The sequence below is a fragment of the Nocardia sp. NBC_01730 genome (assembly GCF_035920445.1).
Taxonomy (GTDB): domain Bacteria; phylum Actinomycetota; class Actinomycetes; order Mycobacteriales; family Mycobacteriaceae; genus Nocardia.
The window spans coordinates 6,377,953-6,839,325 of record NZ_CP109162.1 but is presented as its reverse complement, the minus strand read 5'-3'; the positions used below and the strand labels follow the sequence as shown (position 1 = coordinate 6,839,325).

Here is a 461,373-nt window from a genome sequence, read left to right as displayed (position 1 = left end):
AGCCCATCCCCGGAATTCTCTTCGCCTCGGTCAACCGTGTCGACAGCTCCATCCGACAAGCACGCCAGCCCCGCCTCCCGTGCCCACTGCCGCACCCGCAAAGCATCATTGAACACCACCCTCGCGCACCCCGAACGCCTTCGCCGACTTCTGCCGCTGCCCACCGTGCGATACAGGCGGAAGTTGTATCGAAGCCGTCCACTCCGAACCTGGTTCCAGACTATGGCGCGGCCCAAGGAGCTTCACGGCTGAAGTTGTAGGGCTACTAATTCTGGGACCTGCGCGAAATGGAATTCTCGCCACACCCGCTGCGGACTACGCGTATTCGCGAGACTTGAATTTCCAGGGCTCGATCGACGAGGATAGTTGCGTTTGCGTCGACCGAGCGGATTGAATGTCCCGATATGGGTCTCAGCACGGTTCGGGAAATCGACGTGTGTGTGGTCGGGCTCGGCCCGACCGGACGGGCGCTGGCGCATCGCGCGATGCGAGCCGGGCTGTCGGTGACCGCGATCGATCCACGTCCCGACCGGCTGTGGCCGCCCACCTTCTCCTGCTGGGTCGACGAGCTGCCGGACTGGCTGCCGCCCGGCGCCGTCGCGACCACGATCGCGGCGCCCACCGTATGGACGACGACCGAACATCGTATCGACCGGCCCTACTGCGTGCTGTCCAAGCCCGGCCTGCACGAAGCGCTCCCGCTCGACGACGCCACCGTCGTGGCAGGCCGCGCCGCCCGGGTGGACGCGCACGAGGTCGAGCTCGCCGACGGCACGGTGCACACCGCGGCGACGGTGTTCGACACCCGCGGACTGCCCACCCTCGGACGCCGCAGGGCGGCGAGCGCGCACGGTATCTTCGTCGACGCCGAGACCGCCGCGCCGATGGTCCGCGAGGGTGAGGCCTTGCTGCTGGATTGGCGACCGGAAAACGGCACGGGCCCGGACGAACCGCCGTCGTTCCTCTACGCGGTGCCGCTCGGCGACGGCACGGTGATCTTCGAGGAGACCAGCCTCGGCCTGCGCGGCGGTATGCCGCAGCATGAACTGCGCAGGCGCACGCTCAACCGGCTCGCCTCGCACGGTATCCGGCTCACCGGCGCCGAACCGAGCGAGGCGGCGCATTACCCGCTCGACCAGCCGCCGCCACGTAAGGGCGCGGCGAGGGCGATTCCGTACGGTTCGCGCGGCGGCATGATGCACCCGTGCACCGGCTACAGCGTCGCCGACGCACTCGCACTGGTCGACACCGCGGTCACCGCGCTGCGGCAGGGTCTCGACCCGATCGCCGAGCTGTGGCCATGGCGCGCGCGACTGGTGTACTGGATGCGGACGCGCGGCCTCCACGGCCTGGGCAGGCTCACCACCGAACAGTCCACCGCCATGTTCGACGCGTTCTTCAGCGCCTCCCCACGCGGCCAGCGCGCCCTGCTGTCCGCACACGACGACTACACCGCTCTCGGCGCGGTGCTGTTCGACACCGTCGCGCACACCTGGCCGTTCCGCTGGCGCTACGACCTGGTCGGCTGGACCAACCGGAACCGCTGGCTGGACTACGACTTCGGTCAGGCGCCGGTCTCGGCCGCGCGGCGATAGCCGCGGACCGCGGGAAAGCCGAAGACCACGATCATCCCGATCACCCAGGCGAGAGTCTTCAGCAGCGGCTCCGCCACCGGGCCGCCATAGGACAGTCCGCGCATAGCATCGATGGCGCAGCTCATCGGCTGGTTCCCGATCACACCTTGCAGCCAGCTCGGGTAGACGGAAGTCGGAACGAATCCGGAGTTGAAGAACATCAGCAGCGTACTGGTGATTCCGATGACGTTCACCAGCAGTATGCCGTCGGAGACCGTCGCCAGCGCGGTGACCAGCACAGCGAAAGCCACGCCGAAGAGCACCGGAATACCGATCAGCGCCAGCGCCGCCGCAAGCCCCTTGTCGAAGCGGAAGCCGATGGTCAGCCCGACCACGAGCACGAACAGCGTGGTGACCAGCACCCGGATCGCCTCGGCGAGCAGTCGCCCGGTCAATCCGGCCGCGCGATGGATCGGCATGGTCCAGAACCGGCCGAGCAGCCCGGTCATCTTCTCCACTTTCAATCCGAGCGCGCTCACCACCGCACCCGACATCGCCGCGACCAGCGTGATCATCGGAACGGTTCCGTAGACGCTCGGCTTGCCGGTAGCCAACGTGATCGAGTCGCCGAGCACGATGCGGAACATCAGCAAGGTAACGGCCGGATAGATCAGCGCCTGGATCGTCGTCGCGGGGTCGCGTGCCCACACCATCAGCAGTCGCTTGCACTGGATCAGGCTATGCGCGGCCCAGGTACCCAGGGAACCTTCCGAGCGCGCGGCCACCTCGGGCAGCAATGACGAGCCGATGTGCTCGGCCGCGTCGTCGGCGGGTGCCATGGTCGCCTCCACAGAACTCATGACCGCCTCACACTCGCCCAGATCGCCAACGGAATGAACACCACCGCGAGCCCGGCCACCCACACCAGCGGCACCCACAACACTTGCCAGGTCGCTCCTTCGGCCGCCATATCGCGCAGAGCGAAGGAGAACTGGGAGATCGGCTGGTTGCGCACGAACGGCCGAATCCACATCGGATAGCTGTGTTCGGGCACGAACCCGCAGGAGAGCATGCCGAAGATCAGCGTCGGCAGGGTCAGCGCCTGACTCAGCGACTCCGGGCTCTTGGTCAGGCTGCCGAGTGCGTCGGCGCCGATCGCGAGCACCGTGCCGACGGCGAGCGCAAAGACACAGAACAGCACCGCCTGCCCGAAGCCCGCGACGAAGCGGAAACCGATGACGTGTCCGAAGAGCACCGCGGCGGTGAGCGAGGTGACCGATCGGACCAGCCCGGCCGCGATACGCGCCGTCAACGGGACGACCATGCCGATCGGCATGGTCTGCAGGCGGGTGCTCAATCCGGTTCTCGCCTCGAACGCGGCTATCTGCGCGTTCGACATCATCGTGAAGGCCATGGTCTGCAGCACGATGATCGGCATGACGTACTGGGCGTAGTCGATGCCCTGGAACTTCATCACATAGCGCAGCGGGAGATAGAAGCCGAGCGTGAACATCAGCGGCGTGACCACCGCGACGATCATCTCGCCCTTGGTCACCATGGTGCGGACGATCCGGCCGGTCAGCGCACGCCACTGCGCGAACGACGAGAGCCGCGGCTCGGGCAGCTCGGCGAACAGTGTCACCGGGGCGGCCGGTGCGCTCTCCGGGGCAGTCGCAGCGGTCACGCGTGACCGCCCGTGTGGCCGGTGATGGACAGGAACACGTCGTCCAGCGAAGGGCGGCGTAGCGCGATGTCGGCCAGGTCGATGCCCGCGCTGTCGAGCCTGCGCAGCGCCTCGGTCAGCGTGATCGCGCCCTCGGGCGCCGGAATGGAGAGCCGGTCGCCGCCGTCTAGGTCTGCGAGCACCGCGGGCGGCATCAGGTCGCCGAGCGCGTACGCGGCGGTTCGCAGCTTGGTCGGATCCAGTGGGACCACCTCGCAATAGCTGCCGCCGGTCTTCTCCTTGAGTTCGTCGGCGGTGCCCTCGGCGATCACGGTGCCCTTGTCGATCACGATGATGTTGTCACTGAGCACATCGGCTTCCTCGAGGTACTGCGTGGTCAGCAGAACCGTGATGCCCTGGGTCTTGAGTGCGGTCACCAGATCCCACACGCCCTGCCTGCTGCGTGGGTCGAGGCCGGTGGTCGGCTCGTCCAGGAACACCACCTTCGGACGCACCACAAGACCGCAGGCGATGTCGACGCGGCGACGCATGCCGCCCGAGTAGTGCCGCACCGACCGGCGGCCCGCGTCCACCAGCTCGAACTCCTCGAGCAAAGTGTCGGCGCGCTTGCGGGCCGCGGACTTGGCGAGGCCCATCAGCCTGCCGAACAGCTCCAGGTTCTCCCGGCCGGAGAGGTTCTCGTCCAGCGCCGCGTACTGCCCGGTCATCATGATCGAGCGGCGCACGCCCGCCGGGTCCTTCCGCACGTCGTGCCCGGCGACGACGGCGGTGCCGGAGTCGGGGCGCAGCAGTGTGGAGAGGACCTTCACCATGGTCGTCTTGCCCGCGCCGTTCGGGCCGAGAATGCCGAGAACGGAGCCGCGTTCGGCGACGAAGCTGACGCCCTGCAGTGCATGCACGTCGCCGAATGACTTGCGGACGTCCGCTACCCGGACCGCCGGCTCACTCGCATGCGAATCTGCTTGGTTGGAATTCGGCATCAACTCTCCACTATCGACCGGTGCGGCGACGAGGTCGCCCGAGCGCACGCTTGCGCTCCGATTGATGATCCGTCGCGCTCGGCGTGATGTTACCGGCCCGGCCGACTCGCTATCGCGTCGCGCATGCCACCCATCCCGGGGGCAATCAGAGGTGTCCTTACTCACATTTCCTGCTCCCGGTCCGCTTCGCGGGGGGTCGGCGCTGGTGAGGGCGATCCGGGCGGCCAAGGGCTGGCGGCCGAGCCCTTGTCGGCCCGCGGCGCCAGACCATAGTCTGCTCGAGGGGGAACCACGGGAACCACAATCACTCGTCTGCGGCTGTGCCCCGCTGAGCGGCCCGCACGCTGTTTTCGACACTGCGAGAGGTGATCATGGCCGAGTCCGCGCAGCCACGACTGGCGGCGCATCCGGGAGGAACGGGCCGATCGAATGTGCTGACGTCCTATGATCCGCGCACCGGTGAGGTGGTGGGCAGCTACGCCGTGATGCATTCCGGCGAGCTCACCCGCACCGTGCGTGCCGCACGCTCCGCCGAACAGTGGTGGGCCGAGCTGGGATTCAGCGCACGCAGACGCTGGCTGCTGGACTGGAAGCGCGACATTGTCCGGCGCTCAGACGAGTTGGTGGCAATCCTGTGCGAGGAGACCGGAAAACCGGAGGCGGACGCCGCGATCGAGGTGATGCTCGCGGTGGAGAACCTGGACTGGGCCGCGCGCAACGCGGGCCGCGCCCTGGACCGTCGACGGCTCGGCTCCACTTGGCTCACCCGCAACCAGCGGGCCTCGGTCGGCTATCTGCCGCTCGGCGTGGTCGGAGTGCTCGGACCGTGGAACAACCCGGTGTTCACTCCCATGGGCTCGATTGCCTACGCGATGGCAGCGGGCAACGCGGTGGTGTTCAAGCCGCATGAGCTCACCACCGGCGTCGGGGTATGGCTGGCCGACAGCTGGTCCAGGCTTGCGCCGAATCAGCCGGTGCTGCAGGTGGTTACCGGTGACACCGCGACCGGTGTCGCGCTCTGTCGCGCCAAAGTCGACAAGATCGCCTATGCGGGCTCGGAAGCGGGCGCACGCGAGGTGATCGCATTGTGCGCACAGACCACGACGCCGGTCGTCGTGGAGCGCAACGGCAAGGGCAGCATGGTCGTGCATGTGGACGCGAAGCTCGACGACGCCGCCGAGGCCGCGGTATTCGGCGCGATGGCCAACGCCGGGCAGAACGCCACCGGGATCCAGCGCGCCTACGTCGCCCAGTCGGTCTACGACCGGTTTCTCGAGCTGGTGGTGGAACAAGCCCGCAAGCTGCGGCCTGGCGCGGATCGGAAGGCCTCGTACGGTCCGATGATCATGGAGTCACAGGTCGACATGGTACGCAGACAGGTGCGCGATGCGGTGGCCCGCGGCGGACGCACGGTGGTCGGTGGGCTGGACTCGATCCGCGAGCCCTACATCGAGCCGATCGTGCTGGCCGAAGTGCCTGAGGAGAGCATCGCGATCACCGGCGAAGGCATCGGCCCGGTGCTCATCGTGAACAAAGTGGCGAGCATGGACGAGGCCGCCGCGCGGATCAACGCGGTCGGCACCGATGTCGCGGTGTCGGTGTTCACCAGGGACGTGCACGAGATCGAGGCGTTCGCCGAGCAGCTGCGGGTCGGCGTGGTGACCATCAACTCCTCCACCGCCTACGCGGGCATCCCCGCATTGCCCTTCGGCGGCGTCGGCGAGTACGGGCAGGGCCACAGCCACGGCGACCAGGGGCTGCGCGAATTCAGCAGGACCCTCGCCATCGCGCGCAAGCAATACCAGGCGCCAGTCAACCTTTCCACCTTCGATCGGCGCCCGCGGCATCTGCGCCTTGCCAAGATGATCTTCCGGATCCGGCACCGGCGCCCTTCGTAAGGTCCGCGGTGATCAGCCGTGCAGTACCGCGTCCATCAGCGCCGTGACCCGCGCCAGTTGGGCTGGGCGGGAATCGAATCGGATCAGCCTGCCGACGTCGATCACCAGGCCGATGGCGGCATGCACACGGAAGCGGGCCGCCACCGGATCGCCGTCGAGCAGGTTGGCCCACTCCAGCACATTCTGCCGCTGGATGGCGCGCAGCTTGTGCTGCTCGGCCTGCGGCAGGTTGCTGAATTCGGCGTAGTAGACCGGCATGATCTCCGGCATCGCGAAGCTGAGCTTGGCGTAACGGTCCGCCAGGCGCCGAGCCGCGTCCTCCTTGCTGGTCGCCTCGGCCAGCGCCTCGGTGATCGCGATGGCCAGCCGGTCGCCCGTGCGGTAGAAGGCCGCGGCGAGCAGGTCGGCCTTGCTCGTGAAATACCGGTACACGCTGGAGGCGTTGATGCCGACCGCCCCGCCGATCTCCTCGATGCTCGCCTCGTGGTAGCCCTGCCTACCGAAGATCCGGATCGCCTCGGCGAGCAGTTGTTCGCGCTTCGAAGTCAGCGGGATGCCGCGCACGGGCGGGCCGGGGTCCGGGTCCGCGGGCGCGGCGGGCAGTTCGGTGCGCAGGATGGCCCAGGCCATCTCGCGCTGCAGCGGAAGCAGCCTTGCACTGGACAGCGTGGTGCGGTGCGCCGAGATGCTGGCGATCGCGCTGAGCACACCCGCGGCCAACATCGCCACGTCGGCTTGTGGCGCGGCTGGCCGCAGGCGCGCGATCGGTGCGGCGAGGGTGTTGTTCAGATCGTCGTAGATCTTCTTGATCCGGACCCGGTCGTCGCGCTCGAGATAGCGCCGTTCCCAGCGGTAGAGCCCGGCCTCGCGGCGGATCTCGATGGTGTGCTCGCTGATCGCGCGGATCAGCGCGTCCAAGCGCCGCGGCGGGTCCAGACGAGCGTCGTCGGCGGCGTCGGCGACGTTCAGCAGATGACGCGCGCCCTCCTCGGCGGCCGCGACCAACAGCGCGTACTTGTTCGTGAAATGGCGATACAGCGCGGGGCCGGAGATCCCGACCTCGGCGGCGATTTCGTCGACGCCGACCGGATAGTACCCGCGTTCGCTGAACGCTCGCGCGGCTGCCCGGATGATCTGGACCTTGCGATCCTTCGGACGGCGACGCACCGACGGGCCGCCCTCCGCGCCCGTTTCACCCCCCGGGTCGGGCCGCGCGGGAGCGAGGTCGACCTCGCTGCGATCCGCGACCATGCACCTCTCCGTTCTCCGGCGACGCTGGTTGACAGCGCCCGACGATGGAACCTAAGTTAACCACAATTCGCAAATTTAACCATTGTTCACGGCCCGGCGTCTGCCGAATCCCAGGGTAGGAGCAAACATGAGCAACCCCGATTCCGTGGCATCGGCTGCCGTCCCCGCGCCCGCGGCGGGCTTCTCCGTGACAAGGGACGGCAAGGTGCTGCGGGTCACGATCACCAAGCCGAAGCGGAAGAACGCCATCGACTACGACACCATGGTCGCGCTCGGGGACACCTTCCACGCGGCCGCCGAGGACCGCGCGGTGCGCGTGGTCCTACTGACCGGCGAGGGCGGCGATTTCTGCACCGGGGCCGATCTGTCCGCGACCGCGGACGGGGCGCAGCGCGGCATCACCTCGGACATGATGATGGACGCGGCGAACCGACTGGTGCGCGCCGTCGTCGACGCGCCGGTTCCGGTGATCGTGCGGATCAGGGGCGCCGCGGCGGGCGTCGGCGTCGGTATCGCGCTGGCCGCCGACCTGGTCTACGCGAGCGAGGACTCCTACCTGCTGCTCGCCTTCATCAACATCGGCCTGATGCCCGACGGCGGCGCGGCCGCGCTGGTCGCCGCGGCGGCCGGTCGCCCGCTGGCCGCCGAGATGGCACTACTCGGCGAGCGGCTGCCCGCGCCCGCCGCCAAAGCGGCCGGTCTGTTCACGGCGGTCGTGCCCGACGCCGAACTCGACGCAACCGTGGAGGCCGCGGCCGCGAAGATCGCCTCGGGTCCGCGCCGCGCGCTCGAACTCACCAAGAAGGCACTCAACCAGGCCACGCTGACATCGCTGGCCGCGGCGCTGGCCGCCGAGAAGGCAGGCCAGTCCGAGCTGCTGCAGTCAGTCGATTTCGCCGAGGGCGCCACCGCGATGCTCACCAAGCGCAAGCCCGTCTTCGCCGACTGATCGGCCCGCCGCAACGAGCCACTTGGCGAGCGACTATGTTCATCGGCTATGACTTACCTGGTTACCGGGGCAACTGGGTTCATCGGTAGGTTCCTCATCCCCCAGCTGCTGAAACGCGAGGGTGACATCCATGTGCTGGTACGGCCGGGCGACGCGTCCGCCGACCGGTTCGCCTGCTGCGCGCGGGAGTGGGCGGGCGGCGACCGAGTACGGCCGGTGCGCGGCGATCTCGGCGCGCCAGGGTTGGGCATCGACCCCGCCTGGCTGGTCGGCCACCGCGGCACGATCGAGCACGTCTTTCATCTAGCCGCCAGCTACGACCTGACCGAGCGTGGCGGCGGTACCAGGCACGTGGTCGACGTCGCCGAGGATCTCGGAGCCGGTCTGTTGCATCATGCCTCGACAGTGGAGGTAGCCGGGTCCTGCGAGGGCCTGTTCACCGAGGACATGTTCGACTACGGTCAGGCGCTGGCCACGCCGATGCAGCGGGCCAAGTTCGAGGCCGAGCGGATCGTGCGGGGATCCTCCCTGCGCTGGCGAATCTACCGTCCGTCGATCGTGATCGGCCATTCCAGAACCGGCGAGATCGATCGGATCGACGGACCGTACTACTTCTTCCGGCTGCTGCGCATGGGCGCGCAACTGCCGAGGCTGCTGCCGGTGCTGGTGCCCAAACTGGGCGAAACCAACATGGTCCCGGTCGATTTCGTCGCCCGCGCCCTCGACCACATCGCCCACCGTCCATGCTCGGACAAGACCACCTACCATCTGGTCGACCCACGCAGGCAGAGCGCCGTCGATGCGCTGAACCTGTTCGCCGACGAGGCGGGCGCCCCGCATCTGGTCGAGGTGATGCCCAAGCGCACCCTCGACATGATGCTGCGCGTCCCGGGCGTGAACTGGCTGCTTCCCCGGGCAGGCGTTCCGCTGGATGTCTTGGAGCACAGCGAATTCAGCTGCTGGTTCGACTGCCGCCACACCACAGCCGCGCTCGCGGGCACCGACATCAGAGTTCCGCCCCTAGCCGGCTACGCCCCGCTGATCTGGAAGTACTGGATCGAGAACTGGGTCTGAGCCGGACGAAGCCCGCCCGCAGCCCGCGCCAGGCCCAGCGAACGCTCGAGGCAGCCGCTGATGCGCCGGGCCAAGCGAACGCGAGGCAGCCGCTGATGCGCCGGGCCAAGCGAACGCGAGGCAGCCGCTGATGCGCCGGGCCAAGCGAACGCGAGGCAGCCGCTGATGCGCCGGGCCAAGCGAACGCGAGGCAGCCGCTGATGCGCCGGGCCAAGCGAACGCGAGGCAGCCGCTGATGCGCCGGGCCGAGCGAACGCTCGAGGCAGCCGCTGATGCGCCGGGCCGAGCGAACGCGAGGCAGCCGCTGATGCGCCGGGCCGAGCGAACGCGAGGCAGCCGCCTAGCTTCCGGTGACAGTGAGGTAGATCAGGGCGACATTGAGCATCGTGATGATGGCGGCGACCAGCCAGGCCAACGTGGTGGTCACGCGGTGGTTGGTGTCGCCGCCCATCAGCGATCGGTCACTCGTGAAGCGCACCAGGGGGATCAGCGCGAACGGGATACCGAATGAGAGCACCACCTGCGAAATGATCAGCGCGCGAGTGGGATCGATGCCTGTCGCCAGGATCGCGATGGCCGGGATCAACGTGATCAGGCGCCGGGTCAGCAGCGGAATGCGCTGGCGCAGCAGGCCCTGCATGATCATGGCGCCGGCATAGGCACCGACCGAAGTGGAGGCAAGACCGGAGGCGAGCAGGCCGATCGCGAGCAGCAACGCGGCGACCGGACCCAGCGCGTCGCCGACCGCGGCGTGAGCGTCCTCAATGGTCTCGACGTCGCGGCCGCGCAGGGTATTCGCCGCCATCAGAAGCATGGCCAGGTTCACCGTGCCCGCCAGGATCATGGCGAGCCCGACGTCGACCTTGGTGACCCGCAGCAGCCTGCTGCGCAGCGGACCGGCCTCCGGGTGCCCGTGCCGGTCGCGGGCCAGTCCGGAGTGCAGGTACACCGCGTGCGGCATGACCGTCGCGCCGATCATGGCCGCGGCGAGCAGCACGCTCTCGGTGCCCTGGAAACGCGGCAGCAGGCCGCCGACCGTGCCACCGAACGACGGTGGCGAGATCACCACGCCGGCCAGGAATCCGATCGCGATGATCGCGAGCAGCCCGGTGATCACCCGCTCGAACGGGCGCTGCCCGCGACGGTCCTGCACCAGCAGCAGGGCCATCGATACCACGCCGGTGATCAGGCCGCCGACCAGCAGCGGCAATCCGAACAGCAGGTGCAGCGCGATCGCGCCGCCGACCACCTCGGCGAGGTCGGTGGCCATCGCGACCGTCTCGGCCTGGCCCCAGTAGGCCAGCCGAACCCGGCGGCTCGCCTTTTCTCGCACCGCCTCCGGCAGCGACAGGCCGGTCACCAATCCCAATTTGGCGGAAAGGAATTGAACGAGTCCCGCCATCACGTTGGCCATGACGATGACCCAGACGAGGAGGTAGCCGAATTGCGCGCCCGCGCTGATGTTCGACGCGACATTGCCGGGGTCGACGTAGGCGATGGCCGCGACGAACGCCGGCCCGAGCAGACCAGTCGCGGCGCGTGCCCGCTGCCCGGCGAATCTGGCGGACTCAGCCACGGTGGTACTCACGGAACAGTATTTTACGGGTTACCGAACTTTTTCGTTAGTAGCACCAATAGAAACCGACCGCCCGAGTTGCGCATCACACGCGACCAGGCGGTCGGTTCGACGTTCAGCCGGGCGACCCGGCTCAGATCAGCGGGTCAGATGCCGAGGCCTTTCGCCAGCACCGGCCACGAACTCAGGAACTCGTCGCGCCAGTAACCCCACGAGTGGGTGCCCGAGTCACGGAAGTTCCAGGTTGCCGGGATGCCCAGCTCGTTCAATTTGTTCTGCAGGTTGTGTGTGCAGTAGTTGGTGCCCGCCTCGATCACGCCGCCGATGACGATCTGGTTCGCCAGACCGTAGGCGCCGGGCTGGGTGTACGGGCCATTGAGCGTGTCGTGCTGGCCGGGCAGGCCGTTGCCGGTGGAGATGTAGAGATCGAGCCCACGCAGCCCCTCGGCGTTCACGTACGGGTCGTTGGCCACCCACTCGGGCGAACCCTCCGGGCCCCACATGTTTTCGGTGTTGCCGCCGCCCCAGGTCTCGACGGTCAGCTTCACGAACTCCGCGCCGACCGGGTCACTGGTCTGCGCGCAGCCGCTGTAGGCCGCGGCGGCCTTGTACAGACCCGGCTTGGCGATCGGCAGCGCAAGCACGGTGGTGCCCGAGGTGGACAGTCCCGCGATGGCGTTCACGCCGTTGGTGCCCAGCGCACCGTCGACCAGCGGGGGCAGCTCCTCGGTGAAGAACGTCTTCCACTTGTTACGCCCGAGTACCGGGTCGTCGTTGATCCAGTCGGTGTAATAGCTCCACTTGCCGCCGATCGGCTGGATCACGTTGACGTTCTTGTCCGACAAGAACTCCAGCGCATCGGTCTTCGCCTGCCACGAGGCGGCGTCCTCACCGCCGCCCGCGCCGTTGAGCAGGTACAGCGTCGGGCGCGGCACCGAAGCGTCAGCCGGGCGCTGGACGTCGATGGCGATCTGCTCATCCATCGCCGCCGAGTACACGTACAGCCGGATATTGCGCGAGTTCTTGTATACGGCCTTGGCGATACGCGAACCGTCCGGGGCGGTCGGGTTGCCCAGCAAACTCTGGGAATCGATGATCGGGTCAGCTGACGCACTGGACGCGCCGAGCCCGGTCATGACGCCCGCGAGCACAGCAGTTGCCGCGATCGCTGCCGCGGCACGCAGTCCGCTGCGCCGGGTCTGTCGACGTATCAATTTCGCACCTTCGCTTCGTCTCGAGATTCGCTCTTGTATTCCCCGCGTGTCGAGAGTGGATGCCCCTTACACCACAGACACCACGCCGGACCATACGGCCTATGTAGTCGTCACAACAGAGGTCATCGTTACCGCACCGTTGCCCTATCATGCCGTAACGATCTCGATTCGATCATGGCCGCCCTGCATTCTGTGCCTATCCAGCGCGTGCGGGGCCCTCCGTGGTTACGCAGGCTCCCTCCTCCGGGCCTGACCGCACACGCTGCGTCGCTCCGGCATCCAGCGGATCGAGCAGCTCGGACAACCGAGGACCGATCTCCGCCAATGCTTGCGGCGTTGTCATCTGATCGTGCACTACGCCGACCCGATGGTCCGCGACCCCGCCGTCGACATATGGTTGCCACCTGGACGCTGCGGTATCGTGGCCCGCCGCACTGAAGTAGTCCAGCCTGCCGTGGAACACCTCGGGCCGGTGCTCGGCGATGAGTTCGGCCGAACGCACCGCGCTGCGGTAGATCCGGCGCACCCGTTCGGGGGTGAGCACCGCCATATCCGGCGGGATCGTGGCATGCAGCGCCGCGAGCGCGTCCTCGCTCAGATCGTGGATGTCGCCATCGCCGGGCAGCAAGGCGTCCGCGCCGATGCCGAGTTCGGACAGCGCCTCCCGGATCGCCGCGTGGAAGTCGGTGCCCGGGTGGCTGTCCAGCATGGTCAGCAGCCCGATCTCCTCGCCGGCCGCCTGCAGTTCGGTCGCCACGGCGTGCGCGAGGACGCCGCCGAGCGACCAGCCCAGCAGGCGGTACGGCCCTTCCTGCTGCACGGCGCGGATCTCGGCCACGTAGCGGTGCGCCATCTCGGTCAGCGACTCCGGCAGGTAGCCGTCCTCGGTCAGGGCGGGCGACTGCAGGCCGAAGATCGGTGTGCTCGCGGGCACGTAGCGCGCAAGTCCCGCATAACACCAGGACAATCCGTACATCGGGTGCAGGCAGAACAGCGGCTCCGCGGCGGCGGTGTCGTGCGGCACCATCGTCCGAATCGGCAGCAGGACGCCGAGTGCGGCATTCGAGTCCAGGTCGTAGTCGTGGTCGTCCAGCGCAGCGAGAATGCGGCCCGACAGCGATGCCGGGGTGGAATCGCTGAAGAACCACTGCACCCGCACCTGGACGCCGGTGAGCGTACGCAGCCTGCTGACCGCGCGCGTCGCGATCAGCGAGTTGCCACCCAGGTCGAAGAAATCGTCGTCCATGCCGACTCGATGCCCGTCGTCCAGGTCGAGCACGTCGGCGAACACGTCGCTCACGGTCCGCTCCAGTGGAGTGCTCGGCGCGCGGTACGGACGGCCCGCGAGCTGCGGCACCGGCAGCGCGCCGTGGTCGAGCTTGCCGTTGGTGTTCACCGGCATCGAGTCCAGTACGACCACCGCCGACGGCACCAGGTAGGACGGCAGCGCGCCGCGCGCGTGCGACAGCAGCGTGGCCTCGTCGATACGCTCTCCCGGCACGGCGACCACGTAGGCGACCAACCGGTCCCCTGCCGTGCCGCGCACCAGCGTCACCGCCGCGTGACGCACCTGGTCGTCGCCGAGCAACGCGGTCTCGATCTCACCGAGCTCGGCGCGCCGGCCGCGCAGCTCGACCTGAAAATCGCTGCGGCCCAGGTATTCCAGCACCCCGTCGCGCCACCGCACGATGTCGCCGGTGCGATAGCCTCGCTCACCGCCCGCGCACGCGACGAAACGCTCGGCGGTCCGGGCCGGGGCGCCGAGATAGCCGCGGGCCAGTTGCACGCCCGCGAGGTACAGTTCGCCCGCGGCGCCCGGCGGCACCGGGCACAGCTGCCGGTCGAGCACGTGCGCGCGGGTGTTGGCCACCGGGATGCCGATCGGGATCGCCACGGCGGCGGTGTGGCGCACCGGATGGTCGGTGACCACCGTGGCCTCGGCGGGGCCGTACCAATTGATCAGGGCCGCGTCGGGGACGGCGGCGGCAAACCTCGCCGCGGTCGCCCCGGACAGCGCCTCGCCCGCGGCGAATACCCGCCGCAGCGACGGATACGCCGCGGTGGAGTCGGTGCCGGAGTCGAGGAATGCGTCCAACATCGACGGCACGAAATGCACTGTGCTCACCGCGTATTCGGTGATGGTTCCGGCCAGGTAGGCCGGGTCACGGTGGCCGTCGGGTTCGGCGATCACGATCGCGGCGCCGGTCTGCAACGGCCAGAACAGCTCCCAGGTGGAGACGTCGAACGTGATCGGCGTCTTGTGCAGCACGACGTCACTGCCGTCGTGCGGGTAGGCCAGCTGGGCCCAGCGGAACTGGTGGGCCATCTGCCGGTGCGTGATCATCACGCCCTTCGGTCGGCCGGTGGAGCCCGAGGTGTAGATGGCGTAGGCGATATTGTCCGGGTGGACATCACTGTCCACCTGGGGAACCGCGTCCAGCGGCAGGTACAGCGTGTCCACCGCGACGACCGGAATCCCGGTGGCGGTATCGAACCGATCGGCCGTGGTGGTCAGGACACACACCGGATCAGCGGTGTCCACTACGTACTCGTTGTGTTCGGCCGGGTGGTCCGGATCGATCGGGACGTAGCCGCCGCCCGCCCGCAGCACCGCGTAGAGCGTGACGATCAGGTCGATGCCCCGTCGCATGGCCACCGCGACCAGCGTCTCCGGCCCGACGCCCCACCGCATCAGCTCCACGGCCAATGCCTGTGCGCGCAAGTCGAGCTCGGCATAGCTGAGGGTGGTCCCACCGAAATGCACCGCAGGCGCGTCCGGTGTACGCGCCGCCTGCGCGTCGAACAGCGACAGCAGCGTCGCGTCGTCGAGCAGTTCGGGCAGATCGGTGGCGTTGTGTGCGACCAGCGCGGCGCGCTCGGCCTCCAGCAGCACGTCGATCTCGCCGACCCGCGCGTGCGGGCTGGTCACGAAGCGGCCGATCAGCATCGAAAGTCGTTGCGCGAGAGACTGTGCCGCGGGCTCGTCGGACAGGTCGCGCAGGAACCTCAGCGAGACCCGCAGCTGGTTGTCCAGCACCACCAGCACGGTGATCGGGTAATGGGTGCCGGTGACGACCCCGGCGCCGGTGATGTTCATGCCCTCGATGGCGCCGGCCCGGTCCAGTCCTTCCAGGTCCACCGGGAAGGACTCGAACGCGACGAGCGAGTCGAACAACCCTCCCACGCCGATGGCATCCTGGATGCCGCTCAGGCCGAGGCAATGGTGGTCGAGCAGCGCCGCCTGCTCGCCATGCAGCCGGCGCAGCAGGCCGCCGAGGGTGTCGGTCGCGCCGAGCCGCACTCGCACCGGAATCGCGTTGAGGAACGGGCCGACCATGGACTCGACGCCGTCGAGCTGTGGCGGCCGTCCGGACACGGTGGCGCCGAAGACCACATCGTCGCGATCGATGATTCGACCGATCAGCACACCCCAGGCCGCCTGCACCACGGTGCTCACCGTGACGCCGAGACCCGACGCGAGCCGGGTGAGCGCGGTGGTGTCGGCCTCGGACAGCTCGAAACCGACTTCGCCTGCGCCCGCGGAGATCTCCCTGGCGGGGTCGACCGGCGCCAGCGGCGTCGGCTCGGTGATCCCGGCCAGCGCGGTGCGCCACGCCGCGCGCGCCGCCTCCGCGTCCTGCGCCACCAGCCACGCGAGGTACTCGCGGTAAGGCGGCACCTTGGGCAGGTGCCGCGATTTGCCGCCGAGCGAGTACAGCGTCAGCAGATCCTTCATCAGCAGCGACATGGACCAGCCGTCGATCAGGATGTGGTGGCTGGTCACCAGCAGGTGGTAGGCGGCGGCGGAACGGATCAGTGCGAACCGCAGCAGCGGCGCGGTCCGCACGTCGAAGTGGTCGGCCAGGTCTGCGGCCTCGATCCGGGCCGACTCGGCTGCCGCGGGGCCGGGTTCCAGCGTCGAAAGATCGATCAGTCGCCACGGCACCTCGAGCGAATCCTGCACGACCTGAACGGGATTGCCCTCCGCGTCGTCGGCGAAGGCGACGCGCAGATTGTCGTGCCGGTCCAGCACCGCCTGCGCGGCCGCGCGCATCCGGTCGACGTCCACCGCACCGTCCAGGTCGAGCACGAACTGGGTGGTGTAGACGTCCACCGAGGACTCGGCGAGCTGGGCGTGGAAGAGCATGCCCGATTGCGACGGCGTGACCGGCCAGGCGTCCGACAGGTTCGGGTAAGCGCGGGCGAACCGGTCGATGTCGGGCTGCTTGAGTCGCACCAGCGGGAAGTCCGACGGCGTGAATCCGCCCGCATCCGGACGAAGGCCGTGTTCGGCGAGACCGCCGAGCGCGCGGATCCAATGCTCGGCGAAGGTCTTCACCTCGTCGCCGGTGAACGCGGCGGCAGCGTAGTCGAACCGGGCGAGCAGGCCGTCGTCAGTGGCGTCGACGGTGAGGAGGAGCAGCAGATCGCCGGCCGGGGTGTCGGTGTGTACCCGGGCCGGGCGCAGATCCCGATAGCGCAGCGCGAACCGACCGCGGCCGAGCCTGCGCAGGTCGTCCGCGGTGTCGGCGTTGAGGTACCGCAGCAGGCCGTAGCCGACGCCGTGCGACGGCACCGACCGGCGCAGCTCTTTGATCTGCGCGATCGCCGCACCCGCCGCGGGCCCGCCGATCAGCGCGTCGTCGATGTCGATCCTGGTGAACCGCAACGGAAACGGATACTCGGTGACGAAGCCGCCCACCATGTTCTCCGCGTCGGCGAGCGTCGCCGTCCGCCCGTCGGCGGCCAACCGGATCACCGAACCGACCGCGCGCGTGACGGTTTCGCGCGCGGAGGTCTGCAAAGCAAGAGCGACCGCGGTGAGCAGGATGTCGGCCACGCCGGTGCGGTAGGCCTCGGCCGCGGCGGCGACCGCCGCCGCGCCTTCCGCCGTGATCGTGAGCGACACCCGGCTGCGGGCACGCAGATCCGGTCCTTCGGTCACCGCGCCCTCCGGCGTGGTGCCGAGGGTCCGCCGCCACCAGTCCATTTCGTCGACCGTCGCCGGATCGTGCGCCCGAGCCGACAGCGCCCGGATGAGCGTGCCGAGACCGGACTCCGGCGCCGCGGGCGCGGCGTGGCGTGCGCGGTTCCATCGGACCGTCAACTGGTCGACCATGGCGCGCCAGGAGATGTCGTCGACCACGAGGCTGCTGGCCACAACGATGAGGGTCGAGCGGGCCTCGGGTCCGCCGGTGAGCACGAAGTGGATGTTGCGACCCTGCTCCGGGTCCAGGGCCGCCGCGGCCGCCTGCACCACGTCATCGATCGGCAGCGAGGTCTCGCCGCGCTGCGGATCCAGTCGACGGAACGCCTCGCCGGTGCGCTCGGCGACGGCGGGGATGCGCAACACCGGCATGCCGTCGGCGGCGTACTCCACCCGTACCCACAGCATCGGGTGCTGCTCGAGCACGGCGGCCACCCCGACCCGCACCATCTCGACCGGGCAGGTCTCGGGCACGTCCATGGCGATGGCCCGCACCTCGACGCCCGCGTCCAGCAGCCGTGTCGCGTTCGGCGTCAGCGGCAGCTCGCCCGCCTCGTCGCCGGGGCCGCCCTCGACTACGGCGGCGCGGGCCAGTGCGGCGGGTTCGAGCGAGGCGAGCACCGAAGGGGTGAGGAAGGCGTGTGTGACACCCTCGGCACGGATCAGCTCGGCCAGTTTCTCGCCGCCGAAGGTCAGCGGAGGCGCAACCACGAGACCGCCGGCGGAGCCCAGCGCGAACAGCAGTTCCAGCACCGACGGATCGAGGGACGGTGACGCGAACGCCAGTGCGGGCGTGGATTGGTCGAGCCGGTAACGCTCCACCTGCTCGGCGCTGAAGTTCACCAGTCCGGCATGGGTAACGACGACACCCTTGGGCAGACCGGTGGAGCTGGAAGGGTAGATCACGGACGCGGCGTTGTCGCTGTGCAGTAGCCCGCGCAGGTCGTCGGACGTGAGCGGACGATCCGAGCGTGCCCCGACATCGGCGGTGAAATCGTGGTCGTCCAAGGCGACCCAGGCGCCACTGGACAGGGGTGGCAGGTCGACCAGCTCGGCGGTCAGCGTCACGCCGAGCGTCGCACCGGAATCGGCGACCATGTGCGCGATGCGATCGGTCGGGTACGTCGGGTCGATCGGCACGAACGCCGCACCGGTCTTGGCCACCGCCCACAACGCGAGAACCGATTCGGCCGAATGCCGGATAGCGATGGCGACCGGCACGTCCGGGCCCGCGCCGCGGTCGATCAGCGCGCGCGCCAACTGCGCGGATGCCTCATCGAGTTCGGTGTAGCTGACGGTGTGCTCACCCGCGACCACGGCTATGCCGGTCGGATTCGCGGCGACGGCGGCGGCCATCAGCTCCGGCAGCGTGCGCGACGGCACGGCGTCGGTGCCACTGCGCGCGATCAGGTCCGCGCGCTCCGAGTCGTCCAGGATCTCCGAGTCGTCCAGGATCTCCGAGTCGTCCAGGATCTGCAGGTCGCCGTCGGCAGTGGTCGGGTTCTGCGCGACAGCGATCCGCGGCGCGACCTGCGTCGCCAGCTCTGCATTACCACCCAGCGCGAAGAACTCATCATCCGCACCAACACGATCGACCCCGTGGACCTCAGCGAACACCCCGGCGACGCTCTCCTCGGCCGGCGTCGACGGCGCACGAAACACCTGAACCTCGGACTCCGGCTCGGGCAATGCCTTCCGATCCACCTTGCCGTTCACAGTCAACGGCAACGCATCCACCACCACAAACGCCGACGGCACCATGAACGATGGCAGGCCCGCGGTCAGCTCGGACTTCACCCGCGCGACATCCACACCCGCATCGGCATCACCAGGAACCAGATAGGCCACCAGATAATCCCCACCGGTTTTCGGATCGGACTTCATGATCACCGCGGTCTGCGCGACCTCCGGTGACGTCGACAACGCCGCCTCGACCTCACCCAACTCGATACGGAAACCACGAATCTTCACCTGGAAATCCGTGCGACCCCGGTATTCGAGCTCACCACTGGCATTCCACGTGACAAGGTCACCCGTGCGATACATTCTGGTGCCGGACTGGAACGGGTTGGCAACGAACCGATCCGCGGTCAGATCCGCCCGGCCGAAATAACCGCGAGCAAGTTGCGCACCCGCCAAATACAACTCACCCGAAACACCCACCGGCACCAGTCGCAGCCGTGCATCCAGCACGTACACTCGGCTGTTCCACTCCGGCACACCGATCGACACCGAGATCTGGTCGTACTCGGTCACCCGGTGGCACGTGATCGACACCGCGGCCTCCGTCGGACCATACAGATTGAACAGTTCGACATCCGGATACGTCGCGCGGAAGCGCTGAGCCAGCGCAGGGGGCAGCGCCTCACCGATGGCGAGCACCCGCCGGAGCGACCACGCCGCGGCGGCGTTGTCGGCGGACACCCGGTGCGCCAGCAGCGCATCCAGCGTCGACGGCACCACATGCAGCGTCGTGACCGACTCCCGCGCCATCAGCTCGCTCAGGTACGCCGGATCGCGATGTCCCTCCGGCGCCGCGATCACCAGCCTGCCGCCACAGACGGCAGCCGACCAGAACTCCCACACCGACAAGTCGAAGGTCGTCGCGGTCTCGAGCAGCACCGCGTCGTCCCCCATCAGCTCGAAGGCGCCTGCCTTCCAGAGCAATTGGTTCACGATCGCGGCGTGCGGCACGGCCACACCCTTCGGGTGGCCGGTCGAACCCGAGGTGAAGATCACGTACGCCGTGTTCTCCGGACGCAGCGGTGCGATCCGCTCGGCGTCGGCGATCGGCCCGCTCAGCACGGACGCCAGTTCGAGGTCGTCGAGCCGCACCACCGGCGCGACATCGGTGTCGAACCCGGCATCGGCGTCCGTCAGCACGCACACCGGCGCGGACGAGGCCAGGATGTAGGCGGTGCGTTCGGCAGCCTGGTCCGGATCCACCGGCACGTACGCGCCACCCGCCTCTGCCACCGCGTACATCGCCACAACCAAATCCACCGACCGGCGCAACGCCAGCGCAACCCGTGACTCCGGACCGACGCCGACGGAAATCAGATAGCGGGCAAGGCGATTCACCTGGGCGGCCAGCTCGGCGTAACTCAGCTCCCTGCGCCCGTCCGTGGGGAAGTCCGCGACCAGCGCGACCGCCTCTGGCACTGTCATCACCGACCGCCGCAACAACGATCCCAACTTCGCCGCCGTCGCTACCGGGTGCGCGGTGTCGTTCCACACCGCGAGCACGTCGGCTCGCTCGGTGTCGGCGAGGATGTCGATATCCCCGACGGGAACAGCGGCATCGGCGACCACGAACGATAAGAGCCGCACCAGCCGGTCGGCGAAGCCCTGCACCGTGGCCGCGTCGAAAAGGTCGGTGGCATACGTGAAGAAACCACCGATACCGGCAGGCGCACCCGACTCGTCATACGCATCACCGATGATCAAATGCAGATCGAACTGCGACACATCCGAATCCGCATCCAGACCCGCCACCACCGAACCAGGCAATTCGAACGCCACCCGCGCAATGTCCTGGAATGACAATCCCACCTGAAACAACGGATGATGCGCCGTCGAACGCGGCCGATTCAGCACCTCCACCAACCGCTCGAACGGAATATCCGCGTGCGCGAACGCCTGCAAATCGGATGCACGCTGGCTACCCAGCAACGCCGTGAACGACTCACCCGGCTCGAACCGCGTGCGGAGCACCACAGTATTGACGGACATACCGATCAAATCATCGAGCTCACGCTCACCACGGCCAGAGACGGGCGTACCGATCGCAACATCCGAACTGCCCGACAACCGAGCCAGCAACACCGCAAACGCGGTGTGCACGACCATGAACAATGTCGCACCGTGCGCACGGGCGAGTTCGACGAGTCCGGCATGCGTCGCCGGGGCGATCTCGACATCCACTCGCGCACCGGCCATCGACGCCACAGCCGGTCGCGGCCGATCCGTCGGCAACTCCAGCAAATCAGGCAGATCAGCCAACTCGCTACGCCAGAACCCGATCTGCTGCGCGGCAATGGATTCGGGATCGGACTCATCACCCAGCACCACACGCTGCTCCGACACATGGTCGGCGTATTGCACCCGCGACGGCGACCCACCCGGCTCCGCACCCTCCGCCCGCGTGGCTTCGGCGACCATCGCATCCCGCACCAGCGGACCCATCGGCGACGCGTCGGCGACGATTCGAGGCACGGTCCGACCCAGGTAATCGAGCACCGCCTCATCCGCATACCTGCGCCACACCACCAAGTCACCGGTGCGGCACATCCGCTCACCCGAGGCAAACGGGTTGGCCACAAACCGATCCGCGGTCAGATCCGGGCGCCGCACATAACCACGCGCCAGCTGAACACCGGCGAGATAGAGCTCGCCGGGAACACCCGCGGGGACCGGATGCAGACGTGAGTCCAGCACATACACTCGGGTGTTCCACTGCGGCACGCCGACCGGCACGGGCCGCTCCACGGCCGTGGCAGAGGCAGGCCAGTACGTGACCGACACTGCGGCCTCAGTCGGACCGTACAGGTTGTGCACGTTCGCGTTCGACACCGCACGCAGCGCCGCGACGGTCTCCGGCGGCAGCGCCTCGCCGATCACGAAGACGTCTTGCAATGTCGGGCACGAGCCCGACACGGTATGCGCGGCGAAGTCCGCCAGCATCGACGGCACGAAGTCCGTCACCGTAATTCGCTGCGCGGCAATAGTTTCCGCGATATAGGTCGGGTCACGATGCCGCTCCGGCGGCGCGACTACGAGCTTCGCGCCCGTACGCAGCGGCATGAAATAGCCCCATAGCGACACATCGAGTGTCGTATCGGTCTTCTGCAGATACACATCCGCGGGACCGAGCGGATACGCCGCGAGCATCCACGCGATCTGATTGTTGATCGCCGCGTGCGAAATCGCCACGCCCGCGAGCCGACCGGTCGACCCCGATGTGAAGATCACATATGCCGGATGCTGCGGCCACACCGGACGAAGCAGTTCCTCGGCACGCACCGGAGCGCTGTCGACACCGTCGAGGTCGATCGCGTCCAGCAGCAGCACCGCGGTACCCTCGGGCACTTCGACCGCGTCGGTGGAAGTGGTGAGCACGCAGGCGGGCTGCGCCGTCGCCAGGATGTGCGCGATACGCTCGACCGGATTATCCGGATCCAGCGGCACATACGCCCCACCCGCCGCCACGATCGCGTACATGCCGACCACCAGGTCCAGCGAACGCCGAACCGCCAACCCCACCAACGACTCCGCACCAACGCCCCGCGAAATCAACAACCGCGCAAGACGATTCACCCGCGCGTCGAACTCATCATAAGTCAGCTCGATACCCTCGAACACCACAGCGACCGTGTCCGGGAACGCATCCACCGCACGTCGATATCCATCGAGCAAAAGCTCGGCGGGCACCGCTTGCCGGGTGTTGTTCCACCCGAGCAGAATTTGCTCCCGCTCATCGGGAGCCAGCAGATCGATCTCGCCGATCACCCGATCCGGCGCCGCGACGACAGCAGCGAGCAACCGCTCCAGCCGCCAGGCGAATTCGGCGATCGTGGACTCGTCGAACAGGTCGGTGGCGTAGGTGAATTTCGCCGAAAAGCCCGCGGCATCGTCCTCGCTCTCGGGTACTACGGTCAGCCGCAGATCGAACTTGGCGACCGCGCCATCCACATCCATCGGCCGCACCGACAACCCGGGCAGCTCCATCTCCGGCCTGCCCATGTTCCGGAAGAACAGCGCCACCTGGAAAAGCGGATGGTGCGCCTGCGAACGCACCGGGTCCAGCACTTCGACCAACCGCTCGAACGGCAGCTCGGCATGCGAGAACGCCGCCGAATCGATCTCTTCGGCGTCGGCGAGCAGCGCACGGAACGACGCGCCTTGGTCGATCCTGGTGCGCAGCACAAGCATGTTGACGAACATGCCGATCAGCCCGTCGAGTTCCCGCTGGCCGCGACCCGCGACCGGTGTGCCGATGGTGATGTCGGCGGTCCCGGTGAGCCGGGCGAGCAAGGCCGCGAGCACGCTGTGCACCACCATGAACTCCGAGGTGCCAGTGCGCTGCGCGAGCTCGGCGAGCCCGCGATGCGCCGAGGCATCCACCTCGAGGGTGTACTCCGCGCCTCGGCCGGAGGCGACGACCGGACGCGGCCGGTCGGAGGCCAGGTCGATCCGATCTGGGATGCCCGCCAGGGCACGGCGCCAATAGGCGATCTGGGCCGCGGCCACCGAGTCCGGGTCGTTCTCGTCGCCGAGCACCGCGCGCTGCCACAGGGTGTAGTCCGCGTACTGCACCGGCAGCGGAGCCCACGACGGCCGCGCCCCGTTGCGCCGGGACAGAAACGCGACGAGCAGGTCCCGCAGGAACGGCGCGACCGAGGCGTCGTCAGCGGCGATGTGGTGCACCACGACCACGATCGCGTGTTCGTCGTGGCCGAGCTCGGCCAAGACGATGCGCACCGGCACCTCGGCCGAGACGTCGAACCCGGTCAGCGCGAATCCGCGCAACCAGTCCAGGAGTTCGTGCTCGGCGATCGGTGTGGGCGCCAGATCCGGGACCGCCTGGGCCGCAGGCAAAACCACCTGATACCCCGAACCGTCCACCGCCGGATACACCGTCCGCAACGACTCATGGCGCTCGATCACATCCGCGACCGCCGCCTGTAACGCCCCTACATCCAACGCACCCGACAACCGGATCGCGAACGGAATATTGTTCACCGCGGAACCGGTATCGAACTGATTCGAAGACCACATCCGCTGCTGCGCCAACGACAACGGAACCCGCTCCGGGCGCTCCACCGGAACCAACGCGCGGCGGTCTCCCGTGCCCTTCAGCGGCTTCAGCCGCTCGGCGAGTCCGGCGACGGTGGCGTTCTCGAAGATCAGACGAACAGGCACCCGCGCCGAGACGGCGGCGCCGAGACGGGCCGCGACCTCGGCCGCGGTCAGCGAGGTGCCGCCGAGCTCGAAGAAATTGTCGTCCGCGCCGACCGCCGCTCCCGGCCCGAGCAGTTCGGCGAACACCTCTGCGACGAGCTCTTCCAGCAGTCCGACCGGTGCGCGGAACATGGCGGTCCGCAAACGCGGTGTGGGCAGCGAATGGCGATCCACCTTGCCCACCGGGGTCAGCGGAATCTCGTCCAGCACCATGACCACCGTCGGCACCATGTGCACGGGCAGACTCCGCTCGGCGAGGGCGGCCAGTTCGGCCGCGTCCGCCGCCATCCCGGGAGCTGCGTGCGCATAGGCGACGAGAATCGTGGCGCCGCTGTTCAGCTGGTGCCCGACGGTGACGGCGAAATCGACGCTCTCGTGCGCGGCGAGCACCGCGTCGATCTCGCCGAGCACGATACGGAGACCGTCGATCGTCACCTGGAGGTCATTACGGCCTAGATACTCCAACTCACCGTCCGCGGTCCAGCGCACCAGATCACCGGTGCGGTAGAGCCGGGGATGATTCGAGTCGAACGGATTCGCCACAAACCACACGGCCGTGAGCCCTGGCCGCTGATGATAGCCGCGGGCCAGCTGCGCTCCGGCGATATACAGCTCGCCGACCACGCCGATCGGGACCGGCGCCAGACGTTCGTCCAGCACGTACTCGGTGATCGCCCGGATCGGCGCGCCGATAGACACCGGCGCGCCGGGCACCAATGGTGCACTGATGTTCGTCATGATCGTGGTCTCGGTCGGCCCGTAAGCGTTGAAGAACTCACGGGTTCGCCCAGACGAGACCGGTAGTGCCCAGCGCCGCACCAGCGCCGGCGGGCACACCTCGCCACCGACGACCACGACACGCAGCTCGTCCAAGCCCGCGGGATCCACCGACGCCAGCACGGCGGGCGTGACGAACGCATGCGTCACACCCTCCCTGCGCAACAGCGCGGCCAGCTCATCGCCGCCGTGCACCGTCGGCGACGCGACCACCATCGTGGCCGCCCCACCAAGCGCGAGCAGCAACTCCAACACCGACGCATCGAACGACGGCGACGCGAAATACAACGTGCGCGACGCACCGGTCGCCCGGCACCGGTCGCGCTGCTCCGCACAAAAGCTCGCCAACCCGGCCTGGGTCACCACGACGCCCTTCGGCATACCCGTCGAACCCGAGGTGTAGATGACATACGCGGGATGCTCGGCCCGCAGCTGGCGCAGCCGATCCGCGTAGGTGACCGGGTCGGCCGGGAACTCCTCGAGCAGCCGCGCGCACTCGGCGGTATCGATGGACAGCCACTCGACCCGATCCGGCAGATCGGCGCGGACTTCGTCGACGGTCAGCCCGAAGACCGCTCCACAGTCGACGATCATGTGCTCGACCCGGTCGGCGGGGTAGGTCGGGTCGATCGGGACGAACCCGGCGCCGGTCTTGGCCACCGCCCAGACCGCGACCACGGCGGCGATCGAGCGCGGAAACCCGACCGCGACCAGGTCCTCGGGTCCGACGCCGCGTCCGATCAACAGCCGAGCCAACCGGGTCGACCACTCGTCCAGTTCGGCGTAGCTGAGCCGGGCCGACGTGCTGGTCGCGTCGGCGAAGACCAGGGCGGTGCCGCTCGGATTGGCCTCGACGGCAGTGACCATCAGCTGTGGCAGCGTAGTGACGCGGGGCCGTCTGCTCGGGCGGGTCGGGTGCATGCGGGCCGGGCGGGTCATCCGCGCATCACTTCCGCAGTCTCGTCACACCGCTGCCCGACTGCCCGAACCATCGAGATGCCTCACCTTGTCTGTTGTTGCCACCCGCAAGTCATGCTGCCGCTCGCCCATGATCATCGAACGAGCGCATACCGACCGTTACGAATCCGCAGGCGGACGCCGAGCGCGACCCGTGGGGTTTCGGGTCGCGGGTACGGCCGCATGTGCGAGTGCCGGGGACGATTATTACCTGTCGACGCGCAATTCGGGTCGCGCGTCGACAGTGAACCGCTAGACGCGAGGGTCCTGTGATAGCGCTCCCACTGCCACCCGTGATTCCACCGACCGCCAGCGGGACTACTTCCGGTCGCCGGCCTGCAGCAGATCGGCCAGCACGGGGCCGATGACGGCCAGCGCCTCGGGCTGGGTCATCGTCTCGTGGCTGGCCGCCACCTGGTGCACGGTGACCCCGGCGGCGTAGGGCCGCCACGCCGCGACGATGTCCCGCTGCACGCCGTCGTTCTGCATGGCCTTGAAGAACTGCACCGTCCCGTCGAACACCTGCGGGGTGTAGCTCTGGGTGAGTTCGGCCGACCGCACCGCACTGGTGTAGATCCGCCGCAGCCGGTCCGGCGTCAACGCCACCATGTCCGTCGGGAGCGCCTCGTACAGCTTCATGAAGTCCGCTTCGCTCAGCACACTCAACTGTTGCGGGTCGATGCCCTGGATACCGATCTCGGCCAGCACCTCCAGCATGGCGTCGTGGAAGAAGTCGATGTCGAAGCTGTGGTCGCTGTCCAGCATGGCGAGCAGCTCGACTTCCTGCCCTGCCGCCCGCAACCGCACCGCGATCTCGTGCGCGAGCACACCGCCGAGCGACCAGCCGAGCAGGCGGTACGGCCCCTCCGGCTGGACGGCGGTGATCTCCGCCAGGTAGCGGGCGGCCATGTCGTGCAAGGACTCCGGCGGATCGGCGTCCTCCGACAGCGCCGGGGACTGCACACCGTAGATGGGCTGCTGCGTGTCCAGCTGCTGGGCCAGCCCGCTGTAGCACCAGGACAGGCCGTACATCGGGTGGATGCAGAACAGCGGTTTCCGGCTGCCGGTCTTGCGGATCGGCAGTATCACGCTCATCGAGGCATCGGAGCCAGCATCGTAGTCGAGGCCGGATTCCAGCGCCTCCATGATCCGAGTCGATATACCGGCCACCGTCGGGTCCAGGAAGAACCACTGCACCCGCAGTTGCGCGCCGGTGGCCCGACGCAGCCGGCTCACCGCTTGGCTGGCGACCAGGCTGGTGCCGCCCAGCGCGAAGAAGTCGTCGTCCAGACCGGCCCGTTCGATACCGAGCACCTCCGCGAACACCGCCGCGACCGCTTGCTGCAGCGGGGTCACCGGCTCGCGGTAGGGCCGCGCGGTGAAGGCGGGGACCGGTAACGCCTTGCGATCAAGCTTTCCGCTCGCGTTCAGCGGCAGCTCCGGCAGCGTGACGAGCACCGACGGCACCATGTACGCCGGCAGCCCACGTCGAGTGTGCTCGAGCAGTGCCGCCTCGTCGATCATGTGACCGGATGCGGCCACCACATAGCCGACCAGGCGATCCGGCTCCGGTACCAGCGCGACCGCGGCGTGACCGACTGAATCGTGCTCCAGCAGGACGGCTTCGATCTCGCCCAGCTCGATGCGCTGGCCGCGCAGTTTCACCTGGAAGTCGGCGCGTCCGAGGTATTCGAGGACGGGGGAATCGAGTTCTCCTGCGGGGGCGGAGCTTGCGGAACGGCCCACCAGCTTGACGATGTCACCGGTGCGGTAGAGCCGGGCGCCCGGCTCGTACGGGTTGGCGACGAATCGTTCGGCCGTCAACGCCGGCGCACCGAGGTAGCCGCGAGCCAATTGCACACCGGCAACGTACAGTTCGCCGGTCGCGCCGACCGGCACCTGCCGCAGCTGGCGGTCGAGCACGAATACCCGGGTATTGGCCGCCGGGGCACCGATCGGCACCGCGCCGCGGATCTCGCCACGGCCGGTCGGAGACAGCGGAGTGGAAGCAGGCACCGCGGCGGCGGTCACCACCGTCGCCTCGGCGGGGCCATACCAGTTGTACAACTCGCCGGACATCCGGTCGTGGAACGCGGCCGCGGTGGTGGCGGTCAGCGCCTCACCGGCAGCGAAAACCCGGCACGGCAAGGTATTCGGGAGTTGCTCCAGTTCCAGATACGCGTCCAGCATCGACGGCACGAAGTGCACCGTGCTGACGGACTCCTTCTCGATCACCTCGGCCAGATACCGTGGATCGCGGTGCCCGTCCGGTTCGGCGACCACGATACGGGCGCCGGTCTGCAACGGCCAAAACAACTCCCACGTCGAGATGTCGAACGTGATCGGGGTCTTGTGCAGCACCACATCGCCGGTGGTGTGCGGGTATTCGCGCTGGTTCCAGCGGAACTGGTTCACCATCTGCCGGTGCGTGATCATCACACCCTTCGGGCGTCCGGTGGAGCCCGAGGTGTAGATAACGTAGGCGGTGTTGTCCGGCCGTACTCTCACGGCACCCGGACGCGACTCGCTCGGCTCGGAGATCCGCTCGGCAGCGGTCGCGATATTCACCTCTTGCGAAGCGGGTTCGAGCCGCTCGATATCGAGCACCGTCGCCGCGGTGTCGGTTTCGAACCCGTCCTCGACCGTGGTGAGCACGAACAGCGGCGCCGAACCGGTGAGCACGTAATCATTGCGTTCCACCGGATGATCCGGGTCGACCGGCACATAGGCCGCGCCGGTTTCCAGCACCGCGTAGATCGCTACCACCAGCTCCAGCGAACGCCGCATCGCGACCGCGATCCTGGTCTCCGGGCCCGCACCGCGCCGGACGAGTTCTCCGGCAAGGCGACTCGCGCGCGACCGGAGCTCCGCATAGGTCAGCGTCTCGTCGCCGAATGTCACCGCGGGCGCGTCGGGAGTGCGCTCGCACTGGGCGTGGAACAACGAAACCAGTGTCGCGTCGTCCACGAATTCCCGTGCCGTGGTGTCGTTCACCGCGTCCAACGCCGCCTGCTCGGCGTCGAGCAGCAGGTTGGTCGCTGCCAGCGTGCGCCGCGGACCGGCGACGAATTCGCCGATCAGCATCCGCATCCGGTCGGTGACAGCCTGTGCGGCCGCACCGTCGACGGTGTTGCGCTGGTAGATCACCTTCACCGTCAGCTGTGCGGTCAGTTCCACCAGCACCGTCAGCGGATAGTGGCTGAAGTTGACGCTCTGCAGACCCGTGATGGCCATGTCGTCGATCGAACTCGCCCGCTGCTGCAGCCCTTCGGTGTCGATCGGATAGGACTCGTACGCCAGCAGCGAATCGAACAGTCCGTCCACACCGAGGGCGTGCTGGATATCGGCCAGCCCCAGGTAGTGCCGGTCCAGCAGGGCTGCCTGCGCGGACTGCAAGCGGCCGAGCAGTTCTCGCACGGTCCACCGCGGATCGAACCGAACACGAACCGGGATGGTGTTCACGAACAGACCGACCATATCGTCGATGCCGTCGAGCTGCGGCGGCCGACCGGACACCGCGGCGCCGAACACCACATCATCGCGATCGGTTCCGGCCGCGATCACCAAGCCCCAGACCGCCTGCACCACCGTGTTGACGGTGACGCCGGATTCGGCGGCGAATGCCGCCAGCGCCGAGGTCTGCTCCGGCGACAGGTCGAACACCAGTGTCTCGACACCCGGCTCCGGTGCCGCGCGCCGCGCCAGTGCGGGCGCGAGCGGAGTCGCTTCCAGCCCGTCGAGCGCCTCCGCCCACGCCCGCAGCGCCGCATCGCGATCCTGACGCGACAGCCACGCCAGGTAGTCGCGGTACGGCCGCACCCGCGGAAGCTGCGACGAATCACCGTGCGTCGCATACAGGACCAGCAGGTCCTTCATCAGCAACGGCATGGACCAGCCGTCGAGCAGGATGTGGTGGGTGGTCAGCACCAGGTGGGCACTTCCGGATTCGGTGCGGTACAACGCGAATCGCACCAGCGGCGCCACCGCCGGATCGAACCGGTGCCGCAGATCGGCTTCCAGAATCGCAGGCAGCTCGGCATCGTGCACATCCTCCACGACCTGCCATCCCACCTCGACGGCGTCCACCACCAGCTGTACGGGGGTGCCGTCGGCGGCGGCGACGAAGGAGGTCCGCAGGTTCGCGTGCCGATCAAGAACCGCCTGCGCGGCGCCGCGCAGCCGCGCGAGATCGACATCGCCGGACAGCTCCACCGCGAACTGCATGATGTAGTCGTCCACCGGGGACGCTTCGGCGAGGAACAACAGTCCCGCCTGCAGCGGCGACAGCGGCAGCACATCGGACAGACCCGGCCGCGTCTGCCGCCAGGTGTCCAGCTCATCCTGGGTGACCTGCACCAGCGGCACATCCGACGGGGTGAGCCCGCCGGCCGCCGGATCCTGGGTGTGGCAGGCGAGCGCGGTCAGTGCCGACAGCCATTCGTCGGCGAGCTCGCGGACGTCCGCTTCACCGATGATCTCGGCGGCGTAGGCGAACGACACATCCATCCGCGGACCGGCGGCGGTCTCGTTGACGATCGCGTTGATGTCGATCACCGCGGGCATCGGCATCGCCGAATCCTGTTTGCCCGCAATGGCTCCCGGATCGCCGGTCGGCAGCCGGCCCGGATCGGCCATGCCCTCGGACACTCCACCAGCCGAGACACGGCCGAGATAGTTGAAGCCGATCTGCCCGAGGTCACCGGTGAGTTCGCCGGCAGTGGCCTCGTTCGAGTAGCGCAGCATGCCGTAGCCGATGCCCTTGTCCGGCACCGCGAGCAACTGCTCCTTCACCGACTTGAGTACCGCCGCAGCGGCTACACCGCCGGCCAGGGCGGCCTCGGTGTCGATGCCGGACAGATCCAGGGCCACCGGGTAGATACTCGTGAATCGGCCGATGGTGCGGGTCAGGTCGGCGCCGGGCACGATGCCCTCCTCGCGGCCGTGGCCCTCGAGCTGCACCCGGGTGACGGGTGCTTCGATGCCGCGTCGCGCCCGCCAGGTGCGCACCGCCACGGCGAGCGCGGCCAGCAGGCCGTCGATGACATCGGCGCGGTACAGCGCCGGAACCTCGGTCAGGACAGCGTCGGTGACCTCGGCCGACACCTGGATGCCGATCTGCCCGCGCGTCGCATCGGTGTCCACCGAGGCATCCAGGGCGCGGGTACCGAGCAACGGATCCGGCGTGGCCATCACCTGCCGCCAGTAGTCGACCTCGCCGGTACGCTCCGCTGCCGTGGCCGCCGCGGCCAGGCCATGTGCCCAGCGCCGGAACGAGGTCCCGACGGCGGGCAGCGTGACCCTCTGCCCCGCCGCTCGCTGCGCCGAAGCCACCGCGAGGTCCTGGATCAGGATGCGCCACGACACACCGTCGATGACGAAATGATGGGCCGCGACGGTGACAGCGTCGGGTGCGTCGGGGCGGCGCAGCCAAGTGAAGGTGATCATCTTGCCTGCGGCCGGATCCAGCGTCGCGAGCACGGAATCCATCGCCTTCCCGGCAATCCGGTTCAGCTCCGTCTCTTCGACTCCGGCCGGCACGTCGACCTCGGAGATGAGCGTGTTCACGTCCATGCCACCGAGCGGCAGCGCCTCGAACTGCCACTGCCCGTCGACGCGCCGCACTCGCGAGCGCAGCACATCGTGGTGGTCGAGAACGGCGGCGATGGTGGCGACCAGTCCTGCGCGATCGATTCCGTCCGGCAGGCCCAACACCATGCTCTGCGAGAACCGGTTGTAGCCACCCTGTTCGAGATATGCGGTAAGCACCGGCGTCAGCGGAATCTCGCCGACACCGCCGCCGGGCAGTTCGGCCAGCTCGATCGGCGCGGCGGCACCCGCCGTGACCGCGACCCGCACAGCGAGTCCGGCGACGGTGGATGTTTCGAAGAGTGTTCGTACTGGGACTCGTGAGTCGAGTGCGGCGCCGATGCGTGCTACGACTTGTGTGGCGGCTAGTGAGTTGCCGCCCAGGGCGAAGAAGTCGTCGTCGGCGCCGATCTGCTCGATGCCGAGTACGTCGGCGAATACGTTCGCGATGATTTCCTCGGTCGGTGTGGAGGGGGCACGGAATAGTTTGGTCTCGAATTCTGGTGCGGGCAGTGCTTTGCGGTCGAGTTTGCCGCTGGTGTTCAGCGGGAATGCGTCCAACTCCACGACTGCCGCGGGCACCATGTAGGCGGGTAGACGTTCGCTGATCGCGGTAATCAGTTCGGTCTGCTCGGCGGTGTGTCCTGACCTGGGCACGATGTAGGCCACGAGTTGGTCGCCCAGGCTCGATCCGGTGACTACTGCTACTGCTTGGCTCACGCCGGGTTGTGTCAGCAACGCGGTTTCGATCTCGCCGAGTTCGATGCGTTGTCCACGGAACTTCACCTGGAAATCGGTGCGCCCGATGTATTCCAGCCGGTGCGCGAGATCCCCTGCTGGTGCGCGCCATACCACGAGGTCACCGGTGCGGTACATCCGCTCACCGGCCGTGAACGGGCTGGCGATGAACCGGTCCGCGGTCAAATCCGGTCGAGTCACATAACCGCGTGCCAGCTGGTCACCGGCCAGATACAACTCACCGGGCACCCCGGCCGGGACCGGGCGCAGGCGTGAGTCCAGCACATACACCTGGGTGTTCCATTGCGGGCGCCCGATCGGTACGGTCCGCTCGTCACGCCCGTCGGCGGGCCAGTAGGTGACCGATACCGCGGCCTCGGTCGGACCGTAGAGGTTGTGCAGTACCGCACCGGATACGGTCTGCCAGGCTGTCACTGTTTCCGGTGGCAGCGCTTCACCGATCACGAAAACATCCCGCAGCGTCGGAACCGACCCCGGGGTCAACTGTGTGGCGAATACCGCCAGCATCGAGGGCACGAAATCGGTGACCGTGACCCGTTGCGCGGTGATCGTGTCCGCGACGTAGGCAGGGTCGCGGTGCCCGTCATGCGTAGCGACGACCAGTTTCGCGCCTGCCCGCAACGGCATGAAATAACCCCACAACGACACATCGAACGTTGTCGCTGTCTTCTGCAGATACACATCACCCCGACCGAGTGGGTATTGCGCCAACATCCACTCGATCTGGTTGTTGATCGCCGCATGCGATACCGCCACACCCTTCGGCCGACCTGTCGACCCCGACGTGAAAATCACATACGCCGGATGCTGCGGCGATACCGGACGCAGTAGTTCCCCAGCACGCACCGGGGAAGAGTCGAATCGGTCGAGGTCCAGTGTGTCCATCGTGAGGACGGTGATATCGCCGGGCACGGTGACCGCGTCCGTACTGGTCGTCACGACACAGGCCGGTTGAGCGGTGTCCAGGATGTGTGCGATGCGTTCGGCTGGGTGGTCGGGGTCCAGCGGCACCCACGCCCCACCCGCCGCGGCGATCGCATACATGCCGACCACGAGGTCGGGTGAACGCCGCAGGGCCAACCCCACCAACGATTCCGCGCCCACACCCTGCGAGATCAGCAACCGCGCAAGCCTGTTCACTCGTGCGTCGAACTCACCATAAGTCAGTTCGACACCCTCGAACACCACCGCTACCGCGCCCGGATCGGCAGCCACCGCACGCCGATACCCATCCAGCAGCAACCCGGAGTGGACCGGATGCTTCGTATCGTTCCATTCGTGCAGGATCCGACCCTGCTCAGCAGGCGCCAGCAGTTCCAGATCACCTACCGGAGTGTGTGGCGCGGTGAGGATCTCCCCCAGCAAACGAGTGAACCGCTGCGCGAACCCTTGCACAGTCGTCTGGTCGAATAGGTCGGTGGCGTAGGTGAACATGCCGGTGAGGCCGGTCGGTGTCCCTGACTGGTCGTATCGGTCGGCGAGGACCAGGTGCAGGTCGAACTGTGAGATCGCGGTGTCGAAGTCCACTCCCGACACTGTCAGCCCTGGCAGTTCGAGTGTGGTGACGGCCAGGTTCTGGAACGATAAACCGACCTGGAACAGTGGATGGCGTGCTGTGGAACGTGCCGGGTTGAGTACCTCGACCAGTCGTTCGAACGGCACATCCGCGTGCGCGAATGCTTGGATGTCGGTTTCGCGTTGACGTGCGAGCAGATCGGTGAACGCTTCACCGGTATCTATGTGGCTGCGGAATACCAGTGTGTTGATGAATGTCCCGATCAGATCGTTGAGCGCGGCTTCACCCCGGCCGGCCATCGGTGTGCCGATCGCGATATCGGTGGTGCCCGACAACCGGGCCAGCAACACCGCCAACGCGGTGTGCACGACCATGAACAGTGTCGCGCTCTGGGACTGCGCGACCTCGATCAGCCCACGGTGGGCCTCGGCATCGATATCCACTTCCACGGTGGCACCGGTGAAGGATTGCGTCGCCGGACGTGGCCGATCCGCGGGCAGGTCGAGCTGTTCGGGTAGATCTGCCAGTGCCCTCCGCCAGTAGGTGACCTGATCCGACATCAGCGAACCCGGGTCGTCCTCGCTGCCCAGTAGCTCACGCTGCCACATGCTGTAGTCGGCGTACTGCACCTGTAGCGGAGCCCAGTTCGGTGACTCGCCTGAGGAGCGTGCGACATACGCGGTCATCAGATCCCGCACCAGCGGGCCGACCGACCAACCATCGCCGGCGATGTGGTGGACCACCATCGCGATCACATATTCCGGGACTGCCCCGGCGTCCTGGATCTCGAACAGCGCGACCCGTACCGGCACCTCACCGGTGACATCGAACTGCGTCGAAACCAATCCCACGACAGCGGATTCGACATCCACCGCGGGGATCGACCGCACCGTCAACGGCAACGCCGCCTGAGCCGGCGACAAAATCAGCTGTATCGGGTCCCCGTCGAGGGCCGGATACACCGTACGCAGAACCTCGTGTCTGCCTACCAGGTCCGTGATCGCCGCACGCAGCGCCGACACATCCAACGAGCCGGTCAACCGGACCGCGATCGGCAGATTGTAGGCCGTGGACTGGGTATCGAACTGATTCAGAAACCACATCCGCTGCTGAGCCAGCGACAACGGGACCTGCTCCGGGCGGCGACCAGCGACCAACGCCACCCGCCCGAGGGTGCCTGCCTGCCGCTCGACCCGAACCGCCAACGCCGCGACAGTCGCCGCTTCGAACAGCAACCGCACCGGAACACGCGTGCTCAACGCCTCACCAAGGCGTGCGGTGACCTGGGTAGCGATCAGTGAGTTGCCACCCAAAGCGAAGAAGTCATCATCCGCGCCGACCCGCTCGATACCGAGCACGTCAGCGAACACCCCCGCCACGATCTCTTCGACCGGTGTCGAGGGTGCACGGAACACCTTCGCTTCGAACTCCGGCTCGGGTAGTGCTTTGCGGTCGAGTTTGCCGCTGGTGTTCAGCGGGAACGCGTCCAACTCCACGACCGCCGCGGGAACCATGTAGGTGGGAAGGATGTCGCTGATCCTCGACCGTAGCGCGACCGGATCGATCCGATCTCCCGCTGCGGCGACCACATAAGCCACCAGTTGGTCGCCCAGGCTCGATCCGGTGACTACTGCTACTGCTTGGCTCACGCCGGGTTGTGTCAGCAACGCGGTTTCGATCTCGCCGAGTTCGATGCGTTGTCCACGGAACTTCACCTGGAAATCGGTGCGCCCGATGTATTCCAGCCGGTGCGCGAGATCCCCTGCTGGTGCGCGCCATACCACGAGGTCACCGGTGCGGTACATCCGCTCACCGGCCGTGAACGGGCTGGCGATGAACCGGTCCGCGGTCAAATCCGGTCGAGTCACATAACCGCGTGCCAGCTGGTCACCGGCCAGATACAACTCACCGGGCACCCCGGCCGGGACCGGGCGCAGGCGTGAGTCCAGCACATACACCTGGGTGTTCCATTGCGGGCGCCCGATCGGTACGGTCCGCTCGTCACGCCCGTCGGCGGGCCAGTAGGTGACCGATACCGCGGCCTCGGTCGGACCGTAGAGGTTGTGCAGTACCGCACCGGATACGGTCTGCCAGGCTGTCACTGTTTCCGGTGGCAGCGCTTCACCGATCACGAAAACATCCCGCAGCGTCGGAACCGACCCCGGGGTCAACTGTGTGGCGAATACCGCCAGCATCGAGGGCACGAAATCGGTGACCGTGACCCGTTGCGCGGTGATCGTGTCCGCGACGTAGGCAGGGTCGCGGTGCCCGTCATGCGTAGCGACGACCAGTTTCGCGCCTGCCCGCAACGGCATGAAATAACCCCACAACGACACATCGAACGTTGTCGCTGTCTTCTGCAGATACACATCACCCCGACCGAGTGGGTATTGCGCCAACATCCACTCGATCTGGTTGTTGATCGCCGCATGCGATACCGCCACACCCTTCGGCCGACCTGTCGACCCCGACGTGAAAATCACATACGCCGGATGCTGCGGCGATACCGGACGCAGTAGTTCCCCAGCACGCACCGGGGAAGAGTCGAATCGGTCGAGGTCCAGTGTGTCCATCGTGAGGACGGTGATATCGCCGGGCACGGTGACCGCGTCCGTACTGGTTGTCACGACACAGGCCGGTTGAGCGGTGTCCAGGATGTGTGCGATGCGTTCGGCTGGTTGGTCGGGGTCCAGCGGCACCCACGCCCCACCCGCCGCGGCGATCGCATACATGCCGACCACGAGGTCGGGTGAACGCCGCAGGGCCAACCCCACCAACGATTCCGCGCCCACACCCTGCGAGATCAGCAACCGCGCAAGCCTGTTCACTCGTGCGTCGAACTCACCATAAGTCAGTTCGACACCCTCGAACACCACCGCTACCGCGCCCGGATCGGCAGCCACCGCACGCCGATACCCATCCAGCAGCAACCCGGAGTGGACCGGATGCTTCGTATCGTTCCATTCGTGCAGGATCCGACCCTGCTCAGCAGGCGCCAGCAGTTCCAGATCACCTACCGGAGTGTGTGGCGCGGTGAGGATCTCCCCCAGCAAACGAGTGAACCGCTGCGCGAACCCTTGCACAGTCGTCTGGTCGAATAGGTCGGTGGCGTAGGTGAACATGCCGGTGAGGCCTGTGTCGGGGCCTTGTTGTGGTGTGATGGTGAGTTGTAGGTCGAATTTGGCGGCTGTGTTGTCGAATTCGACGGTGTTCACCGACAGGTCTGGTAGTTCGAGTTGTGCCTGATCCATGTTTTGGAAGAACAACGCCACCTGGAACAGTGGGTGGTGTGCTTGCGAACGTGGCGGGTCCAGGACCTCGACCAGCCGCTCGAACGGTAACTCGGCATGGGAAAACGCCGCGAGATCGGTTTCTATGGTCGTTTCGAGCAGGTCGCGGAACGACGATGCGGGATCGACCACGGTCCGTAGTGCCAGCATGTTGACGAACATGCCGACCAGCCCGTCGAGTTCGGGCTCGCCGCGCCCAGCGACCGGTGTACCGATGGTGATATCGCCGATACCGGACAGTCGGGCCAGTAACACGGCGAAAGCGCTGTGCACCACCATGAACAATGAAGCACCACTGGCGTGGGCGAGATCGTCGAGCCCTGCTCTGATCGGTGTGTCGAGTAGGAAGGTGAACACCGCGCCGCGCCCCGAGGCGTGTGTGGGTCGCGGGCGGTCCATCGGGAGGTCGAGCCGACCCGCAACGCCCGCGAGGCCCGCACGCCAGAAAGCGATCTGCGCCGCGGCCACCGAGTCCGGGTCGTTCTCCTGGCCCAGGACCGCGCGCTGCCACAGGGTGTAGTCCGCGTACTGCACCGGCAGCGCAGCCCAGCCGGGTGCGGTGGCGGCGCGACGCGCGAGGTAGGCGGTCATCAGATCACGTACCAGCGGAGCGATCGAGGTGCCATCGGCGGCGATGTGGTGCACCACCACAGCGAGAACGTAGTCATCGTTACCGAGCCGGGCCAGCGACAGGCGCACAGGCACTTCGGCCGCGACGTCGAACCCGGTCGAGGCGTATCCGCGTAACCAGTCCAGGAGTTCGTGCTCGGTGATCGGTGTGGGTGTCAGGTCCGCGACCGTCTGGGCCGCAGGCACAACCACCTGATATCCCGAACCGTCCACCGCCGGATACACCGTCCGCAACGACTCGTGACGCTCGATCACATCCACGACCGCCGCCTGTAACGCCGCGACGTCCAACGCACCCGACAACCGGATCGCGAACGGAATATTGTTCACCGCGGAACCGGTATCGAACTGATTCAGAAACCACATCCGCTGCTGCGCCAACGACAACGGGATTTGTTGCGGGCGCTGCACCGCAACCAACGCGCGACGTGCTGGGCCGCCTTCGAATTCGGCGAGCCGCGCAGCGAGTAAGGCGACCGTGGGTGCCCCGAAAACTATCCGGGCGGGTATCCGCACACCGACCGACGCGCCGAGCCGAGCCGCGACCTGCGTCGCGATCAGCGAGTTACCGCCGAGCTCGAAGAAATCGTCGTCCGCACCGACCCGCTCACCCACGCCGAGTAATTCACCGAACACCTCCCCGACCAACTCTTCCCACGGCCCCACCGGTGCACGGAACATCCTGGCCTGCAGGTGTGGTGTGGGTAGCGCCGCACGGTCCAACTTGCCCGCGGGAGTCAGCGGGACCTCTTCCAGCACCATGACCGAGGTCGGCACCATATGCGCGGGCAGGCTGCGTTCGGCATGCGCGATCAACCCACCGACATCGATCGAGTGCCCACCCATCGCGTGTACATAGGACACGAGGATCGTCGCCCCGCTGTCCAACCGGTGCCCGACCGTGACAGCGAAATCGACGCTTTCATGGTCGGTGAGCACAGCATCGATCTCGCCCAACTCGATACGGAAACCGCGGATCTTCACCTGGAAGTCGTTACGGCCCAAATACTCCAACTCGCCATCGGCGCTCCAGCGCACCAAGTCACCGGTGCGATAAAGCCGGGAACCATTCACATCGAACGGGTTCGCCACGAAACGCCCAGCCGTCAGACCAGGTCGTTGCCGGTAACCACGAGCCAATTGCGGTCCAGCGATATACAACTCACCGACCACACCAACCGGGACCGCGACCAAACGGTCATCCAACACATACTCGGTGACCGCCCGGATCGGCGCACCGATCATCACCGCCACACCCGGCAGCAACGACGCACTGATATTCGTCGCGACCGTCGCCTCGGTCGGCCCGTAAGCGTTATAGAACTCACGCTCACCACCAGGAATCGGAATCACCCAACGACGCACCAACTCCGACGGACACGCCTCCCCACCCACCACGACAACCCGTAACTCCTCGAGACCAGCAGGATCCACCGAAGCCAACGCGGCAGGCGTGACGAACGCATGCGTCACCCCTTCCCTCCCCAACAACACAGCCAACTCATCGCCACCGTAAACCGTCGGCGCCACCACCACCATCGTCGCCGCACCACCAACCGCGAGCAACAACTCCAACACCGACGCATCGAACGACGGCGACGCGAAATGCAACGTCCGTGACACCTCGCTCACCCGATACCGGTCACGTTGCTCCACACACAAACCCGCCAACCCCGCCTGGGTCACCACAACACCCTTCGGGACACCCGTCGAACCCGAGGTGTAAATCACATACGCCGGATGCTCCGCCCGCAACGGCCGTAACCGATCCGCATAAGTGACCGGCTCGACCGAATAACCCTCCAACTCACGCACAAAAACATCGGAATCGATAACCAACCACTCCACACCACCAGGCAACCCATCCACCACACCCCCAACAGTCAAACCCAACACCACCCCCGAATCCCGCACCATATGCTCAACCCGATCAACCGGATAATTCGAATCCACCGGCACAAACCCCGCACCAGTCTTAGCCACCGCCCACACCGCAACCACAGAATCAACCGAACGCGGAATCCCCACCGCAACAAGATCCTCCGGCCCCACACCCCAACCGATCAACAACCGAGCCAACCGAGTCGACCGCTCATCCAACTCCGCATAACTCAACCGCGCCAACACACCCACCGCATCAGCAAAAACAACCGCAACACCAGTCGGATTCGCCTCAACCGCCGTCGCCAACAACTGCGGAAGCGTAGTGACGTGTGGCCGCCGGGTCCGGTTCGGGCGGACGCGGGCCGGGCGTGTCATGCCGGCACCCCTTCCGCAGTCTCGTCACACCGCCGCCAGACCGCCCGAACCATGAGATTCCTCACCCTGTCAGTTGTTGCCAGTTGTTGCCACACATCACGCTCCCCCCGCCTGATGACCATCGAACCTACGCATGCCCATCGTTACAAATCCGACTACGCACGCACGCCGAGCACGACCGGGCATGCGGGCAGTCGGATCGCGGGACGACGCTTGCGACGACTGGGGGTGATTATTCCCTGTCGACGCGCGATTCGGGTGGCGACGTCGACAGTCCGCGGCTACGGACGACGGTCGAGCAGTGCGGCCAGCTGCGGGCCGAGCGCGGCGAGCGCCTCGGGTGTCGCCATCCGAGCGTGCGTGACCTCGATCGGCCGGTCCACGACCGCGCCGGACACGTACGACTGCCAGTCCGTCGCGGCGGCGCGCAGCTCGTCGGCAGGGTCGGCCACGGCCGCGCTGAAGTACTCCACCGTGCCGTGGAACATCCCTGGACGGTGCTCGGCGATCAGCTCGGCCGAGCGGACCGCGCTGCGATAGATCCGGCGCAGCCGCTCCGGGGTCACCGTGACCAACTCCGCCGGAATCGTGGCGTGCAATGCGGCCAATGCCTCGTCGCTCAGTTCGTAGACATCGTCGTCCGCGACGTCCGGACCGGCGCCGAGCCCGAGTTCGGCCAGCGCACCGCGCACCGCCGCGCGGAAGCCGACGACGTCCGGATTCGGATGGCTGTCCATCATGGCCAGCAACGTCACCTGCTCGCCCTCGGCCTGCAACCGGGTCGCGATCGTGTGGGCGAGCACACCACCGAGCGACCAGCCGAGCAGCCGGTACGGCCCGTGCGGTTGCACCGCCCTGATCTCGGCCAGATAGCGCTGCGCCAGCTCGGCCAGCGATCCGGGCAGCTCGCCGTCCTCCGACAGCGCGGGCGACTGCAAACCGAAGATCGGCTGCTCGGCGGGAAGATACCGGGCAAGGCCCGCGTACGACCAGGCCAGGCCGTACATCGGGTGGAGGCAGAACAGCGGGGCCGCCGGACCGCTCGCGCGGATCGGCAGCAGCACGTTCAGTGCGGCGTTGGCCTCAGCGCCGCCCTCATCGATGCGCGCGGCCAAGGCCGCCACCGTGGCGTCGGTGAAGAACCACTGCACGCTCACCGTCGCGCCGGTGGCGTCACGGAGTCGGGTGACGGCCCGCGCCGCGAGCAGCGAGTTGCCACCCAGAGCGAAGAAGTCGTCGTCGAGGCCGACCTTTTCCGCGCCGAGCAGTTCGACGAACGCTTCGGCCACGGCCCGTTCGGTCGCCGTCTCCGGTGCTCGGTAGGAGATCGCGCTGACGAACTCCGGCGCGGGCAGCGCCTTGCGGTCCAGCTTCCCGTTCGGGGTCAGCGGCAGCGCGTCCAGCACGACGACAGCGTCCGGCACCATGTATCCGGTAAGGAACTGGGCGACCTGGGAACGAACGATCACCGGGTCGATGCCACCAGAACCGTCGGGCACCACATAGCCCACGAGACGCTCTCCGGACCGGTCGTCGGAGCGCACGAGCGCGACCACTTGGCCGACGCCGGTGCAGCGCAGCAGCGCCGACTCGATCTCGCCGAGCTCGATGCGGAAGCCGCGCAGCTGCACCTGCTGGTCACTGCGTCCGGCGTATTCCAGTGCGGCCGGTCCCTCGCCGTCCCGCCACCGGCCGACGTCGCCGGTGCGGTACATCCGGGACCCGGGCGCTCCGAACGGGTTCGCGACGAAGCGAGTCGCGGTGAGACCCGGCCTGCCCAGGTAGCCGCGGGACAGCTGCGCGCCGACCACGTGGATCTCGCCGGGCACGTCCACGGGTGCAGGGTGCAGCCGCCGATCGAGGACGTAGGCGTCCAGGCCGGGGATGGCCTGGCCAATGACGCTGGCCGGATCGTGTGCGTCCCGCTCGTCCAGCGGAAGGAAGGAGACGTGCACCGTCGTCTCGGTGATGCCGTACATGTTCACCAGACGGGTCGCACGACCGTGCCGTTCGTACCAGCGTCCGAGCTTGCGCAGGTCAAGCGCCTCGCCGCCGAACACCACGTAGCGCAGCGCGAGATCGCCTGCGGCAGAGGAAGCCCGGTCGGCCTCCACCAGCTGATAGAACGCCGACGGCGTCTGGTTCAGCACCGTGACCTGTTCGCGAATCAGCAACTCGCGGAACAGTTCCGGCGAACGCGACGTCACATAGTCGACCACGACCACCGAGCCGCCGTGAACCAGCGCGCACCACAGCTCCCACACCGAGAAGTCGAACGCGAAGGAATGGAACAGCGTCCACACGTCGCTCTCGTCGAACCCGAACAGCGGCTGGGTGTTCGCGACCAGCTCCACCACGTTGCGGTGTGCGACACCCACGCCCTTGGGCACACCGGTCGAACCTGACGTGTAGATGACGTATGCCAGGTTGTCCGGCCGCAGCGGCGCGATGCGATCCGCATCGCTGATCGGGGCGTCGGACCAGGTCTCCGCGTCCGTAAGCAGCACGACGGGCAGATCGCCTGCGGGCAGATCGCTGCGCTCGTCCGCGGTGGTCAGCACACAGACCGGTGCGGCGTCGGCGAGCATGAACTCCAACCGCTGCGCCGGGTACGTGGTGTCGATCGGCAGATACGCCGCACCCGCCGTCAGCACCGCCAACAGCGCGACCGGCAACTCCTCGGTACGCGCAACCGCAACCGCAACCAACGATTCCGGACCCGCACCCTGCGCGATCAACGCACGAGCCACCCGATTCGCCCGACGCTGCAACTCACCGAAGGTCAGCGCGGTATCACCGAAACGGAGCGCGACCGCGTCCGGCCGTCGCCAGGCCTGCTCCGTGATCAGGTCGGGCAGCGTCGTGCCCGGCACCCAGGCTCCCGGCGAATTCCATTCGTGCAGAACCTGTTCGTGCTCGCCGGGGGCGAGCACGTCGACGTCGCCGACGACCGCGGTGGGGTCGGACGCCACCACCGCGAGGATCCGCAGGAACCGGTCGGCGAAATCCTGCACGGTGGCGGCGTCGAACAGATCGGTCGCGTAGGTGACCGTCACGGAGATGCCCCGCGCGTTGGGCTGTTCCGCGAGAGTGAGCTGAAGGTCGAACTTGGCCGAATGCACCTGCGGATCGATGCCGGACACGGTGAGCCCGGGCAGTTCGAGCGCGGTCGGCGCGAGGTTCTGCAGGACGAGCATCACCTGGAACAGCGGATGGCGTGCCGCCGACCGGACCGGATCGAGCAGCTCGACCAGGCGCTCGAAGGGCAGATCCGCGTGGCCGAACGCCGCGACGTCGGTCCGGCGGACCTCGGCGAGCAGCGCGTCGAACGGCGTGCCCGGATCGATCTCGGTGCGCAGTACCAGCGTATTGACGAACATGCCGATCAGGTCGTCGAGTTCGGCCGCACCACGGCCCGCCACCGGGGTGCCGATGGCGATGTCCGAGGTGGCCGACACCCGGGTCAGCAGCACCGCCAGCGCTGCGTGCACCACCATGAACAGTGTCGAATTATGCTGCTGGGCAAGGCGATCGAGGCTGGCGTGCAGGTCAGGATCGATGGCGAAGTCCAGCGTTGCTCCGCGATAGGAGGCCAGAGCGGGCCGGGGCCGATCCATGGGCAGCGGCAGTTCGTCCGGAAGGGCGGCCAGAGTGGTGCGCCAGTACTCGGCTTGCTGGGCGATCAGGCTCGCCGGGTCGTCTTCGGCCCCGAGCACTTCGCGCTGCCAAAGGCTGTAGTCGGCGTACTGGATCGGCAGCGGGGCCAGGGACGGAATCTCGCCTCGGCTGCGCGCGCCGTAGGCCAGCACGAGATCCCTGGTGAGCGGACCCATGGACCAGCCGTCGGAGCTGATGTGGTGGGCGACGAACGCGAGCACATGCTCGGCGGGGCAATCCGCGTTCTCGGCGGCCACCTCGAACAGCTCGGCGCGGAACGGCACCTCGGTGGTGACGTCGAAGCCCGCGGAGATCATTCGGGTCACCACGGCGGCGAGATCGGACGGGTCGATTCGGCTCGGCGCGATCCGGATCGGCACCTCGTGCGGCGCGAGCACCTGCTGCACCGGTCCGAGTGGTGTCTGCGGGTACATGGTGCGCAGGATCTCGTGGCGTGCCACCAGATCTTCGACCGCCTGGTGCAGGGCGGCGACATCCAGCGGGCCGGAGAGCCGGATGGCGACGGGAATGTTGTAGACCGAGGACGCCGTATCGAACTGGTTGAGGAACCACATGCGCTGCTGGGCCAGCGACAACGGGATCCGCTCCGGCCGCGGACCGGCCACAAGGGCGTTGTGCCCGCCACTGCCCGCGTGCTGCTCGACCTTCGCCGCGAGTCCGGCCACGGTCGCCGCTTCGAAGAGGGTCCGCACGGGGACGCGGGAATCCAGTGCTGCACCGATACGCGCTGCGACCTGGGTCGCCAGCAGCGAATTGCCACCCAGGGCGAAGAAATCGTCATCAACGCCGACACGCTCCACACCGAGCACTTCGCCGTACACCGATGCGACGATCTCCTCGATCGGCGTCGAGGGAGCACGGAATACCTGGGCTTCGAATTCCGGCTCCGGCAGCGCTTTACGGTCCAGTTTGCCGTTCACGTTCAACGGCAGAGCGTCCATTTCGACAAAAGCGCCGGGCACCATGTACGACGGCAAAGCGGCACCGAGGACTGTTTTCACTCGCGCCACATCGAGGTCGCCCTCGGCTGGAACCAGGTACGCGACAAGCCGATCACCGGTCTTCGGATCAGACTTCGCGACCACCGCCGCCTGCGCGACCTCCGGCAACGCCAGGAGCGCCGTCTCGATCTCACCCAATTCGATACGGAAACCACGAATCTTCACCTGGAAATCGGCGCGACCCCGGTATTCGAGCTCACCGGAACCGGTCCATGCCACCAGGTCACCGGTTCGGTACATCCGGGCACCGGACTCGAACGGATTCGCCACAAACCGATCCGCCGTCAAATCCGCACGATCGAAATACCCACGAGCCAGTTGCGCACCCGCCAAATACAACTCACCGGACACACCCACCGGCACCGGCCGCAAACGTGCGTCTAACACAAAAACCCGGCTGTTCCACTCCGGCGCACCAATGGACACCGATGCCTGGTCGGCCTCGGTCACCTGGTGACTGGTAATCGACACCGCCGCCTCGGTCGGACCATACAAGTTGAACAACTCGGTACGGGGGTATTCCCGCAGGAACCGCTGCGCCAGCGGACCTGGCAACGCCTCACCGATGGCCAGCACCCGCCATAGCGAACTCGGAAACTCGTTCGTCGTCAATGCGTCGAGCATCGAGGGCACCGCGTGCAGCGTGGTCACCCACTCACGCGTCATCAACTCGTTCAGGTACGCCGGATCACGATGACCATCCGGTGCGGCGATCACCGAACGACCACCACAGACCGCGGCCGACCAGAACTCCCACACCGACAAATCGAATGTCGCCGCAGTCTTCAACAAAATCGCATCAGCCGCATCGAGACCGAACTCGATCCGCTTCCACTGCAACTGATTCGCGATCGCCGCGTGCGACACGGCCACGCCCTTCGGGCGACCCGTCGAGCCCGAGGTGAAAATCACATACGCCGTGTTCTGCGGGCGCAGGGGCGCCACACGATCGGCGTCGGTAACCGGTGTTTTGTCCAGCCCCTCGAGCTCGAGTTCATCGATCCGCACCAACGGCGCTGCATCCGTGTCGAATTCCGCGTCGGCATCGGTCAGCACGCACACGGGAGCAGCAGACTCGAGAATGTAGCTCGTGCGCTCAGCAGCTTGATCAGGATCGATCGGCACGTACGCACCACCCGACTTCGCCACCGCGTACATCGCGACGACCAGATCCACCGATCGCCGCAACGCCAACCCAACCCGCGACTCCGGGCCAACACCGGCGGAAATCAGGTAGCGGGCAAGACGATTCACCCGAACATCGAGTTCAGAGTAGGTCAGCTCGGCCCGCTCGCCGTCGGGCAGATCGGCCACGAGCGCGACGGAGCGCGGGTCGGCGGCCACACTCGCGTCGAGCAGCGAGACCAGTGTCGCGCCGTCGTCGACGTGCTGCCCGGTCGCGTTCCACATCGAGAGCACATCGGTGCGCTCGGTCTCGGTGAGAAGGTCGATATCTCCGACCACAGCATTGGCGTCGGCGACCACAGCCGCGAGGATCCGCGACAACCGAGCCGCGAAACCCTCCACTGTCGCGGCATCGAAAAGATCAGTGGCATACGTGAAGAACCCACCGATACCAGCAGGCACACCCGACTTGCCATAGGCGTCACCCACAATCAAATGCAGGTCGAACTGCGACACATCCAAATCCGCATCCACACCGGATACCACCAGCCCGGGCAACTCCAGGGCGGCGCGCGCGACGTTCTGGAATGACAACCCCACCTGGAACAACGGATGATGCGCCGTCGACCGCGGCGGATTCAACACCTCCACCAACCGCTCGAACGGAACATCAGCGTGTGCGAAGGCCTGCAAATCGGACTCGCGCTGTTTGCCCAGCAACGCTGTGAACGACTCACCCGGCTCGAACCGCGTCCGGAAAACCACAGTATTGACGAACATACCGATCAAATCATCGAGCTCACGCTCACCACGACCCGCCACAGGCGTACCGATCGCGATGTCGTCGGAACCCGACAACCGAGCCAGCAACACCGCGAACGCCGCATGCACCACCATGAACAACGTCGCACCATGCGCACGAGCCAGCTCCACAAGCCCCGCATGCGTCGCCGCGTCGATCTCGACGCCCACCCGCGCACCCACCATCGAGGCCACCACAGGCCGCGACCGATCCGTCGGCAACTCCAGCAGATCCGGCATATCAGCCAGCTGCCTACGCCAGAACCCGATCTGCTGCGCCGCAATGGACTCCGGATCGGACTCCTCACCCAGCACCGCACGCTGCCACAACGCATAATCCGCGTACTGCACCTGCAACGGCGACCAACCCGGCGCCGCACCAGAGATCCGCGCCGCATACGCAACCATCACATCCCGCACCAGCGGACCCATCGACGACGCATCCGCCGCAATGTGATGCACCACAACGACAAGCACATACGTATCGGAAGTCCCGTCGACCCGGATGAGGGCCGCTCGCACCGGAACGTCGGCGGTCACGTCGAACGGTGTCGAGGCCAAGTCATAAACGGCGCTCGCCACATCGGTTTCGGCCAGCATTCGTGGGGCGACATCCAGCGCCACTTGTCCCGGGGGTAGCACGACCTGGACCGGACCGTCCACAGTCTCCGGATACACAGTGCGCAACACCTCATGCCGCGCAACCACATCGCGCAAAGCCGCACCCAGCGCGGATACATCCAGATCGCCGATCAGACGCAACGCGAACGGCAAGTTGTAGGCCGCCGAACCAGCCTGTGCCGCAGCATCATCAACCTGATCGAACCGATTGAGGAACCACATCCGCCGCTGCGCCAACGACAACGGCAACCGCTCTGGACGAGTAACACCGCCCAGCTCCACACCACGCTCACCATGTGTCCGCGACTCGATCGCCGTAGCAAGCGCGGACACGGTCGGCGTCTCGAACAGGGTCCGCACCGGCACTCGCGCACCGACCGCGGACCCCAACCGCGCCACCGCCTTCGTCGCAACCAGTGAGTTGCCGCCGAGCGCGAAGAAGTCATCATCCGCGCCGACCCGCTCGATACCGAGCACGTCAGCGAACACCCCCGCCACGATCTCTTCGACCGGTGTCGAGGGTGCACGGAACACCTTCGCTTCGAACTCCGGCTCGGGTAGTGCTTTGCGGTCGAGTTTGCCGCTGGTGTTCAGCGGGAACGCGTCCAACTCCACGACCGCCGCGGGAACCATGTAGGTGGGAAGGATGTCGCTGATCCTCGACCGTAGCGCGACCGGATCGATCCGATCTCCCGCTGCGGCGACCACATAAGCCACCAGTTGGTCGCCCAGGCTCGATCCGGTGACTACTGCTACTGCTTGGCTCACGCCGGGTTGTGTCAGCAACGCGGTTTCGATCTCGCCGAGTTCGATGCGTTGTCCACGGAACTTCACCTGGAAATCGGTGCGCCCGATGTATTCCAGCCGGTGCGCGAGATCCCCTGCTGGTGCGCGCCATACCACGAGGTCACCGGTGCGGTACATCCGCTCACCGGCCGTGAACGGGCTGGCGATGAACCGGTCCGCGGTCAAATCCGGTCGAGTCACATAACCGCGTGCCAGCTGGTCACCGGCCAGATACAACTCACCGGGCACCCCGGCCGGGACCGGGCGCAGGCGTGAGTCCAGCACATACACCTGGGTGTTCCATTGCGGGCGCCCGATCGGTACGGTCCGCTCGTCACGCCCGTCGGCGGGCCAGTAGGTGACCGATACCGCGGCCTCGGTCGGACCGTAGAGGTTGTGCAGTACCGCACCGGATACGGTCTGCCAGGCTGTCACTGTTTCCGGTGGCAGCGCTTCACCGATCACGAAAACATCCCGCAGCGTCGGAACCGACCCCGGGGTCAACTGTGTGGCGAATACCGCCAGCATCGAGGGCACGAAATCGGTGACCGTGACCCGTTGCGCGGTGATCGTGTCCGCGACGTAGGCAGGGTCGCGGTGCCCGTCATGCGTAGCGACGACCAGTTTCGCGCCTGCCCGCAACGGCATGAAATAACCCCACAACGACACATCGAACGTTGTCGCTGTCTTCTGCAGATACACATCACCCCGACCGAGTGGGTATTGCGCCAACATCCACTCGATCTGGTTGTTGATCGCCGCATGCGATACCGCCACACCCTTCGGCCGACCTGTCGACCCCGACGTGAAAATCACATACGCCGGATGCTGCGGCGATACCGGACGCAGTAGTTCCCCAGCACGCACCGGGGAAGAGTCGAATCGGTCGAGGTCCAGTGTGTCCATCGTGAGGACGGTGATATCGCCGGGCACGGTGACCGCGTCCGTACTGGTCGTCACGACACAGGCCGGTTGAGCGGTGTCCAGGATGTGTGCGATGCGTTCGGCTGGTTGGTCGGGGTCCAGCGGCACCCACGCCCCACCCGCCGCGGCGATCGCATACATGCCGACCACGAGGTCGGGTGAACGCCGCAGGGCCAACCCCACCAACGATTCCGCGCCCACACCCTGCGAGATCAGCAACCGCGCAAGCCTGTTCACTCGTGCGTCGAACTCACCATAAGTCAGTTCGACACCCTCGAACACCACCGCTACCGCGCCCGGATCGGCAGCCACCGCACGCCGATACCCATCCAGCAGCAACCCGGAGTGGACCGGATGCTTCGTATCGTTCCATTCGTGCAGGATCCGACCCTGCTCAGCAGGCGCCAGCAGTTCCAGATCACCTACCGGAGTGTGTGGCGCGGTGAGGATCTCCCCCAGCAAACGAGTGAACCGCTGCGCGAACCCTTGCACAGTCGTCTGGTCGAATAGGTCGGTGGCGTAGGTGAACATGCCGGTGAGGCCTGTGTCGGGGCCTTGTTGTGGTGTGATGGTGAGTTGTAGGTCGAATTTGGCGGCTGTGTTGTCGAATTCGACGGTGTTCACCGACAGGTCTGGTAGTTCGAGTTGTGCCTGATCCATGTTTTGGAAGAACAACGCCACCTGGAACAGTGGGTGGTGTGCTTGCGAACGTGGCGGGTCCAGGACCTCGACCAGCCGCTCGAACGGTAACTCGGCATGGGAAAACGCCGCGAGATCGGTTTCTATGGTCGTTTCGAGCAGGTCGCGGAACGACGATGCGGGATCGACCACGGTCCGTAGTGCCAGCATGTTGACGAACATGCCGACCAGCCCGTCGAGTTCGGGCTCGCCGCGCCCAGCGACCGGTGTACCGATGGTGATATCGCCGATACCGGACAGTCGGGCCAGTAACACGGCGAAAGCGCTGTGCACCACCATGAACAATGAAGCACCACTGGCGTGGGCGAGATCGTCGAGCCCTGCTCTGATCGGTGTGTCGAGTAGGAAGGTGAACACCGCGCCGCGCCCCGAGGCGTGTGTGGGTCGCGGGCGGTCCATCGGGAGGTCGAGCCGACCCGCAACGCCCGCGAGGCCCGCACGCCAGAAAGCGATCTGCGCCGCGGCCACCGAGTCCGGGTCGTTCTCCTGGCCCAGGACCGCGCGCTGCCACAGGGTGTAGTCCGCGTACTGCACCGGCAGCGCAGCCCAGCCGGGTGCGGTGGCGGCGCGACGCGCGAGGTAGGCGGTCATCAGATCACGTACCAGCGGAGCGATCGAGGTGCCATCGGCGGCGATGTGGTGCACCACCACAGCGAGAACGTAGTCATCGTTACCGAGCCGGGCCAGCGACAGGCGCACAGGCACTTCGGCCGCGACGTCGAACCCGGTCGAGGCGTATCCGCGTAACCAGTCCAGGAGTTCGTGCTCGGTGATCGGTGTGGGTGTCAGGTCCGCGACCGTCTGGGCCGCAGGCACAACCACCTGATATCCCGAACCGTCCACCGCCGGATACACCGTCCGCAACGACTCGTGACGCTCGATCACATCCACGACCGCCGCCTGTAACGCCGCGACGTCCAACGCACCCGACAACCGGATCGCGAACGGAATATTGTTCACCGCGGAACCGGTATCGAACTGATTCAGAAACCACATCCGCTGCTGCGCCAACGACAACGGGATTTGTTGCGGGCGCTGCACCGCAACCAACGCGCGACGTGCTGGGCCGCCTTCGAATTCGGCGAGCCGCGCAGCGAGTAAGGCGACCGTGGGTGCCCCGAAAACTATCCGGGCGGGTATCCGCACACCGACCGACGCGCCGAGCCGAGCCGCGACCTGCGTCGCGATCAGCGAGTTACCGCCGAGCTCGAAGAAATCGTCGTCCGCACCGACCCGCTCACCCACGCCGAGTAATTCACCGAACACCTCCCCGACCAACTCTTCCCACGGCCCCACCGGTGCACGGAACATCCTGGCCTGCAGGTGTGGTGTGGGTAGCGCCGCACGGTCCAACTTGCCCGCGGGAGTCAGCGGGACCTCTTCCAGCACCATGACCGAGGTCGGCACCATATGCGCGGGCAGGCTGCGTTCGGCATGCGCGATCAACCCACCGACATCGATCGAGTGCCCACCCATCGCGTGTACATAGGACACGAGGATCGTCGCCCCGCTGTCCAACCGGTGCCCGACCGTGACAGCGAAATCGACGCTTTCATGGTCGGTGAGCACAGCATCGATCTCGCCCAACTCGATACGGAAACCGCGGATCTTCACCTGGAAGTCGTTACGGCCCAAATACTCCAACTCGCCATCGGCGCTCCAGCGCACCAAGTCACCGGTGCGATAAAGCCGGGAACCATTCACATCGAACGGGTTCGCCACGAAACGCCCAGCCGTCAGACCAGGTCGTTGCCGGTAACCACGAGCCAATTGCGGTCCAGCGATATACAACTCACCGACCACACCAACCGGGACCGCGACCAAACGGTCATCCAACACATACTCGGTGACCGCCCGGATCGGCGCACCGATCATCACCGCCACACCCGGCAGCAACGACGCACTGATATTCGTCGCGACCGTCGCCTCGGTCGGCCCGTAAGCGTTATAGAACTCACGCTCACCACCAGGAATCGGAATCACCCAACGACGCACCAACTCCGACGGACACGCCTCCCCACCCACCACGACAACCCGTAACTCCTCGAGACCAGCAGGATCCACCGAAGCCAACGCGGCAGGCGTGACGAACGCATGCGTCACCCCTTCCCTCCCCAACAACACAGCCAACTCATCGCCACCGTAAACCGTCGGCGCCACCACCACCATCGTCGCCGCACCACCAACCGCGAGCAACAACTCCAACACCGACGCATCGAACGACGGCGACGCGAAATGCAACGTCCGTGACACCTCGCTCACCCGATACCGGTCACGTTGCTCCACACACAAACCCGCCAACCCCGCCTGGGTCACCACAACACCCTTCGGGACACCCGTCGAACCCGAGGTGTAAATCACATACGCCGGATGCTCCGCCCGCAACGGCCGTAACCGATCCGCATAAGTGACCGGCTCGACCGAATAACCCTCCAACTCACGCACAAAAACATCGGAATCGATAACCAACCACTCCACACCACCAGGCAACCCATCCACCACACCCCCAACAGTCAAACCCAACACCACCCCCGAATCCCGCACCATATGCTCAACCCGATCAACCGGATAATTCGAATCCACCGGCACAAACCCCGCACCAGTCTTAGCCACCGCCCACACCGCAACCACAGAATCAACCGAACGCGGAATCCCCACCGCAACAAGATCCTCCGGCCCCACACCCCAACCGATCAACAACCGAGCCAACCGAGTCGACCGCTCATCCAACTCCGCATAACTCAACCGCGCCAACACACCCACCGCATCAGCAAAAACAACCGCAACACCAGTCGGATTCGCCTCAACCGCCGTCGCCAACAACTGCGGAAGCGTAGTGACCCTGGGTCGCCTCGTGCGCGTGGGGCGCACCCGCGTCGGCAGGGTCACGCGACCCCCGCTTTCCGCTTCCTGGGTCCCCACCCATGGGCCTGCAGACTATTTTCCGACAAGCGAATCATAAAAACTCTGCACATCCTGCCGCTATAGAACACTTCTATGACACGTTTCCAGCGGGAAACCTTGCAAACCGACCGCTCGTCACCATAGTCACATACCTAGGGCTTGCCCGTGACGGGGGGAACAGCATCACTCCATGTCGAGCAACTCGCTGAGTTCCACGATCGAATCCACCTGGGTCCAGGGAGCCTCGAGAACAGCGCCGACACCGTTGTCGAGCACCACAGCCCGCAAATCCTCCAATGCGGTGGGGTCGAGCGCGTCGAGCCCGGCCCGATCGGTCACCAAATGGGTCACCCATTCATCGGCGAGCGACTCGGTAGTCACGTCGCCTTCCCACATGAGGACCACCGATGCACCGACCGATCCGGCGGCGACCACCTCGACCAGCGCAGCCGGCGCCTGCGGGCTGCCGTGCTGGAAGGTGCGTGATTCGAAGGTCAGCTCGGTCCGCGCCCGCAACCGGCCGACCGCCGTGGCCAGGCTGTCGTAGCTGAGCACCTGCTCTCCGACGAACGCCGGGTCGCTGCCGCGCAGCGCACGGGTGCGGTGTGCGTAGGTCACCGGGCGCGGCGACTCGGCGGCGATCTCGGCGGCGACGCCGGGATCATCGAGCGTGAGCCAGTCCACCTCGCCGGTGGACTGTGCGGCACCGAGCGTGAGCCCGACCTTGATCTCCAGCCCGTCCGGCAGCGCCGCGTCGAGTGTGGCCGCCGGCACCACCGCCGCACCCGCCTTCAGCACAGCCCAGGCGGTGATCATCGCCTCGATACCGCGCTCGAGCAGCACCGCGACACCCGTACCCGGCCCGCAACCACGCCCGATCAGCACCCGCGCCAACCGCGACGAACGAGCATCCAGATCCTGATACGACAGGATGTCCTCGCCGGAAACCACCGCCGGGCCCTCCGGATCGTCTTCCACAGCGGCCGCCAGCGCCTGGGTCAACGCCGTGCCCGCAGTCGCCACCGGCGGTTCGACAGCCACCGATTCAGCCGCGGCGGCCATTCGCTCCCGCTCCACCTGGTCGAGGATGTCGATGTCGCCGACCAGGACATTCGGGTCGGTGGCCACAGCGGTCAGGATCCGTTCCAGCCTGCGCCCGAACGACTGGACCGTGGACTCGTCGAATATGTCGACGGCGTAGGTGAAGACAGTGTCCAGCTCACCGAACGAACCATCCTCGCGATGGTGCGGATCGACATTCACCTGCAGGTCGAACTTCGCCGCGACCATGCCCGCGTCCAGCCCGGCGACAGTGAGCCCCGGCAACTCCAAGACCGGCTGCTCATTGTTCTGGAACGACAGCACCACCCCGAACAACGGACTGCGCGTAGTCGCCCGACCGGGCGCGACCACCTCCACTACCCGCTCGAACGGAATATCCGCGTTGGCGAACGCGGTCAGATCGGTCTCCCGCGCCCGATCGACCAGCTCCACGAAAGGCAGACTCGACTCCACCGCCGTGCGCAGTGTCAAGGTGTTGACGAACATGCCGACCAGATCATCGAGCGCACGCTCGCCACGACCCGCGATCGGCGTGCCGATAGCTACGTCCGGGTCTCCCGACAACCGCGCGAGCAGCACAGCCAGCGCCGCGTGAACGACCATGAACAACGTCGAATTATGTTCGCGTGCAAGGCTGGTCAATGCCTCATGCACCTCGGCCGAAACAACGAACCCGGTGTTGGCCCCACGCATCGTCGATACCACCGGACGCGGACGATCCAGCGGCAATTCCAGCTCACCGGACAACCCGTCGAGCTGGTCACGCCAGTACGCCAACTGCCGGGCAGCCACCGAATTCTCGTCATCGTCGGTACCGATCACGCTGCGCTGCCAGATCGCGAAGTCGCCATACTGCACCGTCAACGGCGACCAACGCGGCGAGTTGCCACCGATCCTGGCCAGGTAAGCAGTCATCAGATCACGGGCCAGCGGCGCCATCGACGCGCCATCGGCGGCGATGTGATGCGCGACCACAGCCAGCAGATGCTCATCCGCCCCGGACTCCAGTAGCAGAGCACGCACCGGAACCTGCTCGGTCACATCGAACCCGGTTGCCATCAGCTCGGTAACCCGACCGACCGGGTCATCGGTGACCGCCACCTCCAGCCCACCCGGCAGCGCCTCAGCCACCGACAAGACTTCCTGATACGGCAACCCACCCGGCCCACGCACCGGATAACGCGTACGCAGCGACTCATGCCGCTCCAGCACATCCGCCATGGCATAACCCAACGCCGAGACATCCAGCACACCCGTCAACCGGATCGCCAACGGGATGTTGTACGCAGGCGAAGCCGGATCGAACTGATTGAGCACCCACATCCGCTGCTGCGCCAACGACAACGGCACCAACTCCACCCGCTCAGCGCGGGCGAGCTGCGGACGTGCACCACCACCGGTACCGGGCGTCACGCGGGCGGCCAACGCAGCGACGGTGGACGCCTCGAACAACTCGCGCACCGCGACGTTCGCGTCCAACGCCTCATTGATCCGCGCGACCACCCTGGTCGCGATCAGCGAATTACCGCCGAGAGCGAAGAAATCGTCATCCAAGCCGACTCGTTCGACACCGAGCACCTCGGCGAAGGTTTCGGCCACGATCTCCTGTACCGGTGTGACCGGCGCACGAAATACTCTGGCCTCGAAACTCGGGGCAGGCAACGCTTTACGGTCCAACTTGCCCGATACATTGAGCGGGAACTCATCGAGCACCAGATAGGCCGACGGCACCATATACGCGGGTAGTTGTCCGCCCAGCGCGGCCTTCACCGACTCGATATCGACCACGCGGCCCGGGTCCGCGACCAGGTAGGCGACCAGCTGATCGCCGAGACGATCATCCGGACGCACCACCACAACCGCCTGCGCCACGGAGTCCGACGCCGTCAACGCCGACTCGATCTCACCGAGCTCGATACGCAGACCACGCAACTTCACCTGGAAATCGGTGCGGCCCAAATACTCCAGCTCACCGTTGCCGGTCCAGGCCACCAGATCACCGGTGCGGTACATACGTTCGCCGTCACCGAACGGGTTCGCCACGAAACGCTCACCCGTCAGATCCGGGCGAGCCACATAGCCCTGCGCCAACTGCGTACCCGCCAGATACAGTTCACCCGCGACACCTACCGGCACCGGATGCAACCGTGAATCCAGCACGAACACCCGCGTGTTGAACACCCCGGCACCGATCGGTACCGACGCGGTATCGGCTTCGGTCACCTCGTGGAAAGTCACATCGACCGCGGCCTCGGTCGGGCCGTACAGATTGTGCAGACGCGCACCGGTCAACTCACGCAACCGTTGCGCGGTCACCGCCGGCAACGCCTCACCGGAAGCGAACACCTGGCGCAGACCCGGCGCGGGTACACCGACGCCTTTCTCATTGCCCAGGGTAGAAACGAACACCGAAAGCATCGACGGCACGAAATGCGCGGTGGTAATACGCTGCTCCGCGATGACCCGGAGCAGATACACCGGGTCACGGTGCCCGTCAGGACGCGCGACCACCAGCCGGGCACCGGTCTGCAACGGCCAGAAGAACTCCCACACCGACACATCGAACGTGGCCGGTGTCTTCTGCAGCACCGCGTCCTGGGGGCCGATCGGATACTCGTGCTGCATCCACAACAAACGGTTCACGATCGCGGCATGACTGACCGCCACACCCTTCGGACGACCGGTCGAGCCCGACGTGAAGATCACATACGCGGTGTGCTCGGGCAGCAATGGTCGCGTGCGCTCGCTGTCGGTGATCGGTGCACCACTGCCGGTAGCGAACCCCGGCGCGGCTTCGATGTCCTCGACCGACAACACCGCCACTCCCGGTAGCGGATCGAAACCGAACTCGTCTACGGACCTGTGCAGAACCATCCGCGGTCGTGCGGTCTCGACGATGTAGTTGATCCGCTCGGCGGGCTGGTCTGGATCCAACGGCACATACGCCGCACCGGCCTGCACCACCGCATACATCGCGACGACCAATTCCGTCGAACGCCTGATCGCCAACGCGACCACCGCTCCCGGCCCGACACCCACACCGATCAGGTGCCTGGCAACCCGGTTGACGCGTTCCTGCAACGCACGGTAAGTCAACCGCTCGTCCTCGAACACCAACGCCACCGCATCCGGCGACACCGCGACCTGCGCGTCGAACAACGAAACCAACGTCCCAACCGGCAACGAACGCGCAGTATCGTTCCACTCGACCAGCACCCGCGCACGCTCCTCCGGCACGAGCAGATCGATGTCACCGACGGTCACCTCGGAATTCGACGCCACCGCGGCCAGGATGCGTCCGAAGCGGTCGGCGAAGTCGTGCACGGTTGCTTGATCGAAGAGGTCGGTGGCATAGGTGAACGCCGCTGAGATGCCATGCGCTTCGCCTCGCCGGTCGATGTTCTCGACCAGTGTCAGTTGTAGGTCGAACTTGGCCAGCGGCACGGCCGGGTCTACCCCCGACACCGAAAGGCCTGGCAGTTCCAGCTCTGTGCGCGCCAGGTTCTGGAAGGTCAACATCACCTGGAACAGTGGGTGCCGGCCTGCCGAACGTGCCGGGTCCAGCAACTCCACCAGCCGCTCGAACGGCACATCGGCGTGACCGAACGCCGCGACATCGACCGCACGCACCGCACGCAGCAGTTGATCGAAACGCGCACCGGAATCGATCTCGGTACGCAACACCAGCGTGTTGACGAACATACCGACCAGATCATCCAGCGCGGCCTCACCACGCCCCGCGATCGGGGTACCCACCGCGATATCGCGGGTACCCGACAACCGGGCCAACAGCACCGCCAACGCCGCGTGGACCACCATGAACAGCGTCGAATTATGGCTGTGGGCAAGACGACTCAATGCCGCATGCACATCGGCGTCGATCTCGAAACCAACCGTCGCACCACGGTGAGACGCGACCGCGGGACGCGCACGATCGGTAGGCAACTCCAACTGCTCAGTCAACCCGGCCAGCTCGGTACGCCAAAACGCGATCTGCTGCGCCAGTACCGAATCCGGGTCCTCCTCGGCGCCGAGGACCTCACGCTGCCACATCGCATAGTCGGCGTACTGCACCTCGAGCGCGGGCCATCCCGGTGCAACGCCGCGCATCCGGTCCACGTACGCGTGCATCAGGTCACGAGTCAACGGGCCCATCGAGAACCCGTCGCCTGCGATGTGGTGCACCACGCAGATCAGCACGTGCTCGGTCGCACTCAACGCGAGCAGGCGCACCCGCATGGGCGGCGCGGTGGTCACGTCGAAGCCCTCCGTCACCGCGGCAGCGACGAGCGCGGGCACCGCGGCCTCGTCGGCCTGCTCGACCACGAACTCCGGCACGGCACGCGGGTCACCCATCGGCAGCACCAGCTGGTAGCCCTCGCCGTCGACCTCCGGGTAGACGGTGCGCAGCACCTCGTGCCGCTCCGCGAGATCACCCACCGCTGCCCGCAACGCATCGACATCGAGCCGACCCGACAGACGCACCGCGGTCGGAATGTTGTTCACCGCGCTGGCCGGATCGAAACGGTTCAGAAACCACATACGCTGCTGGGCATACGACAACGGCACCCGCCCCTTGCGCGGACGCGCTTGGAGCGCCTGGCCCGGGGCCGAACCCGTGTGCTGTTCCACGCGTTCGGCGAGCGCGGCGACGGTGGTCGCCTCGAACAGCAACTGCACCGGAACCCGCACATCCAGCGCGGAACCGATTCGCGCCGCGGCCTGCGCGGCGAGCAGCGAATTACCGCCGAGCTCGAAGAAGTCGTCATCCGCGCCGACCCGGCCGTCCTCCTCGGGCACCAGCAGCGCGGCGAACACCTCGGCGACGATCTCTTCGACCGGAGTCGAGGGCGCGCGGAACGCGCGTGCGGCGAAGACGGGTTCGGGTAGCGCCGCACGGTCGAGTTTGCCGACCGGGGTCAACGGGATCTCATCCAGCACCATGATGGCGGCCGGAACCATATACCCGGGCAACGACTCCGAGAGGAACTCGGCGAGCACACCGGTGTCGACGTCGGCCCCTGCGCTCGGCAGCACGTAAGACACCAGAGCGGTCGCCCCCGACGGCAGCGTCTTACCGAGCGTCGCCGCGAAGTCGATGTCCGGATGTGCGGTCAACGCGTTATCGATCTCACCGAGCTCGATACGGAACCCACGGACCTTCACCTGAAAATCCGAACGCCCCAAATACTCGATGACGCCACCCTCACCACCGGATTCGGTGCGGCGCACCAGATCTCCGGTGCGATACAGCCTCGCGCCGGGATTACCGATCTCAGCACCGAACGGGCTGGCCACGAACCGCTCCGCGGTCAACCCCGGCCGCCCGAGATAACCCTGCGCCAACGCCGCACCCGACAGATACAACTCACCCACCACCCCCGCGGGCACCGGACGCAGCCGTGAATCAAGGACGAACGCACCGACTCCCGCGATCGCCGAACCGATCGTGATCGGATCACCCGGCACCATCACCGCGGTACTCGTGGCCAGAATCGTCGCCTCGGTAGGCCCGTAACCGTTGTAGAACTCCCGCTCACCGGCCCACCGGCCGACCAGCTCCGGACCGAACTTGTCCCCGGCCACCACCACGACCCGCAGATCGTCCAGCCCCGTCGGGTCCACCGATTCCAGTGCACCCGGAGTGATCAACATGTGCGTGACATGCTCACGCCGCAACAGATCCGACAGTTCATGCCCACCGAACACCGACGGCGGCGCGATCACCAACATCGCCCCAGAAGAGAACGCCAGCAGCAACTCCAGCACCGAAACATCGAAATTCGGCGAGCACACATGCAACACCCGCGATTCCCCAGTCACCCCATAATGCGCGCGTTCAGCCGCCACCAACCCGGCAAGGCCACCATGCGACACCACGACACCCTTGGGCTTGCCCGTCGACCCCGAGGTGTAGATGATGTAGGCCGGGTGCCGCTCATCCAGCGGCCGAACCCGATCGGTGTAGGAAATAGGGTGCCCCGGGCGCGCCGCGATCTGCGCGGCCTGCACCGGATCATCCAACTCCACCCAGTGCAGCTCGGTGCCGAGCACGGCACGGTGCGCCGAAGTGGTCAGACCCACCGTCGCACCGGAATCGGAGACGATGTGGTTGATCCGGTCGGCCGGGTACATCGGATCCACCGGCACATAGGCGGCACCGGTCTTCGCGATCGCCCACACCGCCGACACCGACTCCACACTGCGCGCGATACCGATGGCGACCACATCGCCCGGACCCACACCACGCTCGATCAACTCCCTCGCCAGCCGCGAGGACGCCGAGTCCAACTCGGCGTAGGTCAACTCGCGATCATCGGCGGGATCTCCCGTCGGATTGAACCTGATCGCGACCTCAGTGGCGGCGGACTCGACCGCAGCGGTGAGCAACTGCCCGAAAACGGGGCTGCCCGACCTGCGGCGACGGCTACCACGAGCGGAACGACGGGCAGTTTCCATTCGAGTGCATTCACCTCTCGCATCGAGCCAGGACCCGGCCCTACCCAGATCAGGGCATGATGTCCAGGACCAGTGCGGTCCGAGCAATCATATAAGGGACTGACCCCTAACCAATATTTGCTGTGTCAGGCTGCCCTACAGCGATCCCCTAACAGCGGTCTTGTCCGGATACCCTGCCGTTGTATCGGCGCAAACCCCAGCGCGTTGCAGGAGTACGGGAGTTGGTGAACCAGCTCACAGCCACACGCGCCCAGGTGGCTGTCACCCCGCCTGGAACCTGGTACTCGCGCCGAGACGCTCCAGCCGCCCTTCGCCGAGCCTGGCCGGATCGAGCTGGAAAGGTCTCGCTCGTGGTGATCCGGCACCGGCTCTCGGCCGCAGCCCATACCGCGACTGCACGGTCATTCCGTGCCCAACAACTCGGCGAACTCGACGATCGAATCCACTCGAGCCCAGGAGCCTGGCGCACCGACACCAACACCGTTGTCGAGCACCACAGCGCGCAAATCCTCCAGCGCTGTCGGATCCAGTGTGTCCAATCCAGCACGATCTGTCACGAGATGGCTGACCCATTCGTCGGCCAGCGACTCGGTCAAGGCAGTGGATCTGTCGGGCTCCGCGACCAGCACCACCGATGCGCCCGCCGATCCGGCGGCGACCATCTCGACCAGCGCGGCGAGCGACTGCGCGCTGCCGTGCTGGAAGGTGCGTGATTCGAAGGTCAGCTCGGTCCGCGCGCACAGCCCTCCGGCCGCCGCGGCCAACCCGTCGTAGCTGAGCACCTGCTCCCCGCTGAACGCCGGGTCGCTGCCGCGCAGCGCACGGATACGGTGCGCGTAGGTCACCGGGCGCGGCGACTCGGCGGCGACATCGGCGACAACGCCGGGATCATCGAGCGCCAGCCAGTCGATGGCACCGATCGAGCGCGAGCCACCGACTGTGACCCCGACCTTGATCTCCAGCCCGTCCGGCAGCGCCGCGTCGAGTGTGGCCGCCGGCACCACCGCCGCACCCGCCTTCAGCACAGCCCAGGCGGTGATCATCGCCTCGATACCGCGCTCGAGCAGCACCGCGACACCCGTACCCGGCCCGCAACCACGCCCGATCAGCACCCGCGCCAACCGCGACGAACGAGCATCCAGATCCTGATACGACAGGGCGTTCTCGCCGGAAACCACCGCCGGGCCCTCCGGATCGTCTTCCACAGCAGCCGCCAACACCTGGGTCAACGCCGTGCCCGCGGTCGCCGTGGGCGCCTCGAGGCTCGCGGGTACGGCGGCGGCCATTCGCTCCCGCTCCACCTGGTCGAGGATGTCGATGTCGCCGACCAGGACATTCGGGTCGGTGGCCACAGCGGTCAGGATCCGTTCCAGCCTGCGCCCGAACGACTGGACCGTGGACTCGTCGAATATGTCGACGGCGTAGGTGAAGACAGTGTCCAGCTCACCGAACGAACCATCCTCGCGATGGTGCGGATCGACATTCACCTGCAGGTCGAACTTCGCCGCGACCATGCCCGCGTCCAGCCCGGCGACAGTGAGCCCCGGCAACTCCAAGACCGGCTGCTCATTGTTCTGGAACGACAGCACCACCCCGAACAACGGACTGCGCGTAGTCGCCCGACCGGGCGCGACCACCTCCACTACCCGCTCGAACGGAATATCCGCGTTGGCGAACGCGGTCAGATCGGTCTCCCGCGCCCGATCGACCAGCTCCACGAAAGGCAGACTCGACTCCACCGCCGTGCGCAGTGTCAAGGTGTTGACGAACATGCCGACCAGATCATCGAGCGCACGCTCGCCACGACCCGCGATCGGCGTGCCGATAGCTACGTCCGGGTCTCCCGACAACCGCGCGAGCAGCACAGCCAGCGCCGCGTGAACGACCATGAACAACGTCGAATTATGTTCGCGTGCAAGGCTGGTCAATGCCTCATGCACCTCGGCCGAAACAACGAACCCGGTGTTGGCCCCACGCATCGTCGATACCACCGGACGCGGACGATCCAGCGGCAATTCCAGCTCACCGGACAACCCGTCGAGCTGGTCACGCCAGTACGCCAACTGCCGGGCAGCCACCGAATTCTCGTCATCGTCGGTACCGATCACGCTGCGCTGCCAGATCGCGAAGTCGCCATACTGCACCGTCAACGGCGACCAACGCGGCGAGTTGCCACCGATCCTGGCCAGGTAAGCAGTCATCAGATCACGGGCCAGCGGCGCCATCGACGCGCCATCGGCGGCGATGTGATGCGCGACCACAGCCAGCAGATGCTCATCCGCCCCGGACTCCAGTAGCAGAGCACGCACCGGAACCTGCTCGGTCACATCGAACCCGGTTGCCATCAGCTCGGTAACCCGACCGACCGGGTCATCGGTGACCGCCACCTCCAGCCCACCCGGCAGCGCCTCAGCCACCGACAAGACTTCCTGATACGGCAACCCACCCGGCCCACGCACCGGATAACGCGTACGCAGCGACTCATGCCGCTCCAGCACATCCGCCATGGCATAACCCAACGCCGAGACATCCAGCACACCCGTCAACCGGATCGCCAACGGGATGTTGTACGCAGGCGAAGCCGGATCGAACTGATTGAGCACCCACATCCGCTGCTGCGCCAACGACAACGGCACCAACTCCACCCGCTCAGCGCGGGCGAGCTGCGGACGTGCACCACCACCGGTACCGGGCGTCACGCGGGCGGCCAACGCAGCGACGGTGGACGCCTCGAACAACTCGCGCACCGCGACGTTCGCGTCCAACGCCTCATTGATCCGCGCGACCACCCTGGTCGCGATCAGCGAATTACCGCCGAGAGCGAAGAAATCGTCATCCAAGCCGACCTCACCGGCACCAAGCAAACCGGCGAACACATCAGCCACGGCCTGCTCAACCGGCGACCTCGGCGCACGAAAAGTCACCGAACCGACGAACTCCGGCACAGGCAACGCCCTGCGATCGAGCTCACCGTTCGGAGTCAGCGGCAGGACCTCCAGCACGACAATGACATCAGGAACCAGATAGCCAGTGAGAAACTCGGCAACCTGAGCGCGCAACACCACCGGATCCAATTGAGCACCGGCATCGGGGACCACATAGCCGACGAGCCGATCACCCACATGCTCATCAACACCGACCAGCACGACAGCCTGGCTCACACCAGCACAACCCAGCAACACCGACTCGATCTCACCGAGCTCGACACGAAAACCACGCAGCTGGACCTGCCGGTCGCCGCGACCCGCGTATTCAAGGGTGGCCTGCCAACCGAGACCGACCCAGCGGCCGATATCGCCGGTACGGTACATCCGAGATCCCGGCGCGCCGAACGGATTCGCGACGAATCGCGCGGCGGCCACTCCGAAGCGGCCGAGGTAGCCGCGGGAGAGCTGGTCGCCCGCGACATAGATCTCCCCCGCAACGCCGACCGGCGCCGGGTGCAACCTGTCGTCGAGCACGTAGGCGTCCAGGCCGGGCAGTGCACGGCCGATCACGCTGGCCGCGTTGTCCACCATCTGCTCGTCCAGCGACAGGAACGACATGTGCACGGTGGTCTCGGTGATGCCGTACATGTTCACCAGCCATGGTGCGTCCACGCCGTGCCGCTCATACCAGCGCCGCAGCCGGCGCAGATCCAGCGCTTCACCGCCGAGGACCACGTAGCGCAGCGCAAACTTGCCCTGGTCGATCGGATGCGCGGCACGGTCGGCCTCGGCGAGCTGATAGAACTCCGACGAGGTCTGGTTGAGCACTGTGACCTGCTCGCGAATCAGCAACTCGCGGAACTGTTCCGGCGAACGCGACGTGAGGTAGTCGACCATCACCACGGTGCCGCCGTTGGCCAGCGCGCACCACAACTCCCACACCGAGAAGTCGAACGCGAACGAATGAAAGAGCGTCCACACGTCGGTCTCGTCGAACTCGAACAGCAGCTGAGTGTTCGCGAACAGCTCCACCACGTTGCGATGCGCCACGCCGACACCCTTGGGCACACCGGTCGAACCCGAAATGTAGATGACATACGCCAGGTTGTCCGGACGCAGCGGCGCGATGCGATCGGTGTCACCGACCGGGTCGTCGGCGAAGTTTGCGGTCTCTTCGAGCAGAATCACCGGAATATTGCCGGTCGGTACCGCGTCGCGCTCGTCCGCCGTGGTCAGGATGCAGATCGGTGCTGCGTCGACGAGCATGAACTCCAGCCGCTGCGCCGGATAGGTGGTGTCGATCGGCAGGTACGCCGCACCCGCTGTCAGCACTCCCAACAACGCGACGGGAAGCTCCTCCGATCGCGCAACCGCCACCGCCACCAGCGATTCCGGACCAACACCCTGCGCGATCAACGCACGAGCCACCCGATTCGCCTGACGTCGCAACTCACCGAAAGTCAGCGTGGTGTCACCGAAACGGACCGCGGCCGCGTTCGGCCGCCTGCGCGCCTGCGCGCCGAGCAGATCCACCAGGGTCACCTCGGGCACTGTCGCACCCGGGCTGTTCCACTCGTGTAGCACCAGGTCACGCTCACCAGGGGCGAGCACGTCGATATCGCCGACCGGCACGTTCGGGTCAGCAGTCACAGCCGCGAGAATGCGTCCGAAGCGGTCGGCGAAGTCGTGCACGGTTGCTTGATCGAAGAGGTCGGTGGCATAGGTGAACGCCGCTGAGATGCCATGCGCTTCGCCTCGCCGGTCGATGTTCTCGACCAGTGTCAGTTGTAGGTCGAACTTGGCCAGCGGCACGGCCGGGTCTACCCCCGACACCGAAAGGCCTGGCAGTTCCAGCTCTGTGCGCGCCAGGTTCTGGAAGGTCAACATCACCTGGAACAGTGGGTGCCGGCCTGCCGAACGTGCCGGGTCCAGCAACTCCACCAGCCGCTCGAACGGCACATCGGCGTGACCGAACGCCGCGACATCGACCGCACGCACCGCACGCAGCAGTTGATCGAAACGCGCACCGGAATCGATCTCGGTACGCAACACCAGCGTGTTGACGAACATACCGACCAGATCATCCAGCGCGGCCTCACCACGCCCCGCGATCGGGGTACCCACCGCGATATCGCGGGTACCCGACAACCGGGCCAACAGCACCGCCAACGCCGCGTGGACCACCATGAACAGCGTCGAATTATGGCTGTGGGCAAGACGACTCAATGCCGCATGCACATCGGCGTCGATCTCGAAACCAACCGTCGCACCACGGTGAGACGCGACCGCGGGACGCGCACGATCGGTAGGCAACTCCAACTGCTCAGTCAACCCGGCCAGCTCGGTACGCCAAAACGCGATCTGCTGCGCCAGTACCGAATCCGGGTCCTCCTCGGCGCCGAGGACCTCACGCTGCCACATCGCATAGTCGGCGTACTGCACCTCGAGCGCGGGCCATCCCGGTGCAACGCCGCGCATCCGGTCCACGTACGCGTGCATCAGGTCACGAGTCAACGGGCCCATCGAGAACCCGTCGCCTGCGATGTGGTGCACCACGCAGATCAGCACGTGCTCGGTCGCACTCAACGCGAGCAGGCGCACCCGCATGGGCGGCGCGGTGGTCACGTCGAAGCCCTCCGTCACCGCGGCAGCGACGAGCGCGGGCACCGCGGCCTCGTCGGCCTGCTCGACCACGAACTCCGGCACGGCACGCGGGTCACCCATCGGCAGCACCAGCTGGTAGCCCTCGCCGTCGACCTCCGGGTAGACGGTGCGCAGCACCTCGTGCCGCTCCGCGAGATCACCCACCGCTGCCCGCAACGCATCGACATCGAGCCGACCCGACAGACGCACCGCGGTCGGAATGTTGTTCACCGCGCTGGCCGGATCGAAACGGTTCAGAAACCACATACGCTGCTGGGCATACGACAACGGCACCCGCCCCTTGCGCGGACGTGCCTGCAACGCCTGACCGACAGCCGAACCCGCATGTTGTTCCACACGCGCCGCCAGCGCAGCCACCGTTGTCACCTCGAACAGCAAATGCACCGGAACCCGCACATCCAGCGCGGAACCGATTCGCGCCGCAGCCTGCGCGGCGAGCAGCGAATTACCGCCGAGCTCGAAGAAGTCGTCATCCGCGCCGACCCGGCCGTCCTCCTCGGGCACCAGCAGCGCGGCGAACACCTCGGCGACGATCTCTTCGACCGGAGTCGAGGGCGCGCGGAACGCGCGTGCGGCGAAGACGGGTTCGGGTAGCGCCGCACGGTCGAGTTTGCCGACCGGGGTCAACGGGATCTCATCCAGCACCATGATGGCGGCCGGAACCATATACCCGGGCAACGACTCCGCGAGGAACTCCTTCAGCGCACCGGTATCCACCACTGCCTTGGTCCCGGCCAACACATAAGACACCAAAGCCGTCGCCCCCGACGGCAACGCCCTACCCAACGTCGCCGCGAAGTCGATGTCCGGATGGCCGGTCAACACGTTATCGATCTCACCGAGCTCGACAGGGAACCCACGGACCTTCACCTGAAAATCCGAACGCCCCAAATACTCGATGACACCACCCTCACCACCATCGGACTCCACACGCCGCACCAAATCACCGGTCCGGTAGAGCCGCCCACCAAAGGCACCGGCATCGAACGGGCTGGCCACGAACCGCTCCGCGGTCAACCCCGGCCGCCCGAGATAACCCTGCGCCAACGCCGCACCCGACAGATACAACTCACCCACCACCCCGGCAGGCACCGGACGCAGCCGTGAATCAAGGACGAACGCACCGACTCCCGCGATCGCCGAACCGATCGTGATCGGATCACCCGGCACCATCACCGCGGTACTCGTGGCCAGAATCGTCGCCTCGGTAGGCCCGTAACCGTTGTAGAACTCCCGCTCACCGGCCCACCGGCCGACCAGCTCCGGACCGAACTTGTCCCCGGCCACCACCACGACCCGCAGATCGTCCAGCCCCGTCGGGTCCACCGATTCCAGTGCACCCGGAGTGATCAACATGTGCGTGACATGCTCACGCCGCAACAGATCCGACAGTTCATGCCCACCGAACACCGACGGCGGCGCGATCACCAACATCGCCCCAGAAGAGAACGCCAGCAGCAACTCCAGCACCGAAACATCGAAATTCGGCGAGCACACATGCAACACCCGCGACTCTTCGCTCACCCCATAATGCGCGCGCTCAGCCGCCACCAACCCGGCCAAACCACTATGCGACACCACGACGCCCTTGGGCTTGCCGGTCGCCCCCGAGGTATAGATCACATACGCCGGATGCCGCTCATCCAGCGGACGAACCCGATCCGTATACGAAATAGGATGCTCTGCACGCGCGGCGATGCGCTCCGCCTGCACCGGATCATCCAACTCGATCCAATACACGGCGGTGCCGAGCACGGCACGATGCCTCGAAGTGGTCAGACCCACCGTCGCACCGGAATCGGAGACGATGTGGTTGATCCGATCGGTCGGATACATCGGATCCACCGGCACATAGGCGGCACCGGTCTTCGCGATCGCCCACACCGCCGACACCGACTCCACACTGCGCGCGATACCGATGGCGACCACATCGCCCGGACCCACACCACGCTCGATCAACTCCCTCGCCAGCCGCGAGGACGCCGAGTCCAGCTCGGCGTAGGTCAACTCGCGATCGTCGGCGGGATCTCCCGTCGGATTGAACCTGATCGCGACCTCAGTGGCGGCGGACTCGACCGCGGCGGTGAGTAACTGCCCGAAAAGCAAACTGCTCGACCTGCGGCGACGGCTACCTCGAGCAGATCGACGGGCGGTTTCCATTCGAGTGCATTCACCTCTCGCGTCAAGCCAGAACCCGGCCAAACCCCGATCAAGGTCGTGTTTTCCGGGGCCAGTACGGTCCGAGAGATCATATTAGGGACTGATCGGTAGCCACGCGCGACTGGATTGCCACGGCTGCCGCTGCGGCGGTCCGCTTCCCCTTGGTACTGCCATACTTTCGTCGAACGCCGCCCGGTCCCTCATGGAAGTGGCGCGTTGCCTGATGCCTGCCGTCAGATCGACGCAGGTTCTGTCATGTTGCGGGAGCACCCGAATCGGTGAACCAGTTCACAACCATCCACGCCGGGTGGCCTGCACCCCGGCCTGAAACCGGGTGCTCGCGCCGAGCCGCTCCAGCAGCCTGGCGGTGCGGCGCACCACGGTGCGCCGGGACATCCCGAGCCTGCGGGCGATGGTGTCGTCGGTGGCGCCGAGACCCATCAGGGTCAGGATCGCCCGGTCGCGTTCGTCCAACGCCTCCGCGGTCGGATTCACCGAGATGGGCGCGGCCAGTGCCCAGAGCACGTCAAAGGTCTTGATCAGCAGGTCCAGCGTGGATGAGCTGGTGATCCGCAGACCCATCGGGTCGGGTCTGCGTTCGTCGGCGTGCAACACCAGGCTGGCCCGTTCGTCGTCACTGATGATCAGCTTGAACGGCGGCTCGGGCAGCGTTCTGGCCTGGGCCCCACTGGCATTGGTGGACAGTGCGTGCCGCAGGCGCTCCGAGTCCTGGTAGACGGTGTCCTGATAGAGGGTCTGGTAGCGGATTCCTTCGCCGATCCTGGCCCGTTTGAGCTGGAACAACTGTCGCTCACGGTCCAGATCGCTGAGATAGGGTCCGCGTTCCACCAGCTTGACGCAGGCGCGCGCACCGGTCTGCATCTCCTCGAAATCCGCGAGCATCTCCAAGCGCTCGAACACCGGCACCACGGCGCCGTTGCCGCGTGGCGAGCGGCGCACCGAACGAAACGTCTCGCTCAGCCGCGCTGCGGCAGCATGCATCTGGTTGATCTCTTGTTGCCTGCGCCGCGCTTCGGCTTCGGACAACGATTCCGGCGCGTGCGCGTCCCATACCGGGTCGCCGTCGGGCGACTCGATGCGAACCGCGGCGCGCAATTCACACAACAGATCCAACGAGTCCGCGGCGAAGTCTACCGAAACGCCGAGGTACTGCGCGATATCGGCGAGACTCGATCGCGGATGGTGCACCAGCACGGCGTAGGTGCGGCCGTGCGGTGACCCAGGCTCGAAGATGTCGCCCAGCTCGGTCACGGCCCGAGCCTAACGACCGACCGGTGTCCGTGGGGCGGCTCGAGCAGACCGAATCTCGAAGCGCTCATCGTGCCGCCGCGGTGTGGACATCCCGCGGTGGATACCGGAGTGATCGTCGGAACAGCAAGCCCGGCAGCCGAACTCAGTGCGCGGACGGGCCCCATCCCAAGGGCACGCCCTTGGCGGCCAGGTAAGGCATGGGGTCGATCTTGGTGCCGCCCTGGTCCCAGATCTCCAGGTGCAGATGCGGACCGGTCGACTGGCCCCGGTTGCCGACGGTGGCGATCACGTCGCCCGCGTTCACCCGCTGGCCCGCGTGGACGAACATCTCGTTCACGTGACCGTAGACCGCGGTGGTGCCGTCGTCCTGCAGCACGCGCACCCACAGGCCGAACCCGGAGGCCGGGCCCGCCTCGATCACTGTGCCGTTGCTGACCGAGTGGATCGGCGAGCCGAGCGTGTCGGCGAAGTCCAGGCCGTAGTGCATGGCACCCCAACGGCTGCCGAATCCGGAGCTGATCTCGCCCCCCACCGGGCGCACCGCCGAGGGCGGAGCGACCTGCTGCTGCACGCCCCGGAGGGCCTCCTCGGCCTGAGCCAGCGGCCCGACGACCTCCGGCGGCAGGTTCGGGATGCCGAACGGAGCGGCCACCGGAGCGGCCACCGCGGTGGCGGCCTGGGTGGCGGCCGGAGCGAGCTCCGCCGCGGCCTCGACGACCGGCGCCTGCGCGGTCTTCAGCTCGGCAACCTGCGTGATGCCGGTGTCCTTCGCAGCGACCTGGGTGGCCACCTCGTCGTCGGCGTCGTGCGCACCAGGCAACTGCGGGGACGCGTAGGTGACCTGGGTGGCGGTGCCGATCAGCGCGCCTGTGGCAACCACGACGCTGGCGGCGAACTTCGCCCGGCCCGTCGATGACGGCTCGGCGCGGTGCCGCGTCGGCCGACCCGTGACACCATCGCCGATGAGGCTCATGACGGTAATAGAACTGGGGCCTACACGGTGCTGCGACAAAACTGCGTCCTTGCCTCGAAGAACAGGGGTCCATCCCGGATGCCATACTTGGCGACGACCGGTTTATAACGATCCGGTGAAGCCGAACTAGATAACGTTTTGGCGTCCGTTGTGACGGGAACTCTACCTCGTCGTGACCATTCCGCAACCTTGTGCGGAAAAGTTGCTGGTGAGCGCTGGGTCACACGTCCAAATGAGCGAGACTTGGACCGTGATCATCGACCAACTTGGCGTCCCGATCGTGCTGGCCCCGATGGCGGGCGGCCCCTCCACTCCCGAGCTCACCGCCGCGGTCGCCGAAGCGGGCGGTTTCGGCCAGCTGGCGGCCGGCTACCTGAGCGCCGACGACACCGCGGCGCGGATCGCGGCGACCCGCGCCGCGACCGCCGAGCCGTTCGGCGTCAACCTGTTCGTGCCGGGACCCGAGACGCCCGCCGCCGACCTCGCCGACTATCTCACCGAACTCGGCGCCGACCACGAGCTCGGGGACGCGAAGTTCGACACCGACGACTGGGACGCCAAGCTGGACCTGCTCGTCGCCGATCCGGTCGCGGCCGTCTCGTTCACCTTCGGCTGCCCGACCACCACGGAGATCGCCCGGTTGCATGCCGCCGGCTCCGAGGTGTGGGTGACGGTGACGTCGGCGGCCGAGGCGCGCGTCGCGGTCGAGGCGGGCGCCGACGTCCTCATCGCCCAGGGCGCGGAGGCGGGCGGGCACCGCGCCACCTTCGTTGACCGGCCGGCCGACGACGCGACCGATCCGCTCACACTCCTGGCCCTGGTGCAGATCTTGACCGCGGCCACCGATCGGCCGCTCGTGGCCACCGGCGGTCTCATCACGGGCGCAGGCATCGCCGCGGCGCTGGCGGCGGGCGCCGCCGCCGCACAGCTCGGCACCGTATTCCTGCGCTGCCCCGAGGCAGGCACCAATCAGGTGCACCGCGCCGTGCTCATTGAGGACAACCCCACAATGCTCACCCGCGCCTTCACCGGACGCCGAGCGCGCGGGTTGCGCAACCGATTCATGATCGAGCACACCGCGACCGCGCCTGCCGCCTACCCCGAGATCCACTACGCCACCGCCCCGCTGCGGGCGGCAGCACGGGCGGCAGGCAACTCGGACGAAGTGAACCTGTGGGCTGGGCAAACGCACGCCCTGGCACCGGAGTTACCCGCAGGTGAACTGGTGCGAACGCTGGCCGCCGATACGAAAAGCGCACTGGAGTCAGCACTTTCGCGCCGAATCCAGCCTTGTTGACAACGACTTTCGATTAGAATCGAGGGGCATCGCATCGACCGTCTATCCCTGGAGGAAAGCGCTATGTCCCTCGATGTCCCCACCGAACTACTCGAACGCGCCGAGCGCGGCGAGGTCGACGACGCCGACTTCGTCGAGGTCGTCCGCACTTCGCTGCCCTACGCTTGGGAAGTCGTCAGCCGGGTCGCCGGTGACTTGCAGTCCGGCACTGCCGAATTCGCCGACAACACGGTTCCTCCCCCGGACGAGGTCGCCCGCGGGCAGCTGCTGCGCGCCATGGCCTCGGACGCGATCCGCGGCGGGCTGGAACGCCATTTCGGAGTGAAGCTCGCCTTCCAGAATTGCCACCGGGTGGCCGCGTTCCCGATCTCCGCGGTCGGCGGCGAAACCTACACTACGTTCATCGGCACCAGGGCTCAGCTGCTCAACCAGAACCCGGAGCTGCGCAACTGCTGATCAGCAAACTCTTAGCACCCGGCGCGGCACACGGTTTCGGCCCGCGCCGGGTGTTCTCTTGTCAGCACCGCACCCCGCGCGTCGGCACCGGCTGCTGTCCGGCGCTTCGAGTAATGTGAACCGGCATGAGCAGCAACGATCTTCGGAATGAGATCGAGGACAGGCTGTCGCCGTGGCAGCAACAGCTCGGTGGGGACCGCGCGGCCTACACCAATCACGTGCTGCGCGTGCTAGCCATGTGCGATCTTCTGGCAGATGATCAGCAACCGTCACCGAGCAGCCGCGAGGAGTATCTGACAGCCGCCGCCCTGCACGACATCGGCATCTGGTCGGCGGGCACCTTCGACTACCTAGCGCCCTCCTGTGACCACGCACGGGCCTGGTTGGCGAGCATCGACCGGAGCGACCTGGCCGAGGTCGTTGTGCCGATGATCACCGAGCATCACAGGATCCGTGCCGCGGGTGCGCCGGACGACGCGGTCGAGATCTTCCGCCGCGCCGACGCGATCGACGTCGAGTTCGGTCTGCTCGGCCGGTTCGGCGTACCCAGGGCGACCTACCGCGACCTGGTGAAACGGTATCCAGACAACGGCTTCCACCGCGCGCTGGTGCGGCTGGCCGCGCGGCGACTGTGGACCAATCCCACGTCACCACTGCCGATGCTGAAGTGGTGACGTGGGGCGGTGTGCTCAGCCGAGCGTGGTGACGTCCAAGTCGCCCTCGGCGTACTGGGTGCGCAACCGCTTCTTGTCGAACTTGCCCACGCTGGTCTTCGGCACCTCCGCAATGAACGTCCAGCGTTCCGGCAGCTGCCATTTCGCGAACTTGCCGGCGAGGAACTCGCGCAGCTCTTCAGGCTTCGCCTCGGCCCCCTCCGCGAGCACGATCGCCACCAGCGGCCGCTCGTCCCACTTCTCGTCCGGTACGCCGATCACGGCCGCCTCGGCGACCGCGGGGTGCCCCATCACGGCGTTCTCCAGGTCCACCGACGAAATCCATTCGCCGCCCGACTTGATCACGTCCTTGGAGCGGTCCACCAGGGTGAGGTAGCCGTCCCGACTGATCTTGCCGACGTCGCCGGTGCGTAGCCAGCCGTTGTGGAACTTCTCCGCGTCCACCGGCACGCCGTCCGGCGAGTAGTAGGAGGCGGTGATCCAGGGGCCGCGTACTTCCACCTCACCGAGCGATTCACCGTCGGCGGGGACAACGCTGCCATCGTCGGCGACCAGGCGAGCCTGCACGCCGGCCGGGAACCGACCCTGGGTCACCCGGTAGGCCCACTTGTCCTCCTCGGTGAGTGCGCTTGCCGGCGGATGCGCGACGCTGCCCAGCGGCGAGGTCTCCGTCATGCCCCACGCGTGCAGGACCCGCACGCTGTGCTTGTCCTGGAAGGCGCGCATCATCGACGGCGGAACGGCCGAGCCGCCCACCACGACCGAGCGCAGGTGCGTGATGTCTTGCGGATTGGCCGCCAACCCCGCCAACACACCGCCCCAGATGGTGGGCACCGCAGCGGCGAAGGACGGCTTCTGCGCGGCCATACACTCGAGCAGCGGGCCCGGCTGCAGGAAGCGGTCCGGCAGGAGCAGGTTCGCCCCGGACATCAGCGCCGCGTACGGCAGGCCCCAGGCGTTCGCGTGGAACAACGGAACGATGACCAGGATGGTGTCGGTGCCGTGCAGGCCCATTCCGTTGTTCGCGGCGACCTGCATGGCGTGCAACCAGTTGGAGCGGTGCGAATACGCCACACCCTTCGGGTCTCCGGTGGTGCCGGAGGTGTAGCACATCGCCGCGGCGGACCGCTCGTCGATCACCGGGAAGTCGTAGGTATCCGGCTGCGCGCCGAGCAGTTCGGTGTAGGAGTGCACCTGGACACCAGCCGGCGCGGTGAGCGTCGTCGCGTCACCATTGACCACGATGACGTGGCGGACCGTCTTCATGTTCGGCAGCAGCTGGGTGAACATCGGCACCAACGTGCCGTCCACCAGCACGACTTGGTCTTCTGCGTGGTTGGTCACGTACGCGACCTGGTCCGGGAACAGCCGGATGTTCAGCGCATGCAGCACCGCACCCATCGCGGGCACCGCGACGTAGGCGACCAAGTGCTCGTTGTTGTTCCACATGAACGTACCGACCCGGTCGCCGACGCCGATCCCCAACCCGCGCAACGCGTTCGCCAGCCGCGCCGACTCGGCGCCGACCTCACGGTAGGTCATGGTGCGTACGCCGGTACCGGTCCAGGTGGACACGGTGGAATCACCGACAAACGTCGATGCGTAGCGCAGCAACGTGGCCAGCGACAACGGCTCGTCCTGCATGGTGCTCAACATCGGAACTCCTTTTTCTTCAGTGACTTCCCCTCAGAAAGCCAAGTCGGTGTCGGCAACCTTCGGCGTCTCCGACGTGATCCCGTAGGGCAACCCGACCCAGCGCATCACCTCGGGGTACCGAATCGGTGTACCGCTGGTGAGCACGGCGCACAGCGCGCGCTCGGGGTCGTCCCAGGCCACATCGTCGGTGACGCCGAGAGGTACGAAGGCACACCGGGTACCCGAGCTGAGATGCTCGGGCACGTGGCTCCATCGGACCAGGTCGGGAAGCGTGGACAGGTTCGGTACGCGCGCCGGCATGCTTTAGCACGCACTGACCATGAGCCACATCACATCGGCGATGCTACCCAACAGTAGGGCGCGGCGGGCAAGGCCTAGCTGGAATCCGGCCGGACGTGCGATCGCCATCAGTCTCCGCTGGTCAGCTCGGCTGCCCGGTCGGAGCGGTCCGGTCCGCCCCGCTGTGCGCCGGATACGCGTGGACCACGGCGGTATTCAGTTTCGGCACGACGTGGGTGAGCGTGTGCTCGGCGTCGTGCGCGACCCGATGGGCGTCCGCCAGCGTGATCGTCGGTGCGACGTCGAGTTCGACGTCGGCGTGCAGGCGATGCCCGATCCAGCGCATGCGCAGGCTGCGCACGCCCTGGACGTCCGGCTCGGCCGCGAGCGCCCGTTCGGCCACGCTGATCAATCCGGGCTCGACCGCGTCCATCAGCCTGCGCAGCACGTCCCGTGCCGCGGTCCGCAGTACCGCGAGGATCGCGACCGTGATCAGCAGGCCCACAATCGGGTCGGCCAACGGGAAGCCGAGCGCCACTCCCCCCGCGCCGAGCAGCACGGCCAGCGATGTGAGCCCGTCGGTCCGCGCGTGCAGTCCATCGGCGACCAGCGCGGCCGAGCCGATGTGGCGCCCGACCCTGATCCGGTAGAGGGCGACGGTCTCGTTGCCGAGGAACCCGATCACTCCCGCTGCGGCGACCCAGCCCAGATGCTCGATCGGCACCGGATCGATGAGTCTGCGCACCGCCTGATATCCGGCGGTCAACGCCGAGAGGGCGATCATGGCGACGACGAACAGCCCCGCCAGGTCCTCGGCCCTGCCGAATCCGTAGGTGTAGCGCCGGGTCGCGGCCCGGCGACCAAGGGCGAACGCGATCCACAGCGGGACGGCGGTCAGCGCGTCGGAGAAGTTGTGGATGGTGTCGGCCGCCAACGCCACCGACCCGGACGCGGCGACGACCAGCAGTTGCAGCGACGCGGTGATCCCGAGGACGACCAGGCTGATCTTGACCGCGCGGATGCCGATCGCGCTGGTCTCCAGCGCGTCGTCCACGCTGTCGGCGGCATCGTGGCTGTGCGGAACGAAGATCTCCCGCAGAACGCCGCGCAGACCTCTTGATTGCTGGTGCGCGTTGCGGTGTCCGGCATGCACATGGTGCCGGTGCCGGTGCGCGTGGCCGAGGTGGTGTTCGTGCAGGTGCACATCCGCTTCGCGCGGACTTTCCGCTCCGGCAGCATGTTTCGCGTGGCTCATCGGGCATCCGTCCCGTCCCGTCGAGGCAGTTCGTGGACCGCGCCGTCGCCGCGGTGATGCGGCGGGACACCGGGCCCGGCGTGCTCGGCGTTGTATACCGCGTCCATCACCAGCTGCCGAACATGCTCGTTCTCCAGGCTGTAGAAGATCGTCGTGCCCGATCGGCGGGTATTCACCAGCCGCGCCATCCGCAGTTTCGCCAGATGCTGCGACACCGAGGATGCGGGCTTGCCGACCTGTCCGGCCAAGTCGTTCACCGATAGTTCGCGGTCGACCAGGGCCCACAACACCTGCACACGGGTGGGATCGGCCAGCATCCTGAATACCTCGACAACCAGCCCGACCTGGTCTTCCGCGAGCAGAGGACGCATTTCCTGGTTATCTGCATTCATACGCAGATAATAGGGCAGGAAGCGCGTCGGACACCAGCATTCCCGGGCCGGTGTGGCGGCGGCGCCCCCTGCGTTGCCGCCGACACACCGGTCGCCCCCGGATCCGAACAGCTTTCTGTCTTAGTCGAGTGTGGCGCTTGTGCGCCAGTCGAGTGAACCGATATCACCCGAATGAGACAAACCTGATCGCACAGGCTCAGGTGCGGTTTCGGATCTCCTTAGGCGGCGGCGCGGTGACCAGCGCGAAACCTAGAGCGTCACATCGAAGTCACGCACATGCTGTGCACACAGCTGCACGTGCAGATCCAGCCGCCGAGCGCCCGGCAACGCGGCCGCATGCCCGGCGTGGACCGCTGAGCCGGAGGAAGGCAGGCTCCGGCAAGGCCGCGGTTACTGTGAGTCACGAGACAACGCACCGAGTGACCGCCGGAGTAGACGACATGCCAGTGGACCGAATGCTGCCCACCCCCGAGGCCAGGGATCTGCTCGAACTGACCCGCGACATTGCCGACAAGGTGCTGGAACCGCGGGTGGTCGACTGCGAGAAGACCGGGACTTTCCCCGACGGCGTCTTCCCCGCGCTCGGCGCGGCCGGGCTGCTCAGCCTGCCGTACCCGGAAGAGTTCGGCGGCGGCGACCAGCCCTACGAGGTGTACCTCCAGGTGCTCGAGGAACTGGCCGCCCGCTGGGCCGCCGTCGCGGTCGCGGTCAGCGTGCACAGCCTGTCGTGCCATCCGCTGTTCACTTTCGGTACCGACGAGCAGAAGCAGCGCTGGCTGCCCGGGATGCTCTCCGGCGAGACCATCGGCGCTTACAGCCTTTCCGAGCCACACGCCGGATCGGACGCGGCCGCGCTGCGCTGTCGGGCGACTCGCGTCGAGGGCGGTTTCCGAATCAACGGCGCCAAAGCCTGGATCACCAACGGCGGCCGCGCCGATTTCTACACCCTGTTCGCCCGCACCGGTGAAGGCTCGCGCGGCGTCTCCTGCTTCCTGGTCCCACGGGACGCCGATGGACTGAGCTTCGGCAAGCCTGAGGAGAAGATGGGCCTGCGTGCCGTGCCGACCACCACCGCCGCCTACGACGACGCGTTCCTGCCCGCCGAACGCTTGATCGGCGACGAAGGACAGGGACTTTCGATCGCGTTCAGCGCCTTGGACTCCGGCCGACTCGGCATCGCCGCGGTCGCCACCGGTCTGGCGCAACGCGCCCTGAACGAGGCCGTCGCCTACGCCAAGGAACGCGAGGCGTTCGGCCGCCACATCATCGACCACCAGGGCCTCGGCTTCGTACTCGCCGACATGGCCGCCGCCGTCGACTCCGCACGCGCCACGTATATCGACGCCGCACGGCGTCGTGACATGCGCCTGCCATACTCCCGCCAAGCCAGCGTGGCCAAACTCGTCGCCACCGACGCCGCGATGAAGGTCACCACCGACGCGGTCCAGGTGTTTGGTGGCTACGGCTACACCCAGGACTTCTCCGTCGAGCGCTACATGCGCGAAGCCAAGGTGATGCAGATATTCGAAGGGACCAACCAGATCCAACGCCTGGTCATCGCCCGTCAGCTCGCCGAGAACTGATAACCCGCAAGTGGCCGAAAATACCGATTTCCTGACCGCGGATGTCTTCGGACCTGCGGGTTCGCGTCTTACGCTCGAGGCATGACAACGCCGTCCATCATCATCATCGGAGCCGGTTTCGGCGGGCTCGGCATGGCACTGGAGCTGCGGCGGGCCGGACTGGACACGTTCACCATCCTGGAACGCGCCGAGGATCTCGGCGGCGTATGGCGCGAGAACACCTACCCCGGCGCGGCGTGTGACGTGCCGTCGCCGTTGTACTCCTGGTCCTACGAACCGAAGTCGGACTGGCCACGGCGTTTCTCCGAACAGCGCGACATCCAGGCGTATATGCGCGGCGTCGCCGCGAAGCACGGCCTGGAGCGGTTCATCCGCTTCGGCACCGAGGTGACCGACGCGGAGTTCGACGAGCGGACCGGCCGGTGGACCGTCGAAACGGCCGACGGGTCGCGGCTCACCGCCGACATCCTCATCCCGGCGGTCGGGCAGCTGTCGCGTCCTGCCCTGCCGAACATCCCGGGGATCGACACCTTCACCGGTCCCGCCTTCCACTCCGCCGAGTGGAACCACGAGGTCGACCTCACCGGAACACGCGTCGCCTGCATCGGGACCGGAGCCAGCGCGATCCAGTACATCCCGCGCATCCAGCCGAAGGTCGCGCATCTCACGCTGTTCCAGCGTTCGGCGGCCTGGGTGCTACCCAAGGCCGACATCGAGTACAACGCCGTGCACCATGCGCTGTTCAAGCACTTCCCGCCCAGCCGCCTCGCCGAGCGCTTCGCGATCTGGTCCTTCTTCGAGGTGATGGCGCTGGCGCTCACCGACATCCCTGCGGTGAAGACCCCCGTCATCGCACTGGCCGACCGGCACCGCGCCGCACAGGTGCCCGACGCCGAACTGCGCGCGAAGCTGACGCCCGACTACGCAGCCGGCTGCAAACGCGGCCTGTTCTCCAACGAATATCTCCCCGCGCTGGCGCAGCCGAACGTCACCGTGGAGACCACCGCGATCGAGGCGATCACGCCGACCGGAATCCGCACCGCCGACGGCGTCGAGCACGAGGTGGACGTCATCATCTACGGCACCGGATTCAAGGGCACCGAGTTCCTGGCACCGATGAACATCTACGGTCTCGGCGGGCGCAAGCTGGCCGACGTCTGGGGCAACGCGGGCGCGCGCGCCTACCTCGGCCTTTCCGTGCCGCACTTCCCGAACCTGTTCATGATGTACGGCCCGAACACCAACGTCGGCTCCGGCTCGATCATCTACATGCTCGAATCGCAGGCCCGCTACATTCGCCAGGTGGCGCGGTACCTCACCGACCGGCCCGGGCGCTATCTCACCGCCCGCGCCGCCACCGAGCAGCGCTGGGACGACTGGCTGCAGAAGCGGCTGAGAGATACGCCGTGGAACTTCTGCTCCAGCTGGTACCGGAACGCGGCGGGACGGATCACGAACAACTGGCCCGGCGCCACCGTGTTGTACCGCTGGAAGACAAGGACTTTCGACCCCACCGACTACGACGAGACAGCCGCGGCGCCCTAGCCTTCCGCACTCAGCCCCGCCTCAGCAAGCCGACAGTAAACTGGCATTGTCCGGGGTCGAGGCAACGGAAGAGGTACACGGTGTTGTGGCTACTGATGGTCGTCGTGATCGTGATGCTTGCCGCCTTGCTGGCGTGGCAGGCGCAGCGGAGCAAACAGCGCGCGGCGACCGAACTCGCCGACGCGCTCGCCGACGCACGGCAGGTGAACGAGCGGCTCGGCGGCCAGGTCTACACCCTCAGCGGGAGCAACGACGCGGCCGTGCAGGCGTTGGCCGACGGGTCCGAACGACATCTCGCGGCGGGATCGCAACTCGACCAGGCCCGCACCCCCACCCAGGCGCGGCTGGCGAAACAGACCGCGCTGGAAGGTCTTTACTACATCAGAGCCGCACGCACCGCCATGGGCATGGACCCGGGTCCCGCGGTCGCGGCGCTCGACGGGCAGGACACCGCAGGGCAGGTCAGCGAGAAGCGAGTCGTCCAGTACGAGGGCAGGAAGATCGCGGCCGCACCCGAGCCCTCGTCGGCGACGCCGAACTACTATCCCGGCGGCCGAGTCGCCGGACGACCGGTTCCCGCGGGCTGGTACTCCGAGCCCTGGTGGAAGCCGGCCCTGGTCGGCGGCGCCTGGGGCCTCGGCTCCGCGCTACTGTTCACGTCACTGTTCTCCGGGATGTCCGGAGTGGGATATGACGCGCAAGGGTTCGAGAGCGGATACGGGGAGGGGTACCAGGACGGGCTAGCGGCCGACGGCGGCGGCGGATCAGACACGGGGTATGACCAAGGTAGTGACTACTCCGGTGGCTATGACAGCGGCGGATACGACAGCGGCGGCTTCGACGGCGGCGGCGGCTTCGACGGCGGGTTCTGACTCGTCGGCACGCCCAGGAACTGCCACTTTCGACGGCACTGGAAAGCGATGCGGTCTCCCAGCCCTCGACCCGGTAGACTGCGCACGTCCCCGGTAGGCGCAACGCCCACCACGACCAGCCTTCGTAGCTCAGGGGATAGAGCACCGCTCTCCTAAAGCGGGTGTCGCAGGTTCGAATCCTGCCGAGGGCACAAACCTGCGACGCGTTTCCGCAGGACAGCAGGTTTTTCTGATCCGTGCATCGCTTCCGGATAGCCAAAACCGAAATGTGCAGGTCAAACGGTTACCCTGGTGCGAGCCCCCTAGGAAACACAAAACATGGGCAACCGGGCCGGCAACTCGCCGGAATTCAGGACCGGCCGACTTCGGAGCAACCCGCCTACCATTTCAACAGCGCGGCAAGCGCCTTCGCCTGCGCGGCAGCGATGCGCTCTCCTTCCGCACCACCGACGTATCGAACCTCGAAGGACGCCGTCAACCCGTCACACACGGTTGGACAGGTATCCCGACCGGACTCCGTCCGATCCGGCTGATGCATGGTCGCCACCTCCGCCCCGGTCGCCCATCGAGACCTGGCTCATCGGCACGTCCGACTCGGATATCACCGAGTCGACGGGATCGCTCTCGTTGCTCGCAGCCACGCGCAAGATTCTCGATCAGATCACACTCCAACTCGGGCATGCGCGCAGACGAGAGCCGATCCGCCGACGATGGCGACTGCGGTCAGCGCCGGTCTATTCGACCGGGGGTTGCGTCATTCATGACATAGCCGCGTGTTCGATCACCACTTGATGCGCACTCACAAGCAGGGTCTTCTTCTGTCCCGTGGCACGTTTGGCCGGGACGGGGTGGGCGATGAGTTTGGCGCGGTAGCCGTAGCAGGCTTTGCCGATGTTGAATCCTGCTTCGGTGTGGACGGCGGGTGAGCACGCTGGTGCTCGCCCAGGTTGGTTGTTGGCCAGGTACCACCAGATGCGGCCGAGGAGTGCGCTGCTTGCCTCCCACTTCGGCACGATCGCTGGCGTTGCGTCGACAGACACGACTGCACACCAGCGTGAGCGGCATTGCCCAGGACGTTCGTCCACATCTCCTTCAGTAATCTCGTGACCAAGAACCAAGCGAACTCGCGTCGGGTGAGCCCTTCGGCCCGGCCGGGATGTGGATACTCGACGAATTCGTCAGTGCCGCTGCCGAAATGGGGGCCGATCCGCACCGACTCCAAAACACCTGCGTGGTCACGCGATCGAAGGGGGCGGTGTGGCGGCCTTGTGTCTCGGTCTCGGTTCTATGCCTCCAGCGCTCTCGACCGCCACCGATCACGCGCTCAGCGGCTACTTACCGTGCGTTGATGTGGCGAGCCGCGCAGCGCATTGATCAAATCCCTTGGGCTGCCGAATATTCTGTCGAGAGCGACGGTGCCAACTGGTAACGATGGGCCATGACGAAGCTGGGTGTTGCTTTCCGTCCGCATAATCCTCCTCAACGGCTGCGCGCGGTGGTGCAGGTGGCCGATGTGACAGGGCTCGAGCAGCTGTGATCACTCTCGCTACGGATGGCGTTGATGTTTTCCTGTGCGGTGGTGGGTATTTCGGGTTTGGCGGACAACTCTGCGCGTACCCCGCATACTGAAGCTCCGGGAGCCGGCTAACGGACACACAAGATCCGAGTCTCATCTACGGAGCCCACATGCGCGTATCCCTGATCTTGCTGAAGGCGATCCCGCCGACCGCTGCCGCCGTGCTGCTCGCTTTTGCCGCGAGTCCACGCCTTGTAGACGCCTACCGGCTCCGTTTGCTCGCCACAGGCGACGACCCGGGTGATGTCCCGACGATCCGGATCCCCAACCGGGACCTCCATGGGGATCTACTGGAGAAGCTGTTCGCCCACAAGTCCGCAAGTCAACGTGGACAAACCCACGTGCGACGAACCTTCCTCTACTACAACAGGCCAGCAGACGAACACCAGGAATGCATCGACACCGACCACCCCCACTACGCGGAGCTGGCCAATGCGACGTTGCGTACCCTCTCCGTTCCACGCGAGGAGATCGTCGCCATGGCCCGCAGGTGCAGCCATCAGGTCCTGGAGGACCTCTGGCCCGTCGGCACCACAAGCCGCGTGCTGCGGCTTGCGGACCTTACCGTCCCGATCGCCTCGCGTCTCATGTTCGAACTGGTCTTCAGGGCCGCCCCGACGCAGGAACAGATCGCGCTGGTCGGCCGTTGCGCCACTGATACCGCGAAGAACTTCAAGGGACTTCGGAACTCGGGAAATATCTCCGCCAAGCTGGAGCTCCTCGACCTTTTGCGGGCCAAGGTGACCGAGGACGGAGGATGCCCTGGCATCTTCGGTCCCGACAGCACGCTCGACACGAACTCCAGGGCGAAACACCTGCAGGGGATGTTCTTCAGCAAGGGCGTCAACCAGCTCTCCGAATGCGTCTGCCATACCGTGCTCGCGGCATCCCGGCATCCACACGTGGTCGAGCGGATCCGTGGGGGCAACGCGCGCTACCTCGACCACGTCCTCACCGAAACCCTGCGGCTCTACCCCCAGCACGCCACGATCCAACACCTCGTGGTGGACGACGTCGCTTTGAGCCCGACGGTGACGATCCCGCGCGGGACTCAGCTCCTGGTGGACATCAGCCGCCACCAGCGAATGGGCCACACAGCACCAGACGCGTTCATCCCGGAGAGATGGGAACAGCCCAGCCGGGCCGAGGGCGGGTTCGTGGTCTTCGGCAAGGGGCAACGGAAATGTCCTGCCGAGCGGTTCTCCCGGACAGCTGCGGCTGTGATCGTGCAAGAACTGCTGAGCTCTTTTGCAGTACACGCACCAATCCGCCACACCCGGGCGCTGGAGGGCGGCGGCCTGTGCTGCCTGGTGCCGCTCGGCTCGGCCGCAACTCCCGGGATCGGGTTCAAGAAGAAGCTCGTGTGGACACGCGACCGCGCGGAGCGCGTTGCTTTCAGCGCGGCACAGTTGATCTATTTTTCCCTGGCAGCCCGAGCAGTGCAGCGCCTGCCACACGGCACCGACAGCAACAACGTTCCCCACCGCACATGCTCTCGCCGGCGAACCGAACGGTCGACCAGACGGGTGGAGTGAACTGCCGCAGACACGAATAGGAAGTATCGAGTGCTGCCAGGTGTCCGTGGTCGCGTGACAGGCGCGCGACTGCCGGTCCGACACCGCAGCGGTCAAGTTGTGACGCTCCCCGCAAGGATTCGGCGCACCTGCTCGAATCATCAGGTCGACCAGCTCAAACACAGGTGAAGCGTCCTGGAATCGGTATTCCGGACGTTCGGTGGGAGCGCCAAGCGTCGTAACGAGAGTTCCCGGCATAAAGTCAGTGCGGTGACCTGCGGATTTCCCGCTCAGTGTCAGTAGGTTTCCCACCTGATGTCGGGGGCCGTCGCGTCACTCCGCCGCTGAGCTGGGCAAATGTGAGTGATGCGTCCGGGTAGAGCGGAGTCTACGGAAGATCCTGCGGGTGAATGCCCGCTCGAACTCTCATCGGCGCTGACCTGCGTGTTCTCGGCTGACCGCCGACAACCGATTGAGCGGATCAGGGGGCGCGGATGTCCGACGGCGTGTTCGGCGATGTGCATTGGTGATAGCCACCTACAATAGGCGCTGGCCGAAGTCGTTGCGGGACCGATCTCGTGGAGGCGTCATGAGCAGAGCTCTGATCATCGTCGACGTACAGAACGACTTCTGTGAGGGCGGTTCCGTGGCCGTCGCAGGCGGAGCCGCGCTGGCCGAACGGATCAGCGAATATCTGCGCGCCAGCGACTACACCGCGATCACCGCCACCCGCGACTACCACATCGACCCCGGTGCGCACTTCTCCGACAACCCGAACTTCGTCGACACGTGGCCGCCGCATTGCCGAATCGACACCCCCGGCGCCGACTTCCACCCGAACCTGGACACCGCGCCGATCGACGAGGTCTTCTTCAAAGGCGCCTACGCCGCCGCCTACTCCGGGTTCGAGGGCGCCACCGAGGACGGCACGGCCCTCGCGGACTGGTTGCGCACCAAGGGAATCAACACCGTCGACGTCTGCGGCATCGCCACCGACCACTGCGTTCGCGCCACCGCCATGGATGCCCGCACCGCAGGGTTCGACACCCGGGTGCTCCTGGACCTGTCCGCCGGCGTCTCCCCCGCCAGCATCGAACGGGCCCTGGACGAACTCCAGGCGGCGGGCGTGGAGATCGCCGAAAACATCGACAGCTGACGGATACCCTCATCGGGCCGTCATGTGCGGGCCCGTAGTCGGGCCTGGCGGCCCGCCCCACGCGCCCGCGGGCTGACTCGCATTGTCCCGAACACCAGAGGGCCGATGAGCAAGAATCTGCTTTGGACCAGAAGTTCTACCATTGAACGACATCGGCCTGGCAGCAGCGCTGGCTCGTATCGCGCCGACCACTAACCTTCTGATCTGTAGTCCCGGAATCGGTGCGAGCGGTTGTGCTGGCCTGCGCGATCCGCGAACGCGTCGAAACTGCGCGCTACCGCTTCACGCCAGTCACGGTAGCTGGCTGGTGCCAACGTGATCGGCGTCGATCGCTGGCAGCCTTCGGCAACCTTTTCAGCGTTCCTTGCCGATGTCCTCGGCGTCGACTTCCAGGTCTCGAAGATCCGCAACCTGAGCAGTCTGAGCATCGCAATGAGCGCGAAGTCGAACCGGTTGACGGAATCGCGCGCCGCAGTGATCAGCGCTTCGAACTGTAGGTGCGAAAGTCCGAGTGTCGGTGATTCGTTCGGTACTCGGGATCGGCGGACGTACTCGGCCGGCGAGTGGTCCTTCACGCCGTCGATGACGCATGTGCGGTAGAACCCGGTCACTACCACGGTACGGCGGGCAACGGTGGAGGGGTTCGAACCGGCGTGTCTCCTGCATCCACCGCACGTACCGTTCGAGCTCGGCGCGCACCGCTAACAGCGGCAGGAGATGACGTTCGGTGCACCAGGTGAAGTACAAGATCCGCAATGGATACGGGAGCTGCCGGTGAACCGGGCCAGGTAGGCCGCACTGGCCAGCCGCAGTACGAGATCGTCACCGGCGAAGGTAATGTCGATATCCGATGAAGTACTCATGCTTCACGATGCCTGGAACGCCAACCGAATTCGCTCGGGTCGCGGCACTTCCGGACGTTTCGGTCGAGCGCTCGTAGGTCATCGGCTGGGACGTAGTCGCGCTTCGGCGACGGAGTTTCAGAGATACGTATGCCGGACACCGGTCAGCTTGCTCTGCTCTGCACGCCGTCGAGGACCTGTCCTGCATCTAGGATGTTCTTGTAGGTCGAGCTGGCAAATTGTCTGTGCCTCAGGCTGATTGAGAGCTGTGCGCCGAGGACGCGCCATCACCGTGGGTGCGGCGCGCGAGGTTCGATCGCCCCGGGACGAGCGATGCGGCTGTCTCGGATGGAAAGGGGTGCCGTGGAACCCTACGAAGATGAGACGTTGCGCGGGTTGACCGAGGTGGTGTTGGGCGAACTGGCTGCGGGCGGGGTGCAGCGTGGCGGGCCGGTGCCTGCTGGTGGTCCGGCGGCTGTGAAGGTTTGTGTGACCGGTCGGGCCGGTTCGGTGCTGCCACAGGTTGGGATCGGCGCGGAGGTCACGCTGTGGGAGCTGACGCGTGCGTTGGTGCTCGGGTCGGCAGACCCGGCCGAGGCGTGGTGTGTCGGGCACTTGCATTGCGCACCGTTGCCGGTGGCTGTCGCGGCCGATCTTGCCGCGTCCGCGCTGAACCCTTCGATGGATTCGTGGGATCAGGCTCCGGCGGCGTCGGTGATCGAGGCCGAGGTGGTGGCGGCGTTGGCCGCGCTGATCTACCCGGGGGCAGCGGCACCGGATGCGGTGATCACCAGCGGGGCAACGGAATCCAATCTGGTGGCGGTCCTGCTGGCCAGGGAGACTGCGCGCGCATCGGGGGGGAGCGCGGTACAAGTGGTGTGGGGTGACAACGCGCATCACAGTGTGGCGCGGGCGGCCTGGCTGCTGGGCTTGCCCGAGCCGATCACGGTCGATTGTCCGACGGGGGTGCTGGCACCCGCCGAGGTGGGTCGGGTCCTCCGCGGGCATCGGCGGTGGCCGGTGTTGGTGGTCGCGACCGCCGGTACCACCGATGCGGGATTGATCTGCTGTGGCTCGAGGCAACTTTGCTGCATCCACAAACCAGCGGCGACGATCTCGCACCGCTGTTGGACCTCGTCGCCGACCTCGCCGGTTGAGGGGCGGATATGCTGACCCCCGGCAACGACCGCACGGCACTGTGGACCTCCGCCGAGCGTTACCTCGGTGCCGGCACCCGCAACTACAGCCGCTACAGCGCCGAGATGCCGGTGTCGGCCGACTACCACCCCCAGGGCAGCGCCCCTGGATTTCAACTCCCGACATTCTGGGTCGACTTCGTACACGGTGAATATCGCCGCACCTCGGCCTCGTCACCGCTGCATGACATCTACTCCCGCAACGACCGCTTGCTGCTGCCGGTCCATCCCGACACGTTGGCGTTACCGCACCTGCCGGGCCGTGACCTACTCCTCACCATGGCTGCCGGGCCGATGCTCGACGTGATGCCGCTGGCGAACGCCCGCACCGTCCTCGTGCTCGGCGCCGACGGCGTCCCCACCGCACCGCATTTTCTGAAACTGCACTTCCCACAACGGATCTCCCGCTTCCAACGGACCTTGAACGCACCCGACCTCGGCCACGAGCTGTGGACCACGACGCAGCTGCACACTGCGGGCCTGCCCGTTCTCCGGGACCTCGGCGGCGGCTTGTTCGGCAGTGACCCCGACACCGCCTGGGGCTACCTCGTCCGGGATTCACTCGTCCGCGACGGGCACGATTTCGACTACACAGTGCCGCTGTTCGCGTTGTACGGCAACGATATTCGGTCACTCGGCCGCCAGCCGTTGCTGCACCGTTTGGTGATTCGGGCCGGTGTCGAACCCGCGGTATTCCTGGCCGAGCACATCATCGAGCCAATGATCGCGTTCTGGGTACGGGCCGTGTTCTCCACCGGCTGCCTGCCCGAATTGCACGGCCAGAACACGCTACTCAGCTTCACCCGCGACGGTCGCCACAGCCGAATCGCCTACCGCGACGGAGGGATCTACACCCTCGCCCCGCTACGCCACAGGTTCGAGCACTCCGCCGACCTGCCCCCGATGGACGTCGTGCCACGCGATGTCGCGGTCGATTGCGCTCACCTGATGAGCCTGGTCTACGACAGCTTCATGGGCCACCACGCCCTCACACGCTTGAACACATTGGCCACCGACCTGTTCGGCTTCGATCCCGACCTGCTGCCATCGCTCGCACGCAAAACATTCGCAGACAACGACGGAACTCAACTCGCCCTTCCCCACACCGTGTACTACTACGACGACACCTGCCCACCCGACCAAGGCTGGCGCCTCGCCGACACCGGACAAACACCGACCTGGCGATAACACTCGGCACACACCCGCTGCCCGGCGCGACCTATCCGCTATTCGGCATTTCAGTGCATTGCGGGGGGCTGAACTGTTGGCCAGCGTTGTTCGCGGGTCCCAGCCGCACGACTCGATATTGTGGTTCGCGCGAGCCACCGCTCGAGGTCGGCGGTCCCCGGAGCCGTGCTGGACCCTGGGCCGGTGGTGGCTGCCGTTCCGCATGCCACGGCGGCGGCGAGGCATTTCGCCGGCGGCCAGCCGGCGAGCAGGCCATGAACGAAACCGACGTTGAAGCAGTCACCGGCGCCGGTGGTATCCAGAGCCGAAATCGGTGGTGCGGCAGCGTCGTAACGTTCGCCGTTGTGTGTTGCGGTGGCTCCGGCGCTGCCGAGTTTGATCACCACGGTCGGCACAAGTTCGTTCAGCCGCGATATCGCATCGTCCATGGTCGGTGCCCTGGTCAGCCGCAGTGCTTCCTCGGCGTTGGGCGCGAAGATATCGGTGGAAGCCAGCGCGGCCCGCACTCCGGGGGTGTCGACATCGACGGCGACGTCTTGGCAGTCCATCATCACGGTGGTGCCGAGATGGCGGGCGAGTTTCAGCGCGTCCACGGTGTCGGTGTCGTAGCGTAGTTGCGGCACCATCAGGACACGCGGTCGGTATTGCCTCAGCAGCGACGGGAGCGGTTGCGGGTAGCTCGGGTCCTGAAAACTGACCATCGCACGGTCCTCGGGTGTGGACAGGGCGACGGTCAGGCTGCGCAGCGGGGTCGGCTGATGCCGGAAGGCGCTCTCGTCCAATCCTTCTGCGCGTGCCGCGTGGAGGACATGGGTGCTGAAGGGGTCGGTGCCGAAGTCGGTCGCCCACACAACATCGTGCCCGAGCCGATACGCGGCCATCGCCAAGGTGTAGGCGCCACCGGGCATCATTGTGAACCCATCAGCGAAGACCTCTCGGCCAGGTCGGAGGGGCTCGGGTAGCCCGTGGAAGATCAGATCCACGAAATAGGCGCCCACCACGAGAATTTCTCGCCCATCCGGCTCGTCTGTGCCCATCCGATGAGCGTACCGGGGGTGAGGTGCCGGATGTGGGAGGTCGAGACGGTCGCGGCGGCACAGGGATTCATGTTTGCGGGTGTTAGCTTTGGGTTGGTGATGAGGATTCTGGTCACCGATCTGGACGGTACGTTGCTGGGCGGGGAAATCGCCGACCGGCGTCGGCTGTGTGCGGTTTTGGCCCGCCATCCCGAGGTGATGGTGGTTTTTGCTACCGGCCGCGGCGTGGCGTCGGTCGCCGATGTGCTGCGTGACCCGCTGGTGCCGAGACCGCGCTGGATCATCGCCGACGTCGGTGCCACCGTGGTCGACGGCATCGACCTGCGGCCGGTCGGGGACATTCAGGCCACCATTCGTACCGGATGGCCCGGGACACAACAAGTTCGGCAAGCGTTGAGCCGCTTCGGGCAACTGACGTACCAGCGGGTGGCGCAGGACGGGCGCTGCTCGTATCACCTGGCATCGGGCCAGCTGACCGACGAACTCACTACCGCTGTCCATTCGCTCGGGTGCCGGTGGCTGTACTCGGCGGACCGCTACTTCGACGTCATGCCGCCGAACGCATCGAAGGGCGAAGCCGTGGCGGCGCTGGCCGAAAAGTTCTGTTGGCCAGTGGATTCCATCCTAGTGGCCGGTGATTCGCTCAACGATGCATCGCTGTTCGAACTGGGCGCACACGGCGTGATAGTCGGCGCCGCCGAGCCCGCGCTATACCGGGCGGTTCCCCTCGACGCGCGTATCCATCGCTCCGAGCGTCCGGGCGCGGGCGGGATACTCACAGCACTGCACGCGCTGGGGTGGGTCGTACCGGACAACGGCACCGAGGACCGGCACTGCCTGATAGTCGGCTATCACCGACCACCGGTGCCCCGGGGTGAGCGACGATCACCGTCCAGCCCCAACGGGATTCTGCCCAGCCTGACCGCCCTGTTCGCTCAGGGGTTGCCGGGCATCTGGGTCGCCACTCAGGTCGGCGAGGACGGTGTCGACGCACGCGAGCACGAGGTCCCGTTGTCACTGCTGCCGGTGACCGCCGATGAATGGAGTGGCTACTTCCATCGCGCATGCAAGGACACACTGTGGCCGATCCTCATGTCCGAGCCGCACCGCATGCGCTTCGATACCGCAGCCTGGGCCCACTATCGTGTGATCAACCAGCGATACGCCGAGCGTATCGGCGAGCGAGCAGCATTAGGCGCGACCGTCTGGCTACACGACTACAACCTATGGCTCGTCCCCGGCCTGCTTCACCGGGTCCGGCCCGATCTGCGCATCGGACTGTTCCACCACACTCCGTTTCCGCCGCCGGAGGTGTTCGCCGCCCTGCCCACGGCAGACGAAATTCGTTCCTCGCTCATACAGTTGGACTGGGCTGGATTTCACACCAATACCTTTGCCGACAACTTTCGACAAACCCTGGTTGGCCAGCCCACTTTGCCGGCCTTGGGTGTCCATCCGCTGGGTATCGACCGTCAAGCCATCGAAGCACTCGCCCGCAGTCGCGCCTCGCGCATACGCCCCAGCCGACACGCGTTGGTGCTCTCCGTCGAACGTCTCGATTACACCAAAGCCCCTGTACACAAGGTCGACGCCATAGCGGCGTTGCTGGAGCACCGCCCGGACCTGCACAGCCGATTGGTGTTCCGGCTCGTCTGCCCACCACCAGAACCAGGCATCTCCGCCTACGACACCACTCGCCGCGCTCTCGAGCGACGCACCACCGAGATCAACGATGCCTGGCGTATCGGCAGTTGGCAACCGATCGACTACATCCCGCACAACCTGCCGCTCCCCGAGGTGATCGACCACTACCTGGCCGCGGACGTGTTCTGGGTGACATCCCTGCAGGACGGCATGAACCTGACCGCAAAGGAATTCGTCGCCGCCCAGTCGGCAGTGACCGGACCCGGCTCCCGGCCCGGGGTGCTGGTGCTGTCCCGCTACGCCGGCGCCGCAACAGAACTCGGCGACGCCGCCCTACTCACCGACCCGCATTCCCCCGAAGACCTCACCGCCACACTCGCCCGCGCACTGTCCCTCGACCACACCGAGCGCCGCACTCGCGCGAAACGTCTGGCCCACCTCTTGGGCCACGACCGCCCCATCGACTGGGCAACCCGCATCATCGACGCCATCCGCGTCCGCACCCCCGACCCGGCCGCAGTGCCGATCACATGACAGCCGTCCTGATCGCGCAACTCGGCATATTCGGACATCGCGAAACACGCGGAAATCGGCTACTTACCGAGCGTTCCGACGTGTCCGAACCCGCAGGCCAGCTGACGCGGCACAGAACCGCGAGGCCTTCCACCCAAAACCCGAAACAAGCTCACAGGACACAGAGCCGCGTTAGCCGCCCGCGCAGCCGGTTAGGTGACCGCGCGGGCACTGTCGGTCAGGAGCGCAGATCGCGCTGGTTGAAGCGCAGGAATCCGGCACCAACCAGCACGGCGCTGGCTGCGAGAAGGATTGCGGCGTCGGCCCATTGGATCCCGTGGCGCAGGGGTTCGCCACCGATGTAGTAGTGGAATGGTGAGAGATATTTCAGCCAGTCGGCACCGATCACACCGGCGAGGTTGCCGGCGATGTAGGTGAGCACCCCGATCCGGAACGCGATCCCGAGGACTTCAAGCAGGTGGGAACCAACCAACGATTGCGAGAAGCCGCGGAGAAGCTGGCCCTGACCCTGTCAGCGGGCGGCGGGCGGCGGGCGGCGGGATGCAACGCTCGACCGCGCGGGTGCTGACGGCGCTGCTCTACACCGAGCAGGACACCATGACCTCCGCCGACCTGTGCGCGGAGTTGTCGATCAGTTCCGGGCGCGGTATCGACCGCGATCAAACACCTCACGACCGCACGACCGCAGAATCCGCCGACCTTCGGCGTGCGCCCGCTGAGCGACCCCGCTCGTAGTAGGTGACCATCTGACGCCAATAACCGAGCTGCAGAAGCATCTGGATCGCGGTTGCCGTCACCGCTTGCGCCGGGCGTCGATTCCACGCGGCAACCACCGCCGTGATTCCCGCCACGGCGCCGGGCGCATTGACGGCCATTGCCGCGTCTCGTGGCCGCTCGTCCAGCCACAGCTCCTCACCCAGTATCGCCTTGCTGGGTAGCGAAGACGTCAAGAGCCACAGTGCATTCGAGCCAGGAGTGTTCGAGCGATGGTGTGAGCCAGGGACCGGCAGAAGAGGCAAGCGGTCCGCGCGAGTTGTGTGCCCACGCCATGATCCAGGAGCGCGACAGTGACTCTCAGCAAGAATTGTGCCGTTCACTTCGCGCACCCGCGTGGCATTCGCGGCGCGGTCGCCGGCGTGGTCATGGCGCACCGACGTGACTACACCAGCCGTGGCAAGTGGGCAATGGGCAAACTCGAGCCCGCGCCGGATGCGCATGTACTCGAACTCGGTTATGGCCCCGGTGTCACACTCGCCGAGCTGTGCAGGCTGGCGCCGGACGGCCGCGTGGTAGGCGTGGATCTGTCACCGGTCATGTTGCGCCAGGCCACGCGCCGCACCCGAACTTTCGTCTCGACCGGGCTGCTGGACCTGAGGCACGCAGACGCCGCCGATCTCGATCCCGAATTACGGGACTTCGACCTGATTTACGGCATCAATGTCTGGCAGTACTGGGACGACGGCGCAACTGTCATCAAAGATCTGGCCACTCGGCTGAGGCCCGGCGGCAGATTGTCCTTGGCCTATGAACAACCGCCGGGATCCACTGTGACATGCGGTCGCGCCATTGTGCAGATGGTGGAGCAGTTCGCCGCCACGCCCCTGGTCCACGTCCAGTCCACATGGATGCCCGGCCACCCCGCGGTCCTGGTTTCGGCATCCAGATCCCTCAGATGAGGTTCAGCGCGACAGCGATGGTGCCCAGCGTCGCCATGATCGAGGTCACCCCGACGTGCATCCCGATCGAGAGCCGGATGTCCTTCTCCCGCCAGGCGAACCAGAATCCCGGGAACATGAAGATCACCCGCGACACGAACACCCAGGGCGACCAGAAGTGGTACAGCGAGAACAGGACCGCACTGACCACAGGGGCCCAGCCACGAAGGTGGGCGATGCGGGGCAGCAGGAAACCGCGGAAGTACAGCTCCTCGATGAGCGGCAGGGAGATTCCGGTCAGGGGCAGGCAGACCAACATCGTGGTGAGCATGACCGAGTACGAGTAGCCGTCGAGGAACTTAGTGGCGCTGCCGGCATCGTCGTTGTACGGCACCCGGGTGAAGAAGTTCTCGAGGAAGAAGGTATTCAACGGGGCAGTCGCGAAGCTCAGCACCATCATCCACACGATGAGGGGGATGACCATCGCCGCCAGCTTCCCGCGCGAAAGCGGCCGACCGGTGTAGTGCAGCACGCCACGCAGCGAGAAGCGGCCATTGTGCCTGCGACCCAACCACAGCAGCCCTGACAGGATCGGTATCAGCACCAGGCACAAGGCGATCGCCCAGCCCAATAGGGACGGATAGCCGATGGCCTCGACAACTGGTTCACCGATGAGCAGGTAGGCGGCGACAATCAGTACACCGGGGACCAAATGCAACACGATGGACAGCGGCAGCGAATGACGATCACCCAGCAACCGCTGGACGAATCGGTTCGGACGAGCGTCTTCGAAGGCACGCATGACAGAACTCCCCTCAGCCGAGGCAGGATCGGACGACTGTGGCCCTGCTCGACGCTCGCGTTCCTTGCCCTGGCCTTCCGCCACGCCATCCTCGACGCCACCGCGGGAGTCGTTGCCGCAACCGGCGAGTGCGCCGACACCCAGCGCGCCTTTCAACACCGTCCGGCGCCAGGTGCGTCTCGCACCGGATGTCCCGTTTGTCGTGCTTATCATGCTGCGATTCCTTATCCAGAGAGCTGGAACCCCGGACGCCGTCGGGGCCGCGGTGATCTTGTGTGCCATCCAGGCCATGACGGGGCCAGGCCGAATTGCGGGCCGTGGGCCCGGTTATTCGCCGGACGAATCCGCTGGAGCCTGAGGCTGGGCCGCCAAGGTCTCGCGGACAGCCTGAGCGATGGCGCGGAAGTCTTTGCGCACGATGTGGGAGTGGTTGCTCGCGACCTTCGCACTCACCTTGACGTTCGGGTTGTGGGCGAGGGCCGGGTCGAGGGAGGTGCGCACCCGTTCCATCTCTCCGTCCTCGCTCCCGAGGCTGTTACCCGTGGCCACGACGAATCGCGTCGGACAGGCCAGGCGGCTGAGGACCGGATCGCCGGCGGCGGCGTACTCGTTGGCGTCGATGCCGACCTCGGCATGCTGGGCGGCACTCATCCGCCCGGCCAGGCCCAGCGGTCGGGCCAACGGCAGCAGAAACCGCATCTTGTGGAACTGCTGACGGATGCGGTCCCGGCCCTCTTCGCCGGTCAAGCCATACGGAAAGGCGTCCACGATCACCGATCCCAAGGCGCGGTCGGGATTCCGGTCGGCCCAGTTCCAGGCCAGGATTCCGCCGTAGGACCAGCCCACGAGCAGCGGCCGGTCCACCCCGCGGGCCGCCAGGACTGCATCGAGATCACGCAGGCACGCTTCGAAGGAGTAGTCCGCCGACTGCTTGGACTTGCCGCGGGCCCGCGTGTCGTAGCTGATGTGCCGGTAGCCGCTGCCGAGATCGGCGATCGTCGGCCGCCAGTGCTTCTGGTCTGCGTATGCCCCATTCAGGTAGACAACGGGAATGCCGGGTCCGCCGGTGTCGGTCACGGCCAGTGCCGTGTCATCCACCGACACCATGCCGGTCCAGGTCGAGTTGGTCGAGGATGTGCTGTTCTTCGTCATGCCAATCACTATCAGCGCCTGGCCTGACACGACCCTGATACTGCGCTGTCATGACCGCTGTTATGACGTTTCACCCGGTCAGGCATGTCAGAGGTTCAGCGAGCCAGCGTCGAAGCGGCCAACTCGCGCCAATTCGCCTGCGCCCCTTCCCACATCGCCGCAGCGAACTGCGTGCGCCGAGGCGGTGCGTGCCCGTTTCGGACGCCGCATGGAAAGCCTCGACCCGGAATTCACGGGCATCCTCGAGATTCTCGGCAAGATAACCGAGCAGATCCTGCGCCATCGCGCGACCGATTGCCCGCTCGGCGCCGCTGTGAATTACCGACTGCCGTCGAGGACGCGCTCGAAGTGAGAGAGGTATTCGAGCAGATCCCCGATTTCGACCAGCGGTATGCCCGCCCCCGCCAGGGTCCGGACCTGCACCAACCGCAGCAGCTCTGCGGAACGGTATCGGCGACAGCCCGAACTGTCGGCCTCGGGCTCCTCGACCAGGCCGTACTGGTGGTAGAGCCGCACTGTCGCTGTCGTGACGCCGGCGAACGCCCCTGCCTCATCGATCGTGAAACCGCCCCGAAGGTTGGGAGGCGATTTGCGCGGCAGTCCCCTTTCCGACAGAACGTTCGCTACGTCGACCATGCCTCCCCCTACTCAGTGTCGCCGACTACCAGTAGATAGCATCACCGAGTAGCGGTCACGCAAGCTTCCCGGAACGCGGCACGGAGCAGGGTGACCACGTTCTACTCTGTGATACAGTCTAGTGGTAGTCAGCGACACTGAATAGTGCGCTTCATTCAAAGGAGGCTGCCACGGACAACTTGACGGAGATGCTGAAAGGCACGCTCGAAGGCTGCGTCCTCGAGATCATCGACACCGAGGAGACCTACGGCTACGCCATCACGCGCAGACTGAATGAACTCGGCTTCGGCGACGTCATCGAGGGGACGGTCTACGCCATCCTGCTGCGCTTGGAGAAGAACGGCCTGGTCGATGTTTCGAAACGACGTTCCGAAGTCGGCCCGCCGCGAAAGTTCTACGCGCTCAACGACACTGGACGCAAAGAACTCGCGTCCTTCTGGACGAAATGGGAATACGTGTCATCACGTATCAACGAGCTCAAGGGAAGTGAGAAATGAACTTCTGGGAGACAATCACAGGCAGCGATCTCACCAGGGAATACAAAGCCTTGGAAGCTCGAGCCAAGGCCCTCCCGACCGAGTATCAAGCAGCGTGGGAAGAGATCAAGATCCGCCTCTCCCCCTACTCGGGCCTCACCGGCCGCAACCTGATGCCGATCCTCGATGGCGCCTTGGGGCTGCTCGAGGAAACAGCGTCGGATGGCTCGAGTGTCCAAGAGGCACTCGGCAATGACATCAAGGGCTTCTGCGCGGCGATCGCCGGCGAAGAAGGATGCAAGGACTATCGCGACAAGTGGCGCGAGCAGCTGAACAAGAACGTGGCAAACAAACTGGACCGGCTAGGAGGATAACGTGGGCATCCGCGACATCATCGAAGGCAAGAAGGAGTGGCGGGCGCACATGGCGCGGGTCAAGGCACTCCCATCCGACTACCAGATCGTCTACAAGGAGATTCAAAAATACCTTTTCAAGATCGGGCCGGTCGATCTGGTCGACGGGACCTTGCTCTCGGGCATGCTCGACTTCTTCGAAGAAGGGGTCGCCTCCGGCAAAGGAGTCATCGAACTCATCGGCAATGACGTCGCAGCTTTCTGCGACGACCTGGTAAAAGACTCAAAAACCTACGCCGAAATCTATCAGGACTCCATCAGCGAGGAAATCGGCAAGGGAATGAAATAATCTGCTGCCGCCAGGTCGGCTTGAACATCGCCGACTGGGCGGTTGGCAGGCAACCGAGCGCGACGAATGTTCGAGCGGCAGGGTGGGGAGATCGAGACGGCGCCCTCTACTGCTTGCCTCGATTCAGGGCGAATTCGGCTTCAACCACCAACCGGCCAGTAAGAAGATGCTGGTCGGCACGGTTCTCATGTGCATGGAGCCCCGCCGAGGGCACCTAGCTGTGACGTTGTTTCCACAGGTCAGCAGGTTTTCCTGACCTGCGCATCGCTCTCGGATCACCAACAAAAACCGATATATGCAGGTCAAACCGTTGCCCTGGTTCGAGCCCTCAGGAAACGCAGAACATGGGCAACCAGGCCGGCAACTCGCGGGATTTCAGGGCCGGCCGTCAGCCCGTCACACACCACGTCCACACACCATGGGACAGGCATCCCGGCCCGGCGAAGGGCCAATATTTCGACGCCTACCCGATGATCGACATCTACTCCCGCTACCTTGTCAGCGATCACGTCCGCATTCACGAATCCGGTGTCCTGACAACGGAATCGATGAACGAGATCTTCGGCGTCCGCGCCAACCCATGAGGAGACATCCATTCGCTCCGGGCCGACCGCGGTGTTCCGTCAGCACGAATCGTCATGCGGAACGAGCAAATCTGATCCGTGGGTTCGGTCGGCAAAGGTACTGTGAGAAGGCATCTTTCACCGATGCTAACCAGGAGCGGCAGATACCGACGACAGGGGATCCACAATGACGAAGTCCAGGATCGGCGCGGTTCTCGGCGCGGTCGCCCTCCTCGCCGCTATCGGTGTGTCCGCGAGCGGGACCGCCGCGGCCACAATGACCTGTGAGGAAGCTCGCGCCAACCTGAACAGAGCACAAGCGGACCTGCAGTACGCTCGCAGCCATCTCAATAACGAGGGAATCGGGCGGGCCGAGGCCGCGGTCGCCGGTGCGGAAACAGCCAAGACGTCCGCCTGCCGGTAGACCTCGGGAGACCTCGCCCCGGGAGGCAGCGGTCGCGAAGTAGCGGCACGTCGGTAACCAATAAAGGTCCATCGCAAGGTTGAGTCATGGCGGCGCAGCTCGAGTCCCTGATCGGAAAGCCGGAGCGTTTTGCCACCTCGAGCCGCCGCTACGGCCAGTTCCGAAATAGCGGCGGCACCATCATTACCTGTGCGAACTGACAATCAATCACACCGTATCCATCCGCTGGCTGCAGCCATTGCGCTGGAACAGCTTTCGCGTCTGGACGAGTACCTCGATGGGCGTCAGCGTATCGCCGAATACATTGCCGAAAAACTGGATGGACTGCCAGGTCTCGCGGTGCCGTGGGCCGAACCAGACGTTCGGTCGTCCTGGTACGGGTTGGCCATGCACTACGACACGGATTCCTTCGATGATGTGCCGGTCGAACGCTTCCACGCGGCGATCCAGGCCGAAGGCTGCTCCGAGATCGACCGTCCCGGCTCGACCTGCCCACTCAACCTCCTGCCACTGTTTCAGGATCCTGGCCCGTTGTTCCCGGCATTCAGCGGCAGACTGACCTACGCGCCTGGCGACTATCCGCGGGCTGAAGAGATTCACTACGCCACGCTCAAACTGCCTGTCTGGCATCAAGCAGAAGAGCTGCCGCTTGTCGATCGCTACATCGAAGCCATCTGCAAAGTCACCGAGCACGACACCGAGTTGAAAGGATAGGGATTGATGATCGAAACCACGCTGTCGGAGAAGCTGGCCAGTGCGGCCGTACGCGATGAGGTGCAACAGCTCGTCGTCGGCGCCGTGGTTGCGCACGAAGGCAAGGTGCTGCTGTTGCAACGACCCGCTGACGATTTCATGGGCGGCATCTGGGAGCTGCCGAGCGGCAAGGTCGCTTCGGGCGAAGCCCTCGATCAAGCGCTCGTCCGTGAGGTGAAGGAAGAAACCGGGCTGGAGATCGCGCGCATCCGAAACTACCTTGGCGAGTTCGACTACCAATCAGGCAGCGGCAAGAAGAGCCGACAGTTCAACTTCACGGTAGACGTGGTCGATCCCGAACCGGTCAAGCTGACCGAACACGACGTATACACCTGGACCAGCCTGTCCGAAGATCCGCCAGTGACGGAGGCTGTGAAGAACGTGTTGGCGATCTACAAGGAGATCTGAACACTCCCGCAGGATATCATTTGCACGGAGCTAGAGGCATACCCCCTATTCACCGCATATTCTGCGGCGAATAAGGGGTACGACCACCGCATGGCGGACAGATACCGCAGGTACATCTGGCAGGACCCCGACTGGCCTGACCTGAGGTACGACGCCGCCCGCCTCGCCCGGCTCGATAGCCGAAGTCGCACATCAACACGGACACCTCCTCGGCAGGCTCGCCGATACCGACGATACGGTCCAGGAGCAAGCCAGCCTGGCCGCCCTCACCGTGGACGTGGTCAAGACCAGCGAGATCGAAGGCGATCTGCTCGACGCCGCATCGGTCCGTTCTTCCATCGCGCGTCACCTCGGCGTGGACATAGGCGCGGTCGTTCCGGCCGACCGGCACGCGGACGGCGTGGAGGCGCACTCAAAAGGGCACACTCGACGTGACCCAATGGCTTCTCTGGTTCCTCGACGCGCCGCAGCGCGCCACTGCCGATGCCGACGACACCATCGACACGGTCCTGGCAAAGGCTCGGTTCTGGCGCCACTGGGTACAAACCGCGGTGAACGCCCGCCACATCACCATGCTCAACCGTCTACTGGACGGGGTCAGCGGCAAGCTCACCACCCGCGAGTGGGCGGTCATCACGAAATGCTCGCAGGACACCGCACTCCGGGACATCAACGAAGTGGTCGACCTGGGCGCCCTACAGCGGTCGGGCTCCGGCGGCCGCAGCACGTCCTACGAGCTGGTTCGGCCATGATGCCCGAAAACGGAGCCTCCCGACTGAGCCCGGCCTCGATGCCCTGTGCTGATCCCGCGTCGACTTTTCCGGCGCGAGATCAGCGTCTTTCCGGTTGCGGTGCAACAATGAACCGGACATTGATGGTGTCTCCGACCGGACCACCACGAACCGGATCGAGCAACGCGGCTTCTGATCTATAAATATGGCGGCCGCTGTCGTGCTTGGAAGGGTGATCGATGTGTCGCTGACTGCTGGTGGCCAGCTCGCCGACAGCATCCAACACTTCCGGCGGCGTGCCGGTCTCAATCAACATGCCGCAGCGGAACTCGCCGGGTTGAGCGTCGGCGGACTGCGCGATATCGAACAGGGCCGAGTAGTCCGCCCGCGCGCTTCCACGCTGCGCAGGCTAGCCGATGCGTTCGGGCTGTCCCGTTACGAGTTCGATGATCTGGTACGCCAGGCAAACAATGAACACCGCCAAGCGGGCCGGCTGAGGGTCGAGATACTGGGATCACTGCGAGTATCGGTCGACGGCAGACTGATCGATCCGGGGTCGGAGGCCCAGCACGTACTGTTGGGATTGCTCGCGCTGACACCGAATGTTTCCGTGACTCGCGGCGCATTGCTCGATGCGCTCTGGGATGTGCGGCCGGCCTACGGCACATCGAACCTGCTGCAGTCGCGGGTCTCCCGACTTCGGCGGCGCCTGCAGCCGAGCATCGCCGACGATTACCGATCACAGCCGATTCCGGTGACTCGCAGCGGCTACCAGCTCTCCGTGACCGAGTATCAGCACGATCTGCTGGTATTCCGTCGGCTCGTCACCCGCGCGCGGCAGACCCGCGACGACAGGGACCTCAGTGCGGCGTGCGGTCTGTTCGCCGAAGCCATCGCGCTGTGGCGCGGCGATCCGCTCGACGGCATCGTCGCGTTGCAGACGCACCCGATCGTGTTGGCACTCATCCGCGAATACCGAGCGGTTGTGGTCGAATATGCCTCCGTTGCCGCGGATTTGGGGTCGTACCAGGAAGTACTTCCGCTATTGCAGCAGGTGGCCGACGCCGATCCCCTGCACGAAACCATTCATGCGGCGTTGATGATCGCGCTCGCGGGTAGTGGGCAACAGGCTGCCGCGCTCAATGTCTTCGACACCCTGCGGCGGCGCTTGGCATCGGAACTCGGCGCCGATCCCAGGCCCGAACTCACTGCCGCCTATCAGCGTGTGTTACGGCAGGAAGTAGGCCAGCCCGAGTTCACGCCGGTAAGCGCGCATCACCAATTGCCGCCGAATATCGCCGATTTCATCGGCCGAAAGGCGGAGCTTCAGCAACTGTTGAACGGATCCTCCGCCGACAACGCCGACACCTCGGCACCCGTCTTCGTGATCGAGGGGATGGCTGGCATCGGGAAGACGCGGCTCGCAGTGCATGCCGCGCACCGGCTGCGGAGGGAAGGCCGTTACGGTGACGGCCAGCTATACATGGACCTACAGGGGCATGCCGCTCAGTCACCCGCGGACCCCTCGTCGGTCCTGGCAACGTTCCTTCGGCAGCTGGGAGTGCCCAGCGAACAGATCCCGCCCGGCTCGGCCGAGCGAGCGGCCATGTACCGGGATCGGTTGTACGGCAAAAACACCTTGATAATTCTGGACAACGCCGGGTTCGAAGACCAAGTGCTGCCGCTCTTGCCTGCCGGTCCTACCAGTCTGGTACTGATCACCAGCAGGCGAACATTGGCATTGGACGGCGCCAGAACACTGCTCCTGTCGACATTCACACCTGCCGAGGCGGAGGAGATGTTGATACTGGCGGTCGGCGCGAAGCGGGTGCAGGCCGAACCGGACGCCACCCGCAGCTTGGTGGAGCTGTGCGGCCGTCTCCCGCTGGCATTGGCGATTGCCGCACACCGCCTGCAATCCCGTCCGACGTGGACAGTAGCGGATCTCGCCGAACAACTCGAGGACACCGGGGGGCTGCTCAACGAACTCGCCGCCGGAAGCAGGCGATTGCGGTCGGCGTTCGATCTGTCCTATCGATCGCTCAGCGCGGACGAGCAACGGATGTTTCGATTTCTCGGCCTGCTGGCCCGCGACGGCTTCATCACCGACTACGTTGCCACACTGATGCGGCTCCCCCCCTCGCATACTCAGCTGCTCATGGACCGTCTGGCCGACGAGAATCTGATCACCGTCGTGAGCAGGAATCACTATCGGCTACATCGTCTGCTCAGGGATTATGCGTGCGCGCTTGTGCGAGACGAGGAGCCCCGATCCGAAGCCGCATCCTGAAGAACGGCCGCTGGTTTCGTACCGACGGGCACGCCGCCGATACGAAACCTCGCCAGCGGCAACTCAGGCGGCGGCCCGCCCGAGTCCGCGGATCGTCCAGCCGGCAGCGCGCCAGGAATCCAGCGACAGCACGTTGCGCCCGTCGAGAATGCGTGGGTGGCTTACGGTCTTGGCGAGTTCCGCCGGATCCAGTTCCCGGTATTCCTTCCACTCGGTCAGATGGAGCACGATGTCGGCATGCTCACACGCCTTGGCCACCTCGCGGGCGTAGTCGAGCCCAGGAAACACCGCGCGCGCGTTGTCGAGTGCTTCGGGGTCGTGCACTCGGACCCGGCCGCCGCGCAGCTGGATCGCGGCCGCCACGTTGAGCGCCGGAGAATCCCGGACATCGTCGCTGTCCGGTTTGAACGCAGCACCCAGCACCGCGACGTTGCACCCGAGGAACGAGCCACCGACCAGCTGCCGAGCCACCTCGACCACGTGTTCCCGGCGCCGCATGTTGATCTCGTCGACCTCTTTCAGGAAACCCAATGACTCACCGACGCCCAGCTCTTTGGCGCGGGCGGTGAATGCACGGATATCCTTCGGCAAGCAGCCACCGCCGAAACCGAGTCCCGCGGACAGGAATCGGCGTCCGATGCGGTCGTCATGACCGATCGCATCGGCGAGCGTGACCACATCCGCACCGGCTGCCTCACACACATCGGCGATCGCATTGATGAACGAAATCTTCGTCGCCAGAAAGGCATTCGCCGAGACCTTGACCAACTCCGCGGTGGCCAGATCCGTCGAGATGTACGGGATCCCCTGTTCCAGTATCGGCGCGTAAACCGAACGCAGGATCGCGTCGGCCTCAGCCGATTGGACGCCGACTACCAGTCGGTCCGGCCTCAGTGTGTCCTGCACCGCGAAACCTTCCCGAAGGAATTCCGGGTTCCAGGCCACCTCGACCTCGGCGGGTGCGAGCCGAGCCACCCGGATCGCCAGCGCGGCCGCGGTCCCGACCGGCACGGTGGACTTGCCGACAATCAAGGTCTCCCGGTCCAGATGGGGCGCCAACCCGTCGATCACGGCGTGCACATGCCGCAGGTCCGCGGCGTATGAGCCCCGCTCCTGCGGAGTACCGACGCAAACGAAATGGACGTCGCCGAACTCGGCGGCTTCGACCAGCGATGTCGTGAATCGCAGCTTGCCGGAGCTGACGTTGCGCTCCAGCACCTCGGAAAGGCCGGGTTCGAAGAATGGCGCTCGGCCCGCGGCAAGCACTTCGATCTTGCCGGCATCGAGGTCGACACCGAGTACTTCATGACCGATGTCGGCCATGCAGGCGGCATGGACCGCTCCCAGATATCCTGTTCCGATCACAGTAATCCGCATGTCGTTCTCCTGAATGGAAAATCGGGGTGTTGGACAACCCGTCGTAGCCGTTGGTTGAGCCGTTGAAACCGTTACGCGTCATTTGCATATAGCGGCCAGATTTCGGTGGTTCGCCAACCCCATTTCCGCTCGACCCGGCTCACGTCGGCGATGAGGCGCGCCACGTCATCGGGGCGGCGATCCACGATCCGATAAGGAGTCTCCTTGCCTTTCTACATTCACTTCCGAACCACAAACATGGCCATCGCCGCAGTGGCGGGAGCAATCGTGGGTGCAGCTATCGACAACGGGGTCAGCCACGTTCTCGATAGCACGGCGAGAACTCACTCCAGCCGCCTTGACGGTTTCCGCGGCATGTAGCAGACATACTGCGAACGTCACCGCGATAAAGACCACCGCCCCCGATAGCGAAAGGAAGACGTAACTTGCCGTCGCGCCGGACAACTCGCCGATGAGCGCGGCAGCGGCCAACGTCATTCCGATCACGGCATAAGGTGCGATCAGTTTGAACGGAAGCGGCTCGAGCCCGCCTGCCTCTTTGGGAGTCACCTTGGTCGTGATCGTGCCGGGCCGGAACAGTTGCCGGACCGCCGCACCCACTCCCCGGGCGATGAACGGCCACCTGGTCAGGCGATACAGCCAGTTCTCCCAGCTCAGGATCGGTGTATCGATCGGCCGGAGCAGTCCGGCTCTCCGCAACACCGCAGTGCCCAGGACGAGCCAGAGCGAATTGGCCACCCAGTACAGGAGCACCAGAACCGGGTTGGCGGCGAACCACTCCACCCCGGTGACGGCACTGATCACCAGGACCGCTGTGCCGCATCCGATGGCCACGATCAACGCGGAGTGAAAAAGCATCGCGTACAGATACCGCAACCGCAACCGCCAACTGAGGCGGCCGAAATGTAGCGGCACCACCCGCAACAACAGGATGGTCAGGCTTCGTGTCCATTGAAATTCTTGGACCAGCATCGCCGAAAACGTCAGTGGCCCATTCCCGTGTGTACCGGCCGCAATGGCGAAGGCGCCGCGCCAACCCGCTGATTCGAGCAGGAAACCGGTCGAGAAGTCTTCCAGGAGCTCTGGACCGATACCACCGATCTCAGCGAGGGACTGTGTTCTGAGCGCCCAGAGAGAGCCGATGGGAATGGGCGCCAGTCCACGGTTGTGACCCAGCTGAACAGGACCGTGGAAGTACGCTTCGCGATGCACCCGTCCCCGAGCCGACCAAGAACTGGCCGCGTTGCGATCGCAATTATTCGGTGCCGCGACATAACCGACGGCGGGATCGCCGAACGGCCGGACCATCTCGGCCAGCGTGGTCGAGTCCGGCACGTGATCGCAGTCGACGTGGACTGCGACGTCATAATTCTCGTACCCGACACGATCGTAGAAGTACGCGAGGTTGCCCTCCTTGCCCCGAGTGCGGCGGGGCCAGGCGTCACAGTGGTATTCCTCGACACCGAATCGACTGGAAACCTGGACGCCGTGCGCCGCACACCAATCGGCCACCTCTGCGGTCGGCTGCTCGTCGCACAGCCACACGTCGTAGGGGTACGGGAACTCTTGCGCCAGCATCGACGACAGCGTTGTCCGCGCGACGTCCCATGGTTCCGACGGTGCACGGGTGACGACAAACGCAACCCGAAGCTTGGGCACCGGCAATCGCCGATCGACTTGCCACAGCCGGTTCGCCGCGGCGAGATAGGACAGCGGCTCCCACGACAGGTACAGCGGTACCGTGCTGGCGACGAGGAACCCGATCCATCCCACCCGGTTTTCGGGCCGCAGCCACCACCACCAGAAGGCCAGGACACCGGCGAGCCAACCGATGGTCAGGCCTGCGACGAGGATGCGCTCCGGGAGCTGCAGCGCTGGCACGAAGGTCTTCGGATGGAAAGTCCGTTGCGGTTTCGTGCCACGATCGAATATCGGTCCACGCGAAGAGATCTCGGTGACATTGCCGCCGGACAGTCGTCGGATCGCCGCAGTGCGGTCTCGATCATCGGAGTCCCGGTGAGCCCGGGTCTGTGACTGTGTAGGACCGAGTGGGTTCACAGCTGTTCCTGGTATTCCGGCAACAGGTTGTCGCATTGCCCGCCGGCAACGGCGGCGGCGGCCGCGGCCACCTCCTCCGGCCTGGACCGGAACCACTCCACCGTGCGGCGCAAACCGTCCTCGATATCGACTCGCGGTGACCAGCCGAGGGTCGTGAGCGCCTTGGTGATATCCGGGCGACGTCGAGTCGGGTCGTCGGTCGGCAGCGGGTGGTACTCGATGGGCGAGCGGGCGCCGGTGATCGCCGAGACCAGCTCGGCGAGTTCGGCCACGGTACGTTCATTCGGGTTGCCCAGGTTGACCGGGCCCGGCTCGGACGAGTCGATCATGGCGACGATGCCGCGGATGAGATCATCGACGTAGCAGAAGCTTCGGGTTTGACTCCCGTCGCCGTAGATGGTCAGCGGGTCACCATTCAGAGCCTGCGTGATAAAGCTCGTCACCACGCGACCATCATGCGGACGCATCCGAGGACCGTAAGTATTGAAGATCCGAATCACACCGGTATCCACGCCCAGCGTCCGTCGGTAGGCCGCGGTAATCGCCTCGGCGAACCGTTTGGCTTCGTCGTACACGCTACGTGGGCCGATCGGATTGACGTTGCCCCAATACTCTTCACGCTGCGGATGCACCAGTGGGTCACCGTAGACCTCACTGGTCGATGCCAACACGAAGCGAGCCCCGTGTCGGTGCGCCAGCCGCAGTGCGTTCTCCGTTCCACGGCTTCCGACCGCTAGCGTCTCGAGTGGCAGCCGGTGATAGTCGGGTGGGGAGGCCGGGCTGGCCAGATGCACAACCGCGGAAACCTCGCCCCCGACGTCGAGTCCGGCGCTGACATCGGCCTCATAGAATTCGAAGGAAGGATTTCCGAGCAAATACTCGACATTGGATCTGCTGCCGGTCGACAGGTCGTCCACACATATAACCTGATCACCTCGACCGAGGAGTAACACACATAGATGGGAGCCGATAAACCCAGCGCCACCCGTTACCAGAACACGCATCGATCACCTCGGGTACACAGGTTTTGAGTTGGCGTCACATCGCCAACCCGATGCGAGAAGAATAAGCCACGACTACACCTCGATGCGCGACAGACTGACCGGTTTGCTTTGACCGAAACCCGTACTTTGCCCGCGCTGGCGAACCTTCAACTACCTAAGCATATCGATCGAGCTGCGCTTTTCTGGCCATCAACAGACATGGCCGCGATCTCTCTTTGTCAGTGCATGCGCCCAGTATGGCACCTGACCCCGAAATAGCAGCGATGACGAGTGGGCCCCACCACGCTCGCGGGTAAATGAACGAAGGTTGAAATTCATTGAGCGGCGATTCAGTCGGACTTGATAGCGTATTGCAATTACAGACCGGCCAGTTCGAAAATGCCGAGACGATAGATCGAAGCCACTCGACGACACGCCTGGTACGCGATCGCGTCACCTGGCTGCACTATGCACAACAAGGCGCCTTCGGATATTTCCAGTTCGGATTCGGTCCCTCCGTACTCCTCTTCCGGCAGGAGGCGGATTTGAGCCGTACCGTCGCCGGCCTGTACGGACCGGCGCTCGCGGTCGGCGCGGTGATCGGCGGCGCACTGTTCCCGCACTTGACGCGGCGGTTGCCACTGGCTGTCGTACTGTCGATCGCCCTCGGCGGACTGGCCTCCGGCGTGGCAATGTTCTGCCTGACGCCATCGGTGGTCGGCACCCTTGTCGCTGCCGCAATCGCTATGGGCTTCGGCATCCTCGTGCTGAGCGGAGTCTCCACCGGACTCTCCGACCACCACGCAACGACTTCCGGAGCAGCGATCAGCGAAGCCAACGCGGCCAGCGCCGGCATGGGGATCATCGCCCCATTGCTGATCAACGTCGCAGTGGACGCCGGACTGGACTGGCGCGCCGCGATGGGCCTTTCGATCGTCTTCGCCTGTGTGCTCGCTGCGGTAACCGCGCTGACCCACCGACACTCGACCGCCCAAATCCGCGTCGTTCCCGATCGACAGCATTCCGAAAGCGAGGGCTTGCCACGGCGATACTGGCTGGCGTGGACTTGCCTGCTGGCCACCGGTTCCGTCGAGGCGGGCCTGATGCTGTGGTCACCCGAGCAACTCCGAATACACACCGGAATGGCTGCGGACATGGCTGCCATCGGAGTGTCCGCGGTACTCGGCGGCATGCTGGTCGGCAGACTCGCGGGAGGATGGGTAGTGGCGCGGATCCCCACCGCACCCTTGATGTTCGCCGCACTGACGATCGCGGCCGCCGGATTCGCAGTGTTCTGGTCCACCGCCGACCCGGAAATCGCCATGGCCGGCCTCATCTGCTGCGGATTGGGTATCTCGCTGCACTTCCCGCTCGGCGTAGCCCTCACCATGAAAACGTCGAATCAGCAGCCCGAACTCGCCATGTCACGCAACTCCTACGGCATCGCATTCGGCTTCGGGGCCGCACCCTTCCTCCTCGGCGCCCTCGCCGATCAACTCGGGATACGCGCAGCATTCGGATTAATACCCCTCTGCCTGCTCGTCGCAGCCCTATCGGTCGCACAACTGAAGCACCTGGAGCGACGCGACCACCTGTGAGGGAATCCGGTGACCAGCGGGTCGGCGGTCGCCGTCTGCTCATCGATCCGTGAAGTCAGGCGGTCTGCGCTCCAGCATGGCCGCGACGGCCTCCCGGTGATCCTCGGTGTGATGGGCGGCGGCCTGCATCGCTGCGGCCAGCTCCAGGTGGCTTTCCATGCCCTGGTGCCGGCCCTCACGCAGTAGGCGCTTGGTCATCCGCAGCACATGCGGCGGGTTGGCGCTCACCCGAGCGGCGAGCCGGTGGGCCGCGTCGAGGAGGACATCGGGTTCGACGACCTGGGAGACCAGGCCCCAATCGAGAGCGGTGTGCGCGTCGATCGGTTCTCCGGTGAAGGCCATTTCGCAGGCTCGGGCCATGCCGATCGCCCTCGGCAGCAGCCAGGAGCCGCCGTCGCCGGGAATGAGACCGACTTTCACGAAGCTCTCGGCGAATACCGCGGTGCTCGCGGCGATCCGCAGATCGCACAGCAGCGCCAGGTCACAGCCCGCGCCGATAGCGGGACCGTTGACGGCGGCGATCGTGGGAATCTCGCAGTGGTACAAGGCTTTCGGGATGCGCTGGATGCCGTGCCGGTACCCCTGACGCAGCTCCGCCGGTGTACCGCTGAACATTCCGGCCCGATCGCGCATCTGTTTGACGTCGCCGCCGGAAGAGAACGCCGACCCCGCACCGGTGAGAATCACCGCCCGCAGGCTGTGGTCTCGATTGGCCGCCGTCACCGCGTCTTCGAGTGCGGTGACGGTGTCGGCTTCGGATATCGGATTGCGCGCCGACGGGTTGTTCAGCGTCCAGACGACGACGTGGCCAGTTCGGTCGATCAGGAGCGGTTCACGCATCGCCATCTCCTGATAGGTTCTCTGACAACACGATTCGGACATCGGCAAGGAAAATTCCGGAACTCGAGACGATCACCGGATTGAGATCGAGTTCGACTATCTCCGGGTGCGCGGCGACGAAATCGCCGATGCGGACAAGGAATCGGGCCAGCCCGTGCCGGTCGACCGCCGGGAGGTGACGGTAGCCGTCGAGCATGCGGGAGACGATCGTCTCGTCGATCATTTCGCGGGCCTCGAGCTCGGTGAAGGGAGCGGCCCGGAATGCGACATCCCGCAATGCCTCGACCAGCACCCCACCGCTGCCGAAGGCCACCACCGGTCCGAAGATCGGATCGCGAGTGGCGCCGACAAGCAGCTCGACCCCGGCATCGGCGATGGGGGTGATGAGCACACCGTCGATGCGGGCGTCGGGCACGTGGGCACGGACGGAGTCGATGACCGCTTGGGCGTGCTGGGCGGCATCGGAGGCCACCACCCCGAGCCTGACCCCTCCGACGTCGGATTTGTGGATCACCTGCGGAGAAACGACTTTCAGCGCACACGGCCGTTGGTGCTCGGCGACGGCCGCGACCACTTCCGCGACGGTGCGAGCGAATGTCCAGGCGCCGACGTCGATTCCGGCGGCCGCGATCACCTGCCGTCCGGTCGGCTCGTCGAGAAGTCCTGATCCTTCGATGGCCGGGGCGGGGGGCGGAAGTACGAGCGAGGAGCGTTGCGCGGTATCGGCCAGCAGGCGGCCACGCCGCTCCAGGGCCGCCACCACCCGCACGGCGTGATCGATGGAGCTGAGCACCGGTATACCACCGGCCCGAAGGCGGTCGTGGTTGGCAATCTCGAAACCGGCGTAGCAGCTCTGGACCAGCAGAGGGACACCGTGTTCGGCGATGAGCGCGAGCAACACGCCGCCTGCGGCGTCCTCGATCTCGCGCAGTTCGGGATCGAATCGCAGGTGGTAGCCGCCATAGAGGCCGATGATCAGCACGAGACCGACCTCGGGATCGCGCATGAGGACGTCGGCGGCCTCGGCGAACACCATCGGGTCGGTGTCGGTGGCGCCGGCCACGTCGACCGGATCGGCCACCGCTGCGGCGTCGCCGAGCAGTTGCCGCAGCCGCAGCCGGGTCTGCTCGCCGAGCCGGGCCAATTCGATGCCACGGGCCGCCAGGGCATCGGCGGCCAGCGTGGCGTGGCCACCGCCGTCGCTGAGGATCGCGACCTTACGCCCCGGGGCGATCGGGGCGCAGGTGGCAAGGGCGCCGGCGACGACCGCGAGCTCGTCGGAGCGGTCGACGAGCTCCACCCCCGCCTGCCGCAGCACGGCTGTCGCCACATCGTCCGAACCGGCGATCGAGCCGGTGTGTGAGCGCGCCGCACGGCGCCCCACTTCCGATCGTCCGCCACGCAGCACGGTAACCGGTGTGTCCGGCACGGCATGAGCCGCGGCGGCCAAGAACGCCCGTCCGTCGACGAATCCCTCGGAATGGATCGCCACAACGCCGGTGCGCGGATCGCGAGCGAGTTCGGTGAGGCATTCGTCGTAGCGAACATCGGCCTGATTGCCCAGCCCCACGTAGGCGTGGAAACCGGGGCCTTTGGTCGCCCGATCGTCGTTGACCAGGGATAGCAGCATGTTCCCGCTCTGGGTGATCACACTGATCGGCCCGCACGGAACATTCTCGAGGCCAACGAGATTCGCACCCGAGGAGACGTTGAGCAGACCCGAGGTGTTGGGACCGATGACCCGAATGCCGGTCTCGGCGATCGCCGCCGCGAGCGCAGCGGCGAGTTCGGCGCCGGCTTCCCCGATCTCTCCGAAACCGTTGGCGAGCACAACGGCTCCGGCGATACCGGCGGCGGCGCACTGGCGCAGCATGTCGGGGACGGCGGCGGCCGGCAAAGCGATCAGCGCGACGTCGACGCCGCAGGGGAGCCGATCGATCGACGAGTACACGCCGAGGCCGAGGATCTGCGGTGCTGTCGGGTTGACCGGGTAGATGGGATGGGCGTAGCCGGATTGCTGTAGGGCCCGGATGGCCTGGAACCCGCGCTTGGCCCTATTGGCGGATGCGCCGACGATGGCGATGGAATGTGGGTCGAACAGCCGCTCGAGCGCGGTGCGGTCGCGAGCGTCGAGAAGGGACGTGTGCTCGTCGATACTGGTCATGCCTATTTTCCTTCGAAGATTGGGGTACGGCGTTCGGCAAACGCGGCGACACCCTCTGCCCAATCCCTGGTCGCCATCAATTCGAGAAGCTCCCTCGGCTCGGTGGCGAACGCGACATCGGGGGGATCGTCGCGGCGCAATGCCGCCTTCATCCGGGTCAGTGCGAGTGGCGCCTTCGCCGCGAGAGTTTCGGCGAGCGCTTGGGCCGAACCGAGCAGGAGATCCTCAGGTACCACGGCATGGGCCAACCCCCATTCGAGTGCCTGCCGACCGGTGAATCGCTCTCCGAGGATCAGCATGTCCGTGGCCCTGCGCAGACCGACCAGACGCGGAAGCCGGTTGGTCACGCCACCTCCGACGAAGGTGCCGATGCTCACCTCGGGAAACCCCATCTGCGCGTTCTCGGCCATGACCAGGAAGTCCGCGCTGACGGCCAGCTCCGCACCGGCGCCGAGGGCATATCCGTTGACCGCCGCCACCACCGGAGTGCCCATCGTCTGGATCTGCTCGCAGGCGCGCTGACCCAGCTCGACGTAGTGCGCCTGCTCCGCGGGAGTCCTGGTGCCGGACTTGTGTGCTTTCAGGTCGGCGCCGACACAGAACGCCCGTCCGGTGCCGGTGAGGACGACACAGCGGATATTCGGATCGAAGTCGGCGGCATTCAGTTCGTCGACCAGTGTCCGGTACATCTCCGCACTGACTGCGTTGAGCCGTTCGGGGCGGTTGAGAACGAGTGTTGCGGTGGAACCGGATCTGCTCACCAGCACGGTGGACATGAGCCTCACTTCTTCCTGATCGCTGCTTGACGCGTTGCGGGACAGGCAGATCGGCCGACCCGCACGCCCCGCGATCCGCGGCGCCGGGCTGCCCGGCCCGCGGTTCAATGCCTTCACTATGCCATCAAATTTGCACTCCGCAATCTTTATGCAAAATCTATTGCATGCGTTGGGTCGGGCGTGTTTCATGTCACTATCAGCTATCGGGTCACGGCCCACGGAAGAAGGCATCGTGCCAACCTCGGGGAATCTGCAGCACAACATCAACACTCGTCAGCTGACGATGATCGGTATCGGCGGAGTCATCGGCGCCGGGTTGTTCGTCGGCAGCGGTAAGGCGATCGCCGCGGCAGGGCCGGGCATCGTCTTCGTCTACCTGCTCACCGGCCTCGTCATCATCCTGGTGATGCGCATGCTCGCCGAACTGGCCACGGCCAGCCCCGAGACGGGATCGTTCTCGAGCTACGCCTCCCGAGAACTCGGTTCCTGGGCCGGGCTGGCGGTCGGGTGGGTCTACGCCTACCACTGGTGTGTCACAGTCGCTTTCGAGGCCATCGCCGGTGCGGCGATCGCCAACCAGCTGCTGCCTTCGGTGCCGACCTGGCTGTATTCCCTGATCTTCATGAGCGCCCTGACCGGCGTGAACCTTGCGGCCGTGACTTCCTTCGCGCGTTTCGAGTTCTGGTTCGCAATGATCAAGGTGATTGCGATCGTTGCCTTCATCGGAATCGGTATCGCGGCGTTCTGTGGCTTGTTCCCGCACTACGACGCGCCAGGAACGGCGAACCTGCTCGGGCAGGGCGGCCTGTTCCCGAACGGATTCACGCCATTGCTCGTGGCGTCGTTGACCGTCTTCTTCGCCTACTTCGGTACCGAACTGGTGACGATCGCCGCAGGTGAGGCGAAAGATCCGGTCAGTGCGGTTCGCGCAAGTATGCGCAGCGTCGCTGGACGCATCCTGATCTTCTACGTCGGCTCCATACTCGTGGTGGTCACGCTATTGCCATGGAACGCAACGCAAATCACCCAGAGCCCCTACGCCGCGGTGCTGAACCTGCTGGGAGTTCCCGGCACACAGACCATCATGAATCTGGTCGTGCTCACCGCGGTGTTGTCGTGTCTGAACTCGGGTATCTACTCGTCTTCACGGATGCTCTTCGCACTGTCGCGGCGCGGCGAAGGCCCCCGCCTGCTGGGCAAGACCACCCGCTCCGGGGTGCCCGCCGCTGGTGTTCTCGCCGCCTCGAGTGCCGGATTCCTTGCGGTAGTGGCGAACTACTTCCTGCCCACCGGAGCGGTTTTCACCTTCTTGCTCAGTTCCTCGGGCGCGATCGCGGTCGTGGTCTACCTGTGCATCTGCGCCACCCAGATCGTCGGACGTCGCAACAAGACCGCGGCGCAGATCGCCGCCCTTCCCGTGAAAATGTGGGGCGACCCATACCTTTCCTATGCGGTCGGAGTCATCCTGCTGGCCATCGTCGTCGGGATGGCACTGACCTCCAGCACCCGGACTCCGCTCGCATTGACCATGGTGGTCACCGCCACCGCCGTCGCCGCAGGCCTGATTCATCAGCGTCGAGCGGTCGCGGTACAGCTGGCGACGGCGGAGTAGACCACCACGTCCGCGTTATTCGCCTGCGGTATCGGAGGCATAGACGCCGAACTCGCCCAGCAGTTTTTCCTCCTCGAGCAGCGTCGAACGCACCTGATGCCCCAGGAGGTGGGCGACCTCACCCGTCATCGCCTGAGCGAGCGAGGTGAAGGCGGTCATCGATCGCAGCACGCTGGCACTGGACGCCTCGATGTAGAACGTGTCGTGCGCCGAGACCGCCAGCGGTGAGACGGCGGTATCGGTCAATGCGACAACGTGGGCACCGCGCTGCCGAGCCCACCGCGCGGCACGCACGGTGTCGAGGCTGTAGCGATGGATCGACATCGCCACGAAGCAGTCGCCCGCCCGCACCCTGCGCAGTTCGTCGGTCAGGGTGCCTGCGGCGGCATCGATCGCCGCCACGTCCTCACGCAGCATGCGCAGCAGGTAGCTCAGCAGATACGCCGGGGCGTGACACTTGCGCAGACCCATCACATGCACCCGGGGCGCATGGGCCAGCCGATCGACGGCCGACTCCCACATCGCGTTTTCGATGCGCGCGAACGTCCGTGCGATATTCGCCTGGTCCAGCGCCACGGTCTGTTCGCGCACCCCGGCCCCCTCGGCTACGAGGTGCTCGAGATTGTCGAAGCGGCGCAACAGTTGCGCCTGCTCCTGCAGCCGTTCGCGACACAATCGCGTCAGCCCTGGATACCCCTTCAAACCAAGACCATTGGCAAAACGTACGACAGTGGCCTCGTTGACTCCGACCGCGCTCGCGAGTTCGGAGACTGTCATAAACGCCACCGCTTCGGGATCCGACAGCACGCGCTGAGCCAGCTTCTTGTGCGAGGTGGACAGCGAATTCATCCGACCGCGGATTTCGACCAACAGCTCGTCGAAGGTCGCAGGACCCGCGTTCGTGTCCACCGAGCCTCCTCCGAGTCACCCGCGCCGTCTCCCTTGTAATGGCAGTACTCTGCCAATTTAGCCGATTCCGGCGGTTGCACAGCCACCCGAAGAGGTCGGCGTCGAGCAACCCGGAACGCAGCCGGGCTGTGCTTGCTTTCGAAGAACCCCGACCGTATCGGCAGCAGACGACGACGACCCATGGGAACCTTTCCCCGCGCTGCAGCGAGAAGCGGCCGTTTCCGCTGCAGCCCAGTGCAATCCAGGTTTCCGACGAGGTGCTCACCGATTTTCGGCGGCGACTGGAGCTGACCCACTGGCCGCTCGACGGTGGTAATGCAGACGGGTACTGCGGCGTGCCTCGGAGCTACCTGCAGAAACTTGTCGAGTACTGGCCGCACCGACTACAGCAGCGCCGCGGATGTTCCATAGGTGCCCATGGCAAATCCGCGAGAGTGGGCCGGCGTTCGCGCCGCTGAAACACCGCCGGTCCCGGACTCGGCGCTCGTCGAGTCCGGGACCGTGGACCGTGGTCACCGCGGCGCGTTGGCCGGATCAGCCAGGGTCGGATGCAGACCTTCGCGGTTCGCGCGCCGCGCGTCCTCGAAGAACTCGCGCGAGAACATCGCGGACAGGACCGCGATGCCGCCGCGGTGCACGCGGAACTCGCTCTTCAGGCCGGACCCGGTCAGCCGGACGACCCGTCCGGCGGCGTCCCGCGGCCGTGCCATGTCCTTCACCCGACCGCGACCGGTCCATCGCAGCGCGGTCTGCTCGATGACGGCGTCGTCGGGAACGAGCAGCTTCACCATGGCGTGGTCCAGGTCGGCGTGCACTTCGATATCGCCGCCGCCCGCGATCCGCGGCGAGCGCAGGTCCAGGACGAGCGCGCCGTAGCGGGCGGTCACCTCGAATCGGGTGGCGTCGGTCCAGTCGCCGAGCCGCTTGACGGTGTCGTGGTCCACGTGGATTCGGGCCGGAGCGGTCGTGAGATTCATGTCGGGTCCTTTCGGGCGGTTCCGCACTGCTGAGTCATAGTGCCACACAGACTAGTTACATTGCAACTAGTCTGTTGCCATCTAGTTTTCGCGCAACCATTAGAATGGGCGTCATGACGGCATCGGCGCAGATCAAGCGGTCTCCCCTGGCGATGGCACTGCTCGGGATCCTGCATCTGGAACCGATGCACCCGTACGCCATCCAGCGGCGGATCAAGGAATGGGGCAAGGACAAAGTCGTCAACGTCACGCAGCGCGCCGCCCTCTACAAGACGATCGCTCGACTACAGGACGCCGGACTGGTCACCGTTCGCGAGACCGGGCGCGACCAGCTCTACCCCGAGCGGACCGTCTACGAGATCACCGATGCGGGACGCGCGGCCTTCGGCACCTGGCTGGCCGAGATGCTCGGCGAACCACGCAACGAGTACCCCGAGTTTCCGGCCGCGCTGTCCTTCCTCATGCTGCTCGGGACGGACGCCGCCCACACCGAACTGGAGCGGCGCGCCAAGGCGCTGCGCGACCAGCTGGCCGAGATGGCAACCGAAGCCGACCAGGCAGCGAACATGGGCCTGCCGCGCGTCGTGATGCTGGAGGACGAATACCTGCGCGCCGTGACCGAGGCCGAATTACGTTGGCTCGAAGGCGTACTCGCCGATCTTGCCGCAGGGACGCTCACCTGGTCCTTCGAGTCGCTCGCGCCGTTCCAGAGCGACACCCCCGAGCCGCCGCAGGCGTGAAAACGTAGGGTACCGATCATGGTGCCCACCGAGATGTCCGAGCTGGTGCAATCGGTCGTCGAGTCGTATCTGCTCGACGGAACGCGCCGGTACAACCGCCCCGAGGTCGCCGAGCGGACCGGGACGACGAAGGCGCTCACCCGGCGGCTGTGGATGGCGCTGGGTTTCCCCTCCAGCGTGGACGACGACGCGGTCGACTACACCGACGCCGACGTCGCGGCAGTCCGCAGCTTCCAGCAGTTGAACGTCCTTTCCTCGGCCGACAACCGTCGGCAGGCGGCGACCGTGCGCACGCTCGGGCAGGGTATGGCGCGGCTGGCGGAATGGCAGGTCGATCTGGTGCTCGCGGAGATCACCGAGCGCATCGAGGAGGCGGGCCAGGGAGCCGACCCGGTCGAGGCGGTGCGCGCCGCGACCGAGGGCGCCATCGCCACGCTGGAGCAGCTGAACAGCTATGCGTGGCGGCGGCATCTCGCCGCGGCGCTGTCCCGCTCGCTGGACCCGGGAACGACGGCGGGCGAGTCGATCCGGGAGCTGGCCGTCGGCTTCGCCGACATGGTCGGCTACACCCGGCTGACCAGGCACCTGCATCCCGACGAACTGTCCATGCTGCTGGAGGCGTTCGAGTCCACCACGACCGCGGCGATCACCGAGAACGGCGGCTGGGTGATCAAGAACGTCGGCGACGAAGTGATGTTCGCCGCGGAGAGCGCGGCCGACGCCGCCCGGATCGCGCTGGCGATCCAGGAGTCGACGATGATGGTCGGCGGCACTCCGGAGCTGCGCGTCGCCGTCGCCTACGGCCCGGTGTTGCAGCGCTTCGGGGACCTGTACGGCTCGGTGGTGAACATCGCGTCCCGACTGACCGGTGTCGCACGGCCGGGCACCGTGCTGATCGATGATGCCGCTGCCGCCGCACTGGACGGCGAGCCGGAGTTGGACATCAGGAACCTGCGCAGCGTCCGGGTGCGTGGCTTCAACCGGCTGCGCCCACACGTGCTGCGCCGCAATGGCATGAGCAAGTAGGTCCCGCGCCGAGACCGCGCCGGACGGACCCTAGGCGGCTGCCTCGCCTTCGCTCGACCCGGCGCATACACGGCTACCTCGAGCCTTCGCTCGACCCGGCGCATACACGGCTACCTCGAGCCCTCGCTCGACCCGGCGCATACACGGCTACCTTTCCTCGAGCCTTCGCCTGGCCCGGCGCGGGCTGCGGGCGGACGCCGTCCGACTGCGCCCATTAGGCTCGTCCGGTGGAGACCTGGTCACAGCTGCGCGCGCGTTCCCTCGTCGAGGAGGACGCGGCGATTCTCGCGTTGCACAAGCCCGCCGGAATCTCCGTCACCGGCGAACGCCATGACACCGACATGGTCGAACTCGCGGCCGCCGCGGGCGAAACGCTGTATCCGGTGCACCGGATCGACAAGGTGACCTCCGGCCTGATCCTGTTCGCGAAGGAACTCGGCGCGCACGGTGAGCTGACCAGGCAGTTCAACAAGCAGACCGCCGACAAGGCGTACCTGGCCGTCGTCGCGGCCACCGGGCTGCCCGATACCGGCGTGATCGATCTGCCGCTCAGCGTCGGACGCAAGAACCGGGTGCGGATCGCCGCGCCGCGGGAGCGCATACATCACGAGGCGGATCGGTGGTTCGTCGAGGAGGCCGATCTGCTCGACGCCAAGAACTATCCGTCGGTCACCCACTTCGCGACCGTGCTGCGCGGTGCCGCGCACACCGTCCTCGCGCTGCGGCCGGTCACCGGCCGCCGCCATCAGATCCGGGTCCACCTGGCCTGGACTGGTCATCCCATCGTCGGTGACCCACTGTTCGACCGATCGGGAACGCATGAGCGAACCTATCTGCACTCCTGGCGTCTCGGTCTGACCGCGTCGTGGCGCACGCCCCCGGAACTCGTGCTGGCCGCCCCACCCGACACCGGATTCTGGCGACCGATAGCCGGATCGGATGAGGCAGCGGCGCTCGAGCGAGCGAGCGAGCTGCTGCACACCGTCCGCTGAGCCGCTCGAACGGACACCCAGCTCAGTCCGCGCTGTCCGGCCAACTCGGCGAACGACCGAGCACGAGCAGGATCCGATCCAGCACCGACATCTGGTCCGGGACCATCGATCCCGGCGCGAAAGCCGCGCCGGGGGCCGAGCGTTCCGGACCGTCCGGGACGGCGAGCGCGATGCGCAGCGCCTCTTTGCCCAGGGCTTCGTCCAAGGTGATGGCCTCCCCGATCGACTGCGCGACGTCCCAGGCGTGCACGACGCTATCGATCAGGTGGAAGCCGATCGCGAGGCCGGCGGGGAAACCGTAGCCGGGCAGGATTTCCGGCAGCAGCAGCGCGCGCTCGAACACATCCTCGGCGGCGAACGCGGCGATCAGGTCGTCGGCCGAGGCGCGATAGTCCGCGACCGGATCGGTAGCGGGGCGGACCGTCCATAGCCCGGGATCGTCGCTGCCCCGCGCGGCGGCGGCGAAGCCGTGGTTCTGCGTGATCATGTGCTCCAGCAAGACTTGAAGATTCCACTCTGCACAGGGTGTTTCGGCGCCGAGCCGGTCGGGGGTCACGCGGTTGACCGCGTCGACGCTCAATCGCACGGCACGGGCATGAAGGTCGCGCAACTCCTGCCCATTTCCAATAGTAAACATAAGCCTATCGTATGCTGATGCTTACTATTTGCCAAGCAGTATCTTCGATCCATGCCAGAAGCCCGTCCCGACCTCGCCGCGATGATCATGCCGCTCGGACGGGCGCTCATGGCCGCGGAGGCGCCCGTGCTGACCCGTCACGAGCTGTCGATGTGGGGATATGTAGTGCTGCTCGGCCTCGACACCGAACCCGTCTACACCCAGGCGGCCCTGGCCAAGGCGATCGGCGCGGACAAAACCCGCATCATCGGCGTACTCGACGAGCTGCAGCGACGCGGGCTCATCGACCGCGCACCGGACCCAGCGGATCGGCGGGTGAACCTGGTGTCGCTCACCGAGGCGGGCCGCGCGCTGCGCGACCGTGCGCAACGCGAAATCCAGGCGCAAGAGAATCGGCTGCTCGATCAGCTCCCCGCCGCAGACCGGCGAGTATTCCTGCGCGCACTACGCACCCTCTCCGCGGCGGTCACCGAGCAGCCGAAGTAAGACCGACCCCGAGGCGGGCTGTGGCACGCCGCCCTACGCCGCGAACTCGGCATCCCGATCGTCGCCGACTTGTGCGGCAGCCCGGCCCGCCGATACCGGCCACTATGACCGCACCCATATTCCGCCGAGTAGGTTTCGACCGGTGGTGAGCCTCATAACGACGCGTAATACGCAGGTCATCTAGCCTGATGACGTGCCGCGGACGCGACGTGAGCGCACTCTGGCGCACTGCAGCGATCCCCTAGTGAAAGCGAATGCCGATGATCCTGGTGGCTCAGGTCAGCGACACCCATTTCGATCTCGGCATCCGCAACGCCGAACGTGTGGAGCGGGTCATGGCTTTTCTCGCCGACCTCCGTCGCAAGCCCGATGCCATCCTGGTGACCGGCGACATCACCGAGTGCGGAAAGCCGGAGCAGTACGCCGAGGCCAGGCTCGCCTTCGACGTCGACATCCCGGTGTACCCCATCCCGGGCAACCACGACGACCGCGCGAGCTTCCGCACCGCCCTGCTCGGCGAGCCCGCATCCGACGCGCCGATCAACCACACCCATCACATCGGCGACCTCACCGTCGTCCTGCTGGATTCGAGCATTCCCGGCGAGGCCGGCGGGCAGCTCACCGACGACACCTACGACTGGCTGCACGGCGTCCTTGCCGCGGCGCCGGCAGCCGAGCCGGTCCTGCTCGCGCTGCACCACCCGCCCGCACACCTGTTCAGCCCGGTCGTCGACGAGATCTCGCTTGCTGACCCAAGGCGGCTCGCCGATCTGGTCGCGGGCGACGATCGCATCGTCGGCGTGCTCACCGGCCACGCGCACTCGTCGGCGACGACCACGTTCGCGGGGCGTCCGCTGCTGGTGGGGCCGAGCACCGCGTCCGTGCTGGGCGGCGAATGGGAGCTCGAACTCCCCGACCATGTCATGGACTACGCGCCGGACCCAGCGGTCGCTCTGCACGTCATCGATGAGAACAACCGCCTGACAAGCCATTTCCGCACGATCCCGATGGGCGGCCGGATCGGGGTGCAGCCCGGCTGAGTTCTGTTTACCCGCCGGGAGCCGGGGCAATCGGGAGACGACAGGAACGCCTACCCCGGAGGGCCCGCCATGGTCGACCAATCAGCCGCAGTGGTGAAAGGCGCGTTCGCGACCGGAGCGCGGCTCCGGCACGCGCGATTGTGCTACGCCGACGGCGTGCATCTGTCCGGCCGGCTGCACGCGGAGAGCGAGTTCGAGCCCCTCTTCGGCGGTGGCGAACGTGCCGTTATCGCGCGATTGTCCAAGTGGGCGGGCACGCCGTCGGGCATGCCCGATGTGCTCGGCTTCGCGTTCCGGGTGCTCGACCGCGATAACGAGCCATGGGACTTCGCCTTGGCCACGACCGGTGGTGGACCGTTGAGCCGATTCGTGTTCACGCCCGCCCGAGGCTGGGCCAGCGCCCGCTACGGCAGCCTGCTGCCCTATCGGGTCGGAAAGTCAACGCCGACCTGGTTCTTCGCCGAGCCGGACGCCGATCAGCCCAGCTCGGCGTCACTCGACGCGATGAACGAGCACCTGCGTGAACACATGGTGACCTTCACCCTCACCTCGAGCGGCATCGGTGCGCCGCGCCTGCGGCTCGCCGAACTCACGCTGCGCCACGAGGAACCCGCCGAGCACCGGACGGACTATTTCGATCCCATGCTCAACCATCCGCCCGAGGTGAAAATGTTCCCCGAGGCGGTCGGCAAGATTCGCGAGCTCGCCTACACCGGCAGTCGAAGCGGACGTGGCGAAGCGACCTAACGTCGCGCGGCGCGTTCGCGCCGGTAGGCCGCAGGGGTGCCGCCGGTCCACCGCTTGAACGCGTAGATGAACGTGGACGCTTCGGCGTAACCGAGGCGAATCGCGACATCGCTCACCGAAAGCGGGGTGGCGGTGAGCATTTCCTCGGCCAAGGCACGGCGGACTTCGTCCAGCAGCGCGCGGTAGCTGGTCCCGGCCGCGTCGAGGTGGCGACGCAGAGTGCGCGTACTCATGTTGAGATCGCTTGCCACGGTGTCGATTCCGGGCGGTGCGGCGAAGCCGTCAGCGCCGCCGCGCGGCACGAGACGCGCACGCACCTCTGCGGCGATGCCGGTGCGGGCCCTGCGGCGGTGCACCAGGTCCCGGCACTGGGTCAGGCACATCGTCCAGGTGTGCTCGTTCGCCTGGGGCAGCGGCTGCTCCAGCATCACCGGATCGATGGCGAACAGGTTGTGCGGCATGTCGAACTGCGGCCGCACCACCGTGACCGCCCTGATCCGGTCGGCGTAACTTGGTGCGGAGAAACGGAATTCGGCCCTGGTCAGCGGCAGATGGGTACCGAGCAGATCGCTCATCACCTGGTGCATCGCGGTCACATCGCGTTCGACGAGGAACTGCCGCACGTCGGCGGGCACCGACTCGTCGCGCACCCACGCGACGAACTCGCCCTCGCCCCACTCCGCCACCGGCAAGCAGAAGGTGAAGCTCAGGTCCAGGTAGCGCAGCGCGAAACTGATCGCCTCACCCAGCGTCGGGCTGCTGACGCAGGCGAAGCCGAAGATGCCGAACGTGGTGATCCGATAGCGGCGGCCGACCTCGATACCGAGCGCAGGCAAGTCGGGCAGTGCGCGGACGAGATTGCGGATCACCGTGAGCTCAGCGTGCGCGTCGATCTGCGCGTCCGGGTCGCGCAGCTGCTGCTCGGTGAGACCGGTGCCGTGCAGCATGCGCGCGGTGGGGACGTCGCGCTCGGCCGCGTAGCCGGCCATCAGCGCCACGCTTGCCACGCCGCGCGGAAAATTCCAATCGCGGATTTCCGGACCCTGTACCCGCTGCACGCGGACATTATGGCCGAATATCTCGATACGACGGGTAGAGGCTCCTACAGTGAAGTCATCCATGGTCCCGTGAGGAGCGCCATATGACAGCAGACAATGGGCCATCGATCCTCATCGTCGGCGCGGGCTTCGGCGGCATCGGCATGGCGATCGAATTGCGTCGCAACGGTCTCGACAACATCACAATCCTGGAGCGCGCCGCCGACCTCGGCGGTGTGTGGCGGGAGAACACCTATCCCGGGGCCGCGTGCGACGTGCCGTCCCCACTGTATTCGTACTCGTTCGAACCCAAACCGGACTGGCCGCAGCGGTACTCGGGGCGCGTCGCCATCCATGACTACCTGCGCGGCGTCGCCGAGCGGCACGGTGTGCTCGACACGATCCGGTTCGGCACCGCCGTGATCGACGCGGAATTCGACGACGCCACCGGCCGCTGGACGGTCCGCACCGCGGACGGGGATACCCGGGTCGTAGACGTGCTGATCTCGGCGGTGGGCCAGCTGTCCCGCCCGGCGATGCCGAGCATACCCGGCATCGATACCTTCACCGGCCCGTCGTTCCACTCGGCGGAGTGGAACCACGACGTCGAACTCACCGGCAAACGCGTCGCCTGCGTCGGTACCGGGGCCAGCGCCATCCAGTTCATCCCGGAGATCCAGCCGCAGGTCGCCCACCTCACACTGTTCCAGCGCACGCCCGCCTGGGTGGTCCCGAAATTCGACACCGACTACTCGCCGATCCAGCACAGCCTGTTCGCGCGGGTGCCCGGCGTGCTGCTGGTCGAGCGGTTCGGGTGGTGGTCGATCTGCGAGTTCTTCTCGCTCGGGCTGGTCGAGTTCCCCGCGATCACGCGGCTGGTGGCGCGCATCGCGTCCCAGCACCTGGCCAGGCAGGTCGAGGATCCGCGGCTGCGGGCCGAGCTCACCCCCGACTATCCGGTCGGGTGCAAGCGCGCACTGTTCTCCAACGACTATTATCCCGCCCTGACCCAGCCGAACGTACAGGTGGAAACCACCGAGATCACCGAGATCACACCGGAGGGCGTACACACCGCCGACGGTGTAGTGCACGAGGTGGACGTGATCATCTACGGCACCGGATTCAAGGGCACCGAATTTCTCTGGCCGATGAACATCTACGGCCGCGCGGGCCGCAAGCTGTCGGACGCCTGGGCCGACGGCGCACACGCCTACTACGGCATCTCGGTGCCGGACTTCCCCAACCTGTTCCTGGTCTATGGGCCGAACACCAATCTCGGCGTCGGCTCGATCATCTACATGATCGAATCGCAGACCCGCTACATCCGCCAGGCGGTCCAACTGCTCGCCGACCGCCCCGGCCACTGTCTCGACGTGCGCGCGGACCGGGAGGCGACCTTCAACACCGCCCTCCAACAACGCCTCGCCCGCACCCCCTGGAACTTCTGCTCCAGCTGGTACCGCAACTCCGCAGGCCGGATCACCAACAACTGGCCGGGCTCGCAAACCAGCTACCGCCGCTCCACCCGCAAACTGGACCCCACCGCCTACACCCTCACCCCCGTCTCTGAGACGTAGCACTCCACGCCAGAGCCCCACTCGTATTGCCGAAAACCCTGCGCCGCTCGCCGGGCTGGCAGACTTGTTCCGTGAGTGCACTGCCCTTTGAGGGCGATCCGGGAGAGCAGGGCCCGCTGCGTCCGATCGAGCTGGCCACCGGCGCCGTGCTGGGCGGCGCGACCGTCGGGCTGGTCACCGTCGGCTCGGTGATCCCGTTCGCGGCCGCGCTGCAACTGGTCGCCGCGGTGCCGATGGCACTGATCGCACACCGCTATCGGCTGCGTGCCCTGGTCACCGCCACCATCGCGGCCACGCTGGTCACCTTTGTCGCAGCGGGTGTGGTGCCCGCGATCGGATTGATCTCGTCGGCGACGCTGGGCGGGATCATCGGCACGGTGAAGCGACGCCGCGGCGGTATCGTCGCGGTGTTCGGCCTCTCGATGCTGACCGGACTGGTCTGGGCATTGTTCTCCGTCGGGTCACTGCTGCTGCTCTCCGCGTCCCGCCACCTGCTCTTCGACAACATCCGCAACGCCTCGCGCGGCGTACAAGATCTCGCGGCGCGTCAGACGCAGCTGGAGCCCATCGGGCGGGCCGCCGCCGACCTCACCGACTCGGTCCTGCGCTGGTGGTGGGCCTGGATCGGCGGCAGTGTCGCGATCGGCATGGTCGCCACCGGACTGTTCTCCTGGTACGTACTCGGCTCGGTGCTCGACCGGCTCGTCTGGCTGCCTGGCCGGGATCGGCTGGACGCGCCACATGACGACCGGCCCATCGCGCCGCTGCCGGTCGAGGTGCGCGGCGCCGGATTCCGCTATCCGGGCGCGACGCGCGACGCGCTGTGCGACATCGACCTCACCGTCGATGTCGGCGAATTCGTCGCGGTGGTGGGGCACAACGGATCGGGCAAGTCGACGCTGACGCGGCTGCTCGCCGGGCTGCCACCCACCTCGGGAACGGTCGAGCGTCCCGGGTCGGCCGGCCTGGGACGTCTCGGCGGAACGGCGCTGGTGTCGCAGCGGCCGGAGAGTCAGACCCTTGGCGTGCTCGTCGCCGACGACGTGGTGTGGGGTTTGCCCACCGAGCTCGCCGCCGACGTGGATGTCGACGGACTGCTCGGTGAAGTCGGTCTCGGCGGCATGGGCGCGAAGGAGACCGCCGCGCTCTCCGGCGGGCAACAGCAGCGTCTCGCTGTCGCCGCGGCGTTGGCCCGTCGCCCCGGCCTGCTGATCGCCGACGAGGCGACCTCGATGATCGATCCGGACGGACGCAGCGAACTCGTGGAACTGCTCGCGGCACTGCCGAAACGGCACCCGATGGCAGTGGTGCTGGTCACCCATCACGAGGCCGACGCCGCCGCGGCCGATCGAGTCGTGCACTTGGCCGCAGGACGGTCGGTCGAGCACCTGCCCGCCTGGCCGCGCCCGGTGCGCGACGCCAGGCGCAGGCCGATGGGCGAGACGATCCTCGAGCTACGCGGCGTCCAGCACACCTACAACCGAGGAACCCCCTGGGAGGCACCAGCTCTGCACGGCGTGGATCTCTCGGTCCGGCGCGGCGAGGCGCTGCTCGTCGTCGGCGGAAACGGATCGGGAAAATCCACCCTGGCTTGGATCACTGCCGGGCTGATCGAACCGAGTTCCGGCCGGTGCGAACTCGGCGGAAAGTCGATCACCAAGCAGATCGGACGCGTCGAGCTGGCCTTCCAGCATTCCCGCCTGCAATTGCAGAAGCAGACGGTCGGCGCGGAGATCGCGGACTGGGGCGGTCGGGCCACCGGGTCGGGCGCGGTCGGGCGCGCGCTGGACGCGGTGGGGCTGGATCGGTCCCTGGCCGCACGCTCCATCGAGGAACTCAGCGGCGGACAGGCCAAGCGGGTCGTGCTCGCGGCCATTGTGGCGAGCCATCCGCAGGTCGTCGTGCTCGATGAGCCGCTCGCCGGCCTCGACCCCGAAGGTCGCGCCGACATCGTGGAACTGCTGGCGCGGCTGCGAGATTCCGGCCTGACGCTGATCGTCATCTCCCACGACGTAGCCGACATGGCCGCAGTGTGTGACCGGACGGTACATCTGCGGTCCGGACGGATTCTGGCGGCCGAGTCCGCACGCGATACCGCGCTGCTGGCGCACAGCCGCGTGCCGCACCGCGATTACCCGCCCGCGCCGCTGCGCCCACCCGGCGACGCGGCGTGGCGGCTCGAGCACGGAGGTCGATGATGTCCGCCGAATCGCCCCGCGAACTGGAAGTCCGCCGATGAGCGAGCGAACAATCAGCACAGCCACCCAGTTGGTCATGGCGGAGCCGAGCGCCAGCGAGGTGGAGTCATGAGTTCCATGCTGTTCCGTCAGGTTCCCGTCGCCAGCCCAGTGCACCGGCTGTGGGCGGGCACGAAGATGATCGGGGCGTTCCTGATCAGCCTGCTGCTGATGTTCCTGCCGTCCTGGCCGGTGCTCGGCGTGATGGTCGCCTTCCTGGTGTTCGTGGGCGTGGTCGCCCGGCTGCCGCTCGGCACGCTGCCGCGTCTGCCGTGGTGGTTCTGGGCGCTGCTCGCCGCCGGAGCCCTGATCAACGTGCCGGTCGGCGGCGCTGCGGTGCTGCGGTACACGCAGGTGGTGGTGTTCGGACTGATCCTGGTGGCCGCCTCGTTCCTTATCGCGTGGACCACACCGATGAGCGACATCGCGCCCGCCCTGGCCAAACTCGGTGCGCCGCTGCGCAAGCTCCGGGTGCCCGTTGACGAATGGGCTGTCGTCGTCGCACTGACCCTTCGCGGCCTTCCGCTGCTGCTGGAGGAAATCCGGGTGCTGCGTGCCGCCCGCCGACTCCGCCCCAAGGACCGCCTGCTTTACCGCGCCGCCGAAAACCCCCTGATCGACATTCTCACCGCCGCCATGGCGGTGTGCACCCGCCGCGCAGGCGAACTGGGCGAGGCGATCACCGCACGCGGCGGCACGGGGCAGCTCACCGCCTACCCCAGCACCCCCGGCCACCGCGACACCATCGCCCTCGCGGTGGTCCTCGCCGTCTGTCTCGGCGCCATCGGCCTGCACCTGCTGCTCTGAACCCGGCGACGAGCAGCATAGACAGCGCCCGCTCGACGCCCCCACAGCCAGGTGGCCTCGGTTGCGGGTGGCGCGGTGCCACCGATTGTCGGAAGCGGCCGACGTGTGGTTCGCAAGGCAGCCGATGCCGATATGTGGCGCGGACAGTATCGACGGCCAATCGGCAACGGCTATAACAAGACTGATGCGATCAAAAACAGGAAGATTACCCGTTCAATTCGCTGCCTAAACCTTTCAGCCACAGTACAGTTACACATCGGGAGCTGTCTTCTTGATCACATCACAGCTGTACACGCTTGCGGGGGAAAGAATTTCGGCGCGCGCGGCGTTCTCTAGTGCTTAGAACCTGATGAGATTGGAACCGGAAATGATTGTCCATAGAATCGCAGCGGCTGTGGTACCACTCGTCGCCACGCTGACGGTGGGCGCGGGCACCACCCACGCGGAACCAGCCGCGACCCCTGTCCCGAACATCGAGTACGAGACCCAGTTGATCGGCGAGAAGATCGTCACGACCCTCACCGGGGGCACGTTCTCAGTGTCCGGCGGTTCGGTCGACGTCAAGGATGAAGCCGGAAACGCAGTGGTCACAATGCCGCTGGCCTTCCGGCAGGACGGGCTCGAGTTCCCACTGCCTTATGCAGTGCAGGACGCAGGCCGGGTGCTGGAGCTAACCGCAGTCAGGGATGCCGCGCACGCTCGCCCAGCCGCCACACCAGTCGCTTCCCCGTACGAGAACCAGCTAGCTCAGCAAGCCTTCTTGACTCAGTTCGGCATTGCCACCGCCATCGGTGGGTTCATCGGCACTGCCATTGGAGCGGCTGCCGGACTGATCGGGATCCTCGGTGGTCCGTTAGGTATCGGCACAGTGCTTACCGGTGCCGCGATCGGGGCCGCCATCGGCACCCTGGTTGCCGGTGGCCCCACCTTGATCGTCGCCGGTATCGACCTGATCAATACCCTCAACGCCCCGCCGGGAACCACCAAGTGGATGGAGACCACCGGCCGCTAGAACGACCGCCGGGCTGTCCTCTCGGCTACAGTGGTGCGAAATACAGCGTGTCTCCCAACCGGTGAGGGTCGGTAGACACCGTCCTTCTCGGACGTCCTCGACTCACGCCGATACGGCGTGGGTGTTGGTTCCCGCGTCGTTCGGGCCGGTTTCACCCACACGCGTGTGTGGGCCAGTGCCTTCCCGTCGGCGGGCGTTGATGACCGGGGCTCGCGCTTCGGGCTCCCGGACCTGGGATACATGGTGTTGTTCGCCCCAGGTGGCGAGGTTGACCGCGGCATTGTGATCGCGGTCGAGATGGTGTCCATTGCCGCACTGAAAAACCCGGTCGGCCAGTGTCAGCTCACGGTTTCGGGCGCCGCAGCGGGAACAGAGCTGGCTGGACGGATACCAGCGATCAGCGAGGGTGACTGTGCCGCCGCGCCAAGCCTGCTTGTAGAAGACCTGGCGGGCGAATTCAGCCCACCCGGCGTCGCTGATCGCCCGCGCCAGGTGTCAGTTGCGCAGCATCCCGGCGGTATTCAGGTCTTCCAGGACGAGCCGGTCGTGGGTTTTGACCAGCTTGTTGGAGGCCTGATGCAGGAAATGGTGGCGAATGTTGCGGACGCGTGCGTGGTGGCGACCCAACCGGGCGGTTGCCTGTCGTCTGTTGCTGGAGCCCTTGTGTTTCCGTGACACCGCCTTCGCGAGGCGGCGTTGCTTGCGCATCCCGGCCGCCAACGCTTTCGGCGGATCAGTGATTCGGGCGAGCTCGTGCCCGTCGCCGGTCGCGGCGACCAGGAACGCCGACAACCCGCGATCGACCCCCACCCAGCCACCATGGTCCCCATCCCCGCGGGATGGGTGACACAGGCCGGGGTGCAGGTCGGCAGCTTCCACATTCAACGTGACACGCCACCGTCCGGCCCGCTGGGAGAGTGTGGCGAACAGGATCTGCGCCCGACCGGTCGCCAGCATCCGCCGAATGCGGCGTGTGTCGTCCTGCACCCGCACCGTCCCGATTCCCGGCAGGGTCACCGATCGTGGACAGTTGTTGTCACCCACCCGGATCGCTGGACGACGGCCCCGAGAATGCTTGTTACGCAACCGGAACGATCGAGATGCTGCGGTCTTCTTCTTGAACCGAGGAAACCCGACCCGACAGCCCTTGCGGGTACCGCGACGCGAGTCCGCCCAGCCCGCCAGCGCCCGCCCACAATCGATGGCCGCTTCCTCGAACACCTGCTGACACACCTGATCACGCCACACCAAACCGGTCACCACCACCGTGGCGGTGCCGTCGGTATCGACGGCGAAGACCCGCCCGGCATCCTGGGACTTCTTCCACCGGTTGAAATGGTTGATCAGATCGAACCCCGACCACGGCACCGACACTGTCGGATCGGCCTGACGGGCAGTCAACGCCGACTTCACCGCGAACAAGCACTCATTGAACGCGAACCGCGCCGCCCCGGCATGTCGCGACAGCACCATCCGCTGCTCGACCGTCGGGTCCAAGCAGAACCGGAATGATTTGTGCCGCACCACATCAACAGCATCACACCAGCCACCGACAACAACGGCCCACACCGACCCCACCGAACAAATTAAGGTGAGATACACCTAGCGCAACCCGATCGCCGCAAGTTCCGCGCCGTCGGCGACCAGAACGCAACGAAGAGGAGTGGCCGAACATGCGGCATGGCAACGGATTGGACATCCCAGAAGGACTCGCCGATGTGTGCGCGCCGGACCGACTGGCAGTGATCGTCTACGACATGCAGGTCGGCGTGCTCAGCCAGCTGCCGGACGGCCCGGAGATCATCGAGCGGGTGGTGCGGGTGGTGGACGCGGCGCGGGCGGGCGGTTACCCCGTGGTCTTCCTGCGCCACTTCTTCCTGCCCGAGCGCCTCAGCGGAACGTTCGCGCTGCGCATGGCCATGAGCTGGCAGCAGGTGGATTCGGTGGACAAGGTGCGCTTCATCCTGCAACGCGACACCCCGGCCTTCGAGCTGGTTCCCGAACTGCGGCCGCGCGAGGGCGAGGTGGTGTTCGACAAGACGTCGATGTCCGCGTTCGAGGGCACCCCGCTGGCTTCGATGCTGCGCGACCTGCGCGTCGGCGCGTACGCGATCGCGGGCGTCGCACTGGAGATCGGAATCGCCCCCACCGTCACGCACTCCACCGACCTCGGTTTTGTTCCGGTAGTGATCAGCGATGCCTGCGGTGGCCGAGACAAAGAGGCGATGGCGCGCGCCTACGACGACTTCGAATTCCAAGGCCACACGCTGGTCACGGACATCGCCACCATCACACCACTGCTCGCGGGCACCAACTGACGAAGCAGCGGGGACATGGCGGTACGGCCGGAATCGGGCCCGCGCCATGTCCCGTTCGGCGTCACTCCTTGCGCAGGGCCTTCTTGGCCGCTTCCTGGGCGGAGTCGACCTGGCTGACGAATTTGCCGTCGGTCTTCTTGTCGACGAGGTCGCCCGCCTTGTCGATGACCGCGTCCACCTTGTCCGCGTTCTTCTGGGCAAGGTCGATCGCCTTGTTGGCGAGGTTCTTGAAATCCACCGTGCACTCCTCGTTCTCGCGCTGGTACCGCCGCGAACTCACCCTACCCAGCACCACCGCTTCTGGACGGGCGCCGAGACGCGGAGCGACCGCGCTCAGTCCGAGCCGCCAGCCATGCCGGATGCCACAGCCGACCGGTTTCGGTCCAGTTCATGAACCGCACCGTGCCACCGAGCTTCGGCGTCACCCACACCGCCTCCTTACGCTCCTCGGCGGTGAGATCGTTGTCGAACGGGCAGGTCTCGCGTTCCAGCTTGCTCAGCCGTTCGGCCAGATCCCGCATGTCCGGCTCGGTGAACCCGGTGCCGACCCGCCCGACGTAGTACAGCCGCCCCTCATGCGGAATGCCCATGAGCAGCGACTTGAAGTTCCTGGCCTCGCTGCGCCGCCAACCACCGATCAGCACGTCCTGAGTGCGCCAGTTACGCTGCTTCACCCACGAATGCCCGCGCTTGCCCGGCAGATACACCGAGTCCTTGCGTTTCGCGACCACGCCCTCCAGCCCGTGTTCCTGGCTGTAGCGCACCGCGTCGGCGCCCGAACCGTCCAGCCGCGGCGGCACCAGCAGCGACGGGGCGTTCGCCGCCAGCGCCTCCAGTACCCGGCGGCGGTCCGCGTACCGTTTGCGGACCAGGGAGGTTCCGTCCAGGTAGAGGACGTCGAAGGCGACGAACACGGCCCGCGCCGCATCGGCCTGCAACAACCCGAGGGTGGCGACGCCGTGATCGTCGAATACCACCGCCTCGCCGTCCAAGACCACGCTGTGCCCGGCCAGTTCCCGCGCAAGCTTCCGTATCCCCGGGTAGCGATCGGTTACCACGTTCCCGGCCCGGCTGCGCACGGTGAACGCGCCGGAGTCGATCTCGGCGATCAGCCGGAACCCGTCCCACTTCGTCTCGAAACACCACTCGTCGGCGTCGAGGTCGGCGACGGCGCCGGGAGTAGCCAGCATCGGCGCGAAGCCGCGCGGGAACGGCGACGCCCCGCTCGACGGGCGGATGATTCGACCGGCAGACGCCTCGGGTTCAGCACCTGAACCGTGCCTCGCGTCGTCCGGCCCCGCACCGTCCTGCTCACGCATGAGGTGCATCAGCCACTGGTTGCCATTGGTCTGGATCAGCGCGTACCGCCCGTTGAGCCGTCTGCCATGGAACTGGACGATCACCTCGTCGTCGCGCCACTTCTCGGTGTCGTAGGTGCCGGAATCCCAGATCGTCATCTCGCCCCCTCCGTACTCCCCCTTCGGGATGGCGCCGTGGAAATCCAGATACTCCAGCGGATGGTCCTCGGTGTGCACGGCGAGCCGGTTCTGGTGCGACGAGGTCGGCGGGCCTTTCGGTACCGCCCAGGAGACCAGCACCCCGCCGCGCTCCAGCCGCACGTCCCAATGCAGCCGCCGCGCATGATGCTCCTGCACGACGTACCGGTTGTTCTCCGCCGGCTCCGGCCGCTCGGCGGGAATCGGCTCGGGGGTGCGCGTCGGATCGCGCATCGACCGGTACTTCGCCAGCGCATCAGCGCCCGATTCCGCCGAGGCCGAGTCGAGCGGCGGGTCGAGCTCAGCCAGCAGATCACCGTCCGACCGGTGCCGAGCGAGCACTTCATCGAACCGCAAGTGCCGCAGCTTCTTCCGGTTCTCGATCTCCTTCCAGGTGCGTGGTGCCGCGACAGTGGGCTCCTGGCGCCCGCGCAGCGAGTAGGGAGCGATGGTGGTCTTTGCCGGGTTGTTCTGGCTCCAGTCCAGGAAGATCTTCCCGCCGCGCGCCGACTTCGCCATCGTCGCGGTGACCAGATCCGGGTGCAGCTTCTCGAGATTCGTGGCCACCTGCTTGGCCACCGTGGACGCGCCGCCAGGGCTCAGCTCCCGATCCAGCGGCACGTAGAGGTGAATTCCCTTGCTGCCACTGGTGACCGGGAACGTGCGCAGGCCGATCCCCTCGACCATGTCGCGTACCGCCAGCGCCACCCTGGCACATTCGGTAAGCCCGGTCCCCTGGCCTGGGTCGAGATCGAACACCAGCCTGGTCGCCGGACCCATTCGGTCTCCGTCGAAACGCCATTGCGGCACATGGACTTCCAGTGACGCCTGCTGACCGAGCCAAGCCAGCCCCGCCTCGGAATCGATCACCGGGTAGACGACCGAGCGGCCGGAATGCCGCATCGTGTGTCGCTCGAGCCAGGACGGCGCATGCGCCGCGAGATTCTTCTCGAAGAAAGGGGGCTCGTCGACTCCGTTGGGCCAGCGCTTCCTGGTCACCGGACGCCCCACGATATGCGGGAGCATGGCGGGTGCGATCGCCGAATAATAGGCGATGACTTCGCCTTTGGTCGTGCCGGTTGCCGGATACAGCACCTTGTCGAGGTTGCTCAGCTCAACCTCGATACCACCGAAATTCCGGCGGGACACCATATCCGCAGTGTAGAGGCGGAGACCGGCATTCGGCCCCCGCCACGACCTCAGGCCTGCGGCCCCTGCTGGCCGGACTGGTCGGGCGGGACCACCTTCTTGGCGGCCTCTTTGCCCTTCTCGATCTTGTCCGAGTACTTGCCGTGCGTCTTCTGGTCGATGAAGTCACCGGCCTTGTCGACCGCGTCGTTGATCTTGTCGGCGTTCTTGGCCGCCGCTTCCTTTCCCTTGCCGACCAGGCCCTTCAGAGTGTCCGCGAAACTCATCGCCGTCATTCCCTTCCTGTCGCCACTATCCGGAGTTATTCAACCAACATTCTCCCACCAGGAATCCCCTGGGGAGACACCCTGCGGATCCACACGCTGCCCCGGCATCGGCACGGCGACGGTGGTTCCTGCGGCCCGAGCGGCCGCCACCATCCGCTGCACCGGCTCGGACCACCCATGGAACGCTAGGTTGAATGTCGCCCAGTGGATGGGCACGAGCAGGCCGTGCCCGGGATCGCCGACACACAGGTCGGCGTGCGCCCGGACCGCCTCCTCCGGGTTCATGTGCACGTCCGGCCAACGCTCGTCGTATGCGCCGATCGGCAGCAGCGTCAGATCGAACGGACCGAGCGCCGCACCCGCCTCGGCAAAAGCCTTGGTGTATCCGGTGTCACCGCCGAAGTAGGCCCGCCGCGTCGGTCCGACGATCGACCACGACGCCCACAACGTGGTGTTACGGATCAGGCCGCGGCCTGAGAAGTGCCGTGCCTCGGTACAGGTCAGCACCAGATCAGCACCGTCCCGGCCACGACCCAGCGCGGAGAGCGATATCGAACCGCCCCAATCCAATTCGACGATCCGATCTTCCGGGACACCCCAGTGCCGCAGGTGCGCGCCGATGCCGATCGGGACGAGGAACAGCGCGCTCTGGCGCAGCACCAGTTCCCGGACCGTCTCTTTGTCCAGGTGGTCGTAGTGATCGTGCGAGATGATCACCGCGTCCACCGCGGGCAGCTCGGACAGCGGCTGCGGCACCGGGTGCATCCGCGCGGGTCCCACCATGGCCGAGGGCGAAACCCGATCGCTCCATACGGGATCGGTGAGAATCCGATAGCCGTCGACTTCGATCAGGGTGGTGGCGTGGCCGTACCAGGTGACGGCGAGGTCGGCCGCCTCGGGGGGTGCCTGCGGGGTCTGCAAGGGAATCGGCCCTGGCGGCCTGCCCATGTTGCGTTTGGTCAGGGCCGAGACCAGCAGGGAGGGAGCCGAACCCACGGCCAACTGGCTGCTGGGCTCGGTGTTGTGGAACTGGCGGTCGCGGTAGCTCGTCGCGCCCGCCGCGTACGGCTGGATCGCCGAGATCGAAGCGCCCATCGCGGAGGGGATACCCCACACCGCCCGGACCACCCAGGTGATGCCGAGCGCACCCGCGGCCACACCGGCGATACGTCGAAGGTCCATCATCGCCCCACAAACTTCGCCGCACGCTTTTCTTGCCTTGCCAGCCGACCCTCGCGGGCGTCCTCGCTCCTCCACGCCGCCTCCAGCGCCTCGCGCTGCTGCGCGTTCTCCGGGTCGCGGGTTCCGTCGTCGTTGAGCACCAGCTTCAAGTGGCGCAGCGACAGCGGCGCAAGCTCGGCGATCTGCTTCGCCCAGACCTGCGCGTCGGCGAGGGGGCCGATCCGGTTGGCGAACCCGAAGGCGTAGGCGTCCGCGGCCGACACCCGTTCCGCGCCGAGCAGGACGGTCCTGGCCGGACCACCACCGATCAGCGAGACCAGCCTGCGCACGGTCCAGGGGTTCACCGTGATGCCCAGCCTGGCGGCCGGGATCGCGAGGTAGGCATCGGGCGCGAGCACCCGCAGATCCGAGGCCAGCGCCAGCTGCACACCCGCACCGACCGCACCGCCGTTGATCGCCGAAATCACCGGGATCGGCGCCGACTCGATCGTGTGCAGCATCTCCAGCAAGCCGGAGAGGAATTCGTCGGAGTCCATGCCGGACAGGTCGGCGCCCGCGCTGAAGATCGACCCGCGCCCGGTCAACACGATGACCCGAGCCTGGTCGGCGACGGCGGCAAGAACGGCTTCGCGCAGCAGCGTCACGAGTTCGCTGTCGAGCGCGTTACGGCGCTCCTCCCGTTGAAGTTCGATGGTGACCACGTCACCATCGCGGCTGACGCCGAGCATGCGACCTCCCCAACTGAACGGTCCTTCTGATTCCCTTCACTCTGCCACAGCCGACCGCCCATTCCGTGGTGGGCGATACGATCACCGGCTGCGCCTACAGACTTCGATATCCTGGTGATCAGCGCTGGTCAGGCGGGGCTGTCGGCCGGTTACCACCTCCAGCGTCTCGGGTTGCGTCCCGAGCGGGACTTTCGCATCCTGGACCATGCACCGGGCCCCGGCGCCTGGCAGTTCGGCTGGCCCTGGCCGACCCTGGCACGGTCAACCGGGTGCACGACTTGCCAGGCGGCTCGCCACACGGGTAGCCGCCGATCCTCGGATCCATCTGATCGGTTACGGGCCGTCGGCGAGCACCATCAGCGCCAGGGGCACGCGGCGGCGATCGAACTCGCCGACCACCTCGGGCCGCACTGACCGGCCGAACCGGCGACCGAATGGGTCAGTCCGACAATCCCATCGTGAACGTGTCCGGGTCCGGACCGATCCGTTCACCGCTGTCGAGCGCGTTGATCGCGTCCATCTGCTCCGGGGCGAGTTCGAAGCCGAACACGTCGAAGTTCTCCGCGATGCGCGAAGGTGTGACCGACTTCGGGATGACGATGTTGCCCAGCTGCAGGTGCCAGCGGATGATCACCTGAGCCGGGGTGCGATCGACCGCGGCGGCAACCGAGACAATAGTGCGGTCGTCGAGCAAGGTGCCTTGGCCGAGCGGACTCCACGCCTCGGTGGCGATCGCGTTCGCCGCGTGGAACTCCCGCAACTCGCGCTGGGCCAACCGGGGGTGCAGCTCGATCTGGTTCACCGCAGGGAACTCGCCGGTCTCGGCGATCACCCGCTGCAGGTTCTCGACCGTGAAGTTCGAGACGCCGATCGACTTGACCCGCCCCTGCGACTTCAGCGCCTGAAAGGCGCGGAACGTGTCGACGAACCGGCCGGCAGCGGCCACCGGCCAGTGGATGAGGTAGAGGTCGAGGTAGTCCAGGCCGAGCCGGTCGAGGCTGGCGTCGCAGGCGCGCAGCGCGGAGTCGTAGCCCTGCTCGGAGTTCCACAGCTTGGTCGTGACGTGGACCTCGTCACGAGGTACGCCGGACTCGCGGATCGCACGGCCGGTGCCCTCTTCGTTCCCATAGATCGCGGCGGTGTCGATGCTGCGGTAGCCCGCCTCGAGCGCGGCGGTGACGGCCGGGACGACACCCCCGGCAGGCACCTGGAACACGCCGAAGCCGAGTTGCGGGATCACGTTCCCGTCGCTCAGCACGATCGAGGGAACGGCGCTGGTCTCGCTTCTGAAGGTCACATTCCGACGGTAGAAGTGCGGCGGCGAACCGTCAATCACGCCATCGGGCGTGTTGGCTTACAGTTTGCTGGATGCACCCCAACGTCCTTACCAGCACGCGCCCGCCCGGCTCGGGTCCAAGAACGCCCTGATCACCGCACTCCCAGCCCTCTTGGGTGCGAGTCTTATGAGCCCGTTCGCGGCGCCGCAGGCGCTGCAAAGCACGGTCAGTCCGCCACTCCGGGCAGCCCCAGCCTCCGGTAGCGCGCCTTCCGCGCCGCGAGCAACTCCGGTTCGGATCGGGCACGCAGGCTCGCGAGTTCGCCTGCGACCGCGGCGACCATCCGTCGCGCGAAGTCCACGGGCTCGTCGGCGGCATCCGGATACTCGGGCACGATTCGGTCGACCACACCGTCGGCGAGCAGATCGGCGGCGCTGATCCGTTGGGCCGCAGCGAGTTCCGCCGCGTGGCCGGTATCGCGGAACACGATGGCGCTGGCGCCCTCCGGCGGCAGCGGAGCAAGCCAACCATGCGTGGCGGCCAGTACCCGGTCGGCGGGCAACAGGGCCAGCGCGCCCCCGCCGGTGCCCTGACCGAGCAGCACCGAGATGGTCGGCGTATCCAAGGTCACCAGGTCCGCGATGCAGCGTGCGATTTCGGGTGCGAGGCCACGCTCCTCGGCCTCCTTCGACAGTGCCGCGCCCACCGTGTCGATGACGAGCACAAGGGGAAGCCGCAGCTCCTGGGCAAGCGCCATACTGCGCCGCGCCTCGCGCAGCGCCGCCGGGCCCATGGTGTTCTCGCCCTGCTGCCCGCGCCGATCATGGCCGAACACCACGCATGGCTGACCCCGAAATCGCCCGAGCGCGTGTGCAACGGTGCGATCCGACTCCCCTTGCCCGGTGCCGCTGAGCGGAACCCGTTGTGTCACATGACGCAACAGGTCACGGATGCCCGGGCGTTCCGGGCGGCGCGAGATCAGGACCGACTGCCACGCAGGACCGCCCTCGGACGGGAGCGACGCGCCACCACTACGATTCTGTTCCGGCACGGGGGTTTTCGAATGGCCGTCTGGGCGTCTCGCCGCGTCGGACAGCTGTAGCGCGGCGTCGTGTGTCGCTTCTTGTCGAGACTCCGAGGCAATCGGGTCGCGATCCTGTGTTGTGTCAGGTTGAGCAGCAGCGGAAGCCGACAGGTTGACGCCGCTGAACACGCTCAGAGCGCGATGGGCTATGCGGCGGAATACCGAGATCGGGAGGACTCCGTCGATGACGCCGCGGCGGTAGAGGTTCTCCGCGGTCTGCACGCCTTCCGGGAAGGGCCTGCCGTAGAGGGCCTGATAGACCCGGGGACCGAGAAATCCGATGAGGGCGCCCGGTTCGGCAAAGGTGACGTGCCCCAGCGAACCCCACGAGGCGAAGACACCACCCACCGTCGGGTTGCGCAGGTAAACCAGATACGGATACCCGGCGGACTTGTGCGCCGCGACCGCACCCGCGATCTTCACCATCTGCACGAAGGCCACGGTGCCCTCCTGCATCCGGGTTCCGCCGGAGGTCGGCGAAGCGACCACCGGCAGGCCGAGTTCGGTGGCACGCTCGACCGCCGCGACGATCCGCTCCGCCGCGGCAACCCCGATCGAACCCGCCAAGAACCCGAATTCACAGGCAATCACGGCCACGCGGCGACCACGCAGCAACCCCTCCCCGGTGAGTACCGACTCATCGGTGCCGGCCGCTACCGCCGCATTCCACAGCGCATCGCGATACCGCGGAGTCGCAGCCACCGTCACCGGTGGCCGGTCCCAACTGACGAACGATTCCGTGTCGAGCAGTTGCTCGAGCAGCTCCCGCGCCGAAATACGCACCGGGCGAGCCTATCCGGCCGAACCCGATGCGCCGGGGTGCCGCGCGAGCACTCAGTAGCCCTGCATCACCTTGCGCAGCGCGTACTCGGTGAGCGTGACCAGCGCATGCTTGGCGGGCTCGCGACGCCGGGCATCGATGGACAGAATCGGCACATCAGCGGGCACGGCCAGTGCCTGCCGAATGTCCTCGATCGGATACCGCGGTGCGTCGTCGAATTCGTTGAGCGCCACCAGGAAAGGTAGACCGCGCGCTTCGAAGTAGTCGACCGCCGCGAAGCTGTCCTCCAGCCTGCGAGTGTCGACCAGCACCACGGCGCCGATGGCGCCGCGGATCAGGTCATCCCACATGAACCAGAAGCGGTACTGGCCCGGCGTACCGAAGAGGTACAACACCAGATCGTCGGCGAGACTGATGCGGCCGAAATCCATCGCCACCGTGGTGGTCGACTTCATCGGAATGCCGGTCAGGTTGTCGATACCGGCACTGGCATTGGTCACCAATGCCTCGGTGCGCAGCGGAACGATCTCCGAGACAGCACCGACCAACGTGGTCTTGCCGACACCGAAGCCACCCGCGACCACGATCTTCGCCGAGGTCGGCTTGCTGGTACGGGTGTCGACCTGCGCCGTCGAATTAAATACGCCGGAGTCCACTGAGAACCCTTTCGATCAGCTCGCGACGTTCATCGTCGCTGGAATCGTCTTTCAAAGTTGCCGAAACGCGCACGTGCCCGGCCTCGATCAGGTCGGCCACGAGCACGCGGGCCACCCCGATGGGGATACCCAGTCGGGCTGCTACCTCGGCAACGGACGGCGATTCTCTGCACAACTCCACGATTGACGTCTCGATGTTGCTCAGTTCGAACTGCCGCTCCAGGGCGACCGGATGCGATGCGACAAGGGCCTCCAACGCCAACTCGACCGCGGGCCTGGTGCGGCCTGCGGTCAGCGAGTATGGCCGTACGAGGCTCGGCTCGACGCTCCTCATGCGGTGATCTTCTATGTCCATCCCACCATCAGGAACCCATCGTGACGCGTGGCGTGGCCTGAACCGACTGCCCCACACGCTCGACCAACAGAGCCATCTCGTAGCCGACCTGACCGATGTCACAGGACGTGTTGGTCAGCACCGCGAGATAGGAGCCGTCGCCAACTGCCATGAGTAGCAGGTAGCCGTGCTCCATCTCGACGACGGATTGCAGCACGGTTCCGCCCTCGAACAGATTCGAGACGCCCACGGACAGGCTGGCCAGGCCCGCCGTCACGGCCGAGAGCTGTTCGGCACGATCGACGGGCAGCTGGGCACTCGCGGCCATGAGTAGGCCGTCAGCCGAGACCAGGACAGCATGGGCTACGCCAGGAACCTCGTTGGCAAAGTTCGAAACCAGCCAATCCAGCTGACGATTCGTACCACCTAGATCGGGGTTCATCGGTCTCCTTTATCTCCGGTTAGGTTCATTGCTCTCATTGCGCGGCCATCCCGGACGCCCTGCTGGTGACGACTCAAGCTGGACCTGATTGTTTCTGGATCGCGATGCGGCGCCCGGTCCACCGCACCGCTTACGGCGCCCGGGACAAGCCTTCCGCCCGGATTGCGTTGCGGCAACCCCGCCGCCGTCTTTGTTTCGGACTGCGCCTCGCTCGCGCGACGAGCCGCCTGCCAGCCTTCGTCGCCCGGGGATTCGAACGACGCGGCCATCTGGGACCGGTCGGCGTTGGGATCCGAAAGCCACGCCGACATCATCTCAGCGAAGATCGGCGTACCCATCGACGGCCCCGACTCGGGCGCGGGTTGCAGCCTCGTCTGGAAGAAAGAGGCTGTCTTCGCCGGGTTGGACCGGTAGCTGTGCTTGCCGGGATCGCGCCCCTGCGAGGCGGCGGGCTCCTCACCACTGACACTCGCCGCGGGCTGGATGCTGCGATCCTGTTGTGGCAGAGCGACTCCCGGCGGAACGGGCTCACGCCGCGGCACCTGGGCGCCCGGCTTCCGCTGCGGCAGGCCGGTCGGCGCGGAATCGCGCTGCGGCAGGCTCGCCGCTGTGGACGAACGCTGCGGCAGACCACCTATACCCGGCTCACGCTGCGGCAGAGAATCGCTTGCCGACTCGCGGCGGTGCAGACCATTCGCGGCAGAATCCCGCTGAGGCAGACCATTCGACGCAGACTCACGCTGAGGCAGACCGCTCGCGGCAGGCAGCGCACCCGAACTCGGCTCGCGGCGGTGCAGACCATTCGCGGCAGAATCCCGCTGAGGCAGACCGCTCGACGCGGAATCCCGCTGAGGCAGACCACTCGCGGCAGAATCCCGCTGAGGCAGACCATTCGACGCAGACTCACGCTGAGGCAGACCACTCGCGGCAGAATCCCGCTGAGGCAGACCATTCGACGCAGACTCACGCTGAGGCAGACCACTCGCGGCAGAATCCCGCTGAGGCAGACCATTCGACGCAGACTCACGCTGAGGCAGACCACTCGCGGCAGAATCCCGCTGAGGCAGACCATTCGACGCAGACTCACGCTGAGGCAGACCGCTCGCGGCAGGCAGCGCACCCGAACTCGGCTCGCGGCGGTGCAGACCATTCGCGGCAGAATCCCGCTGAGGCAGACCGCTCGACGCGGAATCCCGCTGAGGCAGACCACTCGCGGCAGGCAGCGCACCCGAACTCGGCTCGCGGCGGTGCAGACCATTCGCGGCAGAATCCCGCTGAGGCAGACCGCTCGACGCGGAATCCCGCTGAGGCAGACCACTCGCGGCAGGCAGCGCACCCGAGCTCGGCTCGCGCTGCGGCAATCCGGTGGGAGCGGAACCTCGCTGTGGCAGACCATTTGCGGTTGTGTCGCGCTGCGACAGACCACCTGGCGCCGAGTCACGCTGCGGCAGACCTGATGCGGGCTGACGCTGCGGCAAGTCGGTGGCGCCCGGCTCGCGCTGCGGCAAACCACCCGACGCAGACTCACGCTGCGGAAGGCCGTTCGGCCCCTGCTCACGCTGCGGCAAACCACCCGACGCAGACTCACGCTGCGGAAGGCCGTTCGGCCCCTGCTCACGCTGCGGCAAACCACCCGACGCAGACTCACGCTGCGGAAGGCCGTTCGGCCCCTGCTCACGCTGCGGCAAACCACCCGACGCAGACTCACGCTGCGGAAGGCCGTTGGCGCTCGGCTGGCGCTGCGGAAGGCCGATGCTTGGCTGCGGCGCACCGTTGGCGCCAGACTGACGCAGCGGTAGTTCGCCCGAATTCGCCTCGCGCGGCGGCAGCCCGGTGCCAGTCGGCTCGGACGGACCATCGGGCCTGCGCGGCGGCGGACCACCCGGTCCGAGGTTGCGTTTGGGCAGGTTGGCAGCGGCCAGCTTGCCGCGCTGCGGCACGCTCGAAGTCTGGCCGGGCGTTCCCGGCGCGGGACGCAACGACGCACCCGACTGCTGAGTGTCCGAACGCGAACCGGACGACATCGACGAACCCGGCTGCCGCTGCGGCAGACCGCCGGAGCCCGTCGGGATCGGCCCGCTGGATGGGGCGCTGGTCGTGGGGTTGGCTGCCGGAATCGGACCGCTCACCCCGGGATCGACTGTGACCATGACATTGCCCCCAGGGGTGCGCGTGATCGCCCGCGTCTGCATGGACGACTGCGCCGACGGCCGCTGCGGCGCGGAGACCTGTGGTGAGGGTTGCGGGGTGATGGGCTGCCCCGCGATCGGCTTCTCCGCGACGATCAGACCGATCGGCACATGCACCGTGACGGTCACGCCGGGATCGCGGGCGGTGTCGAAGGTGGGCCGCAGCCGCACTGTGAGGCCGTGCCGCTCGGCGAGCCTGCCGACCACGAAAAGACCCATATGGCGGGCGGTGTCGGGCCCCGGCTCCGCGGTCTGCTCGAGCCGCCGGTTGATGTCGGCCATCTCGGCGGGCGGCATACCGATGCCGCGGTCGGCGACCTCGATGAGCAAACCCTGGTCATGCGCCTGCGCGAAGGTGAACTTGACGTCGGTCTCCGGCGGCGACGCTCGCAGCGCGTTGTCCAACAGCTCGGCGAAAAGGTGCGCGAGGTCGGAGGCGGACGGCTCCTTCAGCGAACCGCGCGGCGTGGCGCCGAGTTTCACGCGCTCATAGTCCTCGACCTCGGAGATCGCGGCACGCAGCACGTCGCCGATCTCGACCGGAGCCGACTTCGCACGGCGCTGTCTGGTACCCGCGAGAATGAGCAGGTTGTCGCCGTTTCGGCGCATACGCGCAGCGAGATGGTCCAGCCGGAACAGGTTTTCCAGCAGGCGCGGGTCCTTCTCGTCGTACTCCATCGCCTCGATGAGGGTGAGCTGGTGGTCGACGAGCGACTTGGACCGCCGAGCCAAGGTCTCGAACATATCGTTGACCTGCGAACGCATCTTCGCCTGGTCGCTCGCCAGACGCAACGCCTGACCGTGGATGTCGTCGACGGCGCGGGCCAGCTGACCGATCTCCTCGGTGCTGCGCACCGGCATCGGCTCCAGCGGAACCTCCTCCGGCGAGGCACCGTTGCGCAGTTCGGCGACCTCCTGCGGCAAGTCGCTCTCCGCCACGCGCAGCGCGGCGAGACGCAGCCGGTGCAGCGGGACGATCATCGAACGGGCGACGAAGACCGCGAGCAGGAGCGCGGCGAGGATGGTCAGGATGACGACCGCGGTGTAGGTCCACGCGCCGCCCTGGGCCGTGGACACCAGCTCGTTCATCGCGGAGTCGATGTCCTTCGTCGCCTTGCCGACGACATGCTCGTAGACCGCAAGGCTGTCGGTCATCGACTTCTTCAGGTCACCGACCGGGAGCTGGCCTGCCTGGGCCTGCGGGCTGGTCAGCAGCGCGATCCTGGTGTCGATGCCCGCGCGCAGGTCGGCGATCGAGGTGTCGCCGTCGGAAAAGCGGTGGGAAAGCACGTTGAGCAGCGCACGCTCGGTGTTGGAAGCGACCAGGAAGTTCTGCACGCCGGACTGTGGGTTGCGAAGCACCTCGGAGAAGGCGGCAACTGCGCTGACCAGCGTGGCACGAGTGTTGAGCGAGTCGACCAGCCGCAGTTTGGCGGTATCCACAGCGGTGTCGCTGACCTGGCCGACCGTGGTCTCGACGGTGCGTACGCTGTCGTTGCGGACGCGGTCGATCAGCGCGAGAGTGTCCGATGGCGGACCGGCGGTGACCGATTTGCCCTGGGCACGTACGGCCTTGGCCTGGGTGAGCATGCTGTCTACGGCCGTGCGTGCGCCGGACACGCTGTCGAGCCGGCTTACCGCGTTCTCGGCGTTGGCGATCGCCTTGTCCAGATCCGCGAGATTCTGATCAGTCGCGATGGACTGGTTGGTCCCCAGCGAGACCATCTGTGAGCCCGCGGTGGTCGCGGTCTGCGCGCTGAGCGCGGTGACCGCCGGGATAGCGGCGACGTTCTCGGCGATTTCGGCGAGCCGGTTCGAGTCCGCGAACTGCGAAGAAATTCTCGACACGCCGAGCCCGACCGCGACCGCGAGCGGAACGGCGAGGACCGCCGTTACCTTCCAGCGCAGGTCCCAGTTGCCGAGCGCCCAGCGCTTACTGCCGGACCTAGCGGCGTCACGCATCTCCCACTCACTTTCCAAACTGGCCTCTACCACGCGCCATCAACCGAACCTCCACAATCGCGTGCTTGGCTCGACAGGTGGAGCTGGCCGAGAGCTGCGGCTGGCCGAGAAATTGCGTCTACGACGGCCCAAAATAAGTGACATCAGATTCTAACGGATCAATAACTTCTTGGGCGACTTGGCGTGATGTTGCGATCATTGACCTGCCAGTTCCAGGCAAAACCAAAGGTCGCGGCACCCACCCGGGCGTCGCGTGAAGTCTGCCACAATCAACCAGATCTATCGAGGCGGGCATCGAGGCGAGGCTAGGGAGTCACGGGTTTGAACGTGAGGCACGAGTACCGACCGGCCTACCAGACCAGCTTGGTCGATCCCGCTGAGTTCTGGACCGCGGCGGCCACGGCGATCGATTGGGACGTGCCGCCGACGCAGATCGTCGACACCAACGCCCGCCCGGCGGCCAGGTGGTTCCCGGACGCTCGCCTCAACACCTCGTTCAACGCGCTCGACCGGCATGTGCATGGAAGCACCCCCGACGGGGAAAGTCGCGCGCATCAGCCCGCATTGATATACGACTCCGCTATCACCGACACCAGAGTCGTCATCACCTACGCCGAGTTGCTCGAGCAGGTGTCCAGGTTCGCGGGAGCGATGGCCGGGCTGGGCGTCTCGGCGGGCGATCGCGTGGTGATCTACCTGCCGATGATCCCCGAGGCCGTGATCGCGATGCTGGCTTGTGCGCGAATCGGAGCGGTGCACTCGGTGGTGTTCGGCGGCTTCGCCGCGCCGGAGCTGGCGGCGCGTATCGATGACGCCGAGCCCGTGCTGATCGTCACAGCGTCGGGCGGCCTCGAACCGGGCAAGAAGATCGAGTACCTCCCGATCGTGTTGCAGGCTTTGGACCTTGCCGAGACCACCGCGCCGCGCACGGTGATCGTCAAACAGCGGCCGCAGTTCCAGACCATCCCCTTCCCTCCGCCGCAGCCCGCCACCGAATCCCTACCGAGCTCCACCCACACCATCGCGGCACAATGGCTCGATTGGGACGACGCTGTCCGCGATGCGCCACTCGCCGATCCGGTCTCGGTCGCCGCGACCGATCCGCTGTACATCCTCTACACCTCCGGCACGACCGGGAAACCCAAGGGCGTGGTCCGAGACAACGGCGGGCACGCGGTCGCCCTCGCCTGGTCCATGCGCAACATCTACGGCGTCGACGCAGGTCAGGTGATGTGGGCGGCGTCCGACGTCGGCTGGGTGGTCGGGCACTCCTACATCGTCTACGCGCCGCTGCTGGTCGGCGCGACCACCCTGCTGTACGAAGGAAAGCCGATCGGCACCCCCGATGCGGGGGCGTACTGGCGGGTGATCGCCGAGCACAAGGTCGACGTGCTGTTCACAGCGCCGACCGCACTGCGCGCCATCCGCAAGGCCGATCCCGACGCCGAGCTGGCGCGCGATTACGACCTGTCCTCGCTGCGCGCGCTTTTCTGCGCGGGCGAACGGCTGGACCCGGCCACCTACACCTGGGCCGACGAGGTCCTGCTCGCGGGCCGCTCCGACTGCCCCGTGGTCGACCACTGGTGGCAGACCGAGACCGGGTGGCCGATCTGCGCGAACCCGCTCGGCCTGCAGCAGCTCCCGATCAAGGCGGGGTCGGCCTCGGTGCCGGTGCCCGGCTATCGACTACGTGTGCTCGATTCCTCCGGCAACGCGGTGGCCCCGAACACCGAGGGCAATATCGTCATCGGACTGCCGCTGCCGCCCGGCACGCTCACCGGACTGTGGCACGACGATGCCCGCTACGAACGGTCCTACCTCTCCGCCTACCCCGGTCATTACCTCACCGGCGACTCCGGCTACTTCGACGAGGACGGCTACCTCTTCGTCCTCGGCCGCAGCGACGACGTCATCAACATGGCCGGGCACCGGCTCTCGGCGGGCAGCATCGAGGCCGTGATCGCCGGTCATGATGCGGTCGCCGAATGCGCCGTGATCGGTCTGCCCGACGAACTCAAGGGCCACCGACCCCTGGCCTATGTGGTGCTGAAGTCCGGCGTCGAGATCGATCCGGCACAGCTGCGCGACGAACTGATCCAGCGGGTGCGCGACCAGATCGGCGCGATCGCCACCCTGCACGACGCGGTCGTCGTGACCGCGCTGCCCAAGACCAGATCGGGCAAGATCCTGCGCAAGACCATCCGGCAGATCATCTCCGGCGAGACATTCGAGGTGCCATCCACCATCGACGATCCCGCGGCGCTCGTGTCGCTGGCGGAGCAGATCCGCACGGCGCGGCCCACGCTGGAGGAGTCGGTGCCGGACACCATCGAGAACCCCGACGATGTGGTGGCGCCCGACGTGGACTCGGTCGCGCGGTCCTGAGGTTGCGGTCCGGCAACGCTTCTCAGAGTTTCCTCAGAAGGCGTTCACCCGTGCGCCAATTGCCCGCAATAACCTCGAGACCGAACCCATCGATGATCTGGAGGCAACATCCATGAAGCTTTCCGTAGGCCGTCCCGCCGCCGCCCTCGCCGCGGGCGGATTCGCCACGGTTGCGTTGTTCCTCAGTCCCGCGATCGCGGCCGCCGATCCGATGGAGCTGGCCGCACCACTGCTGGACTCCACCTGTTCCTTCGCCCAAGTCGACGCCGCGCTGCACGCGAAGGCGCCGCAGCTGGCATCGATGCTCGATGCCAACCCGACGCAGAAGGCCGAGCTGCAGCGCAAGTTCGATCAGCCGGTCGAGCAGCGGCGGGCGGAGTTGCGGCGGACCATCGACGCGAACCCGGAGGCGGCGCGTGACGCGGAGAACGATCCGCGGACCACGCAGTTGCGCGACACCCTCCGTGTCGTGGCCGAATCCTGCCACAGCTATTGAGCTGCGAGTAACCGATGTGCTGACGAAATCAGCCGTCAGCTGACCGATAGCTTCTCCACATGGCGGCACAATGGATGACGTGACAACCCCGATCCCGGCGGTCCTCGTCGTCGACGACGACGAGGACGTGCTGGCGTCGGTCGAACGCGGACTTCGCCTGTCCGGTTTCCACGTCCTGGTGGCAAGGGATGGCGCGCAGGCGCTGCGCAGCGTGAACGAACACGCGCCGGACGCCATCGTGCTCGACATGAACATGCCCGTGCTCGACGGCGCGGGCGTGGTCACCGCTTTGCGCGCGATGGGCAACGAGGTGCCGATCTGTGTACTCAGCGCCCGCGCGTCGGTGGATGACCGCATCTCCGGGCTGGAGTCCGGCGCCGACGACTATCTGGTCAAGCCATTCGTGTTGGCGGAGCTGGTTGCGCGAATCCGGGCGCTGCTGCGCAGGCGGTCGGACACCTCGGCTCCGACGACCCCTGGCGCGATCACGATCGGCCCGCTCGAGGTGGACGTCGCCGGGTATCGCGCACTGCTGCACGGTCACGAGATCGAGCTCACCAAAAGGGAATTCGAGCTGCTGGCCACGCTGGCCAGGAACGTAGGCGTGGTGCTGAGCCGGGAACGGCTGCTGGAACTGGTGTGGGGCTACGACTTCGCGGCCGACACCAACGTAGTCGACGTCTTCGTCGGATACCTGCGCCGCAAGCTGGAGGTGGACGAAACGCCCCGGCTGCTGCACACGATCCGCGGTGTCGGGTTCGTCCTTCGAGCGCAGAAATGACCGTGCCCGCGTCCCGCCCGGCTCGCGAGGCGGAACCGGGCATGTCCGCCGCCCCGCCGAAAACCCCTCGGCAGCGTTCGTTTTCGCTGCGCACCAGGGTAGCGGGCGCCGCGGCGGCAGGCGCGATCGTCATCGTGACGCTGATCAGCCTGCTCAGCATCCGCGCCATCGAACGCAACAACGTGCAGCAGTCCGACCAGCAGCTCGCCGTCGCGGCGCGCATCGTGCTGATCGAGCCGGTCATCGCGGTCAACTTCATCAGCATGACCGGGCTGAACAACGATATGGCCGTCACCGTCCGCGACAAAGGTGCGATTACGGCGAGCACAACGACCGAATTGCCCACGCTGCCCACCGGTTCGCGCACCGCCACAGTGGGCGGCACCCCGTACCGGATCCTGACCACCACAGAGAATCAGCCTGCGGGACGAGTGGTTTCGCTCGGCATACCCGCCGCGGGCGCGGCCGAGGCCACCGCGGAGCAGCAGCGCTGGGTGCTCGGCGGCGCACTGCTGTCCATCGCCGCCGCGGCGGCGCTCGGCTGGCTGCTTGCGGGCGCAGCGGTGCGCCCGATCGTCCGGCTCACCCGGCAGGTCGGCGCGCGCAGCGCGTTCCCCGACCCACACAATCCCAAGACGCCGGTGGAAGGCTCGGGCGTGCGTGAGGCGGAGAAGCTGGCCGACGCGGTGAACACAATGCTGCAGCGGGTGGACGAGGCGCAGGCGGAGACTGCGGCCGCGCTGGAGACCGCGCGCGACTTCGCCGCCGTGTCCGCACACGAACTGCGCACCCCGCTCACCGCGATGCGCACCGACCTCGAGGTGCTGCGCACCCTCGATCTGAACGAGGCGCAGCGCGCGGAGATCCTCGGCGACCTGCAACGCAGCCAGGGCCGGGTGGAGACAACACTCACCGCACTGGAGCGGCTGGCCACCGGCGACCTGACCAACGAGCACGACTACGTCGCCACCGACGTGGGCGATCTGTGCGACCAAGCAGCGCATGACGCCATGCGGCACTTCCCCGGCCTCACCGTGCGCATCGACTCCGACGCCGAGCTGGTGACCCGCGGCCTGCCCGCCGGGCTGCGCCTTGCGGTGGACAACGCCCTGGCGAACTCGGTGAAACACGGCGGAGCCACCGAGGCCCTCGTCTCCGCGCACCGTGCGTCCAACGGCCACATCATCATCAGCATCGACGACAACGGGCGTGGCATCCCACCCGACGAGCGCGAAGCCGTCTTCAACCGCTTCTTCCGCGGCAGCCAGGCAAGCAAGGGCGGCTCCGGCCTCGGCCTCGCCTTGGTCGCGCAACAGGCCCTATTACACGGCGGCCGCGCCTATTTCGACGAGGGCACCCTCGGCGGCATCCGCCTGGTCCTCGTACTCCCTGTTTAATTGCGGCGGCTTCGCCGCCGCGTGTTCGCGGCCCGGCTCACATCCAACCGGCTGACGCACCTGCGATGAAATGGCGAGCAGGCGGCTACGCAACCGCAACGCCCGCGCCACGAAATGCTGCTGAAAGGGCCCCCCGGTCCCGGCCCAGCACAACCACATCGGCCTCACTCCCACTTCCGAGCGAAGCGAGACCTAGCATTGCCCGTTCGCGGCCCGGCTCGCATCCGAGCGGCCGATGCGATTGCGACGAAGTCGCGAGGATCGGCCGCTCGGATGCGAGCCACAAAGGGGCCGCGAACACGCAGCGCCGCAGGCGCTGCCAAACTATTCAGCGTTCAGCAGGTCGATCACGAAGACCAGCGTCTTGCCGGACAGGCGGTGGCCGGCACCGGCCGGGCCGTAGGCCAGCTCCGGCGGGATGGTCAGCTGACGACGGCCGCCGACCTTCATGCCGGGTATACCATCCTGCCAGCCCTGGATCAGGCCGCGCAGCGGGAAGGTGATGGACTCGCCTCGGTTCCACGACGAGTCGAACTCCTCGCCGGATTCGAATTCGACACCGACGTAGTGCACCTCGACGGTGCCGCCGGGCACGGCTTCCTTGCCCTCGCCTTCGATGATGTCCTTGATCACCAGCTCGGTGGGCGCGGGCCCCTCCTGGAACTCGATCTCCGGTTTGGTCATTCGGCTATCCCCTTCGATAGGTGGGTGGGTGGAAACTCGTCAACGGCTGGCGATCTCGCCGTAGTCGCGGGCGCCGTAACCGGTGTAGATCTGCCGCGGACGGCCGATCTTCAAAGGCTCACTGTGCATTTCGCGCCAGTGCGCGATCCAGCCGGGGAGCCGACCCATCGCGAAAAGCACGGTGAACATACGGGTCGGGAAGCCCATCGCCTTGTAGATGACGCCGGTGTAGAAGTCGACGTTCGGGTACAGGCGCCGCTCGATGAAGTAGTCGTCGGTCAGCGCGGCCTCTTCCAGGGCCTGGGCGATCTCGAACAGCTCGTCCGCGCCGCCCAGTTTGCTCAGAATGGCGTCGGCGTGCTTTTTGGCGATCGAGGCGCGCGGGTCGTAGTTGCGGTAGACGCGGTGCCCGAAGCCCATGAGCTTCACGCCGTCTTCCTTGTTCTTGACCTTGCGGATGAACTCCTTGACGTCGCTACCGTTGGCCTTGATGCCGTCGAGCATCTCCAGCACGGCCTGGTTCGCGCCGCCGTGTAGCGGACCCCACAGCGCGTTGATACCGCCGGATACCGAGGTGAACAGGTTGGCGTCGGACGAGCCGACCAGCCGCACGGTCGAGGTGGAACAGTTCTGCTCGTGGTCGGCGTGCAGGATGAGCAGCATGTCCAGGGCTGCGGCAACCTCGGGGTCGACCTCGTAAGGCTCGGCGGGGAAGCCGAAGGTCATCCGCAGGAAGTTCTCCACCAGGCTCAGCGAGTTGTCCGGGTAGAGGAACGGCTGGCCGACCGACTTCTTGTACGAGTAGGCGGCGATGGTGGGTAGCTTGGCCAATAGTCGGATAGTGGATAGCTCGACCTGCTCGGGGTCGCGCGGGTCCAGCGAGTCCTGGTAGTAGGCCGACAGCGCGTTCACCGCGGACGACAGCACCGGCATCGGGTGCGCGTTGCGTGGGAAGCCGTCGAAGAAGCGCTTGAGGTCCTCGTGCAGCAGCGTGTGCCTGCGGATCCGGTCGGTGAAGTCCTCGAGCTGGGCCTGCGTCGGCAGCTCGCCGTAGATCAGCAGGTAGCTGACCTCGATGAAGGTCGAGGACGCGGCGAGCTGGTCGATGGGGTAGCCACGGTAGCGGAGGATGCCCGCCTCACCGTCGATGTAGGTGATGGCCGACTTGGTGGGTGCCGTGTTCATGAAGCCCGGGTCGTACGTCACGTACCCGGTGCTGGCCAGCAACTTTCCCAGCTCGATCCCGTCGTTGCCCTCGGCGGCTTTGGTGACCGTCATCGGGAATTCCCCGCCGGGATAGGAAAGGACCGGCTTGGCGTCGTCGTCGACGTTGATGATGTTCTCAGCGGGCACGGAAGGATCCCTCTCAGGTTAGAACCAAAGGCATCGGCGCGGTCAGCACACGATGCGCTTGCCCCAACGCTAGCTGTTCATCGACACGGACAAATACGGAGGGTAGTCCTGCGGCACCTCACGAACACGTCCTGGAGCAGTGAGGTTTCGCAGGTGCTCCTGTCGTCGTCGTCCAGCGCCGCGGTGCTGGTCATGCTGGTATTTCGGCACGGGCGCGGCCGACACGGTAACGCGTGAACGCGGGGAAGGCGACCGCCGCGACGAGCACGCCGACCACCACGAGCCCACCTCCTCCGGCCGCGGCTACAGCAGTACCCAGGCTCGCCGCCGCGAAACCGTGGGCAACATCACCGATGCGCGGACCGCCCGCCACGACGACGATGAACACGCCCTGCAACCGCCCGCGCAGGTCGTCGGTGGCGACCGTCTGCAGCATGGTGACCCGGAGCGCGGCCGAAATCATGTCCACCGCACCGCCGAATGCCGAGCACGCCAGCGCGATCCACAACCCGACGCCGAGGCCGAGACCGTGTCCGGTGTATCCGACGGCCACGCCGAACCCGACCATGGCCAGGCCCCACAGCACAATGCAGATGAGCACGGCGAGGCCCTGACGGCGGATGCGCGGAATCCAGCCGGAGAACACACCGCCGAGCACCGCGCCCACCGACATAGAGGCGAACAGCAACCCGAGGGCGACGCCACCGGTGGCCGGGTCACCGAAGGTCTCGTGCGCGATCTGTGGGAACAGCGCACGCGGCATCCCGAACACCATGGCGATCACGTCCACCGCGAACGACGCGAGCAGCACCCGCTGGGTCGCCAGGTAGCCGAAACCGTCCAGCACCGTCCGGAATCCGGCCCTGCGCACCGACCCGGTCGGCGGCAGTGCGGGCAGCCGCCAGACCGCCCAGAGTGTGGCGAGCAGTGCGACGGCGTCGATCAAGTAGAGCGTAGCCAGCCCGACCAGCGGGATCAGCGCGCCCGCCAGCACCGGTCCCGCGATCGCACCGAACTGCATGACCGTCATGCTCAGCGAATTCGCTGCGGCCAGTTGGCCTTCCGGCAGCAGGCGTGGGATTGTCGCGCTGCGCGTCGGCTGGTTCACCGCGAAGAAGGCCTGCTGCACCGCGAACAGGCCGAGCACGACCCACACACTGTCCACCCCTGCGGCCGCCTGGATCCAGAAGGCCAGTGCGGTGGCACCGGTGCCTGCGTTCGTAATGAGCATCAGCGTGCGCCGGTCCATCACGTCGGCGAGCGCGCCGCCCCACAGACCGAACACGATCAGCGGCGCGAGGCCGAACAACCCAGCCAGGCCGACATAGCCGGAACTACCGGTGATCTGGAAGATCTGCTGCGGCACCGCGACGACGGACAGTTGCGCGCCGATCATGGTGACGATCCCCGAGGCCCACAGGCGTCGAAAATCCGGATGGCGCAGCGGGGTGGTGTCGGCGAGCAGTTTCACCGGCCGCAGCGTAGCGAGTCCACCCAGCCCGGCTCGACGCGATATTTCTCACGCGCCGAGCGGGAATACGTCAGGGCTGCAGTCGCTCGACTGTCATGGTCTCGTCCACGATGCGCACGTGGATTCGGTTGTGCAGTCGGCCGCGCCGCCCCTGCCAGAACTCGACCTCGTCGGGTCGGAGCAGGAAACCACCCCAGTGCGGTGGCACCGGGATCTCGTCGATGTCGGCGAACCGCGCGGTCGCCTCGGCGAGCGTGCGATCCAGCTCGGCCCGCGAACCGATCGGCTTGGACTGCTGCGAGGCCCACGCGCCCAGTTGCGAGTCCCTCGGCCGAGATCGCCAGTAGACCGCGGTCGTCTCGGCAGGCACGCGTTCGACCGCCCCGCGCAGGTGCACCTGTCTGCCCAGCGCGGGCCACACGAAGGTGACCGCGGCGAACGGAACGGCGGCCAGCTGGGCGCCCTTGGCTGAGTCGTAGTTCGTGTAGAAAGTCACACCTTCCGGCGAAAGCCCTTTGCACAGCACCGTCCGCGCCACCGGTCGTGGCATACCGCCGACCAGCGACACCGTGGCGAGCACCATAGCATTGGGCTCGGCGATGCCGACCGCGGTGGCCTGTTCGATCCAGTGGCGCAGGAGCGGCTCCCAGCCCCCAGCCAACCAGTTCTCGTCCAGGTCGACGTCCTCGCCGCTGCCGTAGGGCACACCGCCGTACTCGGTCCGCATGGCGGCGAGATCGGCGCTGGGCAGGAAGTCGGCCGTTTCCTGGCCGCGGGGTGAATTGTCCAGGTCACGCATGGGCCAGACGTTACTCCGGGGTAGCAGCGAGCTAAGGTTTTGATTATCGGCATGTACTCGTCAAGTCCGACAACTTCCCACCGACGAGAACATATGACCCGAAGTGCAAGGAGAGTCGCAACATGACTACCAGCCCCGCGGTTTCCGGTGGACACGCCACCGTACCCAGAGATTTCGTCAGCGGCCTGGAGGGCGTGGTGGCATTCACCACCGACATCGCCGAACCGGACAAAGACGGCGGTGCGCTGCGCTACCGCGGCGTGGACATCGAGGACCTGGTCGAAGGCCGGGTGACCTTCGGAGACGTGTGGGCGCTGCTGGTCGACGGATCGTTCGGCCGGGGCCTGCCGCCCGCCGAGCCTTTCCCGCTGCCGGTGCACACCGGCGACGTGCGCGTGGACGTGCAAGCCGGTCTGGCCATGCTCGCCCCGATCTGGGGCTACCAGCCGCTGCTCGACATCGATGACGAGACAGCGCGGGAGGACCTGGCCCGCGCCTCGGTGATGGCGCTGTCGTACGTGGCGCAGTCCGCGCGCGGTATCTACCAGCCCGCGGTCCCGCAGAAAACGATCGACGAGTGCACCACGGTCACCGAGCGCTTCATGACCCGGTGGAAGGGTGACCCGGACCCGCGCCACACCGAGGCCATCAACGCCTACTGGGTGTCCGCCGCCGAGCACGGGATGAACGCCTCCACCTTCACCGCCCGCGTGATCGCGTCCACGGGCGCCGACGTGGCCGCCGCGCTGTCCGGCGCGATCGGCGCCATGTCCGGCCCGCTGCACGGCGGCGCGCCAGCGCGCGTGCTGCCGATGATCGAAGAAGTCGAGCAGAGCGGCGACGCACGGGCCCTGGTCAAGGGCATCCTGGACCGCAAGGAGAAGCTGATGGGCTTCGGCCACCGGGTCTACCGGGCCCAGGACCCGCGCGCCGGCGTGCTGCGGGCCACCGCGAAGCGCCTCGCCGCTCCGCGTTACGAGGTCGCCGTCGCACTGGAGCAGGCCGCACTCGCCGAGCTGCGGGAGCGCCGTCCGGACCGCGCCATCGAGACCAACGTCGAGTTCTGGGCCGCGGTGATCCTGGACTTCGCCGAGGTGCCCGCGCACATGATGCCCGCCATGTTCACCTGCGGCCGCACCGCGGGCTGGTGCGCGCACATCCTGGAGCAGAAGCAGCTGGGCAAGCTGGTCCGCCCCGCCGCCATCTACACCGGGCCGGGCCCGCGCAAACCCGAAGAGGTCGCGGGCTGGGCCTCGGTCTCGCACACATAGGCGATAGCCGCACGACATGATTGTGCGCAGGAGACGTTATCCGCCGTCGCGTTCGGCTCGAGTAACATCCGGGGGACGCCGGAAAGAGGACGTGACGGATGCTGGACAGAGGAATGGCGCGGCGGCGGATGCTCGGTATCAGCGCCGCGCTGGCCGCAGGGTTCGCCACCACCGGATGTGGCACGGCACAGAACAACACCACCACCGCACAGGCGACTTCGGCCACTACGCCCCCGGCCACGAGCGGGCGGGTGGCGCCGTTGTCCACGGCCCCGCCCGCTGTCTCTCCCACCGCGGTAGCCGATAGGTACGCCGGTGCGCAGCCGAGGCAGTGGGGCGTGGAGATGCGGGGCATCACAAGTACTTTCGAGGCCACCGGCAAACAGATGGCACTGACTTTCGACGCGTGCGGCGGGCCGGGTAACAACGATGTCGACGAATCGCTGGTGAGTTTCCTGATCACTCAGCAGATTCCGGCGACGCTGTTCCTCAACAAGCGGTGGATCGACGCGAACCCGGCGCGGGCAGCGCAGCTGGCGTTGAACCCGCTGTTCGAACTGGCCAATCACGGCGTCGCGCACAAACCGCTCTCGGTGACCGGTCGCGCCGCCTACGGCATCGCGGGCACCGGCTCGGTACGGGAGGCGGCCGACGAAGTGTGGGCCAACCACGAGCGGCTGACCACGCTGGTGGGCAAGCCGCCGCGATTCTTTCGCGCGGGCACCGCGCATTACGACGACGTCGCGGTGGCCATCGTGAAGGAATTGGGCGAAGCTCCGGTCGGTTACAGCATCAACGCCGATTTCGGTGCGACGGCCTCGGCGACGCAGGTGCAATCCGCGATGAATGCCGCTGCGCCTGGCGCCATTGCACTCGCCCATATGCACCGGCCGCAATCCGGAACCGGCGCGGGCATGATCGCGGTTCTGCCGAAGATCCGAGCCATGGGTTTCACGTACGTGCATTTGTAGGCAGTGCCCGAGTACGCGAGGTTATTCGTCGCCGAGTGAGGCGACCCAGTCGACGGCGACAGATTCGCCTCGGTCCACGGTGAAGAAGGCGACCTCCAAGTGCTGACCGAGGTCGACGAGACCGAGGGCACCCAGCGGCACCGGCTGGACGAGCCGGACCCGCCACGGCTTCAGCTCGTCCCAGGCACGCAGTTCCAGGTCGAGGCGCAGCACTGGGTCGGCGCGGCCGGTGTAGTCGGCGGCGACCGGTGCGGCGGCGAGCACCGTGGCATCGGCGCGGCGTCCGTCGGCGAGGATCTTCGCGATGCTCGCCCGTCCCGACACTTCGATGTCGGTCACATACAGCAGCACGCGATCGCGATCGCGTGGGTCCACCCGGCAACACACGACGTCGCCCGGCTGCATCCATTCCAGGTCAGCCTCCGTCGTATGCTGCCGCACCCTGGTCTCGTAGGGGAGCTCCCCGTCCAACTGCACCTGAACCCAGAACACGTGCCCTGGTTCGGTGCGCCGCGGCCGCACGCCGAGGATCGTCGCCGAACCCGTCATACCCCGAATCAGCAACTCTCGCCTGACCGAGTCCGAGACCGTTGCGAAGCGCAGTCCGAAACCCCACGCCGCCCGCCCGCGCAGTCGCCACCCTGAGTTAGCCGACACCATGCTCATGGACACTTAGGTTAGCTGGAGTGTGGTCAGCGACACAGCAATACCACCGTCTACCCTGTACCGCATGACCACTGCGTTCCCGACCATTCCCGACGACATCAAGCCCGCCGACGGACGGTTCGGTTGCGGCCCCTCCAAAGTGCGACCGGAGCAGTTGCAGTCTCTGGTGAAGGTCGGCGCCTCGGTGTTCGGAACCTCGCATCGACAGAAGCCGGTGAAGGACGTAGTGGCGCGGGTGCGCTCCGGTCTGCGCGAACTGTTCGGCCTGCCCGACGGCTACGAGGTGGTGCTCGGCAACGGCGGCACCACCGCGTTCTGGGACGCCGCGGCGTTCGGCCTGATCCGGGAGCGCTCGCTGCACCTGATCAATGGCGAGTTCAGCTCGAAGTTCGCCGCGGTGGCCAAAGGCAACCCGTTCATCGGCGACCCGATCGTGGTCTCTGCCGATCCGGGCAGCGCGCCGGAGCCGGTGGCGGACCCGTCGGTGGACCTGATCGGCTGGGCGCACAACGAGACCTCCACCGGTGTCTCGATCCCGGTGCAGCGTCCCGCGGGTTCGGAGAACGCGCTGATCGCCATCGACGCCACCTCCGGCGCGGGCGGCCTGCCGGTGAACATCACCGATGCCGACGTCTACTACTTCGCACCGCAGAAGTGCTTCGCCTCCGACGGCGGCCTGTGGGTCGCACTGATGAGCCCGGCCGCATTGAACCGAGTCGAGGAGATCAAGGCGTCGGGCCGCTGGACCCCCGATTTCCTCTCGCTGCCGATCGCGATCGACAACAGCACCAAGGACCAGACCTACAACACCCCGGCGCTGGGCACCCTGCTGCTGTTCGCCGACCAGATCGAGTGGCTCAACGCCAACGGCGGTCTGGAATGGGCGGTCAAGCGGACGCTGGACTCCTCGTCCCGGCTGTACTCCTGGGCCGAGTCGAGCGAGTACGCCACACCGTACGTCACCGACCCGACGCACCGCTCGCAGGTGGTCGGCACCATCGACTTCGCCGACTCGGTCGACGCGGCCGCGGTGGCGAAGGTACTGCGCGCCAACGGCATCGTAGACACCGAGCCCTACCGCAAGCTGGGGCGCAACCAGCTTCGCGTCGGCATGTTCCCGGCAATTGATCCGGACGACATCAGCCAGCTGACCCGTTCCATCGACTGGGTCGTCCAGAATCTCGGCTGACAGCCGCGACACGCCCGGATTCGACACGCCGCACAGAAAGGCACGGCACGTCGAACAGAGCAGATTAGCGGGGCGCGGGAGTCTCTTCGGAGATTTCCGTGCCGCGTGTCCTACCCCATGAATCTCAGATCTGCACTACTGTTTCGGAAAGTGGGCGGTGTCGCGAGTCGACGCGATAAGGAGGTAACGGTGCGTGAACTTCGAGTGATCGGGGTGACGCCCGACGCCACGCACATCGTGTGTATCGACACCGAGTCCGGTCAGAAGTTCCGGCTTCCCGCCGATGACAAACTACGAGCCGCTGCGCGCGGAGACCTTGCCCGATTCGGCCAGATTGAGATCGAAATGGAAGCAACTATGCGTCCCCGCGATATCCAGGCCCGTATCCGCGCCGGCGCCTCCGTAGAACAGGTCACCGAAGAATCCGGAATGCCGGCCAGCCGTGTCGACCGCTTCGCCTATCCGGTCCTCCTCGAACGAGCCCGTGCCGCCGAGCTCGCACAGAAGGCGCATCCGGTCCGCCCCGACGGCCCCGCCGTGGAAACGCTCATCGATGTGGTCACCGCCGCGTTCACCGAACGCGGTCACAACATCGAGGGCGCCGTGTGGGACGCCTGGAAGGACGAGAAAGGCTACTGGGTCGCCCAGTTGCAGTGGCAGAACGGACGTTCCGAGATCGCCGCGCACTGGCGTTACCAGCCGGACGCGCACGGCGGCTCGGTCTCCCCACTCGATGACCCGGCCTCCGACCTGATCGATCCGGATTTCGGTCGTGCCCTCCGCGGACTGGCAACGATCCTGCCTGCCGAGCCAGAGCCGCCCGCACCGCAGCCGGAGCCGGTCGTGGAGCCCCGCCCCGCCGCGGCCACGCCGCCCGCGCGCCCGAGCAGGCAGCAGGGCCAGTCCACCTTGGACGAGTACTTCGAACAGCGTGCGGTCGCCGCGGGTGGCAGCGGCGCCGCGGTCACGGCGGGCACCAGCGCGCCGGCGGCCGCGTCGAGCACGGGGACCCCCACCGCCGGTAATGCGGCGTCCGCCAACGGCGCTGCGGCCGCGACGGCCTCCGGTGCCACCCCGGACACGACCCCGACGGCTCCCGCCGCGTCGACGGCTCCCGCCGTGGAGGAGCCCCCGAAGCCTGCCGCCAAGGCCCCCGCGAAGCCGAGCCGCAGCAAGCGCGGCAAGGCCCCCATGCCGTCCTGGGAGGACGTGCTGCTCGGGGTGCGTAGCTCGGGCCACTGAGTGCTAGTCCGCCTCTCCGAGTATTCAGGCCGTACTAGTCAGGGGATACAGGATTCGCGTTCAGGTCCTGCGTTGGGTGCCGCTCGGGTTCGGGGCGTTCCCGGTGAGTTACCCATGTGCTTGCGAAATCAGTAATTGCGATCTGATGTTCGATCGCCCGTCCGATGTGGAACTGTTGCCTGCACCGGCACAGGAGTGGGCGCGGAAACGGATTGGCACACGGCCGCCGGGCGCGTCGCGTGTTGGCGGTGCGAAGCCACTCCGCAGCCAGTGTGGGGCGAGTATGTTTTTGGTGTGGTCGACGACGTGCGTCGGCGCCGAGTAGGTCACCTCAGCGGGTGCACCGATTTCGGCACACCCGCGCGTTGCTCGAAGTTCGCGGAGTTGATTCGTGCAACTATCGGGAGGTGCCGGACATGCTTTCGAAGGCTTCGACGCTCTGGTACATCGACGCACCCGATCCATTGGCGGTTCTACGCGCGAACCACGACCCGGACCCTGCTGCCGCACTGGCACTTGCGAAACAGTTGCACAGTGACCACGACGTGCTGCCGATAATGATCGGCACACTGGCCGGCTGCGCGGGCCCTGAGGTCGACGAGGTGTACATCGGCTGCTATCCCGGCGTGACCGTGGTGTGCTCGACCCAGGCCGCGCGCGTCCACCCGACCGAGATCCCGGAGTTGCTGGTGCGTCCGTTGGCCTCCGAGCACACCTATCTGGTGTCGTTCGACACGGCGCACGGCTGGGGCGCGTTCGCGCATTGGGAGCGCGGGGAATTCCGCCGGGCGTTCAGTTCGACCCGGGTGAACATCCTGGAGGACGAGGGCCTTCCGCTGGTGTGGGAGCGGCCGTACTGGGCGGGCGATCATCCGGTGCGTTGGCACGCGGGCGAACTGCCCGACCCGCAAGCGCTGCCGTTCGACCCCCCCGATTTCGCCGACGCCGCCAACAACGAATGGCTCGGCTTCCACTACCGCGCACCAGCCGCAGACAGGGCGCTGGTGCCGAGCGACGTCGCGGTGTGCGGATTCACGCTGTACCCGAAGGGCCAGGCACCCAACCCGTCCGCACGGATACCGCGGTCCGACAGGCGCGGACTGTTCGGCTGGTTGCGCGGACACGACCGCGTCTCCTAGCTCGCGGGCGCTGTCGCCAAGGCGGCTGCCTCGCCTTCGCTCGACCCGGCGCATAATCGGCCACCTCGAGCCTTCGCTCGACCCGGCGCATAATCGGCTACCTCGAGCCTTCGCTCGACCCGGCGCACAAGCGGCTACCTCGAGCCTTCGCTCGACCCGGCGCACAAGCGGCCACCTCGAGCCTTCGCTCGACCCGGCGCACAAGCGGCCACCTCGAGCCTTCGCTCGACCCGGCGCACAAGCGGGCTGCCTCGCCTTCGCTCGACCCGTCGCACAAGCGGCCACCTCGAGCCTCCGCTCGACCCGTCGCAGGGTGCGGGGGCGGACTTCGTCCGGCCGCGTCCGTCAAGCCGCCAGTGCGCTCAGTAGCAGCGTGACCCATCCGAGCAGCACTCCTGCCGCGCCGCCGCCGAGCACCCATCGGGTCACCGGGGCACGGCGCCACCGCCACGCCGTCGGCGCGGCGCCACCGACCGCGACCAGATTCACCGCGACCGCGAGGAGCGGGTGCACCTCGGCCAGCGCAGCGCCGAAGGAGTACACGGCGACCGCGGACAGCAGCGCCACCATGATCGCGACAGTCAGCCCCGCCCCCCAAGGTGTCGGGTCATGATAGGACGGGTACGGCCGATACAGACCGGTCACGAGAGCCTCACCCGCTCATAGAAGGCCATCGCCGCCGCGGTCGCGACGTTGAGCGAATCGGTGCCGGGCGACATCGGGATGCGCGCACGGATATCGGTGGCTCGCATCGCCTCCTCGGTCAGTCCCGGCCCCTCGGCCCCGAGCAACAACGCCACCCGCTCCCCGTTCATCGCGGTCGCCAAGTTCACCGCCGCAGGGTTCGGCGTGAGCGCGATGATCTGGAATCCCTTGCGCCGCAGTATATCCAGACCCCGCGGCCAATCCGGCACGGACGCGAAGGGAACTCGGAGAACATGCCCCATCGACACCCGGACGGCACGGCGGTACAGCGGATCGGCACACCGATCACCGAACAGGACGGCCTCGGCCCCGAGTCCGGCCGCGTTGCGGAACATCGCGCCGAGATTCTCGTGGTCGTTCACGCCCTCGAGCACGACGACGGTCCGCGCTTTCTCGGTCACCTCGTCCATGCCGAGATCCGCGGGGCGGGGCGCCACGGCAAGCACTCCGCGATTGAGATGGAACCCGACGACCTGGGCCATGATCTCAGCCGAGGCCCGGTAGTACGCCACATCGACGGCGGCCAGGTCGTCGGCGAGTTCGGCACGCCTGCGCTCCACGCCCAGCAGTGCGGCCGGCGCGAACCGCGAATCCAGCATCCGCTGGACCACCACGACACCCTCGGCGATCACCAATCCCTTGCGCCCGGGTAGGTCGGGTCTGCGGTCGGCGGACTTGAGGTCGCGGAAGTCATCGACCCGAGGGTCTGCGGGATCATCGATATCGATCACTTCGGCCACCGCTACATCCTGCCGGGGCGGTCCTGCCGCGCCGTCACCGGCGTTCGCTCCGCCGTCGCGGGACATGGAGAAAATCCGGTGCATGCGTGTGATCGACCGTGAGATGGTCGAGGCATGACCCTCCCGGAAATCACCATCCGGTCCGCGACCGAGGACGACGCGCCCGCGATCCGGACGCTGGTGGAGACCTCCTTCGGGACCCGCTACGACCCGGCGGAGCTGGAGCGGGTACCACGGCTGTTCCCGCAGGAGCAGGCGATCGTGGCGGTCGAGCGCGGGCGGCTCGTCGGGCACGTGCAGTCCACCACGATGACGGTGACCGTGCCCGGCGAACGGACCGTCGAGGTGTGCGGTATCGCCGGTGTCGGGGTGGCGCCGACGCATCGGCGCCGCGGCATTCTCCGGGCCATGTACACCGAGCAGCATCGGCGCATCGAGGCGGCCGGGTTGCCGCTGACCATGTTCACCGCCAGCGAGGGCGGCATCTACGGCCGGTTCGGCTACGGCCCGGCGACACGGGAGAACGCGGTCGGCATCGACCGCCGGTTCGCCGAATTCCTGCCGTGCGCACCGAATCCTGGTGGGGTCACACTGCACGAGCCGAGCGAGGCACGCACCGCGGCGGAGGCGATCTACGACCGCTGGCGCAGACTGGTGCCCGGCGCCCAGGTGCGTCCCACGGCAAGCTGGGACATCCTGTTCGACGATCCGCAACGCTTCCGCAACGGCGGCAGCGACCTCTTCGCGCTCCTGCACGCCGACGGCTACGCGCTGTACCGGTTCTACCGCCACGACCGGGAGACGACGGCCGAGGTCGTCGAGATGCGAACGGTCACCGGTGAGGCACACGCGGCGTTGTGGCGCACCCTGCTCGGGCTGGATCTGGTACAGCGGGTGGAGGCCGTGCTCACCGACCACGACCCGCTGCCCTATCTGCTGACCGATCCGCGGCTGGTGCGCACTACGGCCCGCTATGACGGATTGTGGTTGCGGCTCATGGACCTTCCCGTCGCGCTGTCGGCGCGCTCGTACGCGGGCGATCTGGATGTGGTCCTCGCCGTGACCGATCCGTTCCGCGACGCGGGCGGCACGTTCGCGCTGCGCGTGCGGGACGGGCAAGCCCGCTGCGAACCGACCACTCGCGCGGCCGATATCGAACTCGGCATCGACGTTCTCGGCAGCATGTACCTCGGCGCGGTTCCGGCACGGGTGTTCGCGGCGGCGAACCGGTTGCGAGTCAAGGATCCCGCACGGCTGCACGCGATAGACGACGCCTTCCGCGCGGAGCGAGACGCGGTGCTCGGCTGGTTCTTCTGACCGCCGTCCCGGCGTCCCACCGGCGCGGGGAAGGAAGATATGTCCGAATCGGCCCGAGGCTGGCATGCTGGTGACATGAAGCCGATTCAGCTGGTTCTCAACATCCTCTGGTTGATCTTCGCCGGATTCTGGCTCGCGCTCGGCTACATCGCGGCAGGGATCATCTGCTTCATTCTGATCATCACGATCCCGTTCGGGATCGCGTCCTTCCGGATCGCGGCCTACGTGCTGTGGCCGTTCGGCCGGACCACGGTGGAGAAGCCGCGTGCGGGGACGGGTTCACTAATCGGCAACATCATCTGGTTCATCGTGGCCGGATGGTGGCTGGCACTCGGCCATCTGTTCACCAGCATCCCGCTGTTCGTCTCGATTATCGGCATCCCGTTCGGTTGGGCCAATCTCAAGCTCATTCCGCTCTCACTGTTCCCACTCGGGCGCGAAATTGTAGACAGCGATCGACCATTCGCTGCTCGAGAGTGAAATAAGTCACATTCGAGTTAACGGAACGACCCCTTCGTGCGAAAGGTAGCTCAAGAGTAACCGGCATCGGTGGCGTCTCTCTCGTCCCGATTCGGCTCCGAGCCGACCGCACCAGGAGAGCTCCGCCATGACCGACCGCCCCGCTCGACCTGCTGACGACCCAAGCACCGCGCCCCTCGCACCGATCGCAATCGCACTCGGGCTGCTGCTGGTCGTCGCCGCGTGCACCCAACTGAACCACCTACCGGGCTGGGCCGACGACTACGGCGCCGTACTGGTCTATCTGGCGTTCGTCCTCTACCTGTCGATCGCGGGCCGCCTACTGTGGTGGGGCGCTGACACCATCATCCGGCTCGGCAGAGCGGGGCACTGAGCCGGTGCAGCTGTTCCGCTCGAGCGCGGAGCGCGAATCACCCTGCGGCCGTGGCTGCTACTCGGATTCCGAGACGATCTGCTTCATGATCGCCACGGCGCGGGTCAGCACCACGAGCTGCTCGTCGGTGAGCGTGGTGAGCTGCTCGGTCATCCACGCCTCGCGCGCACTGGTTTCATCGGCGATGAGCGCGCGGCCCGCGGGAGACAACGAGACGATGATCTGACGGCCATCTGTCGGATGCGGCTTGCGCTCCACCAAGTCGAGATCGGTCAGGGAGGCGATGACGCGGGTCATCGACGGCGGCTGAACACGCTCCTTCGCGGCTAGCGCCCCCGGCGTCATCGCGCCGTCCCGTGCGAGGGTGGCGAGGGCCGAGAGCTGGGTCAGCGATATCTGCGAGTCGGCGCGGCGGCCGCGTAGGTGTCGCGTCAGTCGAACGACCGCCAGCGAGAGTTCACCGGCAAGGGCTCGAACATCCGATGGCGTTGTCACAGTGGCAAACGATACGGGACCGGTATCGGCCGGACCCGAGTTGCCGCCGCTAGGCTGGGCCCGTGACACAGAAAGTCCCGCAGATTCCTCCGCGCCTGACCGATCCGCGCCCCGTGCTCGCGGTCGGCAGCGCGCTGTGGATGATCGCCACGGCGGTGGTGTGGGCGGCTGGCGACCGATGGGTGTCGGCACGTCCGGTCTGCCTCATGGGACTGGTGGTCGGCATCCTCGCGTTCGGCATCTTCCTGGTCCAGCGGCGCGGCGCGCGACGCGGCGACAAGGGCGCCCAGACGGGACTTTGACGTCCCCCTTCGCCTGAAGGCGGGGATTCCGGTCTGGGCAGCTTACTACGCCGCGCTTCCGGTGGGTTCCTGATTCGACGCCGACTGCTCGACCGAGGTCGAGTCTGACGTCAGCTCCACAGGCGTTGGGCTGTCCGTACGTCTTGCGGCCAGTATGTTCCTTGCGGCGTTGAGGTCGCGTTCGTGGGCAGCGCCGCACGGGCAGAACCACTCCCGAATATTCAACGGCTTCGGCCCGTCGATCCGACCACAGGCCGAACACCGTTGCGACGAGGGAAAGAACCGGTCCACCTCGCCGAACACGCGCCCGTACCGGCAGGCTTTCGCCTCCAACATGCGGATGAACATGCCCCAGCCCGCGTCGTGAACCGACTTCGCCAACCTCGTCCGCGCCAAACCCTTCACGCACAAGTCCTCGACGAATGCGTCTTCTTCTTGCGCGCCCACGCGGGTGCCGGCCGAACAGCGTCGACGCGCCCTCGTACTGCTGCTAGTCGTATTCCTCTGGCGTGGTGACGTATTCGTGGAGAGCGTTCGCATAACCCTGCATGAGCACCTGGTCCAGCGGAATGTCCAGTGCCGCGGCAACCGCGCGGCGGATCCGCAGACCCGAGGTGATGGTGAATTCGGCACCCGTGCCACCGGGGGGGCAGCAGGGCGAGCGCCTTGGGCGCCTGCGTGTCCGCCGGCCAGTCCGGTGCGGCCCGGCCGGGATCGCCGAGCGACTCGAGGAACGGGTTGCGCACGCCTTCCGGAATAGGGCCGCCGCGCAAGCCGGGGCTGTCCTCGATGCTGCCCGCGATCAGCGAAACGCCCGCCGCGGCAGGCGCGGTTGGCCGTCCGGGGGAAGCGTCCGTCCACCACGATCCGCCGCCCGGCGCTGCCGATGATGAACGCCCTTGCTCGCGGACGCAGGTGGATGCCCGCAGTCTGCTGCTCGACCTCGGAGTAGCCCACCATCCCGCACTCGGCGGCCGGGCCGGTGATATCGGAGAGCCCGACGCCGATCTCGTAGCCACCGGAATCGGGTGTGGCGCCGGCCGGAACGCCGAGCGTACTGGTCGTCCCGGCACGGTCGCGGTGGCGAACGCCGCCGAACCGATCACGCTCTGGGCCAGAACTGTTCTGCGCGACACCGGCATACCGGTCCCCCTTCGGTCTGATGGCAGCGAACCACACAACTGGTCACTCGTCCAGTCGAGAATTTCGGACCCGCGAATTGACTGCACGCGCCGCGCGCGCTTAACTCGCTTGGGTGTCCTCCCGATTGAGCGTTGAAGAACGACGGGCCCACCTAATCGAGGCCGCGATCGGCCTTGCCGAAAAAAAGGGCGTTGCGGGCGTGACCACGCGTGATGTCGCTCAGGCGGCGGGCGTCTCGCTCGGTGTGGTGCATTACTGTTTCGAAAACAAGGACGCGCTGATGACCGAGCTGGTCAAGGCGTTGTCGATGGAATTACGCGATTCGGTCGACGCAAACGAAACAGTATGGCAAGAAGTCGGAAGTGGAAAAGAAGCTCTTCAAAAATTGATCCGTTCCGGACTGGAACTCATGTGGCTCAACATCGAAGCCACTCCGGAACGGCAGCTGCTCACATACGAAACAACCACTTACGCACTACGCGAAGGGGAACAAACCCCAGCAAAAATCGCGATCGCGCGCGAACAGTACAACTTCAACGACTCCACCGTGGCCGACGTCCTGGAACACGCGCGCGACGCGACCGGGAATCAGTGGTCCGTCCCGGTGCAGACGCTGAGCCGCTTCACGCTCAACGTAATCGACGGCCTCGTGCTTCGTTGGCTGGTGGACAATGACAGCGAAAGCGTGCGCGTGCAGCTGGATCTGCTGAGCGAAATGATCACGGGATACGCGGCCTAACGGACGCAGCCGGACGAAGCCCGCCCGCAACCCGCGCCAGGCCGAGCAAAGGGCCCGAGGCAGCCGCTTACGCGCCGGGCCGAGCGAAGGCGAGGCAGCCGCCTAATAGACCCGCGAGTCAGCTCTGCGCCCGCGGGGCGCGGACGTGGAAGGTCGAGCCGATACGCCACCAGGGTACGGAGACCGTGGTCTCGATCGCGCCGCCCAACCGCACCAGCAGGTCGTCGTGCAGGACCAGCTCGCCCTCCGGCTCGGTCAGGGTGAACAGTTGGCGCAGAACGACTCCCAATGGTTCCGCCGCCCATGTCGTGCGGCGACCAACGCCGACCACCTCGGCGGTGACGGACTCGGAGACCAGCGGCAGATCAAGCAGAGTGGCCAGGGCCGAGGCGGTTTCGATATCGCCCACCACCAGCCGGCCCGACGGCACTGCCAGGCCGAACCACGGCTGGTCGAGAACGAAGGCGTCACCGGAATCGATCACGGCGCTCGAGAGCGCGCGCACGCGGCCGGGCGGTTCGAGATCGGTCAGGTCCAGCCGATCTGCGGCGACCGCGGCGGCCAAGCGTGCGTGCGTGCGTGACACAACATCCGGCACAGGCGTTTTCGCCGGGTCGGCGAGCGCATCCAGCAACGCGACGCCCAAGTCATCGGTGATCAGGTCCGGGTTCGCGAGAACGGCACGGAAGGCGTCCGCGTCGATGTCGACGAAAGTAGGCAGCAGGCCCGCGAATTCGGTGTCGGCCGGGTGGCGGAGCAGCCCAAGTGGGGTGCCGTCGATGCGCGCGTATCTGCGCAACCACCATGCGGTGTAACCGTCGGCATCCATGAGCAGGCGCCGGGTGCCCGGCGTGGCGGCCAACTGCCGTAACGCTTCCGGCCATGCGGCGTCGTCCACCAGATCGAGGTCGCGGACCGCCGCCAGCTCCGGCGGATCGTCCAGGAGGGTCGACCACCAGTGCGCCTCGTCGTCCAGATCGTGGTCCGGGCCGGTCGGATCGGCCTCGACGACCACGCTGAAATCCCAGCCGACGCCTACGGCGCGCAAAGCGTCTGGGCCGTAACGATCGACCAGATCAGGGTCCAGCGTGCCGAATGGTGCGTTCGAGACCAGCAGATCGCGTAGGGGAGCGCCGGGCAACAGCAGTTCGTCAGCGGGTAGCAATTCGCCTTCGGTGTCGGGTAATTCGAGCAAACCGAGCCAAGACGGCAATGTGGCCGGATCGGCGTGCGCGGCGAGGCGGAGGATGGCGTCGGCGGTGTCGGGCTCGCCGGGGTTGTCCTCCAGGTCGACGCGCAAACCTGGGTCGCTCAGCAGGTCCTCGGCGGTGGCTGATCGCGCGCCGAGCCGAGCCAGCAGCGGGTGCGCCGCCTCGGGATGCACCACTCTTGCCCAGTGCACCGGGATCGCGACCTCGAGCTGATCGTCCAGTACCACCGTTCGCGGTCCGGTGACCAACCTGCCGTCGGCCAACGGAACCGCCAGCGCGCCCAGCTCTTCGGACGCGAGCGGATCCACCACGAACGGCTCCAGCGCGGAGTACAGCGACCACCACCAGGTCGGCGGTCGCGCCAAGCCGCCCGACAGTTCCGCGAGGCGCGCCAAACCGAGACGATGCACATCCAGCACGCTCATAGCCTCCGCCTGCGCACGGCCGGAGAGGTCAGGGATCACCAACGGGCCGACCACGTCATCGAGCAGGGCGGCCAATTCCTCGGTGAGGCCGGTGAATACGTGCGTGCCGGTCGGAATCGCGACGCGGTTCGCGACAGACATCGAACTGCCGAACACGTCATCCGGTTCGCCGACGAGCGCGGCGGTCGGCGCGGCTACGTCCCCCGTTTGCTCGCCGGCCGAGGTTGTGGGGCCGGAAGGGCCGTCGGCATAGGCCTCTCGCGCAACCGGGTCGAGATGCGGAAGGGTTCCGGCCAGGTCTTCGGGCGCGGTGTGCCGGCGCGTGGCAACGACAGGCAGCCATGGCTGGGTCTGCAGCTCGCGGATCAGAGCTTCGCGGAGGAGACCGTCGGCCTCGCTGCGCGCGAAACCAGGCGCCGGGACGAGCACGAGACGGTCGCGGGGTGGGAGCGCACGGGCGAAATCCGCGTAGCCCTCCGCCAACTGGGCCAGGCGGGCGCCGGGCAGCAGCCTGCGGCGATCCGGCTGCATGGGGATGTCGGCAATGAGCAGGGCAGGGAGGGAGAGCTCTTCGTCCGACCTGGTCGGCGCCCGCAGCACATCCGGCGCGGCCGCCACCGGCTTGCCGTCCCGCACCGGCAGCAGCCAGCGGGCGCGCGACGCTCGGTACTGCCACCATGTCCGCTGCTCGCTGCCCGGACCGTCGACGTACACCTCGTGCAGTCCGTCACCCATATCCTCGGCACTGCTGACGAATTCGTCCCTGTCGATGCGGATGCGGTGCAACGGGGGCAGTTCCAGCAGGAGGTCGATAGCTTCTTCCCGCATCCCGGCAATTAGCGCTTCGGCGTCCACATCGTCACGCAGCCGCAGCACGACTTCCGCGTTCAGCCCGTCCGCCGGGGTCGCCTCGATCGGCCAAGCCAGCCGCAGCACCGGAGGGGCGAGCTCGCCTCCGTCCGCAGCGGGAATTCGGATATCACTGTGGCGAAGGGCATCCCGAGTCAGATCGCGAGAGAACCGCAGCGACCCGGTGGTGGAACGCAGCTCGACGTCCTCGCTCACCGCGAGGACCGCGGTGAAACCGACACCGAACCTGCCGACCGTGCCGACGTCGGACTTCCCCGACGCGCGCAGCGCGGTGAGCGCATGTACGCCGGAGAGATCGAGCGGCGCACCGGTATTCCCGATGTGCAGATCGCGACCGACGAGGCGGACGACGAGGCGACCGGCCACGCCTGTCTTGGCAGCGGCGTCAGCGGCGTTCTGCGCCAACTCGGTGAGCAACCGATCGCGGTATCCGGCGCGCACCAGGTCGGCTTCGGTGGCGGCGTCCTCCCGCAACCGGGTCGGCGAATCACGCCATGCGGCGAGGACCGCCGCACGCAGCGCCGATGTGCCGAATGGATCGGCGATCTCGGTCAGCTCCGCGGCGATGACTGGGACTCCGGCCGCTCTTGGGAGTCCGACTCGTCACCGGTGTCCTGCTCGGTGCCCGAATCGGCCTGCGCACCAACCCCTTCCGACCCGGCCACGCCCTGCTCTCGAGCAGGCTCGGCGGCCACAGCCTCGGTAGCCGCCAGCGTCGGCGCGGTGACGGGCTCGGCGGCGTCCTTTTCTCCCGCGGGTGCGCTGGCATCGACGATCCGGGGCTCGGACACGGGTTCCGCCTCGGACACCCCGGACGTCTCCGCAGCGGCACTATCCGGCCCTGCCGCAGCCACCTCGCCGGCATCGACGGCGGAAGCATCGCCAACCCCCGCGTCGGCATGCTCGAAACCTTCGCCCGCGGACATCGGCGCGGCGGCTGTCGAAGGCGCGGCGGGAGAATTCTCCTCGGTGGCGCCGGGCTGGGCCCGCTCCGACTCGATCGAGACCATCTCGACGGCGGAGTCGTCATACGCCTCGTAGAGCGGGGAGCCGCCGCCGGTGGGGAGCACCGTGTCGGAATGGGCACCGCAGCCATACGCGACGTGCACGACGCGACCGTCGGCGCCCATGGCGTTACCGCAGACGCCGAACGTGGCGCGCAGCGACCCGGCCAGCGGCAGGTAGAAACCGCAGAGTCCGCAAGTGGACGGTGCGGACTTGGCCATCTCGGAATCGGGCCCGTGTTCGGTGTACCAGCGCTCGGCGGCCTCTGCGCGACCTTCCCGGCTCATCACCTTGGTACGACCGAGACCGACCTCGTAGGCGACCTCGTCGACGACCGGATCTCCGGTAGCGACGTAGCCGGGCACCAAGCGCGGATCGTCGGCGGGCGGCGCCAGCAGATCTCCTGGCGCGAGGTCACCGGGCCGGATCCGCTGCTCCCACGGCACGAAGTCGGGCGCGACCAGGGCATCGGGCCCTGGCAGCAACGCCGACTCACTGACCGTCGCGTAGTCCGCCTCCGGCGGGGCCGCCACCACGACCGCCCACTGCCATCCGCGGTAACCGGGCAAGGTGGCCTCGAACCGGTGGGTCGCCGCGTTCTCGTCCTCGGCGGTCACGCCGAGATGCGCGCCGACGGCTGCTGGTTCCAACTCCAGGAGCGCACGACGGGCCAGGTCAACGGCATCAGCCAGGATCGGCCGCACGCCGGACTCCGAAACAGAAACTGCGCTCACGGTCTACATTTTGCCGTATGGAGCGCAATAGGGGTTCGTTGGCCATCGGTGCCCTGGTCGGCTTGCTCATTGTGAGCGGATGCGGCGACGCCGGGGACACGACACTCAGGATGAATATCGAGGTGGTGGGCACCAGGCCGCACGACCCGAAGGCGTTCACCCAGGGTCTGGAAATCGATGGCGACATCCTCTACGAAGGCACCGGCCGGCCGGGCGCGTCGAGCGTACGCACGTCCAACCTTCCGACCGGCGACGAGCTGGCCAGGGCGCAGCTGCCCGCCCCCTACTTCGGCGAGGGCATCGCCTTGGCCGCCGGCACGCTGTGGCAGCTCACCTGGCGGGACCACGTCGCCATCGCGAGAGACCCCGGCACCCTGACCGAGCGCCGCAGGGTGTCCTACGACGGCGAAGGCTGGGGTCTGTGCGCCAGGACCGGGCGATTGGTGATGAGCGACGGCACCGACCGGCTGACCTTCCGTGATCCGGTCACCTTCGCATCGACCGGCTCGGTGCGGCTGACCAGCCATCACAACGCCCGCCTCAACGAACTCGAGTGCGCGGCGGACGGTTCGGTCTACGCCAATGACTGGCCCACCGACACCATTGTGCGCATCGACCCGGAGTCCGGCCGCGTGCTCGCGACCATCGACGCCGCCGGTCTGCTCCCCACGAACGCTCGGGCGAACACCGACGCGCTCAACGGCATCGCCCAGCTGCCCGGCACCGACCGGTTCCTGGTCACGGGCAAGAACTGGCCGACCATGTTCGAAGTCCGCTTCACTCCGGCTTGAGCGCAACCGGCTGGCAGCGACGACGGTCACCTTCCGTCGACATCCACGGAGCGTGGGTGAACGCCCAGCACGGAAGTACGACAGAATTGACGGCGTGACTACTCCCCGCGAACCTTCCGGTCCCGACCGTGATCGGTGGGAAGGCGAGGAGCACCCGCCGATCGAACGGCATCCCGGCTTCGACCGATATCCGCCACCCAACGCGCCGCGCCGCCGCGGGCCACTTCCACCGCTCGGACCGGACTCCGGCAACACCCCGCCCGGGTACGACGACCGGCGGCTGGACGCGCAGACCCGGCGTCACGAAACACCGCCCGGTTCCGAGTACCCGGAGACCCGGCGCCTGCCGAGCGGCCGACGCGACACCGAGCACGGTCCGACGCCGCGCCGCGTGTTTCCGGGCCGCTCGAAACCGTCGCAGCACGCCGAATCGGACTACTCCGAACCCGCTGGTCAGCACCCGAGCGAGCCGGAACCGCGCGAAACCCCGACTCCGCCCGGCACCCAGCGTGCCCCGAGCAAGCTGACGGTTACCCGCGTTGCCGCTATGCGCGGTAGACAGCTGACCGAGAAGGGGATCGCGACCTTCCAGCGCGCGGCCAAGGCGGATGGCGCGGACGAGTCGGGCCTCACCGCGCTCACCTACGCGACCATGGCGAACTTCGCCCTCGACGCCGCCATCGCGGTGGCCCTGGCCAACACCCTGTTCTTCGCCAGTGCCACCGCTGAGAGCAAGACGAAAGTCGCGCTGTACCTGCTGATCACGATCGCACCGTTCGCGGTGATCGCTCCGCTGGTCGGCCCAATGCTCGACCGCCTGCAGCGCGGCCGACGACTGGCGCTGGCGACGTCGTTCGCCCTGCGGGCGGTCGTCGCGGTCATACTGATCCTCGAGTTCGACACCTGGGCGCTGTATCCGCTCGCACTGTGCATGATGATCGGCAGCAAATCGTTCTCGGTGTTGAAGAGCGCGGTGACGCCGCGCGTCCTGCCGCCCGATATCGATCTGGTCCGCACCAACTCTCGGCTGACGGTGTTCGGTCTGGTCGGCGGCACCATCGGCGCGGGGGCGGTGGCCGCGCTCGCGGCGAGCATCGCCGGTTCCAACGGGGCGCTGGTCTTCGCGATGCTGATCGCCTGCGCGGGAACCTATCTGAGCCTGCGCATCCCGTCCTGGGTCGAGGTCACCGAGGGCGAGGTCCCGGCGACGCTGAGCTATCACGGCCCTGACGAGCACACCCAGGTGCTGGCGTCCGCCAAGGAATCGGCGGTGCCGCCGCGCAAGCGCAGGCAGCCGCTCGGCCGCTCGGTAGTGACCGGCCTATGGGGCAACAGCGCCATCCGCGTACTGACCGGATTCCTCACCTTCTACGTCGCATTCGTCGCCAAGGCGACCGAGCATCGGCCGGTGCAGCAGGCCGCCATGCTCGGCGTGGTCGGCGCGGCAGCGGCTGTCGGCAACTTCACAGGCAACGCGACCGGTGCCCGGATCAAACTCGGCAAGCCGTCGCTGATCGTGCTCGGCTGCACCGCGGCTTGCGCATTGGTCGCGCTGTTCGCGACGTTCGCGAACAACCTGCTCGGCGCGGCACTGGCCACGTTGGTCGCGGCCGGAACGAGCGCACTGGCCAAGGTGTCGCTGGACGCCGCGATCCAGGACGACCTTCCGCCGGAGTCGATCGCGTCCGGCTTCGGCCGCTCCGAGACGGTTTTGCAGCTCAGTTGGGTGGTCGGCGGCGCGGCGGGCGTGCTGCTGCCGACCGATTATTGGAAGGGGTTCGCGGTCGTCACCGCGATACTCGTGATCGGCCTCGTACAGACCTTCGTCAGCTTCCGAGGACACTCGCTGCTGCCCGGACTCGGCGGTAACCGTCCGCAGCACGCGGGGCAGGAGGTCCCGACGGCCCGGCAGGCGGGTCACTCCACGAGCACATACCGCGAGCACGGCCCGAGCGGGCCGCGCCGCGGCGGCGACACCGCACGGATCCGACGAGGGCAAGGAGACCCCACCTGGTGAGCAAGCTCAATGCACGCACAATCGTCGCGCTGGTCGCGGCCGCCCTGCTCGTGCTCACCGTCGCCTTCGTCGGCGTTCTGGTGGTCCTGGTTCGCAGTGCCGACAAACCCGACGTCACGATCACCGCCTACGCGCATGGCAAGACGGTCACCGTCCGGCCGTTCAGCTATTGCACCGTGACCATGGAGGACTGCCGCATCCTGCCCGCGGGCAGTGCGGAAGGCACGGTGTTCGCCACCCTGCCCTGCGACCGGCAAACCCCGGATTGCCACCGCGGCCGGACGGTAGAACTCGAGGTCCCCGCCGGTTACCCGTTACAGCTGTCGCTGCCGAAGAGGATCGCCGACGCACCCTGGCTCGCCCAGCTCGTCTACGTCCTGCCCACCGGCGAGAAGGTGGATCGGGTGATCAGCCGCAACGACTACCGCGACGGCGCCCTAGCGCTCACCATCGATTCCAAGCCGGAGCCCGACCTACGCCTGATCGGCGTCGAACTCCAGCTGCCGATCCTCGCCCGCGACGAAACCGGCAAGGAGTTCTACGTCCCGCACGCCGCTTGGTCGATCAGCTGTGTTTGATTGGCCGCGGCTGTGTTTGATTGGCCGCGGCTGTGTTTGATTGGCCGCGGCTGTGTTTGATTGGCCGCGGCTGTGTTTGATTGGCCGCGGCTGTGTTTGATTGGCCGCGGCTGTGTTTGATTGGCCGCGGCTGTGTTTGATTGGCCGCGGCTGTGTTTGATTGGCCGCGGCTGTGTTTGATTGGCCGCGGCTGTGTTTGATTGGCCGCGGCTGTGTTTGATTGGCCGCGGCTGTGTTTGATTGGCCGCGGCTGTGTTTGATTGGCCGCGGCTGTGTTTGATTGGCCGCGGCTGTGTTTGATTGGCCGCGGCTGTGTTTGATTGGCCGCGCCTGCGGCGCGGCGTGTTCGCGGCCCCCTCTTGGCTCGCGTCCGAGCGGGCGAGACTCGCGACTGCGTCGCATGCGCTTCGCCCGCTCGGACACGAGCCGGGCCGCGAACGGCGCTCGTAAGACTCGCACCCGACGGGGCGGGAGAGCGCGCATCGGGCGATTGACGAGTGGACCGTAACCCCGACTCATCGAAGTCACCGCGCATCCCCGCGACAGGTGAATCTTGCACCCGCACACAACCTTACGGACCATTCACCCACCCGTTTCGACTCCGATGTCGGCACCGCTCGCCGCCACGTCGTGACATAGGGGGCCACGAATATTCAACGCCGCAGGGGTTTCAACGGGTACCGCGTTTCCCACCCCAGCGCAACCACACTGGCCCACCCCCACTTCCGAGCGAAGCGAGACCGAGCATTCCCCGTTCGCGGCCCGGCTCGCGTTTGCGCGGCCGCCGCGTCCGCGACGAAGTCGCCAGCGGCGGTCGCGCAAACGCGAGCCAAGAGAGGGCCGCGAACACGCCGCGCCGCAGGTGCGGCAAGGAAACTCAGTGATCGAGTTCGCGTGCGACCGCCCGGACGACCTCCGAGATGCGTTGCGCGGTCTTGCGATCCGGGTACTTGCCCTTGCGCAGATCGGGCTGCACCGTCGCCTCGAGCAGGGTGATCATGTCCTCGACCATCCCGTGCAGCTCGTCCGGAGTGTGCCTGCGGGCAGCGGGTTCCTTGCGCGTGTTGCGTTCCTGGCCCTGCCGGACCGAGGGCGGCGCCTCGAGCAGCTTCAGGCTCAGCGCCTGGGGGCCGCGGCGACCGGCGGCCATGCCGAACTCGACCCGCTGCCCGGGCTTGAGGCCCTCGACGCCCTGCGGCAGCGCGGACGAGCGGACATAGACGTCCTCACCCTCGTCCTGGGAAAGGAAGCCGAAGCCCTTTTCGACGTCGTACCACTTAACCCTGCCGGTCGGCACTGCGCTCACCCGTTCATCATCGAAAGCTCGAACCCCATCGGCCCGAGCACATCCGTCTACCGGACCTGTCCTGCGGCGGCGCCGCGACCGGTCCCGATCTCTGTGCGAAAAGAACGCGCCCAGCAGGATTGCGGGACGCGGTTGTTTGGAGTCTACCCCGGTGCGAATAACGCAAGCACATCAGTTTTACGGTCGAGCGGTGACGAACCCCTCCGCTCCGACCCCTTCCGGCGGCGTACCGCGCAGGTCCGGGGATTGGTTGCTCCGACTCGCACTCTGTCTGTTCGCGCTGGGATTGCTGGCGATCATGGCCATCTTTCTGACGCCGGTGCTCACCGACGGTGAGCCGGGTCTGTGGCTCTACTTCGGGGCGCTGCTCGCGCCACTGGGGTTCGTGGTCGCGCTCCTGTTCGCGCTGCGTTCCGGTCGGAGATCACGCTGAACCGGAGGCTTTACCTCCGTTGGCTCACGAGCCGATTACCCCAGGCGATCGTTGCCCACGCGAGAATGTGATCCTCGTCACATTACGAGAAGGTCACAAAGCGGTGACAGAGCCTTATCGGCGCGACCGCGGGCTCCCTAGCTGCACAGAAGCCGTGCCACCCCGATCGATATCGTGCCGAGACCCGTTCGTACACGCCGGTTACCAAATGGTGATTTTTCGCGGCGATCGACGTACGGTCTTATCCAGCCGGGACAACCGGCTACAACCGGCCCGCCGCACCGAACCTCGCCCCGCGGGTACCGGACCCCGACGGAAATGTAGGGGCGAGGGCGGAACGGACGACCTCTCAGTCCGAACCCGGAGCCGAAGCCTCGCAGGTGCGTCGAGAGGAAGACGAACCCGATATGAGTGGACGCCATCGCAAGCCAAGCTCGACCGGCCGCACGGTAGCCAAGGTTGCCGTCACCGGGGCCATGATCGGCACCGCCGGTGTGGCACTCGCAGGCAACGCCAGCGCGGCACCCGACTCCGACTGGGATCGACTCGCTCAGTGCGAGGCCGGCGGCAACTGGGGCATCAACACGGGCAACGGTTTCCAGGGCGGGCTGCAGTTCTCGCCCGGCACCTGGCGTGCCCACGGTGGCCAGGAATACGCCACCACCGCCAACCAGGCCAGCCGCGAACAGCAGATCGCCGTCGCCGAAAAGGTGCTCGCCTCACAGGGCTGGGGCGCTTGGCCCTCCTGCTCGTCCTCGCTGGGCCTGAGCAGCGCACCCACCCAGCGCAGCGCTCCCGCCACCACCGAGACCCCGCGCTGGAACCCCGCGCCACAGGTCACCCAGGCTGCGCCGGAGGTCAGCTCGCAGCAGGTCTACTCGGCCGTCGACCGTGCCCTCGAGGTCGTGCAGGGCCAGGGCGTGCAGGTCCCCAAGGAAGCCCTCGACTTCGTCAACGCCGCCAAGGCGAGCGGAGTCATGCTCGACCCTGCGATCGTGAACTTCTACGAGGCGAACAAGGGTCTGATCCCTTCCTGATCGTTACACCAACGAAGAAGGGCCCCGCATCAACGAGGATGCGGGGCCCTTCTTCTTTTCCGAGGAATCACCCCTACGCGCGGTCAGCGGTTGATCACCGTGTTCGGGTGCATGTAGGGCAGCTGATCAGCAGGCACCGGAAATTCGGTGTCCTCGCCGTACGGCGAGAGACCACCGGAGCGGGCCGACGAGAGCTCGGTGACCGCATGGTCGCCGTCGTCGACCTTCGGCCAGCCGTTGTCCACATAGGGTTTCTTCGATTTGTTCACCACGGCCCCATGCTAACCCGCCTCTCCACGTTTCTTGCCGGTCGTGGGTGCGTGACGAGCATCGTCGCGGGCTGACTGTTGGCCGTCAGCTGGGTTTTGTGCGAGCCGGGCGAGCTGTCCATGTTCTTGCCAAAGAAGGTCCTTGCCAAAGAAGGTCCTTGCCAAAGAAGGTCCTTGCCAAAGAAGTCGTTCCGTGACGGATCCGATCACCCGGCCCCCAGCATCGTAGGGTGGATGAGATGACCGCGACCGACTCCCTTGCCGGATGGCTCGGCGCCCGCAGTGATGCCCAGCTCGTGATGCTGCTGCAACTCCGGCCCGACCTAGCTGTGCCGCTGCCTTCCTCGATGGCGGTGCTCGCCGCTCGCGCCGAACAGCGCGCGTCGGTGCTGCGCGCCACCGAGGACCTGGACACGCTCGAATTCGCCATCCTGGAAATCCTCGCGATGCATGGCGTGACGCACACCGACCAGGACCACTCACCGCTGCGCCGCGACGAGCTGCACGTGCAGCTGAGCGAACGGGTGGCGTCGACCGCGATCGACGACGCGCTGGAGCACCTGACCGCCCGCGCCCTCATCTGGACCGACGACGACGAGCTGCACCTGATCCCGGCGGCGGCCGAGGCGCTGCCGTGGCCGATCGGCAGCGCGACCGAACTCCCCGACGCGCTCACCGAGCCCGAGGTGGTCGCCGCCCTTCCCGAGCTGGCACCCACCGAACGCGCCTTGCTGGACAAGCTGGCCACGACGGGCCCGCGCGGACGCACCAGGGACGCTGCGCCGGACACCCCGTCCGACCGCCCCATCCCGCGTCTGCTGGCGCGCAGGCTGCTGCACTGGATCGACGACGAGACCGTCGAGCTTCCCGTCACGGTCGGCCAGGTGCTGCGCCGTGAACCCGTCACCCACCCGCATGCGCTGACCCCGCCGGAGCCGCGCTCGACCAAGTACACGCCCGCCGAGATGAACGCGGTCGCGGCAGGAGAAGTAGGCGAGCTACTGCGACACTGCGCCGCCGTGCTCGACGTTCTCGGCCAGGCCCCCGCCCCTGCTCTGCGGGCGGGCGGTCTCGGCGTACGGGAGCTGCGCCGCATCGCCAAGCAGATCGGCGTCGAGGAGCCGAGGGCCGGTTTGCTGGTCGAACTGCTGGCGGCGGCGAAACTTCTCGAAAAGGGTTTGCCGGAGCCACCACCGGAATTCGATTCGACCGACGACTTCTGGGCGCCCAGCCCTGGTGTCGATGCCTGGCTGGCAGCGCCGCCCGCACGTCGCTGGGCCGCGCTCGCGCTTGCCTGGCTCGACTTGGACCGGATGCCGTGGATGATCGGCATGCGTGATGCCAATGACAAACCATTGGCGGCCCTTTCGCTGGAGCTGCGCACCCCGCACGCACCACGCGACCGGCGGGCGATCCTCGGCTTGCTCGCGGAGTGCTCGTCGGGCACCGCGCTCGACCCGACCGACATCGGCCGGGTACTTGCCTGGCGGCAGCCACGCCGGCGCAGGCACTTCCGGCCGGAGGTAGTCGAGCAGACGCTGGCCGAGGCGGCCGCGCTCGGCTTCGTCGGCCGAGGCGCGCTCGGCTCACCGGCGCGGGCGCTGCTGCACGGCGCGGCGACCAGTGCGGCCGACGCCGAGGCCGAGATGGAGGCGGCGCTGCCGGAGCCGGTGGACCACGTGCTGGTCCAAGCGGATCTGACAGTGATCGCGCCCGGCCCGCTGACCATGGACCTGCGGCATCGGATCGCCCTCGTCGCCGACGTCGAATCCGCTGGTGCGGCGACGGTGTACCGGCTCAGCGAGTCCTCGGTGCGCCGCGCCCTCGATGTCGGACTGACCGCGGCCGAACTGCACGGCTTGTTCGCGAAGCATTCCAGGACACCGATCCCGCAGGCGCTGACCTACCTGATCGACGATGTGGCCAGACGGCACGGTCAGCTGCGGGCGGGCATGGCCCAGTCCTTCATCCGGAGCGACGACCCCGCGCTACTCGCCCAGGTCCTGTCCGCGCCCGTGGCGAGCGCACTGGCGCTGCGGGCCATCGCCCCGACCGTCGCCATCGCCCATACGCCGCTCGGCGAACTGCTGGAACAGTTGCGAGCCGCAGGCTTCGCGCCCGCGGGTGAGGATTCGACGGGCGCGATCGTCGACCTTCGCCCCCGCGGCGCCCGGATCTCGGCGCGGCCTGGCGCCAGGCAGCCATATCGACCGACACCGCCTAGCGTCGAACAGCTGGAGTCGCTCGTCACGGAACTGCGCGCCGGCGAACGCGCCGCCAGCGCCCGCGCAGGCCAAGCGGTGCGCCCGGACGGCACCCGTACCAATACCGCCGCGACCCTCGCCCTGCTTCAGCTGGCGGCGCGGGTGCGGCGGTCGGTGAACATCGGCTACGTAGACGCCCAGGGGGTCGCCACGCAGCGGGTGGTGGAACCGTTGAAAGTGGGCAATGGGCAGCTGGACGCGCTGGACCCGGTGACCGGCGCGGTCCGGCACTTCACGCTGCACCGGATCGCGTCGGTTGCCCTGCTGGAGTGATCAGGCCTTCGGCTTGCCCGTGCAGAAGGTGACCTTGGGGTCCGCCTCGATGAGGCGGAAGCCGTCGGCATCCGCACCGCACAGCAGTTCGTCGGCCTGACCATCGATCCGCTTCAGAACGCGGAAGGTCGCTTCTGACGAACCGCACTCCACCTGCTTATATCCGGTCGTGGTGCTCTCGTTGTAGCAGCTGCCTTCCTTGAAGTTCGGTGCGAGGCACAGGAACGCGGTGGTACCGCCGCTGAGCGTCTCTTCGTAGGAGGTGTAGTCGGCAGCGCACTCGGTCTTCTTGTCGAAGGACTGCGCGACCTTGTACACGGCCTTGTCCGATGAGCAGTCGACCGGCTCGGTCTTGGAATCGACAGCCGAGCTCTCGATGACGTTGATGCAGTCGCCGACCTTCGCCTTGGCCGTGTCCGACTTGCTCGAGTTCTCGATCAACGAACAGCCGGCCACCGTGACCACCACCGCGGCGACCGCGACGAGGGCTAACACAATCCGTGCCAGCAGCCTCGTTCCTGGAAACTTCACCTGAAAACCTCTCTCACCGAACATGTTCACGGACTCGTGAACGCGGTGAGGATACCCGCAGGACCATGGCGACCGCATCAGCTCGGCGGGTGGCTCCGGCCTGTTTGCCACACGCGCAGGCCGTAGAGCCCATGAGATGGACCATCGTCCGATCCGCGGGTTCCGTCGCTCCGGATGACCGAGTCGTTACGCTTGGTCGATATGACGGTCGATGACGTCGCAGGCGAGCTGTACGGGGTGGCGCCCGCGGAGTTCGTCGCGGCGCGCACCGCCCGGGTCGAAGCGGCCAAGCGGGCGGGCGACAAGGAGCTCGCGGCCGCCGTCGGCAAGCTGCGCAAGCCCACCCTGTCCGCGTGGACGGCGAACCTGCTGGCTCGCGAGGCGCCCGACGACGTGGATGCGCTGCTGCGACTCGGCGCGGCACTGGCCGCGGCGCAGCGAGAACTGTCCGCCGACCAGCTGCGCAACCTGACTATGCGGCGGCAGCAATTGGTCAATGCGCTGGCCAAGAAGGCGGGCGCACTGGCCGCCGAGCACGGCCACCCAGTCGGCGATGGCGTGGTGCGCGAGGTCGGGCAGACCTTGACGGCGGCGCTGGCCGAGCCGCAGGTGGCAGAGCGGGTGCGCGCCGGAACGCTGGCCACGGCGGCGACCTACGACGGCTTCGGGCCGAGCGGACCGAATCTGGTCACCGTGCCCGAATCCACCAAGCGGGTCGCTCCGAAGCCGGAGGCCGAGGACACCGCGCGCGAGGAGCTGGAGGAGGCGCTGGATGCGCTCGAATCTGCCCGCGCGGCAAGGGATTCAGCACAATCCGAGGTCGGCGAAGCGCATAAGCGGCTGTCCGGCATCGAATCCCGGATCGCCGCGTTGAAAGACGAACTGACACACGCCGAAGAGCAGCGGCAGTTCAGCAGGACGGTCGAGCGGTCGGCGAAGGACCAGCTGCACAGTGCCCAGCGCCACCTGGATCGGACCGAACGCCGGGCGGAACGGGCTCGTCAGCGCCTCGACGGCGAATAGCCTGCGCGGCTCAGCTGCGGAGGGTTCCCGGGAACAGGTATGCCTCCGGAGGTGGTTCGGTGCTGTTCAACCACGCGTCGAAAAAGCCTGTCAGGTCCGTCGACGCCCTGGACTGTACGAACGCGCGGAACTCCGGCATCGATGCGTTGCCGTACGCGTGCGCCGCGAGGAAGTCACGGACGACCGCGAAGAACACCTCGTCGCCGATCTGCTTGCGCAGGGCGTGCAGGAACAGCGGGCCGCGGTAGTAGACGGAGGTGAATTCTTTTCCCGCGCCGGGATTTTCCAGCGGAATGTCCCAGAACTTGGGTTTGTCGCGGTACTTCTGGACGGTCTCGCGGTAGTCGTCGTCGACGTTCTTGCCCTCCATCCGCTCCGGCCACAGGTAGTCGGCGGTGTAGCTGGCAAAGCACTCGTTGAGGCAGATGTCCGACCAGTGGCGCACCGACACCGCATCGCCCCACCACTGGTGCGTGATCTCGTGCACCACGGTTTGCAGATCGGTCCACGGCGCGTAGATCGGACGGGTCTGGGTCTCCAACGAGAACTGGATGTCGGCGTCCAGGTAGATGCCGCCCGCCGCCTCGAACGGGTACGGGCCGTACAGGGTTTCGGCGAAGTCGAGGATCTCCGGCAGGCGCTGCTCGGTCTCCCGCTTACCTTCCGCGTCCGACGCGAACGCGCTGACCAGCGGGGTGCCATCGGGCCGGCGCTGTTCGAGGTAGCTGAACTTGTCGATCGCGACCGTGGTCAGGTAGCCGAGCACCGGTTTGGTCGTTGCCCACCCGACGGTCCGCTTGTCGCCCCGCACGATGTCATCGGTCCGCACACCGTTGGACACCACCTCCCATTCCGCGGGGACGGTAGTATGCAGCGCGAAGGTGGCCTTGTCCAGCGGGGTGTCGTTGAGCGGGTACCAGGTTGTCGCCGAGTGGGGTTCACCGGCGACGAAAGCGCCTCCGCTCGGGGCGAAAGTCCAGCCCGCGCCCTCGGTGTTCACCGCGGGACCCGCGTAGTCGACGGTGACGGTGAACGGCAGGCCGGGCAGCAGCGGGAGCAGCGGCGTCACGGTCAGTTCGTGTGCGCCGTCACGGACGAACGCGGCGGGCAGATGGTTCACCGACACCGTGCGCACGTCCGGCCCCGCGAAGTCCAGGTTGAACGTGCGCAGGGCCTGGGTGGCGATCGCCTCGATCCGGGTGATCCCGGCGAGTTGGTGGCTCGGCGGGTCGTAGTCGATGCTGACGTCATAGTGGCCGACGTCGTAACCGCCGTTTCCGTCCAGCGGGTAGTACGGGTCGCCGACGCCGGGGGCGCCGACCAGCGGGTCGGCGGGCGGATCGGCGCTCGCGGGCACCGACAGCGCCGCGACGGCCACACCCGCGACCACGGCGCACATCCGGCCGGACAACCTCATTCGACGACCACCCCTCTCCGCCCCTTGCGGCATCGACGTACCGACCTTGCTGGATGGTAGCCGCTTCAGTCGCCACTACCGGTAAGCGCCACCGACGTGCCGACACCGAGGATCAGCACGCCGCCCGCGCCGCCGACCGCCTCCAGCCTGCGGGGCGACCGCGCGAACCAAGACCTGGCCGAGACGGCCAGCAGCGCCCAGGCGCTGTCGGAGACGATCCCGATCGCCAGGAATATCGTGCCGAGAAGCAGGAATTGCACCCGGATCGAGCCCCCCTCCGGGTCCGCGAAATGCGGCAGCACCGCGGAGAAGAAGACGATCGCCTTCGGGTTGGTGAGCCCGACGAACGCGCTCTGCCGCAGCACTCTCGTATGTGAAGTCGGTTCGATCGCGGCGACCAGCGCCGCACGCAACGCCTTGCGCTCACGGATCGCCTGGATTCCCAGATAGATCAAGTACAGCGCGCCCGCGAACTTCACCACGGTCAGCGCGAGCGCCGAGGCCGCGAGCAGCGTGCCAAGACCGATCGCGACCAGAACCAAGGCCACGTAGACGCCCGCGGTGTGCCCGAGCACCGAGAGCAGCGCAGCGCGACGGCCGAGCGTGAGCGCGCGGCCGACGGTGAACAGCACGCCGGGACCGGGCACGACGATGATGACGATCGCCGCGGCAGTGAATGCCAGCAGATTGGACGCCGGAACCATCTTCCGAGTCTATGTGCACGCGCAACCCGAAATCGGGGGCTCGCAGTCGAATTCAGGAGCCGAGATCGCCGGGCAGCTGGTGCGGATCGAGCAGCAGTCGTTTGGTCGTGGCGCGGCGCACCTTCTCGGCCAGCGCGAGGTTGTCGGTGAGCAGCCGCCACTCGACCTCGCTGATGGCGGCACGGGCGCGGTCGATGACCGTGCCGTCCCTGGTGCCCCAGGCGATGGGCATGGCGCTCACCGACTGCCAGCGCTCGCCGACCTGCCGCGGCGCCCAGTCGGTGCGCACGGCCACCGAGGGCACCCGCTCCCCCGCCTTGGCCTCGTGGCCGGGTAGTGCGCGAACTTTCCTGGTCACCAGGGCGTAGCGCGGACCGGTCTCCTCCGGCTTGGACACATCGACCAAGGCGAGCAGCACGACGCCGGAGGGGCGGGACTCCGAGATCACCGCGGGAACGAGCTCGCCGTCGGCGTAGAGCTTGTCGATGCTGGAATGCCTTGGCGTCCACAGCGCCACCCACAACGCGGTCACCGCGCCGAGCGCGAAGGCGACCGCGAGCAGATACGCCCAAGGATGGTCCAGCCAGATCAGGTAGGCCGTTCCGGTCGCCGCGATGATCGCGGCGGCGATCGCCATGATGCGCAGTCGACGCAAGTCGGCGAAGACTTCGTTGACCGCGTGGGCATGCCCGCGGTCCACCGCGAATTCGAAGCGTCGCACGTCCTCATTCCTAGCACAGCTTTCGGAGGAATTTCCTCCACTTATCCGAGCGCCGGACCGAGCAAGTCGTCGGCATCCGTGATGCGGTAGGCATACCCCTGTTCGGCGAGAAAACGCTGACGGTGCGCGGCGTATTCGGCGTCGAGGGTGTCGCGCGCGACCACCGAATAGAAATGAGCCTGGCCGCGGTCCTGCTTCGGGCGCAGCAACCGGCCGAGGCGCTGCGCCTCCTCCTGACGCGAGCCGAAGGTACCCGAGACCTGCACGGCCACCGACGCTTCCGGCAAATCGATGGAGAAGTTCGCGACCTTGCTCACCACGAGCACCGGAATCTCACCGCGCCGGAATGCGTCGAAGAGTTCTTCGCGGTCTTTGGTTTTCGTCGAACCCTGGATCACCGGAGCGTCGAGCGCGGCGCCCAGTTCCTCCAGCTGCTCCAGGTAGGCGCCGATGACCAGGCTCGGCGCGTCCTGGTGCTGAGCCAGGATCGATTCCACCACAGCGATCTTCGTGTGCGCGGTGGAGCAGAGCTTGTAACGCTCCTCTGGTTCGGCGGTCGCGTACGCCATCCGCTCGGCATCGGTCAGCGTGACCCTGACCTCGATGCACTCGGCGGGGGCAATCCAGCCCTGGGCCTCGATGTCCTTCCACGGCGCGTCGTAGCGCTTCGGGCCGATCAGCGAGAACACGTCGCCCTCTCGGCCGTCCTCGCGCACCAGGGTCGCGGTCAAGCCGAGGCGGCGGCGGGACTGCAGGTCTGCGGTCATCCGGAAGACCGGGGCGGGCAGCAGATGCACCTCGTCATAGATGACCAGGCCCCAGTCACGGCTGTCGAAGAGCTCCAGGTGCTTGTACTCGCCCTTGGTGCGGCGGGTGATCACCTGATAGGTGGCGATGGTGACCGGCCGGATCTCCTTGCGTTCGCCGGAGTACTCGCCGATCTCTTCCTCGGTCAACGAGGTGCGCGCGAGCAGTTCGCGCCGCCACTGCCTGCCCGCCACCGTGTTGGTGACCAGGATCAGCGTGGTCGCCTTCGCCTTCGCCATGGCCGCAGCGCCGACCATCGTCTTGCCCGCGCCGCAGGGCAGCACCACCACGCCGGAGCCGCCCGCCCAGAACGAGTCGGCGGCCATCTCCTGGTAGTCGCGCAAATGCCACTTGTCGTCGGTGTAGTCGAGTTCGATCTCATGCGCCTCGCCGTCGACGTACCCCGCGAGGTCCTCGGCGGGCCAGCCGATCTTCAGCAGCATCTGCTTGATCCGGCCGCGCTCGGACGGGTGCACCACCACCGTGTCGTCATCGATGCGCGCGCCGAACATCGGCGCGATCTTCTTGTGCCGGAGCACCTCCTCCAGCACCGCGCGATCCAGGCTGATCAGCGTCAGGCCGTGCGCGGGATCCTTGACCAGCTGCAACCTGCCGTATCGGGCCATCGTGTCCACGACATCGACCAGCAACGGCTGCGGCACCGCGTACCTGGAGAAACTGACCAGCGCGTCCACCACCTGCTCAGCGTCGTGCCCCGCCGCCCGCGCGTTCCACAGCGCCAGCGGCGTCACCCGGTAGGTATGCACATGCTCCGGCGCCCGCTCCAACTCGGCGAACGGCGCGATGGCCTGCCGCGCCGCATCGGCCAACTCGTGGTCGACCTCCAGCAGCAGCGTCTTGTCACTCTGCACAATCAGTGGACCGTCGGTCACAGCCCCTCCTCATATCGGCTCGCCGCCCATTCTCCCCGACCCCACCGACGACACCGCAGGTAACCGGCCATTCTCCGCCGTGAGCGGATTCGGCAGCGCCCGTGTGCAACGCCGGAAGGCCCCGGTCTCTTCCCGGAGCCTGCGCAGGCGCGGCCACCACGACCCGTGGCCAGCAACCGCCAACTGGACCGCGACACCGCGGGATCGGGTGGGTGACGATCGGTGCATGATCGAGATGGCGGCGGTGGTGGGGGTTGCGGCAGCTGCGTTGGGGATGGTGCTGACGCCGGGGCCGAACATGATGTATCTGGTGTCGCGGACGGTGTCGCAGGGGCGGCGGGCGGGGTTGGTGTCGTTGGGTGGGGTGGCGGCGGGATTCGGGGTGTATCTCGCGGCGGCGACCGCCGGCATCACGGCGGTCTTCGTGGTGGTGCCGGGGCTCTATCTGGGCGTGAAACTGGCGGGTGCCGCTTATCTGGGGTGGCTTGCCTGGCAGGCGGTGCGACCGGGCGGCGTTTCGGTGTTCGCGCCCGCGACGCTGCCCGCCGACCCGGTGCGCCGACTGTTCGGTATGGGGTTGGTCACCAATCTGCTGAACCCGAAGATCGCGATCATGTACATGGCGCTGATCCCGCAGTTCGTAACGCCGGAGCACGGCAGGGTGTGGCTACAAAGCCTGTGCCTGGGAGCGGTGCAGATCGCGGTGGCCCTCACCGTGAACGGCCTGATCGTCCTAGGCGCGGGCGGCCTGGCCACCTTCCTCACCGGCCGCCCGCTCTGGCTGCGCGTCCAGCGCTACCTCATGGGCACCATGCTCGGCGCCATCGCTGTCCTCCTCGCCACCGACCGGGCCCGCCCCACCCCCGCCTGACCCGCGACGAGCGGCACACGGTGGAGAGGCCTCTCGCGCTTTGCGACAGCCGTGTGCCACTCGTCACGCGAGTCAGCCGAGCCGGAGCCGGCGCACCCCTTCGTCCAGCGTCTCGTCGCGCTTGCAGAAGGTGAAACGCACCAGGTGGCTCCACGCGGCGGTGTCGTCGGCGAACGCGATGACGGGGACCGCCGCGACGCCGAGCCGCTTCGGCAGCTCCCGGCAGAACGCCAGACCGTCCGAGGCGCCGAGTGGGGTGATGTCGGCGCAGACGAAATAGCCCCCCGCGCTGGCCTTCACGTCCAGCCCGGCATCAGCGAGTGCGGCGGAGAGGCGCAGCCGCTTCTCGGACAAGGTATCCCGCAGATCATCGACCCAACCCAGCTCATGGTTGATCGCGTGCGCGACGGCCGGCTGAAAGGGGCCGCCCGCGACGAAGGTCAGAAACTGTTTGGCCGCCAGCACGCCGTCGATCAGATCGGCGGGGCCGCATGCCCACCCGGTCTTCCATCCGGTGACGCTGAAAGTCTTTGCCGCACTGGACGCCACGATCGTCCGCTCGGCCATGCCGGGCAGTGCGGCCAGGCTGATGTGCTCGGCGCCGTCGTAGACCAGATGTTCGTAGACCTCGTCGGTGAGCACCAGAATGTCGCGCTCGCAAGCGATATCGGCGATCGCCTGCAGGTCGGCGCGCCCGAGCACGGTGCCGGTCGGGTTGTGCGGCGAGTTGACGACGAGCATGCGAGTCGCCGGGGTGATCGCGGCGCGCAGGCTGTCCAAGTCGAGCACGAACCGGTCGCCATCGGCGACCAGCCTGGCCGTGCGCCGTCGCGCACCGGCGAGGGCGACCGCGGCCGCGTAGGAGTCGTAATACGGCTCGATCAGCACGACCTCCTGGCCGGGCTCGACCAGTCCGAGCACCGCGGCGCTGATCGCCTCTGTCGCACCGACGGTCACCAGCACCTGGGAGTCGTGGTCGTACTCGGTCCCGTAGCGACGAGCCCGGTCGTCGGCGATGGCCCTGCGCAGGACCGGCATGCCGCGCCCGGGCGGGTACTGGTTGAGTCCGTCGGCGATGGCACGGCGGGCCACTTCGAGCATGCCCGCGGGCCCATCCGTATCGGGAAATCCCTGGCCCAGATTGACCGCGTCGTAGCGAATGGCGAGTTCGGTCATTTCGGCGAAGATCGTGGAGGCGAAGGGCCGCAAGCGGGCAACGGTCGGGGGTTGCGAGGGCATGTTCGGAGATTATCCCAGCGGCCAGAATTGTTGCCATCAGATAGCGACTATCGATATTTCACATCTCAACCATGCCATATACCTGCATATTCGCGTGTTCTCTCAGCGAGAGCCAGCCTCGCCATGTTCTCTCTCGCAAACTCGCCGCCGAGTGGTCTCTCGAACGGGCGTGCCAAGGCCTGCTACCTCCACCTGGTTGCAAGCCCGCCACGTCGGACGTCGCCGGACACGCACTGGGGTTCCTCCGGCAGGTGCTGCGCGAACTCGTCGCGGGTTGGTACCGGGTCCCCTGACGCCGGACCGGGTCTCGGCTCGACCGTGTAACCCAGGGGCAGGTTCGTCCACCGAGAACCGGTTCCCCGGTTCGTCCATGCTGTAGCCGTCGCTCCGCCGGTGGCCGACGGGGCTCAACCGAGCCGCACTCCACCCAGCTTGGCGGGATTCGCGAGATCATAAGTACCCCAGACCAATCCATCCCGCACGGTGAAGCCCATGATCCGGGTGGGATAGCCCGCCCGCCCCTCCTCAGCGGGACGCCCAGTGACCACAAGGCCGAGCTGCCCGTTGACCGAGGCGAATTCGTAGACAGGCGACGAATCCTCGTTCAGCCCGTACTTGCGTACCAGCCCCAGGAAGAAGCGGGCGATCCGATCCGAGCCGTGCAGGACGTTCACGGCGGTGGCGGTAGTGCCGTTGGCGTCGCCGATCATCACCGATTCCGGGTGCAGCGCGGCGGCGACCGCGTTCACATCACCGGCGCTGAGTGCGGTGAGGAAGCGTTGCACCGCGGCCTCGTGCTCGGCGTCCGGTACCGGCGCGGGCATGTGCGCCACCGCCTTGCGGGCACGCACCGCGAGCTGCCGTGCGGCGTCTGCCGAGATGCCGAGAATGTCGGAGATCTCGTCGAACGGCACCGAAAGCCCATCGTGCAGCACGAAGGCCACCCGCTGCGGCGGCGTGAGGCTGTCCAGCACGACCAGCGCCGCGAACCGGTACTCCTGCTTGCGGACCACGGTCTCCAACGGGTCCGGTGCATTCGACGGCGTGCGCGCCGTGACCACGGGCTCCGGCAGCCACTGCCCCACATAGTTTTCCCTACGGGCGGCCGCGCTGCGCAAACGGTCCAGGCAGATGCGGGTCACCACGGTGGTCAGCCAGGCCCGCAGATCCTCGATCTCGGATTGACGCGCACCGGCAAGGCGCAGCCAGCTCTCCTGCACCGCGTCTTCGGCGTCGCTGACGCTGCCCGTCAGCCGATAGGCGACCGAGAGCAAATGCGCCCGATGTGATTCGAACAGGTCGGAAAGCAGCGCGGCAACCATCACCGCGCAGTCTACGGTCCGGCGGAGGCACGTTCCCGCGCGGTATCACCGGTCAAGCGATGAACAAACCGGATGATCCCGCCGACCGATCCGTGACAGCATGACGCGATGGACCATCACGTGCTGTCGAACGGAACGGTCTGGCTGTCGGCGCCGACGACAAACGACATCGACACGATCACCCAGTGCTGCCAGGAACCGTCCATCGGGGAATGGGTGACCATCCCGGTGCCCTACCGGCGGAGGCACGCCGAAACCTTTGTGGAGGACATCGTCGGCTCCGGGTGGGCGGCCCGCAGCCCGACCTGGGCTGTGCGACTACACGCCGACGGGCCGGTTGTCGGCATGATCGGCCTCAGCGAACGGGACGAGAGCGCGGCCGAGATCGGTTTCTGGCTCAGCCCGGCGCAGCGGTCCCGCGGCCTGATGACCCAAGCGGTTAATCTGGTGTGCGACTTCGGGTTCCGCTCCGATGGTTTGGCCCTGCAACGAATCAGCTGGCGCGCCTTCGTCGGCAACTACGCCTCGGCCGCGGTCGTGCGACGGGCTGGATTCCGGTACGAGGGCAGGTCACGACTGGGCAGCGTGCAGCGCGGCGTGCGCCGCGACCACTGGCTCGCCGCCCGACTGTCCACCGACTGTGTTTGATTTGCCCTGTGTTTAATTTGCCGCGCCTGCGGCGCGGCGTGTTCGCGGGCTCTGTTTTCGGCCGCGCGGGCGCGGCGGGTTCGCGGCCCCCTGGTGGCTCGCGTCCGAGCGGCCGACGCTGGCGACTTCGTCGCGGACGCGTCGGCCGCTCGGACGCGAGCCGGGCCGCGAACAAGGGAATGCTCGATCTCGCTTCGCTCGGAACCAGGGGTCGGGCGGATGTGGTTGTGGTAGGAGGCGAGCGCTGTGTTTGATTTTGCCGCGCTGCGTGTTCGCGGCTGGCCTGTGTCCGAGTGGGCGAGACTTGCGACTGCGTCGCATGCGCGCTTCGCCCACTCGGGTGCAAGCCGGACACCGAGCGACGCTTGTACGACTCGCACGCCGACGGGTGAGAGGGGACGTATCGGGCCGTCCGCTGGACGGGGTCAGCCCTCGCGCCGCCGCCGCACCGCGTCGGCCAGCCGCTCGAGCTGACGGGCGGTGGTCTCCCAGTCCAGACATGCGTCGGTGATGGACTGGCCGTAGGTCAGCTCGTCGGCGTGGCCGAGCGTGAGATCCTGTCGACCCGCGACCAAGAAGCTCTCCAGCATCACGCCGACCACACCGGGCTTGCCCGCCGCCAGCCGCTCCGCGATATCGGTGACCACGTCGACCTGCTTGTTGTGGTCCTTGTTGCTGTTGCCGTGGCTCGCGTCGACGACCACCCGCTGCGGCAGCGCCGACTTGTCCAGCCGGACGCACGCGTCGGCGACCGAAGCCGCGTCGTAGTTCGGGCCGCTGCTGCCGCCGCGAAGGATCACGTGGCAGTCCGGGTTGCCCGCGGTGCGGATCAGCGCCGAGCGCCCGTCGAGGTCGGTGCCGGGGAACACATGGCGGGCCGCCGCGGCGCGCACGCCGTCCACCGCCACCTGGACGTCGCCGTCGGTGCCGTTCTTGATGCCGACCGGCATCGACAGCGCGCTGCTGAGCTGGCGGTGCACCTGGCTTGCCGCGGTACGGGCGCCGATGGCGCCGTAGGACACCAGATCCGCAATGTACTGCGGGGTGATCGGATCCAGGAACTCACAGGCCACCGGGAGCCCGAGCGCGGTGATGTCGACCAGCAGCTTGCGGCCGAAGCCGAGGCCGGTGTTGACGTCGAAGGAGCCGTCCAGATGCGGGTCATTGATCAGGCCCTTCCAGCCGAGCGTAGTGCGCGGCTTCTCGAAGTAGACCCGCATCACCAGGTGCAACCGGTCGCCGAACTCGGCGGCGAGAGCCGCTAGGCGGCGTGCGTAGTCCAGCGCGGCGGCGGGGTCGTGCACAGAGCAGGGGCCGACGATCACCATGAGGCGGTCGTCGTCACCGTTCAGCACGTCGACGGTGGCCCTGCGTCCCGCGCGCACGGTGTCCGCGAGCGCATCGGTGATCGGGTGCACGCGACGCACCTCCGCGGGCGAGCGCAGCGGGCTGATACTCAGGGTGCGTTGATCATCCAGATCGGAATGCCGCGCGTCGACATCGGCTGCGGTTGTCATAGTCGTGGGTTCCTTTTCTCGGGGCCGACCCACGGACGTGAAACCCGTCGAGCCGGTCCATCGTCCGGCTCGGGTGGAATATCGTCAGCGCATATGGTTGCCGCAGACCAGCCCACCCAGGGCCGGCTTGCTAAACCAGAAATACACGCATTGCACGCCGAGCACGGTACCAAACCAGAACCAGGCGGTGACCGCATGGTGCCGGATCACACATCTGCCGAACACCGCCCACCGATTGACATTCGGACACGAGCCGCCACCACGCCCCATCGAGGTGCGAGCCTCAACACCGTTCGCGGCCGAACGAACGCAGTCCGCGGGCACCGAACCTCGCCTCTCGACCCACCCACATCAGCCCACCCCAGTTCCGAGCGAAGCGAGACCGAGCATTACCTGTTCGCGGCCGAACGAACGCAGTCCGCAGGCACCGAACCTCACCTCTCGACCCACCCACATCAGCCCACCCCAGTTCCGAGCGAAGCGAGACCGAGCATTACCTGTTCGCGGCCCGGCTCGCGTCCGAGCGGCCGACGCGTCCGCGACGAAGTCGCCAGCGTCGGCCGCTCGGACGCGAGCCAAAAGGGGGCCGCGAACCCGCCGCGCCCGCGCGGCCGAAAACACAGCGCTGCAAAACAAACTCAGCCCCACTGGCCGGGCACGTAATCTCCCGCCGGGGTACGCGCGATGACATTCATCCGGTTCCAGGCGTTGATCATCGCGATGGCGCCGATGAGCGCGGCGATCTGGTTCTCGTCGTAGTGCTTGCGCACCTCCTGCCACACCTCGTCGCTGACAGCGCGGCCGTCGCCGATCCGAGTGGCCTCTTCGGTGAGCGCCAGCGCGGCCCGCTCGGCCTCGGTGAAGACGGTTGTCTCATGCCAGGCGGCGATCAGGTTGAGCCGCAGGGAGGTCTCGCCCGCGTGCGCGGCGTCCTTGGTGTGCATGTCGGTGCAGTAGCCACAGCCGTTGATCTGGCTCGCGCGGATCTTCACGAGCTCGTAGGTGGCGGCGGGCAGGGTGGAGTCGGTGATCACCTTGGAGGCCATGGTGAGTCGCTTGACGAAGCTGCCTGCGACGGGATTGGCGTAGAGGTTGATGCGGGATTCCATGATGTCCGTCCTTTGTCGTTCCCGTTGGGTTCACAAAGAGGACGACCCGGTGCTGCGAAGTGTGACATCCCGATTTGTGAACTGGATCACTGCGCCGACCGGACGAGATTCTGGCCGACCGGTTACTTCGTGAAGTCGTAGGTGACGCCGGTCAGCTTCTCCGACAACTCCCACAGCTCGCTCGCGACCTTTTCGTCCCTGGATTCCTTCGAGGAGCCGGACGGGCCCGGGTATCCGCGCATGCCGCCCAGCCCGGTCGGGCCGTAGTAGCCGCCCGGCTGGATGTCGGCGGTCGCGGCATACAGCGTCGGCAGCGCGCCCATCGCGGCGCTCTGCGCGAGCAGCCGGTTGCCCAGCCACATCACCTTGTCCTGGAACGACTCGGTGTGCGACTGCAGTTCGGTCGCGGCGTAGCCGGGGTGCGCGGCGACCGAGAGCTTTGTCGCACCCGCGGCGGTCAGCCTGCGCTGCAACTCGCGGGCGAACATGAGGTTGGCCAGCTTGGCCTGCGCGTAGGCGGCCCAGCGCTGATATCTGCGCCGTTCCCAGTTGAGATCGTCCAGGTCGATCTTCCCCATCTGGTGCGCCCAGCTGGAGACCGTGATGATTCGATCGGAGATCTTGTCCAGCAGCAGACCGGTCAGCGCGAAGTGGCCGAGATGGTTCGTGCCGATCTGCATTTCGAAGCCATCGGCGGTGCGCGCCTCGGGCAATGCCATCACGCCGGCGTTGTTGATCAGCACGTCGGCCCGGTCGGTGCCCTCGGCGAACTCGCGCACCGAGGCCAGATCGGCCAGATCCAGTTTTCGCACCCGGACCCGCTCCCCCAGTTCCGCGGCGACCTGTTCCCCTTTGGCCACGTTCCGGCAGGCGAGCACGACCTCGGCTCCTGCCGCGGCCAGCGCACGCACCGTCACGGCCCCCAAACCGCTGTTGGCCCCGGTGACGATGAACGTCCGCCCGCCCTGGTCGGTCAGATTCGAGGTATCCCACCTGCTCATGGCGGAAAGTCTAGTCCGCGTCGGCCGAGGATCCGCGGTACCGCGTCCTGGCAAGGATCGCGTCGCGTCCGATCGCGGTGCGGCCGATATCCCGGTCACCCGTGCGATCTGCCCCATCCTGCGGTCGCTGTCCCGGCTTCATGTTCGGCGGTAGGCTTTCGCAGTGAGATAGGGTTGCCTAACCTATGCAGGGCCCTCATCGTGTGGTCCCGAGCTCAGTTATCTGTGAGGCAGACCGTGACTTCGACATCCACCACGTCATCCCCGCATCGCGACGGTTATGTGCCCTTTCCCGCGCAGACGGCGGCAGCGTACCGGGCCGCCGGGTATTGGTCCGGGCGACCGCTCGGTGATCTGTTGCGCGCCACCGCACGACAGCACCCGCACCGGCCCGCACTGCTCGGCGGTGACCGCGACCACAGCTACGCCGAGGTCGACGCCGCCGCCGATCGGATGGCTCACGGGCTGCTCGCGCTCGGGATCGCACCGGGCGACCGCGTGGTGGTCCAGCTGCCCAACGTGCCGGAGTTCTTGACCGTGCTGTTCGGGCTGCTACGCGCCGGAATCATTCCCGTGCTGACACTGCCCGCGCACCGGCGGGCCGAAATCGAGCATCTTGCGGCGCTTTCCGAGGCCGTCGGCTACATCGTGGCCGACCGGGCGGGCGGCTTCGACTACCGCGAGCTGGCCGCGACCGTGCGGGCGGCTGTGCCCTCACTGCGGCACGTCCTGGTGCTCGGCGACCCCGGCCCCCACACCGACCTGGCCTCGATCCCCCGCGACGGCGGCGACCTGCCCGAAGTCGATCCGAGCGACATCGCCCTGATGCTGGTCTCCGGCGGCACCACGGGACTGCCGAAGCTGATCGCACGCACCCACGACGACTACGTCTACAACGCGACCGCGAGCGCCGAGGTATGTCTGTTGACCGAAAACGACGTCTACCTCGCGACACTTCCGGCCGCACACAACTTCCCACTGGCCTGCCCTGGCATCCTCGGCACCGTCGGCGTCGGCGGTGCGGTCGCCTTCATCGGCGATCCGAGCCCGGAGAACGCGTTCGCCGCGATCGAGCGGCACCGGGTCACGGTTACCGCGCTGGTGCCGCCGCTGGCCCAACTATGGTGCGCAGCAACCGGATGGGAAGACGCCGACCTGAACTCGCTGCGCCTGCTCCAGGTGGGCGGGGCCCGCCTGGCGGAGATCAACGCCAAGGAGGTGACGCCCGCACTCGGCGCCACATTGCAGCAGGTGTTCGGGATGGCGGAGGGCCTGCTCAACTACACCCGGCTGGACGACCCAGTCGAGCTGCTGCACACCACCCAGGGCAGGCCGCTGTCGCCATCCGACGAGGTTCGCGTGGTGGACGCCGACGGCAACGATGTCGCGCCCGGCGCGGAGGGCGAGCTGGTCACCAAGGGCCCATATACGATCCGCGGCTACTATCGCGCCCCCGAGCACAACGCACGCGCGTTCACCCCGGACGGCTACTACCGCAGCGGCGACTTGGTCCGCCGCCTGCCCAGCGGTCACCTCGTCGTCTCCGGCCGGATCAAGGACGTGATCAACCGCGGCGGCGAGAACATCTCCTGCGACGAGCTCGAGGAGCATCTGCTCGCCCATCCCGCGGTCCGGCACGCCGCCGCCGTCGGCCTGCCGGACGCCGCGCTCGGCGAAAAGGTCTGCGCCGTCCTCGTTGTCGACGGCGAGATGCCGACCCTTGCCGAAATCAAGACCTTCCTCGCCGCCCGCGGACTGGCCACCTACAAGCTGCCGGACGTGCTTCGCCGCAGCGACAAGCTCCCCATCACCGCAGTCGGCAAGATCGACAAAAGAGTGCTGCGCGCCGAGGGCTGACCCCCATTGCCGTCTGACGGAAAACCCGGCGGGCAGCGCGCCATCGGAGCAGTGCCTGTTGTGGACCTATGCCCGCACCACGTAGGGCGCGATGCTTTCGAGCTTTTCGCAGGTCTCCTCGAACTCCCGTTCCGGCCGTGACTGACCGACGATGCCCGCGCCTGCGCGCAGCCAGGCGCCGTCGGTGTTCTGGTACACCGCGCGCAGCACGAGCGCCGCCTCCAGCGCACCGGTCGGCGAAACAATCACCACCGCGCCGGAATACAGGCCGCGCGGGTCGTGATCGAGCCGAAACACCGAATCGACACCCTCACGCTTGGGAATGCCAGAGGCGGTGACGGACGGGAACAGCGCCTCGAGCGCATCCCAGCTGGACCGGTCGGCGGCGAGCCGCCCGTGCACGGTGGAGGCGAGGTGCTGCACGCTGCCTCGCTCACGCACCGCCATGAAGTCCGACACCGCCGGCGTACCGGGATCGGCGACGGCGGAGATCTCCGCGAGTGAGGTCTGCACCGAAATCGCATGCTCCACGATCTCTTTCGGATCGGTGATCAGATCCGCCCGCGCGGCCATGTCGACCGCGTCGCCGCGGCCGAAGGCGCGGGTGCCTGCCAGCGGTTCGGTGGTCACCACGCGATCGTCGTCCACGGACGCGACAAGTTCGGGGCTGAAGCCCGCCGCCTCCAATCCGCCGAGCCGCAACAGGAACGATCGCGCCGGGGTGTTATACGCGCGACCGAGTCGATAGGTGGCCGGGACGTCGACCGCGAACGGCAGATCGACCTTCCTGGACAGGATGACCTTCTGATACCGCCTGGCCTGGATCTCACCGACCGCCTCGGCCACCCGGCCCCGATATCCGGTCGGGTCGACGCGGATGTCGACCGGATGCGCCTGCGGGAGTTCGGTGTTCTGCGACTGCGCGATCAGATCGTGGATGTCGCCGGTCTCGGCGGGTGTCGCGCCTGCGACCCGCACACCGAATTCGCCGACCCGCACCTCGATACGCGGAATCATCAAACGCACCAGCGCCGTTCTGGGGTCCAGGTGCCGCGTCGCGTCGAGGGTCCATGCGCAGAACTCGAATCCGATCCAGCCGTAGGCGTTTCGGCCCTCCAATGCAAGCGTGCCCAGCGCACGGTCGATAACGCCCGCCGGGTTGCCCTCCCATCGACCGGAGGTGGTCTGCCCCGCCCAGGCGACCCGCAGCTCCTGCACATCCAGTTCGACACTGCCGATCGGGTCGGCGGCGAATACCCATTCGCCCGGGCGCTCGTACATGACGTACTCACCGAACTGATCGGCCCCTGCCAGCCGGGACATCGCTGCCGCCGGATCGGTCACATACTCAACCCGCAAGCGCTCCGTGGTCGACAACGATCCTCCAAGGTTATCCTGGCCTAACTTGTGGAGGTAAGGTTAGCATTACCTGGCTCTTGACAGGGTGTGCTGCACAGCGCAAACCGTGGCGCGAACTATCGGTCCGTGCCCACCGCCAGTGCCGATCGCTCGACGCTCAGCAGGCTCTCCGCACTGCGCTCGGCGTGATACCCCACCCCGCCACCGCGCAGGCCGAACAGTCGCTTGCTGTAGAGCAGCCAGACCACGGCGGCGATATTGACCACCAGGACACCGACCCCTAAACCGAACTCACCGTGCCGAGTGCCTGCGCGGAGTCGGCCCGGAGGGCTTGAATAGGGGGAGCGTCACCTGCGGAGGGAAGAACATCCATGATCGATCACCGCGGCGGTTTGCCCGCAACAGCCCAGCACGGGACCGCACCGCAATCGGTGGTGGCCCTGATCGACGCGGCGTCGGGGGTGGAACGCGAACTGGTCGGCGCGTGGCTCGCCGACGGCGGGATCGCCAAGGAGTTCGGCACCGACGCATCGGTGACCCAGCTCGACCTGGATGCGGGCGCGGTCACCACCCGCCTGGTCGGCAGGCAAGACGATCCGCTTGTGGTGCCGGTGCGTGTGCTGTGGCTGCCGCCGGAGCGCGACGGGGTCCGGCGCATCACCTTCGCCGACCTGGCCCTGATGACCAACCCGCGCAAGCCCAACCGGCTGGCGCAACGCAGGCTGCGTGCCAAGTCGCCGGACCGGCACGTCGTGCTGACCGGCGCGCCCGCCTTGCTCAGTGAGCTGCGCGCGAACAACCCGGAGGCGTCGGCCCTGTTCGCCAAGGGCACCGCCGAGCCGTTCGCCCGTGCCATCGTGCGCGCGGCGGTGGTGGCGCTGGAGCGCGCCGAGCGCACCATCATCGGCGACCGGTACAAGGTGCCCCAGCTGGTGGCCGAGGAGATCCTCGACTCGCCCGACTTCCTGCGCAGACTAGAGCTGATCGCCGACCAGATCGGGGCAAGCCCGCACGAGGTGTACCGCCGCGCGGAAAAGGGGCTCAACGAGCTCGTCGCCGCGCAGAGCAGGCTTGTCTCCGACCTGTTCACCCAGGCGATGCGGCCGGTGCACGCGTCGACCTGGAAGGTGGACTCCGACCCGTCCGGACTGGCCGCGCTGCGCGATGTCAACCGCCGCTTCCCGCTGGTGTTCCTACCCTCGCACCGTTCCTACGTGGACGCGTTCGTGCTCGGCGACGTGCTGGCCCGCAACGATTTTCCGCCGAACCACGTGATCGGCGGCGCGAATCTGAGCTTCTGGCCGATGGGCCCGATCGCCCGGCGCACCGGAACGGTATTCATCCGGCGCAGTTTCGGCGACGACGAGGTCTATAAGGCCGTCGTCGAGGAGTATTTCGCCTACTTGCTGGCCAAACGCTTCAACCTGGAGTGGTACATGGAGGGCGGTCGCACGCGCACCGGCAAGCTGCGCCCACCGCGCTACGGCCTGCTGAACTACCTTGCCGCAGCGGTGCGGGCGAGCCGGATCGACGACGTGATGCTGGTTCCGGTCTCGATCACCTACGAGCGGCTCAACGAACTCGGCGCCATCGTCACCGAGCAGGCAGGCGGCAAGAAGAAGCCGGAGGGACTGACCTGGCTGGCCCGCTACATCCGCGGCCAGCAGCATTCGGCCGGGCACGTGTACGTGCGGTTCGGCGAGCCGCTGTCGGCCCGTGATCGCCTTGCCGCGTACGGCGATCCACTCGTCAGCCCGCCGCTGACCATCCCGCTGCACCAGACCGAACCGATCCCGCCGAGCCGCACCGAGGCCGGGACCGTCGACAGTGAACCGCCGGAGATCACCGAGCTGGAGCGCAAAGCCGTGCAGCGGCTGGCCTTCGAGGTCGCGGTCGGGATCAACGCGGTCACCCCGGTCACGGTCAACGCGCTGGTCACCCTCGCGCTGCTCGGCGTGCACGAGCGCGCGCTCACCCTCGGCGAGGTGCGCACCGTGCTGGCGCCGGTGCTCGGTTACATCGAGAAGCGCGATCTGCCACGTGGTGAGCTCGATGCCCTACGCGACGAGCAGAGCCTCGCCGTCGTGCTGGAACAGCTCTCACTGGCCAAGGTCGTCACGGTGTACCGCGGCGGGCTCGAGCCGGTGTACTCGATCGAAGCGGGAGCGCACCTCGAGGCCGCCTTCTACCGCAACAGCGCCGTGCACTGGTTCGTCAACCGCGCCATCCTGGAGCTGTCCATCCTCGCCGCGGTCGAGAGCGGCGACACCGACGCGCTGAACACCGGATGGGACGAGGCATTCCGGCTGCGCGACCTGCTCAAGTTCGAGTTCTTCTTCCCCGAGCGGGCCGAATTCGCCGAGCAGATGGTCGCGGAGATGCTGCTGGTCGACCCGGAGTGGCACAGCCACAACCGCGAGGACACGCTCGGATCGGACATCCTGGCCAAGCTCACCGCCTCCGGATTCATGATGGCCCACCGCGTGCTGCGCTCCTTCATCGACGCGCAACTGGTGGTGGCCGAACGGCTGGCCGCCCGCGAGGCGGGCGACGAGATCGACCGCAAGGACTTCATCGCCGAATGCGTGGCGGTCGGCAAGCAGATGATGCTGCAGCAGCGGCTGCACAGCCCGGAGTCGGTCTCCACCGAGCTGTTCACCAGCGCACTGAAGCTCGCCGACAACTACGGTCTGCTAGAAACCACGTCGCAGGACGCGGCGTCGGATCGAGCGGAAGCGGCGGACCGGAGAAGGGAGTTCGCCGAGCGCCTGCGAACCATCGGAACTCGGATCTCGCAGGCCGCCGCGCTGGACCCGTCCAACAAGGACGCTCGGTGAGAGCTCGTCGCGGACATCACCGCGGTGACGCGGAAGGGTCGATGACCGACGCGCGCGCCGACCTCGACGCCGCGGTCGCCGCAATCCGCTCCGGGCCACAGGGCTCCGCCGTGGCCGCGGTTTTCGACTTCGGCGGCACGGTCGTCGATGGGTTCGACCGGCGGCGACCGGTGCGCAGGCTGCTGCGCCGCCGTGGCCTCACGAACGCGCTGGTCGGGGGTATCCGCAACGGTATGACCGACGGCGAGTACCGCCGGTACCTCCACCACCTCGAGCAGGAGCTGGCGGGGAGGTCCGAGCAGGAGCTGGACCGGCTGGGTACGGAGCTGTTCAAGCGCACCGTATACGGGCACCTGTATCCCGAAGCGTGGCGGCTGATCCGGACGCACCGAGCCGCCGGCCACACGATTGTGCTGGTCAGCTCACTGACCCGGTTCCAGGTGGCGCCCACGGCAGTGCAGCTCGACATCGAGCATGTGCTGTACACGCCGATGGCCACCCGTGACGGCGTTCTCACCGGTTACCCCGACGGGAAGACGCTGTGGCGCAATGGCAAAGCCGAAGCCTTCCGCGAGTTCGCCGCCGCTCACGAGGTGGACCTCGCACTCAGCTACGCCTACACCGGCGTGGCCGCCGACCTGCCGTTGTTGTCGTTGGTCGGTCATCCAGTGGCGGTCGACCCCGACGGCCCGCTGGCCGAGATCGCCGACCGGCAGCGCTGGACGCGGTTGTCGTTCCGGCCGCGCCGCGAGCCAAGGGCGCGCGATTACGCCCGCACCGCCGCGGCATTCGCCGGACTGTTCGGCGGCGCATCGTTCGGCGTCGTGGCGAAGTCGCCCACCGGGGACCACCAGCAAATGGCCGACGCGCTGATGGAGCACGCGACGGGCAACACACTGCGCATCGCGGGCGTCGACGTCCGGGTGACCGGCGCCGAGAACGCGAACTCGCCCCGGCCCGCAGTGTTCCTGTTCAACCACCAGAGCCAGTTCGACATCATCATCGTTCCCGCGGTGCTCGGCGGCGGCGTGACCGCCATCGGGAAGAAGGAGCTGACCAAGAATCCGGTGTTCGGTCCGCTGATGCGCTTCGTCGGGGTGACATTCATCGATCGCTCGAACACCGCTCAGGCCAAGGCTGCGCTGCGTCCGGTGGTGGAGACCCTGCGCAACGGGCTGTCGATCGCGGTGTCCCCCGAGGGAACTCGCTCTTACAGCCCCGAGGTCGGCCACTTCAAGAAGGGTGCGTTCCACATCGCGATCCAGGCCGGAGTTCCGGTGATCCCGATCGTGATCCGCAACGCGGGCGAGATCTGTTGGCGCAACGAGATGGTCGTCCGTCCCGGGACGGTGGACGTCGCGATCCTCGATCCCATCGACGTCAGCGAATGGGATCCCACCGACCTGGACGCCGAGGTGGCAGGCGTGCGGCAACTGTTCATCGACACGCTGGTGGATTGGCCGAAGTGATCGCCAGGGAGATCCACTGACCCGAAACGGCGCAGGGCCCGATCTGGCGGACGCGTGGCCCTGGCGTCGTGCTCAGACCGCGCGACCGAACAGGAGCTTCCATGGCATCAGCGCCGACTCCAGCTGCACCTTGAGGCTCATCTTGGACGCACCGAGGGTGCGCTCCTCGAACCGGATCGGGACCTCAGCGATCGAGATCTTCTTCTTGATTGTGCGGTAGTTCATCTCGACCTGGAAGGAGTACCCGTTGCTGCGGATCGAGGCGACATCGATGGCGCTCAGGGTGTCGGCCTTCCACGCCTTGAAGCCCGCGGTGGCGTCCTTGACGCCGAGGCGCAGGATCAGGTTCACGTAGAAGTTGGCCCAGGCCGAGAGCGCCTTGCGATACCACTTCCAATCGGCGGCGGTCGAGCCGCCGGGCACATAGCGTGAGCCGAGCACGACGCCCGCTTCTGTGGTTCGCAGCTTTTCCAGCATGGCCGGGATCACCTCGGCCGGATGCGACAGGTCGGCGTCCATCTGGATGACCACATCCGCGCCCTCGTCCAGGGCCCGGGTGATGCCCGCGATGTATGCGCGCCCGAGCCCGTCCTTCTCGGTCCGGTGCAGCACGCCGACCACGTTCGGCAGCTCGGCGGCCAGTTTGTCCGCTACCTCGCCGGTGCCGTCTGGTGAACTGTCGTCCACCACCAGCACGTGCAGGTCGGGCACCGGCAGCGCGGTCAGCCGCTCGACCGCAACCGGCAGATTCTCCCGCTCGTTGTAGGTCGGCACAACAACGGTAACCCTCAAGGGTCGCCCTCCCTGCTGATCCTGGTTTCCACTCGCAGCCCACGCCAGGACCACCGAGCATTCGTCTTGATTTCTGGAGAACCGTACTTGATGCACCTGACCGCGAGCTGAGCGGCCGCACCGCGCAGGACGTCCTTCGGTGCGCCGACCTGCGGCTCAAGATCAACTTCGCCGCGCCGGGGAACGTCCCGTGCGCCCTGTTCCGGCGGGACGACGGCCTTCGCCGAGACCGCTTCAGCGCGCAGGATTCACGTCGCGGAGTAGCGCGTGGACGTGAGATCTATTGCCGCAGAATGCAGCACGACCTAGTCCCCGTCCCGCCATACCCGATCCCTTGCGTCCTCCCGCTCGTTGCGCGCGTGCGCGATCTCCAGAGCCCGCTCGGCCGTCGCCTGGTCCGGATACGGCCCCATTCGATCGCGGAACCAGCACTGCCGTCCTTGCTCGGCCCGATTGTGCTTCAAGCAGTAATACCAGCGCTCAGCCATGCCTCCAGCATCCCACCGGACACCGCACCCGATTCACATTTTCTATTCATCGGGTGCTGCCGCGACGACCGGAATTCCCGCAGACCTACCAAAGACTCGAGTAATGGATGGCCGCGTCGCAAACCAGAACCACCCCGAAGAGGACGAACAGAACACGCACCGATTTCGGGCCATATGCGGCGAGAACGCGAACAACTTTTCGATAGACGCGCCGAGCTCGGGTCGTGCCCCGCACGGCGAAGGCGAGAATCACCAGCGGCGGCAGCAATGCGAGCGCGCAATAGGCGACCACGATCAGCGGCCACAGCGCAGGTATCGGATTCCGCGCCGAGAGCATCGCCAGCCCGGCCAGATAAGGAACCGCCGTCGGCGCCTGCGCGATACCGATCGCCACGCCGATCAACGCAAGCGCCCACGGTTGCCGTCGCATAGTCGTCGCCCATTCCGGGGCCGACGTCCGGCCGGTCATTCGAATGCTCGCGAGGGCGATCAGCACCGCGCCGAGACCGAGCTCACCCCAATACCGCACCGTCGGGGTGATCTCGAGATCCACCAGGTCGGTCAAAAAGCCGATTCCCACCACGGTGCAGAGCCCGAACGCGGTGGTGACGGCGAAAACCCCGGCCAGGAAGCTCAGCCCGCCGACCAGCGGCGAGCGACGGCTCAGCCTGCTGTCGTAGACGACGACCGTGGTGACGCCGACGAGCAGCACGTCGAGCGAGTCGAGAAAGGCGAACCCCGCGAGCGCGAGAAGAAGGGTCGGCATGGCGGCGCCAGCCTACCCACCGGCGGCGAGGCGACCGAGCACACAGCCATGACGGACCGTGCATCGCTATGAGATCCGCCACTACTCAGGGCAGTCTCAGCCGAGGGGGCCGGACACCTCGAACAGAGTCTTCGCGCGCTCGGTGTCTTCGCCGTCGAGGAAGAGAGCGAGGCCGTGCGTGCCGGGGCGATGGATGGTGAAGGGAAGCGAGTAGGTCAAACGCAAGGTGGAGAACTCGCGACCGTCGGCCGGACCGGGCCACTCGGAGGTGAGTTCGTGCACGAGCCCGCCCGAACCCCCGCCGGGCCGGATTTCGGCCATCCGGAACGAGACGGTCGAGTACTCGTAGGGCTTGGACGTCAGCGCGAGAACGACGCGCAGATCGCCCTCGGCCGGGAACGACGCCACCGGCAGGGTGTCCATAGTGAAGTCGAAGACATCCAGCCGCCCCCGGTCGTTCCAGTCCGAGGTCTCGACCACGACGAATGCGTTGACGGTGATCACGCTCCTACCGTAACCGCATCCATCACCCGTACCGCTTCAGCGCTGGGAGCAAACCCGCTGCGGCGCAGCAGCTGTCCAACCGGCCATGTCCGGAGGCCGGAATCATCGGTCACCGGTGACAACGGGTACCGGCATGAGAAATCCCCCTGCCGGGTGATACGTCAGGGGGATCGAGTGGCCAGGGCCGGGATCGAACCGGCGACCTTCCGCTTTTCAGGCGGACGCTCGTACCAACTGAGCTACCTGGCCGCAGGCACCCGAAGTGAATGCCATACGAGAAACGCCGGATTACTCCGGCGCTTACTTGCGACCCTGACGGGACTCGAACCCGCGACCTCCGCCGTGACAGGGCGGCGCGCTAACCAACTGCGCCACAGGGCCATGCTCTGCTACCAACGATCCGAAGATCGTACCCCCTACGGGATTCGAACCCGCGCTACCGCCTTGAAAGGGCGGCGTCCTAGGCCGCTAGACGAAGGGGGCTCGCCCCGGATTTCTCCGGACCGGCTTTCAACGGCTGTCCGTTGGGAGCTGGGATAGCTTATGACAGACCGGACCCGATCCCCAAACCGGCTGGTCAGAGTCCCAAACTGAGCTCCTCCAGGCGCGCCTGGGTACGCCAGCCGTCGCTGCGGAAATTCGCCAGCCACTCCGAGGTGGCCATCGCCTCGACCACCACCTCTAGCGCCTCCTCGAACCGCGACCGCAGATCGACCGGACCGCTGATCAAGTCGACCATGTACCGTTGGCCGGCCAGTGCGGCGGCGAGCGTGCGGGTGAACCGGTCGGGATCGGCGTCGGCGCGCAACTGCCCGTGGTCGATGGCGCGCACGGTGAGCACCCTGGTCGTGCGACCGAGGATGCGCCCGCCGCCTGCCTGGACATCGCGGTAGAAATCCGGCTCGATGATCAACCGGTGCTCGGCCTGCACGATGATGTCGTGCTCGAGCCGCAACGCGATCTCGTCGACCATCCCGTGCAAGATATCCAGCGGAGTGAGATCCGCTCGCGCAAGCCAGCGCTCGGCGGCGGCGCGGTAGCGTTCCACCGCGGTCTCCAGCACCGCGCGGGCGAGGTCTTCCTTGGAATCGAAATGGAAGTACATGGCGCCCTTGGTGGCACGCGACCCTTCCAATATGCGGTTGAGCGATGCAGCGGCATAGCCGCTCTTCCCGAACTCAACGGCGGCGGATCTGATAATCGCCGCGCGTGTCCGGCGGGCCCGCTCTTGCTGCCGTGCCATGCTCGAAACGCCTCCGAAGCCTACTCGCCGCCAAGTAGCCACCCTCAAAAGGAACAGACCCTTGGCGCGAAGTTATGAGTTTTATCAATACTTCAAACCGGGTTTTCGCCCAGTTTCAAACTTTCGGTACGAAAACTTGCGAAAAACCTGAAAAACACCAGCTGGTATAGTTTTCCTGCCCGGGTGCGCCGCAGGGGGTGCGCACCCGGGCATTTCTTCGTCTCGGACCTGCCTCCTCCTGCGGCATCGAGTTCCGCCGAGCCGCAATCGGCCGGACCGACCGCAGCACCTTCGGGCACACCAACGACAAGCCGAATTCCGCATCGCCGAGCGAGTCGGCGATTCTTCCGGAATTCACCAAGGCGTCACCGTACCCGGAAACCCGGTCCGACACGCGGCAAACCGACGAGTCGAGCAGCCATCCCGCTCCGCTTTCCGTTACGGCAAATATCTCGCAACCGGATACCCTCGTCCAACGGCTACGTGAATTCGCTAGCGGCCCAGTGATGTTCACCCGAGCCGACCGGCCGGTCGGCCGACCGACCACCGACACCGCCTTGCTCGCCAGCTCGCCCTGCGAGCCGCCCCGCGCCGAGAGCCTTCACTTCCCGAGAATCCAAACACATTGCCAGCCAACATGATTGGATGATATCCAGACCCGGGTAAGATGAACAAAGCTGGGTGCCAAATGTTTACCGCCCGAATCGCCGCACGCACGCCCCGCGTTACCCCAGCGCAGCCCCTCGGCGGCACACGATCGTCGCCGAGCACGACGTCGATCGGACGCCCATCACGCCTCAGTCGACCGCACCTGCCGACGTCAGTTCCCCCGATTGGACCATCGGGTGCCGATCGCACTGCACTGTTCCTCCGCGCCCCCTAATAGCTCAGTTGGTAGAGCTACGGACTTCAATCCACGGGTTGAGGCGCCTCTATCAGCGGAAACGCTAGATCGTGGGGCAAACGTGGGGCTCGTACGCCCGCAGCCCCACCGTCGAGATGAGTGCCCCCTGTAGGACTCGAACCTACGACCTAGTGATTAAAAGTCACCAGCTCTACCAACTGAGCTAAAGGGGCTCGGCTGGAAAGCATAGCCGACAGCGGCCGTGTGGCACGAACTGATTGGAGGGGTCAGGTCCCCAACCATGGCGCGGGCGGAAAAGCTCCCTAGCGGCAAGTACCGCGGTGTCTATCATGACGCCGGCGGGAGGCAGCGGAGCGTGGGCACCTTCACCCGGAAGCCGGAGGCTGAGTGGCAAGCCGGGAACAAGGAAGTTTCCGAGAGGAAGTCTCCTATCCCTGCGGGAGCCGACAACCCGACGTGGAGTGAGTGGAAAGCAAGTTGGTACGCGGCACGGATTTGTGAGGAAGAGCACAGGTCGCGCCGACAGGCCCCGAAGCAGCCTGCGCCTCTCGGCCCCAGTTCGCCACTCCGTGGCGGCTCGGCCTGGCCACCACATGGCATTTTGGAGACTGGGTCTTGGACCGGATGGGCACGCATGTCGGCATTCACGTTCGGGAGCAGTCGCACAGCCACTGAGGGATTCAGTAGCGGTCGTCGATGTCGGCCGACGGCTGCGTGTACTCCTCGCCTCCGACTGCGGCATCCAGCACGTCGAGGATCCGCGCGAGCACAACAGCGCTCGGCACGCCGCGCTGAAACGCGACGGTGGGCAGCTCCAGGATGTGCACCACGGTCGTGATGTCATCCAGGCTCGGCGCGGGGTGGATCCGGTCGGCGAGGAAGCGGGCGATCTCGGCCGGGGTGACCGGCCGGGCCGCGTCGTTGACCGCGTCGACTACCGCGCGCAGTAACGCCTGTTGGTCGGCGGTCATCAGGGCTTCGTCGGCTGGTTCGGTCATTCCCGTCCTTGCGTGGCGTCGGTGTCGATGCGCAGCCCTTCGGCGGGCTTCCGCGCCATGACCTCGAGCTGCTCGGGGGTAATCGACTTGCCGAAAGCTGCGGCATCGAGCAGCCATCGGCGCACGTCCTCCACCTGCATCTCGACGCATTCGAGTCGGCTGCGTTCGGGCATGGCCCGACCCTACCCTTTATCGAACACATGTTCTATTCGAATTGCGCTTCGGGCCACCCGCCCGATGTCTCCTCATATTGCAGCAGGGGACCTCGATCGCACACGCAAACGTACTGACTTTTATCCGCCACCCAAAGCACTTTCGACGGCGACTGCTGCCAGTATCGATCTATTTCCTGAATTGCCATATACCAGGATACCCACTTCTGGCCCGACACGAGCTCGTCACCGACGCTCACTTATATCTTTTATTTCCAACTTCGACATTCCATAAAAGGACTGATTTGACATCTGCGCCTCCGAATGTCGCCGTGGCATACATCGAAACTTCGCTATACCGTGTTCTACCAGTGGGTGGCGCAACAAATACCGCGACACGCCGTTCAATACCCCCTCTGGCCGGAACTGCCAGAGATCGACCAAGGACACCTAACCGGCTCCGCATCACCTCGCGCACGGCCCCCGGGCAAGACGCACCCATGGTACGTGGCGGCGCCTGCAGCGCTTGACAGGCCGGACGAGGTGGGCACCACCCGATCCCTGCGTGGCCTACCCCTAAATCATGGTCGACGCCAATCAAATTGTCTTCTATATCCTTTTTCGTCTATTCGAGTGACATTCAGATCATCCCGGTGCCACAACAGATCTCAGTTGGCCATCCGCATGGTCTGATAACGCTCATGTCGTCCTCCGGCAGATCACCGGGGTAGTTTCGTCGACAAACGTCTTCGGTAACGGCGAGGGCACGGCGGTAAACACGCTCGGCGCCATCGGGGCGCTGAGGCAACAATCTGATCGCGAGCCTGATGCCGATCACGCCTCCGATCGTCCGCTTCCCGGCCTGGGCGAGCAGATCACCAGAGGCAGCGGCACAGCCACGCCACGGACCCGGTCCGCGGCCTGCGGGATCGGTCGACTCGGCGGCATCGCAGGCAAGAACGGCGGGCATCGGCCGGAGCCCTGGATGCGGCGCAGGCCGAGAATGTGGGCGACACGCTCGGAAAGTGGTGGGTAGCGCGTTCGGCGAAGGACGCTGACGCGCCCGAGCGCGCGTTTCGTCCTCGCCCGCGCGACGGTCGCACATCTGTCCGTTCCGGCACTATGGGACGCGGCACGTCGGGCTAACACCCTTTCGGTCCGTGGCGATAGTCCCCTCGCAGCGGCCCGAAGCCATACACTCGTGGGGAACGCAGAACGCTACTGACGGCGGAAGACGTGCATCACCAGGGCATCAGTTGGCTAACAGATGCGTTTCGCATCACACCTACGGTACCGTAAGGTAGGGCCGCATCGGCATCGGTCTACCGTGGGGATGACCTGTAAGACCGGACGCACACACTGAAGGGTTCATACATGGCAAGGGATCTGACTCAACTCGAGCTTCTGACGGAGTTGGAACCGGCTGCCGAAGAAAACGTCAACCGGCACCTCTCCTTGGCAAAGGAATGGCATCCGCATGACTACGTCCCGTGGGACGAAGGCCGCAATTTCTCCGCACTCGGGGGCATCGATTGGGATCCGGACCAGTCCCGGCTGAATGAGGTCGCGAAGGCGGCCATGATCACCAACCTGCTCACCGAGGACAACCTGCCGTCCTACCACCGGGAGATCGCCGAGAACTTCTCCCAGGACGGCGCGTGGGGTACCTGGGTGGGCCGTTGGACCGCCGAGGAGAACCGGCACGGCATTGTCATGCGGGACTACCTCGTCGTCACCCGCGGTGTCGACCCGGTCGCTCTCGAAGAGGCCCGGATGGTCCATATGACCAACGGCTTCGCCTCGCCCGCCGAAGCCGACGCCGGATTCCTGCACTCTGTCGCGTACGTCACATTCCAGGAGCTGGCCACCCGCGTCAGTCACCGCAATACCGGCAAGGTCTGCGACGATCCGATCGCCGACCGCATGCTGCAGCGCGTCGCCGCCGACGAGAACCTGCACATGATCTTCTACCGCAATATGTGCGGCGCCGCCCTCGACCTGTGTCCCGACCAAGCCATCGAGGCGATCACTCTGATCCTGGAGAACTTCCAGATGCCCGGCGCGGGCATGCCCAACTTCCGCCGCAACGGCGTGCTGATGGCCAAGCACGGCATCTACGACCTGCGCCAGCACCTGGAGGAGGTCGTCCAGCCGGTGCTGAAGAAGTGGAACATCTTCGAGCGCACCGACTTCACCCCGCGCGGTGAAGCGGTCCGCGAGCGGCTCGGCCTCTTCCTCGAGAAGCTGGCCAGCGATGTGCTCAAGTTCGAGGAGCAGCGCGATCGCATGCTCGCCCGCGAAGCCGCCAAGCGCGATCGCCAGATGGTGGGCAGCACCGTGGGCTGACCGCACACCCACTGGCACAACGGCGCCGTCGTCCGGACTTCCGGATGGCGGCGCCCCTATTTCCGATTCCTGGAGAGCCGCACGGATTTCCGAATTCGGGAGATCTACGGCAGCGCCGACGAGATCATGAAAGCACCATCGTTCATGGACTCTGACCGCTACTCCGGAAGGCCGACGAGATGACAACAACAACCCAGGGTGGCGCCGTGCTCGCAGGCAAGGTCGTGGCCATCACGGGTGGGGCTCGCGGTATCGGCCGGGCCACCGCAGAGGCGTTCCTCGCCGCGGGTGCGGCTGTCGCGATCGGCGACATCGATATCGAACTGGTCGCCAAAACGGCGGCGGAGTTCGGCGCCGATCCGGACGCGAAGGTGATCGGCCTGCCGCTGAACGTCACCGACCGCGACTCGTTCGCCACCTTCCTCGACGCGGTCGAGCATGAGCTCGGCTTGGTGGACGTGCTGGTCAACAACGCGGGAATCATGCCGACCGGGCTGTTCGCCGACGAGGACGAGGCGATGACCGACCGCATCATCGACATCAACCTGCGCGGCGTCCTGACCGGCTCGCGGCTGGCTGCCACGCGCTTCATGGCGCGTGGCAGCGGCCACCTCGTCAACATCGCGTCGCTGGCGGGCACCCAGGGCTTACCCGGTCTTGCGACCTACTCCGCGACCAAGCACGCGGTGATCGGGTTCACCTCGGCGCTGCATCTGGAGCTGAAGGAACACGGCGTGCGGGTCTCGGCAGTGCTGCCGGGCATCGTGCGCACCGAACTGTCCGCCGGCGCCAACATGCCGGGTTGGATCACGCCGCTGACCACGGTGGACCCGGAGGACGTCGCGCGGGCGATCGTCGGCACGGTGCTCCGGCCGCGTCCGCTGGTGACGGTGCCGCGCAGGCTGGCCGCGATCATCAAGTCGGCGCAGCTGCTGCCCTACCGGGCCCAGCTCACGGTGGCCCGATTCACCGGGGCGACAACGGCTTACGCCCAGCCCGATCCGGAGCTCAGGGAGAAGTACCACCGCAGGCTGCGCGGCGAGTAGTGGCGCCGTCGCCGGGCACGGGGCGATGCCGAACTCCCGCCCGAGAAGTATCGGGCGGACGCGGGGCGGTCCACCCCGTGGTAACCCTGGAAGGCCGTCCAGGGAAAATGGGGTTCGTGCAGTCCGATGTCCTGAGGGAAGCAAGCGTCCGAATCGGCCCCTACCCGGTCGATCCGCCGGTGGTGCTTGCCCCGATGGCGGGGATCACGAACCTGGCGTTCCGGAAGCTGTGCCGGGAGTTCGGCAGCCCGACCGCCATCTACGTGTGCGAGATGATCACCGCGCGGGCCGTGGTGGAACGCAACGAGAAAACGCTGCACATGATGTCCTTCGACGCCGACGAACATCCGCGTTCGATGCAGCTCTACGGCGTGGACCCGGCCACCCTCGGTGAGGCCGTGCGGATCATCGTCGGCGAGGGCTGGGCCGATCATATCGACCTCAACCTCGGCTGTCCGGTGCCCAAGGTCACTCGGCTCGGCGGCGGGGCCGCGCTGCCGTACAAGCGGACGCTGTTCCGCCGAATCGTAGCCGCCATGGTGAAAGCCGCCGAACCGGCGGGCGTCCCCGTGACTGTGAAGTTCCGCATCGGCATCGATGACGAACACCGCACCTATCTGGACGCGGGCCGCATCGCGGAAGCCGAAGGCGCGCAAGCGGTTGCGCTGCACGCGCGCACGGCCGCACAGCGGTACTCCGGTCAGGCGGACTGGACCGCGATCGCCCGGCTCAAGGATGCCGTCACCGCGATCCCGGTGCTTGGCAACGGCGACATCTTCGCCGCCGCCGACGCCGTCCGCATGATGGACGAGACCGGCTGCGACGGCGTGGTCGTCGGCCGCGGCTGCCTGGGCAGGCCGTGGCTGTTCGCCGAACTCCAGGCCGCGCTGCGCGGCGAGCCGCTGCCCGACGCGCCCGACCTGGGCGGGGTCGGCAACGTGCTGTACCGGCACGGCGCGCTGCTCGCCGAACATCTCGGCGAAGACAAGGCCATGCGCGATCTGCGCAAGCACATGGCCTGGTATCTGATGGGCTTCCCGGTCGGCGCTGATCTGCGTCGCACGTTCGCCACCGTCTCCAGTCTCATCCAGCTGGAAGACCTTGTCGGGCAACTCGATCCGACCGCACCGTTCCCGAAGGACGCCGAAGGACCGCGCGGCCGTCAGGGCTCGCCAGGCAAGGTCGCGCTGCCGCACGGCTGGCTCGACGATCCGGACGACCCGGCGGTACCGCAGGCCGCCGACGTGATGCACAGCGGCGGCTGATCCCGCAACCGCACAGCGAACGGGACAGCCACACGCCGACGCGTTCTCTTCGATTTCGCACTGGGGTGGCCCGCCGTGGCGGAATCGTTATCATTGCGGGATCGGTGCTGCCGGTCGACTATGGCCCGAGGCGGAAAGCAAGACGAAAAGCGAGGTTCGTTGGTGGGTGACGATCGGCACGGGCGTTCGCCACGGCCCGGAGGTCGCGCCCCGTGGGAGCGCTATCCCGCGGAGGATTACCCCGAACGAGACGCCGAACAGGCGTCCCGGCGCTCACGACATACCGACGCCGCCCACGACGAGAGTTCCGCGCCGCTCACGGTCCAGGATCTCGTCCAGCGAGTCGACAACGAGCGTGCCGGACGACGGGGCGCGCCGCAGGACGCGGGCGCTCCACCGGGACGGGGCCGCCGCACCGAGCCGACACCACAGGAGGCAGGCCCGCCACCGGGACGGGGCCGCCGCACCGAGCCTGCGCCACGGCAAGCTGTTCCACGAGGGCCCGCCGAGCCCGGCGCCCGCCGCCCACCCGAACCCGCCAATGGCCGCGGCGCCGCGGCAGGCCCGCGTCGCGCACCCGACGCGCCCGCGCCACGGCACACCGGCAGTTCGCCGGTGGTCCAGGACATCGCGGGTGAACACGCCACCCCGGCCTCGCGCGCCGCGAGCCGTCGTCCCGCCGAACGCCCCGAGCCCGGCACCCGTCCCGAGCCGGAACCGGCCGAAGAAGTTACCGACGTTCTCCCCCCGCTCACCGAGCCGGCGCGTGCCAAACGCAAAAGCTCAGGCTGGCCCACGACGGAATCCAAAGCGGTCAAGCCGAAAGCGATCGGTGCGCCGTCGCAATCCCGCCTGGATGCCGCCCGGCAACGCCGAAAGGCGCGCCTGCGGACGATGGGCCGAGCGACGACGGCGGTGGTCTCCGTTCTCGTTCTGCTCGCCACGGGCGGCGGCTGGAGCTACCTGCGTTCCACCGCCAACGGCTTCACCCAGGTTTCCGCGCTCGATGACAACACCGAGGACGTCGTCGACTCGGGCGCACAGCTCGGCGACGAGAACTTCCTGCTCGTCGGTACCGACACCCGTGTAGGCGCCAACGGGCAGGTCGGCGCGGGGTCGACCGATGATGCCGAGGGGGCCCGGGCCGACACCGTCATGCTGGTGAACATCCCCAAGAACCGATCGCGGGTCGTGGTCGTCTCGTTCCCCCGTGACCTCGACGTCAGCAGGCCGCGGTGCAATGGCTGGGACAACGAGAAGATCAACTACACCAACGAGGTCTTCCCCGCGGCCATGGGCGACAAGCTCAACGCCGTCTATGCCCTCGGCGGCCCGAAGTGCCTGTTCAACGTCATTTCCAAGATGACGGGGCTCAGCATCAACCACTTCATCAGCATCGACTTCGCCGGATTCGAGGCGATGGTCGACCAGGTCGGCGGCGTGGACGTGTGCGCGTCGAAGCCAATCGTCGACGGGATTCTCGGCACGGTCCTGGAGAACCCCGGCATGCAGCACATCAGCGGCGAGACCGCGCTCAACTATGTGCGGGCCCGGCACGTCTACGGTGAGGAACGCAGCGACTACGACCGCATCAACCGGCAGCAGCGGTTCCTTGCCTCGTTGCTGCGCGGTGCGCTGTCCAGCAAAGTGTTGTTCGACCCCGGCAAGCTGCGCGGCTTCATCGACGCATTCACCAAGCACACGTGGGTGGACCAGGTCGACACGAATGACCTGCTGACGCTCGGACGATCATTGCAAAAGATGGACGCGGGCGCGGTGACCTTCCTGACCATCCCGACCGCAGGCACTACCTCCTACGGCAACGAGATTCCCCGCGAGTCCGACATCAAGGCCATCTTCCGCGCAGTCATCGACGACCAGCCGCTGCCCGGCGAGAAGAAGGTGGCGCCCACCCCGGGGTCGAGCACGACAGCTCCACCCGCACCACCGAAGCTGACCGCGGTCGATCCGAGCACGGTGTCCCTGCTGGTCTCGAACGCCTCCGGCGTCGGAGGCGTGGCCAACAAGGCGTCGACGAAACTGGGGAATCAGGGCTTCCAGATCTACAACACGGGCAACTACTCCAACGGCACCGCGACGGCGTCGAAGATCCGGTACGCGGCTGGACACGAGGCGGAGGCTGCCACAGTGGCCAGCGCGATTCCAGGCACGACGTTGGAGCAGGCCTCCGATCTCGGCGGCATCATCGAGGTCGTCTTGGGGACCGACTTCACCGGCACGGTGGCGAGCCCGGTTCCGGTGGGCGATCCGATCACCAACGTGCCGGTCAGCTCGACCGCCAGCACGACGCCGGTCAATCTCCCCTCCGACCTGGAACACGTCAACGCCGCCGAAGACATCTGCAAATAGGATCAGTCCGCGACATCACGGACCCTCGACACATGGGCACATATCGGCCTCGGTCACACGTCACCGTGCGATGCGCGTCACATGTCGCCGGTCGGTTCGCCGAATAGACGCCAGAATCAGCATCTGTGCCCGGCGTGTGTTGCCGCATGCGGCAACGCACCGGCGAACAGGCGGCACCGGTCATTCATCCGTTGTTGGTGACTTGGTCAGCGCCGGGAACTAGGGTCTGGTTTCATGCGTGTCATCTACAACGAGCAAATGGCCGATCTCGCCCACGTGCTGGGTGAGATGGCCGGTCTGGCGGGGTCGGCCATGGACCGGGCTACCCAGTCGCTGCTCCAGGCCGACCTCCCCCTGGCTGAGCAGGTGATCAGCGAGCACGACCGGATCGCCGAGCTGATCCAGGACGCCGAGGAGAAAGCCTTCGCTCTGCTCGCGCTACAGGCGCCCGTGGCAGGCGATCTGCGGCAGGTGGTGAGCGCGATCCAGATCGTCGGCGACGTGAACCGCATGGGCGCGCTCGCGCTGCATGTGGCGAAGGTCACGCGCAGGCGGCACCCGAACCACGCGCTACCCGAGGCGGTCAACGGCTACTTCGCCGAGATGGGCCGCATCGCCGTGAACATGGGCGCAGGCGCCAAGGAGGTCCTCGAGACTCGCGACCCCGAACGCGCCGCCCAGCTGAATGAGGACGACGAGGCGATGGACGACCTGCATCGCCACCTCTTCACGCTGCTCATGGACCGGGACTGGAAATATGGCGTCGCCGCCGCCGTCGATATCACGCTGCTCGGCCGCTACTACGAGCGCTTCGCCGACCACGCCGTCGAGATCGGCCGCCGCGTCATCTTCCTGGTCACCGGAGTCCTTCCCCCGGACCTCGATGCCGAGGTGTGAGAAGACCTGTCGCAACCTCCGCGATGACGGGCTCGTTTCCAGCGAGCCCGTCTGACGCGGATCCGGTCGGCGGGCACCCAGTGGAGCGGTGACGTCGATTACGCGACTGATGACGAAGCGCCAGGGCCAGGACTGGCGCAGGCGCTGGGCGACAACCGAAACATCGACAGGATTGCAGGACTAGGAAACACACCGGGAAGCCGAGTAGGTGGTGTTTCGAGCGACCCGCGCCGGTGGGAACACGAGAGTCCTTGGCAGTCGATACCGCCCAGGATCCTGTTGTTGTGGCAGAAGTACTCGGTGGTCGAAATCAGCCGAAACGACCCGAAATGTAATCTTCCGTGGCCTTCCGGGAAGGGTTGGAGAAGATCTTCTCGGTGTCGTCGATCTCGATCAGCTTGCCCGGCTTGCCCTGCGCCTCGAGATTGAAGAAGCCGGTCTGGTCACTCACGCGCGCGGCCTGCTGCATGTTATGGGTGACGATGACGATGGTGAATTCTTTCTTCAGCTCGGTGATCAGGTCCTCGATCGCCAGGGTCGAGATCGGGTCCAGCGCCGAGCATGGCTCGTCCATCAGCAGCACGTCGGGCGACACCGCGATGGCACGCGCGATGCACAGACGCTGCTGCTGACCGCCGGAGAGGCCGCCGCCCGGCTTGTCCAGGCGGTCCTTCACCTCGTTCCACAGGTTGGCGCCCCGCAGCGAGCGCTCGGCGACCTCGTCGAGCTCCTTCTTGTTGCGCACGCCCTGCAGCTTGAGTCCGGCCACCACGTTGTCCTTGATGGACATGGTGGGGAAGGGGTTCGGCCGCTGGAACACCATACCGATGGTGCGGCGCACGCCGACCGGGTCGACCTGCGAGCCGTAGATGTCCTCACCATCCAGCAGAACCGCGCCCTCGACGCGGGCGTTCGGGGTTACCTCGTGCATGCGGTTGAGCGAACGCAGCACAGTGGACTTGCCACAGCCGGACGGACCGATGAAGGCGGTCACGCTGCGCGGCAGCACGTTCAGCGACACCTCGGACACGGCGTGGAACTTGCCGTAGAAGATGTTCAGATCTTTGACGTCGATCCGCTTGGCCATTTCGGTAATCCGTTCCGCTTCTATCGGTTCCGCGTGAGCAGCCGGTTGAGGACCGCCGCCGCCAGGTACAGGAAGGCGATGATGAGAATGAGCGTCAATGCCGCGCCCCAGACGCGCTCACGTCCTGCGGCTTCGGGATTGGCCAGCTCCTGGTAGATCAACAACGGCAGCGACGCCATATTGCCGTCGAAGATGTTCATGTTGATCGACTTGCTGTAGCCGACCAGCACCAGCACCGGCGCCGTCTCACCCATCACCCTGGCGATGGCCAGCAGAATGCCGCTGATCATGCCGGGCAACGCGGTCGGCACCACGATCCGCAGAATCGTCTTCCACTTGGGAGTACCGAGGGCGTAGGACGCTTCGCGCAGTTCGTCCGGCACCAGTTTGAGCATTTCCTCGGTACTTCGGACGACCACCGGCAGCATCAACAGCACCAACGCGAGCGACACCGCCAAGGAGCTCTGTGGGAAGCCGAACGTCGCGATCCACAGCGCGAAAATGAACAGCGCCGCGACGATGGACGGCACACCGGCCAGAATGTCGACCATGAAGGTCGTGGTTTTGGCCAGCAGCCCGCGGCCGTATTCGACCAGATAGATCGCGGCCATGATGCCGAGCGGCACCGCGACGACCGTCGCGACCAGCGACTGCACGATGGTTCCGTAGATCGCGTGGTAGACGCCGCCCGCGAACTGATTGGGCAGCACGCCCTTCATCGAGTTCTGCCACCAGTTCGTGCGGACTACCGCGTGGAAACCTTTGGTAACCACCATGATCAGTACCCAGCCCAGCGGCACCAATGCGATGCCGAACGACAGCCAGACCAATCCCGTCGCGAGGTTGTTACGCACCCGGCGCGCAATACTCACCTGCCGGAAGGCCGGGGCCTTGATCGGTCTGTCCAATGTCGACGTGGTCATCACCCGTTCACCCTTCCGCCCGCGGCCAGCCGCGCCAGCGCGTTCACGACGAAGGTCAGCGCGAACAGCACGAAGCCTGCCGCGATGTACGCGCCGGTCGGCAGCGGGTCACTGAATTCCGCCGCGGCCGAGGCGATTTTGGACGCGAAGGTGTAACCGCCGTCGAATACGGACCAGTGCCCGGCCTGCGCGGCCGTCTTCAGCACGATCAGAACGGCGATCGTCTCACCGAGGGCTCGCCCGAGGCCGAGCATCGCTCCGGCGATCATGCCGCTTCGCCCGTACGGCAGCACGGTCATCCGGACGACTTCCCATTTCGTCGCGCCGAGCGCCTGCGCCGCCTCGATGTGCGAGCGCGGGGTGAGGTTGAAGACCTCACGGCTGACCGACGTGATGATCGGCAGGATCATCACGGCGAGGACGACGCCCGCTGTGAAGATCGTGCCACCGCTGGCCAGTGGGATATTGCCGTCCGAGAACAGGAACAACCATCCGAGCTTGTCGTTCAAGAAGTTCTGCGTCGGCTCCAGCTGTGGAGCGAGAACCAGAATCCCCCATAGACCGAACACGATCGAAGGAACCGCCGCGAGCAGATCTACGAGCACCGAAAACGGTCGCGCCAGCGGCTTCGGCGCGTAGTGCGTCAGGAACAACGCGATGCCGACACCGATCGGAACAGCCAGCGCCAGCGCGAAGATCGAACTGAGCACCGTCACCATCAACAGATCCCGGATACCGAACCGCAGGTGGTTGGCGTCCGAGGTGTTGAACTCGGTGCTGGTGAAGAAGTTCGCGTCGTTCGCCAATACCGAAGGCACCGCTCTGATCAACAGAAACAGCGCGATCAGGGCGATGGAGGCGACAATGATCGCTCCTGCCGTCGTCGCCAGCGAACGGAAGATGATCTCCGCACGCCGGCTGTGACGGCGACCGCCCGCGGTGGCCGGTTCGATGCTCGGCTTGTTCGGCATGAGCGCAGTATCTCCGCCCGGCCGCTGGTCGGTCGAGTCCGACGGGCCAGCGGCGGTAACTTCGTCGTGCACGGTCATGGGATCGCAATCAGGAGATGGCGTTGATGGCGGTGGTCAGCTTGGTCTTGAACTGTTCAGGGATCGGGATGTACCCGGCCTCGTCCAGACCCTGCTGGCCGTTGCTGACCGCGGAGGTGAGGAATGCCTTCACCGCCGTGGCCGTGGCCGCGTCGCTGTACTTCGAGCACACGATCTCGTAGGTCGGCATCACGATCGGGTACGCACCTGCCACCGACGGCTTGTAGAACGAGGACGTGTCGATCACCAGATCGTTGCCCTGACCGGAGACCCGGGCCGACTCGATCGCCTTGCCCGCCGACTCGACGCTCAGCGTCACTGGATCTTTGCTCGCCGACGTGACGATCCGCGCGATCGACAGGTGCTGCGCCTTGGCGAAGGACCACTCGTTGTAGGTGATCGCGTTCTTGGTGTTCTTCACCGCGTCCGAGGTGCCTTCGTTACCCTTCGAGCCCGCGCCGACACCACCGGTGAATGCCTTGCCCGCGCCCTTGCCCCACGCTCCGTCCGAGGCGGCGTCCAGGTAGAGCTGGAAGTTGTCCGTGGTGCCGGACTCGTCGCTGCGGAAGATTACGGCGATCGGCCCGGAGGGCAGCTCGGCGTTCGGGTTCAGCGCCTTGATCTCGGGGGCATCCCAGGTGGTCACAGTGCCGTTGAAGATCTTGGCGGCGGTCGGGCCGTCCAGCACGAGGTCGGTCACGCCGTCGATGTTGTAGGTGATCGCGACCGGGCCGAACACGGTCGGGAGGTTCCACGCGGGCGACGCGCAGCGATCGGCGGCCTTCTTCGGCTCGTCCTTCTTCGAGCTCAGCGGCGAGTCGGAACCACCGAAGTCGGTCTGGCCGCCGAGGAACTCGCTCACACCGGCGCCGGAGCCGCTCGACGTGTAGTTGAGCGTGGCACCGTCGCAGTTCTTCTCGTAGGCGGCGATGAACCGCTCCATCGCGTTCTTCTGCGCCGAGGAGCCACTGGCTTTGAGTGCCTCCTTGCCGCCACACGCGACGTCGACCTTGGCGACGTTGCTCGTGTCGGTCGCGGTGTTGTCGTCGCTGCCACAGGCGGCGAGCGTCATGGCGCCGACGGCCAGCACACCAATGAGGGCGCTACTGCGCTCGAGATTCACTATTCCTCCGGAATGGCGTTCGACTCGCCCGGTCCCTCACCGGCCCGGACGGGTGCTGTGGTGCTGTTCGCGAGAAACTTGTGCACCAGGCAGCAGCGTGCTGCCCTCCTTCAACCTAAAGTCACGTGGTTGACAGTTCGACCGACCTGGGTGAACAGAGAGTGAACAGCCCCGCGCGATCGCGGCCGTCGGGTGTGATGTTTGCCCCAGTTTTACTCCGTGCCTCCGATGGGCCGCCAACTATTCACTCTCGACCACCGCGTAGGCGACGTCGACGTGTGCAGGGGCGAATCCGAGGCGAGTGTAGGTCCGCACAGCGGCTGTGTTGTCGGCCTCGGTGTACAGCAACACCTCGGGAAGACCGCGATCGCGCAAATGGTGCAGGCCGGCCAGCGTGAGCAGACGGCCGAGTCCGCGGCCCTGCGCCACCGGATCGATGCCGACCACGTAGACCTCACCGACCGGCGGGTTCTCCTCGTAATGCACCTTGGTCCAATGGAATCCGAGCAGGCGGTCGGGGTCGCTCGCATCGGTGGCGAGGAACAGCCCCTTCGGGTCGAACCAGGACTCCGACCGGCGAACCTCGATATCGCGTTCGGTCCATCCCCCTTGTTCGGGATGCCAATGGAAGGCGGCTTTGTTCACCCGCAGCATCTCCGCGTCGTCGGCGGGGCCGGCGGAGGTGCGCAGCACGATGCCGTCCGGCAGCACCAGATCGGGTAGCTCTGACGTTGCCAGCGGACGCCGCATCTGCCACAGTTCGCGCACCGTGCGCAGATCCAGCCGGGCCGCCACGGCGGTGGCGGCGGGTCGATCGCCATGCGCCCAGACTCGCGCGCCGGGGCCGCCTTCCGCGAGCGCGGCCGAGACCAGTTCGGTTCCGATGCCGTGTCCGCGGGCGGCCGGGTCCACCACCACCTCGGCCATCGCCGGGTGTTCGCCGTGTGCTGGAACGAGATTGGCGTAGCCGGTGAGTACACCATCGCGCAGCGCGAGCAGATGGCGCACGCCTGTGGCCTCGGCCGAGGTCAGCGAGAGCACCGCCTGTTCCGAGGCCGGGGCGACACCGTCGGCGGCGGCGGCTCGCTCGACCAGTCCACGAATCGCACTCGCCGCGTTCGCATCCGGACGGTCGGTCCACTGTGTTGTCACGCCGATCATCGGACTCCGCTCCTCGCGCCATCGGACCCCGTTCGGAGTTCCGCTTCACGCAACGTCATCGGTGCGGCCCGCATTTCCCCGTCGACCGAACGGCACGTGGTCGCCGCCGGGCTACCGGAGATCACGCCGCGACCTGCCGCCTCACTGCAGGGAGCCGTTGACCGGGGCGAGCGGCGAGTCGTCGGTACCCTCGCTGTCGTCCTCCAGGAAGCTGACCGACTCGCCCTTGACCGCGGCCCGAGACGGTCGCACAGCCTTGTACCCGACGTTGCGGACCGTGCCGATCAGCGACTCGTACTCGCTGCCGAGCTTGGCGCGCAGCCGCCGGACGTGCACGTCGACCGTGCGGGTGCCGCCGAAGAAGTCGTAGCCCCACACCTCCTGCAGCAACTGCGCGCGGGTGAAAACCCGGCCCGCGTGCTGAGCGAGGTACTTCAGCAGCTCGAACTCCTTGTAGGTGAGATCGAGCGGGCGCCCACGCAGCCGCGCGGTGTAGGTGCCCTCATCGATCACCAGCTCGCCGAGGGTGATCTTGCCGCTGTTCTCCTGGCTCGCCACGCCGCCGTTGCGCCCGACCAGCAGTCGCAGCCTGGCGTCGAGTTCGGCGGGCCCGGTGCTGGGCAGCAGGATGTCGTCGAGGCCCCAGTCCGCGTTCACCGCGACCAGGCCGCCCTCGGTGAGCACCGCGACCACCGGCACAGACGACCCGGTGCTGCCGAGCAGGCGGCACAGGCCGCGAGCCGCTGCCAGATCGGTACGTGCGTCCACCAAGGCGACATCCGCGGAGCCTGCCTCGAGCAGCGACGCCACTTCGGTGGGCACCGGACGCACGTTGTGCGCCAGCAACCCCAGCGACGGCAACACCGACTCGGGGTTGGGGTCGGAGGTAAGCAGGAGCAGTTCCACAGGCCCTCCTCCCATCTCGTAGCTCCGCGGGCTCAGCGACTGAGCTGCGTGCCCACGTCGCTGATCACAGGTAATCGGATGCAAGATTAGCGCGTTAGTGCGAATGACCACGCGTTCCGGGTCCCCTGCCCGCTCCGGGCGACTCCCGGAAACTCCACAACGCGACGACAGATATCGTGCGTACATGGCTAACTCACCGAGTACGGCCGAAACCCAGCCGGATACTCGACCGCCGGCCCGCGACGCAGCTCTCGCGGCAGCCACGGCCGGCAAGAAACGCGGAGAGGCGGCCTAGCGCATGCGCAAGCTGATCATCGGCCTGCTGTGCCTGGCGGGACTCGCGGTCGTCGTCGACTTCGGCACCGCGGCCTATTCCGAATACCGCGTCTCACGCGCGCTGCGCGACGGCGCTGATCTCACCGCCGACCCCGAGGTAACGATCCACGGCTTCCCCTTCGTCGGTCAGGCCTGGGACAGCCGCTACGACAACGTCGAGATCCGGGCGCGGGCCAAGCGCCTGGACATTCCCGGCGAGATCGCGCTGGAGGCGACGCTGACCGGCGTGCGGCTGCCGGTGGGCGAGCTGGTCGACGGCAGTCTGCGTGGAGTTCCTGTGGAGCGGGTGGACAGCAGGCTGCGGGTGGAGCCCACCGAGCTCGGCAGGCTGTTCAACATCCCGGACCTGCAGGTGCACTCACGCCCCGCGGACAAGTCCGACGGAACGGGCGGGTCGGGCGGATCCGGCATGACCACCACGGGCGCGCTGGTGCTCACCGGCACCCTGCCCGAGACCCCCGGTGCCCAGTTCGGTGGTGAAAAGGTGAGCGTGCAGGCCGATCTGCTGCTCGACGGCGATCAGGTGAAGATCGTCGCGACCGGCTTCTATCGCGGTGCCCCCGGCACCGAGACCATGCCGGTCGCGCTGATCACCGAGACCGATCGCCCCGCGGTGCTCGCCCGGTTCACCCGTACCATCGATACGAAGGAGTTGCCGTTCGGTGTCCGGCCCACCAAAGTGTCCGCCCAGGGCGGGCAGATCGTGGTGGAGGGCAAGGGCGTGAACGTCACGATCGACCTCGACCGATTGCAGCGACCATGATCAACATCGCAATTCTGGCAGTAGTGCTGCTCGCCGCGCTGGTGGTCGGCGTCGTGCTACGCCGTCGCGAGGGCAGGGTGCGCGCGGCGAACGTCATCGAGATGTCCGGCTCGACGCGCGCCGAGTTGCTCGCGGAAGTCGGCGTGACCGGTTCCGGTCCGGCGGTGCTGCATTTCTCCGCCGAATGGTGCGGCCCGTGCTCCGCTGTTCGCCGGGTGGTTGCCAATGTCACAGCACAGCTGGCGCGATCGCCGCAGCCGCCGCTGGATATCGAAGTGGACGTCGATGCCGAACCGGCGCTGACGCGCGAACTGAACGTGCTCTCCCTTCCCACCACTTTCGTCTTCGACAGCGAAGGGCGGGAGCGGTTCCGGATCTCCGGCGTGCCGAAAGCCACGGATCTGCACTCCGCGCTGGAGCCGCTCACCGTGGCCGCCTGAGCTGCGATGACAAGCCCCCCAGACGGCTATGTCCAACCCCGGGTCCAATTCTCCCGCCGAATTGGGTAAACTGCTCTCGTGCTTTCCAACCACGAGCTGATGCTCACCCGACGCCGCACAGTGGATCTGTGTCGGCTCGGTGGTTGTTGCTGCCTGTGCCGCTGATCGGTCGGCTTCCCCGGATTTCCTGACGCCGACCGCTGTCTGCCGCGCGAGTGATCTCGTAGATCCTCCGGCGGACTGGCAACTTTCCAGTCATTCGACATTTTCAGCGCAGGAGTACGCACAATGCCCATCGAGACCAGTAATACTTCCCGAAATCTCGCCAATTCCGCCGCACAGGTCGATGTCCGCGGCCCCCGGTTCGCCGCCTGGGTCACCACCGCCGTCCTCGTCCTGGTCCTCCTCGCCGCCGCGTTCTCCCCAGCCGCCGCCGCGGTGCTCATCGCGCTGCAGGCGGTCGTCTTCGCTGTCGGCGCCGCCATCGGTCCGCGCCGCCACCCGTACGGCCGGATCTACGCGACGTTCGTCGCGCCGCGTCTTGCTCCGACCAGCGAGACCGAGCCGGTGGCCCCTCTGCGGTTCGCACAACTGCTCGGCTTCGTCTTCGCGGCCGTCAGCCTGCTGGGCTTCACGCTCGGCTCCACAGTCGTCGGCGCGATATTCGCCGGCTTCGCCCTGTTCGCGGCGTTCCTGAACGCGGCGTTCGGGATCTGCCTGGGTTGCCAGATTTATCCGCTGGTCGCCCGCCTCCGCCGGACTGGTCCGGTTGGCGGTGTTCCTGCCGCCTCCAGGCCTGACGCGCACACCGCCGGGTCCCCGGCATCGAACTGACCCTGCACGTCATCTCTGAAAGGAAAACAATGGCTCGCTCCGATGTCCTGGTCTCCGTTGACTGGGCCGAAGAGAACCTCAACGCCCCCGGCGTCGTCTTCGTCGAGGTCGACGAGGACACCTCCGCCTACGACGGTGGGCACATCGAGGGTGCCGTCCGGCTCGACTGGAAGAAGGACCTGCAGGATCAGGTTCGTCGCGACTTCGTGAACCAGGAGCAGTTCTCCGACCTGCTCTCGGCGCGTGGCATCTCGAACGACGACGAGGTCGTCCTGTACGGCGGCAACAACAACTGGTTCGCCGCGTACGCCTACTGGTACTTCAAGCTGTACGGCCACAACAATGTCAAGCTGCTCGACGGTGGCCGCAAGAAGTGGGAGCTCGACGGCCGACCGCTGTCGACCACGGCTGTGAACCGCCCCGCCGCCCAGTACAAGGCGTCCGCGCCCGATGTATCGATCCGGGCGTTCCGTGACGAGGTCATCGCGGCCATCGGCAGCAAGAACCTGGTCGACGTCCGTTCGCCGGACGAGTTCTCCGGCAAGATCCTGGCGCCCGCGCACCTTCCGCAGGAGCAGAGCCAGCGTCCCGGCCACATCCCCGGCGCGATCAACGTGCCGTGGAGCAAAGCCGCGAACGAGGACGGCACCTTCAAGTCCGACGCCGAGCTGACCGAGATCTACCAGGAAGCCGGCCTGGACGGCGAGAAGGACACCATCGCGTACTGCCGTATCGGTGAGCGTTCCTCGCACACCTGGTTCGTGCTGCAGGAACTGCTCGGCCACCAGAATGTCAAGAACTACGACGGGAGCTGGACCGAGTACGGCTCCCTCGTCGGCGCACCGATCGAGTTGGGAGAGTAATCAACATGTGTGCAGCACCTACCCAGGGTCAGGCCATCCCGGCCGGCGTCGACGTGGAGAAGGAGACGGTCATCACCGGCCGTGTCCTGAGCATCGACGGTCAGCCGGTCGGCGGCGCGTTCGTGCGCCTGCTCGACGGCAACGGTGATTTCACCGCCGAGGTCGTCGCCTCGGGCACCGGCGACTTCCGGTTCTTCGCCGCTCCTGGCGCGTGGACCGTCCGGGCGCTGTCCTCTTCGGGCAACGGTTCCGCCGAGGTTCGCCCCGAAGGCGCGGGCATCCACTCTGTGGACGTCGCGGTCGCCAAGTAAGCGACCGCACGCGAGCACGGTCCCGGTCTTCCCATCAGAGCGCCCGGACGGACAAACCCTTCCGACGACGCTCAGAGCGCTCGGACGGACGAACGCTTCCGACGACGCTCAGAGCGCTCGGACGGACGAACGTCCGACCGCCGCCTATGACGGGAAGCACCGGGGCCGTTTGCGTGCGGCGGCGCGGATGTCGTTAGACTCCAAATGTGGTCGTCTTCTTCGAGATTCTGCTGGTGGCTGTGGCCGTACTGATCGGCTGGTTCGGGCTGTACGTCTTCTACCGCCTGTTCACCGAATCATGAGCGAACTCGCGAGCGAAGGTTCCAACCCGGCCGAGCGAGCGAGTGAACAACTGAACGGCAACGCTCCGGCCCAATCCCCTGGTCGCCTCGGCGGCGACCGGTCCGTCGCCGATGCCGCCGAACGGGCGAAATCGACGGGTGTCCGCAACATTCCGGTCCTACCGGAACTTCCGCTGCCCGACGACACCGCGAACCTGCGGCTCGGGCCCGACCTGAGTTCCTCGATGCTCGCGCTACTGCCGCTGGTCGGTGTGTGGCGCGGCGAAGGCGAGGGCAACGATCCCGAGCGCGGCGACTACCGGTTCGGCCAGCAGATCGTCGTCTCACACGACGGCGGCGACTATCTCTGCTGGGAATCCCGTTCCTGGGTCATCGACTCCGACGGCAGCTACAACGGCCCCGACCTGCGCGAAAGCGGCTTCTGGCGGGTCGGCGTCGACGGCAACGACGAGGTCATCGAGCTGCTGCTCACGCACAGCACCGGCATCGTCGAGCTGTTCTACGGTCAAGCCCTCACGCAGTCGTCCTGGGAGCTGGCCACCGACGTGGTGATCCGTAGCCAATCAGGCATCGTGGTCGGCGGCGCCAAGCGCCTCTACGGCATCGTCGAGGGCGGCGACTTGGCCTACGTCGAAGAACGGGTCGTAGCCGACGGGCCGCTCGAGCCCCGCCTCTCGGCCCGCCTTCAGCGGTACATCGGCTGATCCGCCTCTCCGGGTCCTTAGGCCGTACTAGTCGAGTGGCGCGGGATTTGCGTTCAGGTCCTGCGTTGAGTATCACTCGAGTTCTGGGCGTACCCGGCGAGTTACCCATGTACTGACGAAATCAGTTGTCGCGTTAGCGAAAGGGGACCGGCGGTGCCACCTCTCTCGTAGCTCAGCAGAAAAGAACAACCCCCGAGCCATGACCGCGGATGCAACTCACGCGGTCCCGGTCGGACAGACCGGGGCTCGGGGGTCGGGTGACTGCCTGGATTTCGCTCAGCGCTCGCGCGGGCGGAATCCACCTGCAGCGGTGGCGCTAGCGGACAGCCACCTCACGTGTCCTATGAATAACCATTCTTCGAACCACCTCCTTCCTCGTGTACGAACGAATCTAGCGAGGTGTCAGCGCGTCGGCAACGGAATTTCTCGCTGAGCCTAAACAGGCGCGCCCTGAGCCCGGAAATCGGTAGTCACCTGGCCCGATGCAGCGATCCGCAGCACCGTGTCGGCGCGATGATCTTGTGGCAGTTGATGTGTGACGACAACAACGATCCGATCCGGTTCGACGAGGCCGCTTTCGGCGTCCAGCAGATCCCGCAGCAGGCAGGCACCGGCTTCGGCCTCGAGATGCTCGGTCGGTTCGTCGAGCAGCAACACTCGTGCTGGTGCGACCAGGGCGCGCGCGAGCAGGATACGGCGGCGCTGGCCGCCGGAGACGGCGGCCGCTCCCCCGACCAGGTCGGTGCACACGCCATCCGACAGAGAATCCAGCCAGTCGCCGAGACCGACTGCGCGCAAGGTGGTTTCGGCCTCCGCGACGGTGAGGTCGCCGCGGGCGACGCGCAGGTTCTCCAGGACGGACGTGCCGAACAGGTGCGCGTCCTCGGCGAAGAAGGTGACACCGGGACGGGGAGTGTCGAACAGCCCCGCCCATGCCATCAGCAAGGTGGTCTTCCCTGCGCCGCTCGGGCCGACAACGGCGACCCGGCGCCCCTCCGGCAACTCCACCGCGGCAGGACCCTCCTCGGACCGACCGGCCACAGCCGCCGCGGTGAGGCCGTGGTCGGGCCGATCGGTCCTCGGCGAGCCGGTGTTCCACGCGCCGCGGGCAGCCAGTGCTTTTTCGAAGTGGACCAGGCGGTGCAGAGCCGCGCGGGCGGTTGTCAGCGCCTGTGCCGCCGCGGGCAGCGGGCCGACCGCCTCGAAAGCCGAGAGCGGCAGCAAGACGAGCACGACCAGCGCCATCGGGGTCATCGCGCCTGCGGTCCCGCCGTACGGGCCGTAGAGGGTGATACCGATCAGCAGGGCGCCGATGACGCTGACGCCGATCGAGAGTGGTGTGGCCGCTGCCGACCACGCGCCGCGCGAGGCCGCGGTGTCTTCCGCGGCGACAGCCCGGCGCGACGCGTCCGCGGCGGCGCCCATGGCAGCGTCGAGGCGCCCGGCAACACGCAGCTCGGGCGCGTGGTCGAGGATCGTGAGGGCCTGCGCGGTGAACTCGGCACGGTCCGCGCGCACGGCACGCTCTGCGGCGCGGGCCGCTCTGGCCGACAGCCACGGTGCGACGATGCCCGACAGCGCAAGCGCACCGGCCAGAATCGCGGCCGCGACCACCGAGATGGTTGCCAGCAGGCCCACCCCCGCGACGGCAAGCACGACGGCGACCGCGACGGGCACGAACGCACGCACCACGACCGCGCCCAGATCGTCGATGTCACTGCCGATCCGAACGAGGAGATCCCCCCTGCGCGGCGGAGTGGAACCAGCACGCCCTCGCGACCCCTCGGAGTCGCTGCCGGAAGTCCTCGGCCTGCGCAGCCAGAAATCGGAGCGGGCCAGCGTGCGGTAGACCGTCGTCCGCGCCGTTGTCATGGCCCGCAGGGCGACATCGTGGGTGGTGAGGCGTTCGAGGTAGCGGCAAAGGCCGCGGGAGATGCCGAGGGCGCGCACCGTGACGACGGCAATGCTCAGGTCGAGCACCGGCGGCATCTGCCAGGCGCGGGCGATGAGCCAGGCGGCCAGTGCCGCGAGACCGAGGCCGCTGCCCAGCGCGAGCACGCCCCACGTGATCGCCACCGTGACCCGCCAGGGGGACAGCTCCAGCAGCGCCCACATTCGGCGTAGGTCGCCGAGCAGGGTGCTGCCCGCACCGCGCGGAGCGGTCCGCGTCGTGTCCGTCGTCGCACGCCTGCCTTCCGGCCCGCGCCGGGCTCGATGTGTGCCAGGAAAGAACTTCCGCGCGGACAACGCGTTCATCGAACCACCGCCGCTCCGTGATCGGCACGCACCTGGACGACGTAGTCGGCCGCGGCGAGAACCGTGGGGTGATGTCCGATGACGACCACCGTCGCGCCCGCGCGCGCCCGCCCCCGCAGCGCCGCCAGCACGGCCGAAACGCTCGCGGCGTCAAGGTGCGCGGTCGGCTCGTCGAGCAGCAGGATCGGGCGGTCGGCGGCGAGCACCCTGGTCAGCGCGAGACGTTGGCGCTGACCGAGTGACAGACCCACGCCACCGGGACCGACCATGGTGTCCCAGCGGTCCGGCAGATCGTCGAGCACGGCATCGAAACCGGTGGCGGCACAGGCCGCTTCGAGGTCATCGAGAACGCAGGCCGGTCCGCGTGTGGCCGGACGCACGGCTCGCGCGCCGAGCAGCTCGAGGTTGTCCCGCAGGGTTCCCGGTACCAGCACCGGTCGCTGCGGAAGCCACGCCACACGCGCCCACCAGCGGTCCGGGTCCAGGTCGCGTACGTCGACGCCGTCGCAGGTCACCGAACCACGCTCCGGTGCGAGGAGACCGAGGATCGCCTGCACCGCCGTCGATTTCCCGCTGCCGTTGGGTCCGGTCAGCACGGTGACCGCGCCAGGCCGCACAACAGCCGACAACCCCGCGGGCGCGACCCCGTCCCGCGCCCGTACCGACAGATCCCGCAGCTCGATCGATCCGGCCGCCCAATCGTCCGGCGCGAGACCGCCGGACGCATCTGACGCGTCGGGTGCCGACTCGAGGACGGCGAATGCCTTGTCCGCGGCCGCCATTCCATCCTGTGCGGCATGGAAACGCTCACCGACCATCCGCAGCGGCAGATACACCTCCGGGGCCAGCACGAGGGCGACCAAGCCCGCATACAAACTCATCTCGCCGAACACGAGACGCAGCCCGATGGAGACCGCGATCAGCGCCACACTCAGGGTCGCGAGCATCTCCAGCACCATCGACGACAGGAAGGCGATGCGCAGGGCGCGCATGGTGCGCTGCCGCAGCGCCTCGCCGAGATCCCGTACGCGATACTGCATAGTGCCCGCACCGCTCTCCGGCGAACTCGAACCGTCGCCGCGCTGCCGGACTTGCGAGGAAGGCTCTGCCGGAAAGGATTCCGCGGTGCTGGTCTCGCGGCCGAGCGCCCGCAACGTCGGCATACCCGCGAACAGGTCGAGCAATTGATCCGAAAGCCGGGTCGTCGCCGTGAGCGTGGCCTCGGCCCGCCCCTGCGTCAGCAGCCCGATGAGGATCATGAACACCGGGATCAGCGGCAGCGTGAGCACCGCGATCACGCCGGAGGTCAGGTCGTGCAACGCGATGACGGCCAGCACGATCGGCGGGACGAGCACCGCGAGCAGGAGGGCGGGCAGATAGCCGACGAGGTAGCCGCGCAGTCCCGACAGCCCGGTGCCGACGACCACCGCCAATTCGGTTCGACGCGTATCCAGTTCGCGCGGAGTCAGCCGCGCGCCGGCTGCGAGCACCGCCGTTTCGAGCTCCGCCACCACACTCGCGCCCGCCCGGTGTGCCAGCCTGGACTGGATCCACGTGGCGAGCACCCGGCCCACGATCGCGAGTGCGAGCACGGCTAGCTCGAGTGTCCACGCGCCCAGGGTGCGGCGGCCGGGGTCGGTGACAACTCCCGCGAGCACCCGTCCGAGCATGACCGCCGCGACCACGATCGAACCGGTGATCACCAGCGACAGACCGACGCTCAGCACCAGGTAGCGGCGGGCCGAGCGGGCGTACCGCCACAGGCGCGGATCGATCGGAGGACGGGCCATGGCGTCAGTCCTCCACCGGTCCCAGCGGAAGGCCGATCGGGGCTGGGATCTGCTCGACTGTGACGCGCTTCCGGAACACCCAGTACGTCCAGCCCTGGTAGACCAGCACAACCGGGGTGACGAGCACCGCCGCCCAGCTCATCACCTTCAGCGTGTATGGCGTCGAGGAGGCGTTGTGGATGGTCAGGTCGAACGCCGAATCGAGGGTCGAGGGAAGCACATTCGGGAACAGCGACCCGAACAGCAGCGCGGTGGCGGCCGCCACGGTCACGGTGGTCCCGGTGAACGCCCACCCGTCGCGGTGGGCGAAGTCGGCCGCCGCCGCGATAGCGAGCCCGAGCACGGTCGGCACCAACGGAATCCAGGTCCACCCGGTGCCGTAGGCAAGCTGGGTCCACAGCCCGAACGCGCCGACCACGACCATGGCGGGCACCAGCAGCAGCCGGGCCGTGCGCCGCGCGTCGTCGCGCACCTCCCCGCCGGTCTTGAGCACCAGGAACATCGCGCCGTGCAGCGCGAACAGTAACGCCGTCGCCAACCCACCGAGCAAGGCGTACGGCCCGAACAGATCCCACACCGTGCCCGCGAACTGCTTCTTCTCGTTCAGCGGAACCCCGTGCACCACGTTGGCGAACACCCAGCCCCAGGCGATGGCCGGTATCCAGGAACCGATGCCGATGCCGAGGTCGCAGCGGGCCCGCCAGCGCGGATCGTTGATCTTGCCGCGGTATTCGATGGCGCAGATGCGCAGGATCAGCGCGACGAGCAGCAGCAGCAGCGCGAGATAGAAGCCGGAGAACAGGCTGGCGTACCACTCCGGGAAGGCCGCGAACATCGCGCCAGCCGCGGTCAGCAGCCAGACCTCGTTGGCGTCCCACACGGGCCCGATCGTGTTGAGCACCACACGTCGTCGCGCGTCGGACCCCTTCCCGAGGATCGGCATGAGCATGCCGACGCCGAAGTCGAAGCCCTCCAGCACGAAGTAGCCGGTGAACAGCACGCCGATCAGCACGAACCAGAACTCTTGCAAACTCATCGCCGGCTCCTGGATTGCCTCGAACAAACTTGTCGGTGCCCCGCCGTACGGCGGTCTTGCGTCGCAAACGGTGCTCCGGGCCGCCAGGCGCGGGTCAACAAAGCCTGCGGAGAGTTCGGCGTCTGCCGGACCACTTGCCGGTCTGCTGGAACTGAGCTCGATGAAGCAGGAACCTCTGCCCGACAACGGCAAGGCACACCTGAGAAGGGTGGTGCCGAACTTGTTCGGCACGCTTCAGTAGGCGAACGAAAGCTGCTCAACGTCTTCGACATGGGAGCGGCCTCCTTCCTGCGTATCGTCCGGTCCGCCGTCCTCGGACCGGATAGCCGCGGGCGCTTCGGGTCCGGCGATCACGTACCTGCGCATCAGGTAGAACCACACCGCCGCCAACGCGCCGTACACCAGCGTGAAGGTGATCAGCGAGAAGAGCACCACGCCGGGCGAATGGTTCGAGACACCCTGCTGGACGGTGAGTCGTAGGTTCGGATCACCGGTCGGGTTCGGCACGACAACCCAGGGCTGGCGGCCCATCTCGGTGAACACCCAGCCTGCGCTGTTGGCCAGGAACGGCGTCGGGATGACGAGCAGGCTCAGCCAGGAGAACCAGCGCTGGTCCGGTACCCGGCCGCGACGGGTGAGCCAGAGCCCGGCAAGCGCGAGCAGCGCCGCGCCCGCCGACAGGCCGATCATGGCGCGGAAGGACCAGTAGGTGACGAACAGGTTCGGCCGGTAGTCGCCGACACCGAACCGGTCGTTGTAGGTCTTCTGCAGGTCGACGACGCCATCCAGCGTCACGCCGGTGAACTCGCCCTCGGCCAGCCACGGCAGCACGTACGGCACCTCGAGCACATGCGTGACGCTGTCGCAGTTGTTGTGCGTGCCGACGGTGAGAACCGAGAAATCGGGGTCGGTCGCGGTGTGGCACAACGATTCCGCTGAGGCCATCTTCATCGGCTGCTGCTCGAACATCAGCTTGCCCTGGACGTCGCCGGTATAGACCAGCGCGGCCAGCGACACCAGTATCACCCAAATGCCCGCCTGCGCCGCCGGCCGCCACATCGTGCGCGCCTCGGCCTGCTTCGCGTCGCCGCCGCGCGCGTTGCGCACCATCCACCAGCCCGCGATACCGGCGACGAAAGTGCCTGCGGTGAGGAAGGATCCGGCGACGACGTGCGGGAAGGCCGCCAACGTCGTGTTATTGGTGAGCACCGCGACGATGCTGTCGAGTTCCGCGCGTCCGGTCGCCGGGTTGTACCTGGCGCCGACCGGATGCTGCATGAACGAGTTGGCGGCGACGATGAAGTACGCCGAAGCGTTCACACCGATCGCGACCATCCACATCGAGCCGAGGTGGACGAGTTTCGGCAGTCGGGTCCAGCCGAAGATCCACAGCCCGAGAAAAGTCGACTCCATGAAGAAGGCGACCAGGCCCTCCAACGCGAGAGGGGCGCCGAACACGTCACCGACGAATCGGGAGTACTCACTCCAGTTCATCCCGAACTGGAATTCCTGCACGATGCCGGTCGCGACACCGAGCGCGAAGTTGATCAGGAACAGCTTGCCGAAGAACTTGGTCAGCCGCAGCCAGTGCTCCTTGCCGGTGATCACCCACGCCGTCTGCATGGCGGCCACCAGCGGCGCGAGCCCGATCGTCAACGGCACCAAGAGGAAGTGATAGACGGTCGTGATGCCGAACTGCCATCGGGAGATGTCCAAGGCGTTCAAGCCGACCTCCTGCGTATCTACGACGTGACGTAGTAAGACTACGCCGGAGACAGCCGAGAACAATGAGTCCTAGACCACGCCACACCGAAGCCTGTGCCGGATTTCGCCGGATTGCCGTGCTCGCCGCCAACCCGCACCCGTCTGAAGTAGACGGAGATCACGAAGCGGAGGGGATCAGCGAGGTGGGAGAGGTGGCACCGCCGTCGGCTTCTCGCTGACGCGACAACTGATCTCGCCAGCACATGGGTAGCTCGACGGGTACGCCCAGTACTCGAGCAGCACCCAACGCAGGACCTGAACGCGAATCCCGCGTCACCCGACTAGTACGGCCTAAAGACCCGGAGAGGCGGAACAGTCACCAGTCGCCGATCGCTCCTGCTCGCTCGATGCCGCGATCCACCAGCTCGATGATCTCCTCGGCGTTGTCCGGCGCGGACATCCGCAGTCCGTCCAGCGAGTTCACCCGCGCCGCGAGCGAGATGCTCGACAGCATCCAAACGCTGTCGCAGGTCAGCAGATCGGCTGTGAAAAGCGAGTGGTAGCGGCATTCCCAGCCCGCTTTCTCGGCCTGCACGAACAGGGCACGCTGGGTGACCCCGGGGAGCACGCCGTTCTTGGCGGGCGGTGTGATCAGTTGCTTGTCGCGCGCGATCACCACCGTGGACCGCGGGCCCTCCAGCACCCGGTTCTCGGTGCTGGTGAAGATCACGTCGTCCGCGCCCATCCGCGCGGCGAACCGCAGGGCCGCCATGTTGCTCGCATAGGACAGCGTCTTGGCGCCGAGCAGCTGCCACGGTGCCGCCTGGGCGAGGTCGATCGAGATGCCACGAGACAGCGTCACCACGGAAACGCCTTCGGTGCGGGCCTTCTCCACCCGATCGGGAACCGGAAGCACCAGCACGAAGGCCGTGGGCACCGGAACGGCGGCCGCGAGATCACCGGTCTTCACCTTGTCAGGCGTGCCGGACAGGGCGGAGTCGCGGCCGCGGGTGAGCACCAGCCGCATCAGCCCCTCGCGCTCGCTGCCCCATTCCTTCGCGGCGGTCTCGATCGCCTCCCGCCATTTCCCGAGCTCCGGTTCGGGCAGATCCAACGCCTGCGCGGAGCGACGCAGTCTGCCTAGATGAAATTCGATCGCGCACGCGTTCCCGGCGCGCAGCAGCACCGTCTCGAAGACACCGTCGCCGCGCAATACGCCGATATCGTCCGCAAATAACAACGGCGCGTCCGAATCTCGGACCACGCCATCGAGTGTGACAAGAACTCGATCCACCATGGGAAGAGCGTAGGCGGTGCGAGCGAACCATGCCCATCGCATGGCCGAGTTCGCAGCACCTTTTATCCAGGTTCAGCACGCGGCCGGGTGCAATGCTCGCCCGATTCCGATCCGCTATGTCGAAAACCAGGTCGACAGCCCAGTTGACACACGGCGTTCCGACCGCGCCTAGAGTGGGAAAGGTGTCCGTGGTCGCAGCGCCCAGCCCCATCCTCAGCGCGTCGGGAGCCGTCGCGGGAGCACCGGGTTCGCCCGATGCCGCCGTCGCGTGGCACTACGGTGATCCGTTCGGTGAACAGCGCGCCGCCGTCGAGCGCGCGGCGATCGTGGACCGCTCACATCGCTTCGTCCTGCGCATCACCGGCGCGGAGCGGCTCACCTGGCTGCACACCATTTCCAGTCAACATGTCGCGGCCCTCGGCGACGGACGGTCGGCGGAGAACCTGGACCTCGACCTGAACGGCCGGGTGCTGCACCACTTCGTGCTCACCGAACTGGACGCCACCGTCTGGATCGACACCGAGGCCGAGCATGGGTCCGACCTGCTCGCCTTCCTGCAAAGAATGGTGTTCTGGGCCGACGCCCAACCCGTCGAGGCAACCGACCACGCGGTGCTGAGTCTGCTCGGACCACGGATCGCCGACCTGTCCGAGGCGCTCGGCGTCGCCGCCCTTCCCAGCGTCTACGAGGCGACGCCGCTGCCAGGAGGTGGCTTCCTACGCCGGATGCCGTGGCCGACGGCGGACTCCTTCGACCTGGTGATCCCGCGCGACCAACTGTCGGACCTGTGGACCCGGCTCACCGCGGCGGGCGCCACACCTGCGGGCATGTGGGCCTTCGACGCGCTGCGCGTCGCGGCGGTGCGCCCCCGGATCGGACTCGACACCGACGAGCGGACCATCCCGCACGAGGCCCACTGGATCGGCGGCGTAGCCGAACACGGAGCGGTCCATCTCGACAAGGGCTGCTATCGCGGCCAGGAGACCGTCGCCAGGGTGCACAACCTGGGCAAACCACCGCGGCAGCTGTTGCTGCTGCATCTGGACGGCTCAGCCGACGAGCGCCCGGCCACCGGCGACGACATCACCGCGGGCGGCCGCACGGTCGGCCGACTCGGCACGGTGGTCGATCACTACGAACTCGGCCCGATCGCGCTCGCCCTGATCAAGCGGGCGGTTCCAGCCGACACCGCGCTGTCCGCCGGCCAGGTCGCGGCGGCCATCGATCCCGATTCGGTTCCTATCGACGACGCACCGCAGGCCGGCCGGATGGCGGTCGACCGGCTGCGCGGGCGCTGACCCACCGATGACAACCGATCGACGCGGGCCGCTCGACTCCCACCGACATCCCGACCCGCGCAGCGGCGAACTCTCGATCAGCTACGAGAGGAGCGGTGCCCATGCGTGTCGGTGACTCCGGAGAAGTCCTTGCGGTGTGCGTGGTGCACGCCGACTTGGAGACGCCTGGCCGGGTCGGTCGCACCGCGATCGACAAGCGTCCGGTACCGGGCCGGGTCGCGGTGCACACCCTCGGCCTGGACGGCGATCACGTCTGCGACACAAAGCATCACGGCGGCGTGCACCAGGCCGTCTACGCCTACTCCGACGCCGACGCCCACAGCTGGGGCGTGGAACTCGGCCGGGAGTTGCCCGCGGGCTGGTTCGGCGAGAACCTCCGCATCACCGGGCTCGCCGTCAGTGACGCGGTGATCGGCGCGCGCTGGTCTATCGGCGATACTTTGCTGGAGGTGAGCGCGCCGCGCGTGCCCTGCGCAACATTCCAGCAGTGGAGCGGAGAACAGCAGTGGGTGAAGCGGTTCACGCTGCGCAGCGACACGGGCGCCTATCTGCGGGTGCTCACCGAGGGCACCATCGGCGCGGGTGACCAGGTGTCGGTGGTGTACGTCCCCGCGCACGGCGTCACCGTCCGCGACCTGTTCACCGGCGCCGATCCCGACCTGCTCGCGATACTGCTCACCGACGAACCGACCATCTCCGACGACGTGCGTGCGCAGGTCGAACGACACGCGCGCAGGCATACTGCCGCCACATTGGCCGCCGCCCGCCGGGACGCGGCGACCAGTACCGACGAACTCGGCACGGGAGCGCAACTGTGAGTGTGGAACTGGTCGAAGTCGTCCGTTCCGGCTTCCGCGAGTGCGTGCACCGCGGCTCGGTGGTGGTGCTCGACGCCGCAGGCGAGCCGACCGTCGCGCTCGGCGAGGTGCACCTGCCGATCTTCCCGCGCTCGACGAACAAGCCGATGCAGGCGATCACCCTGCTGCGGAACGGTTTCGAACCGGTCGACGACGCCGAGCTGGCCATCGCGACCGCCTCGCACTACGGCGAGCCGGCCCACATCGCCCTGGTGCGCAGACTGCTCGAGCGCTTCGGCTTCGACGAGAAATCCCTCGAATGCCCGCCCGACTTGCCGTTCGACGAGCACGCCCGCGCGGCCGTGCTCACCGGCGCTCAGGAACCGCGCCGCATTTACATGAATTGCTCCGGCAAGCACGCGGCGATGCTCGCGACCTGCGCGATCAACGGCTGGCCGACCGAGGGCTACCTGGACGAGGCTCATCCGCTGCAGCAGGCGATCATCGCCACGATCGCCGATCTGACCGGCGAGCCGGAGACCGATCTCGGCATCGACGGCTGCGGGCTGCCGATCATTCCGGTCTCGCTGGTGAACCTGGCCCGGGTGTTCGCGACCATGGCAACGGCCGCACCCGGCGACCCGGAGCGCCAGGTCGCCGACGCCATCCGAGCCCATCCGCGAGTGATTTCCGGCACGAACGGGCCCGATCTTCTTGCCATGCAGGCCACCCCCGGCCTGGTCTGCAAGATCGGCGCGGACGGTGTGCACGCAGGAGCGCTGCCGGACGGATCTGCTTTCGCATACAAGATCGAAGACGGCCACGACCGGGCCCGAATACCGCTGACGCTGGCCATTTTGCATCGGTTGGGGGTCGATTGGACCGATGCGCACGCCGAGCTGGCGGCCCCCGCGGTGCTCGGCGGCGGCGCCCGAGTCGGTGTGATCCGCGCTATTCCCGGGGTCGTATAGCGATTCCACCCGGGGCGACAACCGGGCAAACGGCGACGGTTCCGGAGATCTTCACCCACTCATGGAAGCGAGACCGCCGGACACACGCTAAAGTGTCTGTCAGGAAGAGTATTAATTCGAACGGGGCCGCCACCAAACCCCAGGCCGCCCCGCAGTGACGCGAGGGGGTCAGCCATGGGCCGTGGCCGGGCTAAGGCAAAGCAGACCAAGGTCGCGCGCGAGCTGAAGTACAGCTCGCCGTCGACCGACTTCACGAGCCTTCAGCGCGAGCTTTCCGGAAGCCCCAACTCCGAGCGGAGTGGTGATGTGCTGTCCGATGAGCACGACGCGGACAAATCCATGTCCCGCTGGGAACAGGACGACGACTACGACGACTGGCGCCGCTGACTCGGATGAACGTCTGAAGGGGGAGGCCGACGGGCCTCCCCCTTCGAGCGTTGTCGCGGGTTGACGGACTGGCGCCGAAAAGGCTTGCAACGCATCAGAGTCCCGCATCATCCGATGCGGGACTCTGATGTGTCTTCCACCCCTGTCAGAACCGGGGGTGCTCACCGATCAGTACGGCGCGAACCGCGTCGGCGTCCTTGGCCTTCTTGACCGTCCCCAGCGTCCAGCACTCGATGTGCCGCGCGGTCAGCACGGCGAGCGCCCGGTCGACGTCCTCCGGGGCGACGACAGCGACCATGCCGACTCCCATGTTGAATGTCTTCTCCATCTCGGCCCGCTCCACCCGGCCGCGCTGCGCGATCATCTTGAACACCGACGCCGGGGTCCAGGTGCCGCGGTCCAGCTCGGCCACCATGCCGGGCGGCAGCACCCTGGCCAGGTTGGCCGCCAGCCCGCCGCCGGTGACGTGTGCGAAGGTGCGCACGTCGGTCTCGGCGATCAGCGCGAGGCAGTCCTTGGCGTAGATCCTGGTCGGCTCGAGCAGCTCCTCGCCGAGGGTGCGGCCGAATTCCTCGACGTGCCCCGTCAGCGACATGCGGTCGATGTCGAGCAGCACCTTGCGGGCCAGGCTGTAGCCGTTGGAGTGCAGGCCGGAGGACCCCATCGCGATCACGACGTCGCCGGGGCGGACCCGGTCCGGGCCGAGCACCGCATCGGCCTCGACCACGCCGACACCGGTCGCGGACAGGTCGTAGTCGTCCGAGTCCATCAGGCCGGGGTGTTCGGCGGTCTCACCGCCGAGCAGCGCGCAACCCGCGCGCACACAACCCTCGGCGATGCCCGAGACGAGTTCGGCGACCTTCTCCGGTACGACCTTGCCGATGGCGATGTAGTCCTGCAGGAACAGCGGTTCCGCGCCGCATACCACGAGGTCGTCCACCACCATCGCGACCAAGTCCAAGCCGATGGTGTCGTGCTTGTCCATCGCCTGCGCGACCGCGATCTTGGTACCGACGCCGTCGGTGGAGGCCGCGAGCAGCGGCTCCCGGTAGCCTCCCTTCAGCGCGAACAGTCCGGCGAAACCTCCGAGGCCACCTTGCACCTCGGGCCGGGTCGCCTTCTTCGCCAATGGTCCGAACAACTCGACTGCGCGGTCACCTGCCTCGATGTCCACGCCGGCCGCGGCGTACGAGGCACCACCACTGGGGGTCTGTTCAGTCATTATCGGGGAGAGCTCCAAACCGAATCGGCGGATAGATGCCTGCTCACGCTACCGGAGTCGGATAACGACCCCGCACCGGTGTTGGCTCACCCTCTTGACAATCCGGCGGAGCGAACCGTAATGCGGGCCATCAGTCCGCGATATTCGCGCTGAACAGTCCAGGTATCCTGGCCCGGCGGGGGCGCTGTTCCAACTGGTCGGGCACCGGCCGCCACCAGACGTCGCGTGCACTCTTGCCGCGGCGCCCGCAGCACGCGACCACGACCACCCTGCTCGTTCATCGCCCTGAAGCGAAGCGTCGCCGAATCGGCCTCGGTCCCCGCTTGGGGACAGACCTGCGATGTCCTGGCGCGTTCACGGACGGCTCAGCGCGCTCGCATTCGCGTTCTCGCTCAGCAACGTTGACTCCGATTGCCCGGTCAGCATGCCTTCGAGCACGTTCTTGCCGATAGCGGCCTCGGTGGGCAGCGGGATCGGGTAGTCGCCGTCGAAGCACGCGCAGCACAGCCGGGAGCGTGGCTGCTCGGTCGCGGCGATCATGCCCTCGGTGGAGATGTAGCCGAGCGTGTCGGCGCCGATCGACCGGCGCACGCCCTCGACCATGTCCTCGAAGCTGCCTTCCGTGCCCGCGCCGTTGGCGATCAGCTCCGCCCGCGAGGCGAAGTCGATGCCGTAGAAGCACGGCCACTTCACCGGCGGCGAGGCGATCCGCACGTGGATCTCCAGCGCGCCCGCCTCACGCAGCATCCGGATCAGCGCGCGCTGGGTGTTGCCGCGGACGATGGAGTCGTCCACGACGATCAGGCGCTTGCCGCGGATGACCTCGCGCAGCGGGTTGAGCTTGAGCCGGATGCCCAGCTGACGGATGGTCTGGCTCGGCTGGATGAAGGTACGCCCGACGTAAGCATTCTTCATCAGTCCCTGGCCGTAGGGAACACCCGAACCCTGTGCGTAGCCGACGGCGGCGGGGGTGCCGGACTCCGGCACCGGGATCACCAGATCCGCCTCGACCGGATGCTCCTTCGCGAGGCGGCGACCGATCTCCACCCGGGTGGCGTGCACGGAGCGGCCCGCGATGGTGCTGTCCGGCCTGGCCAGATACACGTACTCGAAGACGCAGCCCTTCGGCTCCGGGTTGGCGAAGCGCATCGAGCGCACGCCATCGGCATCGATCGCCAGCAGTTCACCCGGCTCGATCTCGCGCACGAACGCGGCGCCGACGATGTCCAGCGCGGCGGTCTCACTGGCAACGACCCAGCCACGCTCCAGCCTGCCGAGGCACAGCGGCCGCACACCGTGCGGGTCGCGCGCGGCGTACAGCGTGTGCTCGTCCATGAAGGTGAGGCAGAACGCGCCCTTCAGGGTGGGCAGCAGTTCCATGGCGGCCTGCTCGATGCTGGAGTCCGCCGCGGCGTGCGCGAGCAGCGCGGTCATCACGTCCGAGTCCGAGGTCGCCGCGGCGGGCTGCGGACGCCCGTGCAGGACGGTGGCCGCGAGCAGGCCGAGCTCTCTTGCGCGGCTTGCCAATTCGGCAGTGTTGACCAGATTGCCATTGTGTCCCAAGGCAAGTCCGGAACCGACCGCGGTGGTGCGGAAGATGGGCTGGGCGTTCTCCCAGGTCACTCCCCCGGTGGTGGAGTAGCGACAGTGACCGACGGCGATGTGGCCCGGCATGGCGGCCAACGTCTGCTCGTCGAACACTTGGCTGACCAGACCGAGATCCTTGAATACGAGGATCTGCGACCCGTCCGACACCGCGATGCCCGCTGCCTCTTGCCCACGGTGCTGCAATGCGTACAGGCCGTAATATGTGAGCTTCGCCACTTCTTCACTCGGCGCCCAGACTCCGAACACACCACACTCCTCGCGTGGCTCGTTCTCGTCCACGTCCGGGGCGGCGGTAAGCGAGGTGGCGGAAATGCTGTCGACCGGCAATTCGGCGTTGGTCACCGTTTGCTCCCTGTTCGGGCGGGCTGGGGGCAGATTTCATTCTACGGGTGAATGCCCGCGGACGATCACCGCCACCGCATCCGAGCAGCAATCCGCCCGGTATACCTACAGATTTCCGACACCCACAACTGTTACCGTGCGCACCGTGACGACTACGGACGACACGGGCAGGACGGGGTCGGCCGCGGCCGCAGTGCGCAGACCTTGGGCTCGTATGGTGCTCGCCCCGATCGGCGTGCTGACACTACTGACGGCACTGCTCGGCATCATGTATCTCGACTACGTCATCGATCCGGAAAAGAACCTGCACGACTTCCCGATCGCGCTGGTGAACCAGGATGTCGGCGACACCATCGGGACCGCGGACAAGCCGCGGCAAGTGAACTTCGGCAACCAGATCACCGACGCGCTGGCGCATGGCGTGCCGTCCGACAAGGTCGATCTGCGGGTGATCAGCATCAACGAGGCCGAGCGGCAGATGCAGTCCGGGCAGGTCTACGGCACGATCGTCGTCCCGAGCGATTTCAGCAAGCGGCTCGGCATTCTCGGTGTGGGCAGTGTCATACCCGGGGACATCCAGCGGCCGATCATCACGTTGCAGACCAACCCGCGCACCGGAGCGTTCGGCACCCAGATCGTGCTCCGGGTCGGCAACGAGGCGCTGACCGAGGTGAACAAGCAGGTCGGCAAGCAGCTGATTGATCAGGTGAACGCCCAGCTCGCGCCGCGGCCGGGCAGCCCGCCCTCGCCCGAACTATCCGGCGCCACCCGGGTCGCGCTCGCACAGCCGGTGCAAGTGGTGGTGCAGCAGTACCATCCGTTGCCCGACGGCACCGGGCAGGGCCTCATCGCATTCTTCTATGCGCTGCTGCTGTTGTTGGCCGGCGTGGTCGGCGCGATGGTCATCCACACCATGATCGATGCCCAACTCGGTTTCGTGCCCACCGAATACGGGCCGTGGTATGTGCACTATCCGCCAACGCCGATCTCACGCTTCAAGACGCTGCTGATCAAGTGGGGCGTGCTGGTGGTGGCCGCGAACATCGTCTCGGCGGTGTTCCTGATCGTCGGCGAGCTGCTGGACATGCCGATCGACCATCCGCTCGCGCTGTACCTCTACAGCGCGCTGGCCATCATCGCGGTGGGGGCGACCGGGCTGTCCATGCTCGCGTCGATCGGCTCGGCGGGATTGCTGGTGAACCTGATCCTGTTCGTCATCCTCGGCTTGCCCTCCTCCGGTGGCACCGTGCCGATCGAGGCGACGCCGAAGTACTTCGGCTGGCTGGCCTCGTTCGAGCCGATGCACCAGGTGTTCCTCGGTGTGCGGTCGATCCTCTACTTCGATGCCGATTTCGACGCGGGGTTGTCGCGCGGGGTGTGGATGGCGGTCTTCGGCCTTGCGATCGGACTGGTGTTCGGCGCTGTGGTCACCCGCTTCTACGACCACAAGGGACTGCACCGCGGCAATCGCGTCCAGGCATGAGCGAGCGCAGCGAGCGAACAGTCGACACAGCGGAGCGCGCAATCGGTTCGCTCCGTTCGCGGGTCAGTCACTGGTGGCTCGGACGAACGGCAGCCAGTGCGCCACCTCGGCTGCTCGGCGTCCGGAGGCGCTGACCGCACCGGAATTCACCGCCGCGTCGAACTCCAGCAGGCCGGTGGCCAGCAACAGCCAGGTGCGCGGATCGGTCTCCACCACGTTCGGCGGGGTTCCCCTGGTATGCCGCGGACCCTCGATGCACTGCACCGCGACGAAGGGGGGAACGCGGACCTCCACCGAGTGCCCAGGGGCGTTCGCGGCAAGGGTGCGCGCGGTGGTGCGTACCGCCGCCGCGAGTTCGGTGCGCGCGGGGGCCGGTGCGGTGTCGTCCCGCAGCCATGTGCTCACCGCCGCCACCGCGGCCCGCAGCTCCCCTGGGGCCACTGTCCCTCGTCGCGTCACCTCGCCGACGTTACCGCTGACGGCCCTGCCGGTTCACGCGTCCCATGGGTCGAGCCCACCACCGGGATCCATATGGTCGAGGTTGGAAATTCGTCGGGTCGACTCCATCAGCCGTGCACGGTTCAGCTCGGATTGATCGGCGTGGTAGGCCTGGGTGGCATCGCGGTGCATCCGCGCCACCCGCTGCCCGATTTCCCAGCGCGTGGCGCGACCGACGCCGTTCCATTCATCAGGCGTGATCGCGGTACGCAGCGCTCGGTCCGAATGCCAGTTCCGCTCAACGGTTTCGATGAAACGGTGATCGATGGGCGCACCCGGTGGTGGCGCGCTGGTGTTTCTGGCGAAGCTGTTCGCCGCGATCACAGCCTGCGCGGCGAAGGCCCTGCGTGCAGGGTCGTCCACATGATTTTCCACGGCGCGTGCCGCCGCAACGGCCTTCTGTAGTGGCTTGAAACTATTCTGGCTCTGCGACGTCGTCGACTTCTGGGTACTCAGGGCCCGTATCGCATTGCTGACGTGTTCGCGGCTCCCACCAGCAGAAATCAGGGCACTGGGCAGCTGCGCGTCGGGGATTTTGCTGTCTTCCAAGCGTTTCAGTGCGTTCGCCACCCCGAGTTCGGTGCGCATTCCGCCGAAGCCGGCAGCGGCGTCCACGGCCAGCACTCGCCAGTTCGTCCGGGCCAGCTGGCCCCAGATGTGCGATTCCCGCCGCATCGGTGCGATTTCGACGTTGGCCAGATCAATCCGTCTGCGTCCGCGTGCCTGCGGGTTGAGGGGGTTGGTCGTTCCCGCGGCGAGCCATGCCGCGGCCGGTGAGGAGTTGATGGTGTTGAGTGCCGCGAGTCCGGTAACCAACCCACGGCCGGAGCTGGCGGCATGGGACGTGCCCATGCCGAGGGCCGCGCCACCGCTACTCGCGGATTTGACCTGACCGCCTTGCACCGCGAGCGCGAATCGATTGGCAATCCAGTCATTGCCGCTGGTGAGGCTATGGGAGAGGCGTTTCAGCTGTGAGATCGCGATGATTTCGACGGCGCCCGCGATGACGATCACCGCCATCACCTGCCCGCGGGCCTGCTGGAACAGGTTGCCCATGAACAGCAGATAGACACCGAGGAAGATGGTGTAGGCGGTCATCCGTGCGGCGGCGATGAAACTGTCGACGATATTACGGACCAGGAATGTCTGGCTCGGACCGTAGACGAATCCGCCCGCGGCGAACCCGAAGATCGACATGAACCCGTGGTAGATCGTGTCCAAGGCGGCCTTGATGACCTTGATACCGAGGTAGGCCGCGAACAACAACAGGATCCCGCCACAGACCAACAACATCAGCCCGGTGCCGATCTGGCCCATACTCGGGTTCGCGGCCTTGGCGTGCGCGGCCGCGTCCCCGCATGCCTTCATACCGTTCTTCACCCGGTCGTCGTCACCGGACAGCACGCCCGCCGACCACACCGACCGGCACGCGGGCCGCTCGTCGACCACATGCCCGAAGTTCCACACCTGTAGCGGACGCCGGGCGAAATTATCGGCCAGATTCCCCTGCATCGTCGCCACCAACTGGTTCGGATTCGGGTTGCCATTGCCATTCAAACCGGCCGCCACCGAAATACCCAGATCGCGGCCCTGCGCCAGCAAGCCGTGCGAGGACAGCACATCCTCCAGCGGCTCAGCCAGGAACACCGGCCCCACTATCGCGACCCCGACCATCGTCACCACCTGCATCGCGGCCTTCGCGTGATAGCCCCGCACGATGAACCACGCCACGAAGAACGCCCCGATCGCCGCAGCTGTCACCAACACCAACGGTGTCGCCACTTGGCCGGTCAACGCATCCGCCACTCCGCGCAGCGCGGAGGAGAACATGTCCAGCCACCGGAAACTCAACGCGTACCCGATCAACCAAATCGCCGTTGTGACAATGGCGAGGTAGCCGATGAACTCCAGACCGACCACCGCCCACACGATTGTGGCGCCAGGGTTCAGCGGGCCGCCATGATCGCTGGCGAACAGATAGTTGGCCAGTGGAACGCCGGACGAGTCCTTGATGTTCATCCAACTCAGCCCGTCGACCTCGGACGCACTACCGGCCGAGGCCGCCTGCTGCTGCGCGGTGGCCACCGCACCCACAGCACCAGGAAAGACGAAGAGCGCCAACAGAATCAATGCCAGCCAGACTGCGCGCCGCGGCCACGGTCCGACATCGGCCAATCGCAGCCGCAACCGGATCAACTCATCGAAGATCTGGTTCAGATCGATTCTCGAGGTGTGGCGCCGTCGAAACCCGGCACTGTCGAGGTGGATCATGACGACGCGACGAATCTCGCCGCCGCGGAGCAGGTGTGCATGAGAGTCCTCATCCCATTTCGAACTCATCGTCCTCGGTCACCCCCGATGCAGGTCGTCACTCGTCGGACAGATCAGGAGCTCGGCCTCGTCAACCGCCACCGTGGATGTTGCTCGAGCACACACACTTTCGGTATTCAGTGCGAGGCACAGAGGGACAGTACGTCTGTCTCGTTGACAGGTTGCAGACAACGCTCACCACATTGCGTGAACAACAAGTGACGTAATTCGAAAGCCGGACCGGTCGCCGGATCAGTGAAACGTGTTCTGCTGCAACGCAAGAGCATCACGCCACAAGTTAGCTCTACCACGTGCGAAACCCGCAACCGAACGAGGAAACTCATCGCGTCGGCGGGCTCGTGGCGAATGTGCGGCGGGCTGCACCGGTCAGGAACGCGCGTTTCCGCCCTCGGCGCGACAGCTCGATGTGCGCTACAGCCCGAAGGCCGCGGTACAAATCGCTGGTCCGGGATCAGCCCCGAGGATGCGGTCCAGCAACGCATCCGGTGTATCGCAAGCCAGACGTAACCGACCCCCTGCGCAGCTCGGTCGGCGCAGGGGGCGTGGTGGCGGCGGTCAGGCAGTCTCGGTTGACTGCTTCGGAGTAGCCCGCATGCCGACGTAGCAGCATTCGGTGCCGTCGGCGAGGGTGGCGAAGACGACCGGCATGTAGTCCTCGCTGAAAGACGGCCCTGCGCCGGAGGCTGCGAACACGGTGGGCGAGACCGGAGTCAGTTCCATGCTCAGTGTCGGCGACACGCCCGCCATGCCGTCGACGAATTCGTAGCGCATGTGGCCGGTGCCATCGGCACGTTCGGTGACGGTGATGACAACTCCGGCGCGCCGGTAGGTGCCGACGAACGGGGCGATGTCCACCGCGACCGGCGGGTCGGCCGGGCCGAACGCGTCGGGCATACGGACGTCCGCCAACTCGGCGAGCAGCTCGCGGAACAGTGCCGCGTACAGCTGGCGTGCGCCACCACCGTTGGTGAGCAGAGCAACCGCGACCCCCGCCTCCGGTACCGCCCGCAAATAGGCGTACTGGCCGATTGCGGCGCCGTCGTGGCCGAATCCTTTGACGCCGTCCCAGTCGTACAGGGTCCAGCCGAGACCCCAGCCGTCGGCGCTGACCGTCCACTTGTCCGGGACGTCGATCTCGCGATGCTGCATGGCCGTGACGGACTCGGCGGAAAGAACCCGGGTGCCGTCGGCGGCGAGCCCACCATCGAGGTGCATGCGGGCGAAGCGGACCATGTCGCCCGCCGAGCTGATCACCCGCGCGGCCGGCGCGACCGAGCGGGGCATGAGGTCCCACTCCGGCGCGGGATCCGGGTCGGCGCCCGGCTCGCCGAGGTGGCTCATGGCGACGCGAAACCGCAGCGCCTGCTCCGGCAGGGTCACCAGACGCCCGAGTCCCAGCGGGGTGGCGAGCAGGTCGTGTACCGCCTGATCCCAGGTCTTGCCGGTAAGCACTTCGATCACCCGACCGAGCACCACGTAGCCGAGGCTGCCGTAGGACATCGCCGTTCCCGGCGCGCAGTCCAGCGCGACATCCCGTGCAGCCCTGACATATTCGGCGAGGCATTCGTCACCACGGCCGGTGTCGTGGTTGAAATCGTTTGTCACGCCGCCGGTGTGGCTGAGCAGCTGCCGGATCGTGATCCGCCGCGTCGCCTCCGGGTCGGGTGTGCCGAACTCGGGCAGCACGCCGACGACCGGAGCGTCGAGGTCGAGCTTGCCCAGGTCCACGAGCCGCATGATCATCGTCGCGGTGTAGACCTTGGCGACCGAGCCGCACAGGAACACCGAGTCGTTCGTCACGGCCGCTCCGGTTCCTCGGTGCAAGACGCCACTGGCGATCTCGTAGATCTGTCCGTCGACCAGCACGGCGAGCGATGCGCCGGGTACGTGGTGCGCGGCACGCAGCTCATCGAGCCGCGCCTGCCACCGTGCGACGGAGAACCGGCGACCGGACGAGTCCACGGTCCCCCAACTCCCTCGGACATTCCAATCGCCCGCCACGTCCCAGCTCACAGTGTTCGACATCGTTTTGCTCCCAATTTCTTCCAGTCGGCGCGTACGCCGTTCCTCTATGCGCACACTGTACCCACATGGGAGCGATGTGCGCAACTGCTCGCGGAATCGCTACTGACCTATGACCGAATTCCGCACAACGTCGGCCGACCGCCGACCACGCTCAGACACGACCCCGCCTGATACGACTGAGTGCGCCGCTGCGGCGTGCACGGTCAGGACCCGGCAGACCTGCGGAGATCTGATCGCCGCCCACGTTCCCGCACGATGACGAAACCAGCACGACAGCGAGCGGACCCGACTACCGAACGGTCCTCGATATCGAACGCCGTCGCTCCGGTTCAGCCCCTGCGGAACGAACCGAGACGACGGGCGAGCCGAGAAGCGGCCGCTCCACCGGCATTGACGGCCAGATGCAGGAAAGCCGGGGCTGTGGCGCTCTCGGCGCGACGGCGCAGTCGGCCGAGCACGAAGCCGCCCACCGAGGTCGCGGCAATGGTGGCGGGCACACTGTCACCCGCCGCACGCGCGGGCGCAATATGCCACAGCCCGAAGGTCGCCGCGCCGAGCAGCGCACCGACTCGTGTGCCGAAAGTCTTGTCCAGTAGGGGATCCAAGGTGGCGCGGAAGACGAGTTCCTCGCTGTAGACGGTGCCGATCGGGATGTGCACGGCAACCCACTCCGCGGCCGACACCTCAGGACTCCGATCGGCGAATTCCCCCAGACGATGCCGCACCGACGGAATGGCAAGGGTCGCAGCGTAACCGGCGGCGACCACCGAGGCCGAGACCAACCCGTAGCGCACACCACGCGACGCGCACCAGTTCGGCCTGCCGTGCAGCGCCAGCGCGTATCCGGTGGCGAAACCCGCGTTGGCGGCGGTCCGGCCACGGATGCCGAGCCCGAGCCGGGGCAGCACCCAGTTGCTCCAGGCCAGCGGAACGGCAACAGCCGCGGCCGTTCCCGCGACACGCAGGCGGCTCACTTGATCGTCCGCTCGTAGTCCTCCGCGGCCTCCAGCTCGACCCGGATCCGCTCGGAGATCTCCGCGGTCCAGTCCGGTGGCGCCGCGATGGCCGCCCAGCCGTCAAGCACCAGGCTGCCATAGCGGTGCCCGTGACCGTCGGTGACGCCCTGAGCGTTGGTGAGATCGGCGGCGACCTGCCAGAACGTCACGAACGGCCACCAGCGCATTTGCGAAGACACGTCCGACCCACGCGGCTCGGACAGCCAATCCGGCTGCGAGAAGATCAGATCCGGCGACCACCAGACGATCGGGTCGGAGGCGTGTTGCAGGTACGCGATGCGCGGCGGCCGCCATTCCGACGAGGGCCGCGCCAGATCGGCGCTGTCGGAGGCGAACCGGACGACGAGCCCGTCCGCGTACAGCGGCTCGACCTCGCGCGAGCCCGGATCGCGGCGCGAAACGAACTGCTTCCATAAGCGGTTCGAGTTCGGCGGGCCGACCCACAGCGCGCCGTCCACCTTGGTCCGCAGATCGGCCAAACCGTCGAACGCGGCCTCGGACCCCTCCGAACCCAAGCTCTCCCCATACACCAGCAGCTTCGGCCGCAGCTGCGGCGGTCGCGCCGTCCAGTGCAGGTACACCGCGTCGAACAGGCGCTTACCCGCGGCCGTCGCCTTGCCACGGTCGGCAAGGAACGACAGCACACTGGGCAGATACGAGTACTGCGTGGCCACGATGGCGGTGTCGCCGCCGTACATGTACTCGATCGCGCCGGTCGCCATGGAGTTCACCCACCCGGTCCCGGTCGTGGTGACCACCACGAGCACCTTCCGGTCGAACGCTCCGGTCCGTTCCAGCTCGGACACCGCCAGCTCGGCCTGTTCCTCGCCATCTCCTGCGGATTCCAGACCGACGTAGGCCCGGATCGGTTCCTCGGCCGGCCTGCCGGTGACCGAGGTGATGCGACTCGCGGTGGGGCCGTGGGAGACGAACCACCGACCTTCGAACCCGAGTGTCTCCCATTTCGCCAGCGAGGCCGGGCTGCCCGAGCGCTCCGGCTGCCGCGGCTGGACCGCGTTCTCCGAGTTGTGGTCGTTGCGCACGCTGAACGCCGAGTTGGCCACCGCGAAGAACGCCCGCGAGGCCACGCCGTTGAAGATCGTCACGGCCAGCACGACCAGCACGAGGAACCCCGCCGCCGGCGCCAGTTCACGCGGCACCCGCACCCACCGGTTGAGCAGACGAGCCACGAACAGGATGATCTCGCGCCCCGTCCGGTACACCGCGACCACCGCGGCGCCGATCGCCACGCTCAGCAGACCCGTGCGCAGGTAGGCGGGCGTGGTGGTGCCCTCCATGCCCATCAGCGCGGTGATCTCGCGCTGCCAGCGTGCCGACTGCACGAGCATGAGCGCGGCGCTCAGCGCGGCGGTGAACAGGATGGCCGACTTCACTGCGTAGCGCACCCAGGTGGGCGGCGCGGGAATCTTCAGCCGCGGCCGCACCCACAGCCGGAACAACCATTCCAGCAGACAGCCGACGCCGTACCCGAGCGCGGCGTTGACCCCGCTGATCAACCCCTGGAACAGCCAGTCACGCGGCAGCAGCGACGGCGTCACCGACAGCGCGAAAAATACCGTCGCGACCACAAGGCCGACGTAGTTCAGGTCGATGATCTCCTCGGCGCGCCGGACGACCCCGATGCCGCGCTTACGCAGCCTCTGCATGGTCGTGGCGGTCTCCAGCACTCGACCAGTATGGCGGTCGCCACGGACGGCCCGACACGTTGCCCGGCCGCGACACGGACGCCGTCGACAGGGATCACACCGCGCGACGGCGGAGAACACCACCGCGGAGGCCATCTGCCAAGGCACGGCAACTACCCCCATCCGTCGCCTGACCACGCACCTGGGCGGGCCCGGCAGTCGAGGGATCCGGGCTCGCCCAGGTCGGCGTTCCAGCAAGCGCTTTCAGATAGTGCCTGCGCCGAACAGCTTCGGCAGTGTGCCCTCGTGCGCGGCACGCAACTCGTCCATGGTGATCGAGAACTGGCCCTGCACCTCGACCGAATCCGACCCCTGGTCGACCACGCCGATGCGCACCCACGGCAGTTCGCGGGCGGTGCACATGCGGGTGAACCTGGTCTCCTCCGAACGTGGCACGGCAACGAGCACCCGGCCCGTCGACTCGGAGAACAGCATGACGAACGGGTCGGCATCCTCGGGAAGCAGGATGCGGCAACCGGTCTCACCGGCCAGCGCGGCCTCGACGATGGTCTGTGCGAGCCCGCCCTCCGAAAGGTCGTGCGCCGCACTGATCATGCCGTCGCGCGAACCGGCGGTGAGGACCTCGGCGAGCAACTGCTCGCGGGCGAAGTCGACCCGCGGCGGGACGCCGCCGAGGTGGTCGTGCGCGACCTGCGACCAGATGGAGCCGCCGAACTCGTCGCGGGTATCGCCGAGCAGGATCAGCGTCTCGCCCGGCTCCAGGCCGAGCCCGTTCGGAATGCGGCGGTGCACGTCGTCGAGCACACCGAGCACGCCGACCACCGGGGTCGGCAGGATCGCGGTCCGGCCGGTCTGGTTGTAGAAGCTCACATTGCCGCCGGTGACCGGAATGCCCAGCGCCACACAGCCATCCGCGAGACCGCGCACGGCCTGCTGGAACTGCCACATCACGCCCGGGTCCTCCGGCGAACCGAAGTTGAGGCAGTTGGTGACCGCCTTCGGAGTCGCGCCGGTGGTGGCGACATTGCGGAATGCCTCGGCCAGCGCGAGCTGTGCACCGGTGTAGGGGTCCAGCTTGGTGTAGCGGCCGGAGGCGTCGGTAGCCAGTGCGATGCCGCGGCCGGTCGCCTCATCGATCCGGATGACGCCCGCGTCGGCGTGCTCGGCGAGCACGGTGTTGCCGCGCACGTAGCGGTCGTACTGCTCGGTGATCCACTTGCGGCTGCACAGCTGCGGGCTGGAGATCATCTGCAGCAGCGTGGCGCGCAGTTCATCGGCGGTTTTCGGCCGGGTCAGCTTGTCGGGGGTGTCGGCGATCAACGCGTCCTGCCCGTCGGGGCGCTGAACCGGGCGCTCGTACACCGGGCCCTCGTGCGCGACGGTGCGCGGCGGCACGTCGACGACGGTCTCGCCGTGCCAGGTGACCACGAGCCGGTCGCCGTCGGTGACCTCGCCGATCACGGTGGCCAGCACGTCCCACTTGCGGCAAACAGCCATGAACGCGTCCACGTTCTCCGGGCTGACCACCGCGCACATGCGCTCCTGCGATTCGCTGGAGAGCACCTCGGCGGGGGTCATGTTGGCCGCGCGCAGCGGAACCTTGTCCAGTTCGATGTGCATGCCGCCGTCACCAGCGGCCGCGAGCTCGGAAGTGGCGCAGGACAATCCGGCGCCGCCGAGGTCCTGGATGCCGACGACAAGCTTCGCCGCGTACAGCTCGAGACAACACTCGATGAGCACCTTCTCGGTGAACGGGTCACCGACCTGCACCGAGGGCAACTTCTTGCGGCTGCGCTGCCGGTCGGGGCCCGCAAGCGACCCTTCCGAAGCCGGATCCGATTCATCGGAGAAGGTGTCCGAGGCGAGTACCGAAACGCCGCCGATGCCGTCCAGGCCGGTGCGCGCGCCGAACAGGATGATCTTGTTGCCGGTCCCGGAGGCGAAGGCCAGGTGCAGGTCCTCGACCCGCATCACGCCTGCGCACAGCGCGTTCACCAGCGGATTGCCCTGGTAGGAGGCGTCGAACACGGTCTCGCCCCCGATGTTCGGCAGGCCGAGTGAGTTGCCGTAGCCGCCGACGCCGCGCACCACGCCGTCCACCACGCGACGGGTGTCGGCCGCGTCCGCCGCACCGAAGCGCAGCTGGTCCATCACCGCGATCGGACGCGCGCCCATCGCCATGATGTCGCGCACGATGCCGCCGACCCCGGTGGCCGCGCCCTGGTACGGCTCGACGTAGGAGGGGTGGTTGTGGCTCTCCACCTTGAAGGTGACCGCCCAACCATCGCCGACGTCGACCACGCCCGCGTTCTCGCCGATACCGGCGAGCATGGACTTGCGCATCTCGTCCGTGGTGGTCTGGCCGAAGTAACGCAGGTGCACCTTCGAAGACTTGTAGGAGCAGTGCTCGCTCCACATGACGGAGTACATCGCAAGCTCGGCGTCGGTCGGCCTGCGACCAAGGATTTCCTTGATGCGGGCGTACTCGTCGTCCTTGAGGCCTAGTTCTTTGTGGGGTTGCGACACATCGGGGTTTGCTGCGGCTGCGCTGACGGTGTCGACCTGCGGAGTCACGGAGTACCAGGGTCCTTTCGGCCGGGCAGGGGGTCGGCAAGCCGGCGGAGCCGGCGGGGTGGGCGAACTCAGCGAAGCGACGAGCGTTGTCACTGGGTTGCGGCGAGATGCCTGTGGGTAAGTCTAGAGGCAGGGGGTGGGCGCCGCGCAGCTGAGGGCGCGGCAGCGGCACCGGCCATGGTCCGTGACCACCCCCGCGGCATGTCGGGTGGACGTAGCCATGCGGGTCAACCGGCCGGGCGGCCGAACCGACCGGCTACTCTGAGCCGGTGAAAGAAGGATCGGGGGTTGCGAATCCGGGTGAGCAACCGGTCGCCGCCGACGCCGCTCGCGCCGGGAGCGCGGATTCCACGTCTACCACCCGCACCGCATCGCTGAACCTTTCGTCGCCTCAGGTGCGCTGGCTGATTGCCGCCATTGCGCTATTCGCGGTGTCAGCGCTCGTCTCGCTGCTGGCGCACTGGTGGCACGGCTTCATCGATCTCCGGGTCTATCGCAACGGCGCCCAGGCCTGGCTGGACGGTCGCGAGTTGTACGGCCCGATGCCGCCCGTCCTCGGAATCGGGCTGCCGTTCACCTATCCCCCGCTGGCCGTTCTGCTCTTCGCTCCGCTTGCCCTGATGCCGCTGCCGATCGCCGAGGTCCTGGTGGTCGCCAGTTCCGTACTGAGTCTGGGTATCACGGTGTGGCTGGTGCTCGCGCGCATCCGCCCTGAACTGTCCAGGCCGGCCGCCCTGACATCGGTCATCGGCGCGGTAGCACTGGCGCAGTTCTTCGAGCCGATCCGCCAGACGTTCGGCTTCGGCCAGATCAATCTGGTGCTGATGGCCGCGATCACACTGGATTGCCTGGTGCGCAAGCCGTCGTGGCCGCGTGGCATGCTGATCGGCATCGCGGTGTCGGTGAAGCTGATCCCAGCCGGATATCTGCTGTACTTCCTGATTCGCAAGGACTGGAAGGCGGCAGGCACGCTCATCGTGTCCGCGATCGCGGCGGTCGGCATCGGATTCGTGCTGTTCCCGAGCGACTCGGCGGAGTACTGGTTCCACGCCCTCGCCGACACCGACCGGATCGGCCCGCCCTATTTCGCGGGCAACCAGTCCATCAAAGGGATGACATTCCGTCTAGGCGTCACCAATTCGGTGGCCACCCTGCTGTGGATCTCGCTCTCGCTGATCGCCGTCGCCCTCGCCGCGGTGTGGATGCGCAGGCTGATCGGCGCGGGCGCCACCGTCGCGGCGCTGCTGGTGAACGCCGCCGCCGTGCTGCTGGTCTCACCGGTGTCCTGGTCGCACCACTGGGTATGGATCGCGCCCGCGCTGGTGGTCACCGCTGACACGATGGTGCGCGGCAGGCGCGGGCCCCGTCTGATCAGTACCGTCGCGGCGTTCACCGTGTTACTCCTGATCGGCCCGCACTGGCTGCTGCCGCACTCCACCGACCGCGAGCTGGACTGGGCATGGTGGCAGCAGATCATCGGAAGCAGCTACGTGCTGGCCACCCTCGGGGTCTTCGTGATCGCGGTCGCCACCTACCGCCCCGTGACCTCAGGTGTGAGGAAGGCGGCCAGCGCCGCCGCGTAGGCCGGGACATCCGCCGCGCCCATCAGCTCACGCGCCGAGTGCATCGCCAGCTGCGGCGCCCCGACGTCGACCGTCGGCATGCCGGTGCGGGCCGCGGTCATCGGGCCGATGGTGGAGCCGCAGGGTAGGTCGGCGCGATGCACGTAGCGTTGCAACGGAACTCCGGCCTGCGCGCAGGCCAGCGCGAACGCTCCCGCGCCCGCCGCGTCGGTGGCGTAACGCAAGTTCTGGTTGACCTTCAGCACCGGTCCCCCGTTCACCTCGATCCGGTGCGCGGGCTCGTGCCGCTCCGGGTAGTTCGGGTGCGTCGCGTGCGCCATGTCGCCGGACGCGCACACCGAACCGGCCGACGCGGCCAGATAGTCGGCGCGTCCGCCGCCGCGCGCGAGCACGATGCGTTCCAACACGGTGGGAAGCAGATCCGACTGCGCTCCGCGATCGGACTGGCTGCCGACCTCCTCGTGGTCGAACATGGCCAGTACCGGGATGGCCGCGCCCGGCTCGTCGATCGCCGCGAGAAACGCCCGCAGTCCCGCGAAGCAGGTGCCTTGGTTGTCCAGGCGTGGTGCGCTCACCAGATCCTGGTCGCGCCCGACGAGCCTGCTCGGCGTCAGGTCATGGGTCATCAGCTCCCAGCCGAGCACCTCGTCCGGGTCGACCTCGGCGCGGCCTGCCACGAAATCCAGGAACGCGTCCGACTCGTACCCGACGCCCCACACCGCGTTGACATGACGCTGCGGGTCCAGCGTGACGCCTCTGCGGTCCTCGGAGAGGTGGATGGCCAGTTGCGGCACCCGCAGGATCGGCTCGTCAATGCGAACCAGCCGCTCGCGCACCGTGTTTCCTTCGCGCACGCTCAGCCGCCCAGAGACGCCGAGCTCACGATCCAGCCAGGAATTCAGCCACGCGCCGCCGTAGGGCTCCAGGCCGACCAGCTGCCAGCCCGCGGAGACCAGGTCCGGGTGCTGCTTGACGCGCAGGTTGGGACTGTCGGTGTGTGCGCCGACCACCCGGAACGGGGTCGCACCCGAGGAGTCCGCCGTGGCCCAGGCGACCAGCGATCCGCCGCGCACCACGTAGTGCCTGCTCGGTGCGTCCGAGGGCCAGGGCTGCGACTCGACGAGCCGGGTGAAGCCGCGAGCGTCCAGTTCGCCGGCGACTGTTCGGCAGACATGGAACGGCGACGGCGACTCATCGATGAACGCGCACAGCGCGGTGGCCGTGGCGTCGGTGGTGGAAACGGGCATGCCTGCGATCCTAGGCAAACGGGGCCTCAGGACCGACGCACCGCCCCGGGACGAAAGCCGTCCGGCGCGTAGCTCGGGCGACTCCTGGCCACATTTGCCCACAATCCGACAATTCGGCCGATTCGTTCATCCGGTCGATTAATTCATGCCGTCAGGAATGGGCGGTCTATGCCGAATCATGCACTCCGTACCTTCATCGGATGAATCAGCCTGCGACAGCTTACTCCGGCGCAACAGAAACGTTTTCCAGCAATCGCAGGAGTTCGGCGTATCGGCGCGCACCGATTCGCGCGCAACTCCTGCTCCGCGGGCTCCTCTTCCGCGATCGAACACGGCTACATCGCGCGGGCCGATGGCGTCGAGTTCGACATCGTCGACCGAATCACCCGATACGCGATCGGCGGCAGACTAAGCGGAGACCAAAGTGTCCAGCACCGAGAGGAACAGGCCGAGGCCGTCATCGCTCGGGCCGGTCAGCGGCTCGGTGGCGTGTTCGGGGTGCGGCATCAGGCCGACGACGCGACCGTTGGCCGACGCGACACCCGCGATGCCGCGCTGCGAACCGTTCGGGTTCGCACTCGCGTAGCGGAAGACCACCCGGCCCTCACCCTCCAGCTCATCGAGCACGGTGGCCGAGGCCTGGTAGCGGCCCTCGCCGGACTTGAGGGGGACCAGGATCTGGGCGCCCGGCTCGTAGCGGGAGGTCCACACCGTCGACACCGATTCCACCGTCAGCCATTCGTCGCGGCAGATGAAGTGCAGACCCTCGTTGCGGGTGAGCGCGCCGGGCAGCAACCCGGCCTCGCACAACACCTGAAAGCCGTTGCAAATACCCAGCACCGGCAGGCCCGCGGTCGCCGCGCGCACCACCTCACCCATCACCGGGGCGAACCGGGCGATAGCGCCGGCGCGCAGGTAGTCACCGTAGGAGAAGCCGCCGGGCACGACGACCGCGTCGACGCTCTTCAGGTCGGCGTCGGCATGCCACAGGCTGACCGCCTCGGCACCCGCCAGGCGCACCGCCCGAGCGGCGTCGACATCGTCGAGCGTGCCGGGAAACGTGACGACCCCGATACGCGCGGTCATGAGAGGCGGACCACCTTCCACTCCTCGATCACCGTGTTGCACAGCAGCGATTCGGCGATCTGCTCGAGCGCCTCGTCGTCGACGCTGTCATCGATGTCGAGTTCGAATCGCTTGCCCTGACGCACATCCGAGATGCCCTCGAATCCCAGGCGCGGGAGCGCGCCGACGATGGCTTGTCCCTGGGGATCCAGGATCTCGGCCTTCGGCATCACCTCGACCACGACTCGTGCCACGCGTTGCTCCTCAAGTGGTTGGGGGGTTACCTGAGCAGCCTAGTTGTGCTGGTCGCGAGCGGCATCCGCGGGGTCGGACAAAATAACCCGTCGTGTCGCCGAGAACACAGCGCAAGTCCGCAAACACAGCGCGAGTCTTACGAGCGCCGTTCGCGGCCCGTCTCGCATCCGGCCGTCCGCAGCGCATGCGACGTAGTCGCGAGTCGCGGATGGTCGGATGCGAGACTGCGGGGGGCCGCGAACACGCCGCGCGAAGGCGCGGCAAATTCAACACAGCACTAGCATCGCGGAATGCGCATAGCCCACTTCGGTCACTCCTGTCTCCTCGTCGAGCTGCGCGGCAAGAAGATTCTGTTCGACCCGGGCACTTTCTCGCACGGTTTCGAGGGCCTCACGGGCCTGGACGCGATCGCTGTCACCCACCAGCATCCCGACCACATCGACCCGAACCGGATCGACGCGCTCGTCGAGGCCAACCCCGGCGCCCGGCTGCTGTCCGACCCGCAGACGGCCCAGCAACGCGGCGGGCAGTGGGAGGCGGTGCACGCGGGCAACGTGCTCACGCTCGGCGATCTCCAGATCACCGGGGGCGGCGGCAGGCATGCCGTCATCCACCCCGAGATCCCGGTGATCGACAACACCGTCTTTCAGCTGGGCACTCCGGACGATCCTGCTCAGCTTGTCCACCCGGGCGACTCGCTGTGGGTGCCTCCGGTCCCGGTCGGCGTGCTGGCCGCGCCCGCCGCCGCGCCGTGGATGCGAGTCAGTGAGGCCGTCGACTACGTGCGCGCGGTCAATCCGCGCACCGCCTTGCCTATCCATTTCGGCATCATCGTGCCGGAGGCGCAGGGCATCTACTTCGGCCGCCTCGCCGAAATGGCGCCCGCCGGAACCGAATTCCGGGTGCTCGAACCGGAGGACGCCACCGAGCTGTAGCCGTTACCCGGTGTAGGTCGCCAGAAACAGCGCCTCGGCGAGCGCCATGCGCTCGATCTCCTTCGGGTCCACGCTCTCGTTGGGCGCGTGGATGAGGCATGCCGGTTCCTCGACCCCGAGCAGCATGATCTCCGCGCCCGGGTAGGTGTCGGCGAAGACGTTGCACAGCGGGATGGATCCGCCCTGGCCCTGTGTGGTCGCGGGGCGACCGTAGGACGCGGCCAGCGCCGCCTCCATCGCAGCGCGGGCAGGCCCGCCGGTGCCGGAACGGAATGGGGCGGCGATGCCTTCGAGTTCGACCGTCAACTTCGCGTGCCACGGCGTGTTCGCCTCCAGGTGCGCGATGAGCGCTTCGTGCGCCCGGCCCGGATCGGTCCCCGGCGGGATGCGCAGGCTCAGGCGGGCGCGGGCGATCGGCGGGATCGCGGCGGAGGAACCGACCACCGGTGGTGCGTCGATGCCGAGCACCGTCAAAGCCGGTCGCGCCCAGAGCATGTCGGCGACGGTGCCGTCGCCGGTCAGGTCGACACCGCTGAGGACGCCCGCGTCGGCGTGGAACTGCTCGCTCGGATACTGGACGCCCGGCCAGACCTGCTCGTTCGGCAGTCCGGCGACGGTGGTGTTGCCGCGCTCGTCGCGCAGCGAGGCGAGCAGATGGATCAGTGCGGCCAGCGCGTCCGGGGCCGGGCCGCCGAACATGCCGGAATGCATGGCCCCCGCGAGGGTTTCGATGGTGACCACAACATTCACGCCGCCGCGCAATGTCTCGGTGAGGGTCGGCACGCCGACCGCGAAGTTGCCGCAGTCGCCGATCAGAATCGCGTCCGCCCGCAAGAGATCCGGATTGGCCTCGACGAAAAGCTCCAGTCCCCTGGTGCCCTGCTCCTCGGAGCCCTCGGCGACCAGGGTCACCCCGAGCGGCAGATCTGCGCCGAGCGCGCGCAACGCCGTGAGATGCATGATGATGTTGCCCTTGCAGTCGGCGCTGCCGCGCCCGTACCACCGCCCGTTCTTCTCCGTCAGCTCCCACGGCGGGGTACGCCAGGCCGCTTCGTCCATCGGCGGCTGGACGTCGTAATGGCAGTACAGCAGCACCGTCGGCGCGCCATCCGGCGCAGGGCGCGCGGCGATGACGGCCTTACTGCCGTCGGGTGTTTCGTGCAGACCGACCCTGGTCAGTCCCGCCGCGGCGAAGGCGTCGGCCACCCACTGCGCCGCTCGCTCACACTCTTCTTGCGGAAACTGTTTGGGGTCGGCCACCGACCTGAGCGAAACGAGCTGGGCCAGATCGGTTTTCGCTTGCGGCATCAACCCGGCGACCTGCTCGCGCAGCGCCGCGGTGCGTTGATCGTCGATCATGCCCGCGCCTCGATTCTTCGCGTCGTCGACTGTCATGTCCGGTGGACAGGTGCCGATCCGTTCCGTGCGGCTACAGCCTGCCGCCAACCACCCCGGTTGTCACCGGGCGACTGCTCGGACCGCTCGCCCCGTTGCCTCGATCAGCAGAGACGATAGATCCTCGCAGACGATCCCGCCGTGGTTGCCGAGCGGGTCCGCCAGCACTCCATGAGAGCTGCGCGCCATCTGCTGTCCAGTGGCCGTCGAGTGCGTCGGCGCGGTTGGCAACAACGCAAACCGATCGGTCCTTCAGTCGAATCCACGGGCCGAGCGGCCGATACCGAACTGGTCCGACCTGCGAATACAAGAACTCAGCCGCGCCGACCCCGCATTGTGTCAAGCTGGAGCCACCAGGCGCCGGCAACCAGTCGGCATCCTCGATGGTCAATGAATGCACGGCAAGCGCAGCCGGTTTCGGCCTACCGATTCCGGCACCCGCCCAGGCACACCAACGAGCCGAATCGGGAGGCCGTATCCATGCCCGACACCGAAGGACCCGACGACCTGTTCGCTCTGCCCGGCCTCAGCCGGACCGCGCCGAAGGGCGGATTTCCGGCGAGCGAGATGCTTCCCCAGGCCGCTTACGAGATCGTCCACGACGAGCTGATGCTCGACGGCGTCGCCAGGATGAACCTGGCCACCTTCTGCACCACCTGGGTGGACGACCAGGCGCGCAGGCTGATGGCCGAATGCCTGGACAAGAACATCGTCGACAAGGACGAATACCCGCAGACCGCCGAGCTGGAGCGGCGCGGCGTCCGGATGGTCGCCGACCTGTGGCGTGCGCCGGACCCGGCCACCACGCACGGAACCTCGACGACCGGGTCGAGCGAGGCGGCCATGCTCGGCGGGCTCGCGGCCAAGTTCCGCTGGCGCAAGCGCGGCGGCGGCTCCGGGACGCCCAACTTCGTCTGCGGGCCGGTTCAGGTCTGCTGGGAGAAGTTCGCACGCTATTTCGACGTCGAGATCCGGCAGATCCCGCTGCGCGGCGACCGACTGACCATGCACCCGGACGACGTCGCCGCTCACTGCGACGAGAACACCATCATGGTCGTGCCCACCTTCGGTCAGACCTTCACCGGCCTGTTCGAGGATGTTGCCGGGATCAGCGCGGCACTGGACACACTGCAACAGACCAGCGGCCTCGACATCCCAATCCACGTCGACGCCGCCAGCGGCGGCTTCCTCGCCCCATTCACCGCGCCCGACCTGGTCTGGGACTTCCGGCTGCCCAGGGTCAAGTCGATCAACTCCTCCGGCCACAAGACCGGGCTCGCGCCGCTCGGCTCGGGCTGGGCGATCTGGCGCGAGGCGGGCGATCTGCCCGAGGAGCTGATCTTCAACGTCGACTATCTCGGCGGAAGCATGGCCACTTTCAACCTCAATTTCTCCCGCCCCGGCGGCCAGGCGATCACGCAGTACTACGACTTCATCCGGTTGGGCCGGACCGGCTACGCCAGGGTGCAGTCCACCATCTACCGGGTGGCACAGCACTTGGCCGCCGGACTGCGCAGGCTGGGGGTCTTCGAGATGATCCACGACGGCGATCCGCAGCGCGGCATCACCGCGGTGTGCTGGCGGCTGACCAGCGATCCCGGATTCAACCTCTACGATCTGTCCGACCGCCTGCGCACCAGGGGCTGGCTGATAGCCGCGTATCCGCTACCCCCGGACCGGGACGACGAAACGATCATGCGCGCGGTGATCCGGCACGGCTTCACCGTCGACATGGCCGACCTGCTGCTCGAAGACCTGATCCGCTGCATGAAACAGCTGGAGCGACGACCGTTTTCGACCTCGCTCACCCGCGCGGAGGCGGGTGGCTTCACGCACGACGCGACAGCCGCCGTACCGGACGCGAAGATCCCGCCCGCATGATGGGCGCAGCCGGACGAAGAAGTCCGCCCGCAGCCCACACCGGGCCGAGCGAAGGCGAGGCAGCCGCCTAGCGACCGGCGCGCCGCCGCCCGATTAGGCCATTCGCGGGCGGCGGCGCCGATCGGGCGCACACACGGTGCCGACCGGTAACGGGTGGCGACCACACCTGCCACCACGGCTCATTCATGCGGCTCGGGCGGCCGGATACGGCTCCCAGCGGTAGGTGTGGCCGAGCGCACCGTGGAACAGCGAAAGGTCGACGGCGTCGAGCATTGCCTGGCGCGGACCGGAACGGTCCAGCTGTGCGGCGGAGACGGCGAGGCGCAGCACGCCGCCGCGACGGGCGGCGCGGGCGGCGCCCATTACCAGGGCGCGGCACCACCACGGCTCCGCACGGAGACCCTCACCGATGCCGTACACCCGGGATTTCTGTGCCATGTCACGCTCCAGGTCGAAGATCGAAGTGAGGCCGAGCGCGAGCCGGAAGCCGACCTCCGGCAGCGCGTCCAGCGCGCCTGTCGAGGCATCCCAGCGCGGAGCCGCGAACAGGCGGGTGCGCAGATCGACCTGCTCCATCACTCGGTCGGCGGCGGTCAGCCGCAATCGCGCCTCGTGCCTGGGCAGGGCGGCGAATTCGGCGCGTCGCGGCTTGGTGGCCGCCTGGTCGTAGCCATGCAGCACGATAGCGTCACCGCGGGCCCGGCGCCCGCGCAACCACGCCTGCGTCGCCGGGTCGTCGACCAGCCGGTATTTGCCCTTCAGCCGCGGCGCGACCAGCAGCGAGAGCGGCACGCCGCGGCGATCCATCTCCTCGGCGAATTCCATCGCCGTGCCACGGTTGGTGTCCCTGATCCCGGAAACCGACACGATCAGCTCAGCGTTCATGAATCAACGGTGCGAGCGGCACATGTCCTCGACATGCAGCCCGCATGACCACGCGACGAACACTCCGACACGCCTCGGTCGAGCGCGCCGCTACCACCGGTCCCAGTGCAGAACCTGCTCGCGCGGGACGCGCACGGCCGGCTTGAAGTCGGTGCCGATCGTGTATGCCAGCGGGATGAATGCCGCGAGCATGACTTTGGACCGCCACCGAGGCGCGATCGGTCCGACCTTCGACAGCCGGGATCACGATCGCGGGGACGCGGTGGATGTTCTCGGCGAGATACCGCAGTCCGCCGAAGATGCGGTCCATCGCACCGGGATCGACCTGCATGCGGCGCACGTCGGCGCCGGTCAGTGGCTGCCCGCCGCCGAGCGCGAGCGACCTGCGGAAGATGTCGGCCACGACCCTGCGGCGTGCGGGGCTCGGTCACCACCACGAAGTGCCAGCGCTGCCGGTCGCGGCCGGTCGGCGCAGCATCTGGTGTTGAAGATGCTGGAGGCCGTCGGCGCCTGCGCACAGCAGACCTTGAGCGAGGAACTGCGCATCGACCGCAGCGTGATGGTGACCCTCTGTGACGACCTCGAGCAGTCGGGTCACATCCGGCGCGAGCGCAATCCCCGCGACCGCCGGTCCTACGCCGTCACCCTCACCGACACCGGGCGCAAACGGCTCCGCGGCGCGGAGTCGGCGGTGCCCGCTTTTCTCGACGACACCTTCGCCGCGTTGTCGCCGAGCGAGCGGCGTCGACTCACCGCTCTGCTCGGCAAACTCCTGTTCCCGACCGCCACCGGATGACGGGACGAACGTGCCTACGCGCCGGCGAGCCCCACGGTGTCGAGCACCCAGGCGTACTCGAACGCCACTTCCTTCCACTTCTCGTAGCGCCCGCTGACGCCGCCGTGCCCTGCGCTCATCTCCGTCTTGAGCAGCAGCGGCGCGTCGCCGGTCTTGGTGGCACGCAGCTTGGCGACCCACTTCGCGGGCTCGACGTAGAGCACACGGGTATCGTTCAGACTGGTGATGGCCAGGATCGCCGGGTAGTCCTTGGACACGACGTTTTCGTACGGCGAGTAGGACTTCATGTACTCGTAGACGTCCTTGTCCGCCAGCGGGTTTCCCCACTCGTCCCATTCGATGACGGTCAGCGGGAGCGACGGGTCGAGGATCGAGGTGAGCGGATCGACGAACGGGACGTTGGTCAGGATGCCCGCGAACAGCTCGGGCGCCAGGTTCGCCACCGTGCCGACGAGCAGACCGCCAGCACTACCTCCGTCGGCGACCATCCGGTCCGCCGCGGTGATGCCGGTGTCGACGAGATGCCGTGCGCAGGAAACGAAGTCGGTGAAGGTGTTCCTCTTGGTGAGCGTCTTGCCGTTCTCGTACCAGAGCCTGCCCATCTCACCGCCGCCGCGCACATGCGCGACCGCGAAAACCATGCCGCGGTCCAGCAGCGACAGGGACGAGACCGAGAACGAGGGGTCGATGCTCGCCTCGTAGGAGCCGTAACCGTAGAGCAGCAATGGTTTCGGCGCATCGGCCGCGGCGTCCTTCTTCCGCACCAGCGAGATGGGAATCCGGGTGCCGTCCTCGGCCATCGCCCAGTCCCGGTGCTGTTCATAGTCGTTTGCGTCGAAACCGCCGAGCACTGGCTGCTCTTTGCGCAGCAGCAGATCGCCGGTCGCGGGGACGTAGTCGAACACCCGCATCGGTGTGATGAACGAGGTCAGGCCGATGCGCAGGGTGGGCTGAGCCCATTCCGGGTTGGAGCCCATGCCGACCGCGAAGAGTTCCAGGTCGAACGCGAGTTCGCGGCGCTCGCCATAGCCGGATTCGGTCAGTGGCCACACCGCGATCCGGGTCAGCGCCTCGCGCCGGTAGCTGAGCACCAGGTGATCGCGGAACGGGTCGACCTCCTCGAGCCGCACGTCGTCGCGGTGTCCGAGCAGCAGCGTCATGTTCGACGGGTCGTCGACCGGCGCGTCGGCGAGGACGAAGTTCTCCGCCTTCACCCCGTCCACGACGCCGTTGTGCCAGATCAGGAACCGGTCCTCGCCGCCGATCACGGCGTGCTCCGCGGAATACTCGACGCCCTCGCGGCGCGGCAGCAGCACGCGGAATTCGCCCTCGGGATCATCGGATTCGAGTACCAAGGCCTCGCTGGTGATCTTCGAGTTGACCGAGATCATCAGGTATTTCTCCGAGCGGGTCGCGCCGATGCTCACCCAATACCGCTCGTCTGGCTCGTGGAACACCTTGACATCGGGCTCCGTGCTGCCGAGCCGGTGCCGCCACACGGTGTCGGGTCGCCACGACTCGTCGACCGTCTGGTAGAAGACATGCGTGCCGTCCAGCGACCAGGTAGCGCCCGGCGCGGTGCCGGCGATCTCGTCGCCGAGCAACTCGCCGGTGCGCAGGTCCTTGAACCGCAGCACGTAGCGCTCGTCGCCGACGTTGTCCACCGAATAGGCGAGCCAATTGCCATCGTGGCTGAACGAGTACGCGCCGAGCGAGAAGAAGTCGTGGCCCTCGGCCAGCACGTTGCTGTCGAGCAGCACCTGTTCCCCCGGAACCTCGGTTCCCGCTTCCAGCTGCGGCGGCGTCCACGCGTCGATGCCCTCGACGTCGGAGGCGATCGGACACCGGCAGTGCACGCCGTACTGCTTGCCTTCGAAGCTGCGCGAGTAATACCAGTAGTCGCCCATGCGGGACGGCACGGACAGATCGGTCTCCTGGGTGCGCGCCTTGATCTCGTCGAAGATCGCGTCGCGCAGCGTGTCCAGGTGCGCGGTCCGCGCCTCGGTGTAGGCGTTCTCCGCCTCCAGGTGGGCGATGACGTCGGGGTTCTCCTTGTCCCGCAGCCACTCGTACTCGTCGACGAACAGGTCGCCGTGGTGCACCCGCTCGGTGGGGACCGTCTTGGCGATCGGCGCCGCTACGACGGGAGTGCCGTTGCCGGGTTCGGAGATCGTTCCGCTGTCGAGAGCCATGGCGTCCACCCTACTGTTCGGGCGCCTCGCCGCCCGCAGCCTGGATGATGCCGTCCAACATGTCGCTCGTCCGACGCCGATCATGCATTGCCTGGTCGATCCGCGCGAGTTCCTCGGTGAGCCTCTCCACCAGGAACGGCGTCGCCAGCGCGTTCGGGGTGCCATCCAGGTCGTGGATACACGGCAGCAGCTCGCCGATGGTCTCGCTGTGCAGGCCCGCGGCGAACGATTTCCTCGACAACCACGCACTCGGCGACCTGCGGCCGCGGTGGCACGGCGCACTGGTGGCCAACATCGGCGAGAATCGCGACCCGACGACGGCGGCCGGCGCGGAAAACGTGCTGCGCACCGGGCTCGCCGATCTGGTCTCCTTCGGCAGGTCGTTCATCGCCAACCCCGACCTCGTCCATCGCATCCGGCACGATCTCCCGCTTGCCCCGATCCGCGAGGAGATGCTCTACGGGCGTACCGCCGAGGGCTACAGCGACTACCCGAGCTGGACGACAACCGCAGTCGCACGCTAGCCCGCGGATCCATCAACCGCTGCACTCGTCCCCATCCGCCGCTACCTCGGTGCCGACGAGTGGCACACCGTGGAGGACCTACTCGGCCGACGCCGCAACAGTGTGCCGCTCGCGGGCTGTACAGCGGGTCAATCCGCTAGTGCGCCGCGAATCGAGCCCGCGAGATAGTCCAGGTCGGCGCGGCGCGGGCTGGTCGGGCGACCGCGCAGCCCGAATCCGTCGCCCGGCGTCCGCGGGATGACGTGCAGGTGCACGTGGAACACCTCCTGGCCCGCCGTCACCCCGTCGGCGAGAAAGAAGTTGACTCCGTCGCACCCCACTTCGCTGGCCCGCAGCGCCGCGGCGAGTCGCTGTCCCACCTGGAACAACTTTCCACCGATCGCGGGATCGAGCTCCGCGAGACTGCGCGCCGCCACCTTCGGCACCACCAGCAGATGCCCTGGCGTCATCGGCCGAATGTCCATGAACGCCAGCACATCATCGTCCTCGTACACCGTGCTCGCAGGCGCTCGACCAGCAACGATATCGGCGAAAATCGTGTACGGATTCACGAGCAGCAGCCTAGATGTTCATTTGTGGTGTGGCGGGCTACGATCGACTTCGCGGCGAAAGCCCCAGCCCCGCTACAGGATTGGAGACGGCGTGTAGCGAGCCGCGTCGGGATAGCGGTCGACCAGTTTCTGAACCTGGCCCACTACGTCGGCAACCTGGGCGTCGGAGGCGCCGACGAAGGCGGACTTGTCGGACAGCGCGGCGTCGAGGGCAGCTCGGTCGAGCGGGAGGCGGCTGTCGCCGGCCAAACGGTCCAAGAGGTCGGGCTCGCGGCCCTGCTCCCGCATGGCGAGGGCGACAGCGACAGCGTGCTCCTTGATGACCTCGTGCGCGGTTTCGCGGCCGACGCCGGTGCGGACCGCCGCCATGAGGATGCGAGTGGTGGCGAGGAAGGGCAGGTAGCGGTCCAGCTCGCGGGAAACGACGGCTGGGTAGGCGCCGAACTCGGCGAGGACGGTGAGGAACGTTTCCATCATCCCGTCGATGGCGAAGAAGGCGTCCGGTAGCGCGACGCGGCGCACCACCGAGCAGAACACATCGCCCTCGTTCCACTGCGCGCCCGCCAGCTCGGCCGCCATCGAGGCGTAGCCGCGCAGCACCACCTGCAGGCCGTTGACCCGCTCACAGGAGCGGGTGTTCATCTTGTGCGGCATCGCCGAGCTGCCCACCTGCCCCGGCTGGAAGCCCTCGGTGACCAGCTCGTGCCCGGCCATGAGTCGGATGGTGTGCGCGAACGACGAGGGACCGGCGCCGACCTGCACCAGGGCGGAGAGCACGTCGTGGTCGAGCGAACGCGGATACACCTGGCCGACGCTGGTGAGCACGGTGGCGAACCCGAGATGCCTGGCCACCTGCTGCTCCATCCGCGCCAGCTTGGCCGGGTCGCCGCCGAGCAGGTCGAGCATGTCCTGCGCGGTGCCCATCGGGCCCTTGATCCCGCGCAGCGGGTAGCGGTCGATCAACTCACGCAGCCGGGTCAGCGCGATCAGCAGTTCGTCGGCGGCGGAGGCGAACCGCTTGCCGAGAGTGGTGGCCTGGGCGGCGACATTGTGCGAGCGGCCCGCCATCACCAGCGTCTGATATTCGGCGGCGCGTTCGGCCAACCGCGCGGCGATCGCGACACCGTGCGCGTGCACATGCTCGAGCGAAAGCCGGATCTGCAACTGCTCCACGTTCTCGGTGAGATCGCGGCTGGTCATGCCCTTGTGCACATGCTCATGTCCGGCAAGAGCGTTGAACTCCTCGATGCGGGCCTTCACGTCGTGGCGAGTGACCCGCTCGCGTTCGGCGATCGAAGCGATATCGACCTGGTCAAGCACCCGCTCGTAGTCGGCGACGACACCCTCGGGCACCTCGATGCCCAGTTCGGACTGCGCCCGCAACACCTCCAGCCACAACCGCCGCTCGAGCACGATCTTGTATTCCGGCGACCACAGGTGCACCAACTCGGGGCTGGCGTAACGGGTGGCGAGGACGTTGGGGACGAGAGTCACGACTGTGCCTCGCTGACGCTCGGCTCCGTCGTGCCCTCGGACGCTGTGTCGATGGTTCGCTCCCTCACGTCCGGTCAGTCTAGTGCCCGGAACCGATCTACTTGCTGGGGCGTCGCCGGTGCGACTACGTCGATCACCTCGAGGAGCGCGCCGCGGGCCATCCGGCGCGGTTCGGGATCCATTTCGGTGAGCGCCGCGACGACGGCTCCGTCCACCACCGCGACCAGCCTGCGCAGTTGCTCCGGCCGCACCATCCGGTCGGACCGGCGCAGCACGTCGGCCAGCAGCTCGTCCAGCTGGGCGCGCAGTCGGAGCTGCACCTCCCGTAGCTCCGGGTGGCGCGCCGAGGCCACCGAGCGCTCGTAGCGGGCGATCAGGTGGCCGCGCGCGATCTCGTCGGGTCCGTCGGTCCCCACCAGCAGGTCGAGCACCAGGTCGACAGTGGCCTCCGCACCGCGGCGGCGGTGGCTCACCTCGCCGACTCTGCGGCGCATCGCGTCCAGCTCCGCGTCGCCGCTGAACTCGACCGCCCGCGCGATCAGATCGTCCAAGGAGTCGAAGTAGTAGGTGGTGGACGCCAGAGGTAGGTCAGCGCGCGTCGCGACCGAGCGATGCCGCACCGCGTCGAATCCGCCTTCGAGCAGCAACTCGGCGGCAGCTGATACCAGCGCCTGGCGACGCCGTTCGCCTTTCGGGGTCGTCGCGGTGATCACCGTGCCATCGTGCCAGTCGTCATCAGTTCTTCCAGGGGAAATCAGCGAGGAAAGCAATCAAGGTTGTTTTACCGCATCCGCGCGGCCACGGTGTCGAACTGCGGAAAGTTGTTGCTCGACAGGCGGATCACGCACCGAGATAGTGCCCTAGACGCAACAGCGCCGCTTCGATGTCCTCCGTGGCTCCCGCGAACGAGAAGCGCACCGTGCGATGTCCGTTCACGGTGTCGAAGTCGACGCCGGGCGCGAGCGCGACGCCGATGTGGTCGAGCACTTCCGTGCACCACGTGCGGGAGTCGTCGGTGAGATGGCCGATGTCGGCGTAGGCGTAGAAGGCGCCATCGGCGGGAGCCAGGTCGGTGATGCCGAGCTTCGGCAGCCCGTCCAGCAGCAACCGCCGGTTCACCGCGTAACGCCGGACGTGCCCGTCGAGCTCCGCCTTGGCCTCCGCGCCGAACGCGTGCAGCGCCGCGTACTGCGAGATGGCGGGCGGGCAGACGGTCAGATTCGACGCCAGACGCTGCAACGCGGGGCGCAGTCCACTCGGCACCAGCATCCAGCCCAGTCGCCAGCCGGTCATCGAGAAGTACTTGGAGACCGAGCCGATCACCACCGATTCCCGCGAGGTCTCCCACGCCGAGGAGGTCTTGCTGTCCGCGCCGGCGCTGTCGTACGTGATGCCGTGGTAGATCTCGTCGGAGATCAGCAGGGTGCCGTGTTCCTCGCACCAGCGGGCCAGTGCGGCCAACTCGGCGGGGGCGATCATCGTGCCGGTCGGGTTGGCGGGGCTGGCCACGACCAGGCCCGCGGGTGGTTCCGGCAGGGCTTCGAGCATGGCGGCGGTCGGCTGGAACCTGGTGTGGGCGCCGCAATCCAACTCGAGCACGCGGCAACCGAGCGCGGTGAGGGTGTTGCGGTAGGCCGGATAGCCGGGGCGGGCGACCACGACGGTGTCTCCAGGGTCGAACGCGGCAAGGAAGATCAGCGAGAACGCGCCGGACGAGCCGGTCGTCATCACCACGTCGTCCGGATCGACCGGATAGCCGTAAGTCTCACGATGGTGCTCGGCGATCGCCTCGCGGATCGGCAGGATGCCGAAAGTCTCGGTATAGCCGAGCAATTCGGATTCGATCGCGAGTCGGGTCGCCCGCAGCACCGGCGCGGGCGCGGGTGTCGACGGCTGGCCCGCGGCGAGTACGAGCACGTCGCCGTGGGTTCTGGCCCGTTCCGCGGCGGCTTTCCAGACATCCATCACGTAGAAAGGGGGAATGGTCGACCGGCGAGATTCTCTGGACACTCGACAGACGGTAGATCACGCGGTCGACGTGCGGTCGGGGTTAGGGTCGGCGTAATGCTTGAGAAAGCTCGACGAGACGGGCTCGACCGAGTGCGCGGAGTGGGTGGCATCGGAGTCATTCCGCGTGATCGGCGCGCGCGGGTGCGAAAGCGTTTCGAGCAGAGACTACGCACACTGTTCGGAGCCGGGGACTCCCTGTGGGCACGGCGGACACCAGCGGAACGCAAGCCGGACCCGCACGAGATGTGGCAGCGACGGCCCAGCGGGGAGGAACTGCTCGCGCTGGTGCGCACGCACAAGGTGCTGCTGGCCGGGCTGGCCGCTGCCGCGGTGTTCGCCGCGAGCGATACGTCTTTCGCGGGGACGGTCACGGATCGCACGCCGGCACCCGGCAGTGCTCAGCGCGTCGCCGTCGCCTATCCGCCGCAGATGCAGAACAGTCCGCCATCGGTGCGCCGGTTGCTGAACGCGATCGCCAACGGTGAGCGGCTACGCGAGCAGGCGGTGGTCACCGCCGCCGCGCGAGCGACTCTCGAACGCGCCAAGGCCGAGGCGGCCGCCGCGGTCGCCGGTGCGCGCCAGCCGTGGATGACCGGAAGCGCGCCGGTGCAGCCCGCAACGCTACCGGGTATCTCCGGCTTCGTTCTGCCCGCCCGCGGCATGCTCACCTCCGGCTTCGGTTCCCGGTGGGGCACATTCCACAACGGCATCGACATCGCGGGCCCGCTCGGCACCCCGATCTACGCGGTCGCCAACGGCACGGTCATCGACGCGGGCCCGGCCCAGGGCTTCGGCCTCTGGGTGCGGATCCGGCACGACGACGGCAGCGTCACCGTGTACGGGCACATGTACGACTTCTTCGTCTCGGTTGGTGAGCGAGTGCCCGCGGGCATGCAGATCGCCCGCATGGGCAACCGTGGTGACTCGACCGGCCCGCACCTGCATTTCGAGGTGATCGTCGGCGGCCAGCACGTCGACCCGCAGCAGTGGCTGGCGTTGCGCGGTCTGACCTTCGGCTGAGCCGGAACCGGCGACGCCGACATCGCTTCGATTTCAGACGGTGATGCGGTCCTCGACAGCGGCCAGGCCGATATCGGTGCGATAGTGGCTGCCGGGCAGCTTGATCGCGGCGATGCGGCCATAGGCGTGTGCGCGAGCATCGGCGAGGTCGGCACCGACGCCGACGACGTTGAGCACCCGGCCGCCCGCGGAGATCAGCGCGCCGTCTTCGCGCAACGCGGTTCCGGCGTGCAGGACGGTGGCGGCTTCGTCGAGCGCGCCTTCCGCCGCCCCGGCGATAGCGTCGCCGAGGCGGGGGCGGCCCGGGTAGTTCTCCGCGGCGAGCACCACGGTGATCGCGGCACCGTCGCGCCAACGCGGCGGGGTGACCTGCGCGAGCGTGCCCGTGGCGGTGGCATTCAGCAGTTCGCCGAGCGGACTCGCCAGCAGCGCGAGCACCGCCTGGGTCTCGGGATCGCCGAAGCGGCAATTGAATTCGATGACGGCGGGACCCGCCGCGCCGATCGCGAGCCCGGCGTAGAGCAGGCCGGAGAACGCGCTGTCACGCCGAACCAGTTCAGCCGCAACGGGTTTCACGACATCGTCGACGATCGCGGTGACCATCGCCTTGGGCAGCCATGGCAGCGGCGTGTAAGCGCCCATGCCGCCGGTGTTCGGGCCGGTGTCGCCGTCACCGACGCGTTTGTGGTCCTGGGCGGGCAGCAACGGAACCACCGTCTCGCCGTCGACCAGGCAGAACAGTGATACTTCCGGCCCGTCCAGGAACGATTCCAGCAGCACCGGATGGCCCTGCTCGAGCAGTTCGGCGCCGTGATCGCGCGCTGCGGAGCGGTCCGCGGTCACCACGACGCCCTTGCCCGCCGCCAGTCCGTCGTCCTTCACCACCCAGGTCGGGCCGAAGCGGTCGAGTGCGTCGTCGAGTTCGGCCGGGTTGTCCACGACCTCGCTGTGCGCGGTGCGCACACCTGCCGCGGCCATCACATCCTTGGCGAACGCCTTCGAGCCCTCGATCCTGGCGGCCGCCGCCGATGGACCGAAACAGGCGATGCCCGCTGCGCGCACCGCGTCGGCGACGCCGAGCACCAGCGGAACCTCGGGTCCGATCACGACGAGGTCGGCCGCCAGCTCTGCGGCCAGCCCGACCACCGCCTCCGCGGAGCACGGGTCGACCACATGGGTCTGCGCGTGCTGGGCGATGCCCGCATTGCCCGGGGCGGCGAAGAGCGCACTTACCGCGGGGTCCCTGCGCAGCGCCAGGACGAGGGCATCTTCACGGGCTCCGGAACCGATGACGAGTACACGCACGGCAGACAGCCTAAACGAGCCGGTTGCCGCCCGCGCCGCTACCGGCCGTGGTCGAGGGGATTATGGAAGGAGACAACGGATGTGGGCGCGCACCACCCGCACCGATCACACCGGAGCACCCGAAGGATGTGCTGACATGGGTCTAATCGACGGACTGATGGGCAATGCCGGACGGATCGATCCGGGCCAGGCGCAGGAGGAGTACGCCAAACTCCTCGGCAACGGTGAACAGGTCTACGCCGCGTACCTGCTGGTTCGCGACGCCATGCTGTTCACGAACCGCCGCCTGATCCTGATCGACAAGCAGGGCGTCACCGGTCGCAAGGTGAGCTACCACAGCGTCCCCTATCGTGCGATCACCCATTTCTCGGTGGAGACCGCGGGCACCTTCGATCTGGACGCCGAACTGGCGATCTGGATCGCGGGCACCGACGAGCCCCTGCTGAAAAGGTTCAACCGGCAGGTGGACATCTACGAGGTGCAGGGCATCCTGTCGCACTTCGTGGCGGTATAGCACGTGCCGGTGCGGCGTCAGGGCGGACGGACCGGTCTAGTCTGCGGACATGGCTTCTGTCTTCAGCGCGATCATCGCCGGTCAGCTCCCGGGCCGATTCGTCTGGGAAGATGACGAATTCGTCGGCTTCCTCACCATCGCCCCGGTCACCCCGGGCCACACCCTCGTGGTGCCGCGCAAGGAAATCGACCAGTGGCAGGACGTCGACGCCGACATCTTCGCCCGGCTGACCGGCGTCGCCCAGAAGATCGGCCAGGCCGTGCGCGCGGCGTGGGACGCGCCGCGCGCCGGTCTGCTGATCGCCGGTCTGGAGGTGCCGCACCTGCACGTCCATGTGTTCCCGGCCTTCACCATGGGCAACTTCGACATCTCCGGCGCCGACCCGAACCCGAGCCCCGAGTCCCTCGACGAGGCCCAGACCAAGATCAAGCAGGCCCTGCGTGACCTCGGCCACGGCGTCAACGTCCCCGGCTGAACTCGGTTCCGACCCCGCGCGAGAGAGAATGGTCCGACCGCCACACCCGGTCGGACCTTTTCTTCGTCAAGCCTGCACGTCGTGCAGGGGTGTATCAATCCCCCCGACCGAGACCGTCGCCAGCGTCTGGCTCGGGGTCCAGAAAACCCTGCCGTGCTCGAAATCCTGGTAAGCGCCGGTGTCCCAAGGGATTTCGTCGCTCGTCGGCCATCCCAGCGGGCCGTTCTCGTAGCCGGAGCGATTCCAGCGGTCGCGGATGGCGCCGTGCACCCAGTAGGCGCGCTCACTCGTTTCCCGGCGGTAGAGCGCGCCGCCCTGGAAATTCTGCACCTCACCCGATGGCTCACCGTCCGACCCGTGCAGCACGGTTCGGTCGGTGACCGGGTAACCGAGCGGGCCGGTCTCCCAGCGCAATTCCTCGTATTTTTCCCATAGCGTTTCCGGGATCGCGTGGGCGCCGGTGGAGGGGTGCCAGTAGATATGGCCGTGCTCGAACTCAGCGAACCGGCCCACGCCGTCGGGAGTCGCGATTTCGCCGTCGGTGATCCGTCTGCCCAACCACGGATTCGCAGCGGCGCAATCGTTGATCGCGTTCGGCTCCGACCCGCCCGATCCGCCGGAGGCAAAGCTCCGCACGTCGTCGGTGAATACATCCCACGGGAAATTCGATCCGACATCCGTGTGCGTGCCGATCCCAAGGCACTCCGTCACATACTTGTGATCGGAGATCCCAGCGCGCTCCTGATAAGGCGGCGCGATGACATACGTGTCGAAACCATATTTTCGGGCGTCCTGCACCGCCAGCCACGCCGCGATCCGTATGTCGTCGCGAATGGACATCCAGACGTCGCGGCTCCACGCGACGCGACTGCCGGCGAAGCAGAGGTTGATCGTGTACGGATTCGCGTCCAGCACAGACCAGCTCGCCAGGTCGGTGTCGACGACGTCGACGACCACACGATCACGGAGGGTGTAGTGGTAGCTCACACCGTTACCGGGGTTGTTGAGGTAGTTCGCCAAGCTCTCGGCGGTCCCGTTGCCCTCCTGCGTGTGCAACAGGAAATTCTTGATGCGCGCACCGTTGCGGCTGGAAGCCGAGTTGCCCATCCGATCGAGTTCGACGTACTCCGGTTTGTTCGCACCTCCCCCTTCCGGCGTAACCGCTTTCGACCACTGGCCGTAGTCGTCGGCGAGGACCTTGTTGACGTCCACCCCAACGCCGGCGACCTGATCGCGGTCGATGCGGATCTGGTGGATGTGCGCGGAGGGATGGTCCCCGTTGATCGAGGCATCGCCGGACCAGTTGTGTTGCCAGAACCACCTGGCGACGCCGTCCTCGAGCGCCCGATCGATGCAGCGCGCGTTGCCGTACATACCGGTCCACTCCCAGCCGACCACCGAGGCCCAGCCACGCAGGAACGGCGCTATCTGTGAATTCCACTCCTCCAGAGAAGGATTCGAGTCGACAGGCGCATACAGCGGCCGGAAGCCCGGCCCCCCGGCAGCGGAATGGTAGTCGAGCGCGATTCGGGCGTGATGTACGCCCGCGTCGTATCCCCCTTTCCAGTCCGACGTATCGCCCTTGCCGTACTGATAATTGGTCACCACCTCGAGCCCGATGGCACGCAGCCGGTCGCAGTAGTCGCGGGTCAGCGGCTTCGCACCGAAGTTCGTACCAGGCCTGGAGTCGGAGAAATAGCCGATGACCCCCGCGTATCCGGCGTCCTTGATCGCCTGCGGGTCGATCAGCGCGGCAGAGAAATCGATCAACTCGGTCATCACACACCCCCGTGTTCGAGTCCGCGCGTCCATCTGGAACGACGCGATATATTCGTTCACCTCAGCAACTTTCAGCTGAGAGCGACCCTCGATATAAACAGATTCGGTACGGAGGGCGAAAAGGATGCCGTCATATGGTATTTGTGGCCGATCCGGTGTTCGCTCGTGATGTGGGGAGCCGCATCGAACGTGTTTCGACAGCTGCTCGCAGCGACTCCGCACTGTTGTCGCCGATCCGCACCCGAAGACGCCGCTGCCCGGATCGATCTTGGTGTGACAAGTTCTGCAACGACGGGGCGTGGCACATGAGGCCGAACTGAAGCTAAGTCGCGCCGCCCGTGCATGAACGGAGTACCGATGTCACGCAGAAGATCCGACCGCAAATTGCCGCGATATTCTGGTAACTCAGCCGAGGGTGGAGACCGATCCGTTTCGCGGCGGATTCGGCAGTTGCCGCCTCTTGCCCAGCTGGGCCTATCCAGTCGGGTGGGCCCAGAATCTCGAGTCAGCTGGAATGCAGTGATAGACCATCTGAAAGTCAGCGCGACCTGGCGAGACGACATGCCCGTTGGTGGCTTGGAATGCGCAGCTCATGACAAGTTTGTACTGCCTGTCGAGTTCGAGATTCGGCACCATCGAATGCCACCGGTAGTCCGCCGGGATAGCGCTGTGGTTGTCCGAGTATCCGGCCTTGCCCTCGACGTAGGCCCCGCACGCCATCGTATTGCCGACGATGAGCCCCCGCACGTACGGCGAGAGCTGCAATGACCAGATGAGCCGGTTACCCCCGTCCGGCTGCTGGCTCGCATAAACGGCGTCCCCGGTAAATGTTCCGTGCTTCCCGTCGTATCTGTAGCTCTGGTGACCGGGACGGAAATCGGCATAGCCGGGATCGGCGTTCACTGGGGCTGCGGCAAAGACAACGGCAGCTGCGGCCAGGGCGGCGATGATCAGTTTCTTCGGTGTACCGATTTGGCGCGACATTTGAATTCCCCCTGCGGGATCGGCTCGACTTCGACATCGACCGGTAGCCCCTCGGCGATCGTGGCGATGTCGAGATCCCCACGGGCGTCCGACAAGTGGAACCAGACAAGCGTGCTGTCGACGTCATCGAGCTTGATCACGCCGGTACCGTTACGCGGTTTCCAGCGCCAGACAGTTCCGGTTTCCATCCATTGCCCCTCTCTTGTCGCGGCCTACTCGGTCGCGTTCCATAGTCGCTCGAATCTGCGTCGCAGCAAAGCAGTTCGCTAATACTTGCCGAGCCTATGCCGCCGAACCGCCTCGGCCCGTTACCGCCGCGCCCGTGCCAGCACATCGCCGATTCGGAAACCGGCGGATCATCCGCACTCACCGATACCGGCTGAAGGGCTGTCAGGCGTCAGCACTCATGTCCGGGTCGACGCGGCGCAGCGCCGATGCCAACCATTCAGACCGGCGGTGCTCGTCCGGCATCGCGGCCAGCCCGTGTGTCGCTTCCTCGATTGCTTCGGCCGTGTGCCCCAGCAGCGCCAGAACGCCGCCACGCTGCACGGCCCCGAATCCGGGGCCCCACCAATACATCGACGCGGGAGGTTCGATGCCGTCCGCCGCTTCCGCCGCCGCGTCGGCCATAGCCAACGCGCGTTGTGCTTCGCGCGTCTCCCCGTGCGCGGCCAACAGTTCAGCACGCCGCATTCGCCCGTAGGCCCTGATCGTGGGATGCGCGTCCCGTACCGCCAGCGCGGCGTCGGACCGGGCGATCACCTCGCCGTAATTCCCCGCGCTCACAGTCACGTAGCCGAGGAAGCCCAGGCTGTGCGCCAGCCGGTCCGGATCGCGGGCCTCCTTCGCCAGGCTCACTGCCGTGCCGAGGCTACGCCGGGCGGCAGCGTCGGCTCCTATCGCGTGCTCCAGCCATCCCCGGTACTGCGTGACCTCGGACGCGAGGGACGCCGCCTCAGTCGGTGCCGTGCGCGCCTCACGGGCAAAGGTCTCGGTCATGGCAGACATGCCCCGCGCCGCAGGGAGTACTGCCACAGCCCCGGCCACGTCCTCGATCCGGCGCGTAGCCGCCAACATCACCGCCACATCGGACAGGGCGGCGGTGTCTACGCTGGCCGGCGTTCGCGCTACCGCCGTCAGCCGCTCCAGGTCCGCGCCCAGCACCCTTTCGTAGGCGGCGGCGACACCGGCAGGTACCGGGCGCTGACCGGTCTCGATCAGTGACAGGTACGTCTTGCCGTAGTAGGTCCGCTCGGCCATCGCGCGCAGCGAGATTCCCGCCGCCTCGCGAGCGGCACGCAGCAGCGCACCGGGTTCCATACAGATCACCATAGCGCGGCTGTGGACGGCTGTGGACGCGTATTTGCATTGGCTTCAATCCGATTCGGTCGATGCTCAAGATAGCACCCGACACCGGGTTGACCTCCGAATCCTCGGCGTCGGGTGCCCACCAACAGAAGACACACACGACGCGCATACCTGGCATAGCCTTCTCGTCAGCGTCGGCGCGGAGCCTGCCCCAACCGCAGCTGCGGCCTCGTCGATATCGCCGAGCTGGATGAGCGCCCGCTCCAACTCCAGCAGGGGTCATAGCCGGATCGCGGCTACGAGTCGGTTCGATTTCATTCCGGGGCGGCCTATTCGTTTGTTGTGAGCTACCCGCGCGAGCCGATGCGCTGAGCCAGGTCGCGCAACGCAGGGTTACGCTCCTTCTCCCGCAGCTCCTCCACTACCTGCTTCAGCAGGGCCTGGTAGAACGTCCAGTCCCGGCCGCCGACCCGCTCGGCGGTGAGTAGCATGTCGAGCGCCCGCTGATGCTGCCCCATCCGCGTTAACGCCGCCGCCTGGTCCAGCAGATGCCGTGCTTGGCTGACCTGGGCGAGACCGGCCCCACGGTTCGGCATCTGCTTCGCCGCCTTCACCGCCTCCGGATACCGCTCCGTCGAGACATTGATGTCTACGGTCTGCATCACCACCTGCGACGGACCGAAGTTGCACTCATAGTCCTTGGTGTCCATGCCAAGTCGCTCGGCGACCTCCCCCGCAGCGTCCACCAACGCCAACGCTTCCCCGATTCGCTGATCCCGCCCAGCAGCGGTCGCGCCCTGCAACGTCAGGGACCCGTACACCGACAACTGCGACTTGGACGCATCCCCGACCGGTTCCACACTGGCCGCGGCCTTCAACGCCACCTTGTGCGATTCCTCGTATCGGCCCTGCACGAGTAGTTGCCACGCGACCGACCCGCGCAGCGTCGCCGCCAAAAGCGGGTCGTTGCCGCGCTCGGCCGCCGTCAACGCCGATCGGATCGCCACAAACGCCGGATCTGCCTGGCCTAGATGCACCAGCGTGCACCCAGTCACCCAGTACATGCGGGCCAACAGTTCATGCGCTGGCGCTATATCGGACGCCTGGGCCGCGTGCGCGGTCGCTCGCAGCTGCGAGATGCCCGGCGGCAGGATGCTCGTCAGCATCTCGTATCGACCGTTCCAGTACGCACCCCACGCGTAATCAACCACGCGCCTCGCTTCGGCCACTGTGACCGGCAGATCCTCCGCGCCATCGTCGATGAGATCGTCCACCGAAGTGAGGGCACGGCGGATCGCAACGACACCAGCGTCCGGGTCGGTGGAGGGAATGCCGTAGCGCTTACCGACCAGGTCTGCGATGTCGATGTCGAGAGCCCGTGCAATCTTTTGCAGACTCGCGATACTCGCGCCCTGTCGGCTGCCCTGTTCGAGCGCGCGAATCAGGGACGGGCAGACCTCAGCCTGCTCAGCTAGCTGCCGTTGGGTCATTGCCTTGCCGCGAAATCTACGGATCCGCGCGCCGATGCTGTCGTCCATCGCTGTCCTTCGGTGAGCCCCTCTGCCTTTCGAGAGTACCGAGGAAATCTCGCCGAAAGTAACACAACGCGTGTTACTCGAGTTGGATTGTGCGGCTTTACGTTTCAAGAGCCCTCGGTGCCGTGAAGTCTCGACATCCGACACTGGGCGGCACTCCAGAACACACACAACGCGCCCCAGGGGTAGAGCCTAATGCCTGTAGCTCTATTGATCGCCTTCGCCGTCGCAGCCGCCTTCTACGGCACGATCTGGTTCTTCGATCGGCCCGTGAGAAGCGCCGAGACATGCCATGCCGCACCCGATACTCCGTACACGCCGGATGACGCACACCTGGTGTGGCAGGCCCGAATCGGCTGCGACACCGAAACGTGCGCAGACAAAGCCGCCGCACTCGATGTCCTCATCGAAGCCAAGATCGTCAAACCATGGCGGGCCATCCGGTGACCACCCTCGCCGATGCCGAACAGTGGCGTCACTTCCACCGGAACTGCTACACCGAGCCCACATTCCGCTCGCTAGACCAGGCCCAGTTCGTCCTCAACGTCCACTCCGGCCACGGCCCGACCTGCCTGCAATACCTGGCGGCAGCGGCCTACAGCTTCGGCGCAGGGGACGGAGCAGACCATGCCGAATGACAACGAGCCCATCGGCATCAGGCAGAGCCACATCGACGGCACCCTGTCGATCATCGGCGCCGATGGCTGGCCCTACAGCCCCGAGGAAACCGCCGATCTCCTCAGGGAAGCCAGCGGCGGCCAGTCACTGGAGCTGCTCCAACGAGTCTCCGACGCTCTGCGCGCGCTGGCGAGGAAATCCGATGGCGCTCAGTAGATCGCAGGCAATGGTGCTCGGCGCTCTAGCCCAGGGCCGGCCGCTGACGACGCAGGAACTGAGCACCCGGACGGGTCTCGCGCCGACAACCGCGCGGGCCGCCGCGACATCTCTCGCTCTCGGCGGATGGGCATCCAGTATTGACGGGGTCCCGACCTACTGGCGGATCACTGCCGGCGGGCGCCGCCTTGCCGCGACACGCCCCTACTGCGAGTACCGGACCGCCATGCCTGACGGGGTCGGCGGCCCCAGAACGTGGCGGTAAGAGCCGGGATATCCGAGATAGATCCGATCAAGGGAGACCTGCATGAACGAGCTTTATGTTCCCGGTCCTGATTGGTGCCTCGATCGACGTTGGACCGACTGGAACGTCGCGGCGAACGCCGACGACGACGGCCAGGACTGAGCTCTAGGCACGAAACCGCCCCCACCGATTGCTTGGTCGGATAACCGAGTGCGGCTGGAGTGTTCAAGTGATCGCGTCGATGAGCAATTTCGCAGCCACCGTTGCCCCGTCCGCGTGGATCATGGCGGCCACTTCGCCCGCGCGCGCTCGGGTGGTAGGTGCCAATGCCATGTCGAGGGCGGCAGACAATGACGTTGCGTTGGGATCGGCGTCCGCACACGCTGTGCCGATGCCGAGATCGGCCACCCGGCGCGCCCAGTACGACTGGTCCATCATCTGGGGTACCACCACTTGAGGCACGCCGGCCCGAGCGGCGGCCGTCGTCGTGCCCGCGCCGCCGTGGTGGATGACGGCGGCGACCCGGGTGAACAGCGCTTGGTGGTTGACCTCGCCGATGGCCATGCAGTCGGCGAGGTCGTCGATCAAGGCCAGCTCGCCCCAGCCACGAGAAATGAGCGCACGGCGGCTGTGGGCACGGATCGCTTCGATCGCCGCCCTTGCGATGCCGTCGCACACCGGCATACTGCCGAACCCGACGTAAACCGGTGGTGTGCCCGCGTCCAAGAACGCCGCCAACTCGGCGGGGAAGCGGCGTTCGTCGGGCACGATCCAGGCACCGGTCTGCACGACGTCCAGACCCGGCGATTGCGACCATGGACCCAGAACCGGGTCCACGGCCAGCCATGGGCTGTCGGTGATGACGTGGTCGCGCACATTGCCCACCGGTGGCAGCCCGAGGGCCGCCCGGCCGGTGTCGAGCGCTTGGCCGAACTGAGCGTTCCAACCGTGGGCGTCGATCTCCCACAGCAACTGGTTGCCGATCGCCTCCGGCGCGGGCCGATCGCCCGGCAGCGGCATCGGCGGATGATGCGGCGAGGGCAGGGTGGTCGGCTGGTAGCTCACGTACTGATAGTGGATGCCCAACTGCTCAGCGACGGACCGAGCAGCGATCTGTGCCACGCCGGTTGCTACTACCGCATCGCATCCCGCAGCCGCTGTGGAGATCGTGTCGAACTGAACTGTGGGCCAGTCGGCTATGTACTGCAACCGATCCGCCTGCGACGGCCTTCCGCCTCGCGAACCGGTCATCGGCGGCCCCAGCGGCACCAGCGGCACGTCGAACTCAGCGAAGCGCCGCTCGAAGTCCGGTGGCGCACACACCCGCACCTGAGCTCCGAACTCCCGCAGCCGCAGCGCGAACCCCAAGGTCGGCTCGATGTCGCCACGCGACCCGCTCGCCGACAACAGCACCCGCGCCGTCATCGACGATCTGCGACTGAATTCGCACTGATCCACCCGGCCTGAACGAGGTCGTCGATGCCGCCCATACCGACCATCATCGATCCGAGCACCTTTCTGCGACGCCACGTCCGTTCCCACCATGGGGAAACTCCTGTGCATCACGCGCAGTCGTTTACCGAGCCTTTGGAGGGGGTCGAGGTAAATCCGCCGGATCCGGCGGATTTACCTCGACCCCCGACTCTCACTCGACCACCAGCCGGTCTGCGAGGTCGGCCGGGGTGTCCGGGGGCAGCGTGACGCTTTCGAGCAGCCACCGCAGCGCAGGCACGTCCTGCGGGTCGACGGGCACCGCGTCGTTGACCAACGCGCTGACGAGGTCGGCGGAGGCGAGCGAGAGCTCACCCACCATCACCTTCTCGCGCAGCGAATCCACCTTCCCCGGAGGGAGCGCGGGCGCGTACTTCCGCACCTGCTCCACCAGCGTCGAACGATAACCGTTCTGCACTCTGTACCAACCCCCTTCGCCATCTGGCCCGTGCGAGTCCATCAGCTTCAGGTATTCGAGTCCACGACAGCCGCCGTGACCTATTCGTGACATTGGGGTGGGCAGCCTGGCCGTAGGCGGGTAGCGTCCTGACCTGCGACAGCCCCCGGCGGCAGAGGCGCCGCCGGGGGCTGTTGTCCAGTCCAGAAGTGGGGCATAGAGATTGACCCTATTCTGACATTGTTGATCCCGGTCGCAAGTGTCGTTCTGGGGCGTACTCCAAAGCGACACCGGCCGGGGGTGTCACCCGCGCCAGGGATGTTTCTCGCGCATCATGTTGTGTGACTCGCAGCGATCGGTGGCGGTGTTTTCGCGCTGTCAGATGGCGCCGATGACGAGGGTGCTGCGGGCGGCTCGGGTCGCCGGTTGGCGGCAGCGGCGCCCAGGGTTTCTGTGGTCAGCCTGGCAGTGCTCGCCGCAGCTGGGTATATCCGCAGCACCGGTGGGGTGAACCCGCGCAGGTAACTACCTCAGGGTTTGGGGAGGCACACACCGCCCGGGTGGGCCGGTACTGCCTTCGGTCGGTCGCATGTATTTGCCGATGCGGCACGTCCAAAACGTCACCGTCCGAACTGATTCCGCGGATTGCGCCGGGGCATGTGAGGATGCTCGGCATGTCCGCGTCAGAAAATGCTCCGCTCCCCGGCCGCCGTCCGCGCTGGAAGAAGAAGCGCTACTGGATGCCTGTCACGGTGATCGCTCTACTGGCCGGCTTCCTGTTCGCCAACAACACAACGCTGCTCGCGGCCGAGCCCGGTGGTGGGCCGCTGGTGCTCGCGCATCGTGGAATGGCGCAGACCTTCGCCATGGACGGCGTCGATGCCGACACATGTACCGCCTCGCGTATCAACCCCCCGGTGCACGACTATCTGGAGAACACCATCGCCGGGATCCGGGCCGCCTTCGACGCGGGCGCGAATCAGGTCGAATTCGACGTCCACTGGACCGCCGACGGCAAGTTCGCGGTCTTCCACGACTGGACGCTCGACTGCCGCACCGGCGGCACCGGCACCACCCGTGACCACACTATGGACGAGCTGCGGAAACTCGATATCGGGTACGGCTATACCGCCGACGGCGGCAAGACCTACCCGTTCCGTGGGAAGGGCGTCGGTCTCATGCCCACGCTCGACGAGGTCCTCGCCGCCTTCCCCACCCAGTCGCTGCTGATCGACATCAAGAGCAACGACCCCGCCGAGGGCGCGGCCCTGGCCGACCGGCTGGCCGCCGAGAAGCCGGGCCGGCTCACCGTCTACGGCGGCGACGAGCCGATCGCGGTCGTCCACGAGCGCCTGCCGGACGTGCGCGTCATGTCCAAGCAGATCATGATCGACTGCCTGGGCCGGTACGAGGCGCTGGGCTGGACCGGCGCGGCCCCCGACGCCTGCCGCCACACCCAGCTGCACATTCCCGAAGGCTATGCGCGCTGGCTGTGGGGCTGGCCGGAACGGTTCGCCGAGCGCATGGCCGACGCGGATGCCCGGATCGTGCTGGTCGCCGGTTCCGGCGGCTTCTCCGAGGGCTTCGATACTCCCGAAGCCCTCGACCGGATTCCCGCCGGATTCACCGGTCTCGTCTGGACCAACCGAGTCGACACGATCGCGCCGCTGTTTCGGTGAGCATCGGCGCATAGGAAAGCGGGCCAGGCCGGTGTCCGGGCAGGGGGTCGAGGAGTAGATCCGCCGGATCCGCGCTAGCGAGTTACACATAGTTACTCCCTATGTTCGATAGCTCGGATGGCGACCTGGCGCTTTGACCGGTCGGCGGTGGGTCGACTCGGGAAACTATGCGCGGTACCGACGAGGCACGGCCTCTACCACTGAGCTCAGCCGCGCAGCGACTGGGAAGAGCCCCCTGTCAGGATTGAACTGACGACCGCTCGCTTACAACAACGGCACGGCCTCTACCACTGAGCTCAGCCGCGCAGCGACTGGGAAGAGCCCCCTGTCAGGATTGAACTGACGACCGCTCGCTTACAAGGCGAGTGCTCTACCACTGAGCTAAGGAGGCGGGGAAAGCGGTTGTCATCATAGCTGGGCGCGCCGACTACGTGACACCGGGTTTCCGGCGTCACGTAGTCGGCGGTCGTTCAGCTCGCCCCGACGCAGTATCGATTACCGCGTATCAGGACTTGGCGCCCTGGCGGGCCGCGTCGTCCGCGGCCATTGCGTCGCGCAGGCTCTTCGGACGCATGTCGGTCCAGTTCTTCTCGACATACTCGACGCAGGCGGCGCGGCTGTCCTCACCGAACACGACTCGCCATCCTGCCGGAACCTCGGCGAACGCCGGCCACAGGGAATGCTGTTCCTCGTCGTTGACCAGGACGAAGAAGCGGCCGTCTTCGTCATCGAAGGGGTTGGTGCTCAATTTCACCTCACTGGATACTGGCGCTATGTACGGGATCGCTCCGGGGTCACACGGCGCCGGGGTTACACGAACCGCAAGCGCCGAGATACCCCGTGCGTTGTTTCGACCCTAGCAAGGCAGACGTTACGCCAGAGCGATTACCTCCTGTGCACCCTTGCCAAACTCGCAATCAGCTCGCAAAGAAGTCGAGCAGGATCTTGTTGACCGCTTCCGGCCGTTCCAGATATCCGAAATGTCCAGCATCCGGCACTTCCTGGTACCGCGCGCCCGGGATGACGTCGGCGATCTCCCTGGACAGGTACGGCGGGATCATCCGGTCGTCAGCAAACCCGACCGACAGGCAGGGCACCCGGATCGCCCGGTATGCCTGCACCCGGTCGAAATCGTGGTCCATGCGGCGCTGGGCGCGGATGCCCGGCGGCACCGGTCCGCCGGTGAACTCGAACAGGTCGAGCCAGTCGCGAGCGGCGTTCGCCTCTGCCATGGTCGCGGGCGACAGGTTCATCACAGCGTTGACCGCTGCCTCGTACTTCGGCGGCAGCTGCACCCCGCTGGCGTCCAGCTCGTGTTCGCCGAGCGACAGCGTCTTCTGAAACTGGTCGAGTCGCCCGTGACCCGCCATGAATACCGCCTTGCGCACCAGATCCGGACGAGCCAAGGCCAGCTCCTGGGCTACCCGCGCGCCCATCGAGGTGCCGACCACCAGTGCGGGCCCCTCGGCGAGGAATTCGATGAGGGCGGCGGTGTCGGCGACCAGTTCGTCGATGGTCATGCCGGAGGCGGCCTCGAAAGACGGCGCGATCCCGCGGTTGTCGAACGTGCACACCCGGTAGCCCGCCGCGACCAGCGCCGGAACCTGGTGCAGTTCCCACACCCGCCCCGGGCTTCCGGTGCCCATGATCATGACCACGAGCGGCGCGGAGCCCTTGACGTCGGCGCCCCTGGCGCGATCACCCTTGACCTGGTAATTGAGGGAAATTCCGTTCACCGTGGCCAGCGGCATGTCGACCCTTTCGTGGAGTTGGTGCTGCGGTTCCCACGGTATAGGGACGGGCCAGGTCGGCGCACCAGCCGGGGTGCGGTCGACATGACGCGGGTGCGTCGCGGAAGTCCGAGGCGGACGGAGGTCCGAGCGTCGCATACCATTGACTATTCGCACGTACGAGCGTACTGAGCCGGGAGGACTTGAAGATGGCCGCGAAAGGCAGCGCGAACGACATCGCGGACGACGATCTGGAACCGCTCGCCGACGAGACAGCGCGGCAGGCGCAGCGGGTGGTCGCTGCCTACGCCGAGGATGCCGACGAGTGCCGAATGCTGTTGTCTATGTTGGGTATTGGACCGAGCGTCCGGAGCGAATAACCTCTTATTCGACGCCAACGGCGACGTCGACTGCACAACTCCAGCGGGATACAGCAACGCGAAGGATGCGTGAGTGGACCAGATGAACCCCTCCGACGACTCCGAGCACGCCAGAGATACTTCACCTGCTGAGACCGCGGCAGCGAGCGCCGACCCGTCCGAATCGGGCTCCGGGTTCGTCGTCGTCGCCAATCGGCTCCCCGTCGACCTCGAACGACTGCCCGACGGGACCAGCCGATGGAAGCGCAGCCCAGGGGGTCTGGTGACCGCGTTGGAACCGGTGTTGCGCAACAACAAGGGGGCCTGGGTCGGCTGGGCCGGCGTCCCCGACGTCGAAGTCGAACCGATCATCGAGGACGGCCTCGAACTGCATCCGGTCCCGCTGTCGGCGCTGGAGGTGGGGGACTACTACGAAGGCTTCTCCAACGGCACGCTGTGGCCGCTCTACCACGACGTCATCGTGCGTCCGGTCTACGACCGCAACTGGTGGGCCGCCTACGTCACGGTGAACCGGCGCTTCGCCGAGGCCACCGCGAAGGTCGCCGCCGAGGGCGCGACGGTGTGGGTGCAGGATTACCAACTGCAACTCGTGCCCAAGATGCTTCGCATGCTGCGCCCCGATCTGACCATCGGGTTCTTCCTGCACATCCCGTTCCCGCCGGTCGAGCTGTTCATGCAGATGCCGTGGCGGACCGAGATCGTCGAGGGCCTGCTCGGCGCCGACCTGATCGGCTTTCACCTGCCCGGCGGCGCACAGAACTTCCTCTACCTGGCCCGCAGGCTGGCCGGCCAGCCGACCTCGCGCGGTTCGATCGGCGTGCGATCCAAGCTCGGTGTCGTCCAGGTGGGGTTCCGGACGGTCCGGGTGGGTGCGTTCCCGATCTCGATCGCCTCGGCCCAACTCGACGAGCACTCTCGGCGCAGGTCGGTGCGCGAGCGCGCCGCCAAGATCCGGGCCGAGCTGGGCAATCCGAAGAACATCCTGCTCGGCGTCGACCGGCTGGACTACACCAAGGGCATCGATATCCGGCTCAACGCGCTGGAGGAGCTGCTCGTCGACGGCCGGGTCGACCCGGCGGAGACCGTGATGGTCCAGCTGGCCACCCCGAGCCGCGAGCGCGTCGAGAGCTACATCCAGATGCGCGGCGACATCGAACGCCAGGTCGGCCGGATCAACGGCGAGTTCGCGAGGGTCGGCTACCCGGTGGTGCACTACCTGCACCGGCCGATCCCGCGCGACGAGCTCATCGCGTTCTTCCTTGCCGCCGACGTCATGCTGGTGACGCCGCTGCGCGACGGCATGAACCTGGTCGCCAAGGAGTACGTCGCCTGTCACAGCGGGCTCAACGGCGCCCTGGTGTTGAGCGAATTCACCGGCGCGTCAGCCGAATTGCGCCAGTCGTATCTGTGCAACCCACACGACCTGGACAGCGTGAAGGATGCCATCGTCTCCGCGCTGGAGGACGACAGGGACACCAAGCGCAGGCGAATGCGCTCGCTGCGCCGTCAGGTGCTCGCCCACGACGTGGACCGCTGGGCGCGGGCGTTCCTCGACGCGTTGGCGCAGGATCAGGTCGCGGGTAGCGCGCTGCTGACCGACGACGACATCTACCCGGAATCGCGCACACCGTCGCGCTGATCTCGCGTTCACAGGAATCACCCAGCTTTCGTCCAGGAACTTCGCAGCAGTGTGCTGGACCATGAAGCAATGACTGGTGCGCCTGCGGAGCGGACACCCGAGGCACGGGTTCTGGTGGTCGACGACGAGCCGATGATTGTCGAGCTGCTCGCCGTGAGCCTGCGATATCAGGGCTTCGAGGTGGACACCGCGGCCGACGGCGCGCAGGCGCTGGACCGGGCGCGCACCTTCCGGCCACAGGCGCTCATCGTGGACGTGATGATGCCGGGCATGGACGGCTTCGGTCTACTGCGCAGGCTGCGCGCCGACGGCATCGACGCGCCCGTGCTGTTCCTCACCGCACGCGACGATGTGCAGGACAAGATCACCGGCCTTACCCTCGGGGCGGACGACTACGTCACCAAGCCGTTCAGCCTCGAAGAGGTGGTGGCCCGGCTGCGCGTCATCCTGCGCCGCGCGGGCCACGCCGCCCCGCAGCGGGAGAGTTCGCGCATCCGCTTCGAGGACATCGAACTCGACGACGACACCCACGAAGTGTGGAAGGCGGGCGAGCCGGTGGCCCTGTCCCCCACCGAGTTCACGCTGCTGCGCTACTTCATGGTCAACGCGGGCACAGTGCTGAGCAAGCCGCGCATCCTGGACCATGTATGGCGCTACGACTTCGGCGGCGAGGTCGGCGTCGTGGAAACCTACGTCTCCTACCTGCGCAAGAAGGTCGACACCGGCGACACGCGCCTGATCCACACCCTGCGCGGCGTCGGTTATGTCATGCGCGCACCCAATCGCCGGGTCGGGCGTTAGGTGAGCCCGGGTCGGCTCGCGACGGCCCGCACGAAAGCCGCAGGCGCCTTATCCGCGATCCCGCTGCGGGTGACGCTGATGGTGTTGCTTGTCCTCACGGCGGGCCTCGGCTTGCTCATCTCCGGCATGGTGGTGACCTCCGGGCTGGAACAGCAGCTGACCAACCGCACCGACCAGCAGCTGCGCGAGGGCGCCGGCGAGTGGTCCCGCCGGGAGCGGGTACCACCGCCGCCGGTGCTGCCGCCTGACCCACGCCATGCGCCGAGCCAGTTCTACGTTCGGGTACAGATCGTCGACGGGCGGTCGTTCTCGATCAAAGCATTCGGCGTCGACGCCGAACCCGCCCTGCCGGACACGCCACGATCCGGCCCCTTCACCACAGGCTCCGTGAACGGCGGACCGATCGAGTGGCGTGTGCTGACGGTGCGCACGCCACACGCGACAACCACCGTGGCGTTGCCGCTCACCCAGAACACCGACACGGTGCACCGGCTGCTGATGCTGCAACTGATCGTCGGTCTGATCGTGCTCGCCGCGCTGGCGGTGATCGCGTACTTCGTGGTCCGGCGCAGCCTGCGCCCGCTGCGCCGGGTCGAGAACATCGCCGCTGCGATCGCACAGGGTGACCTGCATCGCCGGGTTCCGGTGCGCGGCAAGAACACCGAGGTGGACCGGCTGTCGCGTTCACTGAACGGCATGCTGGCACAGATCCAACGTGCGTTCACCGCGACCGCGGCGTCCGAGGACGCCGCACGGCGGTCCGAGGAACGTATGCGTCAGTTCGTCGCAGATGCCAGTCACGAGTTGCGCACCCCGCTCACGACGATCCGCGGGTTCGCCGAGCTCTACCGCCAGGGCGCCACCACCGATCCGGGGATGTTCATGGATCGCATCGAGCGCGAATCCCAGCGGATGGGCGTTCTGGTCGAAGACCTGCTGATGCTGGCGCGACTGGACGCGCAGCGCCCGTTGGAACTGGGACCGGTCGACCTGCTCGCCGTCGCCAGTGATGCCGTGCACAACGCGCGGGCGGTGGTCGCGGCCGGGCATACCGAAGGACCGATGCGCACCATCGAGCTGAAAGTCCAACCGGGCGAAGGGACATTGGAGGTGATCGGCGACGAGGCACGGCTGCGCCAGGTCCTGACCAATCTCCTGAACAATGCGGTCACGCACACCGCGCCCGACACCGCGGTGGAGGTACTGGTGACACCCGACGCCGACCACGTCGTGCTCGACGTGGCGGACAGCGGGCCCGGTCTGCCTGCCGAGGAGGCGGAGCGAATCTTCGAGCGCTTCTACCGCACCGACACCTCACGCGCACGCAGCAGCGGCGGCACCGGACTGGGCCTGTCCATCGTGCAGGCCCTGGTGACCGCACACGGCGGCACGGTCACCGTGCGAAGCACACCTGAGGAGGGTACGACGTTCACCGTCCGGCTGCCCCGTCGAACGCCGCCGAATACGGACTAGCCGAATCGAACCGGTCGCCGTTCTCGACAATCAGACCGGCGTGACCGCCTCGACCAACCAGCGGGAGTCCGTTTTCGCCAACGTGACGCGCACGCGGCTGCCGGTGGTTGTGCCCTGCGGGGTGTCCTTGCTCGTCGTGACCTGGTTGAGGAACAGCAGAACTTCCGCGTGGGTGCGATCGGCCGAGATGACGCCGCTCGCCTGGGTGGTCGCGGTGACGGTGAGCTGCTTCTCCTTGGCGCCCGGCGCGATCTGCTTGTCGATCAGCGTCAAGTAGTCGTCGCGGAAGCTGCCACCGAGGTTGTCGGCCGACTTCCGCAGCTCGGTGTCGACGGTCTGCGGGCTGTAGGTGAACATCGCCTCGACGGTGCGGCCCGCGGTCGCGACCGCGTCCTTGCGCGACTGCTCGGCCTGCCGGTCGTCCCAGTAGCGGTAGCCGTTCACGCCGCCGATGACCGCTGCCGCGGCGACCACCACGCCGACGATCGCGAGCAGAATCTTGCCTCGAATTCCGTTCATGCTGTGCCCTCCTCTGGCATGAGCGGAGCCCTCCGTGGTCACGCTTCGCTGCCTCCTCCGAGCCTGACCGCTCATGCTGTGCCCTCTCCGGCATGAGCGGAGCCCTCCGTGGTCACGCTTCGCTGCCTCCTCCGGGCCTGACCGCTCATGCCACGAACTCCACATTAGACACGCTCAGACCGGCGTCGCCGCGGGTGACGGTCACCCGGAACCGGTAATACCTGGTCTGTGGCTCGGCCTGGCCCGCGTTGGTCAGCGTCTGTTTGGCGGCGACCAGGACGCGCGCGGAGCGGTCGTCGTCGCTCTCCAGCGCGGCCGCCACGATCTCGCCGTTGGAGACGACCTTGGCCTGCTGCACGATGCTGGTGAACGGGTCGACCCGTCCGTCGAACTCGGTTTTGAACTCCCCCGAGGCCAGCGACAGGATCCGATCGATGTCCTGCTTGGCCGAATCGGCCCGGATGGTAGTGAGATTGACGATCGCCTGCCGGGCGGTCTGCACATATTCGTCGCGGTGCGCGTCGCGTTGGTCCGCCGAACGCACCGCGAACACCGACAGGGTCGCACCGCACACCAGAGCCAAGACCAGCAGCGCGGCGGCGCCCAGTGCGAGAAGCTGCGGAACGCGGCGGCCGCTGTTCGCCTTTTCGTCGGCAGGCGCGGCATCGCCTTCCGTCTTCGCGAGAACGACCGATTCCTGGTCGGCTGCCGTGTCGGTGGTCGAGGCGACCACGTCCGGCTCCGTCACGGCGTTCGCGTCGTCGACGGAAGCCGGCCCGCTGTCCGCGCCGGCGCCGAGAACCGCGGCGCGGGCCGAGATGACCTCGGGAGCCGAGGTCTCGAATTCTGTGGTGGTCGAGGTCCCGTTCTCCTCGACCGGGGGTCCGGCCGAGCGCACCGCACGTCGCCGCGTGCGGTGACCATCTCCGTTGACATCACTCATCGTTGCTGCTCCTCGAGCATCGCCTGCCAGCTCGACGGTACCGTGCCCGAACCGTTCGGTCCGATATCGCCCTGTCGGTACGTGCGCCCGTCGGTGCCGATATAGACGCCGGTGTCCGGGTCGTAGGCTCTCGCGGCGGCCGGTGTACCACCGCCGTAACTTGCGGGTGCGACACCCGCGGGTTCCCGCGCGGGGGGCGCGGCCGCAGGCGCGACCGGCTGCGGTGGGCCGAACGGCGGGTTGTTGCCCAACGGAACGTACCCGGTCCGGCACAGATCCGGCGTCGGGGCGCGCACACCGGGGACCTCGGCACACGGCGTGTTGCGGATACCGCGCACGGCCTCGGGCGCGTCCTGCGGGACCTTGCAGTACAGGCCGGGTGGCGTGTCCACGGTGTCCAATTCGCTGGGCGAGCGGCGCTGGTCCGGCGGGAGGAAACCGGTGGTGCAGGCGGGCGGGTCGTTGACGACGGTCATGAAGTCGACCAGGGCGCCGTACTCGAGCGGTCCTCGGACTGCGGTGAGCAGCGCCGCGACCAGCGGCGGGTAGACCACCAGGATCTGTTCCAGTCCGGCGTGGTAGGTCACGGCAACCTGGCCGACGCTGACCAGGTTGGCCAGCACCAGCGGCAGGGTCGGCCTCAGGTCGCTGAACAGCGAACTCACCTGCTGCATCGCGGCGGGGCCGTTGCGCAGCACCCCGCGCAGCGCGGGGTCGTGGCCGCGTAGCTGGTCGGTGACGGTCGCCAGATCGGCGGTCCAGGAACGGATCGCGGCGTCCGAGCGGGTCTGGGTGTCAAGTAGCGGCCCGATCTGGTCGAGCAGCTGTTTGGTCGGCTCCGCGTTGTTCTGCGCCTCCTGCACCAGCAACGCCGCGGAATCAATGAACCGCTGCAGGTCGGGGCCCGCACCGTTGAATGCGAGGAACGCCTCGTCGATGACCTGTCGCAGGCGGGTGTCGGCGACGCTGGACAGCAGCCGGTCCGACTGGTCGAGCAGCGCCCCGACATCCTGCGGCAGCTTGGTGCGTTCCACCGGGATCACGCTGCCGTCGTGCAGGTTGCCGCCCGTGCGGTGCTCGGCGGGCACCAGGTCGACGTACTGCTCGCCGACCGCCGATACGCTGCGCACCCACGCGTCGACGTCGGAGGGGATCTTGTGGTCGCTCGCGATCGACAGCTTCGCGGCGACCCCGGCGGGCGTGAGCCGAACCTCCTTCACCTGACCGACATTCGTGCCGCGGTAGGCGACGTTGGCCGTCGGGTAGAGACCGCCGGTCGCGGCAAGTTGGACCGTCACCTCGTAGCGTCCGATGCCGAACATCGCAGGCAGCTTCACATACGTCCCGCCCATCACCACCAGGCCGATCACCGTCAGTATCGAGAAGATGATCAGCTGAGTGCGGACGAATCTAGTGAGCGTCACTGTCCCGGACTCCCTTGTGGCGCAGTGTTTCCCGGCAAGGGCACGGTCAGCCCGGGAATGGCGGGCAGGCCGGGGATCGGAGGAAGGCCGGGAATGGTCGGCGGCGGCTGCTGGCTCGCGGCGGGCGGGGGCGCCTGCAGCGGCCCGGTCGCCGGATCACCGTTCTGGGCTGCCGTACCCGGCGCGAAGCTGCCGAGCGCGCCCTCGACGCCGCCGAAGCGCCCGCCCAGCGGTGTCCCGGTGAGGAAGTTCGAGTCCAGCCGCCGGCCCGTGATGTCCACCGTCATAAACAGATTCAGGTAGTCGCCCTTGATCGCGCGATCGAGATTCTTCATCGGGAACGGGAAGGTGAGCACGATCTTCAGCGCCTCTGTGAGGTTGTTGCCGGTGTCGGCCAGCGATTGCAGCGCCGGCCAGAGGTCGCGCAAGTTGGCCTTCAGATTGCTGCCACCTGCGTCGATGATCCGCTGGGTGACATCGCTCAGCTCACCTAGCGCGGTGATCGCCCGCGTGATGTTCGCCCTGCGATCGGCCAGCACGGTCAACGCGGGATGGATCTGCTCGATGGCGGCCGCCACCACGTCGCGCTGCTCGGCCAGCCGGCCGCCGAGCCGGTCGAGTCCGCTCATCGCGGCGATGATGTCCCCGGTCTGGTGGTCCAGGTTCGTGGTCAGTTCGTTCAGTTGCGGTAGCAGATCCCGGATCGCTTCCTCCCGGCCGGTGAACGCGGAATTGAGTTCGCGGGTAATGGTTTCCAGCTGGGACACGCCGCCGCCGTTGAGCACCACCGACAGCGAGGACAGCACCTGCTCGGTAGTCGGGAAGGCTCCGGCCCGCGCCAGCGGGATGACATCGCCGGGGCGCAGCCGGCCTTCGGCGGTCTGGTCGGTCGGCGCGGCCAGCTCCACATGGTTGGAGCCGAGCAAGCTGGTCTGCCCGATCTTGGCGACCGCGTTGGCCGGCAGCTGCACGTCGGGGTTCAGCGTGACGGTGACCAGCGCGTGCCAGTCCTCCACCTCGATCTTCGAGACCGTGCCGACCGTGACGTCGTGCACCCGTACCGGCGAATTCCTGGTCAACGTGGTCACGTTCGGCATCTGGATTCGCACCTGATACGAGCCGGGCGCGGTGCCCTCGGTGCCGGGCATCGGCAGCGAGTTCAGCCCGTCCCACTCACAGCCGGAAATCCCGAGCACCGCCGCAAGCCCCACCGCGAGGGCGGCGTTCCGGCGCATTCGCCGCGTCGGCATCATCGCCCTCCTCCCGGAATGGCCAGTCCGGCAATGCCGTTCGGCACGCTCACTGGCGCGGGTTGTGGCTGCGGCGGCGTCTCGCTCGCGACCCGCCCTGCCAGGCTTGGATCGGAATACACCAGCTGGTTCGGGAACGCGGTGACGCCGCTGGCCGGGTTCGCCATGATCGGCACGTAGTTCATGGCCAGGGTGTTGAGTACCGGCGCAAGGTACTGCGCGCAGAGATCGGCGCTGCGGTCGGAGTCGTTGGTCTCCAACGCGCGCACCGACCCGCAGAGGAAGCTGAGCGGGTCCGCGAAGTTGGTCGGTGCGATGGCGCCGGTCAGGGTGCCCTGAGCGGGCTTGTAAATCTGGTAGAAGTTCACCAGCGCGGTCGGCCCGGAATGTAATACCCTTTCCAGCTCCGGTCGCTTGTCGACCAGCACCTGGGTGGCATCGGCCAGCCGTTGCACACCCTCGGTGAGCTCGGCGCCGTTGCCCTCGATGAACCGGCGCACATCGACCACCGCCGCGTCCAGATTGTCCAGTCCGGCGCCAAGATCCGACGAGACACCGGCCAGCACCGAGGACACCGACGCGAGTCTGCCGCCGAACTGCACGATCTGCTCGTTGCTCGCCGAGAGCACGTCGACGAACTTCTGCAAGTTGCTGATGGTGCCGAACAGGTCGGTCCGCCGGTCCGACAACGTGTTCAACGTCGCCGACAACTCATGAAGTGTGTCGCGGAACTTCTGGCCGTTGCCGTCGAGATTGTCGGCGGCAGTGTTGATGAAGCGGCCGAACGAGCCCTGCGCGTCGTCGCCGACCGGACCGAGCGTGGTCGCCAACTTGGTCAGTTCCGCCTTGATGTCGTCCCATTCGACGGGCACAGCGGTGTGCTCGATCGGAATCTCGCTGCCGTCCTTCATCTTCGGTCCACCGGTGTAGGCCGGCGCGAGCTGGATGAACCGCGCCGAGACCAGCGAAGGCGAGATGATCACAGCCCGCGCGTCGGCGGGGATGTCGATGCCGCGGTCGAGCGTCATCTTCACCTTCACCCGGTCGCTGCCCGGCTCGATCGAGTCGATCCTCCCGACCTGCACGCCCAGCACGCGTACGTCGTCGCCCTGGTACAGGCCGGAGGTGGACGGGAAATAAGCCGTGATGCCGGTGGTTCCGATCCGGGTGATGCCGTTCCACACGCCAACCGCCACAAGGGCGGCGGCCAGCACGCCCGCCAGCACAAGGACCCAGCGGGGCAGTTTCCGTACTGCGCCCGCGCCTGTTGTTCGCTCGCTGCGCTCGGCTGCACCGGTTGTTCGCTCGCTGCGCTCACTCATCGCGGCGGCTCCTGGGTCGCGGGTTCGATCGACGGGAACGGCTCGAGGTAGCTGCGCAGGTCGTCGGGCAGGTGCTGCGGCCACAGCAGGGCGTCCACCATCGGCTGCAGCAACTTGCTGCTCGCGTTGACCACGTACGCCTGGAAGTAGGGGCCGCTGCCGACCTGCTCGCCGAGGGCGGCCGCGAACGGACCGAGCCCCACCAGCGCGTCGGCGAGGTTCTGCTTGTTCTTCTGCAACAGGGCAAGCACCGAATTCAGCTTGTCGAGCGCCGGTTTCAGCTGCGCCTCGTTGTCGGCGACCAGACCGGACAGCTGCTCGGCCAGGCCGTTCACGTAGACGATCAACTGGCCGAGCGCGGTGCGGCGCCGATCCAGCTCACCGAGCAGCTCATTGCCGTCCAGCAGCAGCGCGTTGATCTGGTTGCCGCGGTCGGCGAGGATCTTCGTGACGCTCTGCGCCCGCTTCAGCAGGTCCGACAGCGCCTCGTCGCGCGCGTTGATGCTGCGCGAGAGCGCGGTGACGCCGTCCAACGCCGACCGGAGCGGAGCGGGGGTGTCGGCGAAGGTCGCCGAGAGCGCGTCGAGGGTCTGGTCGACCTTCTCCATATCCAGGCCGTGCACCGTGCCCGCCAGATCGCCCAGGGCCTCGTTGAGCGAATACGGCGAGGTGGTGCGGTCCAACGGAATCGTGTCGTCGGTGCGCAGCGCCCCGGAGCCGGACGGGGTCACCTCCAGCGACTTGCGCCCGAGCACGGTGTTGGTCTTGATCGCCGCCGACGTCTTCTGCCCCAGCACGATCGACTCGTCCAGGGTGAACCGGACCAGCACCTTCGCGCCGTCCAGGCCGACCTTGTCCACCCGGCCGGAGCGCACACCGGCGACCTGGACCGGGTCGCCGGGCACCAGGCCGCCTGCGTCGGCGAAGTACGCGGTGAACGTCGCACCGGACCGGATGAACGGCAGCCGGTCGAATTGCAGTGCCGACAGTGCCACCGCCACCGCGAGCACGAGGCCGACGATGCCGATGGTGACGGCGGTTGATCGCTGCTCGTTCATCGGTTCTCGGCACACCTTCCTGTCGTCTGCTCGGCGGGCATGTTGATCTTCATGGTCTTCCCGTCCGGACCGTCCACCAGGAAATTCGTCCCGCAGACGTAGAGCTGGAGGAAGGAGCCGTAGGAACCGATCCTGATCAGCTGCCGATAGGTCGAGGGAAGCCGGTCCAGCACCCACTGGACGGTGTCGGAGCCCGCGTCGAGGTTGGCCGCCACGCGGCCGGTCTGCTCGATGGTGTCCTTCAGGTCCGGGCGGGCCTGGGCGAGCAGGTCGGTCAGGTCGCCGGTGGCTCCGGCGATGCGCGGAATCGCGTCGCCGATCTGGTCTCTGTCGGCGGCCAATCCGCTGATCAGCCGCTGCAGTTCGGCGAGCGTGGTGGCGAACTGGTCGCCGCGCTGATCGATGGTCTGCAACACGGTGTTCAGGTTGTTGATCACGCTGCCGATCAGCGCGTCCCGGTCGGCCAGGGTCTTGGCGAACGAACCACCGCTGTTCAGCAGGGATACCAGCGTGCCACCCTGACCCTGGAAGATCTGCAACAGCGCGTTGGTCAGGTCGTTCACCTGGCCGGGATCGAGGCCGCGCAGCAGCGGCTTGAACCCGCCGAGCAGCATGTCCAGATCCAACGCGGGCGCGGTCTGCTCCGTGCCGATGGTGCCGCCCTTCTGCAACACATAATTGGAGCCGGGGCCCTCGACCAGCTCCATATACCGGTCGCCGACCAGGTTTTCGTACTTGATCGCCGCGCGTGTACTCGTGAGCAGTTTGTACTTGCGGTCGACGGCGAACTCGACGTGCGCGAGATAGTCCTTGCCGACCTTCACCGAGGTGACCGAGCCGACCGGGACGCCCGCGATGCGCACCTTCGCGCCGGGCAGCATCCCGGAGGAACTGGTGAACACGGCGTGATAGCCGTTCTCCCTGGCGAAGCGCATCTGGCTGAAGACGACCGCCAACCCGGCGAAGACCAGCGTCATCACCAGAGTGAAGATGGCCAGCTTGACGGTCGTCGCGGTGTTTTTCACGGTCGCGGCACCCCCGGCAGTCCGGCGAACAGGATCTGGAAGATCTTGGGCGGGTTGACAGTCAACGTCGTCGACGGGGCGTACACGTGACCTTCCGAACTGTCGGTGACGACATAGTCGGCGTGGCTGCCCGGCTCCCGGTCCAGCAGCCCCTCGCACCGCGGGCCGCCGGTCGCGTTCACCTTGGGCAGATCGTCCGGGTAGGTGTATGGCTTGGGGCCGTACATGAAGCCCGCGTTCAGCGCGACACCTTCCTGCAAACCGCCGAAGACCGCCTCGCCGAGCGGAAGCGCCTTGCCGAGACCCCCGATCAGGCAGTAGAGCGCGGGCGCGTACTCGTGCAGCAGTCCGGTGGTCGGGCGCAGCAGGTCCAAAGCCGTGACGAGCTGATTCTCGTTCTCGCGCAATACCGAACCGGTGGTGTCGGCCAGCCCGATGAGGTTCATCAGCACGTTGTCGAGGCTGTCCTGCTCCTCGACCAAGGTCTTGCTGGTGACGGTCGCGTTGTCCAGGGTGCGCAACAGGTCGTTCGCCGTGTCCGCGTAGAGGTTCGTGACGTCGCTGGTCTTCGCCAGGTCCTGTTGCAGCGTGGGCAGATACGGGTTGATGTCGCGCAGGTAGGCGTCGCTCTGCGCGAGCAGGTCGCCGAGCTTCTGCCCCCGGCCCTGTAGCGCGGTGCCCAGCGCGGACAGCGTCGCGTTCAGTTTCTCGGGCTCGAGCTTGGCGAGCACGTCGGACAGATGTTGGAACAGCGTGTTGAACTCGACGGTCACCCGCTGCGCCGTCACGGTCGCGCCCGGTTTCAGCGAGGAAGAAGAAGGCTGCCCGGGAACAACGAAGTTGACGTACTTCGCGCCGAACACGGTGGTGGAGCGGATGTCGACGCCCGCGTTGGACGGCACCAGCTTCAGCATTTCCGGATCGAGAGCCAGCGTCAGCTCGGCGCCGTCGGCGGTGTGGTCGACCGCCGCGACGCGACCGATGTCGACGCCGCGCATCTTCACCTTGGCGTCCGGGTCGAGGACCAGGCCGCTGCGTGGAGCTTCCACAGTCACGGTGGCCGTGGTGGTGAATCCGCCGACGAACATGGTCAGCGCGACGACGACGAGCGCGACGAGCGCGAGCACCATCCCGGCTCCGGCCAGCTTCAGGCCGAGCCCGCCGCGCAGCGCCTTCTTCAGGCCACTTTCCGCTTGCTTCGATTCCGCCATGTCGCTTATCCGGAGAGATGGAAGTTGCCGGAGGTGCCGTAGATGGCCAGCGAGATCAGCAGGGTCACCGTGACCACCGCGACCAACGAGGTCCGCACCGCGTTGCCCACCGCGATACCCACACCGACCGGACCGCCCGCGGCGTTGTAGCCGTAGTAGGTGTGGATCATCATCACGGCCAACGCCATGAAGATCGCCTGGGCGAAAGACCAGAGGATGTCGCTCGGGATGAGGAAGGTGGAGAAGTAGTGGTCATAGACGCCCGCCGACTGCCCGTAGATCACCACGGTGGCGAATCGGCTCGCGAGGAACGACGCGATCACCGCGAGCGCGTAGAGCGGGACGATGGCGATCATCCCGGCCAGTACCCGGGTGCCGACCAGGTACGGCACCGGCCGGATCGCCATCGACTCCAGCGCGTCGATCTCCTCGGCCACCCGCATAGCGCCCAGCTGCGCGGTCGAGCCGGCCCCGATGGTGGCGGCGAGGCCGATACCGGAGATCACCGGCGCCGCGATGCGGACGTTGATGAACGCCGCGAAGAAGCCGGTGAGCGCCTCGACGCCGATGTTGCCGAGCGAGCTGTAGCCCTGCACCGCGATGGTGCCGCCCGCGAACAGGGTGAGGAATCCGACGATCACCACGGTGCCGCCGATCACCGCCAGTGCGCCGGTGCCCATGCTGATTTCGGCGATCAGCCGGATCGTCTCGGTCCGGTAGTGCACCACCGCCCTCGGTATGGAACCGATCGTCTGGGCGTAGAACACTGCGTGCTTGCCTACCGCGTCGAGCGAGTCCGACATCCGGCGCACGCGCCGCACGGTCCGCGGGAAGCGGGACGCGATCACGAAGGACATCGCGTCACCGCGCCGTGAAGTTGATGCCGACGGCGGTGACCACCACGTTCACTACGAACAAGGCCATAAAGGCGAACACTACGGTCTGATTCACCGCATCACCGACACTCTTGGGTCCACCTTTGACATTCAGGCCCAGATAACAGGCGACCAGCCCCGCGATCAGCCCGAACAACCCGGCTTTCACCTCGGAAATGATCAGCTCGGGCAGATGGGTGAGCAATGTGATGCCATTGACGAACGCGCCGGGATTTACGTCCTGCAAATACACGGAAAACAGAAAACCGCCGACGATGCCAATGGTGCACACCAGGCTGTTGAGCATCAGCGCGACGAACATCGAGGCGAGCACGCGCGGCACCACCAGGCGGTGCACCGGGTTGATACCGAGCACCCGCATCGCGTCGATTTCCTCACGAATGGTGCGGGCGCCCAGGTCAGCGCAGATCGCGGTGGCGCCGGCTCCCGCGACGATGAGCACGGTGACGATCGGCCCGACCTGGGTGACCGAGCCGAACGCCGCGCCGGCGCCGCTGAGGTCGGCCGCGCCGATCTCGCGCAAGAGAATGTTCAGCGTGAAGCTCACCAGAACGGTGAACGGAATCGCGACCAACAATGTGGGAACGATCGATACTCGCGCGATGAACCAGGATTGGTCGATGAACTCGCGCCATTGAAAGGGTCTCCGCACGCTGGAACGCGCGACCTCGGCGGTGAGTTCGAAGAACCCACCGACGGCCCGCAATGGCACGGCAAGGACCTCGTTCATCCGCGATCCTCCTTGCTCAACTGCGCATACAGCTCACGGCGCGGATGTCCACCGTGGCCGCACCGCCTCAACGATTAGAACACGTTCACCGTGCTGCCGGAAGGCTTTCAACACTTTTGAAATGCTCTTTATCTGAAGATCGGCATTCAAATTGGAACCGGTGTCAGTGCAGAATGATCCCACCTTTTGCGGGGCGTCACACGCCCCGCAAGCACATGTCTACCAAGTGCCGAACTCATGATCAATAGTTGGACGATTGACCAGTAATGCACGGGCAGCAGCCGCCTGCGAGCGGCTCATCCCAGATCGATGAGGGAGGAGGCCGAGAACGTCTGCCTGGCCGGACGCTCGGCGAAATAGCCAGTCAACGTGCCCGCCAGGTCGTCCGCGGACCACTGACCGCCCGCGGCGTCGAAACGGCGCTCGACAACCGGTGCCGCCATGAGGGCGACCATCGCCCCATACACCACGAACAGCTGCCCGTTGACCGCGTCGGCGGCGGGCGAAGCGAGATAGGCGACCAGCCGGGCCACATGATCGGGCGACAGCGGATCGATCTCCCCCTCGGGGGCGGCGCTGAACACCGCCTCCGTCATCGCCGTCCGCGCCCGCGGCGCGATCGCGTTGGCGCGCACGCCGTAGCGCGACAGCGCCCGCGCTGCCGAGAGGGTGAGCGCGGTGATGCCCGCCTTCGCGGCGCCGTAGTTGGCCTGCCCCTCCGGTCCGAGCAGGCCCGCTTCCGAGGAAGTGTTGACGAGCCTGCCGTAGATCGGCGCGCCGGCCTCCTTGGACTTGACGCGCCAATATGCGGCCGCGTTACGCGACAACAGGAAATGACCACGCAGGTGCACCGCGAGCACCGCGTCGAAGTCCTCGTCGGACATATTGAACAGCATTCGGTCGCGGGTGATACCCGCGTTGTTGACTACGATATCGACCGAGCCGAAGGCTTCCTCGGCGGTGCTGATCAGCGCGTCGGCGGTGGCGCGCTCGGCGATGCTGCCCGCGACGAACTCCGCCTTGGCCCCCAGCGCGCGAATCTCGGCGAGGGTATCGGCGACCGCATCCGATTCCGACAGGTCGTTGACCACGACCGAAGCGCCCGCCCCTGCCAGCGCGAGCGCTTCGGCCCGCCCAAGTCCGGCGCCGCCGCCGGTCACGATTGCCACTCGGCCCGCAAGGCTCAGATCATTGCTCACGCGGCCGACTTTAGAACGCGTTCCAACTTCCGGCAAGGGCCGGCTACCGCAGACGCAGCGCCGCCTTCGGGCATTGCGCGACGGCGTCCTCCACCGCCGCGAGCCGATCGGCGGGCACCTCGGCCTCCGCGATGTGCAGCACGTCCTCGTCGTCGAGTTCGAACACGTCGGGGGCGATTCCGACACAGATCCCGTTCGCTTCACACTGGTCCAGATCGACACTGACCTTCATGAGAACTCCTTTACCACCGCTGTACTCGAAGCCTGAAAGGCCGAGGCGACCGCCCGGGTCGTCTTCGACCTGTCCCACTCTCAATACTGGAACATGTTTCAGTCGATATGCAATGATCGAGAGAACCCGAAACGACGAAGGCTCGGTCCTACCCACCCCGCCGACTCCGCAAGCTCCGTCGGCTGACCATCCCCATGAGGTATTGCCATGCGCATTGCGTACACGCCGCAACAGGAGGAGCTGCGCGCGGAGCTGCGCGACTACTTCGCGCGGCTCATCACCCCGGAGCGCCGAGCGGCGCTCAGCGCGCAGACCGGCGAGTACGGACAGGGCAACGTCTACCGCGAGGTCGTCCAGGAGATGGGCAACGACGGCTGGCTGGCGCTCGGATGGCCCAAGGAGTACGGCGGCCAGGACCGCCCGACCATGGACCAGCTGATCTTCACCGATGAGGCCGCGGCCGCGGGCGCGCCGGTGCCGTTCCTGACCATCAACTCGGTCGCGCCGACGATCATGCACTACGGCAGCGAGGAGCAGAAGAAGTTCTTCCTCCCCAAGATCGCGGCCGGTGAACTGCACTTCGCCATCGGATATTCCGAGCCGGGCGCGGGCACCGACCTGGCCAGCCTGCGCACCACCGCCGTGCGCGACGGCGACGACTACGTGATCAACGGCCAAAAGATGTGGACAAGCCTGATCGCCTACGCCGACTACGTTTGGCTGGCTGTGCGCACCGATCCCACAGCCAAGAAGCACAAGGGCATCAGCATGCTCATCATGCCGACCACGGCCGAGGGCTTCTCCTGGACCCCCGTGCACACCATGGCGGGCCCGGACACCAGCGCGACCTACTACCAGGACGTCCGGGTGCCCGCGAGCGCGCTGGTCGGCCAGGAGAACGGCGGCTGGGCGCTGATCACCAACCAGCTCAACCACGAGCGCGTCGCGCTCACCTCGGCCGCGCCGCTGGCACTGGCCCTGCGTCAGACCGTGGAGTGGGCGAGCAACACCAAGGCAAGCGACAGCTCGCGGGTGATCGACCGGGAATGGGTACAGCTCAACCTCGCCAAGGTGCACGCCAAGGTCAAGTACCTCGAGCTGCTGAACTGGGAGATCGCCAGCCGGGCCGATGCGGGCGGCGACGCGGCTCCGCGTCCGTGGGACGCCTCGACCTGCAAGGTATACGGCACCGAGCTTGCCACCGAGGCCTACCGGCTGCTCATGGAGGTCCTTGGCCCGCAGGCCTATCTGCGCCAGGACTCCCCCGGCGCCGAACTGCGTGGGCGTCTGGAGCGAATGCACCGGGCCGCGCTCATCCTGACCTTCGGCGGCGGCACCAACGAGGTCCAGCGCGACATCATCGCCATGACCGCCCTCAAGCAGCCTGCCGCGGCGCGCTGATCGAAAGCAGGTAGACCACCATGGATTTCACTCCCACCGAAGCCCAACTTGATCTCGCTCGGCTGACCGGCGAGGTGTGCGGCAAGCTGGTCACCGCCGACCGGCTGCGCGAACTCGACACCGCAGGCGGCTCGGGAACGAACACCGAGCGGTTCGACGAGACGCTGTGGAGTTCGCTCGCCGAGACCGGCGTGCTCGCGGCGGCCCTGCCCGAGTCGGTCGGCGGCAGCGACCTCGGCCCGCTCGAACAGACCGCCATCCTGCGTGAGCTGGGCAAGTATGTCGCGGCCGTGCCGTATCTGTGGTCGATCGTCGTCGGCGCGGGCGCGCTGGCCCGGTTCGGCGACGCGGCACAACAAGATCGAGCCGCCCGAGCCGGTGCGGGCAGCATCATCCTCACCGCGGCGCTGGCCGAGGAGCGCAACTGGGAGCCCGCCCAGCCGACCACCACCGCGGTCGAGATGGACGGCGGCTGGCGGCTCACTGGCGCCAAAACCACCGTGCCCTTCGCCGACCGAGCCGAGCGCATCCTGGTTCCCGCCACGGTGTCCGGCGCAACGGCGGTCTTCCTCGTCGATCCCGCTGCCGCGACCGTGACGGCCCAGCAGGTGGTCGACCGCAGCCCGGAGTTCGCCGTCGAATTCACCGACACGTCCGCCGAACTGGTCGGCGGCGTGGCCGACGGCGCCGAGATCCTGGACTGGATCCTCGCCCGCGCCTGGCTGGGCCTGAGCGCTCTGCAACTCGGGACCGTGGAACGGGCGCTCGAGCTGGTCGCCGAGTACGCAAGGGAGCGTGAGCAGTTCGGCAAGGCGGTCGGCAGCTTCCAGGCCGTCGCGCAGCGCCTCGCCGACGCTTACATCGACGTCCAGGGCCTGCGCCTCGCCGTAACCCAGGCCGCGTGGCTGCTGTCGGAGAACCTGCCCGCGGCCGAGGCCGTGCACACCGCCAAGTTCTGGGCCGCCGACGCTGGCCACCGAGTCGCGCACACCGTCATCCACGTGCACGGCGGCGTCGGCATCGACCGCGACCACATCGTGCACAACTACTTCACCGCGGCAAAGCACAATGAGTTCGCCCTCGGCACGGCCACCGATCACCTACGCGCGCTCGGCGCGCTGCTGGCGTAGCCGAGATTTCGAATCGGCCCACATGGCATCTTGTCTGCGGGCCGGTTCGCGTGTCCGGGCCGTCAGCCTTCGAACTTCGCCAAGTGCTCGGCAATCGCAGGCACGCCGAGCTCACCCTGACATACCCCCAGCACGAATCGCTCGGCGTCATCGACATCGAAGTGCGTGTCCAGCGGATGACCGTTGATCTGCAGGAAAACCCAGGTCGCGTACCAGGCCAATCGCTTGTTGCCATCGACCAAGCCATGGTTGCGTGCAATCGATTCCATCAGCGCAGCAGCCTTCTGCCACACCTCCGGGTAGGCGTCCTGGCCGAATACGCTGGACTGCGGTCGAGCAAGAGCAGAGTCGAGCAGGCCGTAGTCACGGACCGCCGGAGTACCCAATCGCTCAGCGAGATTCAGCAGTTCGGGCAGCGTCAGATACTCCATCAGGCCAGCCTCCGGTTCAGCTCCTCACTGACTCGCAAGACGTGATCAGCGGCCTCGTTGAACAATCTGGAATGCTCATTGATCGCCTTGACGACAGCATCGTGGACGAACTGTTGCATGCTGCGGCCCTCCGCCTCCGCGCGTTCACGCAAAGCGGCCAGCTCCGCCTCGGAAAACCGAATGTTCAGACCAGCCATCACTCGATGGTACCGCATGGTACCGCATGACTCCGGATTCTGTGCCTGACGCTCCCCGGTACCGGTCACCCAAACCAGACCGACCACCGACGGCAACGCTCTAGTCGAGGCACGCGGCCAGGCCGGCGCTGAATTCGCAACGGCCGACCGCGTCACCCGTTCTACTTCGAACTCGCCTCGGCGTGGTCATCCGCTGGCCGCGATTCGGTCTGCTCCTTGGCCCAGCGGTAGTCGGGCTTGCCCGCGGGCGAGCGCTTGATTTCGTCGACGAACCACAGACTGCGCGGCTGCTTGTAGGACGCGATCTCCTGGGAGAGCATCGGGCGCAGTTCCGCCAAGGTCGGCCGGTTCTCGCTGCGACATTGCACCACGGCGACCACTCGCTGGCCCCACCGCTCGTCGTCGACGCCAACGACGAGCGCGTCGAAGATCTCCGGGTGCGTCTTGAGCGCACCCTCGACCTCCTCCGGGTAGATCTTCTCGCCGCCGCTGTTGATGCTGACCGATCCGCGGCCGAGCATGGTGACGGTGCCGTCCTCCTCGACCCTGGCGAAGTCGCCAGGGATGGCGTAGCGGATCCCGTTGAACTCCTTGAAGGTCGCCGCGGTCTTCACCTCGTCCTTGTAGTAGCCGAGCGGAATGTGCCCGCGCCTGGCCAGAATGCCGACGATGCCGGAGCCGGGCCGCACGGGATTGCCATCGTCGTCGAGCACATCGGTGGAGGCGTCGATCTTCACCCGAGGGCCTCCGGTGTGCGTCGCCCCTTTGGCCACGATGGACAGTCCGCCGAAGCCGGTCTCCGAGGAGCCGATCGAGTCGGAAATCATCCGGTTCGGCAGCAGCTCCAGAAACTGGTCCTTGATCGCGGGCGAGAACAGCGCCGCGCTGCTGGCCATCACGTACAGGCTCGAAAGGTCATACGGCCGACCGGTTTCCGGGTTGCCCTCGATCAGTGCGTCCAGCATCGGGCGGGCCATAGCGTCACCGGTGATGAAGATGAGGTTGATCTTGTGCTTGTCGATTGCCTGCCACACCCCGTGCCCGGAGAACTCCGAAATCATCACGGTCTTGCCGCCGCCGAACAGACTGTGGAAGGTCGCCCACTGTGCACCGCCGTGAATCATCGGCGGGATCGGGAACCGCACCATGGCCGGACTGCCCGCGCCCACTTTCGCCAACTCCCACTCGTCCTTGACGTATTCGCCGGTGACGAAGTTGATCCCCGCGCCGAGCACACGCCACACGTCTTCCTGGCGCCACATCACACCCTTGGGCATGCCGGTGGTGCCGCCGGTGTAGAGCATGTACAGGTCGTCAGGGGAACGATCACCGAAGTCGCGCTCACCTGAGGACTGCGCGAGCACCGCTTCGTACTCCACCGAATCGGCTGCGGTGCGGATCGGTCCGGTCGTATCGTCATCCACGACGATGACGGTGTGCAGCGTCGGGGTGTTCTGGCGAACCGCGGACACCTTGTCGCTGTAGCGGCGCTCGTGGATCAGCGCGACCATGTCGGAATTGTCGAAGATGTACTGCAACTCGTTCTCGACATATCGGTAATTCACGTTGATCATCACGGCGCGCGCCTTGAAGATCGCGACCATCGCCTCGACGGCCTCGATCGTGTTCCGTGAGTAGATGCCCACCTTGTCGCCCGGCAGGACTCCCCGTTCTTGCAGGTAGTGAGCGAGCCTATTGGCCCGCTCCTCCAGTTGGGCGTAGGTGACCTCGCGGCCGTCGTCGGCCAGCGCGACGCGGTCGGGCATCAGGTCGATGGCATGTTCGACAAGGTCCGCTATGTTGTAGCTCACAGCCTTAAAAATAGAACGTGTTACTGTTTCTGACAAGGCTCGAAGTCAGGAGAATCAGCAATGCCGCACTGCCTCGTCGAGAAACGGGACCATGTCCTCATCGTCACCATGAACCGACCCGAGGCGCGCAACGCGCTGTCGGCGGAGATGATGGCGATCATGCGTGACGCCTGGGACCAGGTGGACAACGATCCGGCTATCCGGGTGGCGATCCTGACCGGCGCGGGCGGCGCGTTCTGCGCGGGCGCCGACCTCAAGGCGATGACCTCCCAGCACCCCGGCGACTCGTTCGCGGGCGGCGGCTGGGATCTGTCCAAGATCGAGGCGCTGCTCAAGGGCCGCAGGCTGACCAAGCCGCTGATCGCGGCCGTCGAGGGTCCCGCTATCGCGGGCGGCACGGAGATCCTGCAGGGCACCGACATCCGGGTGGCCGGCGAGAGCGCGAAATTCGGCGTGTCCGAGGCGCGGTGGGGCCTGTTCCCGCTAGGCGGCTCCGCGGTGCGACTGGTCCGCCAGATTCCCTACACCGTGGCCGCGGACATCCTGCTGACCGGCCGGCACGTCACCGCTGCGGAGGCCAAGGAGATCGGCCTGATCGGACACGTGGTGCCGGACGGAACGGCACTGGACAAGGCACTGGAACTCGCCGCGCAGATCGCCGCCAACGGGCCGCTGGCGGTGCAGGCCATCCTGCGCACCATTCGGGAGACCGAGGCCATGGCGGAGGAAGACGCCTTCAAGATCGACGCCGAACTCGGTACGGCGGTATTCCGTTCGGCCGACGCCAAGGAGGGCCCGAAGGCGTTCGCGGAGAAGCGCAAGCCCACGTTCACCGGTAACTGAGAGCCGTTGACCGAGAGCACAACACGCCCACTGGCGCGCACGCATCGGGGCCCGCACCGAGCTCAGTCGGCGCCCGGGTAGTCCATCCAGAACGGCTCCCACTGGTGGCCATCCGGATCGATGAAGGTGCGGCCGTGCATGCCGACCTGCGCCTCCTGCGCGCGCTTGTCCTCGTTCACCTCTTCGGTCGCGCCCGCGGCCAGCGCGGCGGCGGTAAGGTTGTCGACTTCCTCCGCGCTACCGAGCGCGAGCGCGTACGCGGCATTGATCGCCGCCTTCGTGTCGGCCACCGGCCGTTTGCTGAAGGTGGTGAAGAAGTCCCTGGTGAGCAGCATCAGGCAAATGTTGTCGTCGACAACGATGCAGGCGGCGTTGTCATCCGTGAACTCCTGGTTGACCTTCCAGCCCAGCGCTTCATAGAAGGCCTTCGACCGGTTCAGGTCGGCTACGGGGAGATTGACGAAGATCATCTTGCTGCTCATATCGGCCTCTTCCTCTCGAGCAAGTCCGTTCGTGTCACTGGATATGACGGGCGCCGGAAGGTGAATTCATCGCCGAGGCGTACGTGACGCGCCACACAGCGCAGAAAGGTTTAATGATCTTGATCTTCGCAGGTAGCCGCCTCGAAGACCTGTTCTGTGTCGGTGGCCTGTGGCAGGGTGACAGCCATGAACGACTCGTCCGGCTCCCCCGCCGGCCTCGCTCCCGATGTGCTCGCCTCATTCGAGGCCCATCGTAGGGAGTTGTGCGCGTACGCCTACCGGATGCTCGGCTCCTCCTTCGAAGCGGAGGACGCGGTCCAGGAAACCTTGACCCGGGCGTGGAAGTCCTATAACTCGTTCGAGGGTCGCGCCAGCCTACGGTCCTGGCTGTACAAGATCACCACGAACGTCTGCCTCGACATGATCGACGGGCCGCAACGCAGGGCGCGGCCGATGGATCTGTCCGGCCCGTCCCGTCCCGATTCGCCGCTGCCCGCACCGCAGCCCGACTACGTCTGGGTCGAGCCGATCCCGAACGCGCTCGCCTTCGGCGCCGACCCGGCCGAGCACGCCAGCGCCAAAGACACGCTGCGCCTTGCGTTCGTCGCCGCCTGCCAGCACCTGCCCGCTACCCAGCGCGCGATCCTGATCATGCGCGAGGTGCTGCGATTCTCCGCCAACGAGACCGCTGAGGCGCTCACCATGTCGCCCGCGTCCGTGAACAGTGCGCTACAACGGGCGCGCGCCACCATGTCCAAAGTTCAGCCGACGGCCACTGACACCTACGACGAGACCGACGAAGACCAGCGCAGGCTCGTGGACAACTTCGTCAAAGCGTTCGAGGCCTACGACATGGACACCCTCACGACACTGCTGAAAGCCGATGTCACGCTGTCCATGCCGCCGATCGAGCTGTGGATCTCCGGCCCGGAGAACGTGGCCGCCTTCATGCTCGGCACCGGAAGCGCCTGCCGCGATTCGCGAATGGTCCGGCTCGAGGGCGCCAACGGTCTGCCCGCCTTCGGCCACTACAAACCGGGCGACGAGCCGGGTGTGTGGGTGCCGTGGTCGATCACGGTGCTGGAACTCGACGGCGGCACCGTCTCGGGCCTGAACTTCTTCCTGGACACCGAAAAACTCTTCCCACTCTTCGGCCTGGCCCCGGAACTGCGAGAGCCATGACCGCCTCGCTTATCGGCGTGACCGGGCCCAACACCCTCGTCTGTCATCCCTAGGAACACGCATGGCTGAAGAACTGCTTCGCTGGCAAGGCGGATCCGCCGTACTCGCACACCGCCGTGGAAGGCAAGCGCGATGACTAGGCCGTACCGGCGTTTGATCTCGTGGGTAACCCGACGAGTCACCCATGTGCTTGTCGTGTCCAGGTGTAGTTGGCACTGTCCGGGTTGAGTTGGCGCAGAGGGAATCTGAACAGGGAAAACATTCGCGGCCCGCGCTTCGAGCAGTACCCGGCGGAACCCTTTCGAATCCGGCCGACGGTGGCCTGCGAGAACGATTCTCACCGCAAACCGTTTCGTGGACGAACGTTGCCGGACGCCGCTGGCCTGTCTCGTGGGTTTGAGGCAGCCCTTGGGGCCGCATCGAATTGGTGATTCTGGTGTTGTGGCGGTAGGAGTCCGAAAACGGACGAAAACGGATCAGCTGAGGCATTGCCTGGCAACCGGTCCCGGGGCGTTAATGGAAAGAGCAGGCCGCCAAAAGAATTTGGGCAATCACCCGGAAGAGCATCGACTAGGACGCAGCATCATGCCGATTTCTCCCAATCAGGGGTCGACCGGAGGCGGGACCACTGTAACCGTCACCGGCACTAACCTCGGCGGCGCCACCGCCGTGCACTTCGGTTCCAAGTTGGCCACTATCACCGCCGACACGGCTACATCGATCACCGCTGTCTCCCCGTCCGGGGCGGGCACTGTCCCTGTGACCGTGACCACTGCAGGAGGGACCAGCAACCCGCTGTCGTTCTTCTACATCGGCGCGCCGTTCAAGGGCACCCTGTCCCCGGTCTCCGGTGTCACCGCGGGCGGTAACACGGTGACCATCACTGGTACCGGTCTGTCCACCGCCACCGCGGTGCATTTCGGCGCCGCGTCGGCGACCCCGACTGTGGTCAACGATAGCCAGTTGACCGTGGTCGTGCCGGCGGGCACGGCAGCTGGTTCGGTGAGTGTCAGTGTCACCACCGCGGGCGGCACCAACAACGGCCTGTCCTACACCTACGTCGCGGTTCCCACCATGAGCTCGGTCGTCCCGAGTTCGGGGTCGGCGGCCGGGGGGACCTCGGTCACCCTGACCGGCACCGGGTTCACCGGAGCCACCACGGTCAGCTTCGGCGCCACTGCGGCAACATCGTTCACCGTCGACTCCAGTACGCAGATCACCGCAGTCGCCCCCGCCGGGACGGGGACGGTGTCGGTCACGGTCACCACCGCCGGCGGCACCACCAACGGCCTCCCCTACACCTACGTCACGGCTCCCACCCTGACCTCGGTCTCCCCGAGTTCGGGACCGCCGGCCGGGGCAACCAGCGTCACCTTGACCGGCACCAACCTGGCCGGTGCCACCGCGGTCAGCTTCGGCGCCACCGCGGCGACGTCGTTCACCGTCGACTCCAGTACGCAGATCACCGCAGTCGCCCCCGCCGGGACGGGGACGGGGACGGGGACGGTGTCGGTCACGGTCACCACCGCCGGCGGCACCACCAACGGCCTCTCCTACACCTACGTCACGGTTCCCACCCTGACCTCGGTCGTCCCGAGTTCGGGGTCGGCGGACGGGGGGACCTCGGTCACCCTGACCGGCACCGGGTTCACCGGAGCCACCACGGTCAGCTTCGGCGCCACCGCGGCACCCTTCACTGTCAACTCCAGTACGCAGATCACCGCGATCGCCCCCGCCGGGACGGGCACCGTGCAGTCCACGGTCACCACCGCGGGCGGAACCAGCAACGGGGTCTTCTACACCTACGTGCCAGTTCCCACCCTGACCGGGGTCTCCCCGAGCTCCGGGCTGCTCATCGGGGGAAACTCGGTCACCCTCACCGGCACCAACCTGACCGGTGCCACCACGGTCAGGTTCGGTGCCACCGCGGCGACCTTCACCGTCAACTCCAGTACGCAGATCACCGCAGTCGCCCCCGCCGGACCCCTGCTCGGTACGGTGTCGGTCACGGTCACCACCGTCGGAGGCACCAGCAATGGGCGCTCCTACACCTACATCTGATGGCGTGGCGGGGCGGCAGGGCTACAGCCGTTGACCTCGCTACGGGTGCGCGGCCGCGGCGTCGACCCGGCAGGCGCGGCGGCGGGTGGGCCCGGGCCGCCGCCTACGCCGCGTTGGGCTACGTTGCCGGGATATAACGGTCGCGGAGCTTGCGCTTGTAAAGCTTGCCGTTAGGGTCGCGCGGCAGTTCGAGCAGGTAATCGATCGACTTGGGCATCTTGTACTTCGCCAATTGTGTTGCGGCGAAGGCCAGCAGCTCGGCGGTGAGTTCGTCGCTGCCCTCGGTGCCGTCCGCGGGTTGCACGACCGCCTTCACCTCCTGGCCCCAATCCGGGTGCGGGATACCGAAAACCGCCACATCGGCGACCTTCGGATGGGTGATGAGCACGTTCTCGATCTCGGCCGGGTAGATGTTCACCCCGCCGGAGAGGATCAGATCCGAGCGCCGATCGTGCAGGTAGAGGTAGCCGTCCTCGTCGAGGTGTCCGATGTCGCCGACGGTGAACAGGTCGCCGACGCGCGAGTCCTCGGTCTTGGCCTTGTCGTGGTGGTACTCAAAACTCGAAGCGCCCATGCGCATGTAGACCAAGCCGGGCTCGCCGACCGGGACCTCGGAGCCGTCCTCTTCGCTGAGCACCTTGATCACCGACCACGGCCACGCCTTGCCGACCGAGCCCGGCTTGCGCAGCCAGTCGGTGCCGTTGATCACTGTGCCGCCGCCCTCGGTGGCCGCGTAATACTCGGTGACCGTCGGGCCCCACCACTCCAGCATCTGCCGCTTGGTCTCCTGCGGGCACGGCGCGGCGCCGTGCACCATGCTGCGCAGTGAGGACACGTCGTACTTGGCGCGCACCTCCTCCGGCAGTGCGAGCAGCCGGTGGAACTGCGTGGGCACCATGTGGCTGTGCGTCACCCGATACTTGTCGATCAGGCGCAGCATGTCCTCGGCGTCCCAGCGATCCATCAGAGCGAGCTTGTGGCCCAGCTGGATCGAGATGGTGGCGAAGTTCAGCACCGCGGTGTGGTACAGCGGTGAGCCGCAGATGTGCACATTCTCGTCGTAGGGCGCGAGCCCGAAGAGCCCGAAGAACGCGGTGCTCTGCGGCGGGACGACGTCGGGATCGGCCCCGGTGAGCGGGCGCCGAACGCCTTTGGGCCGCCCCGTCGTTCCGGATGTGTAGAGCATCGGCGCGCCGGTGCTGCGGTTCGATGGACGTCCGGTATCCGCGGCGCCGAGCCAGGCCACCGACTTGAAGCCCTCGATCTCGCCCACCGAAAAGCGCGCCGACGCGGGCAGTCCCGCCTCGTCGGCGGCGGCCTCGGCGGCGGCGGCGAACCGATCGCTGACGATGAACGCCTTCGCCTCGCTGTCGGACAGGATGTAGGCCACCTCCGGCCCGGTGAGATGCCAGTTCACCGCGACGATGTACAAACCGGCCTGATAGGCAGCGAAGTAGGCGGCGATCGCCTCGACGCTGTTGTGCACCATGCTCACCAACACGTCGCCGGTTTCCAGGCCGAGCCCCCGCAGACCGGTGGCGTAGCGGTTGGCGAGCGTCGCCAATTCGCGATACGTCACGTCCCGGCCCGAGGGATCGACCATCGCGATCCGATCGGGTTCGGCTTCGGCGATGTTCCACAGACCGAGAATTTTCACTGACTCCTGCGTCGTCACCTCATTGAATTTAGAACGTGTTCTACTATTCGACAAGGGGTGCGAGCCGATGCAATTGCGGGATGTCCGGAACCGACACCAACATCATGGTGACGCCCGCCGCCTCCCACACCCCGAGTTGCTTGCGGACATGCTCCTCGTCGCCGATGATCGCGGTGTCCAGAATCAGCTCGTCCGGCACCATGGCCGCGGCCTCGGCCTTCTTGCCCGCCTGGAACAACCGTCCGATCTCGTCGACCTCGCGCTCGTACCCCATGCGCCGATAGACCTGGGCATGAAAGTTCAGCTCGGGCGCGCCCATACCCCCGATGTAGAGCGCCATGATCCAGCGCATCCGCTCCAACTCGCTCGCCGGGTTATCGGTGATCACCACCTGGCAGCTCGCGGCAATTTCGAAGTCCTCCCTGCTGCGTCGCGCCCCCGCCCGCGCAAACCCCTCGTCGAGCCAGTCGTCGTACATCCCGGCCAGCCTGGGCGCGTAATAGATGGCAAGCCAGCCGTCGGCGATCTCCGCGGTGAGCGCCACGTTCTTGGGCCCCTCCGCGCCGAGCCAGATCGGCAAATCCGCACGTAACGGATGCACGATCGGCTTGAGCGGCTTGCCGAGTCCGATCGAGCCCGGCCCGGTGTAGGGCAGCGGATAGTGCGGGCCCGCGCTGGTGACCGGCGCCTCCCGAGCCAGCACCTGCCGGACGATCCCCACGTACTCCCTGGTGCGCTGCAATGGCTTGGCGAACGGCTGGCCATACCAGCCCTCGACCACCTGAGGACCGGAGACGCCGAGGCCGAGAATCGCGCGACCACCGCTGAGGTGGTCGAGCGTGAGCGCGTGCATGGCGGTGGCCGCGGGTGTGCGCGCCGACATCTGCACTACCGAGGTGCCGAGGCGGACGCGCCGCGTCGACGAGCCCCACCAGGTCAACGGACCGAAGGCATCCGACCCCCACGATTCGGCGGCGAATACGGCGTCGAACCCGGCTTCCTCGGCCGCGATCACCAACTCGCCCGCGTTGGCGGGCGGCTGGGCCATCCAGTACCCGAGTTGCAATCCGAACTTCACGGCGGACCCCTTTCCGATCAATTGCTTGCTACCAGAATAAGAACCTGTTCTACTCGATATCGTGACTCACGGGAATACTGCACCCACAGCAATCGCCGGTGCCAGTGGCACGGGATTGAACACTGCGGCGCGAGCGACGGGCCCGGAGGCGGGAGCGGAGCGTAACCACGAAGGGCCCCGGGAGCGCCGCCAATCGGATTCAGCGGCGCGAGCGACGGGCCCGGAGGCGGCAGCGCAGCGTGACCACAAAGGGACCCCGGAGCGCCGCCAGCCGGATTCAGCGCCCGACGTACTCAGCGCGCCTCTGCGGGTGCGTTTCGACTACACCCGCTCCGTCGGAACCACCATCGGGACCTTTCTGACTGAACTGCGCGACCACAAGATCGTCGGCGCGCGCGGCTCGAACGGCCGCGTGATCGTGCCGCCGCCGGAATACGACCCGATTACCGCCGAACCGTTGACCGAATTCGTTCATGTGGCCGACACCGGCACCGTGGAATCGTGGACCTGGGTGCGCGAACCGCTGCCCAGACAGCCGTTCGACCGCCCGTTCGCCTGGGCGTTGATCCGGCTCGACGGCGCCGACACCACGCTGCTGCACGCGGTGGACGTCGCCGCACCCGAAGACATCCACACGGGATTGCGCGTAACCGCCCGGTGGGCGGCACAGACCGAGGGCAGTATCCGAGACATCGCCTGCTTCGAGCCGGGCGAGAAGTCCGGCGCTCCGACCGTATCCGGCAGCACGGCCGACCCGGTCACGGTGATCACGACGCCGGTCGACCTGCCGTACAAGCACACCGCCTCCCCGCAGGAAACCGTCTACCTGCGCGGATTGGCCGAGGGCAAGCTGATCGGCGGCCGCACCGACGACGCGGGCAAGGTGTACTTCCCGCCGCGCGGCGCGAACCCGACCGACGGCAGGCCGACCAACGACTTCATCGAGCTGCCCGATCGCGGCACGGTCACCACCTTCTGCATCGTGAACGTCCCGTTCCTCGGCCAGCGGATCAAGCCGCCGTATGTCGCGGCGTACGTGCTGCTGGACGGCGCGGACATCCCGTTTCTGCACCTGGTGCTCGGGTGCGAGGCGAGCGAAGTGCGCATGGGCATGCGGGTGGAGGCGGTATGGAGACCGCGCGAGGAGTGGGGCTACGGCCTGGAGAACGTGGACCACTTCCGCCCCACCGGCGAGCCGGACGCCGACTACGAGACCTACAAGCACCACCTCTGAGAGAGGCGCACGTTGACTGACAACGCCACCGATATCGCGGTCGTGGGTTTCGCCCACGCGCCGCATGTGCCGGAGACCTTCGGCACCACCAACGGTGTCGAGATGCTGGTGCCCTGCTTCCAGCAGCTCTACGACCGGCTCGGCATCACCAAGTCCGATATCGACTTCTGGTGCTCGGGGTCCTCCGATTATCTCGCCGGAAGGGCCTTTTCGTTCATTTCGGCGGTCGACGCGATCGGCGCGGTGCCACCGATCAACGAGTCGCACGTGGAGATGGACGCCGCGTGGGCGCTGTATGAGGCGTGGGTGAAACTGCGTTCCGGACAGGCGAAGACCGCACTGGTGTACGGCTTCGGCAAGTCCTCGGCGGGCACGCTGCGCCAGATCCTGACCATGCAGCTGGACCCGTACCTGGTCGCGCCGCTGTGGCCGGACGCGCTGTCCATCGCCGGGTTGCAGGCCCGCGCGGGAATCGACGCGGGGCGCTGGACCGAGCGTGACATGGCCGCCGTGGCCGCGGGGGAATCCGGTGACGTGGCGAGCCTGCTCGACGCGCCGTATGTCGCCGACCCACTGCGCGCACACGACGTCGCGCCGATCACCGACGGTGCGGCCGCCATCGTGCTCGCGGTGGGCGACCGCGCCCGCGAACTCTGCGAGCGTCCCGCCTGGATCACCAGCATGGCGCACCGGGTGGATACCCCGGTGCTCGGCGCGCGCGACCTTACCGTCTCCTCCTCGACTTCGGCTGCGGCCCAGGCGGTTACCGGCGGCGATACCAGCGGCTTCGACGTCGCGGAACTGCACGCGCCGTTCAGCCACCAGCAGCTGATCCTCACCGAGGCGATCGGCCTGACGAACGGCACCACGGTGAATCCGTCCGGTGGCGCGCTCGCTGCCAACCCCATGTTCGCCGCGGGCTTGGAGCGCATCGGCTTCGCGGCCGAAGCGATCATCGCGGGCTCGGCGAATCGCGCTCTCGCCCATGCCACCAGCGGCCCCGCGCTGCAGCAGAACCTTGTGACCGTCCTGGAATCGGAGACCCGATGAGTACACCGGCTGCGGTGCTCGGCACCGGACAAACACATCACGTGACGAAACGGACCGACGTGTCGATGGCAGGCATGTGCCGGGAAGCCATCGATCGCGCGCTCGACGACGCCGGCCTCACCATCGCCGACATCGACGCGGTGGTCGTCGGCAAGGCGCCCGACCTGTTCGAGGGCGTCATGATGCCCGAGCTGTACCTCGCGGATGCCTTGGGCGCCACCGGAAAACCGCTGCTTCGTGTGCACACCGCCGGTTCGGTCGGCGGCTCCACCGGCATCGTCGCGACAAACCTGGTGCAGGCAGGCGTGCACAAGCGGGTGCTCGCGATCGCGTGGGAGAAGCAGTCGGAGTCGAACGCCATGTGGGCGTTGTCGATTCCGGTGCCGTTCACCATGCCGGTCGGCGCGGGCGCGGGCGGCTACTTCGCTCCACACGTGCGCTCCTACATCCGGCGAGCCAACGCGCCGAGCCACATCGGCGCCATGGTCGCGGTGAAGGATCGACGCAACGGCGCCAAGAACCCGCTCGCCCATCTGAAGCAGCCCGACATCACGCTGGACTCAGTGCTCGCATCGCAGATGCTGTGGGACCCGATTCGATTCGACGAGACCTGCCCCTCCTCGGACGGCGCGTGCGCGATCGTGATCGGCGACGAAGACGCGGCCGCAGCCGTCGAAGCCACCGGCAAGAAGGTTGCCTGGATACACGGCACCGCGATGCGCACCGAGCCGACCACCTTCGCCGGGCGCGATCAGGTCGATCCCCAGGCCGGCCGGGACGCGGCCGCGGCGCTGTGGGAGGCGGCCGGAATCACCGACCCACTCAGCGAGATCGACGTGGCGGAGATCTACGTGCCGTTCTCTTGGTTCGAGCCGATGTGGCTGGAGAATCTCGGCTTCGTGCCGCAAGGCGATGGCTGGAAGCTCACCGACAAGGGCGAGACCGAGATCGGGGGCACCCTGCCGGTCAACCCGTCCGGCGGCGTGCTCTCCTCCAACCCGATCGGCGCGTCCGGCCTCATTCGATTCGCCGAAGCCGCCAAGCAGGTCATGGGGCGGGCCGGAGACTACCAGGTCGAAGGCGCCCACAAGGCGCTGGGACACGCGTACGGCGGTGGGTCGCAGTACTTCTCGATGTGGGTAGTCGGATCGGAGCGCCGGTGACTACGCTGAAGTTCAGTCTCGGGATCGCGCTGAGTCCACTGGACCAGCTGCCCGGCTTGGCGAAAACCGCTGAGGAATGCGGATTTTCATCGATCGCGCTGCCGGACTCGCTGTTCTACATGAAGTCGGCGTCGGCGAAGTACCCCTACACCGCCGACGGCAGCAGATTCTGGGGGCCGGACACGCCGTGGGTCGACCCGCTCATCGGTGCGACCGCGATGGCGGCCGTGACCAGCCGCATCCGCTTTTACACAAACGTGCTGAAGCTGGGTTCGCGCAACCCGCTGCTGTTGGCCCGCCAGGTCGGCTCAGTGGCCAACCTGTCGGGCAATCGGTTCGGTTTCGGGGTCGGGATCGGCTGGGCGCCGGAGGAATTCGAGTGGTGCGGCGTGCCGTTCGCACGACGTGGTGCGCGAGTGGACGAGATGATCGACGTCATCAAGCTGGTGCTGGCGGGCGGGATGGTCGAGTACCACGGCGAGTTCTTCGACTTCGACCCGCTGCAGATCAGCCCGGCGCCGACCCAGCCGGTGCCGTTCTACATCGGCGGGCACACCGAGGCGGCGCTGCGCCGCGCCGCACGGGTGGGCGACGGCTGGACCTCGGCGATGATGACCTACGACGAGCTGTGCCGCACCATCGGCAAGCTGGACGCATTGCGTGACGAGTTCGGCAGGTCCGACGAGCCATTCGAGATCCAGGCGGTGTGCATCGACCGGTTCGGGCGATCCGGATACCAAGACCTCGCCGACGCGGGGGTCACCGACGCAATCGTGGTGCCCTGGCTGGCCGAGGGCATCGGCTTCGACGGCGATCTCGCCGCCAAACAGGACTCGCTGCGCAAGTTCGCGGAACAGAACGTGGCGAAACCCATCGTGGCCGCACGGTGAAGACCACCGCGCGGCAGACCCGCTGGTCAAGGGAGTGCGTATGACCACAACCGAGCATCCGGCCAGGGCCGCAGGCCTGGCGTCCCAGGCTGCCGTGCGAGCGCGGGACAAACAGGCGTGGGTCGCGCTGTTCGCCGAGGACTGCATCGTGGAAGATCCCATCGGCCCTTCGGGTTTCGATCCGGAGGGTAAGGGCCATCGCGGCACGGAGGCGATCGCCGCGTTCTGGGACAAGGCGATCGCCAAGACCGATCTGATCGAGTTCTTGTTCGGCGACTCGTTCGCCTGCGGCAAGGAGGTCGCCTTCACCGGCACCATCCGGAGCACGATCGGCGGTCATCGGATCGACGCCGACGGCGTGTTCACCTACCGAGTGGACGACGACGGCAAGATCGCCGCTCTGCGGGCGTTCTGGGAGGTCGACCGAGCCATGAAGACCGCACGACCGACGGACTGACCGCTCCCGGCCACGGCATACAAACAAGAAGGGCCGCACACCGATAATCGGCGTGCGGCCCTTCTCATGTCAGTGTGCGACCGGGCAGGTCTTGTAGTCGACCGGGAACTCCTTGATCCCGTTGAGCCAGCCCGAGCGAAGGCGCCGCGCGTCACCGAGCTTGCTGATGTCGGGCAGGTGATCGGCGATCGCGTTGAAGATCAGGTCGATCTCCAGCCGGGCCAGGTTCGCCCCGATACAGAAGTGCGCGCCGGTGCCGCCGAAGGACAGGTGCGGGTTGTCCTTGCGCATGATGTCGAACTTCTCCGGGTGCTCGAAGACATCCTCGTCGAAGTTGGCCGAGCGGTACAGCATGACCACACGCTGCCCCTTCTTGATCTGCACGCCGCCGAGTTCGGTGTCCTCCAGCGCGGTCCGCTGGAAGGAGGTGACCGGGGTGGCCCAGCGGATGATCTCGTCGGCGGCCGTCGCAGGCCGTTCCTTCTTGAACAGCTCCCACTGGTCCGGGTTGTCCAGGAACGCCATCATGCCGTGCGAGATGGCGTTGCGGGTCGTCTCGTTGCCCGCGACCGCGAGCATCATCACGAAGAACCCGAATTCCTCCTCGCTGAGTTTGTCGCCATCGATGTCCGCCTCGACCAGCGTGGTCACGATGTCGTCGGCCGGGCACTGCTTGCGGGAGGCCGCCATCTGGTACGCGTAACCCAGGATCTCGACGGAGGCCGCGACCGGGTCCGCGTCGTTGTCCGGGTCGTCGTAGCCGGTCATGTCGTTCGACCAGCCGAAGACCTTCATCCGGTCTTCCTGGGGAACGCCGATCAGCTCGGCGATCGCCTGCAGCGGCAGTTCGCACGCGACCTGGGTGACGAAGTCCCCAGAGCCCGACTCGGCCGCCGCCTTCACGATCGACTCGGCGCGGGCCGACAGCTCCGCCCGCAGACCATTGATCGCCCGCGGCGTGAACCCGCGCGAGATGATCTTGCGCAGCTTGGTGTGCTCGGGCGCGTCCATATTCAGCAGGATGATCCGCTGCATCTCGATCTGGTCGCGGGTGATGTCGTCGTTGAACCGCGGTATGGCGGTGTTCTCGTAGCTGGAGAATACGTCGCTGCGCCGTGACACCTCTTTGACATCGGCGTGCTTGCTGACCACCCAGAAGCCGTCGTCGTGGAAGCCGCTGACGTCGGGCGACTTCGGATTCCACCAGATCGGGGCCGTCCTGCGCAGTTCGGCGTACTCCTCGACCGGAACACGCTCAGCGTAGATGGCCGGATCCGTAACGTCGAACCCGTCCGGCAGATCCGGCCGGGCATTCCGAGTATCTACCACCAGATGGCTCCTTCGACAAACTGTAACACGTTCTATAATCATTGAAGCACAGGCGCGAGTATGAGGAAAGAAACCGGACAGATCCGCCCACGACAAGGGCCATGAACACGTTTCAGTTTTCTGTCCCATAAGGAAAGGTTGGACATGGGCACACCCGTGATCGTCGAGGCCGCTCGGACCCCCATCGGCAAGCGCGGCGGCTGGCTGTCGGGCCTGCACGCGGCGGAACTACTCGGCCTCGCGCAGCGCGGACTACTCGAGCGCGCCCACCTGGACCCGGCACGGGTGGAGCAGGTAATCGGCGGCTGCGTCACCCAGGCGGGCGAGCAGTCGAACAATGTCACCCGGGTCGCGTGGCTGCACGCCGGATTACCCTGGCAGGTCGGCGCCACCACCGTCGACGCGCAGTGCGGCTCCGCCCAGCAGGCCAACCATCTGATCGCCGGGCTCATCGCGGCCGACGCGATCGAGATCGGCATAGCCTGCGGCGTGGAGGCGATGAGCCGAGTTCCCTTGGGCGCCAATGTGGGTGAGCACGCGGGCCCGCGCAGGCCTGCCTCGTGGACCATCGATCTACCCAACCAGTTCGAGGCGGCGGAGCGGATTGCCAAGCGGCGCGGCATCACCCGCTCCGATGTGGACGAGTTCGGCGCGCGCTCACAGCGCCTGGCGGGCCAGGCCTGGGCGGAAGGCCGGTTCGACCGGGAAGTGCTCGCCGTCACTGCTCCTGCGGTGGACAAGGAGGGCAACCCCACCGGCGAAAAGCTGGACGTGACAAGGGATCAAGGCCTACGCGCGACCACCGTCGATGGCCTGGCCCAGCTGAAGCCGGTGCTGGAGGGCGGCGTGCACACCGCGGGCTCCTCCTCGCAGATCTCCGATGGCGCGGCGGCGGTGCTTCTGATGGACGAAAAGGCCGCGCAGCGAGCCGGATTGCGGCCGCGGGCACGGATCGTCACCCAGGCGCTGGTCGGCGCGGAGCCCGAGTTCCACCTCGACGGCCCGGTGCAGGCGTGCACTCGAGTACTGGAGCGATCCGGTATGAAGATCGGCGATATCGACCTTTTCGAGATCAACGAGGCGTTCGCGTCGGTCGCGCTGTCCTGGGCGTCGGTGCACCAGCCCGCCATGGACCGGGTCAATGTCAACGGTGGCGCGATCGCACTCGGCCACCCCGTCGGCTCCACCGGATCACGCCTCATCACAACGGCTTTGCACGAACTGGAGCGCACCGATCGCAGCACGGCGATGGTTCTCATGTGTGCCGGTGGCGCACTCGCGACCGGCACGATCATCGAGAGGTTGTGAGAACTTCAACCATTACGGGCCATTTGTTGAACGTTCATCCCCAGGAGCTGGAAACGTGTCGTACGCCACACAAACTCACATACCACGAACTAGATGAGACGTCAGCTATCTTATCGCTACCAGGAGTCCTTCGAGCAAGACCGCAACGACGGGCCAGAACCGGTCCGCACCTTGACTTCTCGAGAGCCCTTGGCGTGACCCGCAAACGCAACCGTCCCAGTGTCTTCGCCGCACCAGCACCTAGAAGCTTCAAGGAAATCCCGAATCAGGCGTAGGTTTTCAGTTACTGAGCCGCTAATATCAATGATACGTATCCGAGATAACGAGTGTTAGTACAGCGAAGGGAATTGGGCGGCTCACAATGGCTGATTTCGCGGCGCGGCTGAACAAGCTGTTCGAAACCGTGCATCCCCCGGGGCGTAAGCCGCACACCAACGCGGAGGTTGCGGCTGCGCTGACGGCCTCCGGACATCCGATCTCGAAACCGTACCTGTCGCAGTTGCGGTCGGGACAGCGGACGAACCCGTCCGATGAGACGGTGGCCGCCCTGGCGAAGTTCTTCAAGGTCAAGCCGGACTACTTCTTCAACGACATCTATGCCGCCAAGATCGACCATGATCTGGAACTGCTGTCCCAGCTGCAGGGCTACGGACTGCGACGGCTGTCGAGTAGAGCGTTCGACCTGTCCGAAGAATCTCAGAACCTACTCACGTCCATGGCGGAGAAATTGCGGGCAAGCGAAGGCTTGCCCGAAATTCCTCCGGATGGCACCGAATAGGTTCTCCTGCACGGCAGCACAGTGCGACCCAGTGGGTCGCACTGTGCTGCGTTATGCGCCCGTAAGACGGTGCTGCACATAACCGGCGCGCGGTCGTGCCCGAGAAAATAGGGGCACGGCCGCGGGCGGCTATGTCATGTGGTATGGATCGCGCGCCTGCATAACGACTTTCAGCACAGCACAGAGTACGGCGTTCGCGCCGAACCGGATTCACTCCCACACCGGCCGGTTCGAATATAAGACCGGTTGATCAGTATTGCACCGAGCCGATCACTTTCCTACCGGATTGATCAATTCCGAGCGCGCCCGGACGATGTCGATTCGTAGAGCCCGACGATCGCCTGGACCCCACCGGGCAGACTAATGTCCCCGGTGGAGCAATCCACCGTGCGTCGACCACAACACGCCTGTGGATTGCGCGCCCGCCGCGCCAACTGGTCCGCGCGCTCTGCCACCGAGACAAGCAGTGACGCCGGCTACGCGGGCACGACACCTCCGCCGGACTGGAGATAGAACACGTTTACGATTGGCACCACCTGGTCGAAAACCTCGAGCTGCGTGGAGGTTCCGGTTCCGTCGTACGCGACACACGTCGACCGCCGACCGCGGCCCGGCGGTAGGACCGCGAGCTACTCCGCGTCTCGGTTACGCTCATCACCTACCTCTCACCTCCTCGGGAAGAACTGGACACGAGCCGCATCGATCCCGGCCCGCGTGGCCGACGCGCTCCGGAAGCCGACGGCGCCGGACCCGGCGCCCGCGAGGCCGAGCGCCATCGGGCCGCCGATTCACCGAAGGCGGTTCGGGGGCGGGCAGACAGTCGTCGGAATTGCTCGGGCGCACATCGTGATTCGACTCGGCGGGCGGCGAAGGCGCGGCAGCGGGCGGTGGTATCGGTGTCGATGCGGGCGCCTGCACCCGCGAAAGCACCGGCACGAGTGCGAGAATCTGCGAAATCTGCGGTGCCGCCGTGTCTGACGTCCGCGACATGATCGCCGGAGGAAGCGTGTGCGGAAGCCACACGGATGCCTGCGGGGGCGAAATCAAAAGCAGCAGTGCTGGACTCGCGGAACCATGGTTGACCGAACCGACCGCGGCCGAACCTGTTGCGGTGAAACCAATTGCGGCCGAACCAGTTGCGGCCGAACCGACGGCCGCGAAACCGACACCGGCCGAAACTACCGCGGTCCAACCGGCGCCGACCACCGCGGACCCGATCTCCAACACCTCCGACCCGATCCCCACCTCCGACCCGATCCCCAACGGCGTCCGAACCGGCGGCATCGGAGCCGGCGCCGAGCGCGACACCGAGACCAGCCGAACCAGAACCCAGCACTACCGTTACCTGCGATGTGAGTGTTTTTATGACCACTGATACTTCAGGCTGCCGTTCCTTACGAAACGGCAGTCCCCGTCCTACCGACCAATCGGCCGTGCGGGGTAGACGCTTCGACGTCACCCTCCGTCCCCACATGGCGTGCAGGACAGCCCGAGCTATTGCTGCTACATAGAGCGTGCGACCTACGGTCATGCGCCGAGCCTTCCCTCATCAATGAAGCGCAGATCTGTGCCCGGTCGCGACTCTCACACGGGACTCTTCAACGGATGGGTGCCCATGATAGACCGTCAACCCCGCACCGCGTCCCAGAAGGCGAAACCCGGTCAGGACCCGTAGACGGGTTCCGGCGGAGTCGCCTCGGCGATCAGGTCGGCCACCACGGGTCCGAGTTCGGCCGGATTCCAGCGGGCGCCGCGGTCCACAGCGACCCCGTGCCGCCAGCCGTCAGCCAACGCCACCTTGCCGCCTTCGACCTCGAACATCCGCCCGGTCACAGCCGCGGAACGCGTGCTGCCCAGCCACACAACCAGCGGGGAGACGTTCGCCGGCGCCATGGCGTCGAAGCCGTCCTCGGGCTTGGCCATCGTCTCCGCGAACACCGTTTCGGTCATCCTGGTGCGGGCGGCCGGGGCTATCGCGTTCACCGTGACGCCGTAGCGGGCGAACTCGGCGGCGGCGGTAAGCGTCAGACCTGCGATCCCCGCCTTGGCCGCGCCGTAATTGCCCTGGCCGACGCTGCCCTGCAGTCCGGCACCGGAGCTGGTGTTGATGATGCGGCCGTCGACCGGACGACCGGCCTTGGACTCCGCACGCCAGTACTCGATCGCGTGCCGCATGGTGACGAAGTGGCCCTTGAGGTGCACGCGGATCACCGCGTCCCACTCGTCCTCGCCCAGGTTGACCAGCATCCGGTCGCGGACGAAGCCCGCGTTGTTGACCAGCACATCCAGGCCGCCGAAGGTGTCGACGGCCTGGCGAACGAGGCTGCGCGCACCTTCCCAGTCCGCCACGTCGTCGCCGTTGGCCACGGCTTCGCCGCCGAGCGCCTCGATCTCCGCGACGACCTGTTCGGCGGGCGTCTCCGCGGTGGCGGCGCCGTCCAGGGTCGACCCGATGTCGTTGACCACGACGCGGGCGCCCGCGGCGGCGAAAGCGAGGGCGTGGGCGCGGCCGATGCCCCGGCCCGCGCCGGTGACGATGACGGTGCGTCCGACGCAGATCTGCTCGGTTTCCATACTGTGTCCTTTCTGGCATGAGCGGGACCCTCCGTGGTCACGCTCCGCTACCTCCTCCAGGCCTGACCGCTCATGCCCGTGTCCTTTCTGGCATGAGCGGGACCCTCCGTGGTCACGCTCCGCTACCTCCTCCAGGCCTGACCGCTCATGCCCGTGTCCTTTCTGGCATGAGCGGGACCCTCCGTGGTCACGCTCCGCTGCCCCTTCCTGGCCTGACCGCCCCATGCCTGTGTCCTCTTCGTATGTGTCCGGGGTGTTCAGGACTGCTGCTGACCGACGGCCGCGGTGGAGGCAGCAAGGAAGGCGGGCCGCTCGCCGCCACCGTGCACCAGCAGGGTCGCGCCGCTGACGTAGGCGGCCAGCGGGGAGGCGAAGAAGGCAGCACAGCGGCCGATGTCGTCGGGACGGGCCATGCGGCCCAGCGGGATGGTGCGGCCCACCGCGTCGACGCCGTCCTGGTCGCCGTAGTGCAACTGACTCAGTTCGGTGTCGACCGGCCCGACGACCAGCGAGTTGACCCGGACCTTCGGCGCCCACTCGACGGCGAGCGAAGCGGTCAGGCTGTCCATGCCCGCCTTGGCAGCGCCATAGGCAGCGGTGCCTGGCGACGGGCGGTGCCCGCTGACGCTGGAGACGTTCAGGATCGAGCCGCCCTCGGGCTGCTGTTGCATCACCGCGTTGGCGGCCTGCGCGACCAGCAGCGGGGCGAGCAAGTTCAGTTCGACGATCTTGGCATGGAAGTTCGCGCTCGCGGCGGCGGCGAGCGCGAAGGGGGCGCCCCCCGCGTTGTTGACAAGGTGGTCGAGACGGCCGTGGCGCTCGGTGATCGCGTCGATCAGCGCTCGGACCGCGTCGGTGTCCCGAATATCGCACGGCAGGTATTCGATCGCCCGTCCGTCGAGTTCGACGGGAACGTCGGCGGGCCGCCGCGCACAGGCCACGACGGTCGCGCCCGCGGCGAGGAACGCCTTGCTCACCCCCGCGCCTACGCCGCGCACGCCGCCGGTCACCAGAACGACGCGGCCGGACAGATCGATTTCGAGTGCCACCGTGCTAACCTACCAAGCAACTGCTTGCTTTGCCAATGCGCTGGGTTACATGATGGGACTTGCGATGGGGATCAACCGTCACTCCGAATCAACCGGCATCACCGTGATCACGGTCGACTACCCGCCGGTCAACGCCATCCCGACCGACGGCTGGTTCGCTATCGCCGACGAGGTGCGGGCAGCGGGCCGTGACTCGGACACCAGGGTCGTCGTCTTGCGCGCCGAGAACCGCGGCTTCAACGCGGGCGTGGACATCAAAGAGATCCAGAGCAAGCCCGGCCACCAAGCGCTGATCGACGCGAACCACGGCTGCTTCGAGGCATTCGGCGCGGTCTACGACTGCCAGGTGCCGGTGATCGCCGTGGTGCACGGCTTCTGCCTGGGCGGTGGCATCGGGCTGGTTGGCAACGCGGACATCGTGATCGCCTCCGACGACGCCACGTTCGGCCTGCCCGAAGTGGACCGCGGCGCGCTCGGCGCGGCGACCCACCTGGCGCGGCTGGTGCCGCAGCATCTGATGCGCACGCTGTTCTACACCGCGAGCACCATCACCGCCCAGCAGTTGCAGCACCACGGTTCGGTCTACCAGGTGGTGCCGCGCGCCGAACTCGACGCGGCCGCGATGGAAGTGGCGAAGAACATCGCGGCCAAGGACGCCAGGGTGATCCGGGCGGCGAAGCGGGCACTCAACGGCATCGACATGCAGGACGTGTACCGCAGCTACCGGTACGAGCAGGGATTCACCTTCGAACTCAACCTCGCCGGCGTCGCCGACGAGATCCGCGCCCGGTTCGACGACGATCTGGCGGCGCGCAAAGCCGGGCAGTAGGAACCACGGCGCGAACGGCGGCCCGGAGGAGGCGGTTTGCGCAACCACGAAGGGCCCCGAGAGTGCTGACAATCAGTTAGGGAGCGAAAAGCCATGCGAGACAAGCGGATGTCGCTCGACGAGGTCGTCGGCGAGCTGCGCAGCGGGATGACAATCGGCATCGGTGGCTGGGGGTCGCGGCGTAAGCCGATGGCACTGGTGCGGGCCATCCTGCGTTCGAACATCACGGACCTGACGGTCGTCGGCTACGGCGGGCCGGATCTCGGGCTGCTGTGCTCGGCGGGCAAGGTACGCAAGGCGTACTACGGCTTCGTTTCACTGGATTCGCCGCCGTTCTACGACCCGTGGTTCGGCAAGGCTCGCACCTCGGGCTCGCTGGTCGCGCGCGAGATGGACGAGGGCATGCTCAAGTGCGGGTTGGAGGCCGCGGCGGCGCGGCTTCCGTTCCTGCCGATCCGCGCCGGACTCGGCTCGGATGTCCCGAACTTCTGGGATGGCGAACTGAAGACGGTCGAATCGCCCTACCCCGGCCAAGACGGCACGCCGGAAACTCTGATCGCTATGCCCGCGCTGAATCTTGATGCGGCACTGGTGCATCTGAACCTCGGCGACCCGCACGGCAACGCCGCATACACCGGCGTCGACCCCTATTTCGACGACCTTTTCTGCCTGGCGGCGCAGCGGCGCTATGTCTCGGTGGAACGCGTGGTCGAGACCGAGGAACTGGTGAAAACCGTTCCGCTGCAATCACTGTTGCTGAATCGCATGATGGTCGACGGCGTCGTGGAGGCACCGGGCGGCGCCCACTTCACCCTTGCCGGGGACAGCTACCGGCGCGACGAAAAGTTCCAGAAGCACTACGTCGAGTCCGCCAAGTCGCCGGAGGCATGGCAGACATTCGTCGACAAATACCTGGCGGTCTCCGAAGAGCAGTACCAGGCCGCCGTGCGCGAGTTCGCCGAAGGTGGCGCGTGATGAGAGAAGTGGACCGCGTGTCCCGCATGACACAGGAGGCTCGATGAGACACAATCGCGCAGCGCTCATCGCGCCGACGGGGTGCGGGAACCCCCGCATGACACAGGAGGCTCGATGAGACACAATCGCGCAGCGCTCATCGCGCCGACGGGGTGCGGGAACCCCCGCATGACACCGGAGGCGTCGCGATGACCAGTGCCGAAACCATCACCAGGGCCGAGGTGTGCGCGGTCGCCTGCGCGGAGATCTTCAGCGGCGCTGGGGAAATCATGGCCAGCCCGATGTCACCGATGTCGATCATCGGCGCACGGCTGGCCAAGCTCACCACCGAACCCGACCTGCTGCTCTCCGACGGCGAGGCGCTGTTGCTTGCCGACACTCCCCCGATCGGCGGCAAGGCGCCCATCGAGGGCTGGATTCCGTTCCGGAAAGTGTTCGATGTCGTGGCCTCCGGCCGGCGGCATGTGGTGATGGGAGCCAACCAGATCGACCGATTCGGCAATCAGAATCTCTCAGCGTTCGGCCCGTTGCAACAGCCGACCCGGCAGATGTTCGGCGTGCGCGGCGCACCGGGCAACACGCTCAACCACGCCACCAGCTACTGGGTTTCGCGGCACACCAGGCGGGTCTTCACCGACCGAGTCGACGTCGTCTCCGGCGTGGGGTACGACAAGGTGGACCGGGCCAATCCCGCGTTCCGATTCCTGCACCTGCATCGCGTAGTGACCAACCTGGGCGTTTTCGATTTCGAAGGTCCCGGCCACACCATGCGTGCCCGCAGCCTGCACCCCGGCGTCACCGCCGACGAGGTCGCCGAGAACACCTCATTCGAGATCGCGGGCCTCGCCGACGCGGGCGAAACCCGCTCGCCCACCACCGAAGAGCTCCGCCTGATCCGAGAGGTGCTCGATCCCGAGAAGATTCGAGAAACCGAGGTCGCGTCATGAGCGAGCGTACGACTGGCACGGCCGAGCATCGCTCGGTCATGACGGAGCCGAGAACCAGCGAGGGGGCGTCATGACCGAGCACCTGCACACCGCGCTGACCACCCTGGTCGGCATCGAGCATCCGATCGTGCAGACCGGCATGGGCTGGGTCGCAGGCCCGAGCCTGGTCTCGGCCACCGCGGAGGCGGGCGGGCTCGGCATCCTCGCCTCCGCCACCATGACTTTCGCGGAGCTGGAGGCGGCGATCGCGAAGACCAAGGCGCACACGTCGAAACCGTTCGGCGTGAACATCCGCGCCGACGCCACCGACGCCACCGAGCGGATCGATCTGCTGATCCGCGAGAAGGTGGCCGTCGCCTCGTTCGCGCTCGCCCCCAAACACGATTTAATCGCCAAGCTGAAAGATGCCGGGGTAGTGGTGATCCCGTCGATCGGTGCGGCAAAGCACGCGGTGAAAGTCGAGGCCTGGGGCGCGGACGCGGTGATAGTGCAGGGCGGCGAGGGCGGCGGGCACACCGGCCCGGTGGCCACCACGCTGCTGCTTCCCTCGGTGCTGGACGCGGTGGACATCCCCGTGGTCGCGGCGGGCGGGTTCTTCGACGGGCGCGGTCTCGCCGCTGCCCTTGCCTACGGCGCGGCGGGTGTCGCGATGGGTACCCGGTTCCTGCTCACCCAGGAGAGCACGGTGCCCGACGCCGTGAAGCACGAGTACCTACGCAGGCAGTTGCAGGACACGGTGGTGTCGCTGAAGGTCGACGGCATGCCGCACCGCGTGCTGAACACCGAACTCGTACAGCGCCTCGAACATTCGGGCCGCTGGCGTGGTCTTGCCGCAGCGGTCTCCAATTCCGCGAAGTTCAAGAGCATGACCGGGATGAAGTGGTCGACCCTGGTCCGCGACGGACTGGCGATGCGAAAGGCCAAGGACCTCAACTGGTCCCAGGTCGTCATGGCAGCCAATACACCGATGTTGTTGCGTGCGGGGCTGGTCGAAGGGAATACCCAGGCGGGGGTGCTCGCGGCCGGACAAGTCACCGGGATCATCGAAGACCTGCCCACCTGCAAGGAATTGATCGACCGGATCGTCACGGACGCAGTCGCGCGGATCGAGGCGATCGGCGCGCTCGCCGACCGCGCGGATTCTGCTTCCGAGTGAATCGACGTCCTCCCCCGCCCGAAGGAGGGGATTCCGGGCTGGGCGGCACTGCGCCGCGCTTCCGGTGGGTTCCTGATTCGAAGCCGACCGCTCGACCGAGGTCGAGTCCGACGTCGGCTCCACAGGCTTGTCCGGTGTCGCCGACCAGACCGGTGCGTGCGAATCAGCGCTCGACGTCGGGATCGCTCGAGGACGGCACACTCGCCGACAATTGGTAGCAGGCTGCCTTCGGTTCGGTGGGGCCGCAGGCAGCTGGCTCCGGTAGCGAACTGTGCGCGATTGCCACGAACGCCGGCGTGCGGTCGCACTCGGCGGCGTCAGACACTTCCAAACAGCAACAACAACGCGAACTTGCACACCGGTATTCGACAGGAGCGACCGCGCTCCTCGAGAGTGGACGCTCCGTTCGATCCGAACGCTCCCCAGCGCTGGTCAGCCGGATTCACTCGGATCCGTGATACTGCACCGTGTGAGTGCATGCCGTGGCCAGCGGGCAGAGAGACCAGCACGATGACGGTGCTACCGGTTCGCTTGCCGGATAGTTTGATACTGCGATCCGCGATTCCGGACGACCGAGACGCGTTCGTGTCCCTCCAGTCCGATGCCCATAAGGATTCGGACGGCAAACCCAGTGCGGCTGTGGGCGCTTGGAGCGCTGAGCTTTTCGATCACGCACATCCCACCATGGAACTGGCGGACATCACGGTGGTGGAGGACCCTGCCACTGGCGCGCTCGTGTCCGGTCTGACCCTGGTGCCGCAGATCTGGTCCTACGCCGGGATCCCGTTCGGCGTGGGCCGACTGGAACTGGTGGCGACGCATGCCGACTATCGCAGGCGGGGGCTCATCGGTCGCCAGTTCGACGCACTGCACGAGCGCAGTGCGGGCCGCGGCCAGCTGATGCAGGTCATCACCGACCTGATGTTCTTCCATCAGGAGCACGGCTATCACGCGGTGCTCACCCAACGCGCGGGCCGTGGCGGCTGGACGCGCGACCTGCCGTCGGCGCCCTCGGCGGGCGAACCTGTCGGATTGCGTTGTGCTACCGCGGCCGATGCGCCTTTTCTGGAGCGTATCGACCGCCATGCCGGGTCCCGGGCATTGCTCACCTGTGCACGCGACCGAGCTTTGTGGGAATACGAACTGACCGGCCGCAGCCGCGACAACATGATGCGCGACGAAATCCTCGTCATCCAGCAAGGCGATCGACCGGTGGGCTATGCGTTGTCGGGTTATGGGGGCATTCCCAGTTTTCCCATTCCCAGCTGGCTGCCCGGGCAGTCGTGTCCAGAATCGGTGACTTCCATTTCCGGGCTCGAATTGGCGCCGGACGCGTCCTGGTCGGAAATACTGCCGAGCGTATTGCGGCAGACGACGGGTGCGGATGGATACATGCTGTGGCTCGGCACCGAGCATCCCGCCTATCGGATACTGGGCGATCTGCTGGTACGACGGCCGCCGAGCATCGGCTGGTTCGTTCGGATTCCTGATCTCGCCGCGTTTCTTCGCCACGTCACACCGGTGCTGGACAAGAGGCTGGCCGAGTCGGCCTTCCGCGGGCATACCGGCACGCTGCGGCTGCATTTCTACACCTTCGGCTTGCGACTGCACTTCCAGGGCGGAAAATTGGCCGATATCGACCGGTGGCCGGAGCACGCCAGGCGTTCCTCGGATGCCTCCATGCCGGTCGCGATGTTCTTGTCGCTGCTCCTGGGCCACGCCGACCTGACGGAACTCGCCCCGGCGTATGCCGACCATCGACTGCAGACCCGGCTCGGAGCGGCGCTGCTCGCCATCCTCTTCCCCAAGCTTCCATCGCAAATCTGGCCAGTAATCTGATAATGAAGGAATTCTCGTGACCGTGCTCGAAACCATAGCAGCGCAAAGAATAAGAAAAGATTATCACGCTCGAACACCGAAATCTCTGCGGTTACACGAGGATGCGAAGAAATGGCTTCCCGGAGGCGATACCCGGACAATCAACCATTTCACGCCATACCCCACCTTCATGGACCACGGCGCCGGTTGCGTACTGACCGATGTCGACGGCAACGATTATCTCGACTTCTACAACAACATGAGCGCGACCGTGCACGGCCATTGCCATCCCGTGCTGCTCGCGGCAGCGGCAGAACAAATCGGCAAGAGCTCCGCCCTCGGCACACCCGTGCAAGTGCAGGCCCGGCACGCGGCCATGGTGTGCGAGCGCGTCCCGTCGATCGATAAAGTGCGGTATTGCAATTCGGGCACCGAGGCGACCATGCTCACCCTACGGGCCGCGCGTGCGTTCACCGGCCGTGATGTCATCGTCAAGATCGACGGCGGCTACCACGGACTGCACGACGACGCGCAGATCAACATGTTCACGGGCATGACCGACCCGACGTATCCGCAGGAAGGCCTGCCGGAGTCCTTCCCGCCTGCCCAGCCTGCGCGCGGGGTGCCCAAGACGCGGATGCGCGAGGTGATGCTGCTGCCGTACAACGATCTGGCAGCGGCGCGGGAACTGTTGGCTCTGCACGCCGAGCGGATCGCCGCGATCATCGTGGAGCCGATGATGGGTGCGGCGGGCGGTATTCCCGGCGACGTCGCATATCTGCGTGGCCTGCGTGAACTCACCACCGCTCATGACGTGCTGCTCATCTTCGACGAGTGCGCCACCTTCCGGATGGGGCCGCTGCAACGTCGCTACGACATCACACCGGATCTCACCTCGCTCAGCAAGATCATCGGCGGCGGCTTCCCGCTGGGCGCCTTCGGCGGTCGCGAGGACATCATGGCCCAGTTCGACCCCACCCGACCCGGTCACGTCTATCACGCGGGCGCGTTCGGTGGGAACAATATGAGTCTGGCCGTCGGGCTGGCCGCGCTCGACACCTACGGCCCCGCCGAAGTGGAGCAGCTCAACGCGAAAGGCGAGCGGCTGATCCGGGACCTCCCGGAAGCGGCACGCCGGGCGGGCGTGCGACTGCAGATGACCGGCATCGGGTCCCTGATGCACCTGCACTGGGGCCACGGGCCGATCAACAACCCGCAGGATGCGCTGGCCCGCCGCGCAGGCTTGGCGGAACTGCCAGAGTTGTTTCACCTCGCGCTGCTCAACCGCGGTGTGTACACGGCGCGCCGTGGCTTGTTCGCCCTGTCCACCCCGATGACCGACCACCACATCGAGACGTTCATCGACGCTGTGCACGACGTGCTGCTCGAGCTCAGACCCTACATCAGCACACACATTCCGCACCTGCTCGTCGAGAACGCGGGACACTGATATGGACCCGATCGAGTGGGGCGTCGCCGCCGCGGCGGCTCACATCAAACGAGGTTCGGTATCCGCGATGGAATATTCCCGGGCGCTTCTTGATCGTATCGACGGACATCGCGCACTCGGCGCCTTCATCACCGTACGCGAGGAAGCGGTGCTCGCCGCTGCTGAACAAGCCGACGCAGCGCGATCGAGCGGTGCGGTACTCGGACCGTTGCACGGCGTGCCGCTCGCCATCAAGGACAACATCGACACCGCCGACCTACCCACCACCGGTGGCACGCCCGCCCTGCGCGAGCACCAGCCGGCCGCCGACGCCGACGTGGTGCGCCGACTGCGGGATGCCGGAGCGCTGGTGTTGGGCAAAACCAACCTGCACGAGCTGGCTTACGGCATGACCAGCAATAACGGTTCTTACGGCCCGGTGGCCAATCCGTACCGGCCGGACCGGATAGCGGGCGGCAGTAGCGGAGGCACTGCCGCCGCGGTTGCCGCCCGGTTGGCGCCCGCCGGATTGGGCACCGACACCGGCGGTTCGGTGCGGATGCCCGCGAGCCTGTGCGGCGTGGTCGGCTTCCGCCCCACCGTGGGTCGCTACTCGCAGCGGGGCCTCATTCTGGTGTCCGGCACCCGCGATACAGTCGGACCGTTGGCCAGGACCGTCGAGGATGTGCGGCTGCTGGATTCGGTCCTGAGCGGGGTTCCCGAGCCGCAGGACAGCGCGTCCGCGCCGGTGCGGCTCGGCGTCGTGCGCCGTCCCTTCGTCGAGGGACTTGCCTCCGACCTGGCGGAGTGTTTCGAACGACGCACGGCTCAGCTCGCTGCCGCCGGGATCGAGATCGTAGAGCTGGAATTTCCCGCGCACACCGGCGACCTCATCGCCAAAGCGGGTTTCCCGATTGCCTTCTACGAGACACCCATAGAGCTGCAGAACTACCTGACGACGGGCAATGTCGCATTGTCGTTGCCCGAACTCGTCGCGCACTGCGGAAGCCCTGATGTCGCACAGCTCCTCACCGGACTTTTGGGCACGGACGCGATCTCGCCCGACGACTACACCGCCGCGATGACGCGCTATCGGCCCGAGTTGGACGCGCTGGTGCGCACCAGCCTGGCCACGCACCAGCTCGACGCGCTGCTGTGGCCGACCACGCCGGTCACCGCGGCGCCGATCGGGGCCGACGAGGTGGAGTTGGGCGGCGAGCTGGTTTCGGCGTTTCTCGCCTACAGCCGCACCACCAACCTCGGCAGCATTCTCGGTTGGCCCGGCGTCAGTGTGCCCGCGGGACTGGACAGCGCTGGGCTGCCGATAGGGATCGCGCTGGACGGACCACCCGGCAGCGACAGCCGTTTGCTGCGGATCGCCCGCACCTGTGAGCAGCTGTTCGGACCGCTGCCGATGCCGCGAGCGGCCTCGGTTTCCGGCGGGGGGCCTGATGATTCCCTATCGTGAGGTGATCGCGGGTCCCGAGTTACGCACCAGGTTCCCCGACACCGAACTCGTGTCCGAATACCTGGCAGCGGGCAGCCCGGCCGGTGAGCTCATCTATCTGGGTTTCGGCGAAACGTGGACCAGGACCGCGCCGGGCTTGACCGCGGGATTGGCCGCGCTGCCGACGCACACACACGGATACGTGATCTCTCAGTACGGTCTGCCCCGCCTGCAACACATCCTGCGTTCATATATCACTCGCACGCACGGACTCGCGTCCGAATTCGCCCGGGATTACGAAGTCGCGGTGACCGCGGGTGGCACGAGAAACGCAATGTTCGACTTCGGCCGGATGCTGCGCGCCGACGGCGTCGCCACGGTGCTCGCGCCGATGCCCGGCTGGGACTATGCCGGGGTTTTCGGGCCGCTCGGCTACCGGATGCGCTATTTCCCGTTGGACACGGGCCAGCCCGTCACCACCGACCTCGCGATGGACGACAACACGCTGCTGGTGATCAACGCCCAGCACAATCCCACCGGCGCCAACTGGCGGCCCGAACTCGTCCGCCAGTTGCTCGAAACGGCGCGGGCGGCCGGCGCGGCGATCTTGTTGGACGATGCGTACTTCGGAGTCCACAATCCAGAACAGACACCGACATCCGCCCTGCGCCTGCTGTTGGCGGAGGCCCCCGAGTCGCGCTGGCTGGCCGTTCGGTCGTTGGGAAAGCAATTCCATTGCAGCGGTTGGGGAATAGGCGCGGCAACCGCGCATCCCCACACGCTCGACGCGTTGGTCAACCAGTGGCAGTTTCAGCGGAGTTTCGCCAGCGCCATTCCTCTTCAGGAGGCGATGGCCAACTGGCTCTCCGATCCGGCGTCCGAGCGCTACCTCGCCGAACAGGGGCGGGAATACACCGAAAAGCGGTCCGCCGTGCATGATTCGCTGTGCACCGAACTCGGCTATCCGGCGGGCCTTGCGCAAGTCGGGGAGTTCGCGCCGTTCGCGCACGTGCCGCTGCCCCGGGCGCAGCGGCACGGTTCGGTGGCGCAGTTCCGCCGCGAATGCCTGCGGCAGGCGGGCGTGCTGGTCGGGGTCGATCGGTGGGACGCCGAGAACAGCGACCGATCACCGTGCTACCGGCTGTATTTGGGACCGCCACTCCCGGTGATCACCGAGGCGATCACCCGGATGAGTAAGGCAGGCCATGGATACTGACCTGGCCCAGCTGACCTACGCCGATTACCTGCACCTGGACCAGGTGCTCGGCGCGCAACAACCACGCACCGATCCCGAACAGCACGACGAGATGATGTTCATCGTCTGCCATCAGGTCACCGAACTGTGGCTCAAACTGTTGTTGCACGAGCTGTCCGCGGTCCGGGAAGCATTCCGTGCGGACACCCCGGGGCTGCCCACCTTGTCCCGCGCCAACCGGGTGCTGTTGCGGCTGAACGATCAATGGGCTGTATTGGACACGTTGTTGCCCAACGCCTTTCACCTGCTACGGCCCTATCTGGGCCGGGCGTCCGGCCTGTATTCGAAGCAGTATCGGGATCTGGAGTTCCTGCTCGGAAAGCGGCACCCCGGCTGGCGCAATTTCGCAGCCCGCTATGCCACCGAGCCGAGCCTGTTCGACGAGCTGATTCGTTATCTGCACCGGCGCGGCCACGCCGTGCCCGAGCACTATCTGGAACGAGACTGGAGTCGACGCCGAGAATCCACACCTGAACTGTTCCAGATGTTCCAACGAATTCAGGCCGCCGACCAAGGTGTCGAGCATCAGATCGCTACACATCTCGTTGCCATCGATGGGCACCTGCGGGAATGGCGGCGGCGTCATCTCCAGATCGTGCGGAAGCATCTCGACAGCACCCCGGGCACCGCGGGCACCTCGGGCGCACGCTATCTCGAAGCCACCATCGATGACGTGTTCTTCCCCGAACTGATTCAGCCACGGGATGATTGACCAGCTTTTCATCGCCGACGCGGCGTGGCTCGGCGCGGACACCCTCGCCGGGCCCACCGCGGTAGGCGTGTGCGGCGACGAGATCAGCTGGGTCGGCCCGCCCGCCGCCGCCCCGCCCGCCATGCCACCAACGCGCATCGACGGGATACTGCTGCCCGGTCTCACCGACCACCACGTGCACACAGCCCTGGTCGACCCCGCCGAACTCCTGACGGCCGGAGTGACCACCCTGGTCGATCTCGGCGGCATACCCGACATCCTCTGGCCCCTGGTCGAGCGTTCTCACCATGAGCCTCGACTGCCGCGAATCCGCGCGGCGGGACCCTTCCTCACCTCGCCTGGCGGTTATCCCACCCAACAGGATTGGGCGCCTCCCGGGATCGCGCTCGAAGTCGGCGATCCGCATTCAGCCGCCGAGGCCGTCGAATCACTACTCCCCCATCGGCCGGTAACGATCAAAGTCGCCCTCAATTCCGAGGCAGGCCCGGTCATCGATGACGCAACCCTCTACACAATCGTTCGCGCGGCCACCGCCCACCGCATTCCGGTCACCGCTCATACCCAGGGGATCGGCCAAACCCTTCGGGCGTATCGGGCCGGGGTGCGGGTGCTCGCGCACACGCCGTGGACGGAAACTCTCGCGGACGACCTGATCAACGACCTCGCCGGCAGCACAACGATTATTTCCACCCTCGACATCCACGGCTGGGGAACACCTACCCGTGACCGAGAGACCGCCTTGCACAATCTCCGCCGTTTCCATGCCGCAGGCGGCATGGTCCGTTATGGCACCGACCTGGGCAATGGTCCATTACCGCGGTCGGTCAACGCCCGAGAAGTCGCCGCCCTCGCCGAAGCCGGGCTGAACCCCACCGACATCCTGCGCGCGATCACCAACTCACCTCTGCGCCGCGGCGTCACCGCGGACCTGACCGCCGTCCCCACCGATCCGACTACGGATCCCGTGGCGCTGAGCCAGGCCATCACGGTCCGCAAGGCTGCTTGCCAGTAGCCCGGGCCGATCCTGCCGGCGCTTGCCCAGGCCGCCGAAGCCTTCGGCGACCTCGGGTAGCAAGCGCGTACACCTCGGCGTCGTCAGTGCAACAAAACACGCCCACCGCTGCTGCGCGCGGCTGGTCGAGGGCAATGTCGAGGACGGGATGCTTTGCGGCAGATCAGGGTACATCTGTCGAGCTGCGCTCGGCGCAGCTTGCATAACGGCCGACTGTGTATTCCTAGGAACTGCCTCAGTGGCCTGTCGGTTTCGATCGAGTGCCACTTAACGTCGATCCGGCACGCTTCGAACAACTTTCGCGGTTCATCTCGGTTCAGCCCGATGCGTTGCGAGGAAGGTTTCTCCTGTGCGACGAGTGGACAAGACCACCCGGTCCGAGCTGGCCGAACAGTTGAACCGAGCGGTCGGCCGAACTGGCAGGCCGCTCAGCGGGTGATCGGCTTCCTCGACGGCCGCTCGGAAAGCGTCGGCGAGTCGAGAAGCCGCGTTGTACTCCGGCAGTCGAACTTGCCGCCCCCCGAGCTACAGTCACGCATCCTGGCACCAGACGGATCCCTGGTGGCCCCGGGTCGACTTCTTGTGGCCCGAGTCAGGAGTCATCGGTGAATTCGGGTGTTCGGTGGTGACAGAGGGTGTTCGGCCGTGTTTCGTGGACTTCATCGAGCCGCGGCCGCGCTTTGGCGAGAGGGTCACGGTCGGGTGTCGGCCTCGTCACGACGGTGACTATGCGGGGCGAGCCGGGGGGTTTGGACAGTTGGCGATGCTAGCTTCGCGCTGCTCCACCAATGAAGCCGATCGACAGGGAGGTTTGGTAGTGGGAAACGGATCTGTTCGAGCCGTCGTATCGATTGTCGCGGTCGCTGCCGGTGCGCTGGCGGTAGGGATTGCCGCACTGCCCGCGACGAGTGAAACGGCCAGCGGCACTGTCGCATATCTCGCGCAGAAGGACGACTCCGGTCAAGTGTCCGACGAGGGTGGTAAGGGCGGCGGAAGTGGTGCTGAGGAGGGCAAAGGGAAAGGCAAGGGCAAAGGGAAAGGCAAGGGGAAAGGCAAAGGAAAAGGCGGCGACGAGTAGCTCCCAGCCCAGGGAGGCGACAAGGAGGCTCAGTCCAGAGCACAGTCGGACCACGCGGTTCTGTCCGATCGTGCTCCGATAGCGGCTGATTCGGCAGTCGAATCGATGACGTACAGCTGAGCGGCATGTCTGCCCGACCTGCCGCTCGGCAGTACGGGATCAGTGGGACAGCCGCTCGATGATGGTGACGTTGGCGGTGCCGCCACCCTCGCAGATGGTCAGCAGTCCGTAGCGCCCGTTGATCCGCTCCAGTTCGTTGAGCAGCGTCGCGAAAAGCTTGGCGCCGGTGGCACCGAGGGGGTGGCCGAGGGCGATCGCGCCGCCGTTCACGTTCACGCGCTCCGGGTCGGCGCCGGTCTCCTGCAACCAGGCCAGCACAACCGGCGCGAACGCCTCGTTGATCTCCACTACGTCGATGTCGTCGATGGTGAGTCCGGTCTTCTCCAGCGCCCATTTGGTCGCCGGAATCGGCGCGGAGAGCATGAAGATCGGGTCGGCGCCCCGCGCGCTCACGTGATGGATGCGCGCCCGCGGCGTCAAACCGTATTCCCGCACCGCCCACTCCGAGGCGAGCAGCGTCGCGCTGGCGCCGTCCGAAATCTGGCTCGCCACAGCGGCGGTCAGCGGACTGCCCTCGGCAAGTGCCGGCAGTGTGGCCATCTTCTCCAGGCTGGTCTCGCGTGGGCCCTGGTCGATCCAGAAGTCGCCTACCGGCACGATCTCGTTGTCGAAGCGGCCGTTCTTGATGGCGTCGCGCGCCCGCTCGTGGCTGCGCAGCGCCCAGCGCTCCATATCCGCCCTGCTGATGCCCCATTTCTCGGCGATGAGCTGAGCGCCGCGGAACTGCGACACCGCACCGGTGCCGTAGCGGTGGTCCCAGCCCTGCGCGCCGACGAACGGCGACTCGAAGCCGTATTCCTTGCCCGCGAGCATGGCCGCGGAGATCGGGATGGCGCTCATGTTCTGCACGCCGCCCGCGACGATCACCTCGGCGGTGCCGCTCATGATGGCCTGCGCGCCGAAATTGATGGCCTGCTGACTGGATCCGCACTGCCGGTCGACCGTGACGCCGGGAACCTCTTCGGGGTAGCCCGCGGTCAGCCACATCGTGCGGCCGATGTTGCCCGCCTGCGGCCCCACGTTGTCGACGCAACCTACGACGACGTCGTCCACGTTTCCCGGACCGATCGGTGTGCGGTCCAACAGACCGCGCAGCGCAGCCGCACCGAGGTCGGCCGGGTGCACGCCTGCCAGTGCGCCGCCGCGCTTGCCGACCGGGGTGCGTACCGCATCGATCACGTAGGCGTCCCGCAGTGGGGTGTAAGGGCGACGAGATACGGAAGGTGCTGACATGTAAGGACTCCTACATGGTGCGCTCGGGGACGGTGAGCCCGTCGAGGACGATGGTCAGGTACTGCTTGGCGAGGTTGTCGACGGTGATGGCACCACCTGGCCGGTACCACCGCACCGCGACCCACACTGTGTCGCGCAGGAACCGGTAGGCCAGTTCGACGTCGAGTTCCGGCCGGAAACTGCCGTCCTCGACGCCGTTGGTCAACACCCGGTGCCAGAGTTCGCGGAACTCGCGGTTGTAGTCGGCGATGTAGGTGAACCGCTCCGCGGTGCGCAGACGCTTGGCCTCGGCCTGGTAGATCGCCACCGCGGCGTGCCAGCGGTTGAACGACTCGTAGGACGCGAGCACCAAGGCTTCCAGAGTGTCTCGCGAACTCGAGCCGGAGGAGACGATCTCGCGGTAGCGGCCGAACAGGTCGTCCAGGAAGCCGCGCAGGATCTCGTCCACCATCGATTCCTTCGAATCGAAGTGATGGTAGAGGCTGCCCGACAGGATTCCGGCCGCATCGGCGATGTCGCGCACCGTGGTGGCGCGCAGTCCTCGCTCGGCAAACAGCTCGGCCGCCAGTGCGAGCAGTTCGTTGCGCCGTGCTGATTTCGAGGCGTCTGGTGCGGTCACCTGGCTCATAGTACAACCAAGCATTTGCTTGGTCGAGTGGACAGGTGCGGTGACTCAGCGCGCCGAGTAGCGCAGCGGCGACGAGACCGACAGGTCGGCGAGCAGCCGATCACATATCGCCACGGGTGACACGCCGGCCCTGGCCATCCGCGTCACGAGTGCGAGACGACGCTCGCAGCTGTCCCATTCGACGGTGAGCTCGCCGCGGCCGGGTCCGGCGTCCACCGTGGCCATCACCCGCGGCGGGCCATAGCGCACCGGCTCCTCGATCAGCTCGAGCAGCATGCCGCGCTGCCAGGCGCGATAGGTGTCCATGTCCGCGGCGAGCACCAGCTTGTCGGTGGCGGCGCACAGACCGCGCGCGACCTCGTCCGCGAAGGCCACCCGGTCGAAACGGAACTTCCGGCACTTCGCGACGACCGCGAGCAGATCCGCGCGGACCTCGCACAGCAACGCGTTCTGGCGTTGTCTGCGCCGATCCTCTTCGATTTCGGAAGTGTCGAATTCGGAGCTCAGCCCGATGCGTCTGGCACGCTCCCGATCGCGGGCCAGATCGGCGCGCAGCGCGCCGCGCGGGTCGCGGGCGACCTCGCCTTCGTCGACGGCGTGATCCTCGAGAATCTGCGCGGCACGCATGGCGGTCGCGCATTCGGAGGTGTGCTCGATGAGCTCGGCTCCGAGCGTGAGTGCCGAAAGTATCAAGCTGTCCAGCCGCCGTCTGGCCAGCACGACTTCGCGCACCAATTCGAGTTCCAATTGTTCGCGGGCAGGTGGGCGATCCAGGCCCATAGCCATCGCCCCCTTGGCAAGTGCGAGATTAGACCCCACCCAGCATGGCACACCCGGTGAGTCGACGCGTCATCGTTTTCGCACCTTGATCAGCCGCCCACTCAGGGGGCCGAACAGGCGCGAACACCGCGGCGCCGCAGACCAGGCATTCCCCACAGCGATCGGCCCGAACTCAACCACTCGGCCCGACCCCGCAGCGAGACCGAGCACTGTACGTTCGCGGCGCCGTAGGCGCTGCAAAAACAAACACAGCGGCTCAGGCGCGTTGACTGCTGACCGAGACCACCTCGCCGGTCAGGTAGGAGGTGTAGTCGCTGGCCAGCATCGCGATCGTCGCGGCGACCTCCCACGGCTCGGCCGCGCGACCGAATGCCTCGCGCTCGGACAACCGGTCGAGCAATTCGGTCGAGCTGACCTTGTCCAGAAAGGCGTGCCTGGCGATACTCGGCGCCACCGCGTTGATCCGGACGCCGAGTTCGGCGGCCTCGACCGCGCTGCACCTGGTCAGCGCCATCACGCCGGCCTTGGCCGCGGCGTAGTGCGCCTGGCCGTGCTGCGCGCGCCAGCCGAGCACGCTGGCATTGTTCACGATCACGCCGCCGTGGCCGGCGTCGCGGAAGTAGCCGAGCGCGGCGCGGGTGCAGCGGAAGGTGCCAGTCAAAGTGATGTCCAGGACGCGGTCCCACTGCTCGTCGGTCATGTCGACCACCGGCGTCTCGCCGCCGAGCCCGGCGTTGTTGACCATGATGTCGATCCGGCCGATGGCCTCGGCCGCGCCGCGCACCAGCGCGTCGACCTGCTCGGTGCTCTGCACGTCGCACGCGATCGAGGCGACCCGCCGGTTCGGGAACTCGGCGGCCAGCTCGGTCGCGGTCTCCGCGAGACGCCGCTCGTGCCAATCGGAGACGACCACGTCAGCGCCTTCGGCGAGCAGCCTGCGCGCGGTGGCCGAGCCGATGCCGGTGCCGGCGGCGGCGGTGATCACAGCGGCGCGTCCGGTCAGGAGGCTGTGCCCCGGAACGGGCGCGGGGGCAACCGACAGCGGCCCCGTCACGGGCGCGCCTCGCGCGGCAGGCCGAGCACGCGCTCGGCGATGATATTGCGCTGCACTTCGTTCGAACCTCCGTAGATGGTGTCGGCGCGGGTGAACAGATACAGCCGCTGCCATTCGTCGAGATCGTCCTCGCCCGCCACCAACCCTCGCGCGCCGAGCACAGCCATGGCCAGCTCGCCGAGGCCGCGATGCCAGTTGGCCCACAACAGTTTCGCCACCGACGCCTGGCCGCCCCCATCGTCCACGCCCGCGCCCTCCATGGTGCGCATCGCGTGCGCACGCAGAACCCGCAGCCCGACCCAGGCCCGGTCGATCCGGTCGGCGATCAACGGATCGTCGGCCGCGCCGGTGCGACGGGCCAGCGCCTCGATATCGGCCAGCTCACGTGCGAACCGAATCTGCTGGCCGAGCGTGGAGATACCCCGCTCGAAGGTCAGTGTGCCCATCGCGATGCGCCAGCCGTCGCCTGGCTCGCCGACCACCAGGTCGGCCGCGGTGCGCGCATTGTCGAAGAAGACCTCGTTGAACTCCGAAGTGCCGGTCAGCTGGATGATCGGGCGCACGTCGATGCCCGGCTGTTTCATCGGGACTAGCAGGTAGGACAGGCCCTTGTGCCTGGTGGACCCACGTTCGGTGCGGGCGACGACGAAGCACCAGTCCGCGACGTGCGCCAGCGAGGTCCAGATCTTCTGCCCGTTGATCGACCACTCGGCGCCGTCCAGGTGCGCCGCGGTGCTGATCGCGGCCAGATCCGAACCCGCTCCCGGTTCCGAGTAGCCCTGGCACCACAGCTCGGTGACCGCGCGGATGCCCGGCAGGAACCGGTCCTTCTGCGCTCGGGTGCCGAAGGCGAGCAAGGTGGGCCCGAGCAGTTCCTCGCCGACGTGCGAGACCCGCGCGGGCGCGTCGGCCTTGGCGTACTCCTCGTGGAAGATCACCTGCTGGCGCATAGTCGCCGCGCGGCCGCCGTACTCCTTCGGCCAGCCGAGGCAGGTCCACCCCGCCGCGGCCAGGTGCCGATCCCAGGCGAGGCGCTCGTCGAAGGCCTCGTGCTCTCGGCCGGGACCGCCGAGGCCGCGCAGCTCGCGGAATTCTCCGTCGAGGTTCTCCGCGAGCCACTCGCGCACCTCGGTGGCGAATTGTGCGTCTTGCGCAGCGGAAAACCGCCCGTCCGGCGCGGCGGTGTCGGATTCTGAGGTCTGGATAGCACCCACGCCGGTAGGATAACCTACCAAGCACTTGCTTTGTAGAGCACGGACATAAGTGGCTCGCACGGACGGTAAGGACAACCGTGACAACCCCTGCACAAACGACACCGATGGCACTGCACCAGGCCGCCCGCACGTTCGGCGCCGCACCGGCCATCGCCGACGGTGCGGTCCAACTGGACTGGTCGCAGCTGCTCGAGGCGGTCCAGGAGGTGGCGCGGGCGCTGATCGCGCGCGGTGTGCGGGTCGGCGACCGGGTGGCCATGTGGGCCCCCAACACCCACCACTGGGTGATCGCCGCGCTCGGCGCGCACTACGCCGGCGCGGCACTGGTGCCGTTGAACACCCGCTATGTCGCCGACGAGGCCGCCGACATGCTCGACCGGGTGCAGGCGAAGGCCCTCTTCGTCGCGGGGAACTTCCTCGGCCGCGACCGGCTCGCCGAACTACGCGCTGCCGCACGAGATCTCGCCATCGACACGGTGGTGGTCATTCCGGTCCAGGCGGGCGGCGAGAACACCGACATCGCCGCTCTGGACTGGTCGGAGCTGGCGACCGTCGCCGAACGGGTCACGGTGGCCGAGGCGGAGGAACGCGCCGCGACGGTCGGCCCCGACGACATCTCCGACATCCTGTTCACCTCCGGCACCACCGGTCGCAGCAAGGGCACCCTGGTCGCGCATCGGCAGGCGCTGTCGGTGGTGCGGGCCTGGGCGGAATGCGCCACGCTGCGCGGTGACGACCGGTATCTGGTGGTGAGCCCGTTCTTCCACAACTTCGGCTACAAGGCGGGCATCCTCGCTTGCCTGGTCACCGGGGCAACGATCATCCCGCAGGTGACCTTCGACGTGCCGGAGACCATGCGCTCGGTCGCCGAAGAGAAGGTCACGGTGCTGCCGGGGCCGCCGACCATCTATCAGACGATCCTCGACTTCCCCGACCGCGACAAGTACGACCTGAGCACGCTGCGCGTTGCCGTCACCGGCGCGGCGACGGTGCCCGTCGTGCTGGTCGAGCGGATGCGTTCAGAACTCGAATTCGATGTCGTCATCACCGCGTACGGCCTGTCCGAGGCCGCGGGATTCGGCACCATGTGCCGCGCTGAAGACGACGCCGAGACCATCGCGAACACCTGTGGCAGGCCGATAGCGGACTTCGAATTGCGCCTCAGTGAGGCGGGCGAGGTCTTGCTGCGCGGACCCAACGTGATGCTCGGCTACCTGAACGACCCGGCGAGCACCGCGGAAACCATCGACGCCGAGGGCTGGCTGCACACCGGCGATATCGGCACCCTCGACGACCGCGGGTATCTGAAGATCACCGACCGGCTCAAGGACATGTACATCTCGGGCGGCTTCAATGTGTACCCGGCCGAGATCGAGCAGGCACTGGCCCGGCTGGGTGGGGTAGCCGAGTCCGCCGTCGTCGGGGTGCCCGACACCAGGATGGGCGAGGTGGGCAAGGCGTACGTGGTGCGCAAGCCCGGCACGCGGCTCACCGAGGAGCAGGTGCTCGCCCACGCCACCGCCGTACTGGCCAACTTCAAGGTGCCGCGGTTCGTCGAGTTCCGCGATCAGCTGCCCTACAGCGCCGCCGGGAAAGTACTCAAGCGTCAATTACGTGAGGAGAAGTCGTAATGTCGGAACCGGCAATCCCCGTCGGGGCGGAGGGGCGGGAAGAACACAGCGCGGAGGGGCGGGAAGAACACAGCGCGGAAGGGCGGAAAGAACACGAGGGCGAAGTCGTCACCTACGAGAAGCGGGGCCGCGTCGCGATTGTCACGCTGAACCGGCCGGACTACCGCAACGCGCAGAACTCGGTGATGACCTACGCGCTCGACGCCGCCTTCGAGCGCGCCGTGGAGGACCCCGAGGTAGGGGTGATCGTATTGGCAGGCAACGGGAAACACTTCAGCGCCGGGCACGACATCGGCACCCCCGGCCGCGACCACCACGTGCGGTACCAGAACAAGGCAGCACTGTGGTGGGACCACGTCGACCGGGTCGGCGGCGACCAGCGTTTCGCCCGCGAACTCGAGGTCTATCTCGGCATGTGCAGGCGGTGGCGGGAGATGCCGAAACCGACCATCGCGATGGTGCAGGGCGCCTGCATCGCCGGTGGGCTGATGCTGGCATGGGTGTGTGACCTGATCATCGCCTCCGACGACGCGTTCTTCTCCGACCCTGTTGTCCGCATGGGCATTCCGGGCGTCGAATATTTCGCGCACCCCTGGGTGATGGGCCCTCGCGCGGCCAAGGAGTTCCTGTTCACCGGCGACCGATTCGGCGCGGCGCAGGCCAAGGAATGGGGCATGGTCAACCGGGTGGTGCCGCGCGCGGAGCTCGAGGCCGAGACCATGGCGCTCGCCGAAAAGATCGCCACCATGCCGCAATTCGGCCTCGCGCTGACCAAGAAGGCGGTCAACCAAGCCGAAGACCTGATGGGTATGCGTTCGGGGATGGACTCGGTTTTCGGGCTGCACCACTTCGCGCACGCGCACAACGCGGAAGTCGGCGCCGACGCACTGGGCGGCATGAACGCCAAGTCGATGAAGGACACGGCGAGCACCGCGGAACAGAACGGAACAACGTAGTGGATCTGGATCTCGACCAGCCGGCCCAGGAATTTCAGCGGGAGGTCCGCGAATTCCTCGCCGCGAACAAACCCACCCGACCGCTGCCCTCGATGGACACCAAGGCCGGCTTCGAGGCGCATCGCGCGTGGGAGCGCACCCTCGCCGACGGGCGCCTCTCCGTGGTCGCCTGGCCGGAGGAGTTCGGCGGACGCAACGCCTCGCTATTGGAATGGGTGCTGTTCGAGCAGGAGTATTACACCGCGGGCGCACCGGGGCGGGTCAGCCAGAACGGCATCTTCCTGCTCGCGCCGACACTTTTCGAGCACGGCACGCCCGAGCAGCTGGAACGGATCATGCCGCGGATGGCGCGTGGCGACGACATCTGGGCGCAGGCATGGTCCGAGCCGGAGGCGGGCAGCGACCTGGCAGGCATCCGCTCCACCGCCCGCCGCACCACCGGTGGCTGGCTGCTCAGCGGCCAGAAGACCTGGAGTTCGCGCGCCGCTTACGCGGACTGGGCGTTCGGGCTGTTCCGCAGCGACCCGGAGGCCGAGCGACACAAGGGCCTCACCTACATGATGTTCCCGCTGACCGCCGACGGTGTGCAGGTGCGCCCGATCGCACAGTTGGACGGCGAGCCCGGCTTCGCTGAAATCTTCCTCGACGACGTGTTCGTGCCCGACCGCGACGTGATCGGCGCGCCTGGCGAGGGCTGGCGGGTCGCGATGAGCACCTCCAGCAACGAGCGCGGCCTCTCGCTGCGCAGCCCGGGTCGTTTCAGCGCCACCGCGCAGCGGCTGATCGATCTGTGGCTGGACAACGGCGACCGTACCAACACCACCCAGCGTGACGCCGTGGTGGACGCGTGGATCGGCAGCGAGGCCTACCGCCTGCACACCTTCGGCACCGTCACCCGGCTCGACGAGGGCGGAAAGCTGGGCGCCGAATCCTCGATCACCAAGGTGTTCTGGTCCGAACTCGACATCGCCATGCACGAGACCGCGCTGGCGGTGCTCGGCGGGGCGGCCGAGCGGTCCGGGGCGTGGACCGACGGATATCTGTTCGCGCTGTCCGGTCCGATCTATGCGGGCACCAACGAGATCCAGCGCAACATCATCGCCGAGCGGTTGCTCGGACTACCGAGAGGAAGCAGCCGATGAGTGTGCAATACCTGTCCGGCGACTACCCGTCTCGAGCCATCTATTGGTCTGCTTCTACGACGCGGGAGTCGCATATGGAAGGGAGGGCTCGATGAGATTCGCGCTGAGTTCCGAACAACTCGACTTCGGCACAAGTCTGCGCAAGCTGCTCGACGCGGGGCGCACGACGAATGCGGTGCGCGCCTGGGCCGCTGGTGACCCGCGCCCCGGCCGCGCACTGATCAGGCAGCTGGCCGAGGCTGGTGTCCTCGGCCTCGCCGTCGCCGAGGAACACGGCGGCGTCGGCGCCGAGCCGATCGATCTGGTCGTGGCGTTCCAGGAGATCGGGAGGTCCGCTGCGCCGGGCCCGCTCGTGGAGACTGCCGCAGCGATACCCGCTCTGCTGCAAGCACTTCCGGATCAGAGTCTGGCCGCACGGTGGCTACCCGGCTTCGCCGGGGGCGCGGCGCTGGGCACCGTGGCCTTCGCGACACCCGGCCAGAGCAGCGTCGCCCTGGACGCCGACACCGCCGAGGTCGTGCTGCACGTCGACGGCACCCAGCTGAGCACCGGCCATCGCGCCGGCCTGGTGCGGTCGGTCGATGCCCCGCGCAGGTTGTTCGCCGTCGACGCCGACGACATGGTCGCCGAAGGGCCGCAGGTGCGCGTCGCCGCCGCGGCCGGGTTCGACACCGGCGCGCTGGCCTGCGCGGCTCAGCTGCTCGGCGCGGGTCGGTCGCTGCTGCACGCTGCCACCGAATACGCCAAGCAGCGCAAACAGTTCGGCAAGCCGATCGGCGAGTTCCAGGCCGTGAAACAGAAGCTCGCGGACGTGCTGATCGCGCTGGACCTGGCCGAGCCACTGCTCTTCCGCGCCGCGCTGACCATGAGCGAACCGACCCGCGCCCGTGACGTATCGGCCGCCGTGATCGCCTGCGGCGACGCCGCCTACCGGGCGGCGCGCGCCGCACTGCAGGTGCACGGCGCGATCGGCTACACCGCCGAGTACGACCTGTCGCTGTGGCTGACCAAGGTGACGGCGCTTCGCTCCGCTTGGGGCACAACGGATCTGCATCGTTCCCGGATCGCTCGCGCGCTGCGCGACGACACCGTCGAAGACCGCGCACTGCGAGGCACCGCATGAGCACTTCCGAACATCAGGAGTTCATCGCGTCGGTGCGGGCGCTGCTCACCAAGCACGCCGGGTCCGCCGCGGTACGTGCGGCGATGGATACCGAGTTGGGCTACGACCCAGCGTTGTGGCGGCTGCTGTCCGAGCAGATCGGGGTGGGCGCGCTGGCTATTCCCGAGGAGTACGGCGGTTTCGGCGCCGGGCTGGTCGAATCCCTTTTGGTGGTTGGCGAAGTGGGCCGAACACTCGCGGGTGTGCCGATGCTCGGTTCGGCCGTGGTCGGTGCGCAGGCTGTGCTGCTGTCGGACGATGCCGAGGCGTGTGCGCGGCTGCTGCCCGGGGTCGCCGAGGGCGCCAGGACGATCGCGGTCTGCTGGGCGGACGAGGGCGGCTGGGACGAGTACGGCGTGCGCGAAGCGGACGGAGCGCTCACCGGCACGGCGCACTACGTGCTCGACGGGATGTCCGCCGACACCCTCGTCGCCGTGACCCCGACCGGCTTCTTCGAGGTCGAGCCCACCTCCGCGGATATCACCCTGCGGTCCGCACCGACCATGGACCCCACCCGCAGGCTCGCCGAGATCGCCTTCACCGCGGCGCCCGCCCACCGCCTCGGCTCCGGCGATCCGACGGCCGCCATCGCGCGGCTGCGCGAAATCGCTTGGGCCGCTGTGGCCGCCGAGCAGGTCGGTGCCGCGGAACGCTGCCTCGAGATGACGGTGCAGTACGCCAAGTCCCGGGTGCAGTTCGGCCGCGTGATCGGCAGCTTCCAGGCACTCAAACACCGCATGGCGGATATGTATGTGCTGCTGGAGTCTGCCAGGTCCGCGTCCGTCGCGGCCACCGCGGCCGTGGCGACGAACAGCCCGTCGGCCGCCGAGGACGTGTGGGCCGCCCGCGGGCACTGCTCGGAGGCGTTCTCCGCCATCGCGGCCGAGACCATCCAGCTGCACGGCGGCATCGCGATCACGTGGGAGCACGACGCGCATCTGTTCTTCAAGCGCGCACATGGGGATGCCCAGTTGTTCGGCACGCCGCGGCGGCCGATTCAGTCGGCGTGAGGCCGTGGCGGTCTCCCACCGACTGAGCCGGGTCGCGGCGTGGTTCGACCGCTTGCGGTGGCCGACCTCACGAGAGATAGATAGTTAGTTTATATAATAATATTTCCGTGCAGCATGCTCAAGTGACCACAGCGGATGACATCGTCGTCGACCTCCTCGTCACCGCGGGCAGGCTCACTCGGCTGGCCGGGATGATCAGCGGCGACGATCTGCCGCGGGCCACATTGCGAGCACTCGCGGTGCTCGACGAACACGGTGCTGTGCGGGTCAGTGAGTTCGCCAGGATCGACCGATGCTCACAGCCTGCGGCAACGGCGCTGATCGGTAAGTTGGTCGCGGAAGAATTCGCGACCCGGCGCAGGGATCCGGGCGACTCCAGAGCCGTAGTCGTCGAACTCACCGCGGCCGGCCGCACTCGGCTCGCCCAGTCCCGCCAAGCCTTCGCCGACGCGATCGGCGGACGCCTTTCCGGCTTCGACACCGCACGCCTCGTGCGGCTGGACGCCGAACTACATGAACTGCTGGAGGCCTTGAAAACGGCAACGCGACAGCACGATCCGACATCGAGGGAACACCGATGAGCACTTTTGCTGGCCATCGGCATGGGCATCGCGACCGGTCCGCTGGTCGGCGGTGTGCTCGGCGGAATCAGTTGGCGCGGACCGTTCTTCGGTGTCTCGGCGCTGATGGCCATCGCGCTGGTCTGCATCGTCACATTGCTGCCGGAAAGCCCCGAGCCCACGCACCACACCTCGATCGCCGCGCCGTTCCAGGCCCTGCGCCACCGCGGGCTGCTGATCGTCAGCCTGACCGCGCTGCTGTACAACTTCGGCTTCTTCACGCTGCTCGCGTACACACCGTTCCCGCTGGACATGGGCACCTACGCGATCGGCTTCATCTTCTGCGGCTGGGGAGTACTGCTGGCGCTCGCGTCGGTGTTCCGCGCTCCGCGGCTGCAGCGCCGGTGGAGCACTCGACCGTGTCGGCGGCCTACAGCTTCGTCCGCTTCGCGGGCGGCGCCGTACCTGGCGGGCAAGCTGGGCGAGCACAGCATCGCACTGCCGTTCTGGGTCGGTGCTGCGTGCACCGCCGCCGCGGTGGTCGTACTGCGGCCGGTCGCGCGACCCTCGCGCACGTCGATGACCACGACCCGGCGCCCCACAGCATCGAGGAAGCGCAGGCCATCACGGTCGGCGACGATCAGACGCGCACCGGAGGCAGCAACGAGCGTGGCAGCCTCGGTCGTTTTCGGCCCGGGCGCCAGCCGCCGCCAGGAGTACGGTCAGGAGGTATGACCGAAGCGAAGCGGGGACGTGTCAGGGTCGAGACCAGCCAGAAGCGGGTGCGGGTCTATCTGGGCGGGCAGCTGGTGGCCGACTCCGCCAAACCGGTGCTCGTGTGGGAGAGCCCGCACTATCCGACCTACTACCTGCCCGTCGCGGATGTGCGCGCGAAGCTCGAGCCGAACGGAACCACCCAGCACTCCCCCAGCCGCGGCGACGCGACCGGCTACGACGTCGTGGTGGACGGCACGACGGGCGCCGGCGCGGCGGCGCGGTATCACGATTCACCACTCGCCGAACTGCGCGAACTGGTCCGGCTGGAGTGGAACGCTATGGACGAATGGTTCGAGGAGGACGAGCCGGTCTATGTCCACCCGCGAGATCCGTACTCGCGGGTGGACATCCTGGCCAGCTCGCGACATGTGAAGGTGGTGATCGACGGCGTCACCGTCGCCGACTCGCACTCGCCGCGCGTCCTCTTCGAAACCGGCTTGCCCGCACGGTTCTACCTGCCGATGACCGACGCCAGGATGGACCTGCTGAAGGCATCCGACACGCACACCAGCTGCCCCTACAAGGGCACCGCCGACTACTGGACCGTCCACATCGCCGACAAGGAATATCCCGACTACGCCTGGGGCTATCGCACCCCGCTCCCGGAAAGCCAGAAGGTCGCCGGCCTGGTCTGCTTCTACAACGAGAAGGTAGACATCTACGTCGACGGCGAACTCCAGGAACGGCCCCACTCACCGTTCAGCTGAGCTGAATCCCCCGCGCCGCACGGCAAGGTGGAACTGTCCAGCGCGCACCAAGAGCGCCGACGACGCCCCTCGGGCAGCCACCGATCGAGCAGCGCTCGGCGCGCTTGGATCACGGCCTCGGCGCGCACGGTTTCCACCGCCGTTTTCCATCCCGCCGTCCGGACCGAGGCCGAAGCCGGTTCCGCTGGGCGCGGCGGTGTGGGCCACTCGATCAGACCGCGACCAGCGGCGGGTTGTCCTCTGCGCGGCGGAATCGGCCTGGGGCCAGGCCGTATTCGCGTTTGAATGCCTTCGCGAAGGCGAATTCCGAGGTGTAGCCGACCTGGCGGGCTACGCTGCCGAGACCGCTGTCGGTTTCGCGGAGCAGACGGGCGGCGGTGAGCATGCGCCAGCGGGTCACATACGCCAGTGGCGGTTCGCCGACGGTCGCGGTGAACCGGCGGGCGAGGGTGGCGCGGGAGACACCTGCTACGTCGCTGAGATCGGGAACGGTCCACGCCTTCGCGGGCTTCTCGTGCACCGCACGCAGCACCGCTGCGACCGCGGGATCGGCGAAAGCGCCTGCCCAGCCGGTAGTTTGCGCGTCAGCTTGCTCGTCGAACCAGGCGCGCAGGATGAACAGCAGCAGCGTTTCCAGCAGCGCGGGTACGGCGGCGTCGCTGCCTGGCCTCGGCTCGGCGATCTCGGCGGCCAGCAGATCGACTGCGCCGCGCAGCGCCGGGTGACGGCCGGGACGCGCTGCGAGATGGATGAATTCGGGCAGATCGTCGAGGATCGGATGGCTGCGCTGCCTGCCGAGTTCGTATGCACCGCACAGCAGCGCGGTCCGCACGCCAGGCCCCACGATCTCCCTGGGCTCCCCGGGCAACGCCGTCTCGGTGACCGGACTGTCCAGGCTGTCGACCAGATCGTGATCGGCGCCGCGCGGCATGAACAGCACGTCCCCGACCCCGAGCGCCATCGGCTCGCCGCTCGGCGGCACCACCCAGCACGACCCCTGCATCACCACGTGAAAGCCCGCGCCGGGCACCACGGGATACTTGCGGCCCCATGGGGCGTGCCGGATGAACAGGCCGGAGGTCGGACTGCCGGTGCGGATGGCCGCGATGGTTTCGCTGAGGATGTCCACCGTGTCACCGTAGCACTCTCAAAATGAGAGTTTCAGGCATATTTGTGAGTGTTGCAGCCATTGGTTTACTCATCTGCCAGTCATAGATTCTGATTCATGACATCGACGAACACCACCGGGCCCACCACCAAGACCATCGCCGTCTACGGCGCCACCGGCCACACCGGCGGTTATCTGCTCGCCGAACTGCGCCGCCGCGACATCACTCCAGTATTGGTGGGTCGCAACGCCGATCGAATCCGGACCGCCGCGACAGCCGCGGGCCTGCCCGGCGCCGAGGTACAGGTCGCGGATCTGACCGATCACGCGGCCCTCGTCGCGGCTTTCAGCGACACCGACGCGGTGATAAGCAGCCTGCCCGCCTACGTGAACCACGGTCCCGCAGTGCTCGCGGCGGCCATCGACGCGGGCGCGCACTACACGGACATGTCCGGTGAGCAACTGTTCCTGAAGCGGGTTTTCGAGGAGTTCGGACCGCGCGCCGAGGCAGCGGGCGTGAGCGTGGTCTCCGGTATCACCGACAGCAATCTGCCTGGTGATCTGCTCGGCTACCTCACCACCCGCCAAGCCGCCGGACCGGCCGAGGTGGTGGTGAGCCACCTGAGCAAGAGCGGCGGCCACGGTTCCAAGGGCAGCGCGAAGACCGTGTTCGCCAGCCTGGACTGGTTCCGCAGCGGTGGTTGGCACTACGCCGACGGCACACTGCGCACCGGCGCGACCGCACGCCACGGAAAGATGATGTTTCCCGGCGACACCCAGCCGACCGCGGTCGCGAAGTTCCCGCAGCCGCCGGTCCTGACCATCCCACGGCACTCGGACGTCTCCTATGTCGAGGGCGTCCTTGCCACGTCGATCCTCGACACGCTGAGCGGGTTCACCGCCGACATCATCGACTCGCTGCCCGACGCACCCAGCGCGGACCTGCACTACGACCTGGTCGTCGATGCCTTCGGCGCGGACGGCCGCAACGTCCGCGGCGTGGTGCGCGGTGTCGACTCCTACCGTGATTCGGCGCTGATGGCGGTCGAGACCGCCGTCCGCCTGACCGAAGGCGCCACCCGGCCGGGTGCGCTCGCCGCCGCCGAAGCCTTCGACGCGGCCGACTTCCTCGACGCGCTGGCGCCGTTCGGAATCACCTGGCACATCGAGGCGGATCGAGCGGGCATAGTCGAATGATGACCGACAACCGACCGCCACTCGCCGTCGCACTCGATCTCGCACCCCATCCCGAGGGCGGCTGGTACCGCGAGACCTGGCGCAGCGCCATCGAATTCGCGCCGGCGGACTACGACGGTCCGCGCGCGACCGCGACCGGGATCTACTTCCTGCTGTTGCCGGGCGAGCGGTCGGCCCCGCACACGGTGCGCTCCGACGAGCTGTGGCTCTGGCATCGTGGCGGCCCGCTGGCACTGAGCATCGACGGCGAGGAAGTGATTCTCGGCCCCGACGTGGAGCACGGACAGGTGCCGCAAGCGGTGGTGCCCGGCGGTGTCAGCCAGGCGGCCCGGCCTGCGGGCGAGGACTATGCGCTGGTCAGCTGCATCGTCTCGCCGGGATTCGACTTCGCCGACTTCCGGATGGACTGAGCTCAGCGCACCGGAACCGCGGCCAGCTCTGCGAACTCGTGCGGGTCGTGCGCACAGAACAGCCACACCCGGTCACCGTGCTCGGCGCGCAGCGTGCGCAACCGCTCCAGGTTCTCCACTCTCGCCCGTCCCAGGGTGCTCGCGAGCACCTCGAAGACGCCGAGCCCGACAGGCGGACGCGCCTTCACCGAGGCCAGCTGTTTGTGATGAAAATAGGCGTCGCCGCAGTGCAACAGCCAGCCGTCGCTCTGCCGGACCGCGACGCCGCTGTGCCCTCGGGTGTGCCCGATCAGCGGAATCAACAGGATGTCCTCGAGCACCGGCACCGCGGTGAAGCCGAACCACGAATCGGCGCCGGTTTCGTGTGCGAGCCAACGGGGCCCGTGCTCCCACTGGCACTGCCGGTAACGCAGCTTCTCGCCGAGGGTCGGGCGCTGGGTCGCGGCGTCCAGTTCGTCGGCGAAGACATGCACGGTGGCGTCCGGGAAATCGGACAGCCCGCCCGCGTGATCGAGATCGAGATGGGTCAGCACGATGTGCCGGACGTCCTCGCGCCGATAGCCGAGCGCGCGGATCTGGTGCAACGCGGTCTGTTCCGGACGCAGCCGGGGCCGCAGCAGCCGTCCGGTGCCTGCGCCCAGCCTGCTCGCGTCGATCACATCGGCCATGCCGAACCCGGTGTCCACCAGCACGAGCCCATCGGCGGTCTCCACGAGCAGGCAGTGGCCGACCAGCGCGCCGGTCAGCAGCCCACCGCTGCCGAGCAGCGCACGCCCGCCGACCGGGCACATCGTCGCGCAGTCCAGATGCCGCACCAGCATCGCGGAAACTCCCTCCTGCGGCGCCGGATCCGATCCGGCTCGCCGGTATTTCTGTTTCCGTCAAGGTAGCGGGATCACGGCACGGCCGCGACAGCGCGGTGTCCGGCACGGCGATCGGCAGGCGAACCGGGCACGCGGACGGCGCGGGTAGCCAGGTTACTCAGGGATTTCGAGCACGCCCTCGTCCACGGCCCATTTGATGGTGCGCTCCAGCTGCGGGCAGGAGTCGGGACGACCCGGCCCGAAGCCGTTCGCGCTCAGCTCGGCGAAGACCGGGCAGTGACTGGCCGGGTCGTCGGTCCACTGCACCGAGGTCTGGTGCGAACTGCTCTTGCGCACCAGCACCTCACTCCGGCAGGCCTGACACCGCAGCGGAGTCAGGCCGTCCTCCAGGTAGCGCTGCTTGTCGACGACGGTCTGAGCGCGCACTTCGGCCCGCCGACCGGGCTGGTCGGCGAAATCGGGTGCCTTCGCCCAGGTGACCATCAGACGTTGGCCTCGGCTTCCTCGACCTCGCGCTTGCGCCGCAGGTTCTCCGCGACCTCGGCTTCCCATACCTCGTTCGCCTTGCTGGTGTCCACCTCGAACTCGAAGCGCTGGGTCATCTTCTCAGTGACGTCGGCCAGGTCGACGTAGAACTGGTCGTACCAGCGACGCAGCTGGTAGACCGGGCCGTCCTCTTCGCACAGCAGTGGGTTCTCGACCTTGGACTTGTGCTTCCAGATCTCGACGTCCTGCAGGAAGCCGACGCTGATGCCCTCGGTCATCTTCTCCGCCAGTCGGTCGGCCATATCGCCCTCGACGCCCTTCGGCTTCTCCAGCGTGATACCCCACTGCAGCACGAAGGAGTCCTGTGTCACCGGGTAGTGGCAGTTGATCAGCACGCTTTTGACTTCGTAGCCGCTGTAGATGTTGATCAGCGGGTTGATCATGTACGACGGCCCGAAGTACGACGCCTCCGACTTCAGCAGGGTGTCGCCGCCGTACTTGGAGGCCATTCCGATGTCCGGCCTGCCTTTGGTCTCCAGGAACTGGGTGGCGATGTGGCCTTCGAAGACGTTCTTGAAGTACGTCGGGAAGGCGAAGTGGATGTAGAAGAAGTGTGCCATGTCGACCACGTTGTCGATGATCTCGCGGCAGTTGGCGCCCTCGATCAGCATCGAGTTCCAGGTCCAGTCGGTCCACCCGCTGTCGATTTCCTCGGTCGGGTTGCCGTCCGCATCGGTGTAGGGGCCCTTGATGTGCGGGATGGCGACCTCGGGCGGTGGCTGGGTACCCTCGTGGTCGTGCCAGACGAACAGCTGGCCGTTGCGCTCCAACGTGGTCCACTTCCTGGTGCGCGCCAACGGCGGCACCCGCCGCGCGTAGGGAATCGCCGTGCATTTGCCGTTGCTGCCCGACCAGCGCCAGTCGTGGAACGGGCATGCGATGTCGTCGCCCTTGACCTCGCCCATGGTCAGGTCGCCGCCCATGTGCCTGCAGTAGGCGTCGAGTACCCGCAGTTCACCGTGGCTGTCGGCCCAGACGACGAGCTTGGTCCCGAACACGTTGACCGCGTGCGGCTTGCCGTCACGGAACGTCTTGGCCAGGCCAAGGCAGTGCCATCCCCGGGCATACCGGCTCGGCGTGGTGCCGACATCCAGATCCCGGACCCTCGCACCGCTCCGCGGCGTTGAATGGGCCGCCTCGCGGGTCCCTACGGGGTTACGCACGCTGCCGCCTCCGGGCCCGTCGCTCGGCGGCGGTGGGGTAACTGCCATCGCGATTCCTCCTTCTGTACTAGAACACGTTACAAAATTGACGTCCTCGACGCCAGCGATTCACCCCACTTCCTGCATGGGTCCATTCACGACATAGGGTGAACACCGGTTCTCGACAGAAATAGGAACCTGTTCTAGTCTCAGAGACAAATGAGAGTTGGTTATCAATCGACCAGGCAGGAGCAGGTCCCGAGATGACGCGAGAAGTGACCGAACGGGTCGAAGCGCTGTTGCCGACGCTGCGCGAGCGCGCGCAGGAGGCCGAGGACCTGCGGCGCATCCCCGACGAAACCATGAAGGCGTTGCAGGAGACCGGCTTCTTCCGGCTGCTCCAGCCCAAGCAGTGGGGCGGCCACGCGGCCGACCCGGTGCTCTTCTACGACACCGTACGCAAGATCGCCAGCGCGTGCGGATCCACCGGCTGGGTGGCAGGCATTGTCGGCGTGCACAATTGGCATCTGGCCCTGTACGCGCAGCAAGCGCAGGAAGACGTCTGGGGCGAGGACACCGAAGTGCGGATCTCCTCGTCCTACGCGCCGATGGGGGCGGGCACGGTCGTCGACGGCGGCTACCTCGTCAACGGCGCGTGGGCCTGGTCGTCCGGTTGCGACCACGCGACCTGGGCGGTGCTCGGCGGTCCGGTGATCAAGAACGGCAAGCCGGTGGACTTCGGCAGCTTCCTCATCCCCCGCGACGACTACCGCATCGATGACGTATGGAACGTGGTCGGACTGCGCGGCACCGGCTCCAACACCGTGGTGGTCGAGAACGTCTTCGTGCCCTCACATCGGTTCCTGAGCTTCCGCGCCATGAGTGAGCTGAAATCGCCTGGTCTGGAACAGAATTCAGACCCGGTGTACAAAATGCCCTGGGGCACTATCCATCCCACCACCATCTCCACCCCGATCGTCGGCATGGCCTACGGCGCGTACGAGGCGCACGTCGAGCACCAGGGCAAGCGCGTGCGCGCGGCCTATGCGGGCGAGAAGGCCAAGGACGACCCGTTCGCCAAGGTGCGCATCGCGGAGGCGTCCAGCGACATAGACGCGGCATGGCGGCAGCTGTCGGGCAACGTGACCGACGAGTACGCGCTGCTGGTGGCGGGCAAGGAGATTCCGTTCGACCTGCGCGTGCGGGCGCGGCGCGACCAGGTGCGAGCCACCGGCCGCTCGATCGCCGCCATCGACAAGCTGTTCGAGAGCTCCGGCGCGACCGCGCTGGCGAACGACACTCCACTGCAACGCTTCTGGCGTGACGCGCACGCGGGCCGGGTGCACGCGGCCAACGATCCCGAGCGCGCGTACCTGATGTATGGCACGCACGAGTTCGGGCTGCCCGTCACCGACGGCATGGTATAGGGAGCGACCGTGACCTCGACCGTGGAACTCACCGCCGAATCGACATCGCGCTACGCGCAGGTACGCCCCGACCTGCGGCTGCACTACCACGAGGCGGGTGAAGGCAACGGCCCGACAATCGTCCTGCTGCACGGCGGCGGCCCCGGCGCGTCGTCGTGGTCAAACTTCGCACGCAACATCGCCGTGCTTGCGCGGAATTTTCATGTGCTCGCCGTGGATCAGCCCGGATACGGCCGCTCGGACAAGCCGACCGAGCATCCGCAGTACTTCGTGCACAGCGCCTCGGCGCTGAAGGATCTGCTCGACCACCTGCAGATCACCTCGCGGGTCCACCTGCTGGGCAATTCGCTCGGTGGTGGCGCCGCGGTACGGTTCGCGCTGGACTACCCGGATCGGGCCGGAAAGCTGATCCTGATGGGTCCCGGCGGGCTGAGCACCAATCTGTTCGCGCCCGACCCGACCGAGGGCGTGAAGCTCCTTTCCAAGTTCAACTACGAGCCGACCAGGGAGAACCTGGCGGCGTTCCTGCGCATCATGGTCTTCGACCAGTCGCTGATCACCGACGAGCTGATCGACGAGCGGTTCGCCTCGGCGAGCACGCCGGAAGCGCTGGCGGCGACCCGCGCGATGGGTAAGTCGTTCGCCGGAGCGGACTTCGAGAAGGGCATGCTCTGGCGCGACGCCTACAAACTGCGTCAGCCGGTGCTGCTGATCTGGGGTCGCGAGGACCGGGTCAACCCGCTCGACGGCGCGCTCGTGGCGACGAAGGTGATTCCCCGCGCTCAGCTGCACGTCTTCGGCGGCTGCGGACACTGGGCTCAGCTGGAGAAGTTTCACGAGTTCAACCGACTGGCCATCGATTTCCTCGCAGACGTCAAGGAGGCGCGATGAGACAAAATCGCGAAGCGCTCATCTCGCCGACAGAGTGCGGGAACTTCCGCGAGACACAGGAGAAGTGATGGGAATCCGCTCACTGGGATATCTACGCATCGAGGCGACCGACATGGCCGCCTGGCGGGAATACGGGCTCAAGGTGCTCGGCATGGTCGAGGGCAAGGGCTCCAACCCGGAGACACTGTATCTGCGCATGGACGAGTTCCCCGCCCGGCTGGTGATCGTCCCCGGCACGAAGGACCAGCTGCAGATCTCGGGCTGGGAGACCGCCAATGCCGAAGAGCTGCAAGACATCCGCAACCGGTTGGACGCGGCCGGTGTGCCCTACAAGGAGGGCACCGCGGCGGAACTGGCCGACCGCCGAGTCCACGAACTGATCCGCTTCGACGACCCCTCCGGCAATACCCTCGAGGCGTTCCACGGCGCCGCGCTGGAGCATCGCCGGGTGGTCAGCCCCTACGGGCACAGGTTCGTCACCGAGGAGCAGGGGCTCGGGCACGTGGTGCTCAGCACCAAGGACGACAAGGCAGCGCTGGAGTTCTATCGTGACGTGCTCGGCTTCCGGCTGCGCGACTCGATGCGACTGCCACCGCAGATGGTCGGGCGCCCGGCCGACGGCGAACCCGCCTGGCTGCGCTTCTTCGGCTGCAACCCGCGCCACCACTCGCTGGCCTTCCTGCCCATGCCGACGCCGAGCGGCATCGTGCACCTGATGCTCGAGGTGCGCAACGCCGATGACGTCGGGCTGTGCCTGGACCGCGCGCTGCGCAAGAAGGTCAAGATGTCGGCGACACTCGGGCGGCACGTCAACGACAAGATGCTCTCGTTCTACATGAAGACACCGGGCGGATTCGACGTCGAATTCGGCTGCGAGGGTTTGGAAGTGGACGACAGCGACTGGATCGCCAGGGAATCCACCGCGGTGAGTCTGTGGGGCCACGACTTCACCGTCGGGCAGCGGCAGCAGTGACCGAGAGGGCGAGCGAAACGGTGACCGCGGATGGGCGAGTCGAGATCGATCCACGGCAGTTCCGGAATGTGCTCGGGCAGTTCTGCACCGGCATCACGGTGATCACCACCATCGACGGCGATCAGTCCCCGATCGGCTTCGCTTGCCAGTCCTTCGCCGCCCTCTCGCTCGAGCCGCCGCTCGTGCTGTTCTGCCCCACCAAGGCATCCCGGTCCTGGGCGGCGATCGAGAAGTCCGGACGTTTCGGCGTGAACGTGCTCGCCGAAGAACAGCGCGAGCTGTGTGCCCGCTTCGGCTCCCGCGAACCCGACAAGTTCGTCGACGCCGCCTGGCACACCTCCGACCTGGACCTTCCGCTATTGGACGACGCGCTGGCCACTATCCAGTGCACCGTGGACAGCGTCGTCGACGGCGGCGACCACTACATCGTGATCGGCCGCGTCCAAGCGATGTCCGAGACGACAACCTCCGGCCGCCCCCTGCTGTTCTACCGCGGCCAATACACCGCCATCGAACCCGAGAAGACCACCCCGGCCCCCTGGCGCGCCGACCTCGAACACTTCCTCACCACGACAACGTTGGACACCTGGCTGTAACCGCCCGCGTAGCTACCGGGGCTATGCGGTGCCACACTCAGCTCATGAAGGTGATCACACAGCGAGAGTTCCGGAACAACTCTGCTGCCGTCATGGACGAGGTGGAATCCGGCGAGACGTTTCGGGTGACACGGAACGGCATCGAGGTCGCCGAGTTGCGACCGGTGTCGCGACGGCAGCGGCTGACTGCTGAAGAACTCGTAGAACGGCATCGCAGACTGCCTCGGGTCGACTACACGTTGATGTGTCAGGCGGCCGCTGGCGCGGGCCAGGGCGGTCGCCTCGAGAGGCGACCCGGATGCGTGGTCCCCGCCCACCGACCTTGCACTGGGGTCGAAGAGGTGTGCCGTTGATCGTCACGAATGGTTTTGTGCCGCAGCACAATTATTTGTGACGGCGGTGGGATCAGGCGTGTACCAGCCAGAGGCGGCGTCGAACACCAAACCGGCAGTGTCGGTGAACTCGGCCAATTCTCGGTCCACGTCCGGTTTCACTCGAATACCCTCGAAGTCGACATCCACCGTCGCCCAGATCCGGTCGAGTTCGACTGTCTCGCCATCGGCCAGCTGGATTCTGAACTGCTCGTCGCAGTCCTCCAGCTTGATGGCAAGCCGCGCCACTGTGCCGACCTGACGTAGCACTGGATGTGCACGTACTCGAACTCGAAGTGGTCACCGTCGCACACGTATGCCGCGATCGGCTCGTCGCTTGCAGTGCATTCGACCTGTGCGCCTTCGAGTTCGCGCCAAGAGGGTACATCCAGCGGGATCCCGTCGATCATGATGTCCACCGAGGGGTGCCCTTCAGGCCAGTCGAATTCCAGTGACCAGGTGAGTGCCGGAGCCGGGCCGATAGCGGAATTATCGAGCAGCTCGCCTTTCAAGGAGCCCAGGGAGATCGGGTGGAACTTGTCGAGGAACAGATCGGCGCTGTGGGCGCGGTCATCCATGCGTCCACTGTAGGGGCCCGAACTGGAACCGCCCCGGACTGGACGTGGAAGGTCTTCTCGCTCATCAGGATTCTTCCGATCGGGCGGCCGCGGTTCGGTTGATGTCGTCGGCTTCGGCGCGGTAGCCGTACGGGGTCGCGCACGAAACCCCTCAGGGTGCTCAACCACCTGTTCGTCCACGGAGCATCGCGCGACTCCCTGCTCTTCGCCGCTGTCAACAGTCCACGGGATCCGCTGGAACGCCGGTTGAGTCGCTTCGCAGCAAGATTTCCACCTCGGCCGGATGGCAACAGTTCGACCTGGGGCGTACTGGCTCAGCGGAGGAGCATTTCGAAACCGCGCGAGACGTCGCGGACGAGATCGGTGACGACGCCGCCGGTGCGATGGCAATGGCGGAGTGGTCCGGGATGACCGAGGAGGTCGGCAAGCCCTCTGTGGCCGCCGACGCCGGGCTGAGCGCAATCCTCGAGGGTGTTGGAGGCCGAGGCCGCGAACGGGTCAGCGCGGGTCTCTGGCCAGCTGCGCAACGCCCGTACGTTGATACATGTCCGGGCTCCGGGATCCGAGGTCGCACGGACGCTCGATGCGCGTATGGCCGAGCTGCTGCTGATCTGACCTTCCTCGGCCCGGTCAAGGCGTAGCTTGATGGGAAATCCGGCAGGATGGTCCCGGCCGGATTTTCCTCTCACGCGGCGTCGAGGGCTGCGGTGATCTTGCGGGTCATCTCGGCCAGGGTCGGGCTGGGCTCGCCCTGGTGGGTCCGGTTGGCTGCTTCGATGGCGACGAGGACCGTGCTGCGGAAGTTGTCGGCCTCGGCCGGATCCTGCTTCTCGAGCAGGCTCATGGCGGCGGTCAGGGCCGGCAGCACGTGATCGGCGAGTTCGGCTACGTTCTTGCCGTTCAGGTCGATGTCCTTCGACTTCGCGGCGAGCACGTGCCCGACCAGGCCGGTCGCGGAGGACAAAGCGAGGGAACCGTTCGTGGCGACCTTGTGGGGCTTGCCGGTGGCATCAACGGCGACCATCAGCGACACGGCACCGTACGCGGCGGTCTGCAGGGTGCTCTTGTCCTGGTCGGTAAGGGTGATGGACATGGTTGTGTGCTCCTTCAAATCTGTTGTGGTGAAGTTCGATTGAACGGATGAATGGTGGAATGCGGTCGGTTCGGCGCCCGGGTGGTATCCAAATCGCTCAGCTCGGCGAACCCTCCTGGTCATGGGCCGCTGCCGTCTCGCGTACAGCCTCGGCGACGGCGCGGAAGTCCTTGCGCAGAATGTGGGAGTGGTTGCTCGCGACCTTCGCGCTCACCGTGACGTTCGGGTTGTGGGCGAGGACCGGTTCGAGTGCGGCCCGCGCCTGTTCCATCTCCCCTTTCTGGCTGCCGAGGCTGTCACCAGTGGCCAGGACGAACCGCACGGCGCAGGTCAGCCGGTTGAGGACCGGCACGCTCGCCGCGGCGATCTCGTTGAGCTCGATGTTGGACTCGGCATGCTGAGCGGCGGTCATGCGCGCGGCCATGCCGAATGGGCGCACCAGCGGCAGCACAAACCGCATCCGGTGGAACAACTTCCGGATCCGCTCAGCGCCTTCCTCGCCGGTCAAGCCGCACGGAGCGGCGTCCACGGTCACCACCCCCAGGACACGGTCCGGATTCCGGTCGGCCCAATGCCACCCCAGCACCCCACCGTAGGACCAGCCCACCAGAATCGGCCGCGCCACCCCACGCGCCGCGAGGACAGCATCGACATCTCGCAAGCAGGCTTCGAAGGAGTAATCCGCGGACTGCTCGGATTTGCCGCGGGCCCGCTCGTCGTAGGTGATGTGCCGGAAGCCGGGCCCGAGTTCGGCGATCACCCGCAGCCAGTGCGACTGATCGGCGTAGGCGCCGTTGAGGTAGACGACGGGCCGGCCGGGGCCACCGGTGTCGGTCACGGCCAGGGAGGTGTCATCGACCGGCACCATTCCGGTCCACTTCGAACTGGTCGAGGAGGTGCTGTTCTTCGTCATGGCAGCAAGTGTCAGCGTCTGACCTGACACCACCCTGACACCGGCCTGACACGGTGTTCCACCTGGTCGCGCCAGGCCAGGGCGCTGCGCGGGCCGTTGTGAAGCTTGATCAGCGCCTCGAGTCGGCTTGTTGGCAGCTTCCGCCCAGCTGGACAGAATGGGCACGACGATCAGGTGTTTCGAGTCCGCTTCCTATAGCCCGACGAGGTCGGCCATCAGGTTCATGTGGTGCTCGAAGTAGCCGGCGCGGGCCTCGATGGTGCCGTCGAGGCGGCCGAAGATTTCAAACGTGACCAAGCCGAACAGTTGGGTCCAGCCGACGAAGACGCGGTCGAGAACTTCCTCGGGCAGATCGGATGCCTGCTGTTCGATCAATGTCCGCAGGTCCGCGCGCACCGGTTCGGGCAGGGGTGATGACAGTGGCGCGGGATCGAGGCGGCCCGCGGCGACGGCGTCGGCAGCTATGGCGGACAGCAGCAGCACCACCTTCGATGCCAGGGCGACAGTGTCTTTCGGGGCATCGTATCCGGGAACCGGGCTGCCGTAGAGCAGCCCGTATTCGGCCCGGTGCGCGGTGGCCCAGTCACGCACGGCCCAGCAGACCGCCAACCACCGTTCGCGGTACTCGTGCGCAGGCGCCTGCGCGGCCGCCGCCGCGGCGGCCGCGCCGAGGGACTGGTAAGCCTCCATGATCAAGGCGGTCAGCAGGTCGTCGCGGCTCGGGAAGTACCGGTAGAGCGCGGAGGCGACGATGCCCATGTCCCGGGCTACACCGCGCAGTGACAGGTTCGCGCCGTCGACGGCCAGCCGTTTCCGAGCGGCAGCCTTGATCTCCTCGGTCATTTCGGCACGGACCCGAGCGCGCAGTGACGGTGCGGACATACCCGCAGTATAGAGAACAACTAGTCACCGGAAGAACAGCGGACCTTTTCAAGAACATCGTTCTTGACAGAGATCGACGGTCGCCCATACGATGATCCGAGACATCGAGAACAGTGTTCTCGAAACGGAACGTCAGACGGGATCACGAACATGTCCATTCACATCGTCATCGGAGCAGGCCCGGCGGGTTCGGCCACCGCGCTGCTGCTTGCCGATCGGGGCGACCAGGTTCGCCTCATCACCCGCCGCGGCACCGGACCGCAACACCGAAGGATCGAGCGGATCGCCGCCGACGCCACCGATTCGTCCAGCCTCAGTACGCACAGTGCGGGCGCTACCGCGATCTATCAGTGCGCCCAGCCCGAGTACCACCGGTGGCCCACCGACTTCCCGCCGCTGATCCAGTCCACGATTTCCACCGCGGAGAAAACCGGAGCGGTGCTTGTCACCGCCGGAAACCTCTACGGCTACGGCGCGGTGGACGCGCCGATCACCGAACAACACCCGCTCCGTCCCAATTCCACGAAAGGTCGCACGCGAGCCGAACTCTGGAATGCGGCATTGACCGCACACCAAGCGGGCCGTATTCACACTGCCGAGGTGCGCGGATCCGATTACCTTGGCGCCGGAGCGAATTCGGCGTTCACGGTTATGGTGCTTCCTGCCGTCCACGCGGGAAAACCGGCGCTGTTCCCCGGCGATCTGGATGCGCCGCACAGTTGGACCGTCATCGACGACATGGCGCGGACCCTCGTGGCCGTCGCCGATGACGAAACCGCTTGGGGCCGAGCATGGCACGCACCCACCGCGCCACCGCTGTCGGTACGCGCGCTCGCCGAGCTGACGGCAGACCTCGCGGGCGCACCGCCCGCGCGAGTGCGCCACATGCCCGCGGCAGTGCTGTGGGCCGGGGGCCTGTTCGATTCGAATGCCCGCGAGATGCGCGAAGTGCGGTATCAGTTCGACCAGCCATTCGTGCTCGATTCTGCCGCTGCCAGCGCGACATTCGGTATCGAACCCACCGCCACCGCAGTTGCCGTGCAAGCCACCCTCGACAACCTGCCCACAGCGCGGAGTACGGCGAAGCGATCGTGACAACACCTGGTACGACCCATGCGCCCTGGAACTTCCTCGAACGCCAACCGGAGAAGTGGCAGCCTGAGCGATCGAAGGCAGAGTCACCCACCACGGACTCCAGGCAGATCTACCGCAAGCGCGTCGACCGCGCCCACATGGGGATGATCCCGATCATCGGCGCCGGCCCGTAGGTCCGGTCCGGGGGTGATGGACATTCTGTAGGGCGGCAAAGGCCCTACTCGGACGCGTTGGTGCCGGATTTGGGCAGTTCTGTTCCTCGATCCCCTTCGCCGGTGGGAGTGTGCTGAGAACGCAGGTGGGAGTGTGCTGAGAATCCCGTGAACTCCGTTGTCGCCGCGCCATCGGTGGACTGGAATGGTCCCGTCACGCACGTATCTCGTCCTCCGAAAGGCTCCTGCCATGAAAATGAAACTTGCCGGCACCTTGGCGGTAGTCGCCGCGGCGGGTGCCGCATTCGTCGGGCCGCTCGCCGGATCTGCCACCGCCGCAGTGCCGGGTGCACAGTTCCCAACTCATCAGGATCGCGACTGGGGCGGCTGGAATCGTCCAGGGTGGCACGACCCGGGCGATCCCTTCCGCAACGACTGGCACTGCGACCGGCACGGAGCGTGGCACAACGACGAACACGACGGGTGGGGCCACTGGGACGGCCGCTGCCATCCCTGGTGACAACCCGTCCTACCGCATGCTGGTACCTGCTGATCCGCTTCGCCCCACCGGGCCGATGAGCATTTCGCCGCTGAGGAGGATGCGGCCCGTATCGTGGGGATGGACGCTGCGCAGCAACCACTAGCTCGAGCCGAGCCACTGATGTGGCTGGCCGGTCACCGCGGCGATGCAGTCGAAGTCGTGATCCCGATGCAGCAAAGTCAGCCCACGGAGCTCGGCGGTGGCGGCCACGACCAGATCGACCGGGCCCGCGCTGCGATGTCGCCCTCGCTTCGTCAGTTCTCCCTGTACCGCCCAAGCCCGGTCACACGCGCGATCATCGACCGGCTCCCAGCCGAACAGCGACCTCATATCCTCGATCGCTCGCTGACGGTCAGCTGAAGAGCGTGCACTGTAGAAGAACTCGAGCTCGGTTATCGGACAGATCGCAATCAGTCCGGCAGCGGCGGCACGCTGCCATGCGACAGCCTCGTTGTCGCGCCTGAACAGCGGGACCAAAGCGCTCGTGTCGATGAGGAACTGAGCCGCGCTCACCGACGGTATTTCCGCTTGTCCTCGAGGACATCCAGGTCGAATGCGCCATCGGCGACAGCATCCTGAAGACGGGTGAGAGCCAGCGCCCGACGACGGGTCTCCAGCACCTCACGAAGGGCCGCGTTCACCGTTTCCTTTTTCGTTCCGGTGCCGAGCGCCTTGGACACATCGGCAACCAGTTGGTCATCGAGGTCGATCACTGTCCGAGTCATGGCGCACCTCCGGTGATATCTTGAATTGAATACATGATATCACCATGGATACATTACATTCGCGATGTTATCAGCCAACCCGCGCGGCCGTGGCTTCCCGCTGGAGTTCCAGGGCGATGTCGATGAGCTGGTCTTCCTGCCCGCCGACGAGTTTGCGTTTGCCCGCGCGCACAAGCATTTCGGCGGTGGAGACGCCGTAGCGCTCGGCCTGGCGTTCGGCATGCTTGAGGAAGCTGGAGTACACACCCGCGTAGCCCATCATCAGGGCCTGGCGGTCGAGCAGGCATTCCTGCGGCATAGCGGGGCGGACCACGTCTTCGGCGGCGTCGGCGATGGCGAAGAAGTCGATGCCGGTCTTGATGCCGAGTTTGTCGCAGACACCGATCAGGGCCTCGACCGGGGTGTTACCCGCGCCCGCGCCGAAACGACGGGCGCTGCCGTCGATTTGGGTGGCGCCAGCGCGAATCGCATAGACCGAGTTGGCGACCGCGAGGTCCAGGTTCTCGTGGCCGTGGAAGCCGACTTGGGCGTCATTGCCGAGCTCGGCGACGATCGCTGCCACCCGATCGGAAACCTGCTCCAGGACAAGGGCTCCCGCGGAGTCCACCACGTAGACGCACTGGCAGCCCGCGTCGGCCATGATGCGGGCCTGCTTGGCCAGCACCTCGGGAGGCTGGGTATGCGACATCATCAGGAATCCGACAGTCTCCAGACCGAGTTCGCGCGCAAGCCCGAAGTGCTGGATGGACACGTCGGCCTCGGTGCAGTGGGTGGCGATACGGCAGATGGAGACGCCGTTGTCCTGCGAGACCTTGATGTCTTCTTTGACACCGACGCCGGGCAGCATCAGCACGGCGATCTTGGCCTGCCTCGCCGTCTCGGCGGCGATCGTGACCAGTTCCTGCTCAGGCGTCTTGGAGAAGCCGTAGTTGAACGACGAGCCGCCCAGGCCGTCGCCATGGGTCACCTCGATCACCGGAACGCCCGCGCCGTCCAGTGCCGCGACGATGTCACGCACCTCCGTGGCGGTGAACTGGTGGCGCTTGTGGTGCGATCCGTCGCGCAGCGAGGTATCGGTGACGCGGATGTCGAGTTCTGCTGAGTAGGACATTCTTTCGCTCCTTACAGCCGGGCCGAGACAATCTGGTCGGCGATGACCTCGCCCACCTGCGTCGCGGCGGCGGTCATGATGTCGAGATTGCCCGCGTACGGCGGAAGGAAGTCGCCCGCGCCCTCGACCTCGACGAACACCGAGACCTTCGCCATGCCACCGGACACCACCGACGGCTGGTCGAACTGTGGTTCGTTGAGCAGCCGATAGCCGGGCACGTACTGCTGGATGTCGGCGACCATGCGGTGGATGGAGTCGGCGACGACGTCGGTGTCGGCGCCTTCGGGTATGGCGCAGAAGATGGTGTCGCGCATGATCATCGGCGGCTCGGCGGGGTTCAGGATGATGATCGCCTTGCCCCGCCGCGCGCCGCCGATGGTCTCCACGCCGCGGCTGGTGGTCTTGGTGAACTCGTCGATATTGGCCCGGGTGCCGGGGCCCGCCGAAACCGACGACACCGACGCGACGATCTCCGCGTATGGCACCGGTACCACCCGCGACACGGCGGCGACGATCGGAATGGTCGCCTGGCCGCCGCAGGTGATCATGTTGACGTTCGGCGCGTCGAGATTCGCGCCGAGGTTGACCGGCGGCACTACGGCGGGACCCACGGCGGCGGGCGTGAGATCCACTGCGCGGATGCCCGCCTCTGCGTAGCGCGGCGCGGCGGCACGGTGCACGTATGCCGAGGTCGCCTCGAAGATCAAGTCCGGCAGTTCGGACTGGCCGAGCAACCAATCGACACCTTCGTGCGAGGTGTCCAGCCCGAGGCCGCGGGCACGCTTCAAGCCCTCGCTGTCCGGGTCGATACCGATCATCCAGCGCGGCTCGACCTTCTCCGAACGCAGCAGCTTGTAGAGCAGATCGGTACTGATGTTGCCGGACCCGACGATCGCGGCGGTGACGGTCCCCTGCACGGACACGACAGGCCTCCTAGGTGAATTGCAGACGGACGGAACCGAGTCCGGCGAACTCGGCATGGAATGCGTCGCCCGGACGGGCGTCGATGGCACGGGTGCACGAGCCGGGCAGCACAATGTCGCCCGCCTTCAGCCGCACCCCGAAGCTCGCGACCTTGCGCGCCAGCCAGGCCACCGCGATCACCGGGTCGCCGAGCACCGCGTCGCTGCGGCCCTCGGCGACGACATCGCCGTTGCGGGTGAGCACCGCGTCGATCGCCTTGACGTCGATGTCCTTCGGCGCGACACGCTGCGCACCGAGCACGAACCCGGCGGAGGATGCGTTGTCGGAGATGGTGTCGGCCAGCCCGATGTTCCAGTCCTTGACCCGCGAGTCGATCAGCTCGATCGCCGGCGCGAAGGCGACCGTGGCGGCGAGCACGTCCTCCTCGGTGCAGTGCGCGCCGGGTAGGTCGGCGCCGAGCACGAACCCGACTTCCACCTCGACCCGCGGAAACAGGTAGCGACCCGCCTCCACCGGAACGTCTTCGTAGACTTCCATTTCCGCGAGCAGATGCCCATAGTCCGGCTCGTCGACGCCCATCATCTGCTGCATGGCCTTCGACGACAGGCCAACCTTGTGGCCGACCACCCTGGCGCCGCCGTCGAGCCTGCGCCGGATATTGATCAGCTGGATCTGGTAGGCGTCGACCACGTCGATGCCGGTGTACCTGGCGACCAGCGGATCGATCGCCACACGGTCGCGCTCGGCGCGCTCGAGCTCGTCGGCAAGTTCGGTTCGTACCACGTCGGACAGCACGCTAAGTTCCTTCCACTGTTGCTTGATCGAGCGCCGGGACCTGCTCGCTCGCCGCGGATCGCCCGGCCCGGCGTCCAGAGAAGACGCAATCGGACAGCGAAAGACCGCTGACGTAGGACTTCGAGCAGATGCCGATCGCGGTCCGGCCCGCCGCGAAGAGGCCGGGAATATCGTTTCCCTCCGTGGACTTCACCGCGCCGGTGTGCTCGTCCACGACGACACCGCCGAGGGTGAGCATCGGACATGGGTTTGTCAGGCTCGGCTCGATGCCCACATCCAACAGCCAGAACGGGCCGGTGCGGACGGGTTTCGTGAACTCGGCCGGCTTGCCGACCGGATCGGGCGCGCCGGTGTCGATCGCCGCGTTGTGCGCCTCGACCGTCGCGCGCAGACCGGCGGCACCGATCCCGGCTTTCGCCGCGACCTCTTCCAGGGTGGCGCCGCGAATCGCGGTGCGCCGCATGGTCTCGAACTGCCCGCGCTGGAACCAGGCGCCTTGCTTGCCGATCTGGCCGATCGCGGTGCGCATCAGGGTGTCGTCGGCGAGCAGCCAGCCCTTGCCGTCATGCTCAGTGATCAGCGCATGGCCGACCGCGGCGCCGTAGCGGGTCTCGTCGATCACCCGGCGGCCGTCCGCGTCCACCAGCACCGCGCCGGTGAAGGCGCTGGGCGGCAGCAGGAAGCGCCACGCCGAGACGTTGTCCATGCGGTCGACGGCCGCGCCGACCCGCTGCGCCATCAGGATGCCGCTGCCGTCGTCACCAGTGGTGCCGAGCGCGAGACCACCCCGGTATCGCGGCGCGTACTGCCGCACCATGTCACGGTTAGCGATGAACCCGCCCGCGCTGACCACCACACCCCTGCGCGCCAGGACGCGAATCGTGGTGCCGTATCGGCGTTCCATGCCCACGAGCCGTTTCTCCAGTGCCCGCCGCAGCGGTGGATAGTAGATGCCCGGCTTGGCCGCGATGGTCGCCATGCGGGTGTAGCGGTCGCGGATCCGGCCGGGCGCATCGCGCAGCGTGTGGCATTCGACGCCGATCACCGAGCCCACGTCGTCGGTGAGCAATTGCGTTGCCCGCGTCAGGGTTTCCACCCGCACACCGAGCCGGGACGCGGAGGCGGCGAGCGGGCCGGTGAGCTTCTTGCCCGAGGTACCCCTACCCTTCACTCGGTGTCCGCGCTGCGCGGCCGGGATGTCGCGGAACGCGCCGGAGATCTCGCTGCCGGAGTAGTACAGGTAGTAGCGATCGTTCGGATAGGAGGTCTTGTACGGGCACAGCGACGCCTCGAACGGCACGCCATGGCCCTTCAGCCATTCGATCAGCGCGGGGCTCTCATCGACGAACCGGCGCAGCGTCTCGGGCGTCACCGCATCGCCGACCTCGCGCTCCAGGTAGGCGTGCATCGACTCGGGAGTGTCCACGACCCCAGCCTCCCGCTGCACTGAGGTGCCGCCACCCGCGTAGATGATTCCGCCGGACAGCGCCGACGCGCCGCCCCCGGCGAATCGCTCGAGCACAAGCACCTGCGCGCCCGCCGCGGCGGCTTCCAGCGCGGCGGCCGCACCCGCGGCGCCGTATCCGACCACGACAACGTCGGTGGTCAGGTCCCATTCGAGGCCCATGTACTTCACTCCGGTCCGAAACTGAAACAAGTTTCCTCGACAAATGGAACGCCGAGCAAGTCTTCTGCCACACAACATAGACCAATGGCGCGTCCATTCTATAACGTGTTCTACATGAATGATCGGGAATACGACGTGGTGGTGGTCGGCAGCGGCGCCGCCGGAATGACCGCCGCCCTCACCGCCGCCCATCACGGGCTGAGCGTGGTGCTCATCGAAAAGGCCGCGCACTACGGCGGGTCGACCGCGCGCTCCGGTGGTGGCGTGTGGATCCCGGGGAACAAGGCGCTGCGCGCGTCAGGTCGGCCCGACGACCGCGAGGACGCGCGGACCTACCTGCACAGCATCATCGGCGACGTCGTGCCCAAGGATCGGATCGACACCTACATCGACCGCGGCGCCGAGGCCTTCGACTTCGTGCTCGACCACACGCCGCTGCGGATGCGCTGGGTGCCGGGCTATTCCGACTACTACCCCGAGGCACCGGGCGGCCGCGCCGAAGGACGCTCGTGCGAACCCAAGCCGTTCAACGGCAAGATCCTCGGCGCGGAGCGCTTCAACCTGGAGCCGGCCTATAGCAAAGCCCCGCTGAACGTCGTGGTCACGCAGGCCGATTTCAAGCAGCTCAACCTCATCCGGCGGCATCCGCGCGGCATGCTGCGCGCCATGCGGGTCGGCGTCCGCACCACCTGGGCCCGGCTCACCGGCAAGCATCTGCTCGGCATGGGGCAGGCGCTTGCCGCCGCCCTCCGCAAAGGACTGCTGGACGCGGACGTGCCGCTGCTGCTGAACACCCCGCTGACCGGGCTGATCGTCGAGAACGACCGGGTCACCGGTGTCGAGGCCGACCACGAGGGCCGGACCGTCCGCTTCACCGCTCGCCACGGTGTGGTGCTGGCCAGCGGCGGCTTCGAGCACAACGACGAGATGCGGCGGAAATACCAGCGCGCGCCGATCACCACCGAATGGACCACCGGCGCGCCCGCCAACACCGGCGACGGCATCCGCGCCGGTCTCGAGCTCGGCGCGGCCGTCGACATCATGGCCGACGCCTGGTGGGGGCCGACGATCTTCAAGGGCGGCAAGCCCTGGTTCTGCCTGGCGGAACGCAATCTGCCCGGCTGCGTCATCGTCAACGCCGACGGCAAGCGATTCGGAAATGAGTCCGCTCCTTACGTCGAGGCGGTGCACACCATGTACGGCGGCGAGCACGGGCAGGGCGACGGTCCCGGCGAGAACGTGCCCGCCTGGCTGGTGTTCGACCAGCGCTACCGCAACCGCTATATCTTCGCGGGCCTGCAGCCGGGTCAGCGTTTTCCATCCCGCTGGATGGAAAACAACCTCATCGTGCAGGCACCAACCCTCGCCGAACTCGCTACCGAGATCGGGGTGCCCGAGCAGAACCTCGCCGCGACCATCGAACGGTTCAACAGCTTCGCGGCCACCGGTGTGGACGAGGACTACCGCCGCGGCGACAGCGCCTACGACAAGTACTACGGCGACCCCACCGTGAAGCCGAACCCGTGTCTGGCCGCGTTGGTGGAGGGACCGTTCTATGCGGCCGAGATGGTGCCCGGTGACCTCGGTACCAAGGGCGGCCTGGTCACCGACGCCGCGGGCCGGGTGCTGCGGGAGGACGAGACCGTCATCGATGGCCTGTACGCCTCCGGCAATGTCAGCGCCCCGGTGATGGGCCACACCTACGCCGGTCCTGGCGCCACCATCGGCCCCGCGCTCACCTTCGGCTATCTGGCCGTGCTCGACATCGTGAAGCGCAGGAAGGACCAGCCCGCGATCGCGTCAGCGGAGGCATGATATGACGGCACCGGCGCAGGCTCCCATCGACACCGGTGCGCGCCCGGGTGGGTATCCAAGGCATTTGCGGGCCCGTACCCGCGATCGATCCATCCCACGACATGGACGCGGTATCACCGAGTGCCTGTGCCGCACGCGGGATCAACCTGTGGATGGCGGGTCGGTGACCCCGACGTCCGCTGCGACCTCGAAATCCGACGCTCCGTCTGCAACCATGAACAAGGAGTACTGATGCCCATCGACCCGAAGATCGCGCTCGGCGCGGCACTGCCGAGCCGGGAGTTCGCCTGGACGCCGTCCGATGTCCAGCTCTACCAGCTCGGCCTAGGCGCGGGCGCACGCTGGGCCGACGCCGCCGAGCTGCGCTACCTCGACGATCGGGCACCCCAGGTGCTGCCGACCTTCGCGACTGTCGCACCGACGCTGGGCGAGACCGAACCGCCGAAGGTGAGCTTTCCCGGCATCGATATCGATCTGGCGAAGGTCGTGCACGGCCATCAGGAGGTCGAGGTACACCGGCCGATCGCGGTGGTGGGCAAGGCGACCAGCACCGGCCGGATCGCGGAGATCTGGGACAAGGGCTCGGCCGCGGTGGTCGTGCAGGAGCACACCGCCACCGGCTCCGACGGCGCGCCGCTGTGGACCGTGCGCTCCTCGATCTTCGCCAAGGGCGAGGGCGGCTTCGGCGGCGAGCGCGGCCCGAGCACCAAGTCCGAACTGCCGCACCGCGCACCGGATTTCGACGTGGCGACGCCGACCCTGCCGCAGCAGGCGCTGCTGTATCGGATGTGTGGCGACCGCAACCCGCTGCACTCCGACCCGGAATTCGCCCGCGCGGCAGGCTTTCCCGCGCCCATCCTGCACGGCCTGTGCACCTACGGCATCGTCTGCAAGACCGCGACGGACACCGTGCTCGGCGCCGACGCGAGCCGGGTCGCCGGCTTCCGCGCCCGGTTCGCGGGCGTGCTGTTTCCCGGCGAGACGATCCGGACCCGGATCTGGCGGCAGAACGACGAGCTGACCATCGCGGCTACCGTTGTCGAACGCGATGACGCACCGGTCCTCGACGACGTCACGCTGCGCTTCCTGCCGGCTTGACGGCGGTACCTCCCGCCGAACGTAGACAAGCCCACCGGACCACCGGCTTCCCCACCGACTACCGATGTGTTCAGTTACTGCCCACCTCGCGGGGAGCCGCCGATGCCGTTCAGTACTCACGGGAGGCGTCCGGCTTTCTGCTACACGCCGGTGTCCGCCATGGTTCGAGGTAGAGCCGCTCGTTAGGCAGGCGCGGCAACCCGCCGGTGCCGCCAGGGACCACAGTCACGTCGTCGAGGTAGTGGTGGGCGCGCCAGTCCTGCACGAACATCAGCGCAGCGGTCATGCACGCAACGAAATCCATTCGGATGTCCTGCAATTGGACTGATAGACGAACGTCGGCGGCGATCGGGCGCGGAGAAGGCTCGCCACTCACGCTCATCGGTTCCGCCCCGATGGACGGGCATCCACACATGCGCGTATCGCTTCCACTACAACCATGCCGGAGGGCCAGAACGTGTCGCGTGGCGACTCTACCCAGACCCGAAACGCGGCGTGTATGTCGGCGGGCGACGGCAACGCGATTTCCGCGCCGAGCCGGGCGACCGTCACATTCAGCCGGAACAACTCGGAAAACATGCGCACCTCGTCGGCAGATCGGGCCTTGTCAGGAACGTCCACCTCTGTGAACGCGGATGGGAGACGATCGGGCCGACAACGCATTTCCGGGTCTGTATTCCGGATTTAACCAACTGACCCAGGCGCGCGGGCATAGTGATCGCCCCTACACTGCCCGCCCGAACGAAGATACGACCGGTTTCGGGCTTGATCCCCGCCTCCAACCCGCACACCTGCCGGTAGAACCGGCATCGACTCTCGGCCGTGTCCATCGGCAGCTCCGGGGGTGTCTCGCGCATCACCTACACCTCCACCCGGTGGCGGCCTGCCGCGCTCCCGCGTCGTGCGTGTCGCCCTCGATCGCCCGCAGCTCTTTGAGAGCGTCGAGGTACCGTCCGAGGACGTCGGCCGATAGCTCGTAGTCGACAGGACGTTGCGGCCCGACGAGCGCGGCTCGCTTCGGTAGTTCTCGGCTCGGCATGTACCCGACCTCCGTGAATCGACGGCTGTAGGTGCGCCCGACCACGAATTGTGGCGGGCTGAGCACCCGGCGCCAGGGACAACGACGCGCTGGCCGGTTCAACCCTGGCACCGGGGCCAACTTCAACGATGTCGCGCGGCCCGCCGTCGGCGCGGTGGCAACAGCCGTGGCATCCCTGGTCGCGTAGCGGCCGACTCCCCGACCAAGGCTCGGTAGTGGCATCGGGGGTGGCGTCCGCGCTGGCGACACCTATACCGCTTTCCTCGAGCTGATATTCCGGGGGATGATCGAAGTATGAGCAGCGGGACCGGCGCCCTGATCCGCCAACTTCGCTTGGCTAAGGGCTGGTCGCAGGGAAGACTGGCCGATGAACTATGCAAAGCATCTGGCGCCAATATCAACCGCGAATACATCTCCCGGCGTTGGGAATCCAACGCCACCGAACCATCGGCGTTTTGGCTACGTCATCTAGCGACGGTGCTTGATTGTCCCTCTGAGTTGTTGGAGGCAAATGTGAACCGGCGCGAATTCCTGAGCCACCTGGCTGCTACGTCCGTCGCGCCTGTCGTAGCGTCCGACCTCCTGGCCCAAGGATTCGCCGCGCGGCTCAGCGCGGCTCGGCCCGATATCGCGGAGTGGGAAGACCGGCTTGTCATCTATGGCCGCGATTACATGAGCGCTGGCGCCGCGGAGATTCAGCGGCGGCTGGCAGCCGACATGGTGGTGCTGCAACAGCAGTTGGATACACCGCGGATGTGGTCGATCGCTGCGCGCCTGATGACCCTGTACGCCAAGACTTTTCCGGGCCGCGACGGCCGCAAGGCGATCAACTGGTACTCGATGGCGGCCGAAGCGGCTGACCGATCCGAGGACACCGATATCCGAGTGTGGGTGCGTGGGCGGGCAGCGATCGCGTTGGGCTACGAGGGCGCGGCGCTGCCCGTAGCGCACCGTTTTGCCGATGAGGCGTTGGCGATCAGTGACCGGCCTGGTTTGGGTCGGCTCAACGCGCTGTGGGGGAAGGCGCACGCTGCCACAATCCTGGGCGACAAAGAAGCGGCGGGGGGCCTGATCGCCGTTGGCCGCCGGGAGTTCGATCGGTCAGGGTCCGAGGACCAATCGAGTGACTACGCGGTGCCGTGGTGGCGGGTGAACATCTTCCTGTCCCTTCTGGCCGCCCGCTTGGGTGACGAGCGGACCGCGTTGGCGGCACAGGAGGCGGCTCGGGCAGATCTGCCGGACTCGCTGCCGCGGTTCCGGACGCATCTGGATATGCATCAGGGATTGATGCTCGCGCGTGCAGGTGACCAGGCGGAAGGTGTCAAGATGGCACGGGCTGCGTTGAACGCACTTCCGCCGGAGAAGCATTCGCTGACGTTGCGAATGCTGATGAGCGAGATCAAAAGACCTGTTTCCGCGACGAAGGCGTGAATCCAGCTGTGCGTGGCGCCGATATCGCCTGAGTCGCTGTCGAGCCTTCGCACGCCACCGTGTAATTCCCACCTGGTCGTCCTCCTTCGCAGAGGTGTTCGCGGCGAGCTTGCCGATGCACGCTGCGCCGATCGGACGTCCGCCGGGGCCCGATGGCATTCGGATCGGGCCCCATCAAGCGCCGGTGGACGGCTGCGGTTCCGGACCGCGCCGTGCTCAACGCACCGCGACGCCTTGGATTACCAAGGTGTACAGCACCACAACGAGTACCGGCGCCGCCCGCCGCTCGGTGACGTAGAGCCGCCCGCGCCGCGCGCTCACCGGCCAGTTCACGGTGCGCAACTGGTTGCCGGGTGCGTAGGCGCGAATGTCCGCGTACTCGACGCCGGGGCCGTGCCTTCGGGTCAGATGACTGCCGAGCCGCTCCGGAAGTTCGGGGCGCGGCAAGCGCATTCGCTGCGGATCGGTGATCGGTAGACGAACAGCCGGCCCGCGGGCAGCACCGCGGTGGCGATCGCGAGCCCGGCCGGGCTGAGCGGCGGACACTCGCACCGCCAGGCCAACGCGCCCGAGACGCCACTGCCGACGCTCGTCCTCGCGTTCCGGCTCCGGCATGGCCAGCGGAAGCCGGTGCCGGCTCGCGATCACCCGGCCAGCAGGATCACCATCGACACGGTGAGCAGTACCGGCAGGAGCGCCACCGATATCGGCGCTCGCGCCCGGGCTTCTCGTTACCACCGAATCTGTCTACTGCACAAAACAGCCACATACACCGCGCTGGACCTGCCCGCCGGGTCGGCCTCCTACTACTTCCGCACGAAACACACGCTCATCGAGGCGATCGTCGACCGGATCACCACCCGCTCCCGGGAAGACTTCGGCGGCGCTCAGCTGGTGACGACCGACCCCCTCGACCCACGGTCGGTCGCCGAGGCCATCGCCGCCTGGCTCGACCGGCTATTGACCGAGCGGCGCAACCACCTCATCGCCCGCCACGCCCTACTCATCGATCTACTGGACGATCCCGACCTACACCCCCGGCTGGCCCGCAGCCTCTTCTCCATCGATCACGCTCGAGAGCTGTTCTACGCCAAAGGATTTCCCGATCCAGACACCGACGCCCACAACTTCGTCGCAGTCCTCGAAGGCGCCGTCTTCGACCGCTTCGCAGGCAACCGCAGCACCCTTCCGCCCAACACCCCCGCCAGCACCCACCAACTTGCCCGCCTCCTGACCCCCTACCTGACGGGCTGACGAGTGGCGCACGGCGGAGGGCCGCTCGGGCGTTTCGCCGCAGGCATGTGCCGCTCAGCGGCGCCAACCATGTTGGCTGTAGGTGCGGCCGGTGCGGTGGGCTCGGATGCCTACGTTCGAGTATGGGATGAGAGTCGATTCGGAGAGGGCGGCGAGGGGGAACCAGCGCAATTCGTAGGACTTGCCGGGCTCGCGGTTGACCGGGTTCCCGGACCAGCGGCGGGTTTCGAAGAAGAGGCCGAGGCGGGGCTCGAGCCCGGAACCGACTACGTGAGCGGTGTGGATGTGGTGCAGGTCGGCCTCGTCGATCACCACACCGACCTCCTCGTATGCTTCGCGGACGGTAGCGGCGGTAGCGGATTCACCCGCCTCCAGTTTGCCCGCGGGGAGGTGCCAGAGACCATCGAACTCGTCGTCGCTGCGGCGCTTGCTCAAAAGCAGGTCGTCCCCCCTGACGAGCAGAACGTGCACGTCGACCAGGTGCCTGGTGGTCACAGGGCTCCTCTCCGTACAGCTGCGCGGACGCCAGACATCCTGCCGCCCACCAGCCGAACGATCGTTACGCCCGCACCGGCCGAGGTACTGCCTGCCCCCGCCGCGCGCTCGGCGCGGTACGGGCGATGACGATTTCAGTGCGCGCTGAGCACCAGCCCGGAGGTCGGTACGCCAGTGCCTGCGGTGACCAGGATGTTATCCAGGTTCTCCACCGGGTTGACCGAGGTGCCACGGATCTGTCTTACCGCCTCGGCGATGCCGTTCATTCCGTGGATGTAGGCCTCGCCGAGTTGGCCGCCGTGGGTGTTCAGTGGCAGGCGGCCGCCGAGCTCGATGGCTCCGTCGGCGATGAAGTCCTTCGCCTCGCCACGAGCACAGAAGCCGAGTTCCTCCAACTGCATGAGGACGAACGGTGTGAAGTGGTCGTAAAGGATGGCAGCCTGCATGTCGCCGGGGCTCAGCCCGCTCTGCGCCCACAGCTGGTCGCCGACCAAGCCCATTTCCGGAAGTCCGGTCATGGCGTCGCGGTAGTAGCTGGTCATCACGTACTGGTCCGCGCCGGAACCCTGGGCGGCCGCGGCGATCACGGCAGGCCGCTGCGGCAGGTCGCGTGCGCGCTCGACGCTGGTCACCACGATCGCGACGCCGCCGTCGGACTCCTGGCAGCAGTCGAGCAGGTGCAGCGGCTCGGCGATCCAGCGCGAATTCTGGTGATCCTCCAGCGTGATCGGCTTGCCGTAGAAGAAGGCGGCCGGGTTCACCGCGGCGTGCTTGCGATCGGCGACGGCAACGGCGCCGAAGTCCGCACTGGTGGCGCCGTAGACGTGCATGTAGCGGCGGGCCACCATCGCCACCTGTGCGGCGGGTGTGCCGAGGCCCTGGGGGTAAGACCAGCCCGCGTCGATGCCCGACGAGGTCGGCGACGTCGCCAGCGCCGTGGAGAACTGCCCGAACCGCGACACCGAACGCTCGTTGAACGCGCGGTAGGCGACGACAACGTCGGCGATGCCGGTGGCCACCGCCATGGCGGCCTGCTGAACGGTGGCGCAGGCCGCGCCACCGCCGTACCCGATGTGGCTGAAGAACGTCAGCCGCGGGATGCCGACCGCCCTTGCCACCGCGGCCTGGGTGTTGGTGTCCATGGTGAACGTGGTCAGGCCGTCGACATCGGCCGCCGTGAGACCCGCGTCCGCCAGCGCCGCGGTGACCGCTTCAGCGGCCAACCGCAGCTCGCTGCGACCGGAGTCCTTCGAGAAATCGGTGGCGCCGATACCGACGACGGCCGCGCGACCCGAAATGGTCTGCTCAGTCATCGGCCCTCCGCAACGCGATGACGACTGTGGCCGTGATGTGGTCGCCGAGGCTGTCCCTGCCGACCACGTCGATGTGGATGTCGTCGCCCTCCAGCGCGGTCACCGTGCCGGTGAGCGTCAACGTGTCCCCCGCATACAGCGGAACACCGAGACGCAGCGCGATCGACTTCACGATCGCGCGCGGGCCCGCCCAGTCGGTGACGACGCGCTGCACCAGCCCGGTGTCGGTGAGGATATTGACGAAGATGTCCTTGGAGCCTCGTGCGGCAGCCTTGTCCCTGTCGTGGTGCACGTCCTGGAAATCCCTGGTTGCCAGGGCCGTACTGATCACGAAAGTCGGATCGGCGGTGATTACGAGCTCGGGCAGCACGGTGCCGACCCGCACGGCATCCGGTTCCACGGTGGCGGTCATGCTGTTTCCTCTCTCTCGGCACACGCTGGCCCTCCGTGGTGACGCAGGCTGCCGCCTCCACGCCGGACGCTCATGCTGTGTCCTTTTCTCGCATGGCCGGGGCCCTCCGTGGTGACGCGAGCTGCCGCCTCCAGGCCTGACCGGTCATGCGAGCACCTCCCAGATCGGCAGGATCGCCTCGTCGTCGAGCTTCTCGAAGCCCGCCTGGACCGGCAGGCCGACCCGCACCTCGGCTGGGTCGATGCCGCGCAGTTCACCGAGCATGCGCACGCCTTCCTCCAATTCGACCAGCGCGACCACGAACGGCAGCTGCCGCCCCGGCACCTTCGGCGCATGGTGCACGACGTAACTGAACACGGTGCCGCGCCCGGAGGCGACGACGTAGTCGGTCGGCTTCGACTTGTCCTGCCAGATGGCCGGAATAGGCGGGTGCCGCAGCGATCCGTCCGGCAGACGCTGGATGCGCAACTCGCCGACCTTGGTTCCCTCCCAGAAGAATTCGGTGTCCCACGAAACCAACGGCTTGACCCGTGCACCCGCGCCGGGCTGCGGCGCCGCGCCGGCGCCCGGTGCGAACTTCAGCAGACGGAACAGCATCTCGGCGACGACCTCGTCGCCCACGTGCCAGCTGGTGCGGAAGGTGACGAACCAACCATCCCCGAGCGCCGTTCGCTTGGGACCGCGGATGTCCGACAACCTGCTGGTGACGCAAAGCTCTTCCCCGACATTGAGATACCGGTGATAAGTCTGCCGGCAGTCGGTGGCGACCACGGAGGTGTAGCCCGCCGCGTCGAGCAGTTCGGTGGCCGCACCCATCGGGTCGTCGGCGGGCCGAGAACCGTTGAGCCCGAACATGGTCCACACCTGTGCCATGGCGGGCGGCGCGACGACGCCGGGGTGTCCGGCAGCCCGGGCTGCCTCCTCGTCGACGTAGATGGGGTTGGTGTCGCCCAGCGCCTCCACCCAGTTGTTGATCATCGGCTGGTTTACCGGATCGCGCCCGAGACGGGGCGCGCACTCGCCCGCGGCCTTGATTGTCTCGGCTGCGGCGATGATGGCTTCCGGAGTAGTGGTTTCCGGCACGCGCGGCTCCTTACTCGTTATCGGGGTACTCGCGGTAAGCGCAGTCCCGACGAGGCGACCAGCTCGCGCATCACCTCGTTGACGCCGCCGCCGAAGGTCACCACGAGGTTCTGTTTGGTCCTGCGGTCGAGCCAGGTGAGTAGCTCAGCGGTGTCGGGTTCGGTTTGGTCGCCGTAGCGGCCGACGATCTCCTCGGCGAGCCTGCCCGCCTCCTGGAGCGATTCGGTGGAGTAGACCTTGGTGGCCGACGCGTCGGCGATCACCTGGGACTGGTCACCGTCGACATCGGCGGCGCGCGCGACGGGCCCGGAGGCGGTAGCGGAGCGTGACCACGCAGGGCCCCGCGAGCGACGCCCATCGGACTCGGCGACGGTCGCGACAGGCCCGGAGGCGGTAGCGGAGCGTGACCACGCAGGGCCCCGCGAGCGCCGCCCATCGGACGCAGCGGCGACCTGCCAGTTCAGCAGCTCGTTGAGCCGGGCCATGGCATGGATGCGACCCAGCGAACGACGCACGTCGATCTCGTCGAGCACGCCGCGCGGCTGCGCCCATTCGCGCACCCGGTCGTAGAGCTGCTCGATCTTGCCGGACGGTCCGAGGCTCACCCGCTCGTGGTTGAGCTGCGTCGTGATCAGCTTCCAGCCCCGGTTCTCCTCGCCGACCAGCATGTTCGCCGGAACCCGCACATTGTCGAAGTAGGTCGCGTTGGTGTGGTGGGCGCCGTCGCAGGTGATGATCGGCGTCCACGAGTAGCCGGGATCGGTGGTGTCCACGATCAGGATGGTGATGCCGCGGTGGCGCGACTCGAGCGACCCGGTGCGGCAGGCCAGCCAAACGTAGTCGGCCTCGTGCGCACCCGTGGTGAAGATCTTCTGCCCGTTGACGATCCAGTCCCCGGCGTCGTCGCGCACCGCGGAGGTCCGCAGCGACGCAAGATCGGTCCCGGCCTCTGGCTCGGAGTAGCCGATCGCGAAGTGAATATCGCCTGCGAGGATTCCGGGCAGGAACTGCTTCTTCTGTTCCTCGGTACCGAACTGCTGCAATGTCGGTCCGACCGTCAGCAGGGTCACCAGCGGAAGCGGGACATCGGCACGCACGGCCTCGTTGAAGAAGATCTGCTGCTCGACCGGCCCGAAGCCCTGGCCGCCGTATTCCTTCGGCCAGCCGACGCCGAGCCAGCCGTCGCGTCCCATCCTGTGTACCACCGCGCGGTAGGCGTCGCCATGGCGGTTCACCGCCATCTCGGCCTCCTCCTCAGGAGTCACGAGATCGGCGAAGTACAAGCGCAGTTCGTCACGTAATCGGCGCTGCTCGGTAGTCAGGTCGATGAACATCTGGCCCCCAATCGATCAAGTCGGAACGACGGCCCACCGAGCCAGCGAGCGATGTCCTTAGCTTGTGAGTAATAGCGATGCATCGGGTGGGTCATGTCCACGCCGAGACCGCCGTGCAGGTGATGGCACTTCTGCATGGCCTGTGGCAATTCCGCGGCGACGGAGTAGGCGAGGATATCCAGATCGTCGTCGGTCCGGCCGCGATGCTCCTGGCTCGGACCGGCCTGCGCCAGCGCCCAGTTCGCCGACAGCGCGGCCACGTGCAGGGTGCGCGAGACGACGTACAGATCGGCGATCTGCTGGGCCACCGCCTGGAACTCCGCCAGCGGCCGACCGAATTGGCGGCGGGTCCGCAGATGCTCGGCGGTCAGAATGAGCGCACCCTTTAGCAAACCATCGGCGACCGATCCGATCGAGGCAAGCGCCAGCCGATGCAGGTCGACGAGACCGGTCGGCCACAGCTGGTCAGCGGGTATCTTCACCTGGTTCAGCCGCACGCTGCATTCCGGGATGCCGCCGGAGACCGGAGTCGGTGTCGTGGTGAGCCCTTCGGCTTCCGAATCAACAAGGGCGATACCGGAATTGGTCGGTACGAGCAGCCAGCGCGCCTGCTCGGCGTAGGGCACGGCGACCTTGTGCCCGGTGATGCGCACCGTGCTACCGCTGATCACCGCGGTGGTCTCCGGCTTCACCGTGAACGGTGCCGCCGGCTCGCTCAGCGCCGCGGTGAGCACCGTGCCCTTGGCGACCTCGGGCAGCACCCGCTCCCCGATGCTCTCCGGCGCGGAGGCCAACAGCGGCAGCACGCCGAAGCCGAGCGTCGGCAGGGCCGGCACCGCGACCGCGTCCGTAGCCAGCTCGGTGAGCAGCACCGATACCTCGAGCAGGCCCATACCATCGCCGCCGTGCCGCTCCGGCAGCGCGATCGAAAGCAGTCCGGAGTCGACCAGTCTCGGCCACAGCTCCATGCCACGGGCCGGCTCGCGCTCCATCAAGCTCACGACGACTTCGGCCACGGCATCTTGGCCCTCTTCCCTGGTGAAGTCCACGCTTTTCTCCCAGTTGTCTCGGCGACTAGCTGTCAGCGTCACGAGGCAGCCCCAGAATCCGCTCACCGGCCACGGTGAGCAGAATCTGCTCGGTTCCACCAGCGATCGATAAACAGCGCGTGAGCAGGAACTCCTTCGCCACTTCGGCATCCTGCGCACCGATGGGCCCTGCCGTCTCGACAGCGAATTCCGCGACCGCCTGGCGGTGGCGTACCCCGAGCAACTTGCGTACGCTACCCTGCGCGCCGGGGTCACCGCCCGCCAACATTCGCACCGCGCCGCGCTGCTCTAGCAAAATTCCGGCGATCGCTTCGGCGACGAACCCGCCGAGCCGGTCGTTCAGCAGTTCCGCACCGGGACCGGTGGCGGGCGACTTCGCGATCAGCTCCTCGAGCACCGGCCCGATACCGTTGCCACCCATCGCGACGCGCTCTGTCGACAGGGTCGAGCGGGCGATCTTCCATCCATTGTTCAGTGCGCCGACCAGACAGTCGTCAGGCACGAACACATCGTCGAGGAACACTTCGCTGAAGCGTGCCTCGCCGGTGATCTGCACCAGCGGCCGGACCTCTAGACCTGCGCTGCGCATGTCGACGAGGAAGTAGGAAATGCCCCGGTGCTTGGGCGTGTCCGGGTCGGTGCGCGCCAGGCAGATCGCCCAGTTCGCCTTGTCGCCGAGCGAGGTCCACACCTTCTGACCGCGCAGCACCCAGCCGCCGTCCACCTTCTTCGCGGTGGTGCGCAGCGCGGCCAGGTCCGAGCCCGCCTCGGGTTCGCTGAACAGCTGGCACCAGACCACCTCGCCGCGCAGCGTAGGCCAGGCGAACCGGTCGATCTGCTCCGGTGTTCCGTGTTGCAACAGGGTGGGAATCGCCCAGCCACCGATGGCCAGGTCCGGGGCGGTGAGGCCCGCGCGGCGCAGTTCCTCGGAGATCATCAGACCGGTCATCGGGTCCGCGGCGCGGCCATAGGGGCGTGGCCAGTGCGGCATGACCAGTCCCGCCTCGACCAGCGCGACGCGCTGCTCGTCGGCGGGCAGCGCCGCGATCCGCGTGACCTCGGCGGCCAGCTCATGCACGTTGCCGTCATCCACGGCGGGCACGCCCCCTGCGTGCGCGGTCAGGCCCGCAGGCAGCAGCGAAGCGTGACCACGGAGGGCTCCGCTCATGCGAGAAACAGCATCGGCGGCGAACACCTGGTCGGCGCCGGTGGTGCGCCGCTGTCCCGAGCGAGTCAGCTCGGTGACCCTGGCCCGCCAACGCGCCGAACCGCCGAGCAGCTGGCGCAACGCCACCGCCCTGCGCAGATACAGGTGCGCGTCGTGCTCCCAGGTGAAGCCGATGCCGCCGAGCACCTGGATGCAGTCCTCGGCGGTCTCGACCGCCGCGTCCATGGCGATCGCGGCGGCGATCGCGGCGGCGATCGGCAGTTCGGCGCCACCCTCGTCTACGGCGGCCGCGGTGTCGGCCGCGACGGTGCGGATGAGCTCGGTCCGGCACAGCATCCAGGCACAGATGTGTTTGACCGCTTGGAAGGATCCGATCTTGCGCCCGAATTGCTCACGAACCTTGGCGTATTCGACCGCGGTCTCCAGACACCAGCCCGCGAGACCGGCCAGCTCGGCGGTAGCAAGCGCGACGAGAAGATCCTCGGCCGCATAGGGCGCGGCGAACACCTGTTCGGCGGGCACGCGCACCTCGGCGCAGTGCACCCGCGCCAGCGGCGTAGTCAGGTCCAGCGGCGGCAGCAGCTCGAGCCGCAGGCCGAGGGCATCCGGCGGAACCACGCACCAGCGCTGTCCCTGCGGAAGGGATACCGGAAGCAGCACCGCGGTTCCCTGCGCCGCACCGAGAACGGAATCCCAGGTACCTGTAAGCGACAACTCGCCGCTCGCGGCGGGTACGCTCACCGCCGAACCGACAACGAAGTCGAGCGCGACACCGCAGGGAAGGTCCTCGTCGAGCCGTCCCGCGGTGATCAGATTGGCCAAAGCCGTTGCGAGCACAGGGCCACCGACCAGATCGTGCGCCGCCTGCTCCACCAGGACGGCGAGATCGGTGACCGAACCGCCCGCGCCGCCCGCATCCTCGGACACCGCGACCCGGAAGATTCCGATCTCGGCCAGCGCAGGCCAGTAGGCGCGCCAGAAGTCCGCCGGGTCGGTCCGCATTGTTGCAATTGGACGGACCGACGCCGCCCATCCGCTCATCGACTCCTGGACGGCTTTATGCTCGTCAGTGGTGGCGATGGTCACAGTCCATACCGCCTTTCCGGCGTGACTCCCACACCTAGAACATGTTCTAATATCCTAGCCGGGCGTAAGTCAAGACACGATCACCGCCCCGGCAGACCGCGCACGCCGATGAAACGACGTTTTCCGGAAAGGACTCTCATCAATGGCCAGTCCCTCCCGATCGCAGCCAGCCGACCCGAGCGCGGCACCGCCCACCGCTACCGTCACCACGCTCAGCGAGGACGACCTGAGCTCGGCGGCGCAGCGCGAGCGGCGCAAGCGGATTCTGGACGCGACCCTGGCGCTGGCTTCCAAGGGCGGATACGACGCGGTCCAGATGCGCGCGGTGGCCGAGCGCGCCGATGTCGCGGTCGGCACGCTCTACCGCTATTTCCCATCGAAGGTGCATTTGCTCGTCTCCGCGCTGGCACGAGAATTCGAGCAAATTGAAGGCAAGCGCAAGCCGCTTGCCGGACAGTCGCCGCGTGAGCGCATGCACCTGCTACTCACCCAGATCACCAGAATGATGCAGCGCGACCCGCTGCTCACCGAGGCCATGACCCGCGCTTTCATGTTCGCCGACGCCTCGGCCGCCGCCGAGGTGGACCGCGTCGGCAAGGTGATGGACCGCGTTTTCGCACGCGCCATGAACGATGGCGAGCCCAGCGAGCGCCAGCTGGCCATCGCGCGAGTGATCAGCGATGTCTGGCTGTCGAATCTGGTCGCCTGGCTGACCAGGCGCGCCTCGGCCACCGACGTCACCGAACGACTGGAACTGACGGTGGATCTCCTACTCGGCAACCGGACCCAGTAAGCCTGCGACCGTCAGCGAATCTTAAGCAAACCAGAGCCCTGCCACCGCGCCTCGGGCGATCGTCCTAGGCGTGCGACGCAACTCACCCACTCCGGCCCCGAAGCCGTCAGCTGGGCAGACCTTCGCGATTCGGTTCCCATGCGAGCGTTACCGTGGGCACACTTACCAGCGCGCTTCTGTGCGGCGAATTCAACACAGTATTGTTTTGGCCGCCCCATGAAAAAACTCCTCCCATCACTAGGTTGGATGCGTGAGCGCACAGGATCTGCCACTGGAATTTCGCCGTGCACTGTCGACGGTCGCGCGCGCGCCGCGGCTGCTGGTCGCATCGGATTACGACGGGACGCTCGCGCCCATCGTGTCCGACCCGACCAAAGCCTTTCCCCATCGGGAATCGGTGAGCGCATTAAGAGCACTCGCCGGCTTGACCGGGACCACCGCCGCCGTCATCTCCGGCCGTGCACTGCGAGATCTCGCGGCATTGTCCCGCCTTCCGGTCGAGGTGCAGTTGATCGGTAGCCACGGCTCGGAGTTCGACGTGGGCTTCGTGCACGCGATCGACAACGACGCCAAGCACCTGCTCCAAGAGGTGCAGACGGCACTGAGCCGGGTCGCCACGGAGAATCCCGGCGTCACCGTCGAGATAAAGCCGGCCAGCGTCGCCTTGCATGTGCGCAATGCGAGCCCCGAGATCGGACATCGCGCGCTGTCGCAGGTCCGGCAGGGCCCGGCGTGCTGGATCGGCGTGCAGGTGACCGAGGGCAAGTCCGTCATCGAACTGGCCGTGGTGCAGACAGACAAGGGCACCGCGCTGGACACCGTCCGGCACCAGGCAGGCGCGTCGGCAGCGGTGTTCTTCGGCGACGACGTCACCGACGAGAAGGCGTTCCGGGTGCTGTCCGGTCCCGACGTCGGCATCAAGGTCGGCGACGGCGAGAGCGTGGCCAGGTTCCGGGTGGACAGCACCGAGGCCGTGTCCTGGGCGCTGGCCTTCCTGCTCGAGGAGCGGCGCACCTGGCTGGCCGGCGCGAGCGCGCCGCGCATCGAACGGCTGACCATGCTGGCCAGCCCGCGCTCGGTCGCGCTGCTCACCCCCGACGCGACGGTCACCTGGTTCTGCCATCCTGAGCCGGATTCGGCCGCGGTGTTCGCACACCTGCTCGGTGGCCCGCAGGCCGGTCATTTCACCATTGAGCCCGAGCGGCCGGGACTTCCGCTCTCGCAGCGTTATGTCGACGGCACGATGACCGTCGAAACACGGTGGGCCAGCCTGCAGGTGGTCGACTATCTGCCGCACGACATCGCGGCGACCCGCACCGACCTGACCAGGGTGATCACCGGCGACGCGAGAGCCGTGGTCACGTTCGCGCCGCGGCCGGAGTTCGGTCAGGTGCCGGTGACCCTCGAGGCGCAGGAAACCGGGCTGCGAGTGCACGGCACCAACGATCCGATCGTGCTGCGCTCCCCCGGCGTGCAGTGGCAGATCGTCTCCGACGGGATGCACGAGTCCGCACGGGCCGTGGTCGACCCGTCTCGGGGCCCGGTCGTGCTCGAACTGCGCTGCGGCACAGTTGATTTCGCACCGGCCATGACCAGCGAGCCGGAGCGGCGGCGACAGGCGGAGAACTACTGGGCACAGTGGGCCTCCCAACTCGCGCTGCCGCCGCTGAAGCCCGATCTGATGAAGCGCTCCGCACTGACCCTGCGCGGCCTGGTGCACGTGCCGTCCGGTTCGATCCTCGCGGCCGCAACCACCTCGCTGCCGGAGGACATCGGCGGCGTACGCAACTGGGACTACCGCTACTGCTGGCTGCGCGACGCGTCGCTGACCGCGCAGGCGCTGGTCTCGCTCGGCTCACTGACCGAGGCCGAGGACTTCCTCGGCTGGGTGCACCGCGTGCTGGAGACGCTGCCCGGCCCGGAGCGACTGCACCCGCTGTACACGCTGTACGGCGAGACGCTGCCGCCCGAGGCATCGATCGACCAGCTGCCCGGCTACGCGGGCTCGCGCCCGGTGCGCGTCGGCAACGCGGCGAACATGCAGGTGCAGCTGGACGTCTTCGGCCCGATCGTCGACCTTATATCGAGCCTGGCGCACGCCAGGGAGCTGAAGGGGATCATCGATCCGGCGCACGCGCTGCCGGACGCCGACTGGGAACTCGTACAGGCCATGGTGCACGCGGTGCAGCGCCGCTGGCAGGAACCCGACCACGGCATCTGGGAGATCCGCGGCAACCCGCGCCACCACGTGTATTCGAAGGTGATGGGCTGGCTGACCGTCGACCGGGCGCTGACCTTGGCCCGGAAGTTCGAGCGCCAGATCGACCCGGCCTGGACGACGCTGCGCGACACCATCGCCGACGAGGTGAAGGCCAAGGGCTGGAATGAGGACGTGCAGTCCTACACAGCGGCGTACGACGGTACCGACCTGGACGCTGCGACTCTGCACATCGGATTGAGCGGCCTGATCGATCCGTCCGATCCGCGCTTCGCGGCGACTGTCGTGGCGACCGAGGCCGAGCTGCGCAGCGGCTCGACCGTGTACCGGTACCATCACGACGACGGCCTGCCCGGCGGCGAAGGCGGCTTCCACCTGTGCGCGGCCTGGCTGGTTGAGGCATACCTGCTGATCGGGAAGCGCTCGGACGCTGAGGCGCTGTTCGCCCAACTGGTCGATGTCGCGGGCCCGACCGGACTGCTCAGCGAGGAGTACGACCCGGTTGCCGAACGGTCGCTCGGCAACCACCCGCAGGCCTACAGCCACCTCGGCCTGCTGCGTTGCGCGCAACTGCTCGGACAGCCGGCGGAAGCCAAAGCCATGGTGTAGTGCCGCGAACCACTCTGGGCCCGCGAACGAGGAATCGTTCGCGGGCCCTTCGCGTTCGGACTTCAGGTCCGCGCCGAGTCGTTCTCGTCGACGGCTGCTGCTAAAGTTAAACGGGAACGATTTCCATTATGATCTAGAGCACTGCCAGGAGTACCCCCGCGTGAGAACCCGATTCGCCATGAAACATGCAGGCATCGCCGTGGGGGTTGCCGCCGCCTTGACGCTCACCGCCTGCGGCAGCTCGAAGGACTCGGACCGGCCGACCGTCATCGCCTCCACCGACGTCTGGGGCGATATCGCCGCCGCCATCGCGGGCTCCGACGCCACAGTCCGGTCCCTGATCACCGATCCGAACGCCGATCCGCACTCGCACGAGACCTCCGCCGTGGAGTCGGCCGAACTCAGCGACGCCGACCTGGTCGTCTACAACGGTGGCGGTTACGACGAGTTCGCCGAGAAGGCGGTCGCGGGCAAGAACAAGCGCACCGTCGACGCGTTCGAGTCCCGGGTCGACAAGAGCGACGAGAACGAGCACGTCTGGTATGACGTACGAACTGTCGGCGTGGTCGCCGACCGGATCGCCGCCCAGCTCGGTGAGCTGAACCCGGACAAGGCCGCGGCCTACGCCGAGCGCGCGGCCGCGTTCGAGAACCAACTCGCCGCGATCACCGCGATCACCGGCAAGATCGCCGCCGAACACCCGAAAACGCCGGTGCTGCAGACCGAACCGCTCGCGCACTACCTATTGGTCGCCGCCGCGGCCGAGGATCTGACACCGCACGAGTTCCAGGAGGCCATCGAGCAGGAGACCGACCCTGCGCCCGCGGCCGTCGCGGCCACCCAGGACCTGCTCGCCGGCAAGCGGGTGCGCGCGCTCGTCTACAACGTGCAGACCCAGGACAAGATCACCAAAAACCTGCGGGCCGGCGCGCAGAGCGCGGGCATCGCCGTGGTCGAAGTAACCGAAACCCTGCCCGACGGTGTGGATTACATTCAGTGGCAGACCAAGAACGCGCAGGCACTCGCTGCCGCGCTGGGCTGACAAGATGACCAAGGGAGCGGCACTGACCGAGCACACTGGGAAGGAACGGCGGCCACCGCGCCTCGCAAGCGGTTCGGCCGCCGTCCGGCTGGAGGCCGCCCGATTGTCGTTCGGTGACCGCACGCTCTGGCAGGAACTGGATCTCACCGTCGCCGCAGGCGAATTCGTCGCCGTTCTCGGACCGAACGGGTCGGGCAAGACCTCGCTGCTGAAGGTGCTGCTCGGCCAGCTCGACCTCAGCGCGGGGACGGCGCGGATCGCGGGCGCCCCCGCCCGGAAAGGCAATCCGGACATCGGCTATGTGCCGCAGCAGAAGACGATCGATGCCGGCGTGCAGTTACGCGGCGTCGACCTGGTCGGGCTGGGCGTCGACGGGCACCGCTGGGGGCTCGGGCTGCGCTCCCGTGCCGAACGCAAGCGCAAGGTGGCATCGGCCATCGCCGACGTCGGCGCGGAACGGTTCGCCTACGCGCCATTGGAATCCATGTCCGGCGGCGAACAGCAACGGCTGCGCGTGGCGCAGGCGCTGGTCGGCGATCCGAAGGTGCTGCTGTGCGACGAGCCGCTGCTGAGCCTGGACCTGGCCAATCAGCGGCTGGTCGCGGAGTTGATCGATCGGCGGCGGCGCACCCACAACACCGCAGTGCTTTTCGTGACACACGAGATCAATCCGATTCTGCCGCTGGTGGATCGAGTGCTGTACCTGGTCGACGGAAAGTTCCGGATCGGGACGCCGGACGAGGTGATGACCTCGGAGGTGCTCTCGGAGCTGTATCGGACCGAGGTCGATGTGCTGCGGGTGCGCGGGCGACTGGTGGTCGTCGGGACCGGCGATACGATGGACGCCCTCGGCGCGGCGGGCGGGCACTGCCATGGCGCGGCGGGTGACGGATTCGCGCCCGGCATTTCCGCTCGGGACGTCGCGCGGCCGTCCGGCGACGCGGCGGCGCCCGTTTCCGCCGGGGACGCGGGAGACCTGGCAACCCTCGGCCCCGGCGACGGACACAGCGACAACCACCTCGACGGCCCCGGCCACACCGACGTAGACCGCCGCGGCCAGATCGACGGCCACGGGCGCGGTGACCGCGACGCCAACGGCGACAGCCACGGCCACGGGCGCGGTCCCGACGACAACGGCGACAGCCACGGGCGCGGTCACGACGACGGGCGCGGTGACGACAGCCATGGCCACGGTGAGGCCGACGACGACAGCCACCGCCAGGATCACGCCGACGGCGAGAGCGCGAACCTGTCCGCCGCCCATCAAGATGCCAGGGAAGTGCGCCCGTGACCGACAAGCTCTCCGGCGTCGTCACGAAGATGTTCGACCTGGGCACCACCGCGAACCTGCTCTCCTACGACTTCGTGCAGCAGGCGGTCCTGGCTGCGGCGCTGCTCGGGCTGCTGTCCGGCGTAATCGGCCCGCTGATTGTCAGCAGGCAGATGTCATTCGCCGTGCACGGCATCAGCGAGCTGTCACTGACCGGCGCGGCCGCCGCGCTGCTGGCCGGAATCGGGGTCGGCCTCGGCGCCATCGTGGGCTCGGTGATCGCGGCCGTACTCTTCGGTCTGCTGGGAACTCGTGCGCGGGAACGTGATTCGGTGATCGCGGTGGTGCTCTCGTTCGGGCTCGGGCTCTCGGTGCTGTTCCTCTGGCTCGGTCCCGACCGCGCGGGGTCGAAATTCTCGCTGCTGACCGGGCAGGTGGTCAGCGTCGGCAACAACGGCCTCGGTCTGCTCGCCACCTGTACCGCGGGCGTGCTCGCGGTACTCGCGTTCGTCTACCGCCCGCTGCTGTTCGCCAGCTCCGATCCGGAGGTGGCGGTGGCGCGCGGGGTTCCGGTGCGGGCGCTGTCCATCGTGTTCGCCGTGCTGCTCGGCATCACAGCGGCCTTCGGGGTGCAGATCGTCGGGGCGCTGCTCGTGCTCGCGCTGCTGATCACCCCGGCCGCCGCCGCCGCGCAACTCACCGCGAATCCGATCCGGGCAACCGTGCTCGCGGTGGTGTTCGCCGAGATCGCCGCGGTCGGCGGCATTCTGCTGTCGCTGGCCCCGGGTGTTCCGGTCTCGACATTCGTCACCACGATCTCGTTCCTGATCTACCTCTGCTGCCGGGTGGTCGGCACCCGGCGCCGCCAGGTTGGCTGATCCGCCACTCGCGTCTTCAGACCGCGTCGAAACGCATCCTGTTCTCCTCGAGGATGGTCGGACGCGCGCCCTGACGGACCAGCTCCGACTCGGCGGCGGCTTTGGCGGCCGCTCCGTAGTAGTGCCGCACCGCGGGGATCCTGACGGAGGCGAGCGCGATCAACAGTTGAGCGACAGCGGCGACGGTCATCATTGAGATTCTCCTCGTTCGGTGTGCTGGGCTGTGCGCCTTCGTTCTCGATAACTGCAACGATGCCCCGGCGCTGATACCGGACGCCAGCGAGATCGGCGCAGCTCAGCCGCCTCCCACGCGCACAAAGCTTGCTGACGGCAGCCGCCTTCAGTTTTTTCGGAACGGTTTCGTATGCTCGACCCATCGCGCCCCCGAACGAATGGTGACCAACGATGATCGATTTCGCGATTCCCGCCGAACTCGCCGCCGAACGCGACCGCGTCCGCCAGTTCGTCATCGACGAGATCGTTCCGTACGAGCGGGACCCCCGCCTGACCTCGCACGGCCCAACCGACGAGCTGCGGCAGGAACTGGTCGAACTCGCCCGCGCCGCGCAGCTGCTCACCGTGCAGGCGCCCCGGTCGCTCGGCGGACGCGGGCTGACCCACATCGAGCAGGCGGTGATCTACGAGGCGGCGGGCTGGTCCACTCTCGGCCCGATCGCGATGAACTGCGCGGCGCCCGACGAGGGCAACATGTTCCTGCTGTCCAAGGTCGCCGACCCGGGGCAGGTGCAGCGTTATCTGGCGCCGATGGTCGGCGGCCACCAGCGCTCGGTTTTCGCGATGACCGAGCCGGACGGCGCGGGCTCCGACCCCGCCCAGCTGGCCACCGAGGCGACCTTCGACGGCACGAACTTCACCATCAACGGCCGCAAGTGGCTGATCACCGGCGCGAACGGCGCGAAGACCTGGATCATCATGGCCCGGCTCGCGGCCAACCCGCACCTGCCAGAGGGCCCCACCTTGTTCCTCACCGACGGCGACCAGCCCGGCGGGAGCGACGGGCCCGGAGGCGGTAGCTCGGGTAGCCACGGAGGGAGCCGCGAACGCCGCACCAGACAGGGCATCGTCATCGAACGCACGATGAACACGATGGACCGCAACTACGTCGCCGGGCACGGGGTGGTCCGCTTCGAGAACCTGGTCCTGCCCAAGGAGGCGCTGCTCGGCGAGGCCGGCCAGGCGCTGCGCTACGCCCAGCTGCGGCTCGCCCCCGCCCGGCTGACCCACTGCATGCGCTGGCTCGGCGCGGCCGAGCGGGCACAGAGCATCGCGGTCGAGCATGCGCGCACCCGCACCGCGTTCGGCAAGCCGATCGGCGAGCACGAGGGCGTGTCGTTCATGCTGGCCGACAACGAGATCGCGCTGCACCAGTGCAGGCTCACCATCTGGCATGCGTGCTGGCTGATGGACAACGGCGCGAAGGCGCGGCACGAGAGCTCGATCGCCAAAGCGTTCGTCTCCGAGGAACTGTTCAAGGTCGCCGACCGGTGCGTACAGGTGCTCGGCGGCATCGGCATCAGCGACGAGACGGTGGTCGAGATGATCTTCCGGGACATGCGCGCGTTCCGGCTCTACGACGGGCCCACCGAGGTGCACAAGTACGCCATCGGACGCAAGGTCCTGCGCGGGTAGCAGAGGTTTTTCGGCCCGAGGTCAGGGTGGCCCCAGTCGGCTAACATGCTGTGGCATGAGTTCGGAACTGCATGTCGATGTCTCCGCAGGCATCGCCGTGCTCACGCTCAACCGGCCAGCTCAGCAGAACGCCTTCACCCCGACGATGGCCGCCGAACTGAGTGCCGCGCTGCAGCGCTGTGATGTGGAAGACGCCATTCGTGCCGTGATCATCACCGGCACACCGCCCGCGTTCTGCGCAGGCGCCGACCTGTCCAACCGGGTCGGGGAGGTCAGCGCGACCCTGGACCCGCCGCCGTGGAGGGTGCGCAAACCGGTGATCGCGGCGGTGAACGGGCATGCGGTCGGCATCGGGCTCGCCCTCGCCCTGCAATGCGACCTGCGATACATGGCGCACGACGCGGTGTATGGGCTCAACCAGGTCCGTCGCGGCGTCATGGCCGACGGTTACGCGCACTGGACGCTACCTCGCCTGATCGGCATGGCCAACGCGGCCGACATCATGCTGACCGGCCGCACCTTCGACGGCGACGAGGCGAAGGCGATGGGGATCGCCAACAGTTGCCTGCCCGCGGGCGAGGTGCTCCCGACGGCGCTGGCCGTCGCGCACGACATCGTCAACGGTTCGGCGCCGCTACCGGTGGCGCTGTCCAAGCGGCTGCTGTGGGAGGGAATCGGGATGAGCTCCACCATGGTCGGCCACCTGGAACACGACCTCAACCAGCACGTAGCCAAGAGCATCGACGGCGGTGAGGCCATGGCGGCGTTCAAGGATCGAAGACAGCCCAATTGGACCGGCAGCGTCAGCTCGGAGTGGCCCGCCTGGGAGGTCGAGGGCGAACGGGAACGTCCCAGTTTGGACTAGGCGTTGCCGCGCATCAGGATCAGCAGGAACAACACAGCGAAGACGATCATCAAGACGGTGCCGATCATGCCGAGGATATAGCCGACCAGCACCTGGGCGCGGCCACCGTACGCGCCGCCGGACTCCTCGATCTGATCGAGCGCCCGCTTACCCAGCGCCCACGCCACCGGTCCCAGCACACCGCAGCAGAGGACACTCGCCGCGCCAAGGAACAACACCGCCGTCGCGTTCGGATGCTCGATCGTCTGCCCGATGGGCTGGTTCGGTATCACCACCAACCGAATTCTACTGGGCTGTTCCGCCTCTCCGGGTCGTTAGGCCGTACGAGTTGGTGTGATGCGGGATTTGCGTTCAGGTCCTGCGTTTCGGTGCGCCTTCAGTTCTGGACGTACCTGACAAGCTCTCTCCGCTGCCTGCCGGCGCGCGTACTTCACCCCCAAGTGCCTCCCTGGTCTAACTGAACAACGATGCATAACAACTGATTTCGCAAGTACACGGGTAACTCACCGGGTACGCCCAGAACTCGAGTGGCACCAGACGCAAGACCTGAGCGCAATCCCATGTCACCCAACTCGTACGGCCTAAAGCCCCGGAGAGGCGGGCGAGCCCGCGATCAAATTCGGCGCTGGCGGGCGATTTCGGAGAGTACGACGCCCGCAGCGACCGAGGCGTTCAGCGATTCGACCGGGCCGGCCATCGGAATTCCGATGACCGCGTCGCAGGTCTCCCGGACCAGGCGGGACAGACCCTTGCCCTCCGAACCAACCACGACGACGGTGGGCTCGCGGCCATCGAACTCATCCAGCGTCGTGTCGCCGCCCGCGTCCAGGCCGACGATCTGGATCCCCTTGTCCGCCCAATCCTTCAGCGTGCGAGTCAGATTCGTCGCTCGGGCGACCGGGAGCCGCGCCGCGGCGCCTGCGCTGGTACGCCAGGCTACCGCGGTGACGCTCGCGCTGCGCCGCTGCGGGATCAGCACACCCTGGCCGCCGAAAGCCGCCACGGAGCGGATCACGGCGCCGAGGTTGCGCGGATCGGAAATGTTGTCCAGCGCGACGAGTAGCGCCGGGCCGCCCGAATCGCGGACCTTGGCGAGCAGATCGTCCGGATGGGCGTAACGGTACGGCGGCACCTGCAGCGCGACGCCCTGATGCATTCCGTTGGCGCTCAACCGATCCAGGTCGGTGCGCGGAACTTCCAGAATGGAGATGCCTTTGTCGGCGGCGAGTCGCACGCTCTCGGTCAGCCGGTCGTCGTTCTCGGTGCCGACCGCGACGTACAGAGCGGTCGCGGGCACGCCCGCGCGCAGGCACTCGACCACCGGGTTACGCCCGAGCACCAACTCCGGGCCGTCGTCGTTCTTGCGACCCGCGGGACGCGACGTGGTACCGCCACGCGTGGCCGCACGGCCCTGCGTTGCCTTGGTCTTGGCGGCCGCACGCTTGGCGGCCGGATGCTTGGTGCGCTTTTCGGCGGGTGGAGTCGCGCCACGACCCTCCAGTCCCCGCCTGCGCTTGCCGCCGGAGCCGACCACGGCCCCCTTCTTGGTCCCGCCCTTGCGAACCGCACCTCGGCGCTGCGAATTGCCTGCCATCAGTTGGCCTTTCCAGATTGCGGTGCGCCGAGCGCCCATTCTGGGCCGTTGGCGGTGTCGGTGACCTCGATGCCCGCGACCTGCAGGCGATCGCGAGCGGCATCGGCGCTCGCCCAATCCTTCGCGGCCCGCGCGCGCTGGCGACGGTCGAGCTCCGCGTGCACCAGCACGTCGAGAGCGCCGAGCGCGGCCGAGGAGTCGCCCGGAATGTACCAGTGCGGATCGAGTGGGTCCACGCCGAGGATGCCGAGCATGGCACGCACCTGGCTCGCCAGGTCACGAGCCGAGTCGATCGCGCCCGCCTCCAGCGCCCTGTTGCCCTCGTGCACCACGCGGTGGATCTCTGCGAGTGCTTTCGGCACCGCGAGGTCGTCATCGATGGCCGCGGCGAACGCGTCGGTCCACTTACCCACCGGGAGCTCGCCCGCCCGGTCCACGACACGGTTCACGAAGGCCTCGACGCGCTGATAGGACTGCGCGGCATCGTTCAGCGCCTTGTCCGAGTACTCCAGCATCGAGCGGTAGTGCGCGCTACCCAGGTAGAACCGGAGTTCGACAGCGCGAACCTTTTCGAGCACATTCGGCACCGAGAGCACGTTGCCCAGCGTCTTGGCCATTTTCTCCCCGCCCAAGGTCACCCAGCCGTTGTGCAGCCAGTACCTGGCGAAGCCGTCGCCCGCGGCCTTCGATTGGGCGATCTCGTTCTCGTGGTGCGGGAACACCAGATCTATACCGCCGCAATGAATGTCGAACTCCGGCCCGAGGTAGAACTCGGCCATCGCGGAGCACTCCAGATGCCAGCCGGGTCGCCCGGGGCCCCAGGGCGACGGCCAAGTCGGCTCGCCCGGCTTGGCGGCCTTCCACAGTGTGAAGTCGCGCGGGTCGCGCTTGCCCTCGCCCGCGCTCTCGCCCTGGTGCACGTCGTCGAGCTTGTGGCCGGACAGCTTTCCGTAGTCCGGGTAGCTGACCACGTCGAAGTAGACGTTGCCCGACGAGGCGTAGGCGTGACCGCGATCGATCAGCCGCTGCATCAGGCCGACCATCTGAGTGATGTGCCCGGTGGCCCGCGGCTCCGCGGACGGCGGGAGCACGCCGAGCAGATCGTAGGCGCGGTCGAAGGCGCGCTCATGCGTGGCGGCCCACTCCCACCACGGCCGATCCGCCTCTGCGGCTTTGGTCAGGATCTTGTCATCGATGTCGGTGACGTTGCGGATGAACCAGACGTCGTAGTCGTGCGCGAGCAGCCAGCGCCGAAGGACGTCGAACGCGACACCGCTGCGCACATGGCCGATGTGCGGCGCACCCTGCACGGTGGCGCCACAGAGGTACACCGAAGCACGGCCGGGGACCAAGGGCGCGAAATCGCGCATGGTCCGCGTGTCGGTGTCAAAGAGGCGCAGCGTCACGGCAGTTGATCCTAGCTGGTATATAGGGGCGTTCACGGACCGGCTCTGGTCCACGGAAGCTGGATCAACGACAGGATTGCAGCAGGGCGGTCGCCACCGCGGCAATCCCCTCGCCGCGACCGGTCAGCCCGAGACCGTCGGTGGTGGTGCCGGACACCGAAACCGGTGCGCCGAGTAGTTCGCCGAGCACCTGCTGTGCCTCGGCGCGACGAGGCCCGATCTTGGGCCGGTTGCCGATCACCTGGACCGCCGCGTTGACGACGTCGAAGCCCGCTTCGCCGAGCAGCCTGCGCACTTCCTTCAGCATGGCCGCGCCGGACACACCTTCCCATTCCGGGCGACCGGTGCCGAACACCGCACCGACGTCACCGAGACCGGCCGCGGACAGCAAAGCGTCGCAGAGGGCGTGTGTCGCGACGTCGCCGTCGGAATGGCCCGCGCAGCCGTCGTCTCCGTCGAACAGCAGACCCGCCATCCAGCAGGGGCGGCCGGTCTCAACGGGGTGGACATCGCTGCCGATGCCGACACGCATGTTCACGGTGCCACCGCCCGGCCGATACTCGCGCCGTCCAGCACCGCGTTGGCGAGCAGAAGATCAAGCGGAGTGGTGATCTTGAATGCCAGCGGGTCGCCGGGGATCGTGCGGACCTGGATGCCGAGCTTTTCGACCAGCCCCGCGTCATCCGTCGCCGGAATCCCTTCCGTCACGTATGCGGAGCGCAGCAGATCGGCCGCGAAACCCTGCGGCGTCTGGATGGCGCGCAGCTGCGCGCGGTCCGGGGTGCCGGTCACGGTGCCCACCGCGTCGACGGACTTGATGGTGTCGGCGACCGGGAGTCCGGGAACCACCGCCCGATGGCCGGCACGCAGCTCCGCAGCCACCCTGGCGACCAGCGCGGGTGGGGTGAGGGCGCGGGCGGCGTCGTGAACGAGGAAATAGGCGGCGTCGGGCGCGGCGGCTATGCCCGCCCGCACCGAATCGATGCGCTCGGCGCCGCCGACGACCACGTGTACCGAATCCGAGGGCGGCAGCAGGGCAACGGCGCTATCGACGAGTTCGGTGGAAACCATCACGATGATCCGGTCGACCGCGCCGGAGGCGATCAAGCCTTCGACGGCGAGCCGGACCATAGGTGTGCCGCCGACCGTGACGAACGCCTTGGGTATGGACTCACCCAGACGCACGCCACGACCGGCGGCAGGCACCAAAGCAACAACTGGCCCGTCGCTGGGACGGACACCGTTGTCAGGCGTATTCACGGTCAGGAAGCCGCTGCGAGAACCTCGTCGAGCAGCGTCTCGGCCTTACCGTCGTCGGTACCCTCGGCCAGGGCGAGTTCACCGACGAGAATCTGACGAGCCTTGGCGAGCATGCGCTTCTCGCCTGCGGACAGGCCGCGGTCCTGCTCCCGGCGCCACAGATCGCGAACGACCTCGGCCACCTTGTTCACATCGCCGGAGGCGAGCTTCTCCAGGTTGGCCTTGTAGCGGCGGGACCAGTTGGTCGGCTCCTCCGTATGTGGCGCGCGCAGCACCTGGAAGACCCGATCGAGACCCTCTTGGCCCACGACGTCGCGGACGCCGACATATTCGGCGTTCTCAGCGGGAACCCGAACAGTGAGATCGCCTTGGGCGACCTTCAGGACCAGATACTCTTTTTGCTCACCCTTGATGGTGCGAGTCTCGATTGCTTCGATCAGCGCCGCTCCGTGGTGGGGGTAAACGACGGTGTCTCCGACCTTAAAAATCATGTGTCCCGTGCCCCTTTCGATGTTCACAGTTTAACATGCGACTCGATAACGGCGCGATCAACTGTGCAGGTCAGGGGCCACAACGAAGCAACCGCTCGGCTTGACAGAAGCTGGACGGTGTGCATTACGTTGTGCCGGAACGAGTTATCTCCTAGTTTGATCGCCGTCTCGGCCCGCTCCGGCGACATGGCACTTTCTCCGCAATCTCCGAAGCTCGACCGAACTGTTACCCGACGCGGGGGTGTCGGGACGACCACACCGTCCGGGAGTCCACAAGCCCGGCATTCCGGAGAGTTCGCGCGGCGGCCGGGGGCAAGTTAGCACAGCCCCCACGCCCGGGCCGGGAAGGGAACTACTACGCTCCCTAGTTACTACGCTCCCCCCGCGGAGCCGAGCCCGGTCGACATGGAGGGACAACCCGTGACTGCCCTGAACGCTGTGACCGCCCCGAAGGGGGCGCGACGTCGCATGGTGACGGTTGCCGCACTCGCCGCCGGAGCGGCGATCGCGCTGTCCGGCTGCGGCGCGGGTCAGATCGCGCAGACCGCGAGCCAGGTTGCCGCCGTGAACGGCAACCACGCGGATGTCGGCCGCATCGCACTGCGGAACGTGCACATCGTGTACCCGGCCGAGGGCGGCGGGTACACCAACGCCAAGGGCGGCAAGGCGGCCATCGCCCTGTCCATCGTCAACAACGGCGAATCCGTCACGGACCAGCTCGCCAGCATCACCACCGACCTCGGCACCGTGAAGATCACCCCGGCCGCGGGCAAGTCCGCCGTCGAGCTCGCCCCGCAGCAGACCGTGGTCGCCGCCCCCAGGCAAGGCGACCACGGCTCCCGGCCGGCGGCCGACGACCCCGAGGCGAACCCGATCTTGATCGAGATCACCGGACTGACCAAGGACATCACCCCCGGCCTGACCTACAACGTCTCGTTCAACTTCAAGCAGAACGGCACCGTCCAGGTGCAGGTCCCGGTCGACGCGGGCACGGACACCGAGCGGCACGAGTCCGACAAGTCCGGCCCGGCCGAATCGGAGCACTGAGTCAATCGGCAGCGCCGCAGGCGCTGCCGATCGAACACCGTAAGGTGCGCGTGTGGCAAAGACCAAGCCGATCTTTCGGTGTTCCGCGTGCTCCCATGAAGTTGCCAAATGGGTAGGAAAGTGCCCGGAGTGCGGTGCCTGGGGCACTGTCGACGAGGTGGTCGTCGCGGCAGGCGCTGTTGGCGCCCCTGGTCGTAAGGCGATGCTGCCGAGCACCGCGGCGGCCCCGATCTCGGCGATCGACTCGCAGATAACGAAGGCCAGGCCGACCGGGGTGAGCGAACTCGACCGGGTACTCGGCGGTGGCGTCGTACCAGGTTCGGTGGTGCTGCTGTCCGGCGAGCCGGGAGTGGGCAAATCGACGCTGTTGCTCGAGGTGGCGCACCGCTGGGTGACCCAGCGCGACGAGAAATCGCTGTATGTCACCGCCGAGGAGTCCGCGGGCCAGGTCCGGCTGCGGGCCGATCGCACCGGCGCGGTGCACGACAGGGTCTACCTCGCGGCGGAGTCGGATCTGTCGATCGTACTCGGACACGTCGAGCAGGTGCGCCCAACGCTGCTCGTGGTCGACTCGGTGCAGACCATGCTCGTTCCGGACGCGGACGGCGTGATCGGCGGCGTCACGCAGGTTCGCGCGGTGACCGCCGCGCTGACCTCGCTGGCCAAGGCGAGCGGGATCGCGGTGCTGCTGGTCGGGCACGTCACCAAGGACGGCAACGTAGCGGGCCCGCGCACGCTCGAGCACCTGGTCGACGTGGTGCTGCAGTTCGAGGGCGACAAGAACTCCACGCTGCGGATGGTGCGCGGCATCAAGAACCGTTTCGGCAGCGCTGACGAGGTGGGCTGCTTCGAGCTGCACGAGGACGGCATCGCCTGCGTCGACGACCCTTCCGGCCTTTTCCTGCACCACCGGACCGATCCGGTGCCTGGCACCGCGGTGACCGTCGCGATGGACGGCAAGCGACCGCTCGTCGGCGAGGTACAGGGCTTGACCGTGAAGACCGAGATCCCGCAGCCCCGCCGGGCGGTGAGCGGGCTGGACTACAACCGGGTCGCCATGGTCTTGGCCGTCCTGCAGAGCCGCGGCAGGGTGTTTCTCGGCAAGAGCGACGTCTACGCCGCGACGGTCGGCGGCATGCGGCTGCTGGAGCCTGCCGCCGACCTGGCCATCGCGCTGGCCATCGCCAGCGCCGAATCCGACGTCTCTATCCCCGCGGGCTGGGTGATTCTCGGCGAGGTCGGCCTCGCGGGCGAGGTCCGCAAAGTGACCGGCGTGGCCCGCAGACTGGCCGAGGCCGAGCGCCTCGGCTTCACGACCGCCCTGGTACCGCCCGGCCTGGCGCCCGTGCAGAGCGGCACCATGAAGATCCACGAGGTCACCGACCTCCGCTCCGCTCTTCGCATCACGGGCCTGCGCAAACTGCGCGCGGCACCGGAGGAAGCAGCCGGCTGAGCGGTGCTGGTTTTGCGGCGCCTCGCACCACCGCTTGAACCAACACACCTCTCAGGCGATGTTGAACGGCTCTGCCGCGCTGCGCACCGAACCCAGTTGCGCCACAACGCTGTACGCGCCCGACGGCACCTGGACACGTTCGCCCGCGCAGCTGGGCTGCGAGGTGGAGCCCGACCAGGTCACCGTAAACGCCGCCTGCTCGCCCCGATTCAGCGTGCGGATATCGGGCTGGCCGTCCGGGTAGCAGTCCGTGCTCGACCACAGCCGCCGCTGGCCGTCGAGCGTGTATACCGAAACCTGCTGCAGGCCGGAGCCCATGTCGCGGGTGCACGGCACCGACGAGATGTTGGTGATCACGATCCCGAACACCGGTTGCTCGCCGGTCTTGTAGGTGGGCTGTTCGACCGTCACCTTGATCGCGAGCGACTGGTCCTGGCACTGGCCAGCGGCCGATACCCCGCTCGGGGTGGCCGCGGCGCTGCCGGAGGGTGACTTGGGCGCGCCGGACTCACCGGTGCCCGCGGGCTTGGCCGTCGGAGCGACGGCGGGCTTCTCCACCGACGAGCTCGTCGCGGCGGCTTTCGCATCGCCGGGCGAGTCACCGCCGCGCACGACCGCGAGCACGAGCCAGATCATCAGCGCCAGCGCGACGACCAGAATTCCGATGGCGAATGCGCGTCGACGCCAGTAGATCTCCGGTGGCAGCGGTCCATTCGGTTCCAGCACGACTCAACGGTAAGGGCATGTTCAGGTGCAGCGCCTCATGCGCACGGCGTGTCGGCCCTGCGCTCGTGTTCGTTGCGGGTGAATTACGGCCCGCACGCTGGGAAAACTCCGAGCGCGCCCTGGTCAGACCACCTCGCCGATGTTGCCGACGACACGGTGTAGTTTCACCTTGCCCTCGGCGAGCTTGTACGTCACGCAAGCGATCGCGCACTCACCGGTCGCGACTCGCTGCGAGATGATCATCGACCGCTGCATGAGCAGGCGACTGGTCTCCACCACATGTCTGGCTTCGATCTCGTCGACGGTGGACAGGCCCTCGCGCCGTCCGACCAGAATGGACGGCGTGACCCGCTCGACTACGCTGCGGATGAAACCGCCGGGAACCTCGCCGCCGTCGAGCGCATCGATGGTCGCCTTCACCGCGCCGCAGCTGTCGTGCCCGAGCACTACGATCAGCGGCACGTTGAGCACCTGCACCCCGTACTCGATCGAACCGAGCACCGAGCTGTCGACCACATGGCCCGCGGTACGCACCACGAACATGTCACCGAGACCCTGGTCGAAGATCAGCTCGGCGGCGACCCTGGAGTCACCGCAACCGAACAGAATCGCGTGCGGGTGCTGGCCGGTGACGAGTTTGGCCCGGTCGGCAGCGCCCTGGCTAGGATGCAGCAGCGCGTCGTTGACGAAGCGCTCGTTGCCCTCTCGCAGGGACTTCCAGGCGCTGATCGGGTTGGAATCAGGCATACCGACCATTGTGCACGTGACTCGTGTTACCAGCGAGTTCGTTTGGTTACGAGTCGGCAAATAGCGACCGGCGGCAGTAGGACAGGAACAGTGAGGGCAGTGCGGAACGAGATCGATGCGGACACGTTGCTGGACTGGTACCGGGAGACGGCGCGCGACCTGCCGTGGCGTAGGCCCGGCGTCACCGCGTGGCAGATCCTGATGAGCGAGATCATGCTGCAGCAAACCCCGGTGGTGCGCGTTGAACCGATCTGGCGAGAGTGGGTGGCGCGCTGGCCGGTTCCCTCGGCGATGGCCGCGTCATCATCGGCCGAGGTGCTGCGGGCCTGGGGCAAGCTCGGGTATCCGCGCCGGGCGCTGCGGCTGCACGAGTGCTCGCGGGCGCTCGCGGCCGAGCACGACGACGCGGTGCCCGCCGATGTGGACGTCCTGCTCGGCCTGCCCGGGATCGGCGCGTACACGGCCCGTGCCGTCGCGTGCTTCGCCTACGGCCAACGGGTTCCTGTGGTCGACACCAATGTCCGGAGGGTGGTTGCCAGGGCCGTACACGGACGCGCTGAAGCGGGCAACCCGTCCTCGCGCGACCTGCCCGAGACCGAAGCGCTGCTGCCGCGACAGATCGACCGCGCCGCCGTGTTCTCCGCGGCCCTGATGGAACTCGGCGCGACCGTGTGCACCGCGCGCACCCCCGATTGCTCGCGTTGCCCGCTGCCACGCTGTGCCTGGGTCGTCGCGGGCCGACCAGTGACCGATGTCGTACGCCGCACCCAGAAGTACGAGGGCACCGACCGTCAGGCACGGGGTCGCCTGCTGGACGTCCTGCGGGACGCCAGCGGACCGGTCGAGCGCGTGCGCCTCGATCTAGCCTGGACCCGTAACCCGGGCCAGCGCGACCGAGCGCTGGATTCCCTGCTGGTCGACGGCCTGATCGAACAGACAGCCGATGGGCTTTTCGCGCTCGCGGGCGAGGGTGGGCCCGGCGTTGGAATCGCCTGAGCCGAGTTCGACCGGACCGACCCCCGACGGTTCGAGCACACTCCGGCAGCACGCCTGACCGGCACGGACTCGACCGAGTCCGGTCGAGGTCATAGCTAGCCACCGAGTACGCGACGCAGGAAGCGCTCGACCTCCGTTCGGTAGCGCCCTGGCTGGTCGTCGTGCACCAGATGTCCTGCGTCCGGGACCACCACGTAGTCGGCGTCCGGATGAGCGGCGGCCATTCGCCGCATCTGTCCCGGTGGAGTGATGGTGTTCTCGCCCTCGAGCAACAGGGCGGGGACCCGGACAGCGCGCCATTGCTCCCAGAAGTCGCGAGTCCCCCACTCCTCGGAGATATCGCGGAAGGTGGCGACCGAGCCGTGCAGTCGGTATCCGTCCGGCCCGTGCTCGAACGAATTCAGGAAATACCGCCCGGCAACCGGCCCGAAAAACGACAACACCGCATCGGCGTCGGGAAATGGTTGCGGCCATGCTTCGATCATCGCGGCCCAGTTCGCGGCGGTGCGGCCGGTGAAATCCGGTGCGATGTCCTCGACCACCAGGGCCCGCACCCGCTCGGGGTACGTCGCGGCGAACACCCAGCCGTGCAGCGCGCCCATCGAATGCCCGATCAGCACCATCGGATCGGTGATCTCGGCGGTGCTCGCGGCTAGGTCCGCCACGAAGGCCTCGGTGGTCAGTTCCTCGAGCGCGGGCCTGCCGTGCCCTGCGGCGTCGAAGGTGTAGACGTGGCCGTATTCCCGCAGCCAGTCCAGCTGGTCACGCCAGGTCCGCGCGCTGCCCATCAGCCCGTGTAGCAGCAGGATCGGCACGCCTGCTCCGCCTTCGTCATGCAACATCGGTTCGACAATACGAGGCACCGAGCAACCGCTCGGCGGCAGCGGCTAGCTTGGATCACATGGCTGTTGTGAAGATCAACGCGATCGAGGTTCCCGAGGGCGCGGGCCCCGAGCTGGAGAAGCGGTTCGCCCACCGTGCGCACGCGGTCGAGGGGTCACCCGGTTTCCTCGGGTTCCAGCTGCTGCGCCCAGTCGCTGGGGACAACCGATATTTCGTTGTCACCCAGTGGGATTCGGAGGAATCCTTCGCGGCATGGCGGGACGGACCCGCGCGCGAGGCGCACGCGGGCGAGCGCCAGAAGCCGGTCTCGACGGGCGCCTCGCTGCTGGAGTTCGAGGTCGTGCTCGACGTGACCGCGAAGTCTTCGAACTGACCCGAATGCCCTACCGCCGGGCAGGTTCGCCCTGCCCGGCGAACTCCCGACGGCGTGGTACCGCCGTGCCGATTCTATTGACGCCGGGTACCTCCGAGTGTCACAGTTCGAAGGACAAACGCGAGGGTGATGCGGTAATTCCGGTGTGATTCCGGAGCGGTCGCGCCACTGTGTTCCATGCGCCGGGCCCCCGGTGCCGGAAAGCCAGACACCGGCACCATCGCGTCACCACCCAACGGGACGCGTATCCCAAGGAGGACTCGAATGGCCATCGCGCATTCACCCAGCCAGGCAACCGACTCCCTGGCCACCGTGCTCGTCACGGTTGGTGTCGTTCTTCTCGCACTGCTCACGCTATACCTGGTCGGTTTCGACCAGGGCGTCATCTCGCGCAGCGGGATGTACCTGCACGAGCTGATGCACGATGGACGCCACCTGCTGGGGCTTCCGTGCCACTGATCGGTTCGCTTCGGACCCTGTTGCTTCGTGGCCTGCTGGCCGGGCTCGTGGCCGGTCTGCTGGCCGCGACAGTCGGTTATGTTGTAGGCGAGCCCAAGATCGACGCCGCGATCGCCATCGAAGAAGCCGGCTCGGCCGCCGAGCACACGCATGCCGAACCGGCGGGCGGACATTCGCACGGTGACGAGGAAGAGCCCCTGGTGAGCCGCAGCGGACAGAAGGCCGGACAGTTCCTCGCGCTCGGGCTGGCCGGGCTCGCGCTCGGCGCCATCTACGCCTCGGTCGCGCATGTCGCGCGTCGCTACACCGCGCTGTCCGGGTCGAGGCTCGCGCTGGCGCTCGGTGTCGGCGGTTGGGCCGCCATCGTCGCGGTGCCGTTCTTCAAATACCCGGCCAACCCACCGGCGGTGGGCGATCCGGACACCATCAACGAACGCACCCTGCTCTGGCTGGCGGCGGTGCTGCTCGGCATCGTGGCCGTCGGGGCAGCGGTGTCCGTGTTCAAGGTGTTGCGCGCGCAACTGTCCACGTTCCGGCTGATCGGGGGCATTGCCGCGTTCGTCCTCGTGACGGCGCTCGGCTACATCCTGCTGCCCGGCGTGAACGAGGTGAGCGCGGACTTCCCTGCCACCCTGCTGTGGCAGTTCCGGGTGGCGTCGCTGGCCGAGACAGCCACGCTGTGGGCCTGCCTGGCCCTCGGGTTCGCGGCCCTCACCGAATTCGCTACGCGAACCGATACCGCGGTACGAGACACGATCCCTACCGCGGGCTGATCCGCGTCCGGAATTCGCAAGGCAGTGTCGGTTCTCATGACCGGCACTGTCTTCTCCGTTCGGCCCGCACGGCCGACCGCCACCCCACCCCGCGCTGTCCGCGTCGCGTTCGTCGGGCTCGCCGTCGCCTTGCTGGCGGGAGTCGCAGAGGCAATCGGGCGAGTCACGCCTGCTCTCGCCCGCGACGAAGCCGACACCGCGGGCCTGACTACCGGGTTCGGCCTGCGCATGGCGATCTACCTGCTGGTTCTGGCCCTCGCCATTCGGATGACGCATGGCGACCGCTGGGCCCGCCTCCTGCTCACCGTGGGCATCGGCATGCTCGGCCTGCTCTCGCTGATCATCGAACCGCTGGCCGCGGCGCTGTCCGCGAAGGAACTCGGCGACGTGTTCATCGACCTCACACCCGCATCGTTCCTACTCGGCGCTTTCCGGGCAGTACACGTAGCGGCCGTACTTGTCGCTATCCCGGCCCTCCACACCCGCCCCGCACGCCGCTACTTCCGGAAAAGGTGAACCATCGCACCACCGCATGGCTCCCCGCACACCCTGTACACAAAATGTGCGAAGAACCAAGCCGCGCTGCGAACTACGCCAGCGCCGCGTCGAGGGTGATGTGGTCGACGCCAGCGAGGGCCTTGCTGACGGGGCAGCCGGCCTTGGCGGCCTCAGCGGCGGCCTGGAAGGCATCGGCGCCGATGCCGGCGACGCGACCGCGGACGGTCAGCTTGATCCCGGTGATCCGGAAGCCGCCCGCCGGGTCCGGTCCGAGGGTGACGTCGGCAGTGACGTCCAGGCTCTCCGGGGTGCCACCCGCGTTGCCGATCTGCGCCGAAAGGGCCATCGCGTAGCAGGAGGAGTGCGCGGCCGCGATCAGTTCCTCCGGGCTGGTCGTGCCGTCGGCTTCCTCCGCGGAACGCTTGGGGAACGATACGTCGTACTTGCCGACCCCTGAACTGGCCAGCTCGACCTGTCCCGAACCCTCCTGCAGAGTGCCGGTCCAAGCAGTACGCGCGGTACGTGTGGGCATCACGGTCCTTTCGCCGATGATCGTTTGACGATTCAGCTAGAACCTACTCCGATCGGCCCGGCCCGGCGCAGCGGTGCGCGGATCGCGCTGCCCCGCCGACCGGACCGCACCCGCTCTGCCATCGTGAGCCGATATCCGCGAAATACGTTCCGAGGCGGACGTCGAATCATCGCCAAGCCGCATAGGCTACGTGGGTGCGGGTGGCAGGAATGACGGATCGGAGCTCGGTCGGCCGGGACAGGGGGGTCGCGCTTGTCGTAGCCGCGATTCAGCTGGTCGGGGGCACGTTCGCGAACATACGTCAGACGGGGGTGCACTCCCTCGATGTTCTCGGTTACCTGCTGCTGCTCGCCGGACCGGTGGCGCTGATCTGGCGGCGGGCGCAGCCGATGCCGGTATTGGTCGTCGCCCTCACCGCGTGCCTGGCGTACTTCTTGCGTGGCTACGGGTACGGGCCGATCTTCGTCTCGCTGATCATCGCCTTCCTCACCGCAGCGAGCATCGAATCCCGGTGGTGGACCTACCCGCTCGTCCCACTCGGCTACCTGGCCCTGGTCTGGCCGCTTCCCGCGCTACTCGGCAGGCAGGCCGATATGTGGCAGATATTCGCGCTGATGGCATGGCTGGCCGTGCTGCTCTCGGTGGCCGAAGGGATTCGGCAGCGTAAGGCGGTGCTCGTCGCGCGCAGGCAGCGGGCCGAGGCCGCACGCAGGGATGAGGAGGCGCAGCGGGAACGGCGGGCCAGCGAGGAGCGCTTAGCCATCGCGCGCGAGCTGCACGACGTTCTGGCGCACAGCCTTTCGCTGATCAATGTGCAGTCCTCGGTGGCGCTGGAGTTGCTCGACAAGAAACCGGAACAGGCGGAGTCGGCGCTGGCCGCGATCAAGACCGCGAGCCGCGACGCACTCGCCGAGGTACACGCCCTGCTGCAGACGATTCGCCCCGGTAACACGGTCACCCCGCCTGAGCTTGAGGCCGCCGCCGACGAGGGCCCGCTCCGCCGCCGGAACCGGCGGGGGCCCGAGCACCATGGACGTAATTCGCCTGCGAGCGAACAGGGCTCGATCGGCAACGGCCGCCCCGAACAGGCCGACAAAACCGCCGAACCGGCACGGGCACCGCGCGCTCCCGCGCCGAGCATCGGTGACCTGGACGAGCTGCTCCAGCGCGCTCGCGCGACCGGACGAACGGTCGACACCCGGGTGCTCGGCACCCCGCAGCAGCTGCCCAGCGTCATCGATGTGGCGGCGGCACGGATCATCCAGGAGTCGCTGACCAATGTGCTGCGGCACGCTCCGGGCGCCGACGCCACGGTGACCGTGCGCTACGCCACGGACTCGGTCGACATCACCGTCGACAACACCCGGCCGATGGGTACACCGTCGCGGTCCGGCACGAGCGGGGGCAATGGCATCATCGGCATGCGGGAGCGGGCGCACGCACTCGGCGGCGCGCTCACAGCAGGCCCGCGCCCCAGCGGCGGATTCCGGGTCGCTGCCCGGCTGCCTGCGCGTGCGATGGAGTCAGGCACAACAGCGCCGAGCGACCCCACGAAGCACACCACCGCTGGGCAGCCGAGCGCCTCCGGTGGTTCAGGCAAGCAATAGGGTTCACCGGCGAACCGACCGGCCGATGGCAGAGGAGGCTTCGATGCACGACCATGAGAGCGCGCGGCTGGAAGCCACGGCTGGGCAGTCCGGAGCCACGGCGAGCATCCGAGTACTGGTGGCTGACGACCAGGCACTGGTGCGCGGCGGTTTCGTCGCGCTGCTGGACGCGCAGGACGGCATCGAGGTGGCCGGCGAGGCGGACAACGGCGAACAGGCCGTGCGGCTGACCCGCAGCCTCCGACCGGACGTGGTGCTGATGGACATCCGCATGCCGATCCTGGACGGCCTGGCCGCCACCCGCATGATCGCCGAGGACCCCAGGCTGGCCGACGTGCGTGTGGTCGTGCTGACCACCTTCGAACTCGACGAATACGTCTTCGAGGCGATGCGCTCCGGCGCGACGGGGTTCCTGGTCAAGCACACCGAACCGGCCGATCTGGTGCGCGCGGTCCGCGTGGCGGCGGCGGGCGACGCCCTCTTGTCCCCCGGCGTCACCCGCAGGCTGATCGCGGAATTCTCCGCGCGCGCGAAGACGCCGCCGCGGGCCAGCCTGTCCGAACTCACCGACCGCGAGCGCGAGGTGATGACTCTGGTCGCCGAAGGCCTGACCAACGCGGAGATCGGCGAACGCCTCCGCATGAGCCCGGCCACCGCGCGCACCCACGTCAGCCGCATTCTCACCAAGCTCGATGGCCGCGACCGGACCCAGCTGGTGGTGATGGCCTACGAATCCGGGCTGGTCCGGCCGGGGTGGCAGTAGGATCTGGGCGGACGCGTGCAGCTAGCAATATTCCGGCAATCGCGCGCCGATGAGCGGAAAGGCTGCTCGGCAAGCATTCGGTAAACCGATGCGGACAGCACTGTTCCGGGTAGCTGACCTACGCGGCGCGGTGCATTGCAAGTGCCGACGCGCGACCGATACCTGCGGTATACCGCGCGGCGCAGTCTTTGAGCATGAATATTTTCACTCACCCCGAGGCCGTAAACGGCCTGGCCGACCAGCCGCACCCAGCACCAGGACACGGAAAGGCCCGTGCACACCGGAACCGGTGTGCACGGGCCTTTCCGTTGCGATTCAGTCGCCCGAGGCGGCCTCGGCGGAGCCTTCGGCCGCGCCGGTCAGCACGACTTCGGGCTTCTCCTCGGCGGGAGCCTTGGTCAGCTTCGCCTTGCCGGTGAAGGTGAACTTGGCGTCCTCGCCGGAACCTTCGCCGTCCCAGCCCTCGACATCGACCACGATGGTCTGTCCGGGGCCGATCTCGCCGAAGAGGATCTTCTCCGAGAGCTGGTCCTCGATCTCGCGCTGGATGGTCCGGCGCAGCGGCCGGGCACCGAGCACAGGGTCGAAACCACGCTTGGCCAGCAGCGCTTTGCCCTGCGGAGCCAGCTCGATCTCCATGTCCTTGTTCTTCAGCTGCCTGCCGACACGGCCGATCATCAGGTCCACCATCTGCACGATCTGGTCGGTCGTGAGCTGGTGGAAGACGATCACGTCGTCGATGCGGTTGAGGAACTCGGGGCGGAAGTGCTTCTTCAGCTCGTCGTTGACCTTGAGCTTCATCCGCTCATAGTTCGAGCCCTCGGCATTGCTCTGGGTGAAGCCCAGACCAACGGCCTTGGAGATGTCCGAGGTGCCCAGGTTCGAGGTGAAGATCAGCACGGTGTTCTTGAAGTCGACCGTGCGCCCCTGGCCGTCGGTGAGACGACCGTCCTCGAGGACCTGCAACAGGGTGTTGTAGATCTCCTGGTGTGCCTTTTCGATCTCGTCGAACAGAACCACGGAGAACGGCTTGCGGCGCACCTTTTCGGTGAGCTGGCCGCCCTCTTCGTAGCCGACGTACCCGGGAGGGGCACCGAACAGCCGCGACGCGGTGAAGCGGTCGTGGAACTCGCCCATGTCGATCTGGATGAGCGCGTCGTCGTCGCCGAACAGGAAGTTCGCCAGCGCCTTGGACAGCTCAGTCTTACCGACACCGGACGGACCGGCGAAGATGAACGAGCCGGACGGACGCTTCGGATCCTTCAGGCCGGCGCGAGTGCGGCGGATCGCCTTGGAGACGGCCTTGACGGCATCCTCCTGGCCGATGATCCGCTTGTGGATCTCGTCCTCCATACGGAGCAGACGGGTGGTCTCCTCCTCGGTGAGCTTGAAGACGGGGATACCGGTCCAGTTGGCGAGCACCTCGGCGATCTGCTCGTCGTCGACCTCCGCCACGACGTCCAGGTCACCCGAGCGCCATTGCTTTTCGCGCTCGGCCCGCTTGGCGACGAGCTGCTTCTCCTTGTCCCGCAGCCGCGCCGCCTTCTCGAAGTCCTGCGCGTCGATCGCGGACTCCTTCTCCCGGCGCGCCTCGGCGATCTTGTCGTCGAACTCGCGCAGGTCCGGCGGAGCGGTCATCCTGCGGATGCGCATCCGAGCGCCCGCCTCGTCGATCAGGTCGATCGCCTTGTCCGGCAAGAACCGGTCGTTGATGTAGCGGTCGGCCAGCGTCGCGGCCGCGACCAGCGCGCCGTCGGTGATGGACACCCGGTGGTGCGCCTCGTAGCGGTCGCGCAGACCCTTGAGGATGTTGATGGTGTGCTCGACGGTCGGCTCGCCCACCTGGACCGGCTGGAACCGGCGCTCCAAGGCGGCGTCCTTCTCGATGTACTTGCGGTACTCGTCGAGGGTGGTCGCGCCGATGGTCTGCAGCTCGCCGCGGGCCAGCTTCGGCTTGAGGATGGACGCGGCGTCGATGGCGCCCTCGGCGGCACCCGCACCGACCAGCGTGTGCAGCTCATCGATGAACAAGATGATGTCGCCGCGGGTGTTGATCTCCTTGAGCACCTTCTTCAAGCGCTCTTCGAAGTCACCGCGGTAGCGGCTGCCCGCGACCAGGGAACCCAGGTCGAGGGTGTAGAGCTGCTTGTCTTTCAGCGTCTCGGGCACCTCACCGTTGACGATGGCCTGCGCGAGGCCCTCGACCACGGCGGTCTTGCCGACACCGGGCTCGCCGATCAGCACCGGGTTGTTCTTGGTGCGGCGACTGAGCACCTGCATGACCCGCTCGATCTCCTTCGAGCGGCCGATGACCGGGTCGAGTTTGCCCTCGAGCGCGGCCTGGGTCAGATTTCGGCCGAACTGGTCGAGCACCAGCGAGGTGGACGGGGTGCCCGCCTCACCGCGCGAACCGGACTCGACCGGTTCCTTGCCCTGGTACCCGGACAGCAGCTGGATGACCTGCTGGCGCACGCGGTTCAGATCCGCACCCAGCTTCACCAGCACCTGAGCCGCCACGCCCTCGCCCTCGCGGATGAGGCCGAGCAGGATGTGCTCGGTGCCGATGTAGTTGTGGCCGAGCTGCAGCGCCTCGCGAAGGCTCAGCTCGAGCACCTTCTTGGCGCGCGGTGTGAACGGGATGTGACCGGACGGGGCCTGCTGGCCCTGGCCGATGATCTCCTCCACCTGGCTACGCACGCCTTCCAGCGAAATGCCGAGCGACTCGAGCGACTTGGCCGCGACGCCCTCACCCTCGTGAATCAGCCCCAGCAGGATGTGCTCGGTGCCGATGTAGTTGTGGTTGAGCATCCGGGCCTCTTCTTGGGCCAGGACAACGACACGCCTCGCGCGGTCGGTGAACCTCTCGAACATCGCTCCCTCACTCTCCTGCTCCGACATTCTGGCAACAGACGCCGCAGTGTGCTGTGTAACAACCGTGGGCGTCAGCCTGCCATGAAGCCCGGGGGTTGCGGCCCCCGCCTCCACTCTAGTTGGCGGAGGATTTCGCCGCCGCCGGTCCACCCTATTGCCGACCGGCGACAGCACGGTCATTCACTCATAACGTGAGGATTGCGCGATTCGTTTCCGGCCGGGTTTTGCCCTCAGCGAACATCGGTGTCCGATGACCACCGCCGACGGCATCCCACCGACCGCGACCGCTCACCCGATGAACGGCGCGATGTCAACGCAGGGCACCGGGCGCGGATGCGCGGGATCGAGCGCGTTGAGCACATACGCGGCGGCCCTCGGGCTGCCCGCGATTCCCACGTGGTCGGAGTGGTCCGTGGCGCAGCCGTCCTGGACGACGATATTCGTCACGTTCGGTCCGGGAACCAACCCCGCGGTGTAGGGCACCACCGACTGGTCCAGTCCGGTCGCGATGTTCGTGTAGGTCACGCCCGGGTGGTAGACGCCGTCCGCGTTCAGCGCGCGCACGAAGTCCGATCCCCGGACCGCCTGGCGGCAGGCCTGACACACCAACCCGGTGAGCGCGTCGAAGGCAGGTGCCGCGCCCATGCGTGTACTGTACTCGGCCAGCTCGGCCAAGCCCCCGGCGTTCGAGCCCAGCCACGGCGGAGCCAACCCGACCAGTTTGTCCACCTCGGCCGCGCCGCCGAGTCGCTTGACGAAGTAGTTGCCGATGAAGTTGCCCTGGGAGTGGCCGACGATATCGACCTTTGCCGCGCCGGTCGTGGCAAGCACCCTGCGCACGAAGGCGGCGAACTGCGGTGCGCTCTGCTCGATCGGAAGCATCCCGCCGATAGCGGAAATGGGCCAGGACGCGTCGTAGGCGCCGTAGGTGGCAGAGAAGACGCAGTAGCCCTCGTTGGCGAGCAGCGGCGCGTACACGCCCCAATTCGTCTGTGCACCACCGCCGGTACCGTGCGCGAGGACCACGGGGTTCGGGTGTGCTGTACTCGGCCGGCAGGACCAGTCGTTGGTGCCGGGCAGCGAACCGCCAGGACGCGCCAGCTCGGCCGGGATGCCCTCGAAGAAGTTGTAGACGACCGGATATCGATCCGCGTGCGCCGAACCTGCCGTACCGGCGCAAAGCGCGGCGAGCAGGACGATCAGTAATGAAAAGCCCGAGACACGCCGCACAGTAGCCTCCAAATCTGGAAGGGGTGGGGGTTCCAGGAAGCTACCGCAGGGCGTATCCCAGGCGGGGCTGATTCCGGCGTATTGTTTGCAAAACTAGTTCTGGTAGCGCGCTGGTGTACCGATCTGGTCATGGTGCCCCTGCGCCGCGTACCGACCCGCCACAATGCCCCCCGCCACGGTCGACCTACCCTGTTGGATGCCCGCCACGAACAGCGCGCCGCACAGCACCAGGAAGGCCAGGGTGTGGAACACGGCACGGGCGATGTTCCAACGGACCCAAGCGGATTCGAAATCGGCGCGGACCGCGGCGAGGTCGGCGATGGACGCGGGATCGCCCGCGGCGGCCAGCTGGTCGTTCAGCGGGACGTTCAACCCGGAGGTCACCGCGAAGGCGATCACGTTGAGCACCAGCGCCACCACGATCCAGATCAGCGTGGTCCGATGCTCCTTGCCCAGATGCAGCCCCGCGGCCAGGACCGTGAACCCGACGGTGCCGAGGAACCCGATCATGAACCAAGGATTGATGATCACCACGTTGATCTTCTGTATCACGTCGATCATGGCGCGATCGTCGGTGCGCCCGAGCGCCGGCATCACCGAATTGGCGTACCCATAGAAAAGGCCTGCGATCAGGCCCGTCGCCAACGTGGCAACAACCAGTGCGGCGAGACGTGCGGCGGTCATGACTTCCTCCTGCTCGGAACCGACCGGAGTCGATATCGCTCCGGTTGTCTGTTCCAAGTCAAGCCGCATTCCTGGCCGCGCTCCATGGTCGAGAAGCTCGACCGGCTAAGCGGGCGTCTACGGTGGACGTCTCACAGATCCCGATCGGAAATGAGACCGCTCTGCATGGCCAGTCCCGCCAGGCGTACACGTTTTTGATTCTGTGGCAAATCTTCCACGCCGAACTTGGCGAACAGCGCGCGCAGGTGCGTCTTGATCGCGTCGACGCTGAGGAACAACTCCTCGGCGATCTGCTGATTGGAGGCAGGGGTGGCGAAACCCGCGCCGTGCTTGTACGGGCGACACAGCGCAATCAGCACCGAACGCTGCGTCTCGGTGAGCGATCGGGCGGTGGGAACCGAAGCGGCCGAGGTGCGCGTGATGTCGTCGGGGACGCCGCCGAAATCGTGAAAGGAAACGCGCGAGGTGCCGACCCGGATGACGTCTCCCGCCATCAGCCTGCGTCTGCCGACCAGCCGGTCGCCGTTGACGAAAGTGCCGTTGCGGGAAAGTCCATCGTCGACGATGGTCCAGTGCGCGCCCAGGTACTCGACAGCCGCGTGCAGACGGGAGACCTCCGCGTCCCAGCTCAGGGCGAGATCGGCATGCGGGGAACGGCCGATCGTGACGCGTTCGTGCTCGGGGGTGAGGGTGAACTCCCGCTGGCGACCCGTGTCATCGGTGAACCGCAAGAATGATCCGACGAATCCTGTCACTGCGCCGATACCTCGCCTCTCCATACCGCCAGTGACCTTCGCACGTTTCCATGGTGCCGCGTTCGGTTACCGCGAGCAAGATCGATCGTCCGCCGTCATGGGCCACCGTGCCATCCGGTCGTGCAGCTATATCGAAGCCCTATCACGAACAAGACCGCCGCCCCGACGTCGCACGATTCGCCGGGACGGCGGCCGAAAAAATACAACTATCCCTTCGCGGCCTTGTTGTACGCGTCGGTGATGTCAGCGGAGATGCGGCCCCGCGCAGACACCTTGTGTCCATTACGGCGCGCCCACTCGCGAATTGCGGCGCTTTGTTCCCGGTCGATGGAGACCCGGCTCTTCGGGGTACCCGCCGCCGCCGCGGCGGCCTTGACCCTGCGCCGGCCACTCACCCGACGCGCATTCGAAACCCACTCTTCCAGACCGTCGCGCAGCTTTGACGCATTTGCCGACGACAGGTCGATCTCGTACGACACACCGTCGATCGCAAACTCAATGGTCTCGTCTGCGATGGACTCACCGTCGACATCGTCGATCAGGCTAACGGTGACCTTCTTTGCCATGAGATGAACGTCCTCTCGAAATCGTGCGACCCGCATACTAGGCCGATTACCCGAGGCAAGAATACCTCGAATTCCGGAAATTCCAAGACGGAGCCGCTTCTTTGCAATCCAGTGGTCAGCGAGTGACCGGACGCACAATTGGGAACAGTATCGTTTCTCGGATTCCCAATCCCGTCAGGGCCATCAACAACCGATCGATTCCCATACCGGTTCCGGTGGTCGGCGGCATGCCGTGCTCCATCGCGGCGAGGAAGTCCTCATCCAACGCCATCGCCTCGTCGTCACCCTGCGCGGCAAGCCGAGCCTGATCGACGAACCGCTCGCGCTGGATCACCGGGTCGACCAACTCCGAATAGCCCGTGGCCAACTCGAAGCCACGCACATAGAGGTCCCACTTCTCGGTGACGCCTGCTTCGCTGCGATGCTGCCTGGTCAGCGGCGAAGTCTCCACCGGGAAGTTGCGCACGAAAGTCGGCGCGTACAGCTTGTCGCCATACTGGTGTTCCCACAGTTCCTCGACAAGTTTCCCGTGGCCGTAGCCCTTGTCTTCCGGAATTTCCAGACCGACCCGATCAGCGAGTGCCAGTAATTCGACAACCGAAGTATCCGGAGTGACGGCGACACCCAGTGCATCCGACAACGAGGGGTACATCTCCACGGTCGCCCACTTCCCGCGCAGATCGTATTCGGTTCCGTCGGCGAGCGTCACCACCTGCGTTCCGAACACCTCCTGAGCCACTTCCTGCACCAATTCCCGGATCATCGTCGCCGAGTCGTCATAGGTGCCGTATGCCTGGTAGGTCTCCAGCATCGCGAACTCGGGAGAATGTGTGGAGTCCGCGCCCTCGTTGCGGAAGTTCCGGTTGATCTCGAAGACCCGCTCCAAGCCGCCGACCACGCAGCGCTTCAGGAACAGCTCGGGCGCGATGCGCAGGTAGAGCTGCATATCGAGCGAGTTGGAATGAGTAACGAACGGCCTTGCCGCCGCTCCGCCATGCAGCGTCTGCAGCATCGGCGTCTCGACCTCGAGGAATTCTCTGCGCTCCAGTGCATTGCGCAGCGCACGCACCACGGCGATTCGAGTGCGCGCATTTTCCCTGGCCTCAGGGCGGACGATCAGATCGACGTAGCGCTGCCTGACCCGCGACTCCTCGTTCATCTCCTTGTGCGCCACCGGCAGCGGCCGCAGTGCCTTGGCCGCCATGAACCAGGAATCGGCCATAACGCTCAACTCCCCGGTCCGCGAGGAGATCACCTCACCCTGCACGAAAACGAAGTCACCGAGGTCGACGTCGGCCTTCCAGGCGGCAAGAGAGTCCGCGCCGACACCGTTCAGGCTGATCATCGCCTGCAGCTTGGTGCCATTGCCCTCCTGCAAGGTGGCAAAACACAACTTGCCGGTATTGCGCATGAATATGACGCGTCCTGCGACACCTACCTGCTGCCCGGTGGCGGTGTCCGCGACCAGGTCGGGATATGCGGCCCGAATTTCGGCGAGGGTATGTGTGCGCGGCACGACCACTGGATATGCCTCACCACCGGCCGTGAGCAGCCGCTCCCGCTTCTCGCGGCGAATCCGTATCTGCTCCGGGGCGTCGTCGGCGTCGAGCGCCACGGCAGGCCGCGAATCCGACGTGGATTCGCGGGAGGATGCAGAGTTGGGGGTGCTCACATCGAACAACCCTAGCGTGCACCGGAAACCGTTTTGCGCGCCGCCCGACCTCTACGCGGGAGTAACGAATCGGCATCGGCCGCGCGACGAACTACGGGCCGACCCCCGGGTACGGTCGACACCCGAAATAGCCGGAACGCATCGATCGGTGTCCGAAACACTTGGGCGCACGGCTAATTCGAGATGGAAGTGACCGAGTGATTTACAGCGAGGCGAGCGCGTCGGCCTCGCGCACGAAGTGCGGCGCACGCACGGCGACGTTCAGCAGCCCTGCCGCCTTCAACGCCTGATAGCCCCCGACCAGGTCAGTTGCCCGGTGCAGTCCGAGTTGTTGCAGGGCTGCGGCGGCCAGGCTGGAGGTAAAGCCCTCTGAGCAGACGACGATCCACTCCACGTCGTGATCCGCGGCCAAAGCCAGCCGGGCGGAACTGGCGGGATCGAGCCGCCATTCCAAGACATTGCGCTCGATCACCAAGGCGCCTGGCAAGGTGCCCTCTCGCCCGCGCTGCGCCTGCGGACGGATGTCCACCAGAATGGCACCCCCGGCGAGCGCTCGCGGCAATTCGAAAGCGTAGATCCGGGTCAGCTGGGCCCGTGCGTTCTCCAGCATCTTGTCGACGGTCAAACGGGTCATTACATATCACCTTCGGGCTGGTCGGTGAGAACGGTTCGGGTGCGCCGCAGGGTGCCGCGGCCGGTGACCTCGTAGTAGGACATGGCGGTGAGCGGCGGGGAATAGGCGTGGACGCTCAGCGTCGGATCGAGTGGGCCCGCCGATTCGGCGTCGGCGTCGGCCGTCGGCGCGCGCATCACGTCGTGCACCCAACCGATCGGGAACGACGCCTGATCACCTGCTGTGAGTGTGCGGTGGCGCAATTCCGTTCCATTCCAGCGGTATTCGGAGAGAGCGCCGCTGAGCACGGTCAGCGCGCCGAGCGATCCGGCGTGGTCGTGCAGTTCGGTGGACTTGCCCGGCGTCCAGCTGATCAGCCAGACATCGACTTCGTCGTCGGTGAGCAATCTGGTTGCCCACCGCTCGTCGGCCGGCCAAATACCATTTGCGGGAAGAAGATGGTCGAAGCGCCCGGCCAACACATCTTCCGCGCCTTCGTCGGTCAGCCGCAGCAAATCGGCCGGACGCAGCCGAGTCGGCAGCGCGGGCGCCACCGAGCGCTCCACTGGTGCGGTGGTCGAGAAACCGTCACGCGCGGAAGAAAGGGAAAGAACAGAAGAACGCATGAGCGAATCTCCAGGAGCTGGTATCGGTCGAGGGCAGGTACTCAGCCTCGATCGGTCGAGGCAATGTCAGCCTCGACAACACTCCTGGGCGCTCACGCGGAAATACACGGATGCGAGTTTAACAGAACACGGCGTAGTACGGGCAAGCACCCGGGATGCGACAAATCCAACACCGCGATATCAGACACTTCCCTTGCGGCGCTGGTTGCGTTCGTATACAAGCCGAAGGCCGGTCAGCGTGAGATGCGGATCATGGTCCTCGATCGTCTCGGATTCCGGGACGATCAGTGGGGCGGTCGCGCCGGTCGCCACCACCGCGACGTCGTCGCCCGCGAAGGCGTCGAACTCGTCGCGAATCCGATCGATCAGCCCGTCCACCAGCCCGGCGAAACCGAATACCGCACCGGACTGCATGCATTCCATGCTGTTCTTCCCGAGCACCGAACGCGGCCTGGCCAACTCGGCACGGCGCAGCGCGCTGCGTTCCACCAGCGCCTCGGTGGAAATCTCCACACCGGGTGCGATGATCCCGCCGAGGAACTCGCCTTTCTTCGACACCAGATCCACACAGATCGCCGTGCCGAAATCGACGACGATGGCGGGTGACGAGTAACGCTGGTATGCGGCGAGGCAGTTCACGATGCGGTCCGCGCCGACCTCTTTCGGATTGTCCACCAGCAGCGGAATACCCGTACGCACACCGGGTTCCACCAGCACGTGCGGAACGTGTCCCCAATACTGGCCGAGCATGCCGCGCAATTCGCGCAGCACGGGCGGCACCGTCGAGAGCGCGGAAACGCCGATCACCTCGTCCAACTGCGCCCCGACCAGCCCACGCACCTGCATGGCGAATTCGTCGGCGGTCAGCAGCGGATCAGTGTGGATCCGCCAGTGCCGCACCAATTTCGAATGCGTGCCACTGCCCGAGAACAGACCGAGCTCGATACTGGTGTTGCGGACGTCGATGGTCAGCAGCATTCCCGGTCCGTCCGCTGTCAGACGAAGGACAGGGAGCGCGGCGAGGTCAGCCCCGAGCCCTCCGGCGCGTGTGCCGGGTCCGAACCCAGCTCGACCCGGCGGTTGCGCTCGTCTACGAACACGACTTTCGGGTCGTATTCCGCGAGCTCCTGCTCGTTCATCTGACCATATGCGATCAGGATGACCAGGTCGCCAGGGTGGACCAGATGGGCTGCGGCCCCGTTGATCCCGATCACGCCGGAACCACGCTCACCCGCGATGACGTAGGTCTCCAGACGGGCGCCGTTGTCGATGTCGACGATGCACACCTGCTCGCCCTCCAACAAATCTGCGGCGTCGAGCAGGTCCTGGTCCACAGTGACCGAGCCGACGTAGTGCAGGTCGGCGTGCGTCACGGTGGCGCGGTGGATCTTCGACTTCATCATGGTGCGCAGCATTGCGTCGCCCTTTCTAATTCACAGGTGGGAGCAAGGCGGGATCGGACACCGCCGGAGCAGGCTGAGAAATGTCCACGGAACGCGAACCGGAGATGTTGGGATGGCCGTCGATCGGGGCGCCGAGTGTGACGGCAATGTTGTCGATGAGCCGGGCCGCTCCGACCTTCGCCGCGATCAGCAACCTGGCGTTGCCGGTGGCCGGCGCGGGGCCGAGGGCGGCCGAGCGCAGCACCAGGTAGTCGAGGTCGACGCCGGTCGCGGCATCGAGCACCTGGTGTGCGGCGGCGAGCACCGCGTCCGCGCCGAGACCGCCCGCGTGCTTGCCTGCCGACAGCGCCGCGGACAGCGCGAGCGCCGATTCCCGCTGCACCGCGTCGAGATAGCGGTTGCGCGAGGACAGGGCGAGGCCGTCCGGCTCGCGCACGGTGACCACCGGAGTGATCTTCACGTCGAAGTTGAGGTCGCGGACCATCTGCCGGATCAGCGTGAGCTGCTGATAATCCTTTTCACCGAAGAACGCCTCGGTCGGACGCGCGATTTGCAGCAGCTTGGCAACCACGGTCAGCACGCCCGCGAAATGGGTCGGGCGGCTCGCGCCCTCCAGTTCGGCGCCGATCGGACCGGGGTGCACCGCGGTGCGCGGGCCGTCCGGGTATATGTCGGAAACGCTCGGCGCGAACACCAGCTCGACGCCCTCCGCGCGCAGCAGCTCGACGTCGGCGTCCAAAGTGCGCGGGTACTCGGCCAAGTCCTCGTTCGCGCCGAACTGTAACGGGTTCACGAAGATCGAGACAACGACGACCTGGTTGGTCCGCTTGGCCAGCCGCACGATCTCCAGATGGCCCTCGTGCAGCGCGCCCATGGTCGGCACCAGCGCGACGGTGCGGCCGACGCCGCGCAGGGCGCTGGACACCGCGGTGAGCACGGCGGGCTCGTGGTGCACGGTCAGCTCACCCGGCCGGTAGGCGCCACGCAATTCCGGGTCGAACATCAGCGTCCTTCCAGCAGCTCGATCACGGCGGGGGTGGCGCCCGCCCGTTCCGCGGTGCGCAGCGACAGCGCGCGGTAGGTCGCGGCGACACGGAGGTCGACGGACGAAAGCGCGGCCAGGTGCGCGGCCACCGTGTCGGCATCGCCGCGGGCCACCGGGCCGGTCAGCGCGGCCTGGCCGCGGCGCAGCGCGTTATCCAGCGCCGCCGAGGCCAGTGGGGCGAGCAGGCGCTCGGCAAGGCCGTTCGGCTGGTCGTCGACGATCTGCTGGCCGAGCAAGCCGGGGCCGTCCAGCGCTACGCGCAGCGCGGCCAGCGCGTCGACAATCAGTGTGACCAGGTGATTGCTGCCATGCGCGAGCGCGGCGTGGTACAGAGTGCGGTTCTCCTCCGGCACGCGTACCGGCTCGCCCCCCATCTCGATCACCAGCGACTGCGCGATGGCGTAACCCACCTCGTCAGCGGCAGTGATGCCGAAACAGGCGTTGCCCAGACGGACCACGTCTTCGTCGTGACCGGTGAAGGTCATCGCGGGATGGATCGCCAGTGGCAGAGCGCCGATCTCGGCAAGCGGCGCCAGCACACCGACTCCGTTCGCTCCGGAGGTGTGCGCGACGATAGTGCCTGGTCGAACGACCCCGGTCTCGGCCAGGCCGCGGACCAGACCGGCCAACTCGGAGTCGGGAACGGCAAGCAACAGCAGCTCGCTGCGGCTGGCCACCACCTCGATCGGCAGGATCTCCGAGTCAGGCAGCCGGGTCCGTGCGCGGCGCACCGAGGCATCGGAAATCGCGGCGACGCCGAACACCACATGCCCGACGCGTTCGAGTGCCGCTCCCAATGCCGAACCCACGCGTCCCGCCGAGACGATTCCCACCGTCAGGCGTGCGGGCGCGGGGTCACCGCTTGCGACTGCTTGCAGGTCGCTCGAAACGGGACCGCTTGCGACTGCTTGCAGGTCGCTCGAAACGGGACCGCTTGCGACTGCTTGCAGGTCGCTCGAAACGGGGTAGCCCGAGTTTGCGTTGTCGGAATTCACGCTTCTCGAGGTCAACGTTGTCCTCTCGATGTCGTTCCAGTCCCGCCATGCGGGTACCGGACGGTACGTCACGAGAATATCGGCACGCGGTTTGACGATGCCACGGGGTGGTGCCGTGATTTAGGACGCAGTGGTGTGCTCCGACAGGGGGCAGTCAGTCCCGCTCGCGCTCCTCGGACTGCAGGTTGGCCATGATCTCGGCGACCGAGAGCCGGCGCGAGGGTGTGTCGTCGGACTCGGCCCTGCGGCGCCTGCGCACGCTCGATGCGCCGGCCGTGGGCTCGCGGGTCGGCCACGGCTCGCGATCAGGGCGCGGGGCCGGCTCAGGGAGAGGAGGGGCGGTGCGCTTCGCGGGCTGCGTCGGGGGCTCGTCGGCGGGCTCCTCGGTGAAAGCGTCGGCCCACCCGCGCGGCTCCGCGTACCGGTTGTCATCGACGTCGCCGGTGCTTTCGTCATCGTCGTCCTCGAGGGAGACGATCGCGGTCTCGGCGGTGACCGGCTCGTCGAAGGGGCTGGCGAACACCGGCGGCTCGGGATGGTCGGGGACGAAGACTGGCGTGACACTGCTATGCGGTTGCTGGTCTGCGAAGACCGACCACATTCCGGCATTCGCGGAGCTATTGTTCGCTGATTCCGCGCTCGAGCTGGTCAGCTCCTGAATTCGGGTCGAGTCGGCGCGCAGCGCCGGGCGATCCATCGGCAGATCGCCGTCGAACAACCGCTGCAGGCTCTGGCGGAGCACGGTGAGCTCCGCGCGCAGTGCCGCGAGTTCGGCCGCGTCGGCGCCCACCTCCTCGCGCACCCGCGTCTCGAGGCCGAGCTCGTATTCGCGCCGCGCGGTGACCTCGCGCTCGAGCTGCAGCTCGTAGACCGTCTGCAGATCGCGGACCTTGGCCTTATCGATCGTCGCTTCCTTGCGGTACTTCGTCGCGGCCAGCGCGCCGATCGCCGCCGCCCAGAGCGCGGCGACCAGACCTACCCGTACGAACTGCAGGCTATCGCTGAAAACCAGGAAAACGCTGGCAACCAGACCGAGCAGAATCAAGACGCCGATGAACAATTTTCCCGCCTCTTCCCGCCGTCGACGGGAAGTGCTGCTCCGGGAGGGTGAAACCATGTCAGTCAGGGTAGCTTGAACGGGGAGCCGCGCCCAGAATCCGGTTCTGTGATTCCGTTAGCAATACTAGCTATGTCGTTGCTGGATCATCGGTGGGATCCTCGGGAGCCCGGCAGCAGTACTCCAGCCAGAGGGCCGCAGCAACCAAAGCCACCCCCGCCAGCATCCCAACGATCGCACCTGGGCTGTCGGCGGCCGCGGCGCGCAGCGTTCCGCGCTGCGGGAACACCCAGCACAGGAAGCCGAGCCAGACGCCTGCGGCGATCGAACCCACCTGCACCGACGCCTTGGCCAACGCGACGGCGCGGGCCGCGGTGATCGGATGCAGCTGGTTGCGGCCATCCCCGATCTCGTCATCGTTGACCCTGGCCCGGATCACGAACGCGAGCACAGCCTCGATAGCGGCCACCGGATAGAGCGAGGCGCCCGCGTAGGTCGAGATCGGCGGGAAATTGTCGTACGCCATCCTGGTGGCGATCCACGCGACGATCGCGGCGATGAGCACGTTCGCCACGAGGTCCAGGACACGGGTCGGCTTCAGTTTCACGACGCCACACCCGTCAGGGACAACTCGGTGCGGTGCACGCCTGCGCGCTCGGCCGGATCGAGCCGGTCCAGCAGCTCCGCCACCGAGTGCGGTGCGCCGTCGACCTCGAGCACCGCGTCCGGCGCCACGTCCAGCCACGGAACGAGCACAAAGGCCCGGCGGTGAGCCTGCGGATGCGGCAGGATCAGCCTCGGATCGACGCTGCGGCAGGCGACCGGCTCGCCATCGCGCAGGTCGGCACACCAGACCACGTCGACGTCGAGCGTTCGCGCGCCCCAGCGCACGTCGCGGACCCGGCCCGCGGCCTGCTCCAGCTCTTGACCGCGGCACAGCCAGTCCGCACACCCGAATGCCGGATCGTCCACCAGCACAACGGCGTTGAGGAAGTCCTCCTGCGCGACCCCGCCCCAGGGCGCGGTCGAATACACCGCCGAGACGGCGAGCACGCGATCCCCGAACCCGTCCAGGACACTGCGCAGGTGCGCGAGCCGATCGCCCAGATTCGAACCGATAGACAGCACGGCGCGGCTCACCGGCACACCCCCACGACACTCGGCACTGTGAGCGGGCCGGCGGTGTCTGGACTGAGGAGCGCAACGACTGGAGCGACGAGGGAAGCCACCGCCACTGCGGGCCCGCGCACCGCCCGTGCGGAGCGCGGGCGATCGGACACTGCCGTCGCGAACGCCGGCCCGCGGTTTCGGTCGCTCATTCGGCGAGCTCCCCGCGGTGACGCGAGGTGACTACCCGGACGTCGGCGAAGGTATGCGGAATCGGTGCGGACGGCTTGTGCACCACCACCTCGACCGAGCTGATCCGAGGATCGGTCATCACGTCATCGGCGATCTCCGACACCACGGTCTCGATGAGGTTGCGCGGCGGGCCCTGGATGATCCGCACGGCACGCTCGGCCAGCGCGCCGTAATCCACGGTGGCCGCCAGCTCGTCGGAGGCCGCGGCGGCGGCGAAGTTCACCCACACGGTCAGATCGACCAGGAACTCCTGGCCGTCGCGGCGCTCGTGGTCGAACACCCCGTGCTGCCCGAACGCGCGCAGGCCGCGCAGCTCGATCCGGTCGGCGCCGCGCCGGATCGGCGAATCCAGTTGCGTCGCACCGTTTTCGGCATGGACCGGCGACCTGCTCATCGGTGAGCTCCTTGCGCACTCGGTCGGATGGTGTCCTGCTCGGAGGATCGGCGCCGGGCGGCGTTCTGCCATGCGGCAGTGACGGCGATAGCGTCCAGCGAGGCGCGCACGTCGTGCACGCGCACTCCCCACGCACCGTGCAGCACGGCTAGCGCCGAGACGGTCGCGGTGGCCGTTTCACGTCCGTCCGGCGGACGCGGCCCCGCGTCGTCGGCGAGCAGCGCGCCGAGGAAGCGCTTTCGCGAGGCGCCGACCAGGATCGGCAGCCCGTTCGAGACGAGTTCGGGCAGCGCGCCGAGCAGAGCCCAGTTGTGCTCGGCGTTCTTCGCGAAGCCGAGGCCGGGGTCGAGGATCAGTCGGGCCGGGTCGACGCCCGCGGCGACGGCCAAGTCCACCTGGGCGGTCAGCTCGGCCAGCACCTCGGCGACAACATCGTCATAGTGGTCGGCGGGACCCGTGTGCCGGTAGTCGGCGCCCGCCCGCCAGTGCATGAGAATCCACGGGACGTCCGCGGACGCCACCACCTTCACCATGTCAGGGTCTGCACGGCCACCGGAGACGTCGTTCACCACCGCGGCCCCTGCATCGATCGCCGCCTCCGCCACCGCGGCACGCATGGTGTCCACGCTGGTCGGTACGCCCGCCGCGACGAGTCCACGAATCACCGGCGCCACCCGCGCGGCCTCGGCGACCGGGTCGACCCGCACCGCACCCGGCCTGGTCGACTCGCCGCCGACATCGATGATGTCCGCGCCCGCCGCGTACAGCTCCACGCCGTGCGCGATGGCCAGTTCCGGATCGAGATATCTGCCGCCATCGGAGAACGAATCGCTGGTGACGTTCACCACACCCATCACCACGCAGGAGCGGCCGCCACGCGCGCCGACGCTCCTGGGTCCGGTCACCTCGGCCGCGCTCACGATGTCTGATCGCCCGCGCTCCGCACGGGCAGCGCGCGGGCCCGCAGTGACGGTGCATTCCCCCGTCGCTCCAGTCGCTGCGCTCCCCCCGCTCCTCAGTCCAGACACCGCCGACCGCTCACTTCCGCAGGATGAGATCGAGCGCCTCGGCCCGCGAGGCGGCGTTGGACTGGAGCAGCCCGCGCACCGCGGAGGTGGTGGTGCTCGCACCCGGCTTGCGGATGCCACGCATCGCCATGCACAGGTGCTCGGCCTCGACTACGACGATCGCGCCGCGCGGATCCAGTTTGCGCATCAGCGCATCGGCGATCTGGCTGGTCAGGCGCTCCTGCACCTGGGGCCGCTTGGCGTACAAATCGACCAGCCTGGCCAGCTTGGACAAGCCGGTGACCCGGCCGTGCGGGCCGGGGATGTAGCCGACGTGGGCGACGCCGTGGAACGACACCAGGTGATGTTCACAGGTGGAGTACATCGGAATGTCGCGGACCAGCACGAGCTCTTGGTGCCCCTCGTCGAAAGTGGTGTTGAGCACCGAGTCCGGCTCGACGTAGAGCCCGGCGAACATTTCCCGGTACGCGCGCGCGACGCGGGAGGGCGTCTCGAGCAAACCGGGCCGCTCCGGGTCCTCGCCGACGGCGATCAGCAACTCCCGGATCGCGGCCTCAGCCCGGGCCTGGTCGAACGACCTGCCGGTTTCCAGTGCGACGATCTCCGGCTCGGTCACGCTGATGTCGGCACCGTTGCGTTCAGCGCCATCCGACTGGGCGAGGGTGTGGCCACCGCCGTGATTGTTGGCCGACAATCGAGGACACCTCCAAAATCTCGGGTGCCGACAGTAACTCGGTACCCCGATGGTCGAGCCTAATCGTCACTTGCCGCGGCGCGAGCGACGGGCCCGGAGGCGGCAGCCTGCGTAACCACGAAGGGCCCCGGGAGCGCCGCATCAGACAGAGCCGCGCGAGCGACGGGCCCGGAGGCGGCAGCCCGCGTAACCACGAAGGGCCCCGGGAGCGCCGCATAGTCTCAGTGCCGACCGTTCGATCCATCCCATTGGCCGTTATCGCCCTCGCCATTCGGGTTAGTGCGGCCAGGCTCGTCGTAGCCGGGATGGTCGCCGTACCCGCCACGCTGGTAGCCATCCTCCGGTCCGCCCTGCGGACCCCACGGCTGGTATCCGTGCTGCGGCTGCTGCCCGTCGACCCAACCGCCGGGCTGACCCTGCTGCTGCGGCTCGTCGCGCGGCGGCCAGCCGGGGGCCGACCAGCCCGCCGGTGCACCGTAGTCCGGCCGTGAACCATGCGTGCCTTGGCGCGGGTAGGCCGGCGCGGGCGCCGGCGGTGCGGGGTATCCGGGCGCGGGCGGCGTCGGATGGCCGTATTGCGGCGGCGCGCCGTAGCCACTCTCATGCGGCGGATAGCCGTTGGCGGGTTGCGGCTCGCGCTGTGTGGCGGCGGTCAACGGCTTCGCGACCGGCTCCGGCGGCCACGACTCGCCGCGTTCGGCGGCCAGCTCGCCCGGAGTCTTCACCGGCGGCTTGTCCGAGGGGACGCGGTGGCCGAAGTCGTTGAACGCGGTGATCCGCGGGCGCTTCTCCACCGACGCGAGGATCTGCTCCAAATCCTTGCGGTGCAAGGTCTCTCGCTCGAGCAGCGCGGTGGCCAACACGTCGAGCACATCGCGGTACTCGTTGAGAATGGCCCACGCCTCGGTGTGCGCGGCCTCGATCAGGTTGCGCACCTCCTCGTCGATGGCGCCCGCAACCTCGTGCGAGTAGTCCGAGCCCATGCCCATCGAGCGGCCGAGGAACGGGTCGCCCTGCTCTTGGCCGTAGCGCACCGCGCCGAGGCGGGAGCTCATGCCGTACTCGGTGACCATCGCACGCGAGATCTTGGTGGCCTGGTCGATATCGGAGGAGGCGCCGGTGGTCGGCTCGTGGAACACGAGTTCCTCGGCCGCGCGGCCACCCATCGCCATAACCAGGCGGGCGATCATCTCCGAGCGGGTCATCAGGCCCTTGTCGTCCTCGGGCACCGTCATGGCGTGGCCGCCGGTGCGGCCGCGGGCCAGGATGGTGACCTTGTAGACGGGCTCGATGTCCGGCATCGCCCAAGCGGCAAGAGTATGGCCGCCCTCGTGGTAGGCGGTGATCTTCTTCTCGTGCTCGCTGATGATCCGGCTCTTGCGGCGCGGGCCGCCGATCACGCGGTCCACCGATTCCTCGAGTTGCTCGCCGGTGATCACCGCGCCGTGCTCGCGGGCGGTGAGCAGGGCAGCCTCGTTGATCACGTTGGCCAGGTCGGCGCCGGACATGCCGACGGTGCGCTTGGCCAGACCGTCCAGGTCCGCGTCGGGCGAGATCGGCTTGCCCTGCGAGTGCACACGCAGGATGGCGCGGCGGCCCGCCAGGTCGGGGTTGCTGACCGGGATCTGCCGGTCGAACCGGCCGGGGCGCAGCAGCGCGGGGTCGAGGATGTCGGGGCGGTTGGTCGCGGCGATCAGGATGACGCCGGTGCGGTCACCGAAGCCGTCCATCTCGACGAGCAACTGGTTGAGGGTCTGCTCGCGCTCGTCGTGACCGCCGCCGAGCCCGGCGCCGCGCTGGCGGCCGACCGCGTCGATCTCATCGACGAAGATGATGCAGGGACTGTTCTGCTTGGCCTGCTCGAACAGGTCGCGCACGCGGGAGGCGCCGACACCGACGAACATCTCTACGAAGTCCGAGCCGGAGATGGTGAAGAACGGCACACCCGCCTCACCCGCGACGGCGCGAGCCAGCAGGGTTTTACCGGTACCCGGCGGCCCGTAGAGCAGGACGCCCTTGGGGATCTTGGCGCCGAGGGCCTGGTAGCGGACCGGGTTCTGCAGGAAGTCCTTGATCTCGTAGAGCTCTTCGACTGCCTCGTCCGCGCCGGCCACGTCGGCGAACGTGGTCTTGGGCATGTCCTTGGACAGCTGTTTGGCCTTGGACTTGCCGAAGCCCATCATGCCGCCGCGGCCGCCGCCCTGCATGCGGGCCATCACGAAGACGAACAGGCCGAGCAGGATCACCATCGGCAGCACGAACAGCAGGATCTGGGTGAACCAGCTCTCCTGCTTGACCACCGTGTTGTAGCTGGCGCCGGAGTTCTTCACGGCGTCGAAGACCTGCGCGGAGGTCTCGCTGCCGCCCGGATACTTCGCGATGATCTTGGCTTGACCACCGGTGGCGTCATTGCCGGTCTTCAGCTCGATGCGCAGCTGCTGCTCGCGATCGTCGATCTGAACGTTCTGAATGTTGCTCTTGTCGTTCAGCTGGCTGAGGGCAACCGATGTATCAACGCTCTTCCAGCCGCGCGTGTCGTTGCCGAAATAGCTGAACGCATAGATCACGAGCAAAATGCCCGAGACTATGGCCAGGGTGCGAAACACAGTCTTGCGGTTCATAGAGCGTCGGCCGGGGCGGCCAGTCCTTTCCGGTGTCTCCGGTGCTTGCGATGCGTCTGGGGCGTCCGGTTCCGCGGGGTTCGGATGCGGACATGCCACGTTACCGCGTACGGTCTAATCGATACATCGCACAGTTCGGCTGCAGGTGCAGTTAAAGAGGTAAACGGCCGGGGAACGACGGTGGTTCCCGATATCTCCGATCCGCTTACTCCAAGTGGCAACAATCATGGCATGTTCGGCCTATCGTGAGCGACGACACAACATTGCGGTGCGAGCGACGGGCACAGAGGCGGTAGCTCGCATAAACCACGAAGAGCCCCGGGAGCACCGCAAATACGACACGAGCGCAGGGGGTATGGACATAGTCGAGCTACGGACACCCACAGCGATAGTGCGTCATGGTCGCGGAAGGTTGATCGTTCTGCGGCCAGGGTCCGAAGGCGAGCGTGTACTCGACGTTCCGGTCTCGGACCTGCTCAAGGTCCGGCTGAACCGACGGGCGGACGACGCGGTCGTCATCGAGATCTACCTGCGTTACCCGACGCCCGTGCTCACCGGCGTGCCCGCGGACCGCACGCCACTACCGGTCCTGATCGCCGAGCACGACGTCCCCGCGGCCGCCGAGATCATCGACCGGATCAACACCCAGATCCTGGCCACCCAGCGCATCGACGTGGCGGCCCCCGATCTGCACCCGCCCGCCCCCACCTGGAGCAGGAACGGTCCCACCCGAGCGGACGTGGACCGGGCGACCTGCAGGATGACACCGCGCCGCGAGGCCAAGTCCGCGATAGCAGCTCTGCATCGTTACGTGACGCCAGACGAGTATGTACTGGAGACGGCCGTGGCCGTCGCACACTCGCCCGCGGGCAACGGCCCTGGCCTGCTCGCCGCAACGACGGAACGGCTGCTGTTCATCGCGATCGGCGACGACGCGCGCTTCGCCCATGAACTGCCCATTCCGGCGGTCATCTGGGCACGCACCACCGACGCGCCTCCCCTCGGACCAGGCGAGGTCGGCGCGACGCGCGGCGCAGCGGGCATGGATGTGCACGACGGCAACCTGACACTGCACTTCACGGGCACCGATCGCGCCGACACCGAGCGGGTCACCTGCGCGGTGAACTTCGCGGTGCGCCGCGATTCCGCCGATGGCGCCGGCGGTCCCGCGGATCCAGGTGTGGCCCAGCTGTATTCGGAGTGGGAGCTGCTCGTCGAGCGGCACTCCCTCGGCATGGTCGACGACGCGCAGTTCCAGCGCTACGGCCGCGGCATCCTGCGCTCACTCCCGGACGGGAACTGAGTTCAGCGCGACCCGCCGCCACGGGCTGGTCGGGCGCAGCCACAGCCGCAACAGTTCCTTGCGGCGGTCGACGCCGCCGTTCTTCAGCTCGGCCAGGTCCTCGCAGGCCTGCCAATAGGTCCACCCGGCCAGGTAGGCGTCGCCGAACTGACGCCAGTTGCGGTACTTGCTCTGCGCCAGCGGCAGCGCGCGCGCCAGATAGTCCCACGCCATGTCGGCCTCGATGTAGCCGGCGGTGTAGGCCATTCTGGCCACCGCGACCACCCTTGCCAGATCCCAGGCGTGGATGTCACTGGGCAGCGGCCTGGCCAGATGATCCGTAAAACCGATCTTGATCGCCTGCGACCAGATGTCGTAGTCGCGGACAAGCGCCTCGGGATTGTCCATCCCGCGGAACGCGCCGACCTGCCGTAGGAACGCCCGGTGCCGGTCGGCGCGCTCGCCGAAACGGTCACGCTCGCTGGCGTTGATCGAGGCCGTCACGAGCGGATGGACCAGCGCGTAGAGCGGGGCGTGCATACCGTCCAGCAACTGCTCCATCGAGGCCTGAGCCTCCGTTCCGTCGGTGATGCCCCATGCGCCGGTGAGTGTGTCGATGGCCAGCTCGCGCCGGTCGCCGAGCGGATGCTCGCGCTCCGGTCCGAGCAGCAGCGCGTCGTGGAAGGCGTCCCACCGGGCCGAGTAGAAGGCACCGAGGGCCAGCGCCCGCAGTTCGTCGTCGGAGACCGTGGCTCCGGACCAATGGTCCTCCTCCCGCTCGTCGAGTTCCGCGTACGGGAAGGTCGTCAAGGTGGGTACACCGCGCGAAGGCATGCCCTGATTGTTCCTTATCCAGCTTGGCGAAAACTGAGTATTCACGGATGGCTCCGTGCCGTCCGTCTCCCGCGCGGCGCCGACGGGGCGAACCGAATCTCACATCAGCAAATTCTTTGCGCTGCCGCATGTCGTGCTCGGGAGCTAGTGTTCTCGCATGTGTAGAAACATCACCGTCCTGCGTGGCCTGGAACCTGCCGCAACCGACCAGGAAATCTATGCCGCCGCACTGCAGTATGTGCGCAAGGTCGGTGGCGTGTCCGGCCTGAGTTCGACCACCAAACCGGCCGTCGACAAGGCGGTCGCGGCCATCGCGGCGGCGACCACCGCCCTGCTCGCGGAACTGCCCGATCGCCGGGTCGCGCCGACCACCGAACCACCGCTGCGCCGCATCGCCGCGCGCGAACCCGCCGCCGGAGAGTAGCCGAACCGACCGGTTCAGGGCAGCGCGTCGGTGCCGTAGGCGGCGACGCAGGCCAACGCGACCTCCAGCGGCAGACTGCGCTCTTCGATCGGATATCCCAGCACTTCCTCGATCCGCTGAACCCGGTAGCGGACCGTGTTCTTGTGCACGCCGAGCAGTTTCGCCGTGGCCTCCGGGCTGCGGTGACTACGCAGATACGCGTGCAACGTTTCGCGCAGACGCGCGGCGTTCGTGTCCCGGACCGCCAGCGCGCCCAGCTCGCGCCCGATCAGCCCCACCATGGCCGTGTCGTCCACGCCGGCCAGATAGGCAATCTCCACCTCGCGATACCCGGTGACCCGCCGCTCGCCCGCGGGCCCACGCTCCGCGACCTGCCGCGCGGCGACCGCCTCGCGATGGCCACGCCGGAAGCCGGCGATCCCACCGGCTGGCACCCCGAACGCGACCCGTACCGGGGCATCGACGTGGGCCGACGCCAGCCGCCGCAACGCGCCGGACGTCGCGAGTTCGGCGCTGCGGCCCACGTCGTCCAGACCCGCCCACGCCCACATGCCGCTGGCGCCCGACGGAACCGTGAGCACACGCCCGCTGCCGACCGCCGACGCCAGTTTCGCCGCGACCCGGTCCAGCAGCCCGGTCGCCTCTTGGTCGGCGCCGGTCTGCTCGTCGGTCCACAGCACGAAGGCGAGGTGCTGCAGGGACAACCGATATCCCAGCCGCACCGAGGCCTGCTCGATGTCCACGTCGTCGCCCGCGAGCAGCGCGCGGACGGTTTCGGCGCGACGGTTGAGCGCGGCGCGTAGGACGCGCTCGCGCTCCTCCATGTAAGTGTCGGTGAGCAATTCGACCGAGGCGTTCATCCACTTGGTCACGCGCTCGAACAACCTCAGCAGCACCACGCGCTCGATCTCGTGCGGCGCCTGCCGTTGCTCCACCACCTCGGTCAGATAGTCGAGCACCGCTTCCATGCCCACGTGATAGACCCGCAGCAGCAGCCGCAGCTCGAATCCGCGCCGGGCCACGCTACGCGCGAACGTGTGCGCCTCTTCCGGCAGAAGGAAATCGAAGGCGTCACTGGTCAGGCCACTGAGCACGATCCTGGCGTGTGCCCGCGTGCTGGCCGCGAGGTCGCGGCGCATATCGCGGTCGGCGAGTTCGGGGATGCGCGCGATGATCACGTTGTCCAGTCGGGTGACGATCTGTTCGAGCGTCTCGGTCCGCATCGTCTCGTAGACGTAGTCGGCCAACCAGTCGCGCACGTCGTCGCGGGCGGGCCCGGCCTGCCCGGTGCGCGTCGCTTCGCTGAACGGGGGTGCGACATCTGGAGAGGGGGGCACCGTCATCGTCACCTCCTTCGGCCCCGGCGGGGCCACGGTTCTCAGCGCTGTTTTGTTTCTCTGAGACAAACCAGACCGCTTTCATTGACAAATCAGGCCAAGAAAGTCTGTTCGGATTGTGCCACGATCATAGTTCAGTGATCTGATTCACAGCAGTGACCGCGCAACGTCAGTGGGAGAACAGCAGTGGCCAACACCGAACCAGCGTCCGGCGCCACCAAGAAGGCACCGGCACGCAAGACGACCGCGAAGAACGACGGTCCTCCCGTCATCGAGGTGCGCAATCCCGGCACCGGTGAGGTCGTCGGCGCGGTGCCCGACGAGACCGCCGACGCGGTCGCGGCCAAGGTCCGAGAACTGCGGCTGTACCAGCTGGAGTGGGAGGCGATCGGCCCCGACGGCCGCAAGGCCTGGCTGCTGAAGTTTCAGGACTGGCTGATCGACAACACCGACAACCTGGCCACGGTGCTGCAGTCGGAGACAGCGAAGCCGCGCGTCGACGCCCTGATCGACCCGGGCTTCGCGACCGACGTGATCGGCTACTACGCGCGCCGCGCGGCCAAGTTCCTCGCCGACGACCATCCGTCGCCACACAGTCCGCTGGCCAGGGTCAAGAGGCTGACCACGGTCTACCGGCCCTACCCGGTGGTAGGCGTCATCACACCGTGGAACTTCCCGCTGGCCATGCCGGTGATGGACGTATTCCCCGCGCTCGCCGCGGGCGCCGCCGTCATCCTCAAGCCGTCCGAGGTGACGCCGCTGTCCGCGCTGGAATTGGCAAGAGGTTGGGCCGAAATCGGCGCTCCGCCGGTGTTCGCAGTGGTCACCGGCAGCGGCGCGACCGGAGCCGCCGTGGTCGGCAATGCCGACTACATCCAGTTCACCGGTTCCACCGCGACCGGCCGTAAGATCGCCGCCGCCTGCGCGGAGCGGATGGTCCCCTACAGTCTCGAGCTCGGCGGCAAGGACCCGGCCATCGTGCTCGCCGACGCCGACCTGGACCGGGCCGCGCACGGCATCGCGTTCGGCGGCATGTTCAACTCCGGCCAGGTCTGCATCTCGGTGGAGCGGGTGTATGTCGAAGCGCCGGTGTACGACGAGTTCGTCGCCAAGCTCACCGCCGACGTCGAGGCGCTGCGCCAAGGCCTCGACGGCCGCGGCGCCGAATACGACATCGGCGCCCTGGCCAACGAGAACCAGGTGACCATCGTGCAGCGCCACGTCGACGAGGCCGTCGCGGCGGGTGCGAAGGTGCTGACCGGCGGCAAGCGGGCCGGATTCGGGACCGCGTTCGAGCCGACCGTGCTCGTCGACGTCGACCACACCATGTCGTGCGTCACCGAGGAGACCTTCGGCCCGACACTGCCGGTGATGCGGGTGGCCGACGAGGCGGAGGCGATCCGGCTGGCCAACGACTCGATCTACGGTCTGTCGGCCTCGGTGTGGACCGGCGACAAAGAGCGCGGTGAGCGAATCGCGCGGCAGCTGAACGCGGGCGCGGTCAACATCAACGACGTCTTCGCCAACCTGTTCAGCTACGCGCTGCCGATGGGCGGTTGGGGTCTCTCCGGCGTCGGCGCCCGCTGGGGCGGCGCGAACGGCGTTCGCAAGTACTGCCGTCAGCAGGCGATCACCAGGCCGATCCTGCCGACCCAGCAGAAGGAACTGTTCTGGTACCCGTACTCGATGCCGAAGCTCCTGTTCGCACTCGGCGCCATGCGCGCCGCGGGCGCGCGCGGACTGCGCCGCCTCGACCTCCCCGCCGTCTTGAAACTGCGAGCCACGGGCGCAGCGCCATCGGCCATGACGAAGCCGAGCGGAAGCGAGGCGAAGCCGTGACCGGCTCGGCAAGAATCCGCGGCAAGGTCGTCGTCATCACTGGCGGCGCCCGCGGCATCGGGCTGGCCACCGCGACCGCGCTGCAGGCACTCGGCGCGCGGACCGCGATCGGCGACATCGACGAGACCACCGTCAAGGAGTCGGGCACGGCGCGCGGCTTCGAGCTGTACGGCAAGCTCGACGTCACCGACCCGACGTCGTTCGAGAGCTTTCTCGACGAGGTGGAGCGCACCCTCGGCCCGATCGACGTCTTGATCAACAACGCGGGCATCATGCCGACCGGGAAGCTGGTCGACGAGCCGGATCAGATCACCCGCCGGATCTTGGACATCAACGTCTACGGTGTGATCCTGGGCTCCAAGCTCGGCCTCGCCCGAATGCTGCCGCGCGGCAGCGGGCACATCATCAACATCGCGTCGCTGGCGGGCGAGACGCACATTCCCGGCCTGGCCACGTACAACGCCAGCAAGCACGCGGTGCTCGGATTCACCGACACGCTGCGCGAGGAGTACCGGGGCTCCGGTGTGCACTTCTCCTCCGTGCTGCCCACGCTGACCAACACCGAGCTCGGTTCCGGCGTCACCTCGCCAGGTCCGCTGCGGGCGGCCGAGCCGGAGGAGATCGCCGACGCCGTCGTCGAGCTGATCATCGCGCCTAAGTCCAAGGTCAGGGTGACCGCGCTCGCGGGATTCATCGCCCAGGTGGTCGGTCTACTGCCGGAGGCCCTCGGCGACCGCATCGGCAGGGCGCTCGGCTCCGGCCACGCGTTCCTCGATGACGTAGATGCCGACAAGCGCAAGGCGTACGAGGAGCGGGCCCGCAGCGTGTGATCGGCGTCTGGAGCCGCGGTCGGGACTGTCCCGACCGCGGTGACGCGTGCGTCCGGGCCTGAGCGGTCCGATCAGCGTCACCATTGATGTGACTAAAATCACATAAGCTTTGCCTTACATTACACGGGGGATCTCCAGCCGGTCGCCGGCAAACGACGAGGCGGCTACAGCCGGCCATCGACCATCCGGATACATCGCCATTTCAGCTGGTCAAGCGCCCAATTATGAAATGGCAGGCAAAGGATCTGGCGACATGCCGCACATTCGCCAACTTCATGGTGCGGAGGACCACGTCAGCCAATATGCTGTCTCTAACAAACCCGCCGACTGTTTTGGCGCCAGTATCCGAACTTTCCGGCCTGATATGGCTGGAAATTCAGGACCGATTCTGATAGCAAGGGGCTATGGACCCGCATTTGCGCGACCTGCGGTATTTCGTCGCCGTCGCTGAGGAACTGCACTTCACCAACGCCGCTCAACGGCTGCACATCGCTCAGCCCACCCTGTCGCGTCAGATCCGTCAATTGGAACGCCAACTCGACGTGGTGCTGTTCGACCGCAACCAGCGAAGTGTCGCGCTGACCGTCGCGGGTAAAGAGCTGCTCGAAGGCGCCCGCAAGATCCTGGAGCTGTGGGAGGTCACGAACGTCTCCCTGCAGGAAGCCGGCGAGGTGCTGCGCGTCGGCATCCAGTCCGCGCTCGGCCGCGGCCTGCTCAACGACCTGGAGAGCGCGAGCGGACACCGCCTCGCGCTGCACGCGGCGTCGTGGACCGACCCGTCCAGCGGACTTGCGGGTCGGCAGGCCGACTTGGCACTGGTCTGGCTGCCGCTGCCGGACCACAACCGCTACCGCTGGCAGGTGCTGCGCACCGAGCCGCGCTGGGTGCTGCTCCCGGAGAACCACCCGCTGGCCGGTTCGGAGACCATCGAGTTCGCCGATTTGCTCGACGAGCCGTTCGTCGCGCTGCCCACCGAAGCCGGTGCGGTACGCGATTTCTGGCTGGGCAACGACGGGCGGGGCGGCCGCCAGCCGAAGATCGGCGCGGAGGCCGCGACGCCCGAGGACAAGCTGGAGGCGGTGAGCCTCGGCTTGGGCGTCTGCCTGCTTGCCGAGAACAACGTACCGATGTACCGCTGGCCCGGCCTGACCGCGCGCCCGGTGTCCGGGCTCGCACCGTGCGAGCTCGCCGTAGCGTGGCGGGCCGACGACAGCCGACCCACCATCCTCGAATTCGCCGGGCGAGCCGTCGACGGTGGGTTCGCCACACAGCGGCCGACGGTCAGCGTCTGAGCCGGCTCATGGCGCGATGCGCTTCCATGGCTTGCTGATCTCCAGCTGCGCGGATAGTCGCAACAGGGTGGATTCGCTGCCCGGCGGACCGGAGAGCTGTGCGGCCACGGGAGTGCCCGCACGTCGTTGCATGCCCATCGGCACGGAGGCGGCGGGCCAGCCGACCAGATTCCACAGCGGGATGAATGGCGAGAACCGCGCGCAGGAGGGCTGACGGCAGGTGTGCCGGGCCCGCACTTTGGGCGGCGGGGCGGTGAGCGCGGGCGTGATCACCACGTCGTAGTGGTCGAAGAATTCCAGCAATCGCGCCTCCACCCGGTCGATCTGGGCCGGACGCACCAGCCGCTGCACGAACCGGCCGAGGGCGAGGTGGCGGCGGGTGCGCCACGACAGGCGACCGTCATCCGGTACCGCGGTGGCGGACAGCCAGCGCAGAAAGACCGAGAACAAAGCGTTGTCGTAGGGCAACGCGGTCGGCTCGACGACATGGCCCGCTGCCTCGGCGACCGATCCCGCCCTGCGGGCGGCCGCCGTCCAGTGCCGATCGATGCGGAAGAGGCGGGCCGATGGATTCAGGGCCAATCCGATGCGTAGTCGACCGGGTGGATCCACCTCGGCAAGGTCCGGTCGCGCCGCCATGACCGATAGCGCGAGCGCCGCGTCACCGACCGTCGTCGCGAGCACACCGTTTTCGACCATGCCCGACCAGGCGTCGGCGCCGATCACGACGGGCACGGTGCAGCGTCCCGGCTTGATCCCGAACACTCCACAGCAGGCCGCGGCCACGCGCACCGAGCCGAGCCCGTCGCTGCCGTACGCCACCGGAACCAGTCCCGCTGCGACCGCCGCACCGGATGCGCCGCCCGCGCAGCGCGCGCTGTTCCACGGGTTGCGCGGGCTATCGATCGTGCCCCACAGGCCGAGTTCGGGTGCCGACACGACCACCGCGCCCGCGGCACGCAACCGGCGCACCACCGGATGCTCGGCGGTGCCCGCCTCGCCTTCGATCGGGATGCGGTGCTCGATCGCGACCGGAACACCGGCCAGTGGTAGTACGTCGAGGTCGACCCGCTGCTCCAGCGCCGCCGCCTCCGCCATCGCCCGCTCCGTGTGAGCGACGTTCACCGCGTTCGCCTTCCGATCCACCGCGATCCGCGCGGCAGCCTCCGCCACCACCCTGGTGGGCAGGAGCGAGCCGTCCCGCACACCAGCCGCGATCACCGCGGCCGGGCCGCGCGGTGGGTCGGGCTCGGTCTCCCGGCCTCGATCGCACCGATCGTCGGCAGCGGTCGACGCCTCGTCGTCGGCCACCTCGTCGACGGCCTTCACATTCCGGACTACCGTTGTTGTTACGGCCGTTTTCGTCGAAATCGAGCCGTCCGCCACCACCGCGGCCTCGTCACACATGTGCTGGTCGTCCCCCGTCGCATCGTTGTCGAAATCGGGTGATCCGCTCTTGAGCCGCAAGTTATCATTTCGAATACGGCGCGGGGGACGATGGCGGCGGGTGTGGCGGATTTTCTCCGGTACAGCCAACGACCGACGAGTGCGGATTCTGCGGCGTCCGCCGAGCCTTAGGTCTGAGCATGAGTGTCAACTCTGAGAGAAGTTCCGATACCGACACGGGTTCGAATACCGGTGCTGGTTATAGCGGCCTGCCGCGTCCGGAACCGAGCGCGGTGGAAGCCTTCGCCGCGGCCTGGGAATCCACCTCCCGCCCACCTGAGATCGCCCAGTACCTGCCCGATGCGAGCACCCTGCGCAGGGAGGCGTTGCTCGAGCTGATCCGCGTCGACCTACGGCATCGCTGGCTGCGCCGTCCCGCGACAGACACGGGCCCGTCACCCGAACCGGTCCCGCGCAAACGCCTCGCCGATTACTGCGCCGAATTCGCGGATCTCGTCTCCGACAGCATCCCGGCCGGTCTGGTGTACGAGGAGTTCGTCATCCGCCGGCACAGCGGGGAACGGGTGGATCCGCGCGAATGCCTGCGCGAATATCCACATCAGGCGGCGGAACTTCGCGCCTTGTTGAACGCCGACGACGTGGACCAGAGCACCCGCCGCGCGGTACCGGAAGATTCCACGCGAAGCGCTCTCGCACCCACCCGATCCGCCGACGCCGACACCGAATTGAACCAAACCACCGCGTTCGCCCGTAGTTCTGAAGTGATCAGAACGACCGCCGCCGATCTCATGGAAACAGCCACCGCCGTCCCCACCACGATCGGAACCGGGCCGGGCCATTACGATGCGCTCGACCGGATCGAAATCGGCCAGCGGATCGATGATTTCGATCTGCTGACCGGTTTGGGCAGCGGCGCGTTCGCGCGGGTCTTCCTTGCGCGGCAGCGCTCGCTCCAGCGGCTGGTCGCGGTGAAGATTTCCGCCGACCACGGCACCGAACCACAGACCTTGGCCCAGCTCGACCACGACTACATCGTGCGGGTCTTCGACCAGCGGGTGCTCGGCGACGCCAGGGTCGCGACGCGCAGGCTGCGGCTGCTCTATATGCAGTTCCTGCCCGGCGGCACGCTGCTGGGCGCGCTGCGCTGGGTGCGCGCCATCCCGCCCGCCGAACGCAGTGGGCAGCTGCTGCTGGACGCCGTCGACGCGGCTATGGAGGAGAAGGGCGAGATCCGGCCGACCGACTCCAGCGTGCGCGCCGAAATCGCCGCGCTCAGCTGGCCGGAGACGGTCGCCTGGCTGGGGCGCCGACTGGCCGAGGCACTCGACTACGCCTCCTCGCACGGCGTACTGCATCGCGACGTCAAACCAGCCAACGTCCTGCTCACCGCCGAGGCGGTGCCGAAACTGGCCGACTTCAACATCAGCTTCAGCCGCAACGTGGAGGGCACCAGCCCGGTCGCCTATTTCGGCGGCTCGCTGGCCTACATGTCACCGGAACAGCTGGAGGCCTGTCATCCCAGCTGCGACCGCGGCGCCGCCGACCTGGACACCCGCGCCGACATCTACTCGCTCGGCGTTGTGCTGTGGGAGCTGCTCACCGGGGCCAAGCCATTCGACGACAGCACCGCGGACGCGGGCCCGCACGGCGACGACACCATCTTGACGGCCATGCTGGAGCGCCGCAGCACCGGTGTGGATGCCGCCGCATTGGAACTGGTTCCGCCGAACTGCCCGGCCGCGCTGCGCCGGGTGCTGCTGACCTGCCTCGCGCCCGATCGGACCATGCGCTGGTCCAGCGGTGCGATCCTGGCCAGGCAGCTGGAGATGTGCCAGGACGAGCGCGCACGTGAGCTGGTCGACCCGGCGCCGACGAGCTGGCGGCGACGGCTTCGGCCGTATTTCGTGCTGGTGGCGCTGTTGTCGGTGGGACTTCCGAATGTGCTTGCCTCGCTGTACAACATCGCGCACAATCAGAACCTGATCATCAGCCGGATGACCGAGGATGCCCAGCACACCTTCCTCATCATCACCAGCGTCGTGAACACGATCTTCTTTCCGACCGGCGTCGCCCTCGTGTTGTACATGTCCAGGTACGTGGTGACGGTGCCGCGGGGGTTGCGCAAGGGAAGACGGTATGCCCCGGACACCCTGCGGCGAGCCAGACGGGACGCACTGTTGATGGGCGATCGTGCTGTCGCCGTGGCGTTCTCACTGTGGGTGCTGGCGGGCATCATCTTCCCGATCGCTCTGAAGCTGTCAACCGGCGACATATCGGCGCAGGCCATGGTGCACTTCCTGGCCTCGCTGGTGGTGTGCGGCGCGATCGCGGTCGCGTATCCGTTCTTCCTACTGACCTTCTACATGGTGCGGTGCATCTATCCGCTGTTCCTCCGGCATGGCGACATCAGTCCCGAGGACGCGGTGTGGCTGCGTGGCCTGGATCGGCGCTGCAACGGGTACCTTGCCGTCGCCGCGTCCGTGCCGCTACTCGCCGTGGCCGGAGTGACCTTCCTGCCCGCCACCGACATTCCGTCGGTGATCTTTCCGGTACGGCTGCTGTGCGTGGGCGGCATAATCGCGTTCGTGGGCTCGTACCTGCTGTTCCGTGCGCTGGAGGCGGATCTGCGCGCGCTGGAGCGGGTCGTCGACCCCCGATCCGCTGAAGCGGACGCTTCCATCGGCCGACCGGCCCGCACCGGAGCGGACGAGGCGGAGCCCGGCACGTGACCACTTGGCGCGCCGACGGCATCGCACGGTTCGCCGCCGAGTGGCGGCGCAGTCTCCGTGGTGATCGTATGCCGCCGCAGATCCCGGATTATGTGCCCGACGGCACGCAGGTGCGCCTCACCCTGCTCACCGATCTGCTGCGGATCGATCTGCGTCGACGCTGGGAGCGGAAAGGGCTGGGTAAGAGAATCGCCGAGTACCGCAAGGAATTTCCGGAGGTGGAGCACAGCCCCGAGCTCGTGGACCTGGTCTGCGAGGAATTCCTGGCCCGCCGCAGGCACGCGCGGCTGGCGCTGGCGGACTTCGTCGCCGAGTACCCGGAGCTGGCCGAGGAGATCCGCGAACGCCTCGCCGACTTCGCCGACGAGCCTGCCGACATCGGCACCCGGGAGTCGAGCGAAGCTGTCGCGGCACTGGCCGACCTCGCGCCTGGGCGGCGAATCGACGATTTCGACCTGCTCACGGATCTGGGTGGCGGCCCGCTCGGCCGCGTGTTTCTCGCCAGGCAACGTTCCATGCAGCGCCTTGTCGCCGTCCGGTTTTCGGCGGGACGGGCGGGCGTGCCGCACACGATGGCACAGCTGGACCACGCGCACATCGTCCGAGTCTTCGACCAGCGGGTGCTCAGCGCGGACGCCGTGCACACTCTGATCGTTCCGCGTTCGCCCACCCGCGGCGATCGCACCGTCGCCGCCCCGAGAACACGCGCCATCGACGCTGACCCGACCATCGCCGAGGCTCGAGACGACCTCGACGCCACGGTCGCCGATGCACAAGACCTCGACGCGACCCTCGCGGAGTCGCGAGATCTCGACACCCCCACCGGTGACGCGACCGTCGCCGAACAGCCCGGTGCCGACGACGCGACCGTCATCAGCGAACCTGACGCACGAGACGGCGCGACAGTCCCCGGCCACCACCGCGACGCTCCTGCGCGGTCTGCCGAATCCCGCGGCGGCACCACTGCCGCCGACGGCACCCCCGTGGACCGATCGACAGACAACGCGACGCTCGCCGGGACGCCGGGACGCCGGGACGCCGACTTCCCGGACTCGAGGCGCGACTCGGCATCGCCACACCCGGCTACCGCCCTGGATACTCGCGCAGCCGATGACACTCCGGGCGCCGCACTCCCCCGCCTGGTCTACATGCAATACCTGCCCGGCGGCACCGCCCTGGGCGTACTCGATCAGCGCCGTCGCGGCCCGGTGGCCGATGGCGGTGCGCTGCTGTTGCGCGCTATCGACGCCGCCATGGAGTCCAAGGGCGAGATCCGGCCGTCGGATTCGAGCGTTCGTGCCGAGATCGCGGAGCTGAGCTGGCCCGAGACCGTGGCATGGGTGGGCAGGCGGCTCGCGGACGCGCTGGACTACGCCGAGCATCACGGCGTGCTGCACCATGACATCAAGCCCGAGAACGTCCTGTTCACCGCGGACGGCATCCCGAAGCTCGCGGATTTCGCCATCCGCGAGGCGGATCCGCGTATGGCCGCTCCGAATCTCGCTGCGATCGGAACGGGTTCGCTGCCCTACCGCTCCCCTGAACAGTTGGCCGGATACCTCGATCCCGGGGCGCCCGCGCCCGGCAACAGCAGTGACATCTTCTCCCTCGGCGTGCTGCTGTGGGAAATGCTCACCGGCGCCAACCCGTTCGACGACCCGCCTCCCGCCGAGCGCGGCACCTCCGCCGAGACATTCGCGGGCATGCTCGCGGTGCGCCGGGGCGGAGTGTCGGCGATGGCGCTATCGCGTCTGCCCGAAGACACACCGGCCGCGCTGCGTCGTGTTCTGCTCGAATGCCTGCATGTCGACCCGAAGCGCCGGTGGCGCAACGGCGCCGAACTTGCCGGCCAACTCGATCTCTGCCTCGATGCCCGCGCACGTGACCTGGTCGACCCCCCGCCGAGCAGCTTCGCTTACCGGTCCCGCGGCCTGCTCCTCCCGTTGGCCGCGCTGTGTATCGGCGTGCCCAACGTGCTGGCGAGCCTCTACAACATCAAGCTCAACCAAACCCTGATCATCGACCGGATGTCGGCCGCCGACCAGGACACGTTCGCCACCGTCGTCTTGATCAACAACGTGATCGCCTTCCCGGTGGCCGCGCTGCTGCTGCTGTTCCTCACTCGGGGCCCCCTCACCATCGGTTTCCGTCTGAACCGAGGCCACGAGTTCTCCGGCCGAACGCTCGCGAAGGCACGTCGCGACACCCTGCTGATGGGCGACTGGGCGGTCTGGGTGCCGTTCGGGTTCTGGCTTCTGGCGGGCCTACTTTGGCCACTCGGTCTGGCGTTGTCCGGTGTCGACCTGCCGCGCGGGACATTTCTGCATTTCTTCGCCGCGCAAGTGGTCTGTGCGGCCATCGCGCTCGCCTACCCGTTCTTCCCGATCACGGTCTACGCGGTGCGTTCGATATATCCACAGCTGTTGGTGCGCGGCGGGGTCGGCCCCGACGACGAACGCCAGCTGCGCGCCCTCGCCAAGCGCGGAAACTTCTATCTCGGTGTCGCGGCGTCGGTTCCACTGATCGGTGTGGCGAGCGCGACCTTCGTGGACGCCGCCGACCAGGGGTTGGTGATCGTTCCGGTGCGCCTGCTCAGCGTCGGTGGCATCCTGGCGTTCGTGCTCACCTACCGGTTGTTCCGCGTACTAGAGGCCGATCTCCTCGCCCTGGCCAGGGCGATTCCGCAGCGAAAGCGATGACCTCGTCGCGCCCGCTCGGGCGGATGGTGAATCTCTCGCACGTGCACGATCCGGCCACCACGCCGCTGTACCCGGACGATCCGGAATTCCGCACCGACCTCGTGGCCACGATCGCGAACGACGGCTATAACCTGCGCTACATCCAGCAGGGCGAGCACACCGGAACCCATTGGGGCGCACCGATCCACTTCTGCGCCGACGGGCTCGCCGCGGACGAACTGGAGTTGGACGACCTGTTGCTACCCGCGGTGAAGATCGACGTCCGTGGGCAGTGCGCGAGCGATCGCGACTACGCGATCACGGTCGCCGACCTGCGGCAGTGGGAGGAACGACACGGCCGGATTCCCGATGGCGCCGCGGTCATCGCCTGGACCGGCTGGGACGCCAAATGGGGCACCCCGGAGTTTCTCGGCACCGGCGAATCCGCGGCGCATCAGCCGGGTTTCGCGGTACACACGGTGGAATGGCTGCTGCGCACCGGCAGGCTCGGACGCCGTGGCGCACTCGGCATCGACACGTTCGGGCCCGACGTGGGCACCGACGACACCTACGCGGTGTCGAAGCTGCTGTACGGCGAACACCGGATCAGCCTGGAGTGCCTGGCCAACCTCGTCGCCCTGCCGGCGACGGGCGCATGGGTCCTCGCGGGCGGACCGCTATACCGCGGCGGTTCCGGTTCTCCCGCAACGATTATCGGCATACTGCCCGGATAGATCAGGCGCCGCCGTATACCTTCGGGTCGAGGGTGCCGATGTAGGGCAGGTCGCGGTAGCGCTCCGCGTAGTCGAGGCCGTAGCCGACGACGAATTCGCTCGGGATGTCGAAGCCTACGTGCGCGACTTCCACGGGCGTGCGCAACGCATCCGGTTTGCGCAGCAAGGTGACCACTTCGAGCGAGGCCGGGTTGCGGGTCGACAGGTTGCGCTTGAGCCAGGACAACGTGAGTCCGGAGTCGATGATGTCCTCGACGATCAGCACATTGCGGCCCGCGATGTCCTTGTCCAGGTCTTTCATGATGCGCACGACGCCGGACGACGAGGTGGACGACCCGTAGGAGGAGACAGCCATGAACTCCATCTGGGTCGGGATCGGCAGGGCCTTGGCCAGGTCGGTCATGAAGAAGATCGCGCCCTTGAGCACACCGACCAGCAGTAGGTCTCCCTCCGGTGCGTCGGCGGGATAGCGCTTGGCGATGAGCTCGGCCAGCTCCCGGGTTTTTGCGGCGATCTGTTCCTCGGTGATCAGCACCGACGCGATATCGTCCCCGTACACGTCAGCTGGATTCCCTTCCGTGGTGGTGCACCCGATGGGCCGGCTCAGTTTGTGTCATCGATCCGATGACCGTCATCACCCAGCCGCAATGTCAGCCTGCCATGTTCGCGCCCGGCGACCAACCTGCTTCCCGATGTTCCTCCGCCGACCGCGACGCCACCTTGGCCGCGCCAAGCCGTCACCAACTCGTCGACGGCTTGTAAGTGCTTGTTGGTCAGCGCTTTCGCACCACCCGACAACAACCATGCCCGAATTGCCCGTTTCCTTAGGGCTGCGGGGGCAGTGGCGAGGGTCTCGGTCGAGAGCGCCAGCCCATCACTCGCGGAGTGCAGCAGTTCAGCAGCGAGAGCGTCCAATACCGCTGCGTCCTCGCGCAACTGTTCGGCCGTGCGGGCCAGCGCCGGGGCCACCCCACCGCCGAGGATCTCCTCCAGCAGCGGCAACACTTCGGTGCGCAACCGAACCCTGGTGAACTCCGGCGCCGCGTTGTGCGGGTCCTCGTGGGGCGCCAGACCGAGTTCGGCGCACAGTTGCCCGGTCGCCGCCCTGCGCACGCCGAGCAACGGTCTGCCCCACGGATCGGTGAACGGAGCCATCCCGTGAATCGAGCGGCCGCCCGACCCACGGGCCAGCCCGAGCAGGACTGTTTCGGCCTGGTCGTCGAGTGTGTGTCCGAGCAGGACCGGCAGCCCCTCCCGCGCCGCGTCCAACGCGGCGTAGCGCGCCCGGCGCGCGGCCGCCTCCACGCCTCCGTCACTGCCGACCTCGACCGCGAGCACCCGGGCCGACCGGCAGCCGAGTGCGAGCGCCCGCGCGGCGGCCTCGGCGGCAACCGCTGCGGAGCCGGGTTGCAATCGATGATCGACCACCAGCGCGTCGACCGCACCGGCCTCGACCACGGCGGCAGCCGTGAGAGCCAGCGAGTCCGCACCACCGGACAGCGCCACCGCCACCGCAGGCGGGCCGGCAGCGCGCGACCCGAACTGGGCCAGCCAGTCTCGCACCGCCCTGCGCACAGTGAGTACCGCCGCAGTTTCCGGCAGACGCCGGACGTCCTCGGTACCGCGCGCCGACCGCCGTGCGGAAGCCGATGAACCGGCCCCTGATCCGGAGCGCCCGCGTGCCGTTCCTGGCGCAGTGCCCATGGGCCGCAGCCTACCGACCGACGGCGCATCGAGTACCCGCGCCGAACGATTCCGTCGCACGACACGCTCGCGCCGACACCGCGCCCCCGGCTACCCCGGCTTGCTCACCCCAGGACCCGGCTGATCCAGCGCTGCGGGTCCTCGATCTCGTCGGTGCGGGGCAAAGTTTCCGCGTCCGTCCACACGGTGTTGAACCGTGCCATGCCGACACTGCCGACCACCTCGTCCACAAACGCCTTGCCACGCACGTACTGCGCGACCTTCGCGTCCACGCCGAGCAGCGCGCGCAGGATGCGTTGCAGCGGATTGGTCGGGCGCTTGCGGCGCTGGTCGAAGGCGGCGCGGATCTGCTCGACCGATGGCACGACCGCAGGGCCGACCGCGTCCATCACGTGATCGGCGTGCCCCTCCAGCAGGGTGCCGAGCATGAGCAGGCGATCCAGTGCCTCGCGCTGCGGCGGTGCCTGTGTCGCGCGCAACAGGCCGACCACACCGCGCGCCGCCGGATCGTCGGCGGCGGTGCCGCGGCGGCGGTCGCGCACCTCATCGACCAGCCGGGAGAGCATCTCGGCCAGCGGCTCGTCACCGACCTCGCCGAGCACCGAGACATTGCCTCGCATGTACTCGGCGAGCCAGGGCGCCGAGGAGAACTGCACCCGATGGGTCACCTCGTGCAGGCAGACCCAGAGTCGAAAATCGCTCGGTGACACCCCGAGCGCGCGCTCCACCGCCACGATGTTCGGCGCGACCAGCAGCAGCGTGCCATCCGGACCGGTGAACGGGTCGTACTGGCCGAGGATCGCGGTGGACAGGAAGGCGAGCATCGCGCCCGCCTGCACGCCCGCGGGTTTACCCGCGAGCAGCTTGCGTTCGGCGGCGGCCGTTCCGGTGCCGGTGAGCTGGGCCATCGAGTCGGCGGCGGCCTCGATCCAGCCGGGCCGGTCGACGATCCTGGCGCCGGGCACCGGCCGGTCGTCCAAGAGCCCGCTCACCTCCCGGACCGGTCCTTCGGCGCGTTCGGAGGCGGCGGCCAATTCGGCGACGACCTGTTCGGCCGAGTAGCGCGAAGTACGCGGACCCGAGGGCACCAGGGCCGATCCGGTCTTGGCGGCCAGGTGCCAGTCGACCAGCCCGGACAGCCCCGAGCGGCTCTTCCGCCGCTCGACCGCAGCCACAGGCCCGGATTCGGCTGTGTCGGAACCTTCTTGGGTCATGATCATCCACCCGTCACGAGCATCCACAGTTACGCAGCGTGCCTACGATCGCGTCCAACGCGGGCCTGCTCACCTCCGGCGGTCGGTCGTTCGACATCAGAGCGAAGGTGAGCACCCGCCCGTCGGCGTCCAGCACATACCCGACCAACGCGCTGGACACCGACAGAGTTCCGGTCTTGGCGCGCACCCAGCCCGCACCATTGCGGTCCCGAGCGACATAGCGGCTGGTCAGCGACCCGGTGGCGCCCGCGACCGGCAGGTCGTCGAGCAGCGGGGCCAAGGTGGCCGCCAGACGGTCGTTCTCGGGCCTGGCCTTGGTGCCGGTCGGCTGCACCGCGGTGGCACCGTTCTGCTTGGCCGCGGTCGCGATGATCCGGTCCAGCAACCGCGCGGGAATCCGATCGTCGACCGACAGCCCGCTGTTGTCGTGCATGCTCAGGCCGGTCAGATCGAAACCGGCCTCGCTCAGCGCTGCGTTCACCGCCGCGACCGCGCCGCCGAAGGAGGCCTCGCGGCCGGTCGCCGTGGCGATCTCCCGTCCGATCGCCTCGGCGAGCACATTGTCGGAGTGGACCATCGTGTCGCGCAGCCGATCGCGCAGCGGAGCCGATCGCACACTTGCGATCTCGACGGCGCCCGCGGGCACGGTCCCCACCCGAACCCGGGCCGGATCGAGCCCCAGCTCGATGGCCAGCCGCCGCCCGGCGTCCAGCGCGGGCGTCGCGGTGCGCGGCGAGTACTCCACGAGCGGTTGCAGGCGACCGCCGTCGATCATCACCGGCTCCATCGGAGCGATGGACCCCCCGCCGATGTCGAGCGGGTCCCATCCCTGCGCCATGGTCGGGCCCGCGTAGGCGGAGGTGTCGACGAGGATCGTGTCCACCGAGCGACCTGCGGACTTGACCTGTGCCACCAGGTCGGACAGTCGCGGGCCGTTCGGGTAGTAGCCCTTCCCGTCCGGCTCCGCGGTGAGCGTCGGATCGCCGCTGCCGACCAGCACAAGCTCGTTCGGCGCCGAACCGGCGACCACCCGGGTGGTGACCCGGTGCTCGGCGGGCAAGGTGAGCAGCGCGGCCGCGGTGGTCAGGATCTTGGCGGTGGACGAGGGGATCATCGGCTTGCTCGCGTCACCGCTCCACACCACGGTCGCGCTGTCGGCATCGGTCACCTGGCCCGCGAACGCACCGAGGTCCGGATTGCCGATCACCGGCGTGAGCTCGGCCGCGATTCCCGCGGGGCTCGGTGCGGGCACGTTCGAGCGAGCCGGGCTGACCTGCGGAAACGACTTGACCGGCGCGGGTGGCGCCGCGATGGTCAGCCCGCCGTGGCGGAACTCGTCGGTCCACGGCTTCAGCGCGAGCAGCGCTCCTACGCCGCCGCCGAGCAGCACCGCCAGCAGGGTCGCGACCCCGATCCACATGTTCCGTCGCCGCCGGGCGGCCAGCCCACCGACGTTCTTGTTCCGACCAGACACGTCGCCGACGCTCTCCTGACTGAATTCCGCGACAGCCGCCTGCCGCACCCATATCCCCGCCGATCACACTATCCTCGTTGCGCAACCGTTCCCCCGAACAACCTGGCGAGTCGGCACACTCCACAGCGGCCGGGTCGCCGGGTCGACAGCCGCCGAAGAGGAGCCGAGTCGTCGGACTCGGCACAGACGCACCGAAGGAGATGGCGTGGAGTTCGACGTCACGATCGAGATCCCCAAGGGTTCCCGGAACAAGTACGAGGTCGATCACGAGACCGGACGGGTCCGGCTCGACCGATTCCTGTACACGTCCATGGTCTACCCCGCCGACTACGGCTACATCGAGAACACCCTGGGCGAGGACGGTGACCCGCTGGACGCGCTGGTCCTGCTGCCCGACTCGGTGTTCCCCGGAGTGATCGTCGAGGCCCGTCCGGTCGCGATGTACAAGATGACCGACGAGGCGGGCGGTGACGACAAGGTTCTGTGCGTGCCCGCGGGCGACCCCCGCTGGGACCATATCCAGGATCTGAAGGACGTGCCGGAGTTCGAGCTGGCCGCGATCAAGCACTTCTTCGAGCGCTACAAGGATCTCGAGCCGGGCAAGTTCGTCAAGGGCTCGGAGTGGGTGGGCCGCGCCGAGGCCGAGGCCGAGGTCGAGGCGTCGATTCAACGGCTGAAAGACAACGGCGGGCACTGACCGTTCGAACGATATGGGCGGAGAGCCCGGCACGTCAGGGCTCCCCGCTCAGTCGTTTCTGTTCTCGTCCCAGTGACGACGTATGTCGGCCAGCATGCTGGGCTTCGCGCGCTCGAAATCGTCGACGAACTGTCGCAGCAGATCGGCGAACACGGTCCTGGACTCCGGCGTCCAGGACCCCATCACCTTGGTGAGGTTCTCGTTGCGGCGGCGACGGATCTGCTCGGCGACCGCGCGGCCGCGCTCGGTCACGGCAAGCACGGTGGCGCGGCCGTCGGCCGGATCGGCCAGCCGCGCGACCAACTGCCGCTCGACCAGCTGGGCCACCTGGCGGCTGATCGTCGACGCGTCGGAGTACAGCGCGGCGGCCAGCGCCCCCGAGCGCATCGGCCCATCGCACAGCAGCCGGAACAGGGCCGCGAACGCGGCAGGGTCGAGCCCGTCCTTGGTCAGCGCGCCGATCTGTGTCGCCGTGCGGTCCCGAATGCGCTGCAGCCGGGTCAGTTGAGCAGCGATCGTATCGATCGACCGGTCGTCCGCAGCGTCCACGCGATCTCACCTTTACTTGTATCAAATCAATTAGTTGCGCGATACAAGTATCGAGCGATATCCGGACAGGGGCAAGCGTTGGAGATGGCTTTACACACCCTTGAATTCGGGCGCGCGCTTCTCGAACACGGCCTTGACCGCCTCGGCGAGGTCCTCGGAGGGCAGGAACGCGGCGTTCCAGGCCGAGACGTAGCGCAGGCCCGCGGCGACCTCGTCCTTGCGCCGCTGATCCAGCACGTCCTTGGCGCCCTGCACCACCAGTGGCGGATTCGCGGCAATCTCGCGCGCCGTGGCGTGCGCCGCGTCCAGCACCGCTTCCTGGTCCGGGAAAACGTCGTTGACCAGTCCGATCTTCTCCGCGCGCGCGGCATCGATGTCCTTGGCGGTGTAGGCGAGCTCGCGCAGGTGCCCCTCGCCGATGATGCCGGGCAGCCGGTGCAGCGACCCGATGTCCGCGACGATCGCGACCTTGGCCTCCCGCAGGCTGAAGCTGGCGTCCGCACTCGCGTAGCGGATGTCGGCGGCCGCGATCAGGTCCAGCCCGCCACCGATGCACCAGCCGGACACCGCGGCGATCACCGGCTTGCGACAGTCCGCCACCGCGGTGACCGACGCCTGCATCTTGCGCAGCTCGTGCAGGAAGTCGGTGCGCGGCGCGGCCAGGGCCCGGTCCGTCATCAGCGGTCCGAACGTGCCGCTCATCGCGACCAAGTCGAGCCCGTAGGAGAAGTGCTTACCCGAACCCGTCAGCACAATGGCGCGGACCTCGGGGTCGGCGTCCAGCGCCTGGAAGATCTCCGGCAGCTCACGCCAGAAATCCGGGCCCATCGCGTTGCCCTTACCGGGACCGATGAGCGTCACCTGTGCGACGTGGTCCTCCGTTTCGACGCTGAAAGCCTGCCAATCTGTCATTCGTACAGCGTATCGAGACGTCCGAGGGCCCGTCTCCCGGCTAGCGGAACGTCCGTCGCGTGGGACTCGCCGGGAAACCTCGGAGCGTGTAAATCCTGTGCAAATTCGCAGCGACACACTGGGGCCCGGTTCGTGGGAAGACGGATCATGGTCGAGTCGGCGAATCACAGTCATCGGGTTCGGAGGCGCCCATGCTGATGCATCAGGGAATCGGCCTCGACCGGTTCAACGACTTGTCACGCGGCAGCGCGGTTCACGCGCTGTACGAGTGCTGCAGCAATGTCACGTGGGCGGCGAAGCTGACCGAAGCACGCCCCTATGCGGACCGGGACGCGCTGCTGACCAAGGCGGATGTCGAACTGCTCGCGCTGTCCCAGCAGGATATCGATCGCGCCTTCGAAGCGGTTGTGCACGAACAGGTCTCGGAGCACAGCCTGTCCGAACTCGCGCGGGTCACCCACGAGCGGATCGCGGGAATGCTCGGTCCGATCGAGGGCTACCCGGAGTACTGATCGACATTCCCACTCGCCCGGCGTACCGCCCGCAATCGCTCTACCCTGGTGGCATGCGCAGGTCGTCATTGCCGCCGGTCGCGAGCCGGGTCGCGGACACCCTCATCGCCCGTGGGCATCACGGCCTCATCGTCACCCAGCCGGCGCCGACGCATACCGCCGCGGACGCCGCGCGAGCGCTCGGCGTCGAGGTGGGTGCCATCACGAAATCGCTCGTGTTCCTGCTCGACGACGATCCGGTGCTACTGCTGGTCTCGGGCGCGCACCAGGTCGATCTGGCGAACACCGGTACGCGACTGGAGGGAACGCTGACTCGCGCGCCCGCCGACCTGGTGCGTGAGGTCACCGGACAGCCGATCGGCGGTGTCGCGCCGGTCGGTCATCCGACCAACCTGCCTACCTGGGTCGACAGCGCACTGTCCCGGCACCGCGAAGTCTGGGCCGCGGGCGGGCACCCGAACACCATTTTCCGCACGTCGTTCCCCGAGTTGGTGCGGATCACCGCGGGCCTTCCGATCGACGTCGATTGAATCGCGACCAGTGGCCCGCACACCGGACCACCATGCGGTCGACCACCCGCCGGGGAGACTCGGGCGTAGTTTCGTCATGTGACCGAAGCGCCACCGCCCGACACAGAGTTCCAGATCCTCGATGATCTGAGCGGCATCACCGCCGAGCAATACCGCGCCTCCATGCGCCACTATCCAGCGGGCGTCACCGTGGTCACCCTGTCCGCACCGAAGGGGCCGGTCGGCTTCACCGCGACCTCGTTCGCCTCGCTGTCGCTGGAACCCCCGCTGGTCTCCTTCAATATCGCGCACACGTCCTCCAGCCTGTCCGCACTGCTGGAAGCCGAGTCCGTCGTCATCCACTTCCTCGGCGAACACCAGCAACATCTGGCCCACCGCTTCTCCAGGACCGCCGAGGAACGCTTCACCGATCGCTCCCTGTGGACCACCCTCGACACCGGCGAACCGGTCCTGCACGGCACCCCGATCTGGCTGCGCACCGCCGTGCGGCAACTCATTCCGATCGGCGACCACACATTCGTTGTGGGCCTGGTCACCCGGGTCCACGACAACACCGACGAGAAACCCGCCGCCGCCCCGCTCCTCTACTACAACGGGCGCTATTACCGTCCGTCATCACTGGGCGACTGAACTGCCCGCGACCCACGGTCGGACTTGCGCGACCGATTCCGGATCAGTGCGTGTGCTGCTCAGCCACCGTCCAGCGCTGCGAAGTCGAGGTCGAGCGGGAACGGGTCGGTCAGACGGAGAACATCCTGATGTGTTCCGGCCAGTCGGTAACTGCGACTGGCCCAATCCAGGCGGTACTCCTGAATGATCTTCACCTTCCGATCGGCGGCCAGGTGCACGATCAGGTAGATCGGGATTCCTTCGTTCGCGTACTCCGCGCACTTGTCCACGGTGTCGGTGTACTCGGATCCCGGCGAGACGACCTCGGCCACCAGAAGCACGTCCGCTGTAGTCAACTTCCGGTCGTCATCGATGCACCGGTGCAGCGCCACATCCGGTCGGCGAAACGAGAAACCGGGGCTCGCCGGGCGGCTCCGGACGTAGTGCATCTCGAAATCCGTCACGACACCGGTGCACGGCTGGTCCGGGCCCGCCTGTTCCAAGGCGTTCGCCAGCCGCCGAGCCACGTTGTTGTGTTGGAATGTTCCACTGCGGCAGAAGATCACGTGACCGTCGACCACCTCGATCTGGCGCTGGACGTCCTCCGGAAGCGCCGCGTAGCCCTCCTCGGTGATGAGAAGGGCACCGGGGTCGGTGGCCCAGGCAGGCAGCGTGCTCATAGGTCCACCTCGAGGTCGGGTACCGGATACGCCGATAGTATCCGGCGGCCCCGTTCGGATCGGGGAACCGCAGCCTTCAGCCGATGAGGCAGGGCGCCGCGCCGGTGGGGGCGTCCGAGGTGAACGGGCGGGTTTCGGGGGTGGGGTTCCACAGACCGTTGGTGGCGGCGTAATCCCAGGCGGGGCCGGTGCGGACGAGAGTGGCGACGGACTCGACGAGACGTTCCACGTCGGCGGAGGTGGTGCCGAGGCCGATGCTGGCCCGGAGCGCGCCGTCCAGACCGAGACGGGTGAGCAGCGGGTGAGCGCAGAAACGGCCGTCTCGGACGCCGATGCCGTGTTCGGCGGAGAGATAGGCGGCGACGTGGCCGGGGACGAAACCGTCCAGTGTGAAGGCAACGATGCCGACGGTGTCGGGGCTGTCGGTCCAGATGCGGAGCAAGCGCACACCGGGAATAGCGGCCAGGCCTTCGCGCAGGCGGTCGGCGAGCCGGTGTTCATGGGCGGCAAGAGTTTCGGCGTCGATCGCACAGAGCGTGTCACAGGCGGCGGCCAGCGCGGCGGCGCCGAGCACATTCGGCGACCCGGCCTCGTGCCGCTGTGGAGCCGGGGCCCACTCGGCCCCGGTGGTGCTCACCTCCCGCACCGCCCCGCCGCCCGCCAAATACGGCTGGGCCGCGTCCAGCCAGTCGCGGCGCCCGACAAGCACGCCCGCGCCGAACGGCGCGTACAGCTTGTGCCCGGAGAAGGCCAGATAGTCGATACCCGTGTCGCGCAAGCTGATTCGCCGGTGTGGGGCCAGTTGCGCGGCGTCCACCAGAATCCGGGCGCCGCACTGGTGCGCGATGGTGGCCAGCCGCTCCAACGGAAGCACCTCACCGGTCACGTTCGACGCGCCAGTCACCGCGAGCAACGCGGCCGGTCTGCTACACAGCTCGGCGACCAGCGTGCCGATCGTCTCCTCGACGGTGTCGGCGGCCGCTACGACGCGGCGGCCGTTCCTGGCCCACGGCAGGAAGTTGGCGTGGTGCTCGATGTCGAGCACCACCGTCTCGCCGGGCACACAGGAGGCCAACAGGTTCAGCGAGTCGGTGGTGTTGCGGGTGAACACCACCACCTGGTCGTCGGCGGCATCGAGAAACCGGGTGACCGAGCCGCGCGCGGCCTCATAGCACTCGGTGGAGATCCGGGAGGCGTAACCCGCGCCGCGGTGCACGCTGGCATAGAACGGCAGCAGCTGCTGTACCCGGTCGATGACCTGTGCCAATGCGGGCGCGCTCGCCGCGTAGTCGAAGTTGGCGTAGGTGGTCGTCCCACCCTGCACAAGCGGCACTCGAAGGTCGTCGCCGGAGACCCGGGCGAGCGCGGCACAGGTAGTGTCGACAGCAGTGGTCATCACGTAAATCCCGTCGGTTCGGGGACCCGCGATCGAATGATTCGTCGAGTCCGCGCTTGCCGCGCCCGGTCGGGCGGCGGCCGTGTCGTCACCCGGAGCACCCCACCGCGGAGGAGGGTTGCCGACCAGCAAGCCGGGGCTTGACGCTGGCACTCATGACCTGAACCGAGATTGGCAGACACAAACCGGAACTGTCAACCTGGTTCCGCCGGAACGTGCGAGACCGGCGCCGCTCGCGGGGCGACCACGACACAAGTGGACGGGGGATCAGGTTGGCGCTGGGGTGAGATCGTTGACCGACGGTCAGCGATCACCTGGCGAACCCCACGCGCACACCGTGACCAGGTGTTGACGTGCCACGAACCGCGAAATTCAACGAAATCTGAAACAGCGGGCACAGCATCGCCCGGTCCCGCGGACCGGTTCGGTGAACAACGAACGACAACAACCCGGGTACCGTGGACGATTGGCCAGCGTGGCGTTTGCCCTTTGGTAACCCAACTATGACACAACTACCGGAAGTGCGAGGCCAGTTCGATGGGAGGTGCGCAGAGCACCATGCTCCAGCCCCAGGTTGACGCGACGACAAGCCCGCTGCTGCGAGGCGGCCATGCCTCCCAGGCCCGCACACTCGTCGACATCCTGACGGCCACCGCACTCGCCCACCCCGACGCCCCCGCCATCGATGACGGCCAGGTAGTGCTCTCCTACCTGGAGCTGGTGGTCGAGATCGAGAAGACCATGGCCAGGCTCGCCACGGCGGGCGTGCGACCCGGCGACCGGGTCGGTGTACGTCTGCCGTCGGGCACACGCCGGCTCTACGTCACCATCCTCGCCGTCTTATACGCCGGCGCCGCCTACGTGCCGGTCGACGCCGACGACCCCGACGAACGCGCCCAGCTGGTCTTCGGCGAAGCCCAGGTCACCGCAATCGTGACCGCCGAAGGAATCGAGACCACGGCCGCAGGCATCCGCGCGGCCGAGCGGGACGCGCGCGACGACAACTGGTCCACGCTGCCCACCCCCGACGACGACGCCTGGATCATCTTCACCTCCGGCTCCACCGGAACGCCGAAAGGCGTTGCCGTCACCCACCGCAACGCCGCCGCCTTCGTCGACGCCGAAGCCGGGCTGTTCCTGCGCGACGCCCCGATCGGTCCCGGTGATCGGGTCCTCGCGGGCCTCTCGGTGGCCTTCGACGCGTCCTGCGAGGAAATGTGGCTGGCCTGGCATAACGGCGCCTGCCTAGTCCCCGCCCCGCGCGATCTGGTGCGCACCGGCGCTGACCTCGGTCCCTGGCTGGTGCGGCGCGAGATCAGCATCGTCTCGACCGTGCCGACCCTGGCGGCGACCTGGCCGGTCGAGGCGTTGGAGGCGGTACGCCTGCTGATCTTCGGTGGCGAGGCCGTGCCGCCGGAACTCGCCGAACGTCTTGCCGGAAACGGTGATTCGAATCGCGAAGTGTGGAATACCTACGGCCCCACCGAGACGACAGTCGTCGCCTGCGCCGCGCTGCTGAACGGCCGATGGCCGATCCGGATCGGGCTACCACTCGACGGCTGGGATCTCGTTGTGGTGGACCAGGCGGGAAACCCCGTGGCAGAGGGCGAATCCGGCGAACTGGTCATCGGGGGCGTCGGCCTCGCGCGCTACCTCAACCCGGCCAAAGACGCGGAGAAGTACGCTCCGCTGCCCTCGGTCGGCTGGGACCGCGCCTACCGCAGCGGCGACCTGGTCCGCAACGACAGCACCGGGTTGGTCTTCCTCGGCCGCGCCGACGATCAGATCAAGCTCGGCGGCCGCCGCATCGAGCTCGGTGAGATCGACAACGCGCTCCAGCATCTTCCCGGTGTCACGGGTGCCGCCGCCGCGATCCGAGCCACCGAAGCAGGCAACCGGGTCCTGGTCGGCTACCTGACCGGCCCGACGCAGGACTTCGATGCCAAAGCCGCGAGAGCCGCTCTCACCGAACAACTTCCGGCCCCGCTGGTCCCCAGACTGGCGGTGGTCGACGAGCTACCCACCCGCACCTCAGGCAAGGTAGACCGCGACGCGCTACCTTGGCCGCTGCCCAACTCCGCCGACGACGATGACGACAACGACCTCACCGGCACCGCGCAGTGGGTGGCCGAACTGTGGCATGCGATTCTCGGCGCACAGGTCAGCGACCTCGACGCCGACTTCTTCGACCTGGGCGGCGGCTCACTCGCGGCGGCGCAGCTGGTCACCGCCCTTCGCGAGCGGTATCCGCAGATCGCCGTCGCCGACCTCTACGACCATCCCCGCCTCGGCGCGCTGGTGGAACTGCTCGAACAGACCACGCCCGCGGTCGCCGTCGCGGAGCGGGTGGTGCGCCCGACGCCGCTGCCCGCCCAGGCGGCGCAGGTACTCGCCACCATCCCGCTGACCACCCTGACCGGCCTGCAGTGGCTCACCTGGCTCGCGATCGTCGGCAATATCGCGGGCTGGTCCGGCTCGCTGCCGTGGTTGCCGCAGCTGTCCTGGTGGTGGACGCTGGCCGCGTTTCTGCTGTTCATCTCCCCGCCCGGCCGCATGGCGATCTGTGTGGCCGGCGCCAGACTGCTGCTGCGCGACGTTCGACCTGGCCGCTATCCGCGCGGCGGCTCGGTGCACCTGCGCCTGTGGGCGGCGGTCCGGCTGTCGGAGGCCAGCGGCGCCGAGAACCTCTCCGGCGCGCCGTGGATGGTGCCGTTCGCGCGTGCGCTCGGCGCGAGCATCGGCAAGGGCGTCGACCTGCACACACTTCCTCCGGTCACCGGCATGCTCGAACTCGGCGACGGGTGCAGCGTGGAACCGGAGGTCGACCTGTCCGGGTACTGGATCGACGGCGACGTGGTACATCTCGGACCGATCACCATCGGTCCCGGCGCGGTCGTCGGTTCTCGCTCGATCCTGTTGCCCGGCACCAAGATCGGCAAGAACGCTGAGATCGCGCCCGGCTCCGCGGTGTCGGGCAAGGTGAAGGCCGAGCAGGAGTGGGCGGGCTCGCCTGCCGTGAAAATCGGCAAGGCCCAGCACCGCTGGCCGCAACACACGCCGGGCCGGGCCCGGCATTGGGTCGGCATTTTCGGCGTCACGTCGGTCGTGCTCGCCGCTGTGCCGATCCTCGGCCTCGGCGCGGGCGGCGCGTTCATCGCCTGGTTCATCCGCGACACCCGCACGTTGACGGGCGGTTTGGGCCGCGCCTTCGCGATCCTGCCGGTCGCGACCCTGCTCAGCCTCGGCGTGTACGCGGCGGCGACCATCATCGCCGTCCGCCTGCTCGGTATCGGCCTGACCGAGGGCTACCACCCGGTGCGCAGCCGGGTCGGCTGGCAGGCATGGGCCACCGAGCGCCTGCTGGATTCCGCGCGCACCTTCCTGTTCCCGCTGTACGCGAGCCTGCTCACGCCGCTGTGGCTGCGCCTGCTCGGCGCGAAGATCGGCAAGAGCGTCGAGATATCCACGGTGCTGCTGCTGCCGAAGTTCACCACCGTCGCCGACGGCGCATTCCTCGCCGACGACACCATGATCGCCGGCTACGAACTCGGTGGCGGCTGGCTGCGCATCGGCGAGGCCAAGGTTGGCAAGCGCGCGTTCCTCGGCAACTCCGGCATGACGGCACCGGGCCGCCGCATCCCGAAGAACGGCCTGGTCGCGGTGCTGTCGGCCGCACCGTCCAAGTCCAAGGCCGGCTCGTCCTGGTTGGGCAGCCCACCGGTCCGGCTCCGGCGCGCGGCGGAGAGCACCGACACCGCGCGCACCTTCGACCCGCCTGCGCGCTTGCGCGTCGCACGTGGCATCGTCGAAACCTGCCGCTTGATCCCGGTCCTGGTGACCTTCGCCATCGGCCTCGGCGTGCTGTTCACCCTCGCATGGCTCGCGGAGACCTTCGGCCACTTGGCCGCCGGGCTGCTGAGCGGACTCGTGCTGCTCGGCGCGGGGGCGAGCGCGGGGGCGAGCGCGGTGATCGCCAAGTGGTTGCTGGTCGGGCGGATTCGCGCCGAGGAGCATCCGCTGTGGAGTTCCTTCGTATGGCGCAACGAGGTCTCCGACACCTTCGTGGAAACGGTTGCCGCTCCGTGGTTCGCACGCGCCGCGACCGGGACTCCCGTACTGAACCTCTGGCTTCGCGGCCTCGGCGCGACGATCGGCCGCGGGGTATGGTGCGAGTCCTACTGGCTACCTGAGGCGGACCTGGTGACTCTCGGCGACGGCGCGACCGTGGAACGGGGCTGCGTGGTGCAGACCCACCTGTTCCACGATCGAATCATGGCCATGGACACCGTCTCCCTCGGCGCGGGCGCCACCCTCGGTCCGCACTGCGTCGCGCTGCCCGCGTCCGCCCTCGGCGACGGCGCGACCATCGGTCCGGCCTCCCTGGTCATGCGCGGCGACACGGTGCCTGCCTCGACGCGCTGGTGGGGCAACCCGATCACGCCCTGGTTCACGGGCGACCCCGGAGCCCGCTGATGCCGGGCAAGTTCTACGAGGCCCCCATCGACGAGTACCTACCGCAGAACGGCAATCGGGGCTATCGGGTATCGCGGTACGAACTCGAGCTGGTCTACAAGGTGTCCAGCAACCGGCTGACCGGCCGCGCCACGATCATCGCGGTGACCACCGCGGTGCGCCCGCGGTTCGCGCTCGACCTTTCCCAGGCACTCACCGTCTCGAAGGTGCTCGTCAACGGAACCAAGGCCGTGAAATTCACCCACCAGCACGGCAAATTGGTGATCACGCCACCGGAGCGGATTCCGGTGGGCGGTGTGCTGTCGCTGGTGGTGCAATACGGCGGCACCCCGAAACCGGTCCGCGGGCCGTGGGGGGAGGTCGGCTGGGAGGAACTCACCGAGGGCGCGCTCGTGGCGAGCCAGCCCAACGGCGCCGCGTCCTGGTTTCCTTGTGACGACCACCCGAGTTCCAAAGCGAGCTACCGGATTTCGATCACCACGGACTCGCCGTACTACGCGCTTGCCAACGGCACACTGCTGCGCAAGCAGACCAAGGCCAGCCAGACCACCTGGGTGTACGAGCAATCCGAGCCGATGTCGAGCTACCTGGCGACCATCCAGATCGGCCCCTATCGAAAGCATCGCGTCGGCTCCTGGCCCGGCACGGTACCGATGCAGGCCGTCGTCCCGGCTCGGCTGCGCGCCAACTTCGAGCACGACTTCGCCCGTCAGCCGCGGATGCTGGAGGTCTTCACCAACAAGTTCGGCCCCTATCCGTTCGAGGGGTACACGGTGGTGGTCACCGACGACGAGCTGGAGATCCCGATCGAGGCGCAGGGCATCTCCATCTTCGGCGCCAACCACTGCGACGGCCGCCGCGGCGCCGAGCGGCTGGTCGCGCACGAGCTGGCGCACCAGTGGTTCGGCAACAGCCTCACCATCCGGCAGTGGCGCGACATCTGGCTGCACGAAGGCTTCGCCTGTTACGCGGAGTGGATCTGGTCGGAGGAGGCAGGTGGGCCGACCGCAGACCAGATGGCGCGCGCCGCGCGACACAACCTGTCCCGTGAGCCGCAGGACATCGTGGTCGGCGACCCAGGGCCGCAGCGGATGTTCGACGACCGGGTGTATAAGCGTGGCGCACTGACCCTGCACGCGCTGCGCCTCGAACTCGGCGGCACGACGTTCTTCGAACTGCTGCGAGAATGGACGATCCGCTACCGCCACTCCTCGGTGACCACGGAGGAGTTCACCGACCTGGCCGGGCACTACAGCCTGGTACCGCTGCGCCCGCTCTGGGACACCTGGCTGCTCGCCGAACCACTGCCCCAGCTTCCGCCATACGGCGGAATGTCGACGGCCTGATCAGAACACCAGGTAGCGCCCGGCGAGTTCTTCGACAAGCGGGTCGTCGTCGGCGACGTTCGCCAGCGCGTCGAGATCGGTTTCGACGGAGATCTGCCGCGGGTCGTCGTGCTCCATGTCCGGGGGGCCGTCCTCTTCGAGCTGGCGCAGCAACTTCGCCCGCACCCGGTCCTTCAGTGAATCGCTCATAATTGCAGCTTGCCCGGTCCACGCCAGGGGAATCGCCCTGGCCTCGACGAATTGGTCAGCGGTGGTCGGGTCGGCGCGCTCGGACCGGCGGAACACCTGCCGGGCGATCGGGATCACGGCGGCCGAGCAGCGCCAGCGAAAAGATCTGGAAGAGTCGCGAATTCACGCCTACACCTAGACCGGTGTGAACAGGGTCCCCCACGGTGTATTGCGCAGCACGGTGTAGACCGCCAGCAGTGCGAAGAATGTCCACATCGTGACGCGGCTGATCGAGGGCAGCCGCATCCGCTGACCGCGCCAGGCCCGGATGGTCCAGTCCCCCACCCACAGCACGAACGCGAGGATCAGCGGAATCGCCAGCAGGTTGCTGTGCAGCGCATCCAACACCTGCCCATCGGTGAGGTTGTGCACGGCGCGCATGCCGCCACAGCCGGGGCAGTACCAACCGGTCAGCGCATAGACCGGGCAGGTGCCGTACGAGCCTTCGACGTGCGGATCCCGCAGGTGCAGCAGTACGCCAGCACCCACGCCGACGCTCGCCACCAGCAGCGGAACCGCCACCCCGCGCCAACCGGACCTCGGCTGCGTCGCCGAGTCCGCCGCGGGCCCGGGGGCAGTCTGCGCGATATCCACAGGATCAACCGTAACCGCGGTCCAGTCCGTGCCGCTACAGCGCAGGAGCGGTTCGCGGCTCCGGCGCTCCACGCGCACGGGCTGGTGGCCGAAAGCCGCGCCCACGCACCGATTTCGCTCGGGGCCGCCCACCGCCGGCTACCCCGGCTGCGCAACCGCAGCACGGTGCCGGACCGCGCGAATCCGGGGCCCGTCCGAATCGTCCTAGGGGCGGCGGCCCGGATCGGCATAGCGGTAGCTCTTGCCCGTCAGCTCGGACCAACTCCCTCACGTCCGATGTTTTCTTTCCGGTGAAAGCTTTGGCCGGACGGAATTCGGGGTACTCCACGACATAAGCCAGGAATTCCGTCATGGCGTGCTTGCAGTAGCAAGCACTTTGCTTGCGTTGTACTGTGGCGGTGGACACAAAGGAGTGCTCGATGCTGGTGAAGTCGATGAGGACGCTGGCGGACGCGCGTAATGGCGCGCTGACCGCCACTTACCGTGCGGGACTGCGATCTCGCACCTACCGAACCGCGTCTCTGAATCCCCCCACCGCTCCCTGTGCGGTCATCCCGGTCACCACCAAGGACGGCACCCACCTTCGAGTGCACGCCTACGGCCCTGCGGACGGCGACGTCATCGTCCTGATCCATGGCTGGAGCTGCAGCATCGAGTACTGGAACCCCCAGATCAACGCCTTCGCCGAGCGGTATCGCGTGGTCTGCTACGACCAGCGCGGCCACGGCGAGAGCGAGCTCGGCGCAGTCCTGCCCGGCAAGGAAACGCTGGCCGACGACCTGTCTTCCGTCCTGGACGCCACGCTCCGTCCCGGACAGCGTGCGGTGCTCGCGGGCCACAGCATGGGCGGAATCACCTTGCAGGCGTGGGCCGATCGCTATCCCGAGCAGGTGCGCCAGCGGGCCTCCGCGGTCGTTCTACTGAACACCTCCCCGGGTAACATCCGCTACGACACCGATGTGCTCCCGCTGCTGAACAAGCCGCTGACCCTGGCGAACCGGCCGGTCACGGTGCTCGGCGCCAGCGTACGGATGCCGAACATCATCGTCGAGACCCTCCTCACCGCCCCGGTGCCAGTACCCGGCGGATGGCCCGTGGCCGCACTGCTCAAGGCGCGCGTGATGTCCAAGAACGCGACCGTGGACGAGGTGGTCTTCGCGCTCGGCATCGTGCGGTCCTGTCGCCCACTCACCCGAGGCAGGCATGCCGCCGCGCTCGCCGACATGGACCTCACCGGCGCCGCCGGGCACCTCACCGTGCCCACCACGGTGATCGCGGGCGCGCACGATCGCCTGTTGCCCGAGCGGATGTCGCGCCGCATCGCCGACGTCCTCGCCGACACCGGCCATCTGGCCGCGTACCACGTGTGGCCCACCGGCCACCTGGGCAACATCGAGGCCGCCGACCGCTTCAACAAGGAATTGGCGAGCATCGCCGAACGCGCCCACGTACGCTCCGCCGCCGCGGGCTGACCTCGAAAACGTTCTCCTGGGCCGGGCAACGACGCTCGGCCCAGAAACAACACCCATACTGTCCGCAGCGCATCTCGACGAGTCGGCCCGACAATCGTCGCTAGTCCATCGTGGGCGGTGAGCACAAAGCTGCGCCCGAATCGGATACGGACCAGCCGTGCTGCGGGACCGCAGAGGCGGCCAGGTGCGTGCTGTTGCATTGCGACGAAATCCGGCGTGGCGGGCGCGGGCGGGCGCGGCTGACCGCCGAGGTGGACATGGGGCCCTGTCGCGACCGCGTGGTGACGGGCCGAGCTGGTCGACCCTTCAGGCGTTGCACCGCAACAGGCCAACTCGCGTCGGTCGATGTGGAGGCGATACACCGAAAGCCGCA

General features: G+C 67.1%; 385 protein-coding genes, 6 tRNA genes, 6 pseudogenes and 1 riboswitch (1 of these 398 only partly in view). Of the genes and pseudogenes, 177 read left to right on the top strand and 220 right to left on the bottom strand.

What is annotated here, in order from left to right:
* Positions 1–236: the 5' portion of a helix-turn-helix domain-containing protein gene (locus tag OHB12_RS36480; RefSeq protein ID WP_442799876.1), read on the bottom strand. It extends 43 nt beyond the left edge of the window; the window shows 236 of its 279 coding nt (coding positions 1–236); it begins with the start codon at positions 234–236; the stop codon falls past the left edge of the window.
* A gap of 168 nt (positions 237–404) precedes the next feature.
* On the opposite strand from OHB12_RS36480, the gene OHB12_RS28750 reads away from it, so the two are divergent.
* On the top strand, positions 405–1,595 hold the full coding sequence (locus tag OHB12_RS28750) for a lycopene cyclase family protein (RefSeq protein WP_327112471.1): 1,191 nt from the start codon (positions 405–407) through the stop codon (positions 1,593–1,595).
* Here OHB12_RS28750 and OHB12_RS28745 read toward each other — a convergent pair.
* Genes OHB12_RS28745 through OHB12_RS28735 form a run of 3 tightly spaced genes read right to left on the bottom strand, consistent with a single transcriptional unit; the run spans position 1,565 to position 4,238 of the window.
* The gene (locus OHB12_RS28745; RefSeq protein WP_327112469.1) at positions 1,565–2,434 is read right to left on the bottom strand and encodes an ABC transporter permease; all 870 of its coding nucleotides are present in this window, start codon (positions 2,432–2,434) and stop codon (positions 1,565–1,567) included. The two genes, OHB12_RS28750 and OHB12_RS28745, sit on opposite strands and share 31 nt — an antisense overlap.
* Positions 2,431–3,258, bottom strand: a complete 828-nt coding sequence (locus tag OHB12_RS28740) for an ABC transporter permease (protein WP_442799875.1) — start codon at positions 3,256–3,258, stop codon at positions 2,431–2,433. Before OHB12_RS28740 ends, OHB12_RS28745 begins: the two co-directional genes overlap by 4 nt.
* Positions 3,255–4,238 (bottom strand): ATP-binding cassette domain-containing protein, encoded by a 984-nt coding sequence (locus tag OHB12_RS28735; RefSeq protein ID WP_327112467.1) that lies wholly within the window; start codon positions 4,236–4,238, stop codon positions 3,255–3,257. The genes OHB12_RS28740 and OHB12_RS28735 overlap by 4 nt, the downstream gene beginning before the upstream one ends.
* A 371-nt stretch (positions 4,239–4,609) precedes the next feature.
* On the opposite strand from OHB12_RS28735, the gene OHB12_RS28730 reads away from it, so the two are divergent.
* Complete coding sequence (locus tag OHB12_RS28730) at positions 4,610–6,136, top strand: aldehyde dehydrogenase family protein (protein WP_327112465.1); 1,527 nt, start codon at positions 4,610–4,612, stop codon at positions 6,134–6,136.
* Between the two features lie 12 nt (positions 6,137–6,148).
* On the opposite strand, the gene OHB12_RS28725 is transcribed toward OHB12_RS28730, so the two are convergent.
* Entirely contained in the window at positions 6,149–7,387 is a 1,239-nt protein-coding gene (locus tag OHB12_RS28725) for a TetR/AcrR family transcriptional regulator (protein WP_327112463.1), read from the bottom strand.
* A 127-nt stretch (positions 7,388–7,514) separates the two neighbouring features.
* Between OHB12_RS28725 and OHB12_RS28720 the strand changes: the two genes are divergently transcribed.
* Both OHB12_RS28720 and OHB12_RS28715 read left to right on the top strand, forming a co-directional pair.
* Positions 7,515–8,336: an enoyl-CoA hydratase gene (locus OHB12_RS28720; protein ID WP_327112461.1), complete on the top strand. Its 822-nt coding sequence runs from the start codon at positions 7,515–7,517 to the stop codon at positions 8,334–8,336.
* A gap of 48 nt (positions 8,337–8,384) precedes the next feature.
* Positions 8,385–9,410, top strand: a complete 1,026-nt coding sequence (locus tag OHB12_RS28715; protein WP_327112459.1) for an SDR family oxidoreductase — start codon at positions 8,385–8,387, stop codon at positions 9,408–9,410.
* Between the two features lie 340 nt (positions 9,411–9,750).
* On the opposite strand, the gene OHB12_RS28710 is transcribed toward OHB12_RS28715, so the two are convergent.
* From OHB12_RS28710 to OHB12_RS28670, 9 genes are all read right to left on the bottom strand, one after another.
* Positions 9,751–10,986, bottom strand: a complete 1,236-nt coding sequence (locus OHB12_RS28710; RefSeq protein ID WP_327121581.1) for an Nramp family divalent metal transporter — start codon at positions 10,984–10,986, stop codon at positions 9,751–9,753.
* A gap of 146 nt (positions 10,987–11,132) precedes the next feature.
* Positions 11,133–12,122, bottom strand: coding sequence for an alpha/beta hydrolase (locus OHB12_RS28705; protein ID WP_327121579.1), 990 nt, complete (start codon positions 12,120–12,122; stop codon positions 11,133–11,135).
* 274 nt (positions 12,123–12,396) lie between these two features.
* Positions 12,397–25,863 (bottom strand): non-ribosomal peptide synthetase, encoded by a 13,467-nt coding sequence (locus OHB12_RS28700; RefSeq protein ID WP_327112458.1) that lies wholly within the window; start codon positions 25,861–25,863, stop codon positions 12,397–12,399.
* A gap of 336 nt (positions 25,864–26,199) precedes the next feature.
* Complete coding sequence (locus tag OHB12_RS28695) at positions 26,200–39,921, bottom strand: non-ribosomal peptide synthetase (RefSeq protein WP_327112457.1); 13,722 nt, start codon at positions 39,919–39,921, stop codon at positions 26,200–26,202.
* Positions 39,922–40,202: 281 nt separating this feature from the next.
* The gene (locus tag OHB12_RS28690) at positions 40,203–52,478 is read right to left on the bottom strand and encodes an amino acid adenylation domain-containing protein (protein WP_442799874.1); all 12,276 of its coding nucleotides are present in this window, start codon (positions 52,476–52,478) and stop codon (positions 40,203–40,205) included.
* Between the two features lie 165 nt (positions 52,479–52,643).
* Positions 52,644–59,981: a non-ribosomal peptide synthetase gene (locus tag OHB12_RS28685; RefSeq protein ID WP_327112456.1), complete on the bottom strand. Its 7,338-nt coding sequence runs from the start codon at positions 59,979–59,981 to the stop codon at positions 52,644–52,646.
* A 401-nt stretch (positions 59,982–60,382) separates the two neighbouring features.
* On the bottom strand, positions 60,383–67,732 hold the full coding sequence (locus tag OHB12_RS28680) for an amino acid adenylation domain-containing protein (protein ID WP_442799873.1): 7,350 nt from the start codon (positions 67,730–67,732) through the stop codon (positions 60,383–60,385).
* 288 nt (positions 67,733–68,020) lie between these two features.
* Positions 68,021–69,004 carry a LuxR C-terminal-related transcriptional regulator gene (locus tag OHB12_RS28675; RefSeq protein WP_327112454.1) on the bottom strand — a complete coding sequence of 328 codons (984 nt, stop codon included), beginning with the start codon at positions 69,002–69,004 and terminating at the stop codon, positions 68,021–68,023.
* A 142-nt stretch (positions 69,005–69,146) separates the two neighbouring features.
* On the bottom strand, positions 69,147–69,977 hold the full coding sequence (locus OHB12_RS28670) for a M23 family metallopeptidase (protein WP_327112453.1): 831 nt from the start codon (positions 69,975–69,977) through the stop codon (positions 69,147–69,149).
* Positions 69,978–70,209: 232 nt separating this feature from the next.
* On the opposite strand from OHB12_RS28670, the gene OHB12_RS28665 reads away from it, so the two are divergent.
* The 3 genes from OHB12_RS28665 to OHB12_RS28655 all read left to right on the top strand — a co-directional run bounded on the left by OHB12_RS28665 (position 70,210) and on the right by OHB12_RS28655 (position 72,404).
* Complete coding sequence (locus tag OHB12_RS28665; protein WP_327112452.1) at positions 70,210–71,274, top strand: nitronate monooxygenase; 1,065 nt, start codon at positions 70,210–70,212, stop codon at positions 71,272–71,274.
* A gap of 63 nt (positions 71,275–71,337) precedes the next feature.
* On the top strand, positions 71,338–71,730 hold the full coding sequence (locus OHB12_RS28660) for an SCO5389 family protein (protein WP_327112451.1): 393 nt from the start codon (positions 71,338–71,340) through the stop codon (positions 71,728–71,730).
* 125 nt (positions 71,731–71,855) lie between these two features.
* A complete protein-coding gene (locus tag OHB12_RS28655) occupies positions 71,856–72,404 on the top strand; it encodes an HD domain-containing protein (protein ID WP_327112450.1) in 549 nt (182 codons plus the stop codon).
* A 15-nt stretch (positions 72,405–72,419) separates the two neighbouring features.
* Here OHB12_RS28655 and OHB12_RS28650 read toward each other — a convergent pair whose 3' ends face one another.
* From OHB12_RS28650 to OHB12_RS28635, 4 genes are all read right to left on the bottom strand, one after another.
* Positions 72,420–74,060 carry a long-chain fatty acid--CoA ligase gene (locus OHB12_RS28650; protein WP_327112449.1) on the bottom strand — a complete coding sequence of 547 codons (1,641 nt, stop codon included), beginning with the start codon at positions 74,058–74,060 and terminating at the stop codon, positions 72,420–72,422.
* 30 nt (positions 74,061–74,090) lie between these two features.
* Entirely contained in the window at positions 74,091–74,360 is a 270-nt protein-coding gene (locus OHB12_RS28645; RefSeq protein WP_327112448.1) for a hypothetical protein, read from the bottom strand.
* A 121-nt stretch (positions 74,361–74,481) separates the two neighbouring features.
* Positions 74,482–75,594: a cation diffusion facilitator family transporter gene (locus OHB12_RS28640; protein WP_327112446.1), complete on the bottom strand. Its 1,113-nt coding sequence runs from the start codon at positions 75,592–75,594 to the stop codon at positions 74,482–74,484.
* Positions 75,591–75,986: an ArsR/SmtB family transcription factor gene (locus tag OHB12_RS28635; RefSeq protein WP_327112444.1), complete on the bottom strand. Its 396-nt coding sequence runs from the start codon at positions 75,984–75,986 to the stop codon at positions 75,591–75,593. The genes OHB12_RS28640 and OHB12_RS28635 overlap by 4 nt, the downstream gene beginning before the upstream one ends.
* Before the next feature lie 440 nt (positions 75,987–76,426).
* On the opposite strand from OHB12_RS28635, the gene OHB12_RS28630 reads away from it, so the two are divergent.
* The 4 genes from OHB12_RS28630 to OHB12_RS28615 all read left to right on the top strand — a co-directional run bounded on the left by OHB12_RS28630 (position 76,427) and on the right by OHB12_RS28615 (position 80,177).
* The gene (locus OHB12_RS28630; protein ID WP_327112442.1) at positions 76,427–77,569 is read left to right on the top strand and encodes an acyl-CoA dehydrogenase family protein; all 1,143 of its coding nucleotides are present in this window, start codon (positions 76,427–76,429) and stop codon (positions 77,567–77,569) included.
* 81 nt (positions 77,570–77,650) lie between these two features.
* Positions 77,651–79,114 carry a flavin-containing monooxygenase gene (locus OHB12_RS28625; protein ID WP_327112440.1) on the top strand — a complete coding sequence of 488 codons (1,464 nt, stop codon included), beginning with the start codon at positions 77,651–77,653 and terminating at the stop codon, positions 79,112–79,114.
* 83 nt (positions 79,115–79,197) lie between these two features.
* Positions 79,198–79,986: a DUF1542 domain-containing protein gene (locus OHB12_RS28620; RefSeq protein ID WP_327121575.1), complete on the top strand. Its 789-nt coding sequence runs from the start codon at positions 79,198–79,200 to the stop codon at positions 79,984–79,986.
* Between the two features lie 118 nt (positions 79,987–80,104).
* A tRNA-Arg gene (locus tag OHB12_RS28615) sits at positions 80,105–80,177 on the top strand.
* A gap of 188 nt (positions 80,178–80,365) precedes the next feature.
* Here OHB12_RS28615 and OHB12_RS28610 read toward each other — a convergent pair.
* Both OHB12_RS28610 and OHB12_RS28605 read right to left on the bottom strand, forming a co-directional pair.
* Positions 80,366–80,524 (bottom strand): hypothetical protein, encoded by a 159-nt coding sequence (locus tag OHB12_RS28610; RefSeq protein WP_327112438.1) that lies wholly within the window; start codon positions 80,522–80,524, stop codon positions 80,366–80,368.
* 220 nt (positions 80,525–80,744) lie between these two features.
* Entirely contained in the window at positions 80,745–81,026 is a 282-nt protein-coding gene (locus OHB12_RS28605) for a hypothetical protein (protein ID WP_327112436.1), read from the bottom strand.
* 646 nt (positions 81,027–81,672) lie between these two features.
* On the opposite strand from OHB12_RS28605, the gene OHB12_RS28600 reads away from it, so the two are divergent.
* The 4 genes from OHB12_RS28600 to OHB12_RS28585 all read left to right on the top strand — a co-directional run bounded on the left by OHB12_RS28600 (position 81,673) and on the right by OHB12_RS28585 (position 87,458).
* Positions 81,673–83,097: a cytochrome P450 gene (locus tag OHB12_RS28600; RefSeq protein WP_327112434.1), complete on the top strand. Its 1,425-nt coding sequence runs from the start codon at positions 81,673–81,675 to the stop codon at positions 83,095–83,097.
* A gap of 568 nt (positions 83,098–83,665) precedes the next feature.
* Positions 83,666–84,232, top strand: coding sequence for an isochorismatase family protein (locus tag OHB12_RS28595; RefSeq protein ID WP_327112432.1), 567 nt, complete (start codon positions 83,666–83,668; stop codon positions 84,230–84,232).
* Between the two features lie 1,205 nt (positions 84,233–85,437).
* Entirely contained in the window at positions 85,438–86,247 is an 810-nt protein-coding gene (locus OHB12_RS28590; RefSeq protein WP_327112430.1) for a pyridoxal-dependent decarboxylase, read from the top strand.
* Entirely contained in the window at positions 86,241–87,458 is a 1,218-nt protein-coding gene (locus OHB12_RS28585; RefSeq protein WP_327112428.1) for a hypothetical protein, read from the top strand. The genes OHB12_RS28590 and OHB12_RS28585 overlap by 7 nt, the downstream gene beginning before the upstream one ends.
* A gap of 50 nt (positions 87,459–87,508) precedes the next feature.
* On the opposite strand, the gene OHB12_RS28580 is transcribed toward OHB12_RS28585, so the two are convergent.
* Positions 87,509–88,495: a carbohydrate kinase family protein gene (locus tag OHB12_RS28580; protein WP_327112426.1), complete on the bottom strand. Its 987-nt coding sequence runs from the start codon at positions 88,493–88,495 to the stop codon at positions 87,509–87,511.
* A 99-nt stretch (positions 88,496–88,594) separates the two neighbouring features.
* Here OHB12_RS28580 and OHB12_RS28575 point away from each other — a divergent pair, with 99 nt between their 5' ends.
* Positions 88,595–90,673 (top strand): trehalose-6-phosphate synthase, encoded by a 2,079-nt coding sequence (locus OHB12_RS28575; protein ID WP_327112424.1) that lies wholly within the window; start codon positions 88,595–88,597, stop codon positions 90,671–90,673.
* Between the two features lie 217 nt (positions 90,674–90,890).
* On the opposite strand, the gene OHB12_RS28570 is transcribed toward OHB12_RS28575, so the two are convergent.
* Together OHB12_RS28570 and OHB12_RS28560 are read right to left on the bottom strand one after the other, a co-directional pair.
* Complete coding sequence (locus tag OHB12_RS28570) at positions 90,891–91,094, bottom strand: hypothetical protein (RefSeq protein WP_327112422.1); 204 nt, start codon at positions 91,092–91,094, stop codon at positions 90,891–90,893.
* A 247-nt stretch (positions 91,095–91,341) separates the two neighbouring features.
* Positions 91,342–91,623, bottom strand: a complete 282-nt coding sequence (locus OHB12_RS28560) for a hypothetical protein (RefSeq protein ID WP_327121804.1) — start codon at positions 91,621–91,623, stop codon at positions 91,342–91,344.
* 117 nt (positions 91,624–91,740) lie between these two features.
* Here OHB12_RS28560 and OHB12_RS28555 point away from each other — a divergent pair, with 117 nt between their 5' ends.
* Positions 91,741–92,349, top strand: coding sequence for a class I SAM-dependent methyltransferase (locus OHB12_RS28555; RefSeq protein WP_327112420.1), 609 nt, complete (start codon positions 91,741–91,743; stop codon positions 92,347–92,349).
* Here the strand turns inward: OHB12_RS28555 and OHB12_RS28550 are convergent.
* The 3 genes from OHB12_RS28550 to OHB12_RS28540 form a co-directional block, all read right to left on the bottom strand.
* Complete coding sequence (locus OHB12_RS28550; protein WP_327112418.1) at positions 92,342–93,343, bottom strand: CPBP family intramembrane glutamic endopeptidase; 1,002 nt, start codon at positions 93,341–93,343, stop codon at positions 92,342–92,344. The genes OHB12_RS28555 and OHB12_RS28550 overlap by 8 nt on opposite strands.
* 114 nt (positions 93,344–93,457) lie before the next feature.
* On the bottom strand, positions 93,458–94,282 hold the full coding sequence (locus OHB12_RS28545) for an alpha/beta fold hydrolase (protein ID WP_327112416.1): 825 nt from the start codon (positions 94,280–94,282) through the stop codon (positions 93,458–93,460).
* Between the two features lie 318 nt (positions 94,283–94,600).
* Positions 94,601–94,918 carry a MerR family transcriptional regulator gene (locus OHB12_RS28540; RefSeq protein ID WP_327112414.1) on the bottom strand — a complete coding sequence of 106 codons (318 nt, stop codon included), beginning with the start codon at positions 94,916–94,918 and terminating at the stop codon, positions 94,601–94,603.
* Between the two features lie 188 nt (positions 94,919–95,106).
* Here OHB12_RS28540 and OHB12_RS28535 point away from each other — a divergent pair, with 188 nt between their 5' ends.
* The 10 genes and pseudogenes from OHB12_RS28535 to OHB12_RS28495 all read left to right on the top strand — a co-directional run bounded on the left by OHB12_RS28535 (position 95,107) and on the right by OHB12_RS28495 (position 101,265).
* Positions 95,107–95,415 carry a PadR family transcriptional regulator gene (locus tag OHB12_RS28535; protein ID WP_327121573.1) on the top strand — a complete coding sequence of 103 codons (309 nt, stop codon included), beginning with the start codon at positions 95,107–95,109 and terminating at the stop codon, positions 95,413–95,415.
* Positions 95,412–95,768 carry a DUF1048 domain-containing protein gene (locus OHB12_RS28530; RefSeq protein WP_327112412.1) on the top strand — a complete coding sequence of 119 codons (357 nt, stop codon included), beginning with the start codon at positions 95,412–95,414 and terminating at the stop codon, positions 95,766–95,768. Before OHB12_RS28535 ends, OHB12_RS28530 begins: the two co-directional genes overlap by 4 nt.
* Position 95,769: 1 nt before the next feature.
* Positions 95,770–96,096, top strand: coding sequence for a DUF1048 domain-containing protein (locus OHB12_RS28525; RefSeq protein WP_327112410.1), 327 nt, complete (start codon positions 95,770–95,772; stop codon positions 96,094–96,096).
* A 344-nt stretch (positions 96,097–96,440) separates the two neighbouring features.
* Positions 96,441–96,680, top strand: coding sequence for a hypothetical protein (locus tag OHB12_RS28520; RefSeq protein WP_327121802.1), 240 nt, complete (start codon positions 96,441–96,443; stop codon positions 96,678–96,680).
* Positions 96,681–96,846: 166 nt separating this feature from the next.
* A complete protein-coding gene (locus OHB12_RS28515; protein WP_327112408.1) occupies positions 96,847–97,083 on the top strand; it encodes a hypothetical protein in 237 nt (78 codons plus the stop codon).
* A gap of 129 nt (positions 97,084–97,212) precedes the next feature.
* The gene (locus OHB12_RS28510) at positions 97,213–97,797 is read left to right on the top strand and encodes a DegT/DnrJ/EryC1/StrS family aminotransferase (RefSeq protein WP_327112406.1); all 585 of its coding nucleotides are present in this window, start codon (positions 97,213–97,215) and stop codon (positions 97,795–97,797) included.
* 6 nt (positions 97,798–97,803) lie between these two features.
* Positions 97,804–98,244: an NUDIX hydrolase gene (locus OHB12_RS28505; protein WP_327112404.1), complete on the top strand. Its 441-nt coding sequence runs from the start codon at positions 97,804–97,806 to the stop codon at positions 98,242–98,244.
* A gap of 175 nt (positions 98,245–98,419) precedes the next feature.
* A pseudogene (locus tag OHB12_RS36475) lies at positions 98,420–98,542 on the top strand (DUF4172 domain-containing protein); the annotation flags it as partial.
* A 133-nt stretch (positions 98,543–98,675) separates the two neighbouring features.
* Positions 98,676–98,996, top strand: a complete 321-nt coding sequence (locus tag OHB12_RS28500) for a hypothetical protein (protein WP_327112402.1) — start codon at positions 98,676–98,678, stop codon at positions 98,994–98,996.
* Positions 98,997–99,216: 220 nt separating this feature from the next.
* Complete coding sequence (locus OHB12_RS28495; protein WP_327112400.1) at positions 99,217–101,265, top strand: BTAD domain-containing putative transcriptional regulator; 2,049 nt, start codon at positions 99,217–99,219, stop codon at positions 101,263–101,265.
* Between the two features lie 63 nt (positions 101,266–101,328).
* Here OHB12_RS28495 and OHB12_RS28490 read toward each other — a convergent pair whose 3' ends face one another.
* The 3 genes from OHB12_RS28490 to OHB12_RS28480 all read right to left on the bottom strand — a co-directional run bounded on the left by OHB12_RS28490 (position 101,329) and on the right by OHB12_RS28480 (position 105,704).
* Positions 101,329–102,642, bottom strand: coding sequence for a UDP-glucose dehydrogenase family protein (locus OHB12_RS28490; RefSeq protein WP_327112398.1), 1,314 nt, complete (start codon positions 102,640–102,642; stop codon positions 101,329–101,331).
* Between the two features lie 165 nt (positions 102,643–102,807).
* Positions 102,808–104,523: a glycosyltransferase family 2 protein gene (locus OHB12_RS28485; protein ID WP_327112396.1), complete on the bottom strand. Its 1,716-nt coding sequence runs from the start codon at positions 104,521–104,523 to the stop codon at positions 102,808–102,810.
* 173 nt (positions 104,524–104,696) lie between these two features.
* Entirely contained in the window at positions 104,697–105,704 is a 1,008-nt protein-coding gene (locus tag OHB12_RS28480; RefSeq protein WP_327112394.1) for a UDP-glucuronic acid decarboxylase family protein, read from the bottom strand.
* A 317-nt stretch (positions 105,705–106,021) separates the two neighbouring features.
* Between OHB12_RS28480 and OHB12_RS28475 the strand changes: the two genes are divergently transcribed.
* The gene (locus OHB12_RS28475; protein WP_327112392.1) at positions 106,022–107,281 is read left to right on the top strand and encodes an MFS transporter; all 1,260 of its coding nucleotides are present in this window, start codon (positions 106,022–106,024) and stop codon (positions 107,279–107,281) included.
* 39 nt (positions 107,282–107,320) lie between these two features.
* On the opposite strand, the gene OHB12_RS28470 is transcribed toward OHB12_RS28475, so the two are convergent.
* From OHB12_RS28470 to OHB12_RS28460, 3 genes are read right to left on the bottom strand one after another with little or no spacing between them, the layout of a single operon-like run.
* Complete coding sequence (locus OHB12_RS28470) at positions 107,321–108,121, bottom strand: crotonase/enoyl-CoA hydratase family protein (RefSeq protein ID WP_327112389.1); 801 nt, start codon at positions 108,119–108,121, stop codon at positions 107,321–107,323.
* Positions 108,114–110,285: an acetate--CoA ligase family protein gene (locus OHB12_RS28465; RefSeq protein ID WP_327112387.1), complete on the bottom strand. Its 2,172-nt coding sequence runs from the start codon at positions 110,283–110,285 to the stop codon at positions 108,114–108,116. Before OHB12_RS28465 ends, OHB12_RS28470 begins: the two co-directional genes overlap by 8 nt.
* A gap of 2 nt (positions 110,286–110,287) precedes the next feature.
* Positions 110,288–111,061, bottom strand: coding sequence for an enoyl-CoA hydratase/isomerase family protein (locus tag OHB12_RS28460; RefSeq protein WP_327112385.1), 774 nt, complete (start codon positions 111,059–111,061; stop codon positions 110,288–110,290).
* Positions 111,062–111,293: 232 nt separating this feature from the next.
* Between OHB12_RS28460 and OHB12_RS28455 the strand changes: the two genes are divergently transcribed.
* Positions 111,294–112,673: an amino acid permease gene (locus tag OHB12_RS28455; protein ID WP_327112383.1), complete on the top strand. Its 1,380-nt coding sequence runs from the start codon at positions 111,294–111,296 to the stop codon at positions 112,671–112,673.
* A 15-nt stretch (positions 112,674–112,688) separates the two neighbouring features.
* On the opposite strand, the gene OHB12_RS28450 is transcribed toward OHB12_RS28455, so the two are convergent.
* Positions 112,689–113,582: a MurR/RpiR family transcriptional regulator gene (locus tag OHB12_RS28450; RefSeq protein WP_327112381.1), complete on the bottom strand. Its 894-nt coding sequence runs from the start codon at positions 113,580–113,582 to the stop codon at positions 112,689–112,691.
* Between the two features lie 38 nt (positions 113,583–113,620).
* Here OHB12_RS28450 and OHB12_RS36470 point away from each other — a divergent pair, with 38 nt between their 5' ends.
* A complete protein-coding gene (locus OHB12_RS36470; RefSeq protein WP_442799870.1) occupies positions 113,621–114,040 on the top strand; it encodes an epoxide hydrolase N-terminal domain-containing protein in 420 nt (139 codons plus the stop codon).
* Positions 114,041–114,094: 54 nt separating this feature from the next.
* Here the strand turns inward: OHB12_RS36470 and OHB12_RS28445 are convergent, their stop codons facing one another.
* Positions 114,095–114,559: a hypothetical protein gene (locus OHB12_RS28445; protein WP_327112379.1), complete on the bottom strand. Its 465-nt coding sequence runs from the start codon at positions 114,557–114,559 to the stop codon at positions 114,095–114,097.
* A gap of 113 nt (positions 114,560–114,672) precedes the next feature.
* On the opposite strand from OHB12_RS28445, the gene OHB12_RS28440 reads away from it, so the two are divergent.
* The 3 genes from OHB12_RS28440 to OHB12_RS28430 all read left to right on the top strand — a co-directional run bounded on the left by OHB12_RS28440 (position 114,673) and on the right by OHB12_RS28430 (position 117,317).
* The gene (locus OHB12_RS28440) at positions 114,673–115,299 is read left to right on the top strand and encodes a PadR family transcriptional regulator (RefSeq protein WP_327112377.1); all 627 of its coding nucleotides are present in this window, start codon (positions 114,673–114,675) and stop codon (positions 115,297–115,299) included.
* An 18-nt stretch (positions 115,300–115,317) separates the two neighbouring features.
* On the top strand, positions 115,318–116,325 hold the full coding sequence (locus tag OHB12_RS28435; RefSeq protein ID WP_327112375.1) for an adenylate/guanylate cyclase domain-containing protein: 1,008 nt from the start codon (positions 115,318–115,320) through the stop codon (positions 116,323–116,325).
* A gap of 227 nt (positions 116,326–116,552) precedes the next feature.
* Positions 116,553–117,317 (top strand): RluA family pseudouridine synthase, encoded by a 765-nt coding sequence (locus OHB12_RS28430; protein ID WP_327112373.1) that lies wholly within the window; start codon positions 116,553–116,555, stop codon positions 117,315–117,317.
* Positions 117,318–117,339: 22 nt separating this feature from the next.
* On the opposite strand, the gene OHB12_RS28425 is transcribed toward OHB12_RS28430, so the two are convergent.
* Positions 117,340–117,954 (bottom strand): TIGR03086 family metal-binding protein, encoded by a 615-nt coding sequence (locus OHB12_RS28425; RefSeq protein ID WP_327112371.1) that lies wholly within the window; start codon positions 117,952–117,954, stop codon positions 117,340–117,342.
* A 51-nt stretch (positions 117,955–118,005) separates the two neighbouring features.
* Between OHB12_RS28425 and OHB12_RS28420 the strand changes: the two genes are divergently transcribed.
* From OHB12_RS28420 to OHB12_RS28410, 3 genes are all read left to right on the top strand, one after another.
* Positions 118,006–118,440, top strand: coding sequence for a MarR family winged helix-turn-helix transcriptional regulator (locus OHB12_RS28420; protein ID WP_327112369.1), 435 nt, complete (start codon positions 118,006–118,008; stop codon positions 118,438–118,440).
* A 254-nt stretch (positions 118,441–118,694) separates the two neighbouring features.
* Entirely contained in the window at positions 118,695–119,480 is a 786-nt protein-coding gene (locus tag OHB12_RS28415; protein WP_327112367.1) for a metallophosphoesterase, read from the top strand.
* A gap of 69 nt (positions 119,481–119,549) precedes the next feature.
* Positions 119,550–120,227, top strand: a complete 678-nt coding sequence (locus tag OHB12_RS28410) for a phosphodiesterase (RefSeq protein ID WP_327112365.1) — start codon at positions 119,550–119,552, stop codon at positions 120,225–120,227.
* On the opposite strand, the gene OHB12_RS28405 is transcribed toward OHB12_RS28410, so the two are convergent.
* The gene (locus OHB12_RS28405) at positions 120,224–121,285 is read right to left on the bottom strand and encodes an AraC family transcriptional regulator (RefSeq protein WP_327112363.1); all 1,062 of its coding nucleotides are present in this window, start codon (positions 121,283–121,285) and stop codon (positions 120,224–120,226) included. The two genes, OHB12_RS28410 and OHB12_RS28405, sit on opposite strands and share 4 nt — an antisense overlap.
* Positions 121,286–121,368: 83 nt before the next feature.
* On the opposite strand from OHB12_RS28405, the gene OHB12_RS28400 reads away from it, so the two are divergent.
* The 4 genes from OHB12_RS28400 to OHB12_RS28385 all read left to right on the top strand — a co-directional run bounded on the left by OHB12_RS28400 (position 121,369) and on the right by OHB12_RS28385 (position 126,897).
* The gene (locus OHB12_RS28400) at positions 121,369–122,841 is read left to right on the top strand and encodes a flavin-containing monooxygenase (protein ID WP_327112362.1); all 1,473 of its coding nucleotides are present in this window, start codon (positions 121,369–121,371) and stop codon (positions 122,839–122,841) included.
* A 71-nt stretch (positions 122,842–122,912) separates the two neighbouring features.
* Positions 122,913–125,039, top strand: a complete 2,127-nt coding sequence (locus tag OHB12_RS28395; protein ID WP_327112360.1) for an ATP-binding cassette domain-containing protein — start codon at positions 122,913–122,915, stop codon at positions 125,037–125,039.
* A gap of 108 nt (positions 125,040–125,147) precedes the next feature.
* A complete protein-coding gene (locus OHB12_RS28390) occupies positions 125,148–125,885 on the top strand; it encodes an energy-coupling factor transporter transmembrane protein EcfT (protein ID WP_327112358.1) in 738 nt (245 codons plus the stop codon).
* 394 nt (positions 125,886–126,279) lie between these two features.
* Positions 126,280–126,897 (top strand): ammonium transporter, encoded by a 618-nt coding sequence (locus OHB12_RS28385; protein WP_327112357.1) that lies wholly within the window; start codon positions 126,280–126,282, stop codon positions 126,895–126,897.
* A gap of 102 nt (positions 126,898–126,999) precedes the next feature.
* Here OHB12_RS28385 and OHB12_RS36465 read toward each other — a convergent pair whose 3' ends face one another.
* Together OHB12_RS36465 and OHB12_RS28380 are read right to left on the bottom strand one after the other, a co-directional pair.
* A complete protein-coding gene (locus OHB12_RS36465; protein ID WP_442800147.1) occupies positions 127,000–127,377 on the bottom strand; it encodes a zinc ribbon domain-containing protein in 378 nt (125 codons plus the stop codon).
* Between the two features lie 15 nt (positions 127,378–127,392).
* Entirely contained in the window at positions 127,393–128,421 is a 1,029-nt protein-coding gene (locus tag OHB12_RS28380) for an RNA-guided endonuclease TnpB family protein (RefSeq protein WP_327112355.1), read from the bottom strand.
* Positions 128,422–128,570: 149 nt separating this feature from the next.
* On the opposite strand from OHB12_RS28380, the gene OHB12_RS28375 reads away from it, so the two are divergent.
* Positions 128,571–129,215, top strand: coding sequence for a cysteine hydrolase family protein (locus OHB12_RS28375; protein WP_327112353.1), 645 nt, complete (start codon positions 128,571–128,573; stop codon positions 129,213–129,215).
* A gap of 61 nt (positions 129,216–129,276) precedes the next feature.
* Here OHB12_RS28375 and OHB12_RS28370 read toward each other — a convergent pair whose 3' ends face one another.
* Genes OHB12_RS28370 through OHB12_RS28350 form a run of 5 tightly spaced genes read right to left on the bottom strand, consistent with a single transcriptional unit; the run spans position 129,277 to position 134,036 of the window.
* On the bottom strand, positions 129,277–129,453 hold the full coding sequence (locus OHB12_RS28370) for an antitoxin (protein WP_327112351.1): 177 nt from the start codon (positions 129,451–129,453) through the stop codon (positions 129,277–129,279).
* A gap of 43 nt (positions 129,454–129,496) precedes the next feature.
* Positions 129,497–131,863, bottom strand: coding sequence for an ATP-dependent DNA ligase (locus OHB12_RS28365; protein ID WP_327112349.1), 2,367 nt, complete (start codon positions 131,861–131,863; stop codon positions 129,497–129,499).
* 47 nt (positions 131,864–131,910) lie between these two features.
* The gene (locus tag OHB12_RS28360; RefSeq protein WP_327112347.1) at positions 131,911–132,126 is read right to left on the bottom strand and encodes an antitoxin; all 216 of its coding nucleotides are present in this window, start codon (positions 132,124–132,126) and stop codon (positions 131,911–131,913) included.
* A gap of 39 nt (positions 132,127–132,165) precedes the next feature.
* A complete protein-coding gene (locus OHB12_RS28355; protein WP_442800146.1) occupies positions 132,166–133,308 on the bottom strand; it encodes an MBL fold metallo-hydrolase in 1,143 nt (380 codons plus the stop codon).
* Positions 133,308–134,036: an enoyl-CoA hydratase gene (locus OHB12_RS28350; RefSeq protein WP_327112343.1), complete on the bottom strand. Its 729-nt coding sequence runs from the start codon at positions 134,034–134,036 to the stop codon at positions 133,308–133,310. The genes OHB12_RS28355 and OHB12_RS28350 overlap by 1 nt, the downstream gene beginning before the upstream one ends.
* 75 nt (positions 134,037–134,111) lie before the next feature.
* Between OHB12_RS28350 and OHB12_RS28345 the strand changes: the two are divergent.
* Positions 134,112–134,323, top strand: a pseudogene (locus OHB12_RS28345) (pyridine nucleotide-disulfide oxidoreductase); the annotation flags it as partial.
* Between the two features lie 152 nt (positions 134,324–134,475).
* On the opposite strand, the gene OHB12_RS28340 reads toward OHB12_RS28345, so the two are convergent.
* From OHB12_RS28340 to OHB12_RS28315, 6 genes are all read right to left on the bottom strand, one after another.
* Entirely contained in the window at positions 134,476–135,333 is an 858-nt protein-coding gene (locus tag OHB12_RS28340; RefSeq protein WP_327112341.1) for an aldo/keto reductase, read from the bottom strand.
* A gap of 206 nt (positions 135,334–135,539) precedes the next feature.
* Positions 135,540–137,180 (bottom strand): carboxyl transferase domain-containing protein, encoded by a 1,641-nt coding sequence (locus tag OHB12_RS28335; protein WP_327112339.1) that lies wholly within the window; start codon positions 137,178–137,180, stop codon positions 135,540–135,542.
* A 51-nt stretch (positions 137,181–137,231) separates the two neighbouring features.
* Positions 137,232–137,834, bottom strand: a complete 603-nt coding sequence (locus OHB12_RS28330; protein WP_327112337.1) for a GTP-binding protein — start codon at positions 137,832–137,834, stop codon at positions 137,232–137,234.
* On the bottom strand, positions 137,815–138,189 hold the full coding sequence (locus OHB12_RS28325; RefSeq protein ID WP_327112335.1) for a DUF742 domain-containing protein: 375 nt from the start codon (positions 138,187–138,189) through the stop codon (positions 137,815–137,817). The genes OHB12_RS28330 and OHB12_RS28325 overlap by 20 nt, the downstream gene beginning before the upstream one ends.
* A gap of 7 nt (positions 138,190–138,196) precedes the next feature.
* Positions 138,197–138,610, bottom strand: a complete 414-nt coding sequence (locus tag OHB12_RS28320) for a roadblock/LC7 domain-containing protein (protein ID WP_327112333.1) — start codon at positions 138,608–138,610, stop codon at positions 138,197–138,199.
* Complete coding sequence (locus tag OHB12_RS28315; RefSeq protein WP_327112331.1) at positions 138,607–142,761, bottom strand: sensor histidine kinase; 4,155 nt, start codon at positions 142,759–142,761, stop codon at positions 138,607–138,609. Before OHB12_RS28315 ends, OHB12_RS28320 begins: the two co-directional genes overlap by 4 nt.
* A gap of 321 nt (positions 142,762–143,082) precedes the next feature.
* Here OHB12_RS28315 and OHB12_RS28310 point away from each other — a divergent pair, with 321 nt between their 5' ends.
* The 4 genes from OHB12_RS28310 (at position 143,083) to OHB12_RS28295 (ending at position 147,820) form a co-directional block, all read left to right on the top strand.
* A complete protein-coding gene (locus tag OHB12_RS28310) occupies positions 143,083–145,146 on the top strand; it encodes an AMP-binding protein (protein ID WP_327112329.1) in 2,064 nt (687 codons plus the stop codon).
* A 112-nt stretch (positions 145,147–145,258) separates the two neighbouring features.
* Positions 145,259–145,642 (top strand): hemophore-related protein, encoded by a 384-nt coding sequence (locus OHB12_RS28305; protein WP_327112327.1) that lies wholly within the window; start codon positions 145,259–145,261, stop codon positions 145,640–145,642.
* 70 nt (positions 145,643–145,712) lie between these two features.
* Entirely contained in the window at positions 145,713–146,423 is a 711-nt protein-coding gene (locus OHB12_RS28300; protein WP_327112326.1) for a response regulator transcription factor, read from the top strand.
* A 41-nt stretch (positions 146,424–146,464) separates the two neighbouring features.
* The gene (locus OHB12_RS28295; protein WP_327121571.1) at positions 146,465–147,820 is read left to right on the top strand and encodes a sensor histidine kinase; all 1,356 of its coding nucleotides are present in this window, start codon (positions 146,465–146,467) and stop codon (positions 147,818–147,820) included.
* Between the two features lie 324 nt (positions 147,821–148,144).
* Here the strand turns inward: OHB12_RS28295 and OHB12_RS28290 are convergent, their stop codons facing one another.
* The 4 genes from OHB12_RS28290 to pdxH form a co-directional block, all read right to left on the bottom strand.
* Positions 148,145–148,504 (bottom strand): FKBP-type peptidyl-prolyl cis-trans isomerase, encoded by a 360-nt coding sequence (locus tag OHB12_RS28290; RefSeq protein WP_327112324.1) that lies wholly within the window; start codon positions 148,502–148,504, stop codon positions 148,145–148,147.
* A gap of 39 nt (positions 148,505–148,543) precedes the next feature.
* Complete coding sequence (locus OHB12_RS28285) at positions 148,544–149,857, bottom strand: citrate synthase (protein WP_327112322.1); 1,314 nt, start codon at positions 149,855–149,857, stop codon at positions 148,544–148,546.
* Positions 149,858–150,047: 190 nt separating this feature from the next.
* Positions 150,048–151,328 (bottom strand): MFS transporter, encoded by a 1,281-nt coding sequence (locus OHB12_RS28280; protein ID WP_327112320.1) that lies wholly within the window; start codon positions 151,326–151,328, stop codon positions 150,048–150,050.
* Positions 151,329–151,398: 70 nt separating this feature from the next.
* Complete coding sequence (gene pdxH, locus OHB12_RS28275) at positions 151,399–152,127, bottom strand: pyridoxamine 5'-phosphate oxidase (protein WP_327112318.1); 729 nt, start codon at positions 152,125–152,127, stop codon at positions 151,399–151,401.
* A gap of 122 nt (positions 152,128–152,249) precedes the next feature.
* Here pdxH and OHB12_RS28270 point away from each other — a divergent pair, with 122 nt between their 5' ends.
* Together OHB12_RS28270 and OHB12_RS28265 are read left to right on the top strand one after the other, a co-directional pair.
* Positions 152,250–153,398 carry a citrate synthase 2 gene (locus tag OHB12_RS28270; RefSeq protein WP_327112316.1) on the top strand — a complete coding sequence of 383 codons (1,149 nt, stop codon included), beginning with the start codon at positions 152,250–152,252 and terminating at the stop codon, positions 153,396–153,398.
* Between the two features lie 98 nt (positions 153,399–153,496).
* Entirely contained in the window at positions 153,497–154,369 is an 873-nt protein-coding gene (locus OHB12_RS28265; RefSeq protein WP_327112314.1) for a polysaccharide deacetylase family protein, read from the top strand.
* Positions 154,370–154,390: 21 nt separating this feature from the next.
* Here OHB12_RS28265 and OHB12_RS28260 read toward each other — a convergent pair whose 3' ends face one another.
* Complete coding sequence (locus OHB12_RS28260; protein ID WP_327112313.1) at positions 154,391–155,029, bottom strand: hypothetical protein; 639 nt, start codon at positions 155,027–155,029, stop codon at positions 154,391–154,393.
* Positions 155,030–155,099: 70 nt separating this feature from the next.
* Between OHB12_RS28260 and serC the strand changes: the two genes are divergently transcribed.
* The 3 genes from serC (at position 155,100) to OHB12_RS28245 (ending at position 158,605) form a co-directional block, all read left to right on the top strand.
* Positions 155,100–156,224: a phosphoserine transaminase gene (serC, locus tag OHB12_RS28255; protein WP_327112311.1), complete on the top strand. Its 1,125-nt coding sequence runs from the start codon at positions 155,100–155,102 to the stop codon at positions 156,222–156,224.
* Positions 156,225–156,413: 189 nt separating this feature from the next.
* Entirely contained in the window at positions 156,414–157,466 is a 1,053-nt protein-coding gene (gene sepH / locus OHB12_RS28250) for a septation protein SepH (protein ID WP_327112309.1), read from the top strand.
* Positions 157,467–157,882: 416 nt separating this feature from the next.
* Positions 157,883–158,605, top strand: a complete 723-nt coding sequence (locus tag OHB12_RS28245; RefSeq protein WP_327112307.1) for a DUF6928 family protein — start codon at positions 157,883–157,885, stop codon at positions 158,603–158,605.
* A 345-nt stretch (positions 158,606–158,950) separates the two neighbouring features.
* On the opposite strand, the gene OHB12_RS28240 is transcribed toward OHB12_RS28245, so the two are convergent.
* Together OHB12_RS28240 and OHB12_RS28235 are read right to left on the bottom strand one after the other, a co-directional pair.
* Positions 158,951–159,250: a DUF2537 domain-containing protein gene (locus tag OHB12_RS28240; RefSeq protein WP_327112305.1), complete on the bottom strand. Its 300-nt coding sequence runs from the start codon at positions 159,248–159,250 to the stop codon at positions 158,951–158,953.
* Positions 159,247–160,050, bottom strand: coding sequence for a TrmH family RNA methyltransferase (locus OHB12_RS28235; RefSeq protein ID WP_327112303.1), 804 nt, complete (start codon positions 160,048–160,050; stop codon positions 159,247–159,249). The genes OHB12_RS28240 and OHB12_RS28235 overlap by 4 nt, the downstream gene beginning before the upstream one ends.
* A gap of 114 nt (positions 160,051–160,164) precedes the next feature.
* Between OHB12_RS28235 and OHB12_RS28230 the strand changes: the two genes are divergently transcribed.
* The 3 genes from OHB12_RS28230 (at position 160,165) to OHB12_RS28220 (ending at position 162,220) form a co-directional block, all read left to right on the top strand.
* Positions 160,165–161,367 (top strand): GNAT family N-acetyltransferase, encoded by a 1,203-nt coding sequence (locus OHB12_RS28230; protein WP_327112301.1) that lies wholly within the window; start codon positions 160,165–160,167, stop codon positions 161,365–161,367.
* A 75-nt stretch (positions 161,368–161,442) separates the two neighbouring features.
* The gene (locus OHB12_RS28225) at positions 161,443–161,847 is read left to right on the top strand and encodes a YccF domain-containing protein (protein WP_327112299.1); all 405 of its coding nucleotides are present in this window, start codon (positions 161,443–161,445) and stop codon (positions 161,845–161,847) included.
* A 127-nt stretch (positions 161,848–161,974) separates the two neighbouring features.
* Positions 161,975–162,220 (top strand): hypothetical protein, encoded by a 246-nt coding sequence (locus tag OHB12_RS28220; RefSeq protein WP_327112297.1) that lies wholly within the window; start codon positions 161,975–161,977, stop codon positions 162,218–162,220.
* A gap of 57 nt (positions 162,221–162,277) precedes the next feature.
* Here the strand turns inward: OHB12_RS28220 and OHB12_RS28215 are convergent, their stop codons facing one another.
* On the bottom strand, positions 162,278–162,715 hold the full coding sequence (locus OHB12_RS28215; protein ID WP_327112295.1) for a MarR family winged helix-turn-helix transcriptional regulator: 438 nt from the start codon (positions 162,713–162,715) through the stop codon (positions 162,278–162,280).
* Between the two features lie 62 nt (positions 162,716–162,777).
* On the opposite strand from OHB12_RS28215, the gene OHB12_RS28210 reads away from it, so the two are divergent.
* A complete protein-coding gene (locus OHB12_RS28210; protein ID WP_327112293.1) occupies positions 162,778–163,017 on the top strand; it encodes a DUF2530 domain-containing protein in 240 nt (79 codons plus the stop codon).
* Positions 163,018–163,062: 45 nt separating this feature from the next.
* Here OHB12_RS28210 and OHB12_RS28205 read toward each other — a convergent pair.
* Both OHB12_RS28205 and OHB12_RS28200 read right to left on the bottom strand, forming a co-directional pair.
* A pseudogene (locus OHB12_RS28205) lies at positions 163,063–163,395 on the bottom strand (RNA-guided endonuclease InsQ/TnpB family protein); the annotation flags it as partial.
* A gap of 112 nt (positions 163,396–163,507) precedes the next feature.
* Positions 163,508–163,594 (bottom strand): hypothetical protein, encoded by an 87-nt coding sequence (locus OHB12_RS28200; protein WP_442800145.1) that lies wholly within the window; start codon positions 163,592–163,594, stop codon positions 163,508–163,510.
* A gap of 690 nt (positions 163,595–164,284) precedes the next feature.
* On the opposite strand from OHB12_RS28200, the gene OHB12_RS28195 reads away from it, so the two are divergent.
* A complete protein-coding gene (locus OHB12_RS28195) occupies positions 164,285–164,899 on the top strand; it encodes a TetR/AcrR family transcriptional regulator (RefSeq protein WP_327112291.1) in 615 nt (204 codons plus the stop codon).
* Between the two features lie 118 nt (positions 164,900–165,017).
* Here the strand turns inward: OHB12_RS28195 and OHB12_RS28190 are convergent, their stop codons facing one another.
* Positions 165,018–167,951: a sacsin N-terminal ATP-binding-like domain-containing protein gene (locus OHB12_RS28190; RefSeq protein ID WP_327121564.1), complete on the bottom strand. Its 2,934-nt coding sequence runs from the start codon at positions 167,949–167,951 to the stop codon at positions 165,018–165,020.
* Positions 167,952–167,956: 5 nt separating this feature from the next.
* A complete protein-coding gene (locus tag OHB12_RS36460; protein ID WP_442799869.1) occupies positions 167,957–169,144 on the bottom strand; it encodes a DUF3027 domain-containing protein in 1,188 nt (395 codons plus the stop codon).
* A 17-nt stretch (positions 169,145–169,161) separates the two neighbouring features.
* Here OHB12_RS36460 and OHB12_RS28180 point away from each other — a divergent pair, with 17 nt between their 5' ends.
* The 3 genes from OHB12_RS28180 to OHB12_RS28170 all read left to right on the top strand — a co-directional run bounded on the left by OHB12_RS28180 (position 169,162) and on the right by OHB12_RS28170 (position 172,530).
* The gene (locus OHB12_RS28180) at positions 169,162–169,935 is read left to right on the top strand and encodes a glutaminyl-peptide cyclotransferase (protein ID WP_327112289.1); all 774 of its coding nucleotides are present in this window, start codon (positions 169,162–169,164) and stop codon (positions 169,933–169,935) included.
* A gap of 94 nt (positions 169,936–170,029) precedes the next feature.
* Complete coding sequence (locus tag OHB12_RS28175; RefSeq protein WP_327112287.1) at positions 170,030–171,952, top strand: MFS transporter; 1,923 nt, start codon at positions 170,030–170,032, stop codon at positions 171,950–171,952.
* Complete coding sequence (locus OHB12_RS28170) at positions 171,949–172,530, top strand: DUF2771 domain-containing protein (protein ID WP_327112285.1); 582 nt, start codon at positions 171,949–171,951, stop codon at positions 172,528–172,530. The genes OHB12_RS28175 and OHB12_RS28170 overlap by 4 nt, the downstream gene beginning before the upstream one ends.
* 877 nt (positions 172,531–173,407) lie before the next feature.
* Here OHB12_RS28170 and OHB12_RS28165 read toward each other — a convergent pair.
* On the bottom strand, positions 173,408–173,827 hold the full coding sequence (locus OHB12_RS28165; protein WP_327121562.1) for a cold-shock protein: 420 nt from the start codon (positions 173,825–173,827) through the stop codon (positions 173,408–173,410).
* 199 nt (positions 173,828–174,026) lie between these two features.
* Here OHB12_RS28165 and OHB12_RS28160 point away from each other — a divergent pair, with 199 nt between their 5' ends.
* Together OHB12_RS28160 and OHB12_RS28155 are read left to right on the top strand one after the other, a co-directional pair.
* Complete coding sequence (locus OHB12_RS28160; protein WP_327112283.1) at positions 174,027–174,269, top strand: hypothetical protein; 243 nt, start codon at positions 174,027–174,029, stop codon at positions 174,267–174,269.
* Positions 174,270–174,676: 407 nt separating this feature from the next.
* Positions 174,677–175,306, top strand: a complete 630-nt coding sequence (locus OHB12_RS28155; protein WP_327112281.1) for a resuscitation-promoting factor Rpf1 domain-containing protein — start codon at positions 174,677–174,679, stop codon at positions 175,304–175,306.
* Positions 175,307–175,389: 83 nt separating this feature from the next.
* On the opposite strand, the gene OHB12_RS28150 is transcribed toward OHB12_RS28155, so the two are convergent.
* Positions 175,390–175,578: a hypothetical protein gene (locus tag OHB12_RS28150; protein WP_327112279.1), complete on the bottom strand. Its 189-nt coding sequence runs from the start codon at positions 175,576–175,578 to the stop codon at positions 175,390–175,392.
* A gap of 236 nt (positions 175,579–175,814) precedes the next feature.
* Between OHB12_RS28150 and OHB12_RS28145 the strand changes: the two genes are divergently transcribed.
* Positions 175,815–178,112, top strand: coding sequence for a helicase-associated domain-containing protein (locus tag OHB12_RS28145; protein WP_327112277.1), 2,298 nt, complete (start codon positions 175,815–175,817; stop codon positions 178,110–178,112).
* Here the strand turns inward: OHB12_RS28145 and OHB12_RS28140 are convergent, their stop codons facing one another.
* A complete protein-coding gene (locus OHB12_RS28140; protein ID WP_327112275.1) occupies positions 178,113–178,643 on the bottom strand; it encodes an LppU/SCO3897 family protein in 531 nt (176 codons plus the stop codon).
* A gap of 201 nt (positions 178,644–178,844) precedes the next feature.
* Here OHB12_RS28140 and OHB12_RS28135 point away from each other — a divergent pair, with 201 nt between their 5' ends.
* The gene (locus tag OHB12_RS28135; RefSeq protein WP_327112273.1) at positions 178,845–179,666 is read left to right on the top strand and encodes a hypothetical protein; all 822 of its coding nucleotides are present in this window, start codon (positions 178,845–178,847) and stop codon (positions 179,664–179,666) included.
* A 10-nt stretch (positions 179,667–179,676) separates the two neighbouring features.
* Here OHB12_RS28135 and OHB12_RS28130 read toward each other — a convergent pair whose 3' ends face one another.
* From OHB12_RS28130 to OHB12_RS28115, 4 genes are all read right to left on the bottom strand, one after another.
* Positions 179,677–181,083 carry a M1 family metallopeptidase gene (locus tag OHB12_RS28130; protein ID WP_327112271.1) on the bottom strand — a complete coding sequence of 469 codons (1,407 nt, stop codon included), beginning with the start codon at positions 181,081–181,083 and terminating at the stop codon, positions 179,677–179,679.
* Positions 181,084–181,148: 65 nt separating this feature from the next.
* Positions 181,149–181,787 carry a LysE family translocator gene (locus tag OHB12_RS28125; protein ID WP_327112269.1) on the bottom strand — a complete coding sequence of 213 codons (639 nt, stop codon included), beginning with the start codon at positions 181,785–181,787 and terminating at the stop codon, positions 181,149–181,151.
* A gap of 52 nt (positions 181,788–181,839) precedes the next feature.
* Entirely contained in the window at positions 181,840–182,508 is a 669-nt protein-coding gene (locus OHB12_RS28120; RefSeq protein ID WP_327112267.1) for a DUF3239 domain-containing protein, read from the bottom strand.
* Positions 182,509–182,549: 41 nt separating this feature from the next.
* Positions 182,550–184,208 (bottom strand): DNA repair helicase XPB, encoded by a 1,659-nt coding sequence (locus tag OHB12_RS28115; RefSeq protein ID WP_327112266.1) that lies wholly within the window; start codon positions 184,206–184,208, stop codon positions 182,550–182,552.
* Between the two features lie 226 nt (positions 184,209–184,434).
* Here OHB12_RS28115 and OHB12_RS28110 point away from each other — a divergent pair, with 226 nt between their 5' ends.
* Positions 184,435–185,079 carry a LysE family translocator gene (locus OHB12_RS28110; protein ID WP_327112264.1) on the top strand — a complete coding sequence of 215 codons (645 nt, stop codon included), beginning with the start codon at positions 184,435–184,437 and terminating at the stop codon, positions 185,077–185,079.
* A 72-nt stretch (positions 185,080–185,151) separates the two neighbouring features.
* On the opposite strand, the gene OHB12_RS28105 is transcribed toward OHB12_RS28110, so the two are convergent.
* Together OHB12_RS28105 and OHB12_RS28100 are read right to left on the bottom strand one after the other, a co-directional pair.
* Positions 185,152–186,318: a pyridoxal phosphate-dependent aminotransferase gene (locus OHB12_RS28105; protein WP_327112262.1), complete on the bottom strand. Its 1,167-nt coding sequence runs from the start codon at positions 186,316–186,318 to the stop codon at positions 185,152–185,154.
* 407 nt (positions 186,319–186,725) lie between these two features.
* A complete protein-coding gene (locus tag OHB12_RS28100; protein WP_327121560.1) occupies positions 186,726–187,640 on the bottom strand; it encodes a sigma-70 family RNA polymerase sigma factor in 915 nt (304 codons plus the stop codon).
* A gap of 108 nt (positions 187,641–187,748) precedes the next feature.
* On the opposite strand from OHB12_RS28100, the gene OHB12_RS28095 reads away from it, so the two are divergent.
* Positions 187,749–188,288: a GNAT family N-acetyltransferase gene (locus OHB12_RS28095; RefSeq protein ID WP_327112260.1), complete on the top strand. Its 540-nt coding sequence runs from the start codon at positions 187,749–187,751 to the stop codon at positions 188,286–188,288.
* 425 nt (positions 188,289–188,713) lie between these two features.
* Here OHB12_RS28095 and OHB12_RS28090 read toward each other — a convergent pair whose 3' ends face one another.
* The 3 genes from OHB12_RS28090 to OHB12_RS28080 form a co-directional block, all read right to left on the bottom strand.
* Positions 188,714–189,805: a 3-deoxy-7-phosphoheptulonate synthase gene (locus OHB12_RS28090; protein ID WP_327112258.1), complete on the bottom strand. Its 1,092-nt coding sequence runs from the start codon at positions 189,803–189,805 to the stop codon at positions 188,714–188,716.
* A gap of 638 nt (positions 189,806–190,443) precedes the next feature.
* Entirely contained in the window at positions 190,444–190,914 is a 471-nt protein-coding gene (locus tag OHB12_RS28085) for a carboxymuconolactone decarboxylase family protein (protein ID WP_327112256.1), read from the bottom strand.
* 122 nt (positions 190,915–191,036) lie between these two features.
* Entirely contained in the window at positions 191,037–191,915 is an 879-nt protein-coding gene (locus tag OHB12_RS28080; RefSeq protein WP_327112254.1) for an oxidoreductase, read from the bottom strand.
* Positions 191,916–192,152: 237 nt separating this feature from the next.
* Between OHB12_RS28080 and OHB12_RS28075 the strand changes: the two genes are divergently transcribed.
* On the top strand, positions 192,153–193,772 hold the full coding sequence (locus OHB12_RS28075; protein WP_327112252.1) for a (2,3-dihydroxybenzoyl)adenylate synthase: 1,620 nt from the start codon (positions 192,153–192,155) through the stop codon (positions 193,770–193,772).
* Between the two features lie 66 nt (positions 193,773–193,838).
* On the opposite strand, the gene OHB12_RS28070 is transcribed toward OHB12_RS28075, so the two are convergent.
* The gene (locus OHB12_RS28070) at positions 193,839–195,149 is read right to left on the bottom strand and encodes a salicylate synthase (protein WP_327112250.1); all 1,311 of its coding nucleotides are present in this window, start codon (positions 195,147–195,149) and stop codon (positions 193,839–193,841) included.
* 98 nt (positions 195,150–195,247) lie between these two features.
* A pseudogene (locus OHB12_RS28065) lies at positions 195,248–195,403 on the bottom strand (DUF2127 domain-containing protein); the annotation flags it as partial.
* 99 nt (positions 195,404–195,502) lie between these two features.
* On the opposite strand from OHB12_RS28065, the gene OHB12_RS28060 reads away from it, so the two are divergent.
* Both OHB12_RS28060 and OHB12_RS28055 read left to right on the top strand, forming a co-directional pair.
* Positions 195,503–197,968, top strand: a complete 2,466-nt coding sequence (locus OHB12_RS28060) for a glycerol-3-phosphate 1-O-acyltransferase (RefSeq protein ID WP_327112248.1) — start codon at positions 195,503–195,505, stop codon at positions 197,966–197,968.
* A 41-nt stretch (positions 197,969–198,009) separates the two neighbouring features.
* The gene (locus OHB12_RS28055) at positions 198,010–199,437 is read left to right on the top strand and encodes an HAD-IB family hydrolase (protein WP_327112246.1); all 1,428 of its coding nucleotides are present in this window, start codon (positions 198,010–198,012) and stop codon (positions 199,435–199,437) included.
* A gap of 72 nt (positions 199,438–199,509) precedes the next feature.
* Here OHB12_RS28055 and OHB12_RS28050 read toward each other — a convergent pair whose 3' ends face one another.
* The 11 genes from OHB12_RS28050 to OHB12_RS28000 all read right to left on the bottom strand — a co-directional run bounded on the left by OHB12_RS28050 (position 199,510) and on the right by OHB12_RS28000 (position 205,266).
* Positions 199,510–200,229, bottom strand: coding sequence for a polyprenol monophosphomannose synthase (locus tag OHB12_RS28050; protein ID WP_327112244.1), 720 nt, complete (start codon positions 200,227–200,229; stop codon positions 199,510–199,512).
* A 305-nt stretch (positions 200,230–200,534) separates the two neighbouring features.
* The gene (locus OHB12_RS28045) at positions 200,535–200,717 is read right to left on the bottom strand and encodes a hypothetical protein (protein WP_327112242.1); all 183 of its coding nucleotides are present in this window, start codon (positions 200,715–200,717) and stop codon (positions 200,535–200,537) included.
* 85 nt (positions 200,718–200,802) lie between these two features.
* Positions 200,803–201,483 carry a GAP family protein gene (locus tag OHB12_RS28040; RefSeq protein WP_327112240.1) on the bottom strand — a complete coding sequence of 227 codons (681 nt, stop codon included), beginning with the start codon at positions 201,481–201,483 and terminating at the stop codon, positions 200,803–200,805.
* Between the two features lie 96 nt (positions 201,484–201,579).
* On the bottom strand, positions 201,580–201,987 hold the full coding sequence (locus OHB12_RS28035; RefSeq protein ID WP_327112238.1) for a hypothetical protein: 408 nt from the start codon (positions 201,985–201,987) through the stop codon (positions 201,580–201,582).
* 175 nt (positions 201,988–202,162) lie between these two features.
* Positions 202,163–202,236 (bottom strand) — tRNA-Phe (locus OHB12_RS28030).
* Between the two features lie 58 nt (positions 202,237–202,294).
* Positions 202,295–202,368, bottom strand: a tRNA-Asp gene (locus OHB12_RS28025).
* 29 nt (positions 202,369–202,397) lie between these two features.
* A tRNA-Glu gene (locus tag OHB12_RS28020) sits at positions 202,398–202,470 on the bottom strand.
* A gap of 94 nt (positions 202,471–202,564) precedes the next feature.
* Positions 202,565–203,230, bottom strand: a complete 666-nt coding sequence (locus OHB12_RS28015; RefSeq protein WP_327112236.1) for a TetR family transcriptional regulator — start codon at positions 203,228–203,230, stop codon at positions 202,565–202,567.
* A gap of 1,004 nt (positions 203,231–204,234) precedes the next feature.
* Positions 204,235–204,307, bottom strand: a tRNA-Lys gene (locus tag OHB12_RS28010).
* 468 nt (positions 204,308–204,775) lie between these two features.
* The gene (locus OHB12_RS28005) at positions 204,776–205,093 is read right to left on the bottom strand and encodes a hypothetical protein (protein WP_327112234.1); all 318 of its coding nucleotides are present in this window, start codon (positions 205,091–205,093) and stop codon (positions 204,776–204,778) included.
* A complete protein-coding gene (locus tag OHB12_RS28000; protein ID WP_327112232.1) occupies positions 205,090–205,266 on the bottom strand; it encodes a DUF6374 family protein in 177 nt (58 codons plus the stop codon). The genes OHB12_RS28005 and OHB12_RS28000 overlap by 4 nt, the downstream gene beginning before the upstream one ends.
* Before the next feature lie 1,353 nt (positions 205,267–206,619).
* Here OHB12_RS28000 and OHB12_RS27995 point away from each other — a divergent pair.
* From OHB12_RS27995 to phoU, 5 genes are all read left to right on the top strand, one after another.
* Complete coding sequence (locus tag OHB12_RS27995) at positions 206,620–207,591, top strand: acyl-ACP desaturase (RefSeq protein WP_327112230.1); 972 nt, start codon at positions 206,620–206,622, stop codon at positions 207,589–207,591.
* A gap of 179 nt (positions 207,592–207,770) precedes the next feature.
* The gene (locus tag OHB12_RS27990; RefSeq protein ID WP_327112228.1) at positions 207,771–208,637 is read left to right on the top strand and encodes an SDR family oxidoreductase; all 867 of its coding nucleotides are present in this window, start codon (positions 207,771–207,773) and stop codon (positions 208,635–208,637) included.
* A gap of 107 nt (positions 208,638–208,744) precedes the next feature.
* Complete coding sequence (gene dusB / locus OHB12_RS27985) at positions 208,745–209,902, top strand: tRNA dihydrouridine synthase DusB (protein ID WP_442800144.1); 1,158 nt, start codon at positions 208,745–208,747, stop codon at positions 209,900–209,902.
* A 162-nt stretch (positions 209,903–210,064) separates the two neighbouring features.
* Positions 210,065–212,272: an LCP family protein gene (locus OHB12_RS27980; protein ID WP_327112224.1), complete on the top strand. Its 2,208-nt coding sequence runs from the start codon at positions 210,065–210,067 to the stop codon at positions 212,270–212,272.
* A 234-nt stretch (positions 212,273–212,506) separates the two neighbouring features.
* The gene (gene phoU / locus OHB12_RS27975; RefSeq protein ID WP_327112222.1) at positions 212,507–213,169 is read left to right on the top strand and encodes a phosphate signaling complex protein PhoU; all 663 of its coding nucleotides are present in this window, start codon (positions 212,507–212,509) and stop codon (positions 213,167–213,169) included.
* 310 nt (positions 213,170–213,479) lie between these two features.
* On the opposite strand, the gene pstB is transcribed toward phoU, so the two are convergent.
* From pstB to OHB12_RS27945, 6 genes are all read right to left on the bottom strand, one after another.
* The gene (gene pstB, locus OHB12_RS27970; RefSeq protein ID WP_327112220.1) at positions 213,480–214,256 is read right to left on the bottom strand and encodes a phosphate ABC transporter ATP-binding protein PstB; all 777 of its coding nucleotides are present in this window, start codon (positions 214,254–214,256) and stop codon (positions 213,480–213,482) included.
* A 20-nt stretch (positions 214,257–214,276) separates the two neighbouring features.
* Positions 214,277–215,179: a phosphate ABC transporter permease PstA gene (pstA, locus tag OHB12_RS27965; protein WP_327112218.1), complete on the bottom strand. Its 903-nt coding sequence runs from the start codon at positions 215,177–215,179 to the stop codon at positions 214,277–214,279.
* Positions 215,179–216,228 carry a phosphate ABC transporter permease subunit PstC gene (gene pstC, locus OHB12_RS27960; protein WP_442799868.1) on the bottom strand — a complete coding sequence of 350 codons (1,050 nt, stop codon included), beginning with the start codon at positions 216,226–216,228 and terminating at the stop codon, positions 215,179–215,181. The genes pstA and pstC overlap by 1 nt, the downstream gene beginning before the upstream one ends.
* Positions 216,229–216,238: 10 nt before the next feature.
* Complete coding sequence (pstS, locus tag OHB12_RS27955; protein ID WP_327112216.1) at positions 216,239–217,351, bottom strand: phosphate ABC transporter substrate-binding protein PstS; 1,113 nt, start codon at positions 217,349–217,351, stop codon at positions 216,239–216,241.
* A gap of 240 nt (positions 217,352–217,591) precedes the next feature.
* Positions 217,592–218,512, bottom strand: coding sequence for a mycothiol synthase (gene mshD, locus OHB12_RS27950; RefSeq protein ID WP_327112214.1), 921 nt, complete (start codon positions 218,510–218,512; stop codon positions 217,592–217,594).
* Positions 218,513–218,653: 141 nt separating this feature from the next.
* Entirely contained in the window at positions 218,654–219,418 is a 765-nt protein-coding gene (locus tag OHB12_RS27945; RefSeq protein ID WP_327112212.1) for a winged helix-turn-helix transcriptional regulator, read from the bottom strand.
* 298 nt (positions 219,419–219,716) lie between these two features.
* Between OHB12_RS27945 and OHB12_RS27940 the strand changes: the two genes are divergently transcribed.
* The 6 genes from OHB12_RS27940 (at position 219,717) to OHB12_RS27915 (ending at position 223,971) form a co-directional block, all read left to right on the top strand.
* Positions 219,717–220,517, top strand: coding sequence for an LmeA family phospholipid-binding protein (locus OHB12_RS27940; RefSeq protein WP_327112210.1), 801 nt, complete (start codon positions 219,717–219,719; stop codon positions 220,515–220,517).
* Positions 220,514–220,957 (top strand): thioredoxin family protein, encoded by a 444-nt coding sequence (locus OHB12_RS27935; protein ID WP_327112208.1) that lies wholly within the window; start codon positions 220,514–220,516, stop codon positions 220,955–220,957. Before OHB12_RS27940 ends, OHB12_RS27935 begins: the two co-directional genes overlap by 4 nt.
* A gap of 288 nt (positions 220,958–221,245) precedes the next feature.
* Positions 221,246–221,791: a DUF4395 domain-containing protein gene (locus OHB12_RS27930; RefSeq protein ID WP_327112206.1), complete on the top strand. Its 546-nt coding sequence runs from the start codon at positions 221,246–221,248 to the stop codon at positions 221,789–221,791.
* Between the two features lie 29 nt (positions 221,792–221,820).
* Complete coding sequence (locus tag OHB12_RS27925; protein WP_327112204.1) at positions 221,821–222,654, top strand: sulfurtransferase; 834 nt, start codon at positions 221,821–221,823, stop codon at positions 222,652–222,654.
* A gap of 5 nt (positions 222,655–222,659) precedes the next feature.
* The gene (locus OHB12_RS27920; protein ID WP_327112202.1) at positions 222,660–222,965 is read left to right on the top strand and encodes a DUF1416 domain-containing protein; all 306 of its coding nucleotides are present in this window, start codon (positions 222,660–222,662) and stop codon (positions 222,963–222,965) included.
* Between the two features lie 298 nt (positions 222,966–223,263).
* Positions 223,264–223,971, top strand: coding sequence for an FABP family protein (locus tag OHB12_RS27915; protein WP_327112200.1), 708 nt, complete (start codon positions 223,264–223,266; stop codon positions 223,969–223,971).
* A gap of 435 nt (positions 223,972–224,406) precedes the next feature.
* Here the strand turns inward: OHB12_RS27915 and cydC are convergent, their stop codons facing one another.
* The 5 genes from cydC to OHB12_RS27890 all read right to left on the bottom strand — a co-directional run bounded on the left by cydC (position 224,407) and on the right by OHB12_RS27890 (position 232,054).
* Positions 224,407–226,086, bottom strand: a complete 1,680-nt coding sequence (gene cydC / locus OHB12_RS27910) for a thiol reductant ABC exporter subunit CydC (RefSeq protein ID WP_327121556.1) — start codon at positions 226,084–226,086, stop codon at positions 224,407–224,409.
* A 137-nt stretch (positions 226,087–226,223) separates the two neighbouring features.
* A complete protein-coding gene (locus OHB12_RS27905; protein ID WP_327112198.1) occupies positions 226,224–228,017 on the bottom strand; it encodes an ABC transporter ATP-binding protein/permease in 1,794 nt (597 codons plus the stop codon).
* A gap of 4 nt (positions 228,018–228,021) precedes the next feature.
* Entirely contained in the window at positions 228,022–229,053 is a 1,032-nt protein-coding gene (cydB, locus tag OHB12_RS27900) for a cytochrome d ubiquinol oxidase subunit II (protein WP_327112196.1), read from the bottom strand.
* A gap of 234 nt (positions 229,054–229,287) precedes the next feature.
* Positions 229,288–230,778, bottom strand: coding sequence for a cytochrome ubiquinol oxidase subunit I (locus OHB12_RS27895; protein WP_327112194.1), 1,491 nt, complete (start codon positions 230,776–230,778; stop codon positions 229,288–229,290).
* A gap of 355 nt (positions 230,779–231,133) precedes the next feature.
* A complete protein-coding gene (locus OHB12_RS27890) occupies positions 231,134–232,054 on the bottom strand; it encodes an aminodeoxychorismate lyase (protein ID WP_327112192.1) in 921 nt (306 codons plus the stop codon).
* Between the two features lie 182 nt (positions 232,055–232,236).
* Between OHB12_RS27890 and ygfZ the strand changes: the two genes are divergently transcribed.
* From ygfZ to OHB12_RS27870, 4 genes are all read left to right on the top strand, one after another.
* The gene (gene ygfZ / locus OHB12_RS27885; protein WP_442799866.1) at positions 232,237–233,352 is read left to right on the top strand and encodes a CAF17-like 4Fe-4S cluster assembly/insertion protein YgfZ; all 1,116 of its coding nucleotides are present in this window, start codon (positions 232,237–232,239) and stop codon (positions 233,350–233,352) included.
* A gap of 101 nt (positions 233,353–233,453) precedes the next feature.
* The gene (locus OHB12_RS27880; RefSeq protein ID WP_327112188.1) at positions 233,454–234,170 is read left to right on the top strand and encodes an MOSC domain-containing protein; all 717 of its coding nucleotides are present in this window, start codon (positions 233,454–233,456) and stop codon (positions 234,168–234,170) included.
* Positions 234,167–235,120, top strand: coding sequence for an asparaginase (locus tag OHB12_RS27875; protein ID WP_327112186.1), 954 nt, complete (start codon positions 234,167–234,169; stop codon positions 235,118–235,120). Before OHB12_RS27880 ends, OHB12_RS27875 begins: the two co-directional genes overlap by 4 nt.
* 174 nt (positions 235,121–235,294) lie before the next feature.
* The gene (locus OHB12_RS27870; protein WP_327112185.1) at positions 235,295–235,507 is read left to right on the top strand and encodes a DUF3073 domain-containing protein; all 213 of its coding nucleotides are present in this window, start codon (positions 235,295–235,297) and stop codon (positions 235,505–235,507) included.
* 145 nt (positions 235,508–235,652) lie between these two features.
* On the opposite strand, the gene purM is transcribed toward OHB12_RS27870, so the two are convergent.
* Together purM and purF are read right to left on the bottom strand one after the other, a co-directional pair.
* Positions 235,653–236,729, bottom strand: a complete 1,077-nt coding sequence (gene purM, locus OHB12_RS27865) for a phosphoribosylformylglycinamidine cyclo-ligase (RefSeq protein WP_327112183.1) — start codon at positions 236,727–236,729, stop codon at positions 235,653–235,655.
* 354 nt (positions 236,730–237,083) lie between these two features.
* On the bottom strand, positions 237,084–238,679 hold the full coding sequence (gene purF, locus OHB12_RS27860) for an amidophosphoribosyltransferase (RefSeq protein ID WP_327112182.1): 1,596 nt from the start codon (positions 238,677–238,679) through the stop codon (positions 237,084–237,086).
* Between the two features lie 214 nt (positions 238,680–238,893).
* Between purF and OHB12_RS27855 the strand changes: the two genes are divergently transcribed.
* A complete protein-coding gene (locus OHB12_RS27855) occupies positions 238,894–240,162 on the top strand; it encodes a YhgE/Pip domain-containing protein (protein WP_327121554.1) in 1,269 nt (422 codons plus the stop codon).
* A 63-nt stretch (positions 240,163–240,225) separates the two neighbouring features.
* Here OHB12_RS27855 and OHB12_RS27850 read toward each other — a convergent pair whose 3' ends face one another.
* The 6 genes from OHB12_RS27850 to purL all read right to left on the bottom strand — a co-directional run bounded on the left by OHB12_RS27850 (position 240,226) and on the right by purL (position 250,273).
* Positions 240,226–240,603, bottom strand: a complete 378-nt coding sequence (locus OHB12_RS27850) for a sterol carrier family protein (RefSeq protein ID WP_327112180.1) — start codon at positions 240,601–240,603, stop codon at positions 240,226–240,228.
* A 51-nt stretch (positions 240,604–240,654) separates the two neighbouring features.
* Entirely contained in the window at positions 240,655–243,000 is a 2,346-nt protein-coding gene (locus tag OHB12_RS27845) for a hypothetical protein (protein WP_327112178.1), read from the bottom strand.
* A gap of 546 nt (positions 243,001–243,546) precedes the next feature.
* Positions 243,547–245,016, bottom strand: a complete 1,470-nt coding sequence (locus OHB12_RS27840; RefSeq protein ID WP_327112176.1) for a serine hydrolase domain-containing protein — start codon at positions 245,014–245,016, stop codon at positions 243,547–243,549.
* 329 nt (positions 245,017–245,345) lie between these two features.
* Complete coding sequence (locus tag OHB12_RS27835) at positions 245,346–245,990, bottom strand: CPBP family intramembrane glutamic endopeptidase (protein WP_327112175.1); 645 nt, start codon at positions 245,988–245,990, stop codon at positions 245,346–245,348.
* Positions 245,987–247,720 carry an alpha/beta hydrolase gene (locus OHB12_RS27830; RefSeq protein WP_442799865.1) on the bottom strand — a complete coding sequence of 578 codons (1,734 nt, stop codon included), beginning with the start codon at positions 247,718–247,720 and terminating at the stop codon, positions 245,987–245,989. Before OHB12_RS27830 ends, OHB12_RS27835 begins: the two co-directional genes overlap by 4 nt.
* A gap of 222 nt (positions 247,721–247,942) precedes the next feature.
* Positions 247,943–250,273 (bottom strand): phosphoribosylformylglycinamidine synthase subunit PurL, encoded by a 2,331-nt coding sequence (purL, locus tag OHB12_RS27825; protein WP_327112173.1) that lies wholly within the window; start codon positions 250,271–250,273, stop codon positions 247,943–247,945.
* A 269-nt stretch (positions 250,274–250,542) separates the two neighbouring features.
* Between purL and OHB12_RS27820 the strand changes: the two genes are divergently transcribed.
* A complete protein-coding gene (locus OHB12_RS27820; protein ID WP_327112171.1) occupies positions 250,543–251,856 on the top strand; it encodes a glycosyltransferase 87 family protein in 1,314 nt (437 codons plus the stop codon).
* Here the strand turns inward: OHB12_RS27820 and OHB12_RS27815 are convergent.
* From OHB12_RS27815 to purS, 3 genes are all read right to left on the bottom strand, one after another.
* Positions 251,805–253,103 carry a M18 family aminopeptidase gene (locus OHB12_RS27815; RefSeq protein ID WP_327112169.1) on the bottom strand — a complete coding sequence of 433 codons (1,299 nt, stop codon included), beginning with the start codon at positions 253,101–253,103 and terminating at the stop codon, positions 251,805–251,807. The genes OHB12_RS27820 and OHB12_RS27815 overlap by 52 nt on opposite strands.
* 408 nt (positions 253,104–253,511) lie before the next feature.
* A complete protein-coding gene (gene purQ / locus OHB12_RS27810) occupies positions 253,512–254,189 on the bottom strand; it encodes a phosphoribosylformylglycinamidine synthase subunit PurQ (protein WP_327112167.1) in 678 nt (225 codons plus the stop codon).
* The gene (gene purS, locus OHB12_RS27805; RefSeq protein ID WP_327112165.1) at positions 254,186–254,422 is read right to left on the bottom strand and encodes a phosphoribosylformylglycinamidine synthase subunit PurS; all 237 of its coding nucleotides are present in this window, start codon (positions 254,420–254,422) and stop codon (positions 254,186–254,188) included. Before purS ends, purQ begins: the two co-directional genes overlap by 4 nt.
* A gap of 291 nt (positions 254,423–254,713) precedes the next feature.
* Between purS and OHB12_RS27800 the strand changes: the two genes are divergently transcribed.
* Entirely contained in the window at positions 254,714–255,358 is a 645-nt protein-coding gene (locus tag OHB12_RS27800; protein WP_327112163.1) for an MBL fold metallo-hydrolase, read from the top strand.
* A 3-nt stretch (positions 255,359–255,361) separates the two neighbouring features.
* Here OHB12_RS27800 and OHB12_RS27795 read toward each other — a convergent pair whose 3' ends face one another.
* Positions 255,362–256,717: a dipeptidase gene (locus OHB12_RS27795; RefSeq protein ID WP_327112161.1), complete on the bottom strand. Its 1,356-nt coding sequence runs from the start codon at positions 256,715–256,717 to the stop codon at positions 255,362–255,364.
* 516 nt (positions 256,718–257,233) lie between these two features.
* Between OHB12_RS27795 and OHB12_RS27790 the strand changes: the two genes are divergently transcribed.
* Positions 257,234–258,634: a glutamate decarboxylase gene (locus tag OHB12_RS27790; RefSeq protein ID WP_327112159.1), complete on the top strand. Its 1,401-nt coding sequence runs from the start codon at positions 257,234–257,236 to the stop codon at positions 258,632–258,634.
* A 183-nt stretch (positions 258,635–258,817) separates the two neighbouring features.
* On the opposite strand, the gene OHB12_RS27785 is transcribed toward OHB12_RS27790, so the two are convergent.
* On the bottom strand, positions 258,818–259,519 hold the full coding sequence (locus OHB12_RS27785) for a DUF2334 domain-containing protein (RefSeq protein ID WP_327112158.1): 702 nt from the start codon (positions 259,517–259,519) through the stop codon (positions 258,818–258,820).
* Positions 259,520–259,709: 190 nt separating this feature from the next.
* On the opposite strand from OHB12_RS27785, the gene OHB12_RS27780 reads away from it, so the two are divergent.
* Positions 259,710–260,315 (top strand): MarR family winged helix-turn-helix transcriptional regulator, encoded by a 606-nt coding sequence (locus OHB12_RS27780; protein ID WP_327112156.1) that lies wholly within the window; start codon positions 259,710–259,712, stop codon positions 260,313–260,315.
* 14 nt (positions 260,316–260,329) lie between these two features.
* On the opposite strand, the gene OHB12_RS27775 is transcribed toward OHB12_RS27780, so the two are convergent.
* Positions 260,330–262,507, bottom strand: coding sequence for a S9 family peptidase (locus tag OHB12_RS27775; protein WP_327112154.1), 2,178 nt, complete (start codon positions 262,505–262,507; stop codon positions 260,330–260,332).
* A gap of 10 nt (positions 262,508–262,517) precedes the next feature.
* On the bottom strand, positions 262,518–262,748 hold the full coding sequence (locus tag OHB12_RS27770; RefSeq protein ID WP_327112152.1) for a hypothetical protein: 231 nt from the start codon (positions 262,746–262,748) through the stop codon (positions 262,518–262,520).
* Between the two features lie 43 nt (positions 262,749–262,791).
* Between OHB12_RS27770 and OHB12_RS27765 the strand changes: the two genes are divergently transcribed.
* A complete protein-coding gene (locus tag OHB12_RS27765) occupies positions 262,792–263,031 on the top strand; it encodes a hypothetical protein (protein ID WP_327112150.1) in 240 nt (79 codons plus the stop codon).
* Positions 263,032–263,159: 128 nt separating this feature from the next.
* Here OHB12_RS27765 and OHB12_RS27760 read toward each other — a convergent pair whose 3' ends face one another.
* The 4 genes from OHB12_RS27760 to OHB12_RS27745 all read right to left on the bottom strand — a co-directional run bounded on the left by OHB12_RS27760 (position 263,160) and on the right by OHB12_RS27745 (position 267,086).
* Positions 263,160–263,582, bottom strand: a complete 423-nt coding sequence (locus tag OHB12_RS27760; protein WP_327112148.1) for an HIT family protein — start codon at positions 263,580–263,582, stop codon at positions 263,160–263,162.
* Between the two features lie 72 nt (positions 263,583–263,654).
* Positions 263,655–265,076: an adenylosuccinate lyase gene (gene purB, locus OHB12_RS27755; RefSeq protein ID WP_327112146.1), complete on the bottom strand. Its 1,422-nt coding sequence runs from the start codon at positions 265,074–265,076 to the stop codon at positions 263,655–263,657.
* Positions 265,077–265,150: 74 nt separating this feature from the next.
* The gene (locus OHB12_RS27750) at positions 265,151–265,789 is read right to left on the bottom strand and encodes a TetR/AcrR family transcriptional regulator (protein WP_327112144.1); all 639 of its coding nucleotides are present in this window, start codon (positions 265,787–265,789) and stop codon (positions 265,151–265,153) included.
* 127 nt (positions 265,790–265,916) lie between these two features.
* Positions 265,917–267,086 (bottom strand): pyridoxal phosphate-dependent aminotransferase, encoded by a 1,170-nt coding sequence (locus OHB12_RS27745; protein ID WP_327112142.1) that lies wholly within the window; start codon positions 267,084–267,086, stop codon positions 265,917–265,919.
* Between the two features lie 54 nt (positions 267,087–267,140).
* Between OHB12_RS27745 and OHB12_RS27740 the strand changes: the two genes are divergently transcribed.
* Positions 267,141–268,106, top strand: a complete 966-nt coding sequence (locus tag OHB12_RS27740; RefSeq protein ID WP_327112140.1) for a M23 family metallopeptidase — start codon at positions 267,141–267,143, stop codon at positions 268,104–268,106.
* A gap of 33 nt (positions 268,107–268,139) precedes the next feature.
* On the opposite strand, the gene purD is transcribed toward OHB12_RS27740, so the two are convergent.
* Positions 268,140–269,411: a phosphoribosylamine--glycine ligase gene (purD, locus tag OHB12_RS27735; protein ID WP_327112138.1), complete on the bottom strand. Its 1,272-nt coding sequence runs from the start codon at positions 269,409–269,411 to the stop codon at positions 268,140–268,142.
* A 136-nt stretch (positions 269,412–269,547) separates the two neighbouring features.
* Here purD and OHB12_RS27730 point away from each other — a divergent pair, with 136 nt between their 5' ends.
* A complete protein-coding gene (locus OHB12_RS27730; RefSeq protein ID WP_327112136.1) occupies positions 269,548–269,925 on the top strand; it encodes a PH domain-containing protein in 378 nt (125 codons plus the stop codon).
* Positions 269,926–269,974: 49 nt separating this feature from the next.
* Entirely contained in the window at positions 269,975–270,400 is a 426-nt protein-coding gene (locus tag OHB12_RS27725) for an HIT family protein (RefSeq protein ID WP_327112134.1), read from the top strand.
* 66 nt (positions 270,401–270,466) lie between these two features.
* Here OHB12_RS27725 and OHB12_RS27720 read toward each other — a convergent pair whose 3' ends face one another.
* From OHB12_RS27720 to OHB12_RS27700, 5 genes are all read right to left on the bottom strand, one after another.
* Positions 270,467–272,179, bottom strand: coding sequence for a glycoside hydrolase domain-containing protein (locus OHB12_RS27720; protein ID WP_327112132.1), 1,713 nt, complete (start codon positions 272,177–272,179; stop codon positions 270,467–270,469).
* A 474-nt stretch (positions 272,180–272,653) separates the two neighbouring features.
* Complete coding sequence (locus tag OHB12_RS27715) at positions 272,654–273,163, bottom strand: hypothetical protein (protein WP_327112130.1); 510 nt, start codon at positions 273,161–273,163, stop codon at positions 272,654–272,656.
* The gene (locus tag OHB12_RS27710; protein WP_327112128.1) at positions 273,130–273,351 is read right to left on the bottom strand and encodes a hypothetical protein; all 222 of its coding nucleotides are present in this window, start codon (positions 273,349–273,351) and stop codon (positions 273,130–273,132) included. The genes OHB12_RS27715 and OHB12_RS27710 overlap by 34 nt, the downstream gene beginning before the upstream one ends.
* A gap of 202 nt (positions 273,352–273,553) precedes the next feature.
* The gene (locus OHB12_RS27705; protein WP_327112126.1) at positions 273,554–274,483 is read right to left on the bottom strand and encodes a helix-turn-helix domain-containing protein; all 930 of its coding nucleotides are present in this window, start codon (positions 274,481–274,483) and stop codon (positions 273,554–273,556) included.
* A 335-nt stretch (positions 274,484–274,818) separates the two neighbouring features.
* Positions 274,819–276,009, bottom strand: a complete 1,191-nt coding sequence (locus OHB12_RS27700) for a helix-turn-helix domain-containing protein (RefSeq protein WP_327112124.1) — start codon at positions 276,007–276,009, stop codon at positions 274,819–274,821.
* A gap of 192 nt (positions 276,010–276,201) precedes the next feature.
* Here OHB12_RS27700 and OHB12_RS27695 point away from each other — a divergent pair, with 192 nt between their 5' ends.
* Genes OHB12_RS27695 through OHB12_RS27685 form a run of 3 tightly spaced genes read left to right on the top strand, consistent with a single transcriptional unit; the run spans position 276,202 to position 276,840 of the window.
* The gene (locus OHB12_RS27695) at positions 276,202–276,453 is read left to right on the top strand and encodes a hypothetical protein (RefSeq protein WP_327112122.1); all 252 of its coding nucleotides are present in this window, start codon (positions 276,202–276,204) and stop codon (positions 276,451–276,453) included.
* Positions 276,435–276,644: a hypothetical protein gene (locus tag OHB12_RS27690; RefSeq protein ID WP_327112120.1), complete on the top strand. Its 210-nt coding sequence runs from the start codon at positions 276,435–276,437 to the stop codon at positions 276,642–276,644. The genes OHB12_RS27695 and OHB12_RS27690 overlap by 19 nt, the downstream gene beginning before the upstream one ends.
* Complete coding sequence (locus OHB12_RS27685) at positions 276,634–276,840, top strand: hypothetical protein (protein ID WP_327112118.1); 207 nt, start codon at positions 276,634–276,636, stop codon at positions 276,838–276,840. Before OHB12_RS27690 ends, OHB12_RS27685 begins: the two co-directional genes overlap by 11 nt.
* A 469-nt stretch (positions 276,841–277,309) precedes the next feature.
* Here the strand turns inward: OHB12_RS27685 and OHB12_RS27680 are convergent, their stop codons facing one another.
* Both OHB12_RS27680 and OHB12_RS27675 read right to left on the bottom strand, forming a co-directional pair.
* On the bottom strand, positions 277,310–278,509 hold the full coding sequence (locus OHB12_RS27680; protein WP_327112116.1) for a glycosyltransferase: 1,200 nt from the start codon (positions 278,507–278,509) through the stop codon (positions 277,310–277,312).
* 220 nt (positions 278,510–278,729) lie between these two features.
* Complete coding sequence (locus OHB12_RS27675; protein WP_327112114.1) at positions 278,730–278,993, bottom strand: hypothetical protein; 264 nt, start codon at positions 278,991–278,993, stop codon at positions 278,730–278,732.
* Positions 278,994–279,646: 653 nt separating this feature from the next.
* On the opposite strand from OHB12_RS27675, the gene OHB12_RS27670 reads away from it, so the two are divergent.
* Positions 279,647–280,651 carry a glycerophosphodiester phosphodiesterase family protein gene (locus OHB12_RS27670; RefSeq protein WP_327112112.1) on the top strand — a complete coding sequence of 335 codons (1,005 nt, stop codon included), beginning with the start codon at positions 279,647–279,649 and terminating at the stop codon, positions 280,649–280,651.
* Between the two features lie 319 nt (positions 280,652–280,970).
* Here the strand turns inward: OHB12_RS27670 and OHB12_RS27665 are convergent.
* The 3 genes from OHB12_RS27665 to OHB12_RS27655 all read right to left on the bottom strand — a co-directional run bounded on the left by OHB12_RS27665 (position 280,971) and on the right by OHB12_RS27655 (position 282,402).
* Positions 280,971–281,042: transfer RNA gene (locus OHB12_RS27665), tRNA-Thr, on the bottom strand.
* Between the two features lie 114 nt (positions 281,043–281,156).
* Positions 281,157–281,399 (bottom strand): MbtH family protein, encoded by a 243-nt coding sequence (locus OHB12_RS27660; RefSeq protein ID WP_327112110.1) that lies wholly within the window; start codon positions 281,397–281,399, stop codon positions 281,157–281,159.
* A gap of 169 nt (positions 281,400–281,568) precedes the next feature.
* Complete coding sequence (locus OHB12_RS27655) at positions 281,569–282,402, bottom strand: alpha/beta fold hydrolase (protein ID WP_327112108.1); 834 nt, start codon at positions 282,400–282,402, stop codon at positions 281,569–281,571.
* A 188-nt stretch (positions 282,403–282,590) separates the two neighbouring features.
* On the opposite strand from OHB12_RS27655, the gene OHB12_RS27650 reads away from it, so the two are divergent.
* The 4 genes from OHB12_RS27650 to OHB12_RS27635 all read left to right on the top strand — a co-directional run bounded on the left by OHB12_RS27650 (position 282,591) and on the right by OHB12_RS27635 (position 286,674).
* Entirely contained in the window at positions 282,591–282,761 is a 171-nt protein-coding gene (locus tag OHB12_RS27650; protein ID WP_327112106.1) for a hypothetical protein, read from the top strand.
* Positions 282,762–282,843: 82 nt separating this feature from the next.
* Positions 282,844–284,400: an alpha,alpha-trehalose-phosphate synthase (UDP-forming) gene (locus tag OHB12_RS27645; protein ID WP_327121550.1), complete on the top strand. Its 1,557-nt coding sequence runs from the start codon at positions 282,844–282,846 to the stop codon at positions 284,398–284,400.
* Positions 284,401–284,469: 69 nt separating this feature from the next.
* Positions 284,470–285,201, top strand: coding sequence for a response regulator transcription factor (locus OHB12_RS27640; RefSeq protein WP_327112104.1), 732 nt, complete (start codon positions 284,470–284,472; stop codon positions 285,199–285,201).
* Between the two features lie 78 nt (positions 285,202–285,279).
* Positions 285,280–286,674, top strand: a complete 1,395-nt coding sequence (locus OHB12_RS27635; RefSeq protein ID WP_327121548.1) for a sensor histidine kinase — start codon at positions 285,280–285,282, stop codon at positions 286,672–286,674.
* 30 nt (positions 286,675–286,704) lie between these two features.
* On the opposite strand, the gene OHB12_RS27630 is transcribed toward OHB12_RS27635, so the two are convergent.
* The 12 genes from OHB12_RS27630 to OHB12_RS27575 all read right to left on the bottom strand — a co-directional run bounded on the left by OHB12_RS27630 (position 286,705) and on the right by OHB12_RS27575 (position 298,483).
* Positions 286,705–287,193, bottom strand: a complete 489-nt coding sequence (locus OHB12_RS27630) for a h domain protein (protein ID WP_327112102.1) — start codon at positions 287,191–287,193, stop codon at positions 286,705–286,707.
* A 145-nt stretch (positions 287,194–287,338) separates the two neighbouring features.
* Positions 287,339–288,136 (bottom strand): hypothetical protein, encoded by a 798-nt coding sequence (locus OHB12_RS27625; protein ID WP_327112100.1) that lies wholly within the window; start codon positions 288,134–288,136, stop codon positions 287,339–287,341.
* On the bottom strand, positions 288,133–289,560 hold the full coding sequence (locus OHB12_RS27620) for an MlaD family protein (RefSeq protein ID WP_327112098.1): 1,428 nt from the start codon (positions 289,558–289,560) through the stop codon (positions 288,133–288,135). Before OHB12_RS27620 ends, OHB12_RS27625 begins: the two co-directional genes overlap by 4 nt.
* On the bottom strand, positions 289,557–290,813 hold the full coding sequence (locus OHB12_RS27615) for an MCE family protein (protein WP_327112095.1): 1,257 nt from the start codon (positions 290,811–290,813) through the stop codon (positions 289,557–289,559). The genes OHB12_RS27620 and OHB12_RS27615 overlap by 4 nt, the downstream gene beginning before the upstream one ends.
* The gene (locus tag OHB12_RS27610; RefSeq protein ID WP_327112093.1) at positions 290,810–292,132 is read right to left on the bottom strand and encodes an MCE family protein; all 1,323 of its coding nucleotides are present in this window, start codon (positions 292,130–292,132) and stop codon (positions 290,810–290,812) included. The genes OHB12_RS27615 and OHB12_RS27610 overlap by 4 nt, the downstream gene beginning before the upstream one ends.
* Positions 292,129–293,190 carry an MCE family protein gene (locus OHB12_RS27605; RefSeq protein ID WP_327112091.1) on the bottom strand — a complete coding sequence of 354 codons (1,062 nt, stop codon included), beginning with the start codon at positions 293,188–293,190 and terminating at the stop codon, positions 292,129–292,131. The genes OHB12_RS27610 and OHB12_RS27605 overlap by 4 nt, the downstream gene beginning before the upstream one ends.
* Complete coding sequence (locus OHB12_RS27600) at positions 293,187–294,215, bottom strand: MCE family protein (protein WP_327112089.1); 1,029 nt, start codon at positions 294,213–294,215, stop codon at positions 293,187–293,189. Before OHB12_RS27600 ends, OHB12_RS27605 begins: the two co-directional genes overlap by 4 nt.
* Entirely contained in the window at positions 294,212–295,426 is a 1,215-nt protein-coding gene (locus OHB12_RS27595; RefSeq protein WP_327112087.1) for an MCE family protein, read from the bottom strand. Before OHB12_RS27595 ends, OHB12_RS27600 begins: the two co-directional genes overlap by 4 nt.
* Before the next feature lie 5 nt (positions 295,427–295,431).
* Positions 295,432–296,283 (bottom strand): MlaE family ABC transporter permease, encoded by an 852-nt coding sequence (locus OHB12_RS27590; RefSeq protein ID WP_327112085.1) that lies wholly within the window; start codon positions 296,281–296,283, stop codon positions 295,432–295,434.
* A gap of 4 nt (positions 296,284–296,287) precedes the next feature.
* On the bottom strand, positions 296,288–297,052 hold the full coding sequence (locus OHB12_RS27585) for an MlaE family ABC transporter permease (RefSeq protein WP_327112083.1): 765 nt from the start codon (positions 297,050–297,052) through the stop codon (positions 296,288–296,290).
* Between the two features lie 296 nt (positions 297,053–297,348).
* A complete protein-coding gene (locus tag OHB12_RS27580; protein WP_327112082.1) occupies positions 297,349–298,251 on the bottom strand; it encodes a 3-oxoacyl-ACP reductase in 903 nt (300 codons plus the stop codon).
* 43 nt (positions 298,252–298,294) lie between these two features.
* On the bottom strand, positions 298,295–298,483 hold the full coding sequence (locus tag OHB12_RS27575; RefSeq protein ID WP_327112080.1) for a ferredoxin: 189 nt from the start codon (positions 298,481–298,483) through the stop codon (positions 298,295–298,297).
* A 207-nt stretch (positions 298,484–298,690) separates the two neighbouring features.
* Between OHB12_RS27575 and OHB12_RS27570 the strand changes: the two genes are divergently transcribed.
* Positions 298,691–299,884 (top strand): acyl-CoA dehydrogenase family protein, encoded by a 1,194-nt coding sequence (locus OHB12_RS27570; RefSeq protein WP_327112078.1) that lies wholly within the window; start codon positions 298,691–298,693, stop codon positions 299,882–299,884.
* 20 nt (positions 299,885–299,904) lie between these two features.
* Positions 299,905–301,014, top strand: coding sequence for an acyl-CoA dehydrogenase family protein (locus OHB12_RS27565; RefSeq protein WP_327112076.1), 1,110 nt, complete (start codon positions 299,905–299,907; stop codon positions 301,012–301,014).
* A gap of 62 nt (positions 301,015–301,076) precedes the next feature.
* Here OHB12_RS27565 and OHB12_RS27560 read toward each other — a convergent pair whose 3' ends face one another.
* The 3 genes from OHB12_RS27560 to OHB12_RS27550 form a co-directional block, all read right to left on the bottom strand.
* The gene (locus OHB12_RS27560; RefSeq protein WP_442800143.1) at positions 301,077–301,448 is read right to left on the bottom strand and encodes a type II toxin-antitoxin system death-on-curing family toxin; all 372 of its coding nucleotides are present in this window, start codon (positions 301,446–301,448) and stop codon (positions 301,077–301,079) included.
* The gene (locus OHB12_RS27555; RefSeq protein WP_327112072.1) at positions 301,445–301,642 is read right to left on the bottom strand and encodes an antitoxin Phd; all 198 of its coding nucleotides are present in this window, start codon (positions 301,640–301,642) and stop codon (positions 301,445–301,447) included. The genes OHB12_RS27560 and OHB12_RS27555 overlap by 4 nt, the downstream gene beginning before the upstream one ends.
* A 161-nt stretch (positions 301,643–301,803) precedes the next feature.
* Positions 301,804–303,453 (bottom strand): acyl-CoA synthetase, encoded by a 1,650-nt coding sequence (locus OHB12_RS27550; RefSeq protein ID WP_327112070.1) that lies wholly within the window; start codon positions 303,451–303,453, stop codon positions 301,804–301,806.
* 60 nt (positions 303,454–303,513) lie between these two features.
* On the opposite strand from OHB12_RS27550, the gene OHB12_RS27545 reads away from it, so the two are divergent.
* A complete protein-coding gene (locus OHB12_RS27545) occupies positions 303,514–304,296 on the top strand; it encodes a crotonase/enoyl-CoA hydratase family protein (protein ID WP_327112068.1) in 783 nt (260 codons plus the stop codon).
* A 62-nt stretch (positions 304,297–304,358) separates the two neighbouring features.
* On the opposite strand, the gene OHB12_RS27540 is transcribed toward OHB12_RS27545, so the two are convergent.
* A complete protein-coding gene (locus OHB12_RS27540) occupies positions 304,359–304,778 on the bottom strand; it encodes a VOC family protein (protein WP_327112066.1) in 420 nt (139 codons plus the stop codon).
* 186 nt (positions 304,779–304,964) lie between these two features.
* Between OHB12_RS27540 and OHB12_RS27535 the strand changes: the two genes are divergently transcribed.
* Positions 304,965–305,960, top strand: a complete 996-nt coding sequence (locus OHB12_RS27535) for a sigma-70 family RNA polymerase sigma factor (protein ID WP_327112065.1) — start codon at positions 304,965–304,967, stop codon at positions 305,958–305,960.
* A gap of 585 nt (positions 305,961–306,545) precedes the next feature.
* Positions 306,546–308,021, top strand: coding sequence for a beta strand repeat-containing protein (locus OHB12_RS27530; protein WP_327112063.1), 1,476 nt, complete (start codon positions 306,546–306,548; stop codon positions 308,019–308,021).
* A gap of 118 nt (positions 308,022–308,139) precedes the next feature.
* Here the strand turns inward: OHB12_RS27530 and OHB12_RS27525 are convergent, their stop codons facing one another.
* Positions 308,140–309,732, bottom strand: coding sequence for an acyl-CoA synthetase (locus tag OHB12_RS27525; RefSeq protein ID WP_442799864.1), 1,593 nt, complete (start codon positions 309,730–309,732; stop codon positions 308,140–308,142).
* Entirely contained in the window at positions 309,722–310,756 is a 1,035-nt protein-coding gene (locus OHB12_RS27520) for an LLM class F420-dependent oxidoreductase (RefSeq protein WP_327112061.1), read from the bottom strand. Before OHB12_RS27520 ends, OHB12_RS27525 begins: the two co-directional genes overlap by 11 nt.
* A 304-nt stretch (positions 310,757–311,060) precedes the next feature.
* Here OHB12_RS27520 and OHB12_RS27515 point away from each other — a divergent pair, with 304 nt between their 5' ends.
* From OHB12_RS27515 to OHB12_RS27495, 5 genes are read left to right on the top strand one after another with little or no spacing between them, the layout of a single operon-like run.
* Complete coding sequence (locus OHB12_RS27515; protein WP_327121544.1) at positions 311,061–311,990, top strand: Zn-ribbon domain-containing OB-fold protein; 930 nt, start codon at positions 311,061–311,063, stop codon at positions 311,988–311,990.
* Positions 311,991–312,002: 12 nt separating this feature from the next.
* Positions 312,003–313,040: a thiolase domain-containing protein gene (locus OHB12_RS27510; RefSeq protein WP_327112059.1), complete on the top strand. Its 1,038-nt coding sequence runs from the start codon at positions 312,003–312,005 to the stop codon at positions 313,038–313,040.
* Complete coding sequence (locus OHB12_RS27505) at positions 313,037–314,203, top strand: thiolase domain-containing protein (RefSeq protein WP_327112057.1); 1,167 nt, start codon at positions 313,037–313,039, stop codon at positions 314,201–314,203. The genes OHB12_RS27510 and OHB12_RS27505 overlap by 4 nt, the downstream gene beginning before the upstream one ends.
* A gap of 5 nt (positions 314,204–314,208) precedes the next feature.
* Positions 314,209–315,093, top strand: a complete 885-nt coding sequence (locus OHB12_RS27500; RefSeq protein WP_327121542.1) for a TIGR03619 family F420-dependent LLM class oxidoreductase — start codon at positions 314,209–314,211, stop codon at positions 315,091–315,093.
* A 40-nt stretch (positions 315,094–315,133) separates the two neighbouring features.
* Complete coding sequence (locus OHB12_RS27495; protein WP_327112055.1) at positions 315,134–315,550, top strand: nuclear transport factor 2 family protein; 417 nt, start codon at positions 315,134–315,136, stop codon at positions 315,548–315,550.
* Between the two features lie 69 nt (positions 315,551–315,619).
* Here OHB12_RS27495 and OHB12_RS27490 read toward each other — a convergent pair whose 3' ends face one another.
* Complete coding sequence (locus OHB12_RS27490) at positions 315,620–316,921, bottom strand: cytochrome P450 (protein WP_327112053.1); 1,302 nt, start codon at positions 316,919–316,921, stop codon at positions 315,620–315,622.
* A gap of 102 nt (positions 316,922–317,023) precedes the next feature.
* Between OHB12_RS27490 and OHB12_RS27485 the strand changes: the two genes are divergently transcribed.
* The 3 genes from OHB12_RS27485 (at position 317,024) to OHB12_RS27475 (ending at position 320,340) form a co-directional block, all read left to right on the top strand.
* Positions 317,024–318,187, top strand: coding sequence for a steroid 3-ketoacyl-CoA thiolase (locus OHB12_RS27485; RefSeq protein WP_327112051.1), 1,164 nt, complete (start codon positions 317,024–317,026; stop codon positions 318,185–318,187).
* A 361-nt stretch (positions 318,188–318,548) separates the two neighbouring features.
* On the top strand, positions 318,549–318,965 hold the full coding sequence (locus tag OHB12_RS27480; protein WP_011207048.1) for a helix-turn-helix domain-containing protein: 417 nt from the start codon (positions 318,549–318,551) through the stop codon (positions 318,963–318,965).
* Between the two features lie 1,078 nt (positions 318,966–320,043).
* Positions 320,044–320,340, top strand: coding sequence for a hypothetical protein (locus tag OHB12_RS27475; protein WP_327112049.1), 297 nt, complete (start codon positions 320,044–320,046; stop codon positions 320,338–320,340).
* 287 nt (positions 320,341–320,627) lie between these two features.
* Here OHB12_RS27475 and OHB12_RS27470 read toward each other — a convergent pair whose 3' ends face one another.
* Positions 320,628–321,539 carry an SDR family oxidoreductase gene (locus OHB12_RS27470; RefSeq protein ID WP_327112047.1) on the bottom strand — a complete coding sequence of 304 codons (912 nt, stop codon included), beginning with the start codon at positions 321,537–321,539 and terminating at the stop codon, positions 320,628–320,630.
* A gap of 257 nt (positions 321,540–321,796) precedes the next feature.
* Positions 321,797–322,588 (bottom strand): SDR family oxidoreductase, encoded by a 792-nt coding sequence (locus OHB12_RS27465; protein ID WP_327112044.1) that lies wholly within the window; start codon positions 322,586–322,588, stop codon positions 321,797–321,799.
* 64 nt (positions 322,589–322,652) lie between these two features.
* On the opposite strand from OHB12_RS27465, the gene OHB12_RS27460 reads away from it, so the two are divergent.
* The 11 genes from OHB12_RS27460 (at position 322,653) to OHB12_RS27410 (ending at position 335,246) form a co-directional block, all read left to right on the top strand.
* On the top strand, positions 322,653–323,417 hold the full coding sequence (locus tag OHB12_RS27460) for an enoyl-CoA hydratase family protein (protein WP_327112043.1): 765 nt from the start codon (positions 322,653–322,655) through the stop codon (positions 323,415–323,417).
* 93 nt (positions 323,418–323,510) lie between these two features.
* Positions 323,511–324,392: a CoA transferase subunit A gene (locus OHB12_RS27455; protein WP_327112041.1), complete on the top strand. Its 882-nt coding sequence runs from the start codon at positions 323,511–323,513 to the stop codon at positions 324,390–324,392.
* Positions 324,393–324,580: 188 nt separating this feature from the next.
* A complete protein-coding gene (locus OHB12_RS27450; protein WP_327112039.1) occupies positions 324,581–325,339 on the top strand; it encodes a CoA-transferase subunit beta in 759 nt (252 codons plus the stop codon).
* 70 nt (positions 325,340–325,409) lie between these two features.
* On the top strand, positions 325,410–326,495 hold the full coding sequence (locus OHB12_RS27445) for an NAD(P)H-dependent flavin oxidoreductase (RefSeq protein ID WP_327112037.1): 1,086 nt from the start codon (positions 325,410–325,412) through the stop codon (positions 326,493–326,495).
* Between the two features lie 477 nt (positions 326,496–326,972).
* The gene (locus tag OHB12_RS27440) at positions 326,973–328,334 is read left to right on the top strand and encodes a GNAT family N-acetyltransferase (protein WP_327112035.1); all 1,362 of its coding nucleotides are present in this window, start codon (positions 326,973–326,975) and stop codon (positions 328,332–328,334) included.
* Positions 328,335–328,503: 169 nt separating this feature from the next.
* Complete coding sequence (locus OHB12_RS27435; protein WP_327112033.1) at positions 328,504–329,763, top strand: aspartate aminotransferase family protein; 1,260 nt, start codon at positions 328,504–328,506, stop codon at positions 329,761–329,763.
* Position 329,764: 1 nt separating this feature from the next.
* The gene (gene iaaH / locus OHB12_RS27430; protein ID WP_327112031.1) at positions 329,765–331,210 is read left to right on the top strand and encodes an indoleacetamide hydrolase; all 1,446 of its coding nucleotides are present in this window, start codon (positions 329,765–329,767) and stop codon (positions 331,208–331,210) included.
* On the top strand, positions 331,194–332,405 hold the full coding sequence (locus OHB12_RS27425; RefSeq protein WP_327112029.1) for a pyridoxal phosphate-dependent aminotransferase: 1,212 nt from the start codon (positions 331,194–331,196) through the stop codon (positions 332,403–332,405). Before iaaH ends, OHB12_RS27425 begins: the two co-directional genes overlap by 17 nt.
* Positions 332,395–333,156 (top strand): tryptophan 2,3-dioxygenase family protein, encoded by a 762-nt coding sequence (locus OHB12_RS27420; protein WP_327112027.1) that lies wholly within the window; start codon positions 332,395–332,397, stop codon positions 333,154–333,156. Before OHB12_RS27425 ends, OHB12_RS27420 begins: the two co-directional genes overlap by 11 nt.
* Positions 333,149–334,168, top strand: a complete 1,020-nt coding sequence (locus OHB12_RS27415; RefSeq protein WP_327112025.1) for an amidohydrolase family protein — start codon at positions 333,149–333,151, stop codon at positions 334,166–334,168. Before OHB12_RS27420 ends, OHB12_RS27415 begins: the two co-directional genes overlap by 8 nt.
* 817 nt (positions 334,169–334,985) lie before the next feature.
* Positions 334,986–335,246, top strand: a complete 261-nt coding sequence (locus tag OHB12_RS27410) for a hypothetical protein (RefSeq protein WP_327112023.1) — start codon at positions 334,986–334,988, stop codon at positions 335,244–335,246.
* 159 nt (positions 335,247–335,405) lie between these two features.
* Here OHB12_RS27410 and OHB12_RS27405 read toward each other — a convergent pair whose 3' ends face one another.
* The 5 genes from OHB12_RS27405 to OHB12_RS27385 all read right to left on the bottom strand — a co-directional run bounded on the left by OHB12_RS27405 (position 335,406) and on the right by OHB12_RS27385 (position 340,266).
* Positions 335,406–336,599, bottom strand: coding sequence for an acetyl-CoA C-acetyltransferase (locus tag OHB12_RS27405; protein ID WP_442799863.1), 1,194 nt, complete (start codon positions 336,597–336,599; stop codon positions 335,406–335,408).
* A gap of 10 nt (positions 336,600–336,609) precedes the next feature.
* Complete coding sequence (locus OHB12_RS27400) at positions 336,610–337,227, bottom strand: TetR/AcrR family transcriptional regulator (protein WP_327112021.1); 618 nt, start codon at positions 337,225–337,227, stop codon at positions 336,610–336,612.
* Positions 337,228–337,272: 45 nt separating this feature from the next.
* Positions 337,273–338,007, bottom strand: a complete 735-nt coding sequence (locus OHB12_RS27395; protein ID WP_327112019.1) for a hypothetical protein — start codon at positions 338,005–338,007, stop codon at positions 337,273–337,275.
* Between the two features lie 256 nt (positions 338,008–338,263).
* Positions 338,264–339,061, bottom strand: a complete 798-nt coding sequence (locus OHB12_RS27390; protein WP_327112017.1) for an SDR family oxidoreductase — start codon at positions 339,059–339,061, stop codon at positions 338,264–338,266.
* A complete protein-coding gene (locus tag OHB12_RS27385) occupies positions 339,058–340,266 on the bottom strand; it encodes an acyl-CoA dehydrogenase family protein (protein ID WP_442800142.1) in 1,209 nt (402 codons plus the stop codon). The genes OHB12_RS27390 and OHB12_RS27385 overlap by 4 nt, the downstream gene beginning before the upstream one ends.
* Positions 340,267–340,352: 86 nt before the next feature.
* Between OHB12_RS27385 and OHB12_RS27380 the strand changes: the two genes are divergently transcribed.
* The 8 genes and pseudogenes from OHB12_RS27380 to OHB12_RS27345 all read left to right on the top strand — a co-directional run bounded on the left by OHB12_RS27380 (position 340,353) and on the right by OHB12_RS27345 (position 348,220).
* Positions 340,353–341,906 carry a FadD3 family acyl-CoA ligase gene (locus OHB12_RS27380; RefSeq protein ID WP_442799862.1) on the top strand — a complete coding sequence of 518 codons (1,554 nt, stop codon included), beginning with the start codon at positions 340,353–340,355 and terminating at the stop codon, positions 341,904–341,906.
* Positions 341,906–342,862, top strand: a complete 957-nt coding sequence (locus OHB12_RS27375) for an enoyl-CoA hydratase (protein WP_327112011.1) — start codon at positions 341,906–341,908, stop codon at positions 342,860–342,862. Before OHB12_RS27380 ends, OHB12_RS27375 begins: the two co-directional genes overlap by 1 nt.
* Positions 342,862–344,004, top strand: coding sequence for an acyl-CoA dehydrogenase family protein (locus tag OHB12_RS27370; RefSeq protein WP_327112009.1), 1,143 nt, complete (start codon positions 342,862–342,864; stop codon positions 344,002–344,004). The genes OHB12_RS27375 and OHB12_RS27370 overlap by 1 nt, the downstream gene beginning before the upstream one ends.
* Before the next feature lie 91 nt (positions 344,005–344,095).
* Positions 344,096–345,127 (top strand): acyl-CoA dehydrogenase family protein, encoded by a 1,032-nt coding sequence (locus OHB12_RS27365; protein ID WP_327112007.1) that lies wholly within the window; start codon positions 344,096–344,098, stop codon positions 345,125–345,127.
* Positions 345,124–346,176, top strand: a complete 1,053-nt coding sequence (locus OHB12_RS27360; RefSeq protein ID WP_327112005.1) for an acyl-CoA dehydrogenase family protein — start codon at positions 345,124–345,126, stop codon at positions 346,174–346,176. Before OHB12_RS27365 ends, OHB12_RS27360 begins: the two co-directional genes overlap by 4 nt.
* A 122-nt stretch (positions 346,177–346,298) precedes the next feature.
* Positions 346,299–346,757 carry a MarR family winged helix-turn-helix transcriptional regulator gene (locus tag OHB12_RS27355; protein WP_327112003.1) on the top strand — a complete coding sequence of 153 codons (459 nt, stop codon included), beginning with the start codon at positions 346,299–346,301 and terminating at the stop codon, positions 346,755–346,757.
* A 12-nt stretch (positions 346,758–346,769) separates the two neighbouring features.
* A pseudogene (locus OHB12_RS27350) lies at positions 346,770–347,374 on the top strand (MFS transporter); the annotation flags it as partial.
* Positions 347,375–347,467: 93 nt separating this feature from the next.
* Positions 347,468–348,220 (top strand): DUF427 domain-containing protein, encoded by a 753-nt coding sequence (locus OHB12_RS27345; protein ID WP_327121538.1) that lies wholly within the window; start codon positions 347,468–347,470, stop codon positions 348,218–348,220.
* Between the two features lie 211 nt (positions 348,221–348,431).
* On the opposite strand, the gene OHB12_RS27340 is transcribed toward OHB12_RS27345, so the two are convergent.
* Positions 348,432–349,349 (bottom strand): AraC family transcriptional regulator, encoded by a 918-nt coding sequence (locus OHB12_RS27340; RefSeq protein WP_327112001.1) that lies wholly within the window; start codon positions 349,347–349,349, stop codon positions 348,432–348,434.
* A gap of 96 nt (positions 349,350–349,445) precedes the next feature.
* On the opposite strand from OHB12_RS27340, the gene OHB12_RS27335 reads away from it, so the two are divergent.
* A complete protein-coding gene (locus OHB12_RS27335) occupies positions 349,446–350,525 on the top strand; it encodes a saccharopine dehydrogenase NADP-binding domain-containing protein (RefSeq protein ID WP_327111999.1) in 1,080 nt (359 codons plus the stop codon).
* Positions 350,522–350,935 carry a cupin domain-containing protein gene (locus tag OHB12_RS27330; RefSeq protein WP_442799861.1) on the top strand — a complete coding sequence of 138 codons (414 nt, stop codon included), beginning with the start codon at positions 350,522–350,524 and terminating at the stop codon, positions 350,933–350,935. The genes OHB12_RS27335 and OHB12_RS27330 overlap by 4 nt, the downstream gene beginning before the upstream one ends.
* Before the next feature lie 2 nt (positions 350,936–350,937).
* Here the strand turns inward: OHB12_RS27330 and OHB12_RS27325 are convergent, their stop codons facing one another.
* From OHB12_RS27325 to OHB12_RS27315, 3 genes are all read right to left on the bottom strand, one after another.
* Positions 350,938–351,756 carry an MBL fold metallo-hydrolase gene (locus OHB12_RS27325; protein WP_327111997.1) on the bottom strand — a complete coding sequence of 273 codons (819 nt, stop codon included), beginning with the start codon at positions 351,754–351,756 and terminating at the stop codon, positions 350,938–350,940.
* A gap of 156 nt (positions 351,757–351,912) precedes the next feature.
* On the bottom strand, positions 351,913–352,242 hold the full coding sequence (locus OHB12_RS27320) for a hypothetical protein (protein WP_327111995.1): 330 nt from the start codon (positions 352,240–352,242) through the stop codon (positions 351,913–351,915).
* The gene (locus OHB12_RS27315) at positions 352,242–353,516 is read right to left on the bottom strand and encodes a Rieske 2Fe-2S domain-containing protein (protein ID WP_327111994.1); all 1,275 of its coding nucleotides are present in this window, start codon (positions 353,514–353,516) and stop codon (positions 352,242–352,244) included. The genes OHB12_RS27320 and OHB12_RS27315 overlap by 1 nt, the downstream gene beginning before the upstream one ends.
* A gap of 194 nt (positions 353,517–353,710) precedes the next feature.
* On the opposite strand from OHB12_RS27315, the gene hsaA reads away from it, so the two are divergent.
* From hsaA to OHB12_RS36455, 5 genes are all read left to right on the top strand, one after another.
* The gene (hsaA, locus tag OHB12_RS27310) at positions 353,711–354,874 is read left to right on the top strand and encodes a 3-hydroxy-9,10-secoandrosta-1,3,5(10)-triene-9,17-dione monooxygenase oxygenase subunit (protein ID WP_327111992.1); all 1,164 of its coding nucleotides are present in this window, start codon (positions 353,711–353,713) and stop codon (positions 354,872–354,874) included.
* A 9-nt stretch (positions 354,875–354,883) separates the two neighbouring features.
* Entirely contained in the window at positions 354,884–355,765 is an 882-nt protein-coding gene (gene hsaD, locus OHB12_RS27305; RefSeq protein WP_327111990.1) for a 4,5:9,10-diseco-3-hydroxy-5,9,17-trioxoandrosta-1(10),2-diene-4-oate hydrolase, read from the top strand.
* 67 nt (positions 355,766–355,832) lie between these two features.
* Positions 355,833–356,738 carry an iron-dependent extradiol dioxygenase HsaC gene (hsaC, locus tag OHB12_RS27300; protein ID WP_327111988.1) on the top strand — a complete coding sequence of 302 codons (906 nt, stop codon included), beginning with the start codon at positions 355,833–355,835 and terminating at the stop codon, positions 356,736–356,738.
* Positions 356,735–357,334: a 3-hydroxy-9,10-secoandrosta-1,3,5(10)-triene-9,17-dione monooxygenase reductase subunit gene (gene hsaB, locus OHB12_RS27295; protein ID WP_442799860.1), complete on the top strand. Its 600-nt coding sequence runs from the start codon at positions 356,735–356,737 to the stop codon at positions 357,332–357,334. The genes hsaC and hsaB overlap by 4 nt, the downstream gene beginning before the upstream one ends.
* A gap of 23 nt (positions 357,335–357,357) precedes the next feature.
* On the top strand, positions 357,358–357,687 hold the full coding sequence (locus OHB12_RS36455) for a type II toxin-antitoxin system Phd/YefM family antitoxin (RefSeq protein WP_442799859.1): 330 nt from the start codon (positions 357,358–357,360) through the stop codon (positions 357,685–357,687).
* 3 nt (positions 357,688–357,690) lie between these two features.
* On the opposite strand, the gene OHB12_RS27290 is transcribed toward OHB12_RS36455, so the two are convergent.
* From OHB12_RS27290 to OHB12_RS27275, 4 genes are all read right to left on the bottom strand, one after another.
* Positions 357,691–357,975, bottom strand: coding sequence for a hypothetical protein (locus OHB12_RS27290; RefSeq protein WP_327111986.1), 285 nt, complete (start codon positions 357,973–357,975; stop codon positions 357,691–357,693).
* A 993-nt stretch (positions 357,976–358,968) separates the two neighbouring features.
* Positions 358,969–359,376: a hypothetical protein gene (locus OHB12_RS27285; protein WP_327111985.1), complete on the bottom strand. Its 408-nt coding sequence runs from the start codon at positions 359,374–359,376 to the stop codon at positions 358,969–358,971.
* Positions 359,377–359,473: 97 nt separating this feature from the next.
* The gene (locus OHB12_RS27280; protein WP_327111983.1) at positions 359,474–360,289 is read right to left on the bottom strand and encodes an alpha/beta fold hydrolase; all 816 of its coding nucleotides are present in this window, start codon (positions 360,287–360,289) and stop codon (positions 359,474–359,476) included.
* A 192-nt stretch (positions 360,290–360,481) separates the two neighbouring features.
* The gene (locus tag OHB12_RS27275; RefSeq protein WP_327111981.1) at positions 360,482–361,171 is read right to left on the bottom strand and encodes a TetR/AcrR family transcriptional regulator; all 690 of its coding nucleotides are present in this window, start codon (positions 361,169–361,171) and stop codon (positions 360,482–360,484) included.
* A 150-nt stretch (positions 361,172–361,321) separates the two neighbouring features.
* Between OHB12_RS27275 and OHB12_RS27270 the strand changes: the two genes are divergently transcribed.
* From OHB12_RS27270 to OHB12_RS27260, 3 genes are all read left to right on the top strand, one after another.
* Positions 361,322–362,266: an NAD-dependent epimerase/dehydratase family protein gene (locus OHB12_RS27270; RefSeq protein ID WP_327111979.1), complete on the top strand. Its 945-nt coding sequence runs from the start codon at positions 361,322–361,324 to the stop codon at positions 362,264–362,266.
* Positions 362,263–362,439 (top strand): hypothetical protein, encoded by a 177-nt coding sequence (locus OHB12_RS27265; protein WP_327111977.1) that lies wholly within the window; start codon positions 362,263–362,265, stop codon positions 362,437–362,439. Before OHB12_RS27270 ends, OHB12_RS27265 begins: the two co-directional genes overlap by 4 nt.
* Before the next feature lie 229 nt (positions 362,440–362,668).
* The gene (locus OHB12_RS27260) at positions 362,669–362,938 is read left to right on the top strand and encodes a hypothetical protein (RefSeq protein WP_327111975.1); all 270 of its coding nucleotides are present in this window, start codon (positions 362,669–362,671) and stop codon (positions 362,936–362,938) included.
* A 120-nt stretch (positions 362,939–363,058) separates the two neighbouring features.
* Here OHB12_RS27260 and OHB12_RS27255 read toward each other — a convergent pair whose 3' ends face one another.
* The 6 genes from OHB12_RS27255 to OHB12_RS27230 form a co-directional block, all read right to left on the bottom strand.
* Positions 363,059–363,472, bottom strand: coding sequence for a PIN domain nuclease (locus tag OHB12_RS27255; RefSeq protein WP_327111973.1), 414 nt, complete (start codon positions 363,470–363,472; stop codon positions 363,059–363,061).
* Positions 363,469–363,684, bottom strand: coding sequence for a type II toxin-antitoxin system VapB family antitoxin (locus tag OHB12_RS27250; RefSeq protein WP_040773354.1), 216 nt, complete (start codon positions 363,682–363,684; stop codon positions 363,469–363,471). Before OHB12_RS27250 ends, OHB12_RS27255 begins: the two co-directional genes overlap by 4 nt.
* 70 nt (positions 363,685–363,754) lie before the next feature.
* Positions 363,755–364,795 carry a 4-hydroxy-2-oxovalerate aldolase gene (gene dmpG / locus OHB12_RS27245; protein ID WP_327111970.1) on the bottom strand — a complete coding sequence of 347 codons (1,041 nt, stop codon included), beginning with the start codon at positions 364,793–364,795 and terminating at the stop codon, positions 363,755–363,757.
* An 11-nt stretch (positions 364,796–364,806) separates the two neighbouring features.
* Positions 364,807–365,718: an acetaldehyde dehydrogenase (acetylating) gene (locus tag OHB12_RS27240; protein WP_327111968.1), complete on the bottom strand. Its 912-nt coding sequence runs from the start codon at positions 365,716–365,718 to the stop codon at positions 364,807–364,809.
* 10 nt (positions 365,719–365,728) lie between these two features.
* Positions 365,729–366,514: a 2-keto-4-pentenoate hydratase gene (locus OHB12_RS27235; protein WP_327111966.1), complete on the bottom strand. Its 786-nt coding sequence runs from the start codon at positions 366,512–366,514 to the stop codon at positions 365,729–365,731.
* 1 nt (position 366,515) lies between these two features.
* Positions 366,516–368,141, bottom strand: coding sequence for an FAD-binding protein (locus OHB12_RS27230; protein WP_327111964.1), 1,626 nt, complete (start codon positions 368,139–368,141; stop codon positions 366,516–366,518).
* A 114-nt stretch (positions 368,142–368,255) separates the two neighbouring features.
* Between OHB12_RS27230 and kstD the strand changes: the two genes are divergently transcribed.
* Together kstD and OHB12_RS27220 are read left to right on the top strand one after the other, a co-directional pair.
* A complete protein-coding gene (gene kstD / locus OHB12_RS27225) occupies positions 368,256–369,956 on the top strand; it encodes a 3-oxosteroid 1-dehydrogenase (RefSeq protein ID WP_327111962.1) in 1,701 nt (566 codons plus the stop codon).
* Between the two features lie 231 nt (positions 369,957–370,187).
* Positions 370,188–371,054 (top strand): MaoC family dehydratase, encoded by an 867-nt coding sequence (locus OHB12_RS27220; protein WP_327111960.1) that lies wholly within the window; start codon positions 370,188–370,190, stop codon positions 371,052–371,054.
* A 109-nt stretch (positions 371,055–371,163) separates the two neighbouring features.
* Here the strand turns inward: OHB12_RS27220 and OHB12_RS27215 are convergent, their stop codons facing one another.
* The gene (locus OHB12_RS27215; protein ID WP_327111958.1) at positions 371,164–371,358 is read right to left on the bottom strand and encodes a hypothetical protein; all 195 of its coding nucleotides are present in this window, start codon (positions 371,356–371,358) and stop codon (positions 371,164–371,166) included.
* A gap of 552 nt (positions 371,359–371,910) precedes the next feature.
* Positions 371,911–372,315 carry a hypothetical protein gene (locus OHB12_RS27210; RefSeq protein WP_327111956.1) on the bottom strand — a complete coding sequence of 135 codons (405 nt, stop codon included), beginning with the start codon at positions 372,313–372,315 and terminating at the stop codon, positions 371,911–371,913.
* A 291-nt stretch (positions 372,316–372,606) separates the two neighbouring features.
* Between OHB12_RS27210 and OHB12_RS27205 the strand changes: the two genes are divergently transcribed.
* Complete coding sequence (locus OHB12_RS27205) at positions 372,607–373,524, top strand: DNA-binding protein (RefSeq protein WP_327111954.1); 918 nt, start codon at positions 372,607–372,609, stop codon at positions 373,522–373,524.
* Between the two features lie 216 nt (positions 373,525–373,740).
* Here OHB12_RS27205 and OHB12_RS36450 read toward each other — a convergent pair whose 3' ends face one another.
* Positions 373,741–373,977, bottom strand: coding sequence for a DUF58 domain-containing protein (locus tag OHB12_RS36450; RefSeq protein WP_442799858.1), 237 nt, complete (start codon positions 373,975–373,977; stop codon positions 373,741–373,743).
* Between the two features lie 54 nt (positions 373,978–374,031).
* Here OHB12_RS36450 and OHB12_RS27195 point away from each other — a divergent pair, with 54 nt between their 5' ends.
* A complete protein-coding gene (locus OHB12_RS27195) occupies positions 374,032–374,778 on the top strand; it encodes a TetR/AcrR family transcriptional regulator (RefSeq protein ID WP_442799857.1) in 747 nt (248 codons plus the stop codon).
* A gap of 54 nt (positions 374,779–374,832) precedes the next feature.
* Here OHB12_RS27195 and OHB12_RS27190 read toward each other — a convergent pair whose 3' ends face one another.
* The 7 genes from OHB12_RS27190 to OHB12_RS27160 all read right to left on the bottom strand — a co-directional run bounded on the left by OHB12_RS27190 (position 374,833) and on the right by OHB12_RS27160 (position 382,673).
* A complete protein-coding gene (locus OHB12_RS27190) occupies positions 374,833–375,273 on the bottom strand; it encodes an NUDIX hydrolase (protein WP_327111950.1) in 441 nt (146 codons plus the stop codon).
* A 134-nt stretch (positions 375,274–375,407) separates the two neighbouring features.
* The gene (locus OHB12_RS27185) at positions 375,408–376,586 is read right to left on the bottom strand and encodes a lipid-transfer protein (RefSeq protein ID WP_327111948.1); all 1,179 of its coding nucleotides are present in this window, start codon (positions 376,584–376,586) and stop codon (positions 375,408–375,410) included.
* A complete protein-coding gene (locus tag OHB12_RS27180) occupies positions 376,579–376,998 on the bottom strand; it encodes a MaoC family dehydratase (protein ID WP_327111946.1) in 420 nt (139 codons plus the stop codon). Before OHB12_RS27180 ends, OHB12_RS27185 begins: the two co-directional genes overlap by 8 nt.
* 144 nt (positions 376,999–377,142) lie before the next feature.
* Complete coding sequence (locus OHB12_RS27175; RefSeq protein WP_327111944.1) at positions 377,143–378,081, bottom strand: bifunctional MaoC family dehydratase N-terminal/OB-fold nucleic acid binding domain-containing protein; 939 nt, start codon at positions 378,079–378,081, stop codon at positions 377,143–377,145.
* Positions 378,082–378,098: 17 nt separating this feature from the next.
* Positions 378,099–379,415 (bottom strand): acyl-CoA dehydrogenase family protein, encoded by a 1,317-nt coding sequence (locus OHB12_RS27170; protein WP_327111942.1) that lies wholly within the window; start codon positions 379,413–379,415, stop codon positions 378,099–378,101.
* Positions 379,400–380,464 (bottom strand): acyl-CoA dehydrogenase family protein, encoded by a 1,065-nt coding sequence (locus OHB12_RS27165; RefSeq protein ID WP_327121532.1) that lies wholly within the window; start codon positions 380,462–380,464, stop codon positions 379,400–379,402. Before OHB12_RS27165 ends, OHB12_RS27170 begins: the two co-directional genes overlap by 16 nt.
* Positions 380,465–380,489: 25 nt before the next feature.
* A complete protein-coding gene (locus tag OHB12_RS27160) occupies positions 380,490–382,673 on the bottom strand; it encodes an acyl-CoA dehydrogenase family protein (RefSeq protein ID WP_442800141.1) in 2,184 nt (727 codons plus the stop codon).
* Positions 382,674–382,860: 187 nt separating this feature from the next.
* Here OHB12_RS27160 and kstR point away from each other — a divergent pair, with 187 nt between their 5' ends.
* The 5 genes and pseudogenes from kstR (at position 382,861) to OHB12_RS27135 (ending at position 389,528) form a co-directional block, all read left to right on the top strand.
* Positions 382,861–383,511 (top strand): cholesterol catabolism transcriptional regulator KstR, encoded by a 651-nt coding sequence (kstR, locus tag OHB12_RS27155; RefSeq protein WP_327111938.1) that lies wholly within the window; start codon positions 382,861–382,863, stop codon positions 383,509–383,511.
* 250 nt (positions 383,512–383,761) lie between these two features.
* Positions 383,762–386,338 (top strand): trehalose-phosphatase, encoded by a 2,577-nt coding sequence (otsB, locus tag OHB12_RS27150; protein ID WP_327111936.1) that lies wholly within the window; start codon positions 383,762–383,764, stop codon positions 386,336–386,338.
* Between the two features lie 178 nt (positions 386,339–386,516).
* On the top strand, positions 386,517–387,380 hold the full coding sequence (locus OHB12_RS27145; protein WP_327121530.1) for a metal ABC transporter solute-binding protein, Zn/Mn family: 864 nt from the start codon (positions 386,517–386,519) through the stop codon (positions 387,378–387,380).
* A 22-nt stretch (positions 387,381–387,402) separates the two neighbouring features.
* Positions 387,403–388,245 (top strand): annotated as a pseudogene (locus OHB12_RS27140) (metal ABC transporter ATP-binding protein); the annotation flags it as partial.
* 455 nt (positions 388,246–388,700) lie between these two features.
* Positions 388,701–389,528 (top strand): metal ABC transporter permease, encoded by an 828-nt coding sequence (locus tag OHB12_RS27135; RefSeq protein ID WP_442800140.1) that lies wholly within the window; start codon positions 388,701–388,703, stop codon positions 389,526–389,528.
* A 16-nt stretch (positions 389,529–389,544) separates the two neighbouring features.
* On the opposite strand, the gene OHB12_RS27130 is transcribed toward OHB12_RS27135, so the two are convergent.
* Positions 389,545–389,721, bottom strand: a complete 177-nt coding sequence (locus OHB12_RS27130; RefSeq protein WP_327111932.1) for a hypothetical protein — start codon at positions 389,719–389,721, stop codon at positions 389,545–389,547.
* Positions 389,722–389,933: 212 nt separating this feature from the next.
* Here OHB12_RS27130 and OHB12_RS27125 point away from each other — a divergent pair, with 212 nt between their 5' ends.
* Both OHB12_RS27125 and OHB12_RS27120 read left to right on the top strand, forming a co-directional pair.
* On the top strand, positions 389,934–391,178 hold the full coding sequence (locus OHB12_RS27125) for an acyl-CoA dehydrogenase family protein (RefSeq protein ID WP_327111930.1): 1,245 nt from the start codon (positions 389,934–389,936) through the stop codon (positions 391,176–391,178).
* Between the two features lie 55 nt (positions 391,179–391,233).
* Positions 391,234–392,043, top strand: coding sequence for an enoyl-CoA hydratase/isomerase family protein (locus OHB12_RS27120; RefSeq protein ID WP_327111928.1), 810 nt, complete (start codon positions 391,234–391,236; stop codon positions 392,041–392,043).
* On the opposite strand, the gene OHB12_RS27115 is transcribed toward OHB12_RS27120, so the two are convergent.
* The 6 genes from OHB12_RS27115 to carD form a co-directional block, all read right to left on the bottom strand.
* Positions 392,040–392,318, bottom strand: a complete 279-nt coding sequence (locus tag OHB12_RS27115) for a DUF4190 domain-containing protein (protein ID WP_327111926.1) — start codon at positions 392,316–392,318, stop codon at positions 392,040–392,042. The two genes, OHB12_RS27120 and OHB12_RS27115, sit on opposite strands and share 4 nt — an antisense overlap.
* A 338-nt stretch (positions 392,319–392,656) precedes the next feature.
* Positions 392,657–393,637 carry a 23S rRNA (guanosine(2251)-2'-O)-methyltransferase RlmB gene (gene rlmB, locus OHB12_RS27110; RefSeq protein ID WP_327111924.1) on the bottom strand — a complete coding sequence of 327 codons (981 nt, stop codon included), beginning with the start codon at positions 393,635–393,637 and terminating at the stop codon, positions 392,657–392,659.
* Positions 393,637–395,043 (bottom strand): cysteine--tRNA ligase, encoded by a 1,407-nt coding sequence (cysS, locus tag OHB12_RS27105; protein WP_327111922.1) that lies wholly within the window; start codon positions 395,041–395,043, stop codon positions 393,637–393,639. Before cysS ends, rlmB begins: the two co-directional genes overlap by 1 nt.
* Positions 395,044–395,107: 64 nt before the next feature.
* A complete protein-coding gene (ispF, locus tag OHB12_RS27100) occupies positions 395,108–395,575 on the bottom strand; it encodes a 2-C-methyl-D-erythritol 2,4-cyclodiphosphate synthase (protein WP_327121528.1) in 468 nt (155 codons plus the stop codon).
* Positions 395,576–395,577: 2 nt separating this feature from the next.
* Entirely contained in the window at positions 395,578–396,303 is a 726-nt protein-coding gene (gene ispD, locus OHB12_RS27095; RefSeq protein ID WP_327111920.1) for a 2-C-methyl-D-erythritol 4-phosphate cytidylyltransferase, read from the bottom strand.
* Between the two features lie 2 nt (positions 396,304–396,305).
* Complete coding sequence (carD, locus tag OHB12_RS27090; RefSeq protein WP_011206964.1) at positions 396,306–396,794, bottom strand: RNA polymerase-binding transcription factor CarD; 489 nt, start codon at positions 396,792–396,794, stop codon at positions 396,306–396,308.
* A 420-nt stretch (positions 396,795–397,214) separates the two neighbouring features.
* Between carD and OHB12_RS27085 the strand changes: the two genes are divergently transcribed.
* Positions 397,215–397,841 carry a hypothetical protein gene (locus OHB12_RS27085; protein ID WP_327111915.1) on the top strand — a complete coding sequence of 209 codons (627 nt, stop codon included), beginning with the start codon at positions 397,215–397,217 and terminating at the stop codon, positions 397,839–397,841.
* 52 nt (positions 397,842–397,893) lie between these two features.
* Entirely contained in the window at positions 397,894–399,294 is a 1,401-nt protein-coding gene (radA, locus tag OHB12_RS27080) for a DNA repair protein RadA (protein ID WP_327111913.1), read from the top strand.
* 51 nt (positions 399,295–399,345) lie between these two features.
* Here radA and OHB12_RS27075 read toward each other — a convergent pair whose 3' ends face one another.
* Positions 399,346–400,020 carry a hypothetical protein gene (locus tag OHB12_RS27075; protein WP_327111911.1) on the bottom strand — a complete coding sequence of 225 codons (675 nt, stop codon included), beginning with the start codon at positions 400,018–400,020 and terminating at the stop codon, positions 399,346–399,348.
* Between the two features lie 123 nt (positions 400,021–400,143).
* Positions 400,144–400,767 (bottom strand): carbonic anhydrase, encoded by a 624-nt coding sequence (locus OHB12_RS27070; RefSeq protein WP_327111909.1) that lies wholly within the window; start codon positions 400,765–400,767, stop codon positions 400,144–400,146.
* 90 nt (positions 400,768–400,857) lie between these two features.
* Between OHB12_RS27070 and OHB12_RS27065 the strand changes: the two genes are divergently transcribed.
* Positions 400,858–401,763, top strand: a complete 906-nt coding sequence (locus OHB12_RS27065) for an A/G-specific adenine glycosylase (protein ID WP_442799856.1) — start codon at positions 400,858–400,860, stop codon at positions 401,761–401,763.
* Between the two features lie 95 nt (positions 401,764–401,858).
* On the opposite strand, the gene OHB12_RS27060 is transcribed toward OHB12_RS27065, so the two are convergent.
* Positions 401,859–402,605: an alpha/beta fold hydrolase gene (locus OHB12_RS27060; protein ID WP_327111907.1), complete on the bottom strand. Its 747-nt coding sequence runs from the start codon at positions 402,603–402,605 to the stop codon at positions 401,859–401,861.
* 59 nt (positions 402,606–402,664) lie between these two features.
* Here OHB12_RS27060 and mhuD point away from each other — a divergent pair, with 59 nt between their 5' ends.
* The 4 genes from mhuD (at position 402,665) to OHB12_RS27040 (ending at position 404,727) form a co-directional block, all read left to right on the top strand.
* Positions 402,665–402,979 carry a mycobilin-forming heme oxygenase MhuD gene (gene mhuD / locus OHB12_RS27055; protein ID WP_327111905.1) on the top strand — a complete coding sequence of 105 codons (315 nt, stop codon included), beginning with the start codon at positions 402,665–402,667 and terminating at the stop codon, positions 402,977–402,979.
* A gap of 264 nt (positions 402,980–403,243) precedes the next feature.
* On the top strand, positions 403,244–403,438 hold the full coding sequence (locus tag OHB12_RS27050; protein ID WP_327111904.1) for a CbtB domain-containing protein: 195 nt from the start codon (positions 403,244–403,246) through the stop codon (positions 403,436–403,438).
* Positions 403,429–404,211 carry a CbtA family protein gene (locus tag OHB12_RS27045; protein ID WP_327111901.1) on the top strand — a complete coding sequence of 261 codons (783 nt, stop codon included), beginning with the start codon at positions 403,429–403,431 and terminating at the stop codon, positions 404,209–404,211. The genes OHB12_RS27050 and OHB12_RS27045 overlap by 10 nt, the downstream gene beginning before the upstream one ends.
* A gap of 36 nt (positions 404,212–404,247) precedes the next feature.
* Positions 404,248–404,727, top strand: coding sequence for a hypothetical protein (locus tag OHB12_RS27040; RefSeq protein WP_327111899.1), 480 nt, complete (start codon positions 404,248–404,250; stop codon positions 404,725–404,727).
* 73 nt (positions 404,728–404,800) lie between these two features.
* On the opposite strand, the gene OHB12_RS27035 is transcribed toward OHB12_RS27040, so the two are convergent.
* Complete coding sequence (locus OHB12_RS27035) at positions 404,801–405,241, bottom strand: OsmC family peroxiredoxin (protein WP_327111897.1); 441 nt, start codon at positions 405,239–405,241, stop codon at positions 404,801–404,803.
* A gap of 209 nt (positions 405,242–405,450) precedes the next feature.
* On the opposite strand from OHB12_RS27035, the gene OHB12_RS27030 reads away from it, so the two are divergent.
* Together OHB12_RS27030 and OHB12_RS27025 are read left to right on the top strand one after the other, a co-directional pair.
* A complete protein-coding gene (locus OHB12_RS27030; protein WP_327111895.1) occupies positions 405,451–406,848 on the top strand; it encodes a sensor histidine kinase in 1,398 nt (465 codons plus the stop codon).
* A gap of 43 nt (positions 406,849–406,891) precedes the next feature.
* Positions 406,892–407,611 carry a response regulator transcription factor gene (locus OHB12_RS27025; protein ID WP_327111893.1) on the top strand — a complete coding sequence of 240 codons (720 nt, stop codon included), beginning with the start codon at positions 406,892–406,894 and terminating at the stop codon, positions 407,609–407,611.
* A 315-nt stretch (positions 407,612–407,926) separates the two neighbouring features.
* On the opposite strand, the gene OHB12_RS27020 is transcribed toward OHB12_RS27025, so the two are convergent.
* The 19 genes from OHB12_RS27020 to ftsH all read right to left on the bottom strand — a co-directional run bounded on the left by OHB12_RS27020 (position 407,927) and on the right by ftsH (position 427,224).
* Positions 407,927–410,482: an ATP-dependent Clp protease ATP-binding subunit gene (locus OHB12_RS27020; RefSeq protein ID WP_327111891.1), complete on the bottom strand. Its 2,556-nt coding sequence runs from the start codon at positions 410,480–410,482 to the stop codon at positions 407,927–407,929.
* A gap of 288 nt (positions 410,483–410,770) precedes the next feature.
* Positions 410,771–411,712 carry an esterase/lipase family protein gene (locus OHB12_RS27015; protein WP_327111889.1) on the bottom strand — a complete coding sequence of 314 codons (942 nt, stop codon included), beginning with the start codon at positions 411,710–411,712 and terminating at the stop codon, positions 410,771–410,773.
* A 93-nt stretch (positions 411,713–411,805) separates the two neighbouring features.
* Complete coding sequence (locus OHB12_RS27010) at positions 411,806–412,396, bottom strand: anthrone oxygenase family protein (protein WP_327111887.1); 591 nt, start codon at positions 412,394–412,396, stop codon at positions 411,806–411,808.
* A gap of 131 nt (positions 412,397–412,527) precedes the next feature.
* Entirely contained in the window at positions 412,528–413,175 is a 648-nt protein-coding gene (locus OHB12_RS27005; RefSeq protein ID WP_327111885.1) for an FHA domain-containing protein, read from the bottom strand.
* Positions 413,176–413,357: 182 nt separating this feature from the next.
* On the bottom strand, positions 413,358–413,717 hold the full coding sequence (locus tag OHB12_RS27000) for a histone-like nucleoid-structuring protein Lsr2 (protein ID WP_327111883.1): 360 nt from the start codon (positions 413,715–413,717) through the stop codon (positions 413,358–413,360).
* A gap of 115 nt (positions 413,718–413,832) precedes the next feature.
* Positions 413,833–415,332, bottom strand: coding sequence for a lysine--tRNA ligase (lysS, locus tag OHB12_RS26995; protein WP_327121524.1), 1,500 nt, complete (start codon positions 415,330–415,332; stop codon positions 413,833–413,835).
* Between the two features lie 259 nt (positions 415,333–415,591).
* A complete protein-coding gene (locus OHB12_RS26990) occupies positions 415,592–416,014 on the bottom strand; it encodes a rhodanese-like domain-containing protein (protein WP_327121522.1) in 423 nt (140 codons plus the stop codon).
* Between the two features lie 8 nt (positions 416,015–416,022).
* Entirely contained in the window at positions 416,023–416,628 is a 606-nt protein-coding gene (locus OHB12_RS26985; protein ID WP_327111881.1) for a cysteine dioxygenase, read from the bottom strand.
* A 180-nt stretch (positions 416,629–416,808) separates the two neighbouring features.
* Positions 416,809–417,606: a type III pantothenate kinase gene (locus OHB12_RS26980; protein ID WP_327111879.1), complete on the bottom strand. Its 798-nt coding sequence runs from the start codon at positions 417,604–417,606 to the stop codon at positions 416,809–416,811.
* Between the two features lie 17 nt (positions 417,607–417,623).
* Positions 417,624–418,043, bottom strand: coding sequence for an aspartate 1-decarboxylase (gene panD, locus OHB12_RS26975; RefSeq protein ID WP_327111877.1), 420 nt, complete (start codon positions 418,041–418,043; stop codon positions 417,624–417,626).
* A 13-nt stretch (positions 418,044–418,056) separates the two neighbouring features.
* Positions 418,057–419,034 carry a pantoate--beta-alanine ligase gene (panC, locus tag OHB12_RS26970; RefSeq protein WP_327111875.1) on the bottom strand — a complete coding sequence of 326 codons (978 nt, stop codon included), beginning with the start codon at positions 419,032–419,034 and terminating at the stop codon, positions 418,057–418,059.
* Positions 419,034–419,954, bottom strand: coding sequence for a Rossmann-like and DUF2520 domain-containing protein (locus tag OHB12_RS26965; RefSeq protein WP_327121520.1), 921 nt, complete (start codon positions 419,952–419,954; stop codon positions 419,034–419,036). Before OHB12_RS26965 ends, panC begins: the two co-directional genes overlap by 1 nt.
* A gap of 271 nt (positions 419,955–420,225) precedes the next feature.
* Entirely contained in the window at positions 420,226–421,131 is a 906-nt protein-coding gene (locus OHB12_RS26960) for a DUF6779 domain-containing protein (protein ID WP_327111873.1), read from the bottom strand.
* Positions 421,132–421,258: 127 nt separating this feature from the next.
* Positions 421,259–421,729 carry a DUF3180 domain-containing protein gene (locus tag OHB12_RS26955; RefSeq protein WP_327121518.1) on the bottom strand — a complete coding sequence of 157 codons (471 nt, stop codon included), beginning with the start codon at positions 421,727–421,729 and terminating at the stop codon, positions 421,259–421,261.
* Between the two features lie 2 nt (positions 421,730–421,731).
* On the bottom strand, positions 421,732–422,268 hold the full coding sequence (gene folK, locus OHB12_RS26950) for a 2-amino-4-hydroxy-6-hydroxymethyldihydropteridine diphosphokinase (protein WP_327111871.1): 537 nt from the start codon (positions 422,266–422,268) through the stop codon (positions 421,732–421,734).
* Positions 422,269–422,443: 175 nt separating this feature from the next.
* Complete coding sequence (gene folB, locus OHB12_RS26945; RefSeq protein WP_327111869.1) at positions 422,444–422,881, bottom strand: dihydroneopterin aldolase; 438 nt, start codon at positions 422,879–422,881, stop codon at positions 422,444–422,446.
* A complete protein-coding gene (gene folP / locus OHB12_RS26940) occupies positions 422,878–423,735 on the bottom strand; it encodes a dihydropteroate synthase (protein WP_327121516.1) in 858 nt (285 codons plus the stop codon). The genes folB and folP overlap by 4 nt, the downstream gene beginning before the upstream one ends.
* A gap of 184 nt (positions 423,736–423,919) precedes the next feature.
* Positions 423,920–424,531 carry a GTP cyclohydrolase I FolE gene (gene folE, locus OHB12_RS26935; RefSeq protein WP_327121514.1) on the bottom strand — a complete coding sequence of 204 codons (612 nt, stop codon included), beginning with the start codon at positions 424,529–424,531 and terminating at the stop codon, positions 423,920–423,922.
* Between the two features lie 293 nt (positions 424,532–424,824).
* Positions 424,825–427,224 (bottom strand): ATP-dependent zinc metalloprotease FtsH, encoded by a 2,400-nt coding sequence (gene ftsH / locus OHB12_RS26930; protein ID WP_327111867.1) that lies wholly within the window; start codon positions 427,222–427,224, stop codon positions 424,825–424,827.
* Positions 427,225–427,636: 412 nt separating this feature from the next.
* On the opposite strand from ftsH, the gene OHB12_RS26925 reads away from it, so the two are divergent.
* Positions 427,637–428,527: a hypothetical protein gene (locus OHB12_RS26925; RefSeq protein WP_327111865.1), complete on the top strand. Its 891-nt coding sequence runs from the start codon at positions 427,637–427,639 to the stop codon at positions 428,525–428,527.
* Here OHB12_RS26925 and OHB12_RS26920 read toward each other — a convergent pair.
* Entirely contained in the window at positions 428,507–429,340 is an 834-nt protein-coding gene (locus OHB12_RS26920; RefSeq protein ID WP_327111863.1) for a DUF1266 domain-containing protein, read from the bottom strand. The two genes, OHB12_RS26925 and OHB12_RS26920, sit on opposite strands and share 21 nt — an antisense overlap.
* A 157-nt stretch (positions 429,341–429,497) precedes the next feature.
* On the opposite strand from OHB12_RS26920, the gene OHB12_RS26915 reads away from it, so the two are divergent.
* Entirely contained in the window at positions 429,498–429,764 is a 267-nt protein-coding gene (locus OHB12_RS26915) for a DUF2277 domain-containing protein (protein ID WP_327111861.1), read from the top strand.
* 14 nt (positions 429,765–429,778) lie between these two features.
* Here OHB12_RS26915 and OHB12_RS26910 read toward each other — a convergent pair whose 3' ends face one another.
* A complete protein-coding gene (locus OHB12_RS26910; protein ID WP_327111859.1) occupies positions 429,779–431,107 on the bottom strand; it encodes a PucR family transcriptional regulator in 1,329 nt (442 codons plus the stop codon).
* Between the two features lie 180 nt (positions 431,108–431,287).
* On the opposite strand from OHB12_RS26910, the gene OHB12_RS26905 reads away from it, so the two are divergent.
* The 3 genes from OHB12_RS26905 (at position 431,288) to OHB12_RS26895 (ending at position 435,062) form a co-directional block, all read left to right on the top strand.
* A complete protein-coding gene (locus OHB12_RS26905) occupies positions 431,288–432,940 on the top strand; it encodes an aldehyde dehydrogenase family protein (protein ID WP_442799855.1) in 1,653 nt (550 codons plus the stop codon).
* Positions 432,937–433,770, top strand: coding sequence for an SDR family oxidoreductase (locus tag OHB12_RS26900; protein WP_327111857.1), 834 nt, complete (start codon positions 432,937–432,939; stop codon positions 433,768–433,770). Before OHB12_RS26905 ends, OHB12_RS26900 begins: the two co-directional genes overlap by 4 nt.
* Positions 433,771–434,174: 404 nt before the next feature.
* A complete protein-coding gene (locus OHB12_RS26895) occupies positions 434,175–435,062 on the top strand; it encodes a LysR family transcriptional regulator (RefSeq protein ID WP_327111855.1) in 888 nt (295 codons plus the stop codon).
* A 6-nt stretch (positions 435,063–435,068) separates the two neighbouring features.
* On the opposite strand, the gene OHB12_RS26890 is transcribed toward OHB12_RS26895, so the two are convergent.
* Positions 435,069–436,469, bottom strand: a complete 1,401-nt coding sequence (locus OHB12_RS26890; RefSeq protein ID WP_327111853.1) for an amidase — start codon at positions 436,467–436,469, stop codon at positions 435,069–435,071.
* A 179-nt stretch (positions 436,470–436,648) separates the two neighbouring features.
* On the opposite strand from OHB12_RS26890, the gene OHB12_RS26885 reads away from it, so the two are divergent.
* From OHB12_RS26885 to OHB12_RS26875, 3 genes are read left to right on the top strand one after another with little or no spacing between them, the layout of a single operon-like run.
* Positions 436,649–439,198, top strand: a complete 2,550-nt coding sequence (locus OHB12_RS26885) for a serine/threonine-protein kinase (protein WP_327111851.1) — start codon at positions 436,649–436,651, stop codon at positions 439,196–439,198.
* Positions 439,195–441,897, top strand: coding sequence for a serine/threonine-protein kinase (locus OHB12_RS26880; protein WP_327111849.1), 2,703 nt, complete (start codon positions 439,195–439,197; stop codon positions 441,895–441,897). Before OHB12_RS26885 ends, OHB12_RS26880 begins: the two co-directional genes overlap by 4 nt.
* Positions 441,894–442,610, top strand: a complete 717-nt coding sequence (locus OHB12_RS26875; protein WP_327111847.1) for a cyclase family protein — start codon at positions 441,894–441,896, stop codon at positions 442,608–442,610. The genes OHB12_RS26880 and OHB12_RS26875 overlap by 4 nt, the downstream gene beginning before the upstream one ends.
* Position 442,611: 1 nt before the next feature.
* Here OHB12_RS26875 and hpt read toward each other — a convergent pair whose 3' ends face one another.
* From hpt to OHB12_RS26855, 4 genes are all read right to left on the bottom strand, one after another.
* On the bottom strand, positions 442,612–443,169 hold the full coding sequence (gene hpt, locus OHB12_RS26870; protein WP_327111845.1) for a hypoxanthine phosphoribosyltransferase: 558 nt from the start codon (positions 443,167–443,169) through the stop codon (positions 442,612–442,614).
* A gap of 44 nt (positions 443,170–443,213) precedes the next feature.
* A complete protein-coding gene (tilS, locus tag OHB12_RS26865; RefSeq protein WP_327111843.1) occupies positions 443,214–444,314 on the bottom strand; it encodes a tRNA lysidine(34) synthetase TilS in 1,101 nt (366 codons plus the stop codon).
* A gap of 104 nt (positions 444,315–444,418) precedes the next feature.
* Positions 444,419–445,528, bottom strand: a complete 1,110-nt coding sequence (locus OHB12_RS26860) for a zinc-dependent metalloprotease (protein WP_327111841.1) — start codon at positions 445,526–445,528, stop codon at positions 444,419–444,421.
* A 13-nt stretch (positions 445,529–445,541) separates the two neighbouring features.
* The gene (locus OHB12_RS26855) at positions 445,542–446,948 is read right to left on the bottom strand and encodes a D-alanyl-D-alanine carboxypeptidase/D-alanyl-D-alanine-endopeptidase (protein ID WP_327121510.1); all 1,407 of its coding nucleotides are present in this window, start codon (positions 446,946–446,948) and stop codon (positions 445,542–445,544) included.
* 259 nt (positions 446,949–447,207) lie between these two features.
* Between OHB12_RS26855 and OHB12_RS26850 the strand changes: the two genes are divergently transcribed.
* Complete coding sequence (locus OHB12_RS26850) at positions 447,208–447,699, top strand: inorganic diphosphatase (RefSeq protein WP_327111839.1); 492 nt, start codon at positions 447,208–447,210, stop codon at positions 447,697–447,699.
* A 48-nt stretch (positions 447,700–447,747) separates the two neighbouring features.
* On the opposite strand, the gene OHB12_RS26845 is transcribed toward OHB12_RS26850, so the two are convergent.
* Together OHB12_RS26845 and OHB12_RS26840 are read right to left on the bottom strand one after the other, a co-directional pair.
* Positions 447,748–448,248: a MarR family winged helix-turn-helix transcriptional regulator gene (locus OHB12_RS26845; RefSeq protein WP_327111837.1), complete on the bottom strand. Its 501-nt coding sequence runs from the start codon at positions 448,246–448,248 to the stop codon at positions 447,748–447,750.
* A gap of 90 nt (positions 448,249–448,338) precedes the next feature.
* Positions 448,339–449,160 (bottom strand): crotonase/enoyl-CoA hydratase family protein, encoded by an 822-nt coding sequence (locus OHB12_RS26840; protein WP_327111835.1) that lies wholly within the window; start codon positions 449,158–449,160, stop codon positions 448,339–448,341.
* Between the two features lie 191 nt (positions 449,161–449,351).
* Between OHB12_RS26840 and OHB12_RS26835 the strand changes: the two genes are divergently transcribed.
* The 3 genes from OHB12_RS26835 to OHB12_RS26825 all read left to right on the top strand — a co-directional run bounded on the left by OHB12_RS26835 (position 449,352) and on the right by OHB12_RS26825 (position 450,832).
* A complete protein-coding gene (locus OHB12_RS26835) occupies positions 449,352–449,672 on the top strand; it encodes a 2-oxo-4-hydroxy-4-carboxy-5-ureidoimidazoline decarboxylase (protein WP_327111833.1) in 321 nt (106 codons plus the stop codon).
* 53 nt (positions 449,673–449,725) lie between these two features.
* A complete protein-coding gene (locus tag OHB12_RS26830) occupies positions 449,726–450,202 on the top strand; it encodes a YbaK/EbsC family protein (RefSeq protein ID WP_327111831.1) in 477 nt (158 codons plus the stop codon).
* 78 nt (positions 450,203–450,280) lie between these two features.
* Positions 450,281–450,832: a flavin reductase family protein gene (locus tag OHB12_RS26825; protein ID WP_442799854.1), complete on the top strand. Its 552-nt coding sequence runs from the start codon at positions 450,281–450,283 to the stop codon at positions 450,830–450,832.
* Positions 450,833–450,891: 59 nt separating this feature from the next.
* Here the strand turns inward: OHB12_RS26825 and OHB12_RS26820 are convergent, their stop codons facing one another.
* Positions 450,892–451,491, bottom strand: a complete 600-nt coding sequence (locus OHB12_RS26820; protein WP_327111829.1) for a Uma2 family endonuclease — start codon at positions 451,489–451,491, stop codon at positions 450,892–450,894.
* Between the two features lie 76 nt (positions 451,492–451,567).
* Complete coding sequence (locus OHB12_RS26815; protein ID WP_327111827.1) at positions 451,568–452,887, bottom strand: aminotransferase class V-fold PLP-dependent enzyme; 1,320 nt, start codon at positions 452,885–452,887, stop codon at positions 451,568–451,570.
* Positions 452,888–452,934: 47 nt separating this feature from the next.
* Positions 452,935–453,048: riboswitch (SAM riboswitch) on the bottom strand.
* Positions 453,049–453,424: 376 nt separating this feature from the next.
* On the opposite strand from OHB12_RS26815, the gene OHB12_RS26810 reads away from it, so the two are divergent.
* Together OHB12_RS26810 and OHB12_RS26805 are read left to right on the top strand one after the other, a co-directional pair.
* Entirely contained in the window at positions 453,425–457,360 is a 3,936-nt protein-coding gene (locus tag OHB12_RS26810; RefSeq protein ID WP_327111825.1) for a Pls/PosA family non-ribosomal peptide synthetase, read from the top strand.
* Complete coding sequence (locus tag OHB12_RS26805) at positions 457,360–458,706, top strand: M1 family metallopeptidase (protein ID WP_327111824.1); 1,347 nt, start codon at positions 457,360–457,362, stop codon at positions 458,704–458,706. The genes OHB12_RS26810 and OHB12_RS26805 overlap by 1 nt, the downstream gene beginning before the upstream one ends.
* Here the strand turns inward: OHB12_RS26805 and OHB12_RS26800 are convergent, their stop codons facing one another.
* Positions 458,707–458,895: a hypothetical protein gene (locus OHB12_RS26800; protein ID WP_327111822.1), complete on the bottom strand. Its 189-nt coding sequence runs from the start codon at positions 458,893–458,895 to the stop codon at positions 458,707–458,709.
* 174 nt (positions 458,896–459,069) lie between these two features.
* Positions 459,070–459,528 carry a DUF2752 domain-containing protein gene (locus tag OHB12_RS26795; protein ID WP_327111820.1) on the bottom strand — a complete coding sequence of 153 codons (459 nt, stop codon included), beginning with the start codon at positions 459,526–459,528 and terminating at the stop codon, positions 459,070–459,072.
* A gap of 419 nt (positions 459,529–459,947) precedes the next feature.
* Between OHB12_RS26795 and OHB12_RS26790 the strand changes: the two genes are divergently transcribed.
* Positions 459,948–461,000, top strand: coding sequence for an alpha/beta fold hydrolase (locus tag OHB12_RS26790; RefSeq protein WP_327111818.1), 1,053 nt, complete (start codon positions 459,948–459,950; stop codon positions 460,998–461,000).
* The last annotated feature ends 373 nt before the right edge of the window (positions 461,001–461,373 follow it).

Bases quoted from the DNA above. Each gene is read 5' to 3' on its own strand.
- OHB12_RS27215 (WP_327111958.1), bottom strand. From the start codon at position 371,358: ATGGATTTCGTTGCGTGCATGACCGCTGCGCTGATGTTCGTGCAGGAC.
- mhuD (WP_327111905.1), top strand. From the start codon at position 402,665: ATGGCTGTTGTGAAGATCAACGCGATCGAGGTTCCCGAGGGCGCGGGC.
- OHB12_RS26910 (WP_327111859.1), bottom strand. From the start codon at position 431,107: ATGACGGTGCCCCCCTCTCCAGATGTCGCACCCCCGTTCAGCGAAGCG.
- OHB12_RS27685 (WP_327112118.1), top strand. From the start codon at position 276,634: ATGCCGAATGACAACGAGCCCATCGGCATCAGGCAGAGCCACATCGAC.
- OHB12_RS27800 (WP_327112163.1), top strand. From the start codon at position 254,714: ATGCGCATAGCCCACTTCGGTCACTCCTGTCTCCTCGTCGAGCTGCGC.
- OHB12_RS27460 (WP_327112043.1), top strand. From the start codon at position 322,653: ATGGGGATCAACCGTCACTCCGAATCAACCGGCATCACCGTGATCACG.
- OHB12_RS28610 (WP_327112438.1), bottom strand. From the start codon at position 80,524: ATGCATCAGCCGGATCGGACGGAGTCCGGTCGGGATACCTGTCCAACC.
- OHB12_RS27040 (WP_327111899.1), top strand. From the start codon at position 404,248: ATGACCGGCACTGTCTTCTCCGTTCGGCCCGCACGGCCGACCGCCACC.
- rlmB (WP_327111924.1), bottom strand. From the start codon at position 393,637: ATGGCAGGCAATTCGCAGCGCCGAGGTGCGGTTCGCAAGGGCGGGACC.
- OHB12_RS28060 (WP_327112248.1), top strand. From the start codon at position 195,503: ATGATCGATCACCGCGGCGGTTTGCCCGCAACAGCCCAGCACGGGACC.
- OHB12_RS28745 (WP_327112469.1), bottom strand. From the start codon at position 2,434: ATGAGTTCTGTGGAGGCGACCATGGCACCCGCCGACGACGCGGCCGAG.
- kstD (WP_327111962.1), top strand. From the start codon at position 368,256: ATGAATGATCGGGAATACGACGTGGTGGTGGTCGGCAGCGGCGCCGCC.
- OHB12_RS27650 (WP_327112106.1), top strand. From the start codon at position 282,591: ATGGCCGCGAAAGGCAGCGCGAACGACATCGCGGACGACGATCTGGAA.
- OHB12_RS28260 (WP_327112313.1), bottom strand. From the start codon at position 155,029: ATGGTGTCGGCTAACTCAGGGTGGCGACTGCGCGGGCGGGCGGCGTGG.
- OHB12_RS27640 (WP_327112104.1), top strand. From the start codon at position 284,470: ATGACTGGTGCGCCTGCGGAGCGGACACCCGAGGCACGGGTTCTGGTG.
- OHB12_RS27565 (WP_327112076.1), top strand. From the start codon at position 299,905: ATGGATTTCACTCCCACCGAAGCCCAACTTGATCTCGCTCGGCTGACC.
- OHB12_RS27790 (WP_327112159.1), top strand. From the start codon at position 257,234: ATGCCCGACACCGAAGGACCCGACGACCTGTTCGCTCTGCCCGGCCTC.
- OHB12_RS27570 (WP_327112078.1), top strand. From the start codon at position 298,691: ATGCGCATTGCGTACACGCCGCAACAGGAGGAGCTGCGCGCGGAGCTG.
- OHB12_RS28325 (WP_327112335.1), bottom strand. From the start codon at position 138,189: ATGGACATAGAAGATCACCGCATGAGGAGCGTCGAGCCGAGCCTCGTA.
- OHB12_RS26805 (WP_327111824.1), top strand. From the start codon at position 457,360: ATGCCGGGCAAGTTCTACGAGGCCCCCATCGACGAGTACCTACCGCAG.
- OHB12_RS28505 (WP_327112404.1), top strand. From the start codon at position 97,804: ATGATCGAAACCACGCTGTCGGAGAAGCTGGCCAGTGCGGCCGTACGC.
- OHB12_RS27930 (WP_327112206.1), top strand. From the start codon at position 221,246: ATGCCCATCGAGACCAGTAATACTTCCCGAAATCTCGCCAATTCCGCC.
- OHB12_RS27605 (WP_327112091.1), bottom strand. From the start codon at position 293,190: ATGAACGAGCAGCGATCAACCGCCGTCACCATCGGCATCGTCGGCCTC.
- OHB12_RS28720 (WP_327112461.1), top strand. From the start codon at position 7,515: ATGAGCAACCCCGATTCCGTGGCATCGGCTGCCGTCCCCGCGCCCGCG.
- OHB12_RS28515 (WP_327112408.1), top strand. From the start codon at position 96,847: ATGACGAAGTCCAGGATCGGCGCGGTTCTCGGCGCGGTCGCCCTCCTC.
- OHB12_RS28135 (WP_327112273.1), top strand. From the start codon at position 178,845: ATGACGGTCGATGACGTCGCAGGCGAGCTGTACGGGGTGGCGCCCGCG.
- OHB12_RS36455 (WP_442799859.1), top strand. From the start codon at position 357,358: ATGCGGTGCCACACTCAGCTCATGAAGGTGATCACACAGCGAGAGTTC.
- OHB12_RS28460 (WP_327112385.1), bottom strand. From the start codon at position 111,061: ATGTCCACCGTGCTGGTGAGCAGATCCGGTTCCACCGCAACACTCGTT.
- cydC (WP_327121556.1), bottom strand. From the start codon at position 226,086: ATGTGGGCGCTGCTGGAGCTGTCCCCCTGGCGGGTCACGGTGGCGATC.
- OHB12_RS28645 (WP_327112448.1), bottom strand. From the start codon at position 74,360: ATGCCGGCGCGCGTACCGAACCTGTCCACGCTTCCCGACCTGGTCCGA.
- OHB12_RS28585 (WP_327112428.1), top strand. From the start codon at position 86,241: ATGCTGACCCCCGGCAACGACCGCACGGCACTGTGGACCTCCGCCGAG.
- OHB12_RS27435 (WP_327112033.1), top strand. From the start codon at position 328,504: ATGGACCACGGCGCCGGTTGCGTACTGACCGATGTCGACGGCAACGAT.
- OHB12_RS28105 (WP_327112262.1), bottom strand. From the start codon at position 186,318: ATGCCCTCGCAACCCCCGACCGTTGCCCGCTTGCGGCCCTTCGCCTCC.
- OHB12_RS27785 (WP_327112158.1), bottom strand. From the start codon at position 259,519: ATGAACGCTGAGCTGATCGTGTCGGTTTCCGGGATCAGGGACACCAAC.
- OHB12_RS27050 (WP_327111904.1), top strand. From the start codon at position 403,244: ATGGCCATCGCGCATTCACCCAGCCAGGCAACCGACTCCCTGGCCACC.
- OHB12_RS28630 (WP_327112442.1), top strand. From the start codon at position 76,427: ATGCCAGTGGACCGAATGCTGCCCACCCCCGAGGCCAGGGATCTGCTC.
- OHB12_RS27180 (WP_327111946.1), bottom strand. From the start codon at position 376,998: ATGACCGCCACCGTGGAACCGGATGCCGTGCGGGTCGGCACCGTGCTG.
- OHB12_RS27440 (WP_327112035.1), top strand. From the start codon at position 326,973: ATGCCGTGGCCAGCGGGCAGAGAGACCAGCACGATGACGGTGCTACCG.
- OHB12_RS28695 (WP_327112457.1), bottom strand. From the start codon at position 39,921: ATGACACGCCCGGCCCGCGTCCGCCCGAACCGGACCCGGCGGCCACAC.
- OHB12_RS27490 (WP_327112053.1), bottom strand. From the start codon at position 316,921: ATGATTATAGAACGTGTTACAGTTTGTCGAAGGAGCCATCTGGTGGTA.
- OHB12_RS27915 (WP_327112200.1), top strand. From the start codon at position 223,264: ATGAGCGAACTCGCGAGCGAAGGTTCCAACCCGGCCGAGCGAGCGAGT.
- OHB12_RS28700 (WP_327112458.1), bottom strand. From the start codon at position 25,863: ATGACCCGCCCGGCCCGCATGCACCCGACCCGCCCGAGCAGACGGCCC.
- OHB12_RS28090 (WP_327112258.1), bottom strand. From the start codon at position 189,805: ATGACAACCGCAGCCGATGTCGACGCGCGGCATTCCGATCTGGATGAT.
- OHB12_RS27420 (WP_327112027.1), top strand. From the start codon at position 332,395: ATGGATACTGACCTGGCCCAGCTGACCTACGCCGATTACCTGCACCTG.
- OHB12_RS28305 (WP_327112327.1), top strand. From the start codon at position 145,259: ATGAAGCTTTCCGTAGGCCGTCCCGCCGCCGCCCTCGCCGCGGGCGGA.
- OHB12_RS28045 (WP_327112242.1), bottom strand. From the start codon at position 200,717: ATGGCTGAGCGCTGGTATTACTGCTTGAAGCACAATCGGGCCGAGCAA.
- OHB12_RS27855 (WP_327121554.1), top strand. From the start codon at position 238,894: ATGGTGCTCGCCCCGATCGGCGTGCTGACACTACTGACGGCACTGCTC.
- OHB12_RS27030 (WP_327111895.1), top strand. From the start codon at position 405,451: ATGACGGATCGGAGCTCGGTCGGCCGGGACAGGGGGGTCGCGCTTGTC.
- OHB12_RS27795 (WP_327112161.1), bottom strand. From the start codon at position 256,717: ATGATCGACGATCAACGCACCGCGGCGCTGCGCGAGCAGGTCGCCGGG.
- OHB12_RS27125 (WP_327111930.1), top strand. From the start codon at position 389,934: ATGATCGATTTCGCGATTCCCGCCGAACTCGCCGCCGAACGCGACCGC.
- OHB12_RS27000 (WP_327111883.1), bottom strand. From the start codon at position 413,717: ATGGCAAAGAAGGTCACCGTTAGCCTGATCGACGATGTCGACGGTGAG.
- OHB12_RS27610 (WP_327112093.1), bottom strand. From the start codon at position 292,132: ATGAGTGAGCGCAGCGAGCGAACAACCGGTGCAGCCGAGCGCAGCGAG.
- OHB12_RS28155 (WP_327112281.1), top strand. From the start codon at position 174,677: ATGAGTGGACGCCATCGCAAGCCAAGCTCGACCGGCCGCACGGTAGCC.
- OHB12_RS28480 (WP_327112394.1), bottom strand. From the start codon at position 105,704: ATGCGTGTTCTGGTAACGGGTGGCGCTGGGTTTATCGGCTCCCATCTA.
- OHB12_RS28230 (WP_327112301.1), top strand. From the start codon at position 160,165: ATGACCCTCCCGGAAATCACCATCCGGTCCGCGACCGAGGACGACGCG.
- OHB12_RS28125 (WP_327112269.1), bottom strand. From the start codon at position 181,787: ATGGTTCCGGCGTCCAATCTGCTGGCATTCACTGCCGCGGCGATCGTC.
- OHB12_RS27170 (WP_327111942.1), bottom strand. From the start codon at position 379,415: ATGTTCATCGACCTGACTACCGAGCAGCGCCGATTACGTGACGAACTG.
- folB (WP_327111869.1), bottom strand. From the start codon at position 422,881: ATGAGCAGGTCGCCGGTCCATGCCGAAAACGGTGCGACGCAACTGGAT.
- OHB12_RS27210 (WP_327111956.1), bottom strand. From the start codon at position 372,315: ATGCCACTACCGAGCCTTGGTCGGGGAGTCGGCCGCTACGCGACCAGG.
- hsaC (WP_327111988.1), top strand. From the start codon at position 355,833: ATGGGAATCCGCTCACTGGGATATCTACGCATCGAGGCGACCGACATG.
- OHB12_RS26890 (WP_327111853.1), bottom strand. From the start codon at position 436,469: ATGTGTGACGAGGCCGCGGTGGTGGCGGACGGCTCGATTTCGACGAAA.
- OHB12_RS27880 (WP_327112188.1), top strand. From the start codon at position 233,454: ATGCGTGTCGGTGACTCCGGAGAAGTCCTTGCGGTGTGCGTGGTGCAC.
- OHB12_RS28750 (WP_327112471.1), top strand. From the start codon at position 405: ATGGGTCTCAGCACGGTTCGGGAAATCGACGTGTGTGTGGTCGGGCTC.
- OHB12_RS27575 (WP_327112080.1), bottom strand. From the start codon at position 298,483: ATGAAGGTCAGTGTCGATCTGGACCAGTGTGAAGCGAACGGGATCTGT.
- OHB12_RS26815 (WP_327111827.1), bottom strand. From the start codon at position 452,887: ATGACCACTGCTGTCGACACTACCTGTGCCGCGCTCGCCCGGGTCTCC.
- OHB12_RS27535 (WP_327112065.1), top strand. From the start codon at position 304,965: ATGAACGACTCGTCCGGCTCCCCCGCCGGCCTCGCTCCCGATGTGCTC.
- OHB12_RS27345 (WP_327121538.1), top strand. From the start codon at position 347,468: ATGACCGAAGCGAAGCGGGGACGTGTCAGGGTCGAGACCAGCCAGAAG.
- OHB12_RS28685 (WP_327112456.1), bottom strand. From the start codon at position 59,981: ATGGAAACTGCCCGTCGTTCCGCTCGTGGTAGCCGTCGCCGCAGGTCG.
- OHB12_RS26810 (WP_327111825.1), top strand. From the start codon at position 453,425: ATGGGAGGTGCGCAGAGCACCATGCTCCAGCCCCAGGTTGACGCGACG.
- OHB12_RS28420 (WP_327112369.1), top strand. From the start codon at position 118,006: ATGCCAGAAGCCCGTCCCGACCTCGCCGCGATGATCATGCCGCTCGGA.
- OHB12_RS27005 (WP_327111885.1), bottom strand. From the start codon at position 413,175: ATGGAGAGGCGAGGTATCGGCGCAGTGACAGGATTCGTCGGATCATTC.
- OHB12_RS27695 (WP_327112122.1), top strand. From the start codon at position 276,202: ATGCCTGTAGCTCTATTGATCGCCTTCGCCGTCGCAGCCGCCTTCTAC.
- OHB12_RS28580 (WP_327112426.1), bottom strand. From the start codon at position 88,495: ATGGGCACAGACGAGCCGGATGGGCGAGAAATTCTCGTGGTGGGCGCC.
- OHB12_RS27585 (WP_327112083.1), bottom strand. From the start codon at position 297,052: ATGAACGAGGTCCTTGCCGTGCCATTGCGGGCCGTCGGTGGGTTCTTC.
- OHB12_RS28320 (WP_327112333.1), bottom strand. From the start codon at position 138,610: ATGAACCCCGATCTAGGTGGTACGAATCGTCAGCTGGATTGGCTGGTT.
- mshD (WP_327112214.1), bottom strand. From the start codon at position 218,512: ATGATCGGCGTGACAACACAGTGGACCGACCGTCCGGATGCGAACGCG.
- kstR (WP_327111938.1), top strand. From the start codon at position 382,861: ATGGCCAGTCCCTCCCGATCGCAGCCAGCCGACCCGAGCGCGGCACCG.
- OHB12_RS28715 (WP_327112459.1), top strand. From the start codon at position 8,385: ATGACTTACCTGGTTACCGGGGCAACTGGGTTCATCGGTAGGTTCCTC.
- OHB12_RS27630 (WP_327112102.1), bottom strand. From the start codon at position 287,193: ATGAACGGAATTCGAGGCAAGATTCTGCTCGCGATCGTCGGCGTGGTG.
- OHB12_RS28595 (WP_327112432.1), top strand. From the start codon at position 83,666: ATGAGCAGAGCTCTGATCATCGTCGACGTACAGAACGACTTCTGTGAG.
- OHB12_RS28670 (WP_327112453.1), bottom strand. From the start codon at position 69,977: ATGAGCCTCATCGGCGATGGTGTCACGGGTCGGCCGACGCGGCACCGC.
- OHB12_RS28465 (WP_327112387.1), bottom strand. From the start codon at position 110,285: ATGACCAGTATCGACGAGCACACGTCCCTTCTCGACGCTCGCGACCGC.
- OHB12_RS27725 (WP_327112134.1), top strand. From the start codon at position 269,975: ATGGCTTCTGTCTTCAGCGCGATCATCGCCGGTCAGCTCCCGGGCCGA.
- OHB12_RS28410 (WP_327112365.1), top strand. From the start codon at position 119,550: ATGGTCGACCAATCAGCCGCAGTGGTGAAAGGCGCGTTCGCGACCGGA.
- OHB12_RS28550 (WP_327112418.1), bottom strand. From the start codon at position 93,343: ATGATAAGCACGACAAACGGGACATCCGGTGCGAGACGCACCTGGCGC.
- OHB12_RS27470 (WP_327112047.1), bottom strand. From the start codon at position 321,539: ATGGAAACCGAGCAGATCTGCGTCGGACGCACCGTCATCGTCACCGGC.
- OHB12_RS27905 (WP_327112198.1), bottom strand. From the start codon at position 228,017: ATGGCCCGTCCTCCGATCGATCCGCGCCTGTGGCGGTACGCCCGCTCG.
- OHB12_RS28705 (WP_327121579.1), bottom strand. From the start codon at position 12,122: ATGACCGGGCTCGGCGCGTCCAGTGCGTCAGCTGACCCGATCATCGAT.
- OHB12_RS28100 (WP_327121560.1), bottom strand. From the start codon at position 187,640: ATGGTTGCCGCGCTGCTTTCCGACCTGTTCGAATCACATCGGGCGCAT.
- OHB12_RS26835 (WP_327111833.1), top strand. From the start codon at position 449,352: ATGCTGATGCATCAGGGAATCGGCCTCGACCGGTTCAACGACTTGTCA.
- purM (WP_327112183.1), bottom strand. From the start codon at position 236,729: ATGACTGAACAGACCCCCAGTGGTGGTGCCTCGTACGCCGCGGCCGGC.
- OHB12_RS28000 (WP_327112232.1), bottom strand. From the start codon at position 205,266: ATGCCCGAACGCAGCCGACTCGAATGCGTCGAGATGCAGGTGGAGGAC.
- OHB12_RS26855 (WP_327121510.1), bottom strand. From the start codon at position 446,948: ATGTGGATCGGGGTCGCGACCCTGCTGGCGGTGCTGCTCGGCGGCGGC.
- OHB12_RS28440 (WP_327112377.1), top strand. From the start codon at position 114,673: ATGACGGCATCGGCGCAGATCAAGCGGTCTCCCCTGGCGATGGCACTG.
- tilS (WP_327111843.1), bottom strand. From the start codon at position 444,314: ATGGGCACTGCGCCAGGAACGGCACGCGGGCGCTCCGGATCAGGGGCC.
- OHB12_RS28540 (WP_327112414.1), bottom strand. From the start codon at position 94,918: ATGGTCGACGTAGCGAACGTTCTGTCGGAAAGGGGACTGCCGCGCAAA.
- OHB12_RS27990 (WP_327112228.1), top strand. From the start codon at position 207,771: ATGACAACAACAACCCAGGGTGGCGCCGTGCTCGCAGGCAAGGTCGTG.
- OHB12_RS28110 (WP_327112264.1), top strand. From the start codon at position 184,435: ATGATCGAGATGGCGGCGGTGGTGGGGGTTGCGGCAGCTGCGTTGGGG.
- OHB12_RS28660 (WP_327112451.1), top strand. From the start codon at position 71,338: ATGTCCCTCGATGTCCCCACCGAACTACTCGAACGCGCCGAGCGCGGC.
- OHB12_RS27530 (WP_327112063.1), top strand. From the start codon at position 306,546: ATGCCGATTTCTCCCAATCAGGGGTCGACCGGAGGCGGGACCACTGTA.
- OHB12_RS28545 (WP_327112416.1), bottom strand. From the start codon at position 94,282: ATGACGAAGAACAGCACATCCTCGACCAACTCGACCTGGACCGGCATG.
- OHB12_RS26875 (WP_327111847.1), top strand. From the start codon at position 441,894: ATGACCTCGTCGCGCCCGCTCGGGCGGATGGTGAATCTCTCGCACGTG.
- purQ (WP_327112167.1), bottom strand. From the start codon at position 254,189: ATGACCGCGCGTATCGGGGTCGTCACGTTTCCCGGCACGCTCGACGAT.
- OHB12_RS27285 (WP_327111985.1), bottom strand. From the start codon at position 359,376: ATGTCCATCACCCTTACCGACCAGGACAAGAGCACCCTGCAGACCGCC.
- OHB12_RS28015 (WP_327112236.1), bottom strand. From the start codon at position 203,230: ATGGCACGGCAGCAAGAGCGGGCCCGCCGGACACGCGCGGCGATTATC.
- OHB12_RS27130 (WP_327111932.1), bottom strand. From the start codon at position 389,721: ATGATGACCGTCGCCGCTGTCGCTCAACTGTTGATCGCGCTCGCCTCC.
- OHB12_RS28315 (WP_327112331.1), bottom strand. From the start codon at position 142,761: ATGCGTGACGCCGCTAGGTCCGGCAGTAAGCGCTGGGCGCTCGGCAAC.
- OHB12_RS27445 (WP_327112037.1), top strand. From the start codon at position 325,410: ATGACCGAGCACCTGCACACCGCGCTGACCACCCTGGTCGGCATCGAG.
- OHB12_RS27925 (WP_327112204.1), top strand. From the start codon at position 221,821: ATGGCTCGCTCCGATGTCCTGGTCTCCGTTGACTGGGCCGAAGAGAAC.
- OHB12_RS27275 (WP_327111981.1), bottom strand. From the start codon at position 361,171: ATGTCCGCACCGTCACTGCGCGCTCGGGTCCGTGCCGAAATGACCGAG.
- OHB12_RS26920 (WP_327111863.1), bottom strand. From the start codon at position 429,340: ATGCCTTCGCGCGGTGTACCCACCTTGACGACCTTCCCGTACGCGGAA.
- hsaA (WP_327111992.1), top strand. From the start codon at position 353,711: ATGACGCGAGAAGTGACCGAACGGGTCGAAGCGCTGTTGCCGACGCTG.
- OHB12_RS27635 (WP_327121548.1), top strand. From the start codon at position 285,280: ATGGTGTTGCTTGTCCTCACGGCGGGCCTCGGCTTGCTCATCTCCGGC.
- OHB12_RS27315 (WP_327111994.1), bottom strand. From the start codon at position 353,516: ATGGCAGTTACCCCACCGCCGCCGAGCGACGGGCCCGGAGGCGGCAGC.
- OHB12_RS27730 (WP_327112136.1), top strand. From the start codon at position 269,548: ATGGGTCTAATCGACGGACTGATGGGCAATGCCGGACGGATCGATCCG.
- OHB12_RS27740 (WP_327112140.1), top strand. From the start codon at position 267,141: ATGCTTGAGAAAGCTCGACGAGACGGGCTCGACCGAGTGCGCGGAGTG.
- OHB12_RS27185 (WP_327111948.1), bottom strand. From the start codon at position 376,586: ATGACTGAGCAGACCATTTCGGGTCGCGCGGCCGTCGTCGGTATCGGC.
- OHB12_RS28145 (WP_327112277.1), top strand. From the start codon at position 175,815: ATGACCGCGACCGACTCCCTTGCCGGATGGCTCGGCGCCCGCAGTGAT.
- OHB12_RS27230 (WP_327111964.1), bottom strand. From the start codon at position 368,141: ATGGGCCTCGAATGGGACCTGACCACCGACGTTGTCGTGGTCGGATAC.
- OHB12_RS27690 (WP_327112120.1), top strand. From the start codon at position 276,435: ATGGCGGGCCATCCGGTGACCACCCTCGCCGATGCCGAACAGTGGCGT.
- OHB12_RS28400 (WP_327112362.1), top strand. From the start codon at position 121,369: ATGACAGCAGACAATGGGCCATCGATCCTCATCGTCGGCGCGGGCTTC.
- OHB12_RS27485 (WP_327112051.1), top strand. From the start codon at position 317,024: ATGGGCACACCCGTGATCGTCGAGGCCGCTCGGACCCCCATCGGCAAG.
- OHB12_RS28245 (WP_327112307.1), top strand. From the start codon at position 157,883: ATGCTTTCGAAGGCTTCGACGCTCTGGTACATCGACGCACCCGATCCA.
- OHB12_RS28445 (WP_327112379.1), bottom strand. From the start codon at position 114,559: ATGAATCTCACGACCGCTCCGGCCCGAATCCACGTGGACCACGACACC.
- OHB12_RS27495 (WP_327112055.1), top strand. From the start codon at position 315,134: ATGACCACAACCGAGCATCCGGCCAGGGCCGCAGGCCTGGCGTCCCAG.
- OHB12_RS27545 (WP_327112068.1), top strand. From the start codon at position 303,514: ATGCCGCACTGCCTCGTCGAGAAACGGGACCATGTCCTCATCGTCACC.
- OHB12_RS27995 (WP_327112230.1), top strand. From the start codon at position 206,620: ATGGCAAGGGATCTGACTCAACTCGAGCTTCTGACGGAGTTGGAACCG.
- OHB12_RS28665 (WP_327112452.1), top strand. From the start codon at position 70,210: ATGAGCGAGACTTGGACCGTGATCATCGACCAACTTGGCGTCCCGATC.
- OHB12_RS28055 (WP_327112246.1), top strand. From the start codon at position 198,010: ATGACCGACGCGCGCGCCGACCTCGACGCCGCGGTCGCCGCAATCCGC.
- OHB12_RS27780 (WP_327112156.1), top strand. From the start codon at position 259,710: ATGACTTTGGACCGCCACCGAGGCGCGATCGGTCCGACCTTCGACAGC.
- OHB12_RS27815 (WP_327112169.1), bottom strand. From the start codon at position 253,103: ATGCCCGTTTCCACCACCGACGCCACGGCCACCGCGCTGTGCGCGTTC.
- OHB12_RS28365 (WP_327112349.1), bottom strand. From the start codon at position 131,863: ATGGTGTCCCGCCGGAATTTCGGTGGTATCGAGGTTGAGCTGAGCAAC.
- OHB12_RS28130 (WP_327112271.1), bottom strand. From the start codon at position 181,083: ATGAGGTTGTCCGGCCGGATGTGCGCCGTGGTCGCGGGTGTGGCCGTC.
- pstA (WP_327112218.1), bottom strand. From the start codon at position 215,179: ATGACCACGTCGACATTGGACAGACCGATCAAGGCCCCGGCCTTCCGG.
- OHB12_RS28295 (WP_327121571.1), top strand. From the start codon at position 146,465: ATGTCCGCCGCCCCGCCGAAAACCCCTCGGCAGCGTTCGTTTTCGCTG.
- OHB12_RS28375 (WP_327112353.1), top strand. From the start codon at position 128,571: ATGCGGCATGGCAACGGATTGGACATCCCAGAAGGACTCGCCGATGTG.
- OHB12_RS27590 (WP_327112085.1), bottom strand. From the start codon at position 296,283: ATGTCCTTCGTGATCGCGTCCCGCTTCCCGCGGACCGTGCGGCGCGTG.
- OHB12_RS28635 (WP_327112444.1), bottom strand. From the start codon at position 75,986: ATGAATGCAGATAACCAGGAAATGCGTCCTCTGCTCGCGGAAGACCAG.
- OHB12_RS27645 (WP_327121550.1), top strand. From the start codon at position 282,844: ATGAACCCCTCCGACGACTCCGAGCACGCCAGAGATACTTCACCTGCT.
- OHB12_RS27400 (WP_327112021.1), bottom strand. From the start codon at position 337,227: ATGAGCCAGGTGACCGCACCAGACGCCTCGAAATCAGCACGGCGCAAC.
- OHB12_RS26820 (WP_327111829.1), bottom strand. From the start codon at position 451,491: ATGAGCACGCTGCCTGCCTGGGCCACCGACCCCGGTGCCCTTCTCATC.
- OHB12_RS28520 (WP_327121802.1), top strand. From the start codon at position 96,441: ATGGGCAACCAGGCCGGCAACTCGCGGGATTTCAGGGCCGGCCGTCAG.
- OHB12_RS36450 (WP_442799858.1), bottom strand. From the start codon at position 373,977: ATGCGCTTGCCGCGCCCCGAACTTCCGGAGCGGCTCGGCAGTCATCTG.
- OHB12_RS28350 (WP_327112343.1), bottom strand. From the start codon at position 134,036: ATGCTCGGCGTCAGCCGCGATGGTGACGTGGTCACCATCGAACTTCAA.
- OHB12_RS27480 (WP_011207048.1), top strand. From the start codon at position 318,549: ATGGCTGATTTCGCGGCGCGGCTGAACAAGCTGTTCGAAACCGTGCAT.
- OHB12_RS28225 (WP_327112299.1), top strand. From the start codon at position 161,443: ATGAAGCCGATTCAGCTGGTTCTCAACATCCTCTGGTTGATCTTCGCC.
- OHB12_RS27840 (WP_327112176.1), bottom strand. From the start codon at position 245,016: ATGTCGAACACTGTGAGCTGGGACGTGGCGGGCGATTGGAATGTCCGA.
- OHB12_RS28470 (WP_327112389.1), bottom strand. From the start codon at position 108,121: ATGCGTGAACCGCTCCTGATCGACCGAACTGGCCACGTCGTCGTCTGG.
- OHB12_RS28270 (WP_327112316.1), top strand. From the start codon at position 152,250: ATGACTACCAGCCCCGCGGTTTCCGGTGGACACGCCACCGTACCCAGA.
- OHB12_RS28600 (WP_327112434.1), top strand. From the start codon at position 81,673: ATGCGCGTATCCCTGATCTTGCTGAAGGCGATCCCGCCGACCGCTGCC.
- OHB12_RS28300 (WP_327112326.1), top strand. From the start codon at position 145,713: ATGGATGACGTGACAACCCCGATCCCGGCGGTCCTCGTCGTCGACGAC.
- OHB12_RS27335 (WP_327111999.1), top strand. From the start codon at position 349,446: ATGACATCGACGAACACCACCGGGCCCACCACCAAGACCATCGCCGTC.
- dusB (WP_442800144.1), top strand. From the start codon at position 208,745: ATGGGGTTCGTGCAGTCCGATGTCCTGAGGGAAGCAAGCGTCCGAATC.
- OHB12_RS28415 (WP_327112367.1), top strand. From the start codon at position 118,695: ATGCCGATGATCCTGGTGGCTCAGGTCAGCGACACCCATTTCGATCTC.
- OHB12_RS27870 (WP_327112185.1), top strand. From the start codon at position 235,295: ATGGGCCGTGGCCGGGCTAAGGCAAAGCAGACCAAGGTCGCGCGCGAG.
- OHB12_RS28360 (WP_327112347.1), bottom strand. From the start codon at position 132,126: ATGAGTTTCGCGGACACTCTGAAGGGCCTGGTCGGCAAGGGAAAGGAA.
- OHB12_RS28735 (WP_327112467.1), bottom strand. From the start codon at position 4,238: ATGCCGAATTCCAACCAAGCAGATTCGCATGCGAGTGAGCCGGCGGTC.
- OHB12_RS28220 (WP_327112297.1), top strand. From the start codon at position 161,975: ATGACCGACCGCCCCGCTCGACCTGCTGACGACCCAAGCACCGCGCCC.
- OHB12_RS27320 (WP_327111995.1), bottom strand. From the start codon at position 352,242: ATGGTCACCTGGGCGAAGGCACCCGATTTCGCCGACCAGCCCGGTCGG.
- OHB12_RS28355 (WP_442800146.1), bottom strand. From the start codon at position 133,308: ATGGACCTTCGACGTATCGCCGGTGTGGCCGCGGGTGCGCTCGGCATC.
- cydB (WP_327112196.1), bottom strand. From the start codon at position 229,053: ATGAGTTTGCAAGAGTTCTGGTTCGTGCTGATCGGCGTGCTGTTCACC.
- OHB12_RS26980 (WP_327111879.1), bottom strand. From the start codon at position 417,606: ATGCTGCTGACCATCGACGTCCGCAACACCAGTATCGAGCTCGGTCTG.
- OHB12_RS27450 (WP_327112039.1), top strand. From the start codon at position 324,581: ATGACCAGTGCCGAAACCATCACCAGGGCCGAGGTGTGCGCGGTCGCC.
- OHB12_RS27540 (WP_327112066.1), bottom strand. From the start codon at position 304,778: ATGAGCAGCAAGATGATCTTCGTCAATCTCCCCGTAGCCGACCTGAAC.
- OHB12_RS27035 (WP_327111897.1), bottom strand. From the start codon at position 405,241: ATGCCCACACGTACCGCGCGTACTGCTTGGACCGGCACTCTGCAGGAG.
- OHB12_RS27425 (WP_327112029.1), top strand. From the start codon at position 331,194: ATGATTCCCTATCGTGAGGTGATCGCGGGTCCCGAGTTACGCACCAGG.
- OHB12_RS26885 (WP_327111851.1), top strand. From the start codon at position 436,649: ATGAGTGTCAACTCTGAGAGAAGTTCCGATACCGACACGGGTTCGAAT.
- OHB12_RS28180 (WP_327112289.1), top strand. From the start codon at position 169,162: ATGGAGCGCAATAGGGGTTCGTTGGCCATCGGTGCCCTGGTCGGCTTG.
- OHB12_RS27160 (WP_442800141.1), bottom strand. From the start codon at position 382,673: ATGAGCGGATGGGCGGCGTCGGTCCGTCCAATTGCAACAATGCGGACC.
- OHB12_RS27705 (WP_327112126.1), bottom strand. From the start codon at position 274,483: ATGGAACCCGGTGCGCTGCTGCGTGCCGCTCGCGAGGCGGCGGGAATC.
- OHB12_RS27120 (WP_327111928.1), top strand. From the start codon at position 391,234: ATGAGTTCGGAACTGCATGTCGATGTCTCCGCAGGCATCGCCGTGCTC.
- OHB12_RS27025 (WP_327111893.1), top strand. From the start codon at position 406,892: ATGCACGACCATGAGAGCGCGCGGCTGGAAGCCACGGCTGGGCAGTCC.
- pstC (WP_442799868.1), bottom strand. From the start codon at position 216,228: ATGACCGTGCACGACGAAGTTACCGCCGCTGGCCCGTCGGACTCGACC.
- OHB12_RS27595 (WP_327112087.1), bottom strand. From the start codon at position 295,426: ATGGCGGAATCGAAGCAAGCGGAAAGTGGCCTGAAGAAGGCGCTGCGC.
- OHB12_RS27940 (WP_327112210.1), top strand. From the start codon at position 219,717: ATGCGCAAGCTGATCATCGGCCTGCTGTGCCTGGCGGGACTCGCGGTC.
- iaaH (WP_327112031.1), top strand. From the start codon at position 329,765: ATGGACCCGATCGAGTGGGGCGTCGCCGCCGCGGCGGCTCACATCAAA.
- OHB12_RS27715 (WP_327112130.1), bottom strand. From the start codon at position 273,163: ATGTCGCGCCAAATCGGTACACCGAAGAAACTGATCATCGCCGCCCTG.
- OHB12_RS27330 (WP_442799861.1), top strand. From the start codon at position 350,522: ATGATGACCGACAACCGACCGCCACTCGCCGTCGCACTCGATCTCGCA.
- OHB12_RS27135 (WP_442800140.1), top strand. From the start codon at position 388,701: ATGTTCGACCTGGGCACCACCGCGAACCTGCTCTCCTACGACTTCGTG.
- OHB12_RS27220 (WP_327111960.1), top strand. From the start codon at position 370,188: ATGCCCATCGACCCGAAGATCGCGCTCGGCGCGGCACTGCCGAGCCGG.
- OHB12_RS28290 (WP_327112324.1), bottom strand. From the start codon at position 148,504: ATGACCAAACCGGAGATCGAGTTCCAGGAGGGGCCCGCGCCCACCGAG.
- ispF (WP_327121528.1), bottom strand. From the start codon at position 395,575: ATGCGTGTCGGCATCGGCAGCGATGTCCACCCCGTTGAGACCGGCCGC.
- OHB12_RS27260 (WP_327111975.1), top strand. From the start codon at position 362,669: ATGAAAATGAAACTTGCCGGCACCTTGGCGGTAGTCGCCGCGGCGGGT.
- OHB12_RS26860 (WP_327111841.1), bottom strand. From the start codon at position 445,528: ATGACCCAAGAAGGTTCCGACACAGCCGAATCCGGGCCTGTGGCTGCG.
- OHB12_RS27325 (WP_327111997.1), bottom strand. From the start codon at position 351,756: ATGCTGGTGCGGCATCTGGACTGCGCGACGATGTGCCCGGTCGGCGGG.
- OHB12_RS27270 (WP_327111979.1), top strand. From the start codon at position 361,322: ATGTCCATTCACATCGTCATCGGAGCAGGCCCGGCGGGTTCGGCCACC.
- OHB12_RS27010 (WP_327111887.1), bottom strand. From the start codon at position 412,396: ATGACCGCCGCACGTCTCGCCGCACTGGTTGTTGCCACGTTGGCGACG.
- OHB12_RS27670 (WP_327112112.1), top strand. From the start codon at position 279,647: ATGTCCGCGTCAGAAAATGCTCCGCTCCCCGGCCGCCGTCCGCGCTGG.
- OHB12_RS27720 (WP_327112132.1), bottom strand. From the start codon at position 272,179: ATGACCGAGTTGATCGATTTCTCTGCCGCGCTGATCGACCCGCAGGCG.
- OHB12_RS28080 (WP_327112254.1), bottom strand. From the start codon at position 191,915: ATGAGCAGGTGGGATACCTCGAATCTGACCGACCAGGGCGGGCGGACG.
- OHB12_RS28085 (WP_327112256.1), bottom strand. From the start codon at position 190,914: ATGGAATCCCGCATCAACCTCTACGCCAATCCCGTCGCAGGCAGCTTC.
- OHB12_RS26790 (WP_327111818.1), top strand. From the start codon at position 459,948: ATGCTGGTGAAGTCGATGAGGACGCTGGCGGACGCGCGTAATGGCGCG.
- OHB12_RS27890 (WP_327112192.1), bottom strand. From the start codon at position 232,054: ATGGTGGATCGAGTTCTTGTCACACTCGATGGCGTGGTCCGAGATTCG.
- OHB12_RS28680 (WP_442799873.1), bottom strand. From the start codon at position 67,732: ATGGAAACCGCCCGTCGATCTGCTCGAGGTAGCCGTCGCCGCAGGTCG.
- OHB12_RS27505 (WP_327112057.1), top strand. From the start codon at position 313,037: ATGAGTACACCGGCTGCGGTGCTCGGCACCGGACAAACACATCACGTG.
- OHB12_RS28625 (WP_327112440.1), top strand. From the start codon at position 77,651: ATGACAACGCCGTCCATCATCATCATCGGAGCCGGTTTCGGCGGGCTC.
- OHB12_RS27775 (WP_327112154.1), bottom strand. From the start codon at position 262,507: ATGGCTCTCGACAGCGGAACGATCTCCGAACCCGGCAACGGCACTCCC.
- OHB12_RS27935 (WP_327112208.1), top strand. From the start codon at position 220,514: ATGATCAACATCGCAATTCTGGCAGTAGTGCTGCTCGCCGCGCTGGTG.
- OHB12_RS28425 (WP_327112371.1), bottom strand. From the start codon at position 117,954: ATGTTTACTATTGGAAATGGGCAGGAGTTGCGCGACCTTCATGCCCGT.
- OHB12_RS36470 (WP_442799870.1), top strand. From the start codon at position 113,621: ATGGCAGTACTCTGCCAATTTAGCCGATTCCGGCGGTTGCACAGCCAC.
- OHB12_RS27920 (WP_327112202.1), top strand. From the start codon at position 222,660: ATGTGTGCAGCACCTACCCAGGGTCAGGCCATCCCGGCCGGCGTCGAC.
- OHB12_RS27415 (WP_327112025.1), top strand. From the start codon at position 333,149: ATGATTGACCAGCTTTTCATCGCCGACGCGGCGTGGCTCGGCGCGGAC.
- OHB12_RS27250 (WP_040773354.1), bottom strand. From the start codon at position 363,684: ATGACTCGGACAGTGATCGACCTCGATGACCAACTGGTTGCCGATGTG.
- OHB12_RS28535 (WP_327121573.1), top strand. From the start codon at position 95,107: ATGCTGAAAGGCACGCTCGAAGGCTGCGTCCTCGAGATCATCGACACC.
- OHB12_RS27655 (WP_327112108.1), bottom strand. From the start codon at position 282,402: ATGCCGCTGGCCACGGTGAACGGAATTTCCCTCAATTACCAGGTCAAG.
- OHB12_RS28655 (WP_327112450.1), top strand. From the start codon at position 71,856: ATGAGCAGCAACGATCTTCGGAATGAGATCGAGGACAGGCTGTCGCCG.
- serC (WP_327112311.1), top strand. From the start codon at position 155,100: ATGACCACTGCGTTCCCGACCATTCCCGACGACATCAAGCCCGCCGAC.
- OHB12_RS28650 (WP_327112449.1), bottom strand. From the start codon at position 74,060: ATGTTGAGCACCATGCAGGACGAGCCGTTGTCGCTGGCCACGTTGCTG.
- OHB12_RS27615 (WP_327112095.1), bottom strand. From the start codon at position 290,813: ATGATGCCGACGCGGCGAATGCGCCGGAACGCCGCCCTCGCGGTGGGG.
- OHB12_RS28095 (WP_327112260.1), top strand. From the start codon at position 187,749: ATGGACCATCACGTGCTGTCGAACGGAACGGTCTGGCTGTCGGCGCCG.
- OHB12_RS27845 (WP_327112178.1), bottom strand. From the start codon at position 243,000: ATGAGTTCGAAATGGGATGAGGACTCTCATGCACACCTGCTCCGCGGC.
- dmpG (WP_327111970.1), bottom strand. From the start codon at position 364,795: ATGTCCTACTCAGCAGAACTCGACATCCGCGTCACCGATACCTCGCTG.
- OHB12_RS28575 (WP_327112424.1), top strand. From the start codon at position 88,595: ATGAGGATTCTGGTCACCGATCTGGACGGTACGTTGCTGGGCGGGGAA.
- OHB12_RS27020 (WP_327111891.1), bottom strand. From the start codon at position 410,482: ATGTTCGAGAGGTTCACCGACCGCGCGAGGCGTGTCGTTGTCCTGGCC.
- OHB12_RS28490 (WP_327112398.1), bottom strand. From the start codon at position 102,642: ATGCGGATTACTGTGATCGGAACAGGATATCTGGGAGCGGTCCATGCC.
- OHB12_RS28390 (WP_327112358.1), top strand. From the start codon at position 125,148: ATGAGTTCCATGCTGTTCCGTCAGGTTCCCGTCGCCAGCCCAGTGCAC.
- OHB12_RS26895 (WP_327111855.1), top strand. From the start codon at position 434,175: ATGGACCCGCATTTGCGCGACCTGCGGTATTTCGTCGCCGTCGCTGAG.
- OHB12_RS26915 (WP_327111861.1), top strand. From the start codon at position 429,498: ATGTGTAGAAACATCACCGTCCTGCGTGGCCTGGAACCTGCCGCAACC.
- OHB12_RS27455 (WP_327112041.1), top strand. From the start codon at position 323,511: ATGCGAGACAAGCGGATGTCGCTCGACGAGGTCGTCGGCGAGCTGCGC.
- OHB12_RS28725 (WP_327112463.1), bottom strand. From the start codon at position 7,387: ATGGTCGCGGATCGCAGCGAGGTCGACCTCGCTCCCGCGCGGCCCGAC.
- OHB12_RS26840 (WP_327111835.1), bottom strand. From the start codon at position 449,160: ATGACAGATTGGCAGGCTTTCAGCGTCGAAACGGAGGACCACGTCGCA.
- OHB12_RS27280 (WP_327111983.1), bottom strand. From the start codon at position 360,289: ATGACGAAGAACAGCACCTCCTCGACCAGTTCGAAGTGGACCGGAATG.
- pdxH (WP_327112318.1), bottom strand. From the start codon at position 152,127: ATGCGTGACCTGGACAATTCACCCCGCGGCCAGGAAACGGCCGACTTC.
- OHB12_RS26985 (WP_327111881.1), bottom strand. From the start codon at position 416,628: ATGCGTTCTTCTGTTCTTTCCCTTTCTTCCGCGCGTGACGGTTTCTCG.
- OHB12_RS27375 (WP_327112011.1), top strand. From the start codon at position 341,906: ATGTCGGAACCGGCAATCCCCGTCGGGGCGGAGGGGCGGGAAGAACAC.
- OHB12_RS28265 (WP_327112314.1), top strand. From the start codon at position 153,497: ATGCTGGACAGAGGAATGGCGCGGCGGCGGATGCTCGGTATCAGCGCC.
- OHB12_RS27360 (WP_327112005.1), top strand. From the start codon at position 345,124: ATGAGCACTTCCGAACATCAGGAGTTCATCGCGTCGGTGCGGGCGCTG.
- OHB12_RS27700 (WP_327112124.1), bottom strand. From the start codon at position 276,009: ATGGACGACAGCATCGGCGCGCGGATCCGTAGATTTCGCGGCAAGGCA.
- OHB12_RS28530 (WP_327112412.1), top strand. From the start codon at position 95,412: ATGAACTTCTGGGAGACAATCACAGGCAGCGATCTCACCAGGGAATAC.
- panC (WP_327111875.1), bottom strand. From the start codon at position 419,034: ATGTTCGACCCGGAATTGCGTGGCGCCTACCGGCCGGGTGAGCTGACC.
- OHB12_RS27680 (WP_327112116.1), bottom strand. From the start codon at position 278,509: ATGACGGCGCGGGTGCTGTTGTCGGCGAGCGGGTCGCGTGGCGACATC.
- OHB12_RS27710 (WP_327112128.1), bottom strand. From the start codon at position 273,351: ATGGAAACCGGAACTGTCTGGCGCTGGAAACCGCGTAACGGTACCGGC.
- OHB12_RS26830 (WP_327111831.1), top strand. From the start codon at position 449,726: ATGCGCAGGTCGTCATTGCCGCCGGTCGCGAGCCGGGTCGCGGACACC.
- OHB12_RS26800 (WP_327111822.1), bottom strand. From the start codon at position 458,895: ATGAGCGATTCACTGAAGGACCGGGTGCGGGCGAAGTTGCTGCGCCAG.
- OHB12_RS27145 (WP_327121530.1), top strand. From the start codon at position 386,517: ATGAAACATGCAGGCATCGCCGTGGGGGTTGCCGCCGCCTTGACGCTC.
- pstB (WP_327112220.1), bottom strand. From the start codon at position 214,256: ATGGCCAAGCGGATCGACGTCAAAGATCTGAACATCTTCTACGGCAAG.
- OHB12_RS27405 (WP_442799863.1), bottom strand. From the start codon at position 336,599: ATGTCAGCACCTTCCGTATCTCGTCGCCCTTACACCCCACTGCGGGAC.
- OHB12_RS28040 (WP_327112240.1), bottom strand. From the start codon at position 201,483: ATGCCGACCCTTCTTCTCGCGCTCGCGGGGTTCGCCTTTCTCGACTCG.
- phoU (WP_327112222.1), top strand. From the start codon at position 212,507: ATGCGTGTCATCTACAACGAGCAAATGGCCGATCTCGCCCACGTGCTG.
- OHB12_RS28435 (WP_327112375.1), top strand. From the start codon at position 115,318: ATGGTGCCCACCGAGATGTCCGAGCTGGTGCAATCGGTCGTCGAGTCG.
- OHB12_RS28005 (WP_327112234.1), bottom strand. From the start codon at position 205,093: ATGACCGAACCAGCCGACGAAGCCCTGATGACCGCCGACCAACAGGCG.
- OHB12_RS27625 (WP_327112100.1), bottom strand. From the start codon at position 288,136: ATGAGTGATGTCAACGGAGATGGTCACCGCACGCGGCGACGTGCGGTG.
- panD (WP_327111877.1), bottom strand. From the start codon at position 418,043: ATGCTGCGCACCATGATGAAGTCGAAGATCCACCGCGCCACCGTGACG.
- ftsH (WP_327111867.1), bottom strand. From the start codon at position 427,224: ATGAACCGCAAGACTGTGTTTCGCACCCTGGCCATAGTCTCGGGCATT.
- folP (WP_327121516.1), bottom strand. From the start codon at position 423,735: ATGGGTGTGGTGAACGTCACCAGCGATTCGTTCTCCGATGGCGGCAGA.
- OHB12_RS27395 (WP_327112019.1), bottom strand. From the start codon at position 338,007: ATGGGCCTGGATCGCCCACCTGCCCGCGAACAATTGGAACTCGAATTG.
- OHB12_RS27365 (WP_327112007.1), top strand. From the start codon at position 344,096: ATGAGATTCGCGCTGAGTTCCGAACAACTCGACTTCGGCACAAGTCTG.
- OHB12_RS27060 (WP_327111907.1), bottom strand. From the start codon at position 402,605: ATGTTGCATGACGAAGGCGGAGCAGGCGTGCCGATCCTGCTGCTACAC.
- carD (WP_011206964.1), bottom strand. From the start codon at position 396,794: ATGATTTTTAAGGTCGGAGACACCGTCGTTTACCCCCACCACGGAGCG.
- OHB12_RS28730 (WP_327112465.1), top strand. From the start codon at position 4,610: ATGGCCGAGTCCGCGCAGCCACGACTGGCGGCGCATCCGGGAGGAACG.
- OHB12_RS27070 (WP_327111909.1), bottom strand. From the start codon at position 400,767: ATGCCTGATTCCAACCCGATCAGCGCCTGGAAGTCCCTGCGAGAGGGC.
- OHB12_RS27555 (WP_327112072.1), bottom strand. From the start codon at position 301,642: ATGGCTGGTCTGAACATTCGGTTTTCCGAGGCGGAGCTGGCCGCTTTG.
- OHB12_RS28640 (WP_327112446.1), bottom strand. From the start codon at position 75,594: ATGAGCCACGCGAAACATGCTGCCGGAGCGGAAAGTCCGCGCGAAGCG.